This is a genomic window from Bilifractor sp. LCP19S3_H10, from assembly GCF_052119185.1.
In the GTDB taxonomy this organism is placed as follows: Bacteria; Bacillota; Clostridia; order Lachnospirales; family Lachnospiraceae; genus Bilifractor.
In genome coordinates this window covers 115,344-450,433 of the sequence record NZ_JBQKFT010000001.1, presented here as the reverse complement: position 1 = coordinate 450,433, position 335,090 = coordinate 115,344, and the positions used below count along the sequence as shown (strand labels likewise).

Here is a 335,090-nt window from a genome sequence, read left to right as displayed (position 1 = left end):
TTCCCGTAAGTCTGTGCAGACCATCAAGCCTAGTCTTGAGAAAATCAAGGTATATGCGAGAGGATGGCTTAACTACTACGGTATAGCAAGCATGAAGAACAACATAGATGAAATCAACAAATGGCTCTATCACAGAATACGTATGTGTATATGGAAACAATGGAAAAAGCCCAAGACAAAGGTACGTAATCTGATTAAGATGGGCGTGCCCGAGGACTTAGCATGGCAGGCTGGGAACAGCCGAAGAGGCCATTGGTTCACGACGCATACAGTCGCAGTCAATATGGCTATGACAAAAGAAAGACTGATAAACAGTGGCTTCTATGATTTAGCCACGGCCTATCAGTCTGTGCACGTCAACTATTGAAAGCGCCGTATACCGAACGGTACGTACGGTGTTGTGAGAGGACGGCGGTTAGTCACCGCCTCCTACTCGATTCGGGTAATGCGCATCGTGTTATTTGCATCGTGTGATTTGTGTCCGTCGCTTTGCGTTCTGAGTTTTGTGCCGTGCGTTTTGCTGTTACCGGTGCTGTGAAGGTCAGTTGCAAATCAATTTGTCCGCATATATAATGTTCCTATATGGACATCATATATGCGGGCTGTTTTTGTAAGAAATGCCTGCGGTTGTCGATACAGAGGAGGAGCGGATGATGACGGCGTTCAATGTACCGGTGGAGGGAATCGATCAGGAACTGGAAGGAAAGCTTCAGATCCTGCGAAGGGAGATCGAGGGCTTCGGAAGCCTTGCGGTCGCCTTTTCGGGCGGTGTGGATTCGACTTTTCTGGTGAAGACTGCGCATGATGTACTGGGGGACAGGATGATTGCTGTAACCGCAAGGTCAGAATCCTTTCCGGAGAGGGAACTCAGGGAGGCGGAGGAATTCTGCGAGAAGGAAGGAATTCGTCATGAAGTGGTGCTTTCGGAGGAGCTGGAGATCGAAGGATTTCGGCATAATCCGAAGAACCGCTGTTACCTGTGTAAGCATGAGCTTTTTGAGAAGATCCTTGGCATCGCGAAGGAAAAGGGGATTGCTTTCGTTGCGGAGGGATCGAATATGGATGATAACGGCGATTATCGTCCCGGACTTACGGCGGTAGCCGAGCTTGGCGTTAAGAGCCCGCTGAGGGATGCGGGTCTTGATAAAGCGGAGATTCGCAGGCTGTCGAAGGCTATGAATCTCCCGACGTGGAACAAGCAGTCCTTCGCCTGTCTGTCTTCGAGATTTGTATACGGAGAGGAGATCACGAGGGAAAGGCTTCACATGGTGGATCAGGCTGAGCAGCTTCTGCTGGATCTTGGATTTCATCAGGTGCGGGTGAGAATCCACGGCGGGGCAATCGCCAGGATCGAGGTTCTGCCGGAGGAGTTTCCAAGGCTGATGCGGGACGAAATTCGCAGGACAATTGTGATGAGCTTCAAGAATTATGGATTTGCATATGTGACGATGGATCTTCAGGGATACCGCTCCGGCAGCATGAACGAGACGCTCACCCGGGAGCAGAAGGAACACGGAACCGAGGCATGACCCGGAGATTTCCAGACTGTACAGGCGGAAGGGTGTGAGAATTACAGCGCACTGGAAAGGTGTGCTGCAGCGGTTTCCAGACTGTACAGATGGAAGGGAGTGAGAATTACAGCGCGCTGGAAAGGTGTGCTGCAGCGGTTTCCAGGTGTACGGGCAGAGAGGTGTGAGAATGTCGGATATAACGGAAATACTGGAAAAAGTGAAGAACGGTGAGATCAGTACCGCACAGGCGGAGAAGCTGCTTGACAGAGGCGGCATCGAGGAGATGGGGTACGCCAAGCTGGACATGAACAGGGATGCACGGACCGGTTTCCCGGAGGTTATTTACTGTGAGAGAAAGACGGATGATTTCCTGGTAAGTATCTACAGAAAGATGCTTGAACAATATGGAGAGGTGTTGGGCACCCGCGCGAGTGATCACCAGTACCGGATTATCAAAGACGTGATTCCGGAAGTGGTCTATGATCCTGTTTCTCATATCCTCAAGGTGGAGAAAAAAGATAAGGTGAGAATCGGCAGAATTGCCGTCTGCACCGCGGGGACAGCGGATATTTCCGTTGCGGAGGAAGCGGCGCAGACGGCTGAATTTTTTGGATCTGCAGTGGACCGGATCTATGATGTGGGCGTCAGCGGGATACATCGGCTGTTTGCGCATATGGAGGAAATCCAGGCAGCAAACTGTGTCGTTGCGGTTGCGGGAATGGAGGGGGCACTGGCGAGTGTTCTCGGAGGACTTGTCCGGAATCCGGTGATCGCAGTTCCGACATCGGTTGGTTATGGAGCCAGTCTGAACGGACTCTCTGCCCTTCTGACGATGATCAATTCCTGCGCGAACGGGATAGCGGTAGTGAATATCGACAACGGGTACGGCGCCGGATATATGGCTACGCAGATCAACCGTCTTGCTGTCCGGGGCAGTGTAACGGAAACGGACGCAGATGGCCGGTAAGAAGGCGTCTGCATGGTTGCAGCAGACGGTTCGGAGCGTATGTGTAACGGAAACGGACGCAGATGGCCGGTAAGAAGTCTGGATAGTCTGTGGTATGTGATTTTTCTATGAGGCAGCGGAAGCAGCCGGGCGGGGATGTCGTCGTCAGAAATCGTCAAAAAGTAAGGTCTTTGGATAAGGAGATCTTTGTTCTGACGGCTGCGAGGGAGCGAAGTGGAACCGGAAAGGAATGACAGAATGGGGATGAGGAATCAGGGGAAAAAATATCTGTATCTGGACTGCGCGTCCGGAATCAGCGGGGATATGGCGGTTGCGGCGCTTCTGGATCTGGGTGCGGACCGCAGAGCTCTGGACCGGGCGCTTGGAAGCATTCATGCGGAAGGCTTCCGTGTCGAAATCGGAAGAGTGAGGAAATCAGCCATAGACTGCTGTGATTTTCGTGTGATTCTGGACGAGGAGCATGAGAATCACGACCATGACGCGGCTTATCTTTACGGCAGCCGGGAAATGGCGGGGGAGGTGCCGGCACATAAAGTGCATCACGCGCACCGGACGCTGGAGGAGATCGAGAATATCCTGGCGGATGTCGATATGTCGGATCACGCGCTGGAGCTTGCCGGCAGAATTTTTGAGATCCTGGCGGAGGCGGAAGCCAAAGCACACGGAGTTCCGACGGGGCAGGTCCATTTTCATGAGGTCGGAGCCATTGATTCCATCGTGGACATTGTGGCGGTCTCAGTATGTATGGACAGCCTTGAGACAGACGGGGTAATCATTCCGCGGCTCTGCGAGGGAAGGGGAATGGTACGCACGCAGCATGGACTTCTTCCGGTTCCGGTTCCGGCGGTTGTGAATATCGCGCAGGCTGGCGGATTGAATCTGGAGATGTGTGACAGGCAGGGGGAGTACGTGACTCCTACGGGAGCAGCGTTTGCTGCCGCGGTCATCACCTCCGACCATCTTCCCGGAAGATTCCGGATCCTTTCCACAGGACTGGGAGCAGGGAAGCGGGAACAGGAGGTTCCGGGAATCCTGAGAGCTATGCTGATTGAACCCGTGGAGGTTCCGGAATCGGAAAGCCCTTGCGCCGGAGCCGCAGAGCCGTGTTCCTCCGGGAGTAGGATTATAATCGGAGCAGAAGCGGCGGGGGCAGAGAACAGGAGCTTTTCCGACGGCTTTACGGTCGGCGACAGTATATGGAAGCTGGAAACCAATATCGATGACTGCAGCGGGGAGATCCTCGGCTACACGCTGGAACGGCTTCTGAAGAAAGGGGCGAGAGATGTCCATTACACGCCGGTTTATATGAAGAAGAACCGGCCGGGGTGGCTTCTCACGGTGCTCTGCGACGAGCAGGAGATTCCGGATCTGGAGCGGATTATCTTTGAGGAGACGACGACGATCGGAATCCGCAGAATCCGGATGGAGAGAGATACACTTCCCAGAAAGTCCGAGAAGGTGATGACTCCGTATGGAGGGATTGAGGTCAAAACGGTGAGCATCGGCAGCAGGAAGAAGGTATATCCGGAATATGAAAGTGTTGCCAGGGCAGCCGCGGAAACGGGGGCGGCCTTTGAGACGGTTTATCTGAGCGCGAGGGATTCCTATGAGGAGTGAGGGCTGAGGGACTATTCCCAGGACGTGTATTTGTCTGCATCCCTTGGACGATTCGGGCAGCGTTCCGGATGATTGCGTTTAGAGGTGAGTCGTTGGATTTTCGCAGAGAGTCATGTATTCATTATTTTGGGTGACCGAAATCTTACGTGTCCACGGTTCTGGGCACAGCAGATAATTGGGGTTTGGAGGAGTGTCATTGCGTTTATGAAAGCTATTGCGTTTTTGGGGAAGGCAATTGGGGCTTAAGAGAACGAATTTCACATATCAGTTGAATCAGAGATAGGGAAAACTGAAGACAAGGGAGGTTTTTACATGAAAAGGGATTTCAGATATCCTTCAAGGGATGGGAAAACATCGATTCACGCGATCGAGTGGATTCCGGATGGTGAGGTAAGTGCAGTCGTTCAGGTGGTTCACGGGATGGTGGAATTTATCGACCGATACGACAGAATCACGAATCTTCTGAACACAAAGGGAATTTATGTCGTGGGGAACGACCATCTGGGACACGGAGCGTCTGTCGTCAGTGAAGAGGATTACGGATATTTTGCGGAAAAAGACGGAAACAGGTGTGTGATCGGAGACATTCAGACTCTGCGTGAGATGACAGAGAAAAAGTATCCCGGCGTACCTTATTTTATCCTGGGACACAGCATGGGCTCCTTCCTGACCGCGCAGTATATCGAGGAGTACGGGGAAGGACTTTCCGGGGCGGTGATCTCGGGAACCGGATATCAGAGCGCAGGTACACTCAGGGCAGGAAAGGCGATCTGCAAAGCGATTGCCGCTTTTAAGGGGTGGAGGTATCGGAGTTCGTTTGTCAATAATATGGCACTGGGCTCCTACAACAAAAAATTTGAGCCTGCGCGGACAGCCAATGACTGGCTCACCCGGGATACAAAAATCGTCGATGCATACTGCGCGAATCCCTGGAACAATTTTATGTTTACCTTGAACGCATATTATAATCTCTTTACCGGAATTGAGATTGCGGAGAAGGAAGAAAATATCAGCAGAATACCAAAGGAGCTCCCGGTTTTGATTGTGAGCGGCGGAGATGACCCGGTAGGAAATTTCGGAAAGGGCCCCGCGAAGGTAGCGGAGAATTTCCGGAAATGCGGAGTGCGCGATGTGAAATGCAGGATATATCCCGGGGACCGGCATGAAATTCTGAATGAACTGGATCACGAGGTGGTTGACGGGGAGCTGATCGACTGGATCACGGATAAGAGCAGAAAGTAAAGCACCATGGCCCGTAAGCGGGTGCCGAAAACCGTATAAGCTACAGGAGGAACAGATGGGATATTCTTCAGCTGAGAAAATCAAAATAGCACTGAACAGGAAGGAGAATACGAATCTGCCTGTTCTGGCGGGTGAGGGGATTCCGCTTCTGAAATTTCCCTCTCTGGACGGGACAGGGATTGTGGAGCATGGATTTACTACGAGGATAGGCGGTGTGAGCGGAATGGAGCCCGGAATGGAGCACCTTCGCTCCCTGAATCTGAGTTTTTCCAGAGGCGACCGGGAGGAGAACGTGCGGGAAAATTTCCGCAGAGTTGCTCAGGAATTCGGAGTTGAAACGAACCGGTTTGTTTTCTCCGCGCAGACGCACACATCAAATGTACGGACCGTGACGGAGGCGGATGCGGGGAGAGGACTGACCAGACCTCAGGATCAGAATGATGTGGATGCTCTGGTGACGGATGAGCGCCGTCTGGTGCTGAGTATTTTCGTTGCGGACTGTGTTCCGGTGGCGTTCGTGGATCCGGTACACCGCGCAATCGGGATGGCACATTCCGGCTGGCGCGGAACTGCGGCAAGAATCGGAGCGGCTGTCGTGCAGAGAATGCGGGAAAATTACGGAACCAATCCGGAGGACCTGATCTGTGCGATCGGGCCTTCTGTCTGCCGGGACTGTTATGAGGTAAGCGACGACGTGGCACAGCGTATGGCGGATGAATTTCACGGACATGAGAGTGAGATTCTGGAGGACAGGCATAACGGGCACTATCAGCTGGATCTCTGGGAGACAAACCGGATCGTCCTTGAGGATGCCGGTGTGCCGGCGGAGCAGATCTCTGTAACGGGGGTGTGCACCTGCTGCAATCCGAAGGTACTTTTTTCTCACAGGGCCAGCCACGGGATGCGGGGAAATCTCGGAGCATTTCTGATGCTGAAGTAAAGATGAATATTAAATGAACAAAAAATTCTTTTCTGTGGGGTTTTGCCTGTCAATAATCAACAATTTTGCAAGATACTGATGAAATACTTGCATATCGGTGTTATAATAGCACTCGATGGTCTGAAAAATACGAATGGATCCTCTATTTTGTATCAGACAGGATCAGATAAACCGCATCGGAAGGAGTACAGGATATGAAGCCTTACAAGGAAATGAGCAAGGAAGAGCTTGCGTCGGAGATCGAATTACTCAGAAAACAGTACAAGAAGTACCAGGGGATGGAATTAAACCTGAATATGGCACGCGGAAAGCCTTGTCAGGAGCAGCTGGATCTCTCGATGGGGCTGATGGACGCTCTTACATCAGATGCGGATCTTACCTGTGAGGACGGGACGGACTGCAGAAACTATGGAGTTCTGACCGGAATCCATGAGGCTAAGGTTCTGATCGGAGATATGATGGAGAACAATCCGGATGATATCATTATCTATGGAAACTCCTCTCTGAATGTTATGTATGATACAATTTCACGTGCGTATTCCCACGGAATCATGGGGAATACGCCGTGGTGCAAGCTGGACAAGGTGAAATGGCTCTGTCCGGTCCCGGGATATGACCGTCATTTCGGAATTACGGAATATTTCGGCTTTGAGATGATACCGGTGCCGATGTCACCGACCGGTCCGGATATGGATATGATCGAGAATCTTGTCGCAAACGATGATTCCATCAAGGGAATCTGGTGTGTTCCGAAGTACTCGAATCCGCAGGGATACTCCTATTCTGACGACACGGTGCGCCGCTTCGCCAGACTGAAGCCCGCGGCAAAGGACTTCCGGATTTTCTGGGACAATGCCTACGGAATTCATCACCTCTATGACGACAAACAGGATTACCTGATTGAGATTCTGGCCGAGTGCAAGCGCGCCGGCAATCCGGATCTCGTATACAAGTTCGCGTCTACCTCCAAGATCACCTTCCCGGGCAGCGGAATCGCGGCAATGGCTACATCGCCGAACAACATGAAGGACATTCTGGAGACCATGAAGCATCAGACAATCGGCCATGATAAGGTCAATCAGCTTCGTCACGTTCGTTTCTTCAAGGATATTCACGGCATGGTGGAGCATATGAGAAAGCAGGCGGATATCATCCGTCCGAAGTTCGAGGCGGTTGAGCAGATTCTGGATGAGGAGCTTTCCGGACTGGAGATCGGTACATGGACGATGCCGAGGGGTGGTTATTTCATCAGCTTTGACGCTCTGGACGGCTGCGCGAAGGAAATCGTAGGAAAGTGCAAGAAGGCGGGAGTTCAGATGACTGGCGCCGGAGCTACATGGCCTTATGGAAAGGATCCGCACGATTCCAATATCCGTATCGCTCCGACCTATCCGCCGATTGATGATCTGAAGACGGCGGCGAAGCTTTTCACTCTCTGTGTGAAGCTGGTAAGTGCGAATAAGATTTATTCTGAGATGCAATAAATTTTATATGTCAGACACACCCGGGGATGCATTGTCTCCGGGTGTATTGTTCTGAAGTTTTGAAAACTTTTTCTGTCTCTTGCGCAGGTGGTCATACGATGCCCCGGCCGTGCTTTGAAAGAGTATATGGTGAATAATCGAAGAACAATCCGAAAAAAGGAAATAGAAAAAACGAGATAAAACACGCTGCGCGAGTTTTATCTCGCTATCGCGACGCTCGCCGCACACGAATACTTCGCATTCGGCTGCGGCTCACTGTTCGCGTAAATAAGAAACGGAACTGCTCCAGCATGCAGTTCCGTTTCTTAATAAAATAAATAAAGGAAGGAGAAACCGATATGGGATCGGTTAATGAAAAAGAAATTAAGTAGTTTGCTTTGTACTATGATTTACAGTCTAGCAGGGGGATGTGAATTACCTTTGATGATAAAATGAACATTGTGTGAACGATTCCGCAGTTTATCGAAATTTACGAAAACCTAACACAGACAGAAATGCAGCTGCCCGGAGGACAGCTGCATGTACGTCCGTTATTTCAGATCGGAGCCGGTCAGAAGCTTGTACGCTTCCTTGTATTTCGCGATCGTCTTGTCGATGACATCCTGTGGCAGGTTGTAATCGCTGTCCGGATTTGCCTTGAGCCAGTCGCGAACGAACTGCTTGTCGAAGGATGGCTGTGAATGTCCCGGCTCGTAACCCTCTGCAGGCCAGAATCGGGAGCTGTCGGGAGTGAGCATTTCGTCACCGAGAACAACATTGCCGTTTTCGTCGAGGCCGAATTCAAACTTTGTGTCGGCGATGATGATGCCTCTGGAGAGTGCATACTCGGCACATTCCGTGTAGAGTTTGAGGGTATAGGTCTTCAGACAGTTTGCGTAGTACTCGCCGTGTCCTGGGTAAAGCTTCTCGAGAACATCGATGCTCTTCTCGTAGCTGATATTCTCGTCATGATCGCCAATCTCTGCCTTGGTGCTCGGAGTGTAAATCGGCTCCGGAAGCTTGTCACATTCTCTGAGTCCGGCAGGAAGCTTGATTCCGCATACAAGGCCTGTTTTCTGATAGCTTGCCCAGCCGCTTCCTGTGATGTATCCTCGAACAATGCACTCGATCGGGAGCATCGTCAGCTTCTTGCAGAGCATGCTGTTGCCGTCGAACTGCGGCTGTCTGAAGAATTCCGGCATATCTTTGACATCCGTGCTGATCATGTGGTTCGGCAGAATATCCTTGGTGTAATCAAACCAGAATCTGGACATCTGTGTGAGGACGGTGCCCTTCTTGGTAACCTTGTTCTTCAGAATTACATCAAACGCAGAAATACGGTCTGTAGCGACCATGATCAGGCTGTCGCCGTTATCATAGATCTCGCGGACCTTGCCTTCCTTGATTGGCTTAAATTCCTTCATGAATTTTCCTCCTGTTGGGTAATGGGTAACCCGTACATCATCTGCTGTTATCGCCTTATAGTATAAGAAGAAACACCTTCAAAGGCAAGAAGAAAAGAACGGAAATCAGGAGGAAATCCCGGGATGGAAAGGCAGAACCACGGTAATATCCGGGTGGATGAGGGGGAGATCCGCAAATGACGAGAAAATGTACAGAAAATAAAGGATGATGGCTTGATATCGCTATCTGATTTTCTTATAATCGATACACATGTCGTTTGTGCCGGGTACGCACGGGCACAGGCAGGTTTTGGAAGAGAGAAATCAGAGGCACCATTACCTGGGATGATTGGTACGCATTGGCGTGGGAACGCTTCAGGGGGGGAGCAGTATTGAAAGGTAGTAAAACAGACAGAACAGGTAAAAAACCCGGAGAGAGGAAAAACATGGAAAGTAATAAAGCAGGAGAGGGGAAAATCATGGAAAATAAAAATACCGGAGACAGAAAAGACATCGAAGGCGTTCACGAAGCCGGAACAGGTGGGGCGGACAAAGAAGAGAGGAGACAGGAATTGCCGGAAACGCTTCAGGATTCTGGGCGTGACCGGGTGATCATCCGGACGAGTATCACGGGAATCATAGCAAATGTGCTTCTCGCGGTATTCAAGGCGATTGTCGGAATGCTGTCGAATTCGATAGCGGTCGTTCTTGACGCGGTAAATAACCTGAGCGACGCGATGTCCTCGGTGATCACCATCGTTGGAACAAAGCTTGCGGGAAAGGCACCGGACCGGAAGCATCCGATGGGTTACGGCAGGGTGGAATATCTGAGCTCTGCCATTATTTCCCTGATTGTGCTCTATGCGGGAATCAGCTCTCTGCGGGAATCAGTGGGAAAAATCATTCATCCTGAAAAAGCGGATTATTCCGCACTGACTCTCGTGATCATCGCGGTTGCTGTTGTCGTGAAGATCGTTCTCGGACGCTATGTGAAGCGTATCGGTGAGAAGGTGAATTCAGATTCTCTGGTGAATTCCGGACAGGACGCGACGCTGGACTCCGTCATTTCGGCATCGACGCTTGCGGCTGCGTTCATCTATATGTTCTTCCATATTTCGCTGGAATCCTGGCTCGGCGCAGTGATTTCCGTTGTCATCATCAAATCCGGAATCGAAATGCTCAGAGACACCCTGAGTCAGATACTGGGAGAGCGTGTGGACAGCGAGCTGTCGCGGACGGTAAAGGAAAAAATTGCGGAGATGGACGGTGTCTACGGAGCCTATGATCTTGTCCTGCACAGCTATGGTCCGGATAAATGGCTGGGATCGGTTCACATCGAGGTAAAGGATACCTGCACGGCAGATGAAATCGATGAGCTCGAGAGAAGAATCGCGCATAAGATATACGGCGAGACAGGTGTCATTCTAACGGGCATCGGCATCTATTCCATGAATACACAGGATGATTTGGCGAGAAAGATTCAGACACGGGTGACAGAAATCGTCATGTCCCACGATCATGTTCTGCAGATTCACGGATTTTACCTGGATGAAAAGGAAAAAACGATTCGCTTTGACATGGTGATCGACTTCTTCGTACCGGACAGGGAGGCTCTTGTGGAGGATGTATGCGGAGATGTCAGAAGAGAATTCCCGGGTTATCAGGTGGTGATCCAGCCGGATACGGATGTGTCAGACTGAATGCAGGGGCATGCAGGCTGCGGGAGGTATAGTTTACAGATCCAGCCGGATACGGATGGGTCAGACTGAGCAAAGAGACACGCGCAGAGGAAGAACCTTGATTAAGTGGGAGGAACATGAGAAAAGCAGTATTTTTTGATCTGGACAACACATTGTACAGCTATGATAACGCCGATGACATGGCACAGAGATCGCTGAACAGATTCTGCGCGCGGCAGTTCGGTCTGTCGGAAGAATTTACCGGGCGGAGAATCCACGAGATCATGGATCAGCTGATCGGGGAGATGGGATGGAAACAGGCTGCCACTCACGACAGGCTGATCCGCTTCAGCCGTTTTCTGCAGGATATCGGGCAGCCGGTCTTCCCGTACGCAGGTATGATGTATGACATTTACTGGGACACGCTGATTCAGAGTATGACGCCGGAGAAGGGAGTTTACCGGTTTCTTGAGGAACTGAAAAACCGTGGATATTATGTGGCGTGCGCGACCAACATGCTGTCCTGGATCCAGTACAGAAAGGTCCGGAAGCTTGGAATGGGAGGTTTGCTGGAGGATTTGATTACGAGTGCCGAGGTGTGCACGGAGAAGCCGGATCCGGAATTTTTCCGATTCTGCGTGAAAAAAGCGGGATTCCAGCCGGATGAATGTGTCTATATCGGAGACAACTACAGGCTGGATGTGCTTGGCTCGAGAGAAGCTGGCCTGTATGGAATCCTGTATCAGACGGCGGAGCTTGCCGCAAGGCATGAAGGCGCGGAGCCTGGCGCGGCGGTGATCCGGGATTACTCAGAGCTGGAGAAAAACCTGAAGCTGATTGAGATGTAATTTCCGACTCATGAATTGAGAGAAAACAGGAACGGCAGGCAGCAGGAGCGGATATCGCTCACTGCTCGTGCATATTCGTATTCTTGCGTTGCTTTGCCTCCCGCAACTTTACAGGTGTTTTTTTGTGAATAAAATGTGAAAAAGACTTGATTCGACGCGGATTTATGATATGTTAGTAAACAGTGTCTAACCGCGTCATCCGAAAATACTTTTTCAGGATGAGAATTCACATCAGAAAGTTGGTACGGCTGAAATGAAGATATCTTTTAAAATCACCAAAAAGCGAATGCTCTGCTTTGGCATTCTTCTGGCGGCGGCGGTTGTTATGTATGCGATCACCCGATATATGCTCTGGACGCTGCTTCCTTATGCCGGAGTGCTGTTCGTTGTCACGAATATTGATTTTGATCTGAGCGACAGGGTTCCGTGGCTGTGGACGGCGATTCTGTTTGTCCTGAGCTGCAAGTTCACGGAGTTCTGCGTGCAGCATGTAATCCTGGCGCCTGATTTTTTTATCAAGACCTCAAAACATACGCACCTGATGAATGTTCTGCTGATTCTGTCGGTTTATTTCCTGTTTCAGCTGATTCTCAGTCGGCCGTCCTGGTCCGCGATTGCGGCACACTGTGCGCTGACGGCTTTTGCGTACACGAACTATTTCGTATACACGGTTCGTGGAAATGAAATCGTATATTCGGATCTGATCACGGTCGGAACCGGACTGAGTGTCGTCAAGAACTACTCGTTCGTTCTGCATGACAGAGGCGCGTATATCATTATGATGAGCATCCTGTATGTGATGCTTGTCCGGAAAATCAAGGTGAAATACACCTGGCACTGGCTGCAGAGAATCATCAGCGCGGCCCTTATGATTGCGCTTTTCGGCTATGTATTTCAGAAAACTGCGAACACAGAGACCCAGACATGGGAACAGAAAGGAACCTATCAGAACGGCTTTGTTCTGAATTTTGTCCTCAGTGTCCGCGACAACTTTGTCCAGCCGCCGGAGGGTTACTCTGCCAGTGCAGTGAAAAAACTGGAGGATACCTATAAGGACGCGGATGCGGTTCAGAATGTGACCACAAACGAGGAGGTCAAGAATCCGACGATCATCTTCATCATGGATGAGTCCTTTGCGGATCTTTCCGTACTGGGTAATCTGGAGACCAATGTGGGTGACTACATGCCGTTCATTCATTCCATGAGCGAGAACACGATAAAGGGCTATGCCCTGTCGTCTGTTTTTGGCGCTAAGACGCCGAACTCCGAGTGGGAATATCAGACCGGAAATTCCATGGCGTTCCTGCCGTCCGGATCTGTTGTGTACCAGCAGTATATGAACAATACCCCGTTCTCCATTGTATCCACATTAAAAAATATGGGCTACACGACGGTTGCCATGCATCCCTACTACGCAAGCGGCTGGAGCAGAAAGACTGTGTATCCGAAGCTTGGATATGATGAAACGTATTTCATGGATGATCCGGCGGGATTTTTTGATCAGACAAATATCATGCGTGACTATATCACGGATCAGGAGCTCTTTGACAAGATTATCAACCGTTACAACGAGAAAAAAGACGGAGAGAGTCTTCTGATCACCGGCATTACGATGCAGAATCACGGCGGTTACACAGGCACGTATTCCAACTTCACGCCGACGGTAACGGCAGAGCCGGGAATTTTCAGCGATGTCAATCAGTATCTGACCTGCGCGCGGGCGACCGATACCGCGGTGAAAAACCTGGTCGAGTACTTCGAAGGTGTTGATGATCCGGTTGAGATCGTATTCTTCGGAGATCATCAGCCGAGTCTGGACGAGTATTTCTACCGGTATCTGAACGGGAAGGGAATGTCCGGACTGACCATGGACGAGCTGGAGAACTTCTTCAAGGTACCGTTCTTTATCTGGACGAACTATGATACAGATGCGACCACGATTGACTGCACCAGTCTGAACTATTTGTCCACGCTGACGCTGGAGAGAGCGAATATTGAGCTTCCCGCGTACAACAAGTTCCTGGCGGAGATGATGAAGACCGTGCCGGCGATCAATTCCCGCGGATACTATTCGGAGACGACGAAGCAGTTTGAGCATCTGGAAAATGCAATCGGTGACGAGGCAAAATGGATTAAAAACTATAATATACTGGAATACAATTCGATGTTTGACAAGGACAACCGGAGTGATGTGTTCTTCCCCTACATCACCGGGGAGAGCACAGCATCGGATTCGAGTGCAAAGAGCGGAGGAACTGCCGCGGACAGTTCCTCCGGAGATGAAGATGGAGGAACTTCTTCGGGAAGTTCCTCTTCCGAAGAGAGCAAAGAGGCGGCAGGCTGAACCTGCCGCCTCTTTGACCATATGTAATAAGATCAGTGCGAACGTGTGAAATGCGAATATGCGCGAACAGTGAGCCATATCCGCTCACACATTGTGTGAAGCGGTGGGGCTCACGACGCGGCAGACCGACGAAGTCGGTCACCTGCAGGATTGTGGGAGTGCAAAGCGCGGAGCAATCCGTAGCTTATACAGTGTGTGGCACGATTTATCGTATGGGCGTGCACGTATGAGCAAACAACGGGTCAATTCTGCTTCAGGGTGAGATCTCCGTCCTTTACCCAGCCTCTTCTGCGGCAGAACTGATTGATCAGCGGGCAGATGACGGCGGGAAGGATGAAGCAGATCAGAACCAGTCCGATCCAGTCAGTGGCGGTTATCGCTGTCTTTGTCCCGGCAGCGATATCATTCAGCCAGCCCTGGAAGACACCGATCTGTCCGACGAGACCGCAGGTGCCCATTCCGGAATCAATAGCCGGCCCGTTCATCTGCATGCGGAAGACGCAGGTGGCGATTGGTCCGGTTATGGCGGAGGTGACGATCGGGGCAATCCAGACCTTTGGATTTTTCACGATGTTGGGCATCTGAAGCATGGAGGTTCCGATTCCCTGGGATACCAGACCTCCCCATTTATTTTCGCGGAAGGACATCACAGCGAATCCGACCATCTGGGCGCAGCAGCCGGCAACGGCGGCGCCGCCGGCGAGGCCGGTGAGCTGGAGAGCCGCACAGATTGCGGCTGAGGAAATCGGAAGGGTCAGAGCAATTCCGACGACGACAGATACCAGAATGCCCATCAGGAGCGGCTGCAGCTCTGTCGCCCACATGATGAAATTGCCGACCATCATCGCAAGTTTTCCGAGTGGTGGCGCGATCAGGGCGGAAAGGGCGACACCGACACCGATGGTGACGAGCGGTGTGACAAGGATATCGACCTTGGTCTCTCCGGCGGCCATCTTCCCGATTTCTGCGGTAATGATTGCGACAAATAGTACTGCGAGCGGTCCGCCTGCGCCTCCGAGGGCGTTCGAAGCAAAACCGACTGTGATCAGTGAGAAGAGGACCAGGGGCGGGCACTGAAGAGCCCGTCCGATGGCAACGGCCATCGCCGGTCCGCTCATCGCCATGGCGAGGCCGCCTACGGTGTAGTCAACACCGGAAACGGTTGCCACGGTAGCGGAGAGAGCTCCGATGTGAAACAGGGTACCGATGGTGTTGATGATGGTGCCAATCAGAAGAGAACAAAAAAGTCCCTGAGCCATGGCGCCGAGCGCATCGATGCCATAGCGCTTCAGGGATATTTCTATGTTCTTTTTCTTAAGAAACGCCTTGAACTTTTCCATTTTCTTTCTCCTTTTCTTCCTTTCCCCATTTTGTCTGCCGTTCCGATTTTCCACCTGCGCCGGAGCGGCTATTCTGTCAGTGCAGGTGTTCTGTTCAGATACGTGACAAGACACATGTCTGTGCAGATTATATAACACGAGGGAAAGAAAAGTCAATGGAATTGCTGGTGGTGCAACAGAGCGCGAAATGGCGCGGAAGTGCTCATTCCTGCAGGATTGGGAGAGTGCAGCTGTTTTATTTGCGCCGTGTGCGTGTGCCGTGATATACTGTAGACCGAAAAGAGGTGTTTAAGAATGCAGTTTGAGAAATTACAGAAGGATATGATCGCGGCCATGAAGGCTCGCGACAAAATCAGAAAGGATACAATAGCTGCGCTGGTCTCCGGGGCGAAGAAGATCGCGATTGATGAGGGAAGCCGTGACAATATTACGGAGGAGATCACGGATCGGGCGATCATGAAGGAGCTTCGCGCGGCGAAGGAGCAGTATGACAGCTGTCCGGATTCGCGCGCGGATCTGAAGGAGGAGTACAGGAACCGCTATGAGATCATCTCGGCTTATGCGCCGAAGATGATGTCCGAGGAAGAGATCCGGGAGGTTCTGACCGGCAGATTTGCCGATGTCATCGCGACGAAGAATAAGGGTCAGATCATGAAGACGGTCATGCCGGAGCTGAAAGGCAAGGCGGACGGGAAGACCATCAGTAAGGTTGTAGCGGATCTCTGCAAATAAGGTATAACTTAAAGTCCCCTGCGGCCGGTTCGGTCAGCAGGGGATTACTGTGTAGGATTGCGGGAGTGCGAAGCACGGAGCAATCCGTAGCTGATGCAGTATGTGGCACGACTTACCAGATCTGTTTAGAAGGGAGAGCGCCGGCGTATGCGTGATAGAAATGCGGAAATCAGGAAGAATTGCAAGGACGCGATGAAGAAGAGCTATTTGTTCCGGGGACTCGCGGAGGAAGAACTGGAGGTTCTTCTGGACAGTGATTATCTGCGTTTCCGGGAGTACGGAAGAGAAGAACGCATTTTTGAGGAATCGGACCGGCCGAAAGATATCATGGTCCTGGTCACGGGAAATCTTCTGATTGCTCAGGACACCATGAACGGGAAGCGGATGATTTTGTCCAGAATCACGGATCCCGGGGATACCTTCGGGGAGATCTATGTGTTCAAGCAGCTTCCCGCGTATGATATGTATGCGGAGACGATGGAGCCGTCATCGATTCTGATGGTGGCCGCGGATCTGCTTTCCGGGGAATGTGGAGACGTATGTGCGAAGATCGCGGAAAAAATGATGCGGAATCAGCTTGGGATGTTCGCCGCGAAGGCCTATATGATGAACCGGAGACTGCGCATTCTCGGGAGTTCCAGCATCCGGGAGAAGATCGCCAGGCTTCTGATTGAACGGCAGGGTGGCGATAGCCGTGTCCGGGTGATGCCGCGAGAGGAGATGGCGGATTACCTGAATGTGACCAGACCGTCTCTTTCCAGAGAAATCAGCGCGATGGTCCGAGAGGGAATTATCCGGAATGAAGGACAGACCCTTGTCATACTGGATCAGGAAAAGCTGGAGGAGTATGTGTAATTATGTCAAATCTGATCTTTAGCATGAATGCGACGCTTCCAATTTTCCTGGTCATGATGCTCGGATATTTTTTCAGAAAAAAGGATATCATCGGGGAGGCGTTTGCGTCCAGGATGAATACCTTTGTATTCCGGATAGCCCTTCCGGTGAGTCTGTTCGGCCAGCTGGATTCGGTGGACTTCTTCAAGGTGTGGGATACGGAGTATGTCTTGTTCTGTTTTCTGGCGACGCTGGTGAGTGTGGGAATCGGTATTCTGGTCTCGTTCGTATTCCGGGACAGAGAGGTCCGGGGCGAGTTTGTTCAGGGATCCTATCGGAGCAGTGCCTCACTTCTGGGAATGGCATACATTGAGAATATTTACGGAAAGGCGACCATGGGGCCTCTGATGATGCTCGGCTGCGTTCCCCTGTACAATGTGATGGCGGTTCTGGTCCTCTCGCTGATGGGAGGAAGCCCGAAGGGCCTCGACCGAAAGCAGCTGCGCCATGCGCTGAAAGGGATTGTCACGAATCCGATTATCTGGGGAATTGTGCTGGGGTTTGCGTGGGCGCTGACCGGATTGAAGATGCCGGTGATGTTTCAGACAACGATCGAATACATTGGCAGGCTCGCGAGCCCGATGGGGCTTCTGGCAATGGGCGCAAGTCTGAATTTCGGCAGCATCCGCGGCCGGCTGGCTCCGATCCTTACCGGATCGCTCCTGAAGCTGATCGGCTTCGCCGCCCTTTTCCTTCCCGTGGCGATCTGGCTCGGATTTCGGACGGAAAAGCTGATCGCGGCGCTGATCATGCTCGGATCTGCAAGCACGGTTGCCGGTTATGTGATGGCAAAGAATATGGGGCACGACGGTGTTGTGTCGTCGGGAATCGTGATGATCACGACTCTCTGCAGCGTATTTACGCTGACATTCTGGATCTGGCTTCTGCGGTCCATGGGTTTTGTATAAGTGAATATGAGCATTCTCCTTTCGGGAGCCTTGGGGCTGCCGCACGATATTCTGGTGCGGCAGCCCTTTTATATTTAAAAATATTTAAATAAATAATTTGAAATATATTGACATCTGCATTGTGCAGCAGTATAGTAACCCTCGAAACGAAAACCTAAAATTATTTAACTAAATAATTGAAGGTAATTAACGCTAGAATGACGATAAGGAGAATGAAATGGATACATTTGAAAAGGTAAAAGAGATTATCATCGACACATTGAGCTTTGACGGTGACGAGATTCGCCCGGAATCGGATTTCTTCAAGGATCTGAAGGCAGATTCACTTGACGTTGTTGAGCTGATGATGGCCCTTGAAGAAAACTTTGGTATTTCGATTCCGGATGAGGAGCTCCCGAACCTGCATACGGTGGAGAGTGTTGTGAAATATATCGAGGATCACAAGGAAGACTGAGAGCGGACGGACAGGATACGGGGCGCGGACGGGCAGGATACCGGGCACAGACGGACAGGATACCAGGCACAGACGCTCTGGAAGGGACCAGCCGTAGTCGCATTCGTTCAGAAGTCCGGATGATTTTGGAGGGCAGGAATGAGTTATACAGTGGAAGAGCTTCAGATACTGATGGAGAGTTTTGGAAAATCGGGGCTGACCAGATTCCGATATTCGACACAGGAAGAAACTCTTGAATTCAGAAATGAGCCGGGGGCTGGCCATTCCTCTGCTGCGCCGGCCGGCAGGGAAGGAACGCCGGCAGTATATGCGGATACGGATACAAAGACCGGGACAGCGCAGGTACGGGCGGCTTCTGAATCGGATACAGCATCGGCGGACTCCGCGGAAGCCGTTGGAAAAGGTTCCGGATCCGGGACAGGCAGTTCTGCCGGAGAAAAGGATGGAGGAGAAGGCGGGAGCCCGGAAGAGACGGTTTCCGTCAGAGCTCCGCTGGCGGGTATTTTCTACCGGGCATCCAAACCAGGAGAGAAGCCGTATGTCGAGGAAGGACAGAGCGTGAAGAAGGGGGATATCGTCGGACTGGTAGAGGCCATGAAGATGATGAATGAGATCCCCGCTCCGTGCGACGGCATCGTTCGGGAGATCAAGGCAAAGGACGCCGTCTTTACCGGATATGACGCTGTTCTGATGACGATCGGGGAGAATTGAGATGTTCAAGAAAGTACTGATTGCAAACCGGGGAGAAATCGCGATGCGGGTTCTGCGATGCTGTCAGGAAATGGGAATTGATACCGTGACTGCCTGTTCCTCGGAAGACCGGAATTCCCTTCCGGTACAGTTTTCGACAGAGTCTGTGTGCATTGGTCCTGCGCAGGCGGCCGCAAGCTACCTGAATCAGGAGGCACTGATCGAGGCGGCTAAGGCATATCACTGCGATGCCATTCACCCGGGATATGGATTTTTATCTGAAAATGCGGATTTCGCGGAAAAATGTGAGAAGAACGGAATCACCTTCATCGGTCCTTCCTCGCGGATGATTCGGGAAATGGGAGACAAGCAGAGCGCCCGCGCGCTGATGAAAAAGCATGGAGTGCCTGTGGTTCCGGGTTCAGACGGGATTCTGAAAGACTGGAAGGAAGCAGCGGAGGTCGCGGAGAAAGTCGGGTATCCGGTGCTTGTCAAGGCTACGGCAGGAGGCGGAGGACGAGGAATGCGGACCGCCTTTGACGAGTCGGAAATCCGGAACGCCTTTGAAAGTGCGGAGGCGGAAGCAAGAGCTGCCTTCGGAGACGGATCGCTGTATCTTGAAAAACTCATCCTGCATCCGCATCACATTGAGGTGCAGATTCTGGGTGATACAAAGGGCAATATTATTCAGCTTGGTGAGCGGGACTGCTCCATGCAACGGCGGAATCAGAAACTGATGGAGGAATGTCCTGCAAGGATTCTGAATTCCAGACAGCGGGAAGCAATTCACAAGGCAGCGCTCAAGGCCGCCAGAGCCGTTCATTACGTGAGCGCGGGAACCGTGGAATTTGTTCTTGACCGGGAAAATCATTTTTATTTCATCGAAATGAATACGAGGATTCAGGTGGAGCATCCGGTGACAGAGGAGGTGACAGGCGTGGACCTGATCCGGGAACAGATCCGGATCGCCGCGGGCCTGTCCCTCGGGTACAAGCAGAGTGACATTCATTTGAACGGGCATGCCATTGAATGCAGGATCAATGCGGAAAATCCCGCGAGGAACTTCGCTCCGTGTCCCGGGGATGTACCTTTTGTTCATTTTCCGGGCGGCAACGGGGTACGCATCGAGAGCGCGATTTATTCCGGATGCACGGTAAGCCCGTACTATGATTCGATGATCGCGAAGGTGATTGTTCATGCGCCGGGAAGGCTTGAGGCGATCCGGAAGATGAGGGTTGCGCTTGAGGAAATGACGGTCGAGGGAATCGACACGAACATCGATTTTCTGTATCTGATCCTGTTTAATAATGATTTTCTGACCGGGAATGTCGATACGGGATTTCTGGAGAAAAATACGGATGCCATCATCCGCTGGGGTGAAGAAAGCCGGAAAGCGTAAGGTCCGATTTAGGGGAGCAGAGAAATCATGAGTAAGAGTATCCTGGGAACAGTATTGCTAGATGCTAAGGTCAATACGGCGGACGGCATTTTTTTCGGCAGAAGAAAAACTCTTCTGGGTTTCCGGAAGATGCGGGAGAAGAAGACCGCCCGCCGTCCGGTCGGCGAACACCTGACAGCCCTCTTTGACGGAGGAAAATTTTCAGAAGAGTTTGCGCCGGATCTGAAGACAGACGATCCGCTGAGTTTTCCCGGGTATGGCAGGAAGCTTGAGGAGAACCGGAAAATCTCGGAGAAACCGCAGGGATGTGTCGCGGGAGTCGGGAGGATCAACGGAATTCCGGCGGTCGGTGCAGAACTCAGCAGAAATTTCATGATGGGCAGCATGGGAAGTGCTGAGGGAGAAAAACTGACGATTGCGATCGAAGAAGCAGACAGAAGAAAACTTCCACTGATTATTTTTTCTGCGAGCGGCGGGGCGAGAATGCAGGAGGGAATGATTTCCCTGATGCAGATGGCGAAGACGAGTGCCGCGGTGGAACGGTTGCGTGAGCACGGAGGACTGTATATATCGGTGCTGACGAATCCGACTACCGGAGGTGTGAGCGCGAGCTATGCGAGCCTGGGAGATATTACGCTGGCAGAGCCGGGTGCACTGATCGGGTTCGCAGGGCCGAGGGTGATCGAACAGACCATCGGTGAGAAGGTTCCAAAGGGATTTCAGCGGTCTGAGTTCCAGCTGGAACATGGCTTCGTAGATAAAATTGTGCCGAAGCAGGATCAGAAGAAAGAAATCACCCTGATTCTGAAGCTTCACGGGTTCAAGCCGGACAGAAACGGAGACGGAGAATCTGTACAGGAGCGGGATGACGGGAACCGGAATGCCGGAACTTGCGAGGACACCGGACTCGCAGATACCGAAGCTTCGGAGATGACTGCCTCGAATGAAAATCCGGTAACCCTGAATAAGTCTGCCGCGTGTGAGAATACGGAAGCCATACCGGAGATGGATGAGCCCGGCAAGCCGGGCGCGTACGACCGGGTGCGGCTCGTGAGAGATAAGAACCGCCCGAAGATCACGGATTATATCGAGGGGATCTTTGAAGAATTTCTTGAGCTCTCCGGAGACCGGACAGGAAAAGAGGATCCTGCGATTCTCGGGGGTATCGGACTCCTGAATGGAAGACCGGTTACAGTGATCGGACACAGAAAAGGCAAAAATCTGGCCGAGAATATGAAATGCAACTTCGGAATGCCGGAGCCTCAGGGCTACCGGAAAGCGCTGCGCCTGATGAAGGAAGCTGAAAAGTTCGGGCGTCCGGTTGTAACCTTTATCGATACGCCGGGGGCTTATCCCGGGAAAGAGGCGGAGGAAAACGGGCAAAGCGCGGCGATCGCCGAAAATCTTGCAGCTATGAGCGCACTGAGGATTCCGGTGATCAGCATTGTCACCGGGGAAGGAAACAGCGGAGGAGCCCTGGCAATCGGTGTCGGAGATGAGATATGGATGCTGGAGAATGCCGTGTATTCGGTGTTATCTCCGGAAGGATTTGCCAGTATTCTCTGGAAGGATGCCTCGAAATGCAGGGAAGCCGCGGAGGTTATGAGGATGACCGCGGAAGACCTTCTGAATCAGGGAATTGCCGATCGTGTGATTCCGGAGCCGGAAGGCGGCGCGCAGCGGGATCTTCCGGGAATGTGCCGGATTCTCCGGGAAAATCTGGAGACGGAGCTTGAAAAGCTGGAAGAAGAGGACCGCGATTCTCTTGTGGAGCAAAGATACCGGAAATACCGTGAAATCGGCCGCGACGGGAAGAAGACCGGGATCCGGTAACATGGAACAGGTGGCGGCATGTGGAAAAGAAAAAAGACAGGAAATCATACAGACATATGAATGGTATTGAAATCATTGGTCTGGGAAAGGCAGTGCCGGAAACCAGACTGACTAACGAGGATCTCAGGCAATATATGGATACTTCAGACGAGTGGATCCGCAGCAGAACCGGTATTGTGTCGCGGCATTTGTGCACAGGTGAGGAAAGCCTCACGGATCTGGCGACGGAGGCGTCCCGGAAGGCCATGGAGGACGCCGGAATCGCCCCGGAGGAAGTCGGACTTGTGATCTGTGCAACCTGCACCACGGATTACATGGTTCCGTCCGTAGCCTGTGCGGTACAGGAGAATATTGGAATTCCGGGCGGTGTTCCCGCATTTGACATTAATGCGGCGTGTTCGGGATTTGTGTATGGACTCCAGCTGATTTATTCGCTGATGAATGCGGAAGCCGCCTGCCGGTCAGAGCGGAAGTACGCGCTGATGATCGGAGGAGAACAGCTCTCCAAGATGCTGGATTTCTCGGAGAGATCCGTGAGTGTGCTGTTTGGCGACGGAGCGGCTGCGGCGATTGTGCGCGGCTCGTCTCAAAAAAGATTTTTCTGCCACACTGCAGCGGAGGGAGACCGCAGTGCTCTTTATGCGCATACCGTCGGAAGAAATCAGATCCCGGCCATGGAGTACAAGGGCAAAAGGATTGTATCCGAAAACCCGCTTCAGATTACGGAAGCGTATGCGGCAGGAATCATGAAAGACGGCTATCTCAGGATGGATGGCAGGAAGGTATTCCGCTTTGCGGTGCGTGTACTTGCTGCCGAGATCGATCAGATGGCGGAACAGAGCAAAGTCCCTGCGGAAGAGATTGACTACATCGTCTGCCATCAGGCAAACAGCAGAATTATCGACTATGTCCGGAAACAGAAAAATCTTCCGGAGGAGAAATTTTTTATGAATCTGCAGGAATATGGCAATACGTCCGGGGCCAGCATTCCTCTGGCACTGGCGGACATGAAAGACAGAGGGATGTTGAAGCCGGGCACCAGGATCTTTTGCATCGGATTCGGCGCGGGTCTTACCTGGGGCGGCTGCTATCTGGAATTCTGAAGAATCAATGTATAGTGAACCGGCGGGAAAAAGGTCAGAGGTCAGCCTGGCTGTGGCAGACCGCAGGTGAAAAAGCGGTTTTGTCAGCGGCAGGCATGTATACAGAAGAAAGGCACAGAGCATGAAATTTCTGAATGAAATAACAGGAACAAAATATCCGTTTATTCAGGGCGGAATGGCAAATATTGCTACAGGGGAGTTTGCGGCGGCATGCTCGAATGCTGGCGCGCTCGGCATCATCGGCTCAGGTGGAATGAATGTTGAAAAACTGGAAGAAAATATTCACATCTGCCGTTCTCTGACGGATAAGCCTTTCGGAGTAAATCTGATGCTGATGAATCCGGACACCGATCAGATGGCGGATCTGGTCGCGAGGGAGAAGATACCCGTCATCACAACAGGTGCGGGAAACCCTGGAAAATACCTTTCCAGATGGAAGGAAAGCGGGAGTCTGATTTTTCCGGTATCTGCCAGTGTGCTGCTTGCGCTTCGTCTGGTACGGGACGGCGTTGACGGAATTATCGCAGAGGGAACGGAGAGCGGAGGCCATGTCGGTGAGATGACGACAATGACGCTTGTGCCCCAGATGCGGGACGCTCTTCCAGAGAATGTTCCGGTGATTGCAGCCGGAGGAATTGCGGACGGAAGACAGCTTGCGGCTGCTTTTGCTCTCGGTGCATGCGGAGCGCAGATGGGAACCTGCCTTCTGGTGAGCAGCGAATGTCCGATACATAAGAATTATAAGGAAGCAATCCTGAAGGCGGGGGACAATGCCACGGTTGTTACGGGGCGGACGGTGAATTCGCCGACCCGTATCCTGAAAAACAAGATGGCCCGGCAGTATATCCGCAGGGAGAAAGAGGGAGCCGAACAGATGGAGCTGGAAAAATTCACGCTCGGTTCTCTTCGAAAAGCGGTGTTTGATGGAAATACATCTGAGGGATCGCTGATGGCGGGCCAGGTCTGCGGACAGCTGAAGGAAATCCGTCCAGTCGCGAAAATCTTTGAGTCTATCATGCGCGGGGCACAGGAAACAGCCGGGAGTCTTTCAAGGAATATCGCATCCGGGAGCGCGGATCATCAATAAGAGATATAAGAGAAATAAGAGATCAACAAGAGAAATACGGGATCACTAAGGAAAATAAGAAATCAGCAAGCGATCACTAATAAAATAAGAAATCAGCAAGTGATCACTAATAAAATAAGAAATCAGCAGGAGTTCAATAAGAGAAAGGGAGTCAGTCATGAAAACAGCATTTTTGTATGCCGGTCAGGGAAGCCAGCATGCCGGCATGGGCAGGGATTTGTATGAGGCATATCCGGCATTTGCCGAAGAAGTGGACAAGGCGGACGCGGTGCTGAATTTTGATCTGAAGAGAATGATGTTTGAGGGACCGGAGGAGGAGCTCTCGCGGACTGCTTACACCCAGCCGTGTCTGGCTGCCTTTGCCGCGGGAATGACAGCGGTTCTTACCGAACGTGGAATCCGTCCGGATTATGTGGCAGGACTCAGCCTTGGCGAATACAGCGCGCTGCATGCGGCGAGCGTTTTTTCCACCGAGGAGCTGATCCGGATTACGGCATTCCGCGGGCAGGCGATGTCGAGAGCCGGAGAGGGACTGGATACAAAAATGTGCGCCATTCTGGGACTTCCTGCTGAAAAGACGGCGGAGATCGCGCAGAAGGCTGCAAAAGAGACCGGGAGTATTGTGGAAGTATCCAACTACAACGCAAAAGGACAGAATGTAATCTCCGGTTTTGCAGAAGCTGTGACCCGGGCGGAGGAGATTGCAAAGGAAGAGGGCGCGAGAAGATGCATGGAGCTGAAGGTCAGCTCTGCTTTTCATACATCGCTGATGGCTCCCGCTTCCCAGGAGCTTCATGAACTGTTCGGCAGGACAGCGTTCGGAAAAATGAACATTCCGGTTCTTTTCAACACGCTGGGAGGTCCTTCGGACGCGAGAGGAAGACGGATCGATGATACCTCCCTGAGCCCGTCTGCGTACACAGAGGCTGATGGGAAGACGATTGGCGATCTGCTTGAAAAACAGGTGATGTCGAGTGTGAGGATGGCGCAGACGATCGAGTGGCTGAAGGATGCCGGTGTCGAAAAAATCATTGAGATCGGTCCCGGACATGTACTTGCCGGATTTGTCAGCCGGACGGTAAAAGGAATGGAAACCGTCTCACTTGATACGGCGGAGGATGTGGCGGCCCTGTGAGAGCGCGACGGCATTGCATCGTTTACAAGAACCAACAACCAAAAGGCAGTGGGTTTCCGCCTGCAGCAAACGAAAGGATTATATCTATGAATTCAGAAAATCAGACAGCAATAGTAACCGGAGGCAGCGGCGGAATCGGCAGAGCGGTCTGCAGAGCACTCGCTGAAAAGGGAATTCATGTCGTGATCAATTATTCTCATAATGAGGCGGCAGCGAAGGAAACGGAAAGACTCTGCCGGGAATGCGGAGTTCAGACGCTTCTGGTGCAGGCGGATATATCCGACAGCGCGGATTGTGACCGGATGTTCCGTGAGGCGCAGAAGCTGACCGGAAGAATTGATATTCTGGTGAACAATGCCGGAATCACAAAGGACAGCCTGCTGCTGATGATGAAGGAGGAGGACTTCGACAGAGTCATTCACGTGAATCTGTATGGAGCCTTCTACTGTATGAAGAAGGCGTCGAGGATTATGCTGCGGCAGAAATATGGAAGGATTGTCAGTATATCGAGTATCGTGGGAATTCACGGGAATCCGGGACAGGTCAATTACGCGGCCAGCAAGGCGGGGATTATCGGGATGACAAAATCCCTGGCGAAGGAACTTGCCGGGCGGAATATAACGGTGAATGCCGTTGCTCCCGGAATGATCGATACGGAGATGACGGAAGCTCTTTCAAATGCCGCAAAGGAGGCCATGCTTGCGGGGATACCGATGGGACGCGCAGGAAGGGCGGAAGAGGTTGCCGCGGCGGTCGCCTTTCTGGCATCGGAGGAAGCCTCCTATATCACCGGTCAGGTGCTCGGCGCAGACGGCGGAATGGGATGCTGAAGAAGGAACGGCGGAATATAAGACTCTGGCACGGATGGCAGAAGAAGAGGCCGGAGAGGTCAGCAGTACAAGATACCGGAGTGGACGTCAGAAGATAAAGCTGCCGGCGCAGATGGCAGAAGAAGATACCGGAGTGGACGGCAGAATAGATTCTGAGAAATGGACAGATTGGAGAAACACATGAGACGAAGAGTAGTGATTACCGGGCTCGGAATTGTATGCCCGATCGGAAATGACAAGGAAGAGGTCTGGAGCAGTGTAAAGGCAGGCAGATGCGGGATCGGACCGATCACGCTCTATGATCCTGCAGAGCAGAAGGTAAAGCTTGCCGGTGAAGTAAAAGATCTCAAATTGGACGACTACGTGGATAAGCGTGAGGCACGGAAGATGGACCGCTACACGCAGTTCGCCATGGTGGCGGCGAAGCAGGCGATGACCGATTCCGGTCTTCTCGGGCTCGATGAGCCGAGAGACAGATGGGGCGTCATCATGTCGAGCGGCATCGGGGGCATCGGAACGATCGAGAACGAAAAAGTTCGCGGCATGGAGAAGGGCTATGACCGTGTATCGCCTTATTTCATACCGATGTCAATTGCAAATATGGCGGCCGGTCACATCGCAATTGAATACGGACTGCACGGAATGTGTACCTCTGTCGTAACCGCATGTGCCAGCGCGGCAAATGCGATCGGAGAATCCTTTCGGCATATCCGTGATGGATACGGCGATGTCATGGTAGCCGGAGGAGCCGAAGCGGCAATCACGCCTCTGTGCATGGGAGGATTCACGTCCCTGAAGGCACTTACGACTGCTGCCGATCCGGCGCGCGCATCAATTCCGTTCGACGCAGAAAGAAGCGGATTCGTCATGGGCGAGGGAGCCGGCGCACTGATTCTCGAGGAATATGAGCATGCCAGAAAACGCGGAGCTCAGATTTACGCGGAAATTGTGGGCTATGGAGCAAACTGTGACGCTTATCACATTACGGCGCCGTCGCCGGAAGGGACCGGAGCAGAGCAATGCATGCGTCTGGCAATGGAGGATGCGGGTATCTCACCTGCAGAGGTAGATTATATCAATGCACACGGGACATCCACAAAGATGAATGATTCCTGCGAGTCAGCGGCGATCCGCCGGATCTTCGGCGACGATGTGAAACGTGTCCGGGTAAGCTCCACAAAATCCATGACCGGTCATCTTCTGGGCGCGAGCGCAGCGGTTGAAGCAGTGATCACAGTGGAAGCAGTTCAGAAGGATTTCGTTCCGCCTACGGTGAACTACAAGGTACCGGATCCGGAATGCAGTCTGGATGTGGTTCCGGGAAATGGCTATCCGATGAAAATCAGCTATGCCCTTTCGAACTCCTTCGGATTCGGCGGACATAACGTCACCCTTGTATTTCGGAAAGCATAAGACGGCTCCGATGAAAGAAAAATAAAAACCGGTCATGGCATTATGCCATGGAAATGAGTGAAAATCAGATACATACGCAGCTTTATTCAAGTGAGAGAAAAGAGCAGAAAACCATGCAATTTAATTCAGATGAAATAAAAAAAATACTTCCCCATCGCTACCCGTTTCTGCTGGTGGACCGGATCACGGCTTGTGAGCCAGGTAAGTATGCAGACGGCCGCAAATGCGTCTCGGTGAACGAGATGCAGTTCTGTGGACATTTTCCGGTACAGTCGGTGATGCCGGGCGTTCTGGTCCTTGAGGCTCTTGCGCAGACCGGTGCCGTCGCACTGCTTACGGAGGAGGAGAACAAGGGCAGGCTTGTATTTTTCGGCGGTGTCAGACAGGCGCGGTTCCGCAGACCGATCATACCCGGAGACGTCATTGAGATGCATTGCGAGATAATTGGAAGAAAAGGCCCCATAGGCTTTGGGAAAGCAGTCGCCACTGTAGATGGCAAGACTGCTGTGACGGCAGAACTCTCTTTTGCAATTACAGACCCGAAAGAATAAATCAGAACTCTGAACGCAGAATGATTTTCCATTTACGATGCAGAATCAATTTTCATTCACAACGCAGAGTGAAAGATCCGAAGGCGATATGGACAAATTGCGCAGAGATTCCTGATGTGCTAATATTTAGTGTATAAGCTCTTCGAAAACGCAGACAGGGCTCGTCGCACGCGAAGCGCGCGTAAGAGACTGTATGCGATTTCGAAGGCAACAGGTATGAGCACGAAGTGACGCGTAAGCGGCACGGAAGTGCTCATACCTGTAGGATTGCGGGAGTGCGGAGCACGAAGTGACGCTGGGACTTATACAGTGTATGGCACGATGTATCGTATGGGGATTATTATTTTTTTCACAGTTCGGGGGAGGTATTTATGATTTCTGTAGGAGATGAGCTACAAGAAAAAGCAAGGAAGACGAAGGAGCTTTTCACAGAGGTGTATACAAACTTCAAGCTGCACTTTTACAGGGAGGTGTTCCGGAATTTTGACAACCGTGAGGCGACGCTCACCACGGTGGAAACCTTCTGCATGGAAGTAATCTATGCCATGAAGAATCCGACGATCAATGAATTCGCCAGTTTTATCCAGATCTCGTCGCCGAATGCCGCCTATAAGGTGAACAGTCTGATCCGGAAGGGATATCTGCAGAAGATCAGGTCCAGGCAGGATCACAGGGAGTATTACCTTCAGGTCACGCAGAAGTACATCGATTACTATAATGTCAGCAGCTCGTATGTAGACAGAGTTCTGGACAAGGTTGAGGGCAAGATGAGCGAGAAAGAGATCGAGGATTTCTATCATACCCTGACAATTATCCAGGAGGAGCAGATGAAGGATGTACCGTTCTACAGCAGAGATCGGGAAGTAATGCCAGGAGATAATGCAGAATAAAACGGAACAGAAAAGACAGAGTAGAAAAGACAGAACAGAAAAGACAGAGTAGGAAGGACAGAGTAGCTAAAACAAGACAGATAAAACAGAATAACGAGATAAAACACGCTGCGCGAGTTTTATCTCGCTATCGCGACGCTCGCCGCACACGAATACTTCGCATTCGGCTGCGGCTCACTGTTCGCGTAAATAAAACGGAAGTCCTGTATAGTTGAAATTGAAAGGGGGATACTATACAGGACTTCCTTTGATGAAAGTGAAAGGATTTATATGAAAGCCATAGTAAATGGCTGTGGCTGGCCGGTTAGATGCAGTGCAGTGTCGGACATCTGATAATCCAACACACTCCTGCGGAGCATTGCGTCAGGGATTGTAAAAACCCCGGATCACCGCTTACGAATAACCTTGTTTCATTTATGTTTGTAGAATACACCAGTATTTGTTATAATACATGCCAGGTACTTTAAAAAAAGAAGACATTTTTTGCGGAGGAGGATGTATGCTTCCATTATATACTGAGACTAAGAATAATTTGCAGATTGAGCTGAGGCAGTCCGTTCATGCTTCTCCACATCTTCACAAATCGCTGGAGTTTGTATATGTCATGAAGGGTACGCTGGAGCTCGGGGTAGGAGATATGCTGTACCACATGGAGGAAGGTGATCTGGGCATTGTCTTTCCGGAGCTGATTCATCATTATCAGGTATTCGACAGCTCTGAGTGCATGGCATATTATCTTCTTGCTTCGCCTTCCATGGCAGATGCTTTCGGGTCTGTCATGCAGCAGAAATCTCCGGAATATCCGGTTATCGCAGCTGAAAATGTGCATCCGGATATTCGTTATGCGCTGGATACTCTGTACAAGCTGGACCAGGGAAGCTCTCTCTATTATAAATGGCGGCCGGAAGGCTCTCCGGAAAACAGGATCCGGGAGGTTCTCCAGCAGGCATATGTGAATGTGATCATGGCGAGATGTTTGCCATGTATTACACTGATTGACAAGTCCATGGTAGGCAGCGACGATATCATTTACCGCATGGTTTCGTATATTACCGGAAAGTTCAGGGAACCGCTCACGCTGACGCAGATGGCGCATGATCTCGGAATCAGTCCGTATGCGCTGTCCAGAATTTTTTCCGGAACCTTCCATCGGAATTTCAATCAGTATCTGAATGAAGTCCGGCTGGAATATGCCGCGGAGCTGCTTCACCGGACCGATGAGCCGATTACGGACATTTGTATGGATGTCGGGTTCGGCAGTCAGAGAACCTTTAATCGTGTATTTATGGAACATTTTCACACTTCTCCCCGTGAATTTCGCAGTCATCAGTGGGCGGCCGATGAGGCGCACGGCCGGGGCAAGGATACTGAAACGAGGAGAGCGTAACCGGAGGGGAAACCAGCGGTGAACGGCTGGAAATGCAGTGGTGAACGGCCGGAAATGCAAGGTTGACAGAATTGTAATATCGGGTATAATCTAATTGCGAGCAATTAATTGCTGCGCTTGAAGGAGTTTTTGAGAATGAGTAAATATGATTGTATCCGGCTGGAAAATCAGCTTTGTTTTCCGTTATATGCAGCCTCGAAGGAGGTTGTGCGAAGATATAAACCGATCCTCGATGAGCTGGATCTTACATATACCCAGTACATTACCATGATGGTTCTCTGGGAGAAGAAGCAGACGAATGTCAAGGAGCTTGGCAAATGTCTGTTTCTGGATTCCGGGACATTGACGCCGCTTCTGAAGAAACTGGAGCAGAAGGGATATATCATCCGACATCGCTCGACCCATGATGAGCGCAACCTTATGGTGCAGATTACGGAGCGCGGCGAAGAACTGCAGGAGAGGGCGGTTCAGGTTCCGAAGAAGATGGAAAAGTGTGTGAATCTTGAGCCGGATGAGGCAAAGGAACTGTATCGGCTGCTTTACAAGCTTCTTGGAGGAATTGAAGAGGATTGAGACGGGCAGCTGACGGAGACGTATCATGGATGAGGAGAATGAATATTATATACAGAGCAGCTGCATGGCATGCGGGAAGTGCATCACCAGGTGTCCGCAGCACTGTATTGATCTGAAGGGCAGCATGGCGGTGATCCGTCAGGAGGACTGCAGACACTGCGGAGAGTGCAGAGACATATGCCCGGTAGGGGCCGTGGCGGTATTTGACTGAGGAGTCTGTAGGGTCGGGCAGACTGAACTCGGATCTGGGAGATGCAATTCCGGGTTGATTCTGAGAGTGCCTAAGGCAGTTTTGAATTGGATAAATAAACTGGATAAAAAAACTGGATAAAAAAGAGGGCTTTTACGCGATGGAATTCGTGTGAAAGTCCTCTTTCTATGTCAGAGTGTATTGTCAGGTCAAGGCGCGGTCTGCCCTCCATGTAGGAGTACGTTAGTCAGGCTAAGGCGCTGCCATCCTCCGTGCCGGAGAGTATGATCAGGTCAGACGCTGCCTGTCCCTTTGGTCAGAGGATGTCGTCGCGCTTAATATATCCGGGCTTTTCCGGAGTTCCGATGATCTCCTTCGCGTGGATGATCTGCGCCCATTTGTCGACAACCTGATTTTCGATATGTACGTCCTTGCCGATCCTGGAATATGCGAGGACGACGCAGTTCTTCACAATAGCACCGTCCTCGATGGTTACACCACGGCCGATGACGCTGTTTTCCACAAGGCCTTTAATCGAGCAGCCGTTAGAGACAAGGGAGTTCCTTACCTCAGCCTGCTCGTAATACTTTGTGGGTGCGGCATCACTGGTAACGGTGTAGATGGGCCAGTTATCATGGAAGAGGCTGTTGGCGTTGTCTACATCGATCAGATCGAGATTCGCCTCAAAATAGCTTTTGAAATCGGTAACCGTCGCGAAATATCCACGGTGAGCGACACCTCTTACATCCAGATCATTTACCTCGGAGTTGATGAACTGTGAGAGGGTGTAGATTGAGGAGAGCTTCTGGGCTTCCCGGACCAGAGAGATGAACAGATCTCTCTTCATTACGTAGGTATCCATGAATATGTTCTTCGCGTTGGCGGTTCCGGTGTTGCGCTCGATGGAAAGAACTCCCTTCTGCTTGTTGAGGTCGAGGGTGTCGCAGTGCAGATAGTTTTCCTTTGCGTTATTTACATGGTGATACAGAAGAGTAATGTCCGCGCCGGAAGCGACGTGCTGTTCGAGAAGTTCATTGTAGTCCTGCGTATATACCATATAGCTTGGCGCGATAATGACATACTCCTGTCCCTTTCTGGCGATGATGTTCATGTTCTCGGCAAATGCCGCAATATCTGTATTATATACATCATTGGCAGTGCTGTTGTCAGAGAATAGAAGCTGGAGCTTACCCTTCTTGGAGTTGATGTTGAATGAACCTTCATTGCCCAGGTGCTCAGCCAGAGAACGCGGATTCTCTCTTACATAAACCTGAATATTATCGATACCGCTGTTGCTCATATTGGAAATCGGAAAGTCGATGACCCGGTATCTTCCGGCGAAGGAAAACGCGCCCATAGGCCGATAGTCCTGCATTCCCGCGATCTTGATATGATTGGCGGACGAAGTAATAATTCCAAATGCGGTTGCCATGATTTATTCCTCCCCCTTTACATTCTTTGCGACAAGCTCAATGTTTTCGCTGTTGGCGTCACCGACAACGGCGTTCGGGCCGATCTTGACATTGTTTGCTACGAGGGCGCGTGTGACAACAGCACCTTCTTCCACGACAGCGCCGGGCATCAGAACCGTATCTGTGACCTTCGCGCCGGGCTTCACGACAGAACCGGTGAAGAGAACAGAACGTGTCACAGAACCGTCAATCTTGCAGCCCTGTGTGATGAAGGCGGTTTTGATCTGCGCGTTCGGTCCGATATACTGCGGGAGTGCGGAGGCATCCTCTGTGTAGATCTTCCATTCGGGATCCTCAAGGTTCAGACCGCTCTTGTCATCCAACAGATCCATATTCGCCTCCCAGAGAGAGTCGATGGTTCCGACATCCTTCCAGTAGCCCTTGAACTGGTACGCCCACAGGGACTTGCCGTCATTGAGAAGCGTGGGGATGATGTCCTTTCCGAAGTCATGGCTGGAATCCGGATTCTTCATGTCTGCGACCAGAAGCTTGCGGAGAAGTTTCCAGTTGAAAATGTAGATGCCCATCGATGCAAGATTGCTCTTGGGCTCCGCCGGCTTCTCTTCGAACTCCATAATTTTGCCGTTTTCATCGGTATTCATGATACCGAAACGGCTGGCCTCCTTCATCGGTACGCCGATGACCGCAATGGTGGCGTCTGCGTTGTGCTCCTTGTGGAAGGCAAGCATGTTGTCGTAGTTCATCTTGTAGATGTGGTCGCCGGAGAGAATCAGAAGATATTCCGGATCATAGGAATCGATAAAATCGATGTTCTGGGAGATGGCGTCTGCTGTTCCGCGGTAGACATCGAGATCCGCATCGGCCTTTTCACGAGGCGGCAGTACGAACACACCGCTTCCGTTGGAATCGAGCCCCCAGCGACGGCCCTGTGCGACATAACTGTTCAGCAGTACCGACTCGTACTGTGTCAGGACACCGACAACATTGATGCCGCTGTTGGCGCAGTTACTCAGAGGAAAATCAATAATGCGGTATTTTCCGCCATAAGAAACTGCTGGCTTGGCAACCTTGTTCGTCAGGTCTTTCAGACGGCTTCCGCGTCCGCCGGCCAGGATCATGGCCAGCATATTATTTTGACTCATAAAATGAACCCCGCTTTCTTTGGAAATTTCGTGAACATCCATCTTATATGCAGTGAACATCTGTGTTTGTAGGGCAGAAGGATGTTTTGATATAATTATACAATATTTACAGTGCGGGGTAAATGTTTTTGATACAAAATATTGAAGTACAAGTGCATGAAAACTGTGTTAATTATGTATAACGCATAATGAACGGCAATATTTGAGTGGAAAAAAGAGCATTAGTTATAATTTTCAAGGGGAGTATTTGATGGAGCGTGGGCACAATTCACAAATATTAGTGCTTATATATGGGCGTTAACAACAATATTTTATTAACAGCAAGCTCTTCAGGGCTTTTATCTGAAAAAACAGACGCGGGCAGAGGAAAGCCGGATCAACTGCAGTTAGGTGATGGTAAACATGGGGTGATTTTGGTATAATATACCGGCGCGTGAACGTTTGCATTTACATATGGTTATCATGTTTGTATTTACATGCGTTTATTGGCGCTTTTTTATTAAAGAAATGTTAATAAGGGAGAAGAAGGGTAATATGAAGCAGTTATATACGCCATGGGGGATGGCGCTGAACAGGGATCATGTGCTGGAGGAGTATCCCAGGGAGCTTCTGAGGCGGAAGAGTTATATGAACCTGAACGGGTATTGGGATTATGCGATCACGAAGGGGGAGGAGAAGGTTGAGAAGTTTGTGAGCCGGATTCTGGTTCCTTTTTCCCCGGAGAGCGTGCTTTCCGGCGTGTCCCGTCAGCTGATGCCAGATGAAACGCTGTGGTATCACAGATATCTGCCGGAGCTTTCGGGACGAGACCCCCGACACAGGATCATTCTGCATTTCGGAGCGGTGGATCAGTGCTGCGAGGTGATGATAAACGGAAAGAGCGTCGCAAAGCATGTGGGCGGATACCTGCCGTTCTGGCTGGATATCACAGACTATCTGAAGCCGGTTTTATCGGAAAAAAATCATCACACAGACGGTTGTTTTACGGAACGTCAGGAAACAGCAGGAGAAGAGTTTCGGGAAAGAAGGGGAGAAGAAACTCAGGATGACGGTGTATTTCAGACAGAGAGCGACAGAGATCTGTACAGCAGCGGAAGCACCGAGGGAGACGGGGCGGATGAGCTGATCGTAAAGGTCAGGGATTTCAGTGATACCTCCTTTCACGCCCGCGGGAAGCAGAGACTGAGACGCGGGGGAATGTACTATACGGCGGTCAGCGGCATCTGGCAGACGGTATGGATGGAGGAAATTCCAGGTCAGCACATTGACAACATTGAAACAGTCCCGGATATCGAACACGGATATGTGAGTATTCTGGTGGAATCGGAAGTCGACCTTCCGGTGCGGGTGAGAATCCGGCGGCCGATCATCGCGCAGGATGAGACCTGTGAGATTGAAGAGGATACACTTCTTCAGGGAGTGATCGTCGCGGGCATGTCCAATCACTGGATGAATGTGAGAATCCCGAAGATGAATCTGTGGAGCTGCGAGGAACCCTGGCTGTACTTTTTTGACGTGACGATGGGTGAGGATCTGGTCTCCAGTTATTTCGCGATGCGGAAAATTTCACTGGAGAAGGATGAAAGGGGAATCCCCAGGATTTACCTGAACAACCGGGAAATTTTTCTTCGCGGCGTTCTGGACCAGGGGTACTGGCCTGACGGTATCTATACGGCTCCGTCAGACCGGGCTATGATCTTTGACCTGACAGAGATGCGAAGGTTCGGGTTTAACTGCGTCAGGAAGCATGCAAAGATCGAGCCGGACCGGTGGTATTATCACTGTGATCGTCTCGGCCTTCTGGTCTGGCAGGACATCGTCAGTGGAGGAGAAGCATACAAGGACTGGTTCGTGACCGAAGCCGGCACGCTGCTTTCGTGGATGAATGTGCGCGTCAGTGATCAGAAGGAAAAGCTGCTCTCACGGGAAAATGAAGCGGGCAGGCAGGAATTCCGGAGAGAGATTGTTATGACCGCGGAGATCCTGAAGGAGCATCCGTGCATTTTTGCCTGGACCATCTTCAATGAGGGATGGGGGCAGTTTGAGACAAAGGAGTGCACCGACCTCCTCAGGAGGACGGATCCGCATCATCTGATTGACTCCGCGAGCGGATGGTTTGACCAGGGCTGCGGAGATTTCCGAAGCGTGCACTATTACTACCTTACGTTTCATGTGAAGCCGGAAGCAGACAGAGCGTTTGTTCTGTCTGAATTTGGAGGACTTCCCTTCCGGATCCCGGATCACAGTGCGGGCGAGGGAGCCTACGGTTACGGAACCAGATATCAGGACCGGGAGGAGTATCTGAGAGCCTTCCACGCTCTGATTGACCGGATGGAGGTCTGCCGCGAGGAAGGACTCTGCGCATATGTTTATACACAGTGGACTGATGTTGAAGATGAGGTAAATGGAATCTATACCTGGGACCGGAAGATCCGAAAGGCGGATACCCTGCTGGAGGCCGGGTACAGAGAGATCTGAAATAAGAAAAAGAAAGAAGGTATGAAAAATGGCAATGAATCCGATGATGTTGATGAAACTGAGAGAGAGGATGCAGCTGTTTCAGAGCCAGCATCCGAAGTTCCAGCTGTTCCTGAGCGCGGTGGGACAGCAGGCAATTGAGACGGGCACGATCATTGAGGTGAAGGTGACCCGTCCCGACGGGAAGGAAATGGTGACAAATCTGCGCCTGACAGAGGACGACGTGGAGAGTATCCGGATGGTTTCTGAAATGCAGAAGTGATCTGAACCTACAGCCGGACGGATCATTGTGCGGAGAACATCCGGATGCCATTTTCAGACCGGTGATGGTACCATGAAATCCCTGTCTGAAAAGCTCCGAATGAACGGCAAGAAGAGAGACAGGATTCAGTCGTTCTCTATTTCGATATCTCCGTTGTCTGTCTGTGCATTCATTTTCTGAGAGCCGCTGCCGACGCGGATAGAACCTGCATCGTAGTCGCTGTCACCGATCGAGGTTTCACCGGAATTGGTGTATGCGGATATGGTATAATTCCGTATATTGTCGGCCAGATTGACATCGATGTCACCATTCGCCGTCTCCAGAGTAGAGGTGGCGAAAGTGATTCCTTCCATATTAATATCGCCGTTTGAGGAAGACGCGGCAAGGCTTTTCCCTGTGCAGCGGTCGAGCTCCAGATCCCCGTTGCTGCTGTTGAGGGTCAGGGAATCGACGTTCAGTGTGCGTCCGGTGTCTATGGTGATGTCGCCGTTCCCGGAGGAGAGAGAGATCTCCTTAAATTTGGAAAGATCCTTCGGAACGGTGAGAACCAGAGAAGCATCTGAGGAACGCGAATCCTTTGATTCCGGTTCTGTCGCGGTCAGAACGCCGTCTTTTACAGAAAGAGACGGGCATTCCTCTTTCACCCCGCGGTAGACCATGGAATATCCGCTTCCGTTCTGAAGCTCAATGTCCGCCTTGCTGAGATTAAGATCAATGCTGTCAAAGGCGTCGAGATTTCTGCGAATGGTGGTCTGGTTCGGCGGAACGTAGGTGAAGTAGAAGCTGTCTCCGGTCATGGTGAGAGACAGGTGGCCCGGACTTACATGCTTCCAGGTTCCGAAGCAGATGGCAGCCACCGTTGCGGCGGAAATCAGTGCAAGATAGATGCTGCGCTTTTTTTTCATTCGTGTGATTCTCCTTTCGTTCCGAAAATCGATTCCAGCAGATTGCGGATGACGGCGGCGATCGGCCAGATGATCCAGCTGATGGCCCAGGTGAAGGTCAGGAAGCTGATGATCAGATACAGGCAGGTGATGGTCGGCCAGTAGACGGACATGATCGCCCGCACGGCTGGATTTCTGAATTCGATTCTTCCGCTTTTGGCGGAGGAATATCCGGAAGCAGTGAAGGTGCCGCTCAGATCGAGAAGCCGGCTGCAGCTGTTGACTCTTGAACTGCTGACGGTGAGCAGAAGGACGGCAAGAGCAACCATGAACAGCAGGATGACGACGCCGGAGGCGGAAGCAATGGCTCTTTTGTCCAGAAGAGCCAGAAAGACAAGCGGGATGTAGCAGGTGCAGAACAGCAGCACGGCGATGGTCCGCTGAAGAATAATGCTGTCGTGGGTGCTGCGCCGGAGGTCGTTGACCATTCCGGCTGTTGCGTAGTCAATGGTGCAGGGCTCGTTTTTCAGAAAGCTCCATCTGCCCATGCGAAGGCTGCTGTACACATGGAGTGTGACACAGGCGGCAATCGCACCGAGCAGGAAGAAGATTCCGGCGGCCATAAGAGCGAGGGAACCCGTTCCCGCTGAGGCTGTCAGAATGATACCACAGGGGCTGATAATGGCAAAAAAGGTTGCAAGTCCATGCAGCAGGGCGTAATGGGAGCTGTCGTCGAGATACCGTTCCGCGTCTTCAGCGGATACCTGGTGTGCCTTCTGCATCGCCAGATTCTGTTCATTCAGAATCTGGCTGATTCCCAACGCGTCTGCCAGCTCTTCGAGATTGCCGAACTCTGAAATAACCTGGGCGACGGCTTCATTATCTGATTTCCCATCATTGATCAGTTCCGTATATTTGTCCTCCATCATCTGGCCGAGCTCGCACTTGGCACGGATGACTTCGGGAGTGTTCGGAAGATTGGCAAACATCGATTCGAGATAGTTGCGAATAGTATTCATGATTCATTCTCCCTTATAAAATGTTCGATCACATTCTTGGTAAGTTTCCATTCGTCACACTTTTCCCTGTAATATTTCCGACCGGCTTCTGTGATCCGGTAGTAGGTCCGGCGTTTTCCGTTGTCCGCGAAACCCGGATAGGATTCGATATAGTTGTTCTTCTCCATGCGGGTAAAGGCGGAATACAGAGTGGTTTCTTTGATAATGTAGGCATCTGCGGTTATCGTGCGGATTTTTCTGGAGATTTCGTAGCCGTAGGATGGCTCGTCCAGAAGCAGACACAGGATGATCGTGTCGTTGTAGCCGCGGATGACATCACTGCTGATTCCCATCGGCACCTCCCTTCTGTCAGGAAAAAATATCATGCATCCCGGGGATTGTTCGGAGGGGTGAAGATACATTGTCTGACGTATTACGACTGTCGTAGTATCTTTACAAGGTAAATGTACTACGACAGACGAAGTATGTCAAGATGAAAGATAAAACCAGCGAATCTTTTGCTCACGGTATATCTGGAAGTCTTGTCCTGCCGGTTTTTGCGTGGCGGTTTTGTGCGGATCAGAAGGGACGTGAAAAGGCGGAATGCGGATTCGGCAATGAAAAGAAAATGCGGATTCGACAATGAAAAGAAATTGACAGTCGGCATAAGCATGGTATTCTTTATGTCGGATATCGCACAATCGAACACCAGACTTGAGTCGTGGGAATAAACCGGGTACTGCGGGCAGAAATTCTGACAGGAATCGCAGGCAGAGAGAAGAGGATGATCAGTATGTACGGGATAGAATCACCAAGGAACAGGTATAAGACAGCATCAGCGGCATCTGCATCGACGGAGGAATGGAATCGGGCATTGTCCTATCTCAGGAGATATGCGGAGAATTCCCTGGCGTATCTTTCGCTGGAGCCGGACAAGGAGTGGCTTTTCTCCGAGGAGCCGGAGGGAATGATCAGCTTTGCCAGATCAGGGAACACGATTGTCGTCTGCGGTGATCCGGTCTGCGCAGATGAGGACTTCCCCGAAATGCTCCGGGTGCTCCGTTCCTTTGCGGCGGCAGAGAGAAAGCATCTGGTGTTTCTTATGACGGAGGAAACACATGTTGCGGAATATCAGGCGGAGGGCTTCGGCTGCTTTAAGAGCGGCGAAGAGGCGGTTTTTGATGTGCAGTCCTGGTCCATGCGGGGCGGGAAATGCGCCAAGGCAAGATCCTCCTGGCATACGGCGGTGAATTACGGGCTCAGCGTGCAGGAGTACAGGCCGCAGGAGAAGCGAGATGCGGAGATTGAGCGGCAGTTCCATGAGATCACGGATGCCTGGCTTGAGGAAAAACATACGGCGAGGCTTCAGTTCGCGGTCGGGAGTCTGATGCTGGATCACCCCTGTGACAAGAGATACTTTTACGCTTCCGATGCGGAAGGCACAATCCAGGGGATCAACGTGCTGAATCCATATCTCGGCGGAAAGGGATGGATTGTGGATATCATGCGGAGGCGGGAGGGATGCCCGCACGGTGTGATGGAGCTGCTCTTTCATGATATCATGGAGATCCTGAAGGCGGAGGGTGTGTCACAGGCAAGCCTCGGGGTCGCGCCTTTTTTCAACACGAATGACGGAGATCACCCGCGGCTGATTGAGAAGGCAGAGCATTATATCTATGAAAATATGAATTATATCTACGGCTTCAAACCTCTGCATGCCGCGAAGGATAAGTTTAATCCGCAGTGGAAGAATATCTATGTCGTCTGCTATCCGAAGCATATGTCTTTCTGGATGGAAGAGGCGGCCTTTGCCGTGCTGGATTCCCAGGGATTCAGCGACTATGTGCACGCGTTCCTGGAGATGCGGAAGGTGCAGCACGAGGAGAAGGTGGATCGCAAGAAGGAACAGCGCAGGGAGAAGGTGGACCGCAAGAAGGAACAGCACGAGGAGAAGGCAGAGTGAAAGAAGGAGCAGCGTGGAAAGAAAGTGGAGCACAAGGAGGAGCATCACAGGGATGACAGAATTGAAAAAGCTTCATGTAAATAACATTGATATATCCTACGAGGAGGCCGGGGAGGGACGTCCCATGGTCCTGATCCATGGTAACGGGGAGGATCATACGATTTTTGACCGGACGGTTCAGATTCTGGAGAAAAAATTCACCTGCTATCTCCCGGATTCGCGGGGCCACGGAAAGAGTCACTGGATCGGAGAGCTTCATTACAGGGACATGGCGGAGGATCTGGTGCAGTTTCTGGAGAAGCTGAATCTTCATAATGTTGTGGTGGTCGGCTTTTCCGACGGCGGCATTATCGGTCTGATCGCGGCGAGCAGGACGAGGCGGATCTCTTCACTGATTGCGTGCGGCGCGAATACGCGCCCGGAGGGACTTCACGGACTGTTTCTTCTCGGATCCCGGATTCTTCATTTTTTCGGAAGAAGTCCTTTGATTCGACTGATGATAAAAGAACCGGATATCCGTGATCAGGAGCTCCGGCAGATCCGGGCGGACACGCTGATCGTTGCGGGAGAGCATGATCTGATCCGGAAAAGCGAGACTGACCACATTGCTGCGGAGATCCCTGGAGCCGCGAAGCTTATTTTGCGCGGAGAATCCCACGGAAGCTACATCGTACACAGCGAAAAGCTCGCAGACATCATTCTGCGATTTTTGAATAAGCGGAAGGTTGTGAACGAAAGCTGAAACGGCAGCTGAAACAGAAGCTGAAACGGCAGATTCAGTCAGATGGCCGGATATGTCCGATTGACAAACGAAATCCGCCCGATATAATCAAAAAATAGAAGACGATATGAAAATGCACCGGGATATAAGTATACGGAAGGCAATATTGTCAGAACTGCCGCCCATATTGGACGGCAATGAATAAAAATATAACAGGAAGAAAGAACTGCCATTCCATATCAGCTCTTTGAAAATGCAGACAGGATTCTGGCTCGCGAAGCGCTCATAAAAGCCGGAATTGATTTTGAGGGCACAGGTATGGGCGCAGAGCCGCTTGACCAGTGACAGCAGCCGTATCTTCCGGAAAGGAGACGTAACATGGAAATCACGTATAAGCGTGCGTCGATGAAAGACATTGACGTTCTTGTGGACACCCGGCTTGAGGCGCGGGATCATTCTGATAAAACGGAGGATTCTGCATCCATGATGCGTCGCCGCCGGCAGGCCTACAGTTACTTCCGGAGAAATCTGTCCGAGAATCAGAACGTGGCATATATTGTCTACAATGGATCTGAGATAGCTGCCTTCGGAGACGTCATTTTTTATCATCGCCGTCCGTTGTTCAATCAGAATAAGGAACGGGCATATATCTCCAATCTGTATACAAAGCCGGAATACCAGGATACGGAGATTCCGTTCCGGCTGCTCGATCTTCTCGTACTTGCTTCCCTTGAGAACGGAGCGGAGGAGATCACGGCTGACAGGGAAATCGCGTCGGATCCACTCTACAGAAAGTACGGCTTTACCAGAAGGGATTCCGGGTGGAGCCTGGTCGAGTATGCGTGAGATCATATGAAAAATATCCGCGCGAGAGGCAGCAGAGGCAGCGGTGTAAAAATAGATATGCGTCGGATGGCGGAGTCAGTTGTGAAAGCCGCGGGTTGCCGTGTGCCTTTCACTTCCGCACGCGTGCAGGCATTCCCCGGAGCAAAACCCGGGGAAAAATTTTTAAAAGAAATTAGCACTCACTTATTGACAGTGCTAACAACGAGTGCTATATTAACTTCATGAGAGGAAAAGGTTACATAATATCAGAACGTCAAAATCTTTTCCTGACTTAAATACTGCATTTCAAGGGAGGTGTGAGTATGCAAGCTGACAGATTTACACAGAAATCACTGGAAGCCGTGAATTCGCTGCAGAAGACAGCGATGGACTTCGGCAATCAGGAAATTGAACAGGAGCATCTGCTCTATGTGCTGCTGAATCAGGAGAACAGCCTGATTCTTCAGATGATCGAGAAGATGGGCATTGATGCCAATCTTTTCCGGAATGAAGTCGAAGCGGCTATAAATAAAAGAGTCAAGGTTCAGGGTGGACAGCCTTATGTCGGGCAGTATCTGAACTACACCTTGAATTACGCGGAAAATGAAGCAAAGAAGATGGGAGACGAGTATGTGTCCGTCGAGCATCTGTTCCTTGCCATGCTCCGGCATCCGAGTCCTTCGATGAAGGAACTGTTCCGGCAGAACGGTATTACCGTGGATCGTTTTCTTCAGGCGCTGCAGAGTGTGAGAGGAAATCAGAAGGTAACCTCCGATAATCCGGAGGAGACCTATGATAGTCTGAGAAAATACGGCGAGGATCTGGTGGAGAAGGCAAGAGATCAGAAGCTGGATCCCATCATCGGCCGTGACGATGAGATCCGGAATGTAATTCGGATTCTTTCCCGTAAGACGAAGAACAACCCGGTGCTGATCGGTGAACCCGGTGTTGGCAAAACCGCAGTCGTGGAAGGACTTGCGCAGCGTATTGTGAAGGGCGATGTTCCGGATTCTCTGAAAGACAAGACGATCTTTTCACTGGACATGGGTGCTCTCGTGGCCGGTGCGAAATACCGTGGTGAATTTGAGGAGAGACTGAAGGCGGTTCTGAACGAGGTGAAGAAGAGCGAGGGCAGGATTATCCTCTTTATCGATGAGCTGCATCTGATTGTCGGAGCCGGAAAGACGGAGGGATCCATGGATGCGGGCAACCTGCTGAAGCCGCTTCTGGCCAGAGGTGAGCTGCACTGCATCGGCGCGACAACGCTGAATGAGTACAGGGAGTATATCGAGAAGGATGCCGCCCTGGAGCGTCGTTTCCAGAGAGTTATGGTAGATGAGCCGACAGTGGATGAGACAATCACCATCCTTCGTGGTCTTCGTGAGAATTACCAGACGTACCATGGCGTGCGCATCACGGATAATGCGCTGATCGCGGCGGCTACGCTGTCGAACCGTTATATCACGGACCGTTTCCTTCCGGACAAGGCGATTGACCTGATCGACGAGGCGTGCGCCCAGATCAAGACAGAGAAGGATTCCAAGCCTGAGGAAATTGATGAGCTGGAGCACAGGAATCTGCAGCTTCGTCTTGACAAGATGTCTCTGGAAAAGGAGACGGACACGCTGAGCAAGGAGCGTCTGGAAACCGTTAAGAAGGAGCTGGCGGAGAATGAAGATAAGCTGAAGGTTCTCAATGCCAAATGGGAGAATGAGAAGAATGCTGTGAACCGTCCGGCGAAGATCCGTGATCAGATCGCGGAGGTTCATAAACAGATGGAGCTTGCGGAGCGTCAGGGTGATCTGGCGAGGATGTCCGAGCTTCAGTACGGCGAGCTGCCAAAGCTGGAGAAGGAGCTTCAGGATGAAGAGAACAAGATCAATAACGACGATCTGAAGCTGGTGCATGAGGCGGTTGATGAGGATGAGATCGCGACAATCGTGTCCCGCTGGACCGGAATTCCGGTGGCCAAGCTGACACAGGGCGAAAGAGAGAAGATTCTTCATCTGGATGATGAGCTGCACAAGAGAGTCGTGGGTCAGGATGAGGCGGTCGAGAAGGTTTCGGACGCAATTATCCGTTCGAAAGCCGGGATCAAAGATCCCACAAAACCGATCGGATCCTTCCTGTTCCTCGGACCTACCGGTGTCGGCAAGACCGAGCTTGCGAAGACGCTTGCGGAGAAGCTGTTTGATGACGAGAACAACATGGTTCGTATCGATATGAGCGAATATATGGAGAAATATTCCGTCTCCCGTCTGATCGGAGCTCCTCCGGGATATGTCGGATACGAGGAGGGCGGTCAGCTGACCGAGGCTGTGCGGAGAAAACCTTATTCGGTTGTGCTTTTCGATGAGATTGAAAAGGCGCATCCGGATGTCTTCAATGTGCTGCTTCAGGTTCTGGATGACGGCCGGATCACGGATTCCCAGGGCAGGACCGTAGACTTCAAGAATACGATTCTGATCATGACGTCGAATATCGGTTCGCAGTATCTGCTGGACGGCATTGAGCCGAACGGCGAGATCAGCGAAAAGGCACAGGAAATGGTTCATAAGGATCTGAGGGCGCACTTCCGTCCGGAGTTCCTGAATCGTCTGGATGAGATCATCATGTTCCGTCCGCTTACAAAGGACAACATCGGCCACATCGTGGATCTGCAGATCGCGGATCTGAACAGAAGACTCGCGGATCAGCAGCTCAAGATAGAGCTTACCGACGCAGCGAAGAAATACGTTGTGGACGGCGGCTACGATCCGGTTTACGGTGCGCGTCCGCTGAAGAGATTTGTACAGAAGAATGTCGAGACACTTTCGGCGAAGCTGATTCTCGGCGGAGACGTTCACGAGGGAGATACCATTGTGATCGACGTCGGCGCCGACGGAAAGCTGGCGGCAAGTGTGCGGCCCCAGGTCGAGGTCGTCGACTGATTTACGCAGGCAATGAGAGAGCGGGATAAAATCACAAAACCGGGTTTTATCCCGTTCCGCAGGCAGGCGCAGCCGAAACAGGGCAGATTCTGATGAAATAGGAATCTGCAATGTGTACAAAAAAGGATGCGATTTTAAGGCAAGATTGTCGAACTGGTCTGATGATATTCTTTCTGCGATATTTTATAATGACAGAAAACAGTTCATCAAATAAGAGAGGATGATAATAATGATGCCAAGAGATCCTGCTATGTTGTTAAGCTTCGTAAATATGCGTCTGCGTGATCAGTATTCCAGTCTTGATGAATTCTGTGAGGCGGAAAATGTAAATCGAAAACTTCTCATGGAGAGACTGGCTGAGGTGAATTACTATTACGACGAGAAAACCAACCAGTTCAAATAACCGCGATGAGAAAACCGGAACAGGCCGGTGTGAAGAAAGCAGTCCCCGTGTCTGTCATTGCCGTGAGACAGTGACAGATACGGGGATTTTTTTACGCGAAAAGTGAGCCGCAGCCGAATGCGAAGTATTCGGAAGAAATCGTTTTGCTTTTTGGCTTCCGGTATGTCATGTGGTATACTTTCTGACAGGTGATATGCCGGTTGTGCGGGGAGATCAAAACGGAGGTTATGGAACGATGAGTGCATATGAGAGCTTTGCGTCGGTATATGATATGTTTATGGACAACATCGACTATCCGTCATGGAGCCGGTATCTGATCGGGCTGTTGAAGCGGCACGGGGTTTCCGGCGGACTGGTCTGTGAACTGGGGTGCGGAACAGGAAGCATGACGGAGCTGCTGGCGGATGCCGGATATGATATGATCGGGATCGACAGTTCCGTGGAGATGCTGGAGCAGGCACAGGACAAAAAATATGAGTCCGGCCACGATATCCTGTACCTGAATCAGGATATGCGGGACTTCGAGCTGTACGGAACCGTGCGGGCGATTGTGAGCGTCTGTGACTGTATGAACTATATATTGACCGAGGAAGATCTTCTGAAGGTTTTCCGGCTGGTGAATAATTACCTGGATCCGGGCGGGGTTTTTATTTTTGATATGAATACAGAGGCGAAGTACCGGGGGATCGGGGAGTCCACGATTGCGGAGAACCGGGAAAACGGGAGCTTTATCTGGGAGAACAGCTATGACCCGGAGAAGCGGATCAATGAGTATGTTCTCACGTTGTTTATCCCTGAGGAAGAGGGAGAGGATCTGTTCCGCAGGTATGAAGAGGTTCATGTTCAGAGAGCTTATCCTCTGGAAAGAGTGGCGGAGCTGATCCGGGAGGCCGGCATGATTTATGAAGGAGCCTATGAAGCGTTTACCGATCACGCACCGGATGAGAAGTCCGAGAGAATCTGCATCATTGCGAGAGAAAATGGCAAAAGAGCTGATAAAAATCGCGAGGAAAAATGGCAAAAGAGCTGAGAAAAGAGGAATGATATAAAACGATGAGTGAGAAAGACAGAACGACAGCGGGCAGCGCTGCGAGAGAAGAAAGCGCCACAGAAAGACCAGGAGACGAGAATACGAAAGCAGAAAGAAATGACGGAAAGGTAACCGATATGACAGAGTGGAAGAAGGACCATATGGACTATATTGTAAGAGCGACAGCATGTGGCGGCCAGATACGTGCGTTTGCCGCGACGACAAAGAACCTGGTGGAGCAGGCCAGAGAGATTCATCAGACCAGCCCGGTATGCACGGCGGCACTCGGACGGCTGATGACGGCAGGCGCCATGATGGGCATAATGCTGAAGGGCGAGGATGACCTGATGACCATGACGATCCGCGGAGATGGTCCGATGCAGGGACTGACGGTTACTGCGGATGCCAGGGGGAGGGTAAAGGGATTTGTATACAATCCGAACGTCTGGAATGCACCGAAATACAAGGGGAAACTGGATGTCGGCAACGCGATCGGGAGAGGAACCCTGACCGTCGTGCGTGATCAGGCTTTCGGCGAGCCATATTCCAGCCAGGTGGAGCTTGTGTCCGGAGAGATCGCGGAGGATCTGACCAGCTATTTTGTGACAAGTGAACAGGTTCCGTCCTCGGTGGGACTGGGTGTTCTGGTCAATACCGATCAGTCGGTTGAGCAGGCCGGCGGGTTTATTATTCAGCTCATGCCCGGATACACCGATGAAACCGTGAACCGTCTGGAGGAAAATCTGAAGAAGATTCATTCCGTCACGAAGCTTCTGGAGGACGGGCTTTCTCCTGAGGAAATCCTTCAGACCATCCTGGCGGATATGGATCTCGAGCTTCTGGACACCGTGCCTGCGGAATTTTACTGCAATTGCAGCAGAGAGCGTGTGACGAAGGTTCTGCTGAGCATCGGCGAGAAGGACCTGCAGGAAATGATCGACGAGGGAAAGCCGGTAGAGCTTGCCTGTCACTTCTGCGGCAAGAAATATTCCTTCAGTGTGGACGAACTGAAGATCCTTCTGGCTGCGGCAAAGGCAAGGAAACAGAAAAGCTGAAGCATGGAGGAGATTTAACACGCTGAACATGCTGTACGGCATGATAAAATGTGTTTGAATATGGATCAAGGGAGGATGCGCATGTCTCTTGAATTTGTAGCGGGGAGAAGCGGAGCCGGAAAATCATATCAGGTTTACCGTGAAATCATCCGGGAGTCCATGGAAGAGCCGGAGAGACAGTTTCTCGTCATAGTCCCGGAGCAATTCACCATGCAGACGCAGAAGGAAATTGTTCAGATGCATCCGAGACGGGGAATGATGAATCTGGACGTGCTCAGCTTCAACAGGCTGGCGTGGCGAGTCTTTGAGAAGGTGGGAGGCAATACGCTGCCGGTTCTGGATGATCTCGGGAAGAGCCTGATTACCCAGAGGGTGATCGGAACAGAACAGAAGAAGCTCAGGGTTCTCGGCAGAACCTTGTCCCGTCAGGGTGCGGCGGAAGAAATGAAGTCTCTGATCTCCGAGCTTCTGCAGTACCGGGTGGAAGAGTCTGATCTGGACCGCTGGATCGAGGAGTCCGGGGAAAAAAAGCAGAACCGTCTTGCCATGAAGCTTACGGATATCCGGACCGTCTATCACGGGTTCCGCACCTTCCTTTCGGATCACTATCTGACGGCAGAGGAGGTTCCGGGCGTGCTCTGTGACGTCATCGGCAAGTCGGATCTCGTGAAGGGAAGCCGCATCGTGCTGGACGGCTTCACCGGCTTTACTCCGGTACAGCTGGAGGTCGTGCGGGAACTCCTTCGACTGGCGGACCGTGTCACGGTGGTTCTCACCGCAGATACGCCGGAGAACCTTTACGGCAGCAAAAATATTCACCGGCTTTTCCATATGTCGTGCGAGACCTATCGGAAGGTCAGTGCGCTGGCGGAGGAGACGCGCACGGAGATACGGCCGGTGAAATGGGTTGATCCCGGAGATAAAAGCCGATTTGCGAATAGCCCGGAGCTTCAGTTCATGGAGAAGAATCTGTTCCGGTACTGCCGGGACGGCTATCACGGGAAGAAGGAGGATGGTCATCAGATTCATATAACCGAGGCAGGAAACCCGGAGCAGGAGATACGCGCCGCGGCAGGTCAGATCTGCCGGCTTGTCCGGGAGAAGGGCTATCATTACCGGGACTTTGCGGTCGTCACCGGCGATCTCGATACCTATGGAAGAGAGGCTGTCAGGATCTTCCGGTCGGCGCAGATTCCGTGCTTTCTGGATCAGAAGAAAAAAGTGATGTCCAATCAGATGGTTGAATTTATCCGGGCGGCTGTGGACATGGTCCGGGACAATTATTCGTATGACAGCGTCTTCCGGTATCTTCACAGCGGGCTGTCGCTTATGGGTGAAGAGGAGATTCAGAATCTGGAGGACTATTGTCTGGCGCTCGGCATACATGGAAGAAAGAAGTTCGAAGAAGCATGGACCCGCACATCCCGCAGCATGAAGCCGGACATGCTTCTTTTTTACAATGAGCTGCGCGAAAAATTCGCGCGGGAGACACAGGCACTTCACGACGGACTTCATGAAAGAAATGCGACGGTGCGCCGCAGGACAGGGCTGCTCTATGAGTTCCTCGTCCGTCAGGATGTGCAGAACCGCATGCGGAAGAGAGCGGATTCGTTCCGGGAGATGGGAGATGCTTCATCAGCGAGGGAATACGACCGCATTTTCGAGCAGGTCATGGGAATGTTTGACCGGCTGGTGGAGGTACTCGGCGATGAGAAGATGAAGCTCTCGGACTATCAGGAAATTCTCGACGCCGGATTCGGGGAGATGAGCATCGGCCTGATACCGCCGGGAGAAGATCAGGTTCTGGTCGGCGATATCGAAAGAACAAGGCTGAAGAAGATCCGGGTGATGTTCTTCGTCGGAATCAATGAGGGGATTATTCCAAAGCCGATTCCGGCGGGAGGGATCCTGTCAGAGCCTGACCGGGAGAAGCTTTCGGATCAGAAGGCAGAGCTTTCGCCCACATCACGCGAGCAGATGTACAGACAGCGGTTCTATCTGTATCTGGCGATGACCAAGGCATCAGACGCGCTCTGGCTGTCCTGGAGCAGAAGCGGAAGCGGTGGAGAATCCCTGCTTCCCTCGTATCTGGTCGGAATGATCCGCCGGATGTTCCCGGATGTACCTGCTCTGGTTCAGGAGGAACTCGAGAATAAGGATACCACGCTCCGCATGGAGACGCGCGATGGTCAGATGGAATATCTGCTCGAGGAGCTGCAGCAGATGCCGGAGAAGATGCCTTCCGGAGCTTCCGTTGAGCTTCTGCGCCGGATGCTGCATGATCCGGAGGGAAAAAGAAGGGCGGAAGCTCTCCTTGAAGCGGTTCGCGCGCGCAATCCGGAAAAAGGTTTGGGATATCTTCTGGCGGAGAAGCTTTACGGAAAAGAACTGCTGAATTCCGTCACCCGGCTGGAGGAAATGGCTTCCTGTGAGTTCCGGCATTTCCTGGACTATGGGCTTCGGCTGAAGGAGAGGGATGAGTATGTCTTCACGCCGGCAGACTTCGGAACGGTGATGCACGATTCCCTTCAGGTCTTCTCGGAAACGCTTGCCAGGAGGGGACTCGACTGGGGGTCTCTGCCGGACGGTGAGCGTGACCGGATTGCGGATGAATCGCTCACCCGCGTGACAGACGGTTACAACAACCGGATTCTGTTCAGCACGAAACGAAACGAGTATATGATGAAGCGGCTCCGGGAGATTCTGCGCCGGACCGTCTGGGCGCTTCAGCAGCAGGTAAAGAAGGGCCGGTTCCGGCCGTCGGATTTCGAATTTGATTTCGGCGATGATCTCAGCGCGGTTCATTTCCGGCTCGATCATGGGGCCTCGATGAGGCTGATCGGAAGAATCGACCGCCTGGATACCTGTGAGACGAAGAGCACCAGATATATCAAGATTATCGACTACAAGACCGGAAGTACAAAGCTGGATCTGGAGGATATGTATTACGGGCTTCAGCTTCAGCTTGCGGTCTACATGAACGCGGCACTGGAGGCGGATCAGAGAAAGCATCCCGGAAGCAGAACCGAGCCGGCCGGGATCTTCTATTACCATATCGAGGATCCAGTCATCGAAGAGGAGAAGGCCAGTACCGAGACAGAGAGGCTGGAGGAGATTCTGAAACAGCTCCGGCCCCAGGGCCTGTGCCGGTCAGAGATGGAGGTTCTGAAGCTTCTGGATCAGACTCTGGAAAAGGGTGTATCCTCTGATGTGATTCCGGCAGGGGTGAAGAAGGACGGTTCACTGACGAAGTCGTCTCAGACGGAATCTCTGGAGAATTTCGGCCGGATCCGGGATTACACAAACCGCAAGGTGAAGGACCTCGGAAACCGGATCGTACAGGGGCATATCAAGGCGGATCCGTATGTGCGGGAGGGGAAGGACCGGAATGCCTGTACCTTTTGTCCGTATCAGGGCATCTGCGGTTTTGACCGTCGGATTCCGGGCTTTGAGTACCGGAGACTGCCGAAGCTGAAACGGGAGGATATTCTGGAGGCAATCGGAAAGTCGGAGAAGGAGGATTCGTGAGATGGCGGTTAAGTGGACGGCGGACCAGGAGCTGGTAATTCGTCAGAGAGGTACAAATATTCTCGCTTCCGCAGCGGCGGGTTCCGGAAAAACAGCGGTTCTGGTCGAGCATATTATTCGCCGGGTCACAGATCCGGATCATCCGATCAATATAGACCAGCTTCTGGTGGTTACCTTTACGCGGGCGGCAGCAGGAGAGATGAAGGACAGAATCGGGCGTGCGCTGGAGGAGAAGCTCAGGGAGAACCCGGAGAATGTTCATCTGCAGCGGCAGGGAGTTCTGCTTCATCATGCGCAGATCAATACCATTCACGGTTTCTGCACGTATGTCATCCAGAACTATTTTCACCGGATCCATCTGGACCCCGGCTACCGGATCGCGGAAGAGGGCGAGCTGAAGATGCTGAAGGCCAGGGTCCTTCAGGACATGCTGGAGGAACAGTATCAGCTTGCCTCCGGGGAAGGCGGAGCACAGGAATCTGCGGAAGAAGACGCGAAAAGAGCGGGCTATGCGGAAGAAGCGGACAGCGCGGATAATCCGGAAAGGGCAGACGGCGCCGGACATACGGAAGAAGCGGACAGCGCAGACAGTCTGGAAAAATCGATGGTATCTGGGGATACAGAAAAACAGGACAGCACAGATGATTTGGAAAAACAGACCGGAATGTTCCGCCGTTTTATGGATGCGTACGCACCGGGAAAATCTGACAGCCGCGCCGAGGATCTGATCCTGAAAATCAGTAAATTTGCCATGAGTGATCCGGATCCGCGCCAATGGCTGAGAAATGCGGCAGATGCCTGCCGTATCGATACGGCGGAGAAGCTTTCGGAAACGGACTGGATGCAGGATATCGTAAGGGAAGCCGGCATGCTTGTGGAGGATGCCGTGAGTCTTGCAGAGCAGAATCTGGCGGAAGCCGGAAATGCGGGAGGACCGCTCGGATACATTCCGGCTCTGGAGAGTGATCTGGAGCTGGCGGAAAAGCTTGAGAGCTGCCGCAGCTACGGCGATTTTTATCAGGTATTAAGCGGGCGGAATTTCGCAAAGCTTTCTTCCCGGAAAACCACGGGTGAGGATCCGGTTCTCCGGGAACAGGTCAAAAACAACAGGAATCTGTTCAAGGATATGATTGACTCGCTGCGGGCGGAGAGCTTTTCTCGTTCGGAGGAGGAAATCCTCGGTGAGCTTGTTCGGATAAAACCCTATGCGGAGGAGCTGGTGCGGCTGACGGAGCTGTTCATGGACCGGTTTGCCGCGGCAAAAAGACAGAGAAATATTGCGGATTTCAGTGATCTGGAGCATTTTGCCCTTCGAATCCTGCTGGAAAAACAGGAGGATGGTACATACCGGAGAACGGATGCGGCGAGGGAGCTTGCCGAGCAGTACGCGGAGATCATAACCGACGAATACCAGGACAGCAACTACATTCAGGAAGCAATCCTGGAGGCAGTCTCCGGGTCGGAGGAGAAAAGATATGACCGGTTCATGGTCGGAGATATGAAGCAGTCCATTTACGGCTTCCGTATGGCACGGCCGGATCTGTTCCTTGCGAAATACATGGAATATCCGCTCCTGTCAGCATCTTCAGAATCTGGAAACATGCACAAAGCAGCCGGGAAGAACAGCAAGGCAGCTGTGGGAAACAGCGGGGCGGCCGGAGAGAACAGTGAGACAGCTGTGGAGAACAGCGGGGCGGCCGGAGAAAACAGTGAGACAGCTGTGGAGAACAGCGGGATAACCGACAGAATGCGGAGTGTACGGATCAATCTGGACCGGAACTTCCGAAGCAGAAGAGAGGTGCTGGACTGTACGAACGCGATCTTCCACAGACTGATGATACCGGAGCTCGGCGGAATCCGCTACGACGACGCACAGGCACTTCATTACGGCGCGGATTATCCGGAAGGCGAGGATCCGGATTTTCCAAAGGCAGAGCTGCTTCTGATTAACAAGGCTGCTCCGGAATTTGAAGATGACAGGAGCAGTGAGGCAATGGCAAGAGCGGAGGCGCTTGCCATCGCCGGAAGGATACGGGAGCTGACGGCCTCCGGGAAGGTCTGGGACAGGGACGCAGGAGCATTCCGTCCGCTGACATACCGGGACTGCGTGATTCTGATGCGTTCGCCGGGCCGGTGGGGGGACATTTTTGTCAGCACCCTTCAGGATGAGGGGATTCCTGCCTATATGACTTCAAAGGATGGGTATTTTTCCACGCTTGAGGTCACGACCGTCCTGAATTACCTGAATATCCTGGACAATCCGGGCCAGGACATTCCGCTGACAGCGGTTCTGCGCTCACCGATCGTCGGATGTACCGATGCGGAGCTGGCGGAGCTTCGGATTTCAGATCCGGAAGGAAGCATGTATCAGATCGTGAAGGAATATGCGGACGGCGGTGAAAAAGAGCAGAATCCGGCGCTTGCGGCAAAGCTGCGTGCCTTTCTCGGGCAGCTCTCTGATTTCCGTGAGAGGATTCCCTGTACAGAGGTTCATGAGCTGATCGGACAGGTGATCGAGGAAACCGGGTATGGAAGGTATGCCTCGGCGATGCCGGCGGGCGCGCAGCGGGAGGCAAACCTGAAGATGCTCGTTGAGAAGGCGGTGGATTATGAGAAGACGAGCTATCACGGGTTGTTTAATTTCATCCGTTACATCGAAAGGATGAAAAAATATGAGGTGGACTACGGGGAAGTGAACCTGTTCAGTGAAGCCGAGAATACGGTACGGATCATCTCTGTGCATAAGAGCAAGGGCCTGGAATTTCCGGTTGTATTTGTGGCGGGGCTTGGAAATCATTTCAATTTCAAGGACGCGCAGAGCAGGATCGTACTGCACGCGAAATACGGAATCGGGATGGAAATGGTGGATCCTGACCGCCATACCAGATGCAGCTCTGTGATGCAGACTGCGATCCGGAAGGCGATCCGGCGGGATACACTGGGGGAAGAAATCCGTATTCTCTACGTGGCGATGACACGCGCGAGAGAAAAGTTGATTCTCACCGGAATTGTGTCTGATAAAGACAGAATAGAAGAGACAATGCGTCTTCAGGAGGATACCGAGATCCGGACGGCTCCCGGAGAGACACCAGAGGCAGCGGTTCGCGATCAAAGGATACAGCTTCAGAAACCGCTTTCCTATCACAGGCTGGTAAGCGCCAAATGTCCGCTGGACTGGGTGATGATGGCGGCACCGTCCGGGAAGGTTCTCACGATCCGTGAAGTGAGGGCGGAGGAGATGGCGGACAGAACGATGCAGTCGAATGTTGAAGCGGACCGCATGGTGGACGCCCTCAGGCAGATGATTCGTTCTGATGCGGTCTGCGACGGACAGGTCCATGATTTTCTGGATCGAAGAGAGAATTTCCATTATCCGTATCAGAGAGCGGCTGAGCTGCCGGCGAAGATGACCGTGACAGAGATCAAGATGCGCTCCATGGAGGTCATGGAGGAGGAAAAAGGAGCGGAGCCCTTTGCGGAGGAGCCGGAGGTTCCGTATGTTCCGGAATTCATGAGAGAGGAAGGACACAGAGAAGCTGCAGGAGCAGCGAGGGGAACCATTTACCATCATGTGTTGGAATGCCTGGATTATCTGTCCGTGGACCGGATTTTCCGGAGAGAGGAAACCGGAGGCGAATCGTCCGGGGATCCGGAACTTCAGGAAGGATTCGCAGAGAATCCGGAAGTCAAGGAAGGACTTGCGGAGGATCCGGATTTTCAGGAAGGATTCGCAGAGAATCCGGAAGTCAAAGAAGGACTCGCGGGAGATCCGGATCTTGAGGAAAGGCTTGCAGAGGAGATCCGAAGGCAAGTGCAGGATATGGAGTCGCGGGGGCTTCTGTCAGAAATTGATGCGGCGTGTGTGATGCCGGAAGATATAGTGAGGTTTCTGAAATCGGGAATCGGAATCCGGATGCGCAGGGCGGCGCTGGAGGGAGTCCTGCGCAGGGAGCAGCCCTTCGTCATCGATATTCCGGCAAAAGACATTGACAGCAGCTGGCCGGCGGATGAGAACATTCTGGTGCAGGGTACGATTGACGCATATTTTTCCGAGAACGGAAAATATGTGATCGTCGATTACAAGACGGACAAAGTTCGCACCGGTGACGGCAGAGATCTGGTGGAGAAGTATCAGAAGCAGCTGGAATATTACAGCCGGGCTCTTTCCGGAATCACCGGAGTCGAAGTGGCGGAGACGTATATTTATTCGGTTGCGCTGGGGAGGGATATCCGCGTCAGTGGATACTGATAAATCAGATGTTCTGGCAGGCTGCGGAGAAATCTTTCACCAGCCGTTAATGCTCTGACAAAAGGAATCGGAAATTTCTGCATATAAAATAAATAAGAATACGCGTATATTAAAATGTGTGTATACAAGAAAATGGAGGTCAGCACAATGATTAACACACAGATGGAAAAGCTGGGGAAAGCACCTTCGAAGATTCGTGAGATTTTTGAGTATGGAAAGAGAAGAAAGGCTGAGATTGGAGAGGAGAATGTGTTTGATTTCAGCATCGGAAATCCGAATGTTCCGGCTCCGGCGGATGTGAATGTGACGTATAAGAACCTGATTGATACACATGATGATATCTGGCTTCACGGTTATACCTCGGCATCGGGCGATCTGGATACGAGGCGCGCGGTCGCGGAGGATCTGAATCGAAGATTCGGTACCTCTTTTCAAGCGTCTAATCTGTATATGACGTGCGGAGCGGCGGCATCATTGAAGATCACGATAACCGCAATGGTGCAGCCGGGAGATGAATTTGTTACGTTTACTCCGTTTTTTCCGGAGTACCGGGTGTTTGTCGAGACTTCTGGAGGAAAGCTGGTCACCTCTCCGACCGATCCGGAGACTTTCCAGATCGACTTTGATAATCTGGATGCAGTGATTACGGATAAGACGAAGGCTGTTCTTGTCAATTCCCCGAATAATCCTTCTGGTGTCGTGTTCCGTGAGGAATCTGTGAAAAAGCTGGCCTCTCTTCTCGCGGAGAAGGAGCAGACGTACGGGCATACGATTTATCTGATTACAGACGAGCCGTACCGTGAGCTTGTGTATGATGAAGAGATCATGGTTCCGTATATGACAAAATATTACCGGGACACAGTGGTATGCTATTCCTACAGCAAATCGCTCTCCCTGCCGGGCGAGCGGATCGGCTACATTCTGATTCCGGATGAGGCGGATCAGGCAGCGGATCTGTATGCGGCAGTCGCGGGGGCGGGCCGTGCGCTGGGATATGTCTGTGCGCCGAGCCTTGCCCAGCATGTGATCGAAAGGTGCGTCGGACAGGTCGCGGATCTGTCTGTGTACAGGACGAACCGGGATCTTCTCTATGACGCTCTCACGGAATATGGGTACACCTGTGTTCATCCGGACGGCGCGTTTTATCTGTTTGTGAAGGCTCTGGAGGAGGATGCGGCATCATTCTGTGAGAGGGCAAAGGATTTTGAGCTTCTGATTGTTCCGGCTGACAGCTTCGGCACGCCCGGATATGTGCGGATTGCCTACTGCGTGACGACGGATCAGATCCGCAGAAGCCTGCCGGCATTCCGGAATCTGGCACACGCCTACGGCAGAATCTGAAAATATATTGCCACTTTTGTATACAAAATTCTCCTGATAAACGCATGATAAAAAAGTGCACAAATTGAAGAAGCTGCGATGAAAAATTTCTTTGAGTTGAGATTTTCATTCACAAAATAATCAACATTTCAGAAGGCCGGAAAGGCGCGTAAAATCGAGTTATCCACGAAGTTATCCACATTATCAACAAAAATGTGGGGAAAATTACATGGTTACATAAGAGAAAATCGTGAACAGATGTTTTGTGAACAATCTCCAAAATATCCAAAATACGGAAAAACCTGTGAAAAAGCCTTGACTTTTCTATAGTGAAACTATTAGATTGTGTATCTCTGAATTGTGCGGTGATCATCAAAAAAATCTGACAAAATGTGGAATCGTTTCTGTAATTCGTACATATACATGGTGTCTCTCTTTTGAAACCGGATACGTCCGAAGGTTCACACACATGTAATTTGTACATATATATGGGGCTATATGTAGTGTATATGGAGTTACCTCCCGGCTGGAGAACTGTGACAGAGCTGGATTCTGCGGCGGGGTTCACTGGGAGAATCGGACGATTCGATACAGCCGTCTGCGTCTCTGTCTCTGCGGGTGAAAGGCGGGGTTTACCGGGAGAATCGGACGATTCGATGCCGGGCAAGCTGATGAATGATATGGATGCAGATAAATATATGAATGGAAGATGAAATGGATGTGAATGAAACAAATGCGGAATGAAGCAAACGCGGATAAAACGAATGCGGATGAAGCAGATACAGAGGAAGGGGATAAAGAAGATAATGGAGGAGAAAACAGATGAGCAGGCTGCGTAATATACCGGGTGCTGCGGATGTGATTCGCAGCAGTGAGTACTGCATACAGAATCCGGAGAATTTCCGTGGCAGGTGGGACGGTGTTTTTGAGAAGAAACAGCCGCTGTATATTGAGATCGGGATGGGAAAGGGACATTTTCTGATGGATATGGCGGAGGCGTACCCGGACCGCAATTTTATCGGCATCGAGATGTATGACAGCGTTCTGTTCCGGGCGGTTCAGAAGGCGGAGATGCGAGCGAGAATTCGGGCAGGAGCAGATCCGGAGAATGTTCATGGCCTTTCCGCAGATGTGAAGGAAAGGCCGGGGTTGATGAGGAACTGCAATTTTCGTTTTCTCCGGATGGACGCAAGACAGCTGACAGAGGTATTTGGAGAGGGGGAGATCGACGGGATCTATCTGAATTTCTCGGATCCGTGGCCGAAGGACCGTCACGCGGGGAGACGTCTGACATCGTCCGGATTTCTGAAACTTTACGAGAAAATCATGAGCAGGGAAGCACGGCTGGAATTCAAGACCGATAACCGGCAGCTCTTCGATTTTTCGCTGGAGGAAATTCGTGAAAATGGCTGGAAGCTTCTGCAGTATACCTTTGATCTTCACAATGACCCGGAGATGAATCAGGGAAATATCATGACGGAATATGAGAAAAAATTCTCGGCCAGAGGAAACCGGATCTGTAAGCTCATCGCAGTGCCCCGGAAAGAGGAAAACTCTGAATGCGACAGAAAGATCCGGGTGTAACGGAAAGATCCGGGTGTAACGTAAAGAAGATCCGGGTGTATCTTCGAGGAGTAAAAGCGAGATAAAACACGCTGCGCGAGTTTTATCTCGCTATCGCGACGCTCGCCGCACACGAATACTTCGCATTCGGATGCGGCTCACTGTTCGCGTAAATTAAAGGAGACAGGACGGATGCGGATCCGGTCTGTCTCCTTTGTTCTTGGTGCATGGTCAGATTTGTTTTTGCGGGTTGGATTAGTCACCGGAAGCGGCTGTGCCGCTTCGGTTCTCCGCGGCCTGATATGCCTTCAGTGCTTTCTGTTCTTCGCGTGAGAGGGTCTTCGGAACCGCAATCTCAATGGTGACATATTCATCTCCGCAGACGCCTTTCATATCCTTTACACCCTTGCCCTTCAATCTGATCTTGCTCCCGGACTGCGTGCCGCCCGGGATTCTGCACACAACTCTGCCGTTGAGTACCGGAACCTCGGCCTCTCCGCCGAAGACTGCCGTTGTGTAGGGAATCTTTGCGGTTGTATACAGATCATTTCCCTTACGTTCGAATCCGGGCATATTCTGAACGTTAACCTTGATGATCAGATCACCACTGGCACCATTCGGTTTCTGATGGCCCTTACCTCTCAGACGTATGGATTTGCCATCTTCGATGCCTGCCGGTATGCGGATCTCCAGAGTGCTTACATGGCCATCCGGGGAAGAAAGCTGTACCTTCCGGCTGCATCCGTTGACCGCATCCATGAAGCCGATGGTGATTTCTGAATGAAGATCGTAGTCGGCATTGTCCATGTTCTCATAAAATCCGCCGGTTCCGTCCTGTCCAAAGCCGCTGAACCCTGATCCGGATGAATAACCGTCAGAGGCACGGCCGTGTCTAAAGGAGTCTCCGGTTTTACCATGAAACATATTTCCGAACATCTGGCCGAAGATGTCATCTGCGCCGTCTCCGTTAAAATGGAAGGACTGATATTTCCTGCCATCCGGGCCGTAGGATTGATAACTATAGCTCGTTCCGCCGTTTCCCCCTGTGAAGTTGCGGAAGAAATCTCCAGCTCCGGCCCTGCCACTGCCAAAATCACTTCTGCCGCCGTACGCGTCATACGCCTCTTCATATTTCTTCGGGTCCATGCCGTTCTCAAATGCAGCCATGCCACATTTATCATAGATCCGTTTCTTTTCGGGATCACTGAGTACAGCATATGCCTCATTGACCTCCTGGAATTTTTGCTCGGCCGTTTTATCGCCGGGATGCATATCCGGGTGATAGCGTTTCGCCAGCTTACGGAATGCTTTTTTAATTGCATTTTCATCGGCTCCCCTGGAAAGGCCAAGAACCTCGTAAAAATCCTTCTTCATCATTATCTCACCTTCTTCCTGTTCTGGATTTCATACCCCTTCTGTTAAATGCTATGCTCATAGATAATGTGCCTCTGATTATTTATTCCCTCTGTTCATCCCGATGTGGCTGTGACGCAATATCTCGTTCGGATACATTACCTCATGCCTGCATGGATGACACTTTTATTCTGTATTCTCAAAAAGCTGTCACGCCGACTGAATCTCTCAGTGACATGACAGCTTATAAATTTACGCGAACAGTGAGCCACAGCCGAATGCAAAGTATTCGTGTGCGGCGAGCGTCGCGATAGCGAGATAAAACTCGCGCAGCGTGTTTTATCTCGTTTCCTTGATTTCCGGGTGTCGCTTGACCCTGTCTGACACTGCTTTCAGCTGTCTGAACGGATCAGTTATCAGCCTATCGCAATCTTCTTCGGTTCAGGAGTCTGCGGTTCTTTCTTCGCGATATGAATATTCAGAACACCGTTCTCAAACTTTGCAGTGATGTCGTTCTCGGAAACCTCATCGCCGACATAGAAACTGCGCTCCATATTCCCGCTGTATCTCTCGATCCGAACGATTTTGCCGTCTTTTTCCTTCTCGTCCTTTTCCTTGGAGTCCTTCACGGCCTTTATATTCAAAACACCCTCATTCAGGTTCAGGGAAATATTCTCTTTGCGGAATCCGGGAAGTTCAACCGTAAAGTCATAGCCCTTCTCGTCTTCCCTGATGTCTGTCTTCATCACTCCATTTTCCTCAAAAAACGGTGCCTGGAAGAAATCATCTGTCCAATCATTTACAAAATCATTTCTGAAAATACTTGGCATATACATCATAAGTCATTCCTCCTTCTGCTCATTCGTTCCGTTTCGAAAATGCCTGTTTCTCTGAATGAGTTCATGTAATTTCACATTTATTTTCTAACAGAAGAGCTGCAGTGGATTCCTTGCGGCACTTCTCAGAATCGGATGGTTTTTCTTCATCCTCCTCTCAGCCACTATGCTGTTTGGATTATCATCTGCTTTCTTCTGACATTATGTATACTAGCACCGGTTATTAGCACTGTCAATAGGTGAGTGCTAATTTTTTTTAAAAAATTTTTCAAACATCCATCACAGCTTGTTTGTAGTCGTGAAGCCTGAGACAAAAAACGCCGGACTGTGATGATCACAGTCCGGCAAAAGTTCCAGATCCGACTTATTATTTATTCCTGTCGATGATTGCCTCAAAGCTCTCAGAGTCTCTTGCGCCGACCACCTGATCGACCTTCTGGCCGTCCTTGATGAATACGAAGTTCGGGATACTCTGTACGCCGAATTTTGCAGCGACATCCGGATTATTGTCTACGTTGATCTTTACAAACTTGACATCATCATAATCCTCGGAGAGGCTGTCCATGACGGGAGCCATCATTTTGCAGGGACCGCACCAGTCCGCGTACATATCTACAACGACAAGACCCTTTGCCTGCATTACCTCCGCGTCGAAATCGTTCTGATTGATCATTTTCACCATGGTGTTATTCCTCCTGTGGTTTATCTGTATTCGCTGATAAGTTTTTGTATTGCCTGTATTGAACAATTACAATGTATCACAAAATTAAATTGCGTGCAAGTATTTTTTAAAAATCGTATCGGGTATTTTGCGCGTGCATACTTTCCATATATAATATAACACACAACGAAACTGCGAATGGAAAAGGTTTCATTTGTGTATTTAAGATATGATTGAAGATTCCGCGGTACTTCAATATGATGTTGTGATTGTTGAATTATTGAAAAAGAAGTTCATGACACGGGCTTGACATAATGTGTACTACACTGTATAGTACACACTATATAATAACAATTAAAGGTACATTGAGAAATACATTATGTATAAAAAGTGTCTACAGGATAGACGGGAAGGCTGAAGAGATTTATAATATTGAAAATACGTGTTTCAGGACGGAATACAGAAAGACCCTGAAGCTGGTGAGACCTGCAGAAGATAGAATATTCTTTATTTATTTTATAAGGAATAGTTTTATAAGGAATAGTTTTATAAAGAATAGTTTTATTAAAGAAGAGCTTTATAAAGAAGAGTTCGGAACGGATAAGAGGAATTCGTATGGGGACAAACAAAAGGAAATCTGAAGGACGGTATCGCAGACTGGTTCTCCCGCTTGTGTGTCTGATCGCAGCGATAGGAATATTGTGTGGTCTGTTCGTTATCGGAGGAAAGGTAGCGGGGAGCTCCAATCACAATCATAAATCTATCGGAAGTGTAGCAGCTCTTTCTGTTGAAGCTTCGGACACACAATCGGCAGGTCCGGAGGAGACAGAGCTGAAGCAAACGCCTGGTGAGGATTACAGTCTTACCGTGAAATTCCGGAACGGACAGGAAGTAATCCGGGGTATTTTCACAGACAGGGCGAGTTCGGATGCGGACAGCACGGATGAGTCGGAGCAGCGCACCGTTACAACTCCAAACGGTGATTTTCTCTACAAGGTGTCGGACCTCCAGAACATGGTGAACAACTTTCCGGAGATGCAGGATGCAAATATGACGCAGCCGGTAAACGCGAGAATCGAGAAAACAGACAGTGGCTTTGCGATCGCGCCCCAGTCGGACGGCACGGTACTGGATAAGCAGGCAGTTCTGCGCGCAGTGGAGAACGCGGTGTCCGGCTGTCAGAAGGAGCTGGATCTGACGACAACAGACGGGATCTATCAGAGCGCGGAGATTTCTGCGGACAATGAAGCTCTGAATCAGCAGCTCGCTGCCCTGAATCAGGCGGTCAGCGCAAGCATCACGTATACCCTTCCGACATCTACACGCACACTTGACGGGTCAACGACGGTGAACTGGCTGACGCAGAATGCGGATGGCTCCTGGACGAAGGACGACGCGGCGTGGAACCAGCATATCGCGGATTATGTGGCCCAGCTGGCGGCGGATACCGACACGGTCAACTCTGATCGGACCTTCCATGCAACGGGAATCGGGAACGTCACCATCAAGGGTACCGGGTACTACGGCTACGAGGTGAACCAGTCAGCAGAAATATCTCAGCTGACCGACGAACTGAACAGCGGGGCAGTTACGACCAGGGAGCCGGTATACAGTGTAACGGCGTATGCATCTCCGGATGACAACAATGGATTCGGACAGAATTACGTCGAGGCGGATCTGAGCCGGCAGCACATCTGGGTATACGTCAATGGCCAGGTGGCTTACGAGACTGACTGTGTATCCGGAACAATGAATGAATCCTATCACACACCGGAGGGAGCATTTATGCTTCTGAATAAGGAAAAGGATGCCACGCTGCTCGGAGATCAGATTGCCGGCAAGGAAAACTACTACACCTACACACAGCCGGTAAGCTACTGGATGCCGTTTACATATTCCGGATGCGGCATGCATGACGCATCCTGGAGAGGGGCATTCGGAGGAGATATCTACATCGCAAACGGCTCTCACGGATGTCTGAATCTTCCGCTTGACGCGGCTGCCCAGATCTATAATCTGGTATCGGTGAGAGAGCCGGTGATCATTTATTATTCGGCGGGGTACACGCTGGCACCCGCTCCGGCGCCGGTGCAGACCGAGGGCGTTTATTACGACAAAAACGCTGCAGGCTAAGGCCTGTCAAAGTCACGAAAAGTCAAAGAAATCCAATAAGGAAGCCCTTGCCTGGAGAAGATTCAGGCAAGGGCTTGTTTTTACCCTGCTATTTGGGTTGCGGGCGGTTCAAGTTTACGGTATGATATGCGAAAAATGTGTTATACTTTTGTTCCGGGTAACTTTCAGGGAGCAGGCAGATGAAATCAGGCATCGGTGAGAGAAAACCGCCGGATTACGAACCCGTAGCCGGAGACAGAAATCTGCCAGATTACAAATGCGTAGTCGCAGACAGAAATCTTTCGGATTACGAACCCGCAGCCGGAGATAAAAAGCCGCCGGAAGCTAAGTCCGCAGGATAAGAACGCACAGAGTATGGAGCGGAAGAATATGGAATATATCGATATCTATAATTCAGACAGAGAGAAAACCGGAAGACAGGTTCCCCGTAAAGCGTACAAATTGCAGCCCGGTGAATATATGCTGGTTGTGATTGCACTGGTCGAGCGGCCGGATCACAGATTTCTGATCACGCAGCGGAAGAAGAACAAGAAATGGGCAGCCGGCGACTGGGAGGTTTCCGGGGGAGGCGTCCGTGCCGGGGAAACGTCGTTTCAGGCGGTGTGCCGTGAGGTGAGAGAGGAGACCGGTCTGGACGTCTCCCAGGCAGATGGCGGATGCGTATATTCCTATCAGAACACGGATCCGGAGGGCGGTGATAATTATTTCACCGATATTTACCATTTCCACATGGACTTCTCTGAAGAGGATGTCGTGCCGCAGGAGGAAGAGACAGAAGGATTCCGGGTCGTTCCGTTTGATGAGATCCGCAGAATCGGCGAGTCCGGACACTTTCTTCATTACAGCAGAATCCTTCAGGCACTGGACGCGGAAAAATGGCATGCGGACGACAGTGAGGCTGAGAAAAGGTATGCGGATAACCCCCGGTGAAGTGACAAAACTGTGCGCGCGGGAAAAGCAGAGAGGAACCGCATTCGGAGGAAGAGTGGAGCGGGTAAAAACCGGTGAAGTGACAAAACTGTGCGCGCGGGAAGACAGAGAGGGATCGCATTCGGAGGGAGAATGGAAAGGAATAGAAAGGAATAGAAAGGAATAGAAATGTGCGGTAATTATGACGCGATGTCTGAGGAGTCCCGAAAGGAATTCCTCACGCTGGATCAGGAAAAACTGATTCACAAATATCAGCTGGAAAGCGATGAGAACTATCTATATATAAAGGTGTTGGGACAGGATTATCAGATCAGCCGGCAGCTTGGGACGGTTACGTGCCGGGGAAGCATGAAGCCGGCGGAGCATGATATAGTCATGGCGATTTACGATGTTTTCTGCTGCTCGGACGTGAATGAAAAATTTCCGGAGATGGCCGGAAACTGGGAGACGCTGGCGCAGATGGGAGGAATTGTCGGTGCCGGACATGCAAGAAAGCTTCATCAGCCCGATGTGATTCGTCCATTTGAGGGAAAAACAGGCGAGATCCGAAAGGCGTGTGAGTCGCTCGGAGGGCTGGCCTGCAAGGGCGGTGATGTGAGTTACCTGCTTTCGGTTTTTCCGTTTCTGCAGGTCTGGTTTCAGTACTGGGATTCCGATGAGGAGTTCCCGGCAAGCATCCGTTTTCTCTGGGACAAAAATTCTATTAAAATTCTCCATTATGAAATCATTTTTTACACGACAAAGTTTATTGAAGACAAAATAAAGGAATTGATCAGGTGAGGCATAACAGACTGGATATAATACTCAAGATAGTGCTTGTGGTTGGAATTGCACTGATTATCATACTCGGAGGGTACATTCTTATTCAGATTCATGGAGAACGGACTGCTGAGGTGAATGGTAACGGAGGCAGCAGCGCAAAGGAGGAATCCGGACCGCAGGTGATCTCCGGTTCGGCGCCGCAATCGGTATCGGATACGACGGAAAACAGCGCGGCAGAAGATGTGGAAACGACACCGACAGAGGCAGCAGAGCCGGACCCTGCCAAGTACAACACGACAGATAACTGGGCGCTCATTCTGGTGAACAGCAGTCATCCTTATCCGAACGGATATACGGCGCAGGTTACGACGGTTGATAACGGGCAGGAAACCGATTCAAGATGTGCCGAACAGCTTCAGCAGATGCTGACCGACTGCAGGGCGGCGGGGTACGATCCTCTCGTGGTTTCCGGGTATCGGACACACAGCCAGCAGATTCTGGATTTCGAGAGCATGACAAACGTGTATGTCAGCGGCGGATACTCCGAGGAAGACGCACGAGCCATGGCGGCGGAGAGCGTTGCAGTTCCGGGAACAAGTGAGCACGAAACAGCGCTGGCGGCGGATATCGGATGTGAACACAACACTGCGATCGACAGCTCTCAGGATCAGGAAGAGGTTCAGAAGTGGCTTCATGAAAATTGCTGGAAATATGGCTATGTACTCCGGTATCCGGAGGGAAAACAGGACATCACGAAGATTGTCTATGAATCCTGGCATTACAGATATGTCGGGATGACCGCGGCAAAGGTTATGTATGATGAAAATCTCTGCCTGGAGGAGTATCTTAAGAAATACGTAGAGCCTTATACAAGTCTGGAAGAATTGGATCGTCAGGCGATGAAGACGCTGGGACTTACCTATACAGGCAGCGCGTCGGCGGATTCATAAGTACGAGCGGTAGAACACTTATTAGAGGATGAAGGTATGGACAAATTTTTTAATATGGACGGACCGGTTATGAGAGGATTGACCAGAGTGTTTGATCTGGTGCTTTTGAATCTTCTGACGGTGCTGTGCAGCATTCCGCTGATCACCATCGGGGCTTCTCTTGCGGCGATGCACAGTGTTCTTCTGAAGATGGTCCGGAACGAGGAATCCTACATTATTAAATCCTTTTTCAGAGCGTTTAAGGAGAATTTCAAACAGGCGACCGGGATGTGGGCACTCGATCTTTTTTTCGGTGGGCTGATCGCGCTGGAATGGACGCTGCTGAAATCATTCGGGTATGATCAGATGATCTTCCGCGTGATCATAGCAGGGCTGACGCTGCTTCTTCTGGCGCATATGTCCTACAGCTTTGTCCTGATCGCCCGGTTTGAAAATACGTTCGGACAGATTTTCCGGAATGCGGCGGCACTGGCTGTCGGATATCTGCCGAGGACGCTGGGAATGGTGGCTATTCATGCGGCCTGGCTCTACGTAATCTGGAGAGTCGGTTTTCGGATCGGATTTCTGGTTATTCTCATCGGTTTCACGCTTCCGGGGTTCGCGTGCGCGTACCTGTACACTCCAGTTCTGAAAAAGTTGGAAAACGGCTAACAGATTATCTGTTTCGGCTATTTTTTCCTCTTTATGGCGTTGTAGTATAGCTTGTCAGACATAGGAGCGGAAAGGGGTACTCTGCTTCAGGCATATAAGCGGAAGGACGCTCTGCTTCTGGCATAGGAGCGGAAAGGGGTACTCTGCTTCAGATCTGAAGGATATAAAAGTGGAAAAGTGGAAAGACCGCTCCGCTGAGGAGGAAACTGAGAAAATGGGTGAGGGTATACGTCACTATGATATGGAAGACAGTGAGTCGCTGTCTGCAAAGCTGGGAAGATTCTGGAACATGCTTACACCGACGCAGATCATACCGGTCGGCTTTGTCCTTGTAATTCTGGTTGGTGCGTTTCTGCTCTGGCTGCCGATATCGTCGAAGACCGGTGCCAGGATACCGTTTTCGGACTGCTTTTTTACGGCAACATCGGCAACCTGTGTGACGGGCCTTATCCGGTTTGATACATTTAGCACCTGGACGTTTTTCGGACAGCTTGTCCTGGTGATCCTGATGGAGATCGGAGGCGTCGGATTCATGACCTTCGCCATTGTGATGATGATGGCGGCCCGTCAGAAGATCGGACTTCATTCCAGAAGGCTGCAGCAGGACTCGATTGCGGCGCCTGCCGTCGGCGGAATCGTGCGCATCACCCAGTTTGTGGTAAAGGGAACAGCGATTGTGGAAGGAACCGGAGCTGCGCTTCTTTCCATTTATTTTGTGCCGAGGCAGGGATTCTGGGACGGCATATGGAGCAGTATCTTTCATTCGGTTTCGGCGTTTTGCAATGCCGGTTTCGATCTTATGGGAAGGTACACGCCGAATTCCTCATTGGCCATGTGTGAGAGCAACTGGTACGTTGTGATCATTATTATGGCCTTAATCAGTCTCGGCGGCTTCGGATTCCTGGTGTGGAGGGATCTGATTGATCACAGATTTCATTTCAAAAATCTTGCGCTGCAGAGCAAAATCGTTCTTACGACATCCGCAATTCTGACCTTCGGGGGAGCCATCGGAATTTTTCTTCTGGAGATTGGTAATCCGGATTTTGAGTCCATGTCTGTGAGTGGAAAAATCGCAGGCAGTCTGTTTCAGTCTGTGACCTGCAGAACGGCAGGCTTTTCCACGATGAATCTCGGCGCGATGTCGACAGCGGCTCAGTTTCTGATGATCATGCTGATGCTGTCCGGTGGTTCACCGGGCTCTACTGCCGGCGGTATGAAGACCACAACGGTGGCAGTGCTTTTCCTGAGTGTCAGGACGACCGGAAAGCGGAGGAAGAAAGTGGAGGCTTTCCATCGCTCCGTAGATCCTGAGACAATCAGTACAGCGGCGACGGTAGCGATTTTGTATATTTTCAGTGCGATAGCTGTCGCTATGATCATCTCCTCAGTGGAAAGGGGCGTAGATTTTCAGACGGCGTTTTTCGAATCGGCATCCGCGGTGGCGACAGTGGGATCCACCCTTGGCATTACGCCCAGGCTCGGTATGCTGTCAAAACTGCTGTTGTGTGTGCTGATGATCTTCGGCCGCAGCGGAACGGTGACGGTGCTGACCGCGATGACAAGAAAAGACCGGAGAGCGGCATCAAGATATCCGGCGGAAGAAATATCCATCGGCTGATCCGTTTTTCGGGGTTGTGACAGTCCGCTTGCGGGGCTAATGTAGATTGCTGCCCGTCTGGCCGGGGGAATGCGGTTTTGTTGCCCCGCTTGCGGAGAGTAATGCATTATGAGCCCCTCTTGCGATGAACTATGCATTTTGAGCTAGGCTCGTGGTGAAGTAATACAGCTTGTGGCAAGGTTATCGTATAGGGCTGTAAATGGCCTTTACAATAAGGGGATCGGCCTGTAATTGTTGTAATATATTGCGTGACGCAGGAAGGCGGGGAGGATCCCGCAGACAGAAGGAGCAGAGGCAATGAAGAATGTGCTGATTATAGGACTCGGACGCTTTGGCAGACATATGGCAATACGGCTGCAGGATCTGGGAAATAACGTAATGGCTGTTGAGGAAGATGAAGAGACGGCAAATGATGTGGTAGACAGAATCCCCAACATCCAGATTGCGGATGCCACCAATCCGCAGGTGATCAAGTCGCTCGGGATCAATGATTTCGACCTGTGTGTGGTCACGGTCGAGGAAGATTTTCAGGCGGCACTTGTTGTTACCTACCTTCTTCATGAGGCAGGTGCAAAATATATCATAGCGAGAGCGGCGAGGGATATGTACCGCAAACTTCTTCTGCATAACGGTGCAGATTACGTCGTGTATACGGAAAGAGATGAAGCGGAGAAGCTGGCAGTCCGGTTTGGCGCGAGAAATGTTTTTGATTACAATGAGCTTAGCAAAAATCTTGGCATCTATGAGATTGCCGTTCCTTCGGCCTGGGTCGGAGAGAGCATTCTGGACCTGAAGGTAAGATCGGAGTATGGCGTCGAAATTCTTGCCTTTCAGCTGGGAGGCGACGTCGAGCAGATTCTCGACCCGGAGTTTGTGTTTGAGAAGGATATGCATCTCTACGTGATCGGAGCTCCGGATGCCATCCGCAGGATTACAAGAAACAAGGCGTGAATTCCGGGGATAGCCGTGGATAATCGTCACTGACAAGAGCCGGCGGTGCCGCAATCATGCGGTGCCGCCGGCTCTGCGTGCATATCGGTTCTTACTCTGATGCGCTGCTTTTTTTGCGTTGATGGGCATTTTTGCCTTTTACTCATACGTTTTTGTTCGATCGCTTAACGTTTAATGGACAGAATAAGAAGCGCCGTCCCCGGTATCCTTTCGATACCAAAAACAGCGCTTCATAAGTGCGCCATCAGGGACTCGAACCCTGGACAAATAGATTAAGAGTCTACTGCTCTACCAACTGAGCTAATGGCGCTTGGTTTGTATTGAATTTGTGTTGCTGTTCCGTAACAACGAAGATGATTATACGTTACCTCTGAGAAAAAATCAACCCCTTTTTTAAATTTTTTTGAAAAAATTTTAGCACCAAAATTTTAGCACAGTCAGAAGCTTTGAACGTGCTTTTTTTCAGGTCTGCAGAAGATCCGGAATTTTCGGGTGCGTTTGGCAGTGAGGCTGCGCATTGTAAGCTGCGCACGCCCGCATTATGCAGGGAGTTCCCTGGTAAGTTTGGCAGGAAAGGGCAGTCCTGATAAATTCCTGGACGAATGGATGCCATTCATGAACCGGGGTGTCGGATGTCAAGCATGAACCGGGGATGTCGGATTGTGAATCTCAGAGTTATGTGCTATAAAAGGAGATGTACGATAAAAGGAAGAGAGGAATGGCCATGAAATCGATTTTAATCAAGGATACGACACGTGAGGAAAGAATTCGGATTGTGAATCAGGCACTTTCAGTCTGCGGGCAGACCTGTGAGTTCTGCAACGGCTGTGACAACCTGGGAGGCGGGGATGTAGATGCGTTTTATCGGCCGTATATCGAAGGAGAAAAGGAAATCAGTGAGTTGAATGCCGCCTACCGGGGCGGGAGAGTTAAGGGGTGAATGTGATGCCGCCGGAAATTCAGAATTCCACGAGAGAGGAAAGAGAAGCCTTCATTCGTGAAAAATTCAAATGCATCAGTGACTGTGACAGCTGCGGAATCTGTCTTGTCTATCATGGGAAGGATCCGATGCTTGTGTATAAAGACTATATCGACGGAAATGCGGAATATCTGGATATCGCTCGAAAATACCGATAGTCGCTGTTTTATCGTTTGTGTGTGGAATTTGTTGGAAAATGGGTACAGAGATCCCCGGTATGGGCGGAAGAATGCTATTTGTGGAACCGGTACAGAAGTTCCTGGAATGAACGACAGATATTTATTTGAGGGAATCGGAGCGTATACAGGCAGATGGTGACAGAAATCTCGGATGACTTTGACCTGAAGAGCATAGCGGACAGCGGGCAGTGCTTTCGATGGACAGAGACAGAAGACGGTTATGAGATCATAGCCGGCAGTCACTGGGTGCGGATTCGGGAACAAGATCGTGGGAAAGAAGTGAATAGACATCGTCTTGAGCTAACCTGTTCCAGGGAAGAGTTTGAGACATTCTGGAGGCAGTATTTTGATCTGGGGTTGGATTATTCGTCGGTTCGTCGAAGGATAGATCCGGAGAAGGATCCCTATCTGTATCGGGCTTCTGCCTGCGGGAAGGGAATCCGAATCCTCAACCAGGACCCGTGGGAGACGTTGATTACGTTTATTGTTTCTCAGAGGAAGAATATCCCGGCCATTCGTCTTTCTGTGGATAAGCTGTGCAGAATGGCCGGAATGCGGCTGGCGGAGGAACGATATTCCTTCCCGGGACCGGAACAGCTCTGTTCGCTTTCCGGGGAACAGCTTGCAGAGTGCGGTCTTGGCTATCGGGCGAAGTATGTACATAAGGCAGCAGAAGATGCCGCGGATGGCAGGATAGATTTCGGCAGGCTGAAAGGGCTTCCGGACGAAGAGCTGAAGGAAGAGCTGATGGCACTCTATGGCGTTGGAATTAAGGTGGCGAATTGCGTGATGCTGTTTGGCTTTCACCGACTGGATTCCTTTCCGGAGGATGTCTGGATTCTGAGACTTCTGGAGGAAGAGTATCCGGAAGGATTTGCTTTCGATGCATATAAGCCGTACAACGGGATCATGCAGCAGTATTTGTTCTGGTATCGCCGGACAGTGCAGAAAAAATAAATGCTCATACCTGTTGCCTTCGAAATCGCATACAGTCTCTTACGCGCGCTTCGCGGCAGGCGGCCTGTCTGCGTTTTCGAAGAGCTGTTATGTTGCTAACTGTATAAGTCCCCGCGTCACTTCGCTGCTTCGCAGCTTTCGTGCCGCTAACATGTGACCGACTTCGTCGGCCTGTCGCGGCGTTCGCCCCACCGCTTCACACTTTGTGTGAGCGGATGTGGCTCACTGCCCGCGCATATGAGCATTCCCGCGTTGCTTCGCACCGCTCCATGCTCATACCTGTTGTCGTCGCTAATGTTCTTGCCCACCGGTGAGCAAGCTCCCCGTGGGCCAAGAACATTGCGACTGGACTTATACAGTAAGCCTCATATGATAAGTCGTGCTACAAACTGTATAAGCTACGGATTGCTCCGTGCTTCGCACTCCCGCAATCCTACAGGTATTCGGATTTCGCGCGTTCGCGCTTCATCCTCATACCTGTTGCCTTCGAAATTACATACAGTCTCTTACACACGCTTCGCGTGCGACGATCCTGTCTGCGTTTTCGAAGAGCTTATACAGTATGTTCATATTTTGTTTTCAATTTATTAACGGGCGGAACAAGGTCTCATCACATTTGAGCTTTATACTGTTAAGCATAGAAACAAATAAATATACAAGGCACTTGTTATCATTGTTTCTTTTTCATATGAGGTATGTGAGCCTGGAAAGGGCGCATACCGATTCTCCTTCCTATAAAAAGGAGCCGCATGCTGGAGCGGCTCCTTTTTGTGTGTCCGGAAAGCTGGATGCCGGATTTTGAGGAGGGTTACTTTCGTTACCGGGTGGGACCAGAGCAACTCATTTTTTTGTAAGGAACATTGCAATAAATGACTAGTCGCAGATTGAAATGTGGCGGTAAAAATGGAAAATTAACCAAAACAAATCGTATCTATCCCGAAAAATAAGGCAAACCAACAAAAACAACACAAAACAACGCGATTATATTGACAAAAACAAAGAATATAACTATCATATAGGCATAAAAACAATAAAAACAACATTTAAATACCACATAAAACGACTAAAATGCAGCGGCAGAAAGTGCCGCATGATGGGGAGGCGGGATTTTATGAAAATTCTTGATACAAAATTTGTCCGTGGATTTGTGAAGATGGCAGATGACGGTTTCAAGCAGGGATGGCATGAGAGAAACGGTGGAAATCTTTCCTATCGTCTGAAACCGTCTGAGGTAGAGGAGATTCGGCCGCGTTTGAATGATCACGCAGACTGGGCACCGATCGGGACCAGCGTTCCCGGCCTTGCCGGGGAATTTTTCCTGATCACAGGAAGCGGAAAATATTTCCGGAATATTGCCGTAGACCCGGAGGCCTGCCTTGCGATCATTGAGCTGGATGACAAGGGAGAGAATTACCGGATCCGCTGGGGCCTTGTAGAAGGCGGACGGCCGACCAGCGAGCTTCCTGCACATATGATGAACCATGAAGTGAAGAAGAGAGTGACAAACGGAAGACATCGTGTGATCTACCATGCGCATACCACAAACATCATCGCGCTCACCTTTGTACTTCCACTGAAGGATGAAATCTTCACACGGGAGCTCTGGGAGTCCGCGACAGAATGTCCGGTTGTTTTTCCGGACGGCGTAGGTGTCGTGCCGTGGATGGTTCCGGGAGGAAGAGAGATCGCCGTCGCGACCAGCCGTCTGATGGAGAAGTATGATGTCGCGATCTGGGCACACCACGGGATGTTCTGCTCGGGAGAGGACTTCGACCTGACATTCGGCCTGATGCACACCGTTGAGAAGTCTGCAGAGATCCTTCTCAAGGTTCTGGCTGTGACCCCGGTGAAACGCCAGACGATCACCCCGGAGAATTTCCGTGAGGTGGCAAAGGGATTCCACATCAGTCTTCCAGAGAGATTTCTGTATGAGAAGAAAAATCCGGGCGGAATCGAGTGAACAGCGGGAAGAAAAATGATGGAAGACGTGGATACCCCGGAACTTAATATTTGACGAAGATGCCTTCTGCCGGTAAAATGGTGGAAGGCTTTATTTACGCGAACAGTGAGCCGCAGCCGAATGCGAAGTATTCGTGTGCGGCGAGCGTCGCGATAGCGAGATAAAACTCGCGCAGCGTGTTTTATCTCGTTTGTGCGGTACAGAGTCCGTATTTCGGTTGCCATATGGCGCCGTGGACAAAGATTGAACAGTGGTTGTCATATAGGCGCTGAGGCCAGAGATTGAACATTGATTGCCATATAGGTGCTGTGGACAAAGATTGAACAGTGGTTGTCATATAGGCGCTGAGGCCAGAGATTGAACATTGATTGCTATATAGGTGTTGTGGACAGGGTCAGTACAAGGTTTTTGCAGGAATAGCAAATGATAAGTCGAATAGTCCGTGCAGCGGCTGTTACGGAAGTGCTGCGTTGCAGGATGGAGAGAAGAAAAGTCGGAGCGGGACGGTATGAGTAATCTGAAAAAGGGAAAAATATTTATGGGAGTCGCGGCGATGCTTGTCCTGGCAGATGCTTTTATGATGATACTGGATACGGTCATCGCCTATTCAGTGACCGCGTCATATATTGCGATGCTGACGCTTTTGATCAGTCCGTTTGTGGGACTGGCGTGCTCAATTATGTCGTGGATATTTCTGGGAAGGGCAAAGCTGGAGGGGAAGGATCACATTGTAATCTGGCGCTGGATCGCGTTTGCACTGATACTGCTGGATGGATTTCTGGTGGTGACGGTTCTGCTGCTTCTCCTTCCGGGGATATCGATCACCTGACACCACCTTCCTTCAGGAACAAGAGAGCGTCAAGGCAGCATTTTGTAATGCAAATGAGAATGTGTACCTGAGAACAGGCTTTAATGTTATCTGGATGACTTTGCATTGCTGACAGGTTAAAGAGAAGAGAGGGATAATCAATGAGTCATATATCGGATGCCATGAAGGCATTTCATGAGAATACGATGTGGATCGTAAATAACGGAATGATGGCGGACCTTGCCATCGAGGATACCAACAACAAGGTGATCAACTGGTTTGTAATGCACAGGCAGGAGTGGAAGCACGGAGAAATCGTGGATTTTATCAGTATGGATGAGGGAACGGGCATCTACACGGTCTACGCGCTCTGCACAGATGATACTGTTCTGGCGATCCCGGAGGAGGAGTTGGACAATCCGGAGGAGTTTGAGATCAACGGACATCATACCTCTATGGTTCGGACCCGACCGCAGGAGATCACCGATGAGGATGCCGATCAGCTTGCTGATCGGGTGTTAGATGAGCGTGAGAGAATCATGAAGGCACGGGTTTCCGGAATTCGAAAATGAGATGGTGAGGTCTGTCACAGTCAGAAGACTGTGACACATCGAGGGCCGGCAGTTACCTGGGCTGCCGGCCTAAATTTTTGATGTCTGTTTTTCTCAGATGCAGAGGTTATCCGAAAATCTCCCTGCTCATTTTATCAATTTCCTTGTCTACCATTCCATAAACTTGCGGGAAAACAGAAAAATTCAGGCCATGCGTTGTGCACGGAATGAAATAATGCTTTCCGCAGTCTCTGCAAAGCTGATCTGTCTCCTTTGCAATCTCTTCCTGTGTCACGTCAGGCTTGTCAACCTTGCCGTTATCAATTCCGCCCATGAAGGATATTTTTTCACCATATTCTTTTACCAGCTGCGGCAGATTGTTGACAGACATGCAGCCCTGCCATACATCAATTCCCATGTCAATCATGGAGGGAACAAATGGCGCGCAATAACAGTCGTTATGATGGATAACGAGGACGCCTCTCTCCTTGAAATATCCGTAAATTCTCTGATAGGGTTTCAGGAAAAATTCCCGGAACATATCGGTACTGATAAATGTGGATCTCTGTGTTCCCCAGTCATCATGATGAAAGATGACATCCGGCTTCATATAATCACAGATCTGCTCCGCGTATTTCAGTTCCCATTCTGTAATATAGTCAATCAGATCATGAACCGCCTCCGGCTCCTCATAGAAATTCATCATGGCCGGTTCTACATCGCAGAGATAATGATGCATTTCAAAAAGGCCTGGAGCCATAAATGCGGTAACCATTGTCTCGTTGCGGTCTACAGCTTCCGCAGCCTTGACCGTTGGTTCCCAGTCCTCGGCGGTATAATTGAGCTCCGGAGCTTTCACGTAACGCCTCCACTCTGTGATATCCGGACATACAAGATGATCCGGATCGTGCATCGGGAATGCGCCGGGCTGTCCTTCCGGCCAGGCATTGTAATAGCCCCAGCCACATTTCACCGCAGGGTCCCCCGGCTTCGCAGGCATAATCGGGAACTGATTCACGTAAGGTGTGTTCATGACAAAGGACAACGCCTCATACTGTTTCACAAAACGATCCGGTGTTCCGCCATGAATGGTTTCCAAAAAATTTTCTCTTTTCGTCAGCATAGTTTTTCCTCCGCAATAAAAACTATCATCAGGTTACTCACCCTGTTATTATACCATAATTGGCGGAAAATATATATGTTTTGACGGACAATTCACGGATTCTATATAAATTATTAGTTAAAATACATGATAATGGATGCGTTCAGATCCCTGTCACGAAGATCTCAATTCCGATTGCGATCAGAATGATACCGCCCAGTATCGTTGCCTTTTCCGAGAGCCTCTCACCGAATTTTTTCCCGAACAGAAGTCCGATCATGCAGATCACGAATGTTACAACAGCAATGATCAGCGAGCTCGAGAAAGCAGTTGCTGTTCCGTACCGTGCTGTCGTAAAGCCTACGGAAAGTGCATCGATGGAGGTCGCAATTCCCTGTATGAGCAGGGTTTTCCTGGTTAGGACTGTTTTTGTTCCGCATCCGCAGTTTTCGGGATTTTCTTCACACTTATTTTTTATCCTCCGGATTCCCTCGAACAGCATCTGACCTCCGATATACAGAAGAAGAACCAGCGCAATCCAGGGAATGAATTTCTGAAATACCTTGAAATATGACGCAATCGTGTGTACGCAGAACCATCCGATCATCGGCATGGCGAACTGAAAGAATGCATAGCATGCAGCTATCCAGTAGGTTTTTTTCCTGGACATCCCGGGTTCGTTCAGCCCGTTTGCAATCGATACCGAAAAGGCGTCCATTGCCAGACCCACCCCGAGTAAGATACTGTTTAAGATAAAGCTCATCATACTTCCCATCCTGACTTCCACTCCTCATTTCTATCCGTCCGGCCGTTTTTGTTTCTCTTCATCCCATCAGAAAAACGCCCGGATACAGTTCGCGCTGTACCCGGGCGTATATACCTGCAGTCTGACCCATGTACAGCAACATCGCTTACATGAGTCTCGCCGATTAAAGCAAGCCAGGCCGAAACGGCCAGTATGTTGACTTGCTGCATGGGATAAGATAAGTATCCGCGGTCCATCAATTTCCGCAGTCACAGCCCATGCCAACTACTCCCTCACGGTTTTGTGTTTTGTAGATACTATCATTTTGTCACACGATTAGTCAATTCTAATATATATGGCCGGACTTTCTTTCACTGCTTGCAGAAAATATTTGTATGGAATATGATGGATTAATATCGATGATGTCATCGATGCATTATATTGACGCATGATTATTGAAGAAAGGATTTCAGACATGAATGAGGAAAAGACAATCCTTCTCCCTTATGAATCCTGGGCTTACCTGAAGGCCCGCTCCCGCGAGGAACGGATCGGCAGGAAGACCTCCGACGCGCTTCTGAAGAATATGTGGTCGGTTCTGGCCAAGGAAGATGGAAAGATCCGAGTGAACGGAAAAGCACTTGGAGGCCGGGAAAACGGTGAGATCACCTCGTGGTCCGTTGAGGATATGCGGAGAATGCTGGAGGAGAAGGGGCTCACCTACACCTTGTAAGGTTTTTCTGTAATTGTTGCAGGATTTCAGGCTGTTGCATTATCATGGTTGTAATTGTGGTTATGTTGCAGCGATAGTAATAGTTGTAGTAATGGAAATGCTGCAGTTATGGAGGAACCTTTTAGAGCGCATATATCTCGTTCAATGAATAGAGGAATTATGACAGAGAATGATTTTACACGGATGACACAGAAGGGCATCGTTATATTGGACGGTGCAATGGGAACGAATCTCTACCGCATGGGGATGCCTCATGGATGCTGCACGGAGGAGTGGGCGCTGAAACATCCGGATGATGTGGAAAAACTTCAGAGGGAGTATGTGGAGGCGGGTTCTCAAATCATTTATGCACCGACCTTTGGTGCGAACCGCATTATGCTGAAGAGATTTGGTCTTGCGGAACATACAGAAGAGATGAACCGGAAACTCTTCGAAATCTCCCGGCACGCGTCAGAAGGAAAGGCTCTGATCGCCGGCGATCTGGCGCCCACGGGCATGATTCTGAAGGAATACGGCGGAGACGGGAGCCGGGAGGAAATGTTTGAGGCGTATCGTGAGCAGGCAAAGGTCCTGTATGAAGCGGGTTGTGATCTTTTTGCCGTGGAGAGTATGCTGGCCGTGCTCGACGCGGTGACTGCGGTAGAAGCAGTCAGATCCGTATGCTCCTCTCCGGTGATCTGTACGCTCACGGTGCGAAAAAACGGAAGTGCCTATTACGGCGGAGATATTTTCGAGGGCGGGCCGCTTGCGGAGAAGGCAGGCGCGGATGCCTACGGCATTAACTGCTGTGATGGCCCGGATGGGATGGAAGAAATGATCTCATCTGTCTCCGAAATGGTTCATATTCCGATTGTTGCGAAGCCAAATGCGGGACTGCCGCAAAGGGGCGCAAATGGGCAGATGGTCTACAAAATCAGTCCGGACCAGTTCGTTTCGTCCATGAAGAAACTTGTGTCCGCAGGAGCGTCGGTGATCGGAGGATGCTGCGGAACTACCCCGGCATATATCCGGAGACTTGCGGAGGAATTTCGAAAGTAAACGGACATGTCGTAAAAAACATGGTATAAGCGGCACAGAAGCGGCGAGGCAATGTGAGAATGCGAATACCTGCAGGATTGCGGGAATGCGAAGCACGGAGCAATCCGCAGCTTAAAAGTTTGTGGCGCAATGTATCTTTGGGCGTTTATTTACGCGAACAGTGAGCCGCAGCCGAATGCGAAGTATTCGTGTGCGGCGAGCGTCGCGATAGCGAGATAAAACTCGCGCAGCGTGTTTTATCTCGTTCATCATCTATCGACTGCCTGTAAGCGGGGCACCACAATGTCTATAAAGTGAGGCTAATCATGAACAAAACTGAATTCAGGGAACTTACAGATAGCAAGATCGTCTGTCTTGATGGAGCAACAGGCACAAATCTGACGCTGCGCGGGATGCCGAAGGGAATCAGCACAGAGGCCTGGGTTCTGGAGCATCCGGAGGTGCTTCAAAATCTTCAGAGAGAATTTATCGAAGCGGGAGCGGATGTGATTTACGCGCCGACGTTTGGCGCAAACCGGAAGGTTCTGGGCGGTTTCGGACTTGCGGACGGGACCGAAGAGATGAACAAAAAGCTGCTCGGGCTGTCACAGGAGGTGTCGAAGGGCCGTGTTCTGGTAGCGGGAGATATGGCACCTACGGGAATGGTGCCGGATTCCGCTGGCGGAGATGCCAGCTATGAGGAAATTTTCGAGATCTATCGGGAACAGGCAGAGATTCTGTATCATGCCGGCGTGGATCTCTTTGTAATCGAGACGATGATGTCGGCGGATGAGACTTCGATTGCGCTGGATGCGGTTTCGTCTGTCTGTGATCTTCCGGTGATGTGCACGTTTTCCGTATACGCGGATGGAAAGTGCTTTTTTGACGGAAATATCTTTGATGCCGCGGCCGTTCTGGAGGCGATGGGCGCCGTAGCAGTGGGACTGAACTGCTGCAGCGGACCGGATCAGATGGAGAGCATCATCCGATATCTGGCTAAGAACTGCAGTATTCCGATTATCGCGAAGCCAAACGCGGGAATGCCGAAGATTGACGAGAAGGGGAATGCGATTTACAGTCTCGGGCCGGAAGCTTTTGCGTCTCAGATGAAGATGCTGACAGATGCCGGCGCCAGGATTGTCGGAGGCTGCTGCGGGACAGAGCCGGAGCATATCCGGTTTTTGAAGAAGATGATTTCCGGTCAATCATTTATTGGATCGATTTGACATTTTGTAATTGATTTCATATAATAGAAAAAGTCTTTAAAACATATCTTTTCAGTGCCGCTTTTATGGAGGGTAATAGGGAATCAGGTGAAATACCTGAACGATCCGGTCACTGTAAGCAGTGAGCCAGATGCATTGTCCATTGTATTCCGGTCAACGGAGTATGAGAAGGCGCAGGAAGGCATTTGAGCTGCAAGTCAGGAAACCTGCTGAGAAGACGATAGATTTGCTTCCGATGAAAGCAGAGTCTGTTTGCATAAGAATATTGATGGTTGCATCAGTGAGTTCTGGTGTGATCCGGCTGGTTTGCAGATATGCGCTCTTTGGCGTGCGGTTATGGATACCGTTTCTTTGGATGGAGCGTGACCGTCAGGAGGATCCGGGATTTCAGCAGATGTTTCTTTTATATGCAGATACGGAGTGATTGCTTTCTGAGAAGGCGGTCACTCTTTTTTACGCGAACAGTGAGCCGCAGCCGAATGCGAAGTATTCGTGTGCGGCGAGCGTCGCGATAGCGAGATAAAACTCGCGCAGCGTGTTTTATCTCGTTTATGTTCTGTGCTATGGTATCGAAGGGCGTTTTGCCCCTTGATATAGATTATTCTACAAAAAGGAGAAACATGATGAAAAAGAAAGTCGTAACATTATTATGCACCGCGGTTCTGACCGGGTCCATGATTGCCGGATGTGGCAGCGCAAGCAGCGCAGCATCGTCAGCATCCGCAGCATCTTCGAGTGCATCTTCCACGTCTTCAGAGACAGCGGAGGTTACAGAGGCAGCCTCTTCTTCTGAAGAAGTAGAGACGGTTTCTTCCTCCTCTGTATCTGCGGATCAGGCAGCAGCGGACAAGGTAGCCGCTTTGATCGACAAGATCTATGTGCAGGAGAGAACAGACACTACGGACGAGGACTGCAAGGCGGCAAAGGAGGCCTGGGACGCTTTGACGGATACACAGAAGGCTCTGGTAGAGGGAGAGTTTGCAGATCCGGATTATTTCGGAAGAGATACCGGCGATGCCTCCAAGGATGATCCGCTCAACGAGGACGGAATCGGAGAAAACGAGATTCTTGTATGCTCTTTCGGAACTTCCTATAATGACAGCCGTGTGCAGGATATCGGCGGAATCGAGAAGGCTCTCCAGGCAGCGTATCCCGACTGGTCTGTAAGACGTGCATTCACGGCGCAGATCATCATCAATCACATTCAGGCGCGTGATAATGAGGTGATCGACAACATGGATCAGGCACTTCAGAGAGCGGTGGACAACGGCGTGAAGAATCTGCTGATTCAGCCGACCCATCTGATGCATGGTGCGGAGTATGACGAGCTGACAGAAACCGTCAGCAAATACGCGGATAAATTTGATTCCGTGAAAATCGCTGAGCCGCTTCTGGGTGAGGTAGGAAGTGACACGAGCGTAGTAAACGAGGACAAGCAGAACGTCGCAAAGATTCTTACTGCTACAGCGGTAGAGAAGGCAGGATATGACAGCCTTGACGCGGCTGCCGCTGACGGAACAGCGTTTGTATTCATGGGTCACGGAACCTCTCATGAGGCGAATATCACCTATGATCAGATGCAGACAGAAATGAATGATCTCGGTTACAAGAACGTATTCATCGGAACCGTTGAGGGCAAGCCGGCAGATACCGAGTGCTCCGCGGTTATCCAGAAGGTACATGACGCGGGATACAAGAAGGTAATTCTGCGTGATCTGATGGTTGTAGCAGGTGATCATGCGAATAACGATATGGCAGGCGATGATTCTGATTCCTGGAAGAGCCAGTTCAATGCATCCGGCTTCTTTGACAGCGTAGATGCTCAGCTCGAAGGAATGGGAAGAATTCCGGATATCGAGCAGATCTATGTAAGCCATACAAAGGCCGCAATGGACAGCGACGCCACAGTTACAAGTTCTTCTGAGGCAAACTGAGATATATCAGTGAGACATATCAGTAAAACAGAGGAAGCGTCCGGCATGTGCCGGACGCTTCTTCTGTCGTAGGGATGGGCATGAATATGTGAATGCACGAAAAATGGGCGTGCGAAAGCTGAATGCGCGAAAGATGAAGGTGCGAAAACCGTATGTGCGTAAAATGAACGCGCGTAAGCCGGATACGCGAAAAATGAGGGTTCGGAAACCGTATGCGTGTAAAATGGACGCGTGAAAGCCGGATACCGGATTAACGGATCGCCCATCTCAGCTTTGTGGAGTGTGCTCTCGGATTCCGGTAGCATTCCTCACGGGAGGGACGGATGACATCCCGGCTGACTTCGGTGTACAGGCCGTCAAGGGCGCCCTGCTTAAAGGACTGTTTGACGAGGCGGTCCTCACCGGAGTGGAAGGTGAGAATGGCAGCTCTGCCTCCGGGTTTCAGCACGGAGGGCAGCTTGTCCAGGAATGCATAGAGAACCTCAAATTCACTGTTCACATCGATGCGGAGTGCCTGGAAGACCCGGGCGCAGGATTTTTTCACTGCTTCGTCCTGTTCGTCCCTGGGCGAATGGCGAAGCTGACGGGTTTGCGTCAGCGCCTCCTCGATCAGAAGGCGAAGGTCCGTGGTGGTTTCCAGCGGGCGTTTACGACGATGTGCCTGCTGAACAGCATCGGCGATTTCCTCTGCATATGGCTCGTCGGAATTATCGATGAGAAGCCCCGCGAGTTCATCCCTCGTGAGCTGCTTCAGCCTCTCGGAAGCGGGTTCTCCCTTTTCCGGGTCAAAACGAAGATCGAGGGGACCGTCTGTCTTGTAGGAAAAGCCTCTCTCTGGGTTGTCGATTTGCATGGAGGAGACACCGAGATCCGCCAGAACAAAGTCGAAGGGACCGTACTTGGCGGAGACCTGATCGATATTCGCAAAGTTGATGTGGATCGGGGTAAAAATATCCTCCCCGAAGCCTCTGGCGCGCATCCGTGCCTCCGTCTTTCGGATTTCCAGAGGATCGGCATCCAGCGAATAGAGATGACCTGTGCCCTCCAGCTTCTCCAGCATGCGTGAGCTGTGACCTCCGTAACCGAGCGTGCAGTCGAGTCCGGTCATGCCGGGACGGATCTTCAGCACATCCAGGATCTCATCGACCATGATTGGAATGTGCATTCCCGCGGGTGTGCTTCCCTTGCGGATTACCTTTTCAATGGTTTCGCCGTATTTCTCGGGATTCAGCTCCTTGTATTTCTCATTATACTTTCGCGGGTACTTGCCGCTGTAATGGGGCCTGCGCCTGTGCGGCGCTGCATCTCCGGAAGGACGGTCCGGATTTGGTCTGTCGGAGTGATTGTCTGAATGCATCATAGGTGTTTTCCTTTCGAATAAATCTCTTCAGAGATGATATGGGTTCTGCCTTTTATATTTCTTCAGAGATGATGTTGGTTCTGTCTTTCGATCAGATCTTTTCGGTGGGGATATCGTTTCTGTCATTTCGGTTATTTTATCACAAAAACCGGTGCCGGTTAACAGAGGGCACGACACTCTTTCCTTTTCAGTGATTTTGGACTATACTTTTTGTGCGATCTCTCAAGTGGAAATTCAGAGAGACCAGGATCATTGAAGGTACACGAATCTTCCGGACAGTGGAAATCTTACATGCTGCACTGTATTTGCAGCGCAGCGGATATTTAAAATGGAGGCACAGAATGAAGATTGTATTGATGGAGCCGCTTGGCATTGACGGAGTTACGCTGGATCGTCTGGCGGAGACGCTCACGGAGCAGGGACATGAGTTTTCTGCCTATGATACTTTTTCTACGGATGTTGAGGAGCTGAAGCGCAGAAGCAGCGGGGCAGATGTCCTGATTATCGCGAATCACCCCCTTCCGGGCGAGGTGATCCGGGCGGACGCAAACCTGAAGTTCATTTCCGTTGCGTTTGTGGGAATCGACCATGTTGATGTGGAGGCATGCAGGGAGCAGAATGTCCGGATATCCAATACCGGCGGGTACTGCAACGATGCAGTAGCGGAGCTTGCGGTAGGTCTTGCGCTGGATTGCCTCAGAAATATCAGCCTGTGCAATGACGCTGTTCAGGCCGGAAAGGGCAAGGCCGGGCTACAGGGCCACGAACTCGCCGGCCGTACCGTAGGAATCATCGGAACAGGGGCGATCGGATGCCGTGCCGCGGAGATTTTCAAGGTGTTCGGATGCCGTCTGATCGGATACAGCCGCAGCCGGAAGCAGGCGGCGCTTGATCTCGGTCTGGAATACAGAACACTGGATGAGGTGATGCAGGAGGCAGACATCATTTCAGTACACACACCGCTGACGGCGGAGACGAAGGGACTGATCGGGCAGAAGGAAATCGGCGAGATGAAGCAGGGGGCAATTTTGATCAATACCTCTCGGGGTCCCGTCGTGGATACGGAATCCCTTGCGGATGCTCTGAAAAAAGGCAGAATCAAGGCAGGCATTGATGTGTTTGAGAAGGATCCGCCGCTTCCGGCAGACCATCCGCTGCTCGGCGCGCCGAATCTGGTATGCACTCCCCATGTGGGCTTTGATACCAGAGAATCCATTGACCGCAGAGCGGTAATGGCTTTCGAGAATGTAACTTCCTGGATTAAGGGACAGCAGATTCGCACGATGCTGTGACGGGATTTCAAATTTACGGGCCGGGTTTCCGGTCCCAGACGGACCATCTCGATGTTGCAGTCACAGTCGAATGTGGAGCGTCTCGATACCGCAGTCACAGTCGAACATGGCTCGCGGTGCACATAAGAATAATGGCAGACCAGGGAAAGTGGGACTTATATCGCATGTGGTGCCCACTTGCGGGGAACGGTGGTTTGCTAAAGAAAAAGAAAAGCTCTCTTCTCTGCGGGGAAGGTATCCTGCCTGGACAGGATATCCTTTGCGGAGAAGAGAGCTTTTTACGCGAACAGTGAGCCGCAGCCGAATGCGAAGTATTCGTGTGCGGCGAGCGTCGCGATAGCGAGATAAAACTCGCGCAGCGAGTTTTATCTCGTTTACAGAAAATAGTTCTCACCGGTGCCGGTCTGAAGAGATATATTATATTCTGGCTCTGGCTTTTCGGCGCCTTATTTTTCAGCATCCATCTTAGAAAAAACGCGTTATTGCTCCTGTTTCTTCGGCAGCCGATATCCCTCAAGAATCAGATGAATCGTCTGGTGCAGGTGGGGCAGGTATGCCTCTATGCTGCATGGGGAGTCATACATAATACAGCTGTAGCTGGTGGAACTCACCAGCTCGATGATGGTGAAGAGCAGCAGTTCCGGGTCGTCGCACTCATAGTTGTCCGCCTTCAGAGCCATGAGGTAGTTGTCGTAGAATTCTCCGAGATTGTTTGAGGTGGATCCGCTTGTCTGTTTTTCAACGGCGTGGCGGAAGATACCCCAGGAAAGATTCTTGGTGATGAATTTCAGCAGCATTTTGTTGCGCTGCAGGTAATTCAGGACATAATCGACCATCGCCAGCAGATAATCCTCCAGACCCTTGATCGGAACCGGGCGGACCTTCATCGCCTGCTGGGCTTCCAGAAGAAGCTGCGCGGATTTGCGGGCGATGAGCTCATCCCGCAAGTCATACTTGTCCTTGAAGTAGAGGTAAAAGGTTCCTTTCGCCAGGCCGGAGTGCTTGGCGATATCGGAAATGGTTGTTTTATTAAAACCCTGATTGACGAAGAGATCGTAGGCGTTCGTCAGGAGGGAATTCCGTTTGTTCTGTTTATTCAAATCTACCTTGCTCATGATTCATATCCTTTCTGAAATCATTAACTGATCACAGATATATATACGGCTATTGAAGTTATTATTTCACTGAAAATACCAATGGTCAACCATAAAAATGACCAATATTCATTTTGAGCTTTTGAAAATTTTGTGAAACCTAATTATTGACCAACGGTCATTTAAGGACTACCATACCCTATGTCAGGAAAAAGGTTTTGTACTGGATCCAACAGGAAAGTGATGTTTTGTACTGGATGCAGGAGACAGAAGCAATAGGTAAGGAGTTGAGAGAAAAATGATAAAAGTAGGCAAGTGGATCGCTAAACACAGAGTGCTGATCCTTCTGTTGGCGGTTGTCCTGCTGTTTCCGGCAGCATATGGATATTTCCACACCAAGACAAACTACGATCTGCTGACATACCTTCCGAAGTCGCTGGATACGATGAAAGGGCAGGACATCATCGTCGATGAATACGGCATGGGTTCCTTCTCGATGATTGTCGTGGACAACGAGAGCATGAAGGATGTCGCAAAGCTTGAAAAAGACATTGAGGCCGTTCCTCATGTAAAGGATGTGCTCTGGTACGACGATGTCGCGGATATTTCTCTTCCTGTGGACATGATTCCCCAGGATCTCAGAGATAAGTTCTTTAAGGGCGACGCGACGATGATGCTGGCCATGTTCGACGATACATCATCCGCAGATACCACGATGGAAGCCGTCGATCAGATCCGTTCCATTGTAAAAAAGGACACTTACGTCAGCGGTATTACGGCAGTCATGAACGATCTTCGTGATCTGACGAATCAGGAGCTCCCGATTTACGTCACAATCGCCGTAGTCCTGTGCCTGGCAGCAATGCTTCTGCTGACTGATTCTTTCCTGGTACCGTTCCTCTTCCTGGTGGATATCGGTTTTGCCATCATATATAACATGGGAACCAATATGATCTTCGGATCGATTTCCTATGTCACGAAGGCGGTCGCCGCGGTTCTGCAGCTGGGTGTCACGACGGACTATTCGATTTTCCTTCTGGGAAGCTACCGAGAGAATAAGGAAAGATTTCCCGGAGACAAGAACCGTGCGATGGGACATGCCATTGCCAATACGTTCAAATCGATCATCGGCAGTTCGGTGACGACAATCGCCGGATTCATCGCACTGTGCTTCATGTCCTTTACCCTCGGTCTTGACATGGGTCTGGTAATGGCAAAGGGCGTTGTCTTCGGAGTGCTCACCTGTGTCACTGTACTCCCGTCGCTGGTTCTTCTGTTCGACAAGCCGATTCAGAAGACGACCCACAGACCGCTCCTCGGAAAACTCGACAAGGCGTCTGATTTTATTACGAAGCACTATAAGGTATGGCTTGTGATTTTCCTTGTGCTCTTTATCCCGGCGGTGTACGGCAACAACCATGTAAAGAACTATTACGATATGTCGGGATCCCTTCCGAAATCCCTGCCGTCCATGGTGGCGCAGCAGAAGGTTGAAGATGATTTCGGAAGCAGCACGATGCACATCGTGGTCATGGACAAGGATACACCTGTCAAGAACAAGATGGCGATCATAAATCAGATTGACGATGTGGACGGAGTGAACTACGTTCTGGGCCTGAACTCGCTCGTCGGTTCTTCTGTTCCGGATTCCATGATTCCTTCGGATGTGAGAAAAATGCTGCAGAGTGACAAGTATGAGCTGATGTTTGTAAGCACGGCCTACTACACAGGCTCTGATGAAGTCAATAAGCAGATAGACGAGATCAACAGCATACTGAAGAAGTACGACAGCGGCGCGATGCTGATCGGTGAGGCTCCGCTGACGCATGACCTGGTGGATGTCACGAATGTGGACTTCATGCATGTAAATTCCGCATCCCTGCTCATTATCTTCTTCATCATTCTGATGGTATTCAAATCGTTCTCGCTTCCATTCATTCTGGAGATTACGATTGAATTTGCCATCTTCGTCAACATGGCAATCATGTACTACACGGGAACATCGGTTTCCTTCGTGACGAGCATCGTGCTTGGAACGGTTCAGCTGGGATCCACGGTCGATTACGCGATCTTGATGACGAGCCGGTATCAGAAGGAACGTCAGAGAGGACATGATAAGAAAGAGTCCGTTCAGATTGCTCACAGGGCCTGCATGGGATCCATCATTACTTCCGGTGCCGCATTCTTCGCTGCGACCTTCGGAGTCGCGATGTATTCGAACATCGATATCATCGAGTCGATCTGCATGATGCTTGCAAGAGGAGCTCTGATCAGTATGGTGACCGTTCTCTTCGTTCTGCCCGGAATGTTTATGATCTTTGATAAGCTGATCGTGAAGACGTCGATTGACTTCCTCGGCAAGAAGAAAGAGGCCCGAAAGGCGGCATTTGCACAGAGGAAAAATCCTCAGTTCCAGGCAGCGGTTCAGACGGCAGGAGCAGCAACCGCCGGCAGCAGTTCCGGTCCGCAGGATTTTTCGAACGGAACACCGGGTTCTGGAACTTCGGGTTCCGGACAGTCTGCCGATTCCGGACAGCCTTCCGACTCTGGCGAGACGTCAGGGTCCGGAGTCAAAGGGTAACAGAAATTATTCAGGGATCGCAAGACATAAGAATCACAGGGGATTCCTGAATCACAAGAGACAGATATCACAGGATATTCAAGGATTCTAAGACATGAACATTACAGGATATTCAAGTATTTAATATACAAAAAATACAGGATGTGAAACAGACAGGATTCAGCAGTTCGATGAGGATCTGCGTTCTACAGAAGAGAGGCTGAAAAAATGAACAGAAATGCCAAGATCGTAATCAAAAAGAGTTTTAATAAGACGGTAGCCGTTGGTATTGCGGCGATGATGGGAATCGTACCGTCCGCATCGGCTGTTTTTGCCGCGGACAACAGCTCATCGAAGGTTACAAAGGATGAAACCGTATACGTAAATGCAGACGCAGACGGGAAGACATCGAAAATCACGGTCTCCGATCAGCTGGTCGGAGCCGGAAGTGAGAAAGACATCAAGGATGCGTCTTCCCTGAGTGATATTCAGAATGTAAAGGGCGATGAGACCTATACCGGTTCCGGTGATTCCATGGTATGGGATTCCGACGGAAACGACATCTACTATCAGGGAACCTCCGACAAGGAGCTTCCGGTCGGCGTCAGCTTCACATACTATCTGGACGGAAAGGAAATCGCGCCGAAGGATCTTGCGGGTAAGAGCGGAAAGCTCACGATCAAGATCCAGTACACAAACAACACCAGTGTGCAGACAAAGGTCGGTGACAAGACCGAGACCATGAAGACACCTTTCGTCATGATGACCGGAATGATCCTCCCCGGAGAGAATTTCTCAAATGTGACGATCGATAACGGAAAGATTATCAATGACGGAAGCAGAAATATTGTCCTTGGATTCGGTATGCCGGGACTGAAGGATGATCTGGATCTCGACAGCCTGAAGGATAAACTGAAGGACGCCAAGGATGATGCCGACAAGCTTAATGAGACAACGACTTCAGAAACATCGTCTTCCGACACGAAGTCTTCAGACGCGACAGCATTAAAATCGGAAAGTGTCACAGCTTCTTCTGATGACAAGGACAGCGCATCGGACAGCAGTCAGACTAGGGACAGTGCGGGAAGCGACAGCAAGAGCAGCGACAGCAAGAACAGTGACAGCAAGAGCAGTGACAGTAAAGTAGACGAAAAAATCGATGACTTCGATATTACCGACAGTGTGGAAATCACTGCAGACGTCAAGGATTTCACAATGGATTCCACCTACACGGTTGCGCTGACCGACGCCTTCCAGGATATCGATTTCTCGGATCTTAAATCCGTGGATGACCTTAAGGGCAAACTCAATGACCTCGAAGAGAACACACTGAAACTTGTCAGCGGTTCCAGCGATCTCTACAATGGCGTAAAAGAGCTGAACGATAAATACGGGGAGCTTGACAGCGGCATCAGTCAGTTGAAGTCAGGAATTGACAGCGCAGCAGAGGGAGTCAACAAGCTGGCATCCAGTGCACCTTCGGCAGCAAGTGGAGCAAAGGCTCTGGCAGAAGGAACATCAAAATTCAAAAATGCAATAAATGGATTTTCCAGTGATACAAAAACGTTGAACAGCATATCTTCAGCAGCAGCGAAGCAGGCAAGCGATACGGTTGGAGCGCAGCTGAGTAACAACAGTGCGATGAAGCAGCAGGCTGAGAAAGTTGGAAAGACGGCCGCACAGTCAGCGGTTCAGAACATCAACAGTCAGGCTCAGTCGATCGGTGATCAGGCGGTAGCGGGCGTGAATGCTAATCTGGATGCAAGTGCGAAAGCAGCGGGAGACCAGGCAAAAGCTAAAGCAGAAGCAAGCATTGATGAACAGAAAATCGGTGATCAGGCGGTAGCGGGCGTGAATGCTAATCTGGATGCAAGTGCAGAAGCAGCGAGAGACCAGGCATCTAAGGCTGCTTCGGATGCTCTGTCAGGAGATGCTGGTCTGCAGGCACTGGCTAATCAGGCAGGGATTGCAGCAGTAAGCGAGGTTCAGAAAAAAGCAGAGGCAATTAAGCAGGAAGCTAGCCAGGAAGCTAGTCAGGCAGTGTCTGGATCTGCTGATGTGACGAATGCGGCTAACCAACTTTCCAGTGGTATCGGTACCGCTGTGGCACAATCAGTCAGCTCTACGCTTGCAACTGCGGCACAGGGAATTTCTTACAGTGTTTCTGATGATCAGATTACAAGTTTACTGCTTCAAAGTGGAATGAATGCGAATCAGGCAGCTCAGTGTGCGTCAGCCATTGCAGGTACTATCAATCAAAATGTTAATGCTGCTATCGCGAACCAGGTTAGTCAGCTTTCCTCGCAAATCAGTGCGGATACTATCACGCAAGCTATATCCCCGTCTGTATCATCGACAGTTCAGGCAGTTGCGACAAGTGCAGCTGGAAATGCAGCGGCAGCTGCGGCTGAGTCAGCAGCAGAGACAGCAGCGCAATCTGCTGCCGCAGGGACCGTCACACAGATTCCGGCATCTATAGTAGGAAAAGCAGCAGGAGAGGCAGCGGCCAGCGCAGTGAAACAGACGGCTCCGGCGGTTGCGAGAGAAACGGCAGTTGCTACCGCAAAGCAGACGGCCGGTGAGACAGCCTCCCAGGTTGCGGAAAGCACTGTAAAGTCAGTTGCTTCTCAGGTAGCCAGAACGACAGCTACATCTGTTGCTCCTCAGGTGGCAGGTACTGTTGCTCAGCAGGTAGGCTCACAGACATTCCAGGCAGTTGCGAAGCAGTCTGGACAGGCAATGGCTTCTCAGGTGGCGAGTCAGACGTCTGAATCAGTAGCGAAGCAGGTTGTTGCTAGTTTATCAGGCTCTGTTTCCGCACTTGATACGGGTGCACAGAAACTCAGCAAAGGACTCGCAGCGCTTCCTTCCGGTGCGCAGCAGCTGCAATCCGGCATGAAGCAGCTTTCTACCGGAACGGACAAGCTTGCTTCCGGAAGCAGCCAGGTAGTCGGTGGCCTGAAGCAGCTGACTGACGGCGCGAAGGAGCTGAAGGATGGCACAAAGAAGTACAACGATGAAGGAATCAAGAAGATCACCGACGGAATTGGCGGTACTCTTGATGATCTGGATGATGTAGAAGATCGCCTGAAAGCTGTCACTTCTGATGACCTGCAGTACACGAACTACAGCGGAATCGCGAATGGAATGGACGGAACCGTTAAGTTTGTCATCACCACAGATGCAATCAAAGCAGACAAGTAATAAAAACACATGATGTTCACAAATGCCCGCTATAATTGTTTGTATCATTCAAACAATTGAGAGGGCATTTTTTATGAAAAAAGAAAATCGAAAAATGGCGCAGGAGCGCCGGGCGCAGCAGAGAGAAGCGGAAGTGAGAAAGCAGAAGGCGAAGAAGGTGTTTCCGATTGTAATCGTGATTGCGGTGATTGCAGTCGTTGCCATTGGAATCATTGCCACCAGTGGTCTGTTCGGCGGCAAGGAGGCAGATGGCTCCAGCGTCTCGTCTTCGTCCGGGGACATTGTAACCACAATCAACACCGACAGCACCGGAAATGCGGCTGGTACAGGGGATACAACTGCTGCATCTTCCGACAGCTCAGCATCAACAGGGACAACATCACAGGATACAGCATCGGCAGGGGCTTCTTCCTCCGCAACGGCTTCTTCGAAGGAAACGCTGAATACGACGGAGGGAACGGTTGTACAGAAGGGCGATACCGTAAATATCGATTATACGGGATATCTGAATGGAAAGGCATTTGACGGCGGAAGCACAAACGGAGCAGGAACCGATCTGACTCTGGGATCCGGCACATATATCGATGGCTTTGAGGATCAGGTTGAGGGACACAAGGTCGGGGAAACCTTTGATATCCAGGTAACCTTCCCGGAGGACTACGGCGTTTCGGATCTGAATGGACAGGAGGTTACATTTACGGTTACCATTAACGGAGTTTATCAATAACGGAGTGTTTCAATAGTGAAGTGTTTCAATAACAGAGTGTACCAATAGCGAAGTGTTCAATAATGGAGTGTATCAATAACGAAGTGTACCAATAGCGGAGAATTACCGGTATTTTGAAGTGGGGGATTTTATGGGTGATTTGGATTCACAGATTATGAAGTTAATGGCGGTGCCGGAGGAGATACGAAATCTGTTCCCCGCCGGTGGAATCAGCTTTGATGCGTTCCTGGACCTTGCGGACGCGGAGATGGAGCCGATGCGGCGAATGTTCGCGGACTACCAGTGCGCCTGCATGGAGATTGAGACGAAGTTCAAGGTTCTGAATGAGCGTTTTTCGGTAAAATATGACGCGAACCCGATTGAATCGATCCGGACGAGGGTCAAGAGTCCGGAGAGCATTGTGCGGAAGCTGCACGCCAGAAATCTTCCTCTGAGTATCGATTCTATACAGGAGAATCTGGATGACATTGCGGGAATCCGGGTGATCTGCTCGTTCCAGAACGATATCTATATGCTGGCGGATAAATTTCTGGAGCAGGATGATATCACACTGATTGAACGGAAGGACTACATCAAGGATCCGAAGCCCAGCGGATACCGCAGCCTGCACCTGATCGTGGAGGTTCCGATCTTCACGGAAGAAGGCAAGAAAATGATGCGCGCAGAGGTGCAGCTGCGCACCATAGCGATGGACTTCTGGGCAAGTCTGGAGCATAAGCTTCGCTATAAAAAGAAGCTCTCCGACGAACAGATGAAGGCTTTGTCCGCGGGACTTACGGAGTGCTCAAGGGTAACCGCCGAGCTGGATCAGACTATGCAGGGGGTCTACGACAAAGTCCAGAGCTTCCAGAATGGCAAATCGTAACAAGCCCAAATAACGAAAGGACCAAAGAGAACCGAAAGGGCCGAAGACAACGTAAAAAACAAAGACAACCCAAAAAACGAAAACAACCCAAAAAACGAAAACAACCGGAACATTATCTGCTCTGATAGTGTTCCGGTTGTTGTGTATCACTGCAAAATCGATCCGGGATGGCGGATGGATGCCCGGAACATCAACCCGGCTGACTGATCAAGCGGGTTAATTGTGGGTTTTCACAGATTGTTCCAGGCTTTCCTCCGGGATACAGAGAGCGTCGATTTCATCCAGCCAGATCCGGGCGCTGGCGTCGCTTGGCATGCGGAGATCACCCCGCGGGGAGAGGGCGACGGAACCGACCTTCGGGCCGTCCGGCAGGCAGGAACGTTTGAACTGCTGGGAGAAAAATCTCCGGTAGAAGTTCTTCAGCCATTTGAGGATTGTGGTATCGGTATATTTTCCCGCAAAGGTGCGATTGGCGATCCGATAGATCTTCGAGGGTGTGAATTCCGCACGCAGCATATAATACAGGAAGAAGTCGTGGAGCTCATATGGCCCGACGAGATCCTCAGTTTTCTGGGAGATCACGCCGTTTTCCGGTGGCAGAAGCTCTGGGCTTACCGGAGTGTCCAGGATATCAAGCAGGATGGAGGAGAGCTTTTCCTCGCCGCAGGTGTCCGCGTAGTAGCGGACCAGATGACGGACAAGAGTCTTGGGGACGGAGCAGTTCACGGCGTACATCGACATATGATCTCCGTTGTAGGTGGCCCACCCAAGGGCAAGCTCGGAGAGGTCGCCGGTTCCGATCACGATTCCTCCGGCCTGGTTGGCGACGTCCATGAGTACCTGCGTCCGCTCTCTCGCCTGACCGTTCTCATAGGTGACGTCATGTACGCTCATGTCGTGACCGATGTCGCGGAAGTGCAGGGTCACTGACTCGTTGAGACGGATTTCCCGGAAGGTGACGCCGAGCTCGCGTATTAAGGTGCAGGCATTCCGGTAGGTCCGGTCAGTAGTGCCGAAGCAGGGCATGGTGACGGCGATGATGCCCTCCCTTGGAAGGTTCAGCATGTCGAATGCCTTAACGGTTACCAGAAGGGCGAGCGTGGAATCGAGACCTCCGGAAATGCCGATCACGGCGTGCGATGCGTGGATGTGGTGGAGCCTTTTCTTGAGCCCCATGGCCTGTATGGTCAGGATTTCCTCGCAGCGCTGGTTCCTTGTAGCCGGATCCTCCGGAACAAAGGGATGCGGAGCAAAGGCGCGGGTCAGCGGGGTCTGCTCTTCCCGGAGCTGGAAGGGGATGCAGACATGATTGCCGAGCACCCAGCCGGAGGCTCCGACAGGCATGGCACTGGAGAGCACTGCCGTTTTTCCGAGGGAGGCCCCGTCCTGAGCACCATAGGCGGACGCAGTCTCAAAATCGGGGTAGGTGCTGGTTCTGCGGCGCTCCGCCGTGAGACGGCTGACGTCTATCTCAGAATAGATGATACCGTTGCGGAAACGTCTGGATTCCGCCAGAATGGTTCCGTTCTCCGCGATGATATTGTGGCCGCCGAAGACCAGATCCTGTGTGGATTCCCCTTCACCGGCGGAGGCGTAGATGTATCCGCAGATCAGGCTGGCCGACTGCTGTGAGACCAGATTTTTCCGGTAGGTGTCCTTTCCGATCATTTCGTTGCTCGCGGACAGGTTAGCAATCACCGTTGCCCCGCAGGCTGCATGGGAGATGCTGGGAGGACAGGGAACCCACAGGTCCTCACAGAGCTCCGCAGCGACCTTCAGCCGTGGAATTTCCTCGCAGTAGAAGAGAAGATTCATGCCAAAGGGGACCATCGAGCCAAGCCACTCGACGGTTTCGTGTCCGGGCGTGAACTGCCGGCGCTCATAGAACTCATTATAGGTCGGCAGATTTTTCTTAGGGACGAGGCCGAGGAGACGGCCGCGGTTCAGAACGGCGGCCACGTTGTACAGCTTTCCGCGAAGCTCCCACGGAAGGCCCACGAAGATCAATGCATCGGTCTTTTCCGTTTCATGAAGGATCCGGTTCAGCTGTCTTCTTGCCTCTGCGATCAGGAGATCCTGCAGAAACAGATCATGGCATGTATATCCGGTGATGCAGAGCTCCGGAAACACCATGATCTTCGCGTGCGCCTTCTCCATTTCTCTGATCTGTGCCAGGATCGCATCCGCATTGGCAACGCAGTCACCAACGGTTACATCCGGTGTTCCTGCAGCAACTTTGATAAATCCGTCTTTCATCGTTAACCTCCCTGTTTATCGGCTTCTCTTCTAACTTTTTTCCTACTGATCAGCCCGTCCTGCCAGTGAATCAAAATAATTTTTTTAGGATTGGCATATAAAAAATTTCACGAAGACTATTACATGGATATTATTATACATACCATTTTTTTTTGCAATGTTGATCTTTCCTCTTCATCTTATGAGGAAGCTGTGATAAAATGCAAGGGCTGATTCAGGTTCAGCAGCGTCAGTTCGAGACCTTCCTGACGTAATAAACAAAACTAAAGGAGAATATAATAATGAAAGAAAACGAGACGAAGTTCAGTAGGGCAGGATTCAGAGAAGCGGCACAGGCCGCTGCGGACGGGACGCAAGCAGGAAATGTCCATTCGGGACAGGAATGCGCGGGTCAGACGCAAGCAGGAAATGTCCGCACAGGTCAGATCCATGCGGCACACGATGGCACGGTGAGCGGAAGAATGGAACACAACCGGATTCTTTCCCTGACACAGGCGGCGATGATCGCGGCGATATATGTTGTTCTGACATATGTCTTTTCCGCATTTTCCTTCGGCCAGGTGCAGATCCGTATCGCGGAGGCACTGACGATCCTTCCGGTCTTCACCCCGGCTGCGATACCTGGACTGTTTGTCGGATGTCTGATCGGCAACATTGCCGGAGGCGCTGTTCTTCCGGACATTATCTTTGGAAGCATTGCGACGCTGATCGGAGCTGTTGGAACGCGGCTTCTTCGTAGAAGAAATCCGGTGCTCTGCACCCTTCCGCCGATTGTGGCGAATACGATCATCGTGCCGTTTGTGCTTCGGTTTGCCTATGGCGTGAATCTTCCGATTTCGTTCATGATGCTGACGGTCGGAATCGGAGAGGTGGTTGGATGCGGCGTATTCGGTGTTCTGCTGTATTCGATTCTGAAGAGATATAAAGAGGTTATCTTCAAGACAAGTCGTTTTGAGGACAAAGCCAAAGCCGCGAAATGAAAACAGCACTTGCTGCGTCTGTGCGTTTTCGTCTGGAAGCAGTTCTGTGATTCGTGTAAATGCTTCAGAGTTCGCGGAAGCGATTCACGGTTTGCACAAATATAAAGGAAGCCCACGGTTCTAAACCTGAACCGTGGGCTTCCTTTTCAATGCAAGGCACCGCAGGGAGCGATGCTTTGATTATGGGAGATACTAAGCATTTTTCACGTTGATCAGCGCTCTGCGATAGCCTCAATCTCACAGAGCACTCCCTTCGGGAGATCCTTTACGGCAGTACAGCTGCGGGCCGGCTTGGAGATGAAGTGCTTCGCGTAAACCTCATTGAAGCGGGCAAAATCAGCGATATCAGCGAGGAAACAGGTGGTTTTGACTACCTTGTCCGCGCCGGATCCGGCTGCCTGAAGGATTGCCTCGACGTTTTTGCAGCTCTGCTCCGCCTGAGCTTCGATGCCTTCCGGAATATTGCCAGTGGCGGGATCTACCGGAATCTGTCCGGAACAGAAGATGAAACCATTGCTCTCAATCGCCTGAGAGTATGGACCGATTGCAGCGGGTGCATTGGATGTTGCGATTGTCTTCATAGTGTTCTCTCCTTTGTTATGCAGATAAATTATGCAGGTAAGGTTATCTGTCACAATTGAAGTAAGTTACCGTCATGCAATACGCTGCTCCACAAATGATATTGGTTTATTGGATCTCGTTGTGTTGACTCTCCGCGGATCAGAAATATCGCAGCCGGACTTATACCATGCATTATAAGTCACGAAAAGAGTGAATACAAGATGAATCCGGATATCGTGGTGGGTGGAATAAAAACGGATGCAGTCCGCTTATGAAGTGAAATAAAACAGATGCAGTCCGCTTATAAAGTGGAATAAAATGGATGCAGGCTGCTTATGAAGCGGAATAAAACAGATTAAAGCGGCTTACACTACAATGGAAAGAACATCAGAACTTAAAAACGAAAGATAAATTGCATTTTCTCATTCTGAAAAGAACGAAAATGAATAAATACTTGTATTTTCTGCACATTAACGACAATTCTTCCGGGGCTTTTCGGGGCGGAGACAGGGGAAAGGGACGCATGTCTGCCGGTTTTAGATAAATTTTATTTGGTTTTTAACATTTTTGTGGTACTATTTAAAGGTTATATACACTTATCGATACAGTTTGTTAAAGGTGATGATTATGGCTTCTAAGCATTCAAATGAGAATTCCGGCGGATATTCACGCAGGCATTCGGGAGAAAACCATGATTCCGGGCGGCCGGAGCGTAATTATGATTCCGGTTGGGAGACGAGATACACCCCCGGATATCCGGATGAGTACGACGAATATGGAGAGGAAGCTCCGGACGATGATGCGGAGTCTTATCTGGATCTGGACCTGGACCGGTACGCGAGATCTTACTCCGGCAGCCGTACAGGGAAGAAGGACAGAAAAAAGACCTCGGGACGCGCGGATCATAACTCCCGCCAGAACAAGGTCACGAAAAGTTCCGGCCGGAGAGAAGACCCGGAAAGTGACCTGTGGGAGAATACAGCCCGGAGGAGAACACAGGGAGCCGGAAAGCGCAGAAAAAAGAAGCGTGTGGTTACGGTTCTCACCTTTGTGATGGCGCTTGTCATCGCCGGAGGCCTGATGACGGCGGTGTATCTGCAGGGACTGCTGGGCAAGATCAACCATGTATCCGCTTCGATGAATTCCGTAGATGCTGTGGAGACCTTCGATGCTGACGGAGACAAGGCAAACGACACCCTGACAGCAAGTGACATCGACTGGGGCGATACCAGCGATATTGACGTCATGAAGGATAATGACGTCAAAAACCTCCTGCTGATCGGACAGGACGCGAGATCCGGAGAGAGCGGGCAGCGTTCCGATTCCATGATCCTTTGCAGCATCAACACAAAGGAGAAGAAAATCAAGCTGGTTACTCTGATGAGGGATATGTATGTACAGATTCCCGGATATCAGGCGAATAAACTGAATGCGGCCTACGCGCTGGGAGGAATGGAGCTCCTGGACAAGACCATAGAACAGAATTTCGGCGTGGATATCGATGGAAACGTAGAGGTCGATTTTGACGGCTTCCTCGAGGCGCTCACGGAGGTCGGTGATCTGGATATCGAGCTGACCTACGACGAAGCTACATATATGAATGCGAATGAAGGGCTCGGATCCGCGGATGACAATGCGGAGGTAAACGAGGCGTGGGGACTGAAGGAAGGCGTCAACACGCTGAAGCCAAAGCAGGTTCTCTGCTATGCCAGAATGCGTTATGTTGGAAATTCCGACTGGGACAGAACCGAGAGACAGAAAAAGGTGATCATGGCAGCTTATAAGAAGGTGCAGAATCTCAGTGCCACGAAGCTCCTGTCTCTCGCGTCCAAGATTTTTCCATGCATCACAACGGATCTGAAGAACAGCGAGTTGCTGAGCTACGTGAAGACTCTGTCAGTGAATCATATCACCACAATCGAGACATACCGTATTCCGGTGGACGGGACCTACACCGAGGGACAGATCGAAGGGATGTCTGTGCTTGTTCCCAATCTGTATCTGAACAGCGCTTATCTCCAGAACTATCTCTACGGAAAGGCATTACCGGACGATCTGGATGAGAAGCTGGAGGAGGTCGCCTCCTCGTCTGCTTATTCTGACACGGACGTCTCCAGCGACAGTTCGGCTTACAGCACTGATGACGGTTATGCTTCGGAGAGCGATGGAAGCAATGGTTATACCGATTCGGGGTACGGCGGGGACTACAGTGGCAGCGGTACCTATAATAACGGAACCGACAGTACAAACGGATCTGTGACATACGGAGATGCCACATACGGCGATAATACATACAACACATACGGCGATAATACATACAATACGAATAATTCCGGAACTTCCGGGCAGGACGAAAGCGGAACCGGCTACGGGACGAACTACAGCGCGGATGATGGTTCCGGATATTCCGATGCATCATATTACGGAAATGGCGCAGCCGGCTGATGATCTGTAAATAAGGAAGAACCTATGACATATTTCACCTGCTTTTTTCTGGACAATGAGAAGGATATCATTGTAAATCTTTATCGCGACCTGGGAAGACTCTGCTATGAACTGGAGACGCCGAATCATCATTCCGGAAACCTTATACGGAATCTGGCAAAGCTCTGTGAGCTTCCGCTCTGCGAGAATGAACGGGGACTTCTGGTCATTCGCGGTGAGGTTCCGTGCTACATTGATGCGGCGAATGAGGAGGTCTATATTTTCCGCCTCGGGAACACCAAGGTCGCGAATATCTATCCGGACGGAAGAGTTGAGATGAAGGCTTCCATTCCTTCCATCGCCAAGACGCTGATGAGTCAGACCCGGGATTACCGCTTCGACATCTCAAAAACGATTTTCAAGACCTACATCCGCAGGGAATATAAATTCCGTGCGGATCTTCACACGCATATGAACGGAAATCTGTCGCCGGACATTCTGATTGCCCTCGGTATCTACCACCAGATCCAGTATCCGCTTTACTACATCCGGAAGCTGAATCTCGAGCTGACACAGGAGCAGGAAGAGAGACTGTCGGCACAGCGGGCGAAGGTCGCAAGGCAGTTTTCCAGCTCGGATCTGAAGGGCAAATACCTTGACCGGAAGATCAACGACAATACGGTGATCAATTTCGCGGACCTGATTCTGAACAATCTGGATCACGCGGAGCAGAATATTGTGAAGATCCGGACGTCCCTCGCGATTCTGAAGGACGGACAGGCGGTCTTCACCAATCTGGAAAAAGTATATCTGTACCGTTATATTTTTACCAAGGGGAAGGAGAGCGAGGAGAAGATGGAGCTCTCCGGCGTTCATCAGATCCCGGACAAGGACGTGCTGGCTGCGCTGATTCAGATGAGGAAGGACGGAGAAAATCCGGACTATCACCGGAATACAGTCTTTCAGGATGACCTCCTGTGGATTGCCAGAAGCTATCGCAGGCAGGGAATCTGCTACGCGGAGATCAGTGACACCACACTGGTAAAAAAATACGAGTCCCTGGAGATGCTGCAGGAAGTGCATGAGATCATGCCGAAGATTTACCGGGAGACCGGGGTCATGATCCGGTTCCTCGCCGCGATACGGAGAATCCCGCTGACCATCGTCAAGGACCAGGTGACGCCGGAGGATTACCTCATCCGGAATCTGAATGTGCTTCAGGCAGTTGCGCTTGATCCCTACGTGGCGGGCTGTGATTTTGTCGGAGAGGAGATTAATGACATTATCACGCTGAAACCGATGTTCCGGGAGATTGTCAAGATCACGAAGAAGGTCCCGGATTTTGTGATCCGGATCCATGCGGGCGAAAACGACAGCCAGAAGGATAATATCGCGCACAGCATCGAATGCGTGAAGGATTCTCTGGAGCCCGGGCAGAAGATGCCAAGGGTCCGGCTGGGTCACGGCCTTTATACGTACAGTCTGAAGACGAAAAAGGGCAGGGAGGTCATGAAGGCTCTGATCGAGAACAACATTGTTCTCGAATTCCAGCTAACGTCCAATGTGCGGCTGAACAACCTGAACGCTCTGGAGAACCATCCGCTCCGTCAGTATCTGGCGGCCGGCATCCGCTGCGTACAGGGTACGGACGGCGCCGCGCTCTATGGAACGAACTCGATTGATGAGCAGCTCTCCCTTGAAAAACTGCTGGAGCTGACGCCGGACGAGATGATGAGCATGAAGCAGACCGAGACCGAGATCATCCGGGAGGGACAGGAATCCTATTCCAGGAAAAAAATCGAGCTTCATCAGATTCTGGCGGGCAGAGATCTGGAGGATGTGCTTCTGGAAAAAATGGAAGAGGCCGAGGCAGGGAGCGGAGGACTCAGGCTTCGCCGGAATCACAGGGTGGACGCGAATACGGAACTGAAAGACAGCATCCGTGAGCTTCCCTGGGACAGACTTCCGATCATTCTGATGGGCGGAAGCTTCAATTCCGAAAAGCGCGCGACCAGGATCACAGAAGAGGGATGCAGACAGCTGGACGCGCTGCTTGAGAGCTTGAATCCGGAGGAGGTATTTTTTGTCATCGGCAACCGTCTCCGGGGATATGAGAAATATCTTCTGGAACACAACGAGAAGGGATTTCTGATTTATTCGTTCGTTCCGTCGCTGGTTACCCGTGGGGAGTGCCGGCAGCTCGAGGAGGCGGGAGTCCGCATTCGCGTGTCGACGGAAAGCGAGAGCATGGGCATTTATAAGAGCTTTAACTATGAGATCTTCGAGAGACGGCCGTCGCTTCTGATCGGCTTTGACGGGAATTCCGCTGGTGAGAACATGATCCAGGAGGCAAAGAACGGAAAGGGAAAGGCCGGTATCTTTATCTGGGAAAAATCCAGAACCCTGCGGGAGAAGGCATCCTCCCTGGAGGGCTATGTCCGGTTTTTCAACAGCAAAAAACCGCTCGCGGATCAGGTGAGCGGTTATCTGAATTAGCAGATGAAAGTCGACAAATGCTGAGAAACCGGTATTTGTCGGCTTCCTTTTATTTACGCGAACAGTGAGCCGCAGCCGAATGCGAAGTATTCGTGTGCGGCGAGCGTCGCGATAGCGAGATAAAACTCGCGCAGCGTGTTTTATCTCGCTAATACTGAGTGGGATTTACTCCTTTGTAAAATTTATTTCTTCTTCCAGATTGCGATTGTCGCGAGAAGTTTTTCCTTCTCATCTTCTGACATAGAATGAATCTCTGCGTTCAATTTGTTGTCGAGGGAGGTTCCCCGGTACTCGGGAATAGTCCGTCCGAGAATCTCATCAACCGTGATATCGCAGATGTTCGCGAAGTAGCACAGGACTTTAATCGACATAGCAGTTCGGCTGTTCTCTACATTGCTGATATAGCCGGGGGTCACATGAAGTTCTGTAGCGACCTCATTCTGTGTCAGTCCCTTTTCAATTCGCAGCTTTTTGATAGCTTCACCCAGACCCTTAAAATTAAAATCGCAATTATTCACCTGGCTGTCTGTCTGCTGTCTGTCTGTTTTTAAATTTTCCATCTGAGGAATGCTCCTTGTCTGTCTATGTGGAATAGGTGTCATTTTCAACAACCTATATTCTATATTAACTATAGTTAGTATACAAATGAACTTTCTGTGATAATTTTGTGTCCTGCACGGATTTGCTGCACGAGAATTGGATTTCATATCGAGCTGGAAAGTTTATTTTGAGCATCATTCAGACATGGATTGCAATTGATTGAAAAAGTGATTTTGCTATTGATTTTTAGATCGGCTTGCGTTAACATTGTTTCGTAAATAAAAACAGGAGATCTTCAGGGCGGGGTGAGAATCCCCACTGGCGGTAAAGTCCGCGACCTGCCATTGCAGTCGAACCGGTGAAACTCCGGTACCAACAGTATAGTCTGGATGAAAGAAGATGCTACCATTCCTTACTTCGGAAGCAGCAGGATCAGAGCTGCAGGAGAAGTAATCGATAATGATGCTGATTCGCCCGTATCTCTAAGGATACGGGCTTTTTTTACGCGAACAGTGAGCCGCAGCCGAATGCGAAGTATTCGTGTGCGGCGAGCGTCGCGATAGCGAGATAAAACTCGCGCAGCGTGTTTTATCTCGTTGTGTGCAGAGGGCGGCTGTTTCGTTCCGGTGCACGCAGGGAAGATCTCTCTAGTCTGCGGATCCGCAGAATGCGGAACGCACAAACAGAAAAGAGGAGATAGCTATGGCAGACACAACAAACACAGCAGTAACAAGTGAAACCAGGAGACAAAACGTAACCGTGCACTACATTGCGGTGACCGGAATCCTTTCCGCAATCGCGTTTATTCTTCAGCTGATTGAGATACCGGCACCGCTTATGCCGTCCTTTGTCAAGCTGGATTTCTCTGATCTCCCGGCTCTGCTCGGAGCCTTTGCGATGGGGCCGGTATGCGGTATTCTGATCGAGCTCATCAAGAACCTGATCCACTGTCTGTTCTCCGGATCGTTTGCGGTCGGTGAGCTCTGCAACTTCGTTCTCGGAGCAGTATTCACCGGTGTCGCAGGAGTTATCTACAAGCGCAGCAAGACCAAGAAGGGAGCTATCCTTGCATCGTTCATCGGCGCAATCGCTATGGCGGTGGTTTCCGTTCCCTTCAACTTCGCGGTTGTCTACCCGGTATATTACAATTTCATGCCGGAAGAGACCATCCTGGCTGCGTATCAGGCGATTTTCCCGGGTGTGAAGAGTATCTTCCAGAGCCTTGTGGTATTCAACATGCCGTTCACCTTTATAAAGGGAATGATCGATGTGGTGATCACCTTCCTGATCTACAAGCGCCTGTCTCCGCTTCTTAAGGGAAGAAACTGATTGGATTTTCGATTATTGACCGCGTGACAGACGGGGCCGCTGCACATGCCGTATGGCAGGTGCGGCGGCCCCGTCTGCTGTATATGGCAGGTGCGGCGGCTTCAACTGATGTATTGGAAAACAGAAGGGGAAAGGGTATAATTACAGCATCAGGGAGGGTTCAGATATGGCGACAATAGATGAGATTACGCAGCTGACAGATAACCGGTTTGTGAACATGTTTGAGGTGGACGGACACAACAAAAAGGGACATGAGAGCCACTACATGGTTGCATCGCGGGCGAAAAACGAGGATGAGCTGAAGATCCGTACGAGAAAAAACAACGCGGACGGTGTGATTATTTACAGCCTTTACGGCGAGAAGAAGGATCGGGTGGTTCTGATCCGCCAGTACCGGTATCCGGTGGATGATTATGTATATGAGCTGCCGGCGGGTCTGGTCGAGAAGGGGGAGAGCTTTCGCGCGGCTGCTGTGCGTGAGCTCCACGAGGAGACAGGGCTTACGCTCACTCCGGTAGATGCGGATAGAATGTATGAGGAGCCCAGATACACAACGGTAGGTATGACAGATGAAGCCTGTGCGACGGTCTACGGCTATGCGGACGGTGAGATCAGCGGCCGTTTTATGGAAGAGAGTGAGGAGATCGAGGTTGTTCTTGCGGACCTGGAAGAATGCAGACGCATTCTGAAGGAGGAGCGTGTGGCACTGAACTGTGCTTATCATCTGATGTATTTCATTCATAATGATTCCGGTGACGCGTTTGACTTCCTGAAGGGATGATGGAGCCGGAGCGGGTTGAGGGACGGATTTCAGAATGAAAGCGCGGCACACCAGAGACGGCTGAAAGAAAAACTGCGAAATGGTTAAATGGCAGGCGGGAGACAGACGGTAAGCCGGACGACAGCGAATTGAAAGCGCGGCACACCGGAGACGGCTGAAACAGGAACTGAAATACGTCTGTTGTAAGAACGTGAGCAGCGTGTTATAATCACTAATTGTGTTTTTTCTGTGAAATATGACAGGAAACGTGTTATCGCGAAATCTGAATTCCCGGCAGTGCTGCGGAGATGGTAAGGCAGCGGGCATGCGGACGTTTCCTGGAGAAGGGCTGAAATAAGCCGTTGATGAGAGAGGAAGTTGGCATGCAGATAATCGTTGTCGGCTGCGGTAAGGTTGGAAGGACGCTGGTAGCGCAGCTGTCCAAGGAAAGGCACAACATAACAGTTGTAGATACAAATGCGCAGGTTGTGCGGGATGTCTCAACCATCTATGATGTCATGGGAATTACCGGTAACGGAACGAGCTACAATGTTCTGTGCGAGGCGGATCTGGAACACACGGACATGGTGATTGCGGTTACAGAAAGTGACGAGGTCAATCTTCTGGTCTGTGTGATCGCAAGGCAGAAGGCTGATTGCTATACGATTGCGAGAGTGCGGAATCCGGTTTACTCCGAGGAGAGCAGCTTCCTGAGAAGCGAACTGCATCTGTCCATGACGATCAATCCCGAGCTGGAGGCGGCAAGGGAAATGGCACATCTGATGCAGTACCCGAGCGCCGTTGAGATCGACAGCTTTGCAGGAGACAGGATCAGTCTGATGCGGTTTAAGGTGCCGGCGGGGTCGTCCATTATCGGATCTCCGCTGAAGGAAGTGTCACAGAGATTTGATTACAGCATGCTGATCTGCATTGCCCAGAGAGGCAACGAAATCGTGATACCGAACGGTGATTTTACACCGGCAGCCGGAGATGTTCTGACGGTAATCCTGGAACCGCTGGAGGCGAACGCCTTTTTCCGGAAAATCAGCGTTCCTACGAACCGGGTTAAGAACTGCACCATCATCGGAGGAGGCGAGATTTCCTATTATCTGACGAAGATTCTTCTGAAAAACGGAATTGACGTCAAGATCATTGAGAAAAATCCAAAGAGGTGCTCGGAACTCAACGATATCTTCCCGCAGGCAAATATTGACTGTGCAGATGGAAGCGATCAGGAAATTCTCATGGAGGAGAATCTGGAGAACACAGATGCCTTTGTGGCCTGCACCGGAATCGATGAGGTCAATGCGATTCTTTCACTCTTTGCACAGGAGAAAGTCAGAAAAAAGGTGATCACGAAAGTCAATCATGTGGATTTCAATGAGGTCATTGATTCCCTTCAGCTGGACAGTGTGGTGAACCCGAAGCTTCTGACTACGCAGCGGATTATCCAATATGTCCGTGCGGCGAACAATAGTCTGGACAGCAACATGGAGACGCTGTACCGTCTGATGAACGGAAGAGTGGAGGCTATGGGATTCCGGATTCAGCAGAACTCGAAGCTGGTCGGGATTCCGCTCAACGATATGCCAATGAAGACAAATGTTCTGATCGCAGGCATCCTGCGAAAGGGGCGGCTGATCATTCCGGGCGGACAGGACATGTTCCAGGCGGACGATCATGTGATTATCGTAACGACGCACAGTGGTTTTGACGAAATTTCAGACATTATCGCGAAATAAGCGGGTCCAAAGAACTGAGGCCGGCTGTGGACCAATTCGTTGCGGATGGATGACATTTGTAATGAGATAAATACGCTGCGGATGGATGACATTTGTAATGAGATAAATACGCTGCGGATGGACGACATTTGTAATGAGATAAATACGCTGCGGATGGATGACATTTGTAGGATAAATACGCTTCGGAGGTGTATTTGTTACGAGAGGATGCGTTGCGGGTGTCTGAACAATATGTAATCCTGTGAATAAATGAGGCGGATATAGAAATGAATTATCCTGTAATTGGATGGGTGCTTTCGTGGGTATTGAAGATTGAGGGCTTTCTGCTCCTCGCACCCTTTGTTATCTCTGTGATTTACCAGGAACAGCAGGGAATAATCTACCTGATGCTGGCCGGAATCGCCATTGCTGTTGGTGAGATTTTCTCGAGACGGAAGCCGAAGAACATGCAGATCTATACCAGGGAAGGTTATGTATCGGTCGGACTTTCCTGGCTTCTGATCAGTGCATACGGCGGCATTCCCTTTGTGCTGACCGGTGAGATACCGGGGTATGTCGATGCGGTATTTGAGACGGTCTCCGGTTTTACGACTACCGGTTCCTCTATTCTGACAGATGTTGAGGCACTCTGCCATGCATCGCTGTTCTGGCGCAGCTTTACGCACTGGATCGGCGGTATGGGAGTCCTTGTATTTCTGCTGATGCTTATTCCGAGCCGCGGAGGTTCGCACATGAACCTCATGAAGGCGGAGAGTCCCGGTTATGAGGTCTCGAAATTTGTTCCGCAGGTGCGAAATAACGCGAGGACGCTGTACCGGATTTATCTTTTCATGACGCTGGGCACAATTGCCGCCCTGCTGATCGCCCGGATGCACTGGTTTGACGCAGTGTGTCTGTCATTCGGAGCAGCCGGTACCGGAGGATTCGCGATTTTGAATTCGAGCTGCGCGGATTACACTTCCCTGCAGCAGTGGATTCTGACGATTGCGATGCTGGCGTTCGGCGTAAACTTCACCTTTTATTATCTGATGCTGATTCGTCACCCGAAGGATGCCGTGAATATGGAAGAGGTGAGGGGATATTTTGCGATTATTCTTGCGTCAGGAGCGGCGATTACGATCAACATCGCGCATCTTTATTCCTCCGTGTGGATTGCGCTGAAGCATGCATTTTTTCAGGTCGCGACGATTATCACGACCACAGGATTCGCAACGGCGGATTTTGACAAATGGCCGTCGTTCTCGAAGACGATTCTGTTCCTTCTGATGATCTGTGGAGCCTGCGCCGGAAGTACCGGAGGAGGAATCAAGGTCAGCCGTCTCATTGTCGCGGTGAAATCCATGTTCCTTGAGCTGTATCAGCTGGTTCATCCGAGAAGTGTGAAAAAGGTACGCATGGACGGCGCGCCGGTGGGAAGCAGGACACTGCGATCTCTGTATATCTTTCTCACGACCTATTTTCTGATTTTCGGGCTGTCGATCCTGCTGATCTCGGTTGACGGTTTCGATTTTGAGACGAACATGTCAGCTGTTGCTGCGACGCTGAATAATATCGGTCCGGGATTCTCTGTGGTCGGACCGACCGGGAACTTTTCGCGATACAGCTGTTTCTCGAAGATTATTCTGATCTTTGATATGCTGGCAGGGCGACTGGAGCTTCTTCCGGTCCTGATCATGTTCTATCCGAAGACGTGGAAAAAATGCTCCTGATGGAAGCGTGTCCGTCGGGAGCATCAGAGAGATTATTCTGCCGCTGTGTACCGGTCAAGAGCAGCAGGCAGATGCTGCAGATCTGTCATTGTGTGCCGGTTAAGTGTGTCAGGCCGATACCGCAGTGATGTACCGGTCAAGAAAATCAAACAGCTTCTGCATCTGTTCCCGGGTTCCGATGGTGATGCGGAGATAGTTGTCAATTCTGGGCTTATTGAAGTATCTTACATAGATATGCTTTTCGCGAAGCGCTTCGAACAATTCCTTTGCGGGGATTGTTTCATGTCTTGCAAAAATAAAGTTCGAGGAGGAATCTGCAAAGTGGAAACCGCGCTTTTTCAGTTCCTCTTTGGACCATTCTCTTGTTTCCACTATTTTCTGTACAATCTGCTGGTGATACGCCTCGTCTTCCACAGCCGCAACGCCCAGAGCGATAGAGGTGCGGTTCATCGTATAGGAGTTGAAGGAGTATTTTACATCCTGCAGGAAGCTGATGAGTTTCTCGTTTCCGATCGCGTAGCCGATGCGCATGCCGGCGAGTGCGCGGGACTTGGAGAAGGTCTGCACAACGAGCAGATTTTCATAACGGCCGAGAAGGGAAAGAGCAGATTCCGCTCCGAAATCGACGTAGGCTTCATCGACGATTACGACTACGTCGGGATTCGACCTGAGAATCTCCTCAATTACATCGAGGGAGAGAGCAAGTCCGGTCGGGGCATTCGGATTCGGGAAGACAATTCCGCCGTTTTCCTGCGCGTAATCCGCCGGATTGATCGCAAAGTTTTCATCCAGCGGGATCTGCCTGTAGGGGATGCGGAAGCAGTCTGCCCAGACATCGTAGAAGGAATAGGTGATGTCCGGGAACAGGATCGGCTTGTCAGAGTTAAAAAATGTCTGAAAGGCCATCGCGAGCACATCATCAGAGCCGACGCCGACGAAAACCTGGGAGGGCTTTACCTGATACTGTTCTGCGATAGCGTTTACAAGGTCTGTCGCCGCCGGGTCGGGATACAGACGCATGTCGTCGATGGAGATTTTTTGCAAAGCCTCGGCGACCTTCGGCGACGGCGGGTAAGGATTCTCGTTTGTGTTCAGTTTCACCATATCCGGCTGGTTCTTCGGCTGCTCACCGGCTACATAGGGGACTACTCTGCGTACATTATTCTCCCACTTTGACATGACATCATCCTCTTTTCCATCATATTTATAATTGTATTCGTTTTGTATGATTCTAGAATGCATATGCGATACAGCAGGCAAACGACCATGGATGATGGTGTCACCTGCTGTTTATTAATTCTTTTTGATTATGACATTTCAAGAGGGAAAGATCAATACAAAGTTTAATGCTTTAGCACGATAAAATCCATCTTCGGGTAAGTTTTTGTTGAGAGAGAGGTACTTTTCGACTCAATCCCGCAGCTTATACATATTGTGGCGATTCACCTGATAATATTTTTCAGGATGCCAGGCGGGAATCCTTGGTCATTCAATGACCGGGTAGTTCAATAGAACGGATAAAAAACCGGCAGCAGGATCATGCTGATCACGAAACAAACCAGACTGACGGCAAGCCCCGGCTTGATGAAATCTTTAAACTGAACATTTCCCGGATCGATGATCATGGAATTGGCAGGAATTGCCATCGGTGTGCAGACAGCGATGCTGCTCGCGATAAATACGGCAATGACAACTGCCCGGGGATCCGCACCGAGCGCTTCTGCAATACTCCATCCGATGGGGCAGAGCAAGGTGCAGGCGGCCGTATTGCTCATTACCTGAGTGAGCACCCAGGTCAGAAGCCAGATGGTAGCCATCAGAATCATGGGACTGGAATGTCCTGTCAGTGATATTACGGCATCTGCGATCATTTTTCCTGCGCCCGTTTCATTCATTGCATTGCCGAGGGGCATCATGAATGCCAGCATGAAAACGGTTCGGATCTCAAAGGACTGAAAAGCCTCTTTTTCCGTGAGTACTCTGAAGAGGACAAGGATAACAGCACCGCAGCAGGCGGTTACGTGGATAGGAGGCAGGAAGGAGAGATAATCCTTTGCCACCATTCCGACGATAGTGAGAATCATCACGACCAGAGTGAGGGTGCGTTTCCATCCGGGAATGGAGCTGTAATCTTGAGAGGCCTGCATCGTTCTCCCCGGTTCCCGGTTGGCAATAAGCTTATCCCCCAGGAAGTAGAAGAGGATGGCCACAGCCGCGAGCATCGGGATTCCAAGCTTTGCATATTCAAAGAAACCGACAGACATTGATCCATGGCTGAACTCTTCAATTGTATTTTTTGCAATGAGGTTTCCCGGAGAGCCGATGATTGAGATGTCTGCGCCAATGGTTGCGCCGCTGACAAGCGGAATCAGCAGCTTGATTGGCTTGATACCGGAGCCGCCGGCAATTCCCATGACAATCGGGATCAGAATCGCTACAGTGCCGCTGTTGGAGACAAAACCGGACATGATGCCGGAAAGCAGGAATATTACGACCATCAGCCCGCGCTGACTTTTCGTCCGTTTCAGAAGAAGCTGGCTGGTGGAGTAAGCAAGTCCCGTTTTGAAAAATGCAGCGCCGATCATGCACATTCCCAGAATCAGAAGTACATTTTCGTTGATGACGCTGGAAAAAATGTCGTCAATTGTGATAATCCCGGTGAAGTAGAGTGCCAGCGGAACGCAGAAAGCAATCAGTCCCATCGGGAAAGTGTCTGAAATGAAAAGCACAATTGCTACGACCAGAATGATCAATGTAATAGCAGCCTGTGACATTTTTTATCCCCCTTTACTTCTATTGATAAGATTTGATCAGACATATCTGCAGACGTGATCGACTGCGATATCTGAGAAACCGTAAGCTTCTGCTTTCGTAAGCTGGCCATTGCAGATGTTGTGAATGATTTCAAGAAGGCGGTGTCCCTCCTGCTGATAGCTGGCTTCTCCGCGGATGATTCCGGACAGATCGACATCCATATTGTCCTCCATCTTTTGATAGGTCTGCTCATTCGCGGTGACTTTCAGTACCGGGGCAATGGCATTTCCGGTCGGGGTTCCGCGGCCGGTTGTAAAGATCACGGCCTGGCAGCCCGCCGCTACCATCGAGGTGACGGATGAGATGTCATATCCGGCGGTATCCATAACGACGGCACCCTTCTGCGAAGGAGCCACTGCCTGCGGTAGAACTTCTGTGATCGGACGGGTGCCGCCCTTGCGGATGCATCCCAGGCTCTTTTCATCCAGAGTGGAAAGACCACCGGCTTTATTGCCCGGTGTAGGCTGACCTGCCCTGCAGTCCTGTCCTGCGGCTTTCAGATGCTCTTCGTATGCCTGACAGACATTGATGATGTCATTATGGATTCTGTAATCAGATGCCCGCTTCGCGAGAACGTGCTCACCGCCGATCCATTCAATGGACTCGGACATGATGGTGGTCGCGCCGAGATCGACAAGCTCATCCGAAAGCTCACCGACGGATGGATTGCTGGCGATGCCGGAGGTCGCGTCGGATCCGCCGCACTCTATTCCCAATAAAAGTTCTGAAAGATCGAATTGCTCCTTTTGCTGGAGACCGGCTTCCATTGCCATTTCTCTCGCGGCACGTACCGCCTTTTCAATTGTTTTCAGAGTGCCGCCTTCGTCCTGAATTCCGAAGTGAGCAATAGGTTTGGAGGTCATTTTCCGGATTTTTTCCGCAAGTGCCTTATGTCCGACGGTTTCGCATCCGAGCCCGATGATGACCACTCCGTATACATTCGGATTGCAGGCAAAACCGGTCAGTACCTTCTGGGACATTTCCGTATTTGCGGCGACATCAGAGCAGCCTGTATTGAATACAATATTTACGGCTCCGCGTACCTGGCTTGCTACAATGCGGCTCGTCTCACTTCCGCAAGCACAGGTCGGAAGGATCAGAATATGATTCCGAATACCGGGACGCCTTCTGCGCGTCTGTAGCCCCAGAACTTCAACGGCTCCAGGCCGGGGTACCGGGGAGACTGTCTGGCACTCATGACAAAATCGTCCGAACACAGTTCGCTGTTATAATCTCTCGGTATACTTTTCAGGTTCTGGTCATTCACCCAGCATCCTGCGGAGACATCAGCAATGAGCCGGCCGAGGCTTTCACCATATTTCAGAACCTCGTCACCGGATTTGAGATCCTTTATCGCGATTTTATGGCAAAAGGGGATATCTTCTGCGGCATAGATCGTTACAGCTTCTTTTCCCCGCTGAAAAATCACGGCCTCACCCTTTGAAACCTTTTTCACCAATGTAACCACGTTGTCATTCTCATCCATCAGCAATGCGTTTACGTTCATTTCAGACTCCTTTCAGAAATTTCGGCAGGATTGCGGGAGGTGCGGAGCACAGAGCAATCCGGCGCTGTTATAGGCTGCAATACAAAATTTCATATGAATGTTTTCTGATAGAAAAGATATCACAGAAACAAGATTAAATCTAATTAATGATATTTACATATATATAATTTATAACTTATAATAAGAAGGCGATGAAAACCAACGAACGGTGAAAAATGGAGATCCGTGAAGGTTACGGGCTTCCTGGCAGCGAGTGAGGAATACGATGGATCCATATGTCTGGCTTCGTCTCGTATTCGTCGGAAAGGAGAGGAAAAATGGAGCTCGAGATGAGATATGTATATGAGATTTACCGTACAGGCAGCTTTTCCAAGGCTGCCGAGAGACTGTTCATCACTCAGCCGGCGCTCAGTATTGCCGTTGCGAAGGCTGAGTCCGCAATCGGCATGCCGTTATTTGATCGAAGCACTCGTCCGGTGACGCTTACACATGCCGGGAGAATTTATATTGATGCCATTGAGAAAATGAAGAACCTGGAACAGGATCTGGAACAGCAGTTTGAAGACATCAGAGACCTGAAGAAAGGAAAAATTGTCATTGGCGCAACACATTATATGAATTCTTATATTCTGGCGCCGATTCTGAAAGGATTCAGTGAAAAGTATCCGGGAATTGAGCTGGAGCTGGTCGAAGGCAGTTCCAGCGCGATGGTCGAGCTGCTGAAAAAAAGAGAGATTGATCTTACGTTCAACTGTGACCCCAGGGTGCTTGTGAATTTTGCGGGTTATCCGGTTTTTTCGGATATTGTGCTGATGGCGGTCCCTGAGGAGGATATGATCAACAGTAAATTTTCAGACTGCAGTCTGACAGCAGAAGACATCATGAACAGGAAGCATCTGGATCCGGACTGCCCCTGTGTTTCGCTGAGGGAGTTCCAGGAGGAAGAGTTTATTCTGTTGAAAGAGGGGAATAATCTGTATGAGCGTTCTGAAAGTCTCTTTCATGAATGCGGGATCGAGCCTCATGTTAAACTGAAAATATCACAGATGGTCACTGCGTTTCATCTCGCGGATCAGGGATTTGCGGCTACGTTCATCAGCGACCGTCTGATTCAGCATGCGAATCTCCATCTTCGCTGCTATAAAATGAATTCGCCGCTGATTTTCAGAAGATTCTACATTCTTCTGAATAATCAGCGGTATGAATCGAACTCCGTTCGTGCCTTTATCCGGTATGTTCAGGATTGCTATTCTCAGGATCTGTATTCCTGACCGTACTTTTTATAAAGCGTGCGGACTTTTCTCCAGTATTCAATAATCCTTTCTGTTATGTGCGTATGCGCAAGGCAGCGGGAGGGTGTAAGTCCCGGAAAAAGTTCAGTTGTGACAGCCGATCCGTACGATGTGCGGGTGATGTTCTCCCGTGATCCAGTCCACATCGTCGGTGTACCAGCTCATGATTTCGAGCATCTTTGTCTCCCATTGAATTGTGGCCTGACGTCCTTCTTCCGTTTCTGCGGTTTCCATGGTGGTGTCGATTTCATCGTAGCCAAAGATGTAGTCCTCCGCATTCCAGATGGAGAAGTTGCTGTCCGGACCGGGATCTACCTTGCCCTGGCGGGCGGCAATCAGACCGTCGTGGCGTCTCTTGTACTCCTCCTGAAAATCGCCCTTGAGCTTTGTCACAAATACCCGGTGGCGGATCAGCTCCTTATTCGGGCGGACGATTCCGAAGTCATGGTACATCAGGCGCATCTCCTGATCCGGTCCGGAGATCCACCGGTAGGAATCTCCCACTTCGGCTTCGAGGGAGCGGAATTCCGCTTTCTGATGTTCGGAAGGAGTCGGAGAAAGGGGATCAGTCTCATAATAGCCAAAGACGAGATCCTCGATGTTCCAGAGACTGAAATTGCTGATTTCCAGGTCATCCATTAGTCGGGTGAGACGGTTCCAGACTCTTCCGAGTCCGGAACGGAAGTCGTTAAATTTTTCCGGTCTGATTTGTAAAGCGATAGCGTGTCTGTTCATTCAAAATACCTCCTTGTAAGGCTTTCCCTTTTGCTTTTTCCTATGTTTTTCTTGTGATTTTTCTGTTACCCGTATTCGCAAACCCGGACGGGAGAAGTGATCAGCAGAACCGGACAAGAACAATCGAAACCTGTGACTTTTCGGATCGTTTGCGGAATCGGGCACAGAATGTTATACTGATTCTGTCTTTTTATTTTATGCGATTTCTCGGAAAAATTAAGAGTGATTTTTTTATATTAAAAGGAAAAAATATGGATAATGAGTTGAAGTTCGCTGTTCTGATTGACGCGGACAATGTGTCGGAGAAGTACATCAAGATTATTCTGGAGGAGACTTCTAATAACGGAATTGCGACCTATAAGAGAATCTACGGTGACTGGACAAGTCAGCGGATGAATTCCTGGAAGCAGGTCCTGCTGAATAATTCCATCATCCCGATCCAGCAATACAGCTACACGACAGGAAAGAATTCGACGGATTCGGCGATGATCATCGATGCCATGGATATCCTGTATTCCAATACCGTCGATGGATTTGTGATTGTCTCTTCGGACAGCGATTTTACCCGGCTGGTGGCGAGACTGCGGGAGGCGGGGAAGCAGGTGATCGGGATGGGCGAGACCAAGACACCGATGCCGTTCATCACCGCCTGCAACCAGTTCAAGTATCTGGATATGCTCTACGAGCAGAAGCAGCAGGAGGCGGCGGATGCCGAGGCAGAAGCGGAGTCTGAGGCGGAGGCAGAGGCTGCCGCGGCTGCGGAGAAATCTCTGGCGGCGCGAAAGTCCGCGAAGGCGGCGGCAAAGAAGAAAACGGTCAGAAAGACGAAGACAAAGGAAGAACGGGAGCTGGAGAAGAAGCGGCAGAAGGACCTCAGCCGTGTCCGCAATGCGCTCAATACGATCATCGAGAAATTCTCGGACGAGGACAACTGGATTTTTTCCGGAAAGCTCGGCGATCAGCTGTCCAGACGGATGCCGGAATTTGATGTGCGGAACTTCGGATACAACAAATTCACGGCTTTTATCAAGTCGCTGGGCTCCTATGAATGGGAGGAGCGGAAGGACGTGAACGGACAGAAGCAGATTTACTTCCGGATCCGGGAAAATCAGAACGGGAAGGAAAATGAAAAGTAAGCGGACGCGGAGGGAGCCCGGAGAATAGAGGGTGAACAGACGCGGAAGGAGATGAAGGCATGAAATTTACAAAAATGCATGGCTGCGGCAATGATTATGTATATGTGAACTGTTTTGAGGAACAGGTGGACAATCCGTCGGAGGTTGCCATCCGGGTGAGTGATCGCCATTTCGGCATCGGATCAGATGGTCTGATCCTGATCAAACCCTCAGAGAAGGCGGACTGTGAAATGGATATCTACAATGCGGACGGCTCCCGGGCAAAGATGTGCGGAAACGGAATCCGCTGTGTGGCGAAATATGTATACGACAATGGAATCGTACCGAAGACGAGAATGAAGATTGATACCCAGAGCGGCATCAAGATTCTGGATCTGACAGTGGAGAATGGAAAGACGAAGACCGTGCGCGTCAATATGGGACCGGCGGAACTGACGGCGGCGAAGGTTCCTGTGCTTTCGGACAAGGAGAGGGCCATTGATGAACCGATTGTGATTGACGGAAAGGAGTATCGCTTTACGGCGGTATCTATGGGAAATCCGCACGCGGTGGTGTTCATGGATGACGTGGATCATCTGAAAATCGAGGAGATCGGTCCGAAGTTTGAGAAAAACGCAATCTTCCCCGAGCAGGTGAACACTGAATTTATCCGGGTTCTCAGCGATGACACGATACAGATGCGCGTGTGGGAGAGAGGCTCCGGTGAGACGCTGGCCTGCGGTACCGGGTCGTGCGCAGCGGCGGTCGCGTCGGTCCTGAACAAAAAGGTAAGGGATGATGTCCCGGTTACCGTGAAGCTCCGGGGCGGAGATCTGACCATCGAATGGGATCAGAAGGAGAACCGCGTCTACATGACCGGTCCTGCCGAGACGGTTTTTACAGGGCAAATAGATCTGTGAGAAAAAACAGCAGCCATATGGAAAGTAAATTTCCATGGGGCTGCTGTTTTTTACGCGGGCGTCGCGATAGCGAGATAAAACTCGCGCAGCGTGTTTTATCTCGTTTTTTCAAAGGCATCTCTTCGGAGATGTCTTTCTTTTTTGGGGGCGGGGCACATGTTCGATCAAGTGCCGGGCGCGGAACATTTCTGCGTGGAGACAGATAAATGTCAGAACGGAGAGTTCTTCTGCTTTCCGCGAGGAGCGGCTTCTGCAGCGGGAGATGACTCTGCACCGGGCATCTCCGGAAGCTCCGTCATATCGTAGGTATCCAGGAAACTGTGACGTTTTCCCTCGTGATCCTTGTAGCCCAGCACCGCGTTCATACAGATGTTTTCCATACTGCGGAAGATATTGCCCTCTACGGAAGGGGTTGTTTTCTTGAGCTGGGCAATCAGCCGCTTGGCTTCGAGCCGCTTTGACCCAGTGCCGCCGTGTCCGTCAACAGAGCAGGTGTCGGTGAAATGGCAGGCGCACCGGATAAACTGGAGACCGTTCGCGTCTCTCCATGCCTTGATATCATCCTCGCGGATCAGATAAAGAGGACGGATCAGTTCCATTCCCTCGAAATTTGTGCTGTGAAGCTTCGGCATCATGGTCTGCGTCTGACCGCTGTAGAGAATACTCATCAGGGTTGTTTCGATTACATCGTCGTAATGATGTCCGAGCGCAATCTTATTGCAGCCGAGATCCTTTGCCTGTCGGTACAGATAGCCCCGGCGCATTCTGGCGCAGATGTAACAGGGAGATTTCGGGATATTATCAACCGCGTCAAAGATCCGGGTCTGGAACATGGTGAGGGGAATTCCGAGAAGACCGGCGTTTCCCTGAATCATGCCGAGCGTTGTCTCGCTGTAGCCCGGGTCCATGCACAGATATACCACTTCAAAGGGAATCTTGTTCCGCCTCTTCAGCTCCTTGAAAAGCATCGCCATGAGCATGGAGTCCTTGCCGCCTGAGATGCAGACCGCGATCTTGTCGTTCGGACGGATGAGATCATAGTCGATGATTGCTTTGACGAAGCGGCCCATAATGTCATGCTTGAAGCGCTTACGGAGACTTTTCTCAATCTCAGTGCGGCGCTGTTCATTCCCGGATTCGGACTTCATGATGCGCACAAGCCAGTTTCCGTAGCCGCCGTCCAGATGGTAGGCGTCATAGCCTTCGGCCAGAAGCTTCTCGGCGGGATCCCTGCTCAGTACGCCGAACATACAATAGAGGACCAGTTTTTTGTTCTTCGGCAGCTGAAAGCTGCCGTTCAGGAGGTCCTGTCTGGAAATGCGCACAGAGCCCGGAATATTGCCGAGCTGGTATGCACTTTCGTCACGCACGTCAATGATTATATAATCTTCCGCAGCCCAGGTCTCAAGTTCTGCGGGAGTAACTGTCTGTATACTCATTTTCTGCCTTTCTTTATTACATATTTCCGTGATCTTGTATTATATCCTTCCAGTAAAAAAATAGCAACCAATGCGTCTGTTTGAGTTTAAATTCGATTATTCGATTGCTGGATTTGGAATCAATAGCGTTTTTTTCACATTTGAAATTAGAATTTGCGACGGCTTTTTGCACAAGGATTCGGTGATATTTTTGTATGATTTGGTCATTCAGAGATACTTTTCAACGGGGCGCAGCATGCTATACTTAAAGTAATTCCCGAAGTACACGGGAAGCATTCTTTTTTCTTATTCTTTTTGACATCAGCTGTTCTGGCGGATGTGATCCCATGAAATGGAACTGGCAGTACGTGATTTTTAACGTGAAATGGAACCGGTAATACCTGACTACATAAATATGAGATATTATCGGATTTATTTTGGCAGGAGAAAAAAGTGAAGCACGCGCGCTTGCACGGAACCGCACATGATCAGCGGTAAATCAGATCATGGACAAAATTCGCACGTGTGCATCTGCACAGGCAGACAGGCGCAGGAATGCAAAGAGAGGGGGATGTTATGAAAGAGTTGTTGTTGCTATTTGAGCAGACAGAAAATTGTATGAAAAAGTTGAGGGAAGAAATCCGATCTCTGGAAGCAATGTACCCATCTGACGAAGAAGATGTGGTTTCCTGTTCTCTTCGTATGGAGGAGGAGCTTGCTGAGCTGCGCCGCAACACGGTGCGCATGAAGGTACTGCTGTATGGAATGCTGCAGCATATGTCTCAGGCAGTTTGACACGTGGTGAGCAAGAAATCCCTTATCTCTAGATGTGGAGGGATGAATGGTGATAAACACGGCTTTCTTTTGACCTTGGCATCACGTGAGTTTTTGCGAAGAGTTTTGCGCAAAGAGTTTTTAAGGGAGGGGTGTGAAAAATGTTTTTTCCAGATGAAAGGGCAGGACGTCTCCGGATGGTGGAGAACTATACGCTTGAGATGCAGGATCTGATTAAGAGAATGGCCGAGATCCTGGACAACTCTGCCGGATGCTGGATGGGAGACAATGCGGATTTCTGCAGAGAGCATGGCAGGATTTACGCAGGAGAGGCGGCTGAGAACCTGCATATGCTGCTTGACGCGGCATATGAGATGTGTGAAGGGGCGCAGAATGTTTACAGGACAGATTCTGGACGGACGTTATGAGATCCTGAAGGAAATCGGAAGAGGCGGGATGGCCAGAGTGTATCTGGCGATGGATGTCAGACTCCATAAGAGCTGGGCTGTGAAGGAAATCCGGAAAGACGGGCAGGACGGTGAACACAAGGTGGCGGTGAGCTCACTCCTGGCGGAAGCAGAGATGATGAAGAAGCTTGATCACCCCGCACTGCCGAGAATTGTGGACATTATTGACAGGGATGAGTCGGTTTGCATTGTTCTGGACTATGTGACCGGGGAATCTCTGGACCGCCTGCTGAAACGGCAGAAATTCTTTCCGGAAGATCAGGTCATGAACTGGTTTCTTCAGCTGGCTGAGGTGTTGGAATATTTACATCGTCAGAATCCTCCGATAATCTACCGGGATATGAAGCCCGGCAATATCATGCAGACACCGGAGGGATTTCTCAAACTTATCGACTTCGGGATTGCGAGAGAATACAAATACAAGAATCAGACAGACACAATCGCGCTCGGAACCAATGGATATGCTGCTCCGGAACAGTACGGCCATGCGCAGACAGATCCCCGCTCGGACATTTATTCTCTTGGAATTACCATCTTTGAACTTCTGACCGGAATATCTCCGGGAAAAGATCCCTATCAATACCAATACCATCCGATCCGGAAGATCCGTCCGGAGATTTCGGAAAGCACAGAAACCATACTAAACCGCTGTCTGGCGTTTGCACCGGATCAGCGGTATCCGGACTGCCGCGCACTGATCTTTGATCTCAGGCATCCGGAGCGAACAATTTCCAGTGTGCGCAGAAAACAGAAAAGACGGACTGCTTTCTTTTATCTTTCAGCGGTCATGGCTGCCGGATGCTGCCTGGGAGGGCTGGCCTGCAATGTGGCAGCTTTGCAGCTGGACGAGAGAAATTATGAGAGAAGGATCAGTATCTCACAGGCTCTGCCTGCGGAGGACAGGATCAGAAGTTACCTGGATGCGATTGAGATAGATGGAGGAGATGTCCGGGCCTATCAGAAGCTGTTAGAGGTATATCGTGAAAAAGGCGTATTCGGCGAGGCGGAAAGCCGGATTTTTCTGGAAGCGTGGAGTACCAACCAGGCGGCATTGAAAAAGAAAAGCAAGGCGGGAGCTTATCAGAAACTGTCCTTAGAGGCAGGGATTCTGTATTTGTATTTATACTCCGGCGGGGATGATTCCTTTCGAAACAGAGTGCTGAAGGCACAGCCGTTTTTCCGGGACGCTGCGGAAGAAAAGGAGAACGGGGAGGTTTCTGCCAGAGCCGGATATTATTCGTCGTTCTGTACCTTCTGTATACGATTCGCGTTTGACAATACCAGTGTTCGGGAGCCTTCTCTGGAAGATTATCTAAAACTGCTGGAGTCGGTCAGAATGAATATTCTTCAGCTGGAGGATTACCAGACAGAGGATGCCGATTATGTTCGGATGATCATGTATGAGGAATTCGGAAATCTGATCAATGCTTACCGGAAAGGAATGGCGTCCTGCGGAATCAAAAGGGAGGAGGTTCTGGATCTCCTGGATCAATTGATGGAAAAAGTCCGCGCACTGCCCGTAACGCAGCAGAAGTCCGTTCAGCTGCAGGAGAAACTCCTGGCGTGTTTTTCTGAATATCATGAGAATCTGGACAGAACCTGGGAAAATACCGAGCAGAGAAGAAAAGCAGAGCAGGAAGAGCAGAGGAGAGCGAGAGAAGCGGAGCGGGAAGAGCAGAGGAGAGCGAGAAAAGCGAGAGAAGTGGAGCAGGAAAAACAGGAACAAAACGGAAAAGAGTGACGGATTCGCATCTTATATATAGGAATACAAAGGAGAGGAAAGTGTGAGGGCAGGTACGCAGCAATTATACCTGATTTCGGAGATCCTATTTGGTTTTTCCGGGGCGGGAATTGCATTTACAGTTTTTCTGGGAATCCGTTTCCGGATCTGGCAGCAGATCCGGACAGACCGCGAGGAAAATGCAGTTATGGGACAGGTGAATCCGGTAAAGAAAAGACGATGGAAGCTCTTTGCCAAAGAAAAATATCAGGACATTGATGATGCGGAAGAAGCATCTCCGTGCAGGGATGAAGAAAATACAGCGGATCTGGTATCTGACAGAGGAGTAGAAGAAAAAGTAGTGGGTCAGGTTTTCGATAGCACTGGAGACAATGTGACGGAAGCCCTCGGGGCAGATGCAGAGAGCGAAACCGAGACAGTGGCCCTCGGGGCAGATGCAGAGAGCGAAACCGAGACAGTGGCGCTCAGCTATAGTTGGAAGACGGAAGGCAGGTGAAGAAAGATGAAACAAAGGCTTGTGTTATTGCTATTGGCGGGCGCTTTGATCATGAACGGTTCGGGGCTGCAGACAGACACAGAAACAACTGTGGAGGCGGCAGAAGATAGTGTAAAAGAAGAAACAGACAGCATCAGTTTTGTGGAGAACTCAAATCCAGAAGAAGTCATAAATACGAAGACAAGTATGGATTCAATTCAGGAAGAAACCATGAATACGGAAACAGGCGAGAACCCGGTTCAGGAGTCCCCGCCCATGATGGAAGAAGATTTTTCATCGGGAAACAAAAAGAGGAAGAAGGACCTGGAAAAGCCTTCTTCTGCAGACTCAGAAAAGAAAGTAAGCGAAGAGGACCTGGAAAAGCAGCCTTCTGCAGATTTAGAAAAGAAAGTGAGCGAAGAGGACCTGGAAAAGCAGCCTTCCGCAGATTCAGAAAAGAAAGTGAGCATAGAGAAAGCGGAGAACAGAAATGATGTTGGAGAAAACAATGGAACGGAAGACACCGAGGACCAGGAGATGGATCATGCTGCGGCAGAGGATGTAGAAGAACAGAAAAAAGATACGGATACAAAAGACGAAGATGCAGATCAGAATATCGATCATGCTGCAGGAGAAGATGTAGAGATAGAGAAAAACCATCCGGATATGAAAGAAAAAAATACGAAATCAGAACTGCCTTCACAAAGTCTGGAAGAAGGAGATAGTGACAAAAAGCCGGAAGAAGCAAAGGAAGACAGACCGGTTGGAAACAGAGCGGAATCAAATATCACAGAATCAAATATCACAGGATCCAATATCATGGAATCAAATATCACAGAATCGGGAAAAAACGAACCACAGATCACAGAGTCAAAAAGTGATGAATCGCAGATCAGTGAGTTAACAAGCACCAAACCGGAAACTGGAGAGATGAACAGAGCAGATCCGGAAAAATCAAAAGGAAAGGGAAATATTATTCAGAGTGTCCGCAGTCAGGAGGAGCTGAAACGAAAGGAGAGAGAATCTTCGGCAGGGGAGCAGCCGACAGCAGAAAAGGAAGAGCAACCGGTTGCAGAGCAGAAAGATAAGCCAGCTGAGGAACAGCCGGAAGTTACGGTACCGGAAACCTATGAACAGATAAATACAGATAAAAAGGAAGAAAAGTCAGGTGAGACAGAGGAACAGACCACGGCAGTAAAGGTGGAAGAAACAGCGGTCGGGACTGAAGAACAGAAGAAGATACAGCAGGTTATGAATACAGAGAAATTGGAGAGCATGCTGGATTCGGCTAGAATAGGAATCAGTGAGAATAAGGACAGCGAAGGAAAGAACAAGATGGTTCTCAGGCTGGAAGGAGCTGCATTTGAGGCGGCGAAGCCGGTGAAAGTCAAGATACAATTGATCAGAGAGAACGGAACAGCCACAGGGAATGCGGGTGGTCAGGAGAATGAGATTCTGGTGACTCGGGAGATTGTGCCAAACCGCGTGTCGGGAACAACGGAAGCTGCGGGGGCAGGGAATCGGGCAACGGAAGAACCATGGGAGATGGAAATTCTTTCCAGAGAAGATACCGGCAAGATCCTGCAGGAAATTCCGGATAATGATGGATATTATAGAATAGCTGTGACTTATGAGGATGAAGAGGGAAATACCGCTTCCCGGGATATTCCATTTAAGGTGAATCGCTTTGGCTCCGTCTATGTTTACAGTCAGAGCTGCAAGGATCTTCAGGATTCTTACGTCCGGAGTGTAGAAGAGGATCTGGTTATTTCCGAATATAATCCGGACAGGCTCGTCGCAAAATCACTGAAAGTTGAGATAATCAGGGATGGAGAACCACTGGAGCAGGTGCTATATGAAGTGCACAGTGGTGAAGATGATAAACAGGAAGATCGTGAGAAGAAAAAACATAAGCAGGAAAATCGTGAGCAGGAAGATCGTAAGGGTTGGTATCGCTATGATTACATCATCAGCCGCAAGAATTTTGAGAAGGATGGGATTTATCAGGTATCGGTTTCTTCCGCAGATGAAGCAGGAAATAAGCCGGACAGCATGGATTATTATCAGAAGCCGATCTTATTCCGAGTGGATTCCACGAATCCAGAGGTGAATTTTATCCGGCTAACGGAACGGTCGATGAAGGTCCATGCAGAAAATATTTTCCGATATCAGGCATTTGATGCGATTCGCCTGAAGAATATCAGGGTTCTCGTGGACGGAAAGCTGCACCAGGAGATCTCGGAGATTCCGGATGTGACGAACTATCATGGAACTGTCAGACTGACCGGACTTCGGAAACATAAAGTGCAGATTGTACTGACCGACATGGCGGGTAACTCGTATCGGTCAGAAGAGCAACAGGTGTATGGGATACCTGTCTGGCTTTATTTAATAATGGGTATCATCTGTGCAGGAGTGATTGGCGTATCGTCGTTATTGGTGATTTTCAGAAAGAGCAAGCGATTGCGCCTCAGGGGTCCACGTGTGATAAAACCGTGAAAAGCCGGTTGTATTAAATCAGATTTATGTTTCAAAATTTATGATGGAAGCGGGACTCCGGACAAGAAGCGAAGGATTCCCGCTTTTTTGTACCCCATCTCATATCTGTGCGACTGGACTTATACAATCGATGGCAGAGGGGAAACGGGTGCTTGACAAATGCTGGCAGGGTTAGTATGATGATCTCATAATTAATTGCACGCAATATAATTTCATTTCTGCTGTCTTCTTATGAGAGTACAGCAAGAAGTCATAAACAAGGTTAAGAAGTAAATCTGGGATGCAATTACGGCATGAATTCTGGCAAAGGAACAGATATTAATCCTGTACAGGTCATGCGCAATAACAGGTCATGCGCAGTAACAGATCATGTGCAATATAAGAAGCTTGGCAGATGAAGATAGAAATTTGCAAAAATATACAGAAAGGCGGGCTATTTGATATGACAGAAGAGAAGAAACAGGTTACGACAGATATTGTAATCATCGGAGGCGGGACCGCCGGGCTGACCGCTGCGATCTATGCGGTGCGCGCCGGAAAGCAGGTAATTGTGCTGGAGGCGAAGGCATACGGCGGACAGATCGTGAACACGCCGGACATCGAGAACTATCCCGGACTTGCGCATGTCAGCGGGTATGATTTTGCGACGGGCCTTTATCAGCAGGCGATCGATCTCGGGGCGAGATTCCGCTACGAAAGAGCTCTCGGCATCCGGGAGGATAACGGCGGGAAGATCGTGGAGACCAGAAAGAGAGAATATCACTGTAAGGCGGTGATTCTGGCAACCGGAGCGAAAAACCGCACACTTGGAATTGACAGAGAAGAGGAACTGACCGGAAAGGGAGTTTCCTACTGCGCCACCTGTGATGGCTCGTTTTTCAAGGGACAGGATGTCGCTGTGAACGGCGGAGGCAATACGGCACTTGAAGATGCCCTGTATCTGGCAGATATCTGCAACAGGGTTTATCTGATTCACAGAAGAGATCAGTTCCGGGGCGACGCGGCGGATGTGGAGAAGCTGAAGCAGAAGAACAATGTAGAATTTGTCCTGAACAGTAATGTGACCGGGCTGATCGGAAGCGATAAGCTCACCGCGGTCGAGGTGACAGACAAGATTTCCGGAGAGAAGAGGGAGCTTCCGGTAAGCGGTCTGTTTGTCGCGATCGGTCAGGTGCCGGACAACAAGGCATTTGCGGATGAAGTAGACCTTGCTCCGGCCGGCTACATCGAAGCCGGAGAAGACTGCGCTACAAGAACTCCCGGCATCTTCACTGCGGGAGACTGCCGTACCAAGACAGTCCGGCAGCTGACAACCGCTGCGGCGGATGGAGCGGTCGCGGCACTGGCGGCGTGCAGGTATATCGGAGCCTGAATAACATAGGTCTCTTTCCTGTTTTTTGAAATTAAATTGTTCACAATCGTTGACAACGCCGGTAATTATGCTATACTACATATAATTAGCACTCAACATTAATGAGTGCTAACACACCTGCAGAGGGCAGGGACAGTTACGGCAACAGAGAGCTTGAGTTCTCTGGAGATTGCAGAAAAGAGGAACGAGTATGAAAAGTTATCTGGTTATACCTTCATATGATACAGTAATACTCCCTGACGTCGATTATCAGCTCGGCGTTGAGGAACTGAACGAGGATGAGAAGAGCCGCATCAAGATCGATGACAACAAGGTACTGATCGTACCGATGAAAGAAGCAAAGGGCAAGATGGACCTGACCATGAGCGATGTCTATGGTCTGGGCGTGCTCGCAGATGTACTGGACATCAATTCAACAAAGGTCGGATACCGGGTGCACGCCAGAACCCGGGAGAAGGTGGAGATCACCAGCCTCACGGGAAATGGTGACATCCTGGAGGCAACCTTTGAACCGAAGGACGAGGTCCTGGATATCACGCTCAAGGGTGAGAAGGACCTTCTCGACACCCTGAAGAAAGACATCACCGAGCTCACCACCCATTTTCAGGGCGGGCAGATGGCGGCCGGCTACGTGGAGAGATGCAAGAGCATCAATGAACTGGGAGCGATGTTCTGCCAGTTCCTGGATATGAGTCCGGATGAAAAATATGCGCTTCTGGAGACAGACTCGATGAAACAGAGAGGACTTCTGATCGAGGAAGCACTGAAACGGTTCAAGGGCACCGTCGATATGCAGGAGGCCCTGAATGACAGATACAATGCGACGGAAGGCAATTTCTACAAGAAGGCAGCCATCGAGAAGCAGATCGGGCTTCTGCAGAAGGAGCTGGATGACATGGATCCGGATGCGGCGGAGGAAGAAAACGATTATCGAAGAAAGATCGAGGAATCGGGGATGCCCGCCGAGGCCAGAAAAGAGGTTGACCGGGTTCTGAAGCGTTATATGGAGATGCAGCCGAACGATCCCGACCGTGCATCTTCCGAGAACTATCTGGATTTTGTAACCTCATTGAAATGGAAACCGGATGAGCTCCCAAAGGTCGATCTGAAGGAGGCCAGACGGATTCTGGACAAGGATCACTACGGGCTGGATAAAGTAAAGGAAAGAATTCTGCAGCAGCTGGCAGTCATGGCACTGAAGAATAAGCAGGAAGGATCGATTCTGCTGCTTGTCGGCGCTCCCGGAACAGGTAAGACCAGTATGGGAAAGAGCATCGCTGAGGCGCTGGGCAGAAAGTATGTCCGGATCAGCCTGGGAGGCGTAAGAGATGAGGCAGAGATCCGCGGCCATCGCAGAACCTATGTCGGCGCAATGCCCGGACGCATCATGGAGGGAATCAAGCGCTCCGGCGCGATGAATCCGGTCGTGGTTCTGGATGAGGTTGATAAGCTGACCGAAGGAGGATTCAGCGGAGATCCGTCGAGCGCACTGCTGGAGGTGCTGGATCCGGAGCAGAACAACACCTTTGTCGATCACTACATGAATATACCGTATGATTTGTCAAATGTATTTTTCATCTGCACGGCGAACAGCTGGGATACGATCCCGCAGCCTCTGCTTGACCGTATGGAGGTGATCCAGCTTTCAGGCTACACTCCTTACGAGAAAGAGCAGATCGCGAAGAAACATCTCCTGCCGAGAGCGATGGAGGATACCGGTCTGACACGGAAGGATCTCAGTGTAACGGACGGCGCAATCCGCAGAATTGTCTCGGAATACACCAGCGAGGCGGGAGTCCGTGGATTGAAAAAACAGCTGGACAAGCTCTGCAGAGTAGTAGCCGCAAAGCTTGTAGAGAAGCGGATGGAAGAGGAATCCGGAGCATCATCCGAAGCAGAGGAAAAATGCGAAACTGCGGCTGGAGCAGAGAATACTTCTGAAAAGACGGCGGCGTCTGAAAAGGCGGATGCTGAAACGGAAAAGACGGAGAAAAAAGAAAAATCAAAGAAGATCACTGTGAAGGAAAAGGATGTGCCGGAATATCTCGGCAACAAGGGAATTCTTCACGATCGCGTGCAGAAGCACAATCCGGCCGGTATCGTGACCGGACTTGCATGGACGCAGGCGGGCGGCGAGATTCTGTTTATAGAGACGACGGCGATGCGGGGCAGCGGACAGATCAAGCTTACCGGTCAGCTGGGCGATGTCATGAAGGAGTCAGCCTCCATTGCGGCCAGCCTTCTGAAGTCCTACTATATCAACAGCGATCTGAATTTCAGAGAGAGAGATATTCATATCCATGTTCCGGAGGGAGCGGTTCCGAAGGATGGACCGTCTGCAGGCATTACCATGTTCACCGCATTGACATCGCTGGTCAATAACAAACCGGTGCCTTCCGATCTTGCGATGACCGGTGAGATTTCCCTGAGAGGCCAGGTACTTCCGATCGGCGGGCTTCCGGAGAAGCTCATGGCTGCGCAGAGAGCCGGCGTGAAAAAGGTACTGATCCCGAAGGACAATGAGAGAGATCTCGAGGATGTGCCGAAGGAGGTCAGAGACCATCTTACCATCGTACCGGTGGAAAATGTCCGTCAGGCGATTCGCGAGGCAATCGGAATCGAGCTTCCGAAGCCGGCACACAACCTCTTTGAGAAAATGAAGGGCGACGAAGAAAACGAGCCGGCGGAGAAGAAGTAAGCGAGCCGGCAGAGAAGAAGGAAGAAAGCGGTAGTCGGAATGAAGGAATATACGATTCGGAGAATCGCTGCAATATCCTCGGAATTTCCGAGTAAGTTCGGAATCCCCAGACAGAGCGGACTGGCAGACACAAAGGCGGAGATTATTTTTGAGCCGGAGTACGCCTCGCCGGAGGCGGTGCGCGGCCTGGAGAAGTTCAATTATCTGTGGCTGATCTGGCAGTTCTCGGAGAACACAGACAGCGGCTGGCATGCGACGGTGCGTCCGCCACGGCTGGGAGGAAATACAAGGGTGGGAGTTTTTGCCACCCGTTCGCCGTTCCGGCCGAACGCGCTCGGCCTGTCATCCGTGAAACTGGAGTCGATCGAAGAGCGGGAGGGAATCGGGCCCGTTCTTCATGTCAGCGGAGCGGATCTGATGGACGGAACGCCGATATATGATATCAAGCCATATATTCCATATGCCGACATTCACGAAGATGCATTGGAAGGCTTCACCGGCGGGACTAAGGACTACCGTTTGAAGGTAATGCTCGGGGAAAAGCTTCTTGCAGACAGCGGGTTTCCGCCGGAAAAGGCCGGATCACTGCGTCAGGTACTTGCTCAGGATCCGCGCCCGTCTTATCAGGCCGATCCGGAGAGAAGATATGGGATGGAATATGCGGGTTATGAGATCGGATTCAAGGTCCGGGAAGACATTCTCGAGGTCACAGACCTCACGAAAGTTAACAAATCGTGAGGATCTTTCAATGTATCTCGGTATCCGGCATGGATAACAGGCATCACGAAAGTTAACAAACCGTGATGTGGAATCGGCTCAGAAAAGCGATTCGATATTTAAATACATTTTTTATGCAGCTGGTTATTATGCCAGAAGGGCGGCTAAGCCGTTCCGGGACTGTCCGGAGCGACTTCGCCGCCCTTCTATTTTTTACGCGAACAGTGAGCCGCAGCCGAATGCGAAGTATTCGTGTGCGGCGAGCGTCGCGATAACGAGATAAAACTCGCGCAGCGTGTTTTATCTCGTTTCAGAAGTGCTCTTATATTTATGCGTAATATGCCATTCTCGGCGCATATTTACCTTTATCGGGCAGAGGATGTTAACATTGCACACAATGAATTTATTTATTGTTAACGTATGACCGGTTACGCTGTTTACATATCGCATGGCATGATTAGAACTGCATTGAGTGATGCGATTCCATCATTCAATACGAGAAAGAACACGATTTTTTCGGAGCAGAAGATTTCAGGAACAGGATTAGAAAACCAGAAAACCAGAAATCCAGAAGAGATTCGTATCCGGAAAGTAGTAAACATCCATGAAGGAAGAAGGAGAATGACAATGAAACGTAAAACTATGACATTTGTTCTTGCCGGAATTCTCGGCGCATCTCTGTTGGCAGCAGGATGCGGAAGCACATCGGCATCATCGGAGCAGAGCAGCGCAGATACTTCTGCTGCAGCATCCTCAGCCGAGACCACGGAGGCAGCATCCTCAGAAGAATCTGCAGAAAGCACAGTTGCAGCATCCTCCGGAGATGAGGCGGCTGCTACAGCATCATCTGATCTCTCCGGAACAGTCGGAACAGACGGATCCACCTCTATGGAGAAGGTTATCAGCTACCTGAGCGAGTCCTTCATGGAAGAGTACCCGAACGTTGAGGTTACCTACAATCCGACCGGTTCCAGCTCCGGTATTCAGGCAGCGACCGAGGGAAGCACCGATCTCGGACTTGCAAGCCGTGACCTGAAGGATGAGGAGAAGGACGGACTCACACAGACGACCATCGCTATTGATGGAATTGCCCTGATCGTAAACCCGGACAACAAGGTTTCAGATCTTTCAATTGATCAGATCAAGCAAATCTACACAGGCCAGATCACAAACTGGAAGGATGTCGGCGGCGATGACGCTGAAATCGTCTGCATCGGACGTGAGGCAGGTTCCGGTACAAGAGACGGATTCGAAACCATCACAGACACCAAGGATCAGTGCAAACTTTCTCAGGAGCTGACTTCCACAGGTGATGTCATCCAGACCGTAGCAGGAAATCCGAATGCAATAGGATATGCTTCAATGGCAGATCTGAACGATACCGTTAAGACTCTTACCGTCGGCGGAGTTGCCTGCACCGAGGATACAATTCTCGATGGAAGCTACAAGATTCAGCGTAACTTCAATGTAATTACAAACGACAGCAAGAAGCTGAGCCCGCAGGCACAGGCGTTCTTCGATTACATCACCAGCGATCAGGCAGCTGACCTGATTGAGAAGGCAGGAGCTGTTCCGGTTTCCAAAGCGAACAAGTAAGATCAGAATAAACCAGGAAATATAGAACAGAACAGCGACGGAATATGAAGTGACAGAAGCAGAATTCTTACAGGTCCGACACGGTAAGGGCGGTCTTGTAAGAATTTATTTACGCGAACAGTGAGCCGCAGCCGAATGCGAATTATTTATGCACGGCACAGCGATAATTTTTTACAGATTTAACAGAATTCAGAATGGTCGTAAGGATCAGGGAAAGGCAATATGCAGATATCATCAGCAAAAGAATCCAATAAGAATAAGCAATCCGGAAACGGAGATGCGTCCGGAAACGGAAAAGCTACATTTTACAGCGTCACAGGCCCATCGCTGTACGAAAAGCGTCAGAAGAAAAAGAACGCGGCGGAAAGAGTGATGAGCGGCATCTTCTTTGTATGCGGAATGATTGCCATCGCATTCGTTCTGTTCATTACAATCTTTCTGGTCACATCCGGTGTTCCGGCAATCGGAAAGATCGGAATCACGGACTTCCTGTTCGGCTCAGTATGGGCATCCACGGCCGCTGACCCGAAGTTCGGAATCCTTCCCTTCATTCTGACATCTGTATACGGAACTCTCGGTGCAATTGTGATTGCCGTTCCGATCGGCCTGCTGTGTTCCATTTTTCTTGCGAAGATGGCCAGCAGCAGGATCGCGGAGCTGATCCGGGCAGCTGTTGAGCTGCTTGCCGGAATTCCGTCCGTTGTCTATGGTCTGGTAGGTATGATCGTCATTGTGCCGATGATTCGTAACGCGTTCCATCTCTCGGACGGCGCGAACCTTCTGTCGGCAATCATTGTTCTGTCCGTCATGGTACTGCCGAACGTCATCAGTGTGTCGGAAACCGCACTCCTGGCTGTTCCGAAGGAATATGAGGAAGCAAGCCTCGCTCTCGGCGCGACATGGACAGAAACCGTATTTAAGGTATCGGTTCCGGCAGCCTCAAGTGGAATCGCTTCCGCAGTCGTTCTCGGTGTCGGCCGTGCGATCGGAGAGGCAATGGCGGTTATGATGGTATCCGGTAATGTCGCGAATATGCCGGGACTGTTCAAGAGCGTCCGGTTCCTGACAACAGCAATCGCGAGTGAGATGTCCTACTCTTCAGGACTTCAGAGACAGGCACTGTTCTCGATTGCGCTGGTACTGTTTATATTCATTATGATCATTACACTGCTTCTGAACTTTGTATTCAAGAGCAAAAAAGAGTGACAGAAGGTAAGGCTATGCACGAGAAAATATCATTATCCAGAAGAATAAAAATTAAAGTTGTCAACATCCTGATGTACATTTCCTTCATCCTGATCCTGGCGCTGGTAGCGGGGCTGATCGGATATATCTGCTACCGAGGCATTCCGAACATCAGCTGGAAATTTCTGAGTTCCAAGCCAAGCCTTCTGAAGGGAGTCATTGGAATTCTCCCGAACATTCTGAATACGGTATACATTGTACTGATTACCCTCGTCATTGTACTGCCTCTCGGAGTCGGAACGGCGGTATACCTGAACGAGTACGCGACCAACCGCAAACTCGTGGGCGTGATTGAATTTGCTTCGGAGACCCTTGCAGGAATCCCGTCAATCATCTACGGACTCGCCGGCATGCTGATTTTCGTACAGTTCTGCTCCATCGGAACGAGCCTTCTCGCCGGATCGCTGACCCTGGTAATCATGACACTTCCTACAATTGTCAGAACAACACAGGAAAGTCTGAAGACAGTTCCGGACAGCTACCGCGAAGGCAGTCTTGCACTCGGTTCCGGAAAATGGCACATGATCCGCACCGTAGTCCTGCCGTCCTCGATAGATGGTATCGTGACAGGCTGTATTCTGGCTATCGGACGTATCGTCGGAGAAAGTGCCGCGCTTCTGTTCACTGCCGGAATGGCAAACAACATCCTTTCGATCAAGGACGCGGTAACACCCGGAAACGCGGGCTCCACACTTACCGTAGCTCTTTACATGTATGCGAAGGAAAGAGGAGAGTTCGGCGTGGCCTTTGCGATCGCGGCAATTCTGCTGATCCTCACCCTGATTATCAATCTTTCCGCAAAACTGGTGGCAAAAAAACTTAAGGTTAAGGTAGACTGACGGAGAGCATCACGGCAGCAGCCGCATTCTTCCGGAAAGTCTATATGTGACTGTAAATTTTTATCCGAAACAGGTACGGAACAAAATCGTGCATCAAGGCGCGGAAGGTCGGCGAAAGAGTATGCCGACGGCAGATTCGGATATTTCAGGAGATCTATGCAGGTATAAAAAATGGCGAATATTATCGAAGCACATAATCTGAATCTCTGGTACGGAGATCATCAGGCATTAAAAAATATCAACATGGACATTCAGGAGCATAAGATTACAGCTCTCATCGGCCCCTCCGGATGCGGCAAGTCCACATTCATGAAGACATTAAACCGGATGAACGATCTGGTGGAGGGATGCCGGATTGAAGGAGACGTCAGACTGAATGGTGTCGACATCTACAAGGACATGGACGTAAATATCCTCCGGAAAAAGGTGGGCATGGTATTCCAGAAGGCAAACCCGTTCCCGATGTCCATTTATGACAACGTAGCCTACGGCCCGAGACTTCATGGCGTACACAGCAAGGCGGCACTCGATGAGATTGTTGAGCGTTCCCTCAAGCAGGCGGCAATCTGGGACGAGACCAAGGACAGGCTCAAGAAGAATGCCCTCGGAATGAGCGGCGGGCAGCAGCAGAGACTCTGCATCGCCAGAGCGATTGCGGTCGAGCCGGAGGTCCTTCTGATGGATGAGTCCACCAGTGCGCTGGACCCGATCTCAACGGGTAAGATCGAGGAGCTCTGTCTGGAGCTAAAGAAGAAATACACGATCGTAATGGTTACCCACAACATGCAGCAGGCAAACCGTATCTCTGATATTACGGCGTTCTTCCTTCTCGGAGAACTGATCGAATCCGGAGAGACCCAGAATATCTTCCTGAATCCGAAGAACAAGAAGACAGAGGAGTACATCACAGGAAGATTCGGCTGATGATCCGGATGAGTCTGGCCGGAGCCTGATATTTTTCCAGCGCGGATGGCGGGTCGCACAATCTGGTTCATGGGATGGAGAAAGAGGAATACAGATAAAATGGCAAATAGAAAAGAATACGACGACGAACTTCGTGAAATCAATGTGCTGGTTCACGAGATGGGAAAAGAAGTGAAGAGATCCATAGACCGGATCATCCACGCGTTCTCGGAGAGAGACGCGAAGCTGGCTGCAGAGGTCATGGAGCATGATGATATCATTGACAAGATGGAGACGGACATTGAAGAGAGATGCATCGGCATCGTGGTGAAACAGGCGCCGCTTGCATCGGATTGGAGAAAAATTGCCTCCTACATGCGAATGATCAGTGATCTGGAGAGAATCGCGGACAACAGTAGCGATATCAGCATTTACATTGTGAAGCTTTCAAAGATGCCGGAGGTTGAGGCACCGGAAGAATTTCACCGGATGTTCCTCACAATGAGGGAGATGGTCGGAAATACAATCGAAAGCTTTTTCACCGGGAATATTGAACTGGCGAAGGATATCTCCACACAGGACAATATCGTCGATAAAGGGCTCGATGATATTATGGAAAAAATAATTTTGAGGATCAAGGAAAAACCGGAGAATACGGAGCAGTATGTGAACTATCTGATGATCGCCAAATATATCGAACGGATGGCAGATCACTCAGAGAACATCGCTTCCTGGGTATCATTTATTGTCAAGGGAAAGCTTCATATGAAATATACGGACCGTTATCAGAAGGAAAGCCAGCAGTTCCAGTTCTATGAATAAATCTGTTGAGCAGGCAATGTTAACAAAGCTTCGTGCTTTTCACAAAAATCAGAGCGGAAGTAAAGCCGGGAGGCGACTCCCGGCGTTTTTACGAGATAAAATGGTTAACACTTAAGATACAATTAACATAAAAAACCTAGCGGAGTTTACATTACTTTTTATACAATGTAAACTATATCAGATGGGAAAAACACAAGAGAATGATCCCGGTGATTATTCCGGTATCAGACATCCGTGGGACGAGGAGAAGACCGATCATGATATATATACTGGAAGATGACGACAATATCAGAAAGCTGGTCAGTTATGCGCTTTCCAGAGAAGGCTATGAGGTAAGGGGATTTTCAGAACCGAAATCATTCTATCACGGAATGGACGAAGCGCTGCCGGAGCTGATTCTTCTGGACATCATGCTTCCCGGTGAGGACGGGCTGAGCATTCTGAAGAAAATCAGAAAGAATATCCGAACCGAGGATGTTCCGATCATCATGCTGACAGCAAAGAGCAGTGAGTATGACAAGGCGAACGGACTTGATCTCGGCGCGGACGACTATATTGCAAAGCCGTTTGGCATCGTCGAGCTGACTTCGAGGGTGCGCGCGGTACTGCGAAGATCCGGCAGGACCAAAAAGGAGCCGGAGGACGAATATCATGTCGGGAAGCTCTATGTTAACCCGGATAAGCATGTCATACAGGTTGACAATGAGGATATTTCTTTGTCTTATAAGGAATACTGCCTCCTGATGGCACTTCTCGAGGCAAAGGGAAATGTTGTACATAGAGAAGAACTCCTTACAAAGGTTTGGGGTGAATTTTACGGAGAATCGAGAACCCTGGATGTACATATCCGTAAGCTGAGGGTAAAGCTCGGCGATGAAGCGGGTAAATACATCCAGACGGTGAAAGGAATCGGTTACAAGATTGAAGCGTGCTGACGCCTGGTGAACACATATGAGTCATAAAATATTCAAATCAACCTTCTGGATTTCCATTGTGATATTTGCTCTGACCATGGGAGTCACAGCGGCGCTGCTGTTCAGTTTTCTGGAAAGCAGAACTGTGGATGAACTGAGAGAGGAAGCAAATATACTGTCCTACGGAATTGAGGCACAGGGGCAGGAATATCTGGACCGGATAAATACAGATCGAAGGGTCACACTGATCCGGCGCGACGGGACTGTGCTGTATGACAATGAGGCAGATGCCTCGACGATGGAAAACCACAGCAACCGGGAAGAAGTAGAAGAAGCGGTGAAGAGCGGAAGCGGTCACAGTATTCGGAAGTCCGAGACGATGACGCGTGAGACGATCTATTTTGCGCAGAAGCTGGATGACGGGACCATTCTTCGTGTCGCGGTCACGCAGGATTCCATCTGGGCGATCCTTGCAAAGCTGATCCGGCCTGCTGTCATTCTGTTCATGGCGACCGTGCTGCTGTCGCTGTTTTTATCCAACATGGTGACGAAGAATATTTTAAGTCCGCTGAACCGGCTCGATCTGGATCATCTCGACAATAATGATGTGGTATACGATGAGCTTGCACCGCTGCTGAACCGGCTGCAGACGCAGCAGGAAACGATCCGGAAGCAGCTGAATTCGGCAAAGCAGAGACAGGAAGAATTTAATCTGATCACAGAGAATATGTCCGAGGGCTTTCTGGTCATCGACAAGAATACGGATATCCTGTCCTGGAATCCTTCGGCGCTTCGGCTTCTCGGCATGACCGATGAGCCCTCGGGAAGCGTCCTTCGGCTGAACCGCACCAGAGATTTTCGCGAGACGATCTTCAAGGTATTGAGCGGGAAGAAAGAAGAACTGACCCTGCAGAGAGAGAACCGGACCTACAAGCTGATCGCAAACCCTGCCTATGATGACAATCAGGAGGAAGTAATAGGTGCGGTTTTTGTGATCCTCGATGAGACGGAAAGCATCAAGCGGGAAAACTTCCGAAGAGAATTCACTGCAAATGTGTCACACGAGCTGAAGACACCGCTTACCTCCATTTCAGGCTTTGCCGAGCTGATGATGGGAGGAGGTATGCCGGAGGAAACCGTCATGGATTTCTCCAAGTCGATCTATGACGAGGCAAGCCGTCTGATTTCCCTGGTGAACGACATCATCAATCTGAGTTCGCTGGACGACGAAAATATGGAGTTCGACTGGGAGATGATTGATCTCTATCAGATCGTGTCGGAGGAGATCAGTCATGTACAGGCAGCCGCGGACAAGAAGGATGTAAAGATCAGGCTTTCCGGCGTTCACGGCAACATCACCGGTGTCCGGAGAATTGTATCGGAAATGATCTACAATCTCTGTGACAATGCGGTCAAGTATAACCGGGAACATGGGAGCATAGAGGTGAAAATCGCGACGACCACCAACCATGTGATTGTAAGCGTGCAGGATACCGGAATCGGTATACCGGAAGCGGATCAGAGCCGTATCTTCGAGCGGTTCTACCGGGTAGACAAGAGCCACTCCAAAGCGGTCGGCGGAACAGGACTCGGCCTGTCCATCGTAAAGCACGGGGCGCAGTTGCACAATGCCCAGATCAAGGTGAGCAGCAAGCTGGACAAGGGTACGACCATAACCCTTCGTTTCCGGAAACATGCATAAGGCAAAACCATTATAAGGGCAAACTATTATAAGTCCAAACTATATTATGATAAGTCCAAACCACTATAGGGCATACATAGATAAATCAGACCGTTAAGAGCCGGATCAACGTGGACGAAAAAGGATGCAGCCGATCAGCTGCATCCTTTTTTTTACGGTGCGCCAAGCGGGTACACGTTCCAGTAATTACCCGGCATTTGCGTTCTGTGCGGCATCTCCGGCATTATCATAACCGGAAGTATCCGTGCCGCTATTGTCGTAACCGGAGTTGTCATATCCGCCATTTCCGGTTCCGGAGCTGTCATATCCGGAATTATCGGTGCCGCTGTCATTGTACCCGGAATTATCAGTTCCCGTTCCGTCGTACCCGGAATTATCGGTTCCCGTGTTATCGTAGCCAGAGTTGTCATAATCACCATTTCCGGTCCCGGAGTTATCGTATCCGGAATTATCCGTGCCGGTCGTTCCGTTATCATATGTTCCGTCTGTAGTGCCGGCGCCGGAACTGCCGTCATCTCCATTCGCTGGAATATCTGCGATATCGGTATCCGGAGCAGCCTGCTGACCAGAGTTGTCCGGTACGGTATAGACGGGCTCTGTCCAGGTCTGGTCATCATTATCGGAAGCGTCCGTGCCGCCGGTGTCTGATGAGGCCTTCGGCGCGGGTGTCGGTGTGGCTGACGGGGTGGATTTGAAGATACTGTCATCCGCGGAAGAACCGTAAAGGTAGCTGATCAAAGCTTTATGGCAGGCATTCAGATCCGGGACAAGAACAGACTGACCATCGATGGTATCCGAATAATACATGCCGTCGCCCGGCAGAGTCGCCGCATTCATGTCAGATCCGCACAGAAAAGCAAAAAAGCATGCCCTCGTCAGATAGAGGTCTGTCATATCCGTTGTGATGCTCGGCGCAGCCTGATTCATTACCTCCAGCATACGGAAGGGATTGGACTTCATCTTCGCAAATGCTGCCTGGATGATTTTCTTCTGACGATTTACGCGGTCCCAGTCGGAATTGCCGACATATCTCATCCTGGCGTAGCAGAGTGCCTGCTCCGGGGTCAGAGAATTGACTCCCTCTACGAGCCCCCAGGGTTCGTCCACCTGGGCGTTGTCCACACTGGATCCCAGGCCCTCATTCGCATTCATATAGGTCGCCTCGTCGTAGGTCAGGTCTATGTCCAGATTTCCGACAGAGGTTATGGCCTCCAGGAAGCCGTCGAGATCTACAACCGCGTTTCCGTCGATGTCAATGCCGAAGTTCTCCTGAACTGTCTCATCGAGAGTTTCCAATCCTCCTGCGGCATAGGCGGCATTCAGCTTTGCGGAATAATCTGTGCCGGCAATGGGCACATAGGTGTCACGCATCAGGGAGACCAGAGTGATCTGCCGCGTTTTTGCATTAAGGCTGCAGATGATCATGGTATCTGAACGGGTCTGGGTTTCTCCCTCCCTGGCATCCTCTCCGACGAGGAGAATATTCATGACGCCGCGCTCCTCATAGGCATCTACGCCGGCAGCCTCCGTCGCTTTATCCGCGGTCGTATCCGCTACGGGTTCCACGCGGTTCATCCTGCTGAATGCAATATGGAGAAAAACAGCCACAAGGACAATGAGGACAAGAATAATACCCAGAAGGGTCAGGAAGAAACGTCGAACCGGATGTCTCCTTTTCCTGCGGGGACGCCTGCCGTAATCATCGTCATAATTGTTCGTCGAACGGCCGCCTCTGCCGGAATGGTTTCCATAGGAATCGTTATCGTCATATCTGTCCGGTCGGGGTTTCTTGCGCTTCTTCGGCTTGAATCCGAAATCATAATCATCACCGATATCATAGGTATCATCGGAAGGATCGTCCTGGTATCCATCATCATAGGGAGCATCGTCGTCACCGTTGCCGCGATAGCCGCTGAAACTTCCGGCCTGGTCACCGTTGCCGCGATAGCTGCTGAAACTTCCGGCCTGGTCACCGTTGCCGCGATAGCCGCTGAAACTCGCAGTCTGGTCGCCGTTGCCGCGATAGCCGCTGAATCTCCCGGCATCTTGTCCGCTTTCATAGCTGTCACGGAAGCTGTTCTGGCGCCCGATATCATCGAAGCTGCCCGCATTGCGCATGCGCTGATAATAGTTCAAATTGTGCTCTGCTCCGGACTGTCCGGGACTGCTCTGAAAAGAATCAGAGGAAGAATCGGTGAATGCCGTATCATATTCCGGAACATGGATTTCCCGCGTCGCCCCACTGAGATATTCATCGTCTCTGTTGTTCATAAAATAAAAACCTTTCGCTGTTGTAGGCAGAAACACTGCCTGTTCCCTCAGAATGTCTGTTCGCGGGATTGCCGCATATGCTTTCTGATGATTCCCGGCAGAGGAATTGTGAGATTATTCCTCAGTGTCCGCATCTTCCGGTGTATCGCGGCGCCTCTTCTTTGTCAGATCCGGAAGCTTGACATCGCGCTCAATCTGCTCGGCAAACTTCATGTAATTGGACATGGTATTTCTAACCTTGAAGCGGCCGCCATTGTTCGGGCGGATGGTCAGGCTTTTCGCGTGCATCGCGTCTTCAGCATTCTCCTTCTTCACGGTGCGGATTTGATCAAAAGCAGTGATTTCCGGTTTTCCGAAAGATCCCTGGTAGCGGATGGTATTGCCCTCGACGAAAACCCTTTCACAGAGGGCCTTTCTCTGCATCAGGAAAAAAATCAGTCCGGTGACAAAGGCACAGACAAGCTCCACTGCGATGGCAATTATCTGTCTCTGAGAATCACCCTTCAGTGCCAGCCATCCGATAAAAATCTCTATGACACAGCCCAATAGCAATATACTGAAGCCGATAAAAAGGCCGCTCAGCGGATTGCGCATAATATAATGAGACGGATCCTTGTCCTTCGACATCTGTTTCTCATAGCGGGTCACGCCTGCAGTTGCCGTGCTGACGATCGATATCAGAAGTATCAGCACACTTAAGATGACGCCGGACCATTTGATCAGAAACGGTAGAATGTTGTCCATGTGAATGAGCCCCCTTGGTAATAATCTGAAATATAAGCCATTGAGTATTTCCGGTCCAGCGGATACCAACCACTGGAAGCAGGTGAAGGTACGGCGCTGTTTATCGCTATTTACATTTATATAGGAGATAAAGCCGGATAAGATAAGAAAATTCTAGCATTGCCTTCTATCAATGTCAATTTTTGAACGTATTTTGCACTGTCAGACGAAGCAGTTAAGGCTGAGTGCTGCAGCGAACTATATCTGATTTGCGAGGCAGTGTTTTCACCGGGTTCGGCATCGGAGGATACCCGCCGTCCGAGGGCAATTTTTACGGATTTTTACCTGCCTTCCGCGCCGAACTTTACTTGACATCGCCTGGTGGACAGTTTAAAATATGGAAATTGCGAATATGCGCGCAAATGACGGTATTTTCTTTTATTCATGAGGTGAAATCATGGCAAATAAGACAGTAGTTACATATGCAGGCCTGAAGGCACTCGAGGACGAACTGCAGGATCTTAAGGTTACAAAGCGTAAAGAGATTGCAGAGAAGCTGAAAGAAGCCCGGGCACAGGGTGACCTCTCAGAGAACGCGGAGTACGATGCCGCAAAGGACGAGCAGGCCCAGATCGAGGCAAGAATCGAGGAAATCGAGGCTCTGCTGAAGAATGTAGAGGTAGTCGTTGAGTCCGAGGCGGACGCAAACAAGGTAAATATCGGCTGCAAGGTCAAGGTTCAGGACATGACCTACGACGAGGAGCTTGAGTTCCAGATTGTCGGTTCAACGGAGGCAAACAGCCTGAAGGGGAAAATCTCCAATGAGTCTCCGGTTGGAAAGGCTCTTCTGGGACACGAGGTAGGCGAAGTGGTTTCCATCGAGACGCCGGACGGCGATGAGCAGTACAAGATCCTCGGAATCGAGAGAAACATCTGATAGAAATTTTTTTGGAACATAAGGAAGCAGGAGGAAGAGATGGCAGAGCAGAACCAGAATAAAAACGGGAAGCAGAAACCGGTACAGGATATGAACCAGATCCTGAAGGTACGTCGCGACAAGCTGAAAGAGCTGCAGGATGCAGGCAAAGATCCGTTCAAGATCACAACCTACGACCAGACCCATCACAGCCAGGAAATCAAAGACCACTTTGAGGAACTCGACGGGAAGGACGTATCCATCGCGGGACGTATCATGAGCAAGCGTGTCATGGGTAAGGCTTCCTTCTGCCATATTCAGGATAAGCTGGGACAGATTCAGTGCTATGTGCAGCGCGATTCTCTGGGAGATGAGCCCTACAAGGAGTTCAAGCATCTCGATATCGGCGATATCGTCGGCATCAAGGGCTATGTATTCCGGACCCAGACTGGAGAGATCAGTGTCCACGCAAAGGAAGTTATTCTTCTGTCAAAATCCCTTCAGCCGCTTCCGGAGAAGTTCCACGGGCTTCAGGATACCGACACAAGGTATCGTCAGAGATATGTGGATCTGATCATGAATGAGGATGTCAAGAAGACATTTATTAAAAGATCCCAGATTATCCGCGAGATCCGTAATTTCCTCGGGGAGCGCGACTTCATGGAGGTGGAGACCCCCATGTTGGTAGACAATGCCGGCGGAGCTTCCGCACGTCCCTTTGTTACCTATTATAATGCGCTCGGCGAGTACAAGAAGCTGCGGATTTCTCTGGAGCTGTATCTGAAGCGTCTGATCGTCGGCGGACTTGAGAGAGTCTATGAGATCGGACGTGTATTCCGGAACGAGGGACTCGATCAGAAGCATAACCCGGAATTCACGCTTATGGAGCTTTATCAGGCATATACCGATTACAACGGCATGATGGAGCTGACCGAGAGCATGTTCCGTTATCTTGCGGAAAAAGTTTGCGGAAGCACAAGCATCTATTATGGAAATAAAGAGGACGGCACAGGCAAGATCATTGACCTCGGAAAACCGTTCCGCCGTCTGACGATGGAAGACGCGATCAAGGAGCAGACCGGAATCGATTTTGAGACGATCAACACAGACGAAGAGGCAAAGGCTCTCGCAAAAGAGCACAACATCGAGTTCGAGGACCGTCACAAGAGAGGAGACATCATCAACCTGTTCTTCGACGAGTACTGCGAGGACAAGATGATCCAGCCGACCTTCATCATGGATCACCCGCTCGAGATCAGCCCTCTGACAAAGAAGAAACCGTCCGATCCGAGAAAAGTAGAGCGTTTCGAGCTTTACATCAACGGATGGGAGATGTGCAACGCTTATTCTGAGCTGAACGACCCGATCGACCAGAGAGAACGTTTTGCTGCTCAGGATGCCCTCTCCGCACAGGGCGATGAGGAAGCACAGCACACAGATGAGGATTTCCTTCACGCGATGGAAATCGGTATGCCTCCGACAGGCGGTATCGGATACGGCATTGACCGTCTCTGCATGCTTCTGACAAACAGTGCATCCATTCGAGACGTTTTGCTCTTCCCGACACTCCGCAGCGGAACCTCAGCGGCTTCGGCTGAAAACGGAGCATCTTCATCATCTGCGAAGGCAGAGAGCGGAGAAGGTGCCGATGGAGAAGCAACCGGAGAGAAGGCCGCTTCTGAAGACAAGAGCGGATTCTTCACACCGAACGACAGCATCGATTTTTCAAACGTGAAGATTGAGCCGCTCTTTGAGGAGCAGGTCGATTTCGACACCTTCAGCAAATCCGATTTCCGGGCGGTGAAGGTAAAGGCTTGCGAGGCAGTAAAGAAGTCCAAGAAGCTCCTTCAGTTCACTCTGGATGATGGAACAGGCACAGACCGGATTATTCTTTCCGGTATCCATGCTTACTATGAGCCGGAAGAGCTGGTCGGAAAGACCCTGATCGCCATCACCAATCTCCCGCCGAGAAAGATGATGGGCATCGACTCCTGCGGAATGCTTCTCTCCGCTGTGAACAACAAGAAGGACAGCGAAGACGAAGAACTTCATCTTCTGATGGTGGACAACCATATCCCGGCCGGCGCAAAGCTGTATTGATCCGGGGAAAATTACAGGCGGAAAACCTGACACACATCCCAGTTCCAAAAACCTTCAAGGCACTCCTTTTCAGAATCAATCTGAGAGGGGGTGCCTTTTTGTGTGCAGACAGCAGGAAAAGCCTTGAAAGCAGAAGATCCTTCTCTTTGAGAAAAGGCAAAGTGAGAAGTATTCATTGTCCTCCCTGGGCGCTTTATGGTATGTTTGACTTGCAGGTGCAGTCGCTTGAGGCCGCAAATTGCGACCTCAAGCTTTGAGAGATTGCAAGAGCAGTGATCACGAGCGTGGTACATGATACATAGTCAGTGTAAGTGAATAGAGAAGAAGGGGTAAATGAATATGTCGTTAAAGGAATTCTGCATAATCCTGGACCTGGTAATGGCTGCCATTTTCTTTTTGATTGGGTTCTTGTTTTACAGATCAAATGGGAAAGCAGCGAACTTCTTAACAGGCTACAATATGAAGTCCGCTGAAGAACGCAAAAAATATGATGAGAAGAAAATGTGTAAGGATTACGGAAAGCATATGATGCTATGGTCGATTCCCTTTTTCATTGGAGCTGTTATTGACTTCATTTTTCCTATAAAGGGAACATTGATCGCATGGGTCATATGGTCAGGCATGTTTATCCTTTTACTGATCGAAAGACATAGAAGAGAAAGATAAATTGCAATTTGTCCGGGAGGCCGATGCGATTGTGCAAATGCTTCCCGGGTCTTTTGTCGTCTCCGGTATCATGGTAAACTGAAAAAACAGATAAAAAATATACATTTGCCAGGCCGGCATTTTTTCCTCTGGGGAAACGGCTCTTGAATGTCCGCAGGATTTTTTTGGTGACCAAGTCACCTGAAAATTACCGCCTGGGGAAAAATCGGTCTCTGATATTTGAAAAAGTTCGGTCGGTGTAATTTTTAAGGCGGGGAAACACAGGCAGGTGTATAATGGTTGCAGGATCGATCTTTCCTGCAGCCATTTTCTGATGAGCTGACCCGGAAGGATGACAGAACAAGAAAAGGCGTAAGTTTCAATAAAAAAAGGAGGCGCGCAGTGGGAAAACATTTATCAGAGAGCATCCGTGTTCCAATTGAGGCAGACAATCCTGCCATCCGCCGCATAGAAAATCTCTGTATTAAGTGTGGTCAGTGCAGAGACATCTGCCGGGATTATATCAGCGTGCTCGGCTATTATGACCTGTCAAAGACCAACGACACTGCCGTCTGTATCCATTGCGGCCAGTGCGCGAATGTCTGTCCGGTCAGCTCGATAACAGAGACACCGGAGATGGACGCCGTAATAGCCGCAGCAAAGGATCCGGATAAGGTTCTTATCGTCAGTACATCACCATCCGTCAGGGTTTCCCTGGGCGAAGCTTTCGGAATGCAAAGAGGAAGCTTTGTCGAAGGAAAGATGATTGCACTCCTCCGGAAACTGGGCGCAGATTATGTGCTCGACACAAATTTCGCGGCAGATATGACGATTGTGGAGGAGGCCAGCGAACTTGTGGAGAGGCTTACAACGCACAATAAGCCACTTCCTCAGTTCACATCCTGCTGTCCGGCCTGGGTGAAGTTTGCCGAGATCTATTACCCCGAGCTTTTGCCGAATATTTCGTCCGCAAAGAGCCCTATAGGGATGCAGGGCCCTACGATCAAGACCTATTTTGCAAAGAAAATGGGGATAGATCCAAAGAAAATTGTAAATGTGGCGCTGACGCCCTGTACCGCTAAGAAATTCGAGATCCGCCGCGGAGAAATGAATGCTTCCGCCAGGTATCTGGAACTTCCCGGTCTCAGAGATATGGATCATGTCATCACAACGCGTGAGCTCGCAGACTGGGCGAAAAAGGCTGACATTGATTTTTCATCGCTGGAGGATTCAAAATTCGACAAGCTGATGGGAGAAGCCTCCGGCGCAGGCGTAATCTTCGGCAACACAGGCGGCGTCATGGAGGCTGCCGTCCGCACTGCCTACGAATTTGTCACACATGAACCTGCTCCAAAGGAACTGTACACACTCGAGCCCGTCCGCGGCATGCAGGAAATCCGTGAAGCGGCCGTAGAAATCGGAACACTGCGCCTTCAGCTGGCCGTGATCTATGGCACATCGAATGTCCGCAGATTCCTTTCCATGGCAAAGGAATCCGGAAAACATTATGATTTTATTGAGGTCATGACCTGTCCGGGAGGATGCATTGGCGGCGGAGGACAGCCGAAAGCCGATGTGGAAGAGCGCAGAACTATGGTGGATTCCCGTATTGAAAGTCTTTACAAGCGGGATGCGCAGATGAAGCTGCGAAAGAGTCATGAGAATCCAGAGCTGAAGCAGCTGTATGAAGAGTTTTACAGAAAGCCTCTCTCGCCGATCGCTGAAGAAATGCTCCATACATCCTACACGGACAGGAGTGGGCTGCTCGGTGAAGATGCCGGAAAATATAAGACACTACTGACATTTGACGTAGATGGAGCAGAAGCGAAAAACGGTGCAGCAGCCTTTTTCGGAGAAGAAACAGGCAAAAATGCAAGGTCAGAACGCACCGGCGATTATGAGGAAGTGACAACGCCCGGATCTGCAACACGAAAATGGAAATGTCGTGTCTGCGGTTATATCTATGAAGGAGATAATCCGCCGGCTGAGTGTCCGATTTGTCATATGGACAGATCCTACTTCGATCCTGTTAAGAAGTGGAAGTGCCGCATTTGTGGTTATATCTGCGAGGATGTCAATCCACCGGCTGAGTGTCCGATCTGTCACAAGGACAGCTCCTACTTCGATGAGATCGAATGACACCGTGACCGGCGCGCAGTCACCAGCGCGCCGGTCACAATGTGGTGAATCAACAATGAGGATGACAAAAGAAATGGTCCAGGCAGATTTGGATGCCCTGACGGAATCTTACAGAACAAAAGCAGTACAGCTCAGGAAGGAAGACGTATGACGGCTTTTTATCATCTGCCTGGTCTCTTCGAGTTTTACGAATTCTATCGTCAATTCCTGCCGCTGTATCTCCATCACAGAGATTGGTTTTATAACTGGTGTGAAATTGGATCCATATACGGGGCGCCATCAGACTGTCTTTGGGCCGGCGGTCGAGTGGAAGAGAGCGGCACGGATCCTCAGAAGGTGCTGACACTGACGAGGCAGTATGGCATTTCTGCACGACTTACTTTCAGTAATGCACTGCTCCGGGAGGAACATCTGTCCGATCACAGATGCAACGCGCTAAGCCGGCTCTTTCACAAACCTGGAAATGGCATCATCATTACTTCGGATCTCCTCCTCTCCTATATGACGAAGGAGTATCCGGATTTTTATTATGTCTCCTCTACAACAAAAGTTCTGACAGAATTTGAAGCGCTGAAAAAAGAATTGGATCGAAAGGAATTCCTTTATGTCGTTCCTGATTTTCGGCTCAATAAGGCATTTTCCAGACTGGCAGCGCTGTCACAGACCGAAAAGAATAAGGTTGAATTCCTCTGCAATGAGTGCTGCTGGATTGGATGCAAAGACAGAAAGCGCTGTTACGAAGCCGTAAGCTTTAGGAATCTTGGAGAAGATGCCCATCCAGGAGAGGACTATTCTGCCTTTCACTGCAATGCACCGGAGGCAGAAAAAGGCTACCGATTCTTTGCGGCAATGAAAAATCCTGCCTTCATCAGCATAGAGGGCATCCAACAAATTTACCTTCCAATGGGCTTTTCCAATTTCAAGATCGAGGGACGCGGACTTGGCAGTGCTCTTCTCTTGGAATTCATTCTTTATTACATGACAAAACCGGAATACCAGATCGCTGTGCGGGAAGAACTCTATCTGGATAACACGCTGGACCTCTTCTGATTTAAGAATTTTAAATGTTCATTCTCGATTACATATTCTGATTCTTTGCTGAATGCAGTATATCCGGCTCTTCAAGATTGATCATGCATTCAAGGATTATTCTCAATATTATTTTATCAAGGGAGCCTTAAACACAACTATGGGTAAATTTTACTTCGTCCGGCACGGCCAGACAGTATGGAACGTTGAAAATAAGATCTGCGGCGCAACAGACAGTCCCCTGACAGAGCTGGGGCATGAGCAGGCCAGAGAGACAGGAAGAATCCTGAAGCTGAAGATGGATGCCGGAGAAATCACCATCGATGAAATCCTGACATCACCGCTCAGCCGTGCCTATGACACGGCAAAGGAAATTTCTGTGATGACCGGTGTGCCGATGCGGATCGAGCAAAGGCTCATTGAACAGAATTTCGGCAAATGGGAGGGAACCGCCCGAGACGGAAAAGAGTTTGCCAGAGCAAAGCAGAACTTCTGTGACAGCTTTGACGGCGGCGAATCCATGATGCGAATGGCACAGCGCATCTACAATCTGATCGATGATCTGAAAAGGGATCCGGAGAAGACATATCTGCTCGTTGCACACAACGGCATTTCCAGAATTATCGAGTCATATTTTCATGACATGACGAACGAGGAGTTCGCTTCATTCGGTATCCGCAATGCGCAAGTGCGGGAATATGATTTCTGATGCCTTTATCCGTTCAGTTGTCTCGAAAATCAGCAGATTGCAGATAAGTTGTGCAGAATTGAAATGGTATGTGCACAGTGGATTTCAGAGGTATGCAATGATTATCAACACAGGAAGCCGAACGGATATCCCAGCCTTCTTTTCGGACTGGTTCTATAACCGCATTCGCGAGAGATATGCCCTTGTCAGGAACCCATACAATCCGGTCTCCGTGACAAAATACAGGTTGGACCCGTCAGTTGTGGATGTCATCTCTTTTTGCACAAAAAATCCAATTCCTATGCTGAACAGGATCCATGAACTGGACGCATTCCGCACTTTCTTCATGGTGACCATCACTCCTTACGGGACGGAGATAGAGCCGCATGTTCCGGAAAAGAAGAAGGTTATGAAGGCCTTTGCAGCTCTTTCCCGTTACGCCGGCCGAAGGAGTGTCATCTGGAGGTACGATCCGGTCTTTATTTTCGGAAAATATACGGTTGATTTCCACAAACGGACATTCGCTGAGATGGCTGGGAAATTAAAGCCCTATACCGATCAGTGTGTAGTGAGCTTCCTTGATCTGTATGAAAAGACAAAGCGCAATTTTCCAGAGGCATCGGCAGTTCCGATGTCCGTACAGAATGAGCTGATCGATTCTTTCAATATGACCGCTGAAAGGCTGGGTATGCAGATTCACCTGTGTCTGGAAGACAGATCCCTTGTCAGAAGCCATGTGGATGCAGAAGGGTGTTTTTCTAAGAAGGTCATTGAAAATGCCATAGGAAAGAGACTTCTCGTGCCAGCCCATTCCCCTGCACGGCAGGGGTGTTCCTGTCTCCTTGGCGCCGATATTGGCGAGTACAACACCTGCGGACACGGCTGCCTTTATTGCTATGCCAACTACGACCAATCCGCTGTTCTCCATAATATGAGTCAGCATGATCCTTCGTCTCCGCTGTTAATCGGACATCTCACAGAGCAGGATATTGTACACACTGCCAAACAGGCGTCCTGGATTGACAGACAGATGAGCATCTTTGACCTTCTCTAGAGCTCCCTCCACACAGCAAAATGATCGTAGATGTAGAGCATTAAACATTGATTATGTTAGCGCCGGGTGATTTCAGCCATTTTGGGTCGGGTTATTCCAGCCAAAAAACGGGGGACAGATATGCCAATTACTTTAGACCGATTGCTTTTCAATAAGAAAGGCGTCGGTCATTTTTTATGCCAAGGGAAGGGGAGGAGAGTAAATGGCAAAGAGTGAACAGGAGCAGACAACGGATATTATTCCTTCTATAACGGAAACCAAAGAAATTAAGAGCCTGATTTATGTTGTTCGAGGGCAGCAAGTTGGGGTGTTACACTGTAAATGGCTGAAACTGATAATCAAAACGCAGCTGCAAAGTATTCATTTCAATTTTTCTCTTCGTCATTTATATCAAAATGATGAAGAGACGACTTGACGATGATGCAGATTGCCGGTATATTATAGTTGAGTCAATATCTTTGAAATGACGAAGCAGATGCTGCGTATGGAGAAGCATGCATGAGAAATTACGACTATAGAGAAAAATGGAAAAAGTTGCTGACGCCGGAAATTATCTCCCTGCTCACCTCAATTCATGAATATAAAGGAGAGCAACGGCTGATTGCCGAACATTATGCGGATGTACTGACAGATCTGGTGGATATCGCCAGAATCCAGAGTACAGAAAGCTCCAATAAAATCGAAGGCATTTACACCTCAGACGAAAGGCTGAAAAAGATCGTTCTCGACAAGACGATGCCCCGAAATCGAAATGAGCAGGAAATAGCCGGTTACAGGGATGTTTTGAATACTATTCATGAGAATTACGATTTCATTCCGATTCGTGCAACTCTGCTCCTTCAGCTCCACAGAGATCTTTATAAGTTTCAGGGTGCCGGAACCGGTGGAGTCTTCAAAAATGTAGATAATACGATTGAAGAGGTGGATGAAAACGGAAATGCAAAAACCAGATTCCAACCGGTTTCAGCCTGGGAGACACCGGAGGCCGTGGATCAGCTCTGTGCTGCATATAATCAGGTTCTGAAAGAGCCAGACGTGGATCCGCTTCTGATCATGCCGATGTTCATTCTTGATTTTCTGTGTATTCATCCTTTCCGTGATGGTAATGGAAGGATGAGCCGACTCCTGACGCTTTTGCTCCTCTATCAGGGAGGCTATTATGTCGGTAAGTATATCAGTATCGAAAAGCTGATTGAACGGACAAAGGACTCCTATTACGAGGATCTTCAGGCGAGCTCCACGGGATGGCACGAAGAGATCAACGACTATGCCCCATTTGTGAAATATCTTCTGGGTGTTGTAGTTGCGTCCTATCGTGAATTCTTTGAACGAACCAAGCTGATCACGTCCGTAAAGATGTCTAAGCCGGAGCGGATTGCCGAGGAGATAAAAAATCATATCGGGACAATCACAAAGGCACAGCTGGTGGAGCAGGTGCCGGATGTCAGCCAGACAACTGTCCAGAGGACACTTACTGAACTGACTAAACAGGGCAAGATCATCAAACTCGGCGCAGGCCGCTATATCAAATACAGATGGAACTGGGATCAGGAGGATGAACAGTAATGATTACAGGTGAACTGAAAAACAAGATCGACAGCATTTGGGAGATCTTCTGGACCGGTGGCCTTACAAATCCGCTGGATGTCATTGAACAGATGACTTATATGATGTTTATTCATGACCTGGATGACTCGGATAATCTCCGGGCAAAGGAAGCAGCTATGCTGGGCCTTCCTTATCAAAGTATCTTTGCAGATGAAGTCCAGATTGGCGATCGGACAATCGCCGGAAACCAGCTGAAATGGAGTATCTTTCATGATTTCCCGGCGGCTAAAATGTATAGCGTGGTTCAGGAATGGGTATTTCCGTTTATTAAAAATCTGCATGGAGATAAGAACAGTGCCTATGCAAAATATATGGGAGATGCGATCTTCAAAATTCCGACGCCCCTGATGCTGGATAAAATCGTCACTTCCATGGATACCCTTTATGCTCAAATGGTACAAGTGAAATCTTCGGATATCCGTGGGGATGTATACGAATACCTTCTCTCTAAGCTTTCTAATGCCGGCGTGAACGGACAGTTTCGCACTCCAAGACACATCATCCGTATGATGGTCGATCTGATGGAACCGGAACCGGATGAAGTAATCTGTGATCCCGCCTGCGGTACGTCCGGTTTTCTGGTGGCTGCCAGCGAATATCTGAAAGATAATCGGAAGGAAGATGTTTTCTTCAACCGGCAGAACAAAGACCATTATATGAATCACATGTTTCATGGCTTCGATATGGATCGCACGATGCTCCGTATCGGTGCCATGAACATGATGACACACGGCGTGGATAATCCTTTTATCGAATACCGTGACAGCCTTTCCGATCAGAATCCGGACCGTGAGAAATACAGCCTGATTTTGTCAAATCCGCCTTTCAAAGGATCCTTGGATTATGATACGGTATCTACAGATCTGCTGAAGGTCTGCAAGACAAAAAAGACAGAGCTTCTGTTTCTGGCGCTGTTTGTCCGGATGCTGAAGGTGGGTGGACGGTGTGCCTGCATCGTACCGGACGGCGTACTGTTTGGATCTTCTACTGCGCATAAAGCGATTCGGAAGGAACTGATCGAGAATCAGAGGCTGCAGGCGGTGATCTCCATGCCCTCTGGCGTATTCAAACCTTATGCCGGAGTTTCCACAGCTATTCTGATCTTTACAAAGACCGGACACGGTGGAACGGACAATGTCTGGTTTTATGACATGAAGGCTGATGGATTCAGTCTGGATGATAAGCGAAGTGAAGTGAAGGAAAATGACATTCCGGATATCATAAAGAGATTCCATAATCTTGACGGAGAGACGGAACGTAAGCGTACAGAGCAGAGTTTCTTTGTGCCGAAGCAGGAAATCGTAGATAATGATTACGATCTTTCCATCAATAAGTATAAGCAGACAGAATATGTGGCCGTAGAATATCCTCCGACACAGGAAATCATGGCAGATCTTCGCGAGATTGAAATGAAAATCGGCGAAGAGATGGATGAACTGGAACGGCTGCTGGGATTATAAATTCGGATTTGTGGGGAAGAGATCATGGATAAAGTACTCTTAGAAGATTGCTGTGAAATACTTGATTCTATGCGAGTACCGATTACAGCATCAGATAGAAAAGAAGGTCCATATCCATATTATGGGGCAAACGGAATACAAGACCATGTTGTAGATTATATCTTTGATGATGAACTTGTCCTTCTAGCTGAGGACGGCGGAAATTTTGGATCTAAGGAGCGCCCAATTGCTTACAGAGTTTCCGGAAAATGCTGGGTGAATAATCACGCACATGTCCTGAAGCCAAAGGAAGGACTTGATGTTGATTATTTATGTTATTCCTTGATGTTCTATAACACAGATAGGCTAGTAAATGGTGCTACAAGGCAAAAGCTTACTCAGGCCACAATGAGAAAAATGCTTATTCCAATGCGAGGTGTGAATGAGCAGACAGTTATCGTGGAAAAGCTGAAGACGATACAACGGATTATAGAAAAACGAACTGAAGAAATACAGCGACTGGACGAACTTATCAAAGCCCGATTTGTCGAGATGTTTGGGGATATAATCCGGAATAATAAGGGATGGCCGCAGTATGTTTTTTCTGACATAGCGACTTCACGTCTTGGGAAAATGCTGGATGCTAAACAACAGACTGGAAAATATAAATATCCATATCTGGCTAATTTCAATGTGCAGTGGTTTAGGTTTGAACTTGAGAATCTGAATGAGATGGACTTCAACGAAGCAGATCAGGTTGAATTTCAGCTAAAAGATGGAGATCTGTTGGTTTGTGAGGGCGGCGAGATTGGACGTTGTGCGGTTTGGCATAACGAGATACAGCCTTGCTATTTTCAAAAGGCGCTACATCGTGTTCGGTGTAATACTGATATGGTTTTGCCGGACTATTTAGCAAGATGGTTTCAGTATAATTGCGAGCATGGGGGATTTGCTTCAATAGAGGGGGCAAAGGCTACGATTGCTCATCTCCCTGGAGCAAAGCTGAAGTTGTTGAAAGTGACCGTTCCCCCGATAGAACTACAGGAAAGGTTCGTTACCTTCGTTGCTCAAGTCGACAAATCAAAAGTTGCCGTGCAGTCGGCATTGGATAAAGCGCAGCTGTTATTCGACAGTCTGATGCAGGAATATTTTGGATAATTTGTGTGGCCACAGGCTGGTGCAGGACGATGGTATACAACGAAAAGGAGTATATCATCATGGAAGAAAAACTGGTTAATATTCTGAATGAAATGGCGGAGTATCTGAGTGTGCCGCAGATGAAGAAGCTTCAGGAGGTATTGTTAGATAATTTATCCAACACAAGTGCACAAAAAGAAAACATCGAGAATAGCGAATATCTGAAGCTTTTTCTGGATGCAAAACGAATCGAGGGTTGTTCTGAGCGGACTCTGCAGTATTACAAGGTTACGGTAGAACAAATGCTGAAGAGAATAAGCACTCCTATTCGTAAAATGACAACAGACGAGATCCGGACATATCTGGTGGAGTATCAGCAACGTGGCGGATGCAGCAAAGTAACGATCGACAATATCAGGCGTAATATATCAAGCTTCTTTTCCTGGCTGGAGGAAGAAGATTATATCCTGAAAAGCCCTATGCGGCGTATTCATAAGATTAAAACGAAGACCGTTGTTAAAGAAGTGATCTCGGATGAGAACATGGAGAAAATGCGAGATGCCTGTGATGAGATGAGGGACTTGGCTATTATCGATCTGCTTTACTCTACAGGTATACGCGTTGGAGAACTGGTCCGCTTGAACATCGAAGATGTGAATATGGAACAACGGGAATGTATTGTATTTGGCAAAGGAGACAAAGAACGAAGGGTATATTTTGACGCAAAGGCCAAAATTCACTTGATGGAATATCTTGCGTCTCGAACCGATAATAATCCGGCCTTGTTTGTCTCTTTAGATGGCCGGCATAAGCGCCTTGAGATCAGCGGAGTTGAAATTCGGCTGAGACAATTAGGCCGGAAGCTTTCACTTGATCGAATTCATCCACATAAGTTCAGACGGACTATGGCAACGAGGGCGATAGATAAGGGAATGCCGATTGAAAAGTACAGAAGATCCTGGGACATTCTCAGATTGATACTACAATGCAGTATGCGATTGTGAATCAGAATAACGTCAAGAACTCACACCAGAGGTATATGGCCTAAAGGCAATTCGGATTTGTGGGTGACGAAGGATGGAATATATAGCACTTAAAGATGTATGCAAAATCAATATGGGGCAATCTCCGAAATCGAGTAGCTACAATGAAAATGGTGAAGGGATTCCTTTTTTCCAAGGGAATGCTGATTTTGGTGAAAGATACCCGGTGACAAGAGTATGGTGTAATGCTCCAACGAAAATTGCCAATGCTGGAGACATTTTGATCTCGGTTAGAGCTCCAATCGGTGCCTTAAACTATGCAAAAGAAGAATGCTGTATTGGCCGAGGACTTGCAGCTATTACACCTGATCCTGGAAAGTTTTCTACAGAATTCATCTTCTGGCTATTAAGAGGAAAAAATGCGGAATTAAACAGCAAGGGAACGGGGAGCACATTTAAAGCAATCGGTCGAAAAGTTCTTGAAGAAACACTGGTTCCAGATTATGGATTTAAACAACAGCATATTTGTGCAGAAAATCTGGAAAAAGTATATGCCATTATTCAGATGCGAAAGCAGGAATTACTGAAACTGGATGAACTTATCAAAGCCCGATTTGTCGAGATGTTTGGGGATATAATCCGGAATAATAAGGGATGGCCGCAGTATGTTTTTTCTGACATAGCGACTTCACGTCTTGGGAAAATGCTGGATGCTAAACAACAGACTGGAAAATATAAATATCCATATCTGGCTAATTTCAATGTGCAGTGGTTTAGGTTTGAACTTGAGAATCTGAATGAGATGGACTTCAACGAAGCAGATCAGGTTGAATTTCAGCTAAAAGATGGAGATCTGTTGGTTTGTGAGGGCGGCGAGATTGGACGTTGTGCGGTTTGGCATAACGAGATACAGCCTTGCTATTTTCAAAAGGCGCTACATCGTGTTCGGTGTAATACTGATATGGTTTTGCCGGACTATTTAGCAAGATGGTTTCAGTATAATTGCGAGCATGGGGGATTTGCTTCAATAGAGGGGGCAAAGGCTACGATTGCTCATCTCCCTGGAGCAAAGCTGAAGTTGTTGAAAGTGACCGTTCCCCCGATAGAACTACAGGAAAGGTTCGTTACCTTCGTTGCTCAAGTCGACAAATCAAAAGTTGCCTAATAACGTTAAGGGGGAATCAAGATGACCAACTTTGATTTCTTAAAAACAGAAGAGAAATTTGAGAGCTTCGCTGATGTTGCGATATCGGCAGAGAAGATCCTTCCGATTGATGTGTCAGCATCGATTATCAATTGCCGGAGGGCGATGGAGTTCGCTGTCAAATGGATGTATTCTGTTGACAGTTCTCTGGTCATGCCGTGGGATGATAGGCTGGTCAGTCTGATGAGTACGGAGGAATTCCGTGATATTGTGGACAATAGTCTCTGGATCCGGATGGATTTTATCCGGAAGATGGGAAATACTGCGGCACACTCCGGCAGAAAGGTAACGAAAGACCAGGCCCTTCTCTGTTTGAAAAACCTGTTCATTTTTATGGACTTCCTCTCGTACTGCTATGGGGATGAATATACAGAGAGGACGTTTGATCCAACTCTTTCCGAAGTGAAAGATCCAGAGCCGGTTGCTGCTGAGCCGCTTATTTCCGAGGTTGATCTGGATGCCTTGATCAAAGAAAATGCGGCACTGAAAGAGGAACTGACTGCGCGGCGCGAGGAACAGCAGCAGACGTATGTTCCGAAGCCGCTGGATATTTCCGAATATAAAACTCGAAAGATCTATATCGATTCCATGCTGGAGGATGCCGGATGGATCGAAGGCAAAAACTGGATCAATGAAGTGGAACTTCAGGGGATGCCGAATCAGTCAGGTGTCGGATATGCGGACTATGTACTGTATGGTGACGACGGCAGGCCATTGGCTGTGATCGAAGCAAAGCGAACCTGTGTGGACGTGGCAAAAGGCCGACAGCAGGCAAAGCTTTATGCAGATCTTCTGGAGAAAAAGTACGGCAGGCGGCCGGTGATTTTCCTGACAAATGGATTTGAAACCAGAATCCAGGATAATCTGTATCCGGAGCGCAGATGTTCCGAGATCTACTCCAAGCGCGATCTGGAAAAGCTTTTCAATCTTCAGGCGATGCGATCCAGCCTCTCTTACGTTGTTGTCGATAAGAATATCGCGGGGCGATATTATCAGGAAGCTGCAATTAAGGCTGTTTGTGACAGTTTTGGGAAGAAGAATCGTCGTAAGGCTCTTCTGGTCATGGCGACCGGGTCCGGCAAGACACGAACCGTCATTGCGCTGGTAAAAGTTCTGCAGGAACAGGGCTGGATTCGTGATGTTTTGTTTCTGGCGGACAGAAACTCTCTGGTTACACAGGCTAAGCGCAGTTTCGTAAATCTTCTTCCGGATCTTTCGGTGACCAACCTGGTAGAGGAAAAGGATAATTATACAGCACACTGCGTGTTCTCGACCTATCAGACTATGATGAACTGCATCGATTCGGTCGAAGATGACCAGGGCAAGCTCTTTACCTGTGGACATTTCGATCTGATTATTTGCGATGAGGCTCACCGGTCCATCTATAACAAATATCGGGATATCTTCAATTATTTTGACGCTCCCCTGGTCGGCCTGACAGCGACACCGAAGGATGAGATCGATAAGAACACGTATGAGATCTTCGAACTTGAAAATGGTGTTCCTACCTATGGCTACGATCTGGCGCAGGCGGTTCAGGATGGATACCTGGTAGATTTCATGTCGGTGGAGACACAGCTGAAATTCATAGAGCAAGGCATCGTATATGATGACCTTTCTGAAGAAGATAAGCAGATCTATGAAGATACTTTTGAGGATGAAAACGGGGAGCTTCCGGAGAGCATTGCTTCTTCGGCTCTGAACGAATGGATCTTTAATGAAGATACGATCCGCGAGGTTCTCAATATCCTGATGGAGCATGGGCTGAAGGTTGATTACGGCGCGAAGATCGGTAAAACCATTATCTTTGCCAAGAATCACAATCATGCCGAAAAGATTCTGGAGGTCTTCAACAAGGAGTATCCCCATTTGAATGGCTTTGCGAAGGTTATTGACAATTATATGACCTACGCACAGAGCGCCATTGACGAATTCTCGGAGCCGCAGAAACTGCCGCAGATTGCCATATCTGTGGATATGCTTGATACCGGCATAGATGTTCCGGAGATCCTGAACCTGGTCTTCTTTAAGAAGGTTATGAGTAAGGCAAAGTTTTGGCAGATGATCGGCCGCGGGACCAGGCTTTGCCCCGGGCTCATTGATGGAGAAGACAAGAACAAGTTTTACATCTTTGATTTCTGCGGGAACTTTGAATTCTTCCGTATGAACAAAGGGAAACCGACAGCGAATATGATCGCTCTCCAGGGAGCTATCTTCAACCTGGAATTCCAGATTGCGTTCAAGCTGCAGGATCTGCAGTACCAACAGATTGAACGATTGAAGGCGTATAGAGAAGCTCTTGTAGAGCATATGACCGGGAAGGTGCAGGAACTCAACAGGGAAAACTTTGCAGTCCGGCAGCATCTGAAGTACGTGGATCTCTATGCGAACAAGGACAATTACAAGGCACTTACCTATGAGGACACGCTGTTGGTTCGTGAAGAGCTTGCTCCGTTGATCGAGCCGGAGTCGGATGAAGCGTCGGCATTGCGATTTGATGCTTTGATGTACGGAATCGAACTGGCTTACCTTGTGGGGAAGAAGTATACAAGAGCCAGGCATGACCTGATTACGAAAGTGGCTGGTATTGCAAGTGTTGCCAATATTCCTGAGATTATGGCGCAGTCAGGGCTGATCGATAAGATCCTTCATACAGATTACGTTGAAAATGCCGGAATTAATGAATTCGAGCATATAAGGGAGAACCTCCGTGATCTGATGAAATATCTGCCGAAGAAAAAGATCCGGTATGATACGGACTTTGATGACCAGATTCTTTCCATGGACTGGAAGGAGTCTGAGTTGGAAAATGACGATCTCAAGAATTATAAGGCAAAGGCAGAATACTACATCCGGCAGCACCAGGATCATATCGCGATTCATAAACTGAAGAACAATGTTCCGCTTACAGAAACCGATGTGGAAGCATTGGAGGAAATTCTCTGGAATGAGGTTGGCACAAAAGAGGATTATGAAGCGGAGTATGGAAGCAAACCGCTGGGAGAATTCGTCCGGGAGATTGTTGGCCTGGATATGAATGCTGCGAAGGAGGCTTTTGCAAAATATCTGAACGACACCAGTCTTGACAGCAGGCAGATCTACTTTGTGAATCAGATCGTGGAATACATCGTCCACAACGGCATGATGAAAGACCTTTCCGTTCTTCAGGAGGCTCCGTTTAATGCCATGGGTAGTGTCGTAGAGATCTTTACAGATCTCAGTGTCTGGATGGGAATCCGGAGCGCAATCGAGCGAGTGAATGCGAATGCATTGGCAGTGTAATTAAAGGGGTTGGAACTGTTACAATGCCAATGGTACAATCAAAAATGAGTCTCAAAAAAAGAGTTTTCTATTGAAGTCGTATGAATTCATGCGCTCTCCTGTAATCCGGGATATCTATGTCAAGAAGAATCCTGAAGGTTTAACACTTCCTTTATGTGGGATCCGGGCACTTTCCATGATCTCAATGGTTGCCGCTTCTAAAGGAGATCCGGGAGTCGCTATTAGTAGAAACCGTATTAAGCGCTTGCCAAAAGAAGATATCATTTCAGAAGAAGAATTTCTGGATTTTGGTGGAAGTATCATTGAAGAGTGGAGTTATGATTGTACACCTGTTATGGAAGGCGGACGGGTGGATGACATTTACCTTCTTCTAAGCCTTGCGTGTGAAAAAGACGAGCGAATTCAGCAGGGACTGGATGAAATCCGGCGAAAACACGGACTCCCTGTTGCGGAGGAGGAATAATAATGGTGAATGGCATAATTCATCCCGACGTTGATGTCAGAAATTCTGACACGAAAGTATTCGGCATTTCCCGTCCGGCCTCTTATAATCAGAAATGAAGGAGAGCAAATCGTTACAAGGCATAATACGGAATAGGAATATGTCTTTGGCAGAACGCCGCACCTGGACGATTCCGCCAGATGATTTGCCTGCAGATGCCGTGATTGATTCTGGCAGGAGGCAGAACTGGGAAGTACAACACTCTGTAACAATTGACTCGAAGTACAACAATTTGACAACAGGCGCATGGCAGGAGATAAACAATAAACCATGGTGATAGATTTTTTACATTAGAGTATCCTGCTGAATGTCTATCCAGTTCTCACCTTGGTAATTCTCGATCTTGTCGATGGTTTTCTTCAAGAACTCATCGAGCAGCTTGTTTTCTCTTCTGCCATCAGCAAACCAGACATTTGACTGTCCAAAGCCATAAGACGCCCCCGTCTGCCGCCTTGGAACATTCCACTTTGTAATACGCCGTTCATTCTTCGGAAGCAGGACGCAATCTTCCTTTAGCGCTTCCGCATTGTAATACTGATAATAATACGTTCTATCTGACAGTGGCACTTCTGCAATCTGGTATTTGCGGTAGACAATTGCATGTTTATACCAGCCTACAACAGAAGTAAAACCCTGGCGCGGCCTCGCGGCACAATAGATAACCGTTACATCTTCTACGAACTCTTCCTTAGCACAGTGCTCGCATCCCTCTATTTTTTCGATATGAAGATCCTGTATTTTCCCACTTTTTGAGGTCTTTGTCTCAGTAAATCCATAACAGATGTCCTGCTCTAGTCCGTCGTCCCATTTTGTATGGATCGGACAAAAGTTATATGCTTCACCAGCATCATTGTTTTTAACGACGTAGGAACCGCCTCCGACGGGCTCGTCTTTGCCTTGAATAATTCCTTTATAGTAGTTCATCCAGGCAATATTGCAAAACAGAATTCTCATAGATCTCACCTTTTTACTTCTATGTAAACGTGTTACTCATATCGCATATCTAAGATTGAATTTCGGGAATGTGACATCCAGGAATCGTTCGTGCTCGGTCCAATCCGGATAACTGTGCTCTTTTGCACGGAATTCCTTTGAGTGGCGGGGCTCATCTCTGTGAAGAAGTTCATGGTATATCACATATTTGATAACTTCACGGGGTACGTCAGGAGAATTAAGAACACTGTTGATCAACACAATGGGGTCTCCGTCCCTGGGAACGTATTTTCCAAAATACTCTGTGAGGGGTCTGTCCGTCCAACGGAGCTGAGGAAGATCCCCATAGGGCTCTTCGGAAAAGCGTTCTTTAAGGACTTCGTTTGCCAGTTCAGTCAGGCTGTCATTATCATATACCGGGGTTCGGTCCAGAGTCAGGCTTTCCTCCGGGATCTCTGCGATCTTCATTCCCAACGGGACCACACCGTTCGGATACCGGATAAAATCGTACACTCTCTGACTGTACTCTTCCTGGCTTCCGTATACACTGTCGATCAGGTCTTTGTGATCGTTGTAAAAGCCCTCTATATTTCCATCAAGATCAGCGATGCCAACATTGTTCGCGCGCAGTTTCTGTGCAAGTGTATAGGCATCGATCTCCTTCTGGTCTTTGAAGAAGTACAAGTGCGGATACTCCTCCCGATAGGTATCCAGGAACAGCTGGAGATCCCGTGCCTTCGGGCAGAGTCCGAACCCGGTGAAGAATTCGTCCAATGCCATTTTTCCCGTATAGTCCGGATCGCCGAAGGTTCGCTCCCGGTTTTTCAGAAGCGCATTGTATCCGCTGACCTGGCAGTCGAATACCAGGAGCTTCCTGTCCTCCCATTCTTCATCATCAATGTCATACCAGCCGACGGGAAGGACCGCCAGAGACGGGAGATCTCCTGTTCCCGTATACCGTACATCGATCCCTTCAAGGATGTCATGGATCTGCTCCCAGGGTATCAGTTTCGGTTTCGAAGATTCCAGCGCCAGGTTCTGGTCTGTCGGCGGCATAAATGGCCAGAGCACCTCCTCCGGACTCAGCCAGTCGGTGAATCTTCCCCACATATCATGGAAATCCACAACATACAGGGTTTCCGTGCCCTGATAATCCTTCCCGCGCATTCCGCGACCGATTATCTGCATCAGCAGTACATCGCTGGACGTCGGTCTGGTCAGGAATACAGTCTGGATATCCGGGACATCGCTCCCTTCCGTCATGATCTGGATATTCACCAGGACGTCCAGTTCTCCGCTGCGGAATCTGGCGATCTTTGTCTCGTTTCCATCGTGAATGCTGTACACGTAATCGCAGCGCACACCGCGTTTCTGAAGTTCTTCACAGAGGCTGATGCAGTGCTCCGCATTCAGTGCAAAAATCAGGGTCTTTCCGTATTTTTCTTTGTTTTGTATGTATTCATCCGCAATCAGTGTATTTCTTTCCTTGACCCTGGCCATGCGTTCCAGAGTCTCCGGGGAAAGCTCTCCCCATTTCCGGATATACTTTTCTTCATCAAGGGTGATGTTGGTCTCAAAATCAATATCCGTATTGATCCTGACGCATTCCGGTTTGGAAAGGATTTTTTTTGCGATCAGCGTCGCTGGCGATACCTCATAAATGATCTTACGGTCGAAGATCGTCATAAGCCTGGCTGTATCGAGATCTGTGAGCCGAGAGGGGGTCGCAGTGAGGCCAAGAAGCTTAACTTGTCTGGATAGGTTCTTGATCTCATCGATGATCTTCCGGTAAGAAGGGGCCAGTGTATGATGCGCCTCATCCACGACGATCATCACTTTGTTCCGCAGTACTGTATGAAGATAGGGAAGGTTCCGGTAAATAGTCTGTACACTGCCGATCACGACATCATCGTCCCGGTCGATTGCCTTAACACTGGCATGGTTTCCTGAGACACAGATCAGATGAAATCCCTTTTTCTTTGGCGCAGCGGATTTTAGTAGTCCTGCTGCTCCGTTGTACATGGCATCCGCTGTCTGTTCGATCAGCATATGCCGGTGAGCAAGCCAGATCACCTGCCATCCGGCGGCGACCATGTCCTTTATAAGAAAATACGTAGCGACTCTGGTCTTTCCGCTTCCGGTCGGCATGACCAGCATTCCTGCCTTCTTTTTCTGTGTAATAAAGTAATCCCGTAAGCTTTCCACCGCCTTATCCTGATATGGTTTCAGCGGGAGATCCGACGGAATGCACTTAGACATGTCCAGAACCTTCGGTGTGGTAAAGATAGATGTATCTTCTTCGTAATCTGTATATGCCCCGGCCTGCAACAGTTCCTTCAGGACCAGGCTCATCACCGTTGATGTAAGCCTCATGTGCTGAAACTGCTCCAGCATGGCATCGTGACTTCCGACTTTGGCGCCGCGGTATTTATGCTTCTCCAGATTAGCGATAAGGCTGGTCAGTGCCCCGCTTCCCTTTAAGAAATTCTCTGTAATCTCATCACGGTAGCACCGCACAAAATGCTCGTCCGGCTTAGGGCAGATTCTTGCAATGTGCACCACGAGGCTTTCTTTTTCCTCAATCTTCCTGATGGGACGGTATTTTGCGCTGGTCTTTGGACTGTAAACAATGCTTTTAATAAATTTCGTGCTGAAATTCTCCCAGGTAAAACCATTCTTCATCGTGTGTGTATCCTTTCATCGAACTTGATGGTTTTAGCATACTACCTCTGGAAAAAGATAACTGGACATGCTGTCCTCCATTGTTACAGTTATTCTTCCCCTATGCAGCGGATCTTCACACCGGCATATTTTTTCATATCTTCAATATATTCATAAATATCCCCGTTATTTTCCAGTTCGCACATGAGGATATAGTCGCATAGGTTTTCTACATCCAGCCTTTTGCCCCGGTACCTGAACAGTTCGTCCGCTTCTTCTACGGTGAGACTGACGCCAACGCAGAACTTCGCCAGGTTTTCATAAGTAATATTGCGCCCTCCCTTAAAACGGAGATACTTATGGAAGAGGTTGCTGGAAATCTGGCATTTTGTTTCCAGCTGAGCTTCTTTTCCGTCAAGGCGATCATAATAGTATTCATCCAGTCTGACCCGCAGCTCATTCATATCCTCAAAATTGCGGGGCATACCTGCAAGCTGCATGCTTGTCATACGATACGATGCCCCGGAATTCCTGCCATCATCAAATTCCAGCATTTCTATCGTTTTAAACTGCATAGACCCGATTTTATCTAGACCGTACCGATCTCCCATAGCGGAACCTCCTCCCACAATCGTTATAACTTATTATATACTCTGGAGGTGCCGTGGAAAATACCAGTAATAGGAATCCTGGCACTAATATATGGTGCCAGGATGGTTGTTCTTTTTGCAGCTGCTGAGGTGAAGGTATGGATTGATGTGGCTACAGATTTGTTACGTGAAGTATAAGATTAGAACACTATACAATAGAAGGTCATAGCTTTATTATGCTGTGACCTTCTTGAAAATTACTTGAAAGTCTTTTTTATCTGCTCCAGAAACTTTTCAGCAATAGGAGTAAAGGTCTGATATTTATTCCATATGAGATATAGTTCTGACTTCAGTTCAGGTGAAAGTGGTCTGAATACCATGTCAGTTCCTTCGGTATTTATCAGATCTTTAAATGTAAGAAGTATTCCAAGGTTTTCCCTTGCAAATACAGAGCCGTTATAGGACAGTCTGAAAGAGCCTTCAAGCTTTAGCTTAGGAAATCTTTCTTTAGCCCATGTTTTGATTTCATTGTTCCAGCTTTGCTCAGAGACAAACAGAGGCTGTCCTATCAGGTCAGAGACATGGATGGATTTTTTCTTTGCAAGGGGATGAGATGAAGATATGATTGCTCCCCATACATCGGCTTCCGGAAACTTAACATATTCATATTTATTGCTGTCAGGTGTTTCACACAGTACAGCAAAGTCTAAAATGCCCTTATCAAGTTTTTCAGTAACCAGCTCAGTATCTCCGCTGGTTATATGATAAGTGAAGTTGGGATATTTTTCTTTTAACTTATAGATCTCTCTGGCAAGATATCTTATCTGATAGCTCTCGGCCAGTCCAAAATAAATATTCCCACCTGTTATATCATCCAGGGAATTAAATTCCTGTTCTATTTTATCTGACATAGCCACAAGATCCTGAGCACGGTCACGTAGAAGCATCCCTTCGTCCGTAAGCGAAATGCTGAAACTGTGCCTTACAAACAGTTTCTTCCCAAGTTCTTCCTCTAATGATTTTAATGTCTTTGAAAGAGTAGGCTGTGATACATGAAGCTGCTCAGCAGCCTTTGACATATTTTCTTCCCTTGCAACTGCAAGAAAATATCTGAGATTTTTTATTTCCACGAAAACCTCCATGAAGTTGACAATTAAAGTGTTATTCCAAAGACGAATATCACGATATTTATTTTATTCATTAGCGAAAACCTGGTCAAGGATTTACTATGAAATCAGAAGGAGCAAAAAAGATGGATACTAAAAAGATTCTTGAAAGCCTTACTGACATGGGCTGTGATGAGAAAGAAATAAGCTTTATGAAAAAGATGTATGAAGAAGGGGATACAGATACGCTTCTTCGAGATCTTAGAAAATGCCGGTGCCATCTGATGGACGAACTTCATGACAGTCAGAAGAAAGTTGATAACATGGATTTTTTGATAAGACAGATCCAAAAAGAAAAGTAATTAAAACGGAGGAATGTAAAATGATCAGAAAAGAAGAACTGAACCTTGTAACGGAATGGGATAAAACCTTTAAGAAAAGTGATAAAGTAGACCACAGCAAAGTCACATTTGTAAACAGATATGGAATCACTCTTGCAGCGGATATGTATGTTCCAAAGAATGCAGATGGTAAGCTCCCTGCAATTGCTGTATGCGGGCCATTCGGTGCAGTTAAAGAGCAGTGATCAGGTCTTTATGCTCAGACAATGGCAGAGAGAGGATTCTTAACAATAGCATTTGACCCATCATTTACAGGAGAGTCCGGTGGGAACGTAAGATATATGGCATCTCCTGATATCAACACAGAAGATTTCATGGCTTCAGTTGATTTCCTTTCACTTAATGAAAAAGTAGATCCTGACAGGATTGGAATCATCGGTATCTGTGGATGGGGAGGCATGGCTGTAAATACAGCAGCTCTTGATACAAGGATCAAAGCTACAGCTGCAATGACAATGTATGACATGACAAGAGTAAATGCAAAGGGATATTTTGACTCCGAGGACAGCGAGGAAGCAAGGTATCAGAAGAGGGCTGCCATGTGCGCTCAGAGACTTGAAGACCTTAAGGCAGGTGAGTATAAGCTTGGCGGCGGAGTTGTAGATCCACTTCCTGAGGATGCCCCTTTCTTTGTGAAAGATTACTATGACTACTACAAGACCGACAGAGGTTATCACAAGAGAAGCCTTAATTCTAATGGTGGCTGGAATGTAATCGGCTGTGAATCCTTTGTTAATCAGCCAATACTTAAATACAGCAACGAGATCAGAAGTGCAGTTTTACTTGTTCATGGAGAAAAGGCTCATTCATGTTATTTCTCAAAGGATGCTTATGCAGATATGATCAAAGACAGCAAGTATGCTGATAATAAAGAACTTATGATAATCCCTGATGCGGTGCATACAGATCTATATGATGGTGGAGATAAGGATTATATTCCTTATGACAAGCTGGAGAGCTTCTTTAAGGAGAATTTAAAATAAAAGGATGAGATGATATGAGCAAAGTATTAGTAATTTCAACAAGCCTTCGTGCAAATAGCAATTCAGATATACTTACTGAAAAGCTTATAGAAGGAGCAAAAGCATCAGGTCATGATGTGGAGCATATAAGTCTTAAAGGGAAGAGCATAGGCTTTTGTATAGGATGTCTGGCATGTCAGAATACTCAGAAATGTGTCATTAAGGATGATGCTGCCACGATTGCTGATAAAGTAAAGAACGTAGATACATTGGTATTCGTCACTCCGATTTATTACTATGAGATGAGTGGTCAGATGAAGACTCTTTTGGACAGGCTCAATCCTCTATATCCTTCAGATTATAAATTTAGAAATGTATATATGCTCTCTGTAGCAGCTGAGGATGAAGAGTTTGTGCCTAAAAAGGCAGAAAGTGGACTTCAAGGATGGGTTGATTGCTTCGAAAAGGCTCAGTTTTCAGGTTCCTTATTCTGCGGTGGCATAGGTGATATGGGTGAGGCATCCGGGAAAACAGAAGAGTTAAACGAGGCTTTCGAGTTTGGAAAGTCTTTAAGATAAAGGATGCTTGATATGAAAGAAAAAATGATTTTGATAGCATTCTGTATGACAATCATGTTTTGTATGAGCGCCTGTTCAGGAAATACAATAAACTCCGGTGATAATCAGAATGCAGTAACTGAAATATCAACATCAGAAAATGTTGAAACAGAAAGCTCAGAAGAGAATGTCATGTCGGAGGGAACTGCTATGTATCAGATGGCAGAAAAAGATGAATCAGCAGATGATGAAGCTGTTGGAGATAGTACTATGATAATGATGATTGATGGTACAAAAGTTAATGTGGAGTGGGAAGACAATCAGGCTGTAGAAAGACTGCGGGATATGGCTAAAGATGGTGATATTACCATTCAGATGTCAATGTATGGCGGTTATGAACAGGTGGGTTCCATAGGACAGAGCTTGCCACGAGATGACAAACAGACAACAACGAGTTCAGGTGACATTGTACTTTATTCGGGCAATCAGATGGTAGTGTTCTATGGCTCCAACAGCTGGTCATACACAAGGCTCGGTCATATATCTGATAAGGATGAGGCAGAGATGGCAGATCTTCTTTCACAAGGAGATGTTACGATAACCATCAGCACGGAATAGGTTCCTTTTCCCCCTTCAGAACCTCAAGGACGAGATCAGATTTGAACTTGGCACTAAAGTTTCTTCTTGTACGAGACATGTGCAACTTTCGTGACAGGTTCACACGCTGCCGCTGCTCTTTCAGTGTGATGGTTCGCATCATTTTTCCTTGATCAGCTCCTCACAGATCCTCCGGTATTGACCGGCATAGATACTGCCTTTTTCCCAGATAAAGTCGAGATCATGCTGCATGGAAAAATCCCGGAGCTTTATTTCGCGCAGCCTGCCGTTTTGGAGCTCTTCCTTAACGGCAATTTTATACAGGAATGAAATCCCGCAGTCCTCTTTCAGCAGGGCTGTGATCGTATGCATATTCTCCACTTCGATGAAATGAGAGAAGTCATGCAGCCGGATGCCCCGGGCGGACAGGCTGCGCTCCATGATTTCTCTGGTACCGGAACCCTTTTCCCGGATCAGTAGCCTCTCCCCCTGAAGATCTCTCAGACAGGCCGGCGTCCCATTCCTGAAAACATGCTCGGCTGCACATACCGCGATGTAATCCTCTGTGTTGTAAGTCAGATTCTCATACTGATCCCCGGGATAATATCCTTCTACAAGTGCTAGGTGAATCTTGCCATCTTCGAGCAGATGGATCAACTGCTCGGTATTTCCGAATTTCAGGTGTATATTCATATCCGGATGCCGTTTCAGAAACCCGGCCAGCGGATTTACAACCGCATATTCACCGACAGTCATGGTAACGCCGAAGGACAGACATTTTATCCCGGTGTCCTCCGGACGAAGTTCCTGTTTGAGCTGTACCTCGTCATTCTGCATGGCCTGCAGGCGTTCCTTAAGAATTTCCCCCTGCCGGGTCAGATACAGTTTTTTATTCCGGTATAGAAAAAGCGATGTGCCGTAATAATCCTCCAGATAATGGATATGGGAAGATACCGCCGGCTGCGTAATGTTCAGCTGCGCAGCGGCTTTGGTGTAATTCATGGTCTGGCAGACGCACAGAAACGTATTGATTCGAAAGTCCAGCATAAGACACACTTATCAATAAAAAAATAATATCGTAAACAAGAAATAAATAATTTTACATTTTGAATTTACCATTCTATGATGATCCCTGTCAATGAAATTAAACAGAGGGAGGACATATCTATCATGTCATTTATAAGAAAAAACGGCGCGGGAATTCTTCTGTGTCTTGCAATTGCCATTCCGTCATGGATCATCGGACAGCGCTTCCCGGTTGTCGGCGGAGCCGTCATCGGTATTCTGGCGGGAATGGCCGTAACTGTGTTCTGGAAAAACAAAGGACCTGCGGAAGGCGGGATCCGATGGACTTCTAAATATATCCTGCAGACAGCCGTGGTTCTGCTTGGATTCGGGATGGACCTCGGGGTGATCGCCGAAACCGGAAAGCAGTCCCTGCCGATCATCATTTGTACAATCAGCACTTCGCTGATCATCGCATGGCTGTTGCACCAGCTGATGCATGTCCCGGGGAACATCTCCACACTGGTAGGTGTAGGTTCCTCGATTTGCGGAGGTTCTGCGATTGCAGCGACCGCTCCGGTCATTGGTGCGGATGACGATGAGGTGGCGCAGGCAATCTCTGTAATCTTCTTTTTCAACGTCCTTGCGGCGGTTTTCTTCCCGATCCTGGGGCGTGCCATCGGCTTTGATACTACCAGCGGAGACGCCTTCGGAATCTTTGCCGGGACGGCCGTTAATGATACTTCTTCGGTGACCGCAGCGGCATCCACTTGGGACAGCATGTGGGGCCTCGGGAACCAGACGCTGGATAAAGCGGTCACGGTTAAGCTGACACGTACTCTGGCCATCATCCCGATTACGCTGGTTCTTTCGATCGTTCGTGCAAAACAGTCGGAGAAAAACAGCACTGCCCCGAATAGTGAAGCTTTCAGCCTGCGCAGGGCGTTTCCCGTGTTTATCCTGTATTTTGTTTTGGCTTCGGTGATCACGACGGTCTGTGTACAGGCGGGCGTCAGCACGGAGGTGTTCGTACCACTCAAGAACCTGTCGAAGTTTTTCATCGTCATGGCGATGGCTGCGATCGGTTTGAACAGCGACATCGTGAAACTGATCCGGACCGGCGGGAAGCCGATCGTCATCGGCGCGGCTTGCTGGGCGGGAATTACGCTTGTCAGCCTTGGCATGCAGCATGTTATGCGGATCTGGTGATATATCGAATTTAATACGCCAGTTTGACTATAAAAGAGGGCAGGTACTTTTGTCGGAGTACCTGCCTTCTTTATTTACGCGAACAGTGAGCCGCAGCCGAATGCGAAGTGTTCGTGTGCGGCGAGCGTCGCGATAGCGAGATAAAACTCGATCCTCAATAATTTCTGATCTTTGTATTTACGCCCTTAAGGGCTGTCTGTAGTTTGGTAGTATCGCCGCCAATCTCAACGGTGATACCCTAGATCCGTCCATCCGTCCAGCCATCCATCTCCCTCCTTCCTGATTTGGGGTAAAAGAAAACACCGATCATTTCTGACCGATGTTCTCAAAAACTATGTTTTACTGCTTCTTACTTCATTGCCTGTATCTTATCATTCATCTTTTTTGCTTCTGCACGATAATATCTCATGAAAAGGAACCAGATAAGAAACGCAACAGCCAGCTGAATCGCCATAATTATTATTTCCTGACCGATGGTTGCAGACCCACCTGTCCATCCGACTGCATAAGCAACGATTGTATAAATCACGCAGCCAATACCCATGTGTATCAACACTCTAATCGGCATTGGAAGATTTTCCTTCCTGTACACAATGGTCGGAACTCCAAATCCAAGGCCAACCAAAACGCAACCGACAACCATTTTTGTAAACCTGTAATTCTCAAGGCTGAAATTCCCTTTGTATCTTACATCAAATACAATTCCACCCAGACAGAAAATAGCCATTGCCATTCCAATACTGATTACCGTGCTCTTTGCTAAATCTTTTATTGTCTCTTTCATTGCTTTCGCCTCCTATAATCCAAGATATTTTTTGAACTCCGGCAGATATGTTCTCGAAACGTAATCCTTGCATCCGTTCTTCAGCTTCAGCAAAAGTGTTCCGCTGAAGCCCGGCTCGATACTGTCCATATAAGACAGATTGATCAGTGTGGATTTTGATATCTGCATGAACTGTTTTCCTAACTGCTGACCAATCTCATATAGCCTTTTCCGTGAACGATATTTTTGTTTTTCACCATAAATAATCGTATCTCCATCCTCTACTCTGACCATGTATATTTCCTTAGGCTGCAGAATGATAATATCCTCTTCATTCTGCAGAGCAGTTATGGGAGTTTCGTTTGTGCTGAATAGATCAAGCATTCGCTGTATCTGATGTGTCACCTTGTCAGTGTAGATCACTGCATATGGTTCTTTATATTCAGCAGAAATATCAACACTTATCTTCATGCTCCGGTTTCCTTTCTCTTTGATGATGTAATCATACAATATATCGAAAGCTCTGTCCTGACATTTGAGGTAAGTGACAAAAAACAAAAGGTGAAATGCATAAGCTTCAGAGATTTCCTTTTACTTAAAAAAGGTAACGATTATCAATCGTGAGTGTTGCGTAATTAGATAGGCGCAATTAGTAGAGGGGGTGTGGAGATCGAGTGAAAATAGAATTTACATTCTTGCTTATAATTTGTACAATTATAAGCAAAAATGTAAATAAGGTGGTGGCTACATGATCCCTTCACAACAGATTCTGAAACTTGCGAAAGACAATGCAGAAACAGACATCGAGAATTTGGAATGGGCATCCGGAGGGTTTCATGATGCTATTTAGCGATAAGGACAGGGATATCTATGAACATCTTTTCAAATAAGCAGAAGGCAGACTATATACAGACGCTTCAGAAGGGTATTGGCAGCATCGTTATAGTTTGCTTTAATGATAAAGCCGGACGGAGTCTGATAACGGCCGCAGCCCTCTTTATGATTCCATCACACAAAATATAGTTATGAAAGGCGTCCTAAAAAGGGCGTCTTTTTATTTACGCGAACAATGAGCCGCAGCCGAATGAGAAGTATTCGTGTGCGGCGAGCGTCGCGATAGCGAGATAAAACTCGCGCAGCGTGTTTTATCTCGTTTTACCTGAGCAGGCAGAGGATTTCTGGCCGCACCGGAAACGAAACCGGTGCGGCCAATTTTGTCGTAAAAATTTCATCCCCCGAGGGGGCTTCTGTAAAAGGAAAATTTTTGTTACACCAATAATACCGACCGTTAATTCATCAGGCATGAAAAGGGGAAGCCAATGATTGCTTATGGTGAATTGTCGGAGGAAGGATGGAAATATGGATGTGAAAATGGAAGAACGTGTGAAGAAATACTGGACACAGCGTTCCCACGATTTTGGAACGGTGCGTAAGAACGAGCTGAGAAATGAAATGGGGCAAAGGTGGCTCCATGAGATCGAACGGTTCCTGCCGGAGCGGAGAAAGCTGGACATTCTGGACGTGGGCACAGGCGTTGGTTTCTTCGCCGTGCTTCTGGCGGAGCAGGGGCATCGTGTGGAGGGAATTGATCTTACCCCTGCCATGCTGGAGGAAGCTCGGATTTTGGCAAAACAGCGGAATCTCGATATCACTTTCCGGGAAATGGACGCTCAGAATTTGGATTATCCCAATGATTCTTTTGATGTGGTCATCAGCCGGAATCTTACATGGACGCTTCCTGATCCGGACAGCGCCTATGCCGAGTGGTTTAGAGTGTTGAAACCCGACGGGGTGCTTTTGAATTTTGATGCGGATTACGCTTCTCATGTGCGCAGCCACAGCATCCAGAACCGAAAGGTTGCCCCGGACAGCCCGTATGGTCATGTGGGCATGACGGATGTCTTACAGAAGGAAAATGACGACATTACGCTTTCGATGGACATTGGGAAATCCCGACCGGCGTGGGATGCGCAGCTCTTGACAAGAACAGGTTTTGTGAAATGTCAGACGGACACACAGGTTGGTCAGCGTCTGTTGGGAGAACTGGATCTGACTGCTGCCCCCATGTTTGGGATTGTAGCTCAGAAATAAGAAATCGGAGGCACTTTTGCCATGAAACAGTTTGCAACCTATGAAGAAGAAAATATCCACTATTGGACAAACAGGGCTTCCGGTTACTCCGGGGTCAATCAGGAGGAACTGGCAACCAGCCAGAAAACGGTATGGCGAGGGCTGATCTCCCGGCGCATTGCCGCCCGGTTTCCCAATACCAACCCGAAGCGGATCCGCGTGCTGGATGTAGGCACCGGCCCGGGTTTCTTCGCCATTATTCTGGCGGAGCTGGACTATCAGGTGACAGCGGTGGACTATACCGCCTCCATGCTGGAGGAAGCGAAGCGCAACGCAGGGGCGCTGGCGGAGAAGATCGATTTCCGGCAGATGAATGCCGAGGAACTGTCCTTCCGGGCGGCTTCCTTTGATGTGCTGGTGACCCGGAACGTCACATGGAATCTGCCAAACCCGGAGAAAGCCTATGCCCATTGGATGCGGGTGCTGAAACCCGGCGGGCTGCTCCTGAATTTTGACGCTAACTGGTACCGCTACCTCTGGGACGAGAATGACCAGGCAGCACACGCACTGGACAGGAAGAACCTTCAGGATTCAGATGTCCGGGACGAAACTGCCGGAACGGATGTGGATGCCATGGAAGCCATCGCCCGTCAGACCCCGCTTTCCAGGATTCATCGCCCTGCGTGGGATCTGGATGTGCTTCGGGGGATGGGAATGCAGGCAAATGCCGATACGGAAATCTGGAAACAGGTCTGGACGAGAGAAGAGCGGATCAACAATGCCTCCACACCTATGTTCCTGGTGGAGGGCTGTAAAGTGGGGGCTGCAATTTGAAGAAATACGTTTTACGCAGATTCTTACAATTGATACCTGTCCTAATTGGCATCACTTTTCTGTCTTTTGCTATGATGCGCGCGGCGGGCAGCGATGCTATTACCGAGCTTTATGGCGATAAGGGTGCGGTGTCACAGGAGATCATTGACGCGAAGCGGGCGGAACTTGGTCTGGATAAGCCCTTTCTCGTCCAGTACCTTGCCTGGGTGGGCGGTATGATGCGGGGCGATATGGGCGTGAGCTATATATCCGGGAAGGATGTATTTCAGACGTTTATTTCAAAGCTCCCGGCGACGCTGCTCCTTACCGCGCTGTCTATAGCCATGACGGTGGTCATTTCCATTCCGTTGGGGGTTCTGACGGCGGTGCGCCATGATAAGCTAACAGACTACGTTCTGCGTTTTTTCAGCTTCGTGGGAAATTCCCTTCCCAACTTCTTCGTGGCGCTGCTTCTCATGCAGATTTTCTCTATCAAACTGAGAATACTTCCCGTTATTTCAAAGGGATTGAGTATCCAGGGCGCCATGCTGCCTACCCTGACTCTTGCCATTGCCATGTCTGCCAAGTACATGCGGCAGGTGCGGGCTGCGGTGCTGGAGGAACTGAACAAGGATTACGTCATCGGCGCAAAGGCGAGAGGTGTCCGCGGTTCCGTTATCCTCTGGAAAAGCGTGCTGAAATCCTCCATGCTCACCATCATCACGCTGCTGGCTCTGTCCATCGGAAGTCTTCTGGGCGGTACGGCGATTATTGAGAGTATTTTTATGTGGGATGGCGTGGGGAAGCTGGCGGTGGATGCCATCACCATGCGTGACTATCCCATGATTCAGGCTTATGTGGTCTGGATGGCAATCATCTACGTATTGGTCAATCTGATCACAGACCTGCTTTACCATGCCCTTGATCCGAGAATTCGACTGGGGGTGCGTGCGGATGCGTGAAGTTACCATACGGAAGCAGAAAATCAAAAAAGGCAGCGTAAAAATACGTCTTATCGTCTTCGGCACACTCGCTGCGCTGTTAATTGTCTGCTCCCTTTTCTCGGAGTATCTCGCTCCCTATGACCCTTATTTGCAGAATTTGAGCATCGCCAAACAGCCGCCCTGTGCGGAGCATCTTCTGGGCACGGACCGCTACGGACGGGATATGCTGTCCCGGGTTATAGTGGGCAGCCGGACCAGTATTTTTTCCACCCTTTTGCTGGTTGCGATCATCACCGCTTTCGGAACCGCCGTGGGCGTGGTCTGCGGCTGGTACGGCAAAGCATTGGATACGGTGCTTATGCGGATTTCCGATCTGTTCCTTGCTTTCCCCGGACTGGTGTTCGCACTGGCGGTAGCGGGTGTGCTGGGAGGTGGATTACAAAATGCCATTATCGCTCTGGCGGTGATTTCCTGGCCCAAATATGCCCGGATCGCCCGGAGTCAGACCCTTGCCCGGAAGGAAACAGTCTGGATGAAGGCGGCAAAGCTCTCCGGCAGTGGCACGGGCAAGATCATTTTCAAACACATCCTTCCCAACATCATCGGTCCGATTCTGGTAACGTCCGTGCTGGATATTGGCACCATGATGATGGAGTTGGCGGCACTGAGTTTCTTAGGGCTGGGTGCGAAACCGCCCATTGCGGAGTGGGGAAGCATGATGAGCGACACCCGGAGCCTGATGACTACCTCTCCGTGGATAACCTTCTCTCCCGGCATTGCGATCTTCCTTTCTGTCATGATCTTCAACCTTCTGGGCGACACAATCCGGGACTACGCAGATCCAAAGGGGAGGTAACGGTATGGCAGAATTGTTGCGGTACGATCATGTAGGTATCTCCTATAATGGCTTTCTGGCGGTAAGGGATGTGAGCTTCACCCTGGAGCCTGGCGAAATCCTTGGCATAGCAGGCGAAAGCGGCTGTGGAAAATCCACCCTGATTAAAGCTGCCATGGGTCTGCTGGGCGATGACGGAATGGTGACCCGGGGCGACATCTGGTACAAGGGAAAAAATCTTCCTGACCTGCCCGCTAAAGAACTTCGCAAACTCAACGGACCGGAATTGGGCATGATCTTCCAGAGCGTGGGCAGCTCCTTCTGTCCCATCCGCACCATCGGCGCACAGCTCTACGAGACGATGACCGAGCATGGAAAGATTTCAAAACAAGAATTCCACCAGCGCGCCATAGAGCTGATGGGAAAGCTGGGATTTGAAGACGTAGAACGGGTGCTGGAGAGCTTCCCCTTTGAGCTGTCCGGCGGAATGCAGCAGCGGGTGGGCATTGCGGCGGCGATGCTCTTAAATCCCGGCATATTGTTCGCGGACGAGCCGACTTCCGCGTTGGATGTGACGGTGCAAAAACAGGTATTGGACGAGATGCTGCTGGTGCGAAAGACTTACGGTACGGCCATGATTTTGGTGACCCACAACATAGGGGTTATCAGGGCCATGGCAGATAAGATACTGGTGATGAAGAACGGGGAAGCCGTAGAGTATGGCGACACCCGTCAGGTACTTGGGAGCCCACAGGCAGAGTATACCCGACAGCTTCTTTCCGCAGTGCCGAGACTACGGAGGAAATGAGATGGAACCGATTTTAAAAGTTAAAAATCTCACAAAGGTCTTTTCCCGCAGCGGGCAGGAGAATTTCACCGCGGTCAGCGGCATCTGCTTTGACCTCCGTCCTGGTGAGTGCTTAGGTATTATCGGTGAAAGCGGAAGCGGCAAGACGACTGCAGTGAATTTGATCACCAGGCTGCTGGATGTCACAGAAGGGAGTATTCTGCTGGAGGGTGCGGAGATTACCCATCTGAAAGGCAAGGAACTTCGTAAGGTCTACCGGAAAATGCAGATGGTGTTCCAGACTCCCACAGATTCCTTTGACCCCCGCCGGACTCTGGGCGACGGCATTGGGGAGAGTCTGCGGAATATCGGAATGTCCCGTAAGGAAACACGCAAGGAAGTGGAGCGGCTTCTGGGGAAGTGCGGGCTTTCTGCTGACTTTGCGGATCGCTATCCCCATCAGGTCAGCGGAGGACAATGCCAGAGAGCGGCCATCGCCCGGGCTCTTGCTGTGAAGCCGGGGATTCTCATCTGTGATGAAGCCACCTCCGCGCTGGATGTGACTGTTCAGAAGGAAATATTGGAACTGCTGAATGAGCTTCGTTCCCAACAGGGAAACAGCCTGTCCATCCTGTTCATCTGCCACGACATCTCTCTTGTGCAGCAGTTCTGTGACCGGGTGCTGGTGATGTATCACGGCGGCATTGTGGAGGAGGGTACTCCCGACGAAGTCATTCAACATCCCAGGAATGCGTACACTCAGCGCTTGATCGACAGCGTTCTGTAATGGTCATTGGTGCCGGGCTAGGTGACTGGCTTCCACATATTACATTTGAAGAAAGGAAATATAAAATGAAAAAGCCGTTTTCCCTGATTATGGCTGCCTGTCTTGCCGTTTCTCTGCTGGCTGGCTGCGGCAGCAACACCCCGGCGCAGGCACCTGCTGCTGACAGTGGCAGCAATGCTTCCTGGCAGGAAGTCTCCGCAGACAGGAAAGTTATGACCATCGGCGACACCACCTTCAACTCTGAAAACTGGGAGGAAACCGTCGATCCTCATCGCACCTACAACGGCTGGGCCTGTATCCGCTATGGTATCGGTGAGACGCTGGTGCATTACACCGACACCATGGAGCTGGAACCCTGGCTGGCAAAGTCCTGGGAAAATGACGGTAACTGCACCTGGACCATAACGTTGCAGGATAACGTTACCTTCTCCAACGGACGGAAAATGGACGGCAATGCGGTGAAGCAGTGCCTTGAACATTTACTTGCGAACCATGACCGCGCTCCCAGCGACACAAAGATCACGGATATCAAGGCGGACGGTCAGGTATTGACCATTATCACCAGCGAACCCAACCCTGCCCTTATGAACTATCTTGGCGATCCCTACGGCTGCATCATCGATGTGGATGCCAGCGACTTTGATAAAGGAATCGTTATTGGCACCGGTCCCTATGTGGTGAAGGATATGGTCACGGACGATCACCTGACACTGACCAAGAACGAAAACTACTGGAACGGCACCCCCAGGATCGACGAGCTGACCATTCGCACTCTGTCCGACGGCGATACATTGTCCGCCGCTTTACAGGCTGGAGACATTGACGCCGCCTACGGTATGGCATACGAGGCTTACCCTAATTTTGAAAACGACGACTATCAGTTCTCCTCCATTCAGACCTCACGGGCGTTTTTCGCCTCCATGAACATGACCAGCCCCATCATTCAGGACGCGGCTGTTCGGAAAGCCATTGCCATGGGCATCAACAAGGAAGGCTTTGTGAAGACCATGCTGGATGGCCACGGCGTTCCCGCCAATGGCGCATTCCCCAACGGCTTCTCAAATTTTGGCGGGGAGAAGGTTACTACAGAAAACTACGATCCTGAAGGAGCAAAGGAAGTTCTGGAAAAAGCCGGCTGGGTGGACAACGACGGCGACGGCATCCGGGAGAAGGACGGCGTGAAGCTGTCCATTCGATGGCTGACCTATCCCAGCCGTCAGGAGCTGCCTCTGCTTGCCGAATCTGTGCAGGCTACCCTGAAGGAGATCGGCATGGATGTGGACATCAACTGTACCGCCAACCGTCGGGAGTTCCTTGCTGATATGAACAGTTGGGACATTTATGCCTCCGCTCTGGTCACCGCCCCCTCCGGTGATCCTCAGTATTTCTTTACCACCAGCTGCATGCCCGGTATGAGCTACAACTTTGGCGCCTATGAGAACAAGGAAGTCAGTGCTATGATTGAAGAATTGTCAACCGAGTTCGACACCGCCAAACGGGGTGAGCTGGCTGTACGCCTGCAGCAGGCGATTCTCGATGATAACGCCTTTGTCTTCTGCTCCTTTCTGCAAATGAACATGATTTCCAAGAGCAATGTGACGGGTTATACCGCTCACGCCAGCGATTACTATCAGGTCACTGCGGATCTGGATATCAACTAATTGCGTTTCGTTTGCAGGTGGTGCAAAACGTCAATTCATATAAGATGGACAAAAATGCGGAATCCGCAAAAATGTCACATGAAGTGTTGACGACCAGTGTGATGCGAGCTACAATGTAAATGGACAAAAATGCGGATTCCGCATTTTTGTATCATTATTAGACAGGGATGATGAAAATGGAAATTCGCAGGAATACCTATCTGAACAAGCTGATTTCCAAGCGTCATAATGGGTTGATTAAGGTCATTACCGGGGTTCGCAGATGCGGAAAATCGTATCTGCTTTTTGAGTTGTTCAGAGAGTATCTCAGGAAGAGCCAGGTTCCGGACGATCATATTATAGAGATGGCTTTTGATGCCTATGAGAATAAAAAGTATCGGGATCCGGAAATATTCTTCCCTTATCTGAACGAACGAATTAACGACCAGGATCAATACTATGTGCTGTTGGACGAGGTGCAGCTTCTCGGAGATTTTGAGTCCATTCTGAATAGCCTGGTGCGAAGGAAAAACGTTGATGTCTATGTGACAGGCAGCAACGCAAAATTTCTTTCCAAAGATATCATTACAGAGTTCCGCGGGCGTGGTGATGAAGTGCATATGTATCCGCTGACATTTGCGGAGTTTATGTCTGTGTATGAGGGTGAGAAAGCGGATGGATGGCGTGATTATGTGCTTTATGGAGGAATCCCGTTAGTACTCACATTTACCACGCCGGATCAGAAGGGTGATTTTCTGAAATCTCTGTTCGAGGAGACGTATATCTCCGATATTATCGGGAGAAATAATGTCAGAAATAAAGTGGAGCTGGAAGAACTTCTGAATATTCTGTCCTCTTCCATCGGCTCTCTGACGAATCCGAGCAAGCTGTGTGCAACTTTTAAGAGCGTAAAACATACGACTATCAGTAAGATGACGATCAAACGCTATATCGATTATCTTGAAGACGCTTTCCTGATTGACAGTGCAATTCGCTACGATATAAAAGGTAAGAAATATATTGATACACCATCCAAGTATTATTTCACGGACCTGGGTCTTCGAAATGCCAGATTAAATTTCCGACAGGTCGAAGAAACACACGCGATGGAGAATATCATTTTCAACGAACTGAAAGTCAGAGGATATAACGTCGATGTAGGCGTCGTTGTGATGAATGAAACAGATCAGACAGGTAAAAAAATAAGAAAGCAACTAGAGATTGATTTTGTCTGCAATAAAGGTTCCAAACGTTACTATATTCAGTCGGCATTTGCTGTGCATGATGAAAAGAAAATGCAGCAGGAACAACGCTCTCTGGTCAATACAGGCGATGGGTTCAAGAAAATCATAATCACAAAAGATGCCATAGCACCGCTTTACAATGAAGAAGGTGTGTTGGTGATGAGTGTTTTTGACTTCCTGTTGAATCCTGACAGCATGGATTTATAATCAGGCGAAACAAAGCGAGAGTAATAGTCCCGGATTGGTCAACAAAAACCTTCATGTCAGAAATTCTGACACGAAAGTGTTCGGTATTTCCCGTTCGGTCTCTTATAATCAGATATGAAGGTATTTCGCATAATTGGGTTCATCTTTCTGTTGATATTCCGAATCATCCTTCTTCCAGTTCGCGCTCTGGTTAGTCTGCTCAGATGGCAGACGATCATGTGGATGCTTCAATTCATGACAGAACTACCGGAATTACGGTGGAGTGTAATTTGACAGATATGCTGAAAGAGGTTCAGAGAGGAGGCAGTTTCAGGAGCAGTAGGCTGACTTTATTATAGGAGGAGGAATGTAAGATGTTGAATATTGGAACAGAAGCACCGGATTTTACTCTGCCGGACCAGAATGGAGAGATGCACAGCCTTTCGGACTATCGTGGAGAGAAGGTAATTCTGTATTTTTACCCGAAAGATATGACGGCAGGCTGTACCAGGCAGGCCTGCGGGTTTGGCGAGCTGTATCCGCAGTTTCGGGAGAAGGGCGCCGTCGTTCTCGGCGTCAGCAAGGACAGTGTTGCTTCGCATAAGAAATTTGAGGAGAAGTACGGCCTGCCGTTCACTCTGCTTTCGGACCCCGAAAAAGAAGTGATCCAGGCGTACGATGTCTGGAAAGAGAAGAAGAACTACGGCAAGGTCTCGATGGGTGTTGTCCGGACGACCTACCTGATCGATGAGAATGGCATCATTGTGAAAGCCTTCGGTAAGGTGAAGGCTGCCGACAATCCTGCACAGATGCTGGACGAATTGTCATGAGGATCATCATCTCTCCGGCGAAGCAGATGCGGGTGGACACGGATTCCTTTACGTGTACAGAGCTTCCGCCGTTTCTTGAGAAAGCAGGAAGATTAAAGGACTGGATCAGCGGCCTTTCCTATGAGCAGCAGAAGATACTCTGGGCCTGTAACGATAAGATCGCCCTTCAGAACTCCGAGCGGTTTCATCATATGGATCTGCGGAAGAATCTTACGCCTGCGATTCTTGCTTATGACGGGATTCAGTACACTTATATGGCACCTGCTGTATTCGAAGATGGTCAGTATGCGTATGTACAGGAGCATCTGCGCATCCTGTCCGGCTTTTATGGTGTCATAAAGCCTCTGGACGGTGTGGTACCGTACCGTTTGGAAATGCAGGCAAAGGTATCATTTGACCAATATAAGAATCTGTATGACTTCTGGGGTGACAGTCTTTATCGGGAAGTGCGGGACGAGAGCGGGATCATTATTAATCTGGCTTCGAAGGAATATTCCAGGTGTCTGGAAAAATATCTGAAGCCTGAGGACCGGTTTATTACCTGTGTTTTCGGTGAGCCGGAGGGAGGCAAGATTGTCCAGAAGGGCGTATATGCTAAAATGGCCAGGGGCGAAATGGTTCGATTTATGGCAGGCATCCATGCCGAAGCCCCGGAGCAGATGAAAGCATTTAACTGGAGCGGCTATCATTTTGATCCTGACCGCTCGTCGGATACAGAATTTATTTTCGTGCGCACAGAAATTCCCGGAAAGAAAGCAGCTAAGAATCATGCAGCTGACAGGGGACACTAGAAATATCTCAAAGAGATGCAAACCGGACATGAATTTACAGTATGGTGGCAAAATACGAGACAAAAGGAAAACGGAAACAGCCTGACGGAAAAAATGGAAAGCCCGTATCGGGTCAATCCTTTACGGAGAAAAGAGGTTAAAATGAGTATACGTGAATCACTGAAGGAAAGAAGAACCGTTTATGCACTGAAAAAGGAGCTTCCCGTATCTGCAGATGAGATAAAAAAACTTGTCGCGGAAACGACGGAACTTGTGCCGGATGCGTTTAATATGCACAGCCAGAGAGTCGTGCTTGTGCTGGGTGAGAAACAGGACAAGCTCTGGGACAGAATTTATGATGTATTTGAAGGAAAGGTGCCGAGGGAGAAAATAGATGGATTCCGCGCGGGAGCCGGAACCGTTCTGTTCTTTTATGATGAGGCGGTGGTAAAGGGCTTGCAGGAGCAGTTCCCTCTCTATGCGCCCAATTTCCCGGTATGGGCAAATCAATCCAATGGTATGCTGCAGCTGGCTGTATGGGCGGGTCTCAGAGAACTGGGAGTAGGGGCCAATATCCAGCATTACAATCCGGTTATTGATGATGCTGTGCGTGAGATGTTCCATCTGCCGGACAGCTATAAGCTGGTTGCGCAGATGCCTTTCGGTGGTATTGCGGAACTTCCGGGGCCCAAGGATCCGGAAGATATTTCAAAGAGAGTATTTTTTGAAGAATAAAAACCCGGTGAAGATGCGGAGAATCGGTCACTCTGTAAGTTGCTGACATTTAATCCTTAATGAAAAAGCGGGCTGTTTTCGAAAGAGGTCAAAAGATCTTTCGAAAACAGCCCGCCATTTTGTTTTGAAGACTTTGCCGGAATGGAATCTCTGCTCCCCCTTCTCGGCGTCCGCATTCAAGAGACAAATCCTGCCATGGGCTGCATCAGGGCACTCGGTAGCAGCGTGGCAAGATTAATGATTTTGCAGGCGATTTGATGTGAAAATGGATTGATATTTTTTTGGTGATACACCTGCGGTACGTTTGAACACAGTAATGAAATAGTTATAATCCTTATATCCACACTGAGAGGCGATTTCAGCCAGAGGAAGACTTCTGTCTTCCAGAAGCTGTTTCGCCTTTTCCATTCTTAAGATCCGGATATGTTCTGCAATCCCTGTACCATAATTCTGTTTTGCAATCTCATATAATTGCGTTCTGCCAATTCCAAATTTTTCAGCGATATCCTTAGCCGTCAGGTCTTCCAGAAAATGAGCCTGAATATATTCGTCAATTTGTACGGGAAGCTCCTGCTTGCGCAGGCTCGCCATGCGCTCCAGACAGAGGTAACTTGCAACTGCCTCGAGAATGTGGGAGGCAGAGGTAATATAAGCCTCTGAGTGAAGCGGCATGGAAAAGCACTCTTTTTTCAGAAGTTCTTTATCCACCTTGTAATTCCTGCACTGTTCTTCGATTATTTTCCATCCCGTTTCATGGGAGGGATAAGCAAACACATGACCAAACAGAAGGTAGCCGATGATAATGTTTCCGAGATATAGCGGTGTGATGCTCTCCGTGAGGCCGGCATGGCAGCGGTAGGTGTATGGGGAACGCTGCCTGGCGGCACGCAGGCAGGCTTCTCTGTCACATTTTTTACAGTTCTCATATCCTTCTTTATCCGTGCGGATGATCTGGCAGAACGGCGCGATGTGTTCCGGATAGGAAGCCAGCTCTGTAAACTGATCATCGAAGACAGTGATACGGATTGGCGTGAGCCGGTAAAAATCCTGGAGAAGGGAATTCAGCTTTGTCCGATTGAAAGTAGAAATCATGGTTTCCTTAACCTCGCTTTTAATAACAGATATCATTTATCAATTGGATATTTTGGATATCGGCGAACTTATTTTATTATATCAGCGAACAAATTCAAAGTAAAATGAACAGACTCCTATATAAAACCGGCGCCGGAAAAGCTATGATGAGGATAATAAACCACAGAAAAAAGTTTACAGGAGGAGGTTCTCATGTTAGCAACATTAAATGATGTAATGAAAATAGCAGAAGAAAAAGAAATTGCTGTCGGCTCTTTTAATACACCGAATCTTGAGGCGCTACAGGCAGTGACAGAAGCAGCAGAGGAGCTTGAGCTTCCGGTCATCATTCAGTTCGCGCAGTGCCACGAACCGTGGATCCCATTAGACCTGATCGGACCGATTATGATAGAAGCGGCGAAGAAATCCAAAGTTCCGGTATGTGTGCATCTGGATCATGGTGAGACTCTGGAATATCTGCAGCAGGCGCTTGATCTGGGCTTTTCTTCCATCATGTATGACGGCTCGACGCTTCCATATGAGGAAAATCTGAAGAATACGAAAAAGGCAGTCGCCATGGCAGCCAGGACAGGCGCATCCGTGGAAGCCGAGCTGGGTTCCATGGGAAGAAGAGAGTCCGGAGCAGGAGATGATACGGGAGAAGCGGATGAAACCAAGATTTATACCGACCCGGAACAGGCAAAGATATTTGTGGAGGAAAGCGGAATTGATGCGCTGGCATGCTCTTTCGGCACTACTCACGGCATTTATCTGACAGAGCCGAAGCTGGACTTTGATGTTGTGAAAAATGTCAGAGCTCTTACGAACAACATTCCGGTAGTCATGCACGGCGGCTCCGGGGTGAGCAGGGAAGATTACGGAAAGGCAGTAAAAGCCGGCGTAAGAAAAATGAATTATTTCACGTACATGGATAAATCCGGCGGAAGCGCGGCTGCTGCCTATCTGAAAACACTGAAATCCGATGAGCCGATTTTCTTCTCATCGATCAGTATGGCAGGACGGGATGCCATGAAGGAAAATGTAAAGGCAGCAATGAAAATGTTTGCGTTGATGGATTAAAGGTTCATTGATTTAATGGAGGACAGAGTGATGGGAAAAAAGATGACATTTGCGCTGGCGTTCTGTAACAGAGGTTTCATGCCGGGAGAGTTAATCTACGGCGCAAGAGAGGATATGATCAAGGCTGTCACAGACGCGGGTTATGACTATATCGCGATGGATGCCGGACTTACCCGGTTCGGCGGTATTGAGACAAGAGACGAGGGAATGCTTTATGCAAAATGGTTAAAGGAGCATGAGGGAGAGTACGACGGAGTGATCTTCTCTATGCCGATCTTTGCAGATGAGAACGGGGCGATCACTGCGCTGCGGGATGCCGGAGTGCCAATTTTAATGCAGGCATATCCGGATGAGATCGGGAAAATGGACTTTGCCCACCGAAGAGACGCATTTTGCGGGAAATTCTCAGTTACCGATGTATTCACGCAGTATCAGGTACCGTTTACCGTATTAAAGCCACATGTCGTTCATCCGCTTTCTGAAAAGTTTCAGGAGAATTTACGTGACTTTGCCGCGATCTGCCGCGTGGTGAATGGAATGAAAAGATTCACAATCGGGTGCATCGGGGCAAGAACCACGGCATTCAAGACAACCAGATTTGACGAGATCGGTTTGCAGAAAAACGGCATTACTGTAGAGTGCTTTGATCTTTCAGAACTCATATACAAAGTAAATAACAAAGCCGATACGGATGCTGCCGTTCTGGCTAAGAAAGAAAGCCTGATGAAATATGCGGACTTCAGCAAAGTTCCGGAGAAAAACAAGAATACTCTGGCTAAGATATCGGTTGTCATTGATGAATACATCAAAGAGTATCATCTGGATGCGCTGGCGATTCGCTGCTGGAATGAGATGGAGACAATTCTTCGTGTTTGTCCGTGTGTACTCCTTTCGGAGCTGAATGACCGCGGTATCGTGACCTCCTGTGAGATTGATCTGACTTCCGCGATATCCATGCGGGCAATGGCTCTCGCAAGTGAGCAGCCGGCGGCAGTCCTTGACTGGAACAATAACTACGGAGATGATGAGAACAAGGTAATCCTGTTCCACTGCGGATCGACTGCCCAGAGCCTTATGGTAAAGAAGGGTACGGTTACCGAACACAAGATGTTTGCGAAAGGGGATCCGGGATCAGGATGGGGAACAAACGAGGGCCGTATCCGTCCGATGAAAACAACGCTTTCCAACTGCTTAACCGTGGATGGAAAGGTGGTTATCTACGCCACAGAGGCAGAATTCACCGATGATCCCATCGAGGATGCATACTTCGGATGTGCAGGCGTCTGTGCCATAGATAATATGCAGGATAAAATGATTAAGCTTGCGAAGGGCGGCTTCAAGCACCATACCTGTGTAGGTGTCGGCCATATGAAGGAGATCTTAAAAGAGGCTTTCACTACATATCTTGGATATGAGTGGGTTGACATTGATCAGTAAAGGCTATGCCCTGCTGGAGGGGCACCACAATATGTATAAGTCCGCAGATCAAGATAGCCGCTTCGCAGCGGCCGTGCCGGTGATTTTCCCGCCCGCTGGCAGGCACTCTTCCCGTGTGCCGGGAACATTGCGGCAAAGATCAAAAGAAAGTCGTTGAGGATCTCAGGCAGTCCTCCCGTGTGCCGGGAACATTGCGGCAAAGATCAAAAGAAAGTCGTTGAGGGTCTCAGGCACTCTTCCTGTGCGCCGGGAACGCTGCGATTGGACGAATACAGGATTGGTTTGTATGATTGAGGAAATAGTATGAAGATAGCAGGATTAGACATCGGAACGACCGGATGCAAGTGTACGGTATTCGATGATCAGGGAAAATATCTGGCGAAAGCCTATCGCGATTATCCGGTGACGCGCGCGGTCACCGGTCATGAGATTGACGCTGCGGCCATTATGGACGCCGTGTATGCATCCATTCGGGAGATGGCTGAAAAGTACCCGGATATTGCGGGTATCGGTGTGACAAGCTTTGGAGAGACGTTCGTCTGCGTGGATGAGGCGGGAAATCCGCTTCATCCGGCAATGCTGTATACAGATCCGAGAGGGCAGGAAGAGTGCCGGGAACTGATCGAGAAGCTTGGCGGGCATAATATTGCGCATATTACAGGACTGAGACCCCATGAGATGTATAGCATTTCCAAGATAATGTGGATCAAAAAACACTGTCCGGAGATTTACGCTTCAACCAGGAGAATCTTCCTGATGGGAGACTATGTGGTTTATCATCTGACCGGAAAGGCGCAGATTGACTATTCTCTTGCCACCCGCACGATGGCCTTCGATATAAAAAATCTTTGCTGGAGCAGGGGTATATTTGAGGCGGCAGACATTGACAGCAATCTGATGTCTGAACCGGTACCTTCGGGCACCATAGCAGGAGTGATCACACAGAAATCCGCGCAGATGACGGGCTTGTCGACGGATACGAAAATCGTATCCGTCAGCCATGATCAGGTGGCTGCGGCAGTCGGAGCAGGAGCATTTGACGGGACGGTGGCGGTTGACGGGGCCGGAACGGTGGAGTGTCTGACTCCGATTTACGATGAACTTCCGGACATTGATGTGATGTATGAGGGATATTTTTCCGTTGTACCGTATGTCATACCTGGAAAATACGTGGCTTATGCATTTTCCTATACCGGCGGTGCGCTGATGCAGTGGTGTGTAGAGACCATTGCGAAAGAGGAGAAGAAGCTGGCAGGGGAACAGGGAATTTCTGTAAATGAATACCTGGAAAAAATGTATGACTGCCTTCATCATGAGGAACCGAGCGGATTGCTGGTTCTGCCGCATTTTGCGGGAGCCGCGACACCATATATGGACACGGGTTCAAAGGGCGCGGTATTGGGGCTCACAACGGCCACTACCGCAGCAGACATCTACCGCGGCTGTATGGAGGGCGTGGTTTATGAAATGTACCTGAACCTGCAGGCACTGAAGCATTCCGGAATTCATTTTCAGAAATTACATGCGACAGGCGGCGGCGCGCACTCTGCTGTCTGGATGCAGATGAAGGCGGATATGCTGAACCTTCCGATGACGGCATTGAAAACTGCAGATGCGGGAACGGTTGGAAGCGCCATGCTGACAGGAGTGGCGATCGGCCTGTTTTCTGATCTTGCGGATGCGGCTGCTCACATGGTGGAAGAAACTGTGACTTATGTGCCGAGAAAAGAGATGCATGAGAGATATCAGAAGATATATGAGAGATATCGACAGGTATATCATGCAGTCAGACCATTGATGTAGGAGCGGATAAGAATGAATCCATATATCGGACATGATTCCCAGCTCTATGGGATCGAAGAACACCGTCTGTCAGGCGGAAAGGGCGATGGAATGCGCCTGTTTGAGGTGAATAACGGAAAGGGACTGGAGCTTGTCATTTCTCCTGACCGAAATGGGGATATTACAAGACTCCGGTTCAAAGGAATCAATATGAGTTATATGTCTCCGTGCGGTTATGTGGCACCGGCCTACTATGACCGTACAGGCAGTAACTGGCTGTCCTCTTTTACTGCCGGATTTCTTACCACATGCGGGCTGCAGGCAGTAGGGAGCCCGTGTACGGACGAGGGAGAAGAACTGCCTCTGCACGGGTCCATTGCGAATTCCCCCTGTGAGCAGGCATATTTTTTTGAAAAGGGCGGAGAGTTGATCGTTCATACGGTGACAAAGGATGAGCAGATTTTCGGCAGAAAACTGAGACTGGAACGGGAGATCCGCGTCTCCACGGAAACGAATGAGTTTGAGATCTGCGATAGTATCACAAATACCGGTGACAGGGTGGAGCCGATGGAAGTTCTGTATCATATGAACATGGGTTATCCGCTTCTGGACGAGGACAGTGTGATTACGATTCCATCTGTGGAAGTGAAGCCGAGGGACGCTCATGCAGCGGATGATATTGCAAACTGGATGCATATGGAGAAGCCGACAGCAGGGTATCAGGAGCGCTGTTATTATCACAGATTTTCAGATGAGAACGGAATCGCGGAAATCTACCAGCCAAAATTGCATGCGGGACTCCGCATCAGCTTTGACGCATCGGAACTTGACGGCTTTGTAGAGTGGAAAATGATGGGCGTCAGAGATTATGTGCTTGGTCTGGAATGCGGAAACTGCTATCCAGATGGCAGAGATGTCATGAGAAAAAACGGGATGCTGAAATTCCTGCAGCCGGGCGAGAAGAAAATCTACCATGTGAAGGTTCGCATGATTGAAGATTAAAAGATGAAAAGGCAAAAAGCTGTTGTGAAGGATTATTGTGAATGTCATATTGTATATTGCAATGAACTATGTGAGGGTGCTGAACAAAGAAGGAAAAGCTGAAGGAAAAATAGAAGGTATCGAATAACAGGAAACGAGGTCCCGGAAAGCAGAAAAACTACTTTCCGGGGCTTTTTCTGTATTCCTTAGGTGTCATATGGTAGTGCTGATAGAATAATTTATAAAATGCGCACGGTTGGTAAAGTGCAGTTCTTCCGCGATCCGGGTGATGCTTTTATCCGTGTTGCGCAGCAATTTTGCAGCTGCGTTCATGGTAAAAGTCATGCTGTATGCAAACAGACTTTTGCCGGTCGTCTTTTTTACGATCCTTCCGATATAGGATCCGTCATAATTCAATATTTCTGACAACTCATGATTGGTAATGCGTCCGTTTTTTTCCTCCAGAAGCTGATCGATGCGGGCAAAAAGGAAGGAATCCATATTGCTTCCTGTGGAAATGTGTTCCACATGATAGTAGCGGGAATCGGATAAGACAAAAATCAGTTTGCAGAAGAGTACCTGCAATTGGTAGGTCGCACCATAAAAAGGGTTCAGAATCGTAGAAATCATCTGCTCGAAAATGTCGTGTACAATATGCTTTTGCTCCGTCTCCGTGATCTTTGGCACAAAGTCAAGAAAATCCTTCGTATTCTCATGTGCCTGTTCCAGATTGTTACTTAAGAAATTGAAGATGATATTGTCAGTCTGCGCGTGTTCTTCCGGAAAGAGAAGAGCATGGCCATAATTGGTAAGCCTCGATACAAAATCGGTGGATACCGTGAAGAATATACAGACATAGTTCGTGGAATATTCTTCTGTGTGGAGCGTATTCCGATTGAGCAGGCAGCAGCTTCCGGTTGTGTAGAAGTAACGCTTATTTTCTACAATCTGGTACATGCTTCCTTTCAAAATGTACATGAATTCAAAGTGATTATGCTGATGCATGCGATTCATTTTCGGGCTTACCATTTCGGGCGTGATTGTGTAATTAAATTGTGAGCCGGGCAATAAGGTTGACATGATCACGGCCGGATCTTCACCTGTATGGCAGTTCATGATATTAAGAGCAAAAGGCGCATTGCTGTTCTGAAAGAACATTTGAGGATTTCCGGAATCATGAAATGAGAAAATCTGATTGATATCACTGTTTTTGCTTTGAATGGATGGTTCAATCCGCATTACTTTCTGCGCCTCCGATAATTCGATGATTTACAGCGTACCAATTTTACAGAAGGATACTGAGTTCATTGTAGCATACTGACAGACCAGACGAAAGAATGATGACGTAATATGATACAAACATATATGTAATAAGTCGGATTACGATACATTTTATGACATTAATTTTTTGAAAGATATCGAAAAGTCGAAATATGGAACATAAAAGCGGGCACCATAACGATTTGTGTCATTGTTCGGAAGGAAGACAGAAATATACAATAAGTAAAAGTAAAGTAAACAACAGGATAGCGTGCTGATAAAAAATCAGGGGAAGGGGAGTAACGCTGTGAAAGAGCAGAAATTTAATCAGGGCTGGTATTTTTGGAAGGAGGGTCATGAGGCAGGTAAAAAGCAGATCAATCTGCCTCATGATGCGATGCTGGAGGAGGAACGTGTTCCGGATCTTGAGAACGGCAATGCGACGGGATTCTACCCGGGAGGAAAATACATCTATGTCAAGCCCATGTACGGGGAGAAAGCGTATGAAGGCAAGTCGGTTATTGTAGAGTTTGAAGGCATTTACATGAATTCAACCGTACTTATGAACGGAGAAGTAATCGGTGGCTGGATATACGGGTATACAAACTTCTATGTGGATCTGACGGAGCATCTCCGCATCGGAGAGGAAAATGAATTAAAGGTGATCGTTGACAATTCCATGACTCCGAATTCCAGATGGTATTCAGGAAGCGGTATTTACAGAGATGTGCATCTGTATGTGGGAGACCGGGAGCACATCGTGCCTGAAGGAATACGTATCACCACATTATCAACCGATCCGGCAGTGATCCGCGTTGAGACAGAGACAACGGCAGATGCGGGGGCGGAGATCATTTGTGAGGTGTTCCGTGATGGAGACAAAATAGCAGAGGGACGAACGGCAGACACTCAGATTACGATTCCGAAGGCAGAACTCTGGGATGCTGAAAACCCGAATCTTTATACATTAATTGTTCGATTGATGAAACAAAATGCAGTCATAGATGAGTCGGAGATGTGTTTTGGCATACGAAGTCTCGCATGGGATGCAGGAAAGGGATTTCAGGTTAACGGCAAGACGGTGAAGCTGAAAGGCGGCTGTATACATCATGACAACGGACCATTGGGAGCATGTTCGGTCTACAAAGCAGAATACCGCCGGGTGAAAAAACTGAAAGAGCTTGGATATAATGCAATCCGTTATTCCCACAATCCTGCCGGAAGATTGTTTCTGGAGATTTGTGATGAGGTTGGAATGTATGTGGTGGATGAAAGCTTTGATCAGTGGAAACTGCCACAGACGACTTATGATTATTCAAGATATTTTGATTCTGAATGGGAAAAAGATGTGAGTGCGCTGGTAAAAAAGGATTACAGCCATCCCTCTGTGATCATGTATTGTGTGGGAAATGAGATTACGGATACGGGACTTCCGCACGGAGCACTCATCTGCAAGAAAATCACGGAGACAATAAAATCATTGGATGCATCAAGACCGACAATGATTGCCAACAATGTATTGCTGTCAGTAATGGCGAAAAAAATGGCGGAGCAGAAGGCGGCATCGGTCAGTGACAGGGACAAAAAGACCACGGAGGGTACGGCTGTAAAAGATAATGACGCAAAAGAAAAAACGGTTGGAAGTCAGGATGCAAATAATGTACTGACGCTGCTGCCCCGGATCATGGCATCTATCACAGCGGAAAATCAGGAAGCGCTTTTGAAGGATGTGTTCAGCCATGTCGATATTGTGGGCTACAATTATGGAGAATTATGGTACGAAAAGACACATGAAATGGTTCCTGAAAGAGTGATGGTCAGTTCAGAGACTTTCCCGTGTAAGATTGGCAGCAACTGGAAACGAGTGGAGAACAGTCCATATCTGATTGGTGATTTTATGTGGACGGCATGGGATTATCTCGGGGAGGCCGGTGTCGGTCTTCCGGTCTACGGAACCACACAGGCGCCATTCTCCAAAGATTATCCGTGCCTGACAGCAGGCTGCGGTTCGGTGGATCTGACCGGTTACATAGAGAGCCAGGGCTACTACACCTCAATTGTATTTGGCGCTTACAAAAAACCATACATCGCGGTGCGCCCGGTCGATCATGCGGGAGAAGCGTACACCGTCGGAAAATGGAGATTGACGGATGCAGTGAATAGCTGGAGCTGGCCGGGGCAGGATGGAAAAATCGCTGATATTGACGTCTATAGTATCGGAGCAGAAGTAGAACTGCTTCAGGATGGCATATCGCTTGGCAGAAAACCGTTGGAGGAATACCGTGCATTTTATCAGGCGGAATACCGACCGGGCAAACTGGAGGCAGTCAGCTATGATGCAGCCGGAAATGAAGTTGGAAGAGAAGCGCTTATTTCAGCAGGAAAATCAGAGAAAATGACAGTTCTTCCGGAAGAAGGGTTCCTGAAGGCAGACGGTGAAGATCTGGCTTATATCAATATTTTGCTCACAGATGAGCGTGAGATCGTAAAAATGTTAAAAGACCGGAAGATATCGGTTACTGTGGAGGGCGCCGGCTTCCTGCGGGCTCTGGCAAGTGGGAATCCTGAAACAACGGAGAAATTTTCAGACAGCAGCTATACGTCATATCACGGAAGACTGTTGGCAATTGTGCAGAATAATGGAGAGAAGGGAATCATCAAAGTTACTGCATCAGCAGAAGGTGTGGAGACGCAGACGGTAGAGCTGATAGCATATTAAGAAGAAAAAATCAAAACAGAGAAGGATCAGAGAGATTCCCTTTACGCGTGTCTGGAGTGAGGAAATCGTGAAAGCGAAATACCAGCAGATTATGGATGAATTTGGCAGATGCTAAAGATAATGGAGGGATGAATATGTCAAAAAGAGAAAGGCCCTACGGGGTGACGAGTGGAGGAGAAAAACTTGCGTATGCATTGGGAGATCTGGGTTCAAATTTTGTATGGACCTTCTGTGCCTCATGGCTGACGCTGTATTACACAGACAGTGTGCTTGTGTCTGCGGGATTGATCGGAACAATTATGCTGGTGCTGCGTTTGGCAGATGGTGTCAGTGATATTATTTTTGGCGCAATGATTGAAAAAACGCATACGAGATTTGGAAAAGCAAGACCTTGGTTCGGCGGAAGCATCATTCCGCTGGTGGTCATTCAGCTCTTTGTATATAATGTACCATCCGGCTTATCGTATAGAGCAAAGCTGGTATGGATCATTGTTACATATTTTCTTCTTACCGTTGTTGCATACACAATTAACAATTTATCGTACCATGCCATGCTTTCAAGGATTAGTCTGGATCCGGGTGATCGGAACAAGGTAAGTTCAGTACGAGGGATCTTTGCATTCCTGGCCGGGCTACTGTTGTCCATTCTCACGCCAATCCTTTTAAAGGGTAACGGCGGGTCAAAGGAACAGCATGCGTGGACGGTGACAGCGCTGGTATTCAGTATCGCTTGTCTGGTGCTGGAGTCGATCACATTCTTTTGCGTAAAAGAAAAGATACCTTGTTCGGATGAGACGGAAAAGAAAGATGCAAAGAATGGGGAGCTGAAAAAAGGAATTTATGCCCTGGTGCATACAAAATATTTTTATATTTCTATTATTGTGTTTATCTGTACCTATATTCTAAATGGACTGGTTCTGGCGACTCATGTTTATTACACGAGAGATGTTCTGGGAAATGCGGGACTGTACAGTCTCGTGGCAGTTACCAGTGTATTTGCCACGATCATCGGAATCTCCGCTGCGCCAAGGCTGTTCGCGAAAATGGGAAAACAGAAGACATTAATGATAAGTTCCGCAGTTTATATTGCCGGTTGTGTAGTGGGAATTGTCGGAGCGAGAAAACTGGTAATGGTACTGATTGCAACTGTTATTACGGGTCTGGGCCTTGCGCCGTATGTTGCAGGCATTTTTACCTTTGCACCGGATATTATTGATTTGCTGGAACAGCAGACAAAAATACGTTACGAGGGATTGGTTACTTCTGTAAACAGTGTTGGAATAAAAGTAGGAACCGGACTGGCAGCGGCAGCGCTTGGCTGGGGACTGCAAATCGGTGGTTACAACGGAGCACTGTCGGTACAGGCAGCTACTGTTCCCACTGCGGAAATCGTACTGGTTTATGGTGTCCCGATTGTAATAAGTGTCATCTGCATGATCGCGATGTCCCGTTGGGATATTGATAAAAAACTGGGAAGGTAAAGAACCGCTTTCTTCTCAGATCGGCGAAGGTGTGCTGTCTCACGGGGAGGCAGCCGGGCCTTATTCCGGCGGGAACAATTCCTTCACGCTTTGCTGATAGTAATCGGAGAGACGCATCGCCGTATAGACATTCGGGCACTGTGTTCCGTTTTCATACCGGTAGAGCGTTTTCGGGTCAAGCTGGAGATCCGCAGCGGCCCTGGTCCGGGAAAGGCCGGCGGATTTTCGGGCTTCCAACAGGTTGTTCGGTTTTTTGAGCATAATGCAACACCTCATTCTTGAAATTCTGACGGATTTATCATCATACTTGAAATTCTGAAGGATTTATCCTTTTGGCAGAGTGCCGCGTCCATAGCATGTGAAGCGGCACATGCATTCGGATGAATGCTAAAACGGACCCGGCTTTTCCCTTTCGGTGTGTCATGTTACCGGATGGCACGGCAGACCCTTCCGAAGATGCGGAAGGAATCACGGTCAAGATGAACCGGAATCGGCTCGTACTTCTGGTTCAGGGAAATCAGGAAGGTCCCCTCATCGTCGTTCTTTAGCTTCTTGATATAGGCATTGTCGTTCAGCGAGAAGATCCCGATTTCTCCATCCGTCAGCGTTTCCTGCCGGTGCACGTAAACCATGTCGTGATCATGGAAAACCGGTTCCATACTATCCCCGTGGATCGTAACGGCAAAGTCTGCATCCCCCGCTTCCGTGGCGGGTACCTCGATGGTCGTGTAATAATCGGAATCGAGAAAATCTCCGCGACCGGCGGACACCCTTGCGTCGTAGAGGCGCAGCCGGATCATGGAAAGGCTGTCGGAAGGAGCCGGCGGGTACGGTATTACATTTGATTTCCTGGCGTAGCTGACCGGATGAGTCAGAAGATCAATGTAGGAGAGCGCCTTCTGCTTTCCCTCGTCGTTCAGCATGGTCAGTGGGTTATTCGGATTGCTGCCGAAGTATTCCTCGAGACAGTCCGGAATCTTCAGGATCCGGCACACATGCAGGAAAATCCGCGCGGAGATCTCATTCCTTCCGGTTTCCCAGGCGGAAACACTTTTGGAGCTGACATCGATGCCGTCTTCCTGAAGCCTGTCCGCAAGTTCAATCTGTGACATGTGCGCTTTCTTCCGGTAGGAAGTGATGATTGCGCCGATATTCTCCATGTTACACCTCTTTCTTTTGCTTTCCCGGTTCTGAAATCTGTCAGTTTATCGCGGAGACTGCCGACAGACAGTCTGTTTCTTATGTCTACATAGTATCACCATTCCTCACAAATAGCAAGCAAAAATCTATCCACAAAAGAAAAACGGGCCGAAACGACCATTTATTTCCGCTCAAAATAGTGCTATATTGGCTGTGCAGGGCAACAGGTATGCCGTTATATTGGATGTACAGAGAAAAAGCGATGTCGTTATACGGATCGGTTCGTTTCTTTCCTGGTAACAGGACCGGGAAAAGACAGGGGAGTGAGAAAAGGTGTCAGATCGGATTATTCTGCATGTGGACTGCAATTGTTTTTACGCATCAGTGGAGATGCTGTATCATCCGGAGCTTGCCGGAAAGCCGCTGGCCGTCGGAGGGGATCCGGAGGAGCGGCACGGCATTGTCCTTACCGCAAACTACATCGCGAAGCGGCAGGGAGTGAAGACCGGCATGGCACTTTGGCAGGCGAGGCAGTGCTGCCCGAATCTTGTCTTTGTTCCGCCGAGAATGTATCTCTATCTCCGTTTTTCCCGGATGGCGAGAGCTATTTATCAGGAATACTCCGACAAGGTGGAGAGTTTTGGACTGGATGAATGCTGGATCGATCTGACAGAGAGCTGTGCGATTCTGGGAGATCACACGAGGACGATTGAAAACGGATACCGGATTGCTCAGGAGATAAGCAGAAGGATTCGCAGGGAACTTGGCATCACAGTCAGCATCGGCGTCTCCTGGAACAAGATTTACGCGAAGCTCGGCAGCGACTACAAGAAGCCGGATGCCATTACGGTTTTTGACCGTGATAATTACAGGAAGCTGATCGATCCTCTCCCGGTGTCGGATCTCCTGTATGTCGGGAGAAGGACCGGTCAGAAGCTCGCAAAGTATGGCATACGCACGATCGGACAGCTCGCAGAAGCGGATCCTGATTATCTTCAGAACTGGTTTGGAAAGGTCGGCGCAATGCTTTCTGTATTTGCCCGGGGACTGGATCAGACACCGGTGAGCAATGTCGGGATCGAGGCACCGGTCAAGAGTGTCGGGAACAGCACAACCACGCCCCGTGATCTCGTGAATAATGAGGATGTCCGGCTGGTGCTGTATCTTTTATCGGAGAGCGTATCGGAGCGGCTCCGGAAGAATCATTTTGAGGGACAGGTGGTCTCGGTTTACGTTCGGGATAAGGATCTCTGGGGATACCATCAGCAGAAAAAGCTGGCGGTGCCCACCAATATCTCCGGGGAGATAGAGGAGGAGGCTTTTTTGATTTTCCAGCGCCTGTACCGCTGGGAGAAGCCGATCCGGAGTATCGGAATCAGCGTCGGTGATCTGAAACCGGAGAACGGGCCGCGGCAGCTCTCTTTGTTTGTGAACGAGAAATCCCGCGAGCGGCAGATGCGGGCGGACCGCATGGTCTCCGATATCCGCAGCCGCTATGGATATGCCGCGGTGCAGCGGGGAATCATGCACGAGGACCGGTATTTGTCTTCACTGGATGCGACTGCAGAGGACCACATGATTCATCCGCATTCGTATTTTGAGAACGGGAACCGGACCGGATATGAGGCCGTTCTTGTCGCGGAAGGCAGGTGATCAGAGTGGGTGTTTATGATTATCATCATGATTCGGGGCGCTCGGACCGTCCGGAGGCGCGATGTGACGTGCCGCTTGCGGAAAATGTGCAGGAAACGCGTGACGTCAGCCCATACAAAGCATACGTTGAGGTTATCGCGGATTTTTCCTCTGACGGGAGAATGAAGCCGCTCCGCATCATATGGGAGGACGGTCACAGATACGATATTGACAGTATTCTCCGCGTGGACCGGTGTGCCAGCCTTAAGGCGGGAGGCGCGGGGATCCGGTATGTCTGCCGGATTCTCGGACAGAGAGTCGAATTGTATTATGAGGAGAACGGCTTCTGGTTTGTGAACCGGAAGACAGTGGAAGTATAGGAGGGTTTTCCGGTCTGCGGAAGTTTCCTGCGTCTCCGAATCGGTCAGAGTGTCAGGAAAAAGTGATATTGGGTTATTTTAGGTTGTCTTTTTCTGCTGCTTTCCATTATAATCAGAAGGTAGGCGTATATAATTAAAGACGGCAGAAAACTACAGGACAGATGTGAAAATAAAATACGGGAGGGAACTGCATGATTGCCTGGATTGTCATTGGTGTGATTGTATTAATTATTGTGTTTTTTTTGATTGGCACGTATAACGGGCTGGTGAAGAGCAGAAACCAGGTGGAGGAAGCGTTTTCCACCATGGATGTATACCTGAAGAAGAGATATGACCTGATTCCAAATCTCGTTGAGACGGTCAAGGGCTATGCGGCGCATGAGAAGGCAACGTTGGAAAAGGTGATCCAGGCCAGAAACACAGCCGCACGGGCGAAGGATGCGGCAGATGTCATTCGAAGCAATGAAGCGCTGGGCCAGAGTCTGCGCGGTATTTTCGCTATCGCGGAGAATTATCCGGATCTTAAGGCCAATGCGAATTTTATGGAGCTTCAGCAGCAGCTCCGGCAGGTGGAGGAGGATATCGCCAATGCCCGCAAGTATTATAACGGATGTGTAAAGCTTTATAATGATAAGACGATGATGTTCCCGTCCAACCTTGTAGCGGGAATGTTCGGTTTCCGGAAGGCTTCTATGTACGAGGTAGGAGATACCGCGGAGCGTGAGAATGTGAAGGTTTCTTTCTGAGGCGCTGATTGATATGGCATCGCGACAGTGCGGCAGTCTGCTTACTGTGGCATTGCGACAGTGCGGCAGCCTGCTTACTGTGGCAGAACGACAGTGCGGAGACCTGCTTACTGTGGCATGTCAGGTTTGCCTGGATGGCGGTTCGGCTGTTTGTCCGGCTGCATGACAGTCCGATGGATATTTGACAGTCAGATGAGATGACGGGAGGGTCAGATTTATGCGTATACTGCCTGCAATCAGAAAATGGACACATACCTGGGCTGTGGTGCTGGCGGTCTTGGCTTTGCTGTTTGTCCCGGCGGTTCCGGTTCATGCAGAGGAGGGAACATCGGCAGATACCTCCGCGTCATCGGATCATGCCGCGGAGACGTCCGGGGCGTCTGCCGATGCGTCGGAAGATATCATCGCGCAGGAGACGGACTATTATATCAAATCTCTGTTTGTGGATATCACGGTGCGGGAGGACAACGTTTTTGACGTCACAGAGACTTGTGTCTACGATTTTATACAGCCGCATCACGGCCCGGTGAGGGAGATTCCGGAAAATCATTACCGGTATTATGCGGATGGAACGAACTGTTATGTGATTGCGCGCGTTTCGGATTTTCAGGTGACAAGTCCGGACGCGAATACCGACGTCAGCAAAGAGAACGGCGCATATTATATCGGTTCGTCCGATGAGACCTACACGGGAGAGCACACCTATGTGATGAGCTATACCTACAGCATCACGAGTCCGGACCCGCTGGAGGATGCCGATGAGCTGTACTACAATATTGTCGGTACGGGATGGGCATGCCCGATCGAATCGGTTTCCTGGAAGATCACGATGCCGTCTTCTTTTGATGCCGGAAAAATCGGCTATTCTGTCGGAACCTCCGGAAATGCAGGATATAATCCGGATCAGCTGACCTCGTCTGTCAACGGGCTTGTGATCAGCGGTTCCTATGATACGGCGCTGTATCCCTACGAGGGAATTACGATCCGCTGTGAGCTCCCGGAGGGATATTTTGTGTTTCATTCGCACAGAACGGCGGCGTGGACCGCGATCGTGATTCTGCTGCTGATTCCTCTGATTGCTGTTCTGCGGAACTGGAAGCGCAGCGGACGGCGCGCGGTGCCGGTTGTGAATTTTTATCCGCCGAAAGGTATGAATCCACTGGATGTCGAAGAAATATGGAACGGCACAACGGAACATAAGGTGGCTCTGATTCCGTATCTGGCTGACCAAGGCTATTTCACGATCGAGGAGCCGAAAAAAGGTAAGGTCCGCTTCAGGCTTCAGAATAATGATTTCACGGCATTGAAAAAAGACGAGAGGGCGTTTCTCGAGGGAATGTTCCCGGGCAAGAGAGAAATCGGGACGGTTTCCTCTGTCAGTGATCTGGAATACAAGTTCAACAGGACGCTGGACAGGGTCGGCGAAATGCACAAAGAAAGTGCTGCAAGGCAGATCCGCGGCAGGAACTTGAGAGGACTGATGTATCTTCTCGCATTCGTCGAGATGACGCTCTGCCCGGCTGTTTACACGGCCTATGTGGTCTATATGGATGACATGGGCAGCGCCGTATGGTTCGGCATGATCGCTGTGGCTGTTATGGTATTCGGTATGATTATTTTGTACCAGAAGGGAAAATACCAGGAGCACCGCAAGAAGAGTGTGGCTGTGATGGCTGTCAGTACAGTGTTTCTGGCCGGCCTTTTTCTCTTTACCCGCCGGCTGTATTCGGTACCTGCCGCACTAATTATGCTGTGTGCAGGATTTCTGAACTTCCTTGCGGCGGACCGCGCGGTGTACCGGACAGAGGAAAACCTGAAGTACTATGGCGACGTGCTCGGCTATCGGAATTTCATTGAGAAAGCGGAGCTTGAGCAGCTGAAGATGCTGAGCCGGGAAAATCCATCGTATTTTTATTTTACGCTGGCTTACGCATATGTGTTCGGTCTGGAGAACAAGTGGATCTCGCAGTTTGAGAAATACAATATTCCGGTTCCGGAGCCGACGTGGTATTACGGATATCATCCTTTCGTTTTTACAACGTTCCGGGAGGATTTCGGTCATGTGATGCAGGCATCATCGACAGCGCTGAGCGCAGCCCCTCCTTCCGAGAGCGGTGTCGGTTCGGGTGGCTTCTCCGGCGGCGGTTTCAGCGGAGGCGGCTTTTCCGGAGGAGGATCCGGAGGCGGAGGCGGTGGAGCGTGGTAAGAGCAGGATCCTGAGAAACGTGGATCATGAGCGCGGTCTGTACGGACACACAGGAAAGGAATATTTGTATTATGAAAACGAAAAACGAACTGCTTCGCGCATTGCGGAGCATTGATCACCGGGGATATCCGGCGTATAAGTCACTGAGAGGGAGCTACGATTTCGGCAATTATGTGCTGCATATCGTCCATGTGCAGGGAGATCCTTTTGCCAGTCCGTCTGAACTGGCTGTTACGGTGAAGGCGCGGGATGCGCAGTGGCCGGCGGCATTCTGCAGCAGATATGAGACGAGAGTCGCTCTTCAGGATATGATTCTGCGGCGCTTCAGTTCCAGGCTGCGCGAGGTGTCGGGAAAGGCCGGCGGATCGGGAAAAAGCGGAAACATGAGTGCCAGCCGGCCTGGCCAGGAGATTCTGGACAGAAGCGCATGCCAGCTTGGCGGAGATGGCGATGTGACGCTCCGTTTTTATGCGGGATTTCCGGCCGCCGGGCGGACAGTGCTGGCAGGTGAGCTTGAGAAGATGCTTTTTCACTTTCTTCCGGATATTGTCCGGGATACGGCCGTTGCGGACGCATGGCAGGAGAAGATAATCAGAGATGTCATAAATCTTGCGGAAGATCAGGCTTTTCTCAGAAGCGAGCTTGAGAGACTGTCACTGTGTGCCTTTGTCGCAGACGGTGCCGTTCTTCCCAGAGAGAGCGGAATCTCGCAGAAGCCGCTGAAGGATGCACTTCCCTTTCGTTCTCCGGAGGAGGACAGGATCACTCTGAATCTTCCCCATCATGGAACAATCAGCGGTATGGCAGTAAAGAGAGGGATCACGCTTATCATTGGCGGGGGCTACCACGGAAAATCCACGCTGTTAAAGGCATTGGAGCGGGGCGTTTACAATCATATCGCGGGAGACGGCCGGGAATATGTTGTGACGGATGAAACAGCGGTTAAGATCCGGGCGGAGGACGGGCGCTGTGTGAACGGCGATGACATCTCGCTGTTTATTAACCGGCTGCCGAATGAAAAGGACACGACTGCATTTTTTACCGAGAATGCCAGCGGAAGCACTTCTCAGGCGGCTTCCGTTGTAGAGGCTATGGAGTGCGGATCGAGAACGCTGCTGATGGATGAGGATACCTGTGCGACGAATTTTATGGTGCGGGATGCACTGATGCAGAGAATCGTTTCGGCAGACGAAGAGCCGATCACACCGTTCTCAGACAGGATGCGTGCGTTGTATGAGAATGCCGGCATCAGCACGGTTCTGGTGGCGGGCAGCTCCGGCGCGTTTTTCAGTCGTGCAGACACAATCATTCAGATGGACCGCTACGAGCCGAAGGACGTGACAGAAAAGGTGCGGAGAATTGTTCCATGCTTCTCCGGTTCTTCTCGTGAAGAAAAGGATCGTGGATCTGGCGCCGCTTATCGTCCAGATCAAAGCAGACGTTTTCCGCGTCCGGGCAGTGATTTTCAGGAACAGAGAGGTCGTGTAAAGCATAAAAATCTTGGGACGGAAGGGTTTGTGATCGGACGAGGGGAGACGGACCTGAGGCTGGTGGAGCAGCTGGCGGACCGGGAACAGAGCGAGTGCCTTGCCCGGACATTTTTGCTGATGGCAAAAGGAGAGATGAACGGACGTGTGAATGTGCGCTCACTTGTAAATGACTGGGAAGAAACCTTCCGGAAAGAAGGCTTCGGGATGTATGGAGAACACGGTCAGGTTTCCGGAGACATGGCGAAGCCCAGGAAAGAAGAACTGGTGGAGGCAATCAGTCGCTGCAGAGGGCTGGTGTGGAGATAATGTGTCCGGGCGGATGGACTGGTATGGAGATAATGTGTCCGGGCGGATTGAGCCGCCCGGATCGAGCATGAAGTTTTCATGCTTCTTCAGCCGCCCAGCTCGATCATGCGATCGATGCATTTCCGTGCATTGCGGATGGTCTGAGCAGTGAGAGTAATTTCGTCACCGCCGATTCCTTCGACGGCATGGAGCACATCCGGAAGAGTGGTCATCTTCATGTTGTGGCAGACACATTGCTTTGAGAGCAGATAGAAACGCTTTTCAGGGCAGGAAAACTGCAGGTGCGAAACTATGCTGCTCTCTGTACCGATGATGAATTCATTGGCATCGGAGGATTCGGCATATTTCATGATGCCGGTAGTGCTGCCGATGTAGTCGGCGAGATCCACGACCTCCTTCCGGCATTCGGGATGAACCAGAAGCAGAGCCTTCGGGTGTGCGGCGCGGGCGGCCAGCACATCCTGTCTGGTCATTCGCATGTGAGTCGGGCAGCCGCCCTGAATCATATGCAGCTTTTTGTCCGGGAGCTGTTCAGCGATCCATCCGCCCAGATTGCAGTCCGGAATGAAAAGCATTTCCTTTTCAGGCATGCGTCCGATGATCTTCACGGCGGAAGACGAGGTGACGACGACATCACAGACTGTTTTCAGACTGGCTGTGGTGTTTATATAGGCTACGAGAGGAAGCCCGGGATTCGCCGCTTTCAGCTGGAGAGCCTGGTCCCGGTTCATCTGCATCGCCATGGGGCAGCCGGCCATCGGATTCGCCAGCAGGACTTTTTTGTCTGGAGAAAGAATCTTACAGGTCTCTGCCATAAAACGGACTCCGCACATCAGAAGAGTGCTTTGCGGCGCTTTTGCTGCCTGCACACTCAGACCATAGGAGTCGCCGATGAAATCGGCTACCTCCCAGATATCATGACTCTGGTACGCGTGTGCCAGAATACAGACATCCTTTTCGCGCTTCAATTCTATAATCCTGTCCTGCATTTCTCTCGTTGTCATGATAACTATCCTTTCTCATTACTGTACTGTATAAGCTCTTCGAAAACGCAGACAGGATCGTCACGCGCGAAGCGTGTGTAAGAGACTGTATGCGATTTCGAAGGCAACAGGTATGAGGATGAAGCGCGAACGCGCGAAATCCGAATACCTGTAGGATTGCGGGAGTGCGAAGCACGGAGCAATCCGTAGCTTATACAGTATGTGTCACGACTTATCGTATGAGGTGTACTGTATAAGTCCAGTCGCAATGTTCTTGGCCCATGGGGAGCTTGCTCGCCACAGTCCTTCTTGAAGCTTTAAGCTTTATAGTTTTCTGAAGTTACAAGTCTGGGAAGTTTCCTGCCCGCAAGTATAACACGATCTGAAAATGTGTCAAGACATATGTAAATATATGGCTTGTCACGTGTAAAATCAAGTGCTATACTCCTTTGCGAACGGTTTGACAGAGAATCGCGGCTGACTGCCGCAGAAAGAAGAGACACATGAAGAAGACAGACATACTGATCGTCGGCAGCGGCTGTGCAGCCCTGTATTTTGCACTGCAGGTTCCGGAGAACCGGAAGGTAATGCTCATAACAAAGGCGGATTTTGAAAGCAGCGATTCCTATCTGGCGCAGGGCGGAATCTGCATGCTGCGCGATGAGGCAGATTATCAGTCGTATTTTGAGGATACGATGCGGGCGGGACATAACGAGAACGATCCGGTATCAGTGGATATCATGATCCGTTCATCTCAGGATGTGATTCGTGATCTGATCGGATACGGCGTCCGTTTTGCCAGGGACGAGAAGGGAGCCCTAGCGTTCACGAGAGAGGGCGCTCACAGCCGGAAGCGTATCCTGTTCCATGAGGATATCACGGGAAAGGAAATTACGAGCCATCTCATGGAGGCAGTGCGCCGCCTGCCCAATGTGACGATGATGGAGTATACAACCATGGTGGATATCGTGACAGATGAGAATTCCCATGGAGCATCAAAGCATCAGAAGGAAGACGCGGCGGGCAGATGCCGGGGCGCGGTCGTTCGCTATCCGGACGGAAAACTGGGGATCATTGAGGCAGATTACACAATCTTTGCGACGGGCGGTATCGGCGGGCTCTACAGTCATTCGACAAATTTCCGTCAGCTGACTGGCGATGCGGTTGCGATTGCACTGAAGCACGGTATTGCGACGGAACATGTGAACTACATCCAGGTGCATCCGACAACCTTCTACTCGGGACACGAGGAGGACCGGAGCTTCCTGATTTCTGAATCTGTCCGCGGCGAGGGAGCGAAGCTCTATGGGAAGAATATGCAGCGCTTTACGAATGAGCTTCTTCCGCGGGATCTTCTGACACAGGAGATTCTGAAGCAGATGAAAAAAGACGGGACGAAGTTTGTCTGGGAGGATCTCAGGACGATTCCCCATGAAGAACTCCTCCGTCATTTTCCGAATATTGTTCAGCATTGCGCGGAGAACGGCTATGACGTGACGAAGGAATGCATACCGGTGGTTCCGGCACAGCATTATTTCATGGGCGGGGTAAAGGTAAACCATGAATCCGGGACGAGTATGCCGCATCTCTATGCGGTCGGAGAATGTGCCTGCAACGGAGTTCACGGAAAAAACAGGCTGGCATCCAATTCTCTTCTGGAGTCCCTTGTCTTTGCAAAGCGGGCCGCGCGGGACATGATGAATCACTACGAGGGAATCCGTGACAGTATGCCTGATGTATCCCTTGCAGAATACAGGGATCTGTTGTCTGTTGAGAGGCGTTACGCAGCCATGATCCGGAAGGAGATCGAGGCGGAGGGAGGCCCGTCTTCCGTCAGGATCGCTTATCGTGACAAGTTCGCAGCGGAGCCTGGAGCGGAAGCTGTATAATTGCCGTACCAGGTGATGCGTCGTATACCGTTTATACGGATGAAGCCAATTCAACGAAAAGATGCGTAGGTGAAAAGCGCATTTGCGTAGGTGAAAAGCGCATTTGCGTAGGTGAAAAGCACATACATATCCTGCGGATGAAATTGCAAAAGCATTGAGCATGGAGTAAAATTCTATAATACGACAGTGACAACGGTGCGACACGGGGATATGACATTATTGTGCGACAGTCAATAGTGGAGGAAAAGGGAATGTTGGATCCGATTACAATGAAACTGCAGGTCGATCCGCTGATCGAGAGCGCGCTCAGAGAGGATATCACAAGCGAGGATGTCAGCACCAACTGTGTGATGCCGGAGGCAAAGATCGGAGAGGTGGATCTGATTGCGAAGGAGAAGGGAATCATCTGCGGACTTCCCGTTTTTGAGCGGGTGTTCACGCTCCTGGACCCGAAGACTGAGGTGGAGTTTTTCGTTCGAGATGGGGACGAGGTGAAAGAGGGAATGCAGATGGCGAAGGTGCGAGGAGATATCCGCGTGCTGCTTTCCGGCGAACGGACGGCCCTGAATTATCTTCAGAGAATGAGTGGTATCGCGACCTGTACCCGTCAGACCGCTGCACTTCTTGAGGGCACGGATATCTGGCTTCTCGACACACGGAAAACCACGCCGAACAACCGTATCTTCGAAAAATACGCGGTTCGCGTGGGAGGAGGGCATAATCACCGGTATAACCTGTCGGACGGCGTTCTTCTGAAGGATAATCATATCGGTGCAGCGGGCGGTGTCAGACAGGCTGTTGAGATGGCCCGCGCCTATGCGCCTTTTGTGCGGAAAATTGAGATTGAAGTGGAGAATCTGGATCAGGTCAGGGAGGCTGTCGATGCCGGTGCTGATATTATTATGCTTGATAATATGAGTCACGACCTCATGGCCGATGCAATGCGGATCATTGCCGGAAGAGCTGAGGTTGAGGTTTCAGGCAATGTGACCCGCGAGAAAATCGCTTCGCTGACGGATCTCGGAGTCAATTACATATCGAGCGGCGCACTGACACACTCCGCTCCGATCCTGGACATTTCCATGAAGCATCTGCATGCAGTCTGAAGTTCTGACGTACAGAAACGGCGATCCGATAGTTGTACTTCAGAATGGATCAGAAGCAATTTATATGCGGAAAAGCGAGAAAATTTTTTCAGAAGCAATGGAACAGGATATATATTTTTCCAGATGCGATGGAACAGGATATTTTTTCAGATACGATGTAAGAGGATATATACTCTCTCATATGCAATGAGAAGGTAAGGCAGGTGAAACATGTTGACGGGTACAGAGCGCCGTGAGGCTATTCTGGATATTTTGAAAAAAAACGAAGGGCAGGTTTCCGGAGGTGCGCTTGCAAGACAGTTTTCTGTGAGCAGGCAGGTGATCGTGCAGGACATAGCTCTGCTCAGAGCAGAGGGACAGCCAATTCTTTCTGCCGCGCGGGGCTATGTCCTTGATCGGAAGGAAAAGTCGAAGCTGAGCCGCGTATTCAAGGTTTGTCACACGCCGGAGCAGGCCTGCGAGGAGATGAATCTGATCGTTGACTGTGGCGGAAGAATCGAGGATGTCTTCGTTTATCACAGGGTGTACGGGATCATTCGTGCCGCCATGCATATCCGTTCGCGTCTGGATGTGAAACAGTATCAGGAGGAACTTTCCGGAGGAAAAAGTTCACCGCTGTCCGGTATCACATCCGGGTACCATTATCATACCGTGACTGCGGACAGCGAGGAGACCCTGGATATTATTCAGAGGGAACTTGCGGATCACGGATTTCTGGCAAAGCTGCAGGACTACGAGCCGGTGGATTTCTGGTCTAAAAGGAGTTAGAATATTCTCCGACACAGAAAAAATTATCCGGGAGGTACGATATGGCAGAGAGACGACCTAAGATCAGGATCACAGTGATTGACCGACGGGGAAAGAGGGGATGCCACCGCGGACATCATGTGGGCGAGGTGTTTGATTTTGATGAGGACAGAGGGAGGATCTGTCCAATGGCTATGCACTGTGCCTTCCCCTATATCGACATCCTTCGCTACGGCGGGAGCATTCCCGGACAGCCAGCGGGGACCGCGGAATTCTGCTGCTCTGACGCAGATACCATCATGGTCTTCCGGGCAGAGATTGCAGAGACGGGTGAAGAGGAGAATTGAATGAATGAGAAGAAACAGAGACGGCAGCTGATTGTGACCGGTGTACTGATTCTGCTGGCAGGGTTGGGAATACTCATCAACGAAGCGGATTTCATGGGCAGCAGTCACACGAAGGTGCTTCAGTATCTGGAGGTATACAGCGCATTTCTTCCGCTTCTGATCTATATTGTACCATTTGGAATTTTCGTGAAACAGATCGGTGCAAAGGGCGATATGAGCAGCCGGGAACTGCTGGCTGCTGTTTTCTGTGGAGCATTTATTCCCGCCGCGTTTGCCGGAGAAGTGAACAATAGCTTTGACAATCTGATGAAATCCATGATGGGCCATTCCTATTCCGAGGCGTGGATGGGCTCACTCGAAGCGGGAATTGCAGAGGAACTTCTGAAACTGGGCACAACAGCACTGCTGGTGTATGTGTGGAACAGAAAAACGTTCAGACAGTACCTTCTTATTGGAATGTGCGTGGGCATGGGCTTTCAGATCGAGGAAGATATCTCGTACATTACAGAAAGCGGATTCAAAAGTGTAAACGACGCGTTTCCGACGGCACTGGACCGGATCTCCGGCGCGCTTGGATCGCACTGGTGCTATGCCGCAGTGACCGCAGCCGGACTCTATCTGATTGTCAGAGCCAGCGGAAGAAACCACAGAAGAAAGGGCATCGGCTGGATTCTCCTCGTTATGGCAGACCACTTTCTGTATGATTCTCCGATCGGAAATATAAATTTGTTCAATGCGGTTTTGACAGCGGCGGTCGTACTGCCTGTGGTCATTTTTTTCAGAAGTCCGGAAGTGTATGCAGCCGGAGCATCAGAGACCGGAGAAAGTGGGAAGATGAATAGTTACACAATGGTGAAGATCAGAAGAGCTGAGGAGAAGGACATACCGGCATTGCTGGGGCTGCTGAACCAGGTGCTGGAGATCCATGCCGGTATCCGGCCGGATATTTTTATTCCGGGAACGACGAAGTACACGGTGGATGAGCTGAGAGAGATGCTGAAGGATGACAGAAAGCCGGTTTACGTGGCGGCGGACGGACAGGACCGCTGCGTTGGTTATGCATTCTGTCAGAAGAGAGAGCAGCCGTTCTCGAACAATATGGTTCCATTTACCTCACTGTTCATCGATGATCTGTGCGTGGATCAGAGCGCGCGGGGCAGACACGTGGGCGAGGCGCTTTTTGAGCATGTGAAGCAGGAAGCCAAAAAAATGGGCTGCTACGAGGTGACCCTGAATGTATGGGCGGGCAACACTTCCGCGGAGAAGTTCTATGAAAAAATGGGAATGAAGACCAAGGAAAGGCAGCTGGAGTATATCCTGTAATGTGAAGCAGGAAGAAGGACGGCTGCAAGAAGAGGATCTCCGGCTGAAGGCCAGGCCAGAAGATTCTGCCGGCTGCAGGAAGTAAAGCCGATAGATTCTGCCGATTACAGGAAGGACAGCCGACTCTACCGGTTACAGGAGGCAAAAGACCGGCGCAGTGCTGCTCTTCTCCGTTTTTTCCAGTCGGATAGGACATACAGAATCAGTGCGCACAGAGAGATAAGACTGACCGCCGCTCCGGCGGAAAGCCCCGGGGTCGTGTAACGGAAGGAGATCCTGTGTGTACCGGCAGGGACGCGGATCAGCATCATGCCGCCGGAATTGATGATCTCTGTCTGCTGTCCATCTATGAATGCTTTCCATCCGCTGTCGTTCGGGACAGAGAAATAGACGAGACTGTCACTGGAGTTATCGCTGTCACAGACAAATCCGTCAGAGGTTCTGCGGAAATTTTTCACGGCGCGGCTGGAATCACTGGCGACACGCTCCGCAGCGACTTCCTGAAGCTCGTCGTCGGTCAGATCAACCTTCTTTCCCGGACTGCTCTTTGATAGATTATCCGCCTCACGTCCGGAAGGACTGTAGCCCTCCTGATCGCTGTCAAAGACAAGCCCCGCATTATCAGAGGGATCTAAATGACTGTTTCCGGCGGAAGCGGTCCGGGCTGTCTCCAAATCTGTTTGAATGGCGTTCAGCGCATCGCGATAGGAAACACAGGGGGCCAGATCGCTTACACTCTTGCGGTCATCGGGCTGAATCACAGCTGCCCGCAGGAGAACAAGGCCTCTTTCACTCACATCAATTTTCTTCAGATCACGCTCTGTGATCACCTGATCGACCGCAAAACCGATCGGACAGGCATTCCTCTCCACAACATAATAATTTTTTCCATTTACCTGATACGTCCGGAGCGGCGTTCTCCCCTTCGGGTCCGTTGTTACATCGTATTTGCCGCCGAACAGCTCGGCCAGGCCGGCGTAGGAGGTCTTGTCCAGTCTGCGCGCCTGCTTGTAAAAGTCAAACAGACTGTCAAAATGCACGATGGAATCCGAAACCGTAGAACTGAAAATGCGCAGACCGGATGCTCCCTCTGAATAAAGCATCATGTTCTCGTCGATGTAGCGGTACTGGTCATTGATCGGCTCAAGCTGACTGTAGAGACGTATCTTCTGCGTGCAGGTCTCGCGGATTCCGTCTGCGAACCGGTAATAGCCAAGGACATACGCAGTGGTGAGAAGAGCAAAAACAGCAGTCCAGGCGGTGACGGTGAGGCAGAAATGGCGTGCGCCGGACGAAAGCCTGCGGAGGATGAGCAGGCCGGCCAGAGACACGGCAAAAATCAGAAAAAAGAATCCTCTGTGGCAGACCAGGCTCTTTTCGGAGTCGCTCCACTTCATGAGATTTAACGCGAGATAATAGATGATAAGAACGGCCATATTGACGAAAACAGCCGTTTTCAGCACGTCGTTGTTTTTTTCTCCGGATCGCTGTTCCAGCACAATTGCAGAAGCAGACGCCATCAGCAGGATCAGCATATACCACCAGCGCTGGTTGGCCTCTGTGAACAGAAGAAACGCAGAGGTCAGAAGGGGAGAAAAGGCAGCCACTATGAGAACAAGCAGCATTCTGGAGAGCCAGTCTCTGCGCTTTTGGTGCAGGTATGCAAGGACGCCGCTCATGCCGATCATAGGCAGGTAAGCGGAAGTAGAGGTCCATCTCTGGTTGTATACGGCACTGCTGTCATACATTGCCTCGCCCGGGAACAGAAATCCCTTGAGCAGATACAGGAGCATTTTGGGCTCGGGGAAGAGCTGTGACAGCAGGAGCTGAATACTGCTTCGCTTGTTTCCGGAAATGAACAGGATGTTCGGGAGGAACAGGACTCCGGCGATCATCACGCCCCAGAGGCCGGCAATGCCGCAGAGGAGGAGATTCCTGAGGGTAAGCCTCAGATTCCTTTCTCCGTATCGCAGAAAGAAGTAGAGAAGCAGAAAAACGACCTGTCCGACAAAGAAAAAATAGCTGTTGAGGCAGGAAAGTGCCGTTACAAGGATGAAAGGCTTTCCGTCACGAAGACGGCATTTTCCCGATTTCATCATCCGGTCAAATTCCAGAAGGAGCAGAGGAAAGAGGATTGTGACATCGTGGAAGGTGTAAAATTCGAGATTTACGGCCTGATAGCCGGAAAATGCGTAAAGCGTCGATCCGATCACGGCGTAATTGTCATCGCGGGTGAACTGGCGGATGTAGAGGAATGATGTTATTCCCGCGGCAATATATTTCAGAATATAGAGCCACCCCATCACACACGGCGTGGCGCTTACCGGGAACAGCATCGTGATCCAGAAGGAAATGCTGCCGAGACCGTAAAAACTGTACGCACCGACGGTCTGAGTTCCGAGATCGATTCCCCATGACCACGACTGACCGTTCAGAATGGCCTTGTGCATGCCGACGCTGAAAGGAATTGCCTGCGCATTGTAATCTCCGCACAGCGTAAATACTCCTTTATTCATCAGAATCAGCCAGAGGAAAGACAGAAGTGCGACAAGGGAGTTAATGACAATACACCTCTCAAGTGCTCTGCCTTTTTGCTCCGGACATGAGGATAACGATTTTTTGAGGTCAATTTTTCTGAACATAAGCCATCCCGAAATTTTGTAAAGCACCATGTTCCGCAGACGGGTGTCAGAATATTTATAACTCGCCGCGGCACTTCGCTGATCATACCGGTTGTCTTCGAAATCGCATCCAGTCTCTTATGCGCGTTTCGGGCGCACCGAGGCCGGAGGCTTCATCAGGTAGTACGCTTGATCTCCAGTCTCTTACGTGCGTCTCGGGTGCGCCGAGGCCTGTCTGCGTTTTCGAAGAGTTGATATGCAATGCCTATATTATAGACAGGATGGAGGCCGAATACAATTAATCCGGCGTTAAATGATCGGAGATGACGGTTCGGAATCTAAGAATGGTTATCTGAAGACAGGAACGCCTGTATGCCGTAGAACATCTGGTGTGTTGTATGCCTGCCTGATTATTAATTCTGCTCAAGACCGAACGCGTAGCCGGTCATCGCGATTGCGCCGAGTTCACAGTGGTTGTTGAAGACCAGTGTTTTTTCACCTTCGGATGCACCGAGCATGTAGAGGAGCGGAAGAAAATGTTCCGGTGTAGGAGCGGCATATCCGGCGTTCGGTAAGGATTCATATGCGATCACGCGGTCATCCTGGCGATTCCGGACATATTCCGTGATTGCCTTATTAAATGCAAGACATTCCGGGGATCCGTCCGGGTTGTCCCAATCTACCAGGCGCAGATTGTGTACAACGTTTCCGCTTGCAAGGATCAGATAGCCTTCATCACGAAGGGGCGCGAGCGCTTTTCCAAGATTGTAGATCTCGTCCGGGGAAAGCGTGCCGTCAACGGAAAGCTGAACGACCGGGATATCCGCCTCCGGGAACATATGGCAGAGCACAGTCCAGGCACCGTGATCAATGCCCCAGTCGTCGTTGATGGATACCCGGTCACCGAGGAGTGCGGACACACGGCCGGACAGGGCGGGATATCCTTTGACCGGATATTTGAAGTCATACAGCGCTTTCGGGAACCCGTACATGTCGTAGACCTGCTTTGGATTTTCTGTGCTCTGCACAAAAGTTCCCTTTGTATACCAGTGTGCGGATACGGTGAGGATTGCCTTCGGCTTTCCGAATTGTTCTCTGATTTGAGAGCCGATGCTGTGCAGGCCTCTCGTTACAGCTGTGTCCTCCAGCGCCAGCATTGGACTTCCGTGGCCGGAAAAAATAACCGGCATTCTTTTTTTATTCATAGTACACCTCCGTAAATTTCATTTAAGATCATCAAATGCTGCCAGGGCCAAATGCTTTTTTGCCCCGAGATGAGGCCGGGAACTGCTTCGTTATTTTGAAGTTTATTTTGAAACTCTCCGACCTCATCGAAGATGGATATTGTCAGGAACGTGAATAATTCATACTCAAAAGTTTAATTATCCGACTTGCAAAAATAATACGACCATAGTAGAATGCAGTCAAGCAGGATTTTTTCCTTGAGCAGGTATGTTTTGCTTGAGTATTCGATCCGCCGCATGAAGCAGGATCGGGAATAATGAATGAAGGAATTGCTTCCATGAGACGGAGCAGCAGGTCGATATTCGTATATAAGAGCAGGTGGTATCATGAAAAAAGAAACATGTGAAAGAGCAAATCAATTCGGTATGTGTCCGTATGCGACAGCGCAGCAGCTATTGTCGGGGAAGTGGGCGATTCTGATTCTGCATGCTCTCGCGGGCGGGCCTAAAAGGTTTAATCAGCTGCAGAAGGAAATTGACATTACGCAGGCTACTCTTGCAACACATCTCAGGAATCTGGAGAAAGAGGGACTGCTGACCAGGACGGTTTATCCGGAAGTGCCTCCGCGGGTGGAATATGAGCTTACGGAGATCGGGTACGAGTTCAAACCCGTTCTCGACAGCATCGAATTGTGGGGAAGAAAGTATATCAGGCATCTTGAACAGAAAAATTTGAAGCTTCTAAGGGATCGTTGATCATTTTTGCCTCGATTGTGATATACTGATAGCATACTTAATAACCGATTAATAATGAATGGAGAATCTGTCGTGGCAGGAATAAAAGATGTGGCGAAATGTGCGGGTGTAGGTGTCGGAACGGTTTCCAGAATGATCAATAGAAGCGGTTACGTGTCGGAGGAATCCCGGGAAAAAATACAGGCAGCGATGAAAGCTCTTGATTATACGCCTAATGAACTGGCAAGAAATTTGTACAGAAAGAAATCCGGCATTATTGCAGTACTTGTGCCCAATGTATCGAATCCTTTTTTTGCTGAATTCATCGATTGCATCGAGGAAGAATTGTATATGGATGGTTTTAAGGTCATGCTGTGCAACACTGCGAAGAATGCCGGTGCGGAGGCAGAATATCTTGATATGCTGAAAAGACATATTGTAGACGGTGTTGTCTCATGTGTTTCGTCTCTGGGAGAGGAATATTATTCAACAATCAAAAAGCCAGTAGTGGCTGTGGACAGATACCTTGGAGATAATATTCCGGTAGTTACCGTAGATCACCGCGAAGGAGGAAGGATGGCCGCAGAACTTCTGATTCAAAATGGATGCAGGAGTGTTCTCCATTTCAGAGGCGCGGGAGATATCGATACACCTTATTATGATCGTCATTCCGAGTTTCAGAGAATAATGGATGAGAACAATATAAAAACATATTGCTATGATCTTGCCTGGGACAGGATGGATTCCGAGTATTACATCAAAGCCGTGGACGATGCGATGCAATCAGGGTTTGCTTTTGATGGAGTGTTTGCAGTCGATCGCATTGCGATAGAGTGCATGAATAGATGTCTGAAGCGGAACAGGCGAATTCCTGAAGATGTGAAAATCGTAGCATATGACGGAACATTTATTACCGATATCGTCGAGCCCAAAGTGACGGCGGTAGTTCAGCCAATAGAACTCCTTGCGAAGGAGGCGGCAAAGGCAATTACTTCCCTTATTGCAGGGAAAAATCCGGAAAAGATGAAAGTGGTTTTGAAAGCGTCTTTGAAAAAGTCTGGTACGACATTAGTCTGATTTTAGATAAGGGCTAGGTTCTTTGCTATTGTTTGAGTAATTGCGCACAAAATACGAATCCGATCTTAGTGAATAATGCTAAAATAATATTATAATCAATAAGTAAGATTGACATTATGCCAAAAAGGATATAGTATACAATTAGCTTTTAGGTAAATGTGGAACGCGTTCCACATTGCAGACAGAACCGGATTCTGGAACCCGGGAACAGGAAAGGGAACTGTCAAAACAAGGAGGAAGGTATGAAAAAGAAAATCTTAGATATATTATTATCTATCACACTGGCAGCCGGGATGGCTGCTGGACTTGCGGGATGTGGATCAACCGGTGCGGCATCTGAGGGAAGCACTACGTCGTCTGGAACCGTGAAGACGGCATCTGACAATGACTCCGGAGACAGCATAACTGTCCTTGTTGAGAGTGGATCTCCTGCTGAGGCGCTTGCAAAGAGCACCGCCTCTGAATTCCAGAAAGAGACTGGCTGCAAGGTCAATATCGACGCAGTAGCATATACCGGAATGTATGACAAAATCTCTACGGAAATCAAATCTGGTCAGGCGGCCCACGATGTTGCTTGTCTGGATTTCGTGTGGCTCGCTGCATTTGCGGATGCCATTGAACCTCTCAAGGATGCGGACACAAGCGATTTTCTTCCGACCTTGGAGGACTCCGGAACTGTTGATGGAAATCTTCTTGGATATCCTATGTGGGTTAACTGTAAGATCCTTATTTACCGGAAGGATCTTATTCCTGAAGATAAAGTGCCAAAGACCTGGGAAGAATATGAAAATGTTGCAAAATCTGTTGCAACCAGTGATATGTATGGAACTACAGTCTTTGGAAGCGGATCGGATGCTGTTTGTTCTTTCCTTGATTTCGCATGTCAGGCGGGAGCAAAGGGATTGGTATTTGACAAGAATGGCAAGTGCAATATTACCGATAAACCATATTCTGATGCTTTGAAGTTCATGGTAGAGAATGCCAATGCGGACTACACACCGGACGATTCTCTGGCTACGGCAGCTACAGAGTCTCAGGAACTTTTCACAAATGGAAAGGTTGCTATGCAGCTTAACTGGAGCCATGAATATCCGGCAGCTGTCAAGGCTCTCGGTGCTGACAAGGTTGGCTGTGCACCTATGATCTCCGGAAGCGCAGGAGTCGGAGCAACGACAGGCCCGTGGTACGAGTGTGTGATGAAAAACTCTGCTAACAAGGAAATGGCTCTTAAATATGTGAAGTTCATGTATGATCATAATGCTGATTATATGGATCAGACTCTCAAGATTGCGGCGAGAAAATCAGTTTATGAAGATGCAGCCAAAATTGCCGGCGATGAACATACCAGTGCTGTGCTGACAACATTGGAATCTCCGTACTCTCAGCCAAGACCAATGGTAACAACATGGTCTCAGATCGAAGAGGTTCTTACCGGTGTGGTTGAATCTGCATTGAGCGGAGCTGATATCGACAAGACACTTGAAGATGCCAAAACACAGATTGATGAAATTGGAACCGGTGAATAAAATAGCCGGATCATTAAAGTAAATTCAGAATGTGTGTGCGGGAGTGTTCAGCTCCCGCACTTGAGGAATTAAGGCTATGAGATTGATTTCTAAAAAGACCCTGTTGCTGTTTTTCCTGCCTGGAGCAGTTTTTATGGGGATGTTTCTTATTTATCCGATTGTTAAGATGGCAGTAGACAGCTTTTGCAAGGTCGGTATTACGGGTTCCAGAACGTTCATTGGACTGGATAATTATATCAAAGCCTTTAGCGCCGGAGGTATGGGACTTCAGCTAAAGAATACAATCATTTATATTCTGGTTGCAGTCAGCATAGAAACAGTTCTGGGATTTATTTTCGCATTGCTGTTTGAGTCAAATTATAAAGGCAGCAAGATTATCCGATCATTGATGATGACACCTCTTATGATAGCTCCCCTGGTGGCTGGTCTCATCTGGAAACTTATGCTCAGCTCGAACTTTGGTATTGTAAATGAGTTGCTGGTGCGAATCGGAATACTGAAAAGCACGAGCGATATTCTCTGGCTGGCAGATCCGAAATGGTCGCTGTTTGCCTGCTGCATTGCGGATATCTGGCTTACCACGCCATTTATGATGCTTATGATTCTGGCGGGCCTTCAGGGATTGGACAGTGCTGTTACCGAGGCATCGAGGATTGATGGCGCCAATGCACTTCAGGAAATCTTCTTTATCAAATTGCCGGGTATTAAACCAGTACTGCTGACAGCACTTTCGGTCAGAATCATTGATGCGGCGAAGACGTTTGACATTATCTGGGCGATGACGCAGGGCGGACCAAACAGCTCTTCCGAAACAATCAGTATTATCATTTATAAACAGCTTGTAAAATATAACAATACGGGATACGCAAGTGCGATGGCAATTATTTTTATTGCTGTACTGGTAGTGTTTACACTGGTATTTATGCAGAGCCTTTGGAATCCCAAGAAAAAAGCTTAAAAAGCGATGCGAGGTGAAAAAATTACTATGGAAAAGAAATCGGCAAGAAACACGGCCATAATTATTATCTCAGCATTGTTAACGTTATTCTGGTTGTTTCCGTATCTGTATGTGATATCCTGCTCTTTCAGAAAGGGATCGGAGGTTATAGCGGTTCCACCCTCATTCTTCCCCAAAACGTTCTCTGTTGAGAATTTCGTCGATCTGTTTTCGAGGATGAATACCGGAGGATACATGGCGAACAGTCTTGTGACTTCGGTAGTGAGTACGTTGATAGCGGTAATACTGGGAGCAATGGCAGCATATGCGATTCAGCGTTCTGGTTACAAGATCTCACAATTTCTTGTAATACTTATTTTGTGTCTGAAAATGATTCCTACATCCTGCATTACTGTTCCTATATATGAGATTATTGTAAATATTGGACTGTATGATACCAGGCTTGCGTTGATTATTGTATATGCTGCAATCAATATGCCTTTTGTGATGTGGACAATGCTGAGTTTCTATGAGGGCATTCCGACTTCACTGGATGAGGCAGCCTATGTGGATGGAGCAAGCAGCATGCAGACATTTTCGCATGTTATCCTTCCGATTGCGGCTCCGGGTCTTGCAACAGCATTTATTTTTACACTTTTCCTTTCATGGAACGATTTCCTGGTAGCCCTGCTTTTGACAAGCACACATGCGAAAACATTCACGGTTGGTCTTGCAGGCTTCCTTTCGGCATACAGCCTTGATCTGGGGCCGATGTGTGCCGGCGCGTTCTTATTCAGCTTCCCTGTGATGATTATTTCAATGTTTGCGCAGAAGTTTATCATCAGAGGTATGACTGCTGGCGCTGTCAAGGGATGATTTTGGAGAATTTATGAGTAAAGAATCGATGACATTAAAAATAAACAGAGCCCTTGAGGAGATAGAACGCACAAAAACTCATGCTGCCAGAGGCCGCATGAGGCAATACTATCATTTTATGCCTGAAACCGGATGGATGAATGACCCGAACGGACTGGTTTTCTACAAGGGCCAATATCATTTTTTCTTTCAGTTCAATCCATATGCTCCCTTCTGGGGGAGCATGCACTGGGGACATGCAGTGAGCCGGGATCTTTTACATTGGCACTATCTGCCACCGGCACTTGCGCCGAGTGAGATATATGACGATCATCCGGATGGCGGGTGCTTCTCAGGAAGTGCAGTGGAATATGAAGGAAAATTATGGCTTATTTATACTTCTGTTTCTGATTATGGGAAAGGAATCAGGCAGACGCAGAGCATAGCATACAGTGAAGATGGTATTCACTTCCTGAAATATGATGGCAATCCGGTTCTGGAAGCTCCGGACGGAGTCAATCCGGGTGAATTCAGAGATCCCAAAGTATGGGAACATGACGGGAAATTTTACATGGTAACCGGAGCAAGTCAGAATGGTCGGGGGAAGGCACTCCTCTTTTCCTCGGATAATCTGAAAGAGTGGAGATATGTCAATGAGATTGCTGAGAGCAGAGGAGATATGGGAAGCATGTGGGAATGCCCTGATTTCTATTCTGCCGGGGACAGGTTTGTATTGACCTTTTCACCTATGGGATCTGGCGATCACACATCTGTATATATGACTGGCGCATTCGATTATAAAACAGGAAAATTAGAAGCGCAGACGGCACGGGAAATTGACTGGGGTATGGATTATTATGCGGCGCAATCTTTTCTGGCTCCGGATGGCAGAAGGATTGTCGTTGGATGGGCCAATGAATGGTCATGGATGCCGGAATGGAAAGACTGGGGGCCAACGTTTAAAGAGGGATGGTGCGGTTTTTTCAATCTTCCGAGAGAGGTAAGCGTTCTGGAGGACGGATCTCTTCGATTTAAACCGATACGGGAACTGGAATCTTTGCGATCCGATGCCTGCTGTTTAGATCAGATTAGTGTATCGGGAAGAAGAAAATCATTGAAAGCTGGTAATGGGATCAGCTATGAGATGAAATTTATCATTGATTTGGACCATTCTGATGGTGATGTGCTTGAACTGGAGCTGAGGGCCGGAGGTGGCATGAAAACCATCTGCCGTTTTGATTTTCTCAGAAATGAGCTGAGTGTGAACCGCAATAATTCGGACGGATGGAGCCGAGGTATATCGAGAAGTGTCATGAAGCTCCATCGTAAGTCAAAAATGGATGTAGATATCTTTTCGGATCAAAGTTCCATTGAAATATTTACAGATGATTATACAAATAATCACTCAAACAATGTTTTTGCGGGCGAAGACCAGCGGGATATTTTCATCAGAGCGGAGGGCGGCAGCTTTCTAATCAGGAATTTTGAATCATATGGCATGCAGAGCTGCTATGATGCGGCCAGGGAGAACCTTTAAGGACACAAAAGATGAAGACAAGTTATTTCTATGATGTTACAAAATGGAAATCGGGTAACCCGTATGAGGATATCGGGGCAGTTATTAATGATATAATCAGGGATATCAAAGAGAAGCAGACGGAAAGAGACGAGGACGACGGAGGAAAGCCGGGTGCGGCGATCTTCATACCATCAGGGGATTATCATCTTCGTACACAGGTTGTCATCGATATTAGTTTCCTGAAGATTTTCGGTACCGGGCATGGCTTTGAATCTTCAAGTATAAGGTTTAATGTGCCGGATAAGGATGTCCCTGCGCTTTGGGAACTCTGGCCGGGCGGCAGCAGAGTTATTAATGATATTCCTGTATCGGTGGAAGAAACGGTAGATACGGAAGAAAAGGGGGCTGCTTTCTTAATCAGACGTGATGGAAATCCCAGAATAAGCTCGGTTGAATTTCAAAACTTCTGCATAGACGGTCTGCATTTTACCGGGAGCGAGAACGGTGATCCTGAAAATTCATATAGAAATGGCAAGACAGGAATATATGCGGCTAGTGCCAATGATTCGTTCAGAATTACCGAAATGGGAATTGTGTACTGTGAACATGGAGTCGTCATGTATGATTCTGATGCGCTTTCGATCCATGATAACTTTATTGCGGAATGCGGGAATTGCATAGAACTCCGAAGATATGGACAGGCATCCAAAATCACGGATAATCTCATTGGAGCAGGCTATAATGGTTATTCTATATTTGCTGAAAATTTCGGCGGACTGCTTGTCAATGCAAACAATGTGTTTCCAAGGGGTAAGAGCAGCCTTTACTTCTCGTTCGTTCAACGCTCGTCCATATCGGGCAACAGATTTCATTCGTTTTATCCCGGAATGCTGAGACTTGAGAAGGGATCTTCAGAAAATCTTGTTTCGTCAAATCATTTTCTCAGAGACAATGAGCCATGGGAACCGATGAAGCAATATGATAATGGCGAGGATGATCTTTTGGGACTCATAGTTATAAACGGCAATAACAATTCATTTATATCGAATCACATATCGGAGAACATTCAGAAGGAAAGCATCAGGCCGGATACACACATTAAACCTGTGGTACTTCATATAACAGGTGGTGTTCATAACTATATTGCAAGTAATCATATGCTTGTCATGACAAAAGATGAAGAACAGCAGAGTAATGAAAAAGAGAGCGATTCGTGTTTTGGAGCACAGGTTAATGCGTTACTGTTAAAGACAAAACCAATGGATGCAGTGCTGATCAGGGTTGACGACACTTCATGGTCGAACATCATATTGGATTCGGCAAGAGAAAACGAAGCCGACATCGACAGGTCCAAGAATACATTTCGAGCCATTCCAGAATAATAGTAAGCGGTAAATCGGCAGGTACTGACGATTTACCGCTTATATTCATTTACGCGAACAGTGAGCCGCAGCCGAATGCGAAGTATTCGTGTGCGGCGAGCGTCGCGATAGCGAGATAAAACTCGCACAGCGTGTTTTATCTCGTTGCAGATCTAATGCCAAACCGAAAATCCCAGAGATATATGTAATTATCCCGGGATCGGAACAGGATGCCATGCCTGGTCTTCAGTAGAACAGAATCCCCAGCAGAAAGCACAGCTGTGTGATTCCATTGACCATCTGTTCTTTCCAGTTTGATTTTGCGTTTCTTCTGTCCAGGCGCTTTGCGAAGAAGCACAGAACAAGGATGCCTGCGATTCCCGCGAGGAAGAAGATGCAGGATGGAAAGGCTGTTACATGATGCAGAACCGCTGTCAAGGACCAGCGGCTCCGGTTTACAGCGAGTGCCAGGAGCATCAGGGCAAATCCGGAAGGCATGAGAAAACGCATCTGCCGGTTCAGAAACGGCACATCGATTTTTCTGAGAGCGATTACAAATTTCCAGCCTGCCTTCAGTGATCCGGCGAGGATAACCAGTACAGCGCCGATCCGGAAGAGCAGACTTGGAAAGCGGCAGGCGAGAACGCCGGCGCTGATGCTGAAAAAGAGTACGGGTATACAGTCTGTCAGCGCCATGGACAGATGGAATCCTTCCGGGATGTTTGCGTTGCCTTGCATCATGCGACCAGCCATTTGTGCTCCTTTACCGAGTAGATGGGCAGAAACGGTATCATGATCGGGGTTGTGGATTTATATTTCCGATATTCAGGGTCATTTCCGTAGTTCTTGTCCTGACGGATTTCCAACCGGCGCGCTCCTCCGAACATCACGTAGATAATTCCGGCATAGCCGAGAAGAGAACAGATCCATTCGGCGGGATTGTGATATACGTTGAGTCCGGAAATGAAGACACCGGTCCAGAAGATCATCTCGCCAAAATAATTGGGGCAGCGCACGATTCGGAACAGGCCTGTATCGACAAAACGTCCCGGGTTCTTTTTCTTTGCGCGGTTTTTCTGCAGATCCGCGGCAGTTTCCAGAAGCAGACCGGTCAGAGAGATCAGGAATCCGATCAGGCAGAGAGCATCTGTGCCCTTATTGTCCTGCAGCCGGAAAAGAACCGGGGAAGTCTGCAGAACGTAAAGAACGGCTGCGGAAATCCATATGCCGACTTTGGCCGCAAAGGACACACTTTTATCGGATTTTACCTCTCCCTTCATTCGGCGGGTGTAGGCGGTTTTCAGGTCGCGATACGCGAGATATCCGGCGAGCCGGCAGCCGTAGACGATGAAGAACACGCACTGCAGGATGGTTCCGGCACTCAGACTACTGGAGAACAGGCACAGGAGGCCGGCACCGACCAGAGCGACAGCAGCCCCGTATCCCAGGGAAATGAACCATACATATTTGCGGAAACCGCAGGAGCTGGCCAGAAGGGCCAGAAGCAGAAGAATCAAAAACTCTTTCATAAACGAAATCCTTTCATTTGTCGCACGCGAAAACCCACTGCATTTAGGTTGCCGTTTGTTGGTACAGACACCTGCTGATGATCTTGACAGGCTATTTTTGAATGGTGCATATTTAATGATAGCGACAGGTGTCGTTATTTTCAATTGATTTCTTTCGGGAACGAGGAAACTGCAACATTCAGAGAGGAGGTGTCGCTTTTCTTGAGGAGAAAAGATCTGGACCACAGTCTGATACAGAGCTATCTGACGGAGGCACTGCTTCAGCTTATGGGGACAAAAAATTTTTCGGATATTTCTGTCGGTGAAATTGCGGAGCGGGCGGGGGTACACAGGGCGACATTTTACCGGCATTTCAGTTCAAAGGATGAAGTCCTTCGATGTGCTCTGGCACGGATGCTCCGGGAAACAGAGGGAGACAGGGAACTGCTTGAAACGGATTTCGCCTCTTTTATCCGCCCGGTGTTTCAGGCATTTTTCGACAACAAAAATCAGATGCTCCGGCTGTACAAAGCCGGTTTATCGGGTCAGATCCTGGATGTTCTGAAGGAGTATTTTCATTTTGAAGAGATTCCGGATATGGTCGTAAATGGCGGGGATGGTGATGGCGCATCCGGTACAGGTGAAACCATAAATATGGAAAAATACAGGATGGCCTACCGGACAGGCGGCATATATTCCTGCCTGCTTCTGTGGTTTTCCCACGATATGAGGGAGACGCCGGAGGAAATGACGGAGATCGCTGTGTCACTGTGAGATTGTGATCCGGTGAGTGATGATCGTAGAAGATGTGACCTTTTGTGTTATGGCAGGAAAGAAATTTTCAACGCCGGGACGGGCTGTGAAAAACTAGGCGACCGGGGGCGCCCCAAACTGGTGTTGCGCCAGCCCCGGTTCATCAGGATTCCTGCTCAAATGAACGGGTGACGTCAGTACAGGATCATTGTTTCCGGGATGCCGTTTTTCCATACGATACGGCTCTCGCCCTGAATCAGCGGTTTCAGGTAATCGATCATCTTCTGGGTCACATCGTTTCCGGATTTGTTGATCCAGTCCGCAGGGACTTTTTTCTCCGCATTTGCAGCGACATCGATATCTACAAGGCCGTAGGTCACGCGGTAGGGCTTATCGGATGTGCGGATGATGGAAGCCATTTTGCCGCTTTCGCCGTTCAGAGCGGCCTGAACTGCTTTCATTCCGACCATACGCGACTCGTCTTCATCGGTTGCGCTCTGAAGGTGGGAGGCGCAGCGCTGCATGAGGTTCAGCTCGATGGATCGAACCTTGCAGCCGATCTTATTGCGAACGAGTGTCTCCAGAACAGAGGAAGCCCCCGCGATATAGGAATGTCCGAAATTGTCGGTCGCCTTAGTCTGAACGATTTCGGAGACATATCTTCCGTCCGAAAGCTTTACACCTTCACTGACAGCAACCAGTACAGCGTCCTCCTCGGAAAGCTTCTGCTGTACATCCTGGATGAAGGATTCCGGGTAAAAAGGACTCTCGCAGAGGTAAATCAAATCGGGACCTTTTCCGCCGTTCAGACGGGAGAGCGCGGAGGCGGCGGTAAGCCATCCGGCGTTTCTTCCCATCACTTCAACGATGGTGACCGCCTTTTTGGCGTATACATGGCAGTCGCGCTCCAGCTCTGAGAAGGTGGTGGCGATATATTTCGCCGCGGATCCGAACCCTGGGCAGTGATCTGTGCCGCAGAGATCATTGTCAATGGTCTTCGGTGCTCCCATGATGGAGATCCCGGTGATATTGTGTACACGGCAGTACAGGGAGAGCTTGGCAATGGTATCCATGGAATCGTTGCCGCCAATATAGATGAAATACGAGATGGAATTCTTCTGAAGAATTTCGATGATGCGCGCGAGCTGCTTCTGATCCTTCAGCTTCAGGCGGCAGGAGCCGAGAGCAGCGGCCGGTGTCTGGGACAGGAGCTGAAGTGCCTCGGAATTATCGATCTTGTCGCGGAGGTCGATGAAATTTTCCTCCATCACACCCTCGATACCGTTCACGGCACCATAGATATTGTCGATCTGATCTGAAATCTGTGCACAGCTAATGATCCCGGCAAGGGTTGCGTTGATGGCGGAAGTAGGTCCGCCGGATTGAGCTACGAGCAAATTCTTCACTTTTTATTTATCCTCCGAAATATTTCTCGTTCAGTGTCGAATACAATATAGCATCCCAGTGTAGTGTTGACAATAGCAGGTACGGAAAGGATTCCACACCCGGCGGTTGTTCACGGACAGGCACGACACATCCAAACCACAGCTTCGCCGGCGATAGGAAGCTTCCAGAAAAAAGACAGAGAGAAAGACAGAATGAAAAGGTAAAGAGGAAAATACGAAAAACAGGTTCACTTGATGTAAGAAAGATGATATAGTTGAAACTGTACTGTTTTAGTCGGATTTACTGTATAAGTCCAGTCGCAATGTTCTTGGCCCATGGGGAGCTTGCTCACCAGTGGGCAAGAACATTAGCGACGACAACAGGTATGAGCATGGAGCGGTGCGAAGCAACGCGGGAATGCTCATACCTGTTAGCGGCACGGAAGCTGCGAAGCAGCGAAGTGACGCGGGGACTTATACAGTGTGTGGCACGATTATCGTGTGGGCGTTACAGCATAAGTCCAGTCGCAATGTTCTTGGCCCATGGGGAGCTTGCTCACCAGTGGGCAAGAACATTAGCGACGACAACAGGTATGAGCACGAATTTATACATATTATTATAGAAAGAGGATTTTGTAATGAGTAAAAAACAGAGCATCATGGATATTGACACCGTTTCCCTGGATGATGAGAACAGTCAGATTATCATTATTGACCAGACTCTCCTTCCCTATGAGACAAAGACGATTCGTCTGACCACGCAGAATCAGATCTGGGACGCTATCTATACGCTTCAGGTCAGAGGAGCGCCGGCGATCGGGGTGACGGCGGGCTTTGGACTTTATCTCGCCGCAAAGGAGATCGGCGCGCACGCGAAGAACTTTGATGATTTTTATCCGGAGTTTGTCAAGGCAAAGGATTATCTGGATTCTTCAAGACCGACAGCGGTGAATTTGTCATGGGCATTGAACATGCTTGACAAGACGGCACAGAAGAACCGGGACAAAACAGTTCCGGAGATTGTGGAGGCTCTGCACCGTGAGGCCGTCCGGATTCAGGAAGAGGATATCTGGGCGTGCCATAAGCTTGGCGAGTACGGCCTGACCCTTGTGAAGCCCGGGGACGGACTGCTGACGCATTGCAATGCCGGAAAGCTTGCCGCGACACGCTACGGCATGGCGACGGCGCCGATGTATCTCGGGCAGGAAAAGGGCTATCATTTCCATGTGTACTGCGACGAAACCCGTCCGGTGCTTCAGGGCGCGCGGCTGACGGCGAAGGAACTGATGGATTCCGGAATCGATACGACCGTCATCTGTGACAACATGTCCAGCTCTCTGATGAAGGAGGGTAAGGTTCAGGCTGTTTTTGTCGGCTGTGACCGTGTGGCGGCGAACGGAGATACCGCAAACAAGATCGGGACCTCGGTTGTTGCTATCGTGGCAAAGCATTATGGTGTTCCGATGTACATCATGGCTCCGACTTCTACAATTGATATGAATACGCCGGACGGCAGCAAAATCCGCATCGAGCAGAGAAAGCCGGAAGAGGTAACCGAGATGTGGTACAAGAAGAGAATGGCGCCGGAGGGAGTCAAGGTCTACAATCCTGCCTTTGATGTCACGGATCATGAGCTGATTACCGCGATTGTGACGGAATACGGAATTGCGAGACCGCCTTATACGGAATCGCTGAAGAAAATCATGGAGAAAAAAGCTGAAGCGATGAAAGAGAAGGAATAAGGATACCCGAAGCGGATGAGAGATGAGGAGGGTGTTTTATGAATGATGAGGTAAAAGAGATGGCAAATGAGCTTGATAAGTTCATGAAGAATAAGGAGACCACAAGCGAAAAGACGGAGGCTCTGGTCGAGGAGATGCTGAAAAGCTATCGGGAATATCCGGTCAGCACCCGTCTGAATGTGACAAATATCCTGAACCGGGAGACATTGATCGATGTGCTGCAGAAGGTGCGCGAGATCCTTTTTCCGGGATATTATGACAACAGCAGGGTGCGGGCTGAATACGTGAAATATACGGTCGGCGAAAAAATTGAGTTTGTGCAGTATCATCTGACAAAGCAGGTGGCCATTGCGCTCGGCACACAGGAAATCTGTGAGGAGTGTGAGCGGTCCGTTTTGCTGCAGAGGGCGGAGAAGATTGTCGATGATTTCCTCGATCAGCTTCCGAAGCTGCGGGAAATTCTGGCTACAGACATACAGGCTTTCTATGAAGGCGATCCTGCGGCATACAGTTTTGACGAAATTATCCTCAGCTATCCCGGTCTGATGGCAATTACCGTCTACCGGATCGCCCATGAACTGTGGAATCTGAAGGTTCCGCTGATTCCGCGGATTATGACAGAATATGCGCATGGCAAGACGGGGATCGACATTCATCCCGGCGCGACCATCGGAAAATATTTTTTCATCGATCACGGTACCGGCATCGTCATCGGCGAGACAACCGAGATCGGCGACCATGTCAAGATCTATCAGGGCGTGACACTGGGCGGCCTGTCAACGAGAAAAGGGCAGGCACTGAAGGGCGTGAAGAGGCATCCTACGATCGGCAACAATGTCACGATCTATTCCGGCACATCAGTGCTCGGAGGGAATACTGTCATTGGTGACAATGTGACCATCGGCGGCAACACCTTTGTGGTCCGGTCGGTTCCCGCGGATATGAAGGTCAGCGCGAGAGCACCGGAGCTTGAGTATTCACATGGCCCATCGCAGGGCACCGATAAGGATACTTATTGGGATTTTGTAATTTGAGGCGGACAGCGGCCGTGAAGAATAGGACGGGGATCTCACTCTGTTTTGTCGGATGACAAAAGATGAAAGGAGGGAGATCTCTGTCCTTTTTGTGACGGAAAAACCACAGAGATGAACATTTTAGTGGATTTCTGTGGTTTTATTGACATTTTGACCGGGTGCTTGTATACTTGAAATGAAATGCAGAAGTCTGAGTGGCAGATTTTTTATGATTTGCCTGATATCATGATTTTTATGATATCACGGTATGTATGATACGGTGATGCGGACTGCCGCGTGCTTTGTGCGCTAGCAATCCGGCGGGTATTCCGGGGTGGAAGTATGGATCAGAACAGGATGACGGAAAATATCGTGAGTCAGATCAGAGGCAGCATTCCTCTGAAGACGGCGAAGGTTCTTATGGACCGGGTGGAGGAATATGCCAGGCAGAAGGGACTCGCCTGTGTCATTGCGGTCGATGACGCCCATGGCAATCCGATTGCGGTTCATGTGATGGAGGATGCCTTCCTTGTGAGTTATGAGGTCGCGACCCAGAAGGCCTATACTGCGGTCGCGGTGAAGATGTCAACGATGCAGGTCCATGAGATGATACAGCCCGGAGGCACCTTCTACGGGCTTGAGTCCATGAAAAACGGGAGGATCATCGGATTCGGCGGCGGCGTACCGTTGAAGATCGGAGACAAGATCGTCGGAGGTCTCGGCGTAAGCGGGGGAACCGGCGAGCAGGACAACGATGTGGCGGAGTTTGGCCTGAAGGTTTTCGCGGAGATTACCGGGCAGGCGTGACGTGTTCCGGAGCCGAAGGCGCCCGGACTCCTCACATCGGGAGAACTGCAGGCTCTCGGGACTGGAGCGCTGAATCGTTACATCAGATCATCTTTAGAATTTATAGAGCCGATTAAAGAGTCGATTATAGAGTCGATGGAACATCATGGCGGATAGATACCTTGTGTATCGCCGCCATGTTTTTTTACGCGAACAGTGAGCCGCAGCCGAATGCGAAGTAATCGTGTGCGGCGAGCGTCGCGATAGCGAGATAAAACTCGCGCAGCGTGTTTTATCTCGTTATGTGGCTGCCGCGGAGGAACGACAAAAACTGCAGATGGATTTTCTTTGCGAGAACAGCTGATATTGTGGAATTGTGTTGAGTTATTCCCCGATAAATGTGGTTTTTTGAAAGATTCGACCCTGTTTCTATTGATAAACGATCATCCGGGATGTATAATGGATCCAAATACTATGAGTGGCACTGTCGGATTGAGACAGGCAGATACTCTGGGTTTTTATCCTGTCCGGGACATGGGGTTTCGGACTTTCCGGGGGCATTCATTAAGTGCCCCGCATCCGATTCCGGTGATTATTGCGCCGGGATCAAATGACATGTTCACGTGATTTCAGACATTGCGGAGAAAATGAAGCATGAGAAGATCAAAGAGATTTGAGGTTCTGGACCAGCGTCCGGTAAATAAGGATGGCTATATCAATGAATGGCCGGAGATGGGCTTTGTCGCCATGAAGAGTCCGTATGATCCGAAGCCGTCTGTCCGGGTAGAGAACGGGCAGATCGTTGAGTTGGATGGAAAGAAGCGGGAAGATTTTGACTTCCTGGATACCTTCATCGCGGATTACGCCATCAATATCGCACGCGCGGAACAGTCCATGAAGATATCGGCACTGGATATCGCGAAGATGATTGTGGATATTCATGTGTCAAGGAAAGAGGTTCTGGAGGTGATCTCCGGAATCACACCGGCGAAGATGACGGAGGTCATCAATGAGCTGAATGTGGTTGAGCTGATGATGGGCATGCAGAAGATGCGCGCGAGGAAGAAACCCGGAAATCAGGCGCATATCACCAATCTGAAGGATGATCCGGTTCAGATTGCGGCCGATGCGGCGGAGGGCGCGCTCCGGGGATTTGCGGAGGAGGAGACGACGATGGGTGTCGCGAGATACGCGCCGCTTGACGCCATGGGTCTTCTGATCGGTTCGCAGGTCGGCCGGCCGGGTGTACTGACGCAGTGCTCGTCTGAGGAGGCAACCGAGCTGGAACTCGGAATCCGGGGACTTACGACTTACGCGGAGACTCTTTCTGTATACGGAACGGAGAAGGTATTTATCGACGGCGACGATACGCCTTATTCAAAGGCGTTTCTGAATTCATCCTACGCATCCAGAGGACTGAAGGTCCGCTTTACCTCCGGATCAGGCTCCGAGGTACTGATGGGAAGCAGCGAGATGAAATCCATGCTCTATCTGGAGTGCAGATGCCTCTATGTGACGAAGGGCTGCGGAAGTCAGGGAATTCAGAACGGTTCCGTCAGCTGCATCGGCATACCGGGATCGGTGCCTGCGGGTATCCGGGAGGTTCTGGGAGAAAATCTTGTGGCGGCACTTCTCGGGCTTGAGTGCGCTTCGTCGAATGATCAGAGCTTTTCCAACTCCGATATGCGCCGCACCGCGAGAACGATGCTGCAGTTCCTTCCGGGAACTGACTTCATTTTCTCGGGCTACGCAGCGGAGCCGAACTATGACAATATGTTTGCAGGTTCCAATTTTGACGCGGAAGACTTCGACGATTACAACGTCTTTCAGCGTGACATGCAGGTGGACGGCGGCCTGAGACCGGTAAAGGAAGAGGATGTCATCGCCGTCCGCAATAAGGCAGCAAAGGCTGTTCAGGCGGTGTTCCGCCAGCTCGGTCTTGCGGAGGTGTCCGACGAACAGGTGGATGCGATCACATACGCCCACGGCAGCAAGGATACACTTCCGAGAGATGTCGCGGCGGATCTGATGTCTGCGGAGGATGTCATGAAGCGTGGAATCACCGGCATCGATGTGGTGAAGGCGCTCGCCGACAGCGGCTTCACGGATGTCGCGGAGAGTGTGCTCTCCATGCTGAAACAGCGTGTGATTGGGGACTACATGCAGACCGCGGCGATTCTCGACAGCGATTTCCATGTGATGTCCGGGGTAAATACGCCGAACGATTATATGGGACCGGGAACCGGGTATCGTGTGGAAGGGAAGCGCTGGGAAGAGATCAAACGCATCCCGCATCGTATCAATCCTATGGATATTTAGGAGGAAAGCATGCAGGTTTCACAGGAATTAATTGAGAAAATTACAGAAGAGGTTGTCCGTCAGATCCGAAGCCGCGGGAATTCCGGTTCGGCTTACGACGCAAACGGTTTCCGCAGGGTAGTGGCCGGAGAGCTTGGGGAGGACGATATTCCCTCCATGGCGGGCAGAACCAGAATCAATGAGAATAAGAGTGATTACTCCGCGTACAGAAAGGCGGAGAAGGGCACGGATCCGAAGGAGATCGTCATCGGCGTGGGCGCCGCGTTCCAGAGGGAGATCAAGAGAACCATCGGGGGAATTCCGCTCGACGAGGTCATCCGGAATGTGAAGGCTGGAATTGAGGAAGAAGGGATGATCCCCCGTGTGGTGAAGGTCCTTGACACATCAGACGTCGGTTTTATGGCGCTTGAATCTGCAAAGCTTTCCGGTTCCGGAATCGGTATCGGGATTCAGTCCAAGGGGACAACCGTAATCAGCCAGAAAGATCTGTACCCGCTTTCCAATCTGGAGCTTTTTCCTCAGGCACCGCTGATGACCCTGGAGACGTACCGGAGAATCGGACAGAATGCCGCAAAGTACGTCAAAGGGGAGAATGTTACGCCGATTCCTTCTGTCAATGATCCGATGGTCAGACCGAAGTATCAGGTAAAGGCGGCAATCATGCATATCGCGGAGACGGAGCAGCTGGATCCGAAGCTCGGAATCATTGAATGGGAGGAAAAATGATGCAGTATCCTTTGGGTGAACATGAGAGAGACCGTATTACTTCCAGAACCGGGAAGAAGCTGGATGAGCTTTCACTGGATGAGGTGAGGAAGGGACATGTGGCTCCCGATGACATCAAGATCTCCGCGGAGATGCTCCGTGCGCAGGGAGAGGTTGCGGATCAGGCAGGAAATGCCCCGATGAAGAAGAACTTCGAGCGTGCGGCGGAGCTGACCAATGTACCGGATGATGTGATCCTCAGAATGTACAACAAGCTCAGACCGAACCGGGCGACGAAGACAGAGCTTGCACGGATGGCAGAGGAACTTCTGGAAAAATATCAGGCGCCGAACTGCGCGAAGCTTGTTCTGGAGGCGGCTGAGGTGTACGAAAAGAGGGGGATCCTGCTTCCGGATCAGAAGTAAGCACGCACGGAAAACGGCATGTCTGAACGATGCGGCAGGCCGACGAAGCCGGTCACATGTGGCAGCTGCGAAGCAACGGAGCAGGTGGCTTTATACATATTGTGGCGCTCCGCTTGCATGGCATGGGCGTTTACTACAGGAACTGCTTTTGAAATATATTATCGTAATTTCCATCAGAAAATATCCATCAAAAAATTTCCATTAGAAAATATCCGCGAGGTTAGGGCTTTGAGCATTGTAGCAGGTGTAGATATCGGAAATTCCACAACAGAGGTCTGTATCGGAGAATACAGTGAAGGGGAGAATTTGCGCTTCCTGTCCGGGGCTTCGGTCATGACGACGGGGACCAAGGGAACCGCGGCAAATATTCACGGGATCCTTGCGGCTCTGAAGGAAGCCATGGGCCGGATCGGCAGGGAGGTTTCCGGGATTGACCTGATACGGCTGAACGAAGCGGCTCCGGTTATCGGCGACACGGCGATGGAAACGCTGACGGAGACGATCATTACGGACTCTTCCATGATCGGGCACAATCCCTCTACTCCGGCCGGGGCCGGGCAGGCGGCGGGGGAACTGCTCTCGTTTGAACGGCTGGACCGGGGACTGCCGGGGACACCGTACATTGTCTTTGTCCCGGGAAATCACGGCTATGAAGAGGTGGCAAGAAGGATTAATGAAACGGCCGGACGGCTGAATGTAGTCGGGATGATTCTTCAGGCGGACGAAGCGGTTCTTGTGGAGAACCGTCTTACGCGGAAGATTCCCATCGTCGATGAGGTGAAGAGAATCGACAAGATCCCGGACGGCAAGATGGCGGCGATTGAGGTGGCTCTTCCAGGTCAGTTTATCCGGATGCTCTCAAATCCCTACGGCATTGCCACACTGCTTCATCTCAATGCGGATGAGACGCGGACGGTGACGCCGATTGCCAAGAGCCTGATTGGAAACCGGAGCGCGGTTGTGATCCGGACGCCGAACGGAGACATCCGGGAGAATGTGCTTCCGGCCGGAGAGATTTATCTGGATGCGGAACATCCGGTCAGGATATCTCTGGATGAGGGCGCGGACAAGATCATGAAAGCGGTCGGTGATGCGGGCAGAATCCGTGATGTGACCGGCCAGGCGGACACCAACGTAGGAAATATGCTCAGCCGCATCCGGAAGAGCATGAGTGAAGTAAGCGGAGAAACAGATGCGGATATTCATATCACGGATATTCTGGCAGTGGACACGCTTGCGCCGGTACTGATTTCCGGAGCGCTTGCCGGCGAGACCTGCCTGGAGAAGGCGGTGGGAATCGCCGCGATGGTGCGTACGCAGCAGCTTCCCATGCGGCAGATCGCGGAGAAGCTGTCGGAGGTGCTGCACACCCGGACGACGGTTGCGGGTGTGGAAGCGGTCATGGCGAGCCTGGGAGCGCTTACGACGCCGGGCACTGCCCTTCCGCTCGCTATCCTGGATATGGGAGGCGGATCGACCGATGCCGCGATTATCCGGGAAAACGGAAGCGTATCGCTGACGCATCAGGCGGGTGCCGGGGAACTGGTATCCATGCTGATTCAGACAGAGCTTGGCCTGGACAACCGCTACATGGCGGAGCAGATCAAGAAGTATCCGCTGGCAAAGGTTGAGAGTCTCTTTCATATGAGAATGGAAAACGGCGAGATGTATTTCGTGCAGGAATCTATCGACCCGAGGTTTTACGGAAGAGTGGTACTGCTCACGGAGTCGGGGCTGGTCCGTGTGGAAAAGGATGTCCCGATGGAGCGGATCCGTGAGATCCGCCGTGAAGCAAAGAAAAAGGTATTCCTCACCAATGCGCTGCGAGCTTTGCGCTATGTGGCTCCGGATCACAATCTGCGGAAAATATCAAATGTGGTTCTTGTCGGAGGCTCGGCGGCGGATTTTGAGATTCCGGAGATGCTGATGGAAGAATTCGCCGGATATGGAATTGTCTGCGGCAGAGGAAACATCAGAGGAACGGAGGGACCGAGAAACGCGGTCGCGACCGGACTGGTGCTCTCCTACGGAGGCGAGAAGAGATGATCAGCCAGAGACCATCAATTTTTATTTATACACATCGCGCGGACAATGATTTTCTGCGGGAGATACAGGCGGGAATCGAGGAAGAGAATGTTGCTTCTGAGGTCTTTGAGATGGATGAGTCTGACGCGGACATTCTGGCGTCTGACGCGTGCAATGCCTCGATGATGGGTTCCGGCATCGGGATATCCGGTGAGAATGTTTCCTTTCAGATGCGGGGCCGGAGGCCGGGGGAGTGCGTGTACAGCGTCCATATGCCGACCTTTGCCGCATGCAGGATCATCGGCTCCAACAGCGCAAGAGTGATGAAAAAACAGTGCCTCAGAGACCTGGAGTAGAGCCTTGTTGCTCTATATTCCTCAGGGAGAGGCTCCGGACAGAGGCATTTCAGATATACCGGTATATGAAATTCATATGAAGGACAGACAATCAATGAAAATCTATACGAAAAACGGTGATAACGGAAGGACATCTCTTCTGAACGGACAGAGCGTCCTGAAGACGGATGACAGAATTGAACTCCTCGGCACCATAGACGAATTGAACAGCCAGATCGGCATGGCAAAGGTGCTTGCGGACGATGAGCTCCGGGGAAGACTGACCCATATACAGAAGACGCTGATGTTTATTATGTCCGGGGTGGCCGCTCCCATGAAACGGGAATACCGTTTTGAGGAAACTGAGACGCAGAAGCTGGAAGGGTGGATCGACGCTACGGAGGATTCTTTTCCGCGTGTGAAGGATTTTGTACTTTATGGGGGATGCGAGGAATCCGCGAGGCTGGATGTGGCGCGCGCGGTTGCGCGGAGAGCGGAGCGAAGATTTCGAGTCGTCGCGCAGAAGTTTGTGGCGGACAAGAAAGCGATGCAGTACATGAACCGTCTGTCCGATTTCCTGTATGTTTCAGCCAGGTACGCGGATTATAAGGCGGAGAATATCCGGAGTGAGGGAGTCCGTCAGGAGGTGATCCGCGACATCCTGAAGGAACCGCACGGCTCCAGGAGGAGGATTGACAACTGAGCGGGAAGCAGGATAGGGAGGAAGGACAGAAATGTACGTGTGCGACATGCATACTCATTCAATCGCCAGCGGGCACGGTACTTCGAGTACCATCGCGGATATGGCGAAGGCCGCTGCAGCGAAGGGGATACAGGTGCTGGGCATTACCGATCACGGTCCCGCCACTGTTGCGGCAGGCACAGAATCGTACTTCAGAAGTCTGGCTTATGCTCCGGAGATCCGCTCGGGGGTTCGGATCTGTTATGGCGCGGAAGTAAATATTGTAGATTTTGCTGGAAACATTGATCTTCCGGATGACATACTGGACGGTCTGGATTATGCGATCGCCAGCATTCATCATCCCAATCTGAAGCCGGGGAGCGCTGTGGCCAACACCCTGGCTTATACGCAGGCAATGAGGCATCCGAAGGTGCGGATCATTGGTCATCCGGATGACGCAAGATATCCGGTCGACTATGAACTCCTGGCAGACGCGGCTGCGGAATATGGTGTCATTCTCGAGGTAAATAATTCTTCGCTTTCCCCTGACGGCTACCGGGGAGATACAAGACCGAATGACCTGAAAATGCTCGCGGCATGCAGAAAGCGAAATCTTCCGGTTATCATGGCGAGCGACAGCCACGGACCCGGTCATATCGGCGATTTCACCTGGGCGGAACAGATTCTGAGGGAGGTAAATTATCCGGAGGAGCTGATTCTGAACAGCCGTCCGGAGAAAATCCGCGAGGCTCTGAGAATCGGAGAAGCCAGACGGAAACCTTCACGCAGCCGTCAGAGCGCGCACAGCGAACGTCCGGATGCATAGGCAAAGAAGTGAAGACTATCACGCAGCCGCCAGAGCGCGCACAGCGAACGTCCGTATGTGTTCGCAAAGAAGTGGAAGCTTTCGCACAGCCGGCGGACCGCACACATCGAATGTCCGGAAGTGTTCGCACGGAAGTGAATGCTTTCAAACGGCCGACAGACCGCAATGGAGAAGCTTCCTGGGCTTTGCGGGGCAGTTGATGAAACGAAGAGAAACCAACAAAATCGGTCCCGGAGAGGACTCAGAAACCACACAAAACAACACGATTCTATTGACATTGTTGAAGCGTATGATATAATGTCATCAGGATAAAAACCAACTAAACTCAAAACCAATCAAAATGATGCATTTCAAGGAGGAAGTAGCAAATGGCTGTTAATGAGTTTGAAATTAAGAAACAGATCTGCGACATCGGAAAGAGAATCTACAACCGCAACATGGTTGCAGCGAACGATGGAAACATTTCCGTAAAGCTGGATGATCATACATTCCTTTGCACACCGACAGGCGTTTCCAAGGGATTCATGACTCCGGAATATATCTGCAAGATTGATGAGAAAGGCCAGGTGCTTCATGCTAATCCGGGCTTCAAACCTTCTTCTGAGATCAAGATGCATTTAAGAGTATACGAAAAGAGACCGGATGTTGGATCTGTCGTTCACGCTCATCCCGTATATGCGACAAGCTTCGCAATTGCAGGCATTCCGCTGACACAGCCGATTATGCCGGAGGCAGTCATTGCGCTCGGCTGCGTACCGATCGCTCCTTATGGAACTCCTTCCACAATGGAGATCCCGGACGCTGTTGAGAAATATCTTCCGTACTTTGATGCTGTTCTTCTTGAGAGCCACGGCGCGCTGACCTACTCTGTAGATCTGCTTTCCGCATATCTGAAGATGGAGTCGGTTGAGTTCTACGCACAGCTGCTGTATCAGTCAAAGATGCTGGGCGGCCCGAAGGAGTTCGACAAGGCAACGGTTGAGAGACTGTATGAAATCCGTCGTCAGATGGGTCTTCCGGGCAAGCATCCGGCGAACCTCTGCCAGAACAAGGGCACGCTGAACTGTCATAACTGCGGCGGTTCCTGCAGCAGTGATGGACTTGGTGAGCATACAGGATCCACATATGCGCATGGCGCTGAGAGCAATGCGGATACCGTTGCTGAAATCACCAAGAAGGTAATGGAGCAGCTCGGACTGAACAAGTAAACCGCCGGCCCGCATGGGCGGGCACGGCAAGAATTGTATAATATATCGGAGGTAATTATCGTGCCAGTTGATGAACGCATGGTGAAAAACATTGTTCAGGAAGTCATGGCAAAGATGAATATCAACGACAGCGCTTCCGGCAAGCACGGCATTTTCAAGGACATGAACGATGCGATTGAAGCTGCGAAGAAAGCCGAGAAGGTTGTCCGGGTAATGTCTCTTGATCAGAGAGAGAAGATCATCACCATCATCCGCCGCAAGATTCGTGAGAATGCGGAGCTGATGGCCCGCATGGCGGTTGACGAAACCGGAATGGGCAATGTTGGACATAAGATTCTGAAGAATTATCTTTGTGCAGATAAGATTCCGGGAACGGAGGATATTACCACAGAAGCATACTCCGGAGACCGCGGACTTACTCTTGTCGAGGAGGGCCCGTTCGGAGTCATTGGTGCAATTACACCCTGCACAAATCCGCAGGAGACAATTTTCTGCAACACAATCGGAATGCTTGCGGCAGGCAATACAGTAGTATTTAATCCGCATCCGCAGGCAATCAAGACAACAATCTACGCGATCAACATGATGAACGAGGCTTCCCTGGAGGCCGGCGGTCCGGACAACATCGCGTGCACCGTTGAGCATCCGACGCTGGATACCAGCTCCGTAATGATGCATCACAAGGATATTCCTCTTCTGGTAGCTACCGGAGGTCCGGGCGTTGTAACCGCGATTCTTTCCTGCGGCAAGAGAGGAATCGGAGCCGGAGCAGGAAATCCGCCTGCACTGGTTGATGAGACGGCGGACATCCGCAAGGCGGCGGAGGACATCGTAAACGGATGCACCTTCGACAATAACCTTCCCTGCATCGCTGAGAAAGAGATCGTCGCTGTACAGCAGGTCGTTGACGAGCTGCTGCACTACATGGTAACCGAGCAGGGATGCTATCTCGCATCCAAGGAAGAACAGGACGCTCTCATCCGCACCGTCATGGATGAAAAGGGCAAGCTGAACCGCAAGTGTGTGGGACGTGACGCCAGAACACTTCTGTCCATGATCGGAGTTGAAGCGGATCCGGGTATCCGCTGCATCACATTCGTCGGAGAAAAAGAGAATCCTCTGATTTCCACGGAGCTGATGATGCCGATTCTGGGTATTGTCCCGGCAAAGGATTTTGATGACGCTGTTGAGAAATGCGTATGGCTGGAGCATGGCAACCGCCATTCCGCCCACATTCATTCTCATGATGTGGAACGCATTACGAAGTATGCAAGAGCAATGGATACCGCAATCCTCGTCAAGAACGGCCCGTCCTACGCGGCTCTGGGCTATGGCGGAGAAGGAATCTGCACCTTCACCATCGCGTCCAGAACAGGCGAGGGACTTACAAGCGCCAAGACCTTCACAAAGAAGAGACGCTGCGTAATGGTAGACAGCCTTTGCATCCGCTGATCAGGAGGAAATTACAGAATGGATATGAATCAGAATAATATAGAGGACATTGTAAGACAGGTACTTTCAAGCATGTCCGGAACACCGGCACCTGCGAATGCCCCTGTCGCGGCACCTGCCTCAAGCGGTCCGATTCCGAAGACCGCGCATGTGGCGATGCTCACAGCACTTCAGCACTATGATGTGAAGGAGTTCCCGATCCCGGAGGTCGGCGACGATGATATCCTCGTAAGAGTCGAGGGAACCGGAATCTGCGGAACCGATCAGCATGAATTCAAGAAAGATCCCTTCGGCCTGATCCCGGTTGCTCTGGGACATGAGGGAACCGGAGAGATTGTAAAGATCGGTAAGAATGTAAAGGTTGACAGCGCCGGAAATCCGGTAAAGGTCGGCGACAAGATCGTCACCTGCATGATGTTCAAGGATGATCCGGATATCACAATGTTCGACCTGAACAAGAAAAATGTCGGAGCGGCTGACGTATACGGACTGATCCCGGATGATGACATTCATCTGAACGGATGGTTCTCCGATTACATCTTCATTAAGGGTTCCCGCGGATCTACATTTTTCAATGTATCCGATATGGATCTGAAGAGCCGTATCATCATCGAGCCTGCCGCAGTTCTGGTACATGCGGTTGAGAGAGCAAAAACGACCGGAATCCTTCGATTCAACAGCCGTGTCGTGGTACAGGGCGTCGGACCGATCGGACTTCTGTGCGTAGCGGTTCTTCGGACCATGGGTATCGACAATATCACAACGGTCGACGGCAATGATTCCAGACTGGAGTTCTCCAAGAAGATGGGAGCGACAAAGACCGTCAACTTCATGAACTACAAGGGAATCGACAACCTGGCGAACGCGGTTGCGGAGACCTTTGACGGACATCTGGCAGATTTTGCCTTCCAGTGCACAGGATCACCGATCGCGCACTCCAATATCTACCATTTCATCCGCAACGGCGGCGGTCTGTGCGAGCTTGGCTTCTTCATCAACAACGGAGATGCCACCATCAATCCGCACTTTGATCTCTGCTCCAAGGAGATCAACCTCGTCGGATCGTGGGTATACACACTGAGAGACTATGTAACAACCTTCTCCTTCCTGAAGAGAGCAAAGGCAATCGGTCTTCCGGTAACGGATCTGATCACAGATGCGTTCCCGCTCGACAAGATCAACGAGGCACATGAGTTCGCTCTGGCACAGAAGGGATTCAAGATCGCGGTTACAAATGTACCGCTTGACGGAAATACAAATAATCACTGATGATGCTTGACATCGATCGGAATGACTACGATACTGATTGAAAGGAGTGCAGGACAATGGCAAAAGCCGTGGGTATTCTGGAGGTTTACGGTCTGACGTGCGCCTTTGTGGCTGCCGACGCCGGATGCAAGGCTGCCAATGTCACACTGGAGGTTTTTGACAAGAATAAGCCTGCACATGCCGATGAGCTTCCGGTTCCTCTTCTCGTCACGGTGAAGTTCAGAGGAAATGTCTCTGAAGTAAACGCGGCGATGGAGGCCGGGATCGAAAAGGCAAAAGAGATCAGCGGAGTTGTGCAGCACTATGTAATTCCCAATCCGGATGATCCGGGTGTTGAAAAGATGCTGAAAATCAGCGCACTAGACAAGTTTTGAACTTATCAGGAGGATTTGAGAAATGTCACAGGAAGCTTTAGGTATGATTGAGACCAGAGGTCTTACAGCTGCAATCGAGGCAGCCGATGCTATGACCAAGGCAGCAGAAGTTCATCTGATCGGTACAGAAAAGATCGGATCCGGACTGGTAACTGTACTTGTCCGCGGCGATGTCGGCGCTACAAAGGCTGCCGTAGAAGCCGGAAGCGCTGCTGCATCCAGACTTGGAGAGCTGGTTGCCACACACGTAATTCCGAGACCTCATGAGGATGTTGAGTACATTCTGCCGCATAATCTCGAGTAATCACTGAAGGAGCTGACGATCCATGGGAAATGCGTATGGCTTTATAGAAATAGTAGGCGTAACCGCAGCTATGGACGCCGTCGATATCATGTGCAAGGCAGCCGATGTGAGGCTTGCTTCCTGGGAACGGAAGCTCGGAGGACGTCTGGTCACCTTGATTATTGAAGGAGATGTCTCCTCAGTACAGACAGCGGTTGACGCGGTCATGAGGGAGTGCATCAAGAAACCAACTCTGAAAGCGGTCATTGCGAACCCACATGAGGAAATTGTAAAAATGGTTCAACTGAGCGCAAGCAGATGGAGAACAGTGGGAGATTACGCATGGCGGAAATAAAGAAAACGAAGGTAAATCCTTCCGGTAATGAATCCGCAGAAAAAGCCGCGGCTGCGGAGCAGAAGAAGCCCGCAGAGAAGAAGATTATTTCGGAAACCGTGAAAAATATGGATGCCAGCACAGCAGAACCGGCAGAACCCGCAAAAGCGGAGAAGCCTGCAGAAGCAGAGAAGCCAGTAAAAGCGGAGAAGCCTGCAGAAGCGGTAAAGCCCACAGCGCCGGAGAAAGCTGTGGAAATGGCAGAAGCGGACAGCAGGGATTCAATAACCGAATCAGAAAAGACAGAAACCGTTCATATCGAAGAATCAGATAAAACACCAGTAAAAGCGGATGAGCCCGCACACACGAATTTCAAGGAGGAAAGAAAAATGACACAGGAAGCTTTAGGAATGGTTGAGACAAGAGGACTTGTAGCTGCAATCGAGGCAGCCGATGCAATGTGCAAGGCAGCAAACGTAAGCCTGATCGGAACAGAGAGAATCGGTTCCGGACTCGTAACTGTAATGGTACGCGGAGATGTAGGCGCTGTTAAATCTGCGGTTGAGGCCGGCGGAAACAATGCTTCCCGTCTTGGAGAGCTGGTTGCGACTCACGTAATTCCGAGACCGCATCAGGATGTTGAGATGATTCTTCCGCATCTGAATAAGTAAGCATTTGTACCTTCAGGGGTTGCGAGGCTTATCAACGAAAGCATACAAAGTTTTATTCAGATAACGAGGTGTCATTTTGGATACAAATCAGATTGAAACCATCACCCGTATGGTGATCGAATCCTTAAACAAAGCGGAGGAAAAGCCCTCTAAGGGATTTCTCGTTCCGGTTGGTGTATCCGCGAGACACGTACATCTGACACAGGAGCATGTAGAGGCTCTGTTCGGTCCGGGCTATCAGCTCACCAAGAAGAAGGATCTGATGGGTGGGCAGTTTGCGTCGAATGAACAGGTTACCATCGTAGGCCTCAAGCTCCGTGCCATTGAAAATGTTCGTATTCTGGGACCTGTGAGAAAACAGACACAGGTGGAGATTTCCGCAACGGATGCGAGGACGCTCGGCATTAAGGCACCGATCCGTCAGTCCGGCGATATCGCAGGAAGCGCGCCGATCGCGATTGTAGGACCGAAGGGAGCTATTTATCTCAACGAGGGAGCGATTGTGGCGATGCGCCACATCCATATGTCTCCGAGAGATGCTGAGGCAGCCGGCCTCAAGAATGGAGACATTGTTTCCGTAAAAGCCGATAATGACCGCGGTACCATCTTCAATCACGTGGTGATCCGGGTTGACAAGAGCTTTACGCTTGAGATGCACATCGATACCGACGAGGCGAATGCGGCGGGAATCAAACAGGGTGATACGGTAACGATTATTCCGTAAACCATCATACGATAAAACGTGCCACAAACTGTTTAAGCTACGGATAGCTACGTGCTTTGCACACTTTAGTGCTGCCATGTTCTGCAGGGCAAACTCTTTGCAGTTCGGCAGCACTGCTTGTACATAAATAGAAATTTTTTGCTCACGGAACCCGGCGCGTGATGTGCGTCGGAAGGTTCTGTCTGCATTTTTCTGATGAGATAATCATACAAAAGATAATTCTGTCTGTATTTTCAGACAAACGAATCATACAAAGAATAATCCTGTCTTTGATTTAGAGATGAAAGAATCATATATAAGGATAATGATGGAGGAAATATGATAGCAGGAAAGGTTGTAGGAAGTCTGATTTCCACCCGTAAAAGTGAAAAGCTGGTCGGAAATAAATTTATGATCGTAGAACCACTGCATCATATGGCGGCGGACACGCGCCAGATCATAGCCATCGATGTAATCGGTGCCGGAATCGGTGAATATGTCTTGATTGCGCAGGGAAGCGCAGCCAGAATCGGCTGTGATATGCAGGACGCCCCGGTAGACGCGGCAATCGTCGGTATCATCGATGACAACGGTTATTTTGAAGAAGATAATTCTGGAATGGAGAAAGCATGAAATTTGAGGAGTTGCAGCAAAAACTGAAGGACGGCGGCGTAGTCGGTGCCGGTGGCGCCGGATTTCCGTCCTATGCAAAGTTGAATAAAAATGCGGATACCATTCTGTTAAACTGCGCAGAATGCGAACCGCTTCTGCAGCCACATAGACAGCTGCTCCGCAGCCATGCGGATGAGATACTCGCAGGACTCCATATGGTAGCCGAGACCGTCGGGGCAAAGCAGGCGATCATCGGAATCAAGAAGTCCTATGAACATGCAATTGCAGCCGTCGAAAAAGAAATCGGCAAATATCCGGAGATGAAGATTCATTACCTTCAGGAAGTATATCCGATGGGGGATGAGGTCATCCTGATCTACGAGTGTACCGGACGGGTCGTTCGTCCGGGCGGTCTTCCGATCGAGCAGGGCTGCATTGTATATAATGTAGAAACCATGTACAACATCTATCGGGCTGCGGTAGAGGATAAGCCGGTCACCTTCAAATATCTGACGATTATCGGTGAGGTATCAAAGCCGATCACAGTTCCTGTATCTGTCGGATGTTCCTTCAAATCTGTGGTGGATCTCGCGGGAGAGCTTACCTGTGAGGATCCGGTGTATTTTGTCGGCGGTCCGATGATGGGCCGTATTCAGCCGCATGATGGAAGGGTTACGAAGACAACAAATGCAATTCTGGTTCTACCGCAGGATCATCCGCTGGTCATGAAGAAACGCAGGAAGTCCAAGATTGATCTGGCGAGAGCCGCGTCAATCTGCTGTCAGTGTGAGACATGTACCGATTTGTGTTCGCGTCATGCGCTCGGACACCCGATTGATCCCGCAAGATTTATGAGATCCGCCTCCAATGCGGATTTTCAGGATCTGAACCCGTTCCTGAATACAAACTTCTGTTCACAGTGCGGTATCTGCGAGCTGTATGCGTGCCCGCAGGACCTTGCGCCGAGGACCTTGATCGGAGAGTACAAGGCGGGGCTGAGGGCAAAGGGAATCAAGCCGCCGGTTGTTGAAGCGGTTCCTGTAAAACCGTCCAGAGAATTCCGGAAGGTCCCGGAGGACAGACTGAAGGCCCGTCTGGGACTGAGCAAATACGATCTGCCCGCGCCCCTGGATGATGAACTGCAGCCCGAGAAAACCGTACGCATCCTTCTCAGACAGCATATCGGTGCACCGGCTGTTCCGATCGTCAAGGTCGGTGATCACGTGGAATACAGGCAGATGGTTGCGAAAGCACCGGATGGCCTTGGAGTTGCGATGCACGCATCTCTGCCGGGCGTTGTAACGGACGTGAACGATACGTTCATCAGGATCAGAAAAGAGTAAGAAAGGACGTAGGCGGCTATGAGTAAAGCAATCGGAATGATTGAGTTTAAGAGTATTCCAACGGGTATTACCGCGGCGGATCTGATGGTAAAGACCGCAGACGTTGACATTGTCGAGGCGCAGACGGTCTGCCCCGGAAAGTATATAGCTATTATCACCGGAGATCTCAGTGCGGTGAAAGCATCTGTGGAAGCGGCAAGCACGGCATATGAGTCCGAGCTTATCGATAATTTCGTACTCGGAAATCCTCATGAATCTCTCTTCCCGGCAATGTACGGGGCCAGCGAGATCGGAGAGGTGAATTCGCTCGGTATTCTGGAGACCTTTGATGTTGCTTCGCTGATCGAGGCGGCAGATGCGGCTGCGAAGACAGCCATTGTGCAGGTGATTGAACTGCGTCTCGCAAAGGGCATGTGCGGTAAGTCCTTCATGCTGCTCACCGGTGAGGTTTCTGCTGTGACAGCTTCCATTGAAAAGGCAAGGGAGATCGCAGGAGAGAAGGGAATGTATTTGGATTCACAGGTGATTGCGCATCCGGACCAGAAGATTATTCAGACCATTCTGTAAGATGAATATTCAGCTCCGGGAATCCTTTCTCGGGGCTGCTTTTTATCTGCGCGGTCAGTGAACTGCATCAGAATATGAAGTGATTGTGAGCAGAGGCAGCCGCGAGTATGAGAGAAAACCCGCGAAGCGCGTATGATCATTATCTTGATGTAGGAGGAAATAAGAGTGCTTGCAATTGAACGACGTAATTTGATACTTGAGAAGCTGCAGGACAACAAAAAAGTTGTCGTCAGCGAACTGAGCAAGCTTTACCACGTCTCGGAAGAAACTATCCGCCGGGACCTGGAGAAACTCGAGCAGGAAGGATACGCCACGAAAAGCTATGGCGGCGCGGTGCTGAATGAGAACGTGGGTTTTGATATGCCGCTCACGGTGAGAAGCCGCAAGAATGTCGTCGCGAAGCAGAAAATAGCGGAGATTGCGGCGGGGATCATACATGATGGAGATCACATCATGCTGGACGCAAGCTCCACAGATCTTTTTATCGCGAAGGCAATCAAGAACAAGCAGAGACTGACCGTGGTCACAAATTCCATCGAGATCATTCTGGAGCTGTCCGAGGTTCCCGGGTGGACGATTATTTCAACGGGCGGAACACTCAAGGAAGGATATCTTGCCCTGATCGGCCCGGAAGCAGAGAAGTCCGCGAACGCTTACTATGCGGATAAAGCTTTTGTGTCCTGCAAGGCGCTGAACCGTGATCACGGGATCATGGATTCTCTCCAGCAGTTCACATCTCTGAAAAAGGTGACCATCGAATCGGCTGCGAAGAGCTATCTGGTACTGGACAGCACCAAGTTCGACAAGACAGCGTTCTCCAGAATCGATACATTGGAGCGCATCTATGGAGTGATCACCGATCAGAAGCCGGACGACTACTGGGTGGAGTATTTTGAACGCGAAGGAATCCAACTCTGTTATCCTGAGACGGCCGGACATTGACGCGGATCGGTGAAATTTTTGCTGAAGGACTGCTGAAATTTGCTGGGATTTTGCAATTTACACATATTGACACAGGATTTACTTCGTGCTATGCTAGTACAGCGACAAAGAAGTAGGTCCTTTTTTTTTACGCTTTTTTGGTAGAAAGAGGCGGTGAACGTGATCGTTTCCCATTTGCCAGAAATGCAGAAAAATCTGGGCCCGATTTTAGTGTTTATTACAGTGGAGGTGGAAGTCGTGCGTACCAGAATTACATTAGCATGTACAGAATGCAAACAGCGCAACTACAATACGACGAAGGATAAGAAGACACATCCGGAGCGTATGGAAATCAAGAAGTACTGCAGATTCTGCAGAAAGCATACGCTGCACAGAGAGACCAAGTAATTGAGAGCCTTCGTTCTTTCGTTTTCTCTGGTGAGGTGAGTTTATGGCAGACGATGCAAAGAAGAACAAGGCCGGGAAACCAGCAAATGCCGACAAGAAAAAGGGCAGCTGGGCGAAGGGCCTGAAGACTGAATGGGACAAGATCGTATGGACAGAACCGAAGACACTCGGCAGACAGACCGCAGCAGTCGTTGCCATCTCGGTGGTTGTGTGCGTACTGATCACGCTGGTAGATAATCTGGGACTGCAGGTTATGCAGTTGATCATTGGGTAAGGAAAAGGTGGATCAATGTCAGATTCTGAAGCAAAATGGTATGTAGTTCATACTTATTCCGGTTATGAGAATAAGGTGAAGGCTAACATTGAGAAGACAATCGCAAACAGACACCTTGAAGACCAGATCCTGGAAGTCCGCGTACCGATGGAGGAGGTCGTTGAGGTAAAGAACGGCACGAAGAAACAGGTACAGCGAAAGATGTTTCCGGGATATGTGCTCCTTAACATGGTTATGAATGACGACACATGGTACGTCGTTCGCAATACCAGAGGCGTTACCGGATTTGTAGGTCCGGGTTCCAAACCGGTTCCGCTGTCACCGGCTGAGATGCAGCCGCTGGGAGTTGACGCCGGTGAGAAGGTTGTCATCGACCTCGAGGTCGGTGATCAGGTTGTCGTTATCGGAGGTGTGTGGAAGGATTCCACAGGTACCGTGTCGGCAATCAATCAGAGTAAACAGACCGTTACTATTAACGTTGAGCTGTTCGGACGTGCGACGCCGGTTGAAATCAGCTTCGCAGAAGTCCGCAAGGCCGGCTGACGGCCAGTGGGAGGGACATTCCCGCAAATACCACATTATTTTAGGAGGTGCCGAAAATGGCAAAGAAAGTTACAGGTTACATTAAATTACAGATTCCTGCAGGCAAAGCTACTCCAGCTCCGCCGGTTGGTCCTGCTCTTGGTCAGCACGGTGTAAACATCGTACAGTTTACCAAGGAGTTCAATGCAAGAACTGCTGATAAGGGAGATCTTATCATTCCTGTAGTTATTACAGTTTATGCAGACAGAAGCTTCAGCTTCATCACAAAGACTCCGCCGGCAGCAGTACTTATCAAGAAGGCATGCAACCTCAAGAAGGCTTCTGGAGAACCGAACAAGACAAAGGTCGCTACCATCACAAAGGATCAGATCAAAGAGATCGCCGAGATGAAGATGCCAGACCTTAATGCAGCATCCGTAGAGAGCGCCATGAGCATGATCGCGGGAACCTGCCGCAGCATGGGCGTTGTCGTTGAGGACTGATTCGGTCGACAGTAACTTTCGTAAGTGTCTGACGTTTCCTTCGGAGAAAGCGCTAATTCTTGCATGTGCGCCGGAAGGACGGACACAAATCGTGGGAGGGAAAATCCCGCAACTACCACAGGAGGTATTTTTAAAATGAAACACGGAAAGAAATACGCAGAAGCTGCAAAAGCTATTGACCGCGCAAATCTGTATGATCCGGCAGAGGCAATTGCCCTTGCAAAAAAATCTGCAGTAGCTAAGTTTGATGAGACAATTGAAGTACATATCCGTACAGGCTGTGACGGACGTCATGCGGATCAGCAGGTACGTGGAGCTGTTGTACTTCCTCACGGAACCGGCAAGAGCGTTCGTGTACTTGTATTCGCAAAGGGAGCAAAGGCTGATGAGGCTAAGGCTGCCGGCGCTGATTTTGTAGGCGATATGGATCTGGTTCCGAAGATCCAGAACGAAGGATGGCTTGATTTTGACGTTGTTGTTGCGACACCGGATATGATGGGTGTTGTAGGACGTCTGGGCCGTATCCTCGGACCGAAGGGCTTAATGCCGAACCCGAAGGCCGGAACAGTTACCATGGACGTAACAAAGGCGATCAACGATATCAAAGCAGGTAAAGTTGAGTACCGTCTTGACAAGGCAAATATCATTCACGTTGTAATCGGTAAAGCTTCCTTTACGGAAGAACAGCTGAATGACAACTTCCAGACACTGATGGCAGCTATTAACAAAGCCAGACCTGCCGCACTGAAGGGTCAGTATCTGAAATCCGTTTCCGTTGCTCCTACAATGGGACCGGGCGTGAAGATCAACCCGATCAAGGTAAGCGCATAATTTCGTCGCAAAATTATGTGAGGGCTTTTTTGAAAGCTGTATATAAGGAACGTCTGTCTGCGAATGCGGTCTGCACAAATTGCTTTCGCGGCACGTTCCTGCTAGAATCCGGCCATAGTGGCCGGATTTTTTTACGCGAACAGTGAGCCGCAGCCGAATGCGAAGTATTCGTGTGCGGCGAGCGTCGCGATAGCGAGATAAAACTCGCGCAGCGTGTTTTATCTCGTTATGGGCTTTAGCCTGCAACTTTCGTCGGAGACCTTTTTTCCACTTTTTACGTGATCGTTTTTCTATAGAATTTCGTGGGCAAAAGTAATATAATACATATCACATGAGTATTTGCCAGGAGATATGGCCGCTGAAAAAATACATTGACAAATGAAAATGAGCATTCATATATCCTGGACAGATTCAGTGATGATGGAAAAGGGGAAGAATATGAAAAGAAAAAGGTTTGTTCAGCTATTAGCAGTGGTAACAGCGGCTGCGACGTTGTTTACAGCCTCGCCTGTTTTTGCTGCGGATGCAAATGGTTCTGTTGTATCTTCGGGAGCCGGAACGATAGAAGGAGCGTCAGACACCGCGACGGGCAGCAGCAGTACCGCAGAGAACGGTGCAGCGGAGAGCAAGACTACGACGGTTACATCCGCGGGCAGTGAAACGGCGGGTAGTTCATCTTCAGGGAGTACCGATACAACAGAGACCGGAAGTCCGGCTGCCGAAAACAAAAATTCCGGCGACAACGCGGCTGAGAGCACGGTGACGACTGCACCGGAGGAATCAGAAAGCGCGGAGGCAGATTCCGCATCGGATTCATCGGAAACGAAGGATACTTCTGAGGAGTCTGCAGAAGAAAAGAAAGAGACAGAGGAGAAAGACGACAAAGACGACGCTCAGGAGATACCCGTTATCAGCTATGCGGCTCATGTTCAGCGGATAGGGTGGCCGGACAAAGAGGTCATTTCCGGGGAAACCACGCAGACTTACGCGGGATCTACGGGAAGAGGCCTTCGTGTTGAGGCGATCCGGGCCAGCGTCAAGGGCGATCAGAATCTTGGTATTACATATAATACTTATGTGCAGCGGAACGGATGGACCGGATCGCAGAGCAACGGGGCAGTTGCGGGAACGACGGGACAGAGCCTCAGGGTCGAAGCAATTGTCATGCAGCTGACCGGAACCGATGCGGACAAGTACGATCTTTATTACCGCGTGCATGTGCAGAGCTTCGGATGGCTTGCATGGGCGAAAAACGGAGAGGTGGCCGGCACAACGAATCTGAGCCGCCGTATCGAGGCATATGAAGTTGCAATTGTGAAGAAGGGAGAGGCGGTACCTGAGAGATCTGCCGCACGTAATGTCGCTTATCTCACTGTTCCGACAGTAACCTATCAGACCCATGTGCAGAGATACGGATGGAGTCAGGGAGAGGTATCGAACGGCGCACTTAGCGGGACGACCGGACAGGGATTGCGAATGGAGGCGCTGAAGATCCATCTGGACAACACAACCGGATTCACGGGCGGTATTTCGTACTGCGCCCATATACAGAGATTCGGATGGGAACAGAACTGGAAGTCTGACGGAGTGATGACCGGGACAGTAGGAAAGGGACTTCGCCTGGAGGCGGTCCGGATCCGGCTGACCGGTGAGATGGCAAATTGTTTTGATGTGTATTATCGCACGCATGTGCAGAGATTCGGCTGGACCGGATGGGCGTCAAACGGGGCGGACTGTGGATCCGCCGGCTATGGGTATCGTCTGGAGGCAATTGAGATCCGAATAGTGGACAAGGGAAGCGGCGCGCCCGGAAGTACGGCAAACACATTCCATCAATACACGATCCGGGACACCTATCCGCAGGCCTGCGCAAGACTGGATCAGGTGGGATGGAATCTGCGCAGTGCGCTGAATGCCGCCGCGGGACTCCGGTATGTCAGCACCTCTTACGCGCTGACTGCTTCCAATGTCAGCACAATCGCAAGATACGGCTTTACTACAGGAGGCGGCGACTGTTATGTGATGGCCTGCTGCTTCTATGAGATGGCAAAAGCACTCGGATATGATGCACATGTTATGTTTGGATATGTTCCGCTTCGCGCCGGAGGTTTCGGTGTTCATTCGTGGGTAGAAATTGACAACTACCAGGGCGGTACCGGAGTGTTCGATCCGGATTTCCAGCATGAAAGCGGCAGGGACGGTTTTAATCTCTATTACGGCAAACCCGGAACTTGGAGATATACGAGTGGAAGCAGAATAAATTAACAGGGTGTCTGCTGTCCATGACAGCAGTATAGCATCAGGCAACTATGACACGAATAAGGCTGTATATAAATAATCATATCATTTATCAGGAGATGTATTCATGAAAAAGAAATTCCAGCACAACATTACCAGAATTCCGCTTACAGCGATGACGGTCATACTCACAGGCTCTGCGCTTCTTCTGGGAGGCTGTGGAAAGACTTCCGCTCCCGCGTCATCTGCCGCGTCGGTGACAGAAACACCGGCTGCGCTTGAGGCGGTTGTCTCCTCAAGTACCAGTTCGGTTTCTTCCTCTTCCGCAGAAAAGGAGGAGGAAAAAATCATCGGTACAAAGGCGGAAGGTGCAAATATCGTACATATGGAGCTGACGAATGCCACCGGAAAGGTAATTACCGGTTTTTGCGTGAAATACGCAGGGCAGGAAGCATATGGCAGCAATATGCTTCCATCCGGTGAAAAATTCGCGGCCGGTGAAACCCGTACACTTTATTATGACGAATCCGAAGCTCTCAAGTCGGTGAATTCGGAGGATTCGTCCGATTCTGCCCCGGTTGTTAATCCGGACTATTCTATTCGTCTGACCTTTGATGATCAATCAGAGCTTGAACTGCATTCCGTACCTGTAAACGACATCAAGACAGCATCCATTATGCTGAATACAGATGGATCCTTCCTGTTTCTGAAGTATGTTTCCCTGTCCACAGGAGAAACTATCAGTACAGAGGATGCAGAGAAGGCAGCTCTGGAGGCATCCAAGGCAACACCTTCTCCGGATCCGACGCAGGCGGCGACAGAAACACCCGCAGCAGAGGCTCCCGCTGCAGAGCAGAGCACAACAGATCAGGCAGCTACAGAACAGGCTGCAGCACCTGAGGAGAGCAGTACGTACACTGCTCCGTCGGATACGTATACCGATCCATCGGCTGCTTATACTGCACCCTCGACGACGGATACGACCGATTCTGGCGCCGGACAGGCGGAAACAACGCCGGCTCCGGTTGCTACGGATCAGGGAGCGGACTCAGGCGAAGGATGTATAGACGACGGACTGACCTGGTAAAGGGCAGGATGAGTTCATGGAGGACGCAGGCAGGGCTTTGGTGCACATGGCGCGCGGGCTGATGCCTGTGTTTTCCTTGTTCGCCTGTACCGTTATCATGTTGCGGATATCCCGCCTGTATATTACGTTTCCGGGGAGGAGACCATGTCACTGACATCAAATCTGTTTTTTCTCTTTCTGGCAGTCTGTCTGCTCTGCTATTATCTGGTGCCGTGTGGCCGGCGTTGGGTTGTGCTTCTTGCGGCGAGCATTGTCTTTTATCTGTCCTGCGGCATTCCCGCATTTCTCTGCCTGTTGTATTCCGCAATTGTCACGTACCTGACAGGACTGGCAATCGAACGCATCTATGCCAGATACACAGACAGGAAAGAATCCCGCAAGAGGGCGAGAAGAATTGTTATTCTCGGCATGGTGCTTGATTTTGCCATGCTGGGTGTGTTGAAATACACCAATGATATTCTGGGAATTTTCGGTCAGATTCTTCATGGGGATTTTTCCCTGAAGAGTATTCTGCTTCCTCTTGGAATCTCCTACTACACTTTTCAGACGGTGAGTTATATTCTGGACGTATACTGGAAACGAACCGGGGCAGAGAAGAATTTTTTCCATTATATGCTGTTTGTTTCGTTCTTTCCGCAGCTGGTTCAGGGACCCATCGGAAGGTACAAGACCTTAATGCCGCAGCTGCTCGAAGGACACGAATTATCTTTCCGGAATCTCAGATTTGGTCTGATGCGTATGGTATGGGGACTGTTCAAGAGTATGCTTCTGGCAGGTTGGGCAGGACTTTATCGTAAGGCCATCTGTGCCGACCTTGACCGATTTTCCGGTATCGCGATATTTATCGTACTTCTGTACTCCGTTGAACTGTATGGCAGTTTCTCGGGAGGCATTGATTTTGTTCTTGGAATCGCTGAACTTTTCGGGATCCGTCTGGATGAAAATTTCCGGCGCCCCTATTTTTCGGTATCCATTTCCGATTTCTGGCGCCGCTGGCATATCACCCTCGGTACATGGATGCGTGACTATGTCATGTACCCCCTGACTCTTTCCCGGTGGATGGGCAAGGTCGGAAAAAATGCCAGAAAACGCTTCGGCAAGAGAACCGGGCTCCTGATCCCGATGTGCATCTCGAGTATCATCGTTTTTTTTGTGGTCGGACTCTGGCATGGAGCCGCCCTCAACAACATCGGGTGGGGACTGTATAACGGTGTGCTCATTGCCGCGAGCAACCTTCTTGGTGACTCCTTCCGGAAATGGAAAACGGCTCTTCGTGTCAACGAAAAATCGATGTATTGGAAATTTTTTACCATCATCCGGACGTTTATCCTTGTCAACATCGGCTGGCTCTTTGACACCACGAAGAATTTTGGCGAAGCTGTGAAGGTAATTTATTTCAGCTTTACAAGACTGCATCCCTCCCAGTTTTTATCTATTGCTGCCGGCAGGCTCGGCGCCTCCTACACGCCGACGGCATTGATCATTCTGGGATCCGGCGTCGTTCTGCTGTTCATCATCAGCCTTCTTCAGGAACAGGGGATGCAGGTCCGGGAATGTCTTTCCCGACGCCCGGTTCTCGTACAGGTTCTGATCTTTACCGCCCTGTTGGCTGTGACTGCTCTGCTTTCGCCAATGGCGGCAGAAAGAGGTTTTATTTATGCACAATACTAAAATTTTCGCTGTGCTGAAGTTTGTGGGCTGTGTGGCGGTTTTTACTGCCATACTGCTGGTTCTCGATCTGCTTTTGTATCCCTGCACGTATGTCCGCAATGACGTGCATGCTCTGGCATCCGGGCAGAACGATGTGGTCGTTCTCGGAACCTCCAACTCACGCATGGGCATTGATCCGGATACTTTGCTGAAGGGAACGGGTCTGAAGGGACATAACCTGGCGAACGGAGGAGAGTATCTGTGCGATTCCTACTATATGCTGAAGCTGGCTGTGGAAGAGAACCGGCCATCTACAGTGATCCTGGATGTTGATCCGGGATATCTTGTGACGGAAAAGGAAAAGGGGAACAACTACCTGCTCTTTTATCACGAATTTCCGTTTTCAGCGGCAAAACTCAGCTATCTGGCTGCAATTATGCCGGAAAGCGATTTCCGGGCACTGTTGTTTCCATCCTATGAGTATCCTCTGAAGAGTATGCTTCCGCGGATTCCATCCAATGTGAGGGTGAAACTGAGCGGCGATTACAGTGCGGATCAGTTCAGCACAGCGAATATGCTCTATCATGCGGATGGATTTATTGAGCGTTATCCGGTTGCGGAAGAGAACTTTCCCGGCTGGAATCCGGTCCTTTTTGAAAAGGACAAGGTAAAGGAAGATAATATCTCCTATCTTAATAAAATAGTCCGTCTGTGCGATGAAAATAATATCCGGCTTGTTGCGACTACACTTCCCCAGCCGGATCGTTCGCTTGTGTCTTTTCCGGAAAATTATGAGGCTGCCTGGGATTACCTGAGTGATTATATGAAGAGAAACGGGGTAGAATATTACAACTTCAACCGCGAGTACTACAGCAGTTTTTCGCATGACGTGTCCTGCTTTGTTGACTATGACGGGCATATGAACGGAGACAGTGCGGAAAAATTTTCAGCTCTGTTAAGAGATATGCTGTTCGAGAAGAAATCGTAAAGCCGATGCCTAGAAGGATCCTGAAATGGGAGAAGCTTCGAATTGCGAGTGACTTTGCAATGCAAAGGACTTTGAAATATGAGAGACTTTCGTGCTGCGGTTCTGATGAGTCCAGATACGGGATAATGTACTGGCATTCATGCATTTGATGCAGCCGGATTTATATGGAGGAAAATACATGGCAAAGCTTGTTATGGAATATCTGGAGGAGACGGCAAAGAAGTATCCGGATAAGGCCGCATATGTTGACAAGGATCGCACGATTACCTTTTCGGAAACGAGGCAGGAAGCTCTTCATGTCGCGGGTGCGCTGGTGAGGCGTCACCTCTTCAAAAAACCGGTGGCCGTGTACATGGACAAGCGCGTGGAATGTATACCCGCAATGCTCGGAATTGCATATAGCGGCAATTTTTATACCGTTCTTGATACACAGATGCCAGATACAAGGATCCGGCATATCCTGAATGTTCTGGACCCGGCGGTAATCCTCACTGACCGGTCACACGAAAGTGCTGTCCTTTCCATAAAAGGAGGCGCGGAGATTCTGATCTATGAGGACGCGCAGGAATCTGCCTGTGAGGAAGAAGAAATTCTGGATGTCATGAACAAGATCCTGCCCACGGATGTCTTATATGTGCTCTTCACCTCGGGCTCTACCGGAACGGCAAAGGGTGTCGTTACCCCGCACCGCGCAGTGGTAGACTATGTGGATGCGGCAACCGATGCCTTTCATTTCACAAGCCGCGATGTAATGGGTAACGAGGCGCCCCTGTATTTCGTGATGTCACTGCTTGATGTTTATTCTACACTCCGAAACGGAAGTACTACCTGCATCATTCCCCGCCTTTATTTTTCCTTCCCCGCACTTCTGATGCGTTTTCTGGAAGAAAAAAAGGTGACCGTACTGTACTGGGTGCCGTCAGAGCTCGTGGTTCTGGCTAATCTGAAGGCTCTGAAGCTTTCGGATCTCTCCACTGTCCGAATGGTCATGTTCGGTGGAGAAATTATGCCGATCAAACAATTGAATATGTGGAGGGAGGCACTTCCTCAGGCTGATTTCATCAACCAGTACGGACCGACAGAAACTACTGACGGCGGGTCCTATTACTTTGTTGACCGGGAATTTCCGGAAAATGCGCGGCTCCCGATCGGAAAACCATTCCGGAACTATGATTTCATGATCCTGGATGAGAACAATCGAAGAATTACGGACAGCGCGGGGGGATCCGGAGAACTCTGTGTGCGCAGCAATTCCCTCACCTACGGATATTACAGGAATCAGGAGATGACAGACCGTGTTTTCACACAGAACCCTCTGAACTCCTGTTATGAGGAGAAGATCTATCATACGGGAGACCTCGTGCAGTATAACGACCAGGGAGAGATCATTTTTGTCGGCCGCAAGGATTTCCAGATCAAATATATGGGACAGAGGATTGAACTGGGCGACATCGAGGCAAATGTCTCCGCAATAAAAGGGGTTGAGGAAAACTGTTGTGTATACAACGAAGCGAAAAAGAGGATCATTCTGTTTTACACAGGTAAAGCGGAAGAATCTTTTGTAAACGAAGAACTGGCCAAGATGCTGCCGGCATATATGATCCCCGGGCGCCGCGTCCATCTTGATTCCATGCCGCATAACCTGAATGGAAAAATTGACCGGGCAAAACTGAAAAGCAATGCCGCGGATCTCTGATTTTTGATGCAGCTGCCTCCCTTAGAATCCGACATTCTTATGTGATTCAAAGAGGAACGGAAAGCGGCATGGGTAAGAGGCAACAAGTGTGAAAAAATGTGATAAAAAAGGAGAAAAACTGATGGATAATTCTATGGAAAAACTGATGAACATTCTGGATGAGATCAAACCCGGAGAGGATTTTACAAGAACAGATCTGGTTTCCGGAGGTGTATTGAAATCTTTTGATATGATGCTTCTGATCCAGGAAATTAATGATGCCTTTGATGTCCAGATTCCTCTGGAGGATATCCTCCCGGAGAACTTCGAATCAGCTGAGAAGATTATGGAGACAATCCGGAAGCAGCTCTAAGACGGAGATATATGGGGCTCTTTGAGATATGAGCTGAAAGCGATAATCGGATATACCTGATTCTGTCAGAAATAAGAATTCTGCTGCAAGGATGGGAAATGAATTGAGGTGAGAGAAAGCTGTATGAAAAAGAAGTTTTTCGTTCAATCTATCATGGCGATCACTACCATAGGAATGCTGTTTACTGCGCTCCCGGTTCTGGCTGAGGACGTGGTACCTTCTGCTGTTTCTTCGGTTTCTGTGTCTTCATCAGCGAATGAGACGGAAGAATCTGTGACTGCTGGATCCGGAAGCGGGACAGGTGGAAGCACATCAGCAAAGGAGGACTTCAGCAGGACGACAGAAGCAGGATCCAACCCGTCGGAAACGAAGGAAACTTCTGAGAAGTCAGAAGAAGAAATAGAGGAAGGGGAAGAAGACGCTCAGAAAATGCCTGTTGTCAGCTATGCGGCTCATGTTCAGCGGACAGGGTGGCCGGACAAAGAGGTCATTTCCGGGGAAACCACGCAGACTTACGCGGGATCTACGGGAAGAGGCCTTCGTGTTGAGGCGATCCGGGCCAGCGTCAAGGGCGATCAGAATCTTGGTATTACATATAATACTTATGTGCAGCGGAACGGATGGACCGGATCGCAGAGCAACGGGGCAGTTGCGGGAACGACGGGACAGAGCCTCAGGGTCGAAGCAATTGTCATGCAGCTGACCGGAACCGATGCGGACAAGTACGATCTTTATTACCGCGTGCATGTGCAGAGCTTCGGATGGCTTGCATGGGCGAAAAACGGAGAGGTGGCCGGCACAACGAATCTGAGCCGCCGCATCGAGGCGTATGAGGTGGCACTTGTAAAAAAGGACGAGGCGGCACCTGCGAGATCTGCCTCCCGGAATGTCGCATATCTCACCATTCCGACAGTAACCTATCAGACCCATGTGCAGAGATACGGATGGGGTCAGGGAGAGGTATCGAACGGCGCACTTAGCGGGACGACCGGACAGGGATTGCGAATGGAGGCGCTGAAGATCCATCTGGACAACACAACCGGATTCACGGGCGGTATTTCGTACTGCGCCCATATACAGAGATTCGGATGGGAACAGAACTGGAAGTCTGACGGAGTGATGACCGGGACAGTAGGAAAGGGACTTCGCCTGGAGACGGTCCGGATCCGGCTGACCGGTGAGATGGCAAATTGTTTTGATGTGTATTATCGCACGCATGTGCAGAGATTCGGCTGGACCGGATGGGCGTCAAACGGGGCGGACTGTGGATCCGCCGGCTATGGGTATCGTCTGGAGGCAATTGAGATCCGAATAGTGGCCAAGGGAAGCGGCGTGCCCGGAAGTACGGCAAATACGTTCCATCAATACACAGTCCGGGATGCTTATCCACTGGCCTGCGCAAGACTGGATCAGATAGGATGGAATCTGAGAGCTGCATACAACTGGGCAAGAAATTTCAGATACATATCAATGGATATACCGTCGTCCAGAGGAGCCAGATACTTTGCCACTCTTGCCTTTACAAATCAGAGCGGTGATTGTTACGGGAAATCAGCTTCGTTTTATGAGATGGCAAAAGCTCTGGGTTATGATGCACACTGGGTTGTTGGCTATGTAGCAGCATCAGGTGGAGGACGAGAAGAACATGGGTGGGTGGAAATCGATAATTATAATGGCGGAACCCATGTATTTGATCCATCCTTTGAACAGGGAGTTCACAAGAATGGATTTGCGATTACTTACGGTCAGAAAGGTACCTGGAAATATCTCGACTACTCGAGACAGAATTGAGGAAGCAAAAGGGAGCCTGACAGATCGGAGAGATCGTGCTTACTTTATGGTGTGACATCTAACACGCGGTATCTAACAATCGAAGAAATAATACTTATTATGATAAATGAACGGATTTACATCCTGCCAGCTGATCAGATGTCAGATGGCAGGATATTTTTTACGCGAACAGTGAGCCGCAGCCGAATGCGAAGTATTCGTGTGCGGCGAGCGTCGCGATAGCGAGATAAAACTCGCGCAGCGTGTTTTATCTCGTTTACGGACTGGTGTTGGGCCTGAACAGTAACCGGGATCATGATTTCTGTTTCAATATTGAGACTTTCTATAGATTTAGGCAATCGATTGTGATATTGTGATATGTATATTTTTTAAATGAAATAAAATTTTCGGTAATGTGCATTTTTGAATGAGGTGAAAACAATGCGGCAACCAAGACTGTGGATGGTTATTCCATGCTATAATGAGCGCGATGTTCTTCCATTAACAGCTCCGTTATTTTTGAAAGAGTTAAAGAAGCTGATCTCTGCCGGGAAAGTCAGCGAAGACAGCCGAATCTTATTTGTGAATGATGGTTCCAGGGATGATACATGGGACATTATTATGGGTTTGTCGAAATCAGATGATCATTTCATCGGAATTTCTCAGTCACGTAACAGAGGACATCAGAATGCGGTTCTTGCCGGCCTTATGGAGGCAAAGGACAAGTGTGATATTACAATATCTATTGATTGTGACGGACAGGATGACATTTCGGCAATGGATAAGATGGTGGATGAATATCACAATGGAAGCGAAATTGTCTACGGGGTCCGTTCAAGCAGGAAAACCGACACCTGGTTTAAACGTACAACAGCTCAGGGATTTTACCGTTTTCTTAATCATATGGGCGCGGAAGTTGTCTACAATCATGCGGATTATCGATTAGTAAGCGCAAGAGTCCTGGCACATTTTGCTGATTTTAAGGAAGTGAATATTTTCTTACGTGGCATGTTTCCTCTGGTTGGTTTTAAAAGCACTTCTGTTTATTACGAGCGTCATGAGAGAATGGCAGGGAGAAGCCATTATCCGCTTCGGAAAATGCTGGCACTTGCATTTGATGGTATTACAAGTCTTTCCATCAAGCCTATCTCGATCATCTGCGGAATAGGTGTGGGGGTGAGTCTCATTGGCTTCATCGGTGTCATCTGGGCGATTGTAATGGCTGTGATCGGGAACACAGTTGCCGGATGGGCTTCCATTGTCTGTATCATTTGCTTTCTTGGAGGAATTCAGCTTCTTTCAATGGGAATAATAGGCGAGTATGTGGGGAAGACATACCTGGAGTCAAAGCACAGGCCACGCTATATCATCAGTGAGAAAACCTGGGACCCGTTACCTGACAACAGGGAGGAAACTGATCGTGAGGGGTAATGCTTCCGAATAGTCGGCAAATAAAGCACAAAGGGAGGAAACTGTTCGTGAAGGGTAATGCTTCTGAAGAGCCAGCGAATAAAGCACAACGGGTAATCGTTGTTATATTTATGGCAATAGCACTCGTTTGTGCTGTTGCTTTATTAGGATTGTTTCATCGGGAAGATAATCGTATTGAGGAAAAGAAACTAAATTCTTTCTCCATTGGTGAGAGAAAGGAGATTGAATACAATATTGACTATCAGGGAGTGAGTAGTGACGGCTCCTATCTGGTGAAGGGCTGGTGTGTCAAACCGGGGGTCGAGTATTCCTTTTATAATTACGGGAATGACGCATACAGGAAGAGCGTATATAACAACATGCATATAGGCTTTACCGATGGAAAGACCGTTTATATACTTCCCACCAAACTGGAAAACAGGGACGATATAGATCAATATATTAATGATGGAATTGATTATCAATTCTGCGGATTTCAGAGCAGACTTCCAAAAGAAAAGTCAGGTCGGATCAAAAAGGGGGCTCTTGTCCTTATTTGGAAAAATCCAGATGGTTCGCAGGAGCTTTATTATCTTTAAATGAGGATGAGGGATATGAAGAAAGATTCGGCAAAAAAAGTTATCTGGTATTTTGCTCTGTATGCCATGTTTTTCCTTCTCAGCTGCTACATGGTGAGTCGGGCGGATGACCTTGTTTTTAAGGCGGGTATTGAGCGCTATGGCGGTTTTTCGGGTTGGGTGAAGTGGTTCTCGAATAACTGGGGTGGAAGAATCGTTCCGCAGGGACTTCTTGTTATCCTGCTGCAGTTTCCTCCGGTTGTTTTTAATTTGTTTAACGCTTTTGCATGGGTGTTGCTTGTTATCTATATAAAAAAAGTATTTGATGCGGATGGAGTGTTTCGCGCAGGCTTTATTTACGGCCTTATACCAGCACTTATTTTTATATTGATTCCGACAGGTGTCCTGACCGGGACGGTGTTCTGGAAATGTGCAAATGTCCTTTATCTTTGGGGAAGTGCAGCGCTTCTGGCGGCTGTTTATCCGCTGGTGAAATTTATTTATGGACAGAAAATCACAGTACTGGATTATGTTTTTTCATTTGCAGGAGCTGTTTATGCCTCGAGTTTTGAGCAGGCAGGTGTATTCATGTGCGGCGTTCTGTTTCTGCTGCTTCTATATTCTGTATTCGTCAAACGTATGGTAAAATGGCAGATTGTGGTGCTGTTCCTTCTTGCTGCTGCATGTACATTTTATTTTTGCAGACTTCCCGGAAACGCAGTGCGGTCCCATATTGAAGTACTCGGGCAGATGCCGAAATATGATATGTATTCCACACTTGACAAGGTTTTATGGGGCGTCTGGTATGTAATCAATTACATCGAGGAAGATGCGATGTATATTGTTCTTCTCCTGGCGGGCACAGTTGTGTTTCTTATGCATCAGAACAGAAAACGAAATGACCCTGTTGTGATCGGTGCGGATATCATGCTGGTGTTCTTTGTGCTCTGTACGATTAACAGAATCGGTCTGACGAATCTGGGGAGGGAGTATTTCCTTTCCAATTTGTTTAAACTTGTCCCTGTCGATACGGTGAATTTTGGATTCAGTGCCTTACTGGCAATTTGCAGTGTGATACATTTTCTGGCATATGTATATCTTGGATGTTGTATTCTGATCATTCATCCTGAAAAGTTAGAAATCATTGGATTTTCATTTTTCTTCGGCGGACTTGCGTCGATGTGGATGATGGGATTCTCTCCCACTATTTACGCAAGTAAGGCACGTCCAAGGTTTCTTTGCTATCTTTTTCTTCTCTGTGTCGGGATCAGGATCATTTCCGGTGCGATGTGCACAGAACGCGAGAAGAAGAATGTGTTTACGAATGCGATTTTTCATTCCGGCCAATAACTGAGGAGGCTCTCTTATGAGTTTTTCAAGCATTATTGAGAAATATAAGGATCTGATTCCTTATGCAATCTTCGGGGTGCTGACTACCCTGGTAAATATTGCGTCGTATTGGGTATTTGCGCACCCGCTTCAAGTTCCGGTGACGGTATCGACAATTCTTGCATGGGTTGTCTCTGTAACATTCGCCTACTTAACAAATCGCAAGTGGGTTTTTCACAGCGAGGCAGATACAAAGAAGGCTGTGGCAAAGGAAGTTATTTCCTTTTTTGGCTGCAGAATGGGAACTGAATTTGTAGATCTTGCCGCGATGTTTATTTTTGTTGATCTGCTCTCATATAATGATATGGTGGTAAAGGTAATTTCAAATGTTGTTGTCATTATTTTGAATTATGCAGCAAGTAAATTCCTGATATTCCGGCATAAGGGCGTACGTCACTAAATCTGTGGTGCGCACTCTCGAAGAGCTTGAAAAGTACTTTCGAAGTATTCTCGAAGAGCTTGAACAAAGAACATTCTCGAAGAGCTTGAAAAAGAACTTGACATTTTCACGGCTGCGCGATAAGATACCATTTGTATCACGCCGAAGACAGCAGGTGTCGAAAGACGTAAGCGGAATACCGCCTGCCGAGGATGTCGATTCTTTTCTGTTATGAAGAATTCAGACCGCCCGGCATGGCCGGACGGTTTTTTATTTGGCTGGTACACACATCAAAATAAGGAGGTATACCAGATCATGGCAAAGGTAGAACTGAAGAAACCGGTCGTTGATGAGATTTCGAGCGCAGTTGACGGTGCTGCTTCCGTAGTCCTTGTGAATTACAGCGGACTTAACGTAGCACAGGATACCGAGCTTCGTAAATCCCTGAGAGAGGCCGGCGTAAACTACAAAGTCTACAAAAACACAATGATGCATCTTGCATTCAAGGGTACGGATTATGAAAGCCTTGTACCGTATCTGAACGGAACAAACGCCATCGCCATTTCCAAGGACGATGCGACTGCTCCGGCGAGAATTCTTGCGGGCTTCGCAAAGAAGAATCCGCAGCTTGAGCTGATCGCGGGTGTCGTTGAAGGCAGCCTTTACGATCAGAAAGCTGTTGAAGCTCTTGCAGAGGTACCAAGCAGAGAGGTTCTGCTGGGCCGACTGCTCGGAAGCATCCAGGCCCCGATCGCAAACTTCGCACGCGTTATCAAACAGATCGCGGAGAAGGATGGCGAGGCAGAGGCTGCACCGGCTGCAGAATAATCTGCGGCGAAATCTGTGCATAGTCACAGATCCGTTTATTACCGATCCGGTTTTTTGCGATCCGTTTTATCAGATCCGGATCACAGAGTAGATTCAAATACTAAATTGGAGGAAAATTACAATGGCAAAGTTAACAACAGAAGAATTTATTGCTGCTATTAAAGAGTTATCTGTACTTGAGTTAAATGATCTCGTAAAAGCTTGCGAGGAAGAGTTCGGCGTATCTGCATCTGCAGGCGTTGTAGTAGCTGCTGCCGGCGCTGGCGCTGGTGAGGCTGCAGAGGAGAAGACCGAGTTCGACGTTGAGCTGACTGAGGTTGGCCCGAACAAGGTTAAGGTTATCAAGGTTGTTCGTGAGATCACCGGACTTGGTCTGAAGGATGCGAAGGATCTTGTTGATTCCGCACCGAAGATGATCAAAGAGGGCGCTTCCAAGGCTGAGGCTGATGATATCAAGGCTAAAGTTGAGGAGCAGGGCGCAAAAGTTACCCTCAAGTAATAATTATGCGATGTGTGGGCCGGAGACTGCTGTGTCAGTCTCCGGCTTTTTTTATGGGCTTTAGCCTGTTGAGCTCGAGCGAGTATTTCCCAACGGAAATATGAGCCGAGCGAAATAAAAAACCACCCGCTATGCGGGTGAGAGTCAGATAGTTATACAATTGAGATCAACTCTTTCTATAATAGAGGTGTCCAAGCCACTATTTAAAAGAAAGAGGTGATCTCATGGCGAACCAGGCGAATAGCCTTGCGCATACCAAATGGCTGTGCAAGTACCATATCGTGTTCACACCAAAGTATAGGCGAAAAATCATTTACAATCAATACAAGCAAGACCTTGCAGAGATACTTCATCAGTTATGTGCATATAAAGGTGTCACAATTATCGAAGGTCATCTGATGCCAGATCATGTACATGTGCTGGTTAGCATACCGCCTAAGATCAGTGTGGCATCATTTATGGGATATTTGAAGGGGAAAAGTGCCCTTATGATGTTTGACAGGCACGCAAATTTAAAATACAAGTTTGGAAACAGACATTTTTGGTCAGAAGGAAATTATGTCAGTACAGTAGGGTTAAATGAAGCTACCATCAGAAAATATATCCAAGACCAGGAGCGGGCGGATATCATACAGGACAAGCTCAGCGTAAAGGAATACGAAGACCCTTTTAAGGGTCAGGGTAAGTAATACGGATGCCCCTTGAGGGGCAGCGACGAGTAAAAAGCAATGTGGCTTGAACGGAGCTGCGGGAAGTGATTAAAGAAACTTCCCGTAGCCATAAAGTGAAAGCCAGCGCCTTGAGACGCTGGCCTAGCAACACGGGCTTATAGCCCGGACCGAACCACCCGTTTCACGGGTGGCGGCGATTACGCGCCCGGCGGGCGCATGTTGGAAAAAGGGGTTGCCGTTGCAGAACACTAAATAACAGCGATTACAATAAAAATATTGCGGAAAAGTTACAAAAGGTTACAAAACACTTTTAATAGAACGGTACATATGTTATAATATCTTCATTCCCTTGAGAAAGGGGAAACGATTTTAAATCTGAGGTGTACATTTATGAAGGGAATGAAACGATTTTTACCTGCGGCACTTTCTGCAGCTCTGCTGCTGTCGGGGGCTTTTGGAACTTATCCGGCAGCGGCTTCTACGCAGGATGAGATCGACTCGGCTGAGGCGAAGAAGAGCGCGGCAGAATCTGAATACAATAGCGCGCAGGATAGAATCAGCGGGCTTCAGGCGAAGAAGGATAATGCACAGGAATATCTGCAGGATCTCAATGATCAGCTGACGGATCTGAATCAGCAGCTGGATGAGCTTCAGCAGAAGTACAGCGCTACACAGGAAGAATATGATACCGTGAATCAGGAACTCGCCGATGCGCAGGAGAAGGAGAGTGTTCAGGCGAAGAACATGGCGCTCCGGATCAAATATATGTATGAGAATGGAACCGGAACAGGTGCGCTGGAGACGCTTTTTTCCTCCGGTAACTTCAGTGATTTCCTGAATGAAAGCACAAACGTGTCTGAGCTCACGAGCTATGACAGGAAAGTTCTGAAGGAGTACAGCGAGATCTGCGAGACGATTACCGAGAAGCAAAAAGAGGTGAAGAAGGAGGCGGATCAAATCGCCGGTCTTCAGGAACAAAGCAAGAGCAAACGGGAAGAGATACAGAATCTTGTGGATTCCACCCGTGAGGATGTCCAGGAGTATGCAGATTCTCTGGAAGGTGAGCAGAGTACAGCGGCGGACCTTCTGGCAAGCATACAGGAACAGCAGGCCAATATCGACGCGCTGAACGAGAAGGCAGCAGATGAGGTGGCCGCTGCAGATGCGGCAGCGGCGGATAAGGCGAGAACCTCGACGCAGGAGGCTGTTTCCGAGCAGGAGGCCCAGGAGGCGGCTGCTCCGGAATCGAAATCGTCGATGCCGGCATCCGGGGGTACCTCAGCTTCATCTTCATCGGGAGCCGCGGGTACTGCCGCGGCTGTGGCAACACCGACGCCGACTGCAGCTCCTGCTCCTACACAGGCAGCTTCTGCGGAGAGCCCGGCACCATCCAGTACTTATTCTGGCGCGGCGCTTACGGCGGCTGCCGGCCGGATTGAAGGCCCGAGCGGGCAGGAAACTTATTATAATATGGATATGTCAGGTGTCGTCAGCATCATGAGAAGCATGGGTAATACCGATGAATACTGGGTGCGGTCCGACGGAGTCAAGATGCTTGGAAGTTATGTAATGGTTGCGGCAAATCTTGGTGTCAGACCGAGAGGATCTCTGATCGCGACGAGTCTCGGAATGGGAATAGTGGTTGACACCGGTGGCTTCGCTGCCGCGAACCCGACACAGCTTGACATTGCGGCAAACTGGTAATTATAAATCGTCATGCCCCGCAGGCAGGGTACCACAATATGTACAAGGAGCTTCTTCGTTCCATGAACGAGGAAGCTCCTTTTCTAAATATACAAGGGAGCTTCTTTTCTAAATATTATTTGTGATATAAATGAAAAGTAGTATAATTGAAGAAAAACGGGAAAATAGACAGTGTTTAATCCCGTAAGCCCGGATGCCCTGCGAGTGGGGCATAACAAACTTTATAAGCTGCAGATTGCTGAGTAAGGGAGGCGAAAGAAATGTCAAAGAGTATTTTGGTTCTGGTGCCGGTGATCAGTGCTGTTGCGCTGATTTTCGCTGCCTGTTTGGCGGGTTCCGTCAGAAAAGAAGAGGCGGGAACGGAGCGCATGCAGGAAATCGCGGCTGCGATCCGGGAGGGCGCGAGCGCGTTTCTCGCCTCGGAGTACAAGGTGCTGGCGGTTTTTGTCGCGGTTCTGTTTTTGGTTCTGGGTTTTGCGCTGCAGAACTGGCTGGAGGCGGTATGCTTTCTGATTGGAGCGGCTTTTTCGGTACTGGCGGGTTTTTTCGGAATGCGGGTTGCTACGCTGGCAAATGTCCGTACTGCGAACGCGGCTGGAAAGTCCGGAATGCCAAAGGCCCTTTCCATTGCGTATCATGGAGGTGCTGTCATGGGCTTCTGCGTGGTGGGGCTGGGTATACTGGGAGCCAGTCTGATCTATCTGATCAGCGGCAATGCGGATGTGCTGTTTGGCTATAGTCTCGGCGCGTCCTCGGTTGCGCTCTTTGCGCGTGTGGGAGGCGGAATCTACACTAAGGCGGCAGATGTCGGCGCTGATCTTGTGGGAAAGGTCGAGAACAATATCCCGGAGGACGATCCGCGCAACCCGGCGGTGATTGCGGATAATGTCGGAGATAATGTCGGTGATGTGGCAGGTATGGGTGCGGATCTGTTTGAATCCTATGTAGGCGCAGTCGTATCGGCGGTCACGCTTGGAATCGCGTCTTCCGGAGAAGCGGGAGCTTTCTATCCGCTTATAATTGCGGCATGCGGAATAGCCGCGTCTATTATTGGCACTTTTTTTGTCAGAGGCAAGGAAAATGGAAACCCGCAGAGAGCTCTGAACATGGGAAGTTATGTTGCGTATCTGCTGGTCATCATTGCGTCTCTGATTCTGAGCAGGACTCTGTTCGGGGAGTTCCGGCCGGCAGTTGCGGTGATTTTCGGACTCCTCGTCGGGTTTGTGATCGGTCAGATGACAGAGATCTATACTTCAGACAAATATAAATCCGTCCGGAAGATCGCGGAGGAATCACAGACCGGAGCCGGCACAACCATCATCACAGGGCTGGCGGTAGGCATGAAGTCTGTCATGGTGCCGATTCTTTGTATCTGTGTCGGTATTTTCGTGTCCTATATCACAGCGGGACTTTACGGCATCGCCCTCGCGGCGGTCGGAATGCTTGCAACGGCCGGAAGTACAATTGCCGTAGATGCATATGGTCCGATTGCGGATAATGCCGGCGGAATCGCCGAGATGTCCGGCATGGATGAGAGCGTCCGAGAGATTACCGATGCTCTGGATTCCGTGGGAAACACGACCGCGGCAATCGGAAAGGGATTTGCGATCGGATCTGCGGCGCTGACGGCTCTTGCGCTTTTTGTATCCTATGCGCAGGCGGTTCATCTGGAGAAGATTGATATCATGGATCCGAAGGTTATCATCGGTCTCTTTGTCGGAGGCATGCTGACATTCCTGTTCTCCGCCTTTACGATGGAATCTGTATCGAAGGCGGCATACAAGATGATTGAAGAAGTGCGCCGGCAGTTCCGTGCGGATCCAGGCATTCTGGCCGGAACGAGCCGTGCGGATTACAAATCCTGTGTCGGGATATCCACACAGGCGGCGCTTCACGAGATGATTCTTCCGGGCATTCTTGCAGCAGCTTCACCAATCTTGCTTGGCCTGATCCTCGGAACGGATGCTTTGGGAGGGATGCTTGCGGGGTCGCTGCTCACAGGCGTACTGATGGCAATTTTCATGAGCAACGCCGGCGGCGCCTGGGACAATGCGAAGAAATACATTGAGGGCGGAAAGTTCGGAGGAAAGGGCAGCGAGGCGCACAAGGCAGCGGTTGTCGGAGACACTGTCGGCGATCCTTTCAAAGATACGTCAGGTCCGTCCATTAATATTCTTATTAAGCTGATGACGATTGTATCTCTGGTATTCGCGCCGCTGTTTCTTGCTGTGGGAAGTCTGCTGTAATCGATTCCACTTGTATCTTCTCAAACTGCCGGGAACATGATATCATGGATGCAGCATCATGTCGGACAATTGAACGGGCAGTTGACATGGCGGGGAATCCGGCGTCACGGAAGATGATGAGATGCTGCGACAGGCAGTCAGCCGCCATGGAAGATGATGAGATGCCGCGACAGGCAGGCATGCGTTGCGGAAGATGATGAGATGCGGCGACAGAAAATCATACAGCCCGAAAAAAGTAGCACAAGAGACGGCCAGATAGTACAGAGATGTGTACGGATGTACATATCAGAAAGGAAGAAGAATGAAAAGCTTACAGTATACCGTGAAAACCTCTCTCGGAATTCATGCGCGCCCGGCGGCAATGATTGCTCAGGCGTGTACCGCACTGAAGAGCGAGGTCGTCATAGAATGCGACGGAGAAGTGGCGAGCGGCGACAATGTTCTTCAGATTCTCAAGCTTCATGCGGCAAAGGGGTCTGTTCTGAACATTACGGCGGAAGGCCCGGATGAGGAGGAAGCCATTGAGAAAATTTCTGATGTGTTTCACGGGATCGCGGCGAAGGATAAGAACGTGGATGTTCTGAAGGTTGCTTTCTTCGGGACAAAGGATTATGACAGAATGTTTTTCAGTCAGCTTGCGAGGGATAAAGGAGAAGGCACTTATAACGTTGAGATCAAGTATTTTAAGGCAAGACTGACATCGGAGACGGTACATCTGGCCGAAGGATTCCGTGCGGTATGCATTTTCGTGAACGACGAGGCACCGCGCGAGGTAGTGGAGGCGTTGAGTCAGTGCGGTGTCCGTCTGATCCTTCTGCGTTGTGCAGGATTCAACAATGTAGATCTGCAGGCGGCAAAGGAGTGCGGAATCACAGTGCTTCGCGTGCCTGCTTATTCCCCGTACGCGGTTGCCGAGCATGCGATGACGATCATTCAGGCGGCGAACCGTCATATTCACAAGGCATACCTGAAGGTGAAGGAGAACGATTTTGCGCTGAGCGGTCTTCTCGGGGTGGACCTTCACAACAAGGTTGCGGGTATCATGGGAACCGGAAAGATCGGCCAGTGCATGGCAAAGATCTGCAAGGGATATGGCATGACGGTGCTCGGATGGGATGCCTTCCCGAATCGCAAGCTGGAAGAGGAGGGGCTTCTCACCTATGTCAGCAAGGACGAGCTGCTTCAGAGAGCGGATCTCATCTCTCTGCATCTTCCGTTAATCATGGGAGAGGGCGGGACTTATCACATCATCAATGACGATACGATTGCCATGATGAAGGATAATGTAATGCTCGTGAATACCTCCCGGGGCGGCCTTGTAGACGCGGAAGCTCTGATCCGCGGACTGAAGGCGCAGAAGTTCCACGCAGTGGCGCTCGATGTCTATGAGGGAGAAGATTCCAATGTATACACGAATCATTCCGATGATTTCCTAACAAATGATATCGTGGCTCGGCTCACCATGTTCCCGAACCTGATTCTGACCTCCCATCAGGCATTCTTCACCCGGGAGGCGATGCAGGCAATTGCGGCGATTACTATGGAAAATGCCAGAAACTTCAACGAGCATCTTCCCTACGGTGACGCGGAGTGCCGGGCAAAATAAGAAGCGGATACAGGAACATTGTGTTAAAAATGTATAAATGGAAAAGCGTCTCCGGAGACGGAGACGCTTTTCGTGTCTGGAAAACAGAAAAAATATGTTTCAATTGTATTAAATTTCATTTGACAGGCTTGACAGACTGTGTTATTGTAAAAAATGCACTATTATGGCAACATGTGCCTACCATCCTGAGAACAAAAAAAATTTTGTTCAAATTCACGATACAGATGGGCATGTATAGTTACCGTCAACGAAGCCCCTCCGGGGGCTTGGGAGACATAATTTATTTTCATATTATATCACAAGGGGTGAAACGTCAATGGAGAAAAACAGGATACGTCTGATCCACAGCGGCAGAAACATTCGCATGACCTACCAGAGACAGAAAGAAGTTCTGGAAATGCCCAATCTGATCGAGGTTCAGAAGGATTCCTATGAGTGGTTCCTGAAGGACGGTCTCAAGGAAGCTTTCGATGACATCTCTCCGATCGAAGATTACGGCGGGAAACTGAGTCTTGAGTTTGTGGACTACCAGCTCTGTGAGGATGATGTAAAGTATTCCATCGAAGAGTGTAAACAGCGTGACGCTACGTATGCAGCACCACTTAAGGTAAAGGTACGTCTTTTCAATAAGGAAAAGGATGAGATCAGCGAACATGAGATTTTCATGGGCGATCTCCCTCTTATGACGGCGACCGGTACCTTCGTCATCAACGGTGCTGAGCGTGTCATCGTCAGCCAGCTGGTGCGTTCTCCTGGAATTTATTACGGCATTGCGCATGATAAGCTTGGTAAAGAGCTTTATTCCTGTACGGTTATCCCGAACCGTGGCGCATGGCTTGAATATGAGACTGACTCCAATGACGTTTTCTGGGTACGTGTGGACCGTACCAGGAAGGTTCCGATTTCCGTACTGATCCGTGCGCTCGGTATCGGAACGAACGCCGAGATCGTTGAGTATTTCGGCGAGGAACCGAAGATTCTGGCAAGCTTTACAAAGGATACCTCTACGAATTATCAGGAAGGTCTTCTTGAACTCTACAAGAAGATCCGTCCCGGTGAGCCGCTTGCTGTGGAGAGCGCCGAGACGCTCATCAATGGTATGTTCTTTGACCCCCGCCGGTATGATCTGGCGAAGGTGGGCCGCTACAAGTTCAACAAGAAGCTTGCTCTTCGGAATCGTATCGCGGGTCATGTACTGGCTGAGGATGTTGTCAATACAGAGACCGGAGAGATCATTGCGGAAAAGGGACAGACCGTCACCCGCGAGATGGCGGATGATATTCAGTATGCTGCAGTTCCGTATGTGTGGATTGAGACACCGGAGCGCAATGTCAAGGTTCTTTCCAACCTTGAAGTGGATATCACCAGATGGGTGGATGTAGATCCGGAGGAAGTCGGAGTCACTGAGGAAGTTTATTACCCGGTTCTCTCTGAGATCCTTTCCGAGTATACGGATATTGAAGACATCAAGGACGAGATCCGCGACAGAATCCACGAATTGATTCCAAAGCATATCACGAAGGAAGACATCTTCGCTTCCATCAACTACAATATGCATCTGGAGTATGGCATCGGAAATGATGATGACATTGACCATCTGGGCAACCGGCGTATCCGCTGCGTGGGAGAGCTTCTTCAGAACCAGTACAGAATCGGTCTTTCCAGACTGGAGCGTGTTGTGCGTGAGAGAATGTCCACGCAGGATCTTGATACGATTTCCGCACAGTCTCTGATCAACATCAAGCCGGTTACAGCTGCCGTCAAGGAATTCTTCGGATCCTCGCAGCTGTCCCAGTTCATGGATCAGAACAACCCGCTCGGTGAGCTGACACATAAGAGACGTCTGTCTGCCCTTGGACCGGGAGGACTTTCCAGAGACCGTGCCGGCATGGAGGTGCGTGATATTCATTACACGCATTACGGACGGATGTGTCCGGTTGAGACTCCTGAGGGACCGAACATCGGACTGATCAACTCCCTCGCATCCTATGCGAGAATCAATAAATACGGATTTGTCGAAGCACCTTACCGCCGCATTGACAAGACGGATCCCAAGAACCCTGTTGTCACGAAGGAAGTTGTCTATATGACGGCCGATGAAGAGGACAACTACCATGTGGCGCAGGCGAACGAGCCTCTCGATGAAGATGGACATTTCATTCATCATAACGTATCCGGACGTTTCCGGGCAGAGACACAGGCTTATGACAGAAGCATGTTTGATTACATGGATGTATCTCCGCGGATGGTATTCTCGGTCGCGACATCGTGCGTACCTTTCCTTCAGAATGATGACCCGACCCGTGCACTGATGGGATCGAACATGCAGCGTCAGGCCGTGCCGCTTCTGTTCACCGAGGCACCTGCTGTCGGAACCGGAATGGAAGAGAAGGCTGCCGTTGACTCCGGAGTCTGCGTTGTCGCAAAGAAGGCGGGAACCATCACGTATTCAACTTCCTATGAGATCCGCATGGACAACGACGATGGAAGCCGCGACGTATATCATCTGATGAAGTTCGAGCGAAGCAACCAGAGCAACTGCTACAACCAGCGGCCGATTGTCTTCAAGGGTGATCATGTAGACGCTGGCGAGGTGATCGCGGATGGTCCTTCCACATCGGGCGGAGAGCTTGCTCTCGGAAAGAACCCTCTGATCGGTTTCATGACCTGGGAGGGCTACAACTACGAGGATGCGGTTCTTCTGTCAGAGCGTCTGGTGCGTGATGACGTTTACACCTCCATTCATATCGAAGAGTACGAGTGCGAGGCCCGCGACACCAAGCTCGGACCGGAGGAGATCACAAAGGATGTTCCCGGTGTCGGCGATGATGCGCTGAAGGATCTGGATGAGCGCGGTATTATCCGCATCGGCGCGGAGGTACGTGCCGGAGATATCCTTGTCGGAAAGGTAACTCCGAAGGGAGAGACCGAGCTGACCGCCGAGGAGCGTCTGCTTCGTGCTATTTTCGGAGAAAAGGCGAGAGAAGTCCGCGACACCTCGCTGAAGGTTCCGCACGGCGAGTACGGTATTGTTGTGGATGCCCGGGTATTCACCAGAGAAAACGGCGATGAGCTGTCCCCCGGTGTGAACCAGGCGGTTCGTATCTACATTGCGCAGAAGAGAAAGATATCTGTCGGTGACAAGATGGCCGGACGTCACGGAAACAAGGGTGTCGTATCCCGCGTGCTTCCAATCGAGGATATGCCGTTCCTGCCGAACGGACGTCCGCTCGATATCGTTCTGAACCCGCTGGGCGTACCTTCCCGTATGAACATTGGACAGATTCTGGAGATCCATCTGAGTCTTGCCGCGATGGCACTTGGCTTCAATATCTCCACGCCGGTATTCGACGGCGCGAATGAGGTGGATATCCAGGATACCCTTGAGCTTGCAAACGACTACGTGAACAGCGAGTGGGATGATTTCTATGAGAAATACAAGGATATCCTCCTGCCGGAAGTTATGCAGTATCTGTCCGATCACAGAGATCACAGGGCGCTCTGGAAGGGCGTTCCGATCCGCCGCGACGGAAAGGTTCAGCTCCGTGACGGTCGGACAGGTGAGCCGTTTGACGGCCCGACCACAATCGGACACATGCATTACCTGAAGCTGCATCATCTGGTTGACGATAAGATTCACGCACGTTCCACAGGTCCATACTCCCTTGTTACCCAGCAGCCTCTGGGAGGAAAAGCTCAGTTCGGAGGACAGCGTTTCGGAGAGATGGAGGTATGGGCGCTGGAGGCATACGGCGCAGCTTATACACTTCAGGAGATCCTGACCGTGAAATCCGATGATGTCGTTGGACGTGTGAAGACATACGAGGCGATTATCAAGGGTGAGAACATCCCCGAGCCGGGCATTCCGGAGTCCTTCAAGGTTATGCTGAAAGAGCTTCAGTCTCTGGCACTGGATATCCGCGTCCTGGATGAGAACGGAGAAGAGGTCAAGATCATGGAGTCTGTTGACTACGGCAATACAAGCTTCCGCAAGATCATGGAGGATGCAGACCGGTACAACAACAGGGCAGATGACAAGGAACTGAGCGACCACGGATTCGGAAAGCAGGAATTCAAGGACGGTGAGCTCGTTGACAGTGAGAATGATCTCGACGATACCATCACAGACGATGAGGATGAGGAATTTATCGAAAGCCTTGATGACGACATGGATGAATAATTTATTCGTGCCGGGGTCTGAGAGCGCAGGCCCTGCAAGGTGTCTGTCAACCAATGAGTAGTAGATCCGTGCCGCGCCGGATATTTCCGCGGCGCGCCGGATTTCATATACATGCTGAAAGGGGTAAATAAATGCCGGAAACAGTTAATAAAGAAGAAGGAACGCATCAGCAGCTGAACTTCGATGCCATTCGCATCGGCCTTGCTTCACCGGATAAGATCCGTGAGTGGTCTCATGGAGAGGTCAAGAAGCCGGAAACGATTAACTATCGTACGCTGAAACCGGAAAAAGACGGACTGTTCTGCGAACGGATTTTCGGACCGACCAAGGACTGGGAGTGTCATTGCGGAAAATACAAGAAGATCAGCTACAAGGGTGTGATCTGTGACCGATGCGGCGTAGAGGTTACGAAATCATCTGTCCGCCGGGAGCGTATGGGCCATATCGAGCTGGCAGCGCCCGTATCCCACATCTGGTACTTCAAGGGGATTCCTTCCCGTATGGGCCTGATCCTGGATCTGTCTCCGAGAACACTGGAGAGAGTTCTGTATTTTGCAAGCTATATTGTACTTGATCCCGGTGATACCAAGCTGATGAAGAAGCAGATTCTCTCAGAGCGTGAGTACAGTGAGGCGCTTGAGACGTACAGACCGGATGAGTTCCGTGTCGGAATGGGAGCTGAGGCAATCAAGGAGCTTCTTTGCGAGATCGATCTGGACAAGGAATATGAAGAACTGACAACAGAGCTGGAGCAGGCAAGCGGTCAGAAGAGAGCCCGTATCATCAAGAGACTTGAGGTTGTAGAAGCTTTCCGTGAGTCCGGAAACCGCCCGGAGTGGATGATTCTGGACTGCGTACCGGTTATTCCGCCGGACCTCCGCCCGATGGTACAGCTGGATGGCGGCAGATTCGCGACCTCCGATCTGAACGATCTTTATCGCAGAATCATCAATCGGAACAACCGTCTGAAGAGACTCCTGGATCTTGGAGCACCGGATATCATCGTCAGAAATGAGAAGAGAATGCTGCAGGAGGCTGTAGATGCTCTGATCGATAACGGACGAAGAGGAAGACCGGTTACAGGCCCGGGAAACCGCGCACTGAAATCTCTGTCCGACATGCTGAAGGGAAAGAACGGACGGTTCCGTCAGAACCTCCTTGGAAAACGTGTCGATTATTCCGGACGTTCCGTTATCGTCAATGGACCGGAACTGAAGATTTATCAGTGTGGTCTTCCGAAGGAAATGGCCATTGAGCTGTTCAAGCCATTTGTCATGAAGGAGCTTGTATTCAGGCAGATGGCACACAATATCAAGAACGCCAAGAAGATGGTGGAAAAGCTTGATCCGCAGGTTTGGGATGTACTGGAAGATGTCATCAAGGAGCACCCGGTTATGCTGAACCGTGCGCCTACACTGCATCGTCTCGGTATTCAGGCATTTGAGCCGATTCTGGTTGAAGGAAAAGCAATCAAGCTTCATCCGCTGGTATGTACCGCTTTCAATGCCGACTTTGACGGTGACCAGATGGCCGTGCATCTTCCGCTGACACAGGAGGCGCAGGCAGAGTGCAGATTCATGCTTCTCTCCCCGAACAACCTTCTGAAGCCGTCTGACGGAGGAGTCGTTGCCGTTCCATCTCAGGATATGGTTCTCGGAATCTATTACCTGACACAGGAACGTCCCGGCGAGATCGGAGAGGGAACCTTCTACAAGGATCTCAACGAGGCACTGCTCGCTTATGAAAACGGATATATCAAGTATCAGTCAATCATCAAGGTCCGCCGCTATGGGAAGGACGCTGAGGGAAATGAGATCTCCAAGGTGGTCGAGACGACACTCGGACGGCTGATTTTCAACGAGATCATTCCGCAGGATCTGGGATATGTGGACCGTTCCGTGCCGGGCAATGAGCTTCTTCCGGAAATTGATTTCATGGTAAAAAAGGGAGACCTGAAGAAGATTCTGGAGAAGGTCATCAACACCCACGGTGCGACCAGAACCGCTGAGGTTCTCGATGCCGTGAAGGCGATGGGATATCATATATCGACCCGTGCAGGAATGACGGTATCCATCTCGGATATGACCGTTCCGAAGGAAAAACCGGAGCTGCTTGAGGAGGCGGAGAAAACCGTCGACAAGATCACCCGCAACTACAAGCGTGGACTGATCACTGATGAAGAGCGCTATAAGGAAGTAATCTCCACATGGGAGGAAGTCGATAATCATCTGACCAAGCTTCTTCTGAGCGGACTTGATAAATACAATAACATCTTCATGATGGCGGATTCCGGAGCCCGTGGTTCTGATAAGCAGATCAAACAGCTGGCAGGTATGCGAGGCCTGATGCAGGATACAACCGGTCATACCATCGAGCTGCCGATCAAGTCAAATTTCCGTGAAGGTCTGGATGTACTGGAGTACTTCATGTCGGCACATGGAGCCCGTAAGGGTCTTTCCGATACCGCGCTTCGTACCGCCGATTCCGGATATCTGACCCGTCGAATGGTCGATGTATCACAGAACCTGATGATCCGCGAGCCGGACTGCTCCGTCAACCGCAAGGAAATTCCGGGAATCTGGGTCGAGGCGTTCACCGAGGGCAAGGAGATGGTCGAGTCTCTGGAAGAGCGTATTACCGGCCGTTTCTCCTGCTATACGATCAAGGACAAGGACGGAAATGTGATTGTAAAGGCAAATCATATGATCACACCGCGCCGCGCGGCTAAGGTTGTGTCTGAAGGCGTGGATGAGAATGGAGATCCGATCACAAAAGTGAAGATCAGAAGCATTCTTACCTGCCGTTCTCATCTTGGCATCTGCTCAAAGTGCTATGGCGCGAACATGGCGACCGGAGAAGTTGTTCAGGTCGGCGAGTCTGTCGGAATCATCGCAGCGCAGTCCATCGGTGAGCCTGGTACACAGCTTACCATGAGAAACTTCCATACCGGTGGTGTTGCAGGTACCGCTGATATTACACAGGGTCTTCCGCGTGTCGAGGAGCTTTTCGAGGCCCGTAAGCCGAAGGGACTTGCCATTGTTACAGAGATGTCAGGTACCGCGCAGCTTAAGGATACAAAGAAGAAACGTGAGATCGTCGTAACCGATAAGGAAGGCAATTCAAAGACGTACCTGATCCCGTACGGAACAAGGCTGAAGAAGGAGCTTGAAGATGCTGACGCCACCAAGGAAGTAGAGGCAGGTGATCCGCTTACCGAAGGTTCCATTAATCCGCATGATCTTCTCCGTATCAAGGGAGTTGAAGCCGTTCAGAATTATCTGCTCGGAGAGGTTCAGCGTGTATATCGTCTGCAGGGTGTTGATATCTGCGATAAGCACATCGAGGTTATCGTTCGTCAGATGCTGAAGAGAGTCCGCGTGGAAGAGGGCGGCGATACCGGTCTGCTTCCGGGCAAGATGATGGATTATCTTGATGTTCTGGATATGAATGAAAAGATGGAAGAGGAAGGCAAGGAGTGCGCGACCTATGAGAGACTGCTTCTGGGTATCACAAAGGCGTCTCTTGCGACAGATTCCTTCCTGTCCGCGGCGTCCTTCCAGGAGACCACCCGTGTTCTCACTGACGCTGCAATCAAGGGCAAGGTGGATCACCTGATCGGTCTGAAGGAGAACGTAATCATTGGAAAACTGATTCCGGCAGGAACCGGCATGAAATATTACAGAAACCTGAAGCTGGATACCGATGCGGAGATCGAAGCCGAGAAGGCTGCAAAGGCACTTGCTGCGGCGTCCGGCAGTGATGCGGAAGATGAGTCCGCGCCGGCAAAGGAAGAAATTCCGGAAGATCAGGAAAATGAATCAATAACAGACGTAGATGAGCCCGCTGAGAACGAAAATACAGAGGACAATACCCCTGTAACTACAGAATAATAAGTCTGCCGTCGGTTTGTTTCTGCGACAGTAAAAAAGGCCCTTAGATGCATGCCGATCAATCGGAGCACCAGGGCCTTATTACAGTATGAGGAACTATCATATGTGGCAGCATGCAAATTGGCATGACGGTATTTCAGGGAAGGAAGAGGGGCATGAACTACAAGGTAATCCGAAGCCGGAAGAGACGAAAATCCCTGAGCCTTCAGATTACTCCGGATGCCGGAATTGTCGTGCGCGCACCATATTTTGCAACGAACGATGAGATCCGAAGATTTGTGGAAGCCAACCAGGGCTGGATCGAGCGCAACGCCGCCAGGATGGAGAAGAGAAAAGAAGAGCTGGCGAGGAATCCGTACGGAAAAATTACGGAGGATGAAATCCGTAAATTATCGGAACTCGCAGCGCGTACCATCCCCCCAAGAGTGGCTGTTTACGCAGCCGAGATCGGAGTGACCTACGGAAGGATTACCATAAGGAACCAGAAGACACGCTGGGGAAGCTGCTCCGCGAAGGGAAATCTGAACTTTAACTGTCTGCTGATGCTTGTGCCGCCGGATGTGCAGGATTATGTGATCGTTCATGAGCTGTGCCACAGAAAACAGATGAATCATTCCCGGCTGTTCTGGAATGAGGTCGAGAAATTTCTTCCGGATTACAGAGAGAGGGACCGGTGGCTGAAGGAAAACGGAGGCCAGCTGATTGCCCGGACGCGGATGTAATGGAAAACCTGCAGAGTATGATAATAGCAGACTTTTGCTTTGAGGCTTTGAGAGTAAAGATTATAGAGTGAAGGGATTTGTGAAAGAATAGAAAACAGGAGGTTGGAGATATGAAATCATATGCAGTCGGAGTTGATGTAGGGGGAACTACAGTTAAGATTGGAATTTTTCGGACTTCCGGAGATCTGCTTTTGAAATGGGAGATTGTAACGGACAAGAAGGACGGCGGCCGCAATATTCTTCCGGACATTGCGGACTCGATCAAGAGCATGCTGTCGAATAAGGGAATCAGTCTGGATGAGATTCAGGGAGTCGGAATCGGCATTCCGGGAGCAATCCTGAACAGATCGATCGTGAACCGCGCGGTGAACCTTGGATGGGATGTCGTTCCGGTAAAGGATCAGCTGGAACAGCTTTTTGACGGCAAGATCAATGTTCTGGTGGGAAATGATGCAAATGTTGCCGCGCTTGGAGAAATGTGGCAGGGCGGCGGAAAAGGGTTCAAGGATATCGTAATGGTGACACTCGGAACCGGTGTCGGCGGAGGAATCATCATCAACGAGCAGATTCTGGACGGAACCTTCGGCGCTGCGGGAGAGATCGGACACATGCCGGTGAATCCGCAGGAGACAAGAGTCTGCGGATGCGGCAAAAAGGGTCACCTGGAGCAGTATGCGTCCGCAACTGGAATTGCAAACACGGCGAAAGCTGTCGTTTCTTCAACAAAGGAAGAGACGGAGCTGAAAGGGCTGGACAGTATCACGGCAAAGGATGTTTTTGACGCTGCCAAGAGAGGAGACAAGGTGGCTCTTGAAATCGTTGATTACACTGCGGAGATACTGGGCAGAGGTCTCGCGATGGTTGCGGCTGTCGTCGATCCGCAGGCATTTGTGATCGGAGGAGGTGTCTCGAAGGCAGGCCCCATCCTCACAGACTCCATTCAGAAGTATTACAGAAAGTATGCCTTTCATGCATCGGAGGATACAAAGTTTGTCCTGGCTACACTCGGAAATGACGCGGGCATTTACGGAGCGGTACGGATGGTTCTGTGACACGGCGGGGCATCAGCAGAATGGCAATAATCCCAATCTGCGTGTTTTCTGTGACACGGCGGGACATCAGCAGGCTCCGTCATAATTCCAGTCCGCGTTTTTTTTACGCGAACAGTGAGCCGCAGCCGAATGCGAAGTATTCGTGTGCGACGAGCGTCGCGATAGCGAGATAAAACTCGCGCAGCGTGTTTTATCTCGTTCGTGACATCGGTCAGAAAATGGGTGCGGGCGGACATCGTAGATTAGAGAACAGGACTTACAGGAGCGGAAATCGTATGAAGAAAATCGCAGGATACATTCTGGCGGCGCTGGTTGCGGCGGGCTCGGCGTTTATCTTCCTCAGGATGAAGATTTACAAAAAAATAAAAGTATTCAGGAAAAAAGAGGGATAATGATTTACATCGGAAACCATGTATCGATCTCAAAGGGGTACCTCTCGATGGGAAAAATGGAAGAAAGGCTCGGCGGGAATACATTCGCCTTCTTTACCAGAAACCCGCGAGGGGGCAGGAGCAGTGAAGCGGACCCGGAGGACATAGCAGCGCTTAGAGATTTTCTTTCGGCGCATTCCTTCGGCAGGCTGGTGGCGCACGCGCCCTATACAATGAATCTGTGTTCCGCAAAAGAGGATATCCGCGAGTACTCCGAGAACATATTTCGGGAAGATTTACAGAAAATGGAACTTCTGCCCGGACAGTTCTTCAATTTTCACCCGGGCTCCCACTTGAAGCAAGGTTACGAAAGGGCAGCGGATGAAATCGCGGATGTTCTGAACCGGACGATTTCAGCCGATCAGACGACCACGGTCCTTCTGGAAACTATGGCCGGAAAAGGCACAGAAGTCGGACGCAGCTTTGAGGAATTAAAGGGAATCCTTGATAGGACAGAGCGGAAGGAGAAGATCGGTGTATGCTTTGATACCTGCCATGTCTGGGATGCCGGATATGATATCGTGAATGATCTGGACGGGGTGCTCCGGCATTTTGATGAGGTGATAGGCCTGGACAGGCTCTTTGCAGTTCATCTGAATGACAGCAAGAATGAATGCGGCTCTCATAAGGATCGTCACGAGAAGATCGGCTTCGGGAAGATCGGAGAGGAAGCTCTGATGCGGGTTGTGAATCACCCGCTTCTGCAGAACAGGCCATTCATTCTGGAGACGCCGAATGATGACGAAGGTTACCGGAAAGAGATCGTCCTGGTGAAACAGGCAAATCTGGAGGCGTGAAAAGCTGCGGATTGATCCGCAGCTTTTATGACGTAAAGAGTTATATGATTACATGTGGCACACAGATTTGTCAATTGCGTCCAGAGTACAGATTTATTGATTTCATCTGAAATACAGAATTATGCGATTTCATCTGAAATACAGAGTTATGCGATTTCGTCTGACGTGTGGATCTGCCGATTCCGTCTGAAGTACAGACTTACCCGATTACGTCGGACATGTCATACATGCCGGCGGGCTTTCCGGCAAGGAATTTAGCTGCCTCAACCGCGCCTTTGCCGAAGATGGCACGGGAGTAGGCGGTGTGTCGGAATTCAATCACCTCATCCTGCCCTGCAAACATGACGGTGTGATCGCCGACGATGGAGCCACCCCGAACCGAAGAAATACCGATTTCCTTCGGGTCTCTCTTTTCGTGGCGGTCATGACGGCTGAATACGAAGTGATATTCATTGTCGAGAGCTTCGTTCATGCTTTCGCCAAGCGCCAGGGCCGTTCCGCTCGGAGCATCGATCTTTCGGTTGTGGTGTGCTTCCACGATCTCCATATCGTAACCCGCGGGAGCCAGAAGAGCAGCAGCCTCTTTTACAAGTTTCATCAGCAGATTGATGCCGACAGACATATTCGCGGAGCGGAGGATCGGGATGACTTTGCTGCATTCGGCCACCTTCGCGAGGGTCTCCTCCGTGAGAGCGGTAGTGCAGAGAACCAGGGGAAGTCTGCGGTCTACACAGAAATCCAGAAGGGCATCTGTCGCCCGGAAATTTGAAAAATCAATGACAGCATCTGCTTCAACGCAGCAGTCAGCAGGACTGGAAAAAATCGGATACTCACGGACATTATTTGCCGGAGCGATATCAATACCTGCTGCTATAACAGTCTCGGAATCTGCGTTCAGGATGTCAGTCAGAACCTGTCCCATATGTCCGTTGCATCCGCTCAGAATCACCTTTACCATTTCTTTCTCCTTTTTCACAGCTTATTCTTTCAGAACTTTTCCGTTTTCAGATCCAAAGAGATTTATTTTACCTTGATTCCGAAGTCAATCAATGATTTTCTGAGCCGCTCGGTGTCCGCCTCGGATCCCATACCGTAGAGCGGTCCGCGGAGAGGACCGACCTCTTTGCCCATCATGTTCAAGGCAACCTTAACCGGGATCGGGTTCACCTCACAGAAGAGAGAGTCGATCAGGTCGATGGCATTCAGCTGCATCGCACAGGAACCCTTAGTATCGCCGTTCAGGTATTTCCAGCACATCTCATGGGTATATCCGGGCGCGACATTTGAGAGAACGGAGATTACGCCGAGGCCGCCGAGAGACATAATCGGAACAACCTGATCGTCATTTCCGGAGTAAATATCCAGAGCATCACCGGCAAGAGATTTTGTCTTCGCAATCTGGGAAAGATTGCCGCTTGCAGCCTTGATTGCCACGATGTTCTTTACATTCTTTCCAAGGTAGGCTGCTGTCTCCGGGAGAATATTGCAGCCGGTTCTGGAAGGAACGTTGTACATGATGATCGGTGTGTGTACCGATTCCGAAACCTCAGTGTAATGGCGGATCAGGCCTGCCTGCGTCGCCTTGTTGTAATATGGGGTGACGACGAGAAGCCCGTCGACTCCGGCTTTTTCAGCTTCTGTAGAAAGGTAAATCGCGGTTTTGGTGCTGTTGGATCCGGTTCCTGCAACAACCGGAATTCTGTGATTGACGGTCTCTACACAGTGGCTGATGGTGGCGATATGTTCTTCCTCAGAGAGCGTTGCAGACTCGCCGGAAGTTCCGCAGATGACGATGCAGTCGGTTCCCTCCGCGATATGCCACTCGATCAGCTCATCGAGCTTATCGTAATTTACAGTTTCGTCTTCATTCATCGGGGTGACGAGCGCGACACCGGCTCCTTTAAAAATTGCCATGACAGATCCTCCTTGATTTGGGTTAGAAATTGATTCTTCACGTTGCCAGTCTGTGTACTTGTAACTGTGTACACAGTTTCGCACAGTCGTGTCTGTACATCGATGTCTATGCATCGATATCTGTGCATCCATATCTATGCATCTATGTCAGTGTGTTGATATCTGTGCATCTATGTCAGTGCGTTGATATCTGTGCATTGATGTCAGTGCATTGCTAGCTGTGCATCAATATCTGTGCATCTATGTCAGTGCATTGATATCCGTGCATTCATATCTGTGGGATAGATGCATCAGTGTATGTGAACAATGCCTTGAGACAAAAAATATGCGCCGCCGGAATGGCGCCGCCTGACATTTTGATGAAGCAGATCCGCCCGGGGCGTAAAAACCGTTACCGGAATGCAGCCGGCGATCATGATTCATCGTATATGTATCTGCGGATAGCGCTCCATCTGACGATGACAGTCATAAACCTGTTCGATTCATGCCCAAGAAAAAGAAAGCAGAGATCCCTTCCTTTCGGCGTATGTCCCTTTCTCCGCGTCTTCCCCTGCACTCTGCTGCATCGAACCGGATACTCTTGAGATACGCAACCTCTATCACATATAAGGCGATTATATCGTCTGCATAAATGCTTGTCAAGATAACGAAAAGACGATTATCGTTCAATCTGTTCAAAAAAGTTCGTGGAAACCGCATAAAATCAGACCTTTGCAGACTACACAAAGGGAAAATGTTGTGATATAATTTCGTGGTTGCAGATAGTGAAAAAATATACAGAGTTGCCCCGTTTCAGGGGTCAGGCAGTGAGATCTGCCCGGGTTCGGCAGAAGAAAAGCTTGAATATTTGAATCCGGAGGCAGGTTTTCCCAGGAGCAATGTCCGCGAGACCGGAAACGTGTTTTCCAAGGGACAATGTCCGGGAGAGCAGACGCACGTTGATGCTGCCGGCATTAGATGTGAGGTTAAAGATTATGAAAATTACCAGAAACGATATCCGTAACGTTGCCATTATTGCCCATGTTGATCACGGCAAGACAACGCTGGTAGATAAATTGCTGAGACAGAGCGGAGTATTCCGGGATAATCAGCAGGTACAGGAAAGAGTCATGGACTCCGGCGCAATTGAAAAGGAGCGTGGAATCACCATCCTTTCCAAGAACACTGCGGTTCAATATAAGGACACCAAGATCAACATCATCGACACACCCGGACATGCTGATTTCGGCGGCGAGGTAGAGCGTGTACTGAAGATGGTAAATGGCGTTATCCTTCTGGTAGATGCGTTTGAAGGGCCGATGCCGCAGACACGTTTTGTCCTTGAGAAGGCTCTGGCACTAAATCTGAAGGTTGTGGTCTGCATCAATAAGGTAGACCGTCCGAACGCGCGCCCGACTGAGGTGGTGGACGAGGTCCTCGAGCTTCTGATGGATCTCGGAGCTTCCGATGAGCAGCTCGACGCTCCCTTCCTCTACGCTTCTGCGAGAGACGGATGGTGCACCAACGAGCTTGATGACGAGAGAAAGGACATGACACCACTCTTCGAGGCAATCCTGAAATATATTCCAGCTCCGACAGGTGACCCGGATGCCGGTATTCAGATGCTGGTATCAACCATCGATTACAATGAGTATGTCGGCCGGATTGGAATCGGTAAAATCGACAATGGAACATTGTCTTTGAATCAGGAAGTTCTTCTGATGAATCATCATGATCCGGACAAGAAGGCACGGGTAAAGATCAGTAAGATGTATGTCTTCGACGGACTGAAGAGAGTTGAGGTTGAAAAGGCAACGGTAGGAGAGATCGTAGCGGTATCCGGTATCGCGGATCTGCATATCGGAGATACGCTCTGCGATCTGGAGAACCCGCAGCCGATTCCATTCCAGAAGATTGAGGATCCCACGATTTCCATGAATTTCGTGGTCAACGATTCACCTCTTGCAGGAACCGAGGGAACCTATGTTACTTCCCGGCATCTTCGCGACCGTTTGTTCCGTGAGCTGAACACCGATGTGTCGCTCCGGGTTGAGGAGACAGATTCTGCGGACTGCTTCAAGGTATCCGGACGAGGAGAGCTTCATCTGTCGGTTCTGATCGAGGAGATGAGACGTGAGGGCTACGAATTCGCGGTCAGCAAGGCAGAGGTTATTTACAAGTACGATGAACGTGGCAGGAAGCTGGAGCCGGTGGAGCTGGCATACATCGATGTGCCGGATGAGTATTCAGGGGCTGTGATTCAGTCGCTGAGCGAGCGGAAGGGCGAGCTTCAGGGAATGAGCGTCGGTGAGAACGGTATTACCCGTCTGGAGTTCAGCATTCCTTCGAGAGGTCTGATCGGTTTCCGCGGCAACTTCATGACGATGACAAAAGGAACGGGAATCCTGAACACGATTTTTGATGATTATGCACCGTACAAGGGTGATATTGTGTTCCGCAAACAGGGATCTCTGATCGCCTTTGAGCCAGGAGTATCCGTTGCGTACGGGCTGTTCGCAGCGCAGCAGAGAGGAACGCTGTTCATCGGACCGGGTGAAAAGGTTTACGCGGGAATGGTTGTCGGCATGTCTTCCAAGCCGGAGGATATTGAGCTGAACGTTTGCAAGACCAAGCATCTGACCAACACCCGTACCTCTTCATCAGACGAGGCGCTCGTGCTGACGCCTCCGATGATTCTCTCTCTCGAGCAGGCACTGGAATTCATAGACAGTGACGAGCTTCTGGAGGTAACTCCGAAGAGTCTTCGTATTCGTAAGCGTCAGCTTGATTCCAGACTCAGAAAGCGCGAGGGAATCAGAAAGAACGGATAAAAGAGCCGGTCACAGATACAGGCGGGCGGCCTGAAAATCGAAAAATCGGATTACGAGAGAAAAGTAAAAAGAGCCTGTAACAGATGCAGACAAGAGCAAGGAAAAACGAGACGGCCGGAACATTTCCCCGAGCAGGAAATGTTCCGGCCGTCTCGTTCTGTTACCACTTTCGCAGATGACAACAGGAATGAGATGCATCTGTCTGCTGATCAGATTTTCTCGTGATTCTCGAATTTTTTCAGAACCTTCTGGATACGGTCTACCGGGTCCAGAAGACTGCTGATGGAAGCGTCGTGATTCAGTGTATCGATCAGAAGCGCTATGTACTTGCTCATATCACAGCTGATATAATATGGCCGCTGCAGAAGCTCCGGCCTCTGGTATACAAGATTTGTTGTGACAAGCTTTGTGAACACTCCCTTGCGGTAGGCTTCATCAAAGCTGTCGAGTCCGTTCGTGAACAGACCGAAGGTGGCACACATGTAGATGTTCTTCGCCCCGCGCTCCTTGAGCAGAGAGGCAACTTCAATCATGCTGTCTCCGGAGGAGATCATATCGTCGATGATGATCATATCCTTGCCCTTTACGTCAGCCCCGAGGAATTCATGGGCAACGATCGGGTTTCTGCCATCGATGATGGTGGAATAATCGCGGCGTTTATAGAACATACCCATATCGACACCGAGGTTATTGGCGATGTAGATTGCTCTCGCCATGCCGCCCTCATCCGGGCTGATGCACATCAGGTGATCGGAATCGATCTTCATGTCAGGTTCCGCGTGCCGGAGGATGTTCTTGATGAACTGGTAGGATGCAGAGATGGTCTCAAATCCGTGAAGCGGGATCGCGTTCTGTACGCGAGGGTCGTGAGCATCGAAGGTGATGATATTTTCGACGCCCATTCCGACCAGCTCCTTGAGACCAAGGGCACAGTCCAGGGACTCACGGCCGGAACGCTTGTGCTGACGGCTCTCATAGAGGAAAGGCATGATCACGTTGATTCTTCTGGCCTTTCCGCCGATTGCCGCGATCGCCCGCTTAAGATCCTGAAAGTGGTCGTCCGGGGACATGTGATTGACATAGCTGCCGAGCTTATAGGTCAGAGAGTAGTTGCAGACATCAACGAGAAGGTAGATATCGTCTCCGCGGACGGACTCGCCGATGACTCCCTTTGCTTCGCCAGAACCAAATCTGGGAATGTCGCACGGAATAATGTATGAACTTCTCTCATAGCCCTCGACAGCCGATGAGGTTTTGTGATCCGATTCCCGGTCCCTTCTCCACTGCACGAGATAATCATCCACCTTGCTGCCGATCGTTGTACAGCTCTTTAACGGAATGATCCCGAGACGTCCGACCGGTAGGGAGTCATAGTAATTGTCGTTTCTGTTTGCCATATCTGAAATTCCTCCTTAAAACTGCAGGTTTCAAGTAGCATTATTCTGAGGTCTGATTCCGGTTCCGGTCCGGACCGTCGGCGGAGAGCCGTTTGCGGATCCGGATGTCTTCTCCGGAAATATGAATCAGACGGTATGAACCCATTATACGTGAAAAAGTACGTTCTGAGAAGGCTTCCCGGACCTTCATAATGGAAAGGTTTGTGGAAATGATCGTTGATTTTTTCTGAAGAATCCGTTCGTTTACGATGAGGAAAAGCTCGGATGTCACAAAATTATTCAGCATTTCCGTGCCGAGATCGTCAATGATCAGAAGATCACAGTCGTATACGGTCTCATACGTTTCCTTCAGATCTTCTTCAGAATGAAATTTGTATCTGCTCATGAGATCAAAGAGATCATATGCTGTCAGATACAGAACACTGCATCCGAGATCCAGAACTCCTTTCGCAATGGCGTGGGAGAGATGCGTTTTTCCGACGCCTACATCACCATAGAAGAAAAGATTTTCCGGTGTGCCCTTCCTGTGATTCTGCCGGAAATCCCGCACAAAATTCCTTGAAACAGCAAGAGCATTCTCGGCTTCCCAGTAGAAGGATTTCTGATTTACCTTATTAAAGGAATCTGTCGGATAGTATTTCAGTGAAAAATTATCAAAGGTGTCGGATTCCAGAGCATCCTTCAGATTTGAGGCGGAATAGAGCAGATCAATCTCAAGCTGGCGGAAACAGCTGCATTTCCGGTCTCCGACATATCCGGTGTCGTGGCAGAGAGGGCAGTCATACCGTGGCTCCAGGTAGTCCTCGGGATAGCCGTTCGAGAGGAGGAGCGCACGACGCTCCTCGGCAAGATCCTGAATTGCCCGGTCGGTGTCGAGATCGCTGCCCTTCGGATCACCCAGGAGAAAGAAGGCCTTTCGGACCGATACGGAGGCTACCTCGGCATCGATCTCGGGGAGACGTGGGATCTTCGCGTAGACCTCCGCTTTTCGGCGGTCCAGATCGCGACGACTTTTCAGCTGCTTCTGGCTGTAGATACGCATAATAGCATCATATTGTGAGTTGGACAGAGGCATAATCCCTCCTCTCTGTGTCTGGTTTCAGACGCGGATGCAGAGGAAGCCCGGAGATTAGTCCGGTGTTTCCGACTGCTGGTTCAAAAGAAGCTCCTGCTCGAGACGGTCGAAATCGTAGTCCCGCTGATGGAAATTCTCGTTGAAACGTGTCGAGGATTTTGCGGGTTCTCTTCCCGGACGTTTTTGAGACAGAGCCGTGTTCCCGGCTTCGGAAGACGCATGGGACTGGCGATAGGCGGAATCGAGCTTCTGAATATCGTCCGGCGTGTGGACGCCTGCCTTGTTCCAGTCGGAGAGAATGCGGTCCGCGTAGGAAAAAGAAGGCTGTCCGGTCTGCCGGATGGTCCGGCTGGCTGCCTCGCGGATCAGATCCATCGGCATTGCGTATTCCTTCAGCCATTTGTCCATCATCTTTATCTCATCGGGGATCGGATTGCGATTCCGGATGCCGAAGGCACGGAAAATCGCGAAATACCTGTCCTTCCAGGAACTGGAATATTCCTTCGCGGCCTGTACGGTTGTGAGCTTCTCATCGTTCCATGCAAGCCCGACCTTTTCAATGTAATTCATGTTCCGGCCGCCCCGCGATACGCAGTATTCCACCAAGTAGTCGATCAGATCAACCGGAAAATGAAGAACATCGTAGAAATACAAAATCCGGCGCATATCTGTTGCACTCAGGGGATGACCGATATACTGTTCAGTGAAGAAAAGAATTTGCCGTACATCCTCATTGTCTTTGAGTTCCTTTGCCCGGGCAGAGGAAATCTGCGCGGGAGCCGTTTTTTTCTCAGGGGGTTCGGGCGGTTTCCTCTCAGAGGGCTCCTCCGGTACATACTGAGTTTTCTGCAGTGAAGGCTGAATGGGCAAAAGCTCGATCTTCTCAAGCTCCCGTTCCTTCCCCCGGTAAGAGAGATTCAGAAGCCCGGCCTGCTGCCAGTAGCGAAGCGCGCGGAGAACATCCTTTTCCGTGCATGAAAAAACATCTGCAAGGGAGGAGAGCGTAGGATTGAAATCCTGCCGGTGGACACTCCGGAGCAGATACAGATAGATTTTCACAAAATCCCCGTTGGCACGGGGCATATAATAATCGATAAAGTCGTCTGCCAGAAGTGTCATTCCGGCAAGACGACTGTCCTTAATGGTTAACAAACCCATAGTTATTTCACCTGCGTCAGTCGATCAGATCCTCTCCGACCTGAACAATATTTCCTGCTCCCATGGTGATCACAAGATCGCCGTCCTTGACATTCGCGCGCAGGAAGTCTTCGATCTCCTCGAAGGACGGAAAATAGTCACAGTCAGTTCCCAGCTTCTGGATCTCCGCCTGAAGATCCCTGGAGGAAACACCGTAGATGTCAAGCTCGCGCGCTGCGTAGATGTCCGCGAGCACCACATGATCCGCAATGGAGAGTGCCTCCGCAAACTGCGGAAGAAGTGCCTTTGTCCTTGTGTAGGTGTGGGGCTGGAATACACACCAGATCGTTTCGTGGGGAACACGCTCCGCGGTGTGCAGGGTTGCCTTGATCTCGGTTGGATGATGTGCGTAATCGTCGATGACGGTGGCTCCGCACTTCATTTTGCCCTTGTACTCAAAACGACGATTCGTGCCGTGAAAGCTCTCGAAGCCATTCTCGATGGTAGCGGCATCGATACCGAGCTCTCTGGCGAGGGCAATGGCGGCAAGTGCGTTGCTGACATTGTGCTGTCCGGGCACCTGTAGCGAGAAATTGCCGATGGGGTTGCCCTTGTACAGAGCACGGAATGAGGCATTCCCCCGCTTGTCATAGGTCACGAGATCTGCGGTATACTCTCCCTTGTTGCTCATGGAGTAGGTGATGATCTTGCAGGTAAGCCCCTTGGTGATCATCTTGCATGCCGGATCATCGGCATTGATGATCAGCACTCCGTCGTCCGGGAGAAGCTCCGCGAACTTCCGGAAGGAATGACGGATATCGTCCAGATCCTTGAAAAAATCCAGATGATCCGCATCAATGTCGAGAATGATGCTGATCTTCGGGAAGAAACTGAGGAAGCTGTTGGTATATTCGCATGCCTCCATCAGAAATGTATTGTTGCTTCCGATTCTGTAATTGCCTTTGATCAGAGGCAGTATACCGCCGACGGAGATCGTCGGATCCATATCGGCCGCCATGAGAATGTGTGCAGCCATGGAAGTTGTCGTGGTCTTACCATGGGTTCCGGAGACGCAGATCGGAATCTTATAGTTCTTCATCATCTGTCCCAGAAGCTGTGCCCTGGTGAGGAGCGGAATTTTCTTCGCGACCGCAGCGGCATACTCCGGATTGCTCGGATGGATTGCTGCAGTGTATACAACGACATTAATGCCATCGGTAATGTTATCGGCTGCCTGCTGATATGCAATTCTGGCACCAGCCGCCTGCAGACGATCCGTCAGCTCTGATTCATGGGAATCAGAACCGGAGACGACGAAGCCCTCCTTCAGGAGAATTGCGGCAAGTCCGCTCATGCTGATTCCGCCGATGCCGATGAAGTGGACATGTGACGGTTTGTCAAAATTTATTTTATACATAGTATGGATAACTCCTTTTTATATGCGAGAGACGCATCCGGGGCAGAATACACCTCCGATCGGTTCTGCTTATATGCGAAAAGTAAGACGCATCCGGCCGCAGAACATCTCACAGATGATTTCTGTATATGTGCGAAAAATGAGAAGCACCCGACCGCAGAATCTCTCAGATTATTTCTGCCGATACAGCGTATCAATTATACCCTTGCGACCTTAATATTTCAAGCAGACGCCTGAGGTGATAATGACGAATTTCGCACAGCACATACAATACTGATATGCACTGTTTTCGGCAAAAGTTATAAAAAACCGACAAATTGAATTGGAAAATTATTTAAAATGTTCACTTTTGAAAATGACTATGATATAATCTTTTTATCGATATAATCTTTTCAAGACAAGAGGTGATTCCATGGTCAAAAAAGAAATGATCGCCATGATCCTCGCGGGCGGACAGGGAAGCAGGCTTGGTGTGCTTACTTCGAAGGTTGCAAAGCCTGCGGTGGAATTCGGCGGTAAATACAGAATCATTGATTTCCCTCTCAGTAACTGTATTAATTCCGGAATCGATACGGTGGGTGTACTGACACAGTATCAGCCGCTTCGGCTGAACAGTCATATCGGAATAGGAATCCCCTGGGACCTGGACCGGAATGTCGGGGGTGTCACTGTTCTTCCGCCATATGAGAAGAATACAGATACGGAGTGGTACACAGGAACCGCAAATGCAATTTTTCAGAATCTGGCATATATGGAGTCCTATAATCCGGAATATGTTCTGATTCTCGGCGGTGATCACATCTACAAGATGGATTATGAGGTTATGCTGGATTTCCATCGCGCGAACAAGGCGGATGTTACGATTGCATGTATGCCTGTTCCGATGGAGGAGGCGAGCCGTTTCGGTATCATGATCACAGACGGTAAAGGACGGATAACCGAGTTTGAGGAAAAACCGGAGCATCCGAGGAGCAACCTTGCTTCCATGGGAATCTATATCTTCTCCTGGAAGACATTAAAAGAATCTCTGATTGCGCTCAAGGATCAGCCAGGGTGCGATTTCGGGAAGCATATTCTGCCTTACTGCAGGGACAGGGGCAACCGGCTGTTCGCTTACGAATTCAACGGTTACTGGAAGGACGTCGGAACGTTGGGATCCTACTGGCAGGCGAACATGGAGCTGATCGACATCATACCGGAATTCAATCTGTATGAGGAATACTGGCGGATCTACACAAAGGGAGACATCATCCGGCCGGAGTACATCTCCGAAAGCGGTGCTGCAGATCGCTGTATCATCGGCGAAGGCTCGGAGATCTATGGGGAAGTTCACAATTCGGTGATCGGTCCCGGTGTCACCATACAGAAGGGAGCTGTTGTCAGGGATTCTATCATCATGAGGCGATCCACTGTCGGGGCGGGCACGAAGATTGAGAAGGCAATTATTGCTGAGCAGGTCCGTATCGGTGACAACTGCAGCATCGGTGTCGGAGAGGAGGCTCCAAACGTCTTCAAACCGAATATTTACGCCTTCGGTCTTGCCACAATCGGTGAGGATACCGTGATTCCGGACGGTATTACGGTAGGGAAGAATACGGTGATATCGGGCAAGACCGTTCCTGAAGATTATGAAAACGGCATTCTTCCCGGAGGAGGAGCGTTGATCAGGGAGGACGGTGATATCCTATGAGAGCATTAGGTATTATTCTTGCAGGAGGAAACAGCAACCGGATGCGGGAGCTCTCGGAGAAGAGGTGCATCGCCGCTATGCCGGTCGCCGGGAGTTACCGGAGCATTGATTTTGCACTGAGCAGTATGACGAATTCGCATATCCAGAAGGTCGCTGTACTCACACAGTACAATGCAAGATCCCTGAATAATCATCTGATGTCATCGAAGTGGTGGGATTTTGGAAGAAAGCAGGGAGGCCTGTATGTCTTCACTCCTACCGTGACATCGACGAACAACTGGTGGTACAGAGGCACGGCAGATGCTATCTACCAGAACATACAGTGGCTGAAGGAAAGCCATGAACCCTATGTCATTATTGCCTCCGGCGACGGAATCTATAAGCTGGATTTCAATAAGGTCCTGGAATATCATATTGCGAAGCGTGCGGATATCACCATTGTCTGCACGGAATGTCATGACGATGATCCGAACCGGTTCGGCGTACTGAAGATGAACGAGGACTACCGCATAGAGGAGTTCGAAGAAAAACCCATGGTTTCAGATTCGAGCTTGATTTCAACGGGAATCTATGTTATAAGAAGGAGACAGTTAATAGAGCTCCTTGAGCGTTGTGCACAAGAAGGGCGGTATGACCTGGTTAAAGATATCTTTATCCGCTACAAGAATCTGAAGCGGATTTATGGATATAAAATAAATACCTATTGGAGTAACATTGCGACGGTGGAATCCTATTATAGAACAAATATGGATTTCCTTAAACCGGAGGTAAGGGATTTCTTCTTCAATGAATATCCCGAGATCTATTCAAAGATTGATGACCTCCCGCCGGCAAAATACAATCCTGGCAACATAGTGAAAAACAGTCTGATATCGAGTGGTTGTATCATTAATGGACAAGTTGAAAATTCTATTCTTTTCAAAGACGTATATGTAGGCAACAATTGTGTGATCAAGAATTCCATCGTCCTGAACAATGTGTACCTTGGGGATAATACTCACATTGAGAATTGTATCGTCGAAAGCCGCGATACAATAAGGGCGAACTCTTATTACTGCGGCGAAGACAGAATCAAGATCGTGGTCGAAAAGAACGAGAGATACGCGATCTGAAATGCCTGCTGAACGCGGGAGAAGGAGCCTTATGCAGATCACAGATGTCAGAGTACGTAAAGTAACAAAAGAAGGGAAAATGAAGGCGGTTGTTTCCATTACCCTGGATGATGAATTCGCAGTTCACGATATTAAGATTATCGAAGGCGAAAAGGGATTGTTTATCGCAATGCCGAGCAGGAAGACAACAGACGGAGAATACAGGGACATCGCTCATCCGATCAATTCCGAGACGCGAGACAGAATTCAGAAGATTATTCTGGAGAAATATGGAGAAGTTCTGGATCAGGATGAAGAAGAGTAATTGGTAATACCAATCACAGCTTACATTATAATAGGAAGAAACAGAGTTCTTCATCGCTCAGAACACGGACAAGAAAACAGAGAAAATCAGAAAGCACCTGGCAGTGACTGTCAGGTGCTTTCTGTCGAAGTGCGGACGGGCGCAGAGAGAGGGAAAGATGAAGCTTCCATATGAGTTTGATGAGAGAATGAAGGAGATGCTTGGTGGGGAATATGACGACTTCATGGCAAGCTATGACAGACCGAGGTTTCGGGGTCTTCGCGTGAATACCATGAAGGTCACACCGGAAGAATTCGAGAAGGATGCTCCCTTTCCGGTCCGAAGAGTTCCCTGGGTGTCCGACGGATTTATCTATCCGAATGATGTTTTTCCCGCGCGGCATCCGTATTATGCCGCGGGCGTTTATTATCTTCAGGAACCGAGCGCAATGACGCCGGCAAGCCGGCTGCCGGTTGAACCCGGAGACCGGGTGCTGGATCTCTGTGCGGCTCCGGGCGGAAAGGCAACGGAACTCGCTGCAAGGCTCCGGGGGACGGGAATTCTTGTGGCGAATGATGCCAGCAATTCCAGGGCGAAGGCTCTTCTTCGAAATCTCGAGCTGTTCGGTACAGAGAATATGTTCGTGACGAACGAAATGCCTGACCGGCTTGCCGATGTTTTTTCCGGCTATTTTGATAAGATTCTTGTGGATGCACCCTGTTCCGGCGAAGGGATGTTCCGGAAGGATCCGGATGTCGCTGAAACCTGGAGCCCGGAGCGCGTGAGGTATTTTGCGTCTCAGCAGCGGAATATTCTCGAAAATGCCAGAAAAATGCTGAAACCGGGAGGATACCTTATGTATTCCACCTGTACGTTTTCACCGGAAGAGGATGAACAGATGATCAGCTGGTTTATCCGTACATTTCCAGATTTTTCTCTCCAGGAGATGGAGGGCTATGCGGGATTTTCGGAAGGAAGACCTGACTGGGCCGACGGTAATCCGGAGCTCCGGAAATGTGTGAGAATCTGGCCGCACAGAATGGATGGCGAGGGACATTTCCTGGCACTGATGCGAAGAAATTTATCTGTGGATCCGGAGCTTGAAGCGGAATCGGGTCAGAGACAAGGCAATATCGCAGCTTCTGCATTGTCCGCATCAAGAGGACTTGCCGATGCCGTGACGGGATTCCCTGCAGGTGAAAGGGCAGGCTGTACGGAAGCCGGTTTATCAGTATTGGGAATAGGAGACCGTGCGCGGACGGACGACCGTACGCAGAGCGATTTGCTTTGCAGAAGGAAGAAGAAGACGCGCAGAGGCGGAGCCTCGGGAAAAGGCAGAGGAAGAGAAAATATGCCATCAGACATCCGCCCGGATCCGGAGCAGATGGAGCTTCTCAGTGAGTTTCTGCCACAGGCAGATCCGGAGAAAATTGAGCGACGTGCAGGGAAAGGATATTATGTACAGGAACTGCCCGATGGCGCGGGAAGGCTGAATTTTCTGAGAAACGGCCTTTATCTCGGGGAATGGAAGAAAAAAAGATTTGAGCCGTCACAGCCTCTCGCTATGGCGCTGAATCCGGAGAAATTCGGGAGGGCTTTTTCCATGAAACCGGGGGATGAAAGAATTGCCCGCTATCTTCACGGGGAGACAATCCAGGCGGATCCGGAGAGGGAGAAGATCAGCGACGGATGGAATCTCATCTGTGTGGATCGATTTCCGATCGGATGGGGAAAATATGCGAATGGTACGATAAAGAATAAGTACGCGGCTTCCTGGAGGAAGTGAGAGACGGAAAACCGAAAGCTGCAATTTGCGGCAATACAGAAGAAAATGTCGGAACATATAAATGACATACCGGAACATTCGTACAACATGGAAATGAGAGGTACACAGAAAATTATATGCTGACCGGAGCAGAGTGAACTCCGGAACAGAACTACGGAGCCCGCGTACCTCTTTTTGAGCATTTCACGACACGAAGAAGCCCCGGAAGTGACTCGCGGAACGATTCTCGTCCGGAATCGGACGCGCTGTGGGTTAGTATCATGAGAATACCCGAGTATGCCGGATTATCGCCGGCAGCAAAGAAGTGAAATAAAAGCGGATTGAAACGGTAAAGAGTTCCGAGTGAAGACTGGCATAGAGGTTGATAAAATATCAGCAGAATTATTGTTTTGAAAAACTAAAAAGCAGTGGCATATTTCTATATCCTGAAGTATACTGATTATATCAAAATAGCCATAAAAAATAAAAACACCCCCGGACTGCAATATAAGAAATTATTATATTGCAGTTCTGACTCAGTTTTGTAATTGTATATATTATATAAATATTCTGGTCAATATCTCCGTTTCGATCATATTATACATTATCCTGTATATTATTGCAAGAAAATATGTTTAATTACTAGAAGATATTGTTACTGTTTGTACCGTACTCCGAAAAGTGAAATTTGCAGATGAAGTTTCCGCCATCCGGCAATGCTCAGACAGCCACATTTTGAATTTACTGTTCTGTTAACTGAATGCTGACAAAATTCCCATGGCTTTTCAGATAATTATACAGGAAAGAACCCCGGAAGGTGAGCTATAATTTGCTACTGGACTGGCATGATCGTTGGAAAGGAGAATATGAATAGGGAAGAAGAAAACCGAAATCAAACCGTCACGGTACATGAATTCCTGGAGAGTTATCGTCGCTATCTGGATGAGGATCCTGCATTGTCCGGCAAAACACCTGCAACATATTCATACCTCATTGAAAAACATCTCATCCATGATCTTGGAGAATACCAGCTGTCGGAGCTGGATTCTGATGTTCTGAACAGCTATCTGAAGAAAAAATTATCAGACGGAAGGCTGGATAATTCCGGAGGCCTTTCTCCCACAACCGTTTCGGAGTTGAGAACGATCCTGAACTCTGCCTTCAAATATGCGAAATGCAATCACTATTGTGTGCAGGACATTAATGATCTGGTACATGTTTCTTTTCATCAGCCGGAAATCAGTATTTTCAACCGGGAAGAGACAGGCAAGATGGTTCGATATCTGACGCAGCATCCGACACCATACAACAGCGGTGTCCTTCTGGCGCTTGTGAGTGGAATCCGGATCGGAGAACTTTGCGCACTGACATGGGGCGACCTGAATCTCGATGAGGGAGTGCTTCAGATTACAAAATCTCTCGGCAGACTTCCAAATCCGAATGCGGATACAGATGGACACAGAACACATCTCGTGATCGCTCCGCCAAAGACCAGAAACTCCATCCGTTCCATTCCGCTACCGCCGGAAATCCTTGATCTTTTGAGGAAACAGCAGCAGCCGTCAGATGTGTACCTGTTAACGGGCAGGAGAAAATGTATGGAGCCCTCTTCCTGCAGTAAGCGTTTCCGAAATCTGCTGAAGAAACTTGACATTCCTGCCAGAAATTTTCACACGCTGCGTCACACCTTTGCAACTGCTTGTATCAGAGACGGCGCCGATCCGAAAACGGTAAGCATGATACTTGGACATGCGAGTGTAAATATTACCATGCTGATGTATGTGCATCCGAGCCTTGAGGATAAACGCCGGGTCATGGAACAGGTGTATACACACACTTACATCCCACCATCCTGATGGCCATTATTTGTCCAGAACTGCAATATAATAATTTCTTATATTGCACCTGATTATACTTATTGTAATATTATTCAGATAACTGTCGATGATGCATTACGAGGGCACCCTTGGAAACGATGTTTTCAAGGGTGCTTTTTTCGGTAACATAAGGGAACGAGGGGAAAGTTTTGTATATTGTGCATAAAGCAACGATGGATTGTTTATGTTAAAATAGAAATGCCTGATTGAGTCGGGTGCGCGTTTTTGGGGATGAACAAACATCATCGATTCATCGGTCTGACATTTCAGGACAGGGATACAATACGTGGACTGGTCGAAAAAACGGTCATTTGTTTATCTGTGAAAGGAATAAATATGCGAAAAACAAAAATTATCTGTACAATCGGACCTGCAAGTGCTTCTGAGGAAATACTGAGCCGCATGGTGAAGGCGGGTATGAATGTCGCGCGGCTTAACTTTTCTCACGGAACCCATGAAGAGCATCTGGAGAAGATGAAGCTGATCAAGAAGGTTCGCAATAAGCTGCACCGGCCGATTGCAATTATGCTCGATACGAAGGGACCGGAATACAGGATCGGTGTATTCAAGGATCACAAAGTCACCCTCAAGGAGGGACAGGAATTTATCTTTACGACGGAAGATCTGATCGGAGATGAAACCATTGTATCGGTCAGCTACAAGGGATTTGCAGATGAGCTGAAACCGGGAGATAAGATCCTTGTAAATAATGGACTCGTTGTATGCATTGTCGAGAGAGTAGAGGGAACGAAGGTCTTCACAAAAGTGGAAGCTGGAGGGGTTCTCTCGGACAGAAAGAGCATGAACTTCCCCGGGAAGCTGATGAAGAATGATTTCCTCAGTGAGCAGGACAGGGAAGATCTTCTGTTCGGAATCAAGAATGATGTGGATTATATTGCGGCATCTTTTGTTTCGACAAGGGAAGATGCGCAGGAGATGAGGGATTTTCTGAACGCGAACGGTGGCCAGGATATTGATATTATCGCAAAGATCGAGAACCGGGCCGGGGTGAATAATATCCGTGAGATCTCGGAAGTGGTTGACGGTATCATGGTTGCGAGAGGAGACCTCGGAGTGGAGATCCCGTATATGGAGGTGCCGGCTGTTCAGAAGGAGATTGCGCAGGAATGCAGACTTCTCGGGCGCCGCGTCATCATCGCGACGGAGATGCTGGAATCGATGATCAATAATATCCGTCCGACCCGTGCCGAAATTTCCGATGTAGCGAATGCGGTATATGACGGTGCATCGGCAATCATGCTTTCGGGCGAATCCGCGGCAGGAAAATATCCGGTGGAAGCGGTTAAGACGATGGCACAGGTGGCAGAGTTCACAGAGCAGCATATCAACTACCGGAAACGTTTCAAGAACACAGAGTTTGTTCAGAAAAACATCCTGGACGCGATTTCGCACTCCACATGCTCGATGGCAATCGATGTGGATGCGAAATGCATCGTGGTAAGTTCAAAATCGGGAATGACGGCGAGAATGGTCAGCCGGTTCCGCTGTCCGGTTCAGATCATCGGCATGACGACGTCGGAGAAGGTTTACCGCAAGCTCTCTCTGAGCTGGGGCGTTGAGCCGATTCTCTGCGAGGAATTTGAGTCGATTGATGTCCTGTTCTATCACGCAATTCGTCAGGCTGTCAATATCCTCAACCTCAAGATGGGAGACAACATCGTTCTCACCGGCGGACCGGTCGGCGGAGGAAAAGGCGGAACAAATATGATTAAGGTGGAGACCATACACAGAAATTATCAGTAAAGATACTGAATAAGTCCAGTCGCAATGTTCTTGGCCCACGGGGAGTTTGCTCACCAGTGGGCCAAGAACATTAGCGACGACAACAGGTATGAGCACGAAGTGACGCGTAAGCGGCACGGAAGTGCGAATGCCTGTTAGCGGCACGGAAGCTGCGAAGCAGCGAAGTGACGCGGGGACTTATACAGTGTGTGTCACGATGTATCGTATGGGCGTTTATTGTATAAGCTCTTCGAAAACGCAGACAGAATCGTCGCACGCGAAGCGCGCGTAAGAGACTGGATGCGATTTTGAAGGCATCAGGTATGAGCACGAAAGGCGAGGGAATATGGCTGAGATGATGGTTCGCGAAAGCGAACAATACGATCGATATTTTAATCTTCTGCAGGGAGGCGTCTGCATGATTGCAGCTGACGGATCGGAGCGCATTGTCTTTGCCAGCAGGCAGATGGCACTTCTCTTCGAGTGCGAGGACGAGGAAGAGTTTCTGAAGTATTATCCTTCCTATCAATATCTGATAGATGGAAGGGATTACAAGCCTCTTCGAGAGTATGGCAATTTGCATCCTGAGCACTTTTTTCTGAATTTCCACTATCAGACAAAGAAAGGACATTTCCGTGAGGCAGAGGGAATCGGCGCTTTAAGGGATACCGCTTTCGGAAAAACCTTCGTTCTGCAGTTTTTCTCATCAGAGCAGATATCAAATGACCGTAAGGTGGACGGGATAACCGGATTGCCGGGAATGCACGATTTCTTAAAGGAGGCGTTCCGCCGCGCGAAGGAGAGAAAGGCGATACACAGATTAAGAGATTTCTGTCCGGTCAGCTTTGATGTTACGAATTTTAAGGAATATAACCGTCAGTACGGTGTTCATCAGGGCGATCAGTGCCTGAAGAAGATTGGAGATACGATCACGGGAATTTTCCCGGGCACTCTGGTGGGCCATCTCACGGCGGATCGTTTTGTCGCGCTGCTGCCGGAGAAGAGTCTTGAGGCAAAGCTTGAACAGGTCTGCAATGAAGTGAATCACTATATCCATGATGATGGGATTCAAATGAAGGTCGGTGTCTACCGGGCATCGGAAAACGACTCCCTGGATGATCTTCGGAATGCTTTTGATCTGGCAAAAATGGCCTGTGACAGCATTAAGGAGGACGGCAACCGGATCGTGGCGTTTTACGAACCCTCTATGGGGGAAAGTGCTGCGAATAAGACCTATGTTCTCCGCCATTTCAATGAGGCACTGGAAAGGCATTATATCAAGGTATATCTGCAGCCTGTGATCCGCACAATGACAGGACGGGTGAGCGGATTCGAGGCACTGGCGCGATGGGAAGACCCGGAGCTTGGAATGATATACCCAAACGTGTTTATTCCTGTTCTGGAAGAGGCCCAGCTTATCAACCGGCTTGACCGGTATATTCTGGAGCATGTTCTTTATCTCAGCCGTGACCGGATGGAGAACGGACTGCCGCTGCTTCCGATATCCATGAACCTTTCCGCCTATGATTTCGAGGTGGCGAACCCGCTCGATACGATTGAGAAACTAGTCAGCCGTTACCATGTACCGAGGAGCGTCCTCTGCTTTGAGATCACGGAACGGATCATGCTCCGCAACCGTCACAGCATGGTCAGGACGATTCAAAGGTTTCAGCAGGCAGGATATCAGATCTGGATGGATGATTTCGGAAGCGAATACTCGTCCCTGAATTCTCTTCATAATTTCCAGTTTGATGTGATCAAAATTGACATGGGATTTTTCAGTCATTTTGATGATCGAAGCCGGCAGATTATTACCTCCGTTGTAACAATGGCGAAAATGCTCGGGGTGGAGACACTGGCAGAAGGTGTGGAGACGCAGGAGCAGGTTTCTTTTCTCAAAAAGATCAACTGCGGTCGGATTCAGGGATATTATTACGGACGTCCGATGCGCTACGAGGATAGCGTGACGTATATCCATGGCAGAGGCATGCAGGTGGAGAGTCCGGAGGAAGCACATCTTCTCGACGCCGCAGAAGACATCAATATTATTTCGGATTCTCCTACTTCACTTTTTAGCTTTGATGGGAAAAATATTGTTCTTCTGCTCGAAAACGATGCGTATCGGAGAGAACTGAGAAGTACAGGTACGCAGAGTATGGAGGAGGCGAATGCCTACCTCAACGATGAGGGATCTCCAGTGAGAGACAGGTTTGTCCAGCTTTTGCGGAGAGCATTGAAGTCACATGCGGAAGAGAGCATGGTGTACGCAGACAACGGCCAGTATATGAAGGTAAATGTCCGGTGGATTGCGGGAGATGCGCGGCGCTGGGTCGGGGTGGCACATATCTACAATATCAGCAATAATGCCTCACTGCAATTTGCGAAAACCCTTGACCATACGCTGCGGAACATCTTCCAGCTGTACGAGGGATTTTATCTGATTGATCGTGGATCAGAAGAGGTGAAAATTCTCCGGTCCAGCCATCCGGAGATAAAATCTCGGGATGGCTTTTCTTCGATAGGAGCGTTTGTCCGGTACTTCAGGGATGAATTGATCTATCCGGACGACAGAGATCGTTTTCTTGCTTTTGTTCAGGCTGAGAATGCTGAGACGGAAGGTGGAAGTACAGATAAAGGGATCAGGGCAGAGATACTGCGTGTGCGGACCGCTGACGGGACATACAGGTGGGCGGTGTTTGAAGCGCTGGTTCTCTATAAGAGTAAAGCAAAAAATCTTCTTCTCTGCGAGCGGGAGGATATATGGGAGAGGAAAAGGGATAGGGATGCTCTTCTTCCTGAATTTTGTCAGTCGTTCGGAGTGCCGGGATACGGCACAGATCCGATGGAGGGGGTGAAGGATGGGGACCTGTTCCGGACACTTTGCGATACATCTCCTTATGAATTCTTCTGGATGGACAGACAGAGAAAGCTTTTGGGCGCAAGCAGAGAGTTTGTCAGGAGGATCGGGCTTTCCGACGAGAAGGACTATCTTGGCAAGACAGAATCAGAACTGGGATGGCATATCGATTCTGCCGCAGCGGAGTTGGAGGAGAAAAAAGTTCTGGAGATGGGCGTCAGGTCGACATCGGCCAATGAGCTGGTACTGACCGGAGGCAGACTCGACGGAATCGAGATTACCCGTGTTCCCTGGTACCATGAGAAGGAAATCGTGGGAATGATGGGAATGATCAGCGGTGATCGGGCAGAGGACAGAAAGAAGGAGGTGCGCCTGGGATTTGTCGACCGCGACACAGAGCTATTGAGTTTTCGCGGCGCGATAGAAGCCGGATTGATTTATGCGGATCAGTATCGGCTGAAAAAAATCGATTATACAGGACTTTTAATTGATGTTGCCGCATATGCCGAGGTGATGCGGGAAAGCGCCGAGAAGGCAAAGGTGATTCTGACCGAAATATCTGCGACACTGAAAAAACTGATGAATCCGGAATGGGCGATTGCGCGGATCGGGCTGTGCTGTTTTCTGTGCTTCTGCCGCAGGGATCATGGCGGAGATATTGAAGAGAAGATTGACAGGGTATCCGGAATGCTTCCGACGCTTTGGAGAAAGCTTGGTATTCAGGCTGATCCTGTTCTGGCACATGCGATTGTCTACGGGTCGGAGGTAATGAGCCTGGACGAGATGTTCGTGCTGCTGATCCGGAGGATCAGCAGCACGGAGAAGGCGGCTCATGGGGACAGCCCATATGTCGGGGATTACATTGACCTGAGACGTGAGGTGTTCGACAGCCTGACGGAACATGTCATTGTCAGTGATCCCAGAACATACGAGCTTGTATATATGAATCGTTCTGCCCGAAGGGATTTTGGAATAAAACCGGATGGCAGCCTGAACGGGTGCCGCTGTTATGAGGTGCTGGAAGGTCAGGATGTTCCCTGCGGCGACTGTCCGAATCTGTTGCTGCGGAAGGATTGTGCGTATGAGGCATCACACCTGAACCGGAGAAGGGGAGCAAAAGTACTGATTCGTTCTGCTCTGACAACATGGGAGAACCGGACGCTGAGGCTGACGGTCGAATTTGATATCAACAAGTATCTGCATGCAATAGCAAGGGATCACGAGCTGATCTATCAGGAGATGCGGGCAAATGAGGCAATTTCTCTTGGTATGGCGGAAGAGGATCCCGGAACAGGAATCGAGAAGACGATTGCATGTATCTCTGAAAATATGAGATCGGAGCGCTTCCTGATCTTTGAGGAACGTGATGACAATACGGTAAGTGCCACCTATGAATGGACGGCACCTGGTGTTTTTTCTCTGAAGGAGGAGCTGCAGAGTATTCCTCTCTCGGAATTGCGGGCGCTATATATGCGGTTTGCAACAGAACATGTGGTGATGGTCAGTGATATGGATGCCTTTCAGAAGGAAAATCCCGGTTTTTCCATGCGAATCCATGATGTCCGGAGCTTTATATCCGGGCAGCTGAAGATCCTGAATCAGACAGAAGGCTTTACGATGGTTATCAATCCGGCGGAGGACACCTTCCGTAACACCAGCGTGCTGCTCTCCACGCTGACGGATTTCATAGCAATTATGATTCGCAACAGGAACAGCGTGCACCAGCTGGAGAAACAAAGCATGATTGACCAGATGACGGGCGCCGGAAACCGGAGGGCTCTTGAGCGGCAGATCCGCGAGTGGAAGGGTGACGGTCTGCTTGGAGTGATTTCCGTTGACCTGAACGGACTGAAGAACACAAACGATACGGCGGGCCATCATGCCGGCGATGTGCTGATTTGCGAAACAGTCCGGGTTCTTCAGGAATGCGCAGGTGAAAAGTATGTATTCCGGACCGGCGGGGATGAATTTATTGTTCTGACGGAAGAGCTGGAGGAAAAGGATATCAGCCTGCTGATACGGCATATGCGTGAGAACGCAGCAAATAACGGGATCAGTATGGCGATTGGATATGCAGTCTGCCGCGGAAAGGTTACGGACTTTGATGCGCTGCTCACCAGGGCGGATTTCAATATGTATAAGGACAAGGGACATAGTTTCCGCAGAAGGCGGAATGATTGAAGGGCTGAAGGAAAGGCATATATCCGCGATGCGGTTTATTTGACACTTTTCGGCCGGTATCGTATAATCGTTGCAGACAATTGAAGAGAGGCCTTTCAGTGCATCCGATTTTCTGCACATGCCTGACAGCAGGAGTGCAGAGGATCTGTATGAGAATAGAGAATCAGGTGAAATTCCTGAGCGATCCGGTCACTGTGAGCAGCAAACCATTCCGTTATGTCATTGTGTCCTAGAGCATGAGAAGACAGGAACCGGTGCTTGAGCTGTCAGCCAGGAGAACTGCTGAGAGGTTTGTAGATATGCTTCCGAAGAAAGCAGATTCTGATGACCTGGAGGCTGCCGGATTGCCGGCTGAACCGATTGAGACAGGTTAATTATTCAGGACGAATGCTTCGGCATTCGTCCTTTTACTGTATAAGCTCTTCGAAAACGCAGACAGGATCGTCACGCGCGAAGCGTGTGTAAGAGACTGTATGCGATTTCGAAGGCAACAGGTATGAGGATGAAGCGCGAACGCGCGAAATCCGAATATGCGCGGGCAGTGAGCCACATCCGCTCACACAAAGTGTGAAGCGGTGGGGCGAACGCCGCGACAGACCGACGAAGTCGGTCACCTGTAGGATTGCGGGAGTGCGAAGCACGGAGCAATCCGTAGCTTATACAGTGTGTAGCACGATGTATAGGGTGATTTGTTGTATAAGATCATTGAAGTTGAAAGGCATGCTTACGAATGATGGGTGATAATGAAATCAGCAGCTATCACGCTGAGAATCTGAAAAGGAGAATGCGATACACAGCGGTCTTTGCCGTTCTGGCAGCTGCGTTTCTGGTCGTGACCGTAATCAATATCAATACCGGTAACGTTGATATTTCGATTGATAAGATTTTGAAAGCTGTTTTTCTCCGAAGCGGGTCAAGAGATGATATGAATATCATCTGGAAGATCCGTTTGCCGCGGATTCTGATGGCGGCTATTCTCGGAGGGGCGCTCTCCCTGTCCGGATTTCTGCTGCAGACATTTTTCGAGAATCCGATTGCAGGTCCTTTTGTGCTCGGAATATCTTCCGGCGCAAAACTGATTGTCGCGTTTCTCATGATTCTTGTGGTGGCCAGGCACGGAGCGGTGTCCTCCTGGGCCATGATCCTTGCCGCGTTCGCGGGGTCTCTTGTGTCAACCGGCTTTATCCTGCTGGTTTCCCGGAGCGTGCGGAATATGTCGGCACTGCTGGTTGCAGGAATCATGATCGGGTATATCTGTACTGCGCTGACGAATCTCCTCGTTACATTTGCCAGTGATTCGGATATCGCCAATCTTCACAACTGGTCTCAGGGAAGTTTTTCGGGTATGACCTGGGACAATGTCCTGGTGGGCGGAATCATCATCGGAGCTGCGTCTGCTCTGGTATTCCTTCTCGCGAAGCCGATTGGTGCCTTTCAGCTTGGCGAGGCCTACGCGCAGAGCATGGGGGTTAATGTAAAGCAGTTCCGTGTGGCCCTCATCCTGCTGTCCAGCATCCTCTCTGCAACGGTGACGGCATTTGCCGGTCCGATTTCTTTCGTGGGAATCGCGGTGCCCTTCCTGATCAAGCGTGCGCTGAACACGGCAAATCCGGTCGTGGTCATCCCGGCCACCTTTCTTGGAGGCGCCGTCTTCTGCATGGTCTGTGATCTGATCGCAAGGGTTGCATTTGCGCCGACTGAACTGGAAATCAGCACGGTGACCTCGATTTTCGGAGCACCGGTCGTGATCTTTATGCTGATACGGCGGCAGAAGGGAAGAAGATAAATGGAGAAGGTACAGAGCGAGGAAAAATATTATCTCCACCTGGAGGGTCTGTCGGTCGGGTATAACGGGAAGCCTGTGATCCGCGATATTGAGATCGGAATCCGGCGCGGTGAGATTGTTACACTGATCGGGCCGAACGGAGCGGGAAAATCTACAATATTGAAAAGCATCACGAGACAGCTTTCTCTTGTGGAGGGAGAGGTCGTTTTTGATCTGAAGAATTTGTCGGATTATTCGTTCCGAGAATTGTCTTCGCGTATGGCTGTTGTCCTGACGGACCGTCTGCATCCGGAGCTTATGACCTGTCACGATGTGGTCGCGACCGGAAGATATCCTTATACGGGGCGGTTGGGACGACTGACGGAAGAGGATGAGCGGAAGGTCGATGATGCGATGAAGGCGGTTCAGGCACAGGAGATTGGAAACCGCGACTTTAACGCGATCAGTGACGGGCAGAAGCAGCGGGTACTGCTCGCAAGGGCGATCTGCCAGGAACCGGATATCATCATCCTGGATGAACCGACGAGCTTTCTGGATATTAAACATAAGCTGAAGCTTCTGTCAATTCTCCGGGATATGGCGAAGCAGAAGAATATAACGGTTGTGATGTCGCTGCATGAGATCGATCTGGCGATGAAGATTTCTGACCGGATTATCTGTGTTCACGGTGATAAGATCTTCCGGAGCGGAACGCCGGAGAGCATTTTTCACGAGGATACGATCCGTGAGCTGTATGAAATTGACAACGGCTTTTTCGATCCGATGTTTGGAAGTATCGAGCTTCCGAAGGTCGAGGGAAATCCGGAAGTACTGGTACTGTCATCCTGTGGAACGGGGATACCGGTGTATCGAAGGCTGCAGAAAGAGAAGATGCCCTTTGCGGCAGGAATTCTGTACACAAATGATGTCGATTACCGTCTGGCGCGTCTTCTGGCCTCGCAGGTGATCACCGAAAAGCCGTTTCATGAAATTTCGGACCGCGCTGTCGGCGAGACGCTGGAGGCTGTAAAAAGCTGTGCCAGGATCATCGATGCCGGCGTGACAATCGGTCCGGGAAACCGGAGAATGCAGGAGATTCTCGATGCGGCATATGAAAGTGGAAAATGTGTGAAGTACAGGGTTTCAGATACATAAGAACATGGTTTCAGATACATAAGGGTATGGTTTCAGATATATAAGTGTATGTCTTCAGATACATGAATGTATGTCTTTGAATACATGACGATAGGGTTTCAGACACAGGAGTGTATGGCTCTTTTTTATGACAGGAGGGAAATAAAATGAAACAGAGAACAGCAGCAATCTTATGTGCAGCAGTTATGGGAGCATCGCTTCTGACCGGGTGCGGGACCGGAACGGGCAATTCTGCTTCGGGGACATCTTCTGCAGCGCAGACCGAGACACAGTCAGAGTCGGAAGAGAACACGGCTTCATCTGTTGTCTCCGCTGCATCGTCCGCGGACTTAAGCACATCTTCATCCGATGCTGCCGGACAGTCATTGGAGACCGTTGCCGGTAGTGTTTCAACGTCTTCAACAGCTTCTGCGGGAGCAGAGGTGCCGGCCGACGGAACCTATACGGCTGAATTCACATCCGACAGTCCGATGTTTAAAGTGAATGAGGCAAATGATGGGAAGGGAACCCTGACAGTGAAGGATGGAAAAATGGTCATCCATGTAAGCCTGACTTCCGAAAATATTGTGAACCTGTTTGCCGGAACAAAGGAGGATGCGCAGAAGGATGGCGCGGAGCTTCTTCAGCCGACCGTAGATACGGTCACATACAGTGACGGAACGACAGAGGATGTGTATGGATTTGATATTCCCGTTCCGGCACTTGACAAGGAATTTCCCGTTGCGCTGATTGGCAAAAAGGGAAAATGGTACGATCATATGGTCACCGTTACCAATCCCGTTCCAAAGGCATGACTGAGCGTTCACTTCATTGATGTCGGGGATATGTTGAATGAACAGGATTTTTTGCTGAGATGGACCGGAAAGCGGTTTCGGAAAATGGTTGAAAAAGAGGTTTAAGAAAAAGAGGTTTAAAAAGAGGGCCGCCGCACTAAGCATATTGTGTTAGTGCGGCAGGCCCTTTTTTACGCGAACAGTGAGCCGCAGCCGAATGCGAAGTATTCGTGTGCGGCGAGCGTCGCGATAGCGAGATAAAACTCGCGCAGCGTGTTTCATCTCGTTTCGATAGCGGATGGGGCAGCGGGATAACACCGGAAAACGTATCCTATCTCCCACTGGGCAGTCCGAAGCAATCATCATTTGCGGAAGCTGAGCTTATAGGTTGTTGTGGACTCATATTTCTGGCCGGCCGGGAGAATGGGACTTGCGAAGCCGTCGATGTTGATGCTGTTCGGAAAATACTGTGTTTCGAGTGCAAATCCGCATCTTCGGTCGTAGATATGTCCGGACTTTGCTGTGTGGCGCGTGACATAATTTGCCGTGTAGAGCTGCATGCCGGGAAGATCGGAGTATACATCCAGCTGAAGGCCGGTGACGGAGGAGAAGACCTCTGCCATTTTCCGCGTCTCGCCCTTGTCCATGGCAAAGACAAAGTTGTGGTCATAACCGTTACCGAAGCGCAGCTGTTCATCATCTGCCTCGATATCGGCTCCGATAGATTTTCCGTTCCGGAAATCAAAGGGGGTTCCATCTACATCAAGGAGTCTGCCTGTCGGAATGGTTCCGGAGTCGATCTCAGTGATTTTGTCTGAGAACAACTTCAGATTGTGATCCAGAATGTCTCCGTTTCCCTCGCCGTTCAGATTAAAATAAGAATGATTTGTCATGTTGCAGAGGGTGTCCTGATCAGAAATTCCTTCATAATGGATGGAAAGGCAGCCGTCTTTGTCAAGCTGATAGGTCACAGTTACGGAAAAAGCGCCCGGATATCCCTGATCTCCGTCAGGAGTGTCAAGTGTCAGAGAAATAGAAGCTCCATCGGTTGCGATGCCCTGCGTCTTCCACATTCTTTTATAGTAGAAATCAGGACCGCTGTGCAGATTGTTCTCGCCGTCGTTTTTTGCCAGGTGGTATGTCGTACCGTTCAGTACAAACTGTGCGCCGCCGATCCGGTTGGCATTTCTCCCGACGGTTGCACCGAAGCAGGCATCGCTCTTCTCATAATCAGAAGCATGGTCATATCCGAGGACGATATCTACAGGAGTCCCATCATCATCTTTTACAGCAAAGGATACAAGAGCAGCGCCGTAATCCGATATTGACGCCGTGTATCTCCCGGCGTGTATGGTGTACAGCGTCGCCTGCTGTCCCTTAGCTGTTCTGCCGAAATCTTTCACCCAATCGTTCATAAATAAACCCACCTTTCAGAAATACCTGATACTTTTTGCACCGGGTTCATTCCGGTGCCATACTCTGTTATTTTACAGCAGTTTACCTGTGAAAAACAGATAAAATCACGATTATTGCTGTGCTTTGTGCCGCTTGCGCGTCACTTCGTGCTCATACCTGTTGTCGTCGCTAATGTTCTTGCCCACTGGTGAGCAAGCTCCCTGTGGGCCAAGAACATTGCGACTGGACTTATACAGTAAACGGCCATACGATACATCGTGCCACATACTGTATAAGCTACGGATTGCACCGTGCTTCGCACTCCCGCAATCCTACAGGTATTCGCATTTTCGCCGTGTTTCACACGGCTTCACGCTCATACCTGTTGCCTTCGAAATCGCATACAGTCTCTTACGCGCGCTTCGCGTGCGACGATCCTGTCTGCGTTTTCGAAGAGCTTATACAGTAAAGGTGCACAAAAAGAGGTGCCTCGATTTGAGAGTATTAACGAAAAGTTGATTTGCTATTGAAAACGTTTCCAACAGGTGCTATTCTCTAAACATAGAAAACGTTTCCAATGAAATCCGAATATGATACAATCCTTTAAAATAAAGGGTTGGACGCAGTTTTGATTCATGGAGAGGAAAAGTTCGAAAACGTTATCTAAAGGTAAGGAAAAGCTCGTGGGAAAATAGATTCCTGCAGCTAAAATGTGTAAATCAAAGGAGGATAAACACATGAAAAAGAAAGTTCTCAGTCTTGTACTCGGAACAGCAATGGCAGCTTCCATGTTCGCTGCCTGCGGATCTTCAACATCTTCAACAAGCTCTGCTGCTTCTTCCAGCAGTGCAGCAGACAGCAGCGTTGCTTCGGCTTCTGCCGGAACCACCGAGGATGTTGCATCAAGCAGCGCAACAGCTTCAACTGCATCCGGAGACGGCAAGGTATACATGCTGAACTTCAAGCCGGAGACAGATGATGCCTGGCAGGATCTTGCAAAGACCTACACCGAGCAGACCGGAGTTGAGGTAAATGTACTTACCGCCGCTGACGGACAGTACGCGACCACACTTCAGTCCGAGATGGCAAAGTCCGAAGCACCGACAATCTTCAACATCGGATCTTCCACAGACGCACAGACATGGGATGATTACACATATGATCTGAAGGATAGCGAGCTGTACAAGCATGACAGCGATCACAGCCTGGATGTTGTATACAACGGAAAGATTGCAGGTATCGCGAACTGCTATGAGGCATACGGAATCATCGTCAACAAGACAATCCTTGACACATACTGCAGTCTTGACAACGCAAAGATCTCCTCTATCGATGACATCGACAGCTTTGACAAGCTGAAAGAGGTTGCTGACGATATCCAGAGCCGTCTGGACGAGATCAACAAGGCAGGCGGATATGATCTGACCGGAGCATTCACCTCCGCAGGACTGGATGACTCCTCATCCTGGAGATTCTCCGGACACCTTGCGAATATGCCGCTGTACTACGAGTTCGTAGACGACGGACTTGAGGATCCGACAGCAGGAGAGGCTACCATCAAGGGAACATACCTGGACAACTACAAGAAGGTATGGGACATGTATGTATCTGATTCCGGTGCTGATCCGAAGACACTTGCAGGCGGCACCTACAACGCTGAGCAGGAGTTCGGTATGGAAGAGGCAGTCTTCTACCAGAACGGCGACTGGGAGTACAGCGCACTGAAGGATGCTGACGGAACAAACGGTTATCTCACAGCAGATGATGATCTTACCATGATCCCGATCTACTTCGGCGTTGACGACAAGAATGAGGGCCTCTGCGTAGGTACCGAGAACCACTGGGCAGTCAACAGCAAGGCATCTGATGCTGACATCAAGGCTTCTCTTGATTTCCTGAACTGGGTTATCACCTCTGACGAGGGACGCGAGGCTCTGAACTCAACAATGGGTCTTTCCTGCCCGTTTGATACATTTACCGGAGACTACGCACCGACCAACGAGTTCAGCGCTGTAGCACAGAAACTCAATGATGAGGGCAAGAAGTCCGTTGCATGGGCATTCAACTCCACACCGAACGTAGATGACTGGAGAGCTGATGTTGTATCTGCGCTTACCGCTTACACAGACGGAACCGGCGACTGGGATGCAGTTAAGACCGCATTTGTAGACGGATGGGCAAATCAGTGGAAACTTCAGCAGGAATCCGCTTCTGAATAATCCTTCGGGGGATGATTAAAACAGCAGATAATCAGGTGGCACGCAGACATATGAAGAATATGCCATCATAAATAAAGTGATGACACCTTAGCAGAAAAATAAAGGGGCTGCCGGATGAAAAACAAAAATGATCATCGCGACAGCCCTTTTGCTCGCCTGAAAAATCAGTGAGTGTGCTTATTGAAACTGTCTTTGTTCTAAAGTGAGGCTTTCTATGTCAAAACCATTAAAAAAATACTGGCCGCTTTTCGTGCTTCCCACAATGGCGGCATTCGTGATCGGATTTATCGTACCATTCGTATATGGCGTATTTCTTTCCTTCTGTAAATTCACGACAGTTACGGACTGGAAGCTGGTGGGGCTGCGCAATTACACCAGAATCTTCTTCGTCAGCGGAAAACTGGATACCACATTCATCCATTCGCTGTGGTACACCTGCCTGTTCACGGTAGTTACGGTACTGATTATCAACGTTGTCGCGTTTTTTATCGCGCTTGCGCTCACAAAGGGAATCAGAGGTACTAATATTTTCCGTACCTCGTTCTTCCTTCCGAATCTGATCGGAGGCATCATCCTTTCCTACATCTGGTTGATGATCTTCAACGCGATTCTCGCAAAATATTCCAAGACGATTGTATCCACGCAGTGGACAGCGTTCTGGGGCCTGGTCGTTGTCGTTTGCTGGCAGCAGATCGGATATATGATGATCATCTATGTCGCAGGTCTTCAGAATATTTCGGCGGATCTTCTCGAGGCTGCGAAAATCGACGGAGCCAATAACTGGCAGCTGATGAAGGGTGTCATCATTCCGATGCTTCGTCCGACCATCGCGACCTGTACCTTCCTTACACTGACGAACGGATTCAAGCTTTTCGATCAGAACTTTGCTTTGACCGGAGGTAATCCCGGCAAGATGTCACAGCTGCTTGCGCTGAACATTTACGATACCATGTACGGAACCACCGGATGGCAGGGCGTAGGACAGGCAAAGGCAGTTATCTTCTTTATTCTGGTTGCGATCATCGCACTCGTTCAGAATAAGCTGACAACGCGTAAGGAGGTAGAAGCATAATGGCACAGGCAAATACAATGAAAGTCAAGAAAACAAAAGAGAATGAAGTGTCTGCCGCCAGAAAATCGAAGCACGGCACAGCACTGACTGTGTTCTTCTCGGTACTTTCCTTCTTCTGGATTCTGCCGATCCTTATCGTTGTGCTGAACTCGTTTAAGAGAAAAGCATACATCTTCAAGAATCCTTTCGGAATCAGTAATGTAGCGCTGTCACAGGGCTTTGACAGATGGCGCGCGGGAATCCACAAGACCTTTGTAGGACTCACCAACTATGCAACGGCAGTCAAGAAGACGGATTTCTTCCGCTGCTTCGGATACTCGGTATTTATTACCGTGGTTTCTGTTGCACTGATCGTGCTTCTGTGTTCCATGACTGCATGGTACATCATCCGTGTAAAGAACGTGGCGACAAAAACGGTATATCTTCTGTGCATGTTCTCTATGATCGTGCCTTTCCAGATGGTTATGTTTACGCTTTCCAAGTTCGCGAACATTCTTCATCTCTCGAACCCGGTCGGTATCTGTATTGTTTATCTGGGATTCGGAGCGGGACTAGCGATCTTCATGTTCACCGGATTTGTAAAGCAGATCCCGATTGAGCTGGAGGAAGCGGCAATGATCGACGGCGCCACACCGGTACAGTGCTATTTCCAGGTTATCCTCCCGGTTATGAAGCCGACGCTGATCACGGTTTCCATTCTGGACGCGATGTGGATCTGGAACGACTACCTTCTGCCTTCTCTGGTACTGAATGTCAACAAGTACAAGACGATCCAGATCGCCGTTCAGTATCTGAAGCAGTCTCACGGTCAGGTTGACTGGGGCGCTATGATGGCGGTTCTCGTTCTTGCAATCATCCCGATTGTCATCTTCTACATGGCAGTGCAGAAGTATATTATCGAGGGTGTCGTTGCCGGCGCCGTTAAAGGCTGATGAATAAATCTAAAGAACGGGCCCGGCTGTTCCGGGCCTGAGGAAAGGAAGAAAATAATGAGGGCTAGCGGAATACTGATGCCGATCTTCAGTCTTCCCGGAAAATACGGAATCGGGTGCTTCTCGGAGGAAGCGTACAGGTTCGTGGATTTTCTGAAAAAAGCAGGACAAAAATACTGGCAGATTCTGCCGGTTGGACCGACGGGATTTGGAGATTCCCCCTACCAGTCCTTTTCTACCTTTGCAGGGAATCCCTATTTTATCAGTCCGGAGGAACTCGAGAGACAGGGGCTGATCCGGAAAGAGGATATCCCGGAGCCGGAAGAGGACGCAAGGGAGGACCGTGTAGATTACGGATGGCTTTACAACACGCGATATACAGTCCTGAGAAAGGCATTTCAGAACTGGAAGGGGCAGGAGCGTCCGGATTTTGCGGAATTTCTGTCCGAGAACGGGTACTGGATTGAAGATTACGCTCTTTTTATGGCAGAGAAGGACCACTTCGGGGGAAGAAGTTTTTCCGAGTGGGATGCGGACATCCGCTTCCGGAGACCCGCTGCCATGGAAAAGGCGAGGCAGGAACTTGCGGATGAGATTCTGTACTATGAATATATTCAATACGAGTTCAACCGGGAATGGACAAAACTGAAAAAATATGCAAACGAGAACGGTATCCGGATTATCGGTGATATTCCGATCTATGTATCACCGGACAGCGCGGATTTCTGGGCACACCCGGAACTCTTTCAGACAGATGAGAACCATCTGCCGACCAGTGTAGCCGGATGCCCGCCCGACGGTTTTTCTGCAGATGGACAGCTTTGGGGCAATCCTCTGTATGACTGGGAGTATCACAAGAAGACCGGATATGCCTGGTGGCTGAAGAGAATTACAAAATGCGCGCAGCTGTATGATGTGATCCGGATCGATCACTTCAGAGGCTTTGATGAGTATTACTCCATCAAGGCGGGAAGCCCGAACGCAATCGGAGGGCACTGGTGCAAGGGACCGAATACAGATCTGTTTGATACGATCCGGGAAAAAAATGGTGATATCCGGATTATCGCGGAGGACCTCGGCTACATTACAGATACCGTGAAGAAAATGGTAAAGGAAACCGGATACCCGAATATGAAGGTGATCGAATTTGCTTTCGATTCGAGAGATTCCAGCGGCAGAGCTGCGTATTACCCGTACAATTACAACAGCAACTGTGTTGTGTATACGGGAACGCACGACAATGAAACACTGCTGGGCTGGCTCGGAAACATTATGCCCGAGGAGAGGCAGGAGCTGAAGGATTATCTGGGAACGGATACAGAGGATGACCGGGAGATTGTGGACCGAACCATTCGTCTGGTTGAGAGCAGTGTAGCGGATCTCTGTGTGGTACCGATACAGGACTGGCTTGGGCTGGACAATTCTGCCCGGATCAATCATCCGAGCACGACCGGTACAAACTGGGTGTGGAGATTGAAGGAAGGACAGATAACGGAGCAGCTTTCCGACAGAATTGATAAGATCTGCAGTATATACGGCAGAATCTGAAGACTAGTTTAACATGGAATGACCTTGACATTGATAAGCAAATAAGCCATTATTTAATGTGGACAGAACCCGCGTCGTCAGACAGACGGATGCGGGTTTTTTCAGAGCACTGATTGGAAACGTTTCCTATCAGAAAACACATGCACGAAGAGGCTTTTTCCGAAAGCATTCATATTGTGCATTGTGTGACAGACGAGCTATACTGCAGATTGCGTCGTACTGCATATTTTTGTAAATCAGCAGATATGATGACTGCAGAAGAGACATTTGAGGAGAAGTTGAGAAGTTGGCGGGGTTAACAATTAAGGATATTGCAAGAATCTGCAATGTAAGCATCAGTACTGTGTCAAGGGCAATCAATAATGACCATGGCATTAACAGCCAGACGCAGGAACGTGTGCTGCAGGTCGCTAAGCAGTTCGGGTATGTGCCGAACAACAGCGCCAGAAACCTGAAGATGGCAGAGTCAAATACGATTGCACTGATGAGCAAGGGTATGAACAATCCCTTTTTCCAGGGGATGTATCCTTACTTCCAGCAGGAACTGGAGAAATATAATTATGAATTCCTCCTGCACTCGATGCCTGAGGAAATTGATGAGGGGTACGAGGCGGAGGAAATCGCGAAGGAAAAAAGACTTAAAGGTATGATCTTTCTCGGCGGAAGACTCGATTATCCCGAGGCAGTGCTCGGGAATATACAGGTTCCCTTTGTATTGTGTTCTGTCGCAAGTGCCGTGAGTGTAAATATGACGAACATGAATGTCTCTTCGGTGTCCATTGATGATGAGAAAGAGGCTTACAAGGTTGTGAAGTATCTGATCCGGATGGGCCACCGCAGAATCGCGATTATCGCAGGCAAGAAGCATGATCACACGGTAGCCTTTCTGCGTGAATCCGGCTATCGCAGGGCGATCAATGAGAGTGGAATCGAGATGGATCCGGAACTGATCCGCTATCTGGATGACAGCATTCCCGAGTATACAGAGGCAAACGGGTACGCGACCATGAAGAAGCTGCTGGAGTCCGGCACGGATTTCACCGCGGTTTTTGTGATCTCGGACCGGATGGCTACCGGGGCTTACAAGGCCATTTATGATTCCGGCAGGAAGATACCCCGGGATATTTCCGTGGTTGGATTTGACGGAATCGAGCTTTCACGGTATTTGTATCCGTCACTCACCACCGTGGTGCAGCCGGTTCAGAAGATGGTAAAGTCCAGTGTGGAACTGCTGAGAGCCCAGATCATGGGCGATACAACAAAGAAGCATCTCATCTATGATGCGGAGCTTTCCGAGGCGGACTCCGTGAGAAACCTGCTCTAAGGGGCGGGTTGAGACGGAATTGCACGGGAAGTACAGGAGAACGAGGTGAAAATGAGAACAAGTGGTATTTTGCTTCCGGTTTCATCCCTGCCGACCCGATATGGAATCGGCGGTTTTTCGGATGAAGCGTTTGAATTTGTGGACCGGCTAGAGGAGGCCGGGCAGAGCTGGTGGCAGGTCCTGCCACTGGGTCCGACCGGATACGGGGATTCTCCGTATCAGTCCTTTTCCACCTTCGCCGGGAACCCCTACTATATTTCGCTGGATAAGCTGAGAGAGGAGGGACTTCTTACCACTGAGGAATGCGAAGAGGCGGACTGCGGTCAGAACCCCGAATATGTAGATTATGAGAAAATCTACTTCAGCCGCTTCAAGGTCCTGAAGAAGGCCTTCGACCGGTTTGAGCGTGAATCACAGGGGCAGGATGAACTGGAGGCTTTCTGTGAGAAGAATCGGGACTGGCTTGCGGATTATGCTCTGTACATGGCAATCAAGAACATCCGCGGCGGAGAGGAATGGAGCCGCTGGCCAGCGGAGCTGAAGGACAGAGATCCTGAGGCGTTAAAGGCGGCGGAGAGTGAGCTCCAGACAGAGGTAAAATACTACTGCTTCCTGCAGTTAGAATTCGCGAAGCAGTGGAAGACATTGAAGGATTATGCGAACGGGAAGAAAATCGGCATTATCGGAGACATTCCGATCTATGTGGCAATGGACAGCGCGGACTGCTGGGCAGGCCGGGAGCTCTTCCAGTTCGGCAGTGACGGTAAACCTTCCGGGGTCGCGGGATGTCCGCCGGATGCATTTTCCGCTGACGGACAGCTATGGGGGAATCCGCTGTATGATTGGGATTACCACAAAAAGACAGGATACCGCTGGTGGATCCGCAGAATGAAGAGATGCGCGGAGCTTTATGATTCGGTCAGAATCGATCATTTCCGTGGATTTGCGGGGTACTATTCGATTCCCTTCGGTGCGCCGAATGCCAGAAATGGTCATTGGGAGAAGGGCCCCGGCATAGATCTGTTTCATGCGATCCAATCTGAGCTCGGAGATCAGAATTACATCGCTGAGGATCTGGGCTTCCTGACGGATGATGTCGTAGAAATGGTAAAGGAAACCGGATATCCCGGGATGAAGGTTCTGGGATTTGCCTTTGACGGCAGTCCGGATAATGGTTATCTCCCGGATCACTACGAGCAGAACTGTGTGGTATATACAGGCACTCATGATAACGAGACGATTGTGGGATGGTTCCGCAATCTGAACCGAAAGGGGAGAGCCTTTGCAAAGAAGTATCTCGGACACAGAGTTGTTCCGGAGGAGGATTTTGTCAGGCTTGCGCTGATGAGTGTCGCGAATCTGGCGATTATTCCCGTTCAGGATTATCTTGGACTTGGCGATGAGGCAAGAATCAATGAGCCGTCTACACTTGGGGACAACTGGAAGTGGAGGCTTGTCCCGGGACAGTTCGATGTGCACACGGCAGAAAGAATCCGGGAACTGACGGAGATCAGTGACAGACTCCCGGCAAGAGAACGGGACAAACGAAACGACCGGACGCAAGACCGTACGAAAGTTAATCCAAAAGATAGTACAAAGGAAACGGAAAGCATAAACAGCTGTGCCACGAAATGAGGACACAGGAACATTGCGACTGAACTTTAGACAGAAGTTATACTTTGAGACAACAACATGTGAGAGAAAATAAGGAGAATCAAAGCATGGGAACAATGGAAGAGAAAAGCGTAGATACGACAGATGCTGTTATGGAGGAGAGAATCGAGAAAATTCTGACGGTCCGTTTCGGAAGAGGACTGAGGGATTGTACAAAAGAGGAAATTTTTGAGGCTCTGATGCAGATCACGAAAGAGGAGATGGAGGGACGTCCGAAAGTAGAAGGCAAAAAGAAGCTCTACTACATCTCCGCCGAGTTCCTGATCGGAAAGCTGCTTTCCAATAACCTGATCAACCTTGGACTCTATGACAAGGTGAATGCCATCCTTAAGAAATACAAGCTCTGTGTTGCAGATATCGAGGGACTTGAGAATGAGCCGTCACTCGGAAACGGCGGTCTCGGCCGTCTTGCCGCATGTTTTCTGGATTCAATCGCTACGCTGAATCTGTGCGGAGACGGAGTGGGTCTGAACTATCATTACGGACTGTTCCGTCAGGAATTTCTGAACAACAAGCAGCATGAGGTGATTAATCCCTGGATTCGCAAGGACAGCTGGCTGGAGCGCCGCCCGGAATCCTTCGAGGTGCCGTTCGGCAGATTTACTCTGAAATCTACGATGTATGACATTGATATTCCAGGATATGAGACCGGAAAATGCAACCGGCTGCATCTGTTTGATCTGGATTCGGTCGATGACGGCATGGTTCAGCCGGACAGCATCAATTTTGATAAGAGAGATATCCAGAGAAATCTCACCCTGTTCCTGTATCCGGACGACAGCGACCGGGACGGAAGAATTCTGCGTGTATATCAGCAGTACTTTATGGTAAGCAATGCCGCGCAGCTGATTCTGAAGGAAGCGGACGAAAGGGGAGTAGACCTTCACAAACTCGACGAGTATGTTGCTGTACAGATTAATGATACCCACCCGTCTATGGTGATTCCGGAGCTGATCCGTCTTCTGACCGCGCGCGGCCTGTCCATGGATGAGGCAATCGCGGTAGTCACAAAGACCTGCGCATACACCAATCACACAATCCTCGCGGAAGCTCTTGAAAAATGGCCGATTGATTATCTGGAGGAAGCGGTACCGCATCTTCTTCCGATCATTCGGGAGCTGGACAAGAGAGTCAGGGCAACGGTGAAGGATGAGACAACCTACATCATCGACAAGAACAATCTGGTTCATATGGCATCGATGGATATCCATTACGGACATTCGGTCAACGGTGTCGCTTCTCTTCACACGAAGATACTCGAGGAATCCGAGCTGAAGAATTTCTATAAGCTTTATCCGGAGAAATTTAACAACAAGACAAACGGTATTACCTTCCGCCGCTGGTTCATCGCCTCCAACCCGGAGCTCACTGCCTATATCGAGTCCCTGATCGGCCCCGGATTCCGGAAGGATGCAATGGAGCTGGAGAAGCTGATGAAATATCATGATGATGAGAAGGTGCTCAATGAGATCGGCAGAATCCGTCATCACAACAAGAAAAAAGCGGCTGAGTATCTGTATGAGACACAGAACCTCGTTCTGGATGTGGACTCAATCTTTGATGTACAGGTAAAGCGTCTGCACGAGTATAAGCGTCAGCAGATGAATGCGCTGTACGCGATCTATAAATATCTTGAGATCAAGAAGGGCAATCTCCCGAAGCGGCCGATCACAATGATCTTCGGCGCCAAGGCAGCTCCGGCCTACACCATCGCAAAGGATATCATACACCTGATTCTCTGTCTGCAGGAGCTGACGACAAAGGATCCGGAGGTAAGTCCGTACCTGAAGGTGGTTATGATTGAGAACTACAACATTACCAAGGCGGAGAAAATCATCCCGGCTGCGGATATCTCTGAGCAGATCTCTCTTGCTTCCAAGGAGGCTTCCGGTACAGGCAATATGAAGTTCATGCTGAACGGAGCCATCACCCTCGGAACCGAGGACGGCGCCAATGTAGAGATTCATGATCTTGTCGGAGATGACAACATCTACATCTTCGGAAAGAAATCGGAAGAGGTTGTGAAGCTGTATGAGACGGAAGGCTACAAGGCAAAGGACTATTACGACAACGTGCCTCTGATTCACAGACTGGTTGACTTTATCATTGGAAGTGAGGTGAAGAGTGTCGGCGATCCGGTAAGCCTTGAGAGACTTCACCATGAGCTGATTTCCAAGGACTGGTTCATGACTCTTCTCGATGTTGAGGATTATATCCGCACGAAGGAGAAAATGTTCGATGACTTCAATGACCGCAAGAGCTGGTACAAGAAGGAGCTTGTGAATATCGCGAAGGCAGGATTCTTCTCCTCCGACCGGACCATCGCTCAGTATAATAAAGACATCTGGCATCTCAGCTGACGGCCGGACCACTGCACGGTAAACTTCATACGATAAGTCGTGCTACAAACTGTATAAGCTACGGATTGCTCCGTGCTTCGCACTCCCGCAATCCTACAGGTATTCGCGTTTTCGCCGTGTTTCACACGGCTTCACGCTCATACCTGTTGCCTTCGAAATCGCATACAGTCTCTTACGCGCGCTTTGCGTGCGACGATCCTGTCTGCGTTTTCGAAGAGCTTATACAGTATAAAGACATCTGGCATCTCAGCTGAGACAGGCTCCGCAGAGCTTTTAGGGCTGCCGCAATGCGGCGGCCTTTTTTACGCGAACAGTGAGCCGCAGCCGAATGCGAAGTATTCGTGTGCGGCGAGCGTCGCGATAGCGAGATAAAAATCGCGCAGCATGTTTTATCTCGCTGCTTGACGGAAAAAATAAATTCTGCTATTGTGCACATATGCGGGTCAGAAGACCCGGAGAGTGCACGCGGAGCATGGATCAGGGATAATAGATATTTTAAGAGGAAGAAAATTTATGAGCAGAGAGTCAGACGACGATCAGGAGTACAAGAGGTCCGGGAGAAGAACGGATGACGGCCGGGAGTACAGAAGTTCCGGAAGAAAAACGGATGACGGCCGGGAGTACAGAAGTTCGGGGAGAAGAGCGGATGATGGCCGGGAGTACAGAAGTTCCGGAAGAAGACAGAATGACGAGATGAGGCGCAGCCGTTCCGGGAAAAGGGCAAACAGAAAAAAACGAAAGAAAACTGCTCTGACGATCTTAATCCTGGTCATTGCTGTACTCGCGGCAATTGCGATTATTTTCTTCCTGTTCCTGGAAGGAACACTAAACAGTATCAAGAGAGTTGACAAGTCCAATGAGGCATATGTGGCAAGGAGCGATGAGACCTTTGAGGTGGATTCCAGCGCGGGAAGCGATACGATGAATGCGGATGACGTCGACTTTAATGCCGGTAATATCGATGTCATGGACAGTGATGATGTCAAGAACATCCTGCTGATCGGACAGGATAAACGCTCGAATCAGAAAACAAGAACGCGTTCTGACACGATGATTATCGCGTCGATTAATACGAAAACCAATAAGATCACGATGGTATCGCTGATGCGTGACATGTATGTGCCGATTCCCGGATATTCAGCGAACCGGATCAATGCCGCGTATGTGTTCGGCGGAATGAGCCTTCTCGATCAGGTGATCAAGGAGGACTTCGGAATTACCATTGACGGCAATGTTGTTGTGGATTTTGACGGTTTCCTTGAGACTATGACGAAGATCGGCGACCTCGATATAGAACTCACCGAGGACGAAGCAAATTATATGAATGCAAACGAAGGACTCGGCTCGGCAGAGGATAATGCTTCTGTGTCAAAAGCATGGGGACTTACAGCTGGGGTGAATTCGCTGACACCGGAGCAGGCACTCACCTACAGCCGGATGAGATATGTCGGAAACTCTGACTGGGAGAGAACGGAGCGGCAGAGAAAGCTTCTGACCGCGGTATTCAAAAAAGCCAAGAAATCAAGTGTGACGAAGATCCTCAGCATGGTCAGTGATCTGATCCCGTATTTTGAGACAGATCTGAGCAACAAGGAAATCCTGAAATATGTAAAGACTGTATTCAGCGGTGACATCAAGCTGAATTCAAAGAGCTACCGTATTCCGGTGGATGGCGGCTACACTTCTCAGACGATCAGCGGCATGTCTGTGCTGGTTCCTGATCTTGAGATTAACAGCGCTTATCTTCAGCATTACCTGTACAATAAGAAGATCAGTGAATCTTTGAAGGAGGCTGCAAAAAAGGCGGAAGTTTCGACGAGCTCTGACACAACAACACCCTCCGGCAGCGGTTCGTCCGGCAATACAACAGACGGAGGCAGCACCTATTCGTACAATACGGACAGCGGGAACGCGTATTCGGGCAGTTATGACAGCTCCCAGGATTCATATTACGAGGAAGAAAACGGAACCGGCGGCTCGGGTACATATGGGCAGAATGATTACAGCGGCGGAACGGCTGGCGGATACAACGGTCAGGAATATGCCGGAGACGGAGATGCGGGAGACGGATCAGGTACGAATCCCGGTGCGACGAATTCTGGAACGAATCCGGGGACAACAGATCCGGGGACTACAGATTCGGGAACCGGAAACGGGGCAGTGGACAATTCCGGAAATACGGACAACAGCGGTGCTGGAACCGGGAATCCAGGTACCGGGGACAACGGGGGCACAGGTGCTGCCGGAACCGGTTCGACAGATACTGGCGCAGGAGACGGCACAATGACAGGAGAGGCCGGAACTGCCGCATAAATGATAGACAGCGTATCAGGCGCAAAACAACTGAATCTGTCAGCAGATTTGTATAAATGGTATGCATAAGGAGACGACAGCATATACGTCACCGGACAGAACAGAAGATCACCGGTTCTTCCTGATCCACGGCCTGCAGGGGCAGATCGTGGACGGAGGAACCGGTGATCTCATTTATTCGGTGTTTCGAACGGAGAAAAGCGGTGGCCCTTTAACACATCAGGCATGTTAATAAAATCCTCGAGGCAGTCGTGGATGGTACCAATCAGATACCAGACCGTCTCATAGCGGATAAACTGGAGAGCGTTCTGCGGCAGAAGAAACTGGTAATTCACCGGAAATTCTTCATCCCCATCCCAGAACTGAAACCAGACCGGGAAGTTGTCGAATACGGGAAGGATGAAGCTTACATCTGCGTTTCCGGGAGCAGGCGTACCATGAATAGCCAGGCAGGCTTTTCGTAAAGCATCGCTTTTCCCCGCGAACAGAGACTTGTCTGAATTCGAGACGAGTGAGGTGGCATGATACGCGCCGATGATGCCTCCAAGCCTGGAAACGGATGCCCACTCACCGGAAGGAATCGGCATCTCACCGTCAAGAGAGTAGGTGAGCATCTCATAGACCGTCATGGCAATCCCCGGTGAGGCTTTACGGTAGCCGGTTTCAGAAGGGGACGCAGCCTCGGAAGAAATCATTGAAGGGCATGGCGAATCAATCTGAACCTCACAGGTGTGTCTGAGAATACGGGCGGGAAAGGAAAGATAACGGAAAGAAATCATGGAGTCATCTGCGTCAAGGTGATAGTGCCGGATGATTTTTTCCTGGTCGAAACCCTGAAAGAGTTTCCTGCCTGATTCCGTGAAACGCTCATAGTTGCTGTGCTTTTTGTACTGTTCAATGGTGTTCTGTATCTTCTTGTTTTCTGCCATATCGGGATCCCCCTCTTTCATATCTGCAGCGGGCGTTATCTTCAGGAAGGAAGACAGCCGCTTCATCAGAGCAATCGGTGTGCTTACATTCAGGATAATCAGAGAAGTGCAGGTTGTCAAATAAGCATGATCATTGTTTTTTGAACCATCATTCGGCGGGATCGCCGATTCTTTCAACCATTGACGGAAAAACTTTCTCTGTGCTATATTTATAAGGTTTAAATAGAAGTTGTCAAAGCAGTGCAGAGAATGAACGGCGTACCGGACAGGTGCGCCCCGGATAGCGTGACAATGTTCCGGTCAAGGGCTCTGCGATCGGATTAGGAGTATAGAACGTGGCTGATTATAGAAAAGAAATTCAAAAGAGACGTACCTTTGCGATTATTTCCCACCCGGATGCAGGTAAAACGACACTGACTGAGAAATTTCTGCTGTACGGCGGCGCCATTAATCTTGCAGGCTCTGTCAAGGGAAAGGCGACGGCAAGACATGCGGTATCTGACTGGATGGAGATTGAGAAGCAGAGAGGAATTTCCGTCACGTCTTCCGTTCTTCAGTTTAATTATGAGGGCTACTGCATAAACCTGCTGGACACACCGGGACACCAGGACTTCTCTGAGGATACCTACCGTACGCTGATGGCTGCGGATTCCGCGGTGATGGTGATTGACGGGGGCAAGGGTGTGGAGCCGCAGACGAGAAAACTGTTCAAGGTATGCGCCATGCGGCATATTCCGATTTTTACCTTTATCAACAAGATGGACCGGGACGCAAGGGACACCTTTGATCTGATCGATGAGATTGAGAAGGAGCTGGGCATTCCGACATGTCCGGTTAACTGGCCGATCGGTTCCGGAAAGAGCTTCCGCGGTGTGTATGACCGCGATACAAACAAGGTTCTGACGTTCTCAGATACGATGAAGGGAACGAAGGAAGGTAAGGAAGAGGAGATTTCTCTTGATGATCCGCATCTTCTGGATGTTATCACAGAGGATCAGAAGGAACAGCTGGAGGAGGAGATGGAGCTTCTGAACGGAGCGGCCGAGGAATTCGATCAGGAGAAGGTGACGGCGGGAAAGCTGTCCCCGGTATTCTTTGGATCAGCGCTGACTAACTTTGGAGTGGAAACGTTCCTGCAGCACTTCCTGAAAATGACAATGCCTCCGCTGGCAAGAATGTCCGATGAGGGTCTCATCGATCCGATGCAGGAGGACTTTTCCGCCTTTGTGTTCAAGATTCAGGCAAACATGAACAAGAATCACAGGGACCGGCTTGCCTTCATGCGCATCTGCTCCGGGCGTTTTGAGGCGGATCGTGAGGTCTATTATGTGCAGGGCGACAAGAAGATGAGACTTTTGCAGCCGCAGCAGATGATGGCGGATGACCGGCATGTGGTGAATGAGGCGTATGCGGGCGATATCATCGGCGTTTTTGATCCGGGTATCTTCTCAATCGGAGATACGGTGTGCGCGCCGGGCAAGAAATTCCGTTTTGAGGGAATTCCGACCTTTGCGCCGGAACATTTCGCAAGGGTTACACTGATTGACTCGATGAAGAGGAAGCAGTTTGTGAAGGGAATCCGTCAGATTGCACAGGAAGGAGCGATTCAGGTATTCCAGGAGATTCACGGCGGAATGGAGGAGATCATCGTGGGCGTCGTCGGCGTCCTTCAGTTTGATGTGCTCAAGTTCCGGATTGAAAATGAGTATAACGTGGACATCCGGCTTGAAATGCTTCCATATGAATATATCCGCTGGATCGAGAACTGGCACGATGTGGATCTGGACCATATCGTCGGAACGTCCGACATGAAGAAGGTGGAGGATATGAAGGGACAGCCTTTGCTGCTCTTTGTCAATTCCTGGTCGGTCGGGATGGTTCTGGACCGGAACGAGGGCCTTGTGCTGACCGAGTTCTCGCGGAACTGACGGAGCCGTCGAGAAGAATCCGACGCAGGCGTCCGATGAGGCCGTCATGTTGGCCTGCCGCGCAAAGAAACGTGAACAGTAACAAGGTCAGGGACTTATCCGGGACGATTTTTCGGGAAGAGTTCACAAAGACGGCGGCGTTTGGTATAATTAGAGCAAAATCGGTAATCCGAAGGAGACAGGCATCCGGGATACGCGGCAGACGGCAAAGCGCAAGCGATGAAGGAGGAAGTTATGTCACAGAAGGGATCTAAGGAAAAGCAGAATACATACATGATTTATGACGATCACACCATCGGAACCGTTCAGATTGCGGATGAGGTCATCGCAACGATCGCTGCGCTCGCGGCGACGGAGAATGACGGCGTTGCATGTCTCGGAGGAGGCATCACCCACGCAAAGGCGTCCCGGGCAGGCGCGCGTGCCCTTGCCAAGGGCGTACGGATTGAACTTCAGGACAAGGTGATCCGTGTGAGCATCATTATCATTATGCGATTCGGATATAATATTCCGGAGACGACGAAGAAGGTTCAGGAAAGAGTGAAGAACGCACTGGAGACGATGACCGGCTTCGAGGTTGCGGATGTGAACGTGAGCGTCGCCGATGTGCAGGTCGAGAAATAAATAAGCGCGGCGAAGGCTGGCTGCCTGTGCAGGGTGAGAAACAGGTAAGCGCGGGGAAGGCTGGCTGCCTGTGCAGTTTGTGAGACAATAATAAGATCGGGAGATATTGAGAGAATGATACGTACCCAGCTGAGAGAGACAATTTTTCGCCTTCTTTTTATGAAGCAGTTTGCCGATAAAGAGGAGATGAATGATCAGGTAACACTGTATCTGGATGAGATGCGGGGAGGGCTCGTTGAGATTCCCTACGCTTCCTATGAGAGCAGGGAGGAAGAGAGGGAAAACAATCCCGCTTTTGCCAATGCCGAGGATGTTACGATGGAGGACGAGAAATACATCCGGGAAAAGCTTTCCCGGATACTCGAAAAGCTTCCGGAGATTGACGGGAAGCTGAACGAGGCGTCCAGGAACTGGAAGACTTCCCGCATGGCGAAGGTGGATCTCAGTGTCCTGCGGCTCGCGGTATATGAGATTCTGTATGATGCGGATATCCCGACCGGAGTGGCAATTGATGAGGCGGTGGAGATCGCGAAGCATTACGGAGGAGAGGAATCCGGCTCCTTTGTGAATGGCGTTCTCGGACAGATCGCGCGGGAAGAGAAGGAATGATCTGTATTGAATCATAATATATATTCGGTCGGACAGGTGAATGCATACATCCGGAATATGTTTGCGCAGGATTTTGCGCTGCGCATGATATCGGTGAAGGGTGAGATCAGCAACTGCAAATATCACCGCTCCGGCCATATTTATTTTACACTGAAGGACGCGCAGTCCGCCATATCGTGTGTTATGTTTTCGGGCGACCGGAGGGGCGGTCTGGGATTTCTGATGAAGGATGGGGACCGCGTCGTTGTGACAGGGCCGGTTGAGGTCTATACAAGAGACGGAAAATATCAGCTCTATGCCAAGAAGATTGAGCTGGAGGGAGCCGGACTTCTCTACGAGCAGTTTCTGAAGCTGAAGCAGGAACTGGAGGATATGGGGATGTTTGCGCCGGAATACAAGCGTCCGATCCCGAAGTACGTCCGCACGCTCGGGATTGTAACAGCGCCGACCGGTGCTGCCATACAGGACATCCGGAATATATCGCTCCGCAGAAATCCGTATATTCAGCTGATTCTGTATCCTGCTCTCGTACAGGGCGAGGGTGCGGTTCCGAGCATTGTGCGGGGAATCGAGACACTGGACCGGCTCGGGGTGGACTGTATCATCGTCGGACGTGGCGGCGGATCCATTGAGGATCTGTGGGCTTTCAATGAGAGAGAGGTCGCGCGGGCAGTCTTTGACTGTCAGACACCGATCATCTCCGCTGTCGGTCATGAGACAGATACCACAATCACGGATTATGTCGCGGATCTGCGCGCTCCGACTCCGTCCGCCGCCGCAGAGCTTGCGGTGGCCGATGTACGTGAGATTCTCCACAGGATGGAAATGTACCGAGGCAGGATGCTCACCGGCATGGAGAGGAGCGTTTCCGCTGCGCGCGACCGGCTGGAGGCAGACCGGGCAAAGGTTCGGTATCTGAGTCCGGCGAATCAGCTGCGGGAGAAGAAACAGCGTCTCGCCGACCTGGAGGACCGTCTGGCGGAGCGACAGGAGCGGATTCTCATTGAGACTAAGAGACGGTGGAATGATCAGCTCCATCTGCTGCGGGAGCGTTCTGTGCAGATCACTGCGGAGCGAAGACATCATCTGGAGCTGCTGATCCGGCAGCTGGACGGACTGTCTCCGATACGGAAGCTGAATCAGGGTTATTCGTATGCTGAGGATGAAAGCGGCAGGAATATTTTTTCCGTAGATCAGGTCAGGCCGGGAGACGAGCTGCTGCTTTCGGTCACAGACGGAGTCATCCGCAGCAGCGTCACAGACACGAGGAAGAGAAGGAGGGAGGTCTGAATGGAATCTGCTGAGAAAAAGGAACTGACTCTTGAAGAATCCTTTCAAAGGCTGGACGAGCTGATCGCGAAACTGGAGGATCGGGAGATTCCGCTGGAGGAGTCGTTCGCGGTTTACAAGGAGGGAATGGATCTTCTGAAGTCCAGTCGGGAGAAAATTGATACCGTTGAGAAGAAAATGCTTCAGATAAGCGAAGATGGTGAATTAAGTGAATTTTGACGAGGGATTAAAAAAACGTCGGGATCGGGCGGATGCTGTTCTTGAGCGTTACCTTCCGGCGGAGGACGCAGTTCCGGGGAAACTGGCGGAGGCGATGAACTACAGTATCCGGTCAGGGGGTAAACGGATCCGTCCGATTCTGATGATGGAAAGCTATCGGATGTTCGGCGGCAGGAAAACGGTTGTGGAGCCGTTCATGGCTGCCATTGAAATGATCCACACGCATTCTCTCGTGCATGATGACCTTCCTGCCGTCGACAATGATGAGCTTCGCCGGGGCAGAAAGACGACACATGCGGTGTTTGGAGAGGCAATTGGAATTCTGGCGGGGGATGCCTTGCTGAATTATGCCTACGAGACAGCCCTCCAGGCTTTCCGGCAGAAGGAGGATGCACAGCTTGTAGTGGAAGCGCTTGAGATTCTGGCGCGGGAAACCGGTCTGTACGGTATGCTTGGCGGCCAGAGCGTGGACGTAGAGAATGACAAAAACGGCACCTGCGCGCTGTCGAAGGAGACGCTGGATTATATTTATCTCCACAAGACGGGCGCGCTGCTTGAGGCCCCGTTGATGATCGGGGCGGTTCTCGCCGGAGCAGGCAAGGACGAGACCGAATCGATGAGGGAGATCGGAAGACGGATCGGTCTGGCGTTCCAGATTCAGGATGATATTCTGGATGTGACCAGTACTGCGGAGGAGCTGGGTAAACCGGTCGGTTCCGATACGAAGAATGACAAGACGACGTATGTCACGCTTCAGGGCGTGGACAACGCACAAAGGACCGTGAGGGAATTGACTGATGCCGCGGTGAAACTTCTGGACAGCATACCGGGAGAAAAGGAATTTCTCCGGGAGTTTCTGATTCGCATGGCTTCCAGAAGTAATTAAAGATCAGGTGTCAGAATCGAGCTGGATACCGTGAATTCCGATCGATTCCGCCGGACAGACACGGGAAGAGATATAGAGGGGGGATGGCTATGCTGGAAAAAATCAAGAAACCGAATGATGTGAAGAAAATTCCGGCGAACCGGCTCCCGGAGCTGGCGGATGAAATCCGTCAGTTCATGATTTCGTCCGTCAGCAGAACCGGCGGACATCTTGCGTCGAATCTGGGAGCGGTTGAGCTGACGATTGCGCTTCATTATGTGCTGAATCTTCCGAAGGATAAAATTCTGTGGGATGTGGGACATCAGTCTTATACGCACAAGATTCTGACCGGGCGCATGGATCGTTTTTCAACGCTTCGGCAGGAGGGCGGACTTTCCGGTTTTCCGAGACGGGAGGAGAGCAGCTGTGATTCGTGGGACGCGGGACACAGCTCGAATTCCATTTCCGCCGCGCTCGGCTACGCCAGGGCGAGGGATCTGCGAAGACAGCAGTACACGGTTGTATCTGTGATCGGTGACGGGGCGCTGACCGGCGGCATGGCCTATGAGGCGCTTGACAATGCCGCGCAGCTGAAGACGAATTTTATTATTGTTCTGAATGACAACAACATGTCGATTTCCGGAAATGTGGGAGGAATGCATGATTATCTCGCGACGCTCCGAACGTCTCACGCGTACACGGATCTGAAGGAACAGGTGGCCGGAAAGCTTGAGAAGCTTCATGGCGGAGATGAAGTGATCGAGCGGATCCGGAAGACGAAGAACAGCATCAAGCAGCTTGTCATTCCGGGAATGCTTTTTGAGAATATGGGACTTACTTATCTCGGACCGGTGGACGGTCATAATATATCCGCGATGATTCGTCTCTTTGAGGACGCAAAGCGGATTAACGGTCCGGTGATCGTGCATGTGAAGACCGAGAAGGGGCATGGCTACGCTCCGGCTGTCCGGCATCCGTCCAGATTTCACGGGACCGGCGCGTTTGACGTAGCGACCGGAATCCCGGAGAGCAGAGGGGCCGTAACCTGGACGGATATTTTTTCCACGGTTATGGTCAAGATGGGAGAGCGGAATCCGGATGTCGTGGCGGTCACCGCGGCGATGAAGGAGGGAACAGGGCTGAAACGCTTTGCAAATCGTTTTCCAGACCGGTTCTTCGATGTGGGAATCGCCGAGGAGCATGGGGTCACGTTTTCTGCGGGCCTGGCTCTCGGAGGACTCATTCCCGTTTTTGCGGTTTACTCCTCCTTTCTTCAGAGAGGATTTGACCAGATTATGAATGATGTCTGCATGCAGAACCTGCATGTGGTTTTTGCGATCGACAGAGGCGGACTCGTCGGTGCGGATGGAAAAACACATCAGGGAGTATTCGATCTGTCCTATCTGACCATGCTTCCGGGGATGACCGTGATGGCTCCAAAGAACAAGTGGGAGCTTTCCGATATGATGAAGTTCGCCGTGGCCTTTCATGGACCGGTTGCCATCCGGTATCCGAAGGGAGCAGCGTACAGCGGCCTTATGGAATGCCGTGAGGAGATTGTTCTGGGAAAGGGAGAGGTTCTGCGGAAGGGAAAGAAAATCGCGCTTCTCGCCGTTGGATCCATGGTGGCCGAGGCTGTGGCGGTTGCGCAGCATCTTGAGGCGGATGGATGGAACCCGACGGTTGTAAATATGCGCTTTGTAAAACCGCTTGACCGGGAGCTTCTGCGGGAACTTGCCTGTGACCATGATCTCTTCGTGACGATGGAAGAAAATGTCAGATGCGGAGGATTCGGGGAGCAGGTCCTCGACGAGATGAAGAGTCTGCCGGAGGAAAAACCGGTGCATGTAGAGATCATTGCCATTCCGGATACTTACATTCATCACGCCGGCAGAGATTCGCAGCTGCGGACGGCCGGCATCGATGCGGAGACGGTCTATCAGAGAATCTGTGAAATCCTGTAAGGGACGGGCTGGTTACTGTTCGCAAGGTGAGGCTTATGCGGCCCAATAGCTGCACAGCGCGCAAGTTGTATGAGTCTGGTTATTGTTCGTAAGGTATGGCCTTTGTGGTCCTGTTGCCATCGGGCAGCGGAGAAACCGGAGACGAGGGGAGGAAGAAGCGTGGCGAAGAAACGCCTGGATATACTGGTGACAGAGAGGGGACTTGCTCCCTCGCGGGAAAAGGCAAAGGTGCTGATCATGGCTGGTGAGATCTTTGTGGACGGGCAGAGGGAGGACAAGGCCGGAATGACGTTTGCGGAGACAGCGGAGATCACGCTGAAGGGACGGGATCTTTTTCCGTTCGTGAGCCGTGGCGGACTGAAGCTGGACAAGGCAGTGAAGAGCTTTGCACTGGATCTTTCAGGAAGAGTCTGCATGGATGTAGGCGCGTCCACCGGAGGTTTTACGGACTGTATGCTTCAGAACGGAGCGGTCAAGGTGTATTCTGTTGATGTGGGACGGGGACAACTGGACTGGAAGCTTCGTGAGGACCCGAGGGTCGTTGTCATGGAGAAGACAAACATCCGCTATGTGACGGCGGATGATATCCGGGAGCGGCCTTCGTTCGTTTCCGTGGATGTTTCCTTTATTTCGCTGACCAAGGTTCTTCCGGCTGTAAAGGCGCTGATGGAGCCGGAGGGAGAGCTTGCGTGCCTGATCAAGCCGCAGTTTGAGGCGGGACGTGAAAAGGTCGGGAAAAAGGGCGTCGTCCGCGATCCTGCGGTGCACGAGGAGGTGATCCGGATGATTGTTTCCTTTGCCTCCGGCATTGCGCTCTGGCCGGAGAAGATTGATTATTCCCCGATCAAGGGCCCGGAGGGAAATATCGAATATCTGATATACCTGAGAAAATATTCCGATGGAAGCGGCAGCAGCCGGATTACGGAGGATATGATTCGTGAGACCGTAGAGGCCGCGCACAGCGCCCTTGACAGGAAAGCGGAGAAATGATACGCATGACAGCTATGAAGAATTTTTTTATCATCACGAACCTTGCCAAGGATCCGGATCGGAGTATTACGGATTCGATTGTGAGATATATAGAGAACCGGGGAGGAAGGGCTGCGGTTCACATTGACAGCGCAGCTCCGGAGGATGGGCGCCGCAGCACAGAGCCGGAGGATATTCCGGAGGATACCGACGGAATCATCGTGCTCGGGGGTGACGGAACTCTGATCCGGGCTGCGGACGACGTGGTGGACAGACAGATTCCGCTCCTCGGGGTGAATCTGGGAACGCTGGGGTACCTGACGGAAATAGACCGGAATTCCATTTTCCCGGCCCTGGATGCTCTGCTGGAGGGCAGATATCAGATCGAGTCCCGCATGATGCTGCGAGGAAGAGTCTATCATGAGGGAAAAGTGATCAGTGAAGAAAGTGCATTGAATGACATCGTGATCGGGCGGGAGAATTCCATGCATGTGATTTCAATAACAAATTATGTGAACGACGCATTTCTGAATTCCTATCGCGCAGACGGCATGATCATTTCCACACCGACCGGATCAACCGGGTACAGCCTGTCTGTGGGCGGCCCGCTGATTTCGCCGGAGGCTCATCTGTTTCTGATGACTCCGATTGCCGCACATACCCTGAACACCAGAAGCATTATTCTTCCGGAAGAAAACAGAATCACGGTAAGGCTCGGACCTGGACGGGACAATACCATCGAGCATGCGATGGCTTACTTCGACGGCGACCGAAAGGCACCGATGGTTACCGGAGACAGCGTCGTGATCGTCCGTGCCGACAGGGATGTGAAGATTACGAAGATACATAACGACAGCTTTCTCGGAACACTGAGACGGAAAATGAGTAACATCTGAGGATGAAAAACTGCGGAAACGGCACAAAGCGTGCGGATGCGCGCCGGAGCGGGCAGCTTCGGGCGCGGAGAGGAGAAGAACGGAAGCTGTACGAACGGGCGGCGCGCTGGCGCCGTAAACGTTTTACGGATGGAGGATTCAGGTGAAGCTTGAGAGACAGACGGAGATATTAAGACTGATCCATGAATATGAGATCGATACACAGGAGGAACTCGCCAGAAGGCTGCAGGAGAACGGATTCGATGTGACGCAGGCAACCGTCTCGAGAGATATCCGGGATATGAAGCTCACGAAGGTTGCCGGAGAAAATGGCCATCTGCGGTATACGCTTCTCCAGAATCAGGCGAAGGATACCGCCGGGCGATACGTGCGTATGCTTCGGGATGCGGTTACGGCGATCGACGTGGCGGGAAACCTGCTGGTGGTTCACACGGGCTCCGGAATGGCTATGGCAGCAGCGGCCGTCATAGACGAGATGAGCTGGGAGGAAATCGTCGGATGTATCGCGGGAGACAATACCATTTTCTGTGCCACGAGGAGCGTTGACGAAGCCATGCGTGTGAAAGACAAGTTTCAGAAGTTACTGGAAAAATTCTGAGTCTCGACGGAAAAATTTTTCCGTGACCTCAGCAGTAAACAGGAGGAAGAAGAGAATGCTTGCAGAGCTTCATGTCAGGAATCTGGCTCTGATCGATGAGGCGGAGGTTGCCTTCGGCCCGGGTCTGAATATTCTTACCGGCGAGACGGGAGCCGGAAAATCCATCCTGATCGGTTCCATTAATCTGGCACTCGGCCACAAGATGCAGAAGGAAATGCTGCGCAAGGGGACGGGAGCCTGTCTTGTGGAGCTCGTTTTTCAGATTGAGAATCCGACGATTCTGCAGCGCCTTCAGGATATGGATGTTGATACCGAAGAGGGGCAGCTGATCATTACACGGAAAATCACGGACGGCAGAAGTATCTGCCGCCTGAACGGAGAAGTAACAACCGCTGCGAGGATCCGGAAGATTTCCAGCCTTCTTCTGGACATTCACGGGCAGCATGAGCATCAGAAGCTTCTGTACCCGGACAACCAGCTGGAAATTCTGGATGAGTACGGGCAGGATATTCTTGCCCTGCCTCTCGAACGGGTGGAGGACTCGTATCAGGCGTGGCGCGCGGTATGCGAGGAGCTGAAGGAGTATGAGATTGATGAGAAAGAGAGAGAACGTGAGCTTTCTTTTCTGAAGTATGAGATCAGCGAGATTGAGGATGCCGCTCTGGTTCCCGGCGAGGAAGAGGAGCTTGAGAAAAAATACCGGCTGATGTCGAACAGCAAGAAGATCGCGGAGTCATTGGGCGAGGTACACCGTCTGACCGGGTATGAGGATGGCGCCGGAGACATGACCGGACGTGCGGTACGGGAGCTGTCGCAGGTGGCCGGATATGACGAGGCGCTCTCGGGATTTGCCGCGAGCATCGGGGACATTGATAATCTGCTGAATGATTTTAACCGGGAGATATCGGATTATCTGTCGGAGTTTACCTTTTCCGAGGAGGAGTTCTTCGAAACAGAGAAAAGGCTGGATCTGATTAACGGTCTGAAGGCGAAGTACGGAAAAACGACGGCGGACGTTTTGGAATATCAGGAACAGCAGAAGAAAAAGCTGGAAAAAATGGAAAATTTCGACCGGCAGAAGCAGGAACTTTTAAAAAAGAAGGAAGAGCTGCAAAAGAATCTGGAACAGGACTGCCGGGCACTATCCGATGAGAGGCGGAAGGCAGCTGCGGATCTCTCCGCCGGAATCCGGGATGGACTGAAGGAGCTGAATTTCCTCTCGGTAGAATTTGAGATCCGTTTTTCCAGGACCGCCAGCTACAGCAGAAAAGGATATGACGCAGTAGAATTCCTGATCTCGACCAATCCGGGTGAACCGGTTAAGCCGCTGGCATCTGTTGTTTCCGGAGGTGAGCTTTCAAGAATAATGCTGGCGATCAAGACGCTTCTGGCGGACAAGGACGACACAGAGACTTTGATCTTCGATGAGATTGACACCGGAATCAGCGGAAGGACGGCACAGAAGGTGTCGGAGAAGATGGCAAGGATCGGAAGAAATCATCAGGTGATCTGCATCACACACCTGGCGCAGATTGCGGCAATGGCGGACCATCATTTCGAGATCGCCAAAAGTGTGGAGAATGCGTCCACGATCTCCAGGATCCGTGAACTCAACAGCGAGGAGTCTGTGGAGGAGCTGGCACGCATCCTGGGAGGAGCAGAGATCACCCGCGCGGTGCGGGATAACGCAAGAGAGATGAAGCTTCTCGCAGAGGAGAAAAAGAAGGCACTCTGATCACGGTGCGCTGAATTATCCGGTGTTATTTTGGCTTTGTCGCGAAGTGCCGGATCACGAGAAAGAGTACGATGACGCCCGCAGCGGAATAACCGAGAAAACCGAGAAGCGGCATTCCAAGAATCTTCGGGTGCATATCCGTGAGACAGAGAATGCTGGATGAGATCAGTAGCGCGACCACCCACATGCCGATGACGATGTTCTGGACGAGCTTCCGCAGAAGCCAGGCAAGATTTTTCGAGGTTTTCAGCTCCAGGTTGACACGGCTCTGTCCGTTCAGATATTCTTTCATGATGCGGCTCATCAGCGAGGGAAGCTTTGCGGAGTCTCTGGCGGCGTGGAAAAGGTCCTGCCCGCTGTGACTGAGAGCCTCCTTCCAGTCAAAGCTTTTCAGATAGGAGGCCTGGATTCGCTGAGAGGCAATTTCTGCCATATTGATGTCCGGACTGATCTCTGCAAGGTCACCTTCCATATGGGTCAGCCCTCTTGCCAGCATAGTGAGACCGTGCGGCATAGTAATTCTGTTTTTCTTCATGGCGTCCATGACATCCATGAAGAAATCTGCAATGTCTATTCCGGCGATGTCCGTGTCGCCGTAGCGCTGAAGGATATCACGCAGATCCTGGTACAGCTGTTCTCTGTCGGGCTTTCCCTTTCGGAAATCCGCCAGCGACAGTACCGCGTTCTCCACGCGTGACACGTCATGATCGGCAATTCCTTTCACTGCCTCTGTGAGCAGACCGCGTTCTCGCTCATTGAGGCGTCCCATCATTCCCATGTCGATCCAGATGATCTTTCCATCCCTGATTCGCAGATTCCCCGGGTGCGGGTCCGCATGGAAGAACCCGTCGTTAATGACCTGCTTGATGTAGTTGTCGACCAGCTTCGCTCCGATTTCGTGAAGATCATAGCCGTTTTTCTGAAGGGCTTCTGTACCCGTGATGGAAAATCCGTCAATGTATTCCATGACGAGAACCTGTGAGGTTGTGTACCTGCGGTATAGCGTCGGTACGCCGACGAATGCGACATCACTGTTGCATCGGGCAAACTCTTCCATGTTGTCTGCCTCTTTCAGGAAGTTCATTTCCTCCTGTGCAACCGACCACAGTTCATCGAGAACCTGACTGAGATCCACGACATTTTTAAGCCCGCCGATGGAAGGCAGTAATCTTACTGCCCGGTGGAGAAGCCGGATATCCCGGGACATGGTGTCGTATATGCCCTTCCGCTGCACCTTGATGATAACGTTCTCACCGGTTTTCAGACGCGCGCGGTGTACCTGGGCGATGGACGCGGAGCCAAGAGAGACAGGGTCGATGCTCTCGAAGATCTCGGACCATCTGTCGCCGTAGGAGGTCTCGATGACGGAGATGACGTCGGAGAAGGGCATGGGCGTCACTTCAGAATTGAGCTTCATCAGCTCTGTGCAGTATTCCTTGGGCAGAATATCGGAGTGAAGGGACATAATCTGTCCGAGCTTGATATAGGTAGGGCCAAGTTCCTCGATGACAATTCGAAGCTTCTCCGGGGTGACGCCGCGGAAGACCTTATTTTCGAGGAGAATCTGCGTGATCTCCTTCAGACGGGAGGAACTGTCCGGCTTTTTTTCTGGATTTTCGGGAACAGCAGGATTGTTGTTCGCTTTCTCTTCTGCATGATTCATGACAAATTCTCACATTCTCTGTAAAGATCTGTGGTCCGCAGGGACACCACAGGTGTATCAGCATGCCGTGACGGAGGAGGAAAGCCGGCAGTATTGGCCGCTTACGCGTCACTTCGTGCTCATACCTGTTGTCGTCGCTAATGTTCTTGCCCACTGGTGAGCAAGCTCCCCGTGGGCCAAGAACATTGCGACTGGACTTTTCAGTAAACCTCATACGATAAGGCGTGCCACATACTGTATAAGTCCCCGCGTCACTTCGCTGCTTCGCAGCTTCCGTGCCGCTAACAGGTATTCGCATTCCCGCGTTGCTTCGCACCGCTCCATGCTCATACCTGTTGTCGTCGCTAATGTTCTTGCCCACTGGTGAGCAAGCTCCCCGTGGGCCAAGAACATTGCGACTGGACTTATACAGTAAATGAGCCCCGCAGGCGGAACGCTGAGGCCGGTGAGACCGCAGAATGCTCCGTGCTGTGGGGCGGGTCGGACAAGGAATTCAGGCTGTCCGGATGGCAGGCTCAGTCGTCCGGGGTTTCGGCTGCAGCGCTTTTTTCTGCAGAGGTCTTGTCTGCAGAGGTATCCTTCGCGGCAAGCTGCTCCTTCAGAGCGGCAAGCTGTTCAGGAGTCAGGCTGTTGAGCATTTCGGAGAAGTCGTCTCCGTTGGGAGCGGCTGACGGTTTCTCGGAATCGGCTTTCGCCGCGGTCTTCTCCTTCGCCTTTGCCATTGCATCAGCTACGGCGTCATCTACCTTGTGCTTGAGCTCCTGATTCAGAACTTTCCCCTGCTCAACGGTAAGCTCTCCCTTTTCGACGAGGCTGTCGATGGCCGCCTTTGATTTCTCCGCGCCGAGAGCTACAGCTCCCACACCCGCGAGAAAGATTTTACGGAAGGTATCCGTCAGTTTTAAATCGTCACTCATAATGATTCCTCCTTTTCTGCACTCATAGGGTTGAAGATTGGTGTATATATTATTCCCGAATTTCATGAGGAGTAAATACGATATTGGTTTGGGCTGCTTCCGACTTTCAGACCCGCAGGATCAAAATACCTTCGGGACAAAAATGAGGAGCCCGATGATTGCGGCAAAAATCGCCGATATCAGAACCGCTCCGGCTGCAGCATCCTTTGCAAGCTTTGCCAGCGGCTGTCTCTCCGGGGATACCAGATCGATACAGGCTTCGATGGCGGTATTGACAATTTCCAGGCTCAGCACCTGCGCGAAGAGAATCATGCAGATCATCCATTCAGTCATGCTGATGTGCAGGACGCAGCCGGCAATGATGACAAGCGTCATAAAACCCAGATGAATCTTGATGTTGCGCTCTCTGCGGATGCAGGCCCAGATGCCCTGGAAGGCATATCCGAAGCTTTTATATAAGGGATTCTTTTTCAATTTGACGCTCATCCTCTGCTTTACAGGCTTTTCTTTTCCAGCTTCTGCTACATAATTATATAATTTAATTGTACCACTGTCCGCGCCGCAATACAACTTCCAACCGTCCGTGTCAGCTGCGGGTGGACGGTATCTCTGTGAATGATGACCGGTATTTTACGAGACAGGGTATATGGGATCGGGCTTTGTATGGACGGTATCAGCGTGAAGTGCAGCCGGAAACAGGAAAGAAATTAAATTTTGTAAGATTTGTTACGGCAAAATTGTATTTTTCTGTTATACTGAACTCATTCTAATGTTGAAGTTAATCCCAGGAGGTATAATGATGGATAAAAATAACGCGATGTTCTGTTATCAGTGCCAGGAGACGATGGGCGGCACGGGCTGTACAAGAGTAGGAATGTGCGGTAAGAAGCCGGATCTTGCTGCGATGCAGGATCTGCTGATCTATGTGACGAAGGGACTGTCTGCAATTGCCACACAGCTTCGCAGAGAGAAGGCAGAGATCACGGCGGATGTGAACCACATGGTGACGGCCAATCTTTTCGCAACGATCACGAATGCGGATTTTGACAAGGAGGACATCATCTCCAGAATTGAAGCAACGCTGAGGAAGGAAGATGAGCTTCTGGCAAAGGTGAGCAAGAAGGATGCTCTGCCGGAGGCTTCTCTGTGGAGAGGGTCTCGCGAGGAATTTGCGGCAAAGGCCGCGGGTGTCGGAGTTCTTGCCACAAAGGATGAGGATATCCGCAGCTTCCGCGAACTGATTACCTACGGAGTGAAGGGACTTGCCGCTTATGTGAGTCACGCGAACGCACTTGGAAAGGAAGATACCGAGATCGATATGTTCATACAGAGGGCGCTGGCACAGACCATGGATGATACGCTCACCGGTGGAACCCTTCTC

General features: G+C 49.9%; 276 protein-coding genes, 1 tRNA gene, 4 pseudogenes, 4 riboswitches and 1 other annotated feature (1 of these 286 only partly in view). Of the genes and pseudogenes, 226 read left to right on the top strand and 55 right to left on the bottom strand.

The genetic code is table 11. The features are described from left to right. The 7 genes from ACTQZS_RS01885 to ACTQZS_RS01855 all read left to right on the top strand — a co-directional run. Nucleotides 1-367 (top strand): group II intron maturase-specific domain-containing protein (locus ACTQZS_RS01885; protein WP_441474302.1); only part of this gene is annotated, 367 nt, incomplete at its 5' end. Nucleotides 368-683: 316 nt separating this feature from the next. Further along, complete coding sequence (gene larE, locus ACTQZS_RS01880) at nucleotides 684-1,529, top strand: ATP-dependent sacrificial sulfur transferase LarE (RefSeq protein WP_441474321.1); 846 nt, start codon at nucleotides 684-686, stop codon at nucleotides 1,527-1,529. A 169-nt stretch (nucleotides 1,530-1,698) separates the two neighbouring features. Beyond that, nucleotides 1,699-2,478: a nickel pincer cofactor biosynthesis protein LarB gene (larB, locus tag ACTQZS_RS01875; RefSeq protein WP_441474301.1), complete on the top strand. Its 780-nt coding sequence runs from the start codon at nucleotides 1,699-1,701 to the stop codon at nucleotides 2,476-2,478. 237 nt (nucleotides 2,479-2,715) lie between these two features. Continuing rightward, a complete protein-coding gene (gene larC / locus ACTQZS_RS01870; protein ID WP_441474300.1) occupies nucleotides 2,716-4,095 on the top strand; it encodes a nickel pincer cofactor biosynthesis protein LarC in 1,380 nt (459 codons plus the stop codon). Between the two features lie 312 nt (nucleotides 4,096-4,407). Continuing rightward, on the top strand, nucleotides 4,408-5,337 hold the full coding sequence (locus ACTQZS_RS01865; protein ID WP_441474299.1) for an alpha/beta fold hydrolase: 930 nt from the start codon (nucleotides 4,408-4,410) through the stop codon (nucleotides 5,335-5,337). A 55-nt stretch (nucleotides 5,338-5,392) separates the two neighbouring features. Then, on the top strand, nucleotides 5,393-6,277 hold the full coding sequence (gene pgeF, locus ACTQZS_RS01860; protein WP_441474298.1) for a peptidoglycan editing factor PgeF: 885 nt from the start codon (nucleotides 5,393-5,395) through the stop codon (nucleotides 6,275-6,277). A 194-nt stretch (nucleotides 6,278-6,471) separates the two neighbouring features. After that, nucleotides 6,472-7,761, top strand: a complete 1,290-nt coding sequence (locus tag ACTQZS_RS01855; protein WP_441474297.1) for an aminotransferase — start codon at nucleotides 6,472-6,474, stop codon at nucleotides 7,759-7,761. Nucleotides 7,762-8,291: 530 nt separating this feature from the next. Here the strand turns inward: ACTQZS_RS01855 and ACTQZS_RS01850 are convergent. Further along, nucleotides 8,292-9,164, bottom strand: coding sequence for a phosphoribosylaminoimidazolesuccinocarboxamide synthase (locus tag ACTQZS_RS01850; protein ID WP_441474296.1), 873 nt, complete (start codon nucleotides 9,162-9,164; stop codon nucleotides 8,292-8,294). A gap of 425 nt (nucleotides 9,165-9,589) precedes the next feature. Between ACTQZS_RS01850 and ACTQZS_RS01845 the strand changes: the two genes are divergently transcribed. The 3 genes from ACTQZS_RS01845 to ACTQZS_RS01835 all read left to right on the top strand — a co-directional run bounded on the left by ACTQZS_RS01845 (nucleotide 9,590) and on the right by ACTQZS_RS01835 (nucleotide 14,014). Next, the gene (locus ACTQZS_RS01845) at nucleotides 9,590-10,843 is read left to right on the top strand and encodes a cation diffusion facilitator family transporter (protein ID WP_441474295.1); all 1,254 of its coding nucleotides are present in this window, start codon (nucleotides 9,590-9,592) and stop codon (nucleotides 10,841-10,843) included. A 116-nt stretch (nucleotides 10,844-10,959) separates the two neighbouring features. Next, nucleotides 10,960-11,670: an HAD family hydrolase gene (locus ACTQZS_RS01840; RefSeq protein WP_441474294.1), complete on the top strand. Its 711-nt coding sequence runs from the start codon at nucleotides 10,960-10,962 to the stop codon at nucleotides 11,668-11,670. A gap of 253 nt (nucleotides 11,671-11,923) precedes the next feature. Beyond that, nucleotides 11,924-14,014, top strand: coding sequence for an LTA synthase family protein (locus ACTQZS_RS01835; protein WP_441474293.1), 2,091 nt, complete (start codon nucleotides 11,924-11,926; stop codon nucleotides 14,012-14,014). A gap of 242 nt (nucleotides 14,015-14,256) precedes the next feature. Here the strand turns inward: ACTQZS_RS01835 and ACTQZS_RS01830 are convergent, their stop codons facing one another. Further along, nucleotides 14,257-15,354, bottom strand: a complete 1,098-nt coding sequence (locus tag ACTQZS_RS01830) for a PTS transporter subunit IIC (protein WP_441474292.1) — start codon at nucleotides 15,352-15,354, stop codon at nucleotides 14,257-14,259. Nucleotides 15,355-15,648: 294 nt separating this feature from the next. Between ACTQZS_RS01830 and ACTQZS_RS01825 the strand changes: the two genes are divergently transcribed. From ACTQZS_RS01825 to ACTQZS_RS01740, 18 genes are all read left to right on the top strand, one after another. Continuing rightward, a complete protein-coding gene (locus ACTQZS_RS01825; protein ID WP_441099658.1) occupies nucleotides 15,649-16,086 on the top strand; it encodes a GatB/YqeY domain-containing protein in 438 nt (145 codons plus the stop codon). A gap of 147 nt (nucleotides 16,087-16,233) precedes the next feature. Then, a complete protein-coding gene (locus ACTQZS_RS01820; RefSeq protein WP_441474291.1) occupies nucleotides 16,234-16,941 on the top strand; it encodes a Crp/Fnr family transcriptional regulator in 708 nt (235 codons plus the stop codon). Nucleotides 16,942-16,943: 2 nt separating this feature from the next. After that, entirely contained in the window at nucleotides 16,944-17,888 is a 945-nt protein-coding gene (locus ACTQZS_RS01815) for an AEC family transporter (RefSeq protein WP_441474290.1), read from the top strand. A 217-nt stretch (nucleotides 17,889-18,105) separates the two neighbouring features. Next, entirely contained in the window at nucleotides 18,106-18,342 is a 237-nt protein-coding gene (gene acpP / locus ACTQZS_RS01810; RefSeq protein WP_441099661.1) for an acyl carrier protein, read from the top strand. Between the two features lie 138 nt (nucleotides 18,343-18,480). After that, nucleotides 18,481-19,053 carry an acetyl-CoA carboxylase biotin carboxyl carrier protein gene (locus ACTQZS_RS01805; protein ID WP_441474289.1) on the top strand — a complete coding sequence of 191 codons (573 nt, stop codon included), beginning with the start codon at nucleotides 18,481-18,483 and terminating at the stop codon, nucleotides 19,051-19,053. A 1-nt stretch (nucleotide 19,054) separates the two neighbouring features. Then, entirely contained in the window at nucleotides 19,055-20,431 is a 1,377-nt protein-coding gene (gene accC / locus ACTQZS_RS01800; protein ID WP_441474288.1) for an acetyl-CoA carboxylase biotin carboxylase subunit, read from the top strand. 27 nt (nucleotides 20,432-20,458) lie between these two features. Beyond that, nucleotides 20,459-22,264, top strand: a complete 1,806-nt coding sequence (locus ACTQZS_RS01795) for an acetyl-CoA carboxylase carboxyltransferase subunit alpha (RefSeq protein WP_441474287.1) — start codon at nucleotides 20,459-20,461, stop codon at nucleotides 22,262-22,264. Between the two features lie 20 nt (nucleotides 22,265-22,284). Next, a complete protein-coding gene (locus tag ACTQZS_RS01790; protein ID WP_441474286.1) occupies nucleotides 22,285-23,367 on the top strand; it encodes a beta-ketoacyl-ACP synthase III in 1,083 nt (360 codons plus the stop codon). 121 nt (nucleotides 23,368-23,488) lie between these two features. After that, nucleotides 23,489-24,454, top strand: coding sequence for a nitronate monooxygenase (locus ACTQZS_RS01785; RefSeq protein ID WP_441474285.1), 966 nt, complete (start codon nucleotides 23,489-23,491; stop codon nucleotides 24,452-24,454). A gap of 157 nt (nucleotides 24,455-24,611) precedes the next feature. Then, the gene (locus ACTQZS_RS01780) at nucleotides 24,612-25,589 is read left to right on the top strand and encodes an ACP S-malonyltransferase (protein ID WP_441474284.1); all 978 of its coding nucleotides are present in this window, start codon (nucleotides 24,612-24,614) and stop codon (nucleotides 25,587-25,589) included. A gap of 86 nt (nucleotides 25,590-25,675) precedes the next feature. Then, nucleotides 25,676-26,419, top strand: coding sequence for a 3-oxoacyl-[acyl-carrier-protein] reductase (gene fabG, locus ACTQZS_RS01775; RefSeq protein WP_441474283.1), 744 nt, complete (start codon nucleotides 25,676-25,678; stop codon nucleotides 26,417-26,419). A 34-nt stretch (nucleotides 26,420-26,453) separates the two neighbouring features. Continuing rightward, nucleotides 26,454-26,603, top strand: a complete 150-nt coding sequence (locus tag ACTQZS_RS01770; protein ID WP_441474282.1) for a hypothetical protein — start codon at nucleotides 26,454-26,456, stop codon at nucleotides 26,601-26,603. Continuing rightward, nucleotides 26,600-27,832 (top strand): beta-ketoacyl-ACP synthase II, encoded by a 1,233-nt coding sequence (fabF, locus tag ACTQZS_RS01765; protein ID WP_441474281.1) that lies wholly within the window; start codon nucleotides 26,600-26,602, stop codon nucleotides 27,830-27,832. Before ACTQZS_RS01770 ends, fabF begins: the two co-directional genes overlap by 4 nt. A 113-nt stretch (nucleotides 27,833-27,945) precedes the next feature. Beyond that, nucleotides 27,946-28,383, top strand: a complete 438-nt coding sequence (gene fabZ / locus ACTQZS_RS01760) for a 3-hydroxyacyl-ACP dehydratase FabZ (protein WP_441474280.1) — start codon at nucleotides 27,946-27,948, stop codon at nucleotides 28,381-28,383. 371 nt (nucleotides 28,384-28,754) lie between these two features. After that, nucleotides 28,755-29,273 (top strand): MarR family winged helix-turn-helix transcriptional regulator, encoded by a 519-nt coding sequence (locus ACTQZS_RS01755; protein ID WP_441474279.1) that lies wholly within the window; start codon nucleotides 28,755-28,757, stop codon nucleotides 29,271-29,273. A gap of 499 nt (nucleotides 29,274-29,772) precedes the next feature. Further along, complete coding sequence (locus tag ACTQZS_RS01750; RefSeq protein WP_441474278.1) at nucleotides 29,773-30,660, top strand: AraC family transcriptional regulator; 888 nt, start codon at nucleotides 29,773-29,775, stop codon at nucleotides 30,658-30,660. Nucleotides 30,661-30,795: 135 nt separating this feature from the next. Then, nucleotides 30,796-31,233: a MarR family winged helix-turn-helix transcriptional regulator gene (locus tag ACTQZS_RS01745; protein ID WP_441474277.1), complete on the top strand. Its 438-nt coding sequence runs from the start codon at nucleotides 30,796-30,798 to the stop codon at nucleotides 31,231-31,233. A 25-nt stretch (nucleotides 31,234-31,258) separates the two neighbouring features. Then, entirely contained in the window at nucleotides 31,259-31,444 is a 186-nt protein-coding gene (locus ACTQZS_RS01740; RefSeq protein WP_441099675.1) for a 4Fe-4S binding protein, read from the top strand. A 295-nt stretch (nucleotides 31,445-31,739) separates the two neighbouring features. Here the strand turns inward: ACTQZS_RS01740 and glgD (ACTQZS_RS01735) are convergent, their stop codons facing one another. Then, nucleotides 31,740-32,855: a glucose-1-phosphate adenylyltransferase subunit GlgD gene (glgD, locus tag ACTQZS_RS01735; protein ID WP_441099676.1), complete on the bottom strand. Its 1,116-nt coding sequence runs from the start codon at nucleotides 32,853-32,855 to the stop codon at nucleotides 31,740-31,742. A gap of 3 nt (nucleotides 32,856-32,858) precedes the next feature. Next, nucleotides 32,859-33,998: a glucose-1-phosphate adenylyltransferase gene (locus ACTQZS_RS01730; protein ID WP_441474276.1), complete on the bottom strand. Its 1,140-nt coding sequence runs from the start codon at nucleotides 33,996-33,998 to the stop codon at nucleotides 32,859-32,861. A 534-nt stretch (nucleotides 33,999-34,532) separates the two neighbouring features. On the opposite strand from ACTQZS_RS01730, the gene ACTQZS_RS01725 reads away from it, so the two are divergent. Further along, a complete protein-coding gene (locus tag ACTQZS_RS01725; RefSeq protein ID WP_441474275.1) occupies nucleotides 34,533-36,476 on the top strand; it encodes a glycoside hydrolase family 2 protein in 1,944 nt (647 codons plus the stop codon). A gap of 28 nt (nucleotides 36,477-36,504) precedes the next feature. Beyond that, nucleotides 36,505-36,738, top strand: a complete 234-nt coding sequence (locus ACTQZS_RS01720) for a hypothetical protein (RefSeq protein ID WP_441474274.1) — start codon at nucleotides 36,505-36,507, stop codon at nucleotides 36,736-36,738. A 125-nt stretch (nucleotides 36,739-36,863) separates the two neighbouring features. Here ACTQZS_RS01720 and ACTQZS_RS01715 read toward each other — a convergent pair whose 3' ends face one another. The 3 genes from ACTQZS_RS01715 to ACTQZS_RS01705 are packed head-to-tail and all read right to left on the bottom strand — an operon-like array spanning nucleotide 36,864 to nucleotide 38,973. Next, the gene (locus ACTQZS_RS01715; protein ID WP_441474273.1) at nucleotides 36,864-37,643 is read right to left on the bottom strand and encodes a DUF4097 family beta strand repeat-containing protein; all 780 of its coding nucleotides are present in this window, start codon (nucleotides 37,641-37,643) and stop codon (nucleotides 36,864-36,866) included. Beyond that, nucleotides 37,640-38,641 carry a permease prefix domain 1-containing protein gene (locus ACTQZS_RS01710; protein ID WP_441474272.1) on the bottom strand — a complete coding sequence of 334 codons (1,002 nt, stop codon included), beginning with the start codon at nucleotides 38,639-38,641 and terminating at the stop codon, nucleotides 37,640-37,642. The genes ACTQZS_RS01715 and ACTQZS_RS01710 overlap by 4 nt, the downstream gene beginning before the upstream one ends. Further along, nucleotides 38,638-38,973 carry a PadR family transcriptional regulator gene (locus ACTQZS_RS01705; protein ID WP_441099682.1) on the bottom strand — a complete coding sequence of 112 codons (336 nt, stop codon included), beginning with the start codon at nucleotides 38,971-38,973 and terminating at the stop codon, nucleotides 38,638-38,640. Before ACTQZS_RS01705 ends, ACTQZS_RS01710 begins: the two co-directional genes overlap by 4 nt. Before the next feature lie 440 nt (nucleotides 38,974-39,413). On the opposite strand from ACTQZS_RS01705, the gene ACTQZS_RS01700 reads away from it, so the two are divergent. From ACTQZS_RS01700 to trmB, 11 genes are all read left to right on the top strand, one after another. Beyond that, the gene (locus tag ACTQZS_RS01700) at nucleotides 39,414-40,583 is read left to right on the top strand and encodes a bifunctional lysylphosphatidylglycerol flippase/synthetase MprF (protein ID WP_441474271.1); all 1,170 of its coding nucleotides are present in this window, start codon (nucleotides 39,414-39,416) and stop codon (nucleotides 40,581-40,583) included. Between the two features lie 52 nt (nucleotides 40,584-40,635). Next, nucleotides 40,636-41,325, top strand: a complete 690-nt coding sequence (locus tag ACTQZS_RS01695) for an alpha/beta fold hydrolase (RefSeq protein WP_441474270.1) — start codon at nucleotides 40,636-40,638, stop codon at nucleotides 41,323-41,325. A 357-nt stretch (nucleotides 41,326-41,682) separates the two neighbouring features. Further along, nucleotides 41,683-42,150, top strand: coding sequence for a GNAT family N-acetyltransferase (locus ACTQZS_RS01690; RefSeq protein ID WP_441474269.1), 468 nt, complete (start codon nucleotides 41,683-41,685; stop codon nucleotides 42,148-42,150). 302 nt (nucleotides 42,151-42,452) lie between these two features. After that, complete coding sequence (clpB, locus tag ACTQZS_RS01685) at nucleotides 42,453-45,059, top strand: ATP-dependent chaperone ClpB (protein WP_441474268.1); 2,607 nt, start codon at nucleotides 42,453-42,455, stop codon at nucleotides 45,057-45,059. Nucleotides 45,060-45,288: 229 nt separating this feature from the next. After that, nucleotides 45,289-45,462, top strand: coding sequence for a DUF4250 domain-containing protein (locus tag ACTQZS_RS01680; RefSeq protein WP_441099687.1), 174 nt, complete (start codon nucleotides 45,289-45,291; stop codon nucleotides 45,460-45,462). 235 nt (nucleotides 45,463-45,697) lie between these two features. After that, nucleotides 45,698-46,492, top strand: coding sequence for a class I SAM-dependent DNA methyltransferase (locus ACTQZS_RS01675; protein ID WP_441474267.1), 795 nt, complete (start codon nucleotides 45,698-45,700; stop codon nucleotides 46,490-46,492). 161 nt (nucleotides 46,493-46,653) lie between these two features. After that, nucleotides 46,654-47,547, top strand: coding sequence for an Hsp33 family molecular chaperone HslO (gene hslO, locus ACTQZS_RS01670; protein ID WP_441474320.1), 894 nt, complete (start codon nucleotides 46,654-46,656; stop codon nucleotides 47,545-47,547). A gap of 81 nt (nucleotides 47,548-47,628) precedes the next feature. Further along, a complete protein-coding gene (addB, locus tag ACTQZS_RS01665; protein ID WP_441474266.1) occupies nucleotides 47,629-51,075 on the top strand; it encodes a helicase-exonuclease AddAB subunit AddB in 3,447 nt (1,148 codons plus the stop codon). Nucleotide 51,076: 1 nt separating this feature from the next. Further along, nucleotides 51,077-55,324: a UvrD-helicase domain-containing protein gene (locus ACTQZS_RS01660; RefSeq protein WP_441474265.1), complete on the top strand. Its 4,248-nt coding sequence runs from the start codon at nucleotides 51,077-51,079 to the stop codon at nucleotides 55,322-55,324. Nucleotides 55,325-55,471: 147 nt separating this feature from the next. Continuing rightward, nucleotides 55,472-56,665: a pyridoxal phosphate-dependent aminotransferase gene (locus tag ACTQZS_RS01655; RefSeq protein ID WP_441474264.1), complete on the top strand. Its 1,194-nt coding sequence runs from the start codon at nucleotides 55,472-55,474 to the stop codon at nucleotides 56,663-56,665. Between the two features lie 801 nt (nucleotides 56,666-57,466). Then, nucleotides 57,467-58,228, top strand: a complete 762-nt coding sequence (gene trmB / locus ACTQZS_RS01650; RefSeq protein WP_441474263.1) for a tRNA (guanosine(46)-N7)-methyltransferase TrmB — start codon at nucleotides 57,467-57,469, stop codon at nucleotides 58,226-58,228. A gap of 234 nt (nucleotides 58,229-58,462) precedes the next feature. Here trmB and ACTQZS_RS01645 read toward each other — a convergent pair whose 3' ends face one another. The 3 genes from ACTQZS_RS01645 to trxA form a co-directional block, all read right to left on the bottom strand. Then, the gene (locus ACTQZS_RS01645; protein ID WP_441474262.1) at nucleotides 58,463-59,584 is read right to left on the bottom strand and encodes a DnaJ C-terminal domain-containing protein; all 1,122 of its coding nucleotides are present in this window, start codon (nucleotides 59,582-59,584) and stop codon (nucleotides 58,463-58,465) included. Nucleotides 59,585-59,976: 392 nt separating this feature from the next. Further along, a complete protein-coding gene (locus ACTQZS_RS01640) occupies nucleotides 59,977-60,399 on the bottom strand; it encodes an Hsp20/alpha crystallin family protein (RefSeq protein WP_441474261.1) in 423 nt (140 codons plus the stop codon). Between the two features lie 364 nt (nucleotides 60,400-60,763). Continuing rightward, nucleotides 60,764-61,144 (bottom strand): thioredoxin, encoded by a 381-nt coding sequence (gene trxA / locus ACTQZS_RS01635; protein WP_441099695.1) that lies wholly within the window; start codon nucleotides 61,142-61,144, stop codon nucleotides 60,764-60,766. Between the two features lie 278 nt (nucleotides 61,145-61,422). Here trxA and ACTQZS_RS01630 point away from each other — a divergent pair, with 278 nt between their 5' ends. From ACTQZS_RS01630 to ACTQZS_RS01590, 9 genes are all read left to right on the top strand, one after another. Further along, the gene (locus ACTQZS_RS01630; RefSeq protein WP_441474260.1) at nucleotides 61,423-61,698 is read left to right on the top strand and encodes a hypothetical protein; all 276 of its coding nucleotides are present in this window, start codon (nucleotides 61,423-61,425) and stop codon (nucleotides 61,696-61,698) included. Next, the gene (locus tag ACTQZS_RS01625; protein WP_441474259.1) at nucleotides 61,673-63,190 is read left to right on the top strand and encodes a L,D-transpeptidase family protein; all 1,518 of its coding nucleotides are present in this window, start codon (nucleotides 61,673-61,675) and stop codon (nucleotides 63,188-63,190) included. Before ACTQZS_RS01630 ends, ACTQZS_RS01625 begins: the two co-directional genes overlap by 26 nt. Nucleotides 63,191-63,369: 179 nt before the next feature. Then, nucleotides 63,370-63,531, top strand: coding sequence for a hypothetical protein (locus tag ACTQZS_RS01620; protein WP_441474258.1), 162 nt, complete (start codon nucleotides 63,370-63,372; stop codon nucleotides 63,529-63,531). A 28-nt stretch (nucleotides 63,532-63,559) separates the two neighbouring features. Further along, the gene (locus tag ACTQZS_RS01615) at nucleotides 63,560-64,120 is read left to right on the top strand and encodes an NUDIX hydrolase (protein ID WP_441474257.1); all 561 of its coding nucleotides are present in this window, start codon (nucleotides 63,560-63,562) and stop codon (nucleotides 64,118-64,120) included. A gap of 168 nt (nucleotides 64,121-64,288) precedes the next feature. Further along, nucleotides 64,289-64,900 (top strand): DUF3786 domain-containing protein, encoded by a 612-nt coding sequence (locus ACTQZS_RS01610; protein WP_441474256.1) that lies wholly within the window; start codon nucleotides 64,289-64,291, stop codon nucleotides 64,898-64,900. Then, nucleotides 64,897-65,832, top strand: coding sequence for a M15 family metallopeptidase (locus tag ACTQZS_RS01605; RefSeq protein ID WP_441474255.1), 936 nt, complete (start codon nucleotides 64,897-64,899; stop codon nucleotides 65,830-65,832). Before ACTQZS_RS01610 ends, ACTQZS_RS01605 begins: the two co-directional genes overlap by 4 nt. Before the next feature lie 36 nt (nucleotides 65,833-65,868). Further along, nucleotides 65,869-66,483, top strand: a complete 615-nt coding sequence (locus ACTQZS_RS01600; protein ID WP_441474254.1) for a YesL family protein — start codon at nucleotides 65,869-65,871, stop codon at nucleotides 66,481-66,483. A gap of 214 nt (nucleotides 66,484-66,697) precedes the next feature. Further along, nucleotides 66,698-68,101 (top strand): TrkH family potassium uptake protein, encoded by a 1,404-nt coding sequence (locus tag ACTQZS_RS01595; RefSeq protein ID WP_441474253.1) that lies wholly within the window; start codon nucleotides 66,698-66,700, stop codon nucleotides 68,099-68,101. Nucleotides 68,102-68,398: 297 nt separating this feature from the next. Beyond that, on the top strand, nucleotides 68,399-69,052 hold the full coding sequence (locus tag ACTQZS_RS01590; protein ID WP_441474252.1) for a potassium channel family protein: 654 nt from the start codon (nucleotides 68,399-68,401) through the stop codon (nucleotides 69,050-69,052). Between the two features lie 237 nt (nucleotides 69,053-69,289). Here ACTQZS_RS01590 and ACTQZS_RS01585 read toward each other — a convergent pair. Then, nucleotides 69,290-69,362: transfer RNA gene (locus ACTQZS_RS01585), tRNA-Lys, on the bottom strand. 408 nt (nucleotides 69,363-69,770) lie between these two features. Here ACTQZS_RS01585 and ACTQZS_RS01580 point away from each other — a divergent pair. The 6 genes from ACTQZS_RS01580 to ACTQZS_RS01555 all read left to right on the top strand — a co-directional run bounded on the left by ACTQZS_RS01580 (nucleotide 69,771) and on the right by ACTQZS_RS01555 (nucleotide 74,507). Then, nucleotides 69,771-69,992, top strand: a complete 222-nt coding sequence (locus ACTQZS_RS01580) for a hypothetical protein (protein WP_441474319.1) — start codon at nucleotides 69,771-69,773, stop codon at nucleotides 69,990-69,992. Continuing rightward, the gene (locus ACTQZS_RS01575) at nucleotides 69,989-70,189 is read left to right on the top strand and encodes a hypothetical protein (protein WP_441474251.1); all 201 of its coding nucleotides are present in this window, start codon (nucleotides 69,989-69,991) and stop codon (nucleotides 70,187-70,189) included. The genes ACTQZS_RS01580 and ACTQZS_RS01575 overlap by 4 nt, the downstream gene beginning before the upstream one ends. Before the next feature lie 153 nt (nucleotides 70,190-70,342). Further along, complete coding sequence (locus ACTQZS_RS01570; protein ID WP_441474250.1) at nucleotides 70,343-71,167, top strand: DNA-3-methyladenine glycosylase family protein; 825 nt, start codon at nucleotides 70,343-70,345, stop codon at nucleotides 71,165-71,167. Between the two features lie 1,111 nt (nucleotides 71,168-72,278). Further along, entirely contained in the window at nucleotides 72,279-73,127 is an 849-nt protein-coding gene (gene rhaD, locus ACTQZS_RS01565; RefSeq protein WP_441474249.1) for a rhamnulose-1-phosphate aldolase, read from the top strand. A gap of 508 nt (nucleotides 73,128-73,635) precedes the next feature. Continuing rightward, nucleotides 73,636-73,956: a hypothetical protein gene (locus ACTQZS_RS01560; RefSeq protein ID WP_441474248.1), complete on the top strand. Its 321-nt coding sequence runs from the start codon at nucleotides 73,636-73,638 to the stop codon at nucleotides 73,954-73,956. Nucleotides 73,957-74,096: 140 nt separating this feature from the next. Further along, a complete protein-coding gene (locus ACTQZS_RS01555) occupies nucleotides 74,097-74,507 on the top strand; it encodes a hypothetical protein (protein WP_441474247.1) in 411 nt (136 codons plus the stop codon). A gap of 106 nt (nucleotides 74,508-74,613) precedes the next feature. On the opposite strand, the gene ACTQZS_RS01550 is transcribed toward ACTQZS_RS01555, so the two are convergent. Both ACTQZS_RS01550 and ACTQZS_RS01545 read right to left on the bottom strand, forming a co-directional pair. Next, on the bottom strand, nucleotides 74,614-75,609 hold the full coding sequence (locus tag ACTQZS_RS01550; protein ID WP_441474246.1) for a uroporphyrinogen decarboxylase family protein: 996 nt from the start codon (nucleotides 75,607-75,609) through the stop codon (nucleotides 74,614-74,616). Nucleotides 75,610-75,751: 142 nt separating this feature from the next. Beyond that, nucleotides 75,752-76,363 (bottom strand): manganese efflux pump MntP, encoded by a 612-nt coding sequence (locus tag ACTQZS_RS01545; RefSeq protein ID WP_441474245.1) that lies wholly within the window; start codon nucleotides 76,361-76,363, stop codon nucleotides 75,752-75,754. A 445-nt stretch (nucleotides 76,364-76,808) separates the two neighbouring features. Here ACTQZS_RS01545 and ACTQZS_RS01540 point away from each other — a divergent pair, with 445 nt between their 5' ends. From ACTQZS_RS01540 to ACTQZS_RS01525, 4 genes are all read left to right on the top strand, one after another. Next, nucleotides 76,809-77,066, top strand: a complete 258-nt coding sequence (locus ACTQZS_RS01540; RefSeq protein ID WP_441474244.1) for a hypothetical protein — start codon at nucleotides 76,809-76,811, stop codon at nucleotides 77,064-77,066. 159 nt (nucleotides 77,067-77,225) lie between these two features. Further along, nucleotides 77,226-78,104 (top strand): homocysteine S-methyltransferase family protein, encoded by an 879-nt coding sequence (locus ACTQZS_RS01535; protein ID WP_441474243.1) that lies wholly within the window; start codon nucleotides 77,226-77,228, stop codon nucleotides 78,102-78,104. Nucleotides 78,105-78,409: 305 nt separating this feature from the next. Next, nucleotides 78,410-79,309 carry a homocysteine S-methyltransferase family protein gene (locus ACTQZS_RS01530; protein ID WP_441474242.1) on the top strand — a complete coding sequence of 300 codons (900 nt, stop codon included), beginning with the start codon at nucleotides 78,410-78,412 and terminating at the stop codon, nucleotides 79,307-79,309. Between the two features lie 35 nt (nucleotides 79,310-79,344). Further along, nucleotides 79,345-79,537, top strand: a riboswitch (cobalamin riboswitch). 395 nt (nucleotides 79,538-79,932) lie between these two features. Then, nucleotides 79,933-81,243, top strand: a complete 1,311-nt coding sequence (locus ACTQZS_RS01525; protein WP_441474318.1) for a sirohydrochlorin cobaltochelatase — start codon at nucleotides 79,933-79,935, stop codon at nucleotides 81,241-81,243. A 250-nt stretch (nucleotides 81,244-81,493) separates the two neighbouring features. On the opposite strand, the gene rsmH is transcribed toward ACTQZS_RS01525, so the two are convergent. Further along, nucleotides 81,494-82,600: a 16S rRNA (cytosine(1402)-N(4))-methyltransferase RsmH gene (gene rsmH, locus ACTQZS_RS01520; protein ID WP_441474317.1), complete on the bottom strand. Its 1,107-nt coding sequence runs from the start codon at nucleotides 82,598-82,600 to the stop codon at nucleotides 81,494-81,496. Nucleotides 82,601-82,944: 344 nt separating this feature from the next. On the opposite strand from rsmH, the gene ACTQZS_RS01515 reads away from it, so the two are divergent. Then, a complete protein-coding gene (locus tag ACTQZS_RS01515) occupies nucleotides 82,945-83,895 on the top strand; it encodes a 2-hydroxyacid dehydrogenase (RefSeq protein WP_441474241.1) in 951 nt (316 codons plus the stop codon). 479 nt (nucleotides 83,896-84,374) lie between these two features. On the opposite strand, the gene ACTQZS_RS01510 is transcribed toward ACTQZS_RS01515, so the two are convergent. Continuing rightward, nucleotides 84,375-85,010, bottom strand: a complete 636-nt coding sequence (locus ACTQZS_RS01510) for a TetR/AcrR family transcriptional regulator (RefSeq protein ID WP_441474240.1) — start codon at nucleotides 85,008-85,010, stop codon at nucleotides 84,375-84,377. A 277-nt stretch (nucleotides 85,011-85,287) separates the two neighbouring features. On the opposite strand from ACTQZS_RS01510, the gene ACTQZS_RS01505 reads away from it, so the two are divergent. The 4 genes from ACTQZS_RS01505 to ACTQZS_RS01490 all read left to right on the top strand — a co-directional run bounded on the left by ACTQZS_RS01505 (nucleotide 85,288) and on the right by ACTQZS_RS01490 (nucleotide 92,345). Continuing rightward, the gene (locus ACTQZS_RS01505; RefSeq protein WP_441474239.1) at nucleotides 85,288-87,570 is read left to right on the top strand and encodes an efflux RND transporter permease subunit; all 2,283 of its coding nucleotides are present in this window, start codon (nucleotides 85,288-85,290) and stop codon (nucleotides 87,568-87,570) included. Nucleotides 87,571-87,777: 207 nt separating this feature from the next. Next, entirely contained in the window at nucleotides 87,778-90,753 is a 2,976-nt protein-coding gene (locus ACTQZS_RS01500; protein ID WP_441474238.1) for a hypothetical protein, read from the top strand. A 73-nt stretch (nucleotides 90,754-90,826) separates the two neighbouring features. Then, nucleotides 90,827-91,480, top strand: coding sequence for an FKBP-type peptidyl-prolyl cis-trans isomerase (locus ACTQZS_RS01495; protein ID WP_441474237.1), 654 nt, complete (start codon nucleotides 90,827-90,829; stop codon nucleotides 91,478-91,480). A 130-nt stretch (nucleotides 91,481-91,610) separates the two neighbouring features. Then, nucleotides 91,611-92,345, top strand: coding sequence for a GTP pyrophosphokinase (locus tag ACTQZS_RS01490; protein WP_441474236.1), 735 nt, complete (start codon nucleotides 91,611-91,613; stop codon nucleotides 92,343-92,345). A gap of 216 nt (nucleotides 92,346-92,561) precedes the next feature. Here ACTQZS_RS01490 and ACTQZS_RS01485 read toward each other — a convergent pair whose 3' ends face one another. Next, nucleotides 92,562-94,601 carry an NAD(+) synthase gene (locus ACTQZS_RS01485; protein ID WP_441474235.1) on the bottom strand — a complete coding sequence of 680 codons (2,040 nt, stop codon included), beginning with the start codon at nucleotides 94,599-94,601 and terminating at the stop codon, nucleotides 92,562-92,564. Nucleotides 94,602-95,062: 461 nt separating this feature from the next. Between ACTQZS_RS01485 and ACTQZS_RS01480 the strand changes: the two genes are divergently transcribed. After that, on the top strand, nucleotides 95,063-95,581 hold the full coding sequence (locus ACTQZS_RS01480; RefSeq protein WP_441474316.1) for a QueT transporter family protein: 519 nt from the start codon (nucleotides 95,063-95,065) through the stop codon (nucleotides 95,579-95,581). 212 nt (nucleotides 95,582-95,793) lie between these two features. Here the strand turns inward: ACTQZS_RS01480 and ACTQZS_RS01475 are convergent, their stop codons facing one another. Continuing rightward, nucleotides 95,794-96,162, bottom strand: a complete 369-nt coding sequence (locus ACTQZS_RS01475) for a RidA family protein (RefSeq protein WP_441099722.1) — start codon at nucleotides 96,160-96,162, stop codon at nucleotides 95,794-95,796. A gap of 607 nt (nucleotides 96,163-96,769) precedes the next feature. Between ACTQZS_RS01475 and ACTQZS_RS01470 the strand changes: the two genes are divergently transcribed. After that, nucleotides 96,770-98,587, top strand: a complete 1,818-nt coding sequence (locus tag ACTQZS_RS01470; protein WP_441474234.1) for an LCP family protein — start codon at nucleotides 96,770-96,772, stop codon at nucleotides 98,585-98,587. Nucleotides 98,588-98,611: 24 nt separating this feature from the next. Continuing rightward, complete coding sequence (locus tag ACTQZS_RS01465) at nucleotides 98,612-101,062, top strand: adenosine deaminase (protein WP_441474233.1); 2,451 nt, start codon at nucleotides 98,612-98,614, stop codon at nucleotides 101,060-101,062. Between the two features lie 182 nt (nucleotides 101,063-101,244). Here the strand turns inward: ACTQZS_RS01465 and ACTQZS_RS01460 are convergent, their stop codons facing one another. Further along, nucleotides 101,245-101,622, bottom strand: coding sequence for a helix-turn-helix domain-containing protein (locus ACTQZS_RS01460; protein WP_441474232.1), 378 nt, complete (start codon nucleotides 101,620-101,622; stop codon nucleotides 101,245-101,247). A 267-nt stretch (nucleotides 101,623-101,889) separates the two neighbouring features. After that, nucleotides 101,890-102,007, top strand: a riboswitch (FMN riboswitch). A gap of 297 nt (nucleotides 102,008-102,304) precedes the next feature. On the opposite strand from ACTQZS_RS01460, the gene ACTQZS_RS01455 reads away from it, so the two are divergent. The 4 genes from ACTQZS_RS01455 to ACTQZS_RS01440 all read left to right on the top strand — a co-directional run bounded on the left by ACTQZS_RS01455 (nucleotide 102,305) and on the right by ACTQZS_RS01440 (nucleotide 107,142). Then, nucleotides 102,305-102,931: an ECF transporter S component gene (locus ACTQZS_RS01455; RefSeq protein ID WP_441474231.1), complete on the top strand. Its 627-nt coding sequence runs from the start codon at nucleotides 102,305-102,307 to the stop codon at nucleotides 102,929-102,931. 166 nt (nucleotides 102,932-103,097) lie between these two features. Beyond that, a complete protein-coding gene (locus tag ACTQZS_RS01450) occupies nucleotides 103,098-103,712 on the top strand; it encodes an NUDIX hydrolase (protein ID WP_441474230.1) in 615 nt (204 codons plus the stop codon). Nucleotides 103,713-104,074: 362 nt separating this feature from the next. Beyond that, the gene (trkA, locus tag ACTQZS_RS01445; RefSeq protein WP_441474229.1) at nucleotides 104,075-105,433 is read left to right on the top strand and encodes a Trk system potassium transporter TrkA; all 1,359 of its coding nucleotides are present in this window, start codon (nucleotides 104,075-104,077) and stop codon (nucleotides 105,431-105,433) included. A 266-nt stretch (nucleotides 105,434-105,699) separates the two neighbouring features. Then, nucleotides 105,700-107,142, top strand: a complete 1,443-nt coding sequence (locus tag ACTQZS_RS01440; protein ID WP_441474228.1) for a TrkH family potassium uptake protein — start codon at nucleotides 105,700-105,702, stop codon at nucleotides 107,140-107,142. A gap of 108 nt (nucleotides 107,143-107,250) precedes the next feature. Here the strand turns inward: ACTQZS_RS01440 and hisC are convergent, their stop codons facing one another. The 4 genes from hisC to ACTQZS_RS01420 form a co-directional block, all read right to left on the bottom strand. Then, nucleotides 107,251-108,321: a histidinol-phosphate transaminase gene (hisC, locus tag ACTQZS_RS01435; RefSeq protein ID WP_441474227.1), complete on the bottom strand. Its 1,071-nt coding sequence runs from the start codon at nucleotides 108,319-108,321 to the stop codon at nucleotides 107,251-107,253. 326 nt (nucleotides 108,322-108,647) lie between these two features. After that, the gene (locus ACTQZS_RS01430) at nucleotides 108,648-109,916 is read right to left on the bottom strand and encodes an SLC13 family permease (RefSeq protein ID WP_441474226.1); all 1,269 of its coding nucleotides are present in this window, start codon (nucleotides 109,914-109,916) and stop codon (nucleotides 108,648-108,650) included. Nucleotides 109,917-109,952: 36 nt separating this feature from the next. After that, nucleotides 109,953-111,053, bottom strand: coding sequence for a UxaA family hydrolase (locus ACTQZS_RS01425; RefSeq protein ID WP_441474315.1), 1,101 nt, complete (start codon nucleotides 111,051-111,053; stop codon nucleotides 109,953-109,955). Next, nucleotides 111,053-111,463 (bottom strand): UxaA family hydrolase, encoded by a 411-nt coding sequence (locus ACTQZS_RS01420; protein WP_441474225.1) that lies wholly within the window; start codon nucleotides 111,461-111,463, stop codon nucleotides 111,053-111,055. Before ACTQZS_RS01420 ends, ACTQZS_RS01425 begins: the two co-directional genes overlap by 1 nt. A 317-nt stretch (nucleotides 111,464-111,780) precedes the next feature. Between ACTQZS_RS01420 and ACTQZS_RS01415 the strand changes: the two genes are divergently transcribed. After that, on the top strand, nucleotides 111,781-112,734 hold the full coding sequence (locus ACTQZS_RS01415; RefSeq protein ID WP_441474224.1) for a LysR family transcriptional regulator: 954 nt from the start codon (nucleotides 111,781-111,783) through the stop codon (nucleotides 112,732-112,734). 105 nt (nucleotides 112,735-112,839) lie between these two features. On the opposite strand, the gene ACTQZS_RS01410 is transcribed toward ACTQZS_RS01415, so the two are convergent. Further along, nucleotides 112,840-113,490 (bottom strand): L-rhamnose mutarotase, encoded by a 651-nt coding sequence (locus ACTQZS_RS01410; RefSeq protein WP_441474223.1) that lies wholly within the window; start codon nucleotides 113,488-113,490, stop codon nucleotides 112,840-112,842. Nucleotides 113,491-113,741: 251 nt separating this feature from the next. Here ACTQZS_RS01410 and ACTQZS_RS01405 point away from each other — a divergent pair, with 251 nt between their 5' ends. Next, nucleotides 113,742-114,626 (top strand): NYN domain-containing protein, encoded by an 885-nt coding sequence (locus ACTQZS_RS01405; protein WP_441099734.1) that lies wholly within the window; start codon nucleotides 113,742-113,744, stop codon nucleotides 114,624-114,626. Between the two features lie 59 nt (nucleotides 114,627-114,685). Continuing rightward, entirely contained in the window at nucleotides 114,686-115,525 is an 840-nt protein-coding gene (dapF, locus tag ACTQZS_RS01400; RefSeq protein ID WP_441474222.1) for a diaminopimelate epimerase, read from the top strand. A 209-nt stretch (nucleotides 115,526-115,734) separates the two neighbouring features. Here dapF and ACTQZS_RS01395 read toward each other — a convergent pair whose 3' ends face one another. Next, nucleotides 115,735-116,964, bottom strand: coding sequence for an ATP-binding protein (locus tag ACTQZS_RS01395; protein WP_441474221.1), 1,230 nt, complete (start codon nucleotides 116,962-116,964; stop codon nucleotides 115,735-115,737). A gap of 597 nt (nucleotides 116,965-117,561) precedes the next feature. Between ACTQZS_RS01395 and ACTQZS_RS01390 the strand changes: the two genes are divergently transcribed. From ACTQZS_RS01390 to ACTQZS_RS01320, 15 genes are all read left to right on the top strand, one after another. Next, nucleotides 117,562-117,738, top strand: a complete 177-nt coding sequence (locus ACTQZS_RS01390) for a hypothetical protein (protein ID WP_441474220.1) — start codon at nucleotides 117,562-117,564, stop codon at nucleotides 117,736-117,738. Nucleotides 117,739-117,878: 140 nt separating this feature from the next. Next, on the top strand, nucleotides 117,879-118,145 hold the full coding sequence (locus tag ACTQZS_RS01385) for a hypothetical protein (RefSeq protein WP_441474219.1): 267 nt from the start codon (nucleotides 117,879-117,881) through the stop codon (nucleotides 118,143-118,145). Further along, entirely contained in the window at nucleotides 118,111-119,925 is a 1,815-nt protein-coding gene (locus tag ACTQZS_RS01380; RefSeq protein ID WP_441474218.1) for a serine/threonine protein kinase, read from the top strand. Before ACTQZS_RS01385 ends, ACTQZS_RS01380 begins: the two co-directional genes overlap by 35 nt. A gap of 43 nt (nucleotides 119,926-119,968) precedes the next feature. Beyond that, nucleotides 119,969-120,421: a hypothetical protein gene (locus tag ACTQZS_RS01375; protein ID WP_441474217.1), complete on the top strand. Its 453-nt coding sequence runs from the start codon at nucleotides 119,969-119,971 to the stop codon at nucleotides 120,419-120,421. Nucleotides 120,422-120,427: 6 nt separating this feature from the next. Beyond that, a complete protein-coding gene (locus tag ACTQZS_RS01370; RefSeq protein WP_441474216.1) occupies nucleotides 120,428-122,899 on the top strand; it encodes a hypothetical protein in 2,472 nt (823 codons plus the stop codon). Between the two features lie 442 nt (nucleotides 122,900-123,341). After that, nucleotides 123,342-124,271, top strand: coding sequence for an NAD(P)/FAD-dependent oxidoreductase (locus ACTQZS_RS01365; protein ID WP_441474314.1), 930 nt, complete (start codon nucleotides 123,342-123,344; stop codon nucleotides 124,269-124,271). 190 nt (nucleotides 124,272-124,461) lie between these two features. Continuing rightward, nucleotides 124,462-126,969, top strand: a complete 2,508-nt coding sequence (lon, locus tag ACTQZS_RS01360; protein ID WP_441474215.1) for an endopeptidase La — start codon at nucleotides 124,462-124,464, stop codon at nucleotides 126,967-126,969. A 39-nt stretch (nucleotides 126,970-127,008) separates the two neighbouring features. Beyond that, nucleotides 127,009-127,707 (top strand): tRNA (N6-threonylcarbamoyladenosine(37)-N6)-methyltransferase TrmO, encoded by a 699-nt coding sequence (gene tsaA / locus ACTQZS_RS01355; protein ID WP_441474214.1) that lies wholly within the window; start codon nucleotides 127,009-127,011, stop codon nucleotides 127,705-127,707. Between the two features lie 606 nt (nucleotides 127,708-128,313). Continuing rightward, nucleotides 128,314-129,282 (top strand): phosphate ABC transporter substrate-binding protein, encoded by a 969-nt coding sequence (locus tag ACTQZS_RS01350; RefSeq protein ID WP_441474213.1) that lies wholly within the window; start codon nucleotides 128,314-128,316, stop codon nucleotides 129,280-129,282. A gap of 372 nt (nucleotides 129,283-129,654) precedes the next feature. After that, nucleotides 129,655-130,488, top strand: a complete 834-nt coding sequence (gene pstC, locus ACTQZS_RS01345; protein WP_441474313.1) for a phosphate ABC transporter permease subunit PstC — start codon at nucleotides 129,655-129,657, stop codon at nucleotides 130,486-130,488. 14 nt (nucleotides 130,489-130,502) lie between these two features. Further along, entirely contained in the window at nucleotides 130,503-131,366 is an 864-nt protein-coding gene (pstA, locus tag ACTQZS_RS01340) for a phosphate ABC transporter permease PstA (protein WP_441474212.1), read from the top strand. A gap of 171 nt (nucleotides 131,367-131,537) precedes the next feature. Beyond that, a complete protein-coding gene (gene pstB / locus ACTQZS_RS01335) occupies nucleotides 131,538-132,290 on the top strand; it encodes a phosphate ABC transporter ATP-binding protein PstB (RefSeq protein ID WP_441099747.1) in 753 nt (250 codons plus the stop codon). Between the two features lie 99 nt (nucleotides 132,291-132,389). Beyond that, the gene (gene phoU / locus ACTQZS_RS01330; protein WP_441099748.1) at nucleotides 132,390-133,091 is read left to right on the top strand and encodes a phosphate signaling complex protein PhoU; all 702 of its coding nucleotides are present in this window, start codon (nucleotides 132,390-132,392) and stop codon (nucleotides 133,089-133,091) included. 257 nt (nucleotides 133,092-133,348) lie between these two features. Beyond that, nucleotides 133,349-134,026, top strand: a complete 678-nt coding sequence (locus ACTQZS_RS01325; RefSeq protein ID WP_441474211.1) for a response regulator transcription factor — start codon at nucleotides 133,349-133,351, stop codon at nucleotides 134,024-134,026. 16 nt (nucleotides 134,027-134,042) lie between these two features. Beyond that, complete coding sequence (locus ACTQZS_RS01320; protein WP_441474210.1) at nucleotides 134,043-135,707, top strand: ATP-binding protein; 1,665 nt, start codon at nucleotides 134,043-134,045, stop codon at nucleotides 135,705-135,707. 186 nt (nucleotides 135,708-135,893) lie between these two features. Here the strand turns inward: ACTQZS_RS01320 and ACTQZS_RS01315 are convergent, their stop codons facing one another. Continuing rightward, entirely contained in the window at nucleotides 135,894-137,978 is a 2,085-nt protein-coding gene (locus ACTQZS_RS01315; protein ID WP_441474209.1) for an LCP family glycopolymer transferase, read from the bottom strand. A gap of 114 nt (nucleotides 137,979-138,092) precedes the next feature. Continuing rightward, the gene (locus ACTQZS_RS01310) at nucleotides 138,093-138,722 is read right to left on the bottom strand and encodes a hypothetical protein (protein ID WP_441474208.1); all 630 of its coding nucleotides are present in this window, start codon (nucleotides 138,720-138,722) and stop codon (nucleotides 138,093-138,095) included. A 436-nt stretch (nucleotides 138,723-139,158) separates the two neighbouring features. On the opposite strand from ACTQZS_RS01310, the gene greA reads away from it, so the two are divergent. The 15 genes and pseudogenes from greA (at nucleotide 139,159) to ACTQZS_RS01235 (ending at nucleotide 157,388) form a co-directional block, all read left to right on the top strand. Next, nucleotides 139,159-139,638: a transcription elongation factor GreA gene (gene greA / locus ACTQZS_RS01305; protein ID WP_441099753.1), complete on the top strand. Its 480-nt coding sequence runs from the start codon at nucleotides 139,159-139,161 to the stop codon at nucleotides 139,636-139,638. A 39-nt stretch (nucleotides 139,639-139,677) separates the two neighbouring features. Beyond that, nucleotides 139,678-141,717 (top strand): lysine--tRNA ligase, encoded by a 2,040-nt coding sequence (lysS, locus tag ACTQZS_RS01300; protein ID WP_441474207.1) that lies wholly within the window; start codon nucleotides 139,678-139,680, stop codon nucleotides 141,715-141,717. 339 nt (nucleotides 141,718-142,056) lie between these two features. Beyond that, entirely contained in the window at nucleotides 142,057-142,383 is a 327-nt protein-coding gene (locus tag ACTQZS_RS01295) for a DUF3784 domain-containing protein (RefSeq protein ID WP_441474206.1), read from the top strand. Nucleotides 142,384-142,764: 381 nt separating this feature from the next. Continuing rightward, nucleotides 142,765-144,501 (top strand): [FeFe] hydrogenase, group A, encoded by a 1,737-nt coding sequence (locus tag ACTQZS_RS01290; RefSeq protein ID WP_441474205.1) that lies wholly within the window; start codon nucleotides 142,765-142,767, stop codon nucleotides 144,499-144,501. Nucleotides 144,502-144,648: 147 nt separating this feature from the next. After that, complete coding sequence (locus ACTQZS_RS01285; protein WP_441474204.1) at nucleotides 144,649-145,551, top strand: hypothetical protein; 903 nt, start codon at nucleotides 144,649-144,651, stop codon at nucleotides 145,549-145,551. 139 nt (nucleotides 145,552-145,690) lie between these two features. Next, a complete protein-coding gene (locus tag ACTQZS_RS01280) occupies nucleotides 145,691-146,239 on the top strand; it encodes a histidine phosphatase family protein (RefSeq protein WP_410043469.1) in 549 nt (182 codons plus the stop codon). A gap of 97 nt (nucleotides 146,240-146,336) precedes the next feature. Further along, nucleotides 146,337-147,272: a DUF1848 domain-containing protein gene (locus ACTQZS_RS01275; RefSeq protein WP_441474203.1), complete on the top strand. Its 936-nt coding sequence runs from the start codon at nucleotides 146,337-146,339 to the stop codon at nucleotides 147,270-147,272. Between the two features lie 202 nt (nucleotides 147,273-147,474). Further along, nucleotides 147,475-147,687: a hypothetical protein gene (locus tag ACTQZS_RS01270; RefSeq protein WP_441474202.1), complete on the top strand. Its 213-nt coding sequence runs from the start codon at nucleotides 147,475-147,477 to the stop codon at nucleotides 147,685-147,687. Nucleotides 147,688-147,770: 83 nt separating this feature from the next. Continuing rightward, nucleotides 147,771-148,838, top strand: coding sequence for a Fic family protein (locus tag ACTQZS_RS01265; RefSeq protein WP_441474201.1), 1,068 nt, complete (start codon nucleotides 147,771-147,773; stop codon nucleotides 148,836-148,838). Then, nucleotides 148,838-150,340, top strand: a complete 1,503-nt coding sequence (locus ACTQZS_RS01260) for an N-6 DNA methylase (RefSeq protein ID WP_441474200.1) — start codon at nucleotides 148,838-148,840, stop codon at nucleotides 150,338-150,340. The genes ACTQZS_RS01265 and ACTQZS_RS01260 overlap by 1 nt, the downstream gene beginning before the upstream one ends. Before the next feature lie 24 nt (nucleotides 150,341-150,364). Beyond that, a complete protein-coding gene (locus ACTQZS_RS01255; protein WP_441474199.1) occupies nucleotides 150,365-151,477 on the top strand; it encodes a restriction endonuclease subunit S in 1,113 nt (370 codons plus the stop codon). Nucleotides 151,478-151,536: 59 nt separating this feature from the next. Continuing rightward, nucleotides 151,537-152,504: pseudogene (gene xerA, locus ACTQZS_RS01250) on the top strand (site-specific tyrosine recombinase/integron integrase). 29 nt (nucleotides 152,505-152,533) lie between these two features. Next, nucleotides 152,534-153,604, top strand: coding sequence for a restriction endonuclease subunit S (locus ACTQZS_RS01245; protein ID WP_441474198.1), 1,071 nt, complete (start codon nucleotides 152,534-152,536; stop codon nucleotides 153,602-153,604). 21 nt (nucleotides 153,605-153,625) lie between these two features. Further along, nucleotides 153,626-156,925: a DEAD/DEAH box helicase family protein gene (locus tag ACTQZS_RS01240; protein WP_441474197.1), complete on the top strand. Its 3,300-nt coding sequence runs from the start codon at nucleotides 153,626-153,628 to the stop codon at nucleotides 156,923-156,925. Nucleotides 156,926-156,995: 70 nt separating this feature from the next. After that, a complete protein-coding gene (locus ACTQZS_RS01235; protein WP_441474196.1) occupies nucleotides 156,996-157,388 on the top strand; it encodes a hypothetical protein in 393 nt (130 codons plus the stop codon). 324 nt (nucleotides 157,389-157,712) lie between these two features. Here the strand turns inward: ACTQZS_RS01235 and ACTQZS_RS01230 are convergent, their stop codons facing one another. From ACTQZS_RS01230 to ACTQZS_RS01215, 4 genes are all read right to left on the bottom strand, one after another. Then, complete coding sequence (locus ACTQZS_RS01230; RefSeq protein ID WP_441474195.1) at nucleotides 157,713-158,381, bottom strand: hypothetical protein; 669 nt, start codon at nucleotides 158,379-158,381, stop codon at nucleotides 157,713-157,715. A gap of 36 nt (nucleotides 158,382-158,417) precedes the next feature. Continuing rightward, a complete protein-coding gene (locus ACTQZS_RS01225) occupies nucleotides 158,418-161,042 on the bottom strand; it encodes a DEAD/DEAH box helicase family protein (RefSeq protein WP_441474194.1) in 2,625 nt (874 codons plus the stop codon). Nucleotides 161,043-161,131: 89 nt separating this feature from the next. After that, nucleotides 161,132-161,632: a hypothetical protein gene (locus tag ACTQZS_RS01220; RefSeq protein WP_441474193.1), complete on the bottom strand. Its 501-nt coding sequence runs from the start codon at nucleotides 161,630-161,632 to the stop codon at nucleotides 161,132-161,134. A 236-nt stretch (nucleotides 161,633-161,868) separates the two neighbouring features. Next, the gene (locus ACTQZS_RS01215; protein WP_441474192.1) at nucleotides 161,869-162,741 is read right to left on the bottom strand and encodes a LysR family transcriptional regulator; all 873 of its coding nucleotides are present in this window, start codon (nucleotides 162,739-162,741) and stop codon (nucleotides 161,869-161,871) included. A gap of 122 nt (nucleotides 162,742-162,863) precedes the next feature. On the opposite strand from ACTQZS_RS01215, the gene ACTQZS_RS01210 reads away from it, so the two are divergent. The 4 genes and pseudogenes from ACTQZS_RS01210 (at nucleotide 162,864) to ACTQZS_RS01195 (ending at nucleotide 165,255) form a co-directional block, all read left to right on the top strand. Then, complete coding sequence (locus ACTQZS_RS01210) at nucleotides 162,864-163,079, top strand: hypothetical protein (RefSeq protein ID WP_024865572.1); 216 nt, start codon at nucleotides 162,864-162,866, stop codon at nucleotides 163,077-163,079. A gap of 20 nt (nucleotides 163,080-163,099) precedes the next feature. Beyond that, nucleotides 163,100-164,101, top strand: a pseudogene (locus ACTQZS_RS01205) (alpha/beta hydrolase). A gap of 14 nt (nucleotides 164,102-164,115) precedes the next feature. Beyond that, nucleotides 164,116-164,658 (top strand): flavodoxin family protein, encoded by a 543-nt coding sequence (locus ACTQZS_RS01200; RefSeq protein ID WP_441474191.1) that lies wholly within the window; start codon nucleotides 164,116-164,118, stop codon nucleotides 164,656-164,658. Nucleotides 164,659-164,670: 12 nt separating this feature from the next. Continuing rightward, nucleotides 164,671-165,255 (top strand): cyclophilin-like fold protein, encoded by a 585-nt coding sequence (locus ACTQZS_RS01195; RefSeq protein ID WP_441474190.1) that lies wholly within the window; start codon nucleotides 164,671-164,673, stop codon nucleotides 165,253-165,255. Nucleotides 165,256-165,393: 138 nt separating this feature from the next. Here ACTQZS_RS01195 and ACTQZS_RS01190 read toward each other — a convergent pair whose 3' ends face one another. Further along, nucleotides 165,394-166,281: a LysR family transcriptional regulator gene (locus ACTQZS_RS01190; RefSeq protein ID WP_279198558.1), complete on the bottom strand. Its 888-nt coding sequence runs from the start codon at nucleotides 166,279-166,281 to the stop codon at nucleotides 165,394-165,396. A gap of 123 nt (nucleotides 166,282-166,404) precedes the next feature. On the opposite strand from ACTQZS_RS01190, the gene ACTQZS_RS01185 reads away from it, so the two are divergent. Continuing rightward, a complete protein-coding gene (locus tag ACTQZS_RS01185) occupies nucleotides 166,405-167,448 on the top strand; it encodes a YeiH family protein (protein WP_279198559.1) in 1,044 nt (347 codons plus the stop codon). A gap of 160 nt (nucleotides 167,449-167,608) precedes the next feature. Here the strand turns inward: ACTQZS_RS01185 and ACTQZS_RS01180 are convergent. From ACTQZS_RS01180 to ACTQZS_RS01170, 3 genes and pseudogenes are all read right to left on the bottom strand, one after another. Next, nucleotides 167,609-167,683 (bottom strand): annotated as a pseudogene (locus ACTQZS_RS01180) (phage tail tape measure protein); the annotation flags it as partial. Nucleotides 167,684-167,797: 114 nt separating this feature from the next. Then, nucleotides 167,798-168,232 carry a DUF3021 domain-containing protein gene (locus ACTQZS_RS01175; protein WP_441474189.1) on the bottom strand — a complete coding sequence of 145 codons (435 nt, stop codon included), beginning with the start codon at nucleotides 168,230-168,232 and terminating at the stop codon, nucleotides 167,798-167,800. Nucleotides 168,233-168,244: 12 nt separating this feature from the next. After that, nucleotides 168,245-168,682: a LytTR family DNA-binding domain-containing protein gene (locus ACTQZS_RS01170; RefSeq protein WP_441474188.1), complete on the bottom strand. Its 438-nt coding sequence runs from the start codon at nucleotides 168,680-168,682 to the stop codon at nucleotides 168,245-168,247. Nucleotides 168,683-169,570: 888 nt separating this feature from the next. Here ACTQZS_RS01170 and ACTQZS_RS01165 point away from each other — a divergent pair. The 11 genes from ACTQZS_RS01165 (at nucleotide 169,571) to ACTQZS_RS01115 (ending at nucleotide 179,852) form a co-directional block, all read left to right on the top strand. Beyond that, the gene (locus ACTQZS_RS01165; RefSeq protein ID WP_441474187.1) at nucleotides 169,571-170,302 is read left to right on the top strand and encodes a class I SAM-dependent methyltransferase; all 732 of its coding nucleotides are present in this window, start codon (nucleotides 169,571-169,573) and stop codon (nucleotides 170,300-170,302) included. Nucleotides 170,303-170,323: 21 nt separating this feature from the next. Beyond that, nucleotides 170,324-171,115: a class I SAM-dependent methyltransferase gene (locus tag ACTQZS_RS01160; protein ID WP_441474186.1), complete on the top strand. Its 792-nt coding sequence runs from the start codon at nucleotides 170,324-170,326 to the stop codon at nucleotides 171,113-171,115. Continuing rightward, a complete protein-coding gene (locus ACTQZS_RS01155) occupies nucleotides 171,112-172,056 on the top strand; it encodes an ABC transporter permease (RefSeq protein ID WP_441474185.1) in 945 nt (314 codons plus the stop codon). The genes ACTQZS_RS01160 and ACTQZS_RS01155 overlap by 4 nt, the downstream gene beginning before the upstream one ends. After that, complete coding sequence (nikC, locus tag ACTQZS_RS01150; protein WP_441474184.1) at nucleotides 172,049-172,894, top strand: nickel transporter permease; 846 nt, start codon at nucleotides 172,049-172,051, stop codon at nucleotides 172,892-172,894. The genes ACTQZS_RS01155 and nikC overlap by 8 nt, the downstream gene beginning before the upstream one ends. A 4-nt stretch (nucleotides 172,895-172,898) precedes the next feature. Continuing rightward, nucleotides 172,899-173,681, top strand: coding sequence for an ABC transporter ATP-binding protein (locus ACTQZS_RS01145; protein ID WP_441474183.1), 783 nt, complete (start codon nucleotides 172,899-172,901; stop codon nucleotides 173,679-173,681). A gap of 1 nt (nucleotide 173,682) precedes the next feature. Continuing rightward, on the top strand, nucleotides 173,683-174,447 hold the full coding sequence (locus ACTQZS_RS01140; RefSeq protein ID WP_441474182.1) for an ABC transporter ATP-binding protein: 765 nt from the start codon (nucleotides 173,683-173,685) through the stop codon (nucleotides 174,445-174,447). Nucleotides 174,448-174,512: 65 nt separating this feature from the next. Beyond that, nucleotides 174,513-176,108: an ABC transporter substrate-binding protein gene (locus ACTQZS_RS01135; protein WP_441474181.1), complete on the top strand. Its 1,596-nt coding sequence runs from the start codon at nucleotides 174,513-174,515 to the stop codon at nucleotides 176,106-176,108. Nucleotides 176,109-176,284: 176 nt separating this feature from the next. Then, nucleotides 176,285-177,538: an ATP-binding protein gene (locus tag ACTQZS_RS01130; RefSeq protein WP_441474180.1), complete on the top strand. Its 1,254-nt coding sequence runs from the start codon at nucleotides 176,285-176,287 to the stop codon at nucleotides 177,536-177,538. Nucleotides 177,539-177,891: 353 nt separating this feature from the next. Further along, on the top strand, nucleotides 177,892-178,347 hold the full coding sequence (bcp, locus tag ACTQZS_RS01125) for a thioredoxin-dependent thiol peroxidase (RefSeq protein WP_279198689.1): 456 nt from the start codon (nucleotides 177,892-177,894) through the stop codon (nucleotides 178,345-178,347). Continuing rightward, nucleotides 178,344-179,138 carry a peroxide stress protein YaaA gene (gene yaaA, locus ACTQZS_RS01120; protein ID WP_441474179.1) on the top strand — a complete coding sequence of 265 codons (795 nt, stop codon included), beginning with the start codon at nucleotides 178,344-178,346 and terminating at the stop codon, nucleotides 179,136-179,138. Before bcp ends, yaaA begins: the two co-directional genes overlap by 4 nt. 141 nt (nucleotides 179,139-179,279) lie before the next feature. Beyond that, on the top strand, nucleotides 179,280-179,852 hold the full coding sequence (locus ACTQZS_RS01115; protein WP_441101071.1) for a nitroreductase family protein: 573 nt from the start codon (nucleotides 179,280-179,282) through the stop codon (nucleotides 179,850-179,852). A 234-nt stretch (nucleotides 179,853-180,086) separates the two neighbouring features. Here ACTQZS_RS01115 and ACTQZS_RS01110 read toward each other — a convergent pair whose 3' ends face one another. After that, the gene (locus ACTQZS_RS01110) at nucleotides 180,087-180,944 is read right to left on the bottom strand and encodes a PocR ligand-binding domain-containing protein (RefSeq protein WP_441474178.1); all 858 of its coding nucleotides are present in this window, start codon (nucleotides 180,942-180,944) and stop codon (nucleotides 180,087-180,089) included. Nucleotides 180,945-181,136: 192 nt separating this feature from the next. Here ACTQZS_RS01110 and ACTQZS_RS01105 point away from each other — a divergent pair, with 192 nt between their 5' ends. The 4 genes from ACTQZS_RS01105 to ACTQZS_RS01090 all read left to right on the top strand — a co-directional run bounded on the left by ACTQZS_RS01105 (nucleotide 181,137) and on the right by ACTQZS_RS01090 (nucleotide 186,224). Beyond that, a complete protein-coding gene (locus ACTQZS_RS01105) occupies nucleotides 181,137-182,003 on the top strand; it encodes a class II fructose-bisphosphate aldolase (protein ID WP_441474177.1) in 867 nt (288 codons plus the stop codon). Nucleotides 182,004-182,033: 30 nt separating this feature from the next. After that, nucleotides 182,034-183,440: an L-fucose/L-arabinose isomerase family protein gene (locus tag ACTQZS_RS01100; protein ID WP_441474176.1), complete on the top strand. Its 1,407-nt coding sequence runs from the start codon at nucleotides 182,034-182,036 to the stop codon at nucleotides 183,438-183,440. Nucleotides 183,441-183,743: 303 nt separating this feature from the next. Continuing rightward, nucleotides 183,744-185,243, top strand: a complete 1,500-nt coding sequence (locus ACTQZS_RS01095) for an FGGY-family carbohydrate kinase (RefSeq protein WP_441474175.1) — start codon at nucleotides 183,744-183,746, stop codon at nucleotides 185,241-185,243. A 12-nt stretch (nucleotides 185,244-185,255) separates the two neighbouring features. Beyond that, nucleotides 185,256-186,224, top strand: a complete 969-nt coding sequence (locus tag ACTQZS_RS01090; protein ID WP_441474174.1) for an aldose 1-epimerase family protein — start codon at nucleotides 185,256-185,258, stop codon at nucleotides 186,222-186,224. A 192-nt stretch (nucleotides 186,225-186,416) separates the two neighbouring features. On the opposite strand, the gene ACTQZS_RS01085 is transcribed toward ACTQZS_RS01090, so the two are convergent. Then, nucleotides 186,417-187,442, bottom strand: coding sequence for a helix-turn-helix domain-containing protein (locus ACTQZS_RS01085; protein WP_441474173.1), 1,026 nt, complete (start codon nucleotides 187,440-187,442; stop codon nucleotides 186,417-186,419). 328 nt (nucleotides 187,443-187,770) lie between these two features. On the opposite strand from ACTQZS_RS01085, the gene ACTQZS_RS01080 reads away from it, so the two are divergent. Together ACTQZS_RS01080 and ACTQZS_RS01075 are read left to right on the top strand one after the other, a co-directional pair. Then, complete coding sequence (locus ACTQZS_RS01080; protein WP_441474172.1) at nucleotides 187,771-190,182, top strand: glycoside hydrolase family 2 TIM barrel-domain containing protein; 2,412 nt, start codon at nucleotides 187,771-187,773, stop codon at nucleotides 190,180-190,182. A 134-nt stretch (nucleotides 190,183-190,316) separates the two neighbouring features. Beyond that, a complete protein-coding gene (locus ACTQZS_RS01075) occupies nucleotides 190,317-191,663 on the top strand; it encodes an MFS transporter (RefSeq protein WP_441474171.1) in 1,347 nt (448 codons plus the stop codon). A gap of 60 nt (nucleotides 191,664-191,723) precedes the next feature. Here ACTQZS_RS01075 and ACTQZS_RS01070 read toward each other — a convergent pair whose 3' ends face one another. Beyond that, entirely contained in the window at nucleotides 191,724-191,924 is a 201-nt protein-coding gene (locus tag ACTQZS_RS01070) for a helix-turn-helix transcriptional regulator (RefSeq protein ID WP_441474170.1), read from the bottom strand. A 164-nt stretch (nucleotides 191,925-192,088) separates the two neighbouring features. Next, on the bottom strand, nucleotides 192,089-192,823 hold the full coding sequence (locus tag ACTQZS_RS01065) for an XRE family transcriptional regulator (RefSeq protein ID WP_441474169.1): 735 nt from the start codon (nucleotides 192,821-192,823) through the stop codon (nucleotides 192,089-192,091). A gap of 313 nt (nucleotides 192,824-193,136) precedes the next feature. On the opposite strand from ACTQZS_RS01065, the gene dinB reads away from it, so the two are divergent. From dinB to ACTQZS_RS01040, 5 genes are all read left to right on the top strand, one after another. After that, entirely contained in the window at nucleotides 193,137-194,456 is a 1,320-nt protein-coding gene (gene dinB, locus ACTQZS_RS01060; protein WP_441474168.1) for a DNA polymerase IV, read from the top strand. A gap of 5 nt (nucleotides 194,457-194,461) precedes the next feature. Further along, nucleotides 194,462-194,815 (top strand): hypothetical protein, encoded by a 354-nt coding sequence (locus ACTQZS_RS01055; protein WP_441474167.1) that lies wholly within the window; start codon nucleotides 194,462-194,464, stop codon nucleotides 194,813-194,815. Nucleotides 194,816-195,006: 191 nt separating this feature from the next. Continuing rightward, complete coding sequence (locus ACTQZS_RS01050; RefSeq protein ID WP_441474166.1) at nucleotides 195,007-195,561, top strand: LemA family protein; 555 nt, start codon at nucleotides 195,007-195,009, stop codon at nucleotides 195,559-195,561. Nucleotides 195,562-195,778: 217 nt separating this feature from the next. Beyond that, a complete protein-coding gene (locus ACTQZS_RS01045) occupies nucleotides 195,779-197,767 on the top strand; it encodes a DUF2207 domain-containing protein (protein ID WP_441474165.1) in 1,989 nt (662 codons plus the stop codon). 71 nt (nucleotides 197,768-197,838) lie between these two features. Then, nucleotides 197,839-199,563, top strand: a complete 1,725-nt coding sequence (locus tag ACTQZS_RS01040; protein ID WP_441474164.1) for an ABC-ATPase domain-containing protein — start codon at nucleotides 197,839-197,841, stop codon at nucleotides 199,561-199,563. An 86-nt stretch (nucleotides 199,564-199,649) separates the two neighbouring features. On the opposite strand, the gene nadA is transcribed toward ACTQZS_RS01040, so the two are convergent. After that, nucleotides 199,650-200,567: a quinolinate synthase NadA gene (gene nadA, locus ACTQZS_RS01035; protein WP_441474163.1), complete on the bottom strand. Its 918-nt coding sequence runs from the start codon at nucleotides 200,565-200,567 to the stop codon at nucleotides 199,650-199,652. 482 nt (nucleotides 200,568-201,049) lie between these two features. On the opposite strand from nadA, the gene ACTQZS_RS01030 reads away from it, so the two are divergent. The 6 genes and pseudogenes from ACTQZS_RS01030 (at nucleotide 201,050) to ACTQZS_RS01005 (ending at nucleotide 205,958) form a co-directional block, all read left to right on the top strand. After that, nucleotides 201,050-202,435 (top strand): L-aspartate oxidase, encoded by a 1,386-nt coding sequence (locus ACTQZS_RS01030; protein ID WP_441474162.1) that lies wholly within the window; start codon nucleotides 201,050-201,052, stop codon nucleotides 202,433-202,435. 254 nt (nucleotides 202,436-202,689) lie between these two features. Beyond that, nucleotides 202,690-203,541: a carboxylating nicotinate-nucleotide diphosphorylase gene (nadC, locus tag ACTQZS_RS01025; RefSeq protein ID WP_441474312.1), complete on the top strand. Its 852-nt coding sequence runs from the start codon at nucleotides 202,690-202,692 to the stop codon at nucleotides 203,539-203,541. A gap of 210 nt (nucleotides 203,542-203,751) precedes the next feature. After that, complete coding sequence (locus tag ACTQZS_RS01020) at nucleotides 203,752-204,309, top strand: transcription repressor NadR (protein WP_441474161.1); 558 nt, start codon at nucleotides 203,752-203,754, stop codon at nucleotides 204,307-204,309. A gap of 41 nt (nucleotides 204,310-204,350) precedes the next feature. After that, nucleotides 204,351-204,635, top strand: a complete 285-nt coding sequence (locus ACTQZS_RS01015) for a TIGR04076 family protein (RefSeq protein ID WP_441474160.1) — start codon at nucleotides 204,351-204,353, stop codon at nucleotides 204,633-204,635. After that, nucleotides 204,636-205,397: pseudogene (locus tag ACTQZS_RS01010) on the top strand (PrsW family glutamic-type intramembrane protease); the annotation flags it as partial. 90 nt (nucleotides 205,398-205,487) lie between these two features. Beyond that, nucleotides 205,488-205,958: a GNAT family N-acetyltransferase gene (locus ACTQZS_RS01005; protein ID WP_441474311.1), complete on the top strand. Its 471-nt coding sequence runs from the start codon at nucleotides 205,488-205,490 to the stop codon at nucleotides 205,956-205,958. Between the two features lie 125 nt (nucleotides 205,959-206,083). On the opposite strand, the gene ACTQZS_RS01000 is transcribed toward ACTQZS_RS01005, so the two are convergent. Continuing rightward, nucleotides 206,084-208,600, bottom strand: coding sequence for a YfhO family protein (locus ACTQZS_RS01000; RefSeq protein ID WP_441474159.1), 2,517 nt, complete (start codon nucleotides 208,598-208,600; stop codon nucleotides 206,084-206,086). A 392-nt stretch (nucleotides 208,601-208,992) separates the two neighbouring features. Continuing rightward, nucleotides 208,993-209,784 (bottom strand): 4,5-DOPA dioxygenase extradiol, encoded by a 792-nt coding sequence (gene ygiD, locus ACTQZS_RS00995; RefSeq protein WP_441474158.1) that lies wholly within the window; start codon nucleotides 209,782-209,784, stop codon nucleotides 208,993-208,995. Between the two features lie 366 nt (nucleotides 209,785-210,150). On the opposite strand from ygiD, the gene ACTQZS_RS00990 reads away from it, so the two are divergent. From ACTQZS_RS00990 to ACTQZS_RS00960, 7 genes are all read left to right on the top strand, one after another. Beyond that, nucleotides 210,151-210,519 carry a winged helix-turn-helix transcriptional regulator gene (locus ACTQZS_RS00990; protein WP_441474157.1) on the top strand — a complete coding sequence of 123 codons (369 nt, stop codon included), beginning with the start codon at nucleotides 210,151-210,153 and terminating at the stop codon, nucleotides 210,517-210,519. Nucleotides 210,520-210,591: 72 nt separating this feature from the next. Then, nucleotides 210,592-211,575 carry a LacI family DNA-binding transcriptional regulator gene (locus ACTQZS_RS00985; RefSeq protein WP_441474156.1) on the top strand — a complete coding sequence of 328 codons (984 nt, stop codon included), beginning with the start codon at nucleotides 210,592-210,594 and terminating at the stop codon, nucleotides 211,573-211,575. 242 nt (nucleotides 211,576-211,817) lie between these two features. After that, complete coding sequence (locus ACTQZS_RS00980) at nucleotides 211,818-213,101, top strand: ABC transporter substrate-binding protein (RefSeq protein ID WP_441474155.1); 1,284 nt, start codon at nucleotides 211,818-211,820, stop codon at nucleotides 213,099-213,101. Nucleotides 213,102-213,234: 133 nt separating this feature from the next. After that, the gene (locus tag ACTQZS_RS00975) at nucleotides 213,235-214,059 is read left to right on the top strand and encodes a carbohydrate ABC transporter permease (protein WP_279199111.1); all 825 of its coding nucleotides are present in this window, start codon (nucleotides 213,235-213,237) and stop codon (nucleotides 214,057-214,059) included. A 234-nt stretch (nucleotides 214,060-214,293) separates the two neighbouring features. Then, nucleotides 214,294-214,914, top strand: a complete 621-nt coding sequence (locus ACTQZS_RS00970; protein ID WP_441474154.1) for a carbohydrate ABC transporter permease — start codon at nucleotides 214,294-214,296, stop codon at nucleotides 214,912-214,914. 13 nt (nucleotides 214,915-214,927) lie between these two features. Beyond that, nucleotides 214,928-216,430 carry a glycoside hydrolase family 32 protein gene (locus tag ACTQZS_RS00965; RefSeq protein ID WP_279199109.1) on the top strand — a complete coding sequence of 501 codons (1,503 nt, stop codon included), beginning with the start codon at nucleotides 214,928-214,930 and terminating at the stop codon, nucleotides 216,428-216,430. Nucleotides 216,431-216,441: 11 nt separating this feature from the next. Then, nucleotides 216,442-217,794: a right-handed parallel beta-helix repeat-containing protein gene (locus ACTQZS_RS00960; protein ID WP_441474153.1), complete on the top strand. Its 1,353-nt coding sequence runs from the start codon at nucleotides 216,442-216,444 to the stop codon at nucleotides 217,792-217,794. Nucleotides 217,795-218,019: 225 nt separating this feature from the next. Here the strand turns inward: ACTQZS_RS00960 and ACTQZS_RS00955 are convergent, their stop codons facing one another. Beyond that, nucleotides 218,020-218,526 carry a hypothetical protein gene (locus tag ACTQZS_RS00955; RefSeq protein ID WP_441474152.1) on the bottom strand — a complete coding sequence of 169 codons (507 nt, stop codon included), beginning with the start codon at nucleotides 218,524-218,526 and terminating at the stop codon, nucleotides 218,020-218,022. Continuing rightward, the gene (locus ACTQZS_RS00950) at nucleotides 218,511-219,302 is read right to left on the bottom strand and encodes a DUF1295 domain-containing protein (protein WP_441474151.1); all 792 of its coding nucleotides are present in this window, start codon (nucleotides 219,300-219,302) and stop codon (nucleotides 218,511-218,513) included. Before ACTQZS_RS00950 ends, ACTQZS_RS00955 begins: the two co-directional genes overlap by 16 nt. Before the next feature lie 201 nt (nucleotides 219,303-219,503). Between ACTQZS_RS00950 and ACTQZS_RS00945 the strand changes: the two genes are divergently transcribed. After that, nucleotides 219,504-220,055 carry a TetR/AcrR family transcriptional regulator gene (locus ACTQZS_RS00945; RefSeq protein WP_441474150.1) on the top strand — a complete coding sequence of 184 codons (552 nt, stop codon included), beginning with the start codon at nucleotides 219,504-219,506 and terminating at the stop codon, nucleotides 220,053-220,055. A 173-nt stretch (nucleotides 220,056-220,228) separates the two neighbouring features. On the opposite strand, the gene ACTQZS_RS00940 is transcribed toward ACTQZS_RS00945, so the two are convergent. After that, a complete protein-coding gene (locus ACTQZS_RS00940; protein WP_441474149.1) occupies nucleotides 220,229-221,440 on the bottom strand; it encodes a 6-phosphofructokinase in 1,212 nt (403 codons plus the stop codon). Nucleotides 221,441-222,057: 617 nt separating this feature from the next. On the opposite strand from ACTQZS_RS00940, the gene mtnA reads away from it, so the two are divergent. From mtnA to ACTQZS_RS00695, 49 genes are all read left to right on the top strand, one after another. Then, nucleotides 222,058-223,161, top strand: a complete 1,104-nt coding sequence (gene mtnA / locus ACTQZS_RS00935; RefSeq protein WP_441474148.1) for an S-methyl-5-thioribose-1-phosphate isomerase — start codon at nucleotides 222,058-222,060, stop codon at nucleotides 223,159-223,161. A gap of 38 nt (nucleotides 223,162-223,199) precedes the next feature. Next, on the top strand, nucleotides 223,200-224,195 hold the full coding sequence (gene epsC, locus ACTQZS_RS00930) for a serine O-acetyltransferase EpsC (protein WP_441474147.1): 996 nt from the start codon (nucleotides 223,200-223,202) through the stop codon (nucleotides 224,193-224,195). A 321-nt stretch (nucleotides 224,196-224,516) separates the two neighbouring features. After that, nucleotides 224,517-224,981: a GlcG/HbpS family heme-binding protein gene (locus ACTQZS_RS00925; protein ID WP_441474146.1), complete on the top strand. Its 465-nt coding sequence runs from the start codon at nucleotides 224,517-224,519 to the stop codon at nucleotides 224,979-224,981. A 633-nt stretch (nucleotides 224,982-225,614) separates the two neighbouring features. Beyond that, nucleotides 225,615-227,279 (top strand): propanediol/glycerol family dehydratase large subunit, encoded by a 1,665-nt coding sequence (locus ACTQZS_RS00920; RefSeq protein ID WP_441101287.1) that lies wholly within the window; start codon nucleotides 225,615-225,617, stop codon nucleotides 227,277-227,279. Between the two features lie 9 nt (nucleotides 227,280-227,288). Beyond that, on the top strand, nucleotides 227,289-228,005 hold the full coding sequence (locus ACTQZS_RS00915; RefSeq protein WP_441474145.1) for a propanediol/glycerol family dehydratase medium subunit: 717 nt from the start codon (nucleotides 227,289-227,291) through the stop codon (nucleotides 228,003-228,005). Beyond that, entirely contained in the window at nucleotides 228,005-228,409 is a 405-nt protein-coding gene (locus ACTQZS_RS00910; protein WP_441474144.1) for a diol dehydratase small subunit, read from the top strand. The genes ACTQZS_RS00915 and ACTQZS_RS00910 overlap by 1 nt, the downstream gene beginning before the upstream one ends. Before the next feature lie 228 nt (nucleotides 228,410-228,637). Further along, the gene (locus ACTQZS_RS00905; RefSeq protein ID WP_441474143.1) at nucleotides 228,638-230,455 is read left to right on the top strand and encodes a diol dehydratase reactivase subunit alpha; all 1,818 of its coding nucleotides are present in this window, start codon (nucleotides 228,638-228,640) and stop codon (nucleotides 230,453-230,455) included. Further along, nucleotides 230,452-230,790: a glycerol dehydratase reactivase beta/small subunit family protein gene (locus ACTQZS_RS00900; RefSeq protein ID WP_441101283.1), complete on the top strand. Its 339-nt coding sequence runs from the start codon at nucleotides 230,452-230,454 to the stop codon at nucleotides 230,788-230,790. Before ACTQZS_RS00905 ends, ACTQZS_RS00900 begins: the two co-directional genes overlap by 4 nt. A 94-nt stretch (nucleotides 230,791-230,884) precedes the next feature. Then, on the top strand, nucleotides 230,885-231,472 hold the full coding sequence (locus tag ACTQZS_RS00895) for a cob(I)yrinic acid a,c-diamide adenosyltransferase (RefSeq protein WP_441474142.1): 588 nt from the start codon (nucleotides 230,885-230,887) through the stop codon (nucleotides 231,470-231,472). Nucleotides 231,473-231,503: 31 nt separating this feature from the next. Continuing rightward, nucleotides 231,504-232,277, top strand: coding sequence for a phosphatase (locus ACTQZS_RS00890; RefSeq protein ID WP_441474141.1), 774 nt, complete (start codon nucleotides 231,504-231,506; stop codon nucleotides 232,275-232,277). Between the two features lie 368 nt (nucleotides 232,278-232,645). Continuing rightward, nucleotides 232,646-233,485 (top strand): class II aldolase/adducin family protein, encoded by an 840-nt coding sequence (locus ACTQZS_RS00885; protein ID WP_441101280.1) that lies wholly within the window; start codon nucleotides 232,646-232,648, stop codon nucleotides 233,483-233,485. A gap of 60 nt (nucleotides 233,486-233,545) precedes the next feature. Further along, entirely contained in the window at nucleotides 233,546-234,937 is a 1,392-nt protein-coding gene (locus ACTQZS_RS00880) for an aldehyde dehydrogenase family protein (RefSeq protein ID WP_441474140.1), read from the top strand. A gap of 18 nt (nucleotides 234,938-234,955) precedes the next feature. Further along, a complete protein-coding gene (locus ACTQZS_RS00875) occupies nucleotides 234,956-236,206 on the top strand; it encodes a zinc-binding dehydrogenase (RefSeq protein ID WP_441474139.1) in 1,251 nt (416 codons plus the stop codon). A 56-nt stretch (nucleotides 236,207-236,262) separates the two neighbouring features. Then, a complete protein-coding gene (locus ACTQZS_RS00870; RefSeq protein ID WP_441101277.1) occupies nucleotides 236,263-236,580 on the top strand; it encodes a BMC domain-containing protein in 318 nt (105 codons plus the stop codon). 22 nt (nucleotides 236,581-236,602) lie between these two features. Next, nucleotides 236,603-236,884, top strand: coding sequence for a BMC domain-containing protein (locus ACTQZS_RS00865; protein WP_441101276.1), 282 nt, complete (start codon nucleotides 236,603-236,605; stop codon nucleotides 236,882-236,884). A gap of 22 nt (nucleotides 236,885-236,906) precedes the next feature. Then, nucleotides 236,907-237,218 (top strand): BMC domain-containing protein, encoded by a 312-nt coding sequence (locus tag ACTQZS_RS00860; RefSeq protein WP_441101275.1) that lies wholly within the window; start codon nucleotides 236,907-236,909, stop codon nucleotides 237,216-237,218. 368 nt (nucleotides 237,219-237,586) lie between these two features. Further along, on the top strand, nucleotides 237,587-237,868 hold the full coding sequence (locus ACTQZS_RS00855) for a BMC domain-containing protein (RefSeq protein ID WP_441101300.1): 282 nt from the start codon (nucleotides 237,587-237,589) through the stop codon (nucleotides 237,866-237,868). Nucleotides 237,869-237,977: 109 nt separating this feature from the next. Next, complete coding sequence (pduL, locus tag ACTQZS_RS00850) at nucleotides 237,978-238,592, top strand: phosphate propanoyltransferase (protein ID WP_441474310.1); 615 nt, start codon at nucleotides 237,978-237,980, stop codon at nucleotides 238,590-238,592. Between the two features lie 318 nt (nucleotides 238,593-238,910). Further along, the gene (locus tag ACTQZS_RS00845; RefSeq protein ID WP_441474138.1) at nucleotides 238,911-239,204 is read left to right on the top strand and encodes a EutN/CcmL family microcompartment protein; all 294 of its coding nucleotides are present in this window, start codon (nucleotides 238,911-238,913) and stop codon (nucleotides 239,202-239,204) included. Further along, nucleotides 239,201-240,526, top strand: a complete 1,326-nt coding sequence (locus tag ACTQZS_RS00840; protein ID WP_441474137.1) for a 4Fe-4S dicluster domain-containing protein — start codon at nucleotides 239,201-239,203, stop codon at nucleotides 240,524-240,526. The genes ACTQZS_RS00845 and ACTQZS_RS00840 overlap by 4 nt, the downstream gene beginning before the upstream one ends. Nucleotides 240,527-240,544: 18 nt before the next feature. Further along, a complete protein-coding gene (locus ACTQZS_RS00835) occupies nucleotides 240,545-241,093 on the top strand; it encodes a BMC domain-containing protein (RefSeq protein WP_441474136.1) in 549 nt (182 codons plus the stop codon). Nucleotides 241,094-241,258: 165 nt separating this feature from the next. Beyond that, nucleotides 241,259-242,035 (top strand): DeoR/GlpR family DNA-binding transcription regulator, encoded by a 777-nt coding sequence (locus tag ACTQZS_RS00830; protein WP_441101271.1) that lies wholly within the window; start codon nucleotides 241,259-241,261, stop codon nucleotides 242,033-242,035. Between the two features lie 237 nt (nucleotides 242,036-242,272). Continuing rightward, nucleotides 242,273-242,422 (top strand): 50S ribosomal protein L33, encoded by a 150-nt coding sequence (gene rpmG / locus ACTQZS_RS00825; protein ID WP_441101270.1) that lies wholly within the window; start codon nucleotides 242,273-242,275, stop codon nucleotides 242,420-242,422. A 43-nt stretch (nucleotides 242,423-242,465) separates the two neighbouring features. Next, nucleotides 242,466-242,696 carry a preprotein translocase subunit SecE gene (secE, locus tag ACTQZS_RS00820; protein ID WP_441474135.1) on the top strand — a complete coding sequence of 77 codons (231 nt, stop codon included), beginning with the start codon at nucleotides 242,466-242,468 and terminating at the stop codon, nucleotides 242,694-242,696. 15 nt (nucleotides 242,697-242,711) lie between these two features. Further along, on the top strand, nucleotides 242,712-243,239 hold the full coding sequence (gene nusG, locus ACTQZS_RS00815; protein WP_441101268.1) for a transcription termination/antitermination protein NusG: 528 nt from the start codon (nucleotides 242,712-242,714) through the stop codon (nucleotides 243,237-243,239). 56 nt (nucleotides 243,240-243,295) lie between these two features. After that, nucleotides 243,296-243,721, top strand: a complete 426-nt coding sequence (gene rplK, locus ACTQZS_RS00810) for a 50S ribosomal protein L11 (RefSeq protein ID WP_441101267.1) — start codon at nucleotides 243,296-243,298, stop codon at nucleotides 243,719-243,721. A gap of 135 nt (nucleotides 243,722-243,856) precedes the next feature. Beyond that, nucleotides 243,857-244,552 carry a 50S ribosomal protein L1 gene (rplA, locus tag ACTQZS_RS00805; protein WP_441101266.1) on the top strand — a complete coding sequence of 232 codons (696 nt, stop codon included), beginning with the start codon at nucleotides 243,857-243,859 and terminating at the stop codon, nucleotides 244,550-244,552. A 438-nt stretch (nucleotides 244,553-244,990) separates the two neighbouring features. Beyond that, the gene (locus tag ACTQZS_RS00800) at nucleotides 244,991-246,817 is read left to right on the top strand and encodes a transglutaminase domain-containing protein (protein WP_441474134.1); all 1,827 of its coding nucleotides are present in this window, start codon (nucleotides 244,991-244,993) and stop codon (nucleotides 246,815-246,817) included. Between the two features lie 100 nt (nucleotides 246,818-246,917). Then, complete coding sequence (locus tag ACTQZS_RS00795) at nucleotides 246,918-247,877, top strand: hypothetical protein (protein ID WP_441474133.1); 960 nt, start codon at nucleotides 246,918-246,920, stop codon at nucleotides 247,875-247,877. A gap of 144 nt (nucleotides 247,878-248,021) precedes the next feature. After that, the gene (locus tag ACTQZS_RS00790) at nucleotides 248,022-249,548 is read left to right on the top strand and encodes an MBOAT family O-acyltransferase (protein WP_441474132.1); all 1,527 of its coding nucleotides are present in this window, start codon (nucleotides 248,022-248,024) and stop codon (nucleotides 249,546-249,548) included. Beyond that, nucleotides 249,535-250,515 (top strand): hypothetical protein, encoded by a 981-nt coding sequence (locus ACTQZS_RS00785; protein ID WP_441474131.1) that lies wholly within the window; start codon nucleotides 249,535-249,537, stop codon nucleotides 250,513-250,515. The genes ACTQZS_RS00790 and ACTQZS_RS00785 overlap by 14 nt, the downstream gene beginning before the upstream one ends. Nucleotides 250,516-250,693: 178 nt before the next feature. Beyond that, the gene (locus ACTQZS_RS00780; RefSeq protein WP_441474130.1) at nucleotides 250,694-252,211 is read left to right on the top strand and encodes an amino acid adenylation domain-containing protein; all 1,518 of its coding nucleotides are present in this window, start codon (nucleotides 250,694-250,696) and stop codon (nucleotides 252,209-252,211) included. A gap of 121 nt (nucleotides 252,212-252,332) precedes the next feature. Continuing rightward, entirely contained in the window at nucleotides 252,333-252,563 is a 231-nt protein-coding gene (locus ACTQZS_RS00775; RefSeq protein ID WP_441474129.1) for an acyl carrier protein, read from the top strand. Between the two features lie 123 nt (nucleotides 252,564-252,686). After that, on the top strand, nucleotides 252,687-254,354 hold the full coding sequence (locus ACTQZS_RS00770) for a transglutaminase domain-containing protein (protein WP_441474128.1): 1,668 nt from the start codon (nucleotides 252,687-252,689) through the stop codon (nucleotides 254,352-254,354). Nucleotides 254,355-254,774: 420 nt separating this feature from the next. Then, entirely contained in the window at nucleotides 254,775-255,764 is a 990-nt protein-coding gene (locus ACTQZS_RS00765) for a glycosyltransferase family 2 protein (RefSeq protein ID WP_441474127.1), read from the top strand. 47 nt (nucleotides 255,765-255,811) lie between these two features. After that, complete coding sequence (locus ACTQZS_RS00760; RefSeq protein WP_441474126.1) at nucleotides 255,812-256,342, top strand: hypothetical protein; 531 nt, start codon at nucleotides 255,812-255,814, stop codon at nucleotides 256,340-256,342. 15 nt (nucleotides 256,343-256,357) lie between these two features. Beyond that, complete coding sequence (locus ACTQZS_RS00755; RefSeq protein WP_441474125.1) at nucleotides 256,358-257,671, top strand: DUF6056 family protein; 1,314 nt, start codon at nucleotides 256,358-256,360, stop codon at nucleotides 257,669-257,671. Between the two features lie 16 nt (nucleotides 257,672-257,687). Further along, the gene (locus ACTQZS_RS00750; protein ID WP_441474124.1) at nucleotides 257,688-258,110 is read left to right on the top strand and encodes a GtrA family protein; all 423 of its coding nucleotides are present in this window, start codon (nucleotides 257,688-257,690) and stop codon (nucleotides 258,108-258,110) included. A gap of 123 nt (nucleotides 258,111-258,233) precedes the next feature. Continuing rightward, nucleotides 258,234-258,371, top strand: a sequence feature (ribosomal protein L10 leader region). Nucleotides 258,372-258,404: 33 nt separating this feature from the next. Then, nucleotides 258,405-258,917 (top strand): 50S ribosomal protein L10, encoded by a 513-nt coding sequence (gene rplJ, locus ACTQZS_RS00745; RefSeq protein ID WP_279200398.1) that lies wholly within the window; start codon nucleotides 258,405-258,407, stop codon nucleotides 258,915-258,917. Between the two features lie 121 nt (nucleotides 258,918-259,038). Next, nucleotides 259,039-259,416 (top strand): 50S ribosomal protein L7/L12, encoded by a 378-nt coding sequence (gene rplL / locus ACTQZS_RS00740; protein ID WP_279200400.1) that lies wholly within the window; start codon nucleotides 259,039-259,041, stop codon nucleotides 259,414-259,416. A 224-nt stretch (nucleotides 259,417-259,640) separates the two neighbouring features. Next, entirely contained in the window at nucleotides 259,641-260,105 is a 465-nt protein-coding gene (gene tnpA, locus ACTQZS_RS00735; protein ID WP_441474123.1) for an IS200/IS605 family transposase, read from the top strand. 372 nt (nucleotides 260,106-260,477) lie between these two features. Continuing rightward, nucleotides 260,478-261,791, top strand: a complete 1,314-nt coding sequence (locus ACTQZS_RS00730) for a murein hydrolase activator EnvC family protein (RefSeq protein WP_441474122.1) — start codon at nucleotides 260,478-260,480, stop codon at nucleotides 261,789-261,791. 260 nt (nucleotides 261,792-262,051) lie between these two features. Then, nucleotides 262,052-264,037 (top strand): sodium-translocating pyrophosphatase, encoded by a 1,986-nt coding sequence (locus ACTQZS_RS00725; protein ID WP_441474121.1) that lies wholly within the window; start codon nucleotides 262,052-262,054, stop codon nucleotides 264,035-264,037. 301 nt (nucleotides 264,038-264,338) lie between these two features. Next, entirely contained in the window at nucleotides 264,339-265,643 is a 1,305-nt protein-coding gene (locus ACTQZS_RS00720) for a fused HPr family phosphocarrier protein/2-hydroxyacid dehydrogenase (RefSeq protein ID WP_441474120.1), read from the top strand. Between the two features lie 316 nt (nucleotides 265,644-265,959). Next, nucleotides 265,960-269,823: a DNA-directed RNA polymerase subunit beta gene (gene rpoB / locus ACTQZS_RS00715; RefSeq protein ID WP_441474119.1), complete on the top strand. Its 3,864-nt coding sequence runs from the start codon at nucleotides 265,960-265,962 to the stop codon at nucleotides 269,821-269,823. Nucleotides 269,824-269,954: 131 nt separating this feature from the next. After that, the gene (rpoC, locus tag ACTQZS_RS00710; protein WP_441474118.1) at nucleotides 269,955-273,713 is read left to right on the top strand and encodes a DNA-directed RNA polymerase subunit beta'; all 3,759 of its coding nucleotides are present in this window, start codon (nucleotides 269,955-269,957) and stop codon (nucleotides 273,711-273,713) included. 155 nt (nucleotides 273,714-273,868) lie between these two features. Further along, nucleotides 273,869-274,435 (top strand): M48 family metallopeptidase, encoded by a 567-nt coding sequence (locus ACTQZS_RS00705; protein ID WP_441474117.1) that lies wholly within the window; start codon nucleotides 273,869-273,871, stop codon nucleotides 274,433-274,435. 110 nt (nucleotides 274,436-274,545) lie between these two features. Continuing rightward, the gene (locus ACTQZS_RS00700) at nucleotides 274,546-275,487 is read left to right on the top strand and encodes an ROK family glucokinase (RefSeq protein WP_441474116.1); all 942 of its coding nucleotides are present in this window, start codon (nucleotides 274,546-274,548) and stop codon (nucleotides 275,485-275,487) included. Nucleotides 275,488-275,878: 391 nt separating this feature from the next. Then, nucleotides 275,879-276,715, top strand: a complete 837-nt coding sequence (locus ACTQZS_RS00695; protein ID WP_441474115.1) for a deoxyribonuclease IV — start codon at nucleotides 275,879-275,881, stop codon at nucleotides 276,713-276,715. A gap of 199 nt (nucleotides 276,716-276,914) precedes the next feature. Here the strand turns inward: ACTQZS_RS00695 and dapB are convergent, their stop codons facing one another. Further along, nucleotides 276,915-277,673 carry a 4-hydroxy-tetrahydrodipicolinate reductase gene (dapB, locus tag ACTQZS_RS00690; protein ID WP_441474309.1) on the bottom strand — a complete coding sequence of 253 codons (759 nt, stop codon included), beginning with the start codon at nucleotides 277,671-277,673 and terminating at the stop codon, nucleotides 276,915-276,917. Nucleotides 277,674-277,735: 62 nt separating this feature from the next. Then, on the bottom strand, nucleotides 277,736-278,629 hold the full coding sequence (gene dapA, locus ACTQZS_RS00685; RefSeq protein ID WP_441474114.1) for a 4-hydroxy-tetrahydrodipicolinate synthase: 894 nt from the start codon (nucleotides 278,627-278,629) through the stop codon (nucleotides 277,736-277,738). A 433-nt stretch (nucleotides 278,630-279,062) separates the two neighbouring features. Continuing rightward, nucleotides 279,063-279,236, bottom strand: a riboswitch (Lysine riboswitch). A gap of 367 nt (nucleotides 279,237-279,603) precedes the next feature. On the opposite strand from dapA, the gene typA reads away from it, so the two are divergent. After that, a complete protein-coding gene (gene typA / locus ACTQZS_RS00680; RefSeq protein WP_441474113.1) occupies nucleotides 279,604-281,439 on the top strand; it encodes a translational GTPase TypA in 1,836 nt (611 codons plus the stop codon). Nucleotides 281,440-281,648: 209 nt separating this feature from the next. On the opposite strand, the gene ACTQZS_RS00675 is transcribed toward typA, so the two are convergent. Genes ACTQZS_RS00675 through murC form a run of 4 tightly spaced genes read right to left on the bottom strand, consistent with a single transcriptional unit; the run spans nucleotide 281,649 to nucleotide 286,465 of the window. Further along, nucleotides 281,649-282,836 carry a ribose-phosphate pyrophosphokinase gene (locus ACTQZS_RS00675; protein WP_441474112.1) on the bottom strand — a complete coding sequence of 396 codons (1,188 nt, stop codon included), beginning with the start codon at nucleotides 282,834-282,836 and terminating at the stop codon, nucleotides 281,649-281,651. A 40-nt stretch (nucleotides 282,837-282,876) separates the two neighbouring features. Next, a complete protein-coding gene (locus tag ACTQZS_RS00670; protein ID WP_441474111.1) occupies nucleotides 282,877-283,911 on the bottom strand; it encodes an ATP-binding protein in 1,035 nt (344 codons plus the stop codon). A gap of 54 nt (nucleotides 283,912-283,965) precedes the next feature. Further along, nucleotides 283,966-285,069 (bottom strand): DnaD domain protein, encoded by a 1,104-nt coding sequence (locus ACTQZS_RS00665; RefSeq protein ID WP_441474110.1) that lies wholly within the window; start codon nucleotides 285,067-285,069, stop codon nucleotides 283,966-283,968. Nucleotides 285,070-285,085: 16 nt separating this feature from the next. Beyond that, the gene (gene murC, locus ACTQZS_RS00660; protein WP_441474109.1) at nucleotides 285,086-286,465 is read right to left on the bottom strand and encodes a UDP-N-acetylmuramate--L-alanine ligase; all 1,380 of its coding nucleotides are present in this window, start codon (nucleotides 286,463-286,465) and stop codon (nucleotides 285,086-285,088) included. A 412-nt stretch (nucleotides 286,466-286,877) separates the two neighbouring features. On the opposite strand from murC, the gene ACTQZS_RS00655 reads away from it, so the two are divergent. From ACTQZS_RS00655 to ACTQZS_RS00610, 10 genes are all read left to right on the top strand, one after another. Next, the gene (locus ACTQZS_RS00655; RefSeq protein ID WP_441474108.1) at nucleotides 286,878-288,155 is read left to right on the top strand and encodes a glucose-1-phosphate adenylyltransferase; all 1,278 of its coding nucleotides are present in this window, start codon (nucleotides 286,878-286,880) and stop codon (nucleotides 288,153-288,155) included. Next, nucleotides 288,152-289,267, top strand: coding sequence for a glucose-1-phosphate adenylyltransferase subunit GlgD (gene glgD / locus ACTQZS_RS00650; RefSeq protein ID WP_441098907.1), 1,116 nt, complete (start codon nucleotides 288,152-288,154; stop codon nucleotides 289,265-289,267). The genes ACTQZS_RS00655 and glgD (ACTQZS_RS00650) overlap by 4 nt, the downstream gene beginning before the upstream one ends. Nucleotides 289,268-289,298: 31 nt before the next feature. After that, nucleotides 289,299-289,571, top strand: coding sequence for a septation regulator SpoVG (spoVG, locus tag ACTQZS_RS00645; protein ID WP_441098906.1), 273 nt, complete (start codon nucleotides 289,299-289,301; stop codon nucleotides 289,569-289,571). A 157-nt stretch (nucleotides 289,572-289,728) separates the two neighbouring features. After that, the gene (locus ACTQZS_RS00640) at nucleotides 289,729-291,336 is read left to right on the top strand and encodes an RsmF rRNA methyltransferase first C-terminal domain-containing protein (protein WP_441474107.1); all 1,608 of its coding nucleotides are present in this window, start codon (nucleotides 289,729-289,731) and stop codon (nucleotides 291,334-291,336) included. A gap of 845 nt (nucleotides 291,337-292,181) precedes the next feature. Next, nucleotides 292,182-293,171, top strand: a complete 990-nt coding sequence (locus ACTQZS_RS00635) for a tyrosine-type recombinase/integrase (RefSeq protein WP_441474106.1) — start codon at nucleotides 292,182-292,184, stop codon at nucleotides 293,169-293,171. A 357-nt stretch (nucleotides 293,172-293,528) separates the two neighbouring features. Continuing rightward, nucleotides 293,529-294,956, top strand: a complete 1,428-nt coding sequence (pyk, locus tag ACTQZS_RS00630) for a pyruvate kinase (RefSeq protein WP_441474105.1) — start codon at nucleotides 293,529-293,531, stop codon at nucleotides 294,954-294,956. Between the two features lie 325 nt (nucleotides 294,957-295,281). Continuing rightward, complete coding sequence (locus ACTQZS_RS00625; protein ID WP_441474104.1) at nucleotides 295,282-299,973, top strand: EAL domain-containing protein; 4,692 nt, start codon at nucleotides 295,282-295,284, stop codon at nucleotides 299,971-299,973. Between the two features lie 109 nt (nucleotides 299,974-300,082). After that, a riboswitch (cobalamin riboswitch) is annotated at nucleotides 300,083-300,274 on the top strand. Between the two features lie 429 nt (nucleotides 300,275-300,703). Further along, a complete protein-coding gene (locus ACTQZS_RS00620; protein ID WP_441474103.1) occupies nucleotides 300,704-301,759 on the top strand; it encodes a FecCD family ABC transporter permease in 1,056 nt (351 codons plus the stop codon). Then, nucleotides 301,760-302,893 (top strand): ABC transporter ATP-binding protein, encoded by a 1,134-nt coding sequence (locus ACTQZS_RS00615; protein ID WP_441474102.1) that lies wholly within the window; start codon nucleotides 301,760-301,762, stop codon nucleotides 302,891-302,893. Between the two features lie 146 nt (nucleotides 302,894-303,039). Beyond that, nucleotides 303,040-303,687, top strand: coding sequence for a hypothetical protein (locus tag ACTQZS_RS00610; RefSeq protein WP_441474101.1), 648 nt, complete (start codon nucleotides 303,040-303,042; stop codon nucleotides 303,685-303,687). Between the two features lie 341 nt (nucleotides 303,688-304,028). Here the strand turns inward: ACTQZS_RS00610 and ACTQZS_RS00605 are convergent, their stop codons facing one another. Beyond that, entirely contained in the window at nucleotides 304,029-305,081 is a 1,053-nt protein-coding gene (locus ACTQZS_RS00605) for an aldose epimerase family protein (protein WP_441474100.1), read from the bottom strand. A 717-nt stretch (nucleotides 305,082-305,798) separates the two neighbouring features. Here ACTQZS_RS00605 and ACTQZS_RS00600 point away from each other — a divergent pair. From ACTQZS_RS00600 to ACTQZS_RS00565, 8 genes are all read left to right on the top strand, one after another. Beyond that, the gene (locus ACTQZS_RS00600; RefSeq protein ID WP_441474099.1) at nucleotides 305,799-307,280 is read left to right on the top strand and encodes an ABC transporter substrate-binding protein; all 1,482 of its coding nucleotides are present in this window, start codon (nucleotides 305,799-305,801) and stop codon (nucleotides 307,278-307,280) included. 214 nt (nucleotides 307,281-307,494) lie between these two features. Beyond that, a complete protein-coding gene (locus tag ACTQZS_RS00595) occupies nucleotides 307,495-308,352 on the top strand; it encodes a carbohydrate ABC transporter permease (RefSeq protein ID WP_441098896.1) in 858 nt (285 codons plus the stop codon). Between the two features lie 17 nt (nucleotides 308,353-308,369). Further along, nucleotides 308,370-309,284: a carbohydrate ABC transporter permease gene (locus ACTQZS_RS00590; protein WP_441474308.1), complete on the top strand. Its 915-nt coding sequence runs from the start codon at nucleotides 308,370-308,372 to the stop codon at nucleotides 309,282-309,284. Between the two features lie 54 nt (nucleotides 309,285-309,338). Beyond that, nucleotides 309,339-310,832: a 4-alpha-glucanotransferase gene (malQ, locus tag ACTQZS_RS00585; RefSeq protein ID WP_441474307.1), complete on the top strand. Its 1,494-nt coding sequence runs from the start codon at nucleotides 309,339-309,341 to the stop codon at nucleotides 310,830-310,832. A 286-nt stretch (nucleotides 310,833-311,118) separates the two neighbouring features. Then, the gene (locus ACTQZS_RS00580; RefSeq protein WP_441098894.1) at nucleotides 311,119-312,156 is read left to right on the top strand and encodes a LacI family DNA-binding transcriptional regulator; all 1,038 of its coding nucleotides are present in this window, start codon (nucleotides 311,119-311,121) and stop codon (nucleotides 312,154-312,156) included. 18 nt (nucleotides 312,157-312,174) lie between these two features. After that, on the top strand, nucleotides 312,175-313,791 hold the full coding sequence (gene malQ / locus ACTQZS_RS00575; protein WP_441474306.1) for a 4-alpha-glucanotransferase: 1,617 nt from the start codon (nucleotides 312,175-312,177) through the stop codon (nucleotides 313,789-313,791). Nucleotides 313,792-313,922: 131 nt separating this feature from the next. Next, complete coding sequence (locus tag ACTQZS_RS00570; RefSeq protein ID WP_441474305.1) at nucleotides 313,923-316,190, top strand: glycogen/starch/alpha-glucan phosphorylase; 2,268 nt, start codon at nucleotides 313,923-313,925, stop codon at nucleotides 316,188-316,190. A 513-nt stretch (nucleotides 316,191-316,703) separates the two neighbouring features. Next, on the top strand, nucleotides 316,704-318,503 hold the full coding sequence (locus tag ACTQZS_RS00565) for an LCP family protein (protein ID WP_441474098.1): 1,800 nt from the start codon (nucleotides 316,704-316,706) through the stop codon (nucleotides 318,501-318,503). Between the two features lie 170 nt (nucleotides 318,504-318,673). Here the strand turns inward: ACTQZS_RS00565 and ACTQZS_RS00560 are convergent, their stop codons facing one another. Beyond that, entirely contained in the window at nucleotides 318,674-319,432 is a 759-nt protein-coding gene (locus tag ACTQZS_RS00560) for a DUF3786 domain-containing protein (protein WP_441474097.1), read from the bottom strand. Between the two features lie 335 nt (nucleotides 319,433-319,767). Between ACTQZS_RS00560 and ACTQZS_RS00555 the strand changes: the two genes are divergently transcribed. The 11 genes from ACTQZS_RS00555 to recN all read left to right on the top strand — a co-directional run bounded on the left by ACTQZS_RS00555 (nucleotide 319,768) and on the right by recN (nucleotide 331,129). Beyond that, nucleotides 319,768-321,360 carry a peptide chain release factor 3 gene (locus ACTQZS_RS00555; protein WP_441474096.1) on the top strand — a complete coding sequence of 531 codons (1,593 nt, stop codon included), beginning with the start codon at nucleotides 319,768-319,770 and terminating at the stop codon, nucleotides 321,358-321,360. Nucleotides 321,361-321,594: 234 nt separating this feature from the next. Further along, on the top strand, nucleotides 321,595-321,984 hold the full coding sequence (locus tag ACTQZS_RS00550) for an Asp23/Gls24 family envelope stress response protein (RefSeq protein WP_441474095.1): 390 nt from the start codon (nucleotides 321,595-321,597) through the stop codon (nucleotides 321,982-321,984). Between the two features lie 114 nt (nucleotides 321,985-322,098). Further along, complete coding sequence (nusB, locus tag ACTQZS_RS00545; protein ID WP_441098889.1) at nucleotides 322,099-322,593, top strand: transcription antitermination factor NusB; 495 nt, start codon at nucleotides 322,099-322,101, stop codon at nucleotides 322,591-322,593. A gap of 6 nt (nucleotides 322,594-322,599) precedes the next feature. Beyond that, a complete protein-coding gene (xseA, locus tag ACTQZS_RS00540; RefSeq protein WP_441474094.1) occupies nucleotides 322,600-323,883 on the top strand; it encodes an exodeoxyribonuclease VII large subunit in 1,284 nt (427 codons plus the stop codon). Continuing rightward, complete coding sequence (gene xseB / locus ACTQZS_RS00535; RefSeq protein WP_441098887.1) at nucleotides 323,884-324,102, top strand: exodeoxyribonuclease VII small subunit; 219 nt, start codon at nucleotides 323,884-323,886, stop codon at nucleotides 324,100-324,102. Further along, nucleotides 324,092-324,988 carry a polyprenyl synthetase family protein gene (locus ACTQZS_RS00530; protein WP_441474093.1) on the top strand — a complete coding sequence of 299 codons (897 nt, stop codon included), beginning with the start codon at nucleotides 324,092-324,094 and terminating at the stop codon, nucleotides 324,986-324,988. Before xseB ends, ACTQZS_RS00530 begins: the two co-directional genes overlap by 11 nt. 89 nt (nucleotides 324,989-325,077) lie before the next feature. Further along, nucleotides 325,078-326,931 (top strand): 1-deoxy-D-xylulose-5-phosphate synthase, encoded by a 1,854-nt coding sequence (gene dxs, locus ACTQZS_RS00525; RefSeq protein WP_441474092.1) that lies wholly within the window; start codon nucleotides 325,078-325,080, stop codon nucleotides 326,929-326,931. A gap of 159 nt (nucleotides 326,932-327,090) precedes the next feature. Continuing rightward, on the top strand, nucleotides 327,091-327,921 hold the full coding sequence (locus tag ACTQZS_RS00520) for a TlyA family RNA methyltransferase (protein ID WP_441474091.1): 831 nt from the start codon (nucleotides 327,091-327,093) through the stop codon (nucleotides 327,919-327,921). A gap of 5 nt (nucleotides 327,922-327,926) precedes the next feature. Then, the gene (locus ACTQZS_RS00515) at nucleotides 327,927-328,796 is read left to right on the top strand and encodes an NAD(+)/NADH kinase (RefSeq protein ID WP_441474090.1); all 870 of its coding nucleotides are present in this window, start codon (nucleotides 327,927-327,929) and stop codon (nucleotides 328,794-328,796) included. Between the two features lie 142 nt (nucleotides 328,797-328,938). Further along, nucleotides 328,939-329,394 (top strand): arginine repressor, encoded by a 456-nt coding sequence (gene argR, locus ACTQZS_RS00510; protein WP_441474089.1) that lies wholly within the window; start codon nucleotides 328,939-328,941, stop codon nucleotides 329,392-329,394. Between the two features lie 55 nt (nucleotides 329,395-329,449). Then, on the top strand, nucleotides 329,450-331,129 hold the full coding sequence (recN, locus tag ACTQZS_RS00505; RefSeq protein WP_441474088.1) for a DNA repair protein RecN: 1,680 nt from the start codon (nucleotides 329,450-329,452) through the stop codon (nucleotides 331,127-331,129). Nucleotides 331,130-331,154: 25 nt separating this feature from the next. On the opposite strand, the gene ACTQZS_RS00500 is transcribed toward recN, so the two are convergent. From ACTQZS_RS00500 to ACTQZS_RS00490, 3 genes are all read right to left on the bottom strand, one after another. Beyond that, nucleotides 331,155-332,792, bottom strand: coding sequence for an ABC1 kinase family protein (locus ACTQZS_RS00500; protein WP_441474087.1), 1,638 nt, complete (start codon nucleotides 332,790-332,792; stop codon nucleotides 331,155-331,157). 515 nt (nucleotides 332,793-333,307) lie between these two features. Beyond that, entirely contained in the window at nucleotides 333,308-333,709 is a 402-nt protein-coding gene (locus ACTQZS_RS00495) for a phasin family protein (protein ID WP_441474086.1), read from the bottom strand. A gap of 120 nt (nucleotides 333,710-333,829) precedes the next feature. Beyond that, nucleotides 333,830-334,195: a diacylglycerol kinase family protein gene (locus ACTQZS_RS00490; protein ID WP_441474085.1), complete on the bottom strand. Its 366-nt coding sequence runs from the start codon at nucleotides 334,193-334,195 to the stop codon at nucleotides 333,830-333,832. A 310-nt stretch (nucleotides 334,196-334,505) separates the two neighbouring features. On the opposite strand from ACTQZS_RS00490, the gene hcp reads away from it, so the two are divergent. After that, a protein-coding gene (gene hcp / locus ACTQZS_RS00485; protein ID WP_441474084.1) for a hydroxylamine reductase crosses the window boundary here: on the top strand, nucleotides 334,506-335,090 show its 5' end (the start). It continues 1,278 nt past the right edge of the window; only the first 585 of its 1,863 coding nucleotides appear in the window; its start codon is at nucleotides 334,506-334,508; the stop codon falls past the right edge of the window.

Coding starts and splice junctions, on each gene's coding strand:
- ACTQZS_RS00860 (WP_441101275.1), top strand. CDS start 236,907: ATGGGAAATGCGTATGGCTTTATAGAAATAGTAGGCGTAACCGCAGCT.
- ACTQZS_RS00590 (WP_441474308.1), top strand. CDS start 308,370: ATGAAAGTCAAGAAAACAAAAGAGAATGAAGTGTCTGCCGCCAGAAAA.
- ACTQZS_RS01755 (WP_441474279.1), top strand. CDS start 28,755: ATGATTTCTGTAGGAGATGAGCTACAAGAAAAAGCAAGGAAGACGAAG.
- ACTQZS_RS01625 (WP_441474259.1), top strand. CDS start 61,673: ATGGGGACAAACAAAAGGAAATCTGAAGGACGGTATCGCAGACTGGTT.
- clpB (WP_441474268.1), top strand. CDS start 42,453: ATGCAAGCTGACAGATTTACACAGAAATCACTGGAAGCCGTGAATTCG.
- ACTQZS_RS01385 (WP_441474219.1), top strand. CDS start 117,879: ATGTTTTTTCCAGATGAAAGGGCAGGACGTCTCCGGATGGTGGAGAAC.
- ACTQZS_RS01100 (WP_441474176.1), top strand. CDS start 182,034: ATGGGAAAAAAGATGACATTTGCGCTGGCGTTCTGTAACAGAGGTTTC.
- ACTQZS_RS01460 (WP_441474232.1), bottom strand. CDS start 101,622: ATGGAAAATTTAAAAACAGACAGACAGCAGACAGACAGCCAGGTGAAT.
- ACTQZS_RS01225 (WP_441474194.1), bottom strand. CDS start 161,042: ATGAAGAATGGTTTTACCTGGGAGAATTTCAGCACGAAATTTATTAAA.
- rplK (WP_441101267.1), top strand. CDS start 243,296: ATGGCAAAGAAAGTTACAGGTTACATTAAATTACAGATTCCTGCAGGC.
- ACTQZS_RS01485 (WP_441474235.1), bottom strand. CDS start 94,601: ATGAAAGACGGATTTATCAAAGTTGCTGCAGGAACACCGGATGTAACC.
- ACTQZS_RS00895 (WP_441474142.1), top strand. CDS start 230,885: ATGAAAATCTATACGAAAAACGGTGATAACGGAAGGACATCTCTTCTG.
- epsC (WP_441474147.1), top strand. CDS start 223,200: ATGAATGATGAGGTAAAAGAGATGGCAAATGAGCTTGATAAGTTCATG.
- ACTQZS_RS01555 (WP_441474247.1), top strand. CDS start 74,097: ATGAGTCATATATCGGATGCCATGAAGGCATTTCATGAGAATACGATG.
- glgD (WP_441098907.1), top strand. CDS start 288,152: ATGAGAGCATTAGGTATTATTCTTGCAGGAGGAAACAGCAACCGGATG.
- ACTQZS_RS01845 (WP_441474295.1), top strand. CDS start 9,590: ATGGAAAGTAATAAAGCAGGAGAGGGGAAAATCATGGAAAATAAAAAT.
- ACTQZS_RS01050 (WP_441474166.1), top strand. CDS start 195,007: ATGATTGCCTGGATTGTCATTGGTGTGATTGTATTAATTATTGTGTTT.
- ACTQZS_RS01260 (WP_441474200.1), top strand. CDS start 148,838: ATGATTACAGGTGAACTGAAAAACAAGATCGACAGCATTTGGGAGATC.
- ACTQZS_RS01525 (WP_441474318.1), top strand. CDS start 79,933: ATGAAAAAGAAAGTCGTAACATTATTATGCACCGCGGTTCTGACCGGG.
- ACTQZS_RS01825 (WP_441099658.1), top strand. CDS start 15,649: ATGCAGTTTGAGAAATTACAGAAGGATATGATCGCGGCCATGAAGGCT.
- ACTQZS_RS00950 (WP_441474151.1), bottom strand. CDS start 219,302: ATGAAAGAGTTTTTGATTCTTCTGCTTCTGGCCCTTCTGGCCAGCTCC.
- ACTQZS_RS00595 (WP_441098896.1), top strand. CDS start 307,495: ATGTCAAAACCATTAAAAAAATACTGGCCGCTTTTCGTGCTTCCCACA.
- ACTQZS_RS01020 (WP_441474161.1), top strand. CDS start 203,752: ATGTTGACGGGTACAGAGCGCCGTGAGGCTATTCTGGATATTTTGAAA.
- ACTQZS_RS00795 (WP_441474133.1), top strand. CDS start 246,918: ATGAAAAAGAAATTCCAGCACAACATTACCAGAATTCCGCTTACAGCG.
- rsmH (WP_441474317.1), bottom strand. CDS start 82,600: ATGCATTCAGACAATCACTCCGACAGACCAAATCCGGACCGTCCTTCC.
- dapB (WP_441474309.1), bottom strand. CDS start 277,673: ATGGTAAAGGTGATTCTGAGCGGATGCAACGGACATATGGGACAGGTT.
- ACTQZS_RS01170 (WP_441474188.1), bottom strand. CDS start 168,682: ATGAAGATAAGTGTTGATATTTCTGCTGAATATAAAGAACCATATGCA.
- ACTQZS_RS01580 (WP_441474319.1), top strand. CDS start 69,771: ATGGCCATGAAATCGATTTTAATCAAGGATACGACACGTGAGGAAAGA.
- ACTQZS_RS00705 (WP_441474117.1), top strand. CDS start 273,869: ATGAACTACAAGGTAATCCGAAGCCGGAAGAGACGAAAATCCCTGAGC.
- ACTQZS_RS00550 (WP_441474095.1), top strand. CDS start 321,595: ATGTCACAGAAGGGATCTAAGGAAAAGCAGAATACATACATGATTTAT.
- ACTQZS_RS01000 (WP_441474159.1), bottom strand. CDS start 208,600: ATGTTCAGAAAAATTGACCTCAAAAAATCGTTATCCTCATGTCCGGAG.
- ACTQZS_RS01115 (WP_441101071.1), top strand. CDS start 179,280: ATGAGTATACGTGAATCACTGAAGGAAAGAAGAACCGTTTATGCACTG.
- tsaA (WP_441474214.1), top strand. CDS start 127,009: ATGAAGGAATATACGATTCGGAGAATCGCTGCAATATCCTCGGAATTT.
- ACTQZS_RS01065 (WP_441474169.1), bottom strand. CDS start 192,823: ATGGAGAATATCGGCGCAATCATCACTTCCTACCGGAAGAAAGCGCAC.
- ACTQZS_RS00870 (WP_441101277.1), top strand. CDS start 236,263: ATGGCAAAAGCCGTGGGTATTCTGGAGGTTTACGGTCTGACGTGCGCC.
- ACTQZS_RS01835 (WP_441474293.1), top strand. CDS start 11,924: ATGAAGATATCTTTTAAAATCACCAAAAAGCGAATGCTCTGCTTTGGC.
- ACTQZS_RS01840 (WP_441474294.1), top strand. CDS start 10,960: ATGAGAAAAGCAGTATTTTTTGATCTGGACAACACATTGTACAGCTAT.
- rpoB (WP_441474119.1), top strand. CDS start 265,960: ATGGAGAAAAACAGGATACGTCTGATCCACAGCGGCAGAAACATTCGC.
- ACTQZS_RS01220 (WP_441474193.1), bottom strand. CDS start 161,632: ATGGGAGATCGGTACGGTCTAGATAAAATCGGGTCTATGCAGTTTAAA.
- ACTQZS_RS01780 (WP_441474284.1), top strand. CDS start 24,612: ATGAAAACAGCATTTTTGTATGCCGGTCAGGGAAGCCAGCATGCCGGC.
- ACTQZS_RS01510 (WP_441474240.1), bottom strand. CDS start 85,010: ATGAGCAAGGTAGATTTGAATAAACAGAACAAACGGAATTCCCTCCTG.
- ACTQZS_RS00625 (WP_441474104.1), top strand. CDS start 295,282: ATGGCTGAGATGATGGTTCGCGAAAGCGAACAATACGATCGATATTTT.
- ACTQZS_RS01350 (WP_441474213.1), top strand. CDS start 128,314: ATGAAACGTAAAACTATGACATTTGTTCTTGCCGGAATTCTCGGCGCA.
- ACTQZS_RS01190 (WP_279198558.1), bottom strand. CDS start 166,281: ATGCTGGACTTTCGAATCAATACGTTTCTGTGCGTCTGCCAGACCATG.
- ACTQZS_RS00600 (WP_441474099.1), top strand. CDS start 305,799: ATGAAAAAGAAAGTTCTCAGTCTTGTACTCGGAACAGCAATGGCAGCT.
- ACTQZS_RS01725 (WP_441474275.1), top strand. CDS start 34,533: ATGAAGCAGTTATATACGCCATGGGGGATGGCGCTGAACAGGGATCAT.
- ACTQZS_RS00725 (WP_441474121.1), top strand. CDS start 262,052: ATGTCAAAGAGTATTTTGGTTCTGGTGCCGGTGATCAGTGCTGTTGCG.
- ACTQZS_RS00765 (WP_441474127.1), top strand. CDS start 254,775: ATGCGGCAACCAAGACTGTGGATGGTTATTCCATGCTATAATGAGCGC.
- ACTQZS_RS01470 (WP_441474234.1), top strand. CDS start 96,770: ATGGCTTCTAAGCATTCAAATGAGAATTCCGGCGGATATTCACGCAGG.
- ACTQZS_RS00925 (WP_441474146.1), top strand. CDS start 224,517: ATGGATCAGAACAGGATGACGGAAAATATCGTGAGTCAGATCAGAGGC.
- ACTQZS_RS00495 (WP_441474086.1), bottom strand. CDS start 333,709: ATGAGTGACGATTTAAAACTGACGGATACCTTCCGTAAAATCTTTCTC.
- ACTQZS_RS01530 (WP_441474242.1), top strand. CDS start 78,410: ATGAACAAAACTGAATTCAGGGAACTTACAGATAGCAAGATCGTCTGT.
- ACTQZS_RS00615 (WP_441474102.1), top strand. CDS start 301,760: ATGGAGAAGGTACAGAGCGAGGAAAAATATTATCTCCACCTGGAGGGT.
- ACTQZS_RS01195 (WP_441474190.1), top strand. CDS start 164,671: ATGAAAGAAAAAATGATTTTGATAGCATTCTGTATGACAATCATGTTT.
- ACTQZS_RS01230 (WP_441474195.1), bottom strand. CDS start 158,381: ATGAGAATTCTGTTTTGCAATATTGCCTGGATGAACTACTATAAAGGA.
- ACTQZS_RS01370 (WP_441474216.1), top strand. CDS start 120,428: ATGAAACAAAGGCTTGTGTTATTGCTATTGGCGGGCGCTTTGATCATG.
- ACTQZS_RS00565 (WP_441474098.1), top strand. CDS start 316,704: ATGAGCAGAGAGTCAGACGACGATCAGGAGTACAAGAGGTCCGGGAGA.
- ACTQZS_RS00910 (WP_441474144.1), top strand. CDS start 228,005: ATGCAGTATCCTTTGGGTGAACATGAGAGAGACCGTATTACTTCCAGA.
- glgD (WP_441099676.1), bottom strand. CDS start 32,855: ATGGCAACCGCATTTGGAATTATTACTTCGTCCGCCAATCATATCAAG.
- rplJ (WP_279200398.1), top strand. CDS start 258,405: ATGGCAAAGGTAGAACTGAAGAAACCGGTCGTTGATGAGATTTCGAGC.
- ACTQZS_RS01160 (WP_441474186.1), top strand. CDS start 170,324: ATGAAACAGTTTGCAACCTATGAAGAAGAAAATATCCACTATTGGACA.
- spoVG (WP_441098906.1), top strand. CDS start 289,299: ATGCAGATCACAGATGTCAGAGTACGTAAAGTAACAAAAGAAGGGAAA.
- ACTQZS_RS01410 (WP_441474223.1), bottom strand. CDS start 113,490: ATGAACAGACACGCTATCGCTTTACAAATCAGACCGGAAAAATTTAAC.
- trmB (WP_441474263.1), top strand. CDS start 57,467: ATGAGCAGGCTGCGTAATATACCGGGTGCTGCGGATGTGATTCGCAGC.
- ACTQZS_RS00770 (WP_441474128.1), top strand. CDS start 252,687: ATGAAAAAGAAGTTTTTCGTTCAATCTATCATGGCGATCACTACCATA.
- ACTQZS_RS00620 (WP_441474103.1), top strand. CDS start 300,704: ATGATGGGTGATAATGAAATCAGCAGCTATCACGCTGAGAATCTGAAA.
- ACTQZS_RS01380 (WP_441474218.1), top strand. CDS start 118,111: ATGTTTACAGGACAGATTCTGGACGGACGTTATGAGATCCTGAAGGAA.
- ACTQZS_RS01490 (WP_441474236.1), top strand. CDS start 91,611: ATGGGTGATTTGGATTCACAGATTATGAAGTTAATGGCGGTGCCGGAG.
- ACTQZS_RS00875 (WP_441474139.1), top strand. CDS start 234,956: ATGGATATGAATCAGAATAATATAGAGGACATTGTAAGACAGGTACTT.
- ACTQZS_RS01285 (WP_441474204.1), top strand. CDS start 144,649: ATGACGGCTTTTTATCATCTGCCTGGTCTCTTCGAGTTTTACGAATTC.
- ACTQZS_RS01700 (WP_441474271.1), top strand. CDS start 39,414: ATGTACGGGATAGAATCACCAAGGAACAGGTATAAGACAGCATCAGCG.
- ACTQZS_RS01815 (WP_441474290.1), top strand. CDS start 16,944: ATGTCAAATCTGATCTTTAGCATGAATGCGACGCTTCCAATTTTCCTG.
- ACTQZS_RS00790 (WP_441474132.1), top strand. CDS start 248,022: ATGTCACTGACATCAAATCTGTTTTTTCTCTTTCTGGCAGTCTGTCTG.
- lon (WP_441474215.1), top strand. CDS start 124,462: ATGAAAAGTTATCTGGTTATACCTTCATATGATACAGTAATACTCCCT.
- mtnA (WP_441474148.1), top strand. CDS start 222,058: ATGAGTAAAAAACAGAGCATCATGGATATTGACACCGTTTCCCTGGAT.
- ACTQZS_RS01450 (WP_441474230.1), top strand. CDS start 103,098: ATGGCGACAATAGATGAGATTACGCAGCTGACAGATAACCGGTTTGTG.
- rplA (WP_441101266.1), top strand. CDS start 243,857: ATGAAACACGGAAAGAAATACGCAGAAGCTGCAAAAGCTATTGACCGC.
- ACTQZS_RS01095 (WP_441474175.1), top strand. CDS start 183,744: ATGAAGATAGCAGGATTAGACATCGGAACGACCGGATGCAAGTGTACG.
- ACTQZS_RS01365 (WP_441474314.1), top strand. CDS start 123,342: ATGACAGAAGAGAAGAAACAGGTTACGACAGATATTGTAATCATCGGA.
- ACTQZS_RS00890 (WP_441474141.1), top strand. CDS start 231,504: ATGTACGTGTGCGACATGCATACTCATTCAATCGCCAGCGGGCACGGT.
- ACTQZS_RS01645 (WP_441474262.1), bottom strand. CDS start 59,584: ATGATGAAGAAGGATTTTTACGAGGTTCTTGGCCTTTCCAGGGGAGCC.
- ACTQZS_RS00975 (WP_279199111.1), top strand. CDS start 213,235: ATGGGGATGTTTCTTATTTATCCGATTGTTAAGATGGCAGTAGACAGC.
- ACTQZS_RS01615 (WP_441474257.1), top strand. CDS start 63,560: ATGGAATATATCGATATCTATAATTCAGACAGAGAGAAAACCGGAAGA.
- ACTQZS_RS01680 (WP_441099687.1), top strand. CDS start 45,289: ATGATGCCAAGAGATCCTGCTATGTTGTTAAGCTTCGTAAATATGCGT.
- ACTQZS_RS00605 (WP_441474100.1), bottom strand. CDS start 305,081: ATGAACGATTGGGTGAAAGATTTCGGCAGAACAGCTAAGGGACAGCAG.
- pyk (WP_441474105.1), top strand. CDS start 293,529: ATGCGAAAAACAAAAATTATCTGTACAATCGGACCTGCAAGTGCTTCT.
- recN (WP_441474088.1), top strand. CDS start 329,450: ATGCTTGCAGAGCTTCATGTCAGGAATCTGGCTCTGATCGATGAGGCG.
- hslO (WP_441474320.1), top strand. CDS start 46,654: ATGGACTATATTGTAAGAGCGACAGCATGTGGCGGCCAGATACGTGCG.
- ACTQZS_RS00845 (WP_441474138.1), top strand. CDS start 238,911: ATGATAGCAGGAAAGGTTGTAGGAAGTCTGATTTCCACCCGTAAAAGT.
- phoU (WP_441099748.1), top strand. CDS start 132,390: ATGGCAAATAGAAAAGAATACGACGACGAACTTCGTGAAATCAATGTG.
- ACTQZS_RS01475 (WP_441099722.1), bottom strand. CDS start 96,162: ATGAAGACAATCGCAACATCCAATGCACCCGCTGCAATCGGTCCATAC.
- lysS (WP_441474207.1), top strand. CDS start 139,678: ATGGCAGAGCAGAACCAGAATAAAAACGGGAAGCAGAAACCGGTACAG.
- ACTQZS_RS00610 (WP_441474101.1), top strand. CDS start 303,040: ATGAAACAGAGAACAGCAGCAATCTTATGTGCAGCAGTTATGGGAGCA.
- ACTQZS_RS00960 (WP_441474153.1), top strand. CDS start 216,442: ATGAAGACAAGTTATTTCTATGATGTTACAAAATGGAAATCGGGTAAC.
- ACTQZS_RS01740 (WP_441099675.1), top strand. CDS start 31,259: ATGGATGAGGAGAATGAATATTATATACAGAGCAGCTGCATGGCATGC.
- ACTQZS_RS01210 (WP_024865572.1), top strand. CDS start 162,864: ATGGATACTAAAAAGATTCTTGAAAGCCTTACTGACATGGGCTGTGAT.
- ACTQZS_RS01455 (WP_441474231.1), top strand. CDS start 102,305: ATGGCAGACACAACAAACACAGCAGTAACAAGTGAAACCAGGAGACAA.
- ACTQZS_RS01165 (WP_441474187.1), top strand. CDS start 169,571: ATGGATGTGAAAATGGAAGAACGTGTGAAGAAATACTGGACACAGCGT.
- ACTQZS_RS01320 (WP_441474210.1), top strand. CDS start 134,043: ATGAGTCATAAAATATTCAAATCAACCTTCTGGATTTCCATTGTGATA.
- ACTQZS_RS01085 (WP_441474173.1), bottom strand. CDS start 187,442: ATGCGGATTGAACCATCCATTCAAAGCAAAAACAGTGATATCAATCAG.
- ACTQZS_RS01175 (WP_441474189.1), bottom strand. CDS start 168,232: ATGAAAGAGACAATAAAAGATTTAGCAAAGAGCACGGTAATCAGTATT.
- ACTQZS_RS01550 (WP_441474246.1), bottom strand. CDS start 75,609: ATGCTGACGAAAAGAGAAAATTTTTTGGAAACCATTCATGGCGGAACA.
- ACTQZS_RS00970 (WP_441474154.1), top strand. CDS start 214,294: ATGGCGAACAGTCTTGTGACTTCGGTAGTGAGTACGTTGATAGCGGTA.
- ACTQZS_RS00780 (WP_441474130.1), top strand. CDS start 250,694: ATGGCAAAGCTTGTTATGGAATATCTGGAGGAGACGGCAAAGAAGTAT.
- ACTQZS_RS00560 (WP_441474097.1), bottom strand. CDS start 319,432: ATGGCAGAAAACAAGAAGATACAGAACACCATTGAACAGTACAAAAAG.
- ACTQZS_RS00915 (WP_441474145.1), top strand. CDS start 227,289: ATGCAGGTTTCACAGGAATTAATTGAGAAAATTACAGAAGAGGTTGTC.
- ACTQZS_RS01620 (WP_441474258.1), top strand. CDS start 63,370: ATGAAATCAGGCATCGGTGAGAGAAAACCGCCGGATTACGAACCCGTA.
- accC (WP_441474288.1), top strand. CDS start 19,055: ATGTTCAAGAAAGTACTGATTGCAAACCGGGGAGAAATCGCGATGCGG.
- ACTQZS_RS01820 (WP_441474291.1), top strand. CDS start 16,234: ATGCGTGATAGAAATGCGGAAATCAGGAAGAATTGCAAGGACGCGATG.
- ACTQZS_RS00720 (WP_441474120.1), top strand. CDS start 264,339: ATGAAAAGCTTACAGTATACCGTGAAAACCTCTCTCGGAATTCATGCG.
- ACTQZS_RS00655 (WP_441474108.1), top strand. CDS start 286,878: ATGGTCAAAAAAGAAATGATCGCCATGATCCTCGCGGGCGGACAGGGA.
- acpP (WP_441099661.1), top strand. CDS start 18,106: ATGGATACATTTGAAAAGGTAAAAGAGATTATCATCGACACATTGAGC.
- ACTQZS_RS01030 (WP_441474162.1), top strand. CDS start 201,050: ATGAAGAAGACAGACATACTGATCGTCGGCAGCGGCTGTGCAGCCCTG.
- ACTQZS_RS00640 (WP_441474107.1), top strand. CDS start 289,729: ATGAAGCTTCCATATGAGTTTGATGAGAGAATGAAGGAGATGCTTGGT.
- ACTQZS_RS00855 (WP_441101300.1), top strand. CDS start 237,587: ATGACACAGGAAGCTTTAGGAATGGTTGAGACAAGAGGACTTGTAGCT.
- ACTQZS_RS00500 (WP_441474087.1), bottom strand. CDS start 332,792: ATGAATCATGCAGAAGAGAAAGCGAACAACAATCCTGCTGTTCCCGAA.
- ACTQZS_RS01690 (WP_441474269.1), top strand. CDS start 41,683: ATGGAAATCACGTATAAGCGTGCGTCGATGAAAGACATTGACGTTCTT.
- ACTQZS_RS01610 (WP_441474256.1), top strand. CDS start 64,289: ATGTGCGGTAATTATGACGCGATGTCTGAGGAGTCCCGAAAGGAATTC.
- pduL (WP_441474310.1), top strand. CDS start 237,978: ATGGTGATCGAATCCTTAAACAAAGCGGAGGAAAAGCCCTCTAAGGGA.
- fabF (WP_441474281.1), top strand. CDS start 26,600: ATGAGACGAAGAGTAGTGATTACCGGGCTCGGAATTGTATGCCCGATC.
- ACTQZS_RS00920 (WP_441101287.1), top strand. CDS start 225,615: ATGAGAAGATCAAAGAGATTTGAGGTTCTGGACCAGCGTCCGGTAAAT.
- rplL (WP_279200400.1), top strand. CDS start 259,039: ATGGCAAAGTTAACAACAGAAGAATTTATTGCTGCTATTAAAGAGTTA.
- ACTQZS_RS01785 (WP_441474285.1), top strand. CDS start 23,489: ATGAAATTTCTGAATGAAATAACAGGAACAAAATATCCGTTTATTCAG.
- ACTQZS_RS01275 (WP_441474203.1), top strand. CDS start 146,337: ATGATTATCAACACAGGAAGCCGAACGGATATCCCAGCCTTCTTTTCG.
- ACTQZS_RS01130 (WP_441474180.1), top strand. CDS start 176,285: ATGGAAATTCGCAGGAATACCTATCTGAACAAGCTGATTTCCAAGCGT.
- dapF (WP_441474222.1), top strand. CDS start 114,686: ATGAAATTTACAAAAATGCATGGCTGCGGCAATGATTATGTATATGTG.
- ACTQZS_RS01560 (WP_441474248.1), top strand. CDS start 73,636: ATGAGTAATCTGAAAAAGGGAAAAATATTTATGGGAGTCGCGGCGATG.
- typA (WP_441474113.1), top strand. CDS start 279,604: ATGAAAATTACCAGAAACGATATCCGTAACGTTGCCATTATTGCCCAT.
- ACTQZS_RS00865 (WP_441101276.1), top strand. CDS start 236,603: ATGTCACAGGAAGCTTTAGGTATGATTGAGACCAGAGGTCTTACAGCT.
- ACTQZS_RS01280 (WP_410043469.1), top strand. CDS start 145,691: ATGGGTAAATTTTACTTCGTCCGGCACGGCCAGACAGTATGGAACGTT.
- ACTQZS_RS01830 (WP_441474292.1), bottom strand. CDS start 15,354: ATGGAAAAGTTCAAGGCGTTTCTTAAGAAAAAGAACATAGAAATATCC.
- ACTQZS_RS00775 (WP_441474129.1), top strand. CDS start 252,333: ATGGATAATTCTATGGAAAAACTGATGAACATTCTGGATGAGATCAAA.
- ACTQZS_RS01045 (WP_441474165.1), top strand. CDS start 195,779: ATGCGTATACTGCCTGCAATCAGAAAATGGACACATACCTGGGCTGTG.
- ACTQZS_RS01310 (WP_441474208.1), bottom strand. CDS start 138,722: ATGGACAACATTCTACCGTTTCTGATCAAATGGTCCGGCGTCATCTTA.
- ACTQZS_RS01655 (WP_441474264.1), top strand. CDS start 55,472: ATGATTAACACACAGATGGAAAAGCTGGGGAAAGCACCTTCGAAGATT.
- ACTQZS_RS01500 (WP_441474238.1), top strand. CDS start 87,778: ATGAACAGAAATGCCAAGATCGTAATCAAAAAGAGTTTTAATAAGACG.
- rhaD (WP_441474249.1), top strand. CDS start 72,279: ATGAAAATTCTTGATACAAAATTTGTCCGTGGATTTGTGAAGATGGCA.
- ACTQZS_RS00490 (WP_441474085.1), bottom strand. CDS start 334,195: ATGAGCGTCAAATTGAAAAAGAATCCCTTATATAAAAGCTTCGGATAT.
- ACTQZS_RS01105 (WP_441474177.1), top strand. CDS start 181,137: ATGTTAGCAACATTAAATGATGTAATGAAAATAGCAGAAGAAAAAGAA.
- ACTQZS_RS01750 (WP_441474278.1), top strand. CDS start 29,773: ATGCTTCCATTATATACTGAGACTAAGAATAATTTGCAGATTGAGCTG.
- ACTQZS_RS01795 (WP_441474287.1), top strand. CDS start 20,459: ATGAGTAAGAGTATCCTGGGAACAGTATTGCTAGATGCTAAGGTCAAT.
- murC (WP_441474109.1), bottom strand. CDS start 286,465: ATGTATAAAATAAATTTTGACAAACCGTCACATGTCCACTTCATCGGC.
- bcp (WP_279198689.1), top strand. CDS start 177,892: ATGTTGAATATTGGAACAGAAGCACCGGATTTTACTCTGCCGGACCAG.
- ACTQZS_RS00700 (WP_441474116.1), top strand. CDS start 274,546: ATGAAATCATATGCAGTCGGAGTTGATGTAGGGGGAACTACAGTTAAG.
- ACTQZS_RS01855 (WP_441474297.1), top strand. CDS start 6,472: ATGAAGCCTTACAAGGAAATGAGCAAGGAAGAGCTTGCGTCGGAGATC.
- tnpA (WP_441474123.1), top strand. CDS start 259,641: ATGGCGAACCAGGCGAATAGCCTTGCGCATACCAAATGGCTGTGCAAG.
- ACTQZS_RS00635 (WP_441474106.1), top strand. CDS start 292,182: ATGAATAGGGAAGAAGAAAACCGAAATCAAACCGTCACGGTACATGAA.
- ACTQZS_RS01710 (WP_441474272.1), bottom strand. CDS start 38,641: ATGAATACTATTCGCAACTATCTCGAATCGATGTTTGCCAATCTTCCG.
- ACTQZS_RS01480 (WP_441474316.1), top strand. CDS start 95,063: ATGGAACACAACCGGATTCTTTCCCTGACACAGGCGGCGATGATCGCG.
- larC (WP_441474300.1), top strand. CDS start 2,716: ATGGGGATGAGGAATCAGGGGAAAAAATATCTGTATCTGGACTGCGCG.
- ACTQZS_RS01415 (WP_441474224.1), top strand. CDS start 111,781: ATGGAGCTCGAGATGAGATATGTATATGAGATTTACCGTACAGGCAGC.
- ACTQZS_RS01495 (WP_441474237.1), top strand. CDS start 90,827: ATGAAAAAAGAAAATCGAAAAATGGCGCAGGAGCGCCGGGCGCAGCAG.
- ACTQZS_RS01465 (WP_441474233.1), top strand. CDS start 98,612: ATGACATATTTCACCTGCTTTTTTCTGGACAATGAGAAGGATATCATT.
- ACTQZS_RS01540 (WP_441474244.1), top strand. CDS start 76,809: ATGAATGAGGAAAAGACAATCCTTCTCCCTTATGAATCCTGGGCTTAC.
- ACTQZS_RS01140 (WP_441474182.1), top strand. CDS start 173,683: ATGGAACCGATTTTAAAAGTTAAAAATCTCACAAAGGTCTTTTCCCGC.
- ACTQZS_RS01805 (WP_441474289.1), top strand. CDS start 18,481: ATGAGTTATACAGTGGAAGAGCTTCAGATACTGATGGAGAGTTTTGGA.
- ACTQZS_RS00955 (WP_441474152.1), bottom strand. CDS start 218,526: ATGGCTGGTCGCATGATGCAAGGCAACGCAAACATCCCGGAAGGATTC.
- ACTQZS_RS01200 (WP_441474191.1), top strand. CDS start 164,116: ATGAGCAAAGTATTAGTAATTTCAACAAGCCTTCGTGCAAATAGCAAT.
- pstC (WP_441474313.1), top strand. CDS start 129,655: ATGAGCGGCATCTTCTTTGTATGCGGAATGATTGCCATCGCATTCGTT.
- greA (WP_441099753.1), top strand. CDS start 139,159: ATGGCAAATAAGACAGTAGTTACATATGCAGGCCTGAAGGCACTCGAG.
- ACTQZS_RS01745 (WP_441474277.1), top strand. CDS start 30,796: ATGAGTAAATATGATTGTATCCGGCTGGAAAATCAGCTTTGTTTTCCG.
- ACTQZS_RS00670 (WP_441474111.1), bottom strand. CDS start 283,911: ATGCCTCTGTCCAACTCACAATATGATGCTATTATGCGTATCTACAGC.
- ACTQZS_RS01070 (WP_441474170.1), bottom strand. CDS start 191,924: ATGCTCAAAAAACCGAACAACCTGTTGGAAGCCCGAAAATCCGCCGGC.
- ygiD (WP_441474158.1), bottom strand. CDS start 209,784: ATGAATAAAAAAAGAATGCCGGTTATTTTTTCCGGCCACGGAAGTCCA.
- xseB (WP_441098887.1), top strand. CDS start 323,884: ATGGAATCTGCTGAGAAAAAGGAACTGACTCTTGAAGAATCCTTTCAA.
- fabG (WP_441474283.1), top strand. CDS start 25,676: ATGAATTCAGAAAATCAGACAGCAATAGTAACCGGAGGCAGCGGCGGA.
- ACTQZS_RS00835 (WP_441474136.1), top strand. CDS start 240,545: ATGAGTAAAGCAATCGGAATGATTGAGTTTAAGAGTATTCCAACGGGT.
- ACTQZS_RS01295 (WP_441474206.1), top strand. CDS start 142,057: ATGTCGTTAAAGGAATTCTGCATAATCCTGGACCTGGTAATGGCTGCC.
- ACTQZS_RS00730 (WP_441474122.1), top strand. CDS start 260,478: ATGAAGGGAATGAAACGATTTTTACCTGCGGCACTTTCTGCAGCTCTG.
- pstB (WP_441099747.1), top strand. CDS start 131,538: ATGGCGAATATTATCGAAGCACATAATCTGAATCTCTGGTACGGAGAT.
- ACTQZS_RS00785 (WP_441474131.1), top strand. CDS start 249,535: ATGCACAATACTAAAATTTTCGCTGTGCTGAAGTTTGTGGGCTGTGTG.
- nusB (WP_441098889.1), top strand. CDS start 322,099: ATGATACGTACCCAGCTGAGAGAGACAATTTTTCGCCTTCTTTTTATG.
- ACTQZS_RS01420 (WP_441474225.1), bottom strand. CDS start 111,463: ATGAACGTAAACGCATTGCTGATGGATGAGAATGACAACGTGGTTACA.
- ACTQZS_RS01515 (WP_441474241.1), top strand. CDS start 82,945: ATGAAGATTGTATTGATGGAGCCGCTTGGCATTGACGGAGTTACGCTG.
- ACTQZS_RS01865 (WP_441474299.1), top strand. CDS start 4,408: ATGAAAAGGGATTTCAGATATCCTTCAAGGGATGGGAAAACATCGATT.
- ACTQZS_RS00695 (WP_441474115.1), top strand. CDS start 275,879: ATGATTTACATCGGAAACCATGTATCGATCTCAAAGGGGTACCTCTCG.
- nadA (WP_441474163.1), bottom strand. CDS start 200,567: ATGACAACGAGAGAAATGCAGGACAGGATTATAGAATTGAAGCGCGAA.
- ACTQZS_RS01325 (WP_441474211.1), top strand. CDS start 133,349: ATGATATATATACTGGAAGATGACGACAATATCAGAAAGCTGGTCAGT.
- ACTQZS_RS01430 (WP_441474226.1), bottom strand. CDS start 109,916: ATGTCACAGGCTGCTATTACATTGATCATTCTGGTCGTAGCAATTGTG.
- larB (WP_441474301.1), top strand. CDS start 1,699: ATGTCGGATATAACGGAAATACTGGAAAAAGTGAAGAACGGTGAGATC.
- pstA (WP_441474212.1), top strand. CDS start 130,503: ATGCACGAGAAAATATCATTATCCAGAAGAATAAAAATTAAAGTTGTC.
- ACTQZS_RS01395 (WP_441474221.1), bottom strand. CDS start 116,964: ATGAGTATACAGACAGTTACTCCCGCAGAACTTGAGACCTGGGCTGCG.
- ACTQZS_RS01675 (WP_441474267.1), top strand. CDS start 45,698: ATGAGTGCATATGAGAGCTTTGCGTCGGTATATGATATGTTTATGGAC.
- ACTQZS_RS01440 (WP_441474228.1), top strand. CDS start 105,700: ATGAATTATCCTGTAATTGGATGGGTGCTTTCGTGGGTATTGAAGATT.
- ACTQZS_RS01640 (WP_441474261.1), bottom strand. CDS start 60,399: ATGATGTATATGCCAAGTATTTTCAGAAATGATTTTGTAAATGATTGG.
- dxs (WP_441474092.1), top strand. CDS start 325,078: ATGCTGGAAAAAATCAAGAAACCGAATGATGTGAAGAAAATTCCGGCG.
- ACTQZS_RS00990 (WP_441474157.1), top strand. CDS start 210,151: ATGAAAAAAGAAACATGTGAAAGAGCAAATCAATTCGGTATGTGTCCG.
- ACTQZS_RS01505 (WP_441474239.1), top strand. CDS start 85,288: ATGATAAAAGTAGGCAAGTGGATCGCTAAACACAGAGTGCTGATCCTT.
- ACTQZS_RS01015 (WP_441474160.1), top strand. CDS start 204,351: ATGGCAGAGAGACGACCTAAGATCAGGATCACAGTGATTGACCGACGG.
- ACTQZS_RS00980 (WP_441474155.1), top strand. CDS start 211,818: ATGAAAAAGAAAATCTTAGATATATTATTATCTATCACACTGGCAGCC.
- ACTQZS_RS01390 (WP_441474220.1), top strand. CDS start 117,562: ATGAAAAAGTTGAGGGAAGAAATCCGATCTCTGGAAGCAATGTACCCA.
- ACTQZS_RS01270 (WP_441474202.1), top strand. CDS start 147,475: ATGGCAAAGAGTGAACAGGAGCAGACAACGGATATTATTCCTTCTATA.
- ACTQZS_RS00900 (WP_441101283.1), top strand. CDS start 230,452: ATGATCAGCCAGAGACCATCAATTTTTATTTATACACATCGCGCGGAC.
- ACTQZS_RS01315 (WP_441474209.1), bottom strand. CDS start 137,978: ATGAACAACAGAGACGATGAATATCTCAGTGGGGCGACGCGGGAAATC.
- ACTQZS_RS01535 (WP_441474243.1), top strand. CDS start 77,226: ATGACAGAGAATGATTTTACACGGATGACACAGAAGGGCATCGTTATA.
- ACTQZS_RS00750 (WP_441474124.1), top strand. CDS start 257,688: ATGAGTTTTTCAAGCATTATTGAGAAATATAAGGATCTGATTCCTTAT.
- ACTQZS_RS01145 (WP_441474183.1), top strand. CDS start 172,899: ATGGCAGAATTGTTGCGGTACGATCATGTAGGTATCTCCTATAATGGC.
- hisC (WP_441474227.1), bottom strand. CDS start 108,321: ATGTCAAAGTGGGAGAATAATGTACGCAGAGTAGTCCCCTATGTAGCC.
- nikC (WP_441474184.1), top strand. CDS start 172,049: ATGCGTGAAGTTACCATACGGAAGCAGAAAATCAAAAAAGGCAGCGTA.
- fabZ (WP_441474280.1), top strand. CDS start 27,946: ATGCAATTTAATTCAGATGAAATAAAAAAAATACTTCCCCATCGCTAC.
- ACTQZS_RS00885 (WP_441101280.1), top strand. CDS start 232,646: ATGGCTGTTAATGAGTTTGAAATTAAGAAACAGATCTGCGACATCGGA.
- ACTQZS_RS01600 (WP_441474254.1), top strand. CDS start 65,869: ATGGACAAATTTTTTAATATGGACGGACCGGTTATGAGAGGATTGACC.
- ACTQZS_RS01240 (WP_441474197.1), top strand. CDS start 153,626: ATGACCAACTTTGATTTCTTAAAAACAGAAGAGAAATTTGAGAGCTTC.
- ACTQZS_RS01245 (WP_441474198.1), top strand. CDS start 152,534: ATGGAATATATAGCACTTAAAGATGTATGCAAAATCAATATGGGGCAA.
- ACTQZS_RS01590 (WP_441474252.1), top strand. CDS start 68,399: ATGAAGAATGTGCTGATTATAGGACTCGGACGCTTTGGCAGACATATG.
- dapA (WP_441474114.1), bottom strand. CDS start 278,629: ATGGCAATTTTTAAAGGAGCCGGTGTCGCGCTCGTCACCCCGATGAAT.
- nusG (WP_441101268.1), top strand. CDS start 242,712: ATGTCAGATTCTGAAGCAAAATGGTATGTAGTTCATACTTATTCCGGT.
- ACTQZS_RS01265 (WP_441474201.1), top strand. CDS start 147,771: ATGAGAAATTACGACTATAGAGAAAAATGGAAAAAGTTGCTGACGCCG.
- ACTQZS_RS00515 (WP_441474090.1), top strand. CDS start 327,927: ATGACAGCTATGAAGAATTTTTTTATCATCACGAACCTTGCCAAGGAT.
- addB (WP_441474266.1), top strand. CDS start 47,629: ATGTCTCTTGAATTTGTAGCGGGGAGAAGCGGAGCCGGAAAATCATAT.
- ACTQZS_RS01730 (WP_441474276.1), bottom strand. CDS start 33,998: ATGAGTCAAAATAATATGCTGGCCATGATCCTGGCCGGCGGACGCGGA.
- ACTQZS_RS01720 (WP_441474274.1), top strand. CDS start 36,505: ATGGCAATGAATCCGATGATGTTGATGAAACTGAGAGAGAGGATGCAG.
- ACTQZS_RS01695 (WP_441474270.1), top strand. CDS start 40,636: ATGACAGAATTGAAAAAGCTTCATGTAAATAACATTGATATATCCTAC.
- ACTQZS_RS01405 (WP_441099734.1), top strand. CDS start 113,742: ATGGATAATGAGTTGAAGTTCGCTGTTCTGATTGACGCGGACAATGTG.
- ACTQZS_RS01090 (WP_441474174.1), top strand. CDS start 185,256: ATGAATCCATATATCGGACATGATTCCCAGCTCTATGGGATCGAAGAA.
- ACTQZS_RS01075 (WP_441474171.1), top strand. CDS start 190,317: ATGTCAAAAAGAGAAAGGCCCTACGGGGTGACGAGTGGAGGAGAAAAA.
- ACTQZS_RS00675 (WP_441474112.1), bottom strand. CDS start 282,836: ATGGCAAACAGAAACGACAATTACTATGACTCCCTACCGGTCGGACGT.
- ACTQZS_RS00800 (WP_441474134.1), top strand. CDS start 244,991: ATGAAAAGAAAAAGGTTTGTTCAGCTATTAGCAGTGGTAACAGCGGCT.
- ACTQZS_RS01595 (WP_441474253.1), top strand. CDS start 66,698: ATGGGTGAGGGTATACGTCACTATGATATGGAAGACAGTGAGTCGCTG.
- ACTQZS_RS00840 (WP_441474137.1), top strand. CDS start 239,201: ATGAAATTTGAGGAGTTGCAGCAAAAACTGAAGGACGGCGGCGTAGTC.
- ACTQZS_RS01570 (WP_441474250.1), top strand. CDS start 70,343: ATGGTGACAGAAATCTCGGATGACTTTGACCTGAAGAGCATAGCGGAC.
- rpoC (WP_441474118.1), top strand. CDS start 269,955: ATGCCGGAAACAGTTAATAAAGAAGAAGGAACGCATCAGCAGCTGAAC.
- ACTQZS_RS01705 (WP_441099682.1), bottom strand. CDS start 38,973: ATGGGAATCAGCAGTGATGTCATCCGCGGCTACAACGACACGATCATC.
- ACTQZS_RS00965 (WP_279199109.1), top strand. CDS start 214,928: ATGAGTAAAGAATCGATGACATTAAAAATAAACAGAGCCCTTGAGGAG.
- ACTQZS_RS01545 (WP_441474245.1), bottom strand. CDS start 76,363: ATGGGAAGTATGATGAGCTTTATCTTAAACAGTATCTTACTCGGGGTG.
- ACTQZS_RS01770 (WP_441474282.1), top strand. CDS start 26,454: ATGGCAGAAGAAGAGGCCGGAGAGGTCAGCAGTACAAGATACCGGAGT.
- trkA (WP_441474229.1), top strand. CDS start 104,075: ATGCAGATAATCGTTGTCGGCTGCGGTAAGGTTGGAAGGACGCTGGTA.
- ACTQZS_RS01110 (WP_441474178.1), bottom strand. CDS start 180,944: ATGATTTCTACTTTCAATCGGACAAAGCTGAATTCCCTTCTCCAGGAT.
- secE (WP_441474135.1), top strand. CDS start 242,466: ATGGCAGACGATGCAAAGAAGAACAAGGCCGGGAAACCAGCAAATGCC.
- ACTQZS_RS01185 (WP_279198559.1), top strand. CDS start 166,405: ATGTCATTTATAAGAAAAAACGGCGCGGGAATTCTTCTGTGTCTTGCA.
- ACTQZS_RS01850 (WP_441474296.1), bottom strand. CDS start 9,164: ATGAAGGAATTTAAGCCAATCAAGGAAGGCAAGGTCCGCGAGATCTAT.
- ACTQZS_RS01715 (WP_441474273.1), bottom strand. CDS start 37,643: ATGAAAAAAAAGCGCAGCATCTATCTTGCACTGATTTCCGCCGCAACG.
- ACTQZS_RS00570 (WP_441474305.1), top strand. CDS start 313,923: ATGGAGGAGAGAATCGAGAAAATTCTGACGGTCCGTTTCGGAAGAGGA.
- ACTQZS_RS01660 (WP_441474265.1), top strand. CDS start 51,077: ATGGCGGTTAAGTGGACGGCGGACCAGGAGCTGGTAATTCGTCAGAGA.
- pgeF (WP_441474298.1), top strand. CDS start 5,393: ATGGGATATTCTTCAGCTGAGAAAATCAAAATAGCACTGAACAGGAAG.
- ACTQZS_RS01135 (WP_441474181.1), top strand. CDS start 174,513: ATGAAAAAGCCGTTTTCCCTGATTATGGCTGCCTGTCTTGCCGTTTCT.
- ACTQZS_RS01255 (WP_441474199.1), top strand. CDS start 150,365: ATGGATAAAGTACTCTTAGAAGATTGCTGTGAAATACTTGATTCTATG.
- ACTQZS_RS00665 (WP_441474110.1), bottom strand. CDS start 285,069: ATGGGTTTGTTAACCATTAAGGACAGTCGTCTTGCCGGAATGACACTT.
- yaaA (WP_441474179.1), top strand. CDS start 178,344: ATGAGGATCATCATCTCTCCGGCGAAGCAGATGCGGGTGGACACGGAT.
- ACTQZS_RS00755 (WP_441474125.1), top strand. CDS start 256,358: ATGAAGAAAGATTCGGCAAAAAAAGTTATCTGGTATTTTGCTCTGTAT.
- ACTQZS_RS01040 (WP_441474164.1), top strand. CDS start 197,839: ATGAAAACGAAAAACGAACTGCTTCGCGCATTGCGGAGCATTGATCAC.